The following is a 461,373-nucleotide window of genomic DNA, read 5'->3' on the forward strand; positions in this document are numbered from 1 at the left end:
CTCTGTCACCGTCGTAGCCATCGAAGTCAGCGAATGTCCCGGTTTTCTGTTGGATAACTTCTACTCGAATACTGTCGTCCGATTCAATATGCCACCGGAGCTGGTCACCGTCGTCGATGTCGAGTTCGCGGCGGATACGAGCGGGAATGTTTGCTTGATTGCCCGAGACCTTGCTTTCGGCGTCGACCCGTTTGCTACTCATATCTGGATGGTAGTCTTCCGACGATAAAAAGTTAGTGTTCCGCCACACTATATCATCTCGTCCGACCGATTTTGCGTGCTCAGAGTAGTCCGTTGAAAGATTGCTGTAGGCTATTAGCCTGCAGATGCACCAACCGTCTGCCAATACATATCCGATACTGAAAGCGGTGTCCTGTTTTCGTCGGCGTTAATCGCTATTCGCTAATTGCGAGGTACTGTCATTCGAATCACCTCCTACTCGTTCTAAAATAGTGAGTGTTCCCGCCGTGTATGCCACAAATCCGGTACCGATGACGAGCAATCCAAATCCAAGCCGTTGGCCATTCGAGAGTGAGAGCATTGGACTCAGACCGTTGATGGAAGCGAGAGCTATGAGTCCGATACCAAGCCCGGCCCATCGTTGATCAGCCCACGTCTCTCCCGTGGTGTATGCCGGATATAGATGCCCAATATGGAAGGTGAGTTTGAGTCCGCAGGCCCAACAAAGACCGGTTACAAATGCAAGGCTAATATCTCCGATAAGCCAGTACGATCCGACGCTGATTCCTCCCCCAACACAGAGAGCGATGAAGGAATCTCGCCTTGTTCGTTCCATGTTTATAAGACTATTTTCATGTAGGTTAAATTTTAGTGTAGTGTGTAGAGGACCAACGCACACAGTATGCCGAGTGTTCAGAATCTAAACACTGTACTGACCAATTCGAATGTTTAAGGAAATAGATGTTCTATCTACGAAGCACTGTACTCGATGGTCCCCGACCACGTGTCGTAGAGGTCATCTGAGTGACTATCCTGATCTAAGAACGAGACTCGAACGTTGAGTGTTCCAGAATCGAACTGTTTGAGCGCCGCTGTTGGAACTTCGATGGCGAACGATCCATTCTTTTCGAAGGTGACTGATGCACGTGCGACCAGTTTATCGTTGATCTCGATGATGAAGTAGGGCTCACCGTCCACGTCTCCTTCTGGATCGACGTTCTTGAGGCGGGTGTCTGCGAAAATCTGAACATCGAAATTGCTATACCCGCTACTGCTCGTGGCTTGTTCTTTGTTGATGAACTTCGTGTTCGTAATGCGCTCTTCAAGCTTTTCCTCTGTTGGTCGTGTTGGTGGTGTCGGCTCAGACCACCCAGATTCGGTTGCCGTGGCTTCTGTTGCCGTATTGGTGGCCGTCGTCGTTTTGACCTCAATCGTTTTGGTTGTTGTTGCGGTCGGTGTCGGTGTCGTTGTTGCCACTTCAGTTGCCGTTTCGGCTATCGTAGTGGTTGCGGCCGTCTCTGCTGGCGTCGAACCATCGGTCGTCGTCGCTGTCGAGTCACTGTCTGTCGTGGACGGTGTGTCGCCAACGTTTGACTCCGTTGAAGGTGTCCCCTCTGGCCCAGTCGGTATCTCGATGGCACTGCAACCAGCGAGTAAAACCGAAAAAACCAATGCTAGTGCTGTTATTCGACGAGCGTTCATATCGAGACGATATTGCACACCGGGATAACGTTTGGGTATTTACACGAAGGAGAGAGCAAGATGAGATCCTCAGGAGTGAGTTTAACGGTTCTGGACATAGCCATCATCGACTGCTGGCTGGGCTGCTCGTTTTAAGCGATATCCTGTGAATACACATCACACAGCCCTCTCTGTCGATCAGAGAGCTGATGAAGTATCGCTATGCAGTTTCCTGATCACCGAGGAGTGTTTGTACAGATATCGTTGAATCAGATTGCTCACTTGCGATCCGAAAGGAATCAATCCACGGCCCTTCGCCAGAGACGATCCGGAGTTGGGAGATCTGTCCGAACACCTCTTTAAGCTCCTCACGTGCGACAGTAGCGTCTAGGAGACAGAGGATCACATCGTCGATGTGGGCTAAAGCAGGGCTGTCGAGCGCTGTCACTACATCTGCCGTCGATGAATGAATTTCGACTCGGAAATCCCACGGCGTCATAACGAATGTGCGCCGATCATTTGATCGTACGGACCAGTCTCGTGTCGCTGCTCGGTCGCTGATGTCCTCGATGCTCTCTACTCGAAGGCCAATATGATCAAAATGTGGCCGCTTGCCGGGAGCGAGCGTAATGTTTACGGCCCCGTACTGATGCACCTGCAATTTCAACCGAAATCCGTCGGGCTCCGTGTCATCGGGACCAAGAGCAACACCGTCACCCCGGACGCTTCCAAACCGTCTCTGCAATTGAATTCCTTCGTTCTCGAGTCGGTTAGCTGCCCCAGCTAGATCTGGGGTGTTGAAGTGCAGATGAAAAAGTGTCGAATTATTCATAATCGATTGGAGACAGCACACGACAATAATTATATCGACCGTTGAACTGCTCGCTGTCCGGGTAATACAGATGCTCTCATAGAGAACGAGAGACGGCCTGTTGTGGGCCAATCGTCCATCATTAGTTTGACATACTGCCTGTGACCGCACTCAATTGATCGTATACAGCCAGTTCGGAAGCTATTACTTGAAAGGATGCTCGAACAACTGTGCATCGTCGTCGATTTCTGTGAACTGCCTTCGATTTCGAGTATGTTTTAGCTGGCACTTGTGGGTAACATGAGAACAGCAACGACCAGATCGATGTGACCAGGTAACGATCGAGAACCTTGTAGTCTTGATAACATCGATGAGGATCAGTAATCCGTCCACGATGCCGGCAGAAATAGTACCGTCTGCCTGCCGTCTGTGGCCCCTGATATGCGGTCACTATTCAGCGCTGATCACGTGTAAATAGGAGGGTTATATACTTTCGTGCCGTCGTCATTGGGCATGGCAAGCGCTAACGACTACGATGTACTGATCATTGGAGGTGGACCGGCTGGGTTGTCGGCGGGAATCTTTACGGGACGGGCCGATCTGGAGACAGCGATCGTCAACGACGGCGATCCAATCCTTCGACGTAATGCGCACTTAGAGAACTACCCGGGCTTTCCTGCTGGTATCAACAGCCGATTGTTGCTGGATATGATGGCAGACCAAGCCGAACGCGCTGGGTGTGAACATCACGATGCACGGATCGTCACGCTCGAACTTGTAGGCGATGAGTTCATTGCTGAGACGGGAGCAGGCGAGATCTTCACCGCGACGTCCGTTGTTGCTGCCACGAAGAACACGGTTGAGTTCCTCGAAGGAATTGATGGTGTTGAGATTATCGAGCGCGGGAAATCATTCGTCGAGACCGACGACCGCGGACGGACTGGCGTACCGGGGTTGTATGCCGCGGGACGTCTTGCTCTCCAACCGTATCAAACGATCATCATCGCTGGCCACGGCGCCTCCGTGGGTGTCGCGGTGGTCGAAGACTCGGACGTTCCGTTCTATCACGATTGGGTTGCCCCAGAGGGCTACTTCACTGGTCGCGGCCGGGAGATTCCCCCCGGCTGTGAGGAGCTCAGCCCAACGGAACGACAGCAACGTGAGGGTGAATCCCTCGACGCCATGCGTGAAGCTGTTGCCAAACCGCATCCCGATGAACCGATTCAACACCCGAGCGTTCAGGAAAAGTGAGAAGATCGTTGGAGGACACTGTGAGATGCGACCTTACTGCTTGTGGAGGTGCCACCGCTGGAACAGCATACTTACTCCGTCGTCTTCGAGACGGAACTCAACCGGGATCCGCTTTCCACCATCAGTGATGAAATGGTAGTGGTAGTCATCAGACTGTAATCGTTCGGGATAGACGTAGTAATCAGCAGACCATCCCGGATCATCGAACGAAATGTGAAGGCCACCGCTATTCTGGGTAACACTCGCAGTTCGAACGCCGCGGTAGGAAGCGTACTCTCCGAGCAGCGGCTTTGCCTTCTGCTCTAACATATACGTTGGGACCACAGCTGATGGCGATTCATCACGGAGAATGGCGAGGACTGCTTTACCGAGGTCTGACGGTCGTTTCTCGGGCGCAGTGTTGCACAAAATGATGGTGCCGATTTCAGCGGTCGTGAGGTACCCAAACCAAGCGGTTGTCGTTCCCATCATTCCTCCGTGATGGATGAGGGTATCATCGAGGAACGGCTCGACAGACACACCATAGCCGTAGCCTTGCTCGCGATCGTCGAGATATCTTTCGCGTGTCGAATACGGCTTGATCATCGTTTCGATCGATTCTGCAGAGAGGATTGTGTGATCGTTGACTGTTCCCGAACCGAGAAACATCTGGAGATAGTTTGCCAGCTCTTTCACCGAGCTTATCATGCCACCCGCTGCGAACAACCGCTCATCGAATGCCAAACTGCCCTCGACAGCAGCCCCGTCCTTCTGATTGTAGGGCGTCATTCGATTCTCTGCTGATTCAAACTCCGACTGTGAGAACAACGACCGCGTCATCCCTAACGGGTCGTGAATATGTGAACGAACGTAGTCCGTGTAGGGCTGCTCGGTTACCGCTTCGATACTCTCACCGAGGAGCGTATAGCCTGTGTTGTAGTAGAAGAAGTGATCACGATCGGTCAGCCGTTCGCCGATCGATCCCTCGACATGCCGGCGAAAATCCCCAGCACTACTCAATGGAAGAGCAGTATCCTCATCGCTACGATCCGTAAGACGTGTGATGAGTGCTGAAAGGCTACCGTCGCTTGGCATCCCCGAGGAATGCGTCAACAGTTCGTGAATCGTAATCGGATCGCCATCGACGTCTTTGAGATGAGGCAGATAATCGCTGATTGGATCAGTAAGCGAGAGCCGACCATTCTCAACTAGTTGTAGAATTGCGACGGCTGTAATCGATTTGGTGCAGGAGCCGATTCCGTACAGTGTCTCAGGGGTCGCTGATGTGTTTGTCTCACGATCTCGTGCGCCGAATCCGTCGGTGAAGAGGAGATCTGTTTCATCGACGATCGCAATGCTCACACCGGGAACACCTTCGTCGCAAACCCAATCGCTAACAAATGATTCGATGTCGTGGTGTAGCTCTGCTTCGAGGAGGCTAGTTGTCACACTATTATGTGATAGAAACGACCTTGTAAATCCTAAGCATGGAACAAACACAATGCTGAGGTTATCGTTTGATCTGATGGCTGGCGTTTGATGAGAGGAGAGCTTTCTGCTCGGATGCCTGTTCTGCGAGTGAACACGCAAACTTCATGTTAAAAAGAGCTCGTGGGATGATCTCGCCACTCCAATTTGGGAACTAAGAGAGACAGTGCATTGTCTCTGTCTTTCGATGGTTTCCTACTGAGTGCTTTAATCTGAATTTGGAGGTGTAATCCATGATCAGATACCGGTGGTTCAGTGTATTCGTTAGAAATCTAACTGGTGTGAATCCATCCTTGACTCTTTCCAACCCTTTCAGTCGATACGGAACAGCCCAATTCTCAGTTCAGTAAGCGTTCCGAGCTGTACTATCTCATCAGGCTACTGGATATACCAGAGTCACCCTGTGTAAGCGTAACAATAGATGCTTGAAAGACATTCTCATGTTGTGTCTGGCGATGATGAACGAATATGACGGAGTGTATATTTATCCAATACGATAGCTCTAGTTAAACTATATTGTCTAAATCAAAATCGTCGATCCGTCTTTCGTGTATTGATTCTACCATTAATTCAGAATACTCATCGGTCGTCGTCCCAAGTCATCATAATAATCAACTCATGTTGGAAGTATATCATAATGATTCGATCCATTCGAAAGCACAAGGGTGTGGATAGCATAATCATATTGAACAAAATCAAACTAAGAAGAACGCAGAGTATCAGAAGACGTATGAGCTGCTTCAATTACGTGGGCCCATCAATCGGATCGATTAATACCACATGAATCATCGTGTTCACGTCGATCACTTGAGAAGCAGTATCCAGGGGCCAGACGACATCGATTTCTGCTAAATCGTGAGACCGATCTGTTGACGTCCGAATAGAGGCGAAGGGTCAGTTCGTAAATGAGCCACTGAACGCAGCTATTGCAGCGCCACGCAATCGAAAGCAGACACCTTCAGTCACGAAACAGTAGAAGATTCTCAGTAACCGTCCGTTGATACGCATCCCCATCCACATCGAGTGCCACCTCACAGTTCGTCGGCTTTTCGTGGACATCATGCTCATCGTAAATCGTTGCGCCGTTCGAAGGACCACCCGATGTGTCGATTTCGACGTACGCTTCCTCAAATTCGAGCGCGTTGGTGACGATATCAGCTAGAACGACCGCATCACTTGCTAATCCACCATCGTGCCCGAACTTCGAGCGTACCTCCTCGATACTGAACTCTAGAATGGCGGCCATCGTCGGGAGAGGAGCTGGCTCCTCGGCGAGTGCCAAAATGTCCTCTGTATCCACGTAAACGTGCTCTGTTACATCGAGCCCGACGATCTTCGGCCGAGCGTCTTGGACGACGCGGGCGGCAGCGACAGCATCGACGTAGAAATTAAACGATGCCTGCGGCGTTACGTTTCCCGTCGTTTTCAGTGCTCCACCCATCTGATAGATATCTCCAACCATCTCTGGGAGGTTTGGTTCTTTCGCCAACGCTAGTGCTATGTTGGTCTGTGGTCCAAGTGCAGCGATAGTCAACTCCTCCCCGTATTCGCTTGCCTGTTCAAGAATGAAGTCAACAGCATGCTGGTCGACTGGCTCCTGAGTTGGAGCAGGAAGGGTCTCACGGACAGTCTCAGGAAGTCCGTTCGGTCCATGGATGTGTTCAGCCATCACGAGTTCATCCACAAGCGGTCGGTCTGCACCCTTCACAACGGGGACGTCGGCTCGGTCGACCAGCTCAAGTAAGGACAACGTGTTCTCCGTTGCATTATCGACTGTTGTATTGCCCGCAACTGTCGTAACGCCAATGAGGTCGATATCATCGGCAGCGAGAGCAATGAACAGCGCGATAGCGTCGTCATTTCCTGGGTCTACGTCGAGTAACAGTTTCGTATTCATGAGTTTGGCTTGTTGATCATGTAGTGAGACAGCGATCTACTACCGACGGATCGCTGATTCAGCTCCGATCGATCTCCGTCTATTCGAAGACAGTCGGTCACCGTAGCACCGTTAAGCAAGTCATCCACTCTCGCTGTGAGATTTTTCATTCTGGAAGACGGGATGAGACAGTACTCACACTCGTGACGATAGCGTGTATCGAGTCGTTTCATAGAATTACTGGCATATGAACGTCTCCAAGTTCGACACGATGGAGGCACGACAGCGCTCAACGTTCACATCGAGTGCAACAGTGCAGTTTGGAGACGTTGTACAGACACCGTGTTCGTCGTATATCGTCGCACCGTTCGACGGTCCATTCGTCGTGTCGACTTCCACGTAGGCGTCTTCGTACGTGAGGACATCGTCGAGAAGCCCAGCCATGACCACTGCGTCGCTTGTGATGGAACCACCCTCAGCGACTGTTCCGTCCGGGCCCTGCGCTTTGTACTTGAGAATATCTGCAACGACGTCGCCGTACGCTCCCCGGTCACGGAATCGGTTTCGTGCTGTTTGCGGGAGATAGGCAGGTTCCGTCACATCGAGCCCGACAACCATTGGCCAAGCGTCTTGGACGACGCGGGCGGCAGCGACAGCATCGACGTAGAAATTAAACGACGCCTGCGGCGTTACGTTTCCCGTCGTTTTCAGTGCCCCACCCATCTGGTATATGTCATCAATCATATCTGGAAGCGTGGGATCGAGAGCCAGCGCCAGTGCTATGTTTGTTTGCGGTCCGACAGCAGCGATAGTCAACTCCTCCCCGTACTCACGTGCCTGTTCGAGAATGAAATCGGCGGCGTGTTGATCGATCGGTTCTGTCGATGGCTCTGGAAGTGCTTCACGGAGAGATTCGGGCATACCGCCCGGACCGTGAACGTACTCTGCCATCACGAGGTCATCCGCAAACGGTCGGTCTGTGCCTTTCACAACGGGAATGTCAGTTCTGTCGACGAACTCCAACAAAGACAGAGCGTTCTTTGTTGTGTTCTCAAGGGTCGTATTACCCATGACAGTCGTGAGTCCGACAACGTCTACATCGTCACTTCCGAGCGCCATTAGGATAGCAAGCGCATCGTCAATGCCGGGATCGACATCCAGTAGTAGTTTTCGACTCATTCACTGACTCTCTGGTGGAGCGTCCCACTCCTCACCGTTGTCCTGTGGGTCATACCCGATAACGTTACGCCCGTGCTCAAAGCTGAACCAGCGACGGTCGTTGTTGCTAACACCGTAGAACACGTCAAACGAAACATCATCATCTTGCAGACAGCAATCGACCTGATGAGCGAGGTCACGACGAGACTGCCACATCGCCTTCATTCGCGCGACTTTCAACTCATACTCCGAACTGCCACGCTCCCATTTTTCCGCATCGACGCCGTGTTCTGCGTCACCGTATGGATGATCGTACTCCTCGTGGCGAACTGAGCAGATACGGAGCGCGTAGAACTGTTCTGGATACTGGTAGTTCTCGACGTAGTATCGACCGAGGTCTTCGCCGAACGATTTTGACGTTCCATAGTAAGAGTCAGGACGACGTGGTGACTGCTGATCGACTGTCAACTCGTAGTCCAGTTCGTACAGCTCGGGCGCGAATTCCACTTCGTACATGCCGACAACGTGGTTAGTCGACCCGAAGATGAATTTCGATACGCCAGCATCTTTTGCGGCTTCGAGCGTGTTGTACATCCCAATGATGTTGTTCTTCAAAATATCATCCCACGAGCCATCCGGCTCAGGATATCCAGCGAGATGAATAACAACATCTTGATCGTCGAAGGCCGGCCGGATACTATCGTAGTCGGACACATCTGCAACAACGGTGTCGTATTCTTGTCTGTCAGACCGGTTGAGATATGTGAATTCGTACTCCTCACGGTCTGCGAGATGATCAATGATGGCTGTTCCTACACGACCGAATGCTCCTGTCAGTAAGACATTCACAGTCATAACTTGCGGCTGTTGATTTATCGGCATCTTATAAAAGTGTTCAGGTGAGTGATGACTCGACTACGAAATTGGCCACTATACCCGGAACGCTTCGAGTGCGGGTCGATCGAGTTCAACGCCATGACCGGGACGTTGGGGGAGTTCGATCATCCCGTCTGTTGGTTCAACCGGGTACGTGAGCACATCGTCGAAGGCTTTCACATCTGAATCGCGGTAGAAATATTCGATCCAGAGGCCGTTCTCAATGGCTGCGAGCAGCTGAATATGCAGATCCCAATTGTAGTGCGGTGCAACTGGGATGTCGTGACACGCGGCCATGTCAGCGACACGCATCCACTCAGTGACACCACCAACGACGGTGACGTCTGGTTGGATGATTTCAACGGCGTTCTCGCGGAGAAGATCCGCGAATCCGTATCGGTTGAACTCCAACTCACCACCGGCAACCGCGTAGTCGAGTGACTCGTTGACCTCACGATAGAGATCGAGGCTATCGGGCATTACGGGCTCTTCGATGAAATACGGATCATACGGAGCAAACGCCTGACAAGCGCGGACAGCCTCTTGCTTGTTGGTCCATTTGCCGTTTGCGTCCATGAGGAGTGTCCGATTCGGACCGATTGCCTCGCGGGCAACGCGGACTCGCTCTACCTCTTCTTCGAGGGGTTTTCGACCGACTTTCATCTTCACGACGTCGTGCCCTCGGTCGACATACGTCTCCATCTCCTCGCGGAGTCCGTCGAGATCTTTTCCCTCGCGGTAGTACCCTCCACTAGCGTAGGCTGGAACCTCGTCGGCGTATCCGCCGAGTAGTTTATACAACGGCATCCCTGCGGCCTTTGCTTTGATGTCCCAGAGGGCAATGTCAATACACGAGATGGCCCGAACCATCACGCCTTTGCGGCCGATCTGGACAGTTCCATCGAACATCTCTCGCCAAAGACGTGACGTATCGCGGGGATCTTCGCCCTCGATCATTGGTGCGAGAACGCTTTCGACAGCCTTTGCAACGACACTTGCCCCACCATAGCCGAGTGTGTATCCAACGCCCTCTGTGCCATCCTCTGTTCGAACGTAGACAATGGCATGATCGCGCTCTTCAACGACACGGGTCGCAAATGCGACGGGCTCTTCTAACGGGATCGATACGGCAAAGCTCTCTATTTCTTCAATTTTCATGGGTATTTGTTGCTGATCTGCTATTCAATCACTTTGATTGCTGTTCTCATATCCGTTCGTCATCCAACCACGTCTGACTCGACAGCGCCAACGCGATCGATCTCGGCTCGAACACTATCTTCGGGGATAATGTGTTTTGCACCGGGCGTTCCCGTTGCTATCACGTCCCCTGGTTCGAGCGTCATGACTTTCGAGTGGAATGCGACCAGTTCGTACGGGGAGGTCATCATATTCCGGATCTGATTTTCCGCAGCGACCTCCCCATTAACGATCGTTCGAACCGAGAGATCGTCTAACGGCCCAACTTGATCGGTAGTCACAAGCGATGGACCGAAAACGAAGAATGAATCGAAGCTTTTCGCTCTCGTCAAAAAGCGGGGATTCCGTTCTAAGATGTCCTCTGCGGTCATATCGATAACCGGGATGAATCCAGCGACAACGTGTTCTGCAGCAGACACATCGATGTCAGAGCAGGTCTGTCCAATAACCACGGCGAGCTCGGCTTCCGCTGTCACCCGATCCGTTAGGTCGCGGGGTGGAAGCCGAATTGGTCCACCGGGACCGGTTGCTGTCGTGGCGGGTTTCATGAAGCTCGCCGGTTCAGTCGGCCGATCCTCGTTCAGATCAGACGCATGGTCAGCGTAGTTCAGCCCAATCCCCCAGAGCTTCCCCGGGCGTTCAAACGGTGCAGCGAACGAGAGTTGCGCTGAAGGTATTCGACTCGCCGCCGCCTCGTCTGGCGTCGGAAGACTACCTTCGGCAGCGAGTGAAAGCGTCTCTCGAATCGTCGAAAGCGACGGGTCGACAGAGGACAACGGAACAAATCCGTCGTCGTCGCCGAGCAACGGTCTGCCGTCAATTGTTCGTGCAAGTCGTGTCATAATCTCGGTTATAGATTGGACGCACCCTGTCCTCCATCAACTGGAATCGCAACGCCGTTGATGAAACTCGAACACTCCGACGAGAGAAACGCGACAGCCTCACCAAGTTCCATTGGGTCACCGATACGTCCGAGCGGGTTGATCGTGCCCTTAGCATCGAGACCAGCCTCGTAGGTTTCGTACTCCCCCCGATCGACAGCGTCTTGGATTAGTTCCTGCTGTCTGGCCGTCTCGTGAGGCGCTGGGAGAACAGCGTTCGATCGTACGTCCGGAGAGAGCTCCGTTGAAAGCGTCTTCTCGAGGCCGATAACGCTCATCCGAACGGCATTCGAAAGTACTAGCGAAGGAATTGCCTCTTTGACGCTCCGAGAAGTGATGGTAACGAGGGTCCCACCATTCTCACGGAGATGCGGGGCAGCCGCACGGACGAGACGGACGACGCTCATCACGAGGAGGTCGAATGCCTCGTACCAGTCCTCGTCGTCTGTCTCCATGAACGATCCGCTTGGTGGACCACCAGCGTTGGTCACGAGGTGATCGATCGTGCCGTACTCCTCGATCGTTCGGTCGATCAAATGTGCGATATCATCTGGATCTGTTAGATCTCCTCGAACAGCCAGAACATCACCCTCGGCGATAGATCGGATATCTGCTGTGGCTTCTTCGAGACGATCTTCAGTTCGACCGTTGATAACGACGTGTGCACCCTCGCTCGCCAGTGCTTTCGCTGACGCTTTCCCGAGACCGCTACTCGAAGCCGCGACGACGGCTACATTTCCATCTATTTCATAGTCCATTTTCGACACCGGCATATCTGAGGCCCCACGCTAAAAACTTTCGCCGAATACGCATTCGAATGTTGTTCGCTACCGCTATGTGGACACGTCGTGTTCCGTTTCGGTGCTCCGGTGACCACGCCAGAAAGCCCCGAGTGCTGATTTAGTTGCCCGTCGTGCTTTGAGCTATTGGGGCGCAGCCGACTACTCAAGGTAGGTTTTCCGATAGCTCTTCACGTACTTTCCGGGCAAGAGGTCGATAGCTTGAGCTTTATCGAGAGCACCGTCTTCTGCGTAAATGACTTCGATATCTGCCCCGAGATCGGAGATGAGCTCGCGACAAACTCCGCAGGGAGACACAACTCGAATCTCACCGTCGTCATCCGGCCCCGGATGGCGGACCGATGCAATTGCCTCGATAGTGGTCTCCCCGTTGGAGGCAGCTTTCCCAAGCGCAATGGGTTCGGCACAGACCGATGCACGGCCAACGTTCGCTTCGATGTGAACCGCAGCGTATACGTTCCCAGATGCCGTTCGAACCGCTGAACCAACGTAGTGGCGTCCGTGGACGTAATTTTCCGTAACGACTCGTTTAGCTTCGTCGATGAGTGCTTCGTCGTGATGCGTAAGTGTATCTCGTGTCATTTTTGTGTTTTTATGTCATTTCGAACGATTCAGACAGGTAGTTGCGAGCCCAGAGATACAATACTGTGGGTGGAATCCCGATGATAAGGGTCTCTGTCGTGATGAGGCCCCAGTCGCTGGTGTCGCCACCGGCCACTGTGATGAACAACTCGACGACGGCTGGTCGCGGCCCCGTCCCCGTTGTGAGCATACTCGACATCAGAAAGTCATTCCACGCAGTGAGGAACGACAGGAACGCGATCGCAACGATAGCTGGTGCAGCTATTGGCAGAATGACTCGAACAAACGCCGAAAACTGCGTACAGCCGTACATCTGAGCTGACTCCTCAATGTTCTTGGGGAGCTTCGCAAAGTAATCACGAAGAATCCAGATGGCGAACGGCGCAACGAACAGCTGGTATGAGATCCACATGCCCGGGATCGTGTCGTACAGTCCAATGGTATACCAGAAGTCCGCGATTGGGACGATGAGCAAAATGTAGGGGAACATCAGCGCGACGATGATGATGTAGAAGAAAGACGTCTTCCCCGGGAATTGCTTGCGCCCGAAGACGTACGCTCCGGGAACGATAATGAGTAGCGACAGAGCAGTCGTTCCCGATGCGATAATGAAGCTGTTGACGAGTGCGTCGCTCAGTTCCGAGAACGCAAAGATCCAGTTTTCGAACGTCGGCTGGTGTGGGAATAGCTGCACGCTGTTCGAGTAAAACTCGTTTGCGGGCCGAAACGTCATGAGGAGCGTGTACAGAATCGGAAAGACCGAAATGGAGACGAGCAAGAACGCTAGCACCCGCGTGGCGAATTTAAAGTAGCCATCGGTGCTGAATCCGACTCGGTTGGCGATACTCATGCGTGGGCCTCCTGCATTTCGAATTCACGGATGAAGAGGACGATGAACACCAACATGATGATGAGCAAGATTACACCAACGGTAAACGCCATCCCCATCTGTCCCTGATCGTAGGCGAATCGGTAGAGAAACACTGCTAAGAGAGAGGTATCGTATCCAGGACCGCCACCAGTCATCTGAATTGTCTGCGAGACTTTGGTCATATTCCACGCAAGCCGGATGCTGAATGCGACGAGAATCGCGCTTCGAAGTTGTGGCAGAGTGATGTGCCAGAAGGTGTCCCAGCGTCCTGCTCCGTACATTCGAGCGCTCTCGTAGTATTCAGTCGGGATCGATTCCAACGTAGCAAGTATGATTATGAACATGAACGGCCAAAATGTCCATGCGGTTACGAGCGTGACGACGGCCAACGCAAGGTTACCCTGTGAGGCCCAGTAAATCGGCTGTTCCAGAATTCCATACTGCGTCAGGAATTTGAAAACAGGGCCGAGGCTCGGATCGAGTAAGTACAGCCAGATGGTTCCGGTCGCTACCGGTGGCATTGTGTACGGAATAAGGAACGATGCACTCACGAGATTCTTGAACCGATCCAGATTGACAACCAATAGCCCTGCAAGCAGTGCTGTTCCCAATTGGACAACGGTCGTCAAGGCGAAGACGAACGTTGCCTTGAGTGATGTGTAGAACGGTCCCCAGGAGAACAGGTATTCGTAGTTCGAAAGTCCAACGAAGGTTGGATCGCCGCTCCCGAACGGCCACTGGTGGAGACTCATCCAAACACCCTTCAAGAACGGAACCCAGACGAGCACCATCAGAAACAGCAGCGTTGGCGCTAGCAACAAGTACGAGAACCAATGCTCACTGAGGGTCGATCGGGCTGCGTTGTAGCGGGATTTGAATCCTGGTCGTTCAATGACGCTCATCGTCCTCTCTATTGGTCTGTATCCTCGTTGTTCGCCACTTGATTCTCTCGTTCATTGTCTACTCGACCAGTACTCGTCTAGCTGTTTATTTCCTTCTACTGCTGCTTTCTTACAGACCTCAGTCGGTGACATTTCACCTTTCAGTGCTGACTGGAACTTCGGACCGATCGTAGAGCCACTAAACGAGTTATAGAGCGGATGCGTTGTGTTGAAATGTTCTGTGCGTTCGATCATCGATCTGATGGTTTGAGGTGCCTGATTCTTTTCGGCCCCATCGATCGTGTCTGCGACTTCATCCCACACGTCCTCACGAACCGGGTAGAAACCTGTATTCTTGAACACCTTCTTCTGGAACTCCTTTGACAGCCACCGGTTTAGGAGTCCAATCGCGGCCTCGTGTTGTTTCTTCCACTTTGCTTCGTCCGCTCCGTCCGGTTTTTTCGTCACACCCATTCCAAACGGGAGCAATGTCGAACCAAGTCCTCCGGACCCTTCCCAGAACGAACCCCACCGAAGGTCACCGTTTGTGAACTTTTCGGGGCCTTTCTCGGCGAACTGTGGCATATCCATTGGCTCACAAATACTCATGCTCGCCTGACCGCTCGTCATCAATGCTAGGGTCTGTTCTGTCGAGATATTTGGGGTCTGAGGTCCAGAGACCTTGTGCTCCCGATACAGAGAGACTGTTTTCTCCATCGCATCGATCCAGACATCCGAATCCAGCGGACACCTCGTGAAGTCATCCGCAAAGTATCCACCCTCACCACCGTTGGCGAACACCATCGGCGTTAAGAGTGTATACCAATCGAAGAGGTCACCATGTAGTTGGAATCCAATATCCGACGGGCCGTTCTCTTTGAGCGCGGTGGCGACTCGAAGCAAGTCATCGAAGTTTTTCGGCGGGAAGTCCTTCTTCGGATTTAGCCCCGCTTTCTCTAAGTGGTCCGTACGGACTTGAAACGGCTCTTGTGGGGCGACCATTATCGGAAGTGTGTGAATCACCTGCTCCATACCGAGCTTCCCTTTCCACGAGTTTGACTGTTTGAATGGTTCGATCAGCCACTGTATGTTTTCGATGACATCGTCGTCCAACAAACCCTTCCACTCCTCGAACGGCATCAGCCATCCCTCCTCGGCGAATCGGCCAGTGAAGATCGTATCCGCTGAGAAAAGGTGTGGCCCATTTCCACGCTCGAAGTTCGAGTACCAGTTCGACCCAGTTAGCTGCTGATAGCCGCTGTAGTTGACGCTGGCTGTGGCCCCTGATGCGTCTTTGTACTCGGTAACGGAGGTCTCTACTATCTCTTTTGCCGCCCGTGACTGTGCGTTGAGAACATCCCAAAATTGGAAGGAGCTCGAAGAACTGCCTCCCCCACCCAAGCTATCGGTGCAGCCGGCTAGTGAGAGAGTGATAACACCCCCTGTTCCCTGAAGGAATCTACGGCGGGTGCTCTTTGACGGTATGGAATTGCGACTTCTTGACATTGTTTGCCAACCTTTTACACACTGACCTCCACAGACATTTATAACTATGGGTATCCGGCAAATACTGCAGTAGTTAATCAAAGCTCACGTGAATCATCTGATCACCATAACAGTTAACACATATCGTCTAAAATCTCTTCGCCAACGAATCTGATGACTACGAACCAATCCCCACAACCACGCGACCAATCGGAGGAGCGATCATCCGACGCGGACGAATACATTCAGATAACGAATCTCCGAAAGACGTTTTCAAAAGGAACCATCGTCGCTTGTGATGATGTCGACCTCGATATTGGGCCGGAAGATTTTGTCGTTCTGCTCGGTCCGTCCGGGTGTGGAAAGACCACAACGCTCCGGATGATTGCGGGTCTCGAAACACCGGACTCTGGCACAATCACCATTGATGGAAGAGAGATAACTGATCTGAAACCGAAGGACAGAAACCTAGCGTACGTCTTTCAAAACATTACGCTGTACCCACACAAGACCGTTCGGAAGAATATTCAGTTCGGTCTCGATATGAAGACCGACCTCACGAACGAAGCGAAACAAGAGCGTGTAGAGCATGCGGCGGACCTACTCGGTCTTTCAGATCTGCTCGATAGAAAGCCGAAAGCACTATCCGGTGGCCAGCAACAACGCGTCAGCCTCGGACGTGCGATGGTCATGGAGCCCGATGCGTTTCTTCTCGATGAACCTTTTTCCGCACTTGATGCCAAGCTGCGTGACCAAATGCGCGTTGAAGTCAAAAAACTTCAGCGCAAACTCGAAACGGCGATGGTTTTCGTCACTCACGACCAAGAGGAAGCGATGACGCTCGGTGATAAGATCGTCATCATGCACGAAGGCCGAATTCAACAAGTCGGATCAGCATACGATATTTACAATGAACCGCAGAATCAGTTCGTCGCCGAGTTCATCGGATCTCCGTCTGCGAATATGGTTGAGGCCACAGTCGAACGTCGTGATAACGGAGTCGTCGTCGAGAACAGATGGTTCTCATTACCAGTCACTGAAGACGACCAATCACTCGAATCAGGACAGCAGGTGACAGTGGCGTTCCGTCCTGAATACCTCGAACTCGACGCCGAGAACGGTCAATTCGAGCTCGATGTGAACGTAGTGGAACCGCATGGAAAAGACGATGCCGTCTACCTCTCTGTAGACGACAAGGAGTTCACCGCAATAACGAGCCAAGGTACGATCACTGACGAATCGAAATCACTCCACGCTCGTGTTTCGCCGGACAACATCTGGATATTCGACGACACTGGTCAACGGCTCGTCTAACTACTCGTATCGTGGCAGGTTTCCGCTTCGTTCGGACATGCTAACGTTCATCTCGATCACGGTTGCCGTATTCATGACTTTCTCGGGTAACACCTCCCTGAACTGTTCGTTCTTCATTCTACTAATCGGACCGGAGACACTCACCGCACCGAGGACAGTTCCGTCCTTATCACAGATCGGGGCACCGACCGCACGCATTCGTTCGACCTCCTCCTCGTCGTTGAGCGCATAGCCCCGATCACGAATGGTCTCGATCGTCTCGAACAGTTCTCCACGATCAGTGATCGTGTGCTTCGTTCGCTCTGGAAGGCCATAGTGGTCGATGATCGTTTCGACGCGCTTTCTGGGCAACGATCCGAGGATAGCCTTCCCAGTCGCGGTATAATGGAGACAATCCGGATTCTGGAGCTTTGCTCGCTGGTACTCTTTTCCAATGGCGTTCTCACCCTGCACTTTGTGCAGTTTCTGGCTGAGTCCATTCTGTTCGGTCGAGAGGTGTGCATACTCTCCCGTTTCCTTGGCCAGCTGCTCAACCTCCGCTTTTGCATTCGTATAGAGAACACTGTTATTTCGAAGATATTCGCCGATAACGAGGAATTTGAGACTCAATGTATACGTGCCGTCTTGATTGACGACGTACTGATGCTCTCTGAGAGTTGCGAGGTGGTTGTGAACCGTTCCCTTTGTAACCCCAAGGTGCTCTGAGAGTTCGGTTACGGTCGCTCCGTCGAGATGTTCGAGCGCCTCGATGAGCTGAATGGTTGTTTCGACCGCCCCGATCGGGTTCTTTGCTTGCTTCATTGAATACCAGTGTACACTAAGAGGTAAAATAACTTGTTCATCATCGTTAAACAGATTCCTTGAGAGCGGTCGATCTCGGTTAGCGAGCACTACTGCGGGATCGTGACGAACGCGATCCCAAATATGGCGACGAGTGCAGCAAACAGCCGAATCGTAAAATGATCTTCACCGAGGAGGAGTCCACCCAAAATGACTGCGATGATAGCCTGTAAGCTAATGAGTGGTGCCGCAACACTCGCTGGAATCGTTGCGTATGCGAGTGCGACGAGATGCTCCCCCGTCGCGATGAATAATCCGGCAATCAGGAATGTACCGAGATTCCCACGGACATCGACCGACCACTTGGAAGCGGCGATTGGCACAAACAGTAACGCGACCCCGCCGTTCTTGATGAGAACCCACACTTGTGGTGTCAGCGCGATATCGTGCAACAGCACCCGCTGTGAGACGTTCACGAGCGCCATGAGGACGGCGCTCAACAAGCCAAACTGTGCTGGTCGAAATGTCGCAAGTTTTCGTATCGGGACGAAGAGCCCATCGCCCGAATAGTTCGCGAGATAGACCGCAAATGTGGCCAAAACAATCCCGAACAGCTGGAGCACCGATACGTGTGTTCCCAGAAAGAAGAGTTCAATTGGCACGATGAACACTGGATGAATCTTGCTGATCGGCGATACTACCGACACAGCCCCTGTACTGACAGCGTGGTAGAACGTAAGGAGAGCGAGTGAGAATATCAGAATTGTAATCAGTGTAAATATGATCTCCGTCAGACTGAATGCCGACGGAAATAATGGAGTCCCTGACCACACTGTATACGCCGTAACAGGAAGATAACACGCGATACCGAACGAGCTCGTGAGCACAAGCGCCACCGTTGATGGATACTCGTTGAAATAACGCTTGAAATAAAAGAGAAATGTGCCCCAGACGAGGGCCGATCCGAGCGCGTAGCTGCTTCCAGTGCTCAGTAGATCGAGACCCACCATCAGGAGTGCACAGACTGGATCAAGGAACTGTGATGGATGTCGTATAGTGGGGCGTGCATCGGTTCGTGATTATTCCTGCTCCGGGGCGAGTTCTGCTGCTTGTTCGTTGACAGCGTCTATGAGCTCAGTCGGTGTCGACACGATGTCATCAAGGACCCCGAATACCATGGCATTGTACGGTTCATCCATTGCGAACACACGACGGTCGGTTTTCAGACCGATAACGGGAATGTTGTGTTCGTAGGCGATTGCTGCTTCGATGACTGTCCCCTCGGAAGGCACACGCCCATCGAGTGTCGCGGTCACGATATCGGCATCGAGAACACCTTGACGATCGACTTCGAAGATCTCTTGGAGTACGTCTTCGGTCGAGACGTTTTCTTGTTCCATTACCTCCAGTTCACCGATATCGCCGACGTCCCGTTGTGGGAGAAACACCTCGTAGCCCTCTGCTTCCAGTGCCTTACAAACACGCTCGTTGAACGCTCGCTCTGCCTGGTTGAACAGTGGTCCTGCAAAGTAGACTTGCATCGCTCTCGACAATGAATATCATACATATAAATGTTCGTGTCTGATAACCACTCTGTGGTTCGTCTCCAGTAATCACTCCGTGTTCGTTGGACAAGTCCCGTCGAAACGCTGTCCCAGCTTACTCGTCGTACTGTTGGACTGCGGTGACGAGTTCTTCGGGGGAATCTACTTTCTCCTCGAATAGACCATACAACATCGCATTGTACTCCTCACGGAATCCGAACGTTCGACGGTCGGTTTTGAGAGCAATAACAGGGATATCGTGGTCATACGCGAATGCCATTTCGACACAAACGCCCTCCGAAGGGACCCGTCCATCGAGTGTTGCCGTTACCAAATCGGCGTCAAGGACGTTCTTGCGATCGAGCTCGAAGATTTCTTGCATTGCGTCCTCTGCACCTTTCTCTTCAGAGAGGGTATCGCTCTCAAGACCGTCGCGTTGGGGCAAAAAGACATCGTGTCCTTCCTCTTCCAACAGTCCACAGACGCGTTCGTTGAAATCTAACTCTGCCTGCGTGAACAGGGGTGCCGCGAAGTAGATGCTCAAAGACATCAACTGATAGATTTGAGAGAATCATAATAAGTATTCGGAAAACCAGAACTACACTGTGATAGTGTCTGTTAGGGTATTCAATCGACAGTACATCAGCTATCGGCCGATTGTACCGTCGGGATATCGTTATTCGTCTGCCTGTTCATTGATGCTTTTGAGCAGTCCCTTCAGATACCCCACGGTGAATGTTCGTCCACTTACGCTACCGAACTCCCAGTCGGTATCACCTTCCAACGTTGGCACGTGATCTGGCGTCATCACCCCCGAAAAGCCAATCTCACTGAGCGTCTGCATTACTTCGTGTTCATTAAAATTGCTCTCTTCATCGTCGATAAACGTCTCGTGGAACGACGGGACTGTTCCAATCACATCTCGGAAATGGACGTAAATAATATTCTTGCCGCCAAAATAGCGAAGCACCTCAACGAGATCTTCACCCATCTCTGACCAACATCCCAAACAGAACTTGAGACCGTGGTTGTCACTCGGAACGAGATCAAGCGCACGCTTGAAATTCTCGAAGTTTCGGAACAAGAGAGGAACGCCACCGAGACGCTCGATCGGTGGATCACTCGGGTGAACGCCAAGCGTGACACCAGCCTCTTCGGCAACCGGAACGACCGCTTGGAGATACGATTCATAAGCGGCCCAGATCTCTTTTTCCTCGTACTCACGGTCATAGAGGAGTGTCTCAGTATCGATATCATCCATTGCGAACGCAGACACTTCGGCACCACCGCGTACTTGCACTGTTCTTGATGTTCGCACAGCCCCGTCCGGTGGATGGCCGCTGTATCCAAGTACTGGCACACCAACTTCACCTAGGTTCCGGATGGTTGTCTTGATTGCCTCAGTCTTCGCTTCTTTGTCACCGTCGCCAAGTAGAATCTCGTATAGTGGAATCGGCATCTTTTCGAACGCAAAGAGGCGAAGTCCGTGCGATTCAATTTTCGATTTGATCTCCTGAATTTCATCAATCGTCCACGCCCGTCCCATTGGCATCGCAGATTCGAACCCCGGATGTCTATGGGGAGTGAGGAGTACATCGTCAACACCGAGTTGTTTCATTAATCGGAGTGTTTCATCGGTTAGTGGCTGGTACGAACCCATCGCAACCCGCATCGGGAGTTGATCAAAGCGTTCCATTGACTCAGCTACGCTTCCCGCAGTCTGGTTAGACATCGAACCACAATTGTGAGGTATGCTATATAACTGTATCTTATACTAGCCTGATAGTTATGGATTCGGTTATCCGTCGTATGTGAATCGATCAGTGGGCTCGAGTGCCGCAATTTCTGGACGTTCTTCTAATTTAATTTCCATTATTGATTCTGTGAATTCGTCAATTTCAGTGCTTCCTGGGACATAATGGACCGGCACGACAGTGTCGACACCCAACCATTCGGTGACGATCGCAGCTTCTCGCGGCGGAAGCGGTGCACGTGCACCGGGTGCGGCTCCAATCGGCACCAGAGCGATCTGTGGCGCGTACAACTCGCCAAACAGCTTCAGGTCACTGAAGATAGACGTGTCTCCGAGATAATAGATGTCTACAGTTTCAAACTCGAAATAGAATCCCAGCGGGGTTCCCGAGAGTTGCTGGTTGCCAGATTCGAAATACGACAGATGGCGCGTTTCGAGAGCCCGGCACCTGACATCCCCAACGTCAAACTGGTTCCCCCAGATTACCCGAGTAACTTGTTTGGCTGGCAATCCCTGATCGAGAAGATGATCGGCGACTGCGGGCTCGGTAATCACGTGTGCACCATACTCGTCCGCAATCGGGACTGTATCACCAAGATGATCGTAGGCACCGTGAGTGACGAGGATATAATCAACGTCGTCGAACGATGTTGGAGATGGCGTATCCCACGACGGTCCAGTAAACCACGGATCAACCAGTAAATGGAGATCGTTCCACTTGATACTGTAGGATGAGAGACCATAGTATTCGATGGTGGGTGCTGTCATTGGTGATTCAGTGAACCCCTTCGCTGTGAACATCGTACAGATCCTCGGCAGAGATGCTTCAGAGAGCGACTTTTGTTTGAGCGCGACTTCGAGCTGTCTCTCTCAACACCAGAATCAGCACAGCTGCTGAGTGATTCATATTCGAGATGCATCGTCGGATGGACTGTCTGCTGTCCCATTGCTTCAGCATTCAGTCGTTTGAGAAGGAGTATAAACGTTTGCCCAGATCATCGGTTCCGCGTCGAAAGCGCTATAACACCGCCATTGATCTCACTAACATGGATCTCGAACTCGTCGCCGTAGCACTGATAACTGGGATTGTAACTGGAGCTGTGTTCAAGACCGTCGGCGTCCCGATTCCAGCGCCGCCAGATTTCGCTGGCGTAATGGGTATTCTTGGGGTATTCCTCGGATACAAGCTAGCCGAGATGGCACCTTCAATTCTGTTGTAATTTCTCCGACGAGGCGCACAATTTTCACACACTATGTATGAATATTATGGTGCATCCATCAGTGGATGTTAGATACGATCGTCAGAACCGACTGTATATGCGGATATACGGGGCAATTAGCGATACTGAACGAGCAAACTTCTGATTTTAATGGATGTAATTGATCAATAATAACACAATCATTCGTGATGTCTGAGATTGGTTATTGGATCACTGACAGAGGAACGAAAGAGTGGTGACACGTCCAAATTATCAATTAGGTGTCTGTATTATCAACCGTTAGAAAGCGTTATCGATCATCTTTCGAGTACAGGGCGTTCTGTGGCTTATTGGATGTATTGAGGCCGGATTTGACAGAGAGTTTCTACTGAATTCATCAGAAAAGTCACGAACACAAAATTAGCCATGCTAAACAGCCGAGGGGTCTGATATCTTCAGCTCCGAACTGTTACGTGCTCTGTGCGGGATACGACAGCGTCATTTTTCAGCCTACGAACTTGTGGTGTGCTGCAGTCCGCTGTTCACCCCACAATCGTTGACTGGACGACGAGATCGTTTAGCATCGCTAATCCAACCTGTTATCACACTACTCCGACAGCCCGTGTCTTCGATCATCGCCTCGGGAGTCGCCCGGGATATTACAATATTACTATTGTAATGGCTTCCTTCGCCTATCGATCCCGCAGGCACAGAGTCGAAGGTTGACAGATCTGTAGACAAACTATTACAACAATAACGATGTAATGTGTATTGATGAAAACAGACTGTTCGCAGTTCACCGTCACCTATACATAAAATATTCTATATACAATTCTAAATGTTATATCATTTCAACCGTGTTTCGGTACTGTTTCTAAAATATTATTTGTAAAGTATGGTGTTCTTTGAAGTATGGAAACCAAACCATCATCTGATAGAGGCGCTGAATGAGAGAGGGATTCGAATCCGATACGTGGTATCCTTGTATCAACATCTAATTCTGAAACCATACATCTGTTTCGATTACATATAAATTATATGGTATCAATGGCGAATGAATTTTTTAATTACGTATTCCAGTATGATGTAGGTGTGAAAGTCGCGGTTGCCTCGTTACGTTGAGCAAGCACTCAGCCCAGTTAAAATCTCTAAACAGTCGACCGACAGTGGGGTCAAACGTTCACGACAATGCGGCGAAACGGACGAAGTACACGATGTGGGATCCAGACGAGGAACTGAACTACGGGTTCTAATCGTCCAAATCGAGGCGATTCGGCGTGGTATCTATTCTCTTCTTGCACAACACGACCGTTGCTTTCAAGATATTTGAGGGCACTTTCGACGCGTGATTCAGTGAGTTCACAGTCAGTAGCTATCTCTGCTACTGTTCGTGACTTTGTAGAGGCCCGAAGCGTCTGATACACCACGTTCAACGTCTGCATTCGAAGCATCGTCTCAGTCATCCCGCTGTCAAGGTCGGACACGTACTCGTGTGTCGTCTGAGACGGTCCGTATCGTATTTTCGTTATTCCATCGAAAACAAACCAGAGACCACAGAGAGCCAAGAGCCCCCCGAACGAGGTCAGGTTGCTGATCATCAAATAAGTGCCTGCAGCAAAAACAGATGCTCCATAGAAGAGCCAATTCGTGCCCTCTGGAAGATCGTAGCTCTCACCTATGACATCATATATCATCATCCCCGAAAACACAATCACTAGAGGAGCGACTGTTCGCAGCGTCATCTCAGTGAACGCTACGAATACGATGAGCACAGCGACTGTACCAATAATAGTTTGGAGATGCTCATTTTCGTAAAGCGACATTATACGGTGGACCATACGGACGTGAATGATGAAATGTACATAAATATCTTTTGCATAGACATGATACACAAGCGTACTCACACGATTTTATTCAATCGTGAGATCGGTCGATTCACTTGTTTTGCCAGTGGCAAGAGTATAGCGTTGCATTGGGAATAGCGGGAACCGGCCACGACATTGCTATCGAATCGGAATCGGGTCGGAATTCGTTCTGACGCTGTTTCCGCGTGAATACGATATTCTCATCCGCAGCCGAACAGAATCAGACATATGGAGACACTCGACGAAGTTGGGCTCGGGACGATGGGCATTGCGGATTCCGAGACGATTGTACTTGCGATAGAACGTGGGTATCGACATCTTGATACGGCACAGATCTACGACAATGAATCGGTCGTTGGAGAAGGAATAGCCCGTGCGGATTGTGATCGAAAATCACTCTTTGTTTCGACCAAGGTCTGGATTGACCAACTTGAGTACGAGGCTGTGATCCAATCCACGCATGAAAGTCTCGACCGTCTGGGTCTCGAATACATCGACATGCTCTATGTTCACCGTCCGCGGGACACGTATGATCCATCAGAGACATTTGCGGCGTTCGAAGAACTGGTCAATCGGGGGATAGTCAATCATATCGGCGTATCGAACTTTGAGGTGCCACAACTGCAAAGAGCACGGAAACAGCTCGATGCACCACTCTTCGCCAATCAGGTCGAGTATCACCCACTGTTCCAACCCGATGGAACCCTTGCCGACGCACAGGAAAATGACTACTACCTCGTGGCGTATTCACCACTTGCGAACGGAAGAGCCAGTGAAATTCCTGAAGTTGTCGATGTCGCACAAAATCATGCTGTGACGCCAGAGGCAGTGTGTATCGCGTGGCTCACGGACAAGGACAACGTTATTGTGATCCCAAAAGCGTCCAGTAAAGCTCACCTCAGGGCAAACCGTAATGCCACTACCCTGAAACTCAATTCTACAGAGAAATCCCAAATCGATGGCATCGAACGCGAAACCGAATTTTTCCCAGAGTAATCGACAAACGATTCCTGTGTTTCGATCGTAGCATTGTAACTAGATCATTCGATGAATCCGAACGTTCTGCTTTCTCTATTATAATGCCGAAAAGGCGATTGCGTGAAATCGGTGACCTACCCAAGCCATCGTAAGTGACGGAAACGCAGTACGTATTTCCATAATCGTTCCCAAAAGCGTATTATTTTAATTTCAAGTATTTATACAGTGGTCTCCCGACGGGCGTTTCTGAGCGGAGTAGGGAGTATGACCGGCGTACTCATCGCAGGATGTCTCAGTAACGATTCTACTATCACACCTGGAATAAATGCGAAGATAAACTGGCCACAACCACGAGCTGATAGCTCCAAGACTGCATACGTGCCAGATGCGAAAGCACCACGGAAAACCGTCCGTGAACGCTGGACCGTCGACGTGGGATCGGCCTCGGGGACGCCGGCAATCGTTGACGGGACGGTGTATCTGCCAACGATATCTGCATTCATGCACTCGATGCAGCCTCTGGGACCAAACAGTGGCGATTTTCCCCAACAGAATCACCATGGTTCACCTCACCCATCGTTCACGATGGCCTCGTGTACTGTACAATCGCGCACAAGGGAATGTACGCACTCGATGCAGCAACGGAGTCTGTATGGTGGTCACACACAGATAACCACCGCTATACAGCGTTCTCACTCGTTGCTGACGATTCTGTTTCTGATCCACATCTCATCGCAGGTACTAAGTCCGGAGTGCTGTGCCGATTCAATCTGAAGACAGGTAGGAAAATATGGCAGAGAGATCTTTTTGGGCCAATCTCTGCTTTCAGCTTCAAATCATCGTCACTCTACGTTGGCACGTCTGGTGGTGAGGTGTATACGTTTTATACGGCTGGACACAAGGGACTCACAGCCATCCGAGACTATGACACAAAGAAAAAATGGCGCGTTGATGGTCGGTATGATACCACAAAACCTGCTGGCGCTGGTGATACCATGTATGTCAGTAATGGGTCTGCCGTCCATGCGTTTGCTATGAAAGGAGGGTGCGGAATCGGCACGATACGGACGCGGGCCAAACGCTGGTCACATCCGACACCTGCCAAAGCATTAGAAGGACTTGCGGTTGCAGATGGAGCTCTCTTTGTCGCGTGTGCAGGTCACAACAACAATCCTACGCTCTATTGTCTGGAGTCTGCTGAATCTCCCTGATCCATCGGTTGGTATCGGATGGTCTATCACTCGCTGACAACCGATTGATCGACATGCATGTAGATGGTATTTCTGGAATAGCTCCTCCTCGATAACGGACGCCAACTATCCGAGACCACGGTGTTGATCGCCATCCAGAATTCCGTGAGTGGATACAGCCGACAATTTCACATCAGCCGTCAGGACTGTTGACGTTAGTCGGCGTGTTCGGGTTGGCCAACATCCATCGCCTCGCGTGCAGTCGAGACAGTGCGTCCGAGCAGTTCGACGAAGCTCTCGCGTCGTTTAACGAATAGGATTCCACCGAGAACCATATAGACGGCCGCATACGCATACAGAATGAAAATGCTGAGCTCCGTCTGAGCTGAGCCAGTGTAGGTTTGAATCACGTAGAACTCCGCGATGACTTGCGAGATGAACAGTCCGAATAGGGAGATCGCCTCCCGGGCACTGATTTCAAAGTTAGCGAGTAGAGCGAGTGCAAAGAAGCTCTGTCCGGCTGTGATCCAGATTTCGGCCGTCTGTTTCGAGTCGATTGGAAGTCCATCGACGTGGCCGGCTGCGATTGAGTAGACGACCGCAAGCGTGCCAATTAGGAGGGTCCACTGGTTGAGCTTCGATGAGATGAGTGCGTTGAACCCTGCCGTCGAGCGTGCCTTGTTCACGAGATACGCCACAACAACGAGTTCGGGACTCTCTGAGGCAAGGGGTGCGAGCCACTGAATCATGAAGAACTCGGGGATACCTAAGCCGATTCCAAGTTCTTCGAGTCCAGTAGCGAACGGATGTACTGCAATATAGATCGTAACGCCAGAGTAGATGAACAAAAAGAGGACGACTGCGATACGACCTAGCTTTTGATACTCCTGAAAGTACGCAGGGACACCAATTGCTTCTTCTACCTCCTCGACGTCACCTCGGATGATAATGGCGATGTAGAGTACGAAAAGTCCCACCAGAACAACGGTGTCAAAAATACCAATCGTGCCCCCTAATGGGACGAACAGAGCAAACACTGTCGCCGCAAGTAAGAATGCAATTTCGGTCGCAATATCACGATCAATGGTCACGACGTCTGTAAGGAATCCAGAACGATGATCGACTGCAGCGTCGTTCGTCGTTTTTGCTCGATAGATCGTGAAGAGGGCAATACCGGCCCACCCGATGCCAATGAGAATGCGGTTCGCTCCGGTCATGTTCGCAATTGCGAGACTTGCTGCATTGCTTGAACCGGACGCAATTCCCGCCTGCCACGCATAGTAAGCATCAACAGCGTACTCGGGAGCGACGGCTAGTACCGCAAGCACCGCGATGGCGAACGCCGTCGGAACGTCCTTTTCTGCGGTTTCAGCACCCCAAGCGAGCAAAAACGACGCACCGAGGATAGCAAGTCCACCGACGAATACTGCAACGGCAGGAGCGATATTTTTGGCTGGCTCTAGGTGGAGACCGTGCGTTATGAAAAGCACGAGAAACGGAAATGTCAAGAGTATCGCTGCTGCAACGGCGGCAATCGGGTGACGAAGACGCTCAAACATTGGTATGATATGGATGATGTGGTTTGTGTCTGATTCTCGAACGCACAGCTAACGTACCTGAACTGACCTTCCAATCAGCCGATCGTTCGTTGATTGCTCCCATTCTAACGTGATCCACGACGGCCCCGTTTATAACTCACAAGATAATGCTCTTCCTTTCGAATTCCATACCCTCAACCGGTGAGAAGTCACGATTACTTATTTAGCGGTTTATTCATGATTTGGCTATTATGGGCTCTGAAACAGCTGAATTCACCGAAAACAGCGATAGAGCGGTACTCTCACGATCGGTTTATAAACCATCGATAAAGTGACCTCCAATAGACCGGTATTCAATAAAGTATGGAAGTAATGATGCAATGATTATCTGATGAAAGGACCCAACGATAGGTATAACCGGATACTCAGACTGCGTAGCGATTATAGTATGTCGTTGATCTCAGGAACAACGCAAACTTCATGTCAGTTAGTGGCGTTCCTGCCACAACGTGACTCATTCTAACTCCACTGATAATTGACGTACACTCCCTCACATCACTCTGATCGGTTAGCCGTGGTCACTTATTTTCTAGCATCTCCACCTCTGCGCGAGGGGCGCTCTTCTTGACACTTTCGATCCCGCGCTTGACCCCTTGTTTTGATTGGTATCCTTCGCCACTATCGGCGATTATTTTGCCATTAGAGGCTACGAGACGCCAGCGCCACTCAGCTGCGTTGTCCTGGAACACTTCGAACGTTGGCTTTCGCGCATTCACAATACGCTATTTCTGATTCGAGCATTAATAACTGACTCAGTCCGATAAACAACTACATATATTTGATAAGAACTATTCTGAGATCATCTGTGTTGTTTGCTATGAGGTCACGACCCCGTGGAGAATTGGCTATATCGAATCATCCATCCATAATGGGCAACTCTGATGGGTGGGTGAACGGTATGACAGAGCTTGGGTATTACTCACTCTGGATTGCAAGACCGCGGCGACGCTCAGAGCGTTCTTCCAATGCGGTATCGCGAAGCGCTTTCTCTGCTGCTGTTGGACAGTGAATCGCTGGAACAGGCGCTGGACTTTCATCGCTATCTAAGGCGACGAAATTGAAAAATGAACTCGCTGTTTCATTTATTTCACCGTTTGACGGGCGTTCAGCGTGAACATCAACCTTGACGTCCATGCTCGTTCGACCAGTATCGAATACGTATCCCGTGATAACAACAACGTCACCGAGTTCAATTGGAGCAATGAAGTCAACGTGGTCCATCGCAGCCGTGACCACTTGCCGACGGGAATATCGCCGCGCAGCAATCGCCCCACAGATATCCATCCAGTGCAGAATGGCGCCGCCGAGGGCTCGTCCGAGATTGTTCGTGTGATTCGGCATCAATATCTCACTCATTTCGGTATAGGAATCCTGGAGTGTCGTCGACCCTTCCAAAGCGTGTTGATTTTGCATAGATAGTTCTTCGGAAACCAACTACTAAACACTATCACATTTGATCTAATGCAAATGAGGTTGTCTATCGTTGGTTATCTCTCTACAAAATTTTCGAGTCGACTAGTACGATGTGTATTTCGGAGTAAGGAGTGTACAGATACAACAATAATTCAACATTTGGAGAGGGATTGATGCTACTCAGCAGAGGTATCCTCTCGAACAGGTTCAGCCACAGTGATCCGACCAGCACTCGTCACTGTCACGCGGAATCCGCGATAGCAAAACTGCACTTGTCCGTCACAGTCGCGGGTGGATTCTCCGACCGAATGCCCGAAGAACAACTCCTCAAGCGCGAAGATGTCAACGACTTCGAACAATGGTGAGGTAGTGATGGTCGTGACTGAGGTGTCCTCGGCGTCGGCAACAGCTGCGGTAATCTCGGTCGAGAGATCACCCTCTTCATTGTGGTCGTACAAGCAGTGTGTAATGGACCGCCATTCTAACACCTCTGCGTCGTTGATTGAATGACAACTATTGACACACTCGTCAGTGGAAATGTTACTCATTATTGACCAATATGTATGTTGTCTGATATTGCTACGATGATGAGACGAAGACGCTATCAATATCGTGGCCAGTCTCATCTGCGTGATCGATCATCATCGCGTTTCGGTCTGTCACTATATCGTCCCGAACGGTCCAGTCACACTCTAAGCAGTAGCTTTTCACTGTACAATTCACGTTGGACGTACTGTCTTGACGCCTAAAAGTGTGACGTGATTATCTAGACGTATATCGAGGATTGAGTGACGAGAGGATCTCTGTTCCGTTCATCCTTCGACAGCAAGAGGAAATAAGCAGACTGGCTGCTTGTCTCCTTAACGGATCCGAAATTACTGTTATGAATACTGGTAGTTGCTCGAATACAGCGTTGATCAATCACTAAATCACCTCTCTGATAATACTATCACCATCGGTCGACGGCCTGTTTTTACGACCAAGAACAGACGACACAGGAGGTCTTTTGAAGATTCTTTCGATGCTTTCAACAGCGCAGTTTGTGTGTGGTGCGTATGCCCGGTGCTACTTTCCTCTGTGGTGACCGCGTCGCGCTCCGAACTATCGAAGATGAGGATATTGAACTGCTTCAACGAGCACGGAATGATCCAGCGCTTCGTCGTGGACTCCCGTTTCGATATCCACAGAATCGGGCGAGTGTCGAGACATTTATCGAGGAGACGATTGCAGACGACGATAACGACCGTCTATCGCTTCTCATCTGTGTCGATGGAGAACCAGTCGGATCAGTGAGCTTGTTCAATATCCTTCCACCGGCAAGCGGAACTCTTGCCTACTGGCTGCTCCCGGACTATCGGGGTGACGGTTACGCAACCGAGAGTGCAGGACTCATCGTGGACTATGCATTCAAAACGCTTGGACTGCATCGTATCCTTGCTTGGACAATTGATTATAACGAAGCATCACAGTCACTGCTCCGACGTCTTGATTTTTCTCACGAGGGGACCTACCGTGAGCACGTCTTTCGAAACGGAGACTTTCATGACACAGAGCATTATGGGCTCCTTGTCTCTGAATGGTCTGGATATGACAACATAGATTGATTGAATATTATATTAAGAATCTATCCTAATCCATCGTGCCCTGATTGATATGTCAATTCCCCATGGAGAATGGTTGAACGACGAGGGGGTCTTTCTATAGTTTACTCACCGATGGTCTGTGCTACATCTGACTAGAATCATCATCCAGCGAGAGATCCAAGGCACCAGTACATTCGGTCCTCACTAGCTTAGCGTTTGAATCCGAAAAGTCAGTATTTCGAGCTTCGATACTAGAAGAATAAATATCGGCACAGATACTCTACCGTGTTAGTGATAGCTATTAGCTATATTTTGAATTCTGCCTCTTTCATGATAAAATCGAATGGCCGCGTACATCGTTTCTGAGCGGAGAAGAATCACTGTTGTTTGGCATATATTTTTGGAGGACAACTAATTTGGAGATTCACAGATCTCGTATAAGCTTAGGAAAAAACGACCAAAACCGTCCTAACGGCTATTCCAACAGAAAATACGACGGTTACAGCTGTCGCTATCCACAGTATTCGCTTGCTTTCGATCCATCCGCCGTCAAAGGCCGTTCGCCCCTGAAATAGATTCACACCGATTCCTATGAGTAGCCAACCACCTCCACCAAGAACGTATATCGGCGAGGAAATTGTGAATTGGCGAAGAGGACGACATAAGACTCATTCCTAACAGCACGTGACTCGCTCCGATCAACATTGTAATGAGGCCATGGAGCTGCTGCAGTCCAATGAAATCACGAAAATTCCGGTCACTGATAGTGAAGATGTCGGAGACAGACAATCTATTTCGACTCATATATTTACCACATGTCTTCCTGTAAATATATTTTAGCCGTGGATAGATTGCCTTCCATGAGTAAGTAGCACGGAGTTTCGTACTGAACGTCAGTGTGATCAGCGTGTTCGTTCTCTCAATATCTCTCCCCAGCAGTCCGCCCAGATTTCTACATTTCGATAGCAATCCTCCGGCTCTCACAACATATTTAAAATTCCAACGACGCATTTCAATAACGTTGTCTATCCATCTACCTCTCGCTTCTGACAGAGTTCGGTATGGGTTGGTCCTGTTTGTCGCAACCAGTATCACCATCTCGTCCGTCATTAGTAGTCCTGAGACGACGATGGGCCACGCTGACTTCTGTACGCAGTCCGGTGTTATCTGTTTCGAATACGGACCATTCGGGATAATCAAGGCCGATAAGTGGGGACACGGTACTGCATACGCGATACTCACAGCGACGCTTGCCTACGCATTCGTCGATCCCGTTCGCGGCAACCGACACCGTCGGCTCACTCTCTCAGTCTGTTTTGCCATCGTATTCGGCATCTGTCTCGAATTCGCTCAATGGCCGATTCCGGATCGATCAATGAGTGAGCTCGATGCTATCGCAAACGCAATCGGCGCATTTTTGATGGCCATCCTCTGGTGGAAACTCCGGGCCGCTAAACCCGACAATGATGAAGCATTGAGTTGAATCTCACCGATAGCATGTTACTGATAGTCGGATGATCGGTTGATTCTTGTCTCGCAGCGTTACTGTTGTGAGGAACTATCTGACTGATCAACGAGTCGGCTACGGAGGGCTCCAATGATGCGACGACGAGCGAGAACGAGTTCATATCCACCCCAACCGAGACTGATGAGAATACCACAAGAGAGGAGGAAGAAAGCATCGGGACCCAACCAAATGGGCTGAATCCACGGAGCAACCTTGCTGTATCGATCAAGGGCCGCTGCGGGTATCTCTCCACCAGGGAGCTTCATGACGGTCGCTTCGAGCCTGTCAGTGAGCTGTGGATCGGCTATCTTCGATTCCACATCACTCCCATTCGTGAGTGCATAACTGCCCGAACTGTTGAGTTCTTGCATCGTCGGACTGGATGGTTCATGCCCGTGGACTGGTCGTTCTGCATCGTATGGAAGCCACGGAGCGCTGTACTCCCATACTACGTTTCCTTTCGGTGTGATTTCGAGAACTCGATGTTTGAGTGTATCTACAACGAGTGTGTTACCGTTTGGGAGCCGGTCAGCATCACGTGGCCACGAGAGCTGATCGACGCCAACCTCCCACGTCAGATTCCAATCACAGTTTGGTTTCATATCACCATCAAGTGGGTGGTCTGGATCTCCTCGATCACAGGCATATTCGACAACACGGTCATTCTCACTGTCAGCAACGAGTATCGTTGGGGTTCCGTTCGGTCCTTGCAGATACGCCGGATTATGTTGCTCATTAAGCACCGAATGATTGTCATCAGAACCTAACTGCATAACGACATCATTTGTCGATCTGTTCACAACTATGACTTGATCAAAGTTGCGCGGTGAGATCATATACAGCCCAGGAGAAACGATATCAACATCATTGACATGAGACCAATCGGATGCAGAATTGCCGTTATCGGTTGTATTCGGGTAGTGATCTCGAAAGAGCCATTCCCATTCAATTTCATCAGTCGTTCGATTGTAAACGAAGAGGCGGTCGTTGCTCGTGCTATTCTCAGTATTGCGCATGTTCGCTACGAGCAAATTACCGTCTTCAGTGAGGGTCACATCATGGGTGTCATGCAGCGGGAGTGTCTCGGACCACTTGACACGGCGCGTTTCCTGATCGACCCGAAGAACGCGCGTCTGACCGGGATGTGTGCCAACAATGAGTAAGTCACCGTCGGGAAGTGGATCCACGTCGTAGAACCACGATACGTCGAGTCGGTTTCCGTCAGCGGACCATTGGAGTGATCCGTTGGGTGCTATTGATAGTTGTCTCGCTGGTTTGTTTGGGTTCGACGATCCACCAATATTGTATCCCTGGATCGAAATAATAGTGGAATCTGCGGGTTCACGTTCGACCACTGTTGGCTGTACTGATGGTGGAGAGTAGTTCATGGCCATCGACACAGATGAGAGACAGAGAGTTAGGACCACTAAACCGAGACACAGACGAATGATACCACGACGGCCGACCGGAACCAAAGACCAGGATGACATCTAATACATCATTAGAGAATCACCACTAATCAGTTGTGATATCATCAGCAGAGCTTGTGAGGTAGTAAATCTGTGGCTGGGAAACTTGTACATACAAGTTTCTGAACGGCACACTGGTGGTAAAGAGGAGTTTGGCGCTGTTGCAGGTAATCAGCACAGTGCAGACGTTCATCTCACTTCTCGAAGGGAATCAGTCCATTGGCTTGGACGCCGAGAACGGGAACAGAAATGGGAGTGAATGATATCATCCCCACACATAATGCTGAGACGCTCTTTCTGGCACGGGCCATGAGAAAGACGCCTCCAAAATGGGGACTGACTAGTGAATATCAATTTGATGATATAACCCATATAGCAGTCCAACGGATCGTTTGGTGATTGAATTCTTCGAACGTACTGGGAGTGATCGACGGGTCGATACCGAAATGACACGGTGGCCGAAGATTTATGCTCGTTGCCAGTCCGAATTGGACAACGCCTTCCATGTCAGCAATCAAAATAAACAACCTGACCAAACGATACGGAGACGTAACTGCCGTAAGTAATCTATCACTGTCTGTTGGCTCTGGTGAGATATTCGGATTTCTCGGTCCCAACGGCGCTGGAAAATCAACAACGATCAATATGATGCTCGATTTTACGACGCCAACCAGTGGATCGGTGCACGTCTTCGGTCACGACGCTCACCGGAGATCCACCGATATTCGCCGTCGGGCCGGTCTTCTCCTCGAAGGGTACGGTGTATACCCACGGCTTACTGGCCGTGAACACGTTGAACACGCGATTGAAACGAAGAATGCAGACGACGATCCCGACGAGTTGCTCGCACGGATCGGAATGACCGACGTTGCTGACCGCCGCGCTGGCAGCTACTCGAAAGGGATGTGCCAGCGAATGGCCATCGCTGTTGCACTCGTCGGTTCACCAGAGCTGCTTGTCCTTGATGAACCATCGACTGGTCTCGATCCCAACGGTGCTCGACGACTCCGCGATCTCGTCATTGCTGAAGCTGAACGCGGTGCGACCGTCTTTTTCTCCAGTCACATCCTCGAACAAGTTGAAGCGGTTGCCGATCGTATAGCGATACTTTTAGACGGGAAGCTCACAGCGACTGGCAGCGTTGCAGATCTCAGAACGAATCTCGAACGGGGCACCACCATCGAACTCGATGTGATGGGCGTAACTGACGGACTACTTGATGGACTCCGGACGCTCGGCTGTGTGCATGATGTGGCAGTTCACAACGACACCGTCACGGTTGCGTGCGACAACACCGGAGAGGCAAAGCTCCGCGTATTGAACGTGGCGGCTAACACTGGGACCTTCCATGACTTCACAGTCCGAGAAACAGGGCTTGGTGACGTGTTCTCGCGCTACACGGAGGACCGACAGTGAGCCGTTGTGATGTGTTCCGACGAGATCTTCGGAGCGTCTATCGTTCACGGACTGGAACAGCAGTTGCGGCTATTCTCGCATTGAGCACAGTCATCGCAGTTGGGCTGTTCTCTCTTGCGAGTGATGCTCTTGCGGTTGCAGCCGTTGGCGGGCTTCTCACCGTTGCTGTCCTTCTCACCCTCGTGTTTATCGGAAGTCCTCGATCAATTGCGGGTGCTGTCATTGTGTTTACAGTGCTTGCTGTTGGCCTAACATTCGCCGTTGCAGATCCAGCCCCTTATACTCTCGATCGCCCGTCAATGCGATTTGCCGTCCTTAGCGTTGGGAGCGCGCTATCGTTTCTCATTCCGCTTGTCGGACTCATCGGGAGCTATGCCGCACTCGTCGGAGAACGCGAGACGGGTAGCGTCCGCTTTCTTCTTGGTCTCCCCAATTCCCGGTCGGATGCCTACATTGGGAAGTTTCTCAGTCGCGCGACAGTCGTGATTGTCCCACTCGTCACCGGACTTGTACTCACTGGCTTGATCGTCGAGCTAACATTCCAGAACGGCTCATTCCTCGGAACCCTTGGTCTTACAATCGTTTCTATCTTGTACGCGCTGTTGTTTGTCGGCATCGGACTCTCCGCGTCGGCGTATGCTGACAGCTCAAATCGTGCGGTTGCGATCGCTATTGCAGCCTTCGTTACGTTCCGTGTTGGATGGACTGCACTCCGATGGCTCGGCATCGAACACACGCCACACCGTGGTTCCTATCCAGAGTGGTTCTTTTGGTTTGGGCGAATCAATCCAATCAACGCCTACATCAAGCTCACGACATTGTTCGCGGAGTTCGAGTACGGTCACCCGCTCATCGTGACGTCTACGAATACGGCAAACACACTCGTGACGTCTCATGCGTTCGCGGCGCTTGTCCTCTGCGTATGGACTGCTCTCGCGCCGATTACTGGTCTGTTGTACTTCCGCGATCGTGATATTATCTGATCAAACGATCCACTCCATTCTCCAAAAGAAATCGCCACGCCGAGAGTGGTTCCATGATTATATGGTGTAGCATTATCCATTACGATAATAACGCTGTAATGACGAACTGGAGAGAGAGTCCCCATCTGACTACGACATAGTCATCAGATAATGTGACATATTTTTTAATTGTGGACAGAAAACTTATTATGTAGATATACAATCAAAGACTCAAGTTATGGGTATTAAGCGACAATTCACGCACTATCACATCTGTTATAGAAGGCACACATGTCGATAGAGAGTTATTACACTGTTGTTTTTCCAGAGGAATCACACGTAAAAACGTACGCGGAACGGGCAGCTACAGACAAAGCGGGGCTCGAATCTAACACGGCGATCGCAAGTCCACTAGCTGATCTGACGATGGTTGAAACAGGGGCGATGAAACCTAGAGCAGTAATCTCACGTGGGGGACGTTGATGAAAGTCACCAAGCGAACATCGATAGCGGAGGCACGACGAACGGCTCGACTCACGAAATACGAAATTCACGACGTATTGCGAAACAAACGACGGACGTGGGTACTCGAACAGCTCCAGCAGTCGCAAAAACCGATATCATTGCGGGAGTTGTCCGAACAGGTGGCGGCACTGGAAACTGGCGAGACGCCGCCCCCACGGAATATCAGAGAAAGCGTCTATAACTCCTTACACCAAACCCATTTGCCGAAGCTCGATGATTTAGGAATTGTTGAGTATCAGACCGACCGGAAGGTAGTTACGCAAGCCGATGGCTTCCGGCAGGTCACTCTCTATATGGAAGTCGTATCAGCCGATGATGTGACGTGGGCTACCTATTATCTAACGATTGGAGTTGTGGCGTTGGTGGTAACGACGCTCTCAAGCGTTGAGCTCCCGGTGTTCGCCGAGCTTTCTGTGACTCTCTGGGCAATGTTGTTTTTTGTTCTGTTCGTTCTCTCTGCATTGTATCAACGAGTCACACACAAGTCGGTCCATCTGGATCTGTTCCACTCCTTGAAGTAATAACCGCTATCTCAATCAAGTTCGTGTGTTCTGGACACTTTTCCAGAAACAATTTACAAAGCATCGAGATACAGTTCGTTAGTAGCAACCATGCTGTGTCCGATGGAGACAACATGCAAAAGAGCTTCGCCAGCCAATGCATAATGTACTTTACTCTACTCTCAAAATAGATAATACAACAGCGAACACAAAATCCCCAAAGCCAGCAGATAGAACAGCGCTACTAGTATATTTCGTTTTAGCGCCTTTGGCTTCATTCCAGGAAAAGTTAGAAAAGCGTGCTTCATTTTTCTCATTAAACTACCATACTGAGTCATGATACAATCCCATTCCCAAATTTTCTAACATTCATTTTATTTTGTCGTTGTAGACATAATTCCTGTATGCTCATAGTCGATTACTACTGGACATGGACTCTCCTATTATAGCTGTATACATAGGTATGCGCTCGTAGTGGAGACCTCAATCAGTGGTTAGTTCTATTTAACGAGGAGCGTAATCGTACGACGAGAGTGCCATTCGACTTCTTTGAGTCGATTGCAGTTCTGAATTTTCTCTCAGACTCACAGAAGCACTCAACTATCGATGGTGTATAAGTCAGTCGAATTGGTTGTTCTGGCTATGAAGATTGCGTACGTTCTCTCCCAGAACAAGGGAGGACTCCCGCACTACGCTGCGGAACTCGCGAATGCTGTTTCTCACCATGCTGACGTCACCGTGTTCAAACCGGCAGAAACGACTGCCGATGATATTTTCTCAGACGACATTGAGACGGTCGATGCATTTGGGACCATGAACATCTCTATCCCAGATATGTATACGCTCAATTTCGATATTGCAAACAACGTGCGAGGACTGTTTTCTTACCGCAACCTGAAACGCATCCAGGAGTTCGATCCAGACGTTATTCACGATCCGACTGACTTCTTTCCACAAGTCAAGTTTTTCACGAAAGTCCACAATTTAGATGATAATTATCCGTTCGTTGTGACGTATCACGAAGTTCCACCACCGGTGACCTCACTATCGAATCCCCTCGGAGCAGCTGAGGAACTCCTCAACGTCGCAATTCCAGACGCTCGTCTCGACCAAATCATCGTTCACAGCGATCAGCAGCAGACAGCATTCACTCGCCGACTCCGACGCCTTAGTGGTATTGACGTCATTCCACACGGCGTTTACGAATTCTTCACTAAGCACGACTATCAGCAGCATCCAGAAGAACCGCACACGCTCGTCTTTTTCGGGAACATATTCCCAGGAAAGGGTCTCGACGTGCTGGCCGAGGCAATCGAAATTGTGTCTCAAGAAATCCCCGGAGTGACGCTCCTCATTGCTGGTGACGGTCGACTCTCAGCAAAAACAAAACGAATTATCGAGGAGCAGAGTGAACACTTCGAAGTTCACAACTACTTCATCCCGAACGAGACCGTAGGCGAATTCTTCTCGCGGGCCGCACTCGTCGTATTACCGTACCAAGAAACAAACGGCGATGGAACAAAAGGGCACAGCGGTGCGCTTTCGACAGCTCACGCCTTCGGGAAGCCTGTCGTGGCCACTTCGATTGGTGACTTTCCGGCACAGGTCGGTGAAACTGGTTCTGGGCTCGTTGTCCCGCCGGACGACCCCGAATCGCTTGCAGACGCGATCATCGAACTTCTCGAAGATGACGAACGACGGGTCGAAATGGCTGCCAACAGCACACACCAAGCAGAGCGTCTGTCGTGGAAGAACATTGCCAAGCGCCATATTGAGGTTTATGAACGGGCTATCGACGAATTCCACACCACTCAAACGGTCGGCCAGTAGCACGTCAACAGTTCGTACAATCTCCAGAGAGCTGCTATCGTCCGTTGAATGCGTCAATAGTTGAGTAGTGGGGGATAGATCTTAGTGTATGCAATCGACGCTCTCGGAGGGAGCACAACCTCCACTGTCAGCTCTTTCGTCAACTGATGCTGTCAACAACGTTGTTATCTTCATTTCTGATGCGCTCCGATACGATTCGCTCCCGGAGAAGATAAGAGAGAAAGGTGTAACCGCAAAGGCGGTCGCTGCTAGCACCTTCACGGCGAACGCACTTCCCTCAATCACGAGCGGTCAGTATCCGGCAACGCACAAGGTCTGGCGCTTTCAAGAAGATCGTCTCGCATCCGAACCAGCCATCTTCAGCTCAGAAGAGTATGACATCGGATTCAATGCAGAGACGGTCTGGCTTATCGATGAATCTGCAAAGAAACCACCGTTGCGATGGAACCACCAGACTGAAGAACAGACGATTCGGGAGCTTGATCCTCCATTCGTTCATTTCATTCACGATGTTGGCCCGCACGCTCCCTATGGGTACGATAATACGGTGTGGGACTCGACAGAATCGTTCTTCAGCGCCTATCCAGAACCAGAGACCCTCCGAAAACTGTACGCCAAAGACTGTGAGAACTCGGCGGAACGGTTCCTCTCTGTACTCGAATACCTTCGGGAAGAGGGGCTGCTCGATGAGACGCTGGTAGTCTACACCTCCGATCACGGGCAGTGTCTCGGTGAGACGCATCACGGCGGACAGTTCGGCCACGTTGATCCGATGTGTCCCGAATTGGTGTACATTCCAATCACCTTCATCGGTGCTGGGCTTCCAGCGGGACAGGACTACGACGGTCTCCTCTCTAGCGTCGACATCGCTCCCACCGTACTCGCTGCGCAGGGCCGTCAAATCCCGCACGACATGGACGGGCAACAAGTCTGGACCGTTGGCCCATCTGCAGACAGGACTGCCAGATGTGATGTCTGGGCGCACAAGAACGTCGACATCGCTGGACGGACGATCACGTTGAACGCATACGCTGCAACGGGACTCTGGGATCAGTACGGCGGACAGGTACTCCAGCGTCGATCACGCCTCCAGCGGTCTGGATACGTCGCAGAGAAATTACTTCGGGGCACTCAGAGTCCAGTCTGGCGTCCCAACACGTCACTTGGTGCCATCCTCGGGCTGCTGTCCACGTACGGCCGAAACGAGATCACGTATGGTGCTCCTCGGATCTCGATGTCAGATGCACAATCCTCGTTCCCGAATCGATTCTCTGAAGCGATCGAACACGAAGCCACACCAGATAATGATGAATTAGCAGAAAAACTCGCTGATCTCGGATATCTCTCGTGATCCGAGTCACGACAGGATGTCGAGCACTACGACGATGACTGTGCAGCTGCAGATCAGGACAGAGAGTGCGATTGCTCCTTGCATCAGCACGACGTAACGAGCTAATATTTATACTCAACTCTTGTGCAGTACTACGACAATGAAGGATATCTCCGACTCTGTATCGTTTCGGAATCTTCCACGTGAGAGAGAACATAGGTACGTACGACACAGGCAACTCACAGAGCAGGATTTCGAGACGTCACGCTCAGAAAAGACACACCGTTCACCGAGACGTGAGCGTGTCTGAGTACCGAGAGCGTCGTGTGTTGAACTCACTAAAGAGATATCCGCTGTTCATCGAACAGAAAAGCGAGTGTTTGCTGACCACACAGATGCCATGAGCTATACGAAGATACTCCGGTCATCGATCGGAACGTTTGCCACGAGGATCGGGCTGTCAGTAGCGATCTTCCTCGGCGTGTTCTATCTCGCGGCAGCGACGGAGCCGTTGGTACTCGGAATCTATTCGTTGTTCGTCGCTGTCGTCCGAGTACTCGACCTCCTGACAAATCTCGGAATCGTCGAAGCGGCACAGAAACGAATCAGCGAAGGAACCGAACGAGCGGAGTTTTTCACTGCGGCACTGTTGGTTCGTCTCGGACTGTTCGCTCCCGTTGGTATCATCGTCATCATCTTCCATCAGCAGATCGCAGCGTACGTCGGTCGGGATTTGGTAGTGCCATTTTTGCTCGCGGGCGCATTTTGCTATCTCATTCGGAAGGCAATCGAAGCGGGATTGATCGGAAAAAAGAACGTTGCACAGGCTGGCTTGCTCCAGTTCGTATTCGCCGCTGGGCAGTTGATGTCGTGGATTGTCCTCGTATCGCTGGACTACGGACTGGTCGGTGTTCTCTCTGGATACGTCATCGGTCAACTGCTCGCCATTGGAGTGGGAGTAGTGTTGAATACGCTGCGATTGACACGTCCGACCAAACGTCACTTTCGGAGCCTCTTTCAGTTCGCAAAGTACGGCTGGGTTGGGGCTGTAACTACACAATCGTGGGTTTGGACCGATACACTCATCCTCGGATTGTTTGTTGTGCCCGCCTTCATTGGCGTCTACGAGCTTAGCTGGCAGATAACTGGCGTGCTCTTCTTGCTCGCCTCAGCGATCGGCTCAACCTTGTTCGCCAACGTCAGCGAACTCTCGGCTCAAGACGAAACCGAACAGATAACCGATCTGCTCGAACGCTCGCTCGTCTACACCGGTATTATGGCGATTCCAGGACTCGTTGGCGGTATCATCTTCGCCGAGTCACTGTTAGCCATCTTCGGAGAGGAGTATCGTATCGGAGCGACCGTCGTTGCTGTCCTTATTCTTGCGCGTGTGTTCCACAGCTACGAAATCGTCTTCGGTAAGGTAATCAACGCACTCGATCGGCCTGATCTGATGTTCAGATCGAACGTTGTCTTTATCCTTCTCAACATCGTCTTGAACGTTCTCGCTATTGCGACCGTGGGCTGGATTGGCGCTGCACTCGCCACGTCAGGGGCAATGATACTCAAGACGGGACTGACATACCGATACATCCGCTCGATACTCTCGTTTACCGTTCCAGTCACAGAAATCCTGTTAGAAGTGATTTCAGCGCTAATTATGGGGCTTTGTCTGTGGTTTCTCATTCCTGTCTCGCTCGCGTCCCTTCCTGTGCTCGAAATAGCGTTGCTCATCGGTTTGGGTGGAGCAATTTACGCCGTCTCACTACTCGTACTCGTCGAGAGGATTCGAATCGCAACAGCGCGTGTATTCCGGACCCTCCTCGTGAGTATCGATCGCTGAGAACAGGACTGTTCGTCGAATCATTCGCCAGCGACTTGGCCTGTTGAACGACCACCAATTGGTAGTTGATTGAGAACGCCACGGGCGAACGGACCGGGATCGTCGAGATGAATGTAATCGAAGTGTGGGTGGTCATAACACGAAGAGAGCACGTCCCATAGCGCCCGCCGGAATCGTGGCCGTTCGACGAGAGGATATTCGTCTCGAAGAACGCTCCAGAGATACTGCAGCTCACCGATCAGAAGGTGGTTTCCGGTTCCGACGTCGTAATCTGGATCGATGCGATCTGCGTTGTTGGTCGCCAGCAGCCAGTGGGCGTACGGAAAATCAGCCCCCGCGAGTACGTCCATCTCGAGCGACGCCCAGACGCGCGGATTGATCTCGGTGAACTTGTACTCGCCTGATTCGGGATCTCGGAGGAACTGGACCGAGGCGAGACCGTGCCAATCGAGATGTTCGAGCAACGTCCGCCCGAGTTCTTCGATGTGAGGATCACGCATTGTTTCACGAAAAACACTCGCACCGCCAGCGTACGTCGTTCCCCTTACTTGGCGCTTTTGGCACGTCAACACAGAATTGCCATCGTCACAGAGCCCTCTGAAGCCGTATTCAGTTCGCGTATCCCGAATGAATTCTTGCACGATTGGAATGTGGTCTGGGATATGACTGTCGCTTTTGTGCATCTCTGCTTGAATCGTTTCCAGATCCGGTTCGGTGTTCGGTGGGATGTACACCGGGTCCATTTTCCCCTCGCAGTCGCTCGGGGAGAGTGAGCTCACGTAGTCACTCGTAAGGATCGAGTACCGGGGCTTGACGATCAGTTCACGATCCCAGTCCTCGACATCCTCAAACGACCACGTTTCCGGAGTCGGTATGCCTGCTGCTCTGGCAGCGTCGGCCATTCGAAGACTATCGTGTACGATTCTAACGTTCTCGAACGAAGGCCAAAGAGGGACGACGTGTTCCTCGAATTCGGCTTGGTATTTCGAAAGTACGTAACTGTCCATCTCTCGATGTGGGATAATCGTGTGCACGTCCGTCCGCTCCGCAGCTGATAGTAGGCCGTCTTTGTACGCAATCAGATCGTCGTAGGGCGACGGAACAATGATCGTTTCATCGCAGTACCGAGACGCGAATGCTGGCCTGTCTCGGTGTTCTGAAATGGCGATGGTTCGAATATCGTGCTTGCCGAGCGACCGTACGCACGAAATACTGCTTCCAGAATCGTTGACCGGGAGGAGAATCGATTGATCGTCCGCTTTTTGTTCGGGCATGATGTGTGGTGATATTGTAACTATATAACTATGCAGTCGATACAGCTCACAACAATATTGGTTTCTGACGTTTCAACATGTGCAAGAGTGAATAAAGCATCGGACGAAACGGGCCTTCGTCCAAACGAATTGAGAGGCGTGGGAGCTCATTCGTGATCAACCTCGTGGAGAGACGGGATGGGATTATCGACTGGCATGGATGAAATAGACGCCGGATCGACGGGTCGTCGGCTCGCCAAGCTGTGTGAGCGAAAAACCTGACGTGGTGAGAAACGCCTCGATCTCCTCGGCTGTCGTATCGTATCGATCACATTTGTCCGGGTGGACTTCGAGGAAGATGGAGCGAACGCCATCGAGTACGCCACGCAACCCGCTCAAGACGGCTAATTCAGCCCCCTGTACATCGATTTTGACGATATCAGGCGGCGCGTACTCTGTTTTATCGACCAGCGTATCTCCTCGTCTCGTTTCAACTGTGGGGCCGGTTCCATCCGATGAGAGATAGTGATGACCAGCGCCCGCTTCCACGAACTCCGATGAAAGCGTACACGTCCCGTTCTCATTCGACAGAGCGAACGAAGCGATCTCCCAGCCCGTGAGCTCGTTCTGTTCGAGATTCATCCGGAGGCGGGAACGATTTGTCGACTCTGGTTCGAACCCGACGACACAGCCTGTGGTCAGCGCGCTTGCAATAAAACACGTGTATGTCCCCACAGACGCGCCGATGTCCCAGACCGTCTCGGCTCCACTCAGTTCAGAGAGGAGCGCCTCGATCACAGCTCGTTCGCCACCGAGATTCTTCGCCCGTCGGTATTCAGATCTCGTCGAGAGGTCGAACCGGACTGACTGTCCTGCGATCTCTGCATCCAACTCACCAATCGTCGCAACCCGAACCAGGCAGTATGCCGTATCGACCTTCCAATAGATCGCTCCGGCAATCGGGAGGACCCCATACCGGTCGGCGAGCCGAGAACCAACAGCAAGAAGTCGGTTTTTCATAGCAAGTGTTTTCGGCGGGTCGTTTCGAGCATGCACTCGTCGTTCACGGCTTGCCTCTGTTGTTGCTCACGGCTCATTCTCGGCCTCGACGCCGATCACACGAACCGTCTGTGATCGTGGTAACTCCGTTTTGACGCGCTGGCAGGCTTCATCGAGCGGTGCTGTTGCTCCCCCGCCGGCCGCTAACCGGTCGTTACCACCCGCACCACCACCAGCCTGTTCGACGATTTCGTTTGCGATCTCATCCGCACTGAACGTACCGACCAGTGGGTCGCCGACCGCGACAGCAAACGAGGCATCACCGCGGGCAACTACGAGGGTAATTGCGTCCTCATCCAGCGCACGTTTCGCGAACGCCCGAGCGTCGGGGAGTTCCCAGCGATCGAACGCAACACACAGGACGTTTGGCTCGCCGCCCGCTGTTAGCACATCGGTTTGGGAAGTCCACCATGCGTCGGCCCACCGTTCCCGAACGGCGTCACGTTCGCGGCGCAGGTCGCGGCGTTCCTCATCCAGTGCAGTGATCCGTTCGGGGAGTTTCGGTACCGTCGTATCAAGCTCTCTGGCTGCTTTCTTCGCGGCGTGTCGATCCTCCTGCTCGATAGTGTTCGTCGTGTTCGTCTCCCAATCACGGCTGACGGCGAGGCTTTCGCGGACCATTCGCTCGCGTCGCCGCCAGTAGACAGTCGTCCCAGCAAGCGCGACAATCGAGGCGAGGCCGATGAGTATTGTATTATTCATGGATTAGCTTTTTCAACGTCGGTCCCACAGAGGGATGAGTGATGAGCGGTGCGATGTACGGCGTGATAGTCGACAACCGGCCGTATCCGTCGAGTGACGCGCGGCCAGCCCGATGCGGCGGCGTAACGAAACTCGTGAGTGGATAGTCGAATCCACCGAACTGGGCTTTGAACCTGTGGACGCTCGAGCCACGACGAGATCGGCCGAAATCAACGACCGATCGACTGGCCACACAGGCCCGCTTGATCGCTTCGACGTAGAGCAGATGGTTCGGTCGGTGGTCCCAGTGAGTGCGTTTCGAGGCGGGCGTCCAGACGATCGTCGTATCATCCCACTCGAACAGGAACACACCGGCGATTGTGTCCTCATCGTGCTGAGCGAGTAAGATCGCAACAGACTCGCCGAACGCGTCCGCAAGCGAGGCAAAAAACTGCTTGGGAAACTGTGGACTCCCGAGCCGTTGCATCGTTTCGAGATAGAGTGGATAGAACGCGTCAACAGAGCCGTCGATCACGCTGACACCGTGATCGCGTGCAGTCCGCACACACCGGCGAACGTCCTTTTCGAAGACCGACTCCCAGAGCTCATCGAACGGTCGGTCGAGTGACAACCGAATTGACGAGCCGGTCGGGACACCACCATAGCCAGCCGCGTTGTACCCACACACTCCGCTCCAACCGGTGTCCTTGATAATACGCGTTTCATCTGCATCTTGCAGTGTTGAAAGCACCGCAACGTCCACAGCGTCGTCGATTAACGGAAAGCCGTACTCACAAAAGGGGTTGAGCACACTCTGTCCGAATCCTTCAGAGACGACGAATCCTGGCACAGCCGCGTGGACTGTTCCATCCTCATTATCAGTGTCGCCCTCGGTGAGGAGAACGTGTCGAGGTTCGTATTCGAATATCGTTTCGATGGTGTGTAGCCACTCTGCAGTGTGAAACACCGTTGCGTCCGGATGTGCCTCGACAAAGGTGTTCCACTCGGGGGTGTCTATGGGACACACCGCTTGTAGCGTGAGCGTGTTCGTCTCACTCATCGGCTGTCCTCGCTCTGGAAAACTGGTGACGGTGTGTCGTAAGATACGAGATCATTCTCGTTGGCGTACTCGCGGGCAACCGAGGCAGCCGTCGTGAACGTGAACGTATCGAGGAGTGTCTCTAGCTTCGATTTTAGCCGATTGATTCCGTGGAAGCTGACAAAGCGCTTGTGTGCCGTGACTGACGGGGTCTTCACAGCAGGGTTGAACTCCCACGGATGGAAGTAAATCGTTGCTGGAAGCCCGCGTGCGTTGAGCGTTCGTATTCCCCGTTGTAGCAGTTGCGTCGGAAGCAGCCGAGCATAAAATCCACCGGCGACCGGTAGTTTAAACCGGGGGTGGAACACAGCGAGCGGCAATTCGACGAGTGCGTGATCTGCTGGTCGATCCTCAAAGGGCGCAGTCGGGTCGATCGAATACGGTCGAACGGGTGCTCCAGTGACACCGTACATCGGTGTTCGAACGGGAAATACACTCGAATCGTACTGATACTCGCTCGCCTCGAGCACCGCAATGGCCCACTGTGTCCGCGGCGTCACCGAGAAGTTTGGGGCACGAAAGCCGACCGGCATCGTGCCGGTGGCGTCCTGGATCGCCGCGGTGCTGCGTTCTATCTCATGAGAAAACTGCTCACGGGTCAGTTCGAACAACGGCCGGTGTGTATGTCCGTGCGAGCCGATTTCGTGGCCATCGGCAGCGATTTGTGCAACCAGCTCAGGATGGTCACGAGCAACCTCACCAACAACAAAGAAGGTCGCCTTCACTCCTCGACGAGCGAGGAGATCGAGGACAATTTCCACTGATTCTTCGATACGCTCGGTGGGATCGGTCACCGCATCACGGAGAAGCGTCGCCGAGTACCAGTGTTCGAGGTCGAACGAGAGAACGTTTTCGACTGGTGATCTCATCGAATCTGTCCCCGCTGTATTTCGGTGTTCGAAAAGTAGGTGCTGAGTGCGTGGAGCACGATCGCGGTGAAACAGGCAAACGTCCCAACGAGCATGAGAAATGCAGCGGTAAGCGCGAGACCGACCGGGAAGGTTCCCGATTGGATGTAGTTAGTCGCTGTCCAATAGCCAAAGCCCAGTCCACCGAACGTGAGACCGAATCCCGGAACAGCAAGCGCTGTCAGCGGACGTTCGCGCTCGATTGTCTTTAGGATGTTCCGCACAAGGACAACACCGTGGGACAAGGGTGCTTGCGTGCTCGCGTTCGCTACGTCGTACTCGACCGCGACAGCGACTTCTTCGATAGCGTAGTTGCGGTGGTGGGCGTGATAGAGGATGTCTGTGCTTGCGTCCATCGAGTTTCCGATGCTCTTGTCTGTTGCGAGCGACTGGACCGCTTCTCGGTTGTACGCGCGAAACCCGCTCTGGGTGTCGCTCACTCGAGAGTCAGAACGGATGACCCCAAGACTCAGGTTAGTTAGAGCGTTAATCGTTTTGAGCCCCATCCGACGATATAAGGACGCGTTCGACGTGGCTCCATCGACAAACCGACTACCAATGACGAGATGTGCGCCGGTACGCTCTTGGGCAGCGACGAGCCGGGGAATATCGCTGGGGTCGTGCTGTCCATCGCCGTCGAGGACAACGAGGTGGCGAGTATCGAATCTGTATGCCGTCTCGAATGCTGTTTTGAGAGCCGCTCCGTATCCACGGTTCCGTCCGTGTTCGACGACAGTCACACCTGTTTCGTTCGCTAAGACGGCTGTGTTGTCCTCACTTCCGTCGTCGATAACGAGGACGTGATCAGCGTATTTACTGGCTCGCTGTGCGACATCGCCAATCGTGGCTGCTTCGTTGTACGCGGGAATTGCTACGAGTACGGTACAGACCGCCTCAGAGTGCTCTGGCTCAGTTGTCCCACCAGTGTTGTGGCCGTCCCCACGTTCGATTGTTGCGCCGTTTGTGAGGATTCCGTCTATGAGATTGGGACCCGAGCGTGCCGACGTGCTGCTATCGTCGATGCTGTCAGCAATCACTCTTATCTGTTCGTTTGTAGGAGCAACCTCTGTGTTTCCTTTATTCGGCCCTTCGGTCATCTTTGGTCATGGCTGTGAGCTAGATGTAATGAGTAGTAAATATCAACCAGTTCAGCGAATGGAATGACTTATTAAACCGTGAATTATTTCTCAGTCGAGAACTACTTCGCGAACAAACCAGATAATCCTGTCCTCGTCTCTCGAACTGACGAGGTATAGCTCGAAAATGACAATTTGCCGAATAACATGCTATCAGTGATGCTCACCATCCAAATGATAAAATAATAACTGTTGTATATCTTATATGTATACATATCATGCACATTAAGACACTCACACTCTCTGAATGGGACGATGCGCTTCCGACTACCGGCTATGGATGGGCTCACAGACCCGAGACGCTTCAGGTCCTCGATAACTACACAAGAGGCGAACTACGTCTCTATGGAGGATTCAAAGGAGAGCAGCTAATTGGCTTACTTCCCGCTGTTATTCGAAACGAGCTCTTCGCAAAGGCAGTCATCTCTCCACCGCCTGGATTCGGAATTCCACAGATGGGACCTATACTGATGCCGACGAGCCCCAAGCAACGCAAGCAAGAGATTGTAAACCGTAAATTCACCAGCGCGATACTCGATCATGTGGCTGCCCACGATCTGCTCACGCTCTTTGGGATGTCCTGTAGCACTAAGTACGCCGACCCGCGTCCTTATCTCTGGGCAGGATTCGATGTCGAGACGCGTTTTACCTACCAGCTCCCGCTCGATGCCATAACTCCCGAGCGTCTTTTGCAGTCGTTCAGTCGTGAAGCCAGACGGGGTATTCGGGATGCGGAGGATGCAGGAGTAACTGTTACAATCCAAGGAGTCGACGGTGCGCGAGACATCTACTCGGCTCACAAGGCCCGTCGAAACGAGCAGGGTGATAACTATCCGGTGTCGTGGGAGTATATTCGTGATCTTGTGGCGACGCTTGGAGATCGTATCCGGGTCTACGTCGCCGAAACGTCCGACGGAGAGTTTGCCAGTGGTATCACAGTGGTCTACTCGAACGACACAGGGTATTCCCTCCAGGGTGGGACACGCACTGACCGCCAGAGCGGGAGCGCTAACGAACTGTTGCACTGGCGTATCATCGAAGACATACTCACAGATCCAGCACTCGCTTCGATCGACCGGTACGATCTCGGAAACGCAAACATCGAGTCCCTTGCACACTACAAAAGCAAATACAGTGCTGAGCCGGTTCCACATTATCTCATAAAATCTGGAAGGTTGATGGACCTCGCACAGAAAGCATACGAACTAATTGCCTATTAGAATCACTAAAATAACATGTATTCGTTTGTTGGTTTACGTTCTGGCACTATGAGAGAGTCCGTTTTGCTGATCTTACTGGGTGCGCAATGAGGCGATAATCAGTAGTTCCACACACTCAATGACACAATAGCCAATTCTCTCGGGGAGAATTTCTTTCTGTGAATGAGCAACGAGCCGATGTCGATCAGAAGGCGAACGTTCTTAGCGATCGTGAGCGCGAGTAGCGCTGTGATCGCCGGCTCGTTTTTGCACCGACCAGACGACAAACGAGATCACACTGCGGAGCCGCTAATGACCATCGATCAAGTCTATCAAATCACAGAACAGTACTACATCGGACCGAAACAGGAACGCCCTCCAGCAAACGAAGCCGAAGGCACGATCTGGGAGGTGACTGACGCAAATCAGATAGGTGGAACCCAACGGACGCTCTCAGACGGCGAGCGTTGGGTCACGTTGAACATCGAACCTGACGCGCTCAATTCGTCGATACGACCGGGCGAGTACTATCTCACGCCCAACGACGGGATCGAGGGGATCCAGCGAGTGATCGACCGGACAGGGGGTAACGTTGTCATTCGTCTTGCACCAGGAACATACGCCGGTAGCGAACTCACGCTTGCCCACGGCGTTATGCTGCAGGGTTCAGGCTATAACGCGACCAAGATCAAGCTCAAAGACGGAGCAAATACCGACCTGATAACGACGCCAGATCCGCCAAAGCGCAACGTAATGGCATGCACTCTTCAGAACATCACGTTCGACGGGAATAAGAAGAACAACAGTGCTGGCAACGTCGTCTATGGTGCATTCTGGAACAGCCGATTCATCAATTGTGGGTTCCATTCCGCACCTGAGGCCGGATTTTGGCTAGCTGGTTCCGTGGCAAGCACTGACGACAACCACTTTACAGGCTGTCAGTTCACCACCAACGAAGGAGTGGGTCTTCGTGGCGGTGCGAATAAAGAATCACATCCCGCTGTCGGTGTTGTGCGTGTTGACACCAACTGGTTCGGACACAACGGCGGTCCGGCGATCGTCGCCCGTGGAAATTCGTGGAAGATCACCAACTCTAAACTCTATCATAACGCCAGCGAGCGGGGCGCATCGATTGAACTCGATCGATGCAGCTATGCGACCGTTAGCGGCTGTGATAGCTACCTGGGACGAACGGATCGAGATCACATCACGGTACGGGCGTCCAAAGGTGTGAACAGCGTCGGAAACCAGATCAAAAACAATGATTTTCGCGGAGAGTATCGATCAGCGGTACGATGTCTTGCCGACGCGGATGAGATCACAGCGCTCCAAGTTCATGGAAACACGATACAAAACAGTGCGAACGCAATCGGTGGGATCATCACGCGCACTGAGAACGGTGGATCGTTTGCTAACTGTTCGTTCAAAGACAACATTTTCACCAGCACGATGGCCGGTTCGAAGATTAATCTCTCTGCTGGATGGGTCAGTGTAGGAAATCTCAACGCCTAATAGTCTGGGACATCTTTATCTCTCGTCTCGCTGAACGAATCTTGACATTGCGAAGTGACATCAAGTTCGTTGCCAGCACGACAGCAACGAGATCACCGCGAGACGTAGTAGATCGTCACTTGTTCGTTGCTGTACACTACCTCAGCCGTCGAGAGAGTCTCCGTATAGAATGGTGTCTTTTGGACATCAATGTACTCGCTGTCGCTATTCAGCTTCCGCATCGGCTTCTTGCTCACGTAAACGTATGCACTATGGTTCAGTGACGTTCGTTTCAGCCAGATTGGCTCCAGCTCATCCGCAGGGACCACCTCGCTCACGAGCAACCCGTCTCTGCTTTTGATATGACTCCATTCGTTGTAAACCGCGGTAGGCTCGTCGTTTGCGTGGTTCGCTAACCATCTCGTGGCTTCGACCTCGCTTTGACTGTACACCGGCCAGCCGGCATCTTCGTCCATGTTGATGTTGTATGGAGGTACTTGCTGACCAGCGAGCGCGAAGATGGTGCCTGAGCTGAATAGAAACAGCACGGCGAGAAACACCGCAAAGAGACCGTCAATGGGGATTGCATCGATGCGCGATCGGAGATCACTCCGTGGAAGAAAGCCAGCGAGTTGTGAAACGATCGAGACCGCAGTTCGTGATCCAACGAGCGCAAAGGGCGAAACTACGAACAGAGCGATTTGGAGCGTCCGGTCGAACCCCATCCCGAACGTGAAGACGACCGACGCAACGAGGAATGCGAACACACCGGCTGAAAACAGGCTATACTCGACGGATCTGGCATCGTCAGAGCTAGTGACAGTCGAATACAACGCGCTGATCATTCCGACCCCGATGAGCCCCACCAGTGCGATATACAGGAACTTATAGAGAATCCAATATACCGACGTGAATCCTGTCGTTGCGTAGGCCGCGCCGCTTCGCTCGGTCGTCGGAAACGGCAATGACGCTACGATCTCGTAGCCGACTCCGACGACGCGATAAAAGTTCACTCCGGAGGCAGAGAATAGATACCAGACGATCCAGAATCCCCCGAGGAAAGCGATGAGACCCGGTCGAGAGATTCGACCGTCGATATCTGTCTGAGTCAGCACCTGCAGTCCGTGGCGAGCCACGACGGTACCGCCGAGAAACGCGGCGAATAACAAACTAACGCCGTAGTGTGAGAACGTGAGTCCGATGGCGAACGAGATACCGATGACCCATTGCTGTATGTCTGATAGTCCGTCATCGAGAAACACGACAAGCAGGAATACGGCGAACAGTCCCGCAACCAGTTGCTTGTCGGGCATATCTTTGAAAAAGCCGTAGTAGAACACGAGCGCAAACGGAGCTAGTGTAGCGATGGAGCGGTCCTCGAAGGTGCTCCGTACAATATACCAGACGCCGAGTGGTAGTAGCGATACGAGCAACGGATAGATGGCCTTGTAGACCCAGATGAGATCCAGTCCTGTAACCTTCGAATAGACGGCCGCCAACAGCGTGACCGTTGCAAGTGAGTTACTCGGGGATCGCCGCCCTGGATCCCAGTACTCATTGTTGAGGATGTCTGCTGCCGTGAAATACTCGAAATGAATATCGAAGCCCCACAGATGGCCCGAAACCAACGTCATCTGGAAGAGGACAGACGCCGACACCGCCCAGATTGCGTAGGGTGCCAAGGTAGACGACTCTTCCCACCACCAGAGTAGCAATGGTACGATCGAGAGCAAGCACAACAGCACGATGAGTAATCCATTAGATCCGCCGTCGGTGAGTATCGTGACGAGTACTGAATACACGGGCAACAGGCTCAGTCCTACGACGGCAACCCAATCGCGGCCCGATAGCGATAGCGACTGTAGCGGCGAGGTGGATCGACTGCTAGTGTAGCGAGCAGTGCTCAATCCAAGCACGAGCACCGACACAGCGGCTGTCAGGTGTCTCGACGTGAGCGGACGATCGAAGCCCAGCAGTGGCAGTGCAGCGTTGAGTATGAGCGAGAAGACAGTCACGATAGTCAAGCTGAGACCAACCGCGTAGATAGCGGTTCGACCGGAGGGCTGGTCATCAACCCTGAGCAGTGCAACGAGCAAATATCCCGGCACAGCCGTGAGAAGGATAACCCCAAAGACGGGACGCAAAACGAGACTTCCCGGTAGTTCGCCACCGAGAGCAATATTGGTCAAGAGATACGCGATCATCACGGCGAGTGACACCGATTTCGTCCAATTAAAAAGCCGATCCATATCGTATCGTCTGTTCATCTTTTGCCTCCTCTGTGATAATCAATGAGTGAATAAACCGATCAATGGACTCGTTGAACCGTGAAACTGAACGCTGCAGAGGCTACTGAGCGATGGTCGGGAACGCATCTGTTCTCTGAAACGGCCATCCGTCACAACACCGACAGTGATGATCGATTAATCGAGATACTCCCGGGACGTTAGATTGGTCTGCTGTGTCTGTCGCGTTCGGTGAGCGGGTTGCGTCGATTGGATGTGGTAGCTGATAGAGATTCGCGGTTGTATCGTCACGGACAGCGGTCAAGAGGACTGTATCATCTACTGAAACGAGAAGTTCTTTGTAGTCGTAGATGTGTCTCTTCGGGACGATTACGACACCGCAATGATCGCGGACGGGGACCGAATTACACCTGTCGGTGATGCCCATGGACAGTTCATCGTCGCAAAGCAAGGATGAGAGTGTTCCCCACTGGAGAGCAGCCAGCAGAAGTGTATCTAATAACTGCTAAAATCACTGGTGCATCCGGTGAGTACGCATTCCCAGCGTTTCATATCAGGTATTTATACAGTGACAGAGAAGAACTATATACACCCCAGAGTGTTTGTGGAGACTGTCTCATACAACAACAGATTAACCGTTCTCGTGTCTGCTCACGATTAATGACGATATTATTATGTTAAAATGATAATGGCGAGTTTATCGTCAATAGAAGAGAAGAGATGCCAACGTACTCCTCTTCTATTCAGCCAATCCACAGCGTCGAGATATTTCACTCCGGTAAAATCACAAGATTGACACCTGAATCCCATAGTATCCGATACCAAGCATCAACAAGTAGATCCCATTGATCGCATCTAGCTCATACACTAACCGATGATATTTGTCAGTTCTGTCGTATAGTAGATATACGACAACCAGCGCCAGAACCGCGAAGATCGGTAGCCAAGAGTAGAGTTGAAACACCATCCCGAAAATAAAGTAGGAGGCAGGAAGTCCCACAATGAGCAGCCGTCGGACGCGATCGCGTCCGAATTTGACGACGAAGTTCTCACTGTCTGATTTCTCGTCGTGTTCTGCGTCTTTGATATCTTTATACGAGACGTTAATTGTCATCACGAGTGTTATCAGTGTGAATATGAGTCCCGTGAACGGTGACGGCTGATCGACAACCGTCGCCGATCCAAGGAGGAAACAACAGCCTCCCAACAGACCAATCGAGAGCATTGCAGTGTACGCATTCGATTTCAATCGGATTGGTCGAATAGAATACGCTGCGAAGACGACGATGAATCCAAGCACACTGAAAAGAGCGTATGCATTGATCGCGAACGCAAACAATCCTCCGAAAACGGACAATGCGACTCCCGTAAGCAGTGTTATTCTATCTGGGATTTCGTTCTGTGTTGTTGCTCGGTTTTGGTTTGAATGTTTGTCCGTGTCCTTATCGTAGAGGTCGTTGATCAACCACTGACCCCAGTTAGCGAATGACACGGCGACGATTGCTGCACCCAGTAGGAAGGGGAGTTCTTGTGAAACACTTCCATCTTTCAACTCGAACAACATCCCGAACGCGATCATTCCCCAGTAGGCGAACGTACAGGGGACCATTCTCGAAATTCGCTTTGCGAGCAACGTGGTTGCTTGAGTTGAATTGATTACGAGAGCTAAAGCTCCGATCCCGACAGTACCTGCTAACAGTGTGAAGTTGGTGACTACAGCCATATTCAGATCTTTCACTCCCTATGTTGTATTTTACGGGTAACTTCTGCGCTGTGTGGTGACATCGTGAAACGTGGATGTACGGACGATACGAGTCTGCGTGCGTTTACAACCGTCATTTATGCGCATGTCACGTATTTATTTTTAATCCGATATGCTGAGTTAGTAGATGCGGTGGTACTTTTTAGCAATTATGTTTTTATTCTATCATTGCCTAATTGTTTTAATATCCAAATACATCCGTCTCAGAGGTGATCACACTATCATCAGTTATCAGCAATCACCGGAAATGCCGGTCGTACTGGATAAAACCGGGTTCAGTTCTACCGTGGGATCCAAATAGAGATAACCATCATCGCTTGTAATCGACTGGGATTCAGTGAGTCGAGCAGTGCTACTGACCTTGTGAATCAGTTCCCCGTTCTGTGACGAATTGACAGAGTGCAATAAGCCGATCTCGTTGGTGAGAGTCTGGTAGAGCAGCTAGTACATTCATAGCGTCGCTGGCGTTTGTTTTCATCCGCTGGCGAGCGAAGCCGATACTGCCATTCGATTCAAACCGCTCACAGACAGTGTCAATATCAGCACCAGAGGTTTCGGTCGGAGGCTTATCCAAAATGTCGTAGATTTTTTCCTCGTCAGCATGAACCACCATGAGCGTTCGTTTTCCTTCACGGATATCGTTGCCTATGCTATCTCTGCCGTTGCCCTGCTCAAGATCGAGCACATCGTCCCGGATTTGAAACGCCTGCCAGAGTCGACCGAGCCGCCGCTGATCGATTCCGATCGTCGTTCCACTGGCCAGCTGTGGTGCAGAAATGCAGAAATCGAGCAGCACACCGGTTTTCTTCCAGACCATCGTGAGATACTCCTCAACAGTACAGTTTCGCCGATTGGTAAAGTCGAAATCAAGCTGCTGGCCCTCTGTCATCGTCCGAACTGTCGCAACTGCTCGGGGAATGACTGCTTCGGGAAGCGATTCGAGCGCGTGGGCCAAGAGCATATCACCAATATTGATCGCATCACACTGGCCGAACTCCTCCCAGAACGCTGGTTCTCCACGACGTACTTGGTCGCCGTCTGCCAAGTCGTCGTGAACCAACGCGTAGGTGTGTATTAGCTCAATTCCCGCCGCGAGATCGAGTGCGAGATCTCGGTCGAGACCACAGAGTTCCGCAGCAGTGAGTGTGAGTCCGGGTCGGATACGCTTTCCTCCCGTTCGTATTTGATACATCAGTCGCTCACTGAACGAGGAGTCATCGACGATATCGTCGATACGGTCGTCGACCACCGGACGAATTTCGTTCTTGAGCCACTCGAACACGGCAGACGGCGTGACACTGCCGTTGGTAACGCTGGTGTCGGGGGTCGAATTTCTGAGGTCGATGTCATCAGATGGTCGTGACGGAACGTGATCGTGCATTGTATCTCCTCAATCGTTCGTCGTTGTCTTTTCTACGGGGTTGTTCTTCCCTGCAGGGAGATCTTCACCTACCGCTTGCGTCCAGAGTATCAGTAACGAAGGCAGAACGAGCACGCTGGCGATGAATGCGTACACAATCGACAGCGCAGTAATGACACCGAACTGTCGTAGTCCTGGAAGGAACGTGAACGCCAGCACACCGAAACCACTGGCGGTCGTGACTGCACTACTCAAAAGTGCCCCGCCAGTCCCTTCGACGGTTTTTGTGAGTGCCTCCCACGGGGTACTGTGCTGCGTCAGTTCGTGACTGTATCGTTCAGTGATGTGGATAGCGTAATCGATTCCGAGTCCGATCGAAATGCTCCCGATGACAGCAGTTGTGAAGCTGAATGGGATATCGAGTAGATACATCGTTCCAACGATCCAACTCACGCTGAGAAGGGTCGGAATTAATGTCAATCCACCGAGTGTCGCTCGTCTTCCCGATAATCGAAACGCAACCAGAAGCAAGAGGAAGACGAGACCAATGGTCAAGGCGAGACTCTCGGTCACCGTCGCCGTAACCCGCTCCATCAATTCTTTGTCTACGACTGGCCCGCCGGTCACGGTGACTGTGACACCATCGTGTTCTGCGGCCGTGGCAATTGTTTTCGTTTCCGAAGCAACATGGCTTGGTGCGTGTGTGCCACCGACTGAGATACTCATCCGGATAGCCTTGTATTCTCCATCGTCACGGTAAAGCAACTGGCTTGCTTGATCGGGTGCCGCTCCGAACAGCGAGTCGTAAACTGCAGTGATGTTCCGGTCGGGGACGCCATCGTTGTCGATGTCGGCTGCACGTAGAGTTTTGTTAACAGTTTTATTTCGGTGTGCAACTTGATGAGCCAGCGATAGTGGCGTGTGTACGGCAGGTTCTCCACCCGGTCCGACGTACGTTGTCTCCGATTGGGTGGCCTTCTCTCTAGTTTTGTTCAGTTGTTTGAGCGTCTTGGGTGTGGTCACTGCCCCCTCTATGAGGACGGTGGTCTGTTTCTCCGGTGACTGAAAGTTCGATTGGATGTAATGGAGGTTCTCTTTGACCGTGTAGTTCGAAGGTGCGAGCGAATCCGGAAGCGATTCAGTCCACTCTGGTGGATCATCAGCAATGAACTGCTCTTCGGAGAACGAACTGCCAACCTGTGTTCCCGCGTACGCACTTCCAGCACTCACCAGTACAATAGTAAGCAGCACAACGAGAGGTGCGCGGCGTGCAGCCCGGACACCGAGCATCAAGAGCCAATTCAGCCGACTCTTGTCCGTACCAATAGCGCGCTTTTCTCGGTCGAATCCGAACCGTTCGAGCAGACTATCCAGTTCGATCTTCAGTGCCGGAATGAATGCCCCGAAGATCACCAGCGCCGAGACGATCCCGACTGCGCTTACGATACCGAAATTTTGGACTGCTGGGAGGCTGCTTGTGACGTTTGTCAGGAATCCAATTGCAGTGGTCGCAGTCACCAGTGCCAATGCGACACCGACTTTGCTCACCGAATGACGCATGGCATCCCGAATACTCCGATTGTCCTCTGCTTGTTCCTCCCGGTACCGCATTACGACGTGAATACTGTAGTCGATCGAGAGTCCGATGAGAAGCACAGGGACTGCTATCATCATCTGATTGAACGTCATCCCTGCCCAGCCCATGAAACCGAATGTCCACAGCAGGACGAGGAAGATGCCGAAGAAGCCCAGCGTGATGTCCAAGAGATCGCGGTACGCAAAGAGGAGAGTGCCGAGAACAAACAACAATGTCAGTGGTCCAATAATAGCGAAGCTATCTGCCATCGAATTCGTCTCTTCGATCGTCATATATCCGTGGCCAAAGATAGCATGATCATGGGCGCTGTCCCGGGATTCAGCAAGATCACGCACAGCCACCTGCGCGTCGGTGGTGCGGTCCGTCAGCGTTGCACCACTCGTCGTATCCACCGCTGTACGTTGGTTGATCACCATCATTCGCGCGTCTGCGGTGTCCGTTCCCGGTTCGTAGTGTTTCGAGAGCAACTGGAGACCGACTTCTCCAAGCGGACTCGTCGTGTCTTCGCTGAAGAGATTGGTGACCAACCGATCGATTTCGGTGGCGTTCATCGATTCCAGCTGTTTGATCTGCTCGTCGATCGGAGGTGTCGAGGCTTCTTGGGATGATCTGGTTGCGTTTGCTGACTCAGGACGATCTGTGTCCGCTGTCTGTGTATGTCCGCGCGGAATTTTCCCCCTCTGACGGTCCGTCTGTTGGTCCTGAAGGACGGCAGCCTGCCCAACGATGCTTGCGACACTCGTGATCGGAGTTTCATCGACGAGGGTTCGGTTGACTGTCTGATTTTCTCGAAGCGACTGCTGGTAGCTGAGAGACCGAATAAGCGATGACTTCGAGAGAACATCTCCAGTCTCGTTCCGTGTGACGACGAGCACCTGCGTCGTCCGATTTCTATCACCGCCAAAGTGCTGTTGTACGTATCCATTCTTTTCGATCACTGTCGACTGTCCCTCGACAGACTCGAACGATGTTGACTCCTCGACGTGAACGCTCCCTGCACCGATGATGAGAGTCGCCACGAACAGCACAGTGATGACACTGCGGCTGTGATCAGTGATGAATCTGGCGAGTCGTTTACTCCAATCCATCTGTTCCTCCATTCGTACTCGTCTCTTTTTCGCTCCAGATCATATATTCCACATATTCCGAATATAGCTTATAATACATAAATGTGGTTTGGCGGATACTACCATGAGTCATTTTTATTTTGTTGAATATTTGTTAGTACGATCATTATCTCCAGTAGCGGCGGATGAAGAATCCGCCAAGAAGAGCGACCAGCGATACTATCGGAACGAGTACTTCCAGCACTACTACTCTGGACAACAATCCAGATTTAGTTTCATTTGGAGCAGTTGAGATATCCTTCGATTCGGCATACATCGTCAGTGCCAGCAATCCGCTCGTCTGTGTCAACACTGGATTCCGATACGTCGGCACGCCGCTTCCTAGTTTGAATGCGGCATGCGGTGTCCACGATCCGTCCGAACGCTGATGATCGAGGATGTAATCGACTCCTCGACGAACTGCCGGATGATCAGGTGACACTTCCGCTGCTAACAGCGCCTGCACCGCCCACGCCGTCTGTTCAACGGTCGAGGATCCCCAGCGATGATAGTCGGAGTCGTCCGGTGTCCAGTGTTCACCCCAACCGCCGTCGGAATTCTGTTTCTCGATGAGGGCCCGAGTGGCTTGCTGCACTTCAGGGCGACTCATATTCACACCAATTTCCTCGAATGCCAGAAGAACAGCCGATGTTCCGTACGCGTAGTCGCTGTACCACGCCGATCCCCACAGACCGTTTGGCTGGTTGTTCTCGATGAGATATTCGACAGCGTGGCGAACAGATTCGTTATTTTCGACCGTGTATCCGGCCTCACCGACTGCTGTGAGCGCGTGTGCCGAAACAGCGTGCGCTTCCGGATCGATGAACAATCCCTCGTACGCATCACGGCCAATCTCATCGATTGCCCGTTGGCGCTCACGGTCCGAGAGCGGCGCAAAGTCCGTCATGTACGCGCCCCAACTCCCATCGCTGTTTTGCACCGCGAAGAGAAACTGCACTGAGCGATTCGTGAGCCGGTCGTCGTAGACGTTGAGCGCATCGATTGCCAACGCTGTGTCGTCCCAATCACTGTACGTTGTTGGAACTAATCCCCAGCCGGCCCCGTGATGTGTTCTGAACAGTATTGCTGGTGCTGGATTCGATCCATTCGGAGCGGTGGTTCGAACATCAAGAAGCCATTGGGCGGCGCGACGGAGTGTCTCGTTGTCTTTCGACACCCCAGTTCGGTGGAGCGTCCGATGTGCGTCTGCCGTATCTGTGACCGACATGGCAAACGGCGGCAGTCGTCCGTTGTCGCGTTGCATTCGCTGGAGTGCGTCGAGTCCCTTCTCAACGGTTCGGTTTTCCGTGGTGTAGTTTTGTACCGCTAACGCGGTGAGTGCTCGGACGCCTCCTTGTGTCACTTCCCAGTTTCCGTCGTGCCCCTGCCGACCGAGAATGATCTGTTCTGCGAGTTTGCGCCGATCGTTAGCTGCCTCGGTCTCGTTGTTGTTGATCTCCGCCATGAAGATACTCGTCGTCATCGATCCGAGAACAGCGTAGGTGACGATGAAGCGCTTATCGGGGTCAAAGCCATCCTCGAACGCTGGAGTCATATTTGCGATGTTTTCTGCGCCGCCATTGACCGACTCGGTATCGAACAGCTCCGAGCGGTCGTACCGATCGCTCAGTTTGAGATAGTACAGTCGTGTGAGAAACGACGCATTCAGGAATGTCTCTCCTTCGAACGGGTGTAGCGTCATGTTCTCGTCCTCAATTTCGCGTTTGATGTCGGAGATAACCTCCTGATGCGCTCCAGAAAACGCTTGCCGGAGGAGGAGTAAGGCTGCGTAGTTTGCCGTCGTGTCGTTCCATCCACCGTTAGAAGAGCGTTGTGACAGCGCGTACGACAGTGCCTTTCGCTGGCTCTGCTCGGATCCGTTGATCAGTTCGAGCATGAGCGCGTAGTTGAGCGTGATTCGAACAGACCGCGGTGCCGTCTCATTTCGATACGAAAGATTAGCAAACCAATGGTCGTTGGATGCCTGACTCAGAAGGTGAGCTCGAGAGTCATTGACTGCTGTTTGAATCCGGTTCTCGCTCACGTTCATTCCTGCTGTCGTGCGGGTAGTGTCTTCAGAGCTATCCTCAGAAGACAGTACCGACGACTGCGTGACATCATCGGAACAGACGCCACAGCCGGCCGCACCCGCAATAACACTGGCTACCAACAGCGTAGCAACGAGGATGTGACCAACGCTGTTCACGTGTGGATCACCCCCGCACGATGGAAGGTTGTGCCCGCTAGCAGTCCAGCGAGTCCGAGAACAACTACTGCTAACTCCACATTCAGCAGTCGTGCACCACCGCCGAACGCGGCATCCAAGATGACCTGCATAGCGTGGTAGCTCGGGAGGACCGTCATCCACGTCGGCGGATCGCCCCGAATGAACGTGGGGTTCTGGAATACCGCGATGTCGAGCATGGGGACGAACAACATCACATAGAGTCCAGCGAGACGGTCGACCGTCTGGCCGACGGCCAGACCAACGAAACCGTACGTCACTGCAAGGACAATCACACCGAAGACGAACTGCCCGAGGTGATTCGGCCAGACGCTGAACAGCAGTACTCCCGTTCCAAACGCGGTAGCAACGACCGAAACCAAGAGCAACAAGCCAATACGGGACACAACGAGATTCGTCGAGCCAAATCCTGTGCGAACGAGCCGACGATCGGCATCTCGACTCCGAAACATTGTAAACAATCCGACGATACCGGTGATGAAAACACTCGCTGCTGCAGTCATCACGACCCCGTTTATCTGTCCCATGGGTCGCATCAGTTCCAGTGTCAACATCCCGACCGAGACGCGAACGGGAAGATCGACAGACGGTGTCATTTGACTTATCAGACCAACGTACATCACGGGTAGGTACACGAGGAGCACTAGGAAGAGGCGGTCACGGGCGTACTGACGGAATCGAAGGCCGAGTGCTGTTTGGATGCGGTCGATGTTCATGCTAGCCCCTCAACGCGCATTGTTTGTCTGAACACGAGTACTACGAGTGTTACAAGCACCCCGCCGTAGACGAGCCCCCCAACGACGTTTTCGACCGCAACAGCTCCGTCGAGGGCCGCAGATTCAAAGAGAGTCTGCGGGTAATGGAGCGGGAACAGTGTCTTGACAGCGATCGTATTTTTGAGCCCGACGCCGAGGAATCCGTCGATATCGGCGATAAACACGAGGACAAGTGATCCGGTCAACTCGTCTGGTACGACTGCGCCCACGAGCACACCGAGTAGTCCGTAGGTGATACCAGCAAGAGCCAACGAGACGAACGCAATGACGGGCGCATTCGGCGAAAGGGAGCGGTACAAGACCACAAAGCTCACTGTTGCAACAAGTAGTCCGAATCCAGCAACGGTCGCCAGACGCGTAGCAAGAAGCATACCGGGCGAAAATCCAGTCCGAACCAATCGCCGGTCGGCCTGCTGTGCACTAACGATTTGAAACAGTCCGAGGAGACCGGTGATGAACGCGGTGCTGAAGAGAGCGCCGAGCATCCGACCCTGATCCGCAGGCACAACCTCCATGAACGGTAGATCCGGCACAACTCCCATTGCACGCCCAAAACCTTCGATCATTACGATCGGGAGAGCGACGAGTAACGCGATGTTCACCCGTGCACGAAAGAACGCTCGACCGTGGGACCGGACGCCGGTAACGAACTTATTCGTCACGGTCATTCCTCCGGATGCCCCCGTCTTCGAGTTTGTACACACAGTCGAATCGATCTCGCTTTCGTAATAGATGTGAGACGATGGCGATTCCGGTCCCAGCTGTCTTTAGTTCGTCTGTCAGCTCCCAGAACGCGAGGTAGGTTTCCCAGTCGAATCCCGTGTACGGTTCATCGAGTAAGAGAATGTCCGGTTCGTGAACGAGTGAAATCCCGAGATTGGCTTTCTGACGGTTCCCTCCGCTCAGATCTTCGATGAGTGTATCCAAATCAGAGACGAAATCGAGTTTCTCGGCAAGCTCGTTCGTTTTGTTCTCGATCACACTGTCAGCAAGACCGTGTCCTGCGCCGAACAGTTCGAAGGTTTCGCGGATAGTGAGTCGTTCGTAGAGCCGGCTTGATTGTGGACACCAGCCAACGGTGCCATTTCTCTCGACAGTCCCGGAATCAGCAGCGGCAATACCAGCAAGTATCTTCAACAACGTCGATTTACCGCTTCCGTTTGCTCCTACAATTCCCGTGATCTCACGTCTACGAAGTTCGATGTCGATCCTTTCTAGTACGGTTGTTGCTGTCGTGAACGGGAATGCACCTCCGTACGACTTAGACAGACGACTGCCTCTGAGAACAATAGCAGTATCACCGTCTTCCGAACCTTCATCAAGAGCGTCTCCTGTCTCTTCGTCGTCGAAGGTAGTATCATTCGATTCGTCGGTGGTTCTGGGGCTCATCGTTCGCCTTTTTTAGCTCGTTCCCCTCGTTGTTCTGGATCGAACTGTTCGAGGAGTCGATCCAGCGCCGCGTCGAACGTCTCGTAACACTCATCAGCGTACTGTTGAATGAACATCGACGGGGATTCACTCACAACGAACGCAGGAATGTCGTTCTCGACGGCGTGGAGCAGCTCAACAGTCGTGCCACAGGAGGGAGACGGGAGATACGCCACCATCGCATCACACGATCTGAGGAGTTCGAGATCTCGTTCAACAATGTCCGAGATGACTGATTCCGGTGCGATCTCGGGGACTTTCTTTGGATCAGCGATGACTTCCTCGACAGAAGTCGCTGCGATGGCGTGACCAACGGCGTGGACGTACGGTTCGTCCGGTAACGCATCGATATTTCGAAGGATACTGGACACTCCATCAGTCTCGTCATCAAGTATCCCTTCTACTCGATCGAGTGCACCGGAGTACTGGTCAACCGGAGTGAATCCAGCATCGGAAAGCGACGCTCGATACGTTAATCGGTAGTCGACCACATCCGATATCTTGTGGAAATCGATCGGTCCGGCAACGAACACCCTACACATTGGATCTAATAGCCCTCGCAGATGTGTTTGCACTGTCAAACTGTATCGGCACGCCGAGCGTCTCGGACGCATCAGATGCTACGTCTCGGGCGACGAACGCGGCTCCAAGCGCGGTGGATTTCCCTTGACATACGTGAACCGGCGCGATTTCCGAGAGTTCGTCCCGCAGTCGACCCTGCATGTCGAACGGTTCTTCAATTCGGCTTAAGCGACCGCTGAGGACGATTCCATCAAGACCAGACCCCAGATGTTCGGAAAATGGCACCAGCGAGTAGACGTTGTGCAGTGTTGCACAGTAAACCAGTTCCAGCAGTTCCTCGGGTGGGATACCTTTCACGTCTTCGAACTCGTACCCTGATCGACAGAGGAGCCCCGATTTCATAAATGCATCATGCAGATCCTGTTCACCACGCTGGATCTGACGAAGACATTCGACATCACCCCATCCGTGAATGAGTCCGATCCAGTGAAACGCCCCACGGAGTGACCCTCTATCTACGTAGCTCGCCATTGCAGACGAGCTAACGTTTGCGGCGATGAATGTTCCCTCTTGAGCCTGTGGACTGATAATGTGGTTCTCAACGACCTCTTGGGCGTACCGGGCAGTTGCGAACTTGTCAGCCCCGGTGAGAGGTGAGTAATGACTGAAATATGGATGTATCGTATCCAAACCGTCGTGAATACCGGGAAAGACGGTCGTCGGTATACCCGACTGCTGAAGTTCGTCATATATGAGGGTTCCAGTGCCAAATTCGTGGCCGAGACCAAGCGTGTCGACGATTCCTCGATTCTCTGTCTGCGTGATATCAATAACGCTGTCGATATTGTCGCCGTAACTATATCCGTATGATACCATTTCGATATCGTTGAGATCGACGTGTTCCTGTAGTATTTCGAGATAAGACCAGTCGCAGTCTTCATCAGGCGAACGATCAACGGTGACAACCTCGCTTGACCCGTCTTCTGAGAGAAGACACGTCTTTACACCTGTCGTCGAATGGTCGATGCCTACGAACATCAATCCAATAATTACGGAACTCAGTAATATTACTTTCGCTACAAATCACTAAATAACTATTATCTAGAATTGTAATTAAATAGAATAAATAGATATTATGGTTTATCAGATAATAATTGATAACAATTCCGCGCACCGATAGCAGAGTAATGCAACGGTCTGATAAACTGCGATCGGAGCATTGATACGGCATCTTACGTTCGACACAACCACCGTTTACGTGCTGGGTGGAATATCATCCCAAACAAGACATAAAGCACTCTACAGTCCGGATAAGATCCCGAATAAGCATTCGCAGTTATGCTCGAACTGATTTTTCTTCGCTGATCACAGCGAGAAGTGGTCTTTGATGCTCTGGTAAGCCAGTCGGCTGACGATATGCGCTGGTCCACGTTTTGGTAGGTCCAGAACATTCGAAAGCGTTCCGGGGCGGTTACTCCCGGTCAAGGTTATCTCCCAACCAGTCTCCTCGGTGTAGCGCTCGACAGCCTCGTCTACTTCGTGGAAGATTTCTTCCTCATCTATTGTCCGAACTTCGTTATCGTGCATAAGAACAGTCCCGTCGACGATAACCGTCTCAACGTCTCGTCCTGTCGCCGTATTACTAATCAGCGAGTAGATGTTATTGAGTGGTCTGAAGTTCGGATTGTCGATATCGAGAATCACCATATCTGCTTTTTTATTAGGTTCGATTGATCCGGTCTGGTCTTCGATTGAAAGTGATTGAGCCCCTTCGAGAGTTAGCATCCGGACGAGCTCTCGAGAAGTGATCTGGTTCGCAGTCCACTCGTGGTTTGCCATCAATCTGGTCTGGCGTGCTTCGTTGAACAAGTCGTTGTTGTCGTGATAATAGTGATCATCGAGTCCGAGACCAACGGTCGCATCGTATTCACGCAACGTTGGTAACGGCATCCATTCGCACGTAGTATCGGGTGACCAGTACGCAAAGACCGATGGACAGTGGGCAATACTCGCATCCGCATCGACGATACGTCGGACATCGTCCTCGTCGGCGGTTCGAAAGTGGGCAGCCAACAGCTGGTCGTTTAAAAGGCCAACGTCGTCCAATAAACCGATGGAGTCTTCTCCCTTGTTGGCACGCGCATTCAGATTCGAGATACTGTCTTCAAGTAAGTGAGTGTGAACGACAACATCGTGGTTTTGAGCAGTTTCTGCCACTAGCTCCCACATCTCCCTCGTCAATGTCATATCGTCATGAGGGCATACTGTCGCTTGGATTCGTCCATTGTACGTTTCGTGGTACGTTTCGATAAATGCCTCAGCCCGGCTCAGCTGACGTGAAATCGATTCATCCCAAAATAAGTCGGAAATGAGAGGACCGGTTAATGCTCGGAGACCAAACTCACCCAGTATCGGAACGCCGAGTTCCGGTCGGATATCCATCGTGCAAACTGTGGTTATCCCATTGCGGATGAAGTTCAACGCAGCCAGTTTCACTCCCGCTTCCGCCAGATAATCAAGTTCATTCTTTGCCAATTTTTGGCAAAGTATGGTCATCTCGACCAGCAGTTCACTGTAGCTTAGATCACTGTAGATACCCCGAAGCGCACTTGATTCGAGATGGGCATGAGCGTTGATCAGCCCCGGCATTACTAACTTTCCCGTACCATCAATGACCCATTCCGCCTCAGTTGTCCGGTCGTCAGGTTCGGTGGATCGAATGGTATCTACTCGCCCATCGTTAATGACGATCGTCCCGGATTTATAGATCCTATATTTCTCGTCTATTGTAACAATAAGTGCGTCGTAGATGATGACGTCTATCATTTAGACCCTCCTACCGCCTTCCTGATCGTGATCTTCGTATACACTCGAATCAGATTCGTACGCAACCATCGTAGATTTCGACTTGTTTTTGTACACCAGCCCGCATTATACTTTTCATCTTTATCTGGATGCTATAATTTATTGATTAATTATATATTATAAATTATGACAATGCCGAGGTAGTTTTCTTGTGTTGAGGTGAATCTACGCTGCCTACTCTGGTTGCAATGAGGGAGAATCCTTCTATCAGTACCACACCTTGTATATTATACTCTTGATCCATTTAATGTTTCATCTCTCTATCGCACTCTATATAACTGTATATGGCAATACCAATACGAAAATGTTCAAACAGTTACTACTGTACAAGTGTAACAACCTGATCTCGGTATAAACGAATATGTATTTATACTTCATCATGAAACTCATGGCAGATTCCTATCACCAGAACGATCGTTCACTTACGTCTCTGTGTACCACTTTCAGCTCATTTATCACGACAATGCGATCGTAAACAGTGCTTCGACATTCGGGTCAGGGCTGCCATCCTCATGGTTTACGTCGTCTGCGATCTCCCGAACGGACACCTGCTGGTTTGAAACGTATGTGATTGCAGGGAGTAATTGAGTAAATTGGTGGTATCGGCCGGGTCTTTTTGCATAATTAGGAAAGGAACCGAAGTGGTTGTTCTGTCGTGAGGGAATTAAGTCTACGGATGGACTCCAACGGTACACCGGTCAGTCAGAGTAGACTCTCGAACAGTAATGAATGAACCAGAATACGAACCAGGTTATACAGCACTGCTCAACAGTCACGAGATGAAGTAGTCCTTTACCAACAATTGAGAAAGTACTTTTGCTAGGTTGGTAGTATTGATGAGCGAGCGTCTCTCTTCTACAACCACATGTTGAGATACACCGTCAACGCAATAATTATTAACATATTTTCGACGTCTTATATGCAGTTCACCGAATCGTCTGACGATTTTCTCGTTCGTCCATCTCGAAATCAATGTGTCTAGGTTATTGTAGATAATACCGGTGATGACCAACTCAACGAACGTTTTCGATAATAACACGCCGACATGGTTTAGTACGAGCGTTGTCGTAGAACAACAGCTGTGAAATATCAAGATATTTTGCTTAGCTCAGTCATCCACTGTGATATTTACGCTTGCCTCAGTCTGATGCCGACAAGATACCATCTCTGTCGACGAACACAAAGAATGACTGAGATGGTGGAGAGGATATTACAAGCAACTATTTCGATTTTCGATGATCCATCGGGGATATTGAGTACGCTGTTTGATTAGCACATTTGGATTATAACTGACTACCCACCTGATCAGTTCGACAATGAATGCGACGATCACAAAGTGTGGTGATCTGAGAGATCGATCAATGAGTGAGTTGTAGCAAATGACCTCATCCGTGTACTATCTATTTCCACTCTTATTCCATTATTACGATGTAATATAGTGGTTAATAATTATGTTCAAAATTCTCCATGGATTATACCGAAGAACCATGCCTTTCATCATTTATGGCACATTCAGCAACCACTATATGCGAAGACTTACTCATTCTCTAGATGGTCTCAGCATGGGTATATCTCATTGTTGCTGCGTTCTTTGAAACTGGCTGGGCAATAGGCCTCGAATACTCAGAGGGATTCACAAAGCTAATTCCTAGTGTTGCTACCATCGTGTCAATGGCGATCAGTGTGGTATTGCTAGCGAAAGCAGTACAATCGCTTCCGATTGGAACAGCGTACGCAGTTTGGACGGGGATTGGGGCAGCTGCTACCGCTGTCCTCGGTGTTGTTCTTTTCGACGAAACCTCTAGTATCGTTCGTTTCGGATTTATTGGACTTATTATTGCTGGTGTGGTTGGCTTAGAAGCCACAGGTCACTAGCCCAGAAAGTAACAGTATTCCACGGTAAGGCACTCATGCCCTGTAGTTCGATCCAAGCTCATCATTGAGCTGTATCCTGCTGTTTGAAATTGAGGGATCTTTCGATCTCCCCAAAGAGCTGTCGACAGCGAGATGGACGGACACAATGAGCGTCCGTACCTACATCCCGATCTCTTCGATTCCTTTGATCTTCGAAGCAGCACCCATACACTGCACAAAGGTATCTCAATGGCTCAGACGGATTTGAAGACAACACGACACGGTTCGTGCTGTGGACCTTTGAGAGAAGAGGATGTTTGACTACTGGACTGCGTTGACGAGGTCCTTGATCTCTTGAGCGCGACTATCGTCTGTGACAAAACGCGAAAACACCCATGACAACTGTTTTGCAATTGCGTCGTGACCGTTCTCGGTGAGTGCGTATTCGTTGGTTCGCTTATCGAGTTCGCTTTTCTCGACGAGGCCCATTTCGACGAGATCGTCGAGGTTGGGGTAGAGTCGACCGTGGTTGATCTCCGAGTCGTAGTACGCCTCGAGTTCGCGCTTGATCGCCAGTCCGTAGCGTGCCTCCTCTGCGAGAATGGCGAGAATACGCTGTTGGAATGCGGATAGTTCGGGTGCGATACCCAGTTCATCAGTGTCTGCCACTGTCGTCGACATACTATTCGTTGATGATAGTATCGCACTTAATACTCATTATCCATCACATGACCATTTGTCCCATCTTCTAAGTGGTAGAAAGGTGTGAATGCTACTATCATCAATGGCTGAGCTGGACGGTCAGGGAATATTGGATGATTCCCACCAGTTGTGCAGCTGAAATAGTCGCAGATTTAGCGCACCGACCATTCCTTTTTCAGCGAGCGTATCAGACTCTGGAGAGACCCAGAGACTCCTCGAAAACGACATTTTCCGGACAATATACGAGACACTTACCGTCACATCTGGTCAGACACTCACAGCTGTTGCTCAAGAGACAGAGTACTCACGAATGGCCATCGACCATCACGCACGTGTACTCGTGCAAGCGGAGGCTCTTACTTACGAAACTCAACAGGGAAGTCGCCAGTATGATCCAATAATCGACGACACACTAACTGCCGACGTACAGACAGTGATAGCCGTCGAAGAGCACGAAACAAAAGCTACCATTCTCAACGCCATATGTGAATCTACTAACATACAAACCACCACATCAGCGATCGCAGACAGACTCACATATGACACATCCACAATTAGACATCACCTCAATCGTCTTGAATCAGATGATCTCATCGAGCGTGCTCGTCATGGAGAAAAGACAACCATCTCACTCAGCGAAAACTACGCTGACATCATCAATCGGCTTATTGTTTACTGACCTACAGACAGTAACAACAGATTGGCTCCCGTACGGTTCGTACTAAGGACGAACCCTGTAGCTACCTCCAATCGTAACATCTTGAATAATGAGTGTAAACGACACGGGAAGGAGACGTGATAGTTAGAACGAAGAAGATTGCACTTATTTCTCCTCGATTTAACTCTATTTTATGGACACAGACGAACTCGTTGTCGTCTTAAAACGTGCAGGTTTTTCGCCGTATCAGGCCGATGCTTACGTAGCGTTGCTCGAACTTGGCGCAATCTCAGCCAGCGACCTCGCCGACGCGAGCGGTGTTCCTAAACCACGCATCTATGATGTCGTACGCGATCTCGAAGATCGAGGATATGTCGTGACCTACGAGCAGGACCGCTTGTACGCGAGGGCGAATGACCCAGCCGAAGCCCTCACTGGTCTACAAGCGCAAATCAACCAGTTCGAAAATGCCGTCGAAGAGATCCAAGCCCGATGGCACGAACCAAATCCCGCCGAGTACGACATAACACTTGTACAGCAATTTCAGAGCGTCTTCGATCGCGCCCGCTCAGACATCGAATCCGCCGAATGGCACATTCAACTTGCAGTTACACCCGATCAATTTTACGATCTACGGCCACTTCTTCAGCAAGCTCACGAACGCGGCGTCTACGTTCAGATTTCTCTCTACGCACATCGTGATGAGATCCTCCCAGTTGAGCCAACTAATCTCCAAGGAGTTTGTACAGAAGCACGCCATCGTGAGCTTCCGAGTGCATTCTTCCTCCTGACCGATCGAACGCGGGTATGTTATGCACCACACGTACATTCCCCACGCGAGTACGGAGTGCTCATTGATGACCGAGTCACAGCATACGTGTTTCATTGGTTTTTCCTGACCTGTCTCTGGGAAGTACACGATCCAATCTACACCGATCGGAGTGAAACACCTCCATTTACGTTCGTTGAAATACGTGAGTGCATCCGTTTTGTCGAGCCATTCTTATTAGACGAGGCAACAATCACAGCTCGAGTTGAAGGATACAACAGCCGTACTGGACGCGAACGCGATCTTTCGGGAGAAATTATCGGAGTTGATTATACTGGCTCTTCTTCCGACAACGGGCCTGCGACGATCGGTCAACTATCCGGAAAAGCATCAATTATTCTTGACACTGGTGAGGAGACCTACACCGTTGGTGGGAAGGGAGCTATCATCGAGAAGATCAGCGCCGACCGAATCACCGTTGAGACTATTGATGAATATTCAGATTCTACCAAACAGATCGACTTATCTAAGTGACGTTCGTGCTTGAGCCTGTTAAAAGACGTACAGATACTATGAACAGGAGATGTTAAATGTCACAAATATTCTTCGTTGCTTCGTGTCGATCTTCAGTCGTTCGTTGAAACGGCGTCCATGCCGGTGCCGTCGACGTTCGATTCAGTAAGATCGCCTTTGCGCCACGTCCCGCGCTGGAACCACAGCCAAGCGACTACTGCACCGACGATATTTGAAACAAAGAATGCAGCCCAGATTCCTTTCGGAGTAGACTGACCGAGAAACCAAACATCTGTTGGAAGGATATTCTGTGACGCAACCCACGCGATTGGGAGACGGATACCAGCGAGTGTGAAAATCGAGATCGTGGCAGCGACCATCGTTTCCCCCGCACCACGGAATCCACCGGTGAACGCGCGCATGATTCCGATGAATCCGAAAGAGAGGGAGACGAATCGTAGGAATGTCGTTCCTTCTCTAAGGACTGCTGGATCATTGGTAAACACGCTTACAATCGGCGATGGGAAGAGGTAGATGAAGACACCAGCGAGTGCAAGAATAACGAACAACCCCTTCGCAGCGATGTAATTCGCCTGTTCTGCCCGATCGTACTTTCCGGCACCGATATTCTGTCCAGTCATCGTTTCGACCCCACGCGCAACGGCAATCGCTGGCAAGAAGATAACCGAGAAAACGCGTGTTCCAATTCCAAAGGCTGCGACAACCGATGTCGAGAATAACCCAACAACGATCAAGAGAGCATTGATCGAGAGTGCGCGACCGGAGCCTTCGATGCTCGCTGGTACGCCAATCTGTAGAATTTTGCGCAGATACTGAAAGTCGGGTTTCATATCCGAAAGGTGAATCTGAATCCCACGGGCCCCAGATTCCATGATAACGAGCCCGACGACCATCGCGAGACTTCGAGAAAAGACGGTCGCAATGGCTGCCCCTTGGATACCGTACTCGGGGAACGCAATCGGACCGATCGTCCAGCCGTTGATGAGGAACGGATCAAGGATCACGTTGAGTACGACCGTCCCGAGCATGACGAGCATTGGTGTGATCGTATCACCGGCCCCACGCATCAACGAGATGAACACGAAGAATCCGAACATGAATGGTAATCCGAGCGCGACGACCTGCATGTAAGCTGTCGCTCCGGGGAGCACTGCTGGTGACGCTCCAAGAAAGGCGAGGAACGGTCTCACAAACGGGAAGCCGATAATCCCGAGGAGTGCCGATCCAAGGAACGCGAACGTAACCGTCTGTGAGGCGGCGTACTCTGCCTGATCAGTCTCACCAGCACCAGTGTGTTGAGCAACGAGAACACTACCAGCGACGGAGAGTCCCATTCCCAGCGAAATGAGGAGAAATACCATCGGAAAAGCAAATGAGATGGCCGCCAGCGCTTCTGTCGAGTACTGTCCGAGCCAGAACGTATCAGCAAGATTGTAGGCAGTTTGGAGTAAATTTGTAATAACGATGGGCAACGAGAGGAAGATTAGTGGCTTGACAATATCGCCGTCGGTGAGTTCGAGTTCCTCTTGACCTTTAAAAAAGCTCACGCAACCACCTCTGGTGTCCAGCCGAGTTGCAGTTCAAGATACGTTTCGATCATCTGCCGGGTTTCGTTTGGATCTTCGGCGAGGGCAACCTCACGAACGTGTCCACCATTGATTGAAGTGACAACAAAGCGTGCGACCATTTCTGGATCAGTATCGTCGAAATATCCTGCGTCGATACCATCACGAACTGCACTTGTAACGATAGCTTGCATCTTCTCGTCCATATCGTGGAGACGCTCTCGGTAGATCTCCTGATAGGGAGCTTGTGCCTTCAGTTCCATGAGAGCAATCGGAAAGTCGTCCTCACGGGTGCTGGCAGGAGTGAAAATCGTAGTTAAGAATGAAGCAAGGCGCTCGCGCGGATCGCTTGCATCGTGGGGCAACTGTTGTTCGAATTGATCGATTATGTGCTGAAGAAATGCGTTCAAGAGCTCCTTTTTCGTATCGAAATGATAATGAATAGCAGCTGTCGTCATTGATGACTCGTCCGCTATACACTGCATCGTCAAATCAGCATACCCGTGCTCGCAGAGTGCACGATAGGTGGCTGCTATTATTTCGTCTGCTGTCTCCGTGTTCATCGATTATCGGACTTACTAACTAATTAGTTAAAAGCATTGGGAAACAGTCGTCCACAGAGCAGATAATCATCTTCAGAAGTTCCAGAATCTCGAACGACGAACTATTAAAGATGTCCGATACAGCTATGGATTTTTGCTCACATAGAGGTACTAATTCGCCACTAGAAAATGATAACAGAACGTGACTCATTTGTAGACTATCGACCGCTCGATGGGGCAGTTGAAGTACGTACTTTATCGCTGTTGAATAAGTCTTCTCGAAATTGAGTTGAATCTTATGATCGGGTGTATATCATCGATGATTATGATGTAGTTCAGATTGGCAATCCTTCATTGTGCGTACCATAATCTACCGCATATCATTTGAGAACAGAGAGATGGTTAGATTTAGTGATTGATACGAAGTACTGGCTGTACGTCGTAGTTGACTCTAGCGTGAAAATGAGAAACCAGTAACGACGAGTGCAGCGTTCACTCGTTCTTCGATAATGCCTTGAGGACACTCGGTTCTTGATCTTTTAATTGCTGTAGATCGATCTCGAACTCATAAATCCTGATCCAGCGTGAGCCACGAGGATCATCTCGGTGGAGTCAACAGTGCGTGGTATCGACTAATAATATAATACTCATCTACAACAAATAAATTTATCATTTTTTGTTAATCTATTTTGCATATCAGCCATCTACTGTGATAGTTTCGGATTGCTACCTATCTCATTTGTAACCACACGACGGTTGTATTCTAATACACGATCAGATCATAAGTATTTCACAGAATGGAGCACTACAGGAACGTACATTTGCGCTACCGAATCTGTCATCGAGAGTCATGACATTTGTACAATTGTCACGGTTTAATCAACACGGCTCGGTCACATCGGTGGCTCGTATCATCCCGAGGCATACTTATCCAGCAACTTCGCGTATTCGGAAGTCTCTTGGCTCCATCAGCAACGATGATAAACGTTGGTCGTTAGTATCGATCTCCAACAACGATAAATCAAAATCGGAGTGTGAATACATTTATTTAATGTCATTGCGTCGTACGCTACGCGCGCAACTATTTGAGCCATTTCATGTGCACTATTTTTGTACATATCCATACATGAATTGCTGAATTTGAGGTGGAGTTTATATTTGCTAATGATGGATGGTTATCACATATGTCTAATACATCATCTAAATATACTCGAAGACATATGAGAAGCGGTTGATTAGAGCGTTATAGGGCGTATAAACGACTGGTCGCATCATTGGCCTTCGTCTGTTGGTTACTCCTTCCTGACTAATATCGTGGTATTTTTGAAATCTATATGTATATTGATCTATTCATGATTAATCTACGGTACTTTGTGATCCCCATGGTGATCTGTGATATTACAGGAGCAAGAATGATTCTGACACAAACAACAGAGATGAATCAGCGATGATTTTTGATGAACAGTACATGTTGGTATACGATGGCAGTTTGGTAGATAGTTGCTACAACAACTAAGGATCGCCGGTGGTGAGCGCTGGTCGGTTATTCGAAGGCCCGCTCTTCAATCCCCATACACGATCGACAGACCGTTCGATCACCGCGAGTCTGAACCTGCGATACAGGATATTTCTGTCTGCAGTCGTCACAGGTACATACTTTCTCCATACTAGTATGTTCAATCCGGCAGTCACTTATGTCTGTCCACAAACTGTCGTGTAGTTCCCGAGGAGTCCTCAATTCGGACCCGTTGACTGAGAGGAAGGCAGCGGGCTGTAGTTGTTTTACAAACTATTGGACTGCACGTGTCTCTACCAACTGAAATGGATCGGCATTCCCGACTATATTTAATTTGTCAATTCTACATTTTATCGCTAGAAATTCAATGTCACCGTTGGACATTCCAAAAGAAATCCATCTATATCATATTCACATTATGTTTACTCGTCTGACTGTATCGCATCAGTTTATATTGCTGTTTTATTATTGAAGCCTGAAGTTCTCATATTAATCTAGTATTGGTGCTTGAATCACATTCTATTGGTATATCGCTACAAAATCCACTATCTACACTATTTCTGCATTCGATAGGTATTATCATAGATATGATTTCTTCTGATGTATATAACCGATGTTTACTAACTGTCGCTCAACGTAATGAGCCAATCAACAGGAGAATGCTCACCGCCATAGTGTCTTTTATAATTCAGAACCAGAAAGCGATTGGATGGGGGTTACCCACGGACCAAGGATACTGCTCACTCGACGACGGACACAGAGGATAGAACACGAGACCACTGACACCCTGACCGCCGTCAGCGGAGAAAAAGTAGATTGAGATGATAGATGTTGTGACAAACCCATCCAATCGTACGATGGGTACTGCAATTTCGCGTAGTGGGTTTGCGATTACTTTCGGGCGCGTTTGATGAGACGTTTGAGATCTAGATGTCCTGCCCCATGATAGGTTTCACCACCGGGCGCACTGCTTGCTGTCTCTCTGATGAGCATTTCGATCTCCTCGACACTGGCAGTAGGTCGAAGCGAGCGGATAAGTGCAACTGCTCCAGTGACTTGCGGAGCAGCCATCGAGGTGCCCGCTTTCCAGCCATAGCCCGCAACTGTATTTCCACTCGCGTCAGTCTTGTAGATGGTCGAGTAGACAAGGTCTCGCTCTGCTCCTTCAACACCACCGTTGAGTGCTTCGAGGTCAGCGTTCCCGCCAGCAGCGCTGACATCAACCGCATTCCCGTAGTTCGTATAGAACGCAGGCTCAGTCGTTGGCTCCTCCAGTCGATTTCCTGTGAGCCACTTCTCTTCATTGTCGCTGTGCTTGCCGCCCCAACCACAGCCGATTGGACCTGTTGCGGAAACGCCGAAAATGCCCTTGACTTCAGTTGGGAGACTCAGCATATTTTCTTTGCTCATGTTGACTGAGTCGTTTCCTGCGGAGTTCACAAAGACCATACCTTTCGCGCGGACGTACTCAGTCAGCCGGCGATAAACCTCTTTGATTTCTAGTAGTTCGGGATGTTTCTCGATGTCGTAGTTTATGTACCCAACGCTGAAGTTCGCAACATCACACCCTTTATCTGCCGCTGCAGCGAGCGCTGCGACCGTGTCTCCAGTCGTAGCCCCCTCTTCTTCGACCCCGGAGAACACACGATGCGCGACAATCTCGGTTTCGGGTGCAGTGCCAAGAACTCCACCATCGGGACCATTGTTACTATTCGTTGCAGCGATCGTTCCAGCGACGTGCGTACCATGATCACCAGCCCCATTCGGCCGCCAATCGTACTGATCCGTGGTGAAATTCTCTGAAAGCTCATCATTGACAACATCAGCGAGGTCGGGATGAGCGTCATAAACGCCGGTATCAACAACCGCTACACGGGATCCTGCCCCTTTCGTCGTATCGTGAATAAAAGTGCCACCACCAGGCTTATCAGTTAGATCGCCAACATTTTGGATGCGTTTGTCCCACTGATACTCGCTATTTTTTGGTGGACCATCGTGGTTGTGATTTCGATCACCTTCATCGACTGACGGTCCGCTGCGTTCGACCACTGGGCCTGCATCGTCTTGATACACCGTCAGATCCGGTGTGGTCGCTGCTGCGTCGCCGACCGAACTTGCATCGCCACGAGCCGCTAGCAGATCGATTTGGGAGATATCGTGAATGATTTCGATATCACTCGGCACGTCGGTGCGTGATACCTCTCGCAGATCGATGAGGAACCGTGTATTCTCATTTGGAGTTCCTGTTGCGATGTTTGTACCCACGAGACCAGTTCCAAGAGCTACACCCGTCAATTGGAGGAATTTTCGTCTGTTATGGTTTGCCATTCCCACTGTCAAGATGGATAACATTGTAATAAATCTTGTCGTATTTAATGGCAGTATTATTAAACATAAATGAGAAGAACAGATATGTCGTTGTCACTTTCCCATCGAGAGACGGACGGTCTATATTTGACTGTCGTTGTCGAGTTACGATACGACGAGCACAATGAAGTACTCAAAATCTACTCTGTCCAGACAATGTATTGATAAATGTCTATGCGAACAGAGTGGTTCTGTTCTCGGTTCTCAACGTCGCTGTACACGGTTGCTACACTACTAACATTGATCCGTCCTGTACCGACGGACGTGGTTTATGCCGATGGTTTCAGTGCTGCTTTAGAGGTCGCGTGCCTGGACAGTTTTGCGGTTATTGTCAGAGGCACGTCGAGCCGCATCTTCGATGAGGTTGTGGACTTCCTCATCGAGAGCGTCATAAAAGTCAGCTGAGACGTTGGCGTCGGTTGAATCTCTAACTCCAGCTTTGACAATAAGATCTGCCATAGACGCATTTCTCCCGTCACTATGGCTTAAAGCTATTGATTTCGTTGCCTGGTGGTTCGATCACAATCGATAATCGAATGATCATTCGTGTACGTTATCAAGTACAGTACACAATATCAGTGAAGTATGACTATTTGATGTGCTGAATCGGTTCACAAAGCAACGGACGTGGGATTCGTGTCGCGCTCATGTATGATAGAGCTCATCCTTTCGCCGGTTGCTGTGTATCCGCCGAACTCAACTCAGCACGAGATAACCGCCGAACAGCAACAGTATCAAGAACAATCCAACAAGGACGATCAACACGAACATCGGAATCTTCTCGTAAAACCGTTGAGGGCGGTTTTCTTCGATAACGACGACGTTTGTGGCTTCAATCGAGCAGTAGTTCTTTGGCGCATGGAACCCGACGTCGCCAGTGATCGCGACCTTCATTCCTTCTTCGAGATCAGTCGTGACAGACGACCGTCGCTGTTCGAAGATTACACAGTGGAGGGGCGTATTCCGATGAACGATGTCGAAGTGAACGTGATTTTCCTTGATAAAGTAATTGGAGACCACTCCAACCACATAGTCGTACCGATGGAGGGAACTGGTCTCGTCAACCGCGGCTTCAATCTCATCAGCGAGCGTATCTGAGAACGTGACCTGTTCACTATCGAGCGTGTTTTGTAACGATGCAAGCTCTCCAGTTGCTTGGTTCTCTGTCTGAGATTCGACACCCATTGATTCCAAATATAATATCTATGTGTAAAAACCCATTGGGGACGTACCACCAGAAATCGAATTCATATCTTCACCGATTCGCTCACGGCTAGTACAAGCAGTACCCAAGGCGTACTCGGCGAGATGGAACAAATGCTCATATGATGGTTGAGTAGTATTACATAAGTCACTGTCATCAGTCGGTAGTATGTCGACGACAGTAGCAGACCTCGATGAACCGAGCGTTGTTCCCGAACTGACCGCATTCCAACTTCGAATCCTCACTATCCTCTCCGAAGAGGCGCGCTACGGACTGGCGATCAAGCGCGAACTCGAGGCGTACTACGACTCGGAGGTCAACCACGGTCGACTCTACCCCAACCTCGACGATCTCGTCGAAATGGGACTCGTCGAGAAAAGCGAACTCGATAAGCGAACCAACGAATACGCACTCACCGAGAACGGTCACGATGCCATCGTCACCCAACTCTCGTGGGTGTTCTCACAGTTCGTCACCGATGACAGCCGCGCTCAAGAGATCAAGGACCTCGTCAACGCAGTCCAGTAGTCAAACATCCTCTTCTCTCAAAGGTCCATCATAGGACACGACGCCAGTGTGTTCGTCGTGTTCGTGGGTTCTACGCGCGTGAGCTGTCAAGACGGTACTTCACAATAAATGAGATTGATGATAATGATATGACTATTTTGTATTAGCTAGTGATGATTGAGTAGTGCTTACAAATACAGTCGATTCGAATGGTAGTGTACGACAATACTGAGTACGAGCAGATCGAATAAGAGACATGGAATCAGAAACATTGATTCTAGCCAGTGGACTGATTCCCAGTTCAAGCACGATCTGTGAGCACGTAGCACGATCACATGAGCGATGGTACGATAACCACGACGGTCTCATCAATCGGTTCGACGCACTCGAAGAATTTGAGCGAGGAGACAGGCAGCCGAAATTCACACGAACACGTCACTGTGAAAACGCCAGCAAAGGCAGATGGAGCTCCGAAAAAACATCTAATCGAGAACAAACCGAAGTCAACACCTGACAGTTCACTACCACTATGACGCGCTACGGCTATGCGGTCGAGAACGTCACCCTCCGGAAAGAAGGTATTCGAACGAATCGAGGGATGCAGAAAGCTACGTTCGAAGAGCGTGGACTCGACTACGCCGGAAAGCTCACAGAACAAAACTGTCGTGATCTCAAGCGCATCATTGTGTGGAACCACAATCATGATATCTACTACTATCGGATTACCTCCGATCTCATCCCGTGGTTTGATCAGTACGAACTCGACGATTTGCCAAATACTGAGATAATCAAACATCACCTCGCAGAAGTCGGGAGGTTCGCGTGCAAGCACGATATCCGTCTCACATTCCATCCGAGCCACTTTGTGAAACTAGCAAGTCCCGATGAATCTGTCGTCGAGCGGTCGGTGACGGATTTAGAGAATCACGGTACGATATTCGATGTGATGGGACTCTCACAGACACCGTACAACGCGATCGACATCCACATCGGCGCGCACTACGGCGACAAAGAAGCAACCGGCAGGCGTTTTTGTAAACATTTCGAGCAACTCTCACCAGCAGTGCAGAAACGATTGACAGTCGAGAACGACGACACTGAATCACTCTGGAGTGTTCCAGAGCTGATCGACGCGGTGTATGATCGTATTGGAATCCCGATCACATACGATGATCTCCATCATCAGTTCACGAGCCGGCGACTGACGCGCTGCGAAGCGCTCAGACGCGCGACTAAAACGTGGGAGACGACACCAATCATCCACTACAGCGAATCTCGACGCCTGCACAGGGCTGATTCCTCGATCCGACCCCAAAGCCACAGCGACTACATCACAGGACCAATCCGTACCTACGGAACGGATGCCGACGTAATGATCGAAGCAAAACAAAAGGAGCTGGCGGTACTCCGCTATCGTGACGCCAATTCATCGACAGGATCGAATTAAATATTAACGAACCGATATTTGAGAGGTCTACTCAATCAGCGTCAATCTGTCTCAGTTGGCTATTCTGACAACCAGCTGTAGTAGTCGTGACTCTCTGCGAGTCGTCGCTGAACTGCGTCAACATCGCCGGGTGTGATCTGTTCGAAGAACTCTCGGTCACTCTGTCGAAGACGTGCAATTTTTTCAGCAGAATTCGCAGAATCGTCTGTCTCGATACAGTGAGACGTGTCGATTCTGTGCTCGTCGCCAAAACACTGTCTGAATATGTACTTTGCTCGGTTTGCGTGAACACACGAACTAACGAGATAGATATCTTCAACAGTACCATCAATAGAATCGACGATTCGGCGGGTGAAGTATCCGTTTCCTTTTGTGTCTTGCGCGTTGTCGTCCAAGCGTATCTTTTTCGGGGGGATCCCACGTTCAGTGGCATAGTCTCGCATCGCTTACACTCCGCTCTTTGAACATCGGGATTTGTCCGTCCTCCTGTGAATATTAGATATGGCGCATCTGTACTTCGGTACACTTCGATACTTGTATCCACACGCTGTTGAAGATGCAGATGAAGGGAATCAGATCGAAGACGTTGTCCAAGCGTAACGACAACCATGAACAGTACTGAACCTCATAACACAAGTAGACGTGGATAGGTTACCCACTGTGAGCGGATTTCGAACTGGTGTTCGCTGTCTATTCGACGATACGCCATCATCTCCCATCCGATAATTTTTAAATTTGGGCTGATATTGTAATTTGATGAATTGGGCGTTTGTCCGATACTTGCACGTGAAAATGGTCGTGTTGCTCTTTCTGATAAGTGTGTCTGGTCTCGCGGCAGCGATAGCTACTGGGTTCATCGTCTGTCTTGCGGGACTCTCGCTGCTTTTACTCGTCCCAAATCCGTCCCAGCTACTCAGGGCACCCGTTATTGTCATAAGCGTTGGTATCGCAACTAGCGGCGTCATTGGGGTGGTGCTCTGGAGTGAGCGAAACGCAACAGAGCACGCTATTGCGACTGTTAATGCTCGACCCATGAAAGATGAATATCCCCAGACACGTGCGCTCGTCCAGTCGCTCGCCCAGCAAGCCGACGTACCGATGCCTACTCTCTTTGTCGCTCAGACACAGACGCCATTATCAATGACAACTGGGGTTCGTCCGAGCAGTGCTCAAGTTATCGTGAGTGAAGCCCTTCTGAATTCACTTCCTGATGAGGAGCTTGAGGCTGTTTTTGCTCACGAACTCGCCCATATCAAAAACCGCGATGTTGCTGTGATGACCGTCGCAGCTCTTCCGTTCGGTGCTGCTCAGCGAGTCCTCGAACTGCTGTTCGGACCGACCACCGGTGTAAAACACGGTGAACCGAGTCGTGCGAGTTACGCCGATCACCTCGTGGCACTTGGTCTCTTCTTCGTTTTTCCGGTCTGGATATTCGCACACTTGCTGACGGCATCATTCTCACGAACACGTGAGTTCACCGCTGATCGAGGAGCCGTCGCCATCACTGGTAATCCAGCTGCGCTTGCAGTTGCCCTTGAGCGCATTGATATGGCGCTTGCTGACCGTCCGTCGTCCGATCTCAGACGTATAGAGATTGCTGCTTTCGCTATCATCGAACCACCTTTCTCGACTCCGCAGGGACTGCTTCCTATCCGATCTCTACTACGGCGTGCGTTCGCTACGCATCCACCGACAGCTGAGCGTATTGAGCGTATTCAAGCACTGCGAACCCAATGCGATTGATACTAGCTACGAACCCACTGGAAGAGTACCTCACAGATCTGCCTCTTCAAAAGTGTCATATATTCATTGATTAGTACGACCTTGATCAACCGACTCCGGTGCGCGAACGGGAGAGTAGCAGTTACCGCTAGAGGTTTAATACAGATTCGACCGTTTTTGCCAGTATTGTAAATGAGTACAACCGATCCACCAGTAAATACATCGTCAAGTGTAGACGATCGAGAACAATCCGTAACTCCACTCGAACTGTTTTTCGATCTCGTGTTCGTGTTTGCGTTCACGCAGGTGACGGGCTTTCTCATCCATCATCTCACGTGGACTGGACTCGCACAGAGCGCCGCATTGTTGGGCGTGTTGTGGTGGGCGTGGGTTTGTTACTCGTGGTTGACAGGTGTTGTCAACGCAGAGGAGGTAATGTCCGCTCGGCTCGTGGTGCTGGCTGCGATGGCAGCAATGCTCATCGTCGCACTTGCCGTTCCCGACGCCTTCGGTGATGATGCAGTACTGTTCGGCATCGCGTACTTCATCGTCAGATTCCTACACATCGTTCTCTACATCGTCGTCGCACCGGCAGAAACACAAACCGCGGTCCGTCGCATTGCACCGGGATTCCTCGGTGGACCTGCACTCCTCGTCCTTGCTGGGTTCTTCGATGGATCAGTTCAGGCTATCCTGTGGATCCTCGCTATTGTCATCGATTACGGCATCGTGTTTATCCGTGGGGTTGAGGGCTTTCACGTTCACGTCGAACACTTCGTTGAGCGCCACCGCCTCATCATGATCATCGCTCTCGGCGAGTCGCTCATCGCGATTGGTATCGGGGCAGGGGGAATTCCACTGACTCTGACAGTTATCGGAGCTGCGCTGCTCGGTATTATTCTCGTGATCGCGTTGTGGTGGCTCTATTTCGATTACATTGTTCTTGCTGCCGAGAACCGCCTCAGCAAGGAGATTGGCACTGCTCGGGCCGTCATGGCCAGAGACTCGTACAGCTACATTCATCTACTGATCGTTGGGAGCATCATCTTTGTCGCGGTGGGGATTGAACAAACCATTGCTCACGTTGGCGAGCCGCTTGCGCTGATTCCAGCCATTGCATTTTGTGGTGGATGTGGCCTGTACTTGCTTGGTCACACCGCGTTCCGATTCCGCGACCATCGAACAGTCAGTTATCTCCGACTCGGCGTTGGTATCGTGGCTGTTGTACTGATACCAGTAGCCCTCCAGATACCAGCGCTCGCGGCACTGGCACTGCTTACCGCCTTACTCGTAGGACTCACAGTGTACGAGACGCTCTGGTCCGAACACCGGAATCGACTACGGAGCACAAAGTAGAATCAGGTCAGTAATTGATCGAGTCGGACTTACTGACACTTCTCGTGATGTCACCGTTCTCCATCGTGTACAGTGTCTCCCGGCGCTGGCGCACTGTCTATTCACTGGCGTCAACAGTTAGTTGTTCAGTTGGTTCAGTCTCTATTGCTTCTTGACACACGATAATGTCGTGAGAGGGGAGCCGTGGGTCGTATCGACGGAGAGCAGTTCGATACTGTTTGGTCGTCCACGCTGCTGCGCGCGCAGTCGGTCGGCTTTCGAATCGAAGCCCTGTGGTCGGAACGGGCTGCGATCCAGTACGTCCACAGATGAGATAGAACGCTCCATCTTCGTTCGAAAGTGCCTCAATCTGTTCGCGGAGGTCAACAAGCGTCGTTTCAATCATTCGTGCCGCTCTGAACCCGCTGTTGGCAGGATATTTTCAGTTCGTTCCATTGTTAGATGTCTCCGTTGATAACCTCCGCAACCCGCTGTCGATCGAACATCCGCTCGGATTCGGGAATCTCGGGATACGGTCCCTTGACGTACGTTGGCCACTCACCGAACTGCTCCGGATAGAGTTGTTTTGTGCTCATCTCCAACTGGAAGAGGTTCAGGATCGGTCCCTGATATCGCGCCCTCAATGGATGGACACGGTCGTTCTGAACCGCGGTGATCTCGGATGCAACCGGAGCTGCTCCGAGCGTCTCACGAATATCCTGCATGTTCGAATTGGGGTGGATACCACCGAGGAACAGTATCACGTCCGGATCAGCTTCGAGCGGGGCTTCGAAGTCGACTACAGCCCCAGCTCTATCGTGCAATCGAACGCGTCCTGTGGACCAAGCGGACGCGTGTGTGCCGTCAGGACCCCCGGTATATTCAGCATGTACGCATCGACATCTCGTTCGAGATCAGCCGCAGTGATCATCACCACTGTCGGCCGTTCCCTGTCTGGCGGGAGGTAACTCTCGATCGAGTCGAGAATTCCTGCACGAATCTCTGCAAGTGCTTCGTATCGTGCTTCTTCTCGGAAGACTGCCGCGACCTTTTCGAACATTTCCCACAGTCCATAGTACTGATAGTCATCCACCCCTGCGGGTGGCTCTGCGTGCCGCTCGCTGTAGTTGTTCCCGAATCACAGGCCAACGTTTTCGCTGATCTCCTCGATATCGTCCATCCAGTTTTCGAGCGAGAACACGCTCGCTGGATCAGTGAGATGGACATCACTGTCTAACTCGTAGAGTTTCTCTTTGCTCGTCTCCCACGAGGGGTAGAGCCCTGTCCAGTCGAGCGAGACACCCTCAAGACGGGGCGTGAACTGATTCCAGAGCGCGTGATAGTAGTCGGGGGCGTGCATTGCGGTCACGTCGTTCCCACGACCCAGTGCGAAGGCCATCCCGGCCAAATGAGTCAGTCGGGTGAATATGCGCTCGGGAACAGCGTCAAACGTAACCGGACCCATCGGTGCCATCGTTACCGAATAGGAGTCGTCTGCTGCGGCTGTCTTCTCATTCGGGGCTGTATCGGTTGTTTGAGTGTCTGTAGTAGTCGATTCAGGTGCGGAGCTTGATTCATTACCACCAAGACAGCCCGCCAGAAGTCCACTTCCGACAACGACGCCACTGTACTTCAGGTAATCGCGCCGTGTTGATGTCTCGTATGCAACGCTGAGATGGAATAATTGGAACCGAGGTACCGACACAAGAGGGCTGTACCGAGTACAGCGGCGTCACCGACCGATTCAGGTACAGGATGGACAATACCTGCTGTGAGGTGATCTTTCCGTGATTTTACACATCCGTCTCCCAGACTCATCCCTCGTTCTTATGACAGACGAAGGCCCTCTGTGGGTGCTTTTTCTGCATCGATATCAAGCAGCGTCTCACTGGTCCAACGAACAACGATACAGCAGAAGACCAGTGAGTACTAACCGAGCACGGTCGGCGTTCACTCGCCAGCGTAGGTGGTAAAAATCTCCTCAACAGAAGCCTCTCGGAGTGAAAACGTCTCGATTGTTGTGCCAGCCTCCTCGATGGCCCGCAGAATCCTCCGTCGGTTATCCATTCGGAGGGTACTGACAACGAGTGTCTCGTTGTCTCTCTCGACATCAACGACACCATCGACGGACTCGACGGCTGTGGTCGCGTCGTCCGGAACGCCAGTCGTCTCGATGATGAGTTCGTCAGGAATGCCAGCCTCCGTCCGAAGGTCCGAGACCGCTCCTTCGGCAACTAACTGTCCTCCGTTGAGGATCCCAACTCGGTCACAGACAAGCGCGACCTGTCCGAGAACGTGACTGGAGAAGAAAACGGTCGTCCCCTGTTCATTCACGTTGTACACGATTTCTCTGACTTTCTTCGCGCCGTTCGGATCGAGACCAGTAAAGGGTTCGTCGAGAATCAATAGCTCGGGATCGCCGACCAGCGCCATCGCCAACGCAAGCCGCTGTTGCATCCCATGCGAGTACTTTTCCGTCCGCTGATCACCCGCTTCGGTGAGTCCAACTTGGGAGAGCAGTGTCTTCGGGTCGTCAGCAGCACCCTTCGCGTCGATCGCGTAGTCGAGGTGAGCCTCGCCAGTCAGTCGGTCGTACAGACTGAATCGGTCGGGAAGAATTCCGATTCGGTTGTGAAGCGCTCGCACGTCAGCCTGTGGATCGGAACCGAGCACCTTCACCTCACCGTGGGACGGTTTGATATAGTCCATCAACAGAGCGATTGTTGTGGATTTTCCCGCGCCATTCGGACCGAGGAAGCCGAAGATTTCCCCCGCTCGAACGGTGAGATCGAGACTATCAACGGCTGTTACGTCGCCATACACCTTCGTCAGAGCAGTCGTTTTGATAGCAGGCATTGTTATGAGAGATCAGCCGTTCGAAATACGTGAAAGCCAAGCGCACTCGGGATGATGATCCAGAGTCCGAGAATCACGAGCCCAAATTCCTCTGTCAGGTAGAACGGAGCTGGGTCGGTAAAAACGAGGTCGTAGACGAGTGCATTCGTCGTAATACTCGCCTGAAACTGACCGAGAACGTTGAAATATCCGCTCGCGCCGTTGCCGACTCCGAGCACCCGATTTGTTATTAAATAAAACGCTGTGATCGGGCTGAGTCGTTCAAACAGAAAGAGCCACTCCGATGCAGGCGGAGTGAAAATGTTCAGCGTCTCTCCCGTTACGAGCGAATACATCCAGTTACGGATCCTATACCACGACAGCAAGAAGACGAGGAAATAGCCGAACGTCCCCGCCGCTGCCCGGGTCGGTCGTGAGACGGCCGCTGAAATGCCAGTGGCAATGCTCACGTTCACGAGCGTGTACAGCAACGAGAGACCGAGAAAGCTGGCGAAACCGATCAGAGAGAAGAGACCAATACGGACGATCCCGGTGGCACCAGCAACGAGAAAGGCGGCGATCAATGGAACTCCAAGAGCTACGGACTGGCCGAGAATCTTGCCAATAAGTATATCAGATCGGGTCTGTGGAAACCCAACAGCAAATTTGATGCTGCCCGATACTCGTTCACCAGCGATCGACCTGTATGCAATCAGAATCGCTGTCAAGGGCACAATTACGCCGACCGGCCGCTGAAAAGCAGCGAGTACGACATTGGTTCCGAGTTGGTTCTGGACGAAAGGTGGTTCGTCTCCCATGAGATAGATCGCTCCAGCCGTTATCAGAAGTCCCATGAGCCAAGCTCCCTTCGAGCGAACGAGATCACGAAACTCTTTTCGAGCGACGGGTCGCCAATTCATGCGACGATTATCTAAAGAAAAGAACAAACCGATTTCGATCGATCCCGCTTTCAGATTCTTGAGTTATAGGTCGCTGTCTGTGCTCAGAACTGCCAACTTTTGCCACTGTGTTCACTCAGGAGAGGGAATGAATAGGATTCTCTAATGGTATTGAAGCTCCATACAACAGACGTGACTCAGAATGAGACAGCTGATCAGTGAGTACTGTTTATCGCGTAGCAACGTAATAGAGTGGGACGACGCCAGGAACGATGAATGGATAGACAAGAGGGCCAACAATAGCCGACTCTGTTCTGGCTATGCCTGCGATACCGCCCATCGTGACAAGAAGGTATCCGACACACGAGGCAAGCAAGCCGTTGGTCATTCCAAAATACCAGAACGCTACGGCAAGAGCAGTTGTGCCAATCTGTCCCCACGCCCCAAAACGACACAACGTGGCTGGCTTTACGTCCATACTCGTACTCGTTATCTATGGCGGTTGATCAGCATGCTGAATCATTCACCGTTTGGGTGTTCGGAGTGATCGGTCGATACTGTGATGAAGCATACGATGGTGCGTTCACCTGCTCCCACCGCTGTGATCGAACGAACGCACCGTACTTCGCTTGATTGTTGTTGCCCGTCTTTGATCGACTTCGTCGTCCATAGAGAGCAGCCTCTCAGCGTGCGTTCACTAACTCTCTGTAGGATAAAAGGAAGTAGCGCCATGATCGGTCTGCCACGCGTACGCGTACGTCCACGAGGTTGATACCCGTGACAGCGTCCGGCCGTCATCACTCTCACCGGTGGCTCCGTTCCACTGCGCATCATCCGCTTCGAACAACGCCGGATCGTTGGTAGGCTTGAATTCGAACCCCGGGTTTTCGAATGCGTTTAGTTCTTCATCAGTTGCGAAGACAACAATATCTGTACCACCAACACGTGTCATCACGATCCCATCGGCTGTCTCGATCCGTGGACGAGCAAAGCCAACCGCTTCGTCCTCAACTGTTACACCCAGCACGTTGGTTTTCGATGATATGTCCGATGGACCCCGCTTCTCCCAGTCACGAGGTCCTCCATGCAGCGCGAGGTAACCGAACGTATCTTCACGCTGGAACACAGCCATCGCATCACTCTTGTAGCCGATTCCGGTTTCGTTTTCTTCAGATATCCAACTCCGGAGTTCGACCATCCCTTGGAGAAGTCGTAAAAATGGCCGGATGTTGACCGTCTCGGTCCCAGTCTCTGGATTTCGAGCAAGATTGGCCGCTCGAATGAGGCTAAACGCAGCGTCCATCACCTCACGGCCCGCTGGATGTTCAAGCAGTCCCGTCGTTGTCCCAGCGAACTGTTGGAACAGAGTCGGCTCCGTGTTTGGACGCTGGAGCACGACTCCACTGGGATGTGCTGCGTGAAACGCTTCCCATGTCGTCATCCGGGCTGGATGCAACTCTAAATTGGTCCCTGCAAGCTCTCCACGGATGCACTCGCCGCTCGATTGTTTCCATTCTGAGCCAGTCTCCTGATCTCTCATCACGAGATTGTTCTCGACAATTTTACCTCCAAATTCGAATGTCAGCGTCTGCCCATCAATTCGGCGGTCATATGCGACTGCACTCCCACAAAGTGGACAGTAGGACACCAGAACAGGCGTTCTACTGATTATGTCGTTGACCATATGGTGAATATTGAGAATCCGTTCTGGGTACGCACGCGCTCCACTTTTCGCGTCGATAACCAATAGATCATCCGCATGCTCTCCGAAGTACGTCCTCTCAAATGCTGGCTCGGCGATGCTTGGTATGAACTCTGTATCGAATCCTTCGATAACTTGCATTGGTGTTACCCACTAACTCCTTAGTACCGGAACGACATAATACTAATATATAGTACAGTTCATCGCATTGACGAGGAGTAATTACCTCTACTTGAGGTAAGGTACTTTCACTGCTGATAGCCGTATTTAGATTTCTCGGCGTTATGTCGTTCACTCTCTATCAGCCCGTCACTGTCTGACCCGGTGACGTCTCTATGAGATCTGTCCGAATTCGTGTCTAACTAATAGTAAAAATAGTAGAAGATAGCTCGATATTCTGTCTTAGCTACTACGATTCCCAATCGTATTCTGATGGCAGTAAGACTGAGAAAATAAACAACCGTCTATCGCGTCCAGATTCTACAGCAAGACAACCAATACGGTCTGTAGGATGACCACTCCACTAGTAGCGATCAGTCCCATATGATGTATTGTGACAAGACCGCCGAGACCCTCTCGCACATCGTCTATATCACCGTCTGAAGATACCGATTTGACCGCAGCGATACGAGCTCGGAGCTGCGAAATCACGTAACCCATGCTCAGAAAGAGCCAAACGGCAACTGTTAGCGCTGACTCTCCGAAGTTTTGCTGCCACATTTGGTACAGAACTAGTACTGTACCGCTACTGACGACAGTAGCCATCGTCGGTGGGGCAATATTGATGATACGTTTTAATTCTGCGTGAATCAACCGCGCGTTTTCATCCGTGACACGTGGATTGTCGCTGTCAAACACGAGACCCCAGACAGGCTTTTCGACATACGATAACGTGGTGAAAAAGCCGGTTGCGAATGAGAAAGAGATGGCGATTACTATTGATGTGAGATTAGCCATGAGCACCCTGTTTGTCAGCTTTCATTCCAATGACACTATTTGTCGAGCTAACTTCGGTACGATGTGGCCGGTTATTCTGAATAGTGTGTGTCCAACCAACTATCACAGTCCCAACTGTCTTCCCGACAGTCCAAGAGTCACGTCTGATATTCGATCCGTCTTTGATCTGCATATCGGATTCCCGATTCCAACTTCAACGCCATAGCATATAATTATAATATATACTACATTTTATTAGGTTGGAAACGGTTGAGTAGATGAAGTCTGAGTAAGTGAATACCCTGCTGTGTAGTTGTCGCTGAATTTCTCTATTACTGCTCTTCTTTAGCGTCTCATTGTGACATCATTTGATGAGTAAAACAAGCTAACTATCCTACTACCCGTTCGTGATAACTCCCACATCAGCGAGTTGCTTATTTTCTTGGTGAATCTTTAGCTGGACATGAGTAACGGCAACCGTGAATATGTCTTCAAGCCAGCGCTCGGTGAAGGGGACTCTCGTGCCTCAGTTGCAATCGAGTTTCTAAGTCGGAAATGGACTCGAACCATCATCGAGATACTGCTCGATCAAGAGAGTCTTCGATACAACGAGCTCAAAGACGAACTTGATGGAATTTCGGATAAGGCACTCTCAAACGCGCTGGAGGGGCTGGAAGACATGTACTTAGTTCACCGCGAAGTGGTGAACGACCGACCGGTCAAGGTACAGTATTCGCTTACTGAAGTCGGCGACTCACTCGGAACAATAATCGACGATTTCTTGGAATGGAAATATGAATATATCCAGTACGTAGAACATATCGAGGAAGGAGCGAATAACAGCGAGCTTCAGTGAGTGGCTCGACATCGAAAAATATTCTGCGAACGACAGCGTCACGATTGGGTTTATCCGCGATAGAAGACTCAAGAAACGGTTTTAGACGAGGTCCCGAACACTACTGTACATCGGCAGATTTGATAGGAGTACACTGATCAAAGATCGAGTTACCCACATTCACCAAATCCCTGTGATTGGGGCGAGAACAATCACCAACACGTCATGTGCTTTTCCGTCCCAAGATGAATTGCAGACGCTTGCGCACAATTCTCGTCCACTCTTCGCCCGTATTTATCGCCTCCACAACAGTCGATGGGAGTTCTCTCCAACCCCTGCCCCAGGGTATAACGTCGATGTCCGTCCCATCGCCCGTGTTGGCCGTACGTAGCCAGTCAGAAATCGTGTCAGGCGATCGGTGACGGACAACTGTTTTCTCATCGTTGTCGTACTCAATTAGTCCAACGTCATCTAACCTCGGTAAGTCGACATGATGGAGTGTCGCAAGCAGTGTGGATCCGTCCCCATCCTCATCCGTTGTCTGTGATCGTGAAGACGATCTCAATGCCGTTTCGAGTTCACCAAGAGGAAGAGGCAAGGTACGCTCTGCAATAATCGACATGATGTGTTGACGACGCGAATGTGCAAGAAGGACCGCAAGCGCATCCCACGGAATGGCGGGATCATCTACTCCCGAGAGCCAGACATCCATCCCCTCGACAGGAACGTGTTCGGTTATACTGATGCCCACTGATTGTCGCTCGATCCACTCTGCTGCTTCCAACGCTGGTAAGCACCGGTGGGACAGATCAATGAGAATTCGCTGGTGGTCTACTTCAGTTACCGGTGCCAGCGATTCATCCGCCTCTCGTACAGCAAGTTGACTGGCAAGGGTACGCTGTGATATCGGACCGGATCGCTCCCGTAGTATGGCAATAATCTGGCGCTGTCGTGGGTCGGCGAATATCGCCGACTGGATCGGCATAGTCCCGGACGGTGATTGTCTCTCGCTCCTCATACAGCATAATCTACCGCGCGAAACGTCATAATCAGAATGGCGGATATATGAGGTAGTGACGATAACTACTGTAAGGCGTTACCAAATGCCACATTCAGCAGTTTTTTCTGAGCTTTTCGAAGATGCTGATGAAAGGTCGAGGAGCTGATGTCGAGTGATGCGGCAACATCTTCTCCAGAACTCTCTCGGGGAGAATCGAAGAATCCTGAGTAACACGCCGCCTCAAGCGCCGTCCGTTGGCGGTCTGTGAGTGAGTCTTCGATCACAGTTCGGAATTCACCCGGAGACACTTGCTGGCGGGTTATGTATCGTTGGCCAGCAAATTCCATGTCGGGGTGGATTTCTTCGACAGCCTCTGTAACCGCACGGACGTTTGCTGTCGCTGGCAGTTCGCCCACGACTCGCAACTCATCATTCGTAATCTCGGTGGATTTCGTCCGTCCGTCGAACCGCCAAAACAGCGCCGCTAACGTATCGTCGGTCATCCGCACCGCAATACGAACGTGGTCACCTTCCTCAATGAGAACGCGTGCGCTCGTCACCGATGGAAACTCATCGACGAGTTCCATACACTGTTCGGCAGTGAGTCCGTCAATGGTATAATAGTGGAGATAGTCATCGTCGTCCAGATGGATTGCCCGATCGCTCGAAAGCTCGAGAGCTCCATCAACCTTCGAAACGAGGGGTTCAGCCAGCACTGTGGAGTAGTATTCGACCTCAATCATTCGATCTGCCAGCAGCGATTTTCCACGTTCGAGTGCAGTGATTGCGTGACCTACTATTTCCGCGAGTTGCCGAATAATCGCTTGTTCGATATCGCCGATCGTCGCCGAACGTTCCGTATAGAGGTTTAAGACGCCATACCGTCGACCTTTGTAGACGATCGGCACAGCAATCACTGAGTGAGTCTGGCAGTCACGATCTTCACACCACTGTTCATAGGCAGGGTCCTCACAAATGTTCCGTGAGAGCTGCACAGACTGTGTATTCATTGCCTGAGCAATTGGACCCTGTCCAGTTGGATCGTTCTCATCGAGTGAGATCGTAATGTCTGTCAGATGTCCACTTGCTCCAGTTGCCGCGTGAGCGGTGAGCTCTCGGCCATCCCTGCTGGTGTGTCCGATCCAGGCGAAGTCGTAAACATTTGATGCAGCGAGACGCTCACAAACCCGTTGTTCCATCTCGGTTCGCGTGGACTGTCCTAGTACTATGTCACTGACATTCAGTGCGACACCTTGAAGATGGTTAAGCGCGGCCACCTCCTGACGTTGCTGTTCGAGTCGACGCTCTTGTTCCTTGCGCTCGGTGATATCCCGGACAACACCGACCCGCTCGTGAAGAGCCTCACCCGGCAGAAGCGAAAACGTCGCCTCAGCGGTAGTCGTCTCACCGTCGGATCGTTGGAGGTCAGCCTCGACCTTCGGTTCATCGCCCTCCCCTCTCCTCATCTCCGCTTCAACCTCCTCGGCGGTAGCGATGATCGTTTCGTCGACGATCAACGAGACATGCTCGCCACAGAGTTCCTCGCGGTCGTACCCCACCATGTTGGCGTACGCCTCGTTGACCATCGTAAAGTATCCCTCACCGTCGACAGCGTACACACCATCGTTAATTGTCTCGAAAATCGTCTCGTACAGTTCGAGCTGACGCTCACGTTCTTTGCGATCGGTGATATCGTTGACGACGATCTGTGCCGCTGGCTCACCCTCGTGCATGATCGGGGTACTGGTCAGAATTGCGTGCTTGAGTCTGCCGTTTGCATCAATAAGTTTCGTTTCTATTGGTGAATGAGCCACCCGTTCGTCAATAACGCGTTGGATCCGCTCGGTCGTCTCGAAACGGTCATCTGGATGGACGAACTCGATTGCCGACTCGCCGAGGAGGTCATCAGCCGCGTTGGCTGCGAGTCGATCGGTTGCTGCGTCGTTCACATACGCGATCGTCCCATCCGCAGTGTAGATGACGATCGACGCGGATGAGGTTTCGACGAGACGGTGGTAGCGATCGCGCTGCTCTCGTAGTTCCCGTTCGCGTTCGAGACGATCCGTAATATCTCGAACGACGCCAGTCGTCCCTTGGAATGCCTCATCGTCTGGACGGATCGTGAATCGATTTTCGACGGGAATTCGCTCACCATCGGGAGTGTAGTGGTAACTGTCTGTACTCGCAACGTCACGCTCTCCCTCACGTAGATCTTGGATCAGTTCCGCCGACTGCGATAGCCCTTCATTGTCGACCACTTGGGAGAAGGACGATCCGAGGAGTTCCTCGCGCGTATAGCCCGTCAACTCACAGTAGGCATCGTTGACCATCGTAAACCGGCGATCTGCGTCGGTCATATACACACCATCGCGAACGTTCTCGACAGCGATTCGATAGTCTTCGAGCTCGCGTTCGCGTTCTTTTCGCTCACTCATATCAACGAGTGTCCCGAGGATCGCTGGCTCGCCTTCGTACTCGATGAGATCACCGTGGATTTCAACGTCAACTGCTGTCCCATCTGCATGTTTTCCCCGTCCTTCGTACCGAATAACGTCGATTTCACCGTGTTCACGTTGGCGGACGTACTCAGCGACTCTGGCTCGTTCGTCCTCCGCCACGAAGTCCAATACTGATTCACCGAGTGCCTCGTCCGGAGTGTAGCCAAGAATATCGGTGAATGTCGGGTTGACGTACTTCACTATTCCGTCCTGAATGATGCAGACGCCTACGAGACTCTGCTCAACGAAGCGTTGATATCGAGACTTCGTTGCCTGCCCGGCTTCGAGTTCGCTCCGATCGCTTTTCGAAGCATCGAGGTCGTCTGTCGAGGTAGTTGATAGTCGCCACCAGACTCGTCCACTGGAACTGACTTTCTTCGTCCTGAGCGCGCCCAGATCGACGAGTTTCTGCAGTCGCTTGTAGGCAGTCCGACGGGGGCAATCAAGAGAATCGGCAATCTCTGGCGAGGTCAGGGGCTCGTTCGGGTGATCGGTGTGTTCGAAGACAGAGAGCGTCTCTGCATAGACGTCCTCCGAAGCGTGCCGTGAGGACATGCAGGCCGTGTGGATATCGGAGGTGAAAACAGTTCCGTCAGCGTCACTCACGATGTCATTAGGCTACAACGGAGTGGGTGGCATTTGTAGCCCAGATTAGCTTATCCGCCGGCAGAAGAGAGTAGTTCACGACGATTGCTCAACTATCGCTGTCTCGTGGATGAGAGTCGAACCGTTACTCCGGATAATTGGGTCTAAACGACCAAGCGGGCGCAGGATTATACAGCCGCTCATCGGTATCGTCAGCGTACGGCATCCGATCAGGTGCTTCGAGTAGTTCGAGATACAATCCCCACTCCACTCGACAGTATACGTACGTCAAGCCCTCAGTTGGTCCATCATTGTTCGTCTGTGGGCTATCGAGCACCGTGACGTCGTCTCGATCGTCCAATGAAGCCACAGCCGCGTCAATCTGTTCGACGTGGAGTGCGAGATGCATCGCTCCCGCATCCGAGTTTTTCGTTGGTTTCTCATCTTGATCGGGAGCATCCCACTCGAACAGTTCGAGATTCGTCGTCGGACCACACCGCAACATCGCAAGCGACGCTGTCGCGTCTGGATGAACGTCGAGGCGACGTTCCATCGAGTCACCATCAGAATCACCGAATGGGCCTTTTCGGTACAGTTCTTCACAGTCGAGGACGTCGACGAAGAAATGAACCGCTTCGTCGAGGTCCGGAACAGTCAGCCCAACGTGGTGAACGTCGTGTGCCGTCAACGGGTGCTGGGTGTCGGTCATGCCACACGGGTCTGTGAGGAGATAAAATAACGGTTGGCTTCTCTGTCTGAAGCGATAATCGACAATGAGAGTTCATAATCGAGGGTGACGGTGAACACTATCCCTCACGTGGCCGGAAGAACATCTCGCGGCTGGAGTCCGTCGAAGACATCATCGGTCATAGATTTGATAACGACCCGTGATTCTCACTGAGTGGGATACTGATCGATGACTCGCTGAATCTCATCCTCCCACCCGAGAAGGATGAGTGAATCGTTGCGCTCGAAAGTGAACGAACTGTTCCACGATTTGATTTCACCATCTCGGACAACAGCAGCGAGGATCGTATTCTGTGGTAGCGTTGCTTCGAACTCATCGGGCGTTACTCCAATGAGATCCGGCGTTTTCACCACTAACTCACGAATCGCACGACTTCGAAGGAACTGGACGATCCAACTGGTTTCATCGGTCAAGTCGCCGACAGCCCATGCTTCAGTCAATGACGTGGGAAGCGTCTCCGCACCGAGACGCTCAAACTGCTCTGTATTCTCGCGCATATTGACGCGCGCGATCACAGATGTGATGTTGAACGTCTCGATCGCAAGCTCTGCGATGCGGAGATTCGCTTCATCGTCATCGGTTGCGGCGACGAGTAATTTTGCATTCCGTATACCAGCAGCAGGAAGGACATCGGGATCAGTCCCGTCTCCTGCATGGACGATGAATCCTGCATCGCGTGCTGCTTCGAGCTGTTTTCGATCTGACTCGACGATCTCGACTCGTTGACCGTCCTCTAAATACCGTTCGGCCAACGTTCTCCCGACCGAACCGCCTCCGATGATGATGACTCGTTGTGGAATAACATCGAGGTACTCTGCGATGTGACGTGCAAATCCACCCTCAAAGACGACGGTAACAAGAATCACAAGGAACACTGTCCCAGCCAATCGAGTGGCCGAGATCGGTCTGACCTCCTGAATCCGGAGTGCAAAGAGCGTTGCAACGCTCGCTGGAATGATGCCGCGTGGCGCGACGAAACTCATAAAGAGTTTTTCATGAAGCGTAAATCGATCACCCCTCGCCGAGACAAACACGAGCAGCGGGCGGATGACGAATACGACAGCAAGAATAACGATAAGACCGCCAACTCCCAGCGCCTCAAGCGAATCGAAATCAATCAAGGAAGCGAGCATGATGAAGATAAATGACAGCACGAGTAGCGTCAGATCGTCTTTGAACTCCGCGATGTTCGCCTCATACGGGAGGTCAGTATTTCCGAGTAGGAGACCGACCGTCGCTGCCGCAACGATGCCCGCTTCTCCAGAGAACGTTTCTGCACTCGCGTGTGCGACGACTGCACTCGCTAAGACGAGCAGCCGCGAGTATTGGGGTGCGTTCCGGGGAGAGAGATCGATATGCTTGAGCACGTACCAAACACAGAGACCGACAACGCACCCAATAAGAACTCCAATTCCGAGACGGCTAAAGAACGCTCGAAGAAAAGCAGTGAAATCTGTTTCCTGAAGGGTAACAGCTTCGTAAATTGCAACAGCCAAGATGGCTGCGGTTACATCGTTCACAACCCCCTCAGTTTCGAGGGTAGCAGCAACGCGCTCACGAACGTGGACAACCGAAAGTATCGGCCGTATAACCGTTGGACCAGTTGCGACGAGAAGCGCACCGACGAGTAATGAGACGCCCCACAATGCTCCAACAGCGATGTGCACCACGACAGCCGTTCCCACGAAGGCGATGATCGCACCAATGGTTATCAGACCCAGTGTCTCCGAGGGTGCTTGTCGAAGTTTCGTGGTGTTGAGGTTGAACGCGCCTTCAAAGATGATGATCGAGACGCTCAACCCAACGATTGGAGTCAATGCACCACCGAACGTCTCGCGTGTGAGGAGTCCCAGACCTTCTGGCCCAATTGCAATCCCAGCAATGATGAGAAACGGGACACTTGGCACTTGAAACCGATCAGCAAGCACCTGTGCGGCAACTCCAAGACCTATGACGATCGCAAAGATTTGTAAAATTGATGAGCTCATGATCCTCCCCCTAGAAGATTGATGCTGTGCGGCCAAGAATCTGTCCAGTGTGTAACCGACCATCACTGAACTGACGACTGGTCGCGTCTGTTCGAACAATCAGAGAACGTGTCGCTTCGGCAAGTCACGATTCGAGACGAAAGCCTCGTCTACCGAACAGAGAGACCGTCGAGATGCACGAATGTATCGGCGGCTATCCGTGCTCTACCATTACAGAGACCATCTGTGTTCGTCTACGACCGGAACGACAGAGTGCCTCCATTCCTACAAGGATAGTACACGATTGAGACAATGAGCCAATATGAACTACATACACGAATGTATCTACAAGTAACTCTTTTTATTTTAGCATAATAAAATATTTATACTATTAGAATTAATATTTTTATGGATAGATGAGAGAAAATCAATCCACAAAACGTACTCGCAAGTATATCGACAGACGAACACTCCTCAAGACCGGAGCAGTTGGGGCGGCGGGCCTTGCCATGGGATCTGGATTCGCCAGCGCACGTCTCGAATCGAACGACGAACCACTACGCGGGAGCAACGTTCATACAGTAACATCGTCGGGAGGGGCTGAAATCTCCGAAAAACAGCGTCATGAGATTCGTACGCGCGCTGTTCGAGACTACGAGCGGAAAAACGGCCGCTCGGTAGACGCCATCGGGGTAAGCAAACCGCAAGCCAATGAGAGCAACGTAGTGGCATACGCCTACGGTCTCGACGCGAACGGGAGGGCCCATTCATACGTCGGTCTCGCTGGCGAAGACACCACACGTGCAGAGATGCAGTCCGGACGGGCAGAAGCACTCATTCACAATCGATTCGACCGGCGCGTTTCTGAACTCTCCTCGAACATCAAAGCCTCGGAGCAACAGGTCACCACGATGGCTGGCGGAACAGTTACCGACACGGAAAACATGGAACAGTTCGGTAAATTTGATCTAGAGTATGCTTCAGATCCCTATGGTGTAGTAGGGATGACCAACTACTGGTTCAAAGACACGACCAATAGTTCAGAAGCAGATGCCCATGCGTTCCATACCCCTGCTGGCTACGAACCTGGGACCCAAGCGTTCGGCTCCGAGTACAAGAACGATTGGGGACGAGTGTTCCACCGATGGAACAAGTGTGAGATGGGGAATACGAATCTCGACTACGGACAGTGGCAGCCATACGGAACGAAGAGTGGGTCGACGACACAGGGATATTCGGTGAGTGTGAGTGTCGGATACGAAACCGGATACGCGACGGCCGGACTGTCGTGGTCATACAGCCAACCGAACGTCGAAGTTGTGGATGAGTCTTCAGCATACAACACCTACAACCAGTGGCACCTGAAACTGAACAGCGATTGGGACGATGATACGCGGACGAACTTCATCGGCTTTCAACCATCAAGTACCGTCTCCACGGACGACTGGGAATCCTCGATGGGTGAAAAAGATATCTGCGAACTAGAGGTCAAGGCGCGGTTCGACAACGGGTATAGCCACTTCCGACGGCTGCGGACGTGGAATACATACAAGATCGTGCCTGCCTGATATTTCACGAACAGACACTAGTAATGGCGCTCATTCGATACGGGTGCATCTGACGACGCGACGGCATTTATTTTCAGTTCGTTCTACCGTGGTGGGCTCGTGCTAACACGCTTTGCCGACATCCGAGTGGTGTTCACGTAGTCTGTACATCAACGATCGTGTGAGATTCGGTGAAGCAGTCTGAAATCGCAGTCATCCGTGACCAGACACCGCATCCGATTCACCAATTCGCCAAATTAATATATAAATATAATATTATCTTACTATCAAAACAATCATATTATGATAGAATAATTTATAATAATAGAGTTGAATTTATTCATGTCGGTCGGTTACGGAGATTATCCCACTAGCGTCTTGAGGCAGTCAGTGACCGACGACAGAGAGTGAAGACAATGATCGACGACAGTTCACGCGGATCGAGAGACGAATCGACCAGCAAACGACTCCGGCGGAGACGTTTCCTGCAGACCGCGGCGGCGACACTCGGTGGCACAGCCATCGCTTCGACCGTGAGTGCTACATCCGGTAGTGACAACATAGGTTCGGATCAGGTGCACACGCAGGCGTTCGACAATAATGAGTGGACGCTCACTTGGCGCGATGAATTCAATCAGGGGTCAATCGATCAAGGCATCTGGAACTTCGAGAGTGGTAACAACAACGGGTGGGGGAATAACGAACTCCAGTACTACCAACGTGAGAACGCGTGGGTTGAGAACAATCATCTCGTCATCGAAGCCCGCGAAGAGCAAGCCAACGGCTTTGATTACACGTCCGCGCGTATGACCACTGCTGGAACGTTCGAAAAACAGTACGGTCGTGTGGACGTTCGTGCCCGTCTCCCACAGGGGCAGGGTATTTGGCCTGCAATCTGGATGCTCGGTGCCGATATCGGATCGGTCGGGTGGCCTAACTGTGGTGAAATCGACATTATGGAACTGATCGGGAACGATATCGACACCGTGCACGGCACCATCCATGGGCCTGGGTATTCCGGCGGGAACAGCATCGGTGGCTCCTACAACAACGGATCATTCGCCGACGCCTACCACGTCTTCCAACTCACGTGGTACCCCGATGCTATCAAATTCTTCGTGGACGGACAGCACTACTTCACAATCACGCTGTACGACGTGGAGAACTCGGGGTACGAATGGGTGTTCGATGACGGTCCATTCTTCTTCCTCATGAACGTTGCTGTCGGTGGCAACTGGCCCGGCAATCCCGATGCCAGCACACCGTTCCCCCAGCGCATGGAGGTTGACTACATCAGAGTCTACGACTGGGTCTAGCTCGACGAACTACATGTTTCACATAAACTTGTGAAACAACAACTGGCAACTTGTGTACTCAGAGTCGCTCAACGCGATATTTTATACAGGAGCTCTCCAGTACAGTCAGACATACTCACGATGCTACATCTGGTAGGATAATACTCAAAAAACGGACTACCCCACTATCCACACTGGGATATTAACCTCATAGAAAATAAAATAAGTGTGGTAACGACCACAGCTCGGAAACCGATCAACCATCGGAACACAGAATGATAGCAAAAATATCGATAAACCAATAAAAATATCTCAGATATCACCGTTCTCGGTTTGAGCACCAGCGGAGCGATGCATCACTCGTGATGAGTGATTCACAATGGTGTTCTTTCACCAGTGAAGTCCGCTACAAAACACGCTGCACTTAAAAAAGAGTGCATGTGAATCGAGGTAGTAATGAAAACAGCCATTAGGCTGTACGGGAAGCTAATAGACAAGCCAGATGACTATTCGTGCCACAATCGCTATCGATACCGCTGACTTCGACCTCGGAGAGGTCTTAACAGCACACGATACATTCGCTGAATTGACACAATTTATTCCGATTGACGACACGCTTGTGCCGTATTTTTGGGCTGAAAATCTCGATCTCGATGCGTACGAAGCTGAAGTCCGAGCCGATCCGCGCGTTGCGCAATTGGTGCACCTCAATGAGGGTGCTGGCCGCCGTCTCTACCAGATCGAATGGGCCGACAACATGGACGGGTTCTTGAAGCATATACATACCCCAGAGTTGTTGGTTGAAAGTGGTAGAGGGACGAATGATAGGTGGGTATTCCGGATACGAGCACAAAGTCGTGAGCCGCTGGCTGCTTTTCAAGCAGCCTGTGCTGACGAGGGGATTGTTCTGCAGGTCCAGAACGCACATCACAATCCAGATGACCCGGAGCGACCACTGTACGGACTCACCGACAAACAACAGGAAGCACTCCTGATTGCACAGGCAAACGGCTACTTCGAAATTCCTCAAGAGAAATCATTAACAGAACTTGCAGACGAAGTCGGAATTAGTCGGCAATCGTTTTCTCGGCGACTCAATCGAGGACTCAATACACTTCTTATTAACACGCTATGTACAGCATACAAGCTGTAGTACGCTGGCACGCAGAGACGGTCTGTCGTTTCGATTAACTCAGTTGGCGCGTTCTCGTATCATACGTCAACATGTCCGGGGACCATGTGGAGTGTGCGATCTTCATCACAAGACCGTCCAATGCTGTTGTACATCTATTTGATTGAAGGATACTTTGGCTTGAATAGTTTGCGAACGATTATGATGAGCACCCCCGACTAAGCAACTGTTCTGCGCTAAATGGTATCATCGAATACGAACGCATCACAGCCTACTATGTTCGCGTTACCAGATATGTAGCTGAAGTGAATATTTCCAGTGATTCAGATTCGGCCATCTCAAGTGTTCGATTCATGTGGTAGTTATTGGAATTCGATACTTAATAAGGGTGCATATGAACTTATAAGTAATAGGTGTGAGATAGTCATAGATGAAAATACAATGGGTAACCCCAGTGATCATCAACCTTCCGCTCTTCTTGATGAGATCTCTGATCAGTCATACTCTCGTCACGAAGATGTTTTGGTAGAACGCCAGCACCCACACCATCAAACCACGCTACAAGATTGGTATAGCCACATACAGGACCGGCTCGTAAACGACTGCTCGTATTACGCATTCAGATAGACGCTCTATGATCACCCTACAGACGAAACGACCCCGCTTGCAGTATTGTCCGTTGCCCTCCGTCAATATGAGCAGTTGTGGTGATACCAACGTCTACACGCGACAAAACGAAAGGCCATCGCCCATTGTGAGTAGACGGGAGTACATCCGATGACTGTCTTTGTAGAAGTGTCATTACCAAGTGACACATTCACACTTGGTGAGGTGTTGGGGACACCAGGCGTTCAGATTGAACTGGTCGAGTGTGTTCCAGTAGAGGATAGTCCGGTACCGTATTGCTGGCTGACTGGCGAATCGGATACGGCAGCGTTCGAACGCAGCGTGCGCAGTGATTCCCGGGTCACGACACTAACTGCTCTTGAAAGGACAATCACGAAAACCCTCTATCGGATCGAGTGGGCTGCTGACGCCGATGGTCTCCTCGGTGCCTTTTGCGATCATGGACTCATCGTCGAGCACGCCACCGGAACAGGAGAGGAGTGGGTGTTTCAACTCCGTGCACCCGATCAGGCTGCACTCGATGCATTCCACGAGGAACCACGGCTCACAGATCTCCCGCTGACGATCCAGCGTGTCGTCCACCGACCCGCAGGAAGCGATAAAACAACCAATACGATTACGCCCAAACAGCACGAAGCAGTCCTCCTCGCGTTTGAGCGTGGCTATTTTCAAGTCCCGCGAGAAACGTCACTAACCAAACTGGCAGACGAATTAGGAATCAGTCGGCAATCGTTCTCTCGGCGACTTCATCGAGGGTTGCACGGCATTCTTGCAGCACAACTCTAATATCGTGTGTCCCGTTTCTCAATCCGTGTTCTATCGCTTCTCTCGCCATAGCCGGGAGTTCATATTTTCTTGAATGGAGGGAGATAGCTCTCGGGGATGATCAAAGTGGCAGGCACGAACGTCGTTTGCTGGTATCTACAATCGAGACATGTACAAATACTACTGTCGGTTGCGATACTACAGGAGGATTCTCGTCATTGTGCCCCACTGTATTGTAATCAATGTTCTATAATATTGGAATGTTTATTAATCGTTGGCTCCTTGATTCGACTGAACACCATAATCAGAAGAGACTGCATATGAAATCCAACGGAGCGTCTGGTTAGACACCAATGAATTAGTCGATATATGGAAATTAATGATCTTGTCTAACAATTGTTCCAAATAACAATTTTTATCTAATAAATTTCGTAGATAGTGAATAAAAATAAGCCATACAATATTATATGGATGTATCGATTCAATGTCGCTACACACACTAACAACGTTTTACACGAACGTGAGACCAGTGTTGAGCCTAGTTAGATAACTTGTTCAGGAACCAGTGATAGCTCTTCTGACAGAGCTATATATCCCCCTTCGATAGAAACATAATTAGCAGCCAAGAATGGAAATTAGATTCCGTCTTAGTATTCGACGAAAGGTATGATGGAAAACAGCTGTTACTGTCACCACTCAGCAGGGCTCCCATCATCATGATGCCAAATTGGATTGTGCCAGTTGATGTCGTACTCGGCGAGTTCTCTGACTGTGCTCTCATCAAGATCAATTCCTAACCCGGGACGGTCTGACGGCCTGAGATAACCATCTTCGAACTCGAACACCGTCGGGTTTTCCAGTAAATCGAGGCCGCTGCTCTTTTCAATGTCGTGAACTTCCAGACTCTGTTCCTGAACAACGATATTCTGTGAACAGAATCCGACCTGTAAACTTGCAGCAAGAGCAACCGGACCAATCGGACAATGGGGAACGAGTGCCACATCGAATGCTTCAGTCATTGTAGCGATCTTTCGCATCTCAGAGATGCCACCAACGTGTGTGACATCCGGATGGAAGACGCCCGCAATTCCATCGATGAGGGCGTTTTTGAAGTCCCAGCGCGAATAGAGACGCTCTCCGGTCGACACCGGCACAGCGGTATGAGCAGCAATCTCTCGTAGTCGATCGTTCTGCTCTGGAAGCACTGGCTGTTCGAAATACATCGGCCCGTACGGCTCGAGTTCGCTGACCATACGCTTGGCCATCGGGAATGAGACACGGCCGTGGAAATCGACGCCGATGTCTACGCTGTCGCCGACTGCTTCACGCATCGCCTTCAATCGTTCTGTCGCGGCGTTCACCGCTGCTGGCGACTCCAGCATGCGAAACTCAGCGGTAGCGTTGATCTTTAGAGCTGAGTATCCAGCCTCGACCATCTCGCGGGCAGATGCGGCGACGTCTTCTGGCTTTTCTCCGCCAATCCAGTGGTGAACTCGTAGTCGAGATCGAACAGGTCCGCCGAGCAAATCGTAGATAGGGGCATCGTAATGATGCCCCATAATATCCCAGAGCGCCATATCGATACCAGCGATTGCACTCATTAGAACAGGACCGCCCCGAAAATAGCCCCCCCGATACATCGTCTCCCAGTGTTTTTCGATGGTCAGTGGATCCTCGCCGATGAGATACGAATCCATAAGTTCCTTGACAGCGCCACTCACTGCCCGAATACGACCTTGTACAATCGGTTCGCCCCATCCGACGGTCCCATCACTCGTCGTCACTTTCAGGAGCAGCCACCGGGGTGAAACAGAGAATAGTTCGAAGTCTGTTATGTGCATATGTCCGCTCTCGTTGCGAGTTAACTTGATTGTTATGTGTGCAAGCAAAGACCAGAGGCACAATACGTCCACTGTCTGCTCATCGGCCGCGCGTGACTAACTCTAGTTTCGGGGATAGTGAGACAAAAACAGTCACGTATCCATTCTGTAGCTCTGTAGTTTGTCTTGTATACGGTCTATTTCCTCATTGGAGAGCGTTCAGGATCGCCAATAGTCGACGCAGGGAATAGTCAACGGTTAGACGTTCTATCCCTCGGATGTTACACTGACGTTAGTCCGCCGTTCGGAGAGTTCGGTTTCGACCTCTGAAGCGAGGCTTCGATGATGAATCGCCTCACCTGTCTCGGTATCGAAGAGATACACTACGTCCGCGGAGACACGAGCATACAGCTCCTCACCCTCTTTGATTGGACGCTGGCCATCGATTTCAACGACAAACGTCTCGTCGCTCGATTGCTCAATCGGCTTCAGATACAGATAGTTGATACTCCCCATCGGTTCGACAACATCGACAGTACAGCAAATGTCGTTGCCACTCTCTGTGTCTTCGAGGACGTCTATATCCTCTGGGCGAACACCGAGTGTTACGCGTTCGTGTCCTTTAGCGGACGCATGGAGCCTCTCGGGGAGGTCGTAGTCGAATCCGTCAGCTTCGAGCGCTGTGTCCGCTCGGATAGCTTCGAAGAAGTTCATCGATGGCGAACCGAGAAAGCCAGCGACGAAGATGTTGGTTGGTTTGTAGAAGCATTCGAGCGGGGTTCCTGCCTGTTGGAGTTCGCCCTGATCAAGGATGACGAGTCGATCTCCCATCGTCATCGCTTCCGTCTGATCGTGCGTAACGTACAGCGTCGTCACGTCGAGTTCGTTTTGGAGACGATTGATCTCCGTACGCATTTCGGCACGCAGTTTTGCATCGAGGTTCGAGAGGGGTTCGTCCATCAAGAAGACGTTGGGATCACGAACGATCGCGCGCCCGAGTGCGACCCGCTGTTGCTGGCCACCGGACATCTCACCAGGCGTGTTGTCCAGCAGATTGTCGATACCCATCATTTCTGCGGTGCTCCTGACGCGCGTTTCGATCTCTTCAGAGGAGTAATCAGTCGACATCTTCAACCCGAAGGACATGTTCCCCTCGACGGTCATGTTTGGATACAGCGCGTAATTTTGAAACACCATTGCAATGTCTCGAGCACGAGGGCCGAGTTCGTTGACGATGGTGTCCCCGATGATTACATCGCCCTCGCTTTGCTGTTCGAGCCCAGCAACGGTTCGGAGCAACGTCGACTTGCCACTTCCCGACGGGCCAACGAAGACGACGAACTCTCCATCAAGAATGTCTATCGAAACATCGTCAACAGCAATGATCTGACCGTCGCCTGTTCCAAAGCGCTTCGTGACGTTGTTAATGCTGATCCGTGCCATTATTCTGATTTACAGTACGGCTGTGTAGCCCCGCCGTGCGGGCGTGATCGACGAGCGATTCGTGTGGGTGTGTGCTGCTCATTCTTTAATCACCACGCCGAAGCTGAGTCCGGCAGCGAGGTACTTGTTAACTGCAACGACAAACAACAACACTGGAATAATGATGACCGTCGTGGCGGCTGCGAGCAGGCTCCATTCGATCTGTCGAACTCCAATGAACTGATAGACCTGCATCGACACGGTCACTGCACGGTTGTTCGTCAGTACAAGTCCGAACAGTAACTCAATCCACGCGAAGATGAAGCTGATGATGGCGACCGAGATGATGCCAGGTTTGGCTGATGGGAGGGTAACTCGCAAGAACGCTTGGAAGTGAGTCGCCCCATCGACGCGTGCAGCCTCCTCCAGCGTCTCTGGAATGCCGTCGAAAAACGCCTTCATCACCCAAACGACGAGCGAGATGTTGATAGTGATGTACATCAACACCATTCCAATTCGCGTGTCATAGAGGTTCAGCGCCCGGAAAATGACAAAGAACGGAATCACAACAGCGATGGGTGGGAGCATCCGTGAGGAGAGGATCCATACGAGCACGTCTCGCTGTTTGGGCACATCATACCGCGAGAGAATGTACGCCGCAGGCACGCCGATGAGCAAGACGAGAATAACCGACGAGACCACCATGACGAGGCTGTTGACGAACGCCGAGACGTAGCTCGATTCCGCTGCGAGCTGAATGTAGTTGTACACTGTCGGCAAGAAAACCCAATCAGGTGGCAGCGAGATCGCCTCCCGTGGAGGCTTCAGTGACATCGAGACAATCCAGTACAACGGGAACAACACAATAAACGACCAGATCAGAAGAACAGTGTGACGACCGATGGCAGCGAGCTGTTTCCGTGTTTCTTTTGAGAAGCGTCGAGACGGGTGTTTCGGATCGGTGGTCGTCGCCATCAGTCCCACACCCCCTCAAAGCCGATCACCGCGATAAGCACGTTACAGAGCGCGACAATACAGATGAGGTAAACGATAGCGATAGCACTCGCAACACCGAGATCGACGAATTTGAAGCCAGTCTCGAAAATGTTGATGCTTACTAGCTTCGTCGCTGAGCCGGGACCGCCACGGGTGAGGCTGAACACGAGCCCGAACGTACGGAGTAGATCGATGAGTCGAATGAGAATTGCGACGAACAACACTGGCTTCATATACGGGATGATGACGTGTACGTATCGTCGCCAGAGCGGCGCACCATCAACCTGAGATGCCTCGACCAAGGTGTCGGGGATCGATGAGAGGCCAGCATAGAAGATGATGAACATGAACGGTGTCCAGTTCCATGTATCGATTGTGATGACCGTCAACAACGGAATATCGCTCAGAAAGTTCGGTGCTACGAACGGCGTATACGTCTGTATGAGGTACGGAATGACGCCGACCTCCGTATTGAGCATGATACGGAAGATGGTCGCCAGCGACACAGGGGCAACAGCCATCGGGAGAATGAATGTTACCCGGTAGAACGTCTGCATCCGTTCGGAGCGGACGCCGGTCACGAGCGCGGCCAAGATGAATCCGAGGCACGTCTCCAGCACCAGTGCACCGGCGACGAACGCGATCGTGATGGCGAACGAATGGACGGCATCGCCACTGACAAACGCTGTCTCGAAGTTACTGAGCCCGGCGAATGATCCCATTGTCGATGGACTCGACAAGTCGTAGTGAACGAGGCTGAGATAGAGGTCGTAGATGCCTGGGAAGATGGTAACGAGTAGCATCATGAGCACCATCGGCGTCATGAACCAGTACGGGAGATAGTCGTTCCACAGCGCTCGGAGACGCGCAACGCTTATTCCCTGCCGGACCTCCGACTGTGTTGGTGTATTCATTGACATTTATATCGCCGTATTGCAGTCGCTTGCGTCAGTGATTGGACTCATCCTGTCGTCGCAATCTGTTCAGCCTGTTTCGCTGCCGAGCGGAATGCTTTCTCGACGGACTGATTACCGGCAATAGCGGTCTGTAATTTCTCGGAGTATTTCTGACCCCACTCAGGATATTTCGGATCGAACGGGTCTCCGATGGCGTTTTTGAGTGAGTGCAACGATACCTCAGCGTACTTCGCTCTCACCTGTTTTTTGAAGTCTTTGTTTAGCCACGTTGATTCACGAACTGGGAAGGGAGCACCGTTTTTGACGTGCATCCAGTTCATTGTGGGAGTCGAGGTTGCCCACAGCATGAACAAGAATCCTGCCTCGGAGTTCTTTGCATTCTTCGAGGTAGAGATCTGCCACGTGAAGGCGTTCGGTGCGAACCGACCACCACTCGTGTCTGGGACGGGCATCTTCGTAATCCCGATCGAATCTGAGACAGAGGACGCTTCGGGATCAGTGAGTCCGTCCCAAAACAGATTAGCGTCTGCGAAGATGTGTCCTGCCTTTCCGGACTGCATCGTCGAGAGGGCATCGGACCACGTCTGGCTGGCTGCTCCCGCTGGACCGTAGTTCTGGAGGAGGTTGATGTAGGATTTCCCCGCTGCGATGGCTGGCTCGGAGTCGAGTGCAGAGTCAGAAGGATAGGTATTCCACAGCTTCTTGCCAAACGCACGAATCCACGCGTTCTGGATGTAAATATTCATACCATAGCCTTTCTGACCGCGAGCGACACCACCGACGACGCCGTTTTCGTTCTCGTGGATGATCTTGGCGTTTGCTCTGAGATCTGCGAATGTCTTCGGGATCGAGAGGTCGTGTTTCTTATAGAGGTCCTTGCGATAGAACGTCGTCAACACTTCGACAGTGATTGGCATTCCGGTCCACATGTCGGCGCGGCCAGCCCCGTGAGCTGCCTCTCGACAGACGCCGAGTAGATCATTCGGTTGATACCAGCTCTCATCGAAGAGCTCTCCGCTATCGAAGTATGGATCGAGTGGCTGGATCCATCCAGATTGCCGGAATTGGTTGACCACTTGATCCATAAAGATCACGTCGAACTTGCCAGCACCCGTCGACACATCAGTGAGTCGCTTCGTTCGAAACTCCTGTTCCGGAAGAATGTTCCACTTGACATTGATACCGGTTAATTCCTCGAACACCGGAACAGCTGGCTTGATCGCATCCACCCACGGATGTTTGACCGCTCCAATATTGATTGAATCACCATCGTACTTCGTCCACTTGATGTTAGCTTTTGCATATTCTTTGAGAGGAATTGAGACTGTTTTGCTTTCGCCCGAACTACTTGTTTCGGAATCCGCTGGTGTTTTCTGCTCCGCTCCGCGGGTGCACCCCGCAAGTCCACCCAGTAATCCGACACCTGCAGCTTTCAGGAATGTACGTCTCTTGCTACCGTTGCTCATCAATACTCACCATGTAAGGACAGATAGCTACTGAATATTAAATATTATGTATTAAAAAGTTCATATTGGTTTGAGCGTCCTGTCTTGGTGTTCACGCGGGTTTTTCCCACACCCTCAATCATTAAATATGATGCACATCACAGATGAACATATGCAATGTGATCTTACAGGTCAGACTGCGCTCATCAGCGGATCCGGTCGAGGAATGGGGAAAGCATCCGCAAAGAAACTCGCGCAAAACGGGGCACACGTCGTGGTTAACGACGTTGACGCTGCTGTTGCCAAGGAGACAGCCACGGAGATTCAGAACCAAGGGGGCGAATCCATCGGTATCGGAGCTGATGTTAGCGACGAAGTGGACGTCAAAACAATGATCGAAACAGTGACCGAAACGTTTGGCACGGTCGATATTCTTGTGAACAACGCAGGTGTTGGTGACGCTGGGCCGTTTCTCGATGAAGAGAACGATGACACGTTCGACTTGAATCTCGATATCCACCTTCGAGGAAGCGTGAACTGCACCAGAGCGGTTGTCGATGGAATGGTCGAGCAAGGGTACGGGAAAATCATCAATATCACCTCGATACACACGAAAAACGGTGTTGGGATGTCACCAGCGTACGACGTTGGAAAGTACAGTCTGCTCGGCCTGACGAAGAGTCTTGCACTCGAACTCGGACGAGACGGCGTCCGCGTAAACGCCGTCGCACCCGGGTGGGTGAACACTCGAATGACAGAGGGGTTCAGCGAGGCTGTCCGACAGCAAATCCTCGACAACAACCCGCTTGACCGGCTCGCCGAGCCGGAGGACATCGCAGAGGCCGTCACATTCCTTGCCGCACCGGCCAGTGACTACATCAACGGCCACGAACTCCGAGTCGACGGTGGGCAGGTACCAATCGACAGCTGGCGGCTAGATAACCGATAGCGTTCTGTGTCCAATCGCACCATCAGGGCGTGGACGCATAGAGCACCACGAATCTAAGACCGAAGAGAACACCTGTCGCAGACGAACTCATACTCGAACGGTTCGTTGTTGTAGTGGCTTTTCGGCGTTTAGGACGACCGAGAGGATTCTCGAGATTATCCAAATTCGGTAACGAGCAGGAGCAACGTCTCAGTCGCTATCGCTTGGATAGATGACTTTTTTCAGCCCGGCTTTGTCCTCCATCTGGTCGAACGCATCTTGTAGTCCCTCAAGCGCGTACTCATCAGTAATAAGCGCGGCAGGATCGATTCGTTCCCGCTGGAGTAGCGTCACTGCGCGAACGAATGAGTTCGGAGTCAGTGAGAACGTCCCAACAAGTTCGAGTTCATCGTAGTAGATGTCGAAGGGATTGATTTCGACAGTAGTGTCCTGCGGAGGAACACCGAAAATAAGCGTGGTACCACCTGCTGAAGGGAGTGACTGTGCTGTCTCGATTGTTTCCGGAAGGCCAACTGCCTCGACAGCGATGTCGACACGCTCAACGAGAACATCGATGGTTTCTGTGAGATCGGTCTCTCCGGGATCGACGACGAAGTCTGCACCCACATCGCGTGCGAGATAGCGTCGCTCGTCGACCGGTTCGGAAACAATGATCGTGCCTGCACCGTTGGTTCGGAACGACTGAACGAGGAGCAGTCCGATCGGTCCAGCACCGATGATGACGACAGTGTCGCCGGAGTTGAGCCCTACCTGATCAATTGCGTGAAGACAGCAGGCGAGCGGCTCAGCGAACGCGGCCTTTTCAAATGCGAGTTCTCCGATTGGTTCGATATATCCCGCTGGTACACTCACGTACTCAGCGAAGGCACCGTCGATGATCCGATCGGCAGCACCACCGATCGAGGTGAAGTTCTCACAGAGATTTTCCTTCCCGTTGATACACTGACCACACTGATTACACGGAATAGACGGATTGATGGCTACACGATCACCGACAGTGACGTCGGAAACAGCATCTCCGACGGCGACGATCTCGCCGGCACTCTCGTGGCCTGGTATCAGTGGATAACTGACGGGAAACGTCCCGTGATACATGTGATAGTCGGTCATGCAGACACCGCACGCCTTCACTTGTACAAGCACTTCGTCGTCGCTGGGGGTCGGCCGCTCGCGCTCCTCTACAGAAAGCGTACAGTGGTCTGTCAGTACAGCTGCTTTCATTTATTGACGCTAGGATAGTCTGCGCGAGAGCGTGTTAAATCTTATCTAAATCAGCCGTTCGACACAACGAACGGGACGAACCACGCACGATACGTTGATATGTTATCACTGTTTATTTTTATGTCAGTCGAAATATTTACTATTGACGACTATCGATGATGGTTAAGTTCCGATGAGCGTGCTAGATCAGTTTTCACTTGATGGAGAGACTGCCGTTGTCACGGGTGGGGCCCGTGGTCTCGGTGAGGAGATGGCAATCGCACTCACAGAGGCCGGAGCAAACGTAGCCATCGCAGACGTAACCATCGATGCCGCCGAATCAACAGCGACGGTCCTCGAAAAGACGGGTTCAACCACAACGGCAGTTGAGGTGGATGTGACCGACGAAACACAAGTGCAGGCGATGGTCGAGACGGTTGTCGACCGACTCGGACCGATCGAGATACTCATTAACAATGCAGGGATCGCCGCGAACGCGAGAGCCGAAGAGATGGAGTACGAAACGTGGCAGCGCATCATCGACGTGAATCTCTCCGGCGTGTTTCTCTGTGCAAAGCACGTCGGTCGACAGATGCTCAATCGAGGGACTGGACGGATCATCAACATCGCCTCCATGTCAGCCTACGACGTCAACGTCCCACAGCCACAGGTCGGCTACAACGCCTCGAAGGCCGGCGTGCTGATGGTGACGAAATCGATGGCCGTCGAGTGGGCAGACCGCGGCGTCCGGGTGAATGCGATTGCTCCAGGATACATGCGCACTGACCTCGTCGAAGACGTGCTCGAAGCGGATCCAGAGATGGAGCAAATGTGGCTCGAAAACACACCGATGGGACGGTTGGGGCGTCCAGAAGATCTCGCGGGGCTTGTCGTCTATCTCGCGTCTACTGCATCGTCGTATATGACCGGTGAGATCGTTCGCATCGATGGAGGATACACAGCGCGCTGAGACACGATCACTCCACGCTTTCATTCGGTCGGAAGCGCTCGCATCGATGTCTTCGCAGCCTTCCACTCGTCGATGTTCGTTGGTTCATGGGTGATGATCTCAATCACCGACTCAACGAGTCGGTGTCCGGTTGAGATCTCTGGTGGGGTTCCGGCAGCGACCGCCTGCGTCAGGAGATTACCAACAGCAGTTGCTTCCGTCGGGCCAGTGCGAACAAGCAAAGCAGTTGCATTGACGATCTTATCGACCAAGACGAATTAACTCGGAGGCCCCCTCGTGTTCACCAGAGTAAAACGCACATAACAGCCTTAGCATTCCAAAATATGCAGTATAATAGTTGGTGACGGATACGATCGCATGTTAATTTTCAGCATATCAGCAACACTAGCCATAAATATTTTTATGATTTATCACAGTTGAACAGATACATATGTAATAGTCTACAATACAGAGAGACACAATGGCCCCGGACGACCACTACCCGGTCAAAGCGACGAAGACATCATTCGAACTTTTAGAGGTGCTCACTGTCGACGGTCCACTCGGTGTGACTGCACTCGCATCGAAAACCGACGTTTCGAAGGGAACAGTGTACAACCATCTGTCAACGCTACGTATGCTTGGATATGTGAAAAAAACCGGCGACACGTACGATGTTACATTTCGGACGCTTGCGATGGGTGAGCGCATGCGAGAGAGGACAACGCTATACAAGACTGCCAGACCCTATCTCAATAACCTCACAAAGACAGCTGGAGAATACACCGGACTTTACATTGAAGAGGAAGGTCGTGGGATCCGTATCTCCCACGCTGTTGAGTCCGATCACTGGTCGCCGCCGATGGTTGATGGAGAGCGAATTGAACTACACGCTACTGCTGCTGGAAAGGCTATCCTCTCTTTGATGCCGGATGACCGTATTGATACTATTATTGAGCGACGGGGACTTGAGGCGTTTACTGAAGAGACGATCACAACCCGAGAAGCGCTATATCAACAGCTTCGGAAGATCCGGGATGATGGTGTTGCATTTAGCAGATCTGAACGTTTTAACACCATCAATGCAGTAGCTGCCCCGATTCGGGGTAACGAAACAGTACAGTATGGCGCTATCAGTGTCGCTGGATCGGCCGAGGTGTTGAAAGGACGGCACTTTGCGGAGGACGTGACTGGTCAGGTGCTGAGTACAGCCAAACGGATAGAGATTGAAGTCCAATCATCATAGCCTGTTTAGAACTGATGGTCGAATTGTGCACAATCTCCGTATCAACACATGCCCCGGTGCGATTACAATCGTACTCCTGTAACATCCACCAGTATAACAGCAGCATCGTTCGGTCTTTGTACTGACGAAGAGAAGGATTGACCGGCAGTCAGATTCCCGAGACGGGAACCGAAAATCGAGCCGATTTTGGACAGCACAGATCACACGGGGAGCCCAGACCGAGTCGTGACTCGAATATGTAGTCCGATACTGTCTGAGATTGCACTCACCAATAGATTAACAACCCGACCGCGAGAGGATCGACCATGCAAGTCAACGAGATGGAGATCATCCCGGTTGCTCACAGAGAACCACCGCTTCGGAACTCTTGGGGAGCCCACAGTGAGGTTGCCGCCCGCACTATCGTTCGACTAACCACTGCAGACGGCGAAGTAGGGATTGGTGAGACCTACGGGGACGAGCAGGTAATTGCCGGTCTCGAAAGCGCCAGAAGTCACGTCGAAGGAATGAATCCCTACGAGTATCGCCGTCTCCGGTACAACGTCGGAGATGACATGGTGTACGGAGCCATCGAAACAGCATTGCTCGACCTCATTGGACGAATCGTTGGTGAACCCGTCTATAATCTCCTTGGCGGAAAGATGCGCGAATCAGTCGATTTCTCGGCGTATCTCTTCTACAAATATGCCGATTCGGACTTTGAATCGGCCGCGATCGCTCCCCAAGAGGTTATGTCTCCCGAGGCGATGGTTGAGGAGGCGCGTGAATTCGTCGACAGCCATGGGTTTGAAACACTGAAACTAAAAGGCGGCGTCCTCGAACCAGACCAAGAAATAGCGACCCTGCAACAGCTCGCCGAAGAGTTCGGTCGAGACACGCCGATGCGAATCGATCCAAACGGTGCGTGGACAGTGGGGACGGCGACGCGAATCGCCCGCGAGCTGCGCGAACGCGACCTCCGAATCGAGTTCCTCGAAGATCCGGTTGTCTCGATGAACGCCCACGCTCGGCTCAAGCGGAATATCGATTACCCGATCGCTACAAACATGTACGTCACCGAGTTCGATCATATCGCTCCGGCCGTTACCACAGAAGCAGTCGATATCATCCTGAGTGACCACCACTATTGGGGTGGACTCACTGGTAATCTCCGACTCGATCACACGGCTCGGACGTTCGACCTCGGGGTTGGGATGCATTCAAACTCTCATCTCGGTGTGTCGATGGCGGCAATGGCCCACATCGGGGCAGCAATGCCCACCGTCCGCTACGCCTGTGACTCTCACTATCCGTGGATGGCTGAGGACGTCATCAAATCCCCCATCGAGTTCGAAGACGGGGCGATTGCTCCATCCGACGAGCCAGGACTCGGCGTTGAACTAGACGAAGACGCGCTCCAGCAGATGCACAAACGGTATCAAGAAGAAGACGTGCTCGCGTACTCCAGCGTCGACTCGATGGCTGCCGAGTACGCCGACGCGATGGCCGATCGCACCGACTGGCTGCCAAACAAACCGATCTGGTGATTATCTAACTGTTGGTCATCACTCCCTCTGAAGGCGTCACGGGCATCCATTCGTCGCAAAGAGCTCGACAACGAGTCAGACAAAACCGGGCGGTGGATGGGAACAGACCGTACACTGATCGAAATGTGGTTACAGAATTCGATACTTCTCGATTTTGTCTTTGTCGACGTCGATCCCCAGTCCGTGACCGTCTGGCACCGCAATAGCACCGTTCTCGACAGACAGGGGATCGGTCAAGATGTCCTCTTCCCACGCGTAGTAAACCGAATCAGGGGGCAGCGTGAATCCAGGAATGCCGGTGACAGCGTGGAGAATGGCTGCGGTTCGGATCCCGAGGTCAAACGCACAGTGGTGAACCAGCGGCACTCCCGCGTCCTCAGCGATGCCAGCGAGCTGACGAAGCGCCGTGATACCGCCCGCAGGCGTCATATCGACGACAGCGACGTCGAGTGCGCCTCGTTCGATAAGCTTTCGGAGATTCCGAGGGATGTAGGTGTCTTCGTTCGGGCCGATCGGTTGGCGCGTTCGTTCCCGAAGTCGAGCCAACGCGGTGTGAGAATCGACTCGGATGGGCTGTTCCATATACTGGAGATAGATACCTGCATCCTCAAGCGAAGCCGCGACACGGACTGCCTCGTCCAACGACCATCCCTGATTCGGGTCTAATCTGAAGTCGAGTCGGCCATCGACTTCGTCGTGCATCGCTTCGATGCGACGGACATCTTCGCGCCAGTCTCGACCGGCCTTCGTCTTTAACACAGAATATCCCTCATCATACGCACGAGCCGCGTGTTCGCGAGATGCTTCTGGTGAGAGGATGCCGAGACAGTACGCGATATCGACCGTCCGCTCACTCTTGCGGGTGGGCGTGTTCGTTCGCTCTGTTGGCACAGGAGCGGTCCATCCGCCTAGCAGCTCGTACACCGGCCGCTCGAGCACCTTGCCGACGATATCCCAGCAGGCAGTTTCGATGGCTGCAAAGAACATATCCACATTGGTGTATTCGATGAAGATCTGGCGACGAAACGTTTCGAGTTCGAACGGTGACCGACCGACGACCCACTGGGCAATTCCGTCTTCGAGGACCGCTTTGGTGGCCGCTGGCGAGAGAAAGACGCGCATCTCACCCCAGCCGGTAACCCCCTCGTCGGTATCGATTCGGATAATCATCCGTTCCATCTCTTCTACTCGACCGTGGTTCGTGACGTACGGCGCAATGCCCCCATCATCGATAACAACGAGGGGGACGCTGACGGCGTATGCTTCGACGTTCGTGATTTCCATGCACGATTACGTTCAGTGTGCTACATTAAAACTGCCGTTGACGCTCTGGTGGAGCCAGAACTCGATCAGTTGAAAGCGACACACCATGAGGAGCGAACACTGCTCAGGAAAGCCGGACCGGTTGCCCTGTTTTTGCCGATTTGTAAATCGCTTCGATGATTGCGACAGCCTTGCGCGCTTCGCTGGCATCAAGCGGGTACGGTTCGCCATCCGACAGTGCCGAGAGAAATGCCTCGATGTTTCGGCGGTGGGTCGAGTAGTCGATGTCCATCGGGTCAGCCGCGCCGCCACTCGCATCCCCCGTGTCACCGAACTCGACACGCACGTCATCATCCGCGGGGTATTCATCACGGAACTGCCAGGTGACGAGTTCGTTTTCGAGGACTTCGGCGGTCCCATCCCGCCCAGCCAGTTGGATCCGCCGAAGAGACCCCGGATACATCGACGTCGCGCCTAAAAGTTGGCCGAGCGCACCGTTTCGATACCGTAGGATGGCAACTGCTGTGTCTTCGACTTCCACGATCTCGTCGTCGTGACTCCGACGGGCTGTATACGCGATGACTTCGTCAACTGGGTTTTCATCTGGCGCGAGATCCATCGTGGCACCAACGAGCCACTGGATTGCATCAATACCGTGTATTGACTGGTTCATCAGCGCACCGCCGCCGTCAAGCTTCTGGGTCCCTTGCCACGCCCCGTCGTAGTACTCGTCGTCGCGCCACCAGGGAACGTACGCATTCGCTACCGAGAGCTGGCCAAAGCGGGAGTCAACGGCTGCCTCGTGGACTTTCCCGAGCAAATCAGTGAACCGTTGCTGGAACACGCCGCCGAGCGTGATGCCTGCTGCATCTGCTGTGGCGACCATCTCATCGATGCGGTCGGTCGTGATTTCGAGTGGTTTCTCACAGAGAACATCAACGCCGTGATCGGCCGCTGTGATCGTCGGTTCGAGATGTGCGCCGCTCGGCGTGCAAACTATGAGAACATCTGGCTCTGTCGCTTCGAGCATCGGCTCGGTTTCGGAGTACCACTCACAGTCGTACGTCTCAGCGAACGCTCGACCCTTTGCTTCGGTCCGGCACGAACCCCCAACGAGTGTTGCGTGCTCAATATCGGCGATGGATAACGCGTGCATCTCGGCGACGGCACCGATGCCGGCGATAGCGATGCGGAAGTCTTCGCTCATGTACGTCAGAGGATGCGAACGTGTGGGTGAAAAGAATATCGGCTCTGTACTCCAATAATCGGTATGAATGTGGGAGTCTCACTGGAGATTTCGAGTGTCGACAGCGCCAATCTTACGCCACCGAAATGGCAGTTCAACGTGAGTACAAGAAAGCATGACGCGAGGGCGTTCAATCACGGAGCGTTTTGATGAACTGTGAGCGTTCAGGAATCGAAACACCAATACGGAGCATGGGTCAACGTATCGTATGGCAAAGACAGCCATCAACCTATACAGCGTGCGCGAATTGGATGAACCGTTACTCGAAATCCTCGACCGAGTAGCTGATGCGGGCTACGATGGAGTGCAGTTTTCTGGCGGTCTGGAGGAGGTAGATCCCACAGAGATTGTTGCAGCGCTGGATGAAACGGGACTCGAACCAACCGGTGCGCACGTCGACATCGGGGAGCTTGAGGAGGATCTTGGCGAGGCGTACGAACTCTATGACGAGACGCTCGGCTGTGCGTCGGCAGTCGTCCCATATCTCGACGAGAGTCACTTTGACTCCGAGGCTGCCGTCGAGCGAACTGCCGAAAGAATCGCAGCACTCTCGGCTGATGCAAGCGAATTCAACTGGCCGATCCACTACCACAATCACGCACACGAATTCGTGGATTTCGGTGACGAAACTGCATTCGAACGGTTCGCCGAACTCGCGCCTCGGGTGGGTATCGAACTCGATGTCGGTTGGGCACTCGTCGGCGGATCAGATCCTGTTGAACTACTATCGCGGTACGGTGACCGAATCAACATGGTCCACATGAAGGACATGGATGCCGAGATGGAGGAATTTCGCGAAATCGGCGACGGAGACGTTGATATGCAGGCCTGTGCCGACGCAGCGGACGAAGCAGACGTTGAGTGGCTCATCTACGAACACGACGAACCGGAAGACCCGAGAGCCTCTATCGAGACTGGTGCTGCGTTTCTCGATTCGCTCTGAGTGTAGCGCCTGCTCGCCCGCCGTCCAAACTTTTGCGAAGTAATCGATGCACGCCGTGGTCTAGACTTGCTATTGTTCGGTGTACTGCTCGTTCCGCAACGGTATCTGAAGGCGGTTGTATCGTTATTTCCGTCTATAACGACTCGTCAGCTATACGCCAAGAGTAGATAATGCTGTGCTATAAATAATCACTCAATGGTATGTGCAGCAGAAATGAGTAACTTGACGATCTATCCTATTGATGAGTGGGGACTGAGCTACTGTTTCAGTTCGTTTTCCACACCAGATATGACGGATAACAATTATATTTGAATCTTGAACGTATCTTAGCTAGTGTAGCACACAAATCCCATTTCCGTGCCTCTCGTCAGGAATGAGTACCGTTTCAGTCACACCGCTATACAGTCCGTTCGATTGTGATTGAATAGGGAGTCACACCTGAGTATCATTGTTATAATGTCACCATTGATCAAACTATAATCGTACCCGTTCCAGTCGAATCTCAAAGGATGAGCGAGATCCTTGGAGACCATCTGTAATCTGATGTTCATAAATTGAACTAATTAAAATTTGATTGTTAGAACGTCATCATCACACTCCTTATTGAGCATAATACGGATTGTATAGAAGAACATTCCTCAACGATAGTTTGAGCAAGATACTTAGTGATCGTATATAATGAGTTGATAATTCTAATCAATATTCTAATCGTTGGTTACATTCTCAACACGTGGAGTATCAGAATTGAGGAAGAGACGAACCTTGGCATGAACGTCTAGATCCATCTACAAATTCTTTGAAGACAGAAGTGCATTCTGTTGAGTCATTTTTGCGTACGTCTGCTACAACATAGATATATTCATACATTTTAATATATCTACTATATTAGAAATCAATAAATATATAATACCTTGGAATAATTATTTTTTGGGTATGTGGGAAAATACCAGCTCAGTAACTAGACGTAGATTACTTCGGACAATCGGTGGAGCCGCGACTCTCAGCGGTATTAGTGGGCTTGCCTCAGCAAAGCCAGACGACGTGATAGAAGTCAACATTGGCTATGATCACGATGCTGGACGACAGGCAGCACTCACGGCAGCAGATCAGACCGTTCGAGAGTTTTCGTTCGATGCAGCCACGATGCGGGTACCAAAACGGGCGCTGAAGGGATTGCAGCAGCGTTCTGATGTTCGGTATATCGAAGCGAACGGTCAGATGCACGCGCTTGCCCAATCCAAGCCGTGGGGCATCGACCGCGTTGATGCCGATCTTGCACACAGTGCAGGTCACACTGGTTCCGGAGCCGATATCGCTATCATAGACACGGGGATCGACGCCAGCCATCCAGATCTTCAGGACAATCTCGGATCAGGACACGCAGTCACGAGCTGCCTGTTCGGGTGTGACTACGACTGGGGTGACGACAACGGACACGGTACTCACTGTGCGGGGATTGCCAACGCGGTGAACAACTCCGAGGGTGTCGTTGGCGTAAGTACGAACGCGACCCTCCACGCTGTCAAGGTGCTCAACTTTTTCGGAAGTGGATCGCACTCGGACATCGCTGCTGGTATCGAATACGTCGCCGATCAGGGATGGGATGTTGCTAGTCTCAGTCTCGGTGGCAGCCAGTCGTCCGCAGTAGCAGACGCCGTCGAATACGCCTACAATCGAGGCGTTCTCGTTGTCGCTGCTGCCGGTAACAGTGGTCCGTGTACCGACTGTGTGGGCTACCCAGCAGCCGAGCCGAACGCTATCGCAGTGAGCGCAACGAACGACAACGACGGACTTGCGGAATTCTCATCGACAGGTCCCGAAGTAGAGATCGCCGCACCCGGTGCAGACATCTATTCGACGTATAACGGCGACAGTTACGACACTCTCAGTGGAACTTCGATGGCGTGTCCACACGTGGCAGGAGCCGGTGGGCTGCTCATGAGTGAAGGCTACACGAACACCGAGGCTCGTCAACAACTACAAGACGCGGCCGAAGATATCGGACTGTCAAGCAACGAGCAGGGATCAGGTCTTCTTGATGCCGCGGCGGCACTCGGACTGAACTCCTGATAACCACCGGCAACCTCCTTCCCGTCTCATCTTTTGATGCTATTCGAAGTGGACATTTCACGTAGAACCATCGGTCATCAACCCAGTGACAGTCTCTGATCGGGAATCCGTTTTACTTACCATTCTGCCTGCGGCTACGGGGTCGGAATGTCAGAGAGAAGCGTCAGTCCTGTTTGAAGCACAGACCCAAGCGGTGTCGCCAACAACGCGACCAGCAAGATCGCACCTGCACCGAGTCCGAACAGGAGTCCGTTGGCAAGTCTGCTATCGGGGTGCAGCCCGACAAATGATACCCGTCGCTTCGAGAACGGCAACAGTGGCTGAACCCCGGGGCCTGTAATAATGTCTCCGAGTAGGTGTAGCACGATCCCACTGCTCCCGACACACCAACCAACAGCCGAGAGTGTCGGTGCATCGAGTGCCGAAAAACGGACAACGATCCACGTGAACGCGTTGATACCAGTCGTAGAGAGCCAGTCTGCGATTGGAGCGGTCACATACGTGCCAAGCACCCAGCCTCCTCCGGCACACAGCCAACCAACGAGTGCTGCCGTGAGGAATGTATGACTCGTTCCCCGATTCCGGAAGCCATCGAACCGTTGATCGCGGTTCGGCAGCGGTTCAATCACCAGCACACCCAACGAGAGCAGCGCCAAGAACGGTCGTCCGGCCCGGAGAAATGTGTACAGAAACGGAGACAGGAAGAGCAAGACAATCCCAACGTGGCCGTTGCGATACATGGCTATACGCATTCGGTGCCCATGTCGGGCGAGTGTCGTTCCCGCAAATCAGCGCGCTGACCAGCGCATGTCTGCGCGTGGTTGCAGCCTCCCCATCGGTTCCTAAACCTCCACCACACGTGATACGTGGTTTGTCTGGAATTGGTTTCGAGCCAGTTGCCTCGATCGTAGTGGGTCGGTCCAGAGCATTTCTCAGTAGAGATAGTTCTATTTGACACAGTATCGTTTCCATACGTAATCGTTGACTCTACCATCCATGTTGATGGGTTCTGATTCCAGGTGTGCACTCATTCTGGTGTTTGAGGCCTCGTCTCTGAAAAAGTATTGCACCCAGCAACCGCTGCAAACAGGATCTCGTACTTATCGATTACTGAATCATAAATGTTCACTCATCAAACTAATGGCGAAAATGAGGCGAGGCTGAGTGACGTCAATATCTGTCTTCGATATTTTTCAATGAAAAATGATTCTGCGATAGACGCGGAAATTGTTAATCATCAACAATCTATTTCTAACCGGACAGTTATTGATAGCAAAACACGTATTACATATTAACACAGATATCCTCTATTTACTATACAGAAGTCATATTGCGGACACACATTAAAATATCAGCGAATATCTGACAGACATATTGATGTTTATATCACACAAGACACTACATCGAATATTTGCAGCAAGTAGTCACGGATCAGGCGATGACTTTTGCCCTCACAGACGCACAGTCGCTGTCCTCACGACTGATTACTACTACAACCAGAATAATTCGTTCTACTGGTGTCCTTGTTAGTATGCCTGTTAACAATGAGAGTTACTTGTCAAGATCTGTTTGCTTAAGAGTACATTCCAAACGTGAGATTAGTTATAACGTGATATGGGTACCATATTTGAATCAGATACTGAGCCTTTTCTACTACTTCTCGAATCTCCGTTGTCACCAATTTACACTACTTCTCGAACCTTCAGCAAGAACCAATTCGTATACCAACGATCTGATACGGCGAATAGCGGGACGCTGCGGATACTCAGATGAACCTTACGGAGGTACTCATGTAATGGACACCCTGCTCTCGCTCAGGAGCCACTGTCGACGCGCTATTCGTATGAACAATCAACCTGGTCCATACAGGCTCGGAGAGCGTCGGTTGCGACATCGAACGCTTCCGGACCGCTGAATCCACCCTTTTCACCAGCGTGTGCGAGATGCGGTTCGAGCGCAGCGTATCCAATGTATCCGCGTCGTTTGAACGCACCGAGAATCTCTGGAATCCGACCATCTCCATCACCCGCGGGTCGAATCGCTCCGCGCTGACCGAACTCGGCGTCCTTGATATGAAGATATTCGACGTACTCGATCAGATCGAGAAGCGCATCTGGATACGGCTGGCATCCGGTTTCGAGGAAATTAGCAGGGTCGAAGATCGCGCGGAAGTTCGACGAATTGATCGTCGTCAGAAGATCACGACAGCGTGCGGGGGTATCGCCGTAGATATCCTTCTCGTTCTCGTGGAGGAGCGTAATACCCATTTCCTCTGCGAGATCGACTTTCGTCTCCATCCGATGGAGCACCTCCTCGCGGTGGTCAGCCGGCTCCTCTCGTTCGGGAATCCAGTAGGAGAACAGCCGAATGTACTCCGTTTCGAAGAAGTCAGCAATGTCAAGTGCGTGCTCGAATCGTTCGCGGTGGGGTTCGAACGCATCGGTAATGTCGATCTTCCCGATTGGGGAACCGATCGACGCGACTTTGATATCCCGCCGATTCAGCTCGTTCCGGACGTGAACGAGTTGTTTCTCAGTCAAGTCGAGAATGTTGGTTCCGTCGACGCTCCGGAGATCAATATGACCGAGACCGAGTTCTTCGAAGACATCAAGCTGCGTATCGAGGTCAGCGGCGATCTCGTCGGCAAATCCACTGAGGATGAACGTGGCGTCGGAATTGAGTGACATGAGATAGTAAAGCAACCCGTCGAGCGATATTATCTCTTGGGAAAGACGCAACACGGGGTGTGATATCCGGACCGTTGAATGTCGGCTTACTACGACCCACGACCCCATTCATTCGTAAAATTACTGTGCGTAGACCAACCCAATCACAACCGAGAAAACCGAAGTATTCGTCAGAAGGACGCTGACGATTGTGGATTCACACAGCATAGACGTGGACGATGAAATGTACTTCCTGTGTTGTCACCCTTGTCCATGAGGTCCAGAACGTCCGGCCGGTCGTTCATTTGAATCACGGTGACTGCGTCCTCATCCTCTGGATACGAGGACCCTCTACTCACTACACGAATCGGAGATACGATAATGATAATATGATCGTGCTAAGGCTCTCTGAGCGCACGCACGTCGTGCATAACTGTGTCTGGGTCGCCAATTGGGGAGAGCTCACAACCGGCGTAGCCGTCGTATTCCTTCTCCGCGATCGTAGCAAAGAGATTCCCGTACTTTACGTTCGCCCATCCCAAGCTCATGGCGACCGGGCGTATCTGCACTATGCGTATGGTCGATCAGATCGGGATGATTCTGGAAGCTTCGAATAACGTCACCACTCGTGATCTGTGCGTGGTAGAAGTCGTACAGCAGCTTCACGCTCGGGCTGTCGACCGTCTTAATTAGCTCTGCCCCCTCCACAGCGGAGATGATCAGGTAGCCCGAGTGGTCACGCACGTTGAGGGCTCCAATACGAGCGTAGTGTCGGTGATTCTGCCACTGGAGCCACTTCACGAAGGACAGAGGCGACGTTCTCTCGCTGTCTCTTCTCATCAAGATCGTCTTGAACACGATCAGCCTTGACGTTCAGATTCTGATAACTGACCCGCTCAGCGAGAGCAATTGTTTCCGTGACGTTCGCCACTGCATCGTCGAATCGGTCCGGACGGTTCAATGGCGGACAGACTCCCGACATGTAGACAAACGCTAACCCACGCTCATCGCATCGTTCGCCAAAAGCTTCGACGTTGGCGTCAACTCCGTACAGTTCGATGCCATCGAATCCAGCCTCGGAAACGTGATCGACGTACGCTGGGGACGGATTCCCATCGAACAGCATATTGAGATATCCGGACACCCCGGAACATACCCGTGTCTCACTTGGGAACGAAAGCTCCGTTACCGTACCAGAGATCAACGACCTATAGAGCAACTCGAATAGAGTGGGACTTCGCTACAGCTCAGTCGAACTGGGCTGGAGATCGCCGGATTCGACCATCGCGTCCAGTGGATTGTCCTCGATTTTGAGCGGGAATTCGACCCGGCCGCGAGAACGGACGGACTCATACGTTCCGAAAATGATCTCCATCGCTCTGAGCGCATTCTCTGCTCCGAGTTGGGACTTTTCGTTTGTATCCAGACACGCCACGATGTGTTCGATACCGAGTCCAATAGTGGTTCTTTCCGGCTCTTCGAGCAGGACTGCTTCCCAACCCTCTCCATCGAATCGGTTGATTCGGAGGGCGGCGTCATCGTCGTACGGGTGAACCTCTATGATTCCTTCACTTCCAACGAGTCGATTGTGGCAACCGATGATCGCTTGACCAACGTGACCAGTCGAGGCGAAGCCGCGAACGCCGTTGTCGTACTCCCACACCGCAACTGACTGGTTCTCATTGTGGCTTCCATAGCGGACGTCCGCTTCTCGGTAGTCGATTCCCCCAAGAACCCACTCAGCAGGACACTCATCGTTGTAGAAATTGCACAGATCGATCAGATGGGTCCCGAAGTCGAACAGGTTTTTCCCACCGATCATCACTCGTTCGAGCGTCCCTATCTCACCGCTGTCGAGCAAATCCTTGGCTGCTCGCCACTGTGGGTCGAACCGGCGCTGGTGATTGAACGTCAACTGGATCTCCTGTTCGTCACAAGCGATCGCCATTCGTTGGCAATCGCCCCACGTCTCTGCCATCGGCTTTTCACAATGAATCGCATCAGGTACGGCTGTTTCTGCTACGTCCACAACGATATCCGCGTGAGTCGGCACTGGCGTGGCAATACTCACGATATCCGGATCGGTCTCGTACAGCATCTCCTCGTAGTCCTCGTAGACGTTCTCGCCACTGATATCGAACTCATCCGCGAACGCTCGTGCGTTCTCGAGAACAAGGTCTGCACAGGAGACGAGGGCACACTGATCCTGCTGTTGATATCCCCATCCATGCCGATATGCCATCGCCGCACTCTCTCCCCACACTTGATTGTGCGGCTCTGGTCCGGTCCCGATAAAAGCCACGTCGTAGTTCATCCTTTTTGGATGCGTCTTGCCATCTAATAAATACTTCTATAGACGTAGATATACGATATAGTGTCCGAACTGCGGCGATACGAGCGCTGTTCGTGTCTTGACCCACTTCATTCGACATCTGAATTATTCAAATGTTCCGCACAGGGGAACGAAGATCGATCATCATAAAACCCCCACCAATAGTCCCCTGACCATCGATGGTTCCACGGCCCGTAATTTCGACGGTGTCCGCACCAGTAATCAACAAATACGGATGGAAGCCGGCTTGGTTCTATCCCTCCCACCGACTCGTAACCGTTGGAAATATCGAGGCATCAGCGGACGAATCGCAACGTCGCGCCAGCAGCAACGTGTAACGTCGTTTGGTCGCGTATGGTAAGCGCTGCTGACAGATAATCACCAGCCGAAACGTAAACGGTGCCACCTGATGCAGCGCAGTCATCGAGTGCGAACTGTATCGCATCGGTGTCATAGTGTTCGCCATCGTCGGTTACGCCATAGTCCCGGATATCAAACAGCGTATCTGCTGACTCGTGCATCAGTGGCGTATCCAATCGTATGAACATAATCATTGTGTCGAAAATTTGAATGAGGGTGATTGTACTCATCTCATATCACTATTTACTCCACCCACAATGGCGGGAGATGGACAAACAACGATCAGCTTCGACGATTGGACTCGTTGGGAGGTAAATGCATCATGTTCGACCAGTTCGTTCTGAGATTTTTCGGGTGACGACCATCGACTCGTCACGAATCGAATGCGTACCAAAGACAGAGCACTACTCAGGCATGACAAGTGTGACGTTGTCACATCAACCAACCTCCATTTTGACATCGGAGTATATGATACTATTAGCGAACGTCCATAGTTCGTTCGCGTGTCCACATCTTCGAATCAGATATCCGACTCAGGATCGATAGTACTCTCTGGCTGTTGTCGACAACAAATGTGGTAGAAGCTTACTCGGTAGTCAGAACAGCGTACTATCGATATATTATCCGTGAAATCTAACTATCCGTAACTCGCTCGAATTCAACGGACTGAATAACCGACGGAGCGACTCGCAGCCACCGATAGTGCGAGGACCTCTCCCTCAGATATACATTATCCATATGGATGACGAACAAATATCTTAGCAGTGAGGTGTGCGTTGTCATGCATTGTTGGCCAATTTTAGGACTCCAACAATCTACTGTTGGTAGATGTAAATATATCAAAAATTATATTTACTGATTACACAAACAGTCCAGAATATAGCATTTTGCTTTTTGTGATAACCACGCAATTGGGGATGCCTAGAGATGGAAACTAATACCATCGTCATAAATTCCATAATCACACAGTTTACGATCAACGTCAATCTCATTCGAGATGTGTTTATAATAACCGGGATATTCCCCGGGCAACAATTTACTCATTCGGTCACGAACGGGAGATGTACGATGGCTATTGACATTGTCAACGAACGCGAAGCGTGGATTAACGAGTGGATGAACAAAGTAAACACTGAAAGCGACTATCACGAAACCGGTCAGGGTTGGGGCGAGGGATTCAACGGAGATTTCGTTTTCGAGGTCGAAGTCGATGATGAATATCAGGAAGCCAAGCAGTACACCGACGATGACATCGAAAATGGCATTGCTTTCTTCGCAGAAGTTAGCGACGGAGAGGTCCATGACGCGACCCCCATTGACGTTGATGATATCGCGGAGTACGATTACGGGTTTAATTACCACGGTACATACTCCAACTGGAAGGAGCTGATCAAGCAGAATATTGGACCGATCGATGGTCTGATGAGCGGCCAGTTCGAGATTGAAGGAGATATGCAAAAAATTCTGCAGTGGAGCGATGGTGCATCGTCGCTCGCAAACGCATCGGGCATGGTTGAGACCTCATTTCCCGAAGAGGAAGCATAGTAGCTCTGGGCGGTAGTCGCTGTCTGTTTTGAAGCAAGCGACTCATGTTGATGACATCTTGGCCGACTTGTAAAACGGAGATCTCTCAGAGAACGAGCAACAGTCGAGCCACCACTGACACACGTCGGAATTACTATCCCAAAATGTACTCATTCACTCGGCTCGGTGGCGTAGCCGACTCGCTGCCGATATGTTCACGTCGAGTGTCGCTGCCAAATCAGCGAGCGTACAGTTTCGAGGAATATCGTAACATCCACCGAGTGCTTCGGTGCTGAGCTTCCATTGGTAGTCTGTGAGCAACTCGCCTGAATCGTGAGATTGGATTAACAACACAGCCCAGTATGGAATATCTGCTGCAGCCAACGTCTCCGTGTGCGCCGACAATTGAATATATTCTTTAGAAGATACAGTTGGAAATATCTCCTCGATGGTTATCTGTCTAATGAGCTAAATCATATTAGTCATACGAGTGTACGATATTGCGAATCAGATTTATCATCTCGATGTGAGTCTACGATCATCTCGACAGCGAATATGAGCAAGGTGCTGTGTAGTCCGAAGAACGTTCCTCGAAGAGAATCTCTCATCATTCGCAGCATCGACAGAATTTTTATATACTAACAGATATATCAAAAGATAGCAAGTGGTTCAACAGTGAGTACGAATGAACAACCAATCATCAGTTTCGCGATGTTGGGACACCGATTTGTACGTTGTTGCCGAGGATGAGCCCAGTACAGCCAGAGGGACTCGCTGCGCTGGCTACACCGACTGATTGCAGGAACCGACGGCGTGTTATTGACCCTGAACGACGTCGGGAAGTAGATCCCGACGATACGATAGGCGTCACGAGACACTGAAGGACGTCACGGTCTGGACAATGTTGGATATTGTCATGACGTCGCTGTGACCGTTTAAGATATCCAGAACAGCAGCCGCAGAAAGCGCACCGAAAACGAGTCCGGGCTGTTCGAGACCGCTATCCGAGGTGGCTTCCGGGATGCCATGCACCCCACTCGTCGAGTTGCCCATGATGTGGTCGTCTATTTGTACGTCGATCCGATCGTTCGGGACCGACCGTTCCACGATTACTGGACGAAAACTGACAAAAAGAAGAGAATGCACCAATCACTACGGATAAAATACCGCGACGATTGTTATCAATGCGCTTATCGCACATGAGAATTACGACTGTTATGAGCTTCCGACGTGACCGGAAGCTAGTTTAATGACCACACTGTCCCTTATTTTGTCCACGTTGAACCGGTGTCCATTACAGTCGTACGCTCGTAATTTCAGACGTTCAATTTCGGTCAGTTTAGCCAGAGTGGTGGAAGCCCGACGTGGATCAATTTTCTCGGGTCGCACTATTAACGAAAAGAGTTGGTAGAGGGAGAAAGAGGACAAAATCTGGATAGTTGATGGGCATCTCATTTCGGTATACGACGCTCGAATCACACAACTCAAACATGACTTCACACCTGGGACAACCTGGTCGTGGAACAATCCACTGGGGTAACAACAACCAGCCACTCATCTTGCGAATACGCTCATGTTTTCATTCGAACGTCGGTTTTCTCGATTGCCCCCATCGTAGTACGGAATTGCCGTAACCGTCGTGTCTTCGTGCTCGGTCGCCTCGACCGGTAGATAGAGTTCGTCTTCCCGGACAGATGTGTTGGGGACAGTGACTCGCCCTCGAATGGGGCCGCCGTAGCGAGGACGTACTGATGGAGTGGGCAGTTATTGTCGACAGCCTCAAGACAGTAGATGAGTGCTCCGTGAGTGAGTGCAAATGCCTCCGTATCAGCTTCGACATTGGGATGGGCAACCATCTGACTAACACTCTGTGCTAACGTGAGCGTGACTCGATCGTTTTTTCACGTCCGATTCAGTTCGAGATATTCGTTGTGTTCGATAGCAACGGATTCACCATCGACTTCGACAGTAATATCGTCACGTCACTCGGGGATACGCAAGCGAACAGAGAATTCAGCCGAATCAGACGTGCTGATCTGGATCTGTACATCGCCCTCCCACGGAACTGAACTCTGGTGAGCGATCTCGACATCGGTGAAAGAGACTGATTTAGTTTCTTTATTTTCCATATTTATAACCAATCCACACAGTTCCCCCGTCACGATCAACCCAATTACCTTTATTGAAAGCGAAAGCTTGCGATTCGATTCCAATGAACGGATCAGTACTATTAGGCCATCATTTCGTGATGTCCGAAGCGCTGATCCTCAGAGAGACAATAGTCATTCAGTCGTTGATAACTAATTACTCATGAAGGAGACGAAGCAGTGAGATACCCTCCAGTTTTATGAATTACTCATCAGAATGAGTAAAAGGATTTTGGAAGAAAGCTTATGATTCGGTGTAGACACGATATGCTTTCCAGTGTGATATTTGGAATCAGCGTTCGGTGGGTTCCATTCGACTAAGAATGATGTAGCAATACTCAGCGAGAGTTCGTCTCATAGCTACACAAGAATTTCGATTCACTCAATTGATTATTCACACCCTGCTTGATAAATTCCATCCTCTACCACTCGAACATGACTATTCTAAACCACATATTCAGATGTGCTGATTCGAGTTTATAATTCTTTTCTAAACTATTGTATGAAGTTATGGAATCCCTGATTCCGGAATGGTCTCAGCTCGGTAGAGTTCTCTCTGATCGTTTCAGCTCTTATAATCTTCGATTAGTCCCCCTTGGAGCACAATTTCGACCTGACGCGCGCTCAAACTGTGTTCTGCAGGGAATTGAGTGTCTTGCGTGGCGTTGTGCACGGTGACTTCGGAGCCGTCTTGCAGGTCCTCACGAACAGTGGGAAGCTCAAGGATGTCGCCCTGCTCAATTGCTGCATAATCGGCTCTGTTAACGAATTCGAGCGGCACGATTCCGAAATTTACGAGATTCTGCCAGTGGATACGGGCGTAGCTGACAGCTAGTGCAGCCCTCATTCCCAGATAGTACGGTGCGAGGGCCGCGTGCTCGCGTGAACTACCCTGCCCATAGTTCGAGCCACCAACCACCATCCACGGCGGTCCCTGGTCTTGCGCCCGCTCGTAGAAGCCCTGCTCAATCTGATCGAACACCCATTCGCTGATCCTCGGGATATTCGATCGATACGGCAGTACGTCCGATCCAGCAGGCATTATTTCGTCCGTTGAGACGTCGTCACCGACTTTCATTAGCACTGGACCTGTAATTGAGTTCGGCACGCGTTCGAAATCTGGCAGTGATTTTACGTTTGGTCCCTTCTCCAACTCGCCACCAGGATTTTCTGGTGGAGCACTCAACGCCGTCTCATCTATGATGATCGTTTCGGGGTCGGTCCAATCTGGATATTCAATATCGTGTGTCTCTTCAAGCGTCCGTGGGTCAGTGATTTCGCCGGTGAGCGCTCCTGCAGCAGCGGTCTCTGGACTACAAAGGAAGACGCTGTCTTCGCGGGTGCCAGTGCGTCCGGGGAAGTTCCGTGGAACCGTGCGCAGGCTGTTTCGGCCAGAAGCAGGTGCTTGACCCATACCGATACATCCGTTACATCCTGCCTGATGGATGCGGGCACCGCTTGCGATCAGCGCACCGAGAAAGCCCATCTCCGTCAAGTTTTCTAGCATCTGTCGGGAAGTGGGATTGACATCGAAGCTGACCCCAGTCGGGACTCGTCGTCCGTCCACGATCTGTGCTGGAACCGCGAAATCGCGCAGCCCGGGATTCGCACTCGACCCGATATAGGCCTGATAGATCTCCTCACCTTGCACGTCAGTCACCGGAACGACGTTCCCGGGACTGGATGGCTTTGCGATTAATGGCTCGATCTCATCGAGCTGAATCGTCTCCGTCACGTGGTATTCGGCGTCATCGTCTGCGTGCAGCGCGCTGAAATCCTCTTTGCGTTGTTGTCGAGCGAGAAATTGCTTTACGGTGTTGTCAGCGGGAAACACGGTGCTTGTAGCACCTAGCTCAGTGCCCATGTTTGCGATGACGTGACGATCCATCGCGGACAGTGTCTCCAATCCAGCTCCATGATATTCAATAACACGACCGACACCGCCATCGACGTCGTGACGCCGCAGCATTTCGAGAATCACATCTTTCGCACTGCACCAGTCGGGGAGTTCACCACGCAGCTCGACACCCCACACCTCGGGCATATTCACGTGGTACGGCTCTCCAGCCATTGCCATTGCGATATCGAGTCCGCCAGAGCCGATCGCTAGCATGCCCATCGCACCTGCGGCTGGTGTGTGCGAGTCCGATCCGAGCAGCGTTTTCCCCGGTACCCCGAACCGTTCCTGATGGACGGGATGTGAGACGCCATTTCCGGCGGGGGAGAACCAAACGCCCCACCTCTCACAGGCGCTTTTCAAAAACAGATGATCGTCGGGATTCTTGTTGTCCTCCTGAATCAGATTGTGATCCACGTATTGGGCAGACAACTCGCTTTCGAGCTGCTCGACCTCCATGGCTTCGAGTTCGAGCATGACCATTGTGCCGGTCGCATCTTGCGTCAGCGTCTGATCGATCTCCAGTGCGATTTCTTCGCCCGGTTCCATCTGTCCGTCGACGAGATGTGCGTCGATGAGCTTCTCGGTCACGGTCCCTGACATACGTAAAAATACAGCGAGAGGATCCTTTGTTCTTGTGCCGTCGTTCAATCGAACAGATGACACTGCATTCGTGATGCTCTGATGGTCGTTTCGTACCGTATCATGCCGTGAACTTTTCGACGTGGTTCTGGTCGTCGTCAAGTGGTTTGCTGATACAAATGATGTAATCTACTGCCAACCATTATAATCATCCCCTCATAACTGCTCCTATGCAAACGCGCGTTCTCGGCGAAACTGGACACGAGAGTACTATCATGACGTTTGGTGCGATCGCTCTCAACTGGCTCGAACAGGACGGTGCGAACCAAATGGTCGAGCATGTCCTCGACTACGGCGTCAATCACTTCGATGTCGCACCGACGTACGGCGATGCAGAACTCAAGCTTGGTCCAAAGCTTCGCCAGCACCGCGACGAGATATTTCTCGGGTGCAAGACACAAGAACGCGAATACGAAGGAGCAAGACACAAGATTGAGCAGTCGCTTACCCGTCTCGGTGTCGAGAAAATCGACCTCTATCAGATCCACGGTCTCGAGTATGAGGAGGAACTAGATACCATCACTGAGGAAGGCGGCGCGCTCGATGCCTTTCGGGAGGCAAGGGACGAAGGAAAGATCGATCATCTCGGTCTGACCAGTCACGGCGCTCCGAAGCTCATTCTCGATGCGATCGACCGTATCGACGACCTCGAAACGGTGATGTTTCCGCTGAACCCCGTCGTCTGCGCAACTAGCGCAGACCACAATTACGAGGCAGTGCTGGAGCGTGCGACGGAGAAAGGAATCGGCACGCTCGTAATCAAGGCCTTCGCGGACGGATCGTGGCCATCGACGGACGAACTTCCAGAAACCGATCGACCGTTCGCAAACTGGTACGAACCTGTCGCCACGCCAGATGAAATCAGAGAGCGATTCGATTTCGCGGCGTCACGCGGCCCAACGAGCGTCGTCAACGCCGGCGACCCGAAACTCGTCTCTATGACTCTCAATGCTGCCACTCGCTACGATGGGATGAACGAAGCCACACAGCGATCACTGATCGAACAGTTACGGCACAACACAAGCCCAGTCCCAGAGCAACTGCACCACTAACGGAGCAACTGAATGGATATTCCACGTACGGTCACCGCTGCACTTGATGACCGTCCAGTATCTGGAGCACGGTGTCTCGAAGCTGGTGCAGGGGTCGGCAACATGACTGGTGGACTCCTTGCGAATGATGCTGCTCGCGTCTACGCCGTTACGAATGAGCGCGATCACGCCCTAACAACACGTCGTCGTGTTGGATCCAATGTCACAGACCGTTTATCAGTGATAGAAGCAGATCTCCGTTCGATTCCGCTCTCGAACGACTCGGTCGACCTCATTACTGCCCATGGGTTATGCAACGTCCTCGCGCCACCAGCTCTCTCGACGATCGCAGACGAACTCACACGAGTTGCAGCCCCGAACTGTCATCTCGTCATCAACGATTACGATCCGCTCCCCTCGGATGCCCCTATTCGTGAACTTTTCGCTATCGAGAATGCCACAGCAGAACTGGCGACCGGTCGCCCCGCGCTGACCTTTCATCCAGCAGAATCTCTCAGGCGACTGTTCGAAGGTTGGGGATGGCAGTTCGACCGTGAGTGTACCCTTCTCGACCCAGTCCCGTGGACCGCGAATCACGTGACAGCACACGCCGACAGAGTGTCGTCACTGGGAGCAGCGCTTCCGGATGACATGAGCAAACCGCTGATGGCTGCGGCCAATCGATTTGTGACAGAGATCGGATCCACCTCAACCGGCCGAATGTATAGTCTCGCACTCTGTTTTTCAGATTGAGCTCCTCTAATTGCTATCGTCTCAGAAGCGTTCCCACGTGCATCAGTTATTTAGGAGACATGTGTTTCATCAGAGGAGTTAAGAGCGAATGCATCGAGCGCTAGCGGGATGGATGAATACGCGTACGTTGTAAACGTTGACGGCGTCGTCGTGCGTAACGACGAATATCTGCTCATCGAACGGGGCCACGAAGAAGACCATGCGAGCGGTCGCTTGGCGTTCCCGGGTGGCAAAGTCGAGCAACCGCCTGGCGAAAACGAAACGATCGAACAGACTGCTGTTCGTGAACTCTCCGAAGAGGTTGGTGTCGAGGTTGGTGATGTCGAGTACGTTCTCAGCTCGACGTTTGAGACCGATGACGGAACGCAGTGTCTCAACATCGTCACGCTATGTGAGTATGTAGGTGGTGAAGCACGGCCGCGTGCTCCAGATGAAGTTGCTGCGGTTCACTGGCTCTCCTACGACGAGATCGAAGAACATGAGGCCATTCCTCCATACATTGAACGGTACGCCGATCGCGTCGAAGCGATTCGGTCGAACTAATCAAAGCCGACGTGTGTGATCGTACTGTCTCAGACGATTTCTGTCCAATGATTCTAACGACCTCTGTGGTCTGTATCACAAGGCTAATACACTATAAACACTATATTCGGAATATATCTAATATAGAACGAGCTTCTTTTTCCGGGGTTGATTCAGAACGGGTGGATCGGCAGACAAAGACTGTATCACTCTCCGATGAACGGACGGTTTCGTATCTCGACTGTGGTGATCCTGATGGCGATCCCATTTTGTACTTCCACGGCAGCCCCGGCAGTCGATACGAGGGATGGTTCTTCGATCGACCGGCACGCGAGCGAGGCTATCGTGTAATTGCGCCAGATCGTCCTGAAATCGGGAGGAGTGATTACCATCAGAACTACTCGCTGCTCAGCTATACGCCGGACGTCGCTGAAATAGCGAGTGAGTTTGACTTCGATCAATTCGATGTCGTCGGCCTTTCGGGCGGTGGAACGACGGCCCTATCGTGCACGGTCGCGTTGCCGAACCGAGTTACGACAGTCGGACTCGTTTGTAGTTGGGCACCTGTTGGTTCCGAACCACAGCTGGCCAACCAACGTGCTCCACTCGACTGGGTGTACAAGCGACTTACCGCGCTCGGTCCAATTCCCTTCGTTCCAGCATTTTCGATACTCGGTCTTGCTGCCCAACAGCTCTCACCCGAGACATTCACCGTGAAACTACTCTCGGGATCGCTCTCGAACGCTGATCGACGAGTGCTCAGCGATCCCGACCGCCAGCGTTTCATGACCGAAAACACTCGTGAATCGGTTCGAGCCGGGGCCCGTGGACCAGCCCGCGATGCGTATCTCAGGTACCGTGATTGGAAATTTGACATCGCCGACGTGTTATGTCCCGTTAAGATTCATCACGGTACCGACGACAGTTTCGCGCCGTACGCGTTCGGCGAGTACCTCCACGACAACACTCCAACATCGACACTGTACACGTATTCAAACCGTGGACATCTCGATTTCTTCACAGACCTGAACACCGTACTGGAGTCGCTCGACGCAGATAGCACAGAGCGTCTCGACTGATGTCGATAGTTGGACCACGGACGGACAGCGTGTGCGTGCCGTTCACAATCCGCCGACAGCCATTTAGAGCGCACAAGTAATGTGAAATACGTGTCCCCTGTTCAGATCCGGTCTGCAACACCGGCTGATGCCCCTGCTATCGAATGGACTGCCCGAAGATCGTGGCATGCTACCTACGACGCACTCCTCGGTGAGCGAGCGGTCAATGAGGTGGTCGACGCGTGGTACGATCTCAGTGATCTTCGGAGCGCTACAAAACGCGACGAACACGTCTTCATCGTTGCATCCAAGGAAGACTCCACAGTAGGCTTCGCACACGCCGCCTTCGACGCTGCGCACAATGGCTGGGTGCTCTTTCGCATCTACGTTGCCCCCGATCACTGGGATAACGGGATTGGCACCGCGCTGCTCGGACGCATCGAGACTGAACTCAAAGATCGTGGGGTATCGACGTACGAACTTGTGGTCTTCGCAGAGAACGATGTTGGCGTCAATTTCTACGAATCCCACGATTTCGATCGGTTCGAGACCGTCGAAACCAAATTCGAAGGAGTCGAGACGGCCGAACACAAGTATCGAAAACAGCTTTGATAGCTGAAATGTGACCGCAACAACGACCACTGGTCACTTGGTGCTGGGAATGTGATCGAATTTATCAGGTGCTGAATCGGCTGTTCGACAATCAGCACGCTCACACAGCGGCCGTCAGGGAGAACCACAGATTCCCTTCATCCCAATAGAGATAATGTCTTTTTAAGCACTTATACAACATGATTTTGAGAAAAGTCATCGTTGGACGATGTTAACACAGATCGAGAAGAGTCGCTGACGCTCCTCCGACAACGACGCGATCGGGATGAGATCAAGCGGAGTTTGAACGTCGTCTCGACGGGCTCCTCGAAACGGAAACCATCGAGCGAGCCGGATCGTACCGCGAAAGTAATCCGACCACAAAGCAATCATCGTAGTCTACTGTGCTTTCAAAATAGCGCAGCGGTTCGGGTTACCACTTCGTCAGTGCAGTTCGGCCATGCGTGTAGCCGAGAATGCCAACAAACAACCCAACTCCAGTAAATGCGGTGAGTGCGCCGGCGTAGAACACCCACTCGATTCCGACCGTTGTCATCAGCAGTCCGCCGATGATTGGGGCAATGATGCTACCTGGACGCCACACGATCGATCGAATACCAAAGCTGCTGGCAACACCCCCGTTTGCCGTTCCTTCGTCTGCGAACAGCGCCATGCTGGCCGGTTCTCGGAAGCTGTCCGCGATCCCGAGAAATCCGTTCAATACGACGAGGGGGACGAACGCAGGCGATAGCGCTCCCAAGAGGGGGATGCTCGATGGGAGCGAAAGCGCAGTACCAAATGCTGGTGTGAACGGTACCGCAAGCGCCACCAAACCGTAGAGGCTGCCGCCGATGAACACAAACAGTGATCGCCCGAATCGATCCGAGAGACGCCCCATATACGGTTGACTGAGCATATTTGTGAATTTCTCCGCTACAATCACGACGCTGACAACAGCCGTGCTGTATGCTAATCCCCCTTTCATGGCCGAGACGCCGGCGTAAATTGGAATCCACGTCCGTACGAGAGTGACTGCAATCGCGTACTGTGCTCGAAAGCTCGTGATAGTGAGAATACGACGATTGACCGCGAGATCAGTAAACGCGAATCCTTGGACGCTGGTCGTATCAGGCTCGACGAACAGCCATACGGTTACGAACGCGAGCGAAACAACCACGACGAGGACACTGAATACGGCTGTGAATCCGAATAGCTGGTACAAGATACCAGCACTCAGCGTTCCGAGAATCGCAGCAGCAAAGCGCCACGAATTTGCCATTCCAATGATGTTTGCACGACGACCAGATGGAGCAAGTTCACCGACGAGAGCGAGACTCATCAGTCCCATCCCCGTGGCGGCAATCCCCTGCAGACCACGTGTGAGGATGAATCCAGTACTTGATGAGACGACAGCAAACGCTCCGTACGCGAGAACGCCAATCCCGAGACTACCAAGGAGGACGGATCGTTTATCGTACCGATCGCCTGCCCAAGCAAGTGGGATGACTGCGATCGCTTGTGCGAGTGTGAGTCCTGTTGTGAAGAGGCCAATCACGACACCAGATGGATCGAACAGATCAATGTACGTCGGAAGGAGCGTGAGCAAGGTGATGAGACCGAAACTGCTTGCAAATCGGGCAAGGTAAAGAGCGTAGAGTTGACGAGTCTCCTGTGTCACCTGTAACAGTCATTTCATCACCTAAAAAACGATTTCCATGTCCGGTCGTCAATAGGCGGCTGGTTTTGATTTTGAGCGCTAACCGACCCACCAATGAAGATATTTTGACATTGGTGGGAACAAAAATATGATTGATGACGTTTGAACGACGTTGTTTGGATAGCAAACTGTATCGTTTATATGAGTGGAAACTTTCACCGCTAGCATTCAGCTTCTGTTAACGGATTATGCCTACAGTGTTCTAAATCGACTAAATTGCTTTCGTATGTCGAATGATTTCAATGTATACACTTGGTCTTCTAGCCATTTCGACCGTGAGAGCGGTGATACTACCATATTTTTGGAAGTTTAACCGTAATAAATTTTTGCATGTCCCACCGGGACGGGTGTTGAAATAAAACGTTCTGCTGGCACTTCCGTGTTTTTCAGTTTTCGCTCACTAAAAACTGCTCGATAACTCCTAGATCAATTGTTTGATCATCAGAAATATCAATCTATGCAGAAATTTTCAGTAATCCACTCCTAGTCCCATTCCTCACCAATACTAGCGCCTTCAAGGGGACCAACAGGAAGATTACGTCCTTTACGCATCGCAACATTCACATCGTCTTCGGATGCAATCCCTTCGCGCACCACTTGTCTGGCTTCCTCGACCATCGCCCCCCAGATTCGGTTGACAATAAACCCGTATCGTTCGGGAGCGTCCTCGACCATGACGGGGGTTTTCCCGATATCTTCGACAACATCGGTCATCAGATCAATCACGCTCTGATCGGTCGCCTCTGCTTTGACAATCTCGACGAGATCCATGATTTGTGCTGGATTGAAAAAGTGAGCCCCAGCAACACGAGACGGATCCTCGACAGCGTTGGAGACGCTAGCGACCGAAAAGCCACTGGAGTTAGTATACAGTGGAATATCATCGTTCGTCACCTCAGATAGCTCGTTGAAAACCCGGCCTTTGAGAGCAAGATCCTCCGGAACAGCCTCAATAACCATGTCCGTTCCGTTGACAGCCGCTTCGATGTCCGTAGTGAGCTCAAGACGATCGAGAGCATCCGCTTTCTCATCTTCGGTGAGATATCCTCCCTCTACCGCTCGATTCAATCCGTAGTTACCGAACTCGATACGCTCTCGAGCATCATCGAGTACATCCTGTTCGATATCCCGAATCGTTACTTGATAGCCATTCTGAAGGAGATTCTGTCCGATTCCGGATCCCATGATACCGGCACCGATGATAGCTACGTGGTCTACGACTGTCATACGATGGTTGATCCGTAAGAGCAGGAATAAATGTTTGTTATCTCCGATTGGCTTTCCGGTACTGGTAAGATGGAGAAACGAACCGAAGTGCCATAGCACCAGAGCAGAATTCTCGCTGGCCGCACCAGATGGGGCAGAGAACAGCGATGACGACGGGAAAGACACCCGAATCCTCGATCGTTCGAGAGAGGTTGGGGAAGAAGTATTTGTACGTGGCACCTGATGCGGTAGTAGATGCACGAAGAATTCGAGACGGTCCGCGTAGCATTCGACGAAGAACAGGGTCTCGCCACGCTGACGCTCAACCGACCGGATTCGCTGAACGCGATGAACGGCCAAATGCGAAAGGACATTGAATCGGGACTTGATCTCCTTACAGAGCACGATGAAGCGGCGGACGGTGTCGCGGTACGAGCTGTTGTAATCGAGGGGACCGGTGATCGGGCATTCTGTGCTGGGGCGGATATCACCGGCTTTTCAGGGGTGTCACCCGCTGCGTTCGAGCCCCACTCGATGCGTGATTCAATCATCGAATTCCCTGCACCGGTGATCGCAAAGATCCACGGTTACTGTCTCGGCGGCGGACTCGAACTCGCGCTCGCGTGTGACTTCCGAATTGCGTCTGAGTCGAGTCGCCTCGGATTTCCTGAGGTCGATCTCGGGCTTCTCCCCGGTGCCGGCGGAGTCCAGTACGTCGCGCGTCTCGCCAGCCCATCGTTCGCAAAGGAACTCGCAATGACTGGCGAACACATCTCTGCCGAGCGTGCAGCAAGCGAAGGAGTCCTTAACCACGTCTACTCCGACGCAAATATCGACGCTGAAGTCGATGCGTTCGTCGAGACGTTAGCAGCGAAGCCGCCGCTTGCAATCCGTGCTGTGAAAGACTCCGGAAATGTCGCTGCAGAGACAGGCCTCCACGAGGGACGAAAATACGACCGTCGAATATTCTCGACACTACTGCAGACCGATGACCACGAAGAGGGTGCGCGGGCGTTCGCCGAAGACGACTACGAACCGGAATTCAATGGCCGATAGGACATCCCGATTTCTGTTGTTTCTTGCTGATTGGGAATGTATACAATTCTATACATAAAATTTAAGATTCTTGATTCTATGTTGAGAATATGAAATCGTTTTCCGATCCGGAGTGTCTCCGCAAGCGGCGTGGGATCGCCTTCGAGAAAGAGCGGATCGTCTGTGAACGAGACGAATTCGACTACTTTGCGTCCCTCAGCGGGTTGGCTGCAGTCGGTGTCACCAACAAGAGAGGTGCTGTGTTACTTATGGACAGCACTCACGGATGGCGGTTGCCGTATGGACCAGTCGATCCGGGCAAAGACTGGCTCACTGCTGGGTCGCAGATGAGTGAGACCCTAACTGGTGTCGAGGTCAGCGTCACCTCTGTCGAACGTGTAAGTAAGTTAATTCGCCGTTTGGAGGGTAGCGAGGAACTGAGTACGGTGAGTTACGACGTGGTTCTCCGCTTGACCCCCGTGACTGGCGAACCTATCGCGGATGATCCCAGTTTCGGTCCGTGGGACGAAGTAGAACTTGGCTGGTTCGATACGATACCCGAAGACGCATACTGGGACCACGAAAGCGCTGTCGATGATATTCACTCGATCAGTGGGTGATGAGAGTGCGAACAGCATATCGATGCTGCCGGGAGAGTTAAAGAGATGGGGAACCGCGGGTCGCGTTCCTCTTGAATAGTGGTGTACTCGACGCACCTGAGCGATTCGATGGAACAGCCATCTGTGTAAGATTGGTGGAACGTGTTCCAAAGCGTCTCACCGAGACCATTCACCGGCGATTTATTCGTCAGCTGAACTTTCTGCGCGTCGGTCGGGATCGAATCGGAGAACGTGATTGATCTCCTCTTCTCGAATATCTTCGAAGGCGTCACGAGCAATCGAGCGTCGATGAACCTCATCAGCGCCGTCGACAATGCGGAATGCGCGGACGTTCTCGTAGAACTGCGCCAACGGGAGATCTTTCCCGATCCCATTCGCGCCACAGCACTGCACCGCCAGATCGATGATTTCGTTCGTGACGTTCGCTGTGAACACTTTCGCCATCGCGACTTCGATGCGAGCTTCGCTCTGGTCGAGTTCACGGGCAGCGTGGCGAACACCTGTTCGGGCCATGTGCAGTTTCGTCTCTGCGTCAGCGATCCGGTGACGAAGTGCTTGTTTGTTGGCCAAGGGTTCACCAAAGCCCTCCCGTTCACTCAGGTACGCCTTCGCGATGTCGAGTGAGCGCTCAGCCATCCCGGAATACCGCATACAGTGGGTGAGCCGACCACCACCCAACCGCATTTGCGCGATCTGAAATCCTTGTCCCTCCTCACCGACTGTATTCTCGACCGGCACACGAACGTTTTCGTACTTGATCTCGGCGTGACCGAACTCTCGTTCGGTGATGTCGTGTCCGCCGAGATGTGAGATATTGCGAACGATATTCACTCCGTCTGTGTCAGTCGGGACGAGAATGATCGACGTGCCGGCATAGGGGTGAGCGTCTAAGTCTGTTCGGGCCATCACGAGCAAGAAATCAGACTCTTTGCCGCCGGTGGTCCACCACTTGTGTCCGTTGATGACCCACTCGTCACCGTCCTTCTCGGCGGTTGTTCCGAGCATCTTTGGATCCGACCCACCTCCTTGCATCGGTTCAGTCATCGAGAATCCTGACGAGAATTCACCTTGAACGAGGGGACGAAGCCACTCTTTTTTCTGTTCTTCAGAGCCGACTAGTTCGAGAGTGTGCATATTACCCTCATCAGGTGCGTTCGCACGAATCGAAATCGCGCCAATAAGCGAACGACCCACCTGCTCGAAGGAAGGCAACATGTCGCGGAACGCTAGTCCTTGACCACCGTACTCCTCGGGCATCTGTGGAGCGAACAGATTTCGCTCCTTTGCCATCTCCCACAGCTCGCTGATTTCGTCGTCCGTGATCTGTTCACCTGTTGCGAGTGCCTCCCGTTCCCGTGGGAGTACGACATCGTCCATGAACGCCTGTACGCGATTCGCTACTTCTCTCGCTGTCTCGGAATCGTGGTATTTCATGGCTCAAATTTGTATACAAATGATATAAAAGTGCGGTGAAGACGGACACTGTCTTGTCGCCGATACTATAATACGCCTTCACGGAACGTACGACATGTTGTCTATCACTCACACAACCGCATCACATGACATAAATTCACAATATTGGGAGTCTCCTGTCCGTCGTGGGTGAAATCGCCGCTGGTTCAAATCACTGTATCGATCATCGATTTGGCATCCGAACGAAGGGCATAGCCATCGGGCGTTGACACAACAATATTGTGGTGTTCCAGATGATCGAGGTGGGCGTACGCTTCACCTGGTCCGTGCATGACGTGGATCCCTTCGAGGTCGCCGAAGAGATGGGCACTCACCTCCCACGCGTTCGCTGGACCGTGTTCGGCGAGCACGCGACTGACTCGTTCGGCACGTTCTCGGTGGTGGTCAATAATGAACTGCGCTCGTTCGGCAGGATTATCGATAACGTCGCGGTGGCCGGGCCACACTCGCGAATATCCTCGTTCTGAAATCGTTTTGAGTGTGTCGAGATAGCGTTCGAGCGGCCGATCGACGCGCACATCCGCACCGCCGACGTTCGGCGTATAAACAGGAAGGAGTGCGTCACCGACGAACGCTTCCGAAGAGTCGTTCGCTCCATCGAATTCGAAACAACACAGACCGGCAGAGTGACCTGGCGCATGAAGTACGCGCAGTTGGATTTCACCGGCACCAACTTCGAGGACCTCTCCGTCTGTGATGGTCTCTACGCTCACAGGATCACCCGCGATTGCGTCACTACCATCAAGCCGCTTGCGGAGCTCACTCCGTTTTTCAGCGGGCATTCCCCATTCATCAAATCGTTCGCGTTGTAACGCTTGCAGTCGCGTTATCGCCGTTTCATCCTGTTGGACGATCGGCGCGTCGGCCTCATGAACGTAGACAGTCGCCCCGCTCTCGTGCTGTATCGTACCGGCGAGACCAGTGTGATCTGGATGCCAGTGTGTCAAAACGATAGTATCGATATCGCTAAAATCGTGACCATGTGTGGCAAGATGGTCCCGAAGTTGCTGGTCGGTCTCAGCCGTTGCAATCCCCGTATCAATCAGTGTTGTCTCATCCGTGTGTTGCAGGAGATACGCGTTGTTGCGGCCCTCAAATTCGGCGTTTCCCAGCTTTAGTGCGTGCACGACACGCCATAGCGTTCACTCCGTTATCATTGTTCTGCTGTCTAGCTGTGATGAGTGACTATCCAACCGAACATTCTCACACCTTGGCTTCACTCGAATAGCGATGAGAATGGGTGTGTCGAATCTTCAGTCGGAGGTGGTGCCTGCGTCCGTGATTTGTCCCTTATCTGACATGGAACATTCGACCCGTCTAAATGGTGTCAAAGCCCAATCAGTATTGCGGGTGCCGATTCCGGCACTGTCTGATCGTCACTCGCTAGTACTCGATTCAACAATAGCTTACATCGTGTACATCAACACGCGTGTGGGTACTCGTCTTCTGAGTCCTCCGAGTCCTCCTTTCTCTCCTTCTTCTCTTTCTTCTCCTTCTTCTCCTTCTTCTCCTTCTCTTCCTTCTTCTCCTTCTCTTCCTTCTTCTCCTTCTCTTCCTTCTTCTCCTTCTCTTCCTTCTTCTCCTTCTCTTCCTTCTTCTCCTTCTCTTCCTTCTCTTCCTTCTCTTCCTTCTTCTCTTTTCTCTCCTCCCTCTCCTCTTTCTTCTTCTCCCGCGCCTTCAACTCCTTCTTCGAGTCTTTCTCTTTCTTCTTCTCCCGTGCCTTCAACTCCTTCTTCTTATCTTCGTGAGTGCTGTCGTTGTTCAGATTGTTGTCAGCATTCTTGTGGTTGTTTCCGTTTTCGTCGGGGCAATGCACCCGGAACCAGCAGATTTTCGATTCCTTCTTTCGCGTGCCATCGTTCACGCAGGAGATCGTAGCGCAGAACTGGCCGTCGACGGGTTCGGCAGTAACTGGCTTATGTTCTTTACAGTCCTTAAAGCAATCACACGACGTGGGATCACCGTGGTGCTTGTTTTGCTTTCTGTCGCGGTGTTTCTTGTCGTGATGATCCTTTTCGTCGCCCCAACAGTGTCGGCCGTTGTGTCGCTTCTTTCGCGTCGCGTAGCTGACGGCAAACGGGAACGGGGCACAGATCGTTACTTCCTTTTTGCCTCCTTCGATCGAGAAGACGTCCGGATCAACCTCCTCGCCAATATCGTCGTAGGTATCAGGCCACCATTCACCATACTTGCGCGTATACGCGATATTGAGTCCCGGCGGACACACTGGTTTCGTGCACGGCCCATCAGCTGCCTCCACGAATTCGTCGAATATTGTGTCTCCGTTGAACATCACGATGAGACGCGACGGATTTCGGTCCCCCGGAAGATCAACCTCTGCCAAACCGTCTTCGTCGACTTCTGGGGTGTACGTCTCTTCGGAGTCGTCCTCAAAGATGACCGTTACGTTCAACACCGAACCGCTGGGTATGTTTTCGGTTTGAATAGTGATACAATCACACCGGACATCCACATCGACGACCGCAGGATTATCGCCGCACGGTGCGTCTGACGCCATTACACCCATGTCATACAACAACACGGGTGGTTCATTTGGATCTGGCTGGTACGTGATCTTTACGTGTATCGGATTGAGATCACCGGGCTCCAGAGTAACAGATGCCTGATTATCAGTTACGGTCACATCTTCTGTCTGTGTCGTCCCGTTACCGTACGTTACTTCTACCTGCAGCGTACTACCATCTGGGATATTCGTGGTTTCGATGCTGACCCCCTCGCAGGTGACCTCCACGACCTCGGCAGTTGGGGGGTCCTCACCCGCACACGTGTAGAATGTCGCGTTACTGATATCCTGTAGCATCGGTGGTTGACCATCGACTTGCTCAAGACAGAACGTAACGTCCCCGCTTAGGTTATCAGGAACTTCTGCGAGGAAGCAGTTCTGCCCCGCCTTGAGCGTCAGGTAGTCGGCACCCTCCGGAATGTCCTCTGCCGGGAGTGTAAAGCAGGTGCCAGAGAGTCCAGAAAACAATGGTTCTAGTGCAGTCGGCCCGTCGCAGACGTCCTCGACACAACCAATACACTGTCCCGCCTGTCCACCTGGAGGATTTTGTGGGGGTAGACTCGCTTCACCACAGAAGGGCGCTGGGATTTCACCATTCTGCGCTGACGACTTCACCGTAAATCCACTGACTCCAGCGAGACTAGCACCACCCACTGCGAGTCCTTTCAAACACGTTCTCCGATTGACTCTTTCGAGGCTTTTATTTATTTCTTTCATTACATCCACCACAATATTCGGGCTTTAGTTTGTTATAACACCCCTAACGGTGCGTATATACCTCCTGAACACCGAACTGCACTGTATTTTCCGACAATATACAAAGAAGTGCTAAATAGTACGCTCTTGAAGAAATTGATACAGATACTAACAACGTAACTCAAAGACAGTAAGAGGAGCAAGATCATTATTCTGAGTCGTGTTATGCTCGCTGACGAATCGTCGGTGTGATCCTTCGCCGTCAACCACAAGAGCACATGACTATTGTTTGATTATCAGGGACTCATGGGTACGACCCTAGATGAAGATGACAGTTGCCTTGTGTTTACAGACACATCTGTGCCGAGAACCGGCCACGTAGTACTAGTAGCTTTCACGCTCGTGTTTTCCATGCATAATTGTCCCCAAGCAGATATTATCCACTCACACACGACAGAGCGGTGCAGCACAACAGTACCCGTTTGAACTTTCGTCCATCCCTATCCCAACCGATATCAACCAACACTACTCTGGCAGAACGGCTGTCGCCTGCCCTGTGAGCACTCGTTCACCATCTGCGCGCACGACGTGCAGATCAGCCTCAACGTACTCATCACCATCATCCATATTGACACTCGTCACTTCGGCATTCGCGGTAATCGTGTCTCCTGACCATGTCTGTGACTGAAACCGGATCGAGAACATTTTCACAGCATCTAACCCGAACCAGTCGGCCACCATGTGAGCCGCGATCCCCGCGGTGAACATTCCTTGTCCGAATACGCTTGGATTCCCCGCGGCCTGCGCGTATGGTTCGTCGTAGTGAATCGGATTGAAATCTCCACTCGAACCAGCATACCGAACGAAATCATGCCGTCTGAGCGGACCGACAGTCACCGTCGGAGCTGTGTCTCCCACTTCGAGTGTGCCCATCCGAGCTGGATCGGGAGCTGTCGTCTCTGTGACCAAACTGTCTGGCAAAGTCGCTCGTTCGATCTGTTCGCTGCTTTGTGATTCTAGTGAATGGTCGGTGTCAGATAATCTGTGCCCATCATCGTGATCTCCATGAGGAGTACGGTCGGTACTCGATTCCGTGACAGCGCCGTCAGTTTCGATGACTGTCGCACGCTCAGCGAGCACTCGCTCATCGGAACGATCACGGTAGACAGTTTCGACTTCAGCGAACGTCATTGTCCCACCACGGCTGCCTTCACGCTCGTAGACATCAACGAGCGTCGTCTCGCCACTCACAACGTCTCCGACAAGGAGCGGACGTTCGTACTCGTAGCTGTGCTCGCCGTGGAGTACATACGCTGGTCGGAACCCCAGATCGAGTTCCGCACCAGTACGGTAGCGAGGAAACACTCCCGTTCGGGTGAACGTCAGTGGTGCAGGTACACTATCGAATCCACGTGATTTCGCAGCTTCTGGATCGTAGTGAATGGGATTATCGTCGGAAACGGCCCGAGCGAACTCCGCGACCTTTCCCGCTTCGACAACGAGACCCTGAACAGTCGTGTGTGTTTCACCGATCCGTTCCTGGAGATGCTCATGCTGTTCTGTCACAGGTACACCCTTGCCCAGTCATATGAAACAGTGGCGGAGAAACGAGTATAAACGTGTCGGCAGAGCGTCCATACTCACTACGGCAGATGCATAGTGTAGGAAGTATCGAATAATTCCGGTCACCATGCCACGAAACACGTGCATCACCGTGAATCGTTGAGTGTTGTCCAATTACTGTTTCATCCGTCCGCAGATGGTGTTGAAGATCGTGACAGTCACAATCTATATCATGGAAACGAACGAACGCGCTACAGTATGGATCCTGTCCCAGCGGAGACACTCATGCAACCGCCGCACGATGGAACTGTTGTGAACCTATTACAACGATCGGCAGAGCTGTTTCCCGATCGAGTAGCGCTCGAGCACGCTGGTGAAACTGTCACGTACCGCGAGTTCACCGATCGAGTCCAGCGCATCGCTGGCGGTCTCTCTGAGCACGGGCTTGATCCTAACGACCGACTCGGCGTCTACCTCCCAAACGGGATTGACTTTTGTGCCATTCTCTGGGCGTGTGTTCATGCAGGGATTGTCGTGAGTCCACTCAATCCGCAGTATCGACGTCGTGAGATCGAACATCAACTCAGTCATTCCGACGCACAGGCGGTCGTCGTGGGGCCCAGTGGCGCAGAACACGCTCGTCCAGTTGCAAACGATCTCGGTATCGACGTAATCGGCGCGGGACTCGATACCGACACAACACTTGCGGGACTCACAAAGCGTGGCGACCCAACGACTGTCGAACGGGGAGACAACGACATCCTCCTTCAACCCTACACATCGGGGACGACTGGTCAGCCAAAGGGAGTCTTGCTCACACACAAGAATTTCAGAGTACAGATCGTTAACAGTGTCGCAAGTTACACTGCCGGACCGGTCCGGGGAGACGCGCTGACGGTACTCCCGTTGTACCACGTCACTGGTCTGCTCGGGATGATGTCGGCGCTGTGTACTGGACGGACGATGCACTTGTTGCGACCGGATCAGTGGGACCCCGATCTCGTGCTCGAAACGATTGCTGAGTACGATGTACCGGCGTTTATCGGGGTCGCAACCATGTTTACAGATCTCCTCGAAGCGTACGATCCAGAGCGACACGATCTCACCACGCTGAGGCGAGTAGGACAAGGAGGAGATAAGCTCCCCGAGCCGGTTCACGAGCGATTTGAAGCCGCGTTCGACGTTGCCGTCTCAGAAGGATACGGATTGACAGAGACGACTGCCGCCACCCATGCAGTCCGCGCGTCGACGCTCGGTGATCGTGTAGGAAGTGTCGGCCAGCCGATCGGACACACTCGCTCGAAGATTATCGACGAGGACGGTGAGGAAGTTTCCGTCGGCGAAAAGGGCGAGCTCGTTCTCAAAGGGCCGCAGGTGATGGCGGGCTACTATCGGGACGAGGGGAGTACACGGGAAGCGTTCACGGAGGACGGATACTTCAGGACTGGTGATATCGCGTACTGCGATCCGGATAACTATCATTACATCGTTGGACGTGAGAAGGAGATGATCCTTACCGCGGGGTACAACGTCTATCCGTCAGAAGTCGAACGCGTTCTCTACGATCATCCAGCAATCAACGAGACAGCGGTGTTCGGACTGGCTGATGAACGACGCGGCGAGACCATTGCCGCTGCCGTCACGCTCACCGAGGGTGCAACGCTCACGGTTGATGAAATCAAATCGTATGTCCTCGATGAGCTCGCACCATACAAACATCCCCGCGTCGTCGAAATTCTTGATACCCTTCCAAAGACTGGATCGGGAAAGGTGAAAAAGACGATGCTTCAGAAGACGTTCGCCGAAAAGTACGGCCGGGAGCGATCGATCGATGCAGAGTCGGAGTCTCACACCGAGTAGCTGTTGCTACCAACAGCACACTCTCTGAAAACGAAGGCACAAAACACGGACAATGAACACGGATAATGAACGAGGACAGCCCCCGACGATGAAATCAGATGAGCTCTCGTGCAATGGTTCGTTTCTGAATCTCGTCGGTTCCTTCGAAGATCCTGAGAACTCGCGCTGATCGGTACTGGCGTTCAATTGGTGTGTCTTTCATGAAGCCAGCACCACCGTAGACCTGCATTGCAACGTCCGCAGCGTCGTTGTTGAGCTGTGCTCCGCGGAGTTTCGCCATTGACTCTTCCTTTCGAGCACGCTTTCCGCTGTCGATTTTCCACGCTGCATACCGATAGAGCTGGCGTACCTGCTCGATATCGGTTGCCAGATCTGCAAGCTGAAACGAAACCCCCTGCCGGTGACCAATCGGTTTCCCAAACGTCTCTCGGTCGCGCGCGTAGTCGGTTGCGAGATCGAGTAAGTACTGAGAACTACCGACAGCACTCGCAGCGATCTTGATACGTCCGGCACCGATCCAGTTCATCGCGGTCTGGAAGCCACGATCGATTTCTCCCAAGACCTTGTCTTCGCCGACGCGACAGTCATCAAAACGCAGTTCTGCCTGTGCACCAGGGGTAAGGCCCATCGTCCGGTGGACCTTCGCTACTTCGTATCCCGGATTGTCGCGGTCAACGAGAAAACAGCTGATTCCCTCGTACTCACCGTCTTCGCCGGACGTACGCGCAAACACCATCGCAAAATCGGCGTACGGTCCGTTCGAGATCCAGTACTTGTTGGCGTTGATCACCCACTCATCACCATCTTTCTCGGCTGTCGCATCCATGTATTGGGGATCGCTTCCGTGAGCTGGTTCAGTGAGTGCGAAACAGGTTGTGATATCGCCGTCCATCAGCGGATTGAGATACGCTTCTCGTTGGGCGTCGTCACACGCGAGCAGGATTGGTGTTGGCCCACCCGCACCACTGGTTATGGCTGTGTGAAATCCCGGTGGGCGGTTCGAGAGATATTCTGTGACGATTGATTGGGTAAGAACATCGATCCCTCCACCACCAACCGCTTCAGGCATTCCCATCGCGTAAAAGCCCGCCTCAGCACTCTTTTTTCGGATCTGTTCGATAACGTCGCGGTACGCTGGGACTTGATAGTTGTCCTCGTCAACAATGTGGCGTTCGTAGTCTTCGCCGAGAAATTCTGGATGTTTGTTTTCGAGCGGTGTTACTTCCTGTTCGATGAAATCATCGAGTGCGCGTTTAATCTGTGTGGCTTCTTCCGGTTCGCTGAAATCCATATGTCACTATTTTTGAATCCATTCCTCATAAATATCACGTGGGGAAGTATGATGCGTGATCTAACAATATTGTATCGAAGGAGCAATCGACCCGAGACGAATCGTCATTCATCACTGCAGCGTACCGTAGTGTCGATCACAGTTGTTCCTATCGACTGCTTCCAATAGAACAACCAAACCGACAACATTGGTGACCCCCGTCTGTATCCATTCTGTGAATATCGCACCCAGACAGCCACTCAGACTCATCTTACAATATGATGTCGCCGTCTCACGAACCGCTATGACCCAACGAACAGCATTCGGAGTAGGATCGATCGTTCCACACCAACAGCGCCCTCTGCTATCGTCTTAAACTTCGTATGTGGATAAATATTTAGTTCAAGGTTTGATAATACTATACACCAGCATTAGGTATAGAATTACACACGTACGTGTGTAATGTACTACGTACATTTTCAGAGATAATTGGTGAGTCAATCAACAGCTGATTAGGTGACCATTCCAATACGTATCATGCATACAGGATCGGTAAGATCATCAATCAGACATATTAGCAGAGACCGTCGGATATACTCCGAGTTACTAGTTGCTCCAATAATTCATATGTGACGACAGATCTACACGATTTCTGAGGTAGTAGCTAAATTAGAAGTATTTACTCATTTACACTCTGATAAGGAGGTGCACAATGAATGTATGTCATCGTACAGGGCCAGTATGGATTAGCGTCTTGTAGAACAAGTATGATCAAAGCATCCAACAGTCAATAGTGTGTCATACAGACGATATCTCTGATATTTGTATAGAATGGTGTGGACAGCCTGTATGGTCGTTGTTTCGTAGATCGCAATAGCCTCGCTTTCTTCAAATATCCTTTATGTATTATAATTAGGTATCCTTCATGTTAACAACGTATGTATCATAGTACCGGAATTCTATACAAAATCAGCTGAAACAGCCCGAACAGTTCGAATTCTCTGTTCGATAGAGCAATCCATGCACGAATATCCGATTCACTAGCGATAGAATAAGCTGCCACATCTAACATAGTATCCAGCCCAACAATGTACATTCAAAATATCCACGGTTGTTGGCTTCGTTTTTGATGTGTTATTATTTTTGATTTATCGATCGACATTGGAAGATCTTCCCGAAACGAGGTGTGTCTTCGGCACTACGGAGTAGTCCATCATCCGTGAATTGACATACAATTGAATAAATAATATATTCTAAGAAAGTCAGAGTTCAACACCAGTTGTCAGAATCTTGTACTTACACGAACTTATTTATCACACTTCAAACAATTCCCAGAGATTAGTACTGACTACATATACATATCGAGTTCGCGTTCAGTCCGTCCCGGCAATGGCATCCGAAACGCGTTTCCTGTCGAACAGTCGTTCCGAAGCTGGAATCTCTGGATACGGATTTCCATCGACGTATCCGGGCCACTCACCGAACTGCTCGGGATAGAGCTGCTTGGCAGTCATCTCTAATTGGAACAGATTCATAATTGGACCTTGATAGCGCATGCCCTGTGCGTACACTTGATCGTTCTCGACGGCCGAAAGCTGCTGGCCAACTGGATGGTTTTTCAGTTTTTCTCTGACATCGCTCATTTGGTAGTTCGGAGTCACCCCCCAAAGATGGAGAATCACGTCAGGATCCGCTTCAACCATCGTTTCGTACCCGATCTTTCCCCAGAGTTGTTCCCAATCACGGTCGGCAAACGCATCAATTGCACCGAGTGGACGAGTGTCGGCGAACCAGTAGCCTGGACGATTCAAATGGTACGTCCAGAATGTGTCCTTACTCAGCGTCACACGAACAGCTGTTGGCCGCTCCTCTTTCGGCGGAAGTCCCGATTCGATCGTCGAGAGCAGATCCGTATAGATCTGCTTGAGAGCTCGATATCGTTCTTGTTCTTGAAACACGCTGGCGACGTTCCCGAACAGCTCCCAGAGCGTGTAATACTGGTAGCGATCAGCGTACGCCTTCGGTGGATCAGCGTGCGTCCCACTGTAGAAGCTTCCAAACCACGGACCGAGTGTCTGCTGAATTTCTTGAACGTCGGATTGGTCCCACTTCTTCTGCGTTGAGGCCCACGCTGGGTCAGCAAGGTGGACATCGCTTTCGAGATTGTAAAGCAGCTCCTTCGATAGACCATCACTGAGCGGATCCGCAAGATCTTTCCAAGCGAACGAGACGCCGTCCAGCTGGTCGTAGTAGTGATTCATCGTTGTTCCAGACATTTCCGGAACGTACACCGCGTTCACGCTATCACCGTATCCGAGAGCGACCGCCATGTCGGCGTACTGGGGGAAGACTGTAAAAACTCGTTTTGGGGGTGACTCGAACGAAACCTCACCCATTGGTGCCATCGTCACCGAATACCCTGAATCGTCCGGTGCGGTCGAATCGTTCGCTGTCTGAGAGGCGTTCGTCGAAGATGTCGACGAAAAAGGATTGCCCGTACATCCAGCAAGCAATCCCCCAGCGAGAATACTACCACCGCTCCTCAGCACACCGCGACGAGTTGGTCGGCCACCAGACCGATCTCCCTGAATCATATTATTTAGGCTGACCTAATACATCATAAACACTCCGAATTTTAGGCAGTCCTAAAGTATAGTGGGTTGATATACAGTACCACGACAATCCTGTCAGACAAGTCAGTTAAGAGATCAACGAAGTTCCACACGAACGACGCCACCAACCACATATGGATCCGACAACGAGGAAATGTTCCTCTACCTCTCGCAGTCACCTCTACAGCTACGTCTTCACATTCTGACCCACAGTTCATACGAAACGAGTCGTAAATCAACCTTGCTTGTATTACCTCAATTAGATTGGGAAGCGTTTATGTGGGTGCAGCAAGACACCAAATATTGCGGCCAGAGGTATTCAAACCCGACATATTGGGCACACTTCTGGGACGAATGAGTGATAACTATGGACTGCCCGGACTGTGGGAACGATCGTACACGCGTTATCGATACCGGAACGAGCACCGACGGGATGTCGGTGCGACGGCGTCGTGAGTGTCAGCGTTGTTCGTTCCGATTTACAACGTACGAACGACCGGAATGGAACTCACTTCAGGTCAAAAAGCGCGATGGACGTATCGAATCGTTTAGCCGTGAGAAGCTTCGTGCAGGGGTCGAGCGAGCCGTCGAGAAGCGGCAGGTGACCGAAAAGGCAGTGACGGATGTAGTGGATACAATCGAATCCGAGCTTCAGGATCACGAGACGTGTATTGTCCCGTCTCGTTTAATTGGAGAACTAGCATCCGAAAAACTGCGCGACTTAGATCAGGTCGCGTATATTCGATTCGTCTCAGTCTACAAGGCCTTCTCCGAACCAGAGGAATTCCTGCGCGAACTCGATGCGGTTCTCGATGCCGAACTTGACGACTTCGGGCGTTCCACTCCCCAGAATCTCTCAGATAATCTATGAGTCAACAGACAACAACAACCGACGACATCCGGTCGATTCTCGACCGTGCACGCACAGGCTACGAAGCGAACTGCTCCGGAGACGAGTACGAGACACTCATCACCGAAATTGAACGCAATCTCTATGATGGGGCATCGACTGATGAGGTGTATCAGGCTATCCTACAGACGCTCACCGCACGCGTTGAGCGCGAACCCGCGTTCAAACGAATCGCGGCAGCTGTCTTCCTGCAACGGTACTACCGCGAAGTAATCGGTGAAGATCTGACAGGGTTCGAGTTGGATCGAGAGTATCGCGCGACCTTTGTCACCAATCTCGAACGGGCTGTCGAAATTTCGATTCTCGACGAACGGTTGATCGAGCAGTTCGACATCGAAGATCTCGCAGCGTATCTCGAATTGGATCGGGATACGCAGTTCGAGTACATGGCACTTGAGACGCTTTATCAACGGTATTTTCTCAAGACCGAACAGAATGGAACGCATCTCGAACTCCCACAGGCGTTTTGGATGCGCGTTGCGATGGGAATCGCACTCGAAGAGGACGAGCCACAACGACGGGCAAAGGAGTTCTACGACGTGCTCTCGAAGCGAGCGTTCACGCCTTCGACGCCGACGCTCTTTCATAGTGGATCGACCCACCCTCAGCTCTCCTCGTGTTATCTAACAACAGTACAGGACGACTTAGAACACATTTTCGACTCGTACAAGCACCACGCGCTCCTTTCAAAATGGAGTGGCGGCCTCGGGAACGATTGGACAAACCTGCGTGCTGCGGGTGCGCTCATCGAGTCGACGGGTGTCGAATCGACGGGCATTGTGCCGTTCCTCCGAATCAGCAACGACGTTACGGCTGCGATCAATCGATCGGGGAAACGCCGTGGGGCAGCCTGTGCTTACCTCGCGTGCTGGCATCTCGACTTTCCTGCGTTTGTGGATCTAAAGCGGAACACCGGCGATGAGCGCCGTCGGACACCGGATATGAATACGGCAGCGTGGATTCCGGATCTCTTCATGAAGCGCGTTGAAAGCGGTGAGGAGTGGACGCTGTTCAGCCCGGACGAAGTCCCAGATCTCCACGAACTGTCGGGAGAAGCGTTCGAAGAGCGGTACCGTGAGTACGAGCAACAAGCGGAGAGCGGAGCGCTCAGACAGTACGAGCGTGTCGACGCTGAGAGTCTCTGGCGGACGATGCTCACTCGGCTGTTCGAGACGGGTCATCCGTGGCTAACGTTCAAAGATCCGTGCAACGTCCGCTCGCCACAGGATCACGCCGGAACGATACACTCCTCGAATCTCTGCACAGAGATCACGCTCAACACGAGCGAGGACGAACACGCGGTCTGTAACCTCGGGAGCGTTAACTTTGCAACACACGTTTCGAATGGCGAACTCGACCGGGACCGTCTCGCTGAGACCATCGAGACAGCGATGCGGATGCTGGATAACGTCATTGACCGCTGTTTTTACCCGACCGACGAGGCCGATCACTCGAATACACAGCACAGACCGGTTGGTTTGGGGACAATGGGCTTTCACGATGCACTGATGGAACTGGAGATCCCGATGGATTCGGAGACAGCAATCGAAACGTCCAATCGCTGGCAGGAGTTCGTCTCGTATCACGCGATTCTCAACTCCTCGAAACTCGCGGCCGAGCGGGGGCCCTATCCATCATATGAGGGATCGAAGTGGGATCGCGGACTGCTCCCACAGGACACCGTCGATCGCCTCGAAGAAGCGCGTGGACGCGACATTCCGACCGATCGTGAGGAAACACTGGACTGGTTCATCGTCCGCGAACACGTCGAAGAACACGGAATGCGAAATTCCAACACGATGGCGATTGCACCGACAGCCACTGTCTCCACAATCAACGGAACGACCCCGTCGATCGAACCGGTGTATTCGAACCTCTACGTGAAGTCGAATATGTCGGGTGATTTCACGATTATCAACGACCACCTCGTTGCGGATCTGAAAGAGCGTGGGCTTTGGAACGACGAGATGGTCGATCGGATCAAATATCACGACGGGTCCGTTCAAGAGATCGATGCCGTTCCGGACGAACTGAAAGCGCTGTACCGCGGTGCATTCGAAATCGATCCTCGACAACAGCTACAACTGACCGCACATCGACAGACGTGGATCGATCAGTCGGTCTCACATAACGTCTTTTTCCCGTCCACGGATGGTTCACTGCTCGACGATGTCTACAAGACCGCGTGGCAACTGGGGCTGAAGACGACGTACTACCTCCGAACGCTTGGGGCGTCCCAGATCGAGAAATCCACACTGGACATGGCCGAGTACGGCAAGACCCAACATCGAAACGAGTCGTCGAAAGAGCGTAAATCCGACGGTGGACAGCCCACTGATGACGACAGTGAACTCTGCAGAGTGGAAGATTCGACGTGTGAGGCCTGTCAGTAGCGCATGATAGACAACAAACAATATTCACAATTTGCTTAGCAATGCCGATCATCAACAACAACGCCGAACACGACCCGAACAAGATACTGCCAGTCGATTACGATTGGGCACGCGAGTACTACGAAGCAGGGGTTAACAACAACTGGGTTCCACAAGAGATTCCGATGCAAGACGATGTTACCCAGTGGAACGGAGATGTTCTCACTGATGCTGAGCGACAGCTTGTCGAGTGGAATCTCGGTTTCTTTTCGACAGCCGAATCACTTACAGCGAACAACATCGTCCTCGCGCTGTACGAATATGTAACTGCACCAGAGTGTCGCCAGTATCTACTGCGGCAAGCCTACGAGGAAGCGATTCACACCGATACGTTCATCTACTGCTGTGATTCGCTCGGGTTTGATCCCGACTACCTCTACGGGATGTACGACAGGGTCCCCTCTATCGAGGAGAAAGACGAGTTCGTGGTCAATCTGACGCGTGCGATCGACCGACCGAATTTCTCAATCGAGACGGATGACGATATCCGCGAGTTCCTCCGAGACCTCGTCGGTTTCTACGTCATTATGGAGGGGATTTTCTTCTATGCAGGCTTTGCGATGATGCTCGGGCTGAAACGTCAGAACAAGATGGTCGGTATCGGCCAGCAGTTCGAGTACATCATGCGAGATGAGTCGCTCCACGTCGGATTCGGTGTGGACCTCATTAACGAGATTCGAACAGAGAGCCCCGGCGTGTGGACTGACGACTTCGAAAGCGAGGTGGTTGATCTGATCACCGAAGCTGTCTCGTTAGAGAAAATCTACGCGTACGAGGCGTGTCCGGACGAAATTCTCGGAATGAGCGCCGAACAGTTCGCCGAGTACGTCGAACACATCGCTGATCGCCGACTCGAACAGCTCGATCTCCCAGTGCAGTACGACACCTCCAACCCGTTCGCGTGGATGTCCGAGCAGGTTGATCTCAACAAAGAGAAGAACTTCTTCGAAACGCAGGTGACCGAGTACCAGAGCGGTGGAAGCCTCGACTGGTAACGAACGTATCGGGCCCGCGCTGAGCGTGTTCTCGAATTGAGACGAGAGCGTTCTGCACTGAACAGGAGAAAAAGCTGCACTGTGATGGAATTCAGTGTGATGAGATCGAGAAACGTTTGCGAATCGCAGTGCCCTCGCTGTTGTAGACGACAGCGCGTCCAGACGAAGGGGTAGCATCGCTACTGAACCGCATCAATCCCGTGTAGACGAGTGCTTCAGCATCGCTGTGTTCTGGTCCAATTTCACCCCACGGATGCGTAGACAGTGGAAGCGAGACGGTCCGCCAACCGATCCACTCGGGAGAAAACCGGCTATAGACTCCAAAACGATCCTCAGTTGCCATCCGGGCTTCGAAGAGTAGTAAGAACTCCGTGTCGAAATTGGTCACCTCGATGGGTTGCTGGAATGTTTCGGAGCCATCGTTGACTGCAGCGTCGGTGAATACGCGTCGCTCAGGAGGTTCGGTGATAAGCCGTCCTGAGAAGACCTGATCGGTCGTACCGAGATCATCGACAACGTACTGGGTTGAAGAGCGATGAATAGATCCGACGCCAGATTCGGGCTCAATCTGCGGCTGAACAGTGTTCCATCCACCAACGGCGTTTGCAACGCCAGTCCCGCAGACGATCGCAGCCCCGCCAGTGAGGAAATCACGTCGCTTCATTATATTCGAATATCCAAATTAGTCATATAAATATTTTCTCCATGAATTAATAGCATCGACAATGACTGTTGGGGAAGATGGGTAGAGGACGTCGGGCGGTGGATTGTGACGAAATCGGTGATCAATACGTTGAGGCCGGTCGGAATGTCACCAACTACATCGATAGCATCAGCGAGTCTCGATTTACACGCGCACCTGTATCACAATAGTTATGAATGCGCAAACTACTTTGGATCTAGTTAAAAATAATTGTATCTCTACAGGATACTGAATCAGATCGACCAATCTTCGAAACCCCCACTGTACTTCTTGCTGTTCGATGAGCGTCCCATCGACGATCGATTGCTTCCTCTTGGAAGGCTGCCTGACCTTCAGCCAAATGAGGGTCGACGGTCTGTGCGATGTGAGTAGATCTCCAGGCACTCCACACGACGTCGGTGAATGGTTGCACGACGGACAAACCATAGCCGATTCTCCATAGTTTCGATCGGAGTATCCGGATCTAGACACTCTGGAATGCTATCGCGCTAATCCGATCGTCCGAACTGGAACATGTGTTGTGGAGGATATCTAAACGGTACTCCTCGAACGTATCCTATTGAAATATAGCAATTTCTGCTCGATGTAACGATTTCCATGGAATACGTTCTGCATTTTCAAAAATAAATATTGTCATAACATAAATAATAATTTCTCTCATGGTGCTTTGTAATAATACTAGTGACATGGTAATCGATACGCTACTAATTGTCAAACGGCGTTTGAAAGGGGGGATCGCAGCAATCACGGACTTTCTCGAAACGTCAGGGGAAACGGCTGATGGGGTAGACCGGCGTCTGTTTCTCAAATGGATCGGTGCTGGTCTCTTAACTCTGGGAGCAGCGATCGAATCAATCGTTAGCGGTCTCTTCGATCCGCTGTACTCGTTTCACGAATTGTCTCCGTCGGCTCGGTCGTTTCAGGCCTATCAGAACGTCTCACTCACGTCGGTGGCGACACTGCCCGATACGGTCACGCGTCACTGGCTCGGGCCAGCGTTCTGGGGGAACCGCCTTCAGGACTGGCGGCTGAATAACGGTCGGATAGAATGCTTGCGCGGGGAGGCTGGTTACGAGGTCCGGACTGTCGGCGTGCTCACCCGCGAAGTCATTAGCGGCGACGCACCAGGGCATCTTCGCGTCCGAACGGGGCTCCTAGAGGACGCTGATCGGGGTGGTTTCTGCGGATTTCTGATCGGCGTCGGGGCTGGCGCACTCGACTATCGCGCGGCAGCCTTGGCCCAGCGTGGCTCTGGTACCGGTGGTGGGTTCTTCTGTGCGTTCGAAACGGACGGGCAGGTCCGCTTTCGGGAGCACACCGACGAGGAGGCACCGCTCGACTTCGCTGTGCTTCCTGCCGAGAGACAGGAAATTGATCCATCCCAGCCGACAACAGAGGAGGAGATACTGCTCGAAGTAGACATCCTTCCACGGGACGACGGACAGTTCGATGTACAGCTGACGGCACGCGATGCCGACGGTACGCTTCGCACTCGTGCGATGCGCCACGGCGTAGACGAGAACGAACTGTTAGGTGGCATTTCGCTGGTTTCCTCACCACCACCCGGCGAATCTGGCGCACGCTGGTGGTTCCGCGACCTGCGCACGGGTGGAGAAAAAATTTCCGACGATCCCGATCGCTCTCTCGGACCGATCCTCGGTACCCTCTTTTCGCTCGACGACGACACTCTCAAACTGTCGGCGCAGCTCGTACCGATCGGCGACACAGATCCACAGACGGTGCGGCTCAATTATCGGCCAGCGGGAAGTCAGCAGACGTGGCGTCGTACGACTGCAACGATCGAGACGGGATACACGGCACTATTCCGCATCGACGACTGGGACGCGGGCCGTGCGTGGGACTACCGCGTGATATATCCACGAGTAAGGGGCGAAATGGCACGATACAGTGGTCGTATTCCCGCAGATCCCGACACGGATAGCGACGACGCAGAGCAGGAACTGACGATCGGCTTGTTCAGCTGCACGAGAGCCACAGGTCGCCAGTTGGAGGCGGGCACGGGCGACTCTCCGCTGCCGATGGCTCAGTGGCCGGGACGATATACGCCAGCGAACTTCTACTTTCCGTACGAGCAGCTGATCGAGAACGCGGGTGCTCACGATCCAGATCTGCTCGTCTTCTGTGGGGATCAATATTATGAAGGCAACCCTACTCGGATGGAAACGCGGGTCGATCCCGGTCTCGACGCTCTCTACAAATGGTTTCTCTGGCTGTGGGCGTTTCGGGAGCTGACACGTGATCGGCCGACCATCCTCCTGACGGACGATCACGATGTGTACCAGCCCAGCTTGTGGGGCGATGGAGGTGAGAAAACGGCAGTCATACCGAAGGGAGGCTATACTGGTTCTCCCGAATTTGTCAACACGGTGCAGCGCGTCCAGTGCAACCACAATCCTGATCCGTACGACCCGACGCCCGTCGAGCGCGACATCGCTGTTTATTACACCGCCTTCCGATTCGGTGGCGTTGACTTTGCCGTCTTGGAAGATCGGAAGTTCAAGTCGCCTCCACCAGACCGCGACGAGACACCGGCACCGGACGAACGAGAACTGTTGGGTCCCCGCCAAGAACAGTTCCTCAAAAAATGGGGGCACGAGGACACTGGGGCTGATACTGAAGCCGATGTTGATGGTGGCACCGTACCAAAAATTTGTCTCACGCAGACCTGTTTTGCGTGTCTCCAGACCGATCCAGACGGGCAACCGCGTACGAGTTTCGAATCGAACGGCTATCCAAAGCGCGGACGTGATCGGGCCGTTGAGCTCCTGGGCGAGGCGGGTGCGCTCGTGTTAGCCGGTGATCTTCACTTTGCATCCCTCGTACGGCACGGGATACACAAGCACACCGATGGACCAGTGCAATTCACGGGTCCAGCAGGAGCGTCGTGCTATCAGCGGTGGTTTGAACCGACGGCGTCACTCTCCCATGGGATGGGTCTTCCGCACACGGGTAAGTTTACGGACGGGTTCGACAACAAGCTACGCGTTCTCGCCGTAGAGAACCCTGAGATCCCCCTTGCCACGTATTCCAAACACGTCGGGAATCAATCGAGAAACATCCTGGATCGCCAGCTAAGAAACGAGGGCTACGGTATCGTTCGGGTCAATCAGGACGAAGAAGCCTTCACGATCGAATGTTGGCCGTGGGATGAGTCGCCATCGGCGACAGAAGCGGAACAATTCTCGGGGTGGCCCTATCGACTCCCATTCGATCAGGTTCGTGGCATCACTGACGAGACATAAACGATAGACGTGGCAGAGATCTGTTCGCCAGGCACTCTAGGATCGAGTTCGCTATCTGGGATCGTTAGGCTCGCTAACGGCACTATATCGATCATCCTCTGACCGAGCGATGGCACATCGGCATGGCTATTTACCGAAATAGGTCAGAAAACTACTATACAAAAATCATATTTGTCAGATAAAAATATGTAGATACATATGCCAGTGACGTGAACAAGAGAGTAGTACAATCAATGAAAGTGGACATTCACACTGAGCTATTGGCTGTGATCCCATGTCGTTAGAGACGATTGATCCAGACGAAGCCCGACCGAGCGATCTCGTCGGCTCGTCGATCCAACGCCGGGAAGATCCCCGACTCATTACCGGAGAAGCAGAATACACCGACGATATTCACCATCCAGAGGCGGTTCATTTAGCGATCAAAGGCAGCCAGTACGGCCATGCCGAAATCGAGAGCATCGACACGAGTGACGCGGCTGAACTCGATGGCGTCACCGCTGCCTACACGGCGGCTGACCTCGATGAATCGGGCGTTTCCAGCGCCCTTCAATCGCCAGCATCGGACGCTAACGTTCCCGAATATCCGTTGTTGGCGACCGACGCGGTTAGATTCCAAGGACAACCGGTGGCAGCCGTCATCGCAAAAGATCGCTATACTGCCCGAGAGGCACTCAGTGAGATCGACATCAGCTACAATCGACAGGAAGCGGTTTCGGATCCTCGGACTGCTCTCGAAGAAGAGGAGTCACCGACTATTCACGAAGAAGCGCCGGACAACGTGGCCTTCCGCTGGGAGAACGGCGATGCAGAAGCGACCGACGAGGCGTTCGAGCGCGCTGACCACACGGTTTCGTTCGATCCAGTCATCAACCGCGTCATCCCGACGGCGATGGAGCCTCGTACAGCATTCGCGCAGTACGAGAAATCAACGGACGAGTTGACCGTCGAACTGTCCACACAGAACCCCCATTCGGTCCGGTCGGATCTCTCACAGACGCTCGATCTGGCCGAAGAGCAGATTCGAGTTCGATCACCAGATGTCGGTGGTGGATTTGGCGCGAAGCTTCCACCGTATACGGGACATCTTCTCGCGTCGTGGTGTGCGATACAGCTCGAACGGCCCGTGAAATGGGTCGCCACCCGTACAGAAGACTGCCAGTCGATGGTCCACTCACGGTATCAGGATATCGAGGCCGAAGCAGCACTCTCCGAAGATGGACATCTCCTTGGAGTGCGTATGGATAGCATCGCCGATGTCGGTGGCTATCTCGTGCCCGGTGGGTCAATCGTCCCGAAGAATATCGGCCTCATGCTCTCTGGGCAGTACGCGCTTCCGGCAGCACACGTCGAACTAACCGGCGTTTTCACAACCACGGCTCCGCTTGCGGCGTATCGCGGAGCAGGTCGTCCCGAAGCAACGTATTTCATCGAACGATTGGTTGAGGTGGCCTCACGTGAACTCGATATGGATCCGGTGACGTTCCGACGACAGAACTTCATACCAACCGACGAGTTCCCATACGAGACTGGATTCGGCCATACGTACGACAGTGGTGACTACGAACAGTCGCTCGAAAAGGCACTCTCCTTAATCGACTACGATCACCGACGAGAGCGGCAAGCAGAACTGTCTGAAGACGGACGATATCTGGGTATCGGAATCTCCTGTTACGTCGAGGCGTGCGGTGTCGGTCCAAATATGGGCGAGAGCGGCATCATCAACGTCAAGCCGTCTGGCGACGTCGTCGTGAAAACCGGTACCACGGAGATCGGAACTGGTCACCGGACGGGCTACACCCAGATCGTCGCAAGTGCGCTCGGTGTGCCACACGACGATATTGAGATCATCGAAGGCGATACCGACGCTGTCCACGAGGGTCATGGCACCGCCGGTAGTCGAGCGATGCCCGTCGGTGGGAGCGCAATCCGTGAGACCGCCGATGCGGTGATCGAAAAAGGTCGTCAGATCGCCGCGCGCTCACTCGAAGCTGCCCCCGACGACATCGCGTTCGCCGATGGAGCGTTCTCCGTCCGTGGTGCTCCCGACCGATCGCTCACTCTCGTGGACGTTGCAGCAATGATCGACGATGATCCTTCGGATGCGGACGAAGGCCTCGAAGCGACTTCGAACTACGAGCCGCCCAACTACACGTATCCGTTTGGAACGCACGCTGCAGTCGTCGAGGTAACGCCCGAAACTGGTGACGTTGAAATCGAACAGTACGTCGCGGTGGACGACGTGGGAACACAGATCAATCCGAAACTCGTCGAGGGACAGATCCACGGTGGCGTCGTCCAAGGCATTGGACAGGCACTCTATGAAGAAGCCATCTACGACTCGAACGGCAATCTGTTGACGGGATCGCTCCAAGATTATGCCGTTCCAAAGGCTGAGCACGTTCCGTCCATGGAGACAGCCACCACAGTGACTGAGTGCCCACACAACCCACTCGGTGTCAAAGGTGTTGGCGAGGCAGGAGCAATCGCTGCACCCCCGGCAATTGTGAACGCTGTTGTAGACGCACTTTCGCCGTTCGAGATCGATCATCTCGATATGCCACTAACGAATGAAACCGTCTGGGAAGCGGTGTGCCAATCCAACAACTGAGAAGATAGCACTGGTGGAAATATTCAACTCTATTGAGAATTTGTTCTATTTGATATTATTGGCCGAGCACACGACCTGTGGAAACACTCATCGAAACGGTGTCTTATACCATTACATAACAGTAAACGTATGGGTTGCAGACCATATCAATGCAAAAAACTTATTATAGAAACTTCTGACTCTAAACAGTCATGGCTTCGATAAAATTGCCACTGAACCTACAAACCGGATCACCCGTTCGGAATATGCTTGTTGGACTTGGCTACGTTATCGCTGTTGGAGTGGTCCTCATTCTCTCGGTTGTGTTGCTTCCCCTCATTACGGCGGTTGGTGTTGGCACAAACTACCGAGGGAGTGCTGACCGATTCGCTCATCTGCCCGGTATTCGAGCAGACGGAGGGGTGGTTACGACGATTACGGCTTTCGGTTATGGGTTAGCGGTCTCTAGTCTGCTCGTCGCCTTTGGTGGAGGTGTCAATGAAACAGGACCCGCGGATCAGACGATACAAGGCAGTATGGGTTCAAATATTGAATCAACTGCAAACACATCACCCACTGCAACAGATTCCCAACAACAAAAGATGACGGCGGACACACGTCTCACTTCTGTCACGTCGTCGACATCCCAACCCTCGGATTCAAAATCGACGCCAGCGCAGTCATCGAAACCATCAGCTACCCAAACACCGGCGTCGACACCGAAATCGAATCCAACACCAACGCCACAACCCCGAGCAGATCCGACCCCGGTGCCAACGCATAACCCACGTCCGAGTCCGACTTCGTCACCGACTGCAACAGCAACAGCAACAACGATGACGACGACAACCTCACCGAGTCCGACTTCGACATCGACAGCAACGGCAACGACAACGGCAACAACAACTTCGACACAAAGTCCAACGTCGTCGCCATCTCCAACGGAAACAGCAGCAACAGAAACGACAACGGCGACGATAACAACCTCGACAGCAACTGCAGTACCATCGACTACGTCACCGGAATCTACTGCGAAATCAGCTTCGACAGAACGCTCAAGTGGTGAGTGAGCCGTACGATTGATCAGAGTTTAGTATACAAATCCAAACCATCCACTGACAGTGATGATCCGACCCGACCGGTTTTGATGTAGCTGACGATGTCGCGCTAAGATGTATCCCGTTTACTGTTCGAATATCAATCCACTATAAGTTATTATTAACAAACAGTATGGCAATTCACTAGTATACAATTGGACATGCGATGTAGACCAGTGCTTGAACGTGCTACCTGAGATGATTGGGTCACAGCGAGAGTAGCAAAGCGGGATGGACTAAGATTAAATATTAGTGGCATAACCACTGGGTAGAGAGATGCCATCTACCCAGACGTCAGCGGACCTACTCGCCCGGATACAACAGATGGATGCCGACGGTTTTGAGCAGTTCATCGCAGATCTCTGGGAACGCCGGGGATGGACCACGACCGTCTCGCAGACGCGTATCGGTGGTGGGTCCGACGTAACAGCCACGAAGAAAGCGCCCGATCCGAAAACGCACGTCATTCGAGCGAAAAGCTACGAATCGGACATCACCGATGACGACACAGAGATTCAGCAGTCCGTGAATCTTGTGAGCCAAGAGAAGGGTGTTGACATGGTTGTGATTGTAACGCCCCATCAGTCTACAAGCCGTGTCACCAATAACGCACAGGCCCCGAACGTTAAATTAGTCAACGGAGACGGGCTGGTCGCTCTCATTGAGCGGCTTGATGCCCACGACCTTGTCGATGACTACGCTGCGATCACGACAAGCGCGGCGGCAGTAACGACCGGTCCCCCAGCGACTGTCGAGGCAGACAACAGCAAAATACCGTTGCCTGAGATCTCGCCTGATACCTACCTTGGATTCATTATCCTTGGAACAACCATCTGGAGTATTGGGTTCTTGGTCGGGCTTGCCGGTTACTCGAGCGGGATTGTCGGCAGTGTTGTCGCCATTGCAGCGATCAACTGCTGGATTATGTTGCCATTGTCACTCTACCACGAAGCGAGCCGTGTCGATGAAACGACAGATTGGTCACCCTCCCGAACACTCTATGCAATTGGTGGAGCAATCCCATTTCTCAACGCAGTCGTTGGTGGGGCCTACCTCTATCGTCGTCGACATGCATATCAACAGCGTCAGACTACAGACAATGTGAGTGAACGGATCGCGTAGTCGTATTTTGTACCCATACAAAGGACAAAAATACGGCCACTAGTCATCGATGATCGTGCCGACTGGGATCACTTCGAGGTGAACATCACAACCATTCTTATTGGAAAGTCAGCGGACTTTGTTCGACTCGGTTCAAAGAACAGTGTATCGACACTCAATTACACCTAACAAAACTGATCGTGGTTACGTTACTGAAGGAAGCGAAGAACGTATTTTCCGCCCTAACAGCGACCGTTCGGTGTAGGATCATCGCGGCCGGCAACTGTAGCGTTCACTATACGCCACAGACCGACCACTGCCGCAGCAAGTGGGATAAGATCACCCTCGGCCCTGCCTACAAATTTCTACGTTCCTTTGCCAACGCCGCTGTAGCCGTGTGCTCAACCACAGCGAGCGTGCGCTGGTCGAGAGGATCTTCGGTCAACGAGGGACCAAGGATCAAGACCGCTGCCATCGCAGACAGGTCTCGTCGAAAACTTTGACGGTTCGATTTGACTGTTCATAACAAATGGTGCGAGAGAGTAATAATCGTGAAACCAGTACTACTCAAGAGATATGAAAGATTCAGAAGTAGAGTCTGCTGAAGAGACCATCCTATCACGGGTGACAGCACAAGCAGGATACGTGGCGTGCGGGTGGTCCCTTGCGTTCGTCGTTCCGCACGTCTACTGGGCCGTCGGCGGCACTGCTTGGCTAGCAGGTCATCCGATGAAGGGTGTACTGTTGGCAGTGAATATTATCGCTATTCCGTTGCTATTCATTGCTGGGATTGTGGCACTCGCAACCACCCAGTCGTGGGGTCAGTCGATTCCTCACAGGATGCTAGCACTCGCTGTCTGGGGAGTAGGAGCGGTATTGACTGTACGTGGCACTGTGGGTATCATCCAACAGATGCTCTCGCGTGGGCGTACTGGACCTCAGTCCACTCTCACTCTGTTCGCTGATCCGTGGTTTTTGCTCGGCGGAGTCCTATTCAGTATTACGGCGTGGAACTATCGAAAGTCACGTGACCGTTTATAAGTCGTGAAATCAGGAACGACACAATCACTCAGAGATATTCGGCCTGTCCAGCACGCACGGTCGTTGCTATCGCTGTTCTGTGACTGCATGGAGATGCGACCGAGAAAAGTGCCCCTTCGGGCAATGGGATAGAACATCCCACGATAGTGATGTATCACCACGGGCTGGGTGTCTCGCCCTCAACAGTACCATGTCTGTGTTGAATAGACCAGCCACGCGGCGAGTGGACTGTCTGAGTGTGTTGATGGAGTTTATCGTCGCCGATACCGTATTTCTCGACAGACCACGCTGATACCAATGGATAGCTATCTGAAAGCGATATGGTAGCGTCAAACGCTGATGTGAGCGTATCACGCTAATCCCACTCTTCGGTGAAATGTTTCAATTACACAGAGCACAAATAATCATTGCTCGTATAAGATTCCCGAATCGATAGGATCCTCACCCGGTTGCGAGATCTTCGGAGTGCAGCGTGTCGCCGCCCACGTGCCGTTCTATGAGAGCAAAGCCAGAATCGAGCGTAATAGCGAGTACTGCGCCGGGGATTGCACCGGCGATTGCCATCTCCATCTGGTACAGCTTAATCCCTTGAAGCACCCACGTTCCGAGTCCACCTCCGCCGACGAAAAACGCGAGATAGGCGGTCCCCACGCCGATCACCGAACTCGTTCGAATGCCAGCGAAAATAACAGGAATGGCTAGCGGAAGTTGGATCTTCCGGAGGATATCACGATCCGTCATTCCCATACCTCTCGCTGCCTCAATGACGCCCTCTTCAACCCCTTCGATCCCCGCAATGGTGTTCGTGAGAATCGGGAGGAGTGCATATACGAACAGACCAGTAACGGCCGTGACAAAACCGATTCCAGTGATCGGCAGCATGAGAAAGATGATAGCGAGGGTTGGGATAGTCTGGGCAGTGTTTCCGAATCCTTGGATGGTTGATTTCCCGCGTGGGAACCGAGTCGCAGCGATTCCGAGGGGAACAGCGACGAGTATCGCCAACAGTTCGGCGACCGGTACGAGTTTGATGTGTGTCCACAGATGATGGAGAAACTGCGACCAGTGGTTGATAATGAACTCGTAGGCCGCCGGGATTCCACCGACGATTCCCAACGGGACAGCAACCATCTCAGGTCGACCTCCGTTCCTGAACGGTCGTTCCACGGAGATTCGCCTCCTCGACGACGCCGACGATCTCACCGTCCCGGGCGACCGGGAGACGGTCGTCATCGGTTTCGAGCAATCGTGAAAACGCGACGTAAGCGGTATCCAAAGGAGAAATCGGTACGACATCAGGCGAGAAATTATCGTTCGTTTCGGACATCACGTCTCTGACTGGTGTGACTTGAAGTTTCTTCAGTTCACGGTCCTGTCCGATGAAGTTGCGGACGAAGTCGTTTTTCGGCTCCGCTAAGATGTTCCGTGGCGTGTCGTACTGAACGAGTTCCCCAACATCGAAGATCGCGATACGATCGCCCATCTTGAGTGCTTCCTCGATGCTGTGAGTAACGAACAGGATCGTCACGTCGAGTTCGGCTTGAATGTCGAGGAACTCGTCCTGTAGCTCCGTGCGAGTAATGGGGTCGAGTGCCCCGAACGGTTCATCCATCAACAGCACGTCCGGGTCGGCTGCTTGGCGCACGAGCTATGAAGCGGACTGGCGACTCTTGCTCCGTGCTCGGGCACTGGATGGCCCCTACTACGTCGTCGGGTCGAATCACACGGGCGATCAGCTCGGACGCAATCATGCGGGTTCGAGTCTCATCGCCGATCCCTCGGGAATAGTGCTGTCGGAGGTTTCTGGTGAAGTTGGTCACGCGGTGGTACCGGTGGAACGAGAACGGATGAACACCGGCCACGATCGGAATCCAGTGCGTGCGTCTCGGGGCTGGTTGTCGTATTAACGAAAACAGGCGGATCGATGTTGTTGGCTCATAACACGCTAGTCCCGAGATCACAGCGGACGAACCACTTCCGTCACCAATGGCTGTGTGCTCGATGATCACACCACCACCCGATTAAATACAATTACGTGAGAAATATCGCAGAGATGAATCCGCTTACAGCCATCAGAATGGAGGCGCTTCTGTCGGGAAGGAGCGATCAACTCGGACCGGATGTTGCAGAACGCCTCTCGAATCACCCACTTGATTCGATCGATACCGAGTTTCCGCACTACGCACGCTCGGTCGATTCACCCGACGGGATCGAGCGTCCGACCGAACGCCATCCGGTGTTTTTCGGCTGCTACGACTGGCATTCATCGGTACACAGCCACTGGGCGCTCATTCGTCAGCTTCGACTGTTCGATGAGCATCCCGCAAGATCCGATATCGTAGACCGCATCGATGATCGATTCACAGCCGAGAATATTGCGCGCGAAGTCGAACATTTCGAGGACAACGAGACCTTCGAGAAACCGTACGGGTGGGCGTGGTTTTTACACCTCGTCTCAGAGCTGTGTCTGTGGGAAGATGACCGGGCAGCCGCGTGGAGATCGATTATCAAGCCGTTGGAGGAAACGATTGTAATGCTTGTCGAATCCGAATTTCTCTCTCAAAAGCGGCCATTTCGGGTCGGAACGCATCAGAACTCCGCGTTTGCCTTGCACTGCATCCTTGATTACGCGAGGACACTATCCAATGAGAGATTGGAGTCCGCGGTCACTGACACGGCAACAGCGTTCTACGCTGAGGATAGGAACTATCCAGTCGAATACGAGCCGCTGGGCTGGGATTTCTTGTCTCCGTCACTGACAGAGGCTGACCTCATGCGGCGTGTCTATTCCCGGAACGAGTTCACGATGTGGATCGAACAGTTCTTGCCTGACGTAACGACTGCACCCTACGACACGATCCTCGAACCCGTTCACACAAATCCGAATCGAGATGAAGGGGTTGCACTTCATCTAGTCGGACTCAACCTCTCGAAAGCGTGGTGCTTGGCAGGACTCGCGTCAACGCTGAAAGATCACCAGTACGTCGAGGCGTTCGAACGGAGCGCTAAACAGCACACAGAGCGTGGGTTAGATCGAGCGTTCACTGATGAATACGCCGGCTCACATTGGCTCTCTTCGTTCGTACTCTACCTTCTCACTAGAAACGAGGGCGGTATCGCGCCAGAGTGATGCGCTCGTTAGGATTAAAGTATAACGAATGCTTTGAGTGGCGGTAGCTATACGCCGTTCGCGGATGAGTATCTGGTATGAGTAAACGGATTCTGTGGACTGTCGGTGAGACGACGCAGAGTGCGCCGTGGTCGAAATTGACACCACTGATGGACTGGGTGGTGTCACAGCCAGTTTGGATCCAATCCGAGTATGATTGACGTAGATCTCGATACGAGCACGCTTCGAACAGTGGTGCTCACGGGCGTGCTTTTGCTCGTGCTGATAACAGCAGCGTACCTTGGGATCCGAGGCCTCGAACCAGAACAACAGAGGACACAGAATGCTGGACAGATCGACGATTGTACCACGATCGACCAACCGGGTCGATACGAACTCACAGCGGACATCACCAATACGAGTGCGGGGACGTGCATACGAATCGTTGCGAGTAATGTCGTATTCGACGGCAATAGCCACGCGATCGATGGGAGAGGAACGTTCGGCACTGCTGGCGTCCTCGTCGAATCGTCTGGCAAACCGACCACGAACGTTACCGTCCAAAACGCGAACGTGACGGACTGGGACGACGGCATCCGCTACCTCACGGTGAACAACGGAACGATTACAAACACGACAACGGCCCGCAATCGGGTCGGTCTCACGCTCGTTGGTTCGAGCAATAATACCGTTCTGAACAACACCGCCACAGCGAACACCGTCTACGGAATTTCACTGCAGAAGAAAAGCAACGACAACACGCTCACGAACAACACCGCTACGTCGAACTCCCTGTTTGGCATTCATCTCGTCGCCGGAGCGTCGAACAACACGATCCGGTCGAACGTTGTGACAGCCAACGAACACGGGATCGTCCTCATCGGTGCTGACAACAACACGGTACGCAACAGCAGAGCTGCCTCGAATCGTATTTCTGGTATCTGGTTGTCCGAAGCGGATAGCAACCGAGTCGTGAACAACACCGTCTCGAACCGATTCTACGGGGTCTATCTCGGAGATCTATCGAGTCAGAACACGATAGCAGACAATACCGCCAGCCAGAACGCCGTCGGTATTCGTCTTCTCCACAGCCGCGATAACGTCATCACCGCGAATACTGCGACCGAAAATAGCGTGCAAGGAATACTCTTGCTCTCCAGTAACGACATCGTGGTCACAGATAATTTCTTATCGAACAACCCTGCCGACATTGTGCTAGCGGGGTCAAGTAACGTGACTCGGGCGAACAACACGGTCAATGGCTAGCGCACTCGTTGCGTGATGTCTTCTTCTTACAGCAAAGACACTCAGAAGAGGCTATCGGCTGTTGCCGCGCCGATAACGCTGAAAACTGCCCCGATCCCGATTGCTTTGAACGTTGCCTGTGGTGTCGCGGCGAACGTAGCTGGTGCATCGAGGACGAACGCAAGTATTGCAACCGACGCATAGGAGATCACGAGGAGTGAGAGAAATCTGAATGGAACACCACTGATCCCTCGTTCACTGTCTGCATCACGATCCTCTGCTTGATAGAGCGTCCCGTATCCGATTGCACCAACCATGATGACGGTGATTGCTGACTGGAGGTTACTCATCGAAGCGGCGAGCAGCCACACTTCCTCGGTCACCACAAACGGCGCAGACAGGATGAATCCGCCGACGATTTGCTGGGCGATGTCGTCGATGCCGAACCGGTTCACTCCTGGAAGATGTGTGAGGAGCCACCGTGTCCGTCGAATTGCACGCCGTTGATTGCGCGAATCGACCGACTCTTCTGCCTCTTCGAGATGGTCTAGTAGCTCCTCAACCTCTTCATCAGGGGGCAGTGGAGCCTCGAGTGGCACCGAACGTTCTCGATCGGAGCTCATTAGTTGTACGAAACTCGCTGTTGGCATAGTAGACACGGTGATTGACACACGGGATGGACATTCTCCCGATGATGTTGGCACGGCTGGGAGGGCTGCCGGTGGCCGACTGCCGTCGCCACCGCATCGCCGGTTACTATTTCTTCCAGCGCGCATAGCGACGCGAGAGACGACAAGGAGTGCTCGGTCACGACTGAGTAGCTAATCCAGAACGTCAGTGGAGCGATCGACCAGCCCGCGTATAACAGACCCACAAAATAAAATTAATCTGATTGTTTCTCCCATCAAGCTTTACCGATGGCGAATGAACGCTTCGTATGAGCGTCTCACCGGATGTTGAGGAACTGATCAGCAACGCCAAGCTCATGGCCCACCTTGCAACCTCGGTCGACGATCGGCCACACGTTGCTCCCGTCTGGTACGCCTACGACGATGGGACGCTTTCTCTCCTCACTGGTGGGAAGAAGCTCGCAAATGTTCAGGAGAACCCGCAGGTCGCAGTTTCGATCGAGAAGAACACCAATGGAGACGCTGAGTGGATGGCAACATTGCTAGGTACGGGAACCGTACAGACAGACTCCACGCGCATCAACGAGGCAGCGCGCGATGTGTTCACGAAATATCTCGGTGCCAACGAGGAGGAGTGGCCCGAATACTACCGCCAAGCACTTTCTGACGAGCCACAGAGTACACTGATTGAGATCGATATCGCATCCGCGACCGCGACTCGATATTAGGAAGTCGTGTCGTCCCAGAGAACGACTGATGTGCTATCAGTTGTATCGTTGCTTTGGCGTTGTTGAGATCCTACTGTGTATATCTTAGATCAGCTGAAACAACTGGCAGGTAGGACACTTATTCATCCATCCATTCTTTCTGCGCCCGTATTGCGAATTTGTGATGATCCTTATGCCACTCGGTGACGTGTTCGATCGTCCACCATTGGAGGTCATCACTTTCGTGTGAGCCCCTGAGCGTCCCACCAGTGATCTCACAGAGATACGTTGCAGAAACGTGGCTATGTGGTCCGTATTCAGTGTCTGGTCGTCGTGTATTGAGCCCTACGAGAGTTGCCGGACGAACGCTGAGACCGGTTTCCTCTCGTGTCTCGCGCACGGCTGTTTCTTCGGGTGATTCACCCGGTTCAGTCGCTCCCCCTGGGAGACACCACTTTTTGTCATCACTTCGTTTTAGTAATAGAATTTCTTCCTCCTCATTGAAGAGTGCGGCTTGCGCTCCCACCTTCGGCGTTACGTACCCCAACTCTGCCTCGAATCGGGATTGAACCTCTGCTTTCGGTATATCCGATATCTCACCATAGTATTCACTCACAAGATCTAATATCCGGGTATACCGCTCTTCATCGTACGGACTATCTGCGTACGCTAACCCGTTTTGGGCAAGGATTCGAAGCTCATCAAGCAACGGAAGAACGGCTTTGGCCATCGTTCGTTACTAACTCATTGATGTTGAAGTTGAGACTGTTTCTATCAATGCATAACGATGACGGCAGTAGTCAAGAGCATCACCAACGAGCATCAGTACTGAATTTCAAGAATCTCTACCCTCGAATTCACTAGTACTGAAACGGATGTATCGGCTACCTCGATCGTGAGACTCGCGACAAGTGGATCTGTTTGTTGGATAGTGGGAGCAGCAAACGTACACCACTCAAACTCCCAGAAGGGAGTCTCTCGGAAAGCAACTTCCGAGTCAGCAAACAACGACTGGATTCGCGGTCGATTCGAGAGGAGTAAACCAACTGGCGCACGGATCCCGGCAGGACACTCCGAGCAGTTCCCAACAACCGGAATTTCATCAGCCTGAGTAGCGGCCGAGGGTTGGATTTCAGTCGATAGTGAGTGAGCACAGAACGGACAAATGCCGTCGTCTGCCTGCCTGAAGTACGCTCGAGTTCGCCGTGAAAATGCGTCTACAAATTCCTGAAGAGTGTACGTGTCCACAGCAGCCGGGGGGAAATCGAACCGTGTCAGGTGCCGTTCACAGTCAGGACAACGGACGATCCCCTCACCTGCTCTATATCCGATTTCAACTGCTTCACACCCACAGGTCCCACACTGCGAGTCAACCTGCTCGAACTGACAGTTCGCACCATTCTCCAGAGAGTTCGACGCGAGCACGTTGGCTGCTCGCACTCCCGATTGGGCCAGTCGATACCCGTCTTCAGACTTCTGAACATACCCATCAACGAGTAGCCGGAGGTGGTAATTGAACTGCCCCCTGTCGCCGATGGAGACCTGTTCGAATAACTCCGTGTAGCCGATCGTGGTATCTTCGGTGGCGAGAACCTGCACGATCTCCAAGCGCGTCGTATTTGCGAGTTGTCCGAACGAGTCGCCGTGATTCACGGCTCCAGACGGACCATTCTCGTCCGAATTACGGCCTGGTCGCCCCATACAGATGGGCACAGAACAGCCACTAATAGATACACCCGTTTGGAGGCGAGCAACGAGAATCGACTCGTTACACCAAGAATGGGAAGACAATTTCTCCAAATGAATTTACCGAGTCTCTACACACGTTCTAACGGAAATATACATGCCAGGACACATCTTCTTGGAAGGGACAGATGTCGCCCTTCGAGTGATAGAACAGACTGACCGAGACCATACGATTCTCGGTTGGGTCCGGAACAACCCTGCGTTTCGACATAGCCTCGGTTTTAATGCGCCATGGCCGCGTTCGAAAGTTCAAGAGTTCGTCGAATCCATCATCGCGGACGAATCAAGCATCAACTTCTTCATCTGTCTGTGCGATGAGGAGTGCTCTCAAGATCGGCAGGTGAATATAAGCGAAAGTAAAGGTACAGAGCTGAAGCATTTCGGAGTTGATGCATCCATTGCTGGCACGGTGAATCTGTTTGACGTTGACGACACGTCGGGGACACTCAGCTACTGGCTCTTTAAAACACACAGGGGAAATGGGTACGCGACGGAAGCAGTGTCGCTACTACTGGAATACGCGTTCAACGAACGTGGCCTCCACAGGGTAGATGCCGAAGTGTTCGAAGGAAATAACTCGTCTGAACGGCTCCTTGACCGATTCGGGTTTGTCCACGAAGGCACTGCCCGTGACGCTCACTTCACACGAGGGGAGTTTAGGGACACGTACCAGTTCGGCTTGCTGGCACCCGAATGGGCTGACCGGGAGGAACTATGAAGAAAAACGACACCGAACCGGACCCAACCGTCAACGGTGTCGCCGTCAACCGGTTCGAAACAGCTACTCCGATCGACCGGCTCATAGAATCGCGGTGTAAGCGACGACTGGAGAGTTGGTGTCCGACGCGTTACTGGGTGTTACTCTCGCGTGGTAGGCTCGACGGCGTCTACTGCTACCACCCTGACCGTGAGGAACAACGACTCGGAGAACTCTTCACCGCCGAAAATGGGCTGTTCCCCGCCAACAGAACGGACGTATACGTCGCGGCGACAACGGCGGAACTGAGAGAGAATTCACTCAGCTGTATCTCGGAGGTACGCGTATGAGAAGTCACGTCTCCCAACGTGGGTACGAGGCGGTTATTTTTGACCTCGACAGAACCCTCGTCGAGCATGATCAAGATCCCGCAACCCTGTTCGACGCTGCGTGTTCCGCAACCGGCATAGAACCGTTCTGTCAGCCCGAAACCCTTGAACTTGCGGCCGAAGTCGTTCGAGAAGGGTCAGAAGAGTTGGATGCCGTAAGCTACGAACGCCGCGTGTTTGCAACCGCGGCCGCGGCCACTGATACCGATGTCCCCGCCAGTGAACTCGTTCAAGCGTACAACGACGTCCTAGACAATCAGGCGGTGTCCCTTCGCCCCGGTGCCGACACTGCCATCGAATCGACAGCGGACCTCGCCACTGCTATCGTGACGAACGGTTCGGAAAACACGCACACGACTAAACTCCAGGCGGTTGGACTGACAAAGCACTTCGACACGGTCATCTTTGGAACCGACGTGCCGCAGGTAAAACCGGCGAGTGATCCGTTCGAACTGGCCTTAGACCGACTGCGAGTAGAGCCCAGCAGGGTTCTGAAAGTCGGTGACTCTCTCTTTAGGGACGTCAAAGGCGCGAACAAGCTCGGTCTCGATACCGCCTGGATCCCCTTCGACGACAGACGCCGAGGTGTGAACGATCCGGAGCCAACATACACGCTGTCGTCCCTAGCAGATCTTCCTAAGATACTCTCGTCGTGATTGCTTTGGCGGAGAGGTCTGGGGAAGCCGTGCTACTGGCGTGGAACGCTCCGAAGATGCCGTTACCGGGAGTGTAGCGTCCTCGGTCACATCTCTTCAGAAAGCCTGTAGTTGTGATTAGCGGTTTCAATGGATAGAGGAGTGTAAGATAGAGAGTGCGTATCTATGATTTTTCAGTTTCCAATGAAGATAAGGAGGATATAATAATAAATAAATTTTTACGCTTATCGAATAGATCTCAGATATGTACCGTCCGTCACGCCGTACCCTCCTTGGTGGTCTCATCGCCACGTCTGTCGGAGGAAGTGGCTGTGCTCTGAACGACTCGGAGTCTGCACCATTTACTCCCGAACAACTAGTGTTGCGGATCGCCAGTTAACAAACACGAGCGTTCGATATTCGAATCACGCGTTCCGAGAACGAATTGTTTTTGGAGACCTACAATTTAGCCCCACCAGCTTCCGATGATAGTACGTTAGGGAACAGCCGTACAGTCCCCTCACCGATAGGGAGATAGCGAGCCGATGCTATCTCGCTGACAATCAATGGCGGCGAAGCGGGCTCTCGTATATCGTGTCCAAGCGAATGCAGACTAGTGAACGATCACAGGCGAAGCGGCTGCTCAAGCGGGGGAGAGACCGCAACGAGACGGATCGGAAACTCCATCTCGCGATAATGAGTGGCACGAGACGACGCTGATCTACCACCGGAAAGAGAACTCTGAACACGATGACCACTGACAGAACTCGGTATTCATGTTCAACTGAGGCGTGGCATCCTCAGAGAGTATGGCTATCGCTGGGAGATCAAGAGTGGGTACAGGTCGATCAAACGATTCATGGCCGCGACGACGTCCAAGGATTTCGGACTCCGCTTCTTCTACTTCGCGTTCGCGTGGCTGCTCTACTCGATTTGGCGGGCGGTTGATCTGCTCGTTCAGGTCGAATTGACTGGGGAATACGAGCACGCACCGATTGTGACGGCCGATAATACGCTGACGCTGCTGAAGAAGGAAACTGAAATCGGGTAGTGAGGCACTCTGTTCGGGTTAGCCCGGCGTCCGAGTGGAAACGCTGCCAGCAGTCGCCGAAATTTGGCTATATGATTGATAGTGCAACAAGATCGCCCGCCTGAAGAGTAATCTGAACCAGTTCCTGCCTGCCGATTCGGCCAAATATAGGCATTACATACTCTCTATACCAGGTGTAGTTTCAACTCCCATATTGATGCGTTACGAAAAGTGTAGTTATCGTTATGACTGGCTTGCAGTAGCTCCCGTTTCTGTCTCTACCGATCAGAACATCGGATCAACAGTCAGAACGAGACAGAGATACGTGCGTTTCTGGAACAACAGTCATCAGCTACGTGGCCACACAAATAGTCCGTACGGTCGTCTGTGAACGGCGTTTTTTGGATCTATATTTATATTTGACCTCTCTCGTACTCTGCTCATGGTCGAATTCGTCGATCTGACACACACGTTTCGGGACGGAATGCCAGGGTTTCGATTACACGACGCAGACGGAAGCTACACGGAGTATACAGCAGCAATTGAGCCGTTTCTCACTCACGAGGACGCCCGACCGAAATTCGATGGCCGGTGTTCGTTCGAAATCACTGAGATGCAATTTCAGACATCAGTTGGGACGTATCTCGATTCCCCTGCACACCGGTATGCTGGCGAAAAAGATATCGCGGAACTTGACCTGTCCGAACTAATCAACGAGGGGATCGTTATCGATGTCAGAGGAAGGGATCCATACGAAGCTATCAGTGAATCGGTGCTTCCAGCCGGTGTTGATCTCTCTGGGATGGCAGTACTGTTTAATTTCGGCTGGGATTCCCACTGGGGGACAGCGGACTACCGGGAGTATCCGTACATCTCAGAATCACTCATCGACCGGCTCCTTGTAGAGAACGTCGCACTCGTCGGCGTCGACACGATCAATATTGACGATGATCGGAACCTCGATCGACCTGCACACACGAAACTCTTGGCTGAAGACGTTCTCATCGTAGAGAATTTGTGCCAGTTAGATGCACTTTCCGACAGAGCGTTCCGATTGTATACGATCCCAATCAAAGCCACCGACACGGTCGCGATGCCAATCCGGGCGTTCGCCGAGTGTTAGGCCGTCGTCAAATACGCGACTGATTTCTCAGATTTCGAGATGCCAGTGTTTCGCGTCACGTTTGCAGTGTCTGGATTTGTAGAAACGCGCTATCTGCGCATATCGAGTCCGGGCAGTGAGTAGTCAGCTGCGACGTACACTTTGTCGAGACCAGAATTGTGCAGATCGGTCCCGCACGCGCCAGCACGAATACCTCTCCGGACGCTATCAGCATCAGTTACCTGCGCACCAGCGAGCATCGTGACACCTGTCTCGAATGCCGGACCAGGGAGAAACGAAGCCGTTGCCCCGATCAAGACAACCGTTGGGACCGTTTCAGCGGCGTGCAAATATGTGTCAACCCCGCCGTAAATGAGCGACGATCCAGTTACAAACAGAATCTCGACGCTGTCGATTGCTTCCTCGTGCTCATCGGGTCCGAACATCGAGACCGAAACACCCGATGGTGAATCGACCTCTTCGATTGGCTCGCGCTCTACGACACGCACCTCGCGTGCGTCGAAGTTCTTGAGTGCAGGCTGGAACAGTCCGATGGTTCCGATAACGTCCGCACCGTCGATGGCTGCCATCGGATCGCCGACCCGCCAGTTCAGTTCCGGGACTGACAGGGCATTCAGCGCTGCGATTCCCGCAGCCTTCGCTACCGTGCCGGTCGGCGATGATATCGCCCATTCCGCGAGCGCCAATCCGTCCATTCCTTCAACATCGTTGCAGGAATCGCCTGGGGGACGGTGTGCAGCACCCGCAACGCGACCAGCTGTTACCGTATCGAGTTCTACGAGGAGCAGGCGCTCGCCGATAGTCAGACGGTAGACAGTTGCTTCGCGTGCCGTCGGAGTCGGGCGCAGGCGGTTCAACACGTGGTGGAGGAGTTCTGTTTGGTCGGTCATGGTTTGGAACGACGTTCGTCGGGTTCCGTGTACAGTTCCCGCGCATCCGATATGTGCTCGTTGGGATATTCTCTGGATATCTTGGCACTGTCTCAACAGTAGAAATAGTATGTCTCTCTTCCGTGTTCGACTGTGAATAGTGATTTTGTAGTGATGTCTCCGCTCAACAGACAGCGACTTTCGCGGCCTATTCCTCCTGCGTCCTGCTGTTGGACGCGCACATCCCATACAATGATCTCACAGCTGATGCGGTGAGTGTCTGACGGAGGTTTTTATAGTAGAGGGTGTTAGTAAATACTATGCCATGTGCCGAGCACACATCACAGCGGTGTGAGCTCCGTGTCGCTGCCGATCTGCTCGCCACCCTCGATGAGCGTTTGATCGAACACCTCGCTGTCGACGCGTCTCGCACGTTCGTGCTCTACCGCGAGGCGATTCTCGATCTCACAGTCCGTGACGGGGATCTGTCCGCAGCCCGCGTATTCACTGTCGATGTACAGGGGTTCGCGGCACGGGTAACAGATCCCAATCCCACAGCTGTTTTATCTGATTTCTGTCACGACATCGAAGCAGCGATCGATACCGTCCGGGGCTAATCACCTGTGTCCCGCGATTCGCCAACGAACCATTGATAGACGTCATGCACGATAGTATCCAGTAACACCGACGAGACCCGACGAATGACGGCTGCTCTCTGAGTCGGGCTGTTTGGCGTTGGTCACACCGAAACGCTCCATCTTCAGTCGATATCAGTAAGAGATGGTATTTCTGTCGTTGCCGCTGTGGAACGGTCGAAGTGATTCTCATTCAAGCAACGCAACACGGGTGCGACTGGCGCACGGAGTGTAGACGTGGCACAAACAGAGTAGGTAATCATAAGGACTCGTCTGGTCGTTGACCGTACTGAATCAGTCCTCCTTTGTCGACCGATGTAGTTGTATTGTTAACACTTACCAATACAGAGATCTAACTCTTCTGTATGGTGGGACACATCCCACTTCAAGCGATTCCGGAGATAAGTATCGCTACGGCAATTGGCGTCGTCATACTCGCAATAGCCACTGTTACGGTTTGGCAGATGGTTGAAATGGTCGATGCGTACAACCGGGAAGCACTGACCGTTTTCGGTGAGTATCGAGAGATTCTCGAACCGGGAATCAACTTCATCCCGCCGTTCGTCAGCAAGACGTACACGTTCGATATGCGGACACAGACGATCGACGTCCCGCGTCAGGAGGCGATCACACGAGACAACTCGCCGGTGACAGCCGATGCCGTCGTCTATATCCGCGTGATGAATGCGAAGAAGGCGTTTCTCGAAGTTCATGACTACATGAGAGCTGTGTCGAACCTCGCGCAGACGACGCTGCGGGCAGTGTTGGGTGACATGGAACTGGACGACACGCTGAACAAACGCCAAGAGATCAACGCGAAAATCCGAAAAGAATTGGACGAACCAACCGACGAATGGGGCATCCGTGTCGAGAGCGTCGAGGTGCGCGAAGTCAATCCTTCGATGGAGGTGCAGCAGGCGATGGAGCAACAGACGAGTGCCGAGCGTCGTCGCCGAGCGATGATTCTCGAAGCACAGGGTGAACGACGGAGTGCAATTGAGCGAGCCGAAGGGAACAAGCGATCGAATATCATTCGCGCGGAAGGCGAGAAACGCTCTCTGATCCTCGAAGCACAGGGGAATGCCATCTCCACAGTGCTGCGAGCGAAATCAGCCGAATCAATGGGCGAGCGCGCCGTCATCGACAAAGGAATGGAAACGCTCCGTGAGATCGGACAGAACGATTCCACGACGTTCGTGCTTCCACAAGAATTGTCGTCGACGCTTGGCCGATATGGTAAGCATCTCACTGGCAGTGATGTCCGTGAGGATGGCGAGTCCCTAGAGAGCTTGGTATTCGATCAAGAAACCCGCGACCTGCTCGGTCTCGATGACATCGAAACTATCGTTGCCGGTCCCAACGGTGGAGCAGCCAGCGAGGAAAGCACCAAGAGAGAGGACCGATCAATCGAACAGGCTGTCGAAGACGCGTCCATCAAAAACGCAGACGAGGTCATCGAGGAGATGGATTCAGTAGCGGGAGCAAACGAATAACGAACACGAGACGACCGAAGAACCAGTTCCTGAATTGGATGGGGACTGCAGACGATGTCTGTCATCTCGTCTCGGCAGCAGACGAGGAGCGACTGTGATGAACGCCATGCGCTGTTCGTTTCCGGTTCGTTCAAGTAAGGAGTACTATTCTCGATTCAGTTCTGTTGACCAGAGTTCAGTTCCGTCAGGTGCAATCGCACGCACTCTGTCTTGAGCTACGTTATAAAGTCGTCCAGCAATGTAGATGAGACGCTCTCTGTTATTTCGAGAACGGTGCCATCGTTTTCGACCATCGGTCGCGTTCAAGGCTGTAAGCCTTGCTTCGCTCCGAACGAATACGGTGTCATCGCTGACGACGAGCGACTGTAAATTCGAGCTGCTTACGGCATACGTCCATGCACGTACTGGGTTGTGTCGTGGTGGTGTTGCAAACGGATTATGGCGTGTTCGAGCGTAATTGTAATCTCTCATTGGCCACTGTCCGGGAGATAGATGCCAATCGGCGGCGATCGGTCGCTCGAATGTTCCGAGTCGGAACGCTTCGAGACGAGCTTGGAGCGTCGCACAACCAGCTATCGAGCTGCTTATCGAAAGCGTAGCAACGGTAAGTAGCTTCCGTCGATTCAGTGCTGTTGATCGTTTAGAAGGCATTTCTCTCACTCTCGCCTCTTATTTCATTCTATTTTTCTGTGAGTTTTGAACGTTTAACAATTCACACCATCCCGGTTGGTGCTTCGAAAGCTCGTGATCGTCCGATAATGGACACCCACCACAGACTGAACGCGGTCCAAAGAAACCCAAACGGGAATGGTATCAAGATCAAACTGGATGAGCCAGTACAATTCTCTTTGAAGCACCCAGAAGATGCCTCGGTATGAGTATCTCATAGTGGAATAACGTTTTTCGAAGGCAGTTTCCGACCGACAGATTCTGACTGCAGAGTTCGCCCAAAGTGTGTGCTTTCAGCGGCAACGCTAACGGCATGGATGCTGTATGGTATCACATAGGTGTGAGAGAATGGCTTCAAAACCTACACAGATCCACATTGAGCGACCGAATCTAAAATGGTGGGTGGCTGGCCTGATCGTGTTCGGCATAATCGCCTCCGTCGCGTACGCGTTCCTACCGTGGGTCGTGTTCGGCGTGTTTGTTTATTACGTTGCGAGGCCGATTAACCGTCGTTTCCGGAAGCAGACTGAGAGAAAGAACCTCTCAGCCGCGCTCTCGCTGCTTCTCATCGTTGTGCCGGTTGTGCTTTTCCTGGGCGTGTTTTTCTCGATCGCCGCTGGGCAACTGTCCACGTTCGTAACCTCTGATACAGCGACGCGACTTCTCGCACAGTCACCGATTAACATGGGTACTGTCCCGGATACTCCGAATCAGCTAATCGACAGGGCGACCACAACAATCAAAAATCCGTCGGTACAATCGGCACTCGGCGACGCCCAAGCCTTCATTGGTGCTATCGCATCTTCGATTTTCATGATGTTTCTCTCATTACTGCTGGGGTTTTTCCTCCTCGTCGAGGATCAGCGTCTCGCTCGGTGGGGCAAAAAGCAGATACTCGGAGACGATACGCTGTCGATTGATTATCTCGAGGCGGTCGACACGGGGTTGAACTCAATCTACTTCGGATATACGCTGACTATCTTCGTCATCATGATCCTGACCGCGGTCATCTACAACGTGTTCAATCTCTTTGCACCGGGAAATCTCGTTATTCCAGCGGCAATACTACTGGCGGTTGTTACCGGCGTTTTCACGCTCGTTCCGTTGGTTGGCCGCTCCGTCGTCTACCTCGCTATTACTGCGTTCCTCGCACTGGGGGCAATTCAGAGAAACCCAGCGTATCTCTGGTATCCACTCGTGTTCTTCCTATTCATGACGCTAGCATTCGACAATGTCGTCCGAACTTATATTCGACCGTATCTCTCTGGGAAAATGTTTCACTTCTCCCTCGTCATGTTCGCTTATTTGCTCGGTCCTCTCCTGTTTGGATGGTACGGAATCTTTCTTGGACCGCTGCTGATGGTGGTCGTTGTCCAGTTCCTTCAAATCGTCGTCCCCCAACTTCGTGGTGAGGAACCGCCATCCGATCTCGACATCGGGCCGACGGCTCAAGAGACAGACGATGATTTCAAAGACACCACGACAGGAGACGAAGCTACTGGGGGAGGGAGTAGATGACGAGGCTACACCCCTGATTTCATTGTGTCGTATAGAGCCAACGAATCCAAATCCATTCTGAACAAACGACACAAGCCATAGCACACAATATCGTTTTCTATACAAACACTCTCAGGTTGAGCTCTGTCCTCGCACAAATTCGACATCAACGACGATATCTTCGCCTGTCATTTTCGTCAGACGGTCATCAATCCGTTGTGCAACATCTGGTGGGAACTGTGCACTCGGTCCATGCGCCACGACGACGGTAACATCAGCTGGTTCACCGAAAAGTACGTCATCAAGTTTGTAGTCAACAGTGACTTCTTCGAATTCCAGCTCACCAAACTGACCGTCGTCGAACATTGCCTTTACCTTTGTGTTTGCACTGGTCTCAACAGTTCCAACTTCGAATGACGCCCAAGTGACGGCACCGAGGACGATCGACAACAGGACGAGGCCGATAATAATGGTCGTGATGCGGATTCGAACTGCTCTGAGTGCCTGTGAGGCGTGCTCGCCTTTCTCGGGTCGGTAGCCAGCGATCCACAACAGGACAAGTGCTGCGAGATTGATAGCGAACAGATTCACCAGTACGAGGACGCCTGCGGTGAGGAAGACACCGGGATGTCCCCACGTGAGGCCAAGTCCTGCGGTCGCGGCAGGAGGAATGAGTGCTACTGCGATGGCGACTCCAACGAGCGGCGACCCAGATCCCCGGATGACACTCACGGCACCGGCAACGCCCGATCCGAGCGCGAGGAAGAGAGAGAGGAAGTTCGGTGAGGTTCGTTCGAGGACCTGCGGAATTGTCCGAATATCGATCGGAGGTAACAGGAACGTCTCTTTCAACAGCAGGCCAAGAGTGGCAGCCGTCATCACTGTGGCGAGCAGGCCGGTTACCTGTAGTGTCACACCACGCGATGTCATATCAGAGTCCGCAAGAACTGCCCCAACGCTGGCAGAGATGGCCGGTCCCATCAGTGGCGCAATAACCATCGCTCCGATAATGGTTGCTGCCGAATTGAGAAGCAGTCCTGTCGTTGCGATGAGCGTGCTCACCACCAAAAAAATAAAAAATGTCGAGGATTCGGGCGCGAGATCCTCGGCATGCGCAACGAGTTCATCACGAGAGATACGGTAGCCCTGGTACCGGTTTTTCAATGCCCCGATCCGCTCGGAGATGACCGTCTCTGTCGACATGACGATGGTGTAGGATTCTTCTTTGATGCCTGCTGCGTACAAATTATCGAGAACGGGTTCGACGCCAGACTCGGGGACCGGAAAAGAGACGAGCGCTTCGAAGTCGCCACGACCAGTCTCCTCCCAGACAGCATAATCAATTCCCTCATCGTCGAGCACTGCAAGAATGTCTGTTCGACCACCCTCCGGAATGAGTACCTGGACGAGACGCATGTAGACAGTACGTCCCTCTCGAATATAGCCTGTTATTTATATGGCCTCTACCTTTACAGGAGAATTATAATTTTCACCGACAACGATACCAACACCTTCATGAAACTACAATAGGTCGATCATACGATTGCCGCATTGGATTTCAGCTAATATCCAGCTTACGCAAGGTCGCATCCGACGCTCTATGCTGTTTGTCCGTCACAACTCCTTGAACTATTAGCGTCGCCGTCACGTTCTGAATGACTGATTCGTCGTTTATTCGCTGTCCTCATCCTCGACGCGAACAATATGTACTGGGATAGAGGTACGGCGGATGACGGTTTCGGTAACACTTCCGAGAAGGAGCCGATCGAGCCCTGATCTGCCGTGAGTGCCCATGACGATGCAGTCGATGTCATTTGTATCGGCGTACTTGATGATCCAGTCAGCGGGTGGTCCCTCTTCGACAGCCGTAACAGCCTCTACGTTCGATCGAGTAGCCTGCTTGGCGACCGATTCGACGGCACGTTCACTCTCTGATTCGAGTGCTTCGTGGAGACCAACCCATTCTGCGTCCGGGATTGTTCCAAAGCGCCGGTCATCGACCACTGATAGCACGTGAATCGTTGCGTCGGTGACGTGGGCAAGGTCGATGCCTTCCTCAATTGCAGCTTCAACCCCTTCGCTTCCGTCGGTTGGGATCAAGATTGTATCGTACATGTACTTACCTCAGATCCGGTAGTAGAGACTCTGTCTGCGAACGTGCTAAGAGTTATGTTAACTCATAACACATTACTTATCTGATATATGTGAATAACTAGTAACAATGGGAGAAACACAAATGATAATACGTAAGCATATAGTTAGTGTATTGTATCAAAACACGTCTTATTCCGTTATCATCTCAAATTTTATTCGGAGGTAACGGGAGAAACGGCATTATATCCGGGAGCTGTAGCTTCCAATTGAAGATGAGTTGATTGAGCATGCAACCTCCATACTCCGGAAACGGCCAGAGTGACGCACGCATTTTCGATAAGATAATCAAGTCGTCTCCTATCAGTGCTATTTCAGAATCGAACCGATACCGTCTTCTCCTCCCTCTTTTGGAGAAGAATAATGATGAGACGAATGAGCGACTCCTTCGTGTCGGGGTGACGATCGCGAGTCAGTGGGCCGGTGAAGTGCTCATCACGTGTGTTGTTCGCGTGCCAGATCAGACGCCGTACGAAGCGTTTTCAGCAGACAAGTTGTTGATGCGAACGGCGCGTAGACGGACAGAACGCCTCGTAGAACAGGCACAAGAGTTCGCACCGACACGAGGGATGATCTGTCTCACACACAACGAACGACGAGCAATTACCAATATCATCGATCGGTACGATTGCCACGGAACGCTGCTGAAAGTACATAGCGACCACTCGCAACGACGACGATTGCTCAGCGGTGCGACCGTCGAGAAAATCATAGTACGAGCACCGTCAGACGTGTTCGTCTTGAAGCTCATCGAAGCAGACGAGCGACCAAAACGTCTCCTCGTCGCTGTGAGCGGTGGCCCCCACTCCGGATTGGCAGCCGAAACGGCACGCGCAATTGCTCGAGAGTCGGGTTCATCAATCGATATCGTCCATGTCCTTACCGAAGATGCCACCGAGAGTCAACGAAATGAAGGCAAGCACATTCTCGATGCCGCTGCACAAATCGTGGACGGTGTCGACGTCGAGAGAAAGATCGTCACCGGTCAGAGCGTCGCAACGGCGATTATCGATCAGTCGGATTCGTACGACATGACGATCCTCGGCTCACCGGCGAAAGGACTTCTCAAACAGTTCATCTTTGGTTCTATCCCTAATTCTGTGAACCGAGGCGTCAAGCAACCGGTGTTGATGACAAAACACGGTTCGAAGAACAATCGATCGGGTTTCTATCGCTGGCTCCGGGAGAAGAAATCGATCCACGAGAGTAAAGTAGAGTTTCAATAGCTGATAAGCACCCGTACATACAAACAAATCGCAACGATCGAGTACGGAGTGAGGATGGAGTGTCAGCGGCGCGTACGACCATCGAGGATATGCAAATCCATAAACAGACGATTAACCGATAGTTGATCATCAAACTGATTGGTGGGGCCACACCCACGGATCAAGTAAAATAATATACAACCGACGTCCCGAGTTCCGAGATCAGATGAGTCGGGCCCGCTCACTCGGTGATAGTGGGAGTCGGTGATTGCTGCCATCACTTGAGTCACTACGTTCGCCCGCGAAGACAGGCGCCGGGGGCGCTCCGTTGTGGAACGCAGGTGGCGATATGGTGTTCTCAAACACCGGTGCCGGTGGAATAGACGCCTGTTGACTGCTGTTTGCGATGGTAACTGTCACTGGCTGGGTTACGACTTCTTGCAGAGTAGAGACGGCGGATTCGTAATCCCCCGGCGCTGCATCCGCTGCGATCTGATACGTGAACTCGACTGTCGTGCTCTCGCCGCCAGCGAGTGTGACCTGCTGTGGTACGGCACTCGGTTGGAAGTTACCCAGCATCTCCTGTGTGCCGAACGTTTCGAGATCGTACTCACTGACCGTCGACGCTTCCATGAAGAAGTAGTAGATGGACTGGGTCCCCTGTTCATCACCGGTGTTGGTAATGGTTGCCTCAACAGTGATCTCCTCGCCAGGACTGGCCACAGAAGGACTAGTCAAGTTCGACACGGCAAAGTACGCCGGTTCTGGTTCGCCGCTCTGGACGGTGGTGTTCGTCAGTTGCTGGTCATCGTCGCTTACGATGCCGTGCTCGTAGGTGCGCTCGTCGTCCGGCACTATGTACGTGAACTCGACCGTTGCGTTCTCGTCAGGACCGAGGGTCATCTCGGTCGTGTTCTCAGTCGTATTGTTGAACACATACGCGATATCTTGCGTACCGGTTGCGTTTCCAGTGTTCGCAATCGTCGCGTTGACCGCTATCTCCTCTCCGGGAGCGGCTTCAGTCGGTGCAGAGAGGTTAGACACCGAGTAGTTTGCCTCATCAGGATCTTCCGCAGCCGCAATCGTGATGAACGTCGATTTGATCTCGTCGGCAGAGATACCGTGTTCGTACGCTCCTGGTTCTCTCTCTTCCGAAATTTGATAGGAGAACGTTACGGTCGTGCTCTCTCCGCCGTCGAGTGTTACCTCTTTGAACAGATCAGATGTGGCATCGATCATATTCCCACCGAAATCAGTGCCCGGTGGGAAGTAGAAGACTGTACGAGTGTCTTGCTGTTCGCCGATGTTCGTGATCGTCGCGCTCACGTTGACCGTATCGCCCTGTACTGCGGTGTCGGGCGCACTCAGGTTCGATACTTCGAAGAACGTTCCAAGAGTGAGGTTCTGCGTGCTCGTCTCGTTCGCATCGACTTCCACGAAGGTGATATCCGATGCGTCGTAGCCGTCCGCTTTCGCTCGAAGCGCGTACGTACCACGGTCGAGACCCTCTATCTCGTAGTGTCCGCTCTCGTTGGTTGTCACATTGAACGCGCCCTGATCGGCGTCGACAACGTTCGCACCCGCGAGAGGGACGCCCGCAGCGTTTGTCACAGTGCCCGTGATGGTACCGTCGCGCGGAGTGATTTCGAAGTCAACGCCCGTGATTTCCTCACCGGGGGCGACCGTGACAACCTGCTCGGGTTGGTAGTCCGATGGCGTGTCGAGGACGTTCACGACGTAATTACCGCTTGGCACCGAAAGCGTATACGTACCGTTCTCGTCGGTTTTCGTCTCGTAGACGGTTCCGTCGTTGTCCTCAGCGGCAACAGTAACGTTCGCAACCGGATCGCCGGTGTCGCTAGCAGTGACCGTACCGCTCATCGATCCGTTCATCGGCGTGAGTTCGAAGCCGACAGTTGCGGTGTCGTTCGTCGGTACGTCGACTGAGTCGGTTACAGTACTGTACCCATCGGCTGACACCGTGACGTTGTGTGTGACGGCAGGTACGTCCACGATTCGGTACGTTCCGTTTGCGCCAGTCACAGCGGTGAAGTTGCCGTCACCTTCGATATCAATCGTCGCGCCTTCGATGGGGGTGTCTGTGACTGCGTCGGTGACAGTGCCGTTGACGGTGCCACGGTCGACATCGATGGTCACCGGTGTAGTGGCAGTGTCGTCCTCGGAACTGACGGTATGGAGCCAGTCAGCCGAAATATCCAGATCATCACCGACTGTGTGCGTGAACTCGACGGATTCAGTGTCTCCCGGAGCAAGCGTGACGTTCTCCGAAGTGTTCTGCTGAGTCACATCGGTCGTACCAGCCGAGCCACTGACGTGCGTTACGCTGTTTGCAAGAATTTTGTTCGCCGCATCGGTCATATCTGGGTTTTCGACAAAGGGCTCTCGACCGAGCGAGGATGCAAGGACCGTCGAATTAGCAGCATCGACGCCGAGGGCCGGACCGCCTTGGCCCGTATTCTGAGCACCGACGGTGGCGATGGCCTGACCACCGTAGCTGCTGAACCAACTGCGATCGGCGTAGCTCGCGGTGTGAATGTCTACCGTCTCGCCCGATTCAGCAACTCCGTCGAAGATCGGGTGGTCCTGCGTGACGGTGTAGTAGACGGGGGAAGCACCGTCATCAGCGTCATTAGTGCTGGCCGGATTGCCGGTCGCATCAGCCAATTCAGGAATGGCGTCACTCCCAGATCCCCAGCCATCGAGCCAGACGACACCGGTCTGTTGACCGTTGGTCGCCTCGACGAACGCCTGAACGTCAAGTTCAGACGGATTGAGGTCCTGTATCACGAACGTGTCGTATTCGTTGACCGCCTCCATCGCGTTTTGGTCTTCGACCAGCGTGACGTTGTATCGGTCAGAGAGTTCCTCACGGAGTGTTGAAACGACTTGGTCACCAAATCCTTCCTCAGAGTCGACGACAGCAACCTCGGTATTGTCTTGCATCAGATCGTACGTCACTGTCTGTTCGCCGGTCGCATTACCAGTGTTCTCGACTGAAGCAGAGACGTTGATCGTCTCACCGACCGAAGCCTCAGAGGGAGCATCGGTGATCTCGACATCAAAGAACGCTTCGAGCACCGTGATGGTGGCCGACATCGAATCATCGTCGGTACCGACGCTGTGTTCGTAGGTGCCTGCGCTTACTCCGTCCGTCTCGATATCCTCAAACACGACAGTGGTGCTCTCACCGGGAGCAAGCGTTACGTTCGTTGTTTGCTCAACTCCTCCATCGAAGCGGTACTCGACGGTTTGGGTACCCACGCTGTTACCCGTGTTTGTAATTGTCGCGTTTGCGTCGAACGCCTCGCCCTGCTCGATCTCGGTGGCTGCATGCAGGTTAGAGACTTCGAAGTTCGCACCGAGAACGGTGAGTTCGTCAGTTGCAGAATCGTCTTCGCTGAACACCCCGAGATGGTACTCGCCTGCGCCGATCTCCGAGGTGTCGATTTCGAACGTGACTGTGGTTTCGTGTGGTCGGTCAACTGGATTGTCGATCCCTGCGGGTGCCATGTCAACCGTTTCGTTCGCGACCGGTACGCTGTCTCCGAGATCACTTTCGTTTTCGGCAGCGTGGAGCGATATCTCTTGGATCGCACCCGCATCGCCGGGATTTTCGAGATCGACAGTGACGTTGATCATCTCATCATTACTGACCTCGTCGGGCACAGAGAGGTTCGACACCACGATTTTGCCCTCAGAAAGCGTGTCCTGAACCTTCCGCTGGAGCAGGTTCAGATCCTCGGTGGTGACTGCACCGTCCCGGTTCATGTCCGCGAGATTCTCGTTGAACGACTCGGGGACTTCGCCGTAGAGGTACTGCTGCATCAGTTGGACATCTTCGACGTTGACCGCATCGTTCTCGTTGACGTCGCCGAGTTCGAACTGCGGTGCAACAGTAGCGACCTGCTCTGTCGCGTTGTACACGTCGATGATACCCATTCCGTAGCGGGTATCCTTTTGCTCTGTAGGTTCCTCCCAATCATCGGGCTTCCACGCTGTCTTGTTGAGTGCCTGCTGGATCTCAGAGACGGTGAGATCCGGGTTCGCCGAATGAACCAACGCGACTGCGCCTGCGACGTGTGGGGTGGCCATGGAGGTGCCCGAAAGTGTCTGATAGCTCCCACCAGGTTCAGCACTCAGGACGTCGACGCCAGGCGCAGAGACGTTCGGTTTAACGAACGTATCGGGCCACGCTGCTGGAGGATTATCCCAGTTGCTCGTATCGATGACTCCACCGCTGGAGAATTCTGCAATCTCACCGTTCGCATTCGAAGCCCCGATGCTGAAGGTTCTAAAGTCGTTACCGGGTGATCCCACACAGCCCTCGCCTGAGTTCCCGGCCGCAGCGACAAAGCTCGTCCCGGATGCCTTGGTGTTCTCGACCACAGGAATCCACGCCTGCGAGTAGACGGGTCCAAAGAGACCACAGCCCGCACCGAGGCTGAGACTCGCCACATCGGCCCCCTCGCCAACTGCCCACTGGACACCACCGATGACTTGTTCAGAGGTCCCGCTCCCCCCGGGGATAACCATTCCGTGCATCAACTGAACGTCAGGTGCGACGCCGATTGCGGTACCACTTGCATCGCCGCCAGCGATAGTGCCGCTGACGTGCGTGCCGTGATAGGCGCTATCGCGTGGCTCGGAGTCAGGGATTGGTTCCCCATTCTCATCAATTTCGGCCCACCCACCGGGATAGGTCGGATCAGACGCGTTTTCGGTGTAGAGATCGAGATCTGGATGATCGATGTCGACGCCGGTGTCGAGCACTGCGACTTTGGTGTCTTCGCCGCGCGTGTCGAACTCGCTCCAAACCTCGGTCGCGTTGATCTGGTCCAGACCGTAGGTAGTGTTAGTTTCGGCGGATTGTGCGTCCATCGACTGCACGCTGTCGTTTGTCTTGCTTGATGTTGGGGTCGACAGGGTGCGACTCTTGACGACTGCCTTGACACCGTCAATCGCAGCGAGCGACCGAACGTCGGTCTGATCGGTATCGATAACAACTGAGACGATGTTTGCGATCCAGAACCTGTTCGTGACCGTGACGCTCTGTAAATCGTCCGCAGCCGTCGTTACAGACGGCTGTGTTGACGAAGCGTGCGATTTGAGCGTTTTAATTATTTCGTCACGGCCTGCTTTCTGATCAATAGATGCCTGATCGAGAACGAGGAGTGCACGCGTTTTCCCTTTCGTTTCTTTCAGGGCTGGATCGATCGTTGCCTCCGATTGAACCTGAGTTGGGGACTGGCCGAGGCTGTCGCTTCGCTCGGACTGTAACTCATCTAATCCGAAATCGGAGTGCTGTTGTGCAACACCGATGCTCGTGTCGATACTACTGTCTCCCACCTGCTGTTGCGCTACCACTGACCCAGTGAAGGGCACAACTATGGAAAGCGTAACAACAAACGCGAAAACAACCGCCAGAAGTCGTCTTCTTTGTTTGTGTGTCATTATTTCAGTTCATATTCCACCCGTATATCATTGATACATTATCTAATACCAATAATTGTAGATGGCCAATGCATTACTCATTTACTGAATTATTAAACTTTATGATTTTTAGTTATATCAACATTAATATGGAGAATGAATATGGATACGCAAGTAGTAGTATTGAGGTCAATATGAAATGCCGATATAGCCGATCGATTGTACAGTAATCCAGCTTGACAATGTAACGCCAACCCGCAGACAGGAAATGACAGAAATCACGCCGGTGGCTGGACGAATGTAAATATTATATTTCTAATTGATTTTATTCTGGATTTTCATATGCGTGGCAAATAGATAACAGTTATATCGATACCAATTGTTGGTATCAGTATGGCTGCGACGGTAACAGAAACAATTCGAGGCGGCAACATGGGTGTATGGACAGCGATTGGCGTCGGAACAGGGGCCGCCGTTGGGGTAGCAACGGGTGATCTCGCTCTGTGGAGCGCAGTCGGTATTGCTAGTGGCGTTGCCTTGGGCTCGATCTCGGATCGAAGCTAGACAATCGTCTCTTCTATTCAGGAAGGCAATAAAGCGAATTGTATTCGTCTGATTCATCGCTGATGTTATTATTCATTGGAACGTATAGATATAGTAACAAGATCTATACAGTGTGCGTTAGCAGCTTCTAGTATTCTACCGTGAAGTGATGTACGCATGCCCGATCGGACAGACCTCACCGTCGTCTGTTATGCCCGCACGATGTACCTCGCAGAGCCGGTCGACAGCTGTCTCACGACGCTCCGACAGTGTGCCACAACAGGGACGATCGATGCGCTGTTGTTCCGTGAATGGCCACCCACTATCCAGCTTTCAGATGATGGCCCGACTAGCGAACCGCGCGAAGCGATTCAGCGATTTCGTGCGTGGGCCACACGAGAAGATGTTCGTCTTTACCTATCATTTGACGAGATGACCCTTCGATCGACGATTGTTGACGAGCAGCGGACTGTCTTGCGTCCACCGGTAGTGTGTCTGGCGTTTTACGTTGCGGGCGAGTTGGCCGCGGTCTATCCGCACACGAATGGTGATCGTACACACCACATCTTGACAGTGATCGAGACCTTACGGAACGGGGAACTTCCACCGCGAGTAGCAACCTTCGCTTCTCACGAGCCGGTTCTGCTCCGAACGTGTCCACAGTGTAATGATACCTGCCCGACGGGACACGGCATCTACGCTTGTCGCTCCTGCCGGTGGGTCGCTGGCACTACAGCGACTGGCAGCTATCGACGCTTCCCCACGATTGAGGCGCAGTGGGACTCTGATTCCGGCTCCCTCCCCTCAGACGTTGGCACGTCTCCACCACACAGAAAGCGGTGACATATCACTGAAGTCGGTCCTGGACGAGTCGGTCACGAACACCTCTCGCCCTATTCATCTGATCAACTGAAGAGCACAACTGAACGAAACGTTCGTACTCTTTCACAATCACAGATACATTTATCAACTTTCTAGTTTTGAATTGTCCAACAAACATAACAAAATATAGTCATAGATAAACCTGTGTTTATAGTGATGTATGGCATACATTTGTACTTGGGGTGGAAAATATGTCACAGACATCAGAGAACACAGAGATTGTTCGAAAATTCGTAGAGCAAGCGTTCAATAACGGAGATCTCGGTGCTGCCGACGAGTACATTGCCGCAGATTTTGTTCGGCACGACCCTGCCGCCGAAGACATTCGTGGACGAGATGAATATAAAGAATTCATCGAGATGAACAGAGATGCGTTCCCCGACTACCACGAAAACATCGAGAGCATCATTGCACAGGATGACACGGTGATGTATCGGTGGAAATTACACGGCACACAGAAGGGCGAGATTATGGGGGTCGAGCCAACTGGAAACGAAGTTGAGGTTACCGGAATGATTGAAATGCGCCTCGAAGACGGAGAGATCACCGAGCTGTGGGGTGATTTCGATGCATTGGGAATGCTCGAACAGCTCGACGCGATTCCCGAACAAGTCGCCGAGTAACCCTCTGTCTACGATAACGTCTCGCTATTATTCAATATCAGTCATATGAGAGAAACGTGGTAGAAAGTGCCTCTGAACCTCAATCGCTCCGTCTATCGTCTGCGGTTGTCCCTTTGTCATCAGATTAATTTCGCATCTGTTTCGTCATCAGATCCACTCGTGAGCGGGACGATCTTCCCCGGATTCAGGATTCCTTTCGGATCGATCGTTTGTTTGATGGCACGCATGAGTTCAACCGCCGTCTCGCCGTGTTCGAGTTCCATGAATTTCCGCTTGCCGACGCCGATTCCGTGTTCACCAGTGATGGTCCCATCGAGGTCGAGGGCACGTTTGATGAGTTCGGCGTAGGCTTCCAGAGCACGGGCTGCCTCCTCTGTATCGTCGTAGTCCGCCAGCACGAGGTAGTGGAGATTTCCGTCGCCTGCGTGGCCAAAGCAGGGGACGAAAAGATCGTACTCTTCGGCAACGGTCTTGACCGCAGCGATCATCTCAGGATATCGCCCGATGGGGACGGTCACGTCACCCGGGGGACCGAGGCCGAGATCAGGATCGAACGACTCGGCGGCGTAGGTAATATCCTTGCGCGCCTGCCAGAGGCGTTCCATCTCCGCACCAGAGGCTATCGTTAGATGTTCCATCTCGTGGGCGTTGAAGATACTCCGACAGAAATCAATCTCTTCGTCGATTCCGTGGTCTGCATGAAATTCGAGGAAGATCATCGGTTTCTCCGGTAGTTCAGTATCCGAGTAGTCGTTGGCCAACACAGCAGTCTGATCGTCAATGAGTTCGATCTTAGCGACATCGACGCCGGCGGTAATCGCATCGGAGATGGCTTCGGTAGCATCGGTCAGCGTCGGAAAAACTGCTCGTCCACCCTTGATCTGCTCGGGGCGTCCAGCGAGCTGTAGCGTCGCTCGTGTGATGATACCTAATGTCCCCTCACTACCAATGAGCAACTCCTTGATATTGTAGCCGCTCGATGTTTTGGCTGCTTTGCTTCCAACGTTTATCACCGATCCATCGGCTAACACGACCGTCAGTTCGAGCACCCAATCGGCGACTTCTCCATACTTGACGGTCTGTTGGCCGGATGCGTCGGTCGCGATCATTCCGCCAATTGTCGAAATCGAACCGGATGAGGGCAACGGTGGAAAAAATAGCCCGTAGCGTTCGAGAGCTTCGTTGACATCATCGCCAATAACGCCAGCTTCTACCTCTATCTGAAGATCGTTAGGCCCGATCTCGACGATTGAATCCATCTGTGTCGTGTCGAGACTGATGCCACCCTCAATCGGTGTCGCGTTGGCTTCTAATCCTGTTCCCGCGGCGTAGGGTGTGACTGGCACTCCACGATCGTTGGCGGCCGCAACGACCCGTGAGACGTCTGTGGTTGACTCTGCGAAGACGACAGCGTCTGGTTCGACTTCGTCCGTTTCGCTTGTCCCGAAATCACCGGCGTGATTCTCTCGATCGGATTGACTCCACGAAATATCTCCATCCAGATCGAGATTGTCGAGAAATGAACAATCATGTGTCATATGTTATACAGGGCCGTTCAACGTTATTAAACCCAATGTTGCATCACTGTCTGTTCAGTGAATGACTGCTTTCCCGGCTACTGAGTTGCGGGAGCAGCTCTTACCAACAGCAGATGACACGTCTGTTACATATTAACTACTGGTGATCGGTTTGTTACCGAACCATTCCGATCGTTACTGAGTCAGTTGTGATACGAACGGCCGACGCAAGAAAGGTCTGTTTGTACACTGTTCTCTGACCGCCCAACAGCGGAGGCGACGAAGATCAAGAGTGAGACAGGGCGAAAAAGCCGAGGATTTTCAGTTGACGTTTCAAATTCGGTACATCGCAAGAAATGCAAGAGCACCGATTGCACTCACACCAGCTACCAACGGAAACGCTGCACCCAAGCCAAACTGCTCAGCAGCAACACCGAACAACAAAGGTCCTATCGCGCCACCAAGCGACCCCGCTGTGAGCATCACACCAAACAAGCTCCCACTGAACGCTTGCTCGGAGTACTGTGACGTGATGGCATTCATAGCGGGCAGCGCTGCCCACAGCACGACACCGAGAATGAAAAACCACACGAAGAGGGCAATGAGGACTAACGGAACGAGAGTTGTCGTGCCCAGTACGACCGTTGAGATAGCCATTGCCACGAAACCGAGCGTTCGTCGATCCATGGTGTCTGCGAGAGAGCCGCCCCCAAGCGAGGAGACACCCGCACCGACGAGCATGACGAAGAATATCCCATTGGCGACCGCGGCAGTCGTTCCCACGTGCTCAACGAGGTAGGACGTCACAAAGGTGCGAACCGCACCAATCTCTGTAGCGATGGTAAGGTTAGCAAGAAATAATACCGCAACCCAGCGTTCGAGTGGTACCGACCCGAACATGCTGTGATCGGACCACGACGTTCCGCTTTCAGCACTGCTGTGTGCCTCATCTTTTCCGTCAGTGCCGCCGTCAGGTTTGGCTGTGGCTGCGTTGTCTGGCTCTACGTCATGGAAAACAATCAAAAAGATGACTGCATAGACCACACCCACCGCTGCGCTCACCGTGAGAGCGAACCGCCAGTCGAAGAGTGCTGCGAGACCGCCTACGAGCGCCGGCGCAAGGGCAGTTCCCACGACGCCACCGAGTCCATGAATTCCCATCGCTTTCCCCTCGGTGTCACCACGCTCTAAATCACTAATGAGCGACATCCCCGTTGGGTGATAGGTGCTTCCGCCGATGCCAGCGAGAGCCTCGGCGGCAACGAGTGTCCAATAGTTCTGTGCCCCGGCGGCAACGAGAATCCCCGCCGCTAGCACGATCATCCCTGCAGCGAGAAGCCACCGTTGACCAATCCGGTCTGCCAGAATTCCTGCTGGTAACTGAAATATCGAATATGTGGCAAAGAAGATGGTGAGAAGCGCTCCAGCCTCGCCGTACGAAATCGAAAAGTCGTTCACCAGTAACGGCAGGATTGGAGGGAGTGCAACACTGTAGAATTCGTTGACAGCGTGCGCGACCGTAATGAGCCAGACTTCGCGGGGATTCGAGACAGATACGATCCGTGAGATGAACGAACGCGACACAAGTACACTTCTATCGTATAGACAATGAGAGTTGTCGTTACGGATGGATTAGCACCGTTACTGGTCGACAATACAGAACACGTTCTTGACCACCCACTCCTTCTGGAAGGAAAATTCAGTTTCGATGGTCTCGTTCCATCGGAAACGTGTTTTCAAACAGTCGAACTTCGGTTCGCGGACGTTCAATTACGAGCAATAGCAACCCGAACTGCCCTCACTGATATTCAGGACGAGTAACAGATTGTCTCGACTGCACTCCCCGGTTGAGATCGAAATCAAATTGATCAGGATTCGACGTAGATACATCATCCAGTACCCTTAATCACCTATTATCCACTAATAATAGTATCGTAGGTAGTATAGTTTTCGTTACTCATTAGATACCATAACCTGAAATATCAATTATGAATTTAGTGACGGATGAAATCCCGCTCATGGAGGCCACTTATCGGGAGGAATCGAATATTGGCCGGCAACCAACACAATCATGCATCTATTATGAGAATAATATCTTCGATCAAATTTACATATGCCATATTGTAATAGTCGACTACACTCTATTTAATAATTAATTAGTGACGCAAACATTATAAGAGATCGACCTTGAAGGAGAAAACCCCAATGGCACACACACGATCACATATCCAAGTGCTCTGCGATCAGCTCGAACAAGAGATCACACCGTGGCCGCGTGCACAAACGTTTGAAGCAGGTGATCTCGTGGTCGATCGACACGAACTTCCGCTCTGGGGATCCGACGCGATTGAAGCCGCTGCTGTCGTCCTCTATCGTCGGGTCCCTGATGCAAAACAAGCTGGAGTCGTCACCGAAGAGGGACCGACAACCGTCGCATGTCTCAACCCCGAGTATCCTGCTGACGATGCCGTGTACCGGATTGCAAAAGTATCGAGGCTTGACTGTGACGTTCCGGGTTGGCGACGATGGAACGCAAAAAATGCTCGTGATCAGGGTGAAGGATTCAAACGCGAACTGCATACCTATCAAACCGAGCAATCGGTTGCTATTACGACCCACGATTATCCCGCTTCACGGCTGTATCCTGCCGGTCGACTCACACTCCCACAACCGCATGAAGACGACGAACGAGCGATTGCAGAAGCCATGGAAGAAAGACCGTATCTCCAACCACGGGGCGAACGCTATGGTGCTCGTGTGTCCCAGCATCCAGATGGCAGAAGATCACGTCGTCAGAGCGGATAGGATATGATAGAGGCAGTCTCGGAATGCCCCCCATCCGCCAGTCGGTGTGGTCCGCACGTTTGACACTGCAGTGACTGAGAAGAGAGTCAATCGAGATGAGAGAGCACGCGAAAACCGTTGCTTGAGGTGGTTCATCAAAAAGCATATGCCATACGTCGTTTCAAACGACGTATGGTTCTCCTCCAACACCTTCCCGGTGGGCCAGAGCTTTTTGTCGTCGCACAATTGATACTTATGCCGCTCGCCTTCATCTATATCGTGTATAAATTAGTTCAGGGGTTCAAAGCGTATCAGGAAGGCAAGAACCAAACCTGAGTCGCAGCGATCAGTGCGGTTAGACAGTTCCCGGAGATGAAGAACGTCCTACTGTGACGACGCAGTAGTACAGTATTGGTCAATCCAGCCGGAGCCATCCGAAATGAATGACCATGCGAACCGTTCGATAATGCTTTGCTCAGTTCGCAACCAAAGACGAGATCCATCATTGACGCGTCAGTAATGCAGGCATATGCGTGTCGCTGCAATGAACAGTACCACGCAGCCTTCTGAGAAACATCCACGACAACCTCATTACCAACAAGTGTTCAACACTGTGTCTTAGTTCTATTACTCCGAACACGAATCAGCTCTGATTTCCCAAAAACTCATAGACGCCGCATGTACGAGAATATTACCATATACTCAAATTTACGTATATTACAACTATTGTTTTGGCCCAATTACATATTCAAACGAGCCAGTAAGAATACATTACCTACAGTAGAATTAAGTTAATATTGATATATCTAAAGTAATCATCGTTAAGATAGCATTAATAGACTATGCTCCATCGAACCATTTGCAATGGAAGAAAGCACAACGCTAACACAGTACCTAGCAGAGCACCCACGCATGATCGGCGTCGCAGCCGTTATGTGCTTCCTACTGACGCAAGTCGGTAACGCTGCAGCCGCTGGCGGTGGAACGATCGGGTAATCTGTTGTTACCCGGACATTCTCTCGCGCAATAACGAAGAGAATCCAGAACTACCAGCAACTGTAGATCTACTGGTCGTTGGCCAGTCGTCGGCTGTGGGGAGAATGGATATCGCTCGATTCCGTTGGGAGGAGTCGTGACGCACTCAATGAGCATAGTCACTGGGACGATTGTGGAGAGTCCGATGGAGTGAGCAAGGTACCGTTGCGTTCTCAGTTCCAATGTGATTTTTCGGAGCATCCCTATCCACAGAATCAGCTCTGAAACACCGTATGGTGTGTGAATCAGCTCTCGGCAGCCTGCACTACTGAGCTAGAGAGGAGTACGAACACGGATCTTAGCCGTCAGTTTAGCGCGAGAGAGCTTGTTGGCGACTCAGAGCATTTTACCGGAGTGGACGTAGGCGGCCGTCTGAGAGACAAACAGGACGCTGTCTCAGTGAACTCCGTTAGCTTGAGTTCAACGCGCTCACAAACGAACACACCGGCGATTACAGCAGCCTGTCGGATTACCTCAGACAACGAATCGATAGCCGAGAGCTCGCTCTTGCCATCGTAAAACGGCCCAGCTCCATTCGCTCAAGTGAAAGGGCAACGACCAGCAGCGATTGATCACCACGCGTAGAATTGATGAGAACGGACGCAACATCAGTTGTAGAGATACACAGATGGACTGGAGGAGCAAATCTCACGACGCCCTGCGCTGTCTCAGTGAAACGACAGTCAAAGCACACCGAGTCGACGCGAGGTATCAGATCGCGGTAATAGCTCGCTGAAAATCGTTGTTCAGCAATTGGCCGTTCGGGATTATTGAAATGAGCCGTCACCGATCATCGTCAGAGTTTGAATGAGAGAGCGGCGGAACAGAGACATCTGTCGACCACACCAGTTCGCTTCCGAGCACGACTGGCACCCGCTCCAACCGGAGAAATCGATCCAACATATCCGCCGAGACTGTAAACGACGGGAGTTCCCCACCCGTTAGGAAATACTGATCGATGCCGTCGATAAACGGAGTGAACACCGAACCGATTCCCGGTTCTGTCGTTGGATACGTCGTGAGCTGGACAGAATACGTCTGGGCATCCGCCGACGGAGTGATTGAGCAGACGTACGGGGTGCCGCTTTCGCTCTGCGTGATTTGGATACTCCCATCACCGACGACAATGTACTGGCGGCCGGTTCGCCGGTGGGATTGCGTGATTGCAAGCGCAGATCGGAGAGAAAACCCGCAGTTCAGCAGCCGTGCCACCACCTGACCAATTCCGGTTGCGTCGTCATTTCCAATATCACTGTGGGTGACGATCCCGCCGACACTGCCTGCTTCGATCAGTTTCGTCCCAACCTCGTATGAGCGACAGCTGTTCAACAGAAACGTATCGATCCCGACCGTTGTCAACGAAGCCGTCTCAAGCGTACCATCGCGGCAGATAAATCCATCAGGTATCGTATGACCGATGTAGTGAAAGAAATCAGTCTCGGTTCGTAGCAAATCGTGAAGGTCAGCGACAGAGCAGTCTTGGTGAACTGTGATATCGAACGGAAGCTCGTCTCGATCGCCGTACAGGGCCGTCCCTGCTGTGTACTCATCTAGCATCGCCGAATCATTACAGACGACAGTAATATCGATCTCGTCGGTTGACTGGCGCCGGTGAAGCTTGTTCTGGAATGCAACGGGGATGAGTTTGTTCGCTTGGAGTGGTATCCGGGGTCCGAGCCAAGCGTGTTCCAAGGTGGGGGTCGAGGGAAGAGTGATATAGCGATCAGTAAGTGCAAAGCTCTCTGCCGACCGGAGCTGTGTCTCACCACGCATGAACGCATCCATCTCCTGCTGGAGTCCGACCTGATCGTTCGTGCTGGACGCTGGTACGGTCGGCCGAACGAACGACAGGTAGTTCACGAGATACGGAAGCTGTTCGAGAATCGAAGCATCGGGCGTGACGTGTGTCGTGAGGGGCCACTGGGGAACCACATCCACGATATCTTCGAACGGAACGGCGAGATACTGCTCGATCTGCTCTGATAACGGTGCATCATACAGGTCAGTAATCTCGAATGGGAGACGTGATTCGACAACGGTCCGTTCGTGGAGATCGATCTTGTAGCGTCCCTCCGTCCGTATGATACAGTCGAAGAACAGAACCTGCTTGAGGAGACGTTCGACATCGTTCTGGAACCCCCGAAGCGAATGATCGAACCGGTAAATAACCCCATTCTCAGTTACGATACGAGGCAACTCTCCAATGACGACCTCGGCTCCGAGATAGTAGGCAAGCGGGCTCACTGCGTAGATCAGTGCTTCGCGGTCCGGGATTTCGATTCGAACGCCTGTTTCCGGACGTGTGATATTGTCCGGCACGTAGAATCGATCCCCGAGTTCGATTGCGGGCGGATGACCTCGTAGGGAAGGGAGTGATCGTTCACAGCTCGTCGTTTTCAATGCCGAGCCGAATGTCGAAATCGCCGCCGCCATATCTTCGGGTGTTTCCGTCGTGGTGATCGTCCCTGCTGGAGCTTCGTGATACGATCGAGCACCGATACAGACTCGAGTCGCATCGGTGAACTCCAGTTTCATGTGCGCTTCCCACGAAGCGATTGTGATTGTGCTGTGTACCCGGAGGAAGATCTTGATGGGGGCTAACAGTTCAATGATGTATGTTTGCTCCGGGAGTTGCTCGTACGCGTGTTCTTCTGCATGGAGCAGACGGTTCCCATCCGTATCACGAACGTACACCGGAACCACGTAGGGAAGCGTGAGATATTCTGTAGTGATCTCAACTGCTCTGTCAGTTGGGGCGGAGAACTGGTCTGTTTCGGTTGGGATTGGATCGATAGGCTCGGCTGTCGTGAGTGGAAACTGCCGCCGCTGAATGGGATCAACGATGGTGAGTTCAGGTGAGGTAGAAGTCGCACTAAACCGCATGTGTGGCATGCTCACCGCCGAATAGCTCTCCAAACGATACGTGTGGTGAGTGGATCATGGTACCGAAGAAGATCCTCGTCGAAACGCTCTCAGAGCGGCATCCACCGTGTCGTAAAGTTACTCGTTTGGAGATGCCAGCGGTATTCTGGCCCGTGTTCACTGACGCGCATCTCAACGACGATCTCGAAGCTCTGGCGCACATTCTGTACTTGTGAGGAGTCAAATGCGTACGGAAGTTGGAACTGTCCCATTCCGTCTCGCTGTTTGATGGCATTGCAGATCTGAGTCAGCGAAGTCGTGATCTGGTCGGGATCGGCTCTGTCGACGAATGGCCGCAGTGAATCGAAACAGAATCGGAGATCTGCTGGCTCAAACGTCTCATTGTGGTGTTCGAGATCAGAAAGTGTCTGGAGAATTGCCGCTTGAACGTCTTCAAGCGAGCCAGACACTCTCGACAGTTCCAGATCGGTCTGCGTCGTATTAGTCTGTGCTGCAGCAGAGCGAGCTGAATCACCAGTCGAAATTACGTGTGCTCGCTGCTGTGGAATTTGTGCATCCGAGAGGCGGTGAACGGCTGTTTGCGTCGGACGATCCGAGAGTGCAAAGAGAGCTGTCCGATCACGGCCGGCATCGCCGAGCAGGCGTGTGCTCAACTCATCACGAATAGCGTCTGGGACTGTACCGCACACGAGAAGATTCACTCCCTGTTGTTTGAGGCGATCGAATTCAGAGAGTAGCGTGATCGTCCCATCCGCCTTGGCAGAGACATGATACCCATGGAAGGAAAAACAGACCGTGCCGTGTGGTCGTTTGGTGCCGTCTGCTTTCGGCTGAAACAGGGCATCTAATGCACTCGGGTTGATGACTTCGTGCAGTGCCTGATGGAGTTGCGTCGGATCGACCTCGCTAGCGCGCGCAACGCCCATGACGATCTCAGTACTCAGCGACTGATCGGACCCCAGTGTGAGCTGTAGTGTCCGCGAGATTGGATCTGGATCCACGTGTGGTTCCGTGTCGGTACTGTTCGGAGACATCGTTCTTCGCTAGGGACCTCGACAGTTGTCCGTAAAAAATGCTCGTTATTTATATAATATCACTATTACGTAATTTGGTCCCTAACAGAAGAGATCTGGTAAACGACGAACGAAAACTAGGCTGGTATAATACGCTAGTTCTGTGCGTGCGAATCGATTGTCGTATGGCCTTTTACAAAGCTAAAATATGTAATTAACAGAGGATATAACAATATATTGTAAAAATAGACGAGTCGAACAATCGTGAACTTCATCGAATCGACGACAGTGTGCGTCCGACGCTCCGACCGATTGCACCGATACACTCTTTCCGAACGTGTCTCATCCAATCACTGCGGATCGTCCGTATCCACACTTCTTAAGAGAACAGTTGAATTATCGAGACGGAGCGTATTAGGTCGATTCAGCGTTCCGATCCACCCGTTGAACCTCCTCATGATGGTTAAGGTGGTTACTCACCACATCTAATACCTCGCACATCGTGTCAGCGTGCGTTCCGGGAGAGAGCGTCTCACTCTCTTCATCGAAGTGGACCGCTCCTGTGTTCTCAAGTTTTGGGATGTGGGCGTGATAGAGCGAAACGTACATGCGCTCGTGCATGTGCTCATCGACAGCCTCTTCGTCGACAGCGTGTTCCCATGCAGCAAGCGTGGTTGCGAGTGCAGACAGTGTCCACTGATCATCCATCGTGAATGCATACAATACAGAGCGACGCCGGAAATGAGAAAGCACCTCGAATACGCCATCCAAATCAAAATCATCAGAATCAACAGTCGCGTGTGATTGTTGAAACAATGCGGCTTGTGTGTCGTCCCCATCGACCATTGTATAAATATCTAAGTGGTGCTAATAAATAATTCTAGTTCCCGATTATAAACGGTATCCACACCACAGTACGTGGACAGCGTGACCAATAGCGTTCGTGTGCCGTCGTATGAACCGGATCACTCAGGAGAGGTGACTAGTCGTCTCGCACAAGCATCACTTGAGATGATGGTTCTTTAAGTGACTCTGGCGATAAGGTAGATATATAGACGGTGTTTCTCGCTGTTTCTCTCGACTCGCTGTCGCTGTTTACGGTCACAGCATACTCACTGTACTCAGCTCTACCGGCGCCGTGACGGGAGTGTCCCGACTGTCTAACAAAACAGAGTGACACTCTGTAAGACACTGTTGTGAACAGTTCGGGCGGGTTTTATGCTGTTTCGGGCTGAAGTAAAGCGAGTGACTGTTCAATCGATCGGCGCTGCGGTCGGACGAGTAATACGTCATACGTATTGGTGCAGCACTGCAGGCTCATGGGTCGGATAATCAGTCGTTTCTTCGGTGTCGTTATCCGAATCGTGCTCTGTGTAGTAGTACTGTCGTTTCTGGTCTCAATCGGAGTGTCAATGGGAGTGATTGATGCCGGACCAGCAGCCGATAGCACGATTGAAACCCCGGAACCACTCCCAGATTGGTCGTTTGTATGGGAAATACCGATCGATGGAGATTCCGGAGCAGATCTGCAAGAGCAATCTGATTCCGCAGACAGAGCGTCTGTTGGTGATCCCGTTCAGGGGCCTCCAGGGACGACACGCATCGAAAACGGACAGGCATCGATTAGTTCCAACGAGATCGAAGTACGTGTCCACAAGCGGGTCAACGTGATTCGGACGGAGAACAACTTATCAAAGTTAGAGCACAGCGGCGAGATAGCTACGATCTCGCGAACGTACAGCTATGACATGGGAGAACGAGAGTATTTCAGTCACGTTAGTCCCGAAGGGGAGAGACCCGACGACCGGTTCGGTGATCTGTATCCGAGCAAGTGCCACGCTATTGGCGAAAATCTCGCACGCTTGAGTGGTGTCATAGCCCTGGATGCTGACGACATCGCAGAACGAGTCGTCGATGGGTGGATGAACTCCAAAGGCCACCGTAAGAATATTCTCACCGATAAATGGGACAGTCAAGGAATTGGTGTCTATATCGACGGCAGGAGCGTGTACGTCACCCAGGAATTCTGTGACGAATGGTAATAGATCCAACACCAACATTTGAACTAATTTCGACAAGCACCCCTGTCGGGTCTGCTATTCGCTGCGAGAGCAGCCTACTATCTGACCCTAAATCACAACACAGGTGTCGAACACGGTGTCTCGGCCGTGATGTACTCTTCTCAGAGCGTTATCCCAACACGCGATCTACGAGTCGCTGTCCGAGACTCCGCTGGCTGATGACCGTTGCGTCTGTTTTGAGCCGGTATGCGAGATAGTCAGTCGATACTGGTCGCCATCGACGGTCGGTATCGCCTGGATTAATCGTCTCAAGATCGTAGATGTCGATCAGATCATTTCGTTTCCCGATCGTGATGGACCTGATATTGGCGACGACGTATCGGTGGTCATCCATTTCTACTGTATCTCCCACAGAGAGGGTAAGCCCATGATCATCCATCGTCATTTGTCTGCTTACACCATACATAATTAACATTTTCTATTTGGTATTTCTTTTGTAATTACTACTTGAACTGTCTCAGCACGTTGTGAGCAAGCTAGTCAGAGTCCGGTACAGCGTTCTCAAAGTGATGATAATCCAGATGGAGTGACATTCAGAGTCAGCACACTTCAGATGGCTTATCAGATATGGCTCAACGACCAGTTTCGCAGTCAGAAATTCACCATCAGAATTGGTTCGACAGCTTACCACACACTTTGTTAGTAACTTATTCAGGCAGATCCATCGCGTGAAAGAGGCGGTACGTGACGAGTTGGGCGGCAAGATCGACGACAGTATCACGATCCCCAACATCGGAAAATAGTCCCAATGAAACTCGTCCGTCTGCTGCATCACGATGTCCGCTGACGTTTCCCAATCCCTCGAAGGTACCACGCAAGAGCTTGCCGACGTGAACGCTTGGACTGGTCGAACGAGCACTCAACTGTATTTCGTCTTCAATCACCCCAAAGATCACGGCAGTGTTGATGCCTTCGAGGTTGATGAGGAAATCAGCGGCTTGTGGAATGGCGTTGCGCTCGGTTGTTGTACCGACGTGTGAAACGAGTGATGAACTCCGCACTGTTCGATTATCGATCGCATCGCTCAGCGCGTCGATCGTCGCGGGTGTGTACGGTGGTGTCAGCAACTGTCCGAGAAGATCAAGGTCAACATACGGATGCAGATACTCAGCTGCGACGTATTCGTGGATCGTCGCGCCGCGAATGAACTCAAGCGTTTCACGCCGTATCGCAAACAACAACGCCGTTGCTAAGTCTGCTTCTGGTTCGATTTCGAGATCGTGAAGATACCCGACCAGAATTGTCGCTGTCGCTCCAGAATCCTCCCGATGAACGAAACGCGCGTCGATTTTGTCGGCTGGATGATGATCAATCACGATGTCGATCTGTGTATCGGGTGGTATCTCGTTGTTGATGCCAGGGATCGAATGATCGACGAATGCCGTGAGATCGTGATCCAACGCCATTGTTAAATCGAATAAATGTAAATTGATATCGAGAAGATTAACGAATGTACGAGTTTGACGGTGTGAGATCTGACCACTGTAGTAGATATCGATTGTTTTTACACTGTTTTCGTCAGCTATTCGCTCAAGCGCCAATGCACTAGCGAGACAATCCGGGTCGGGATTGTTGTGGCAGACGATACCAAGAGAGTCATTGTCAGCCAAGAGATTAGAGAGATCCTGTTCTTTACTCATGTAATGTGTTAACGGTTCGAAAACTATGAATCCAGTGCTGTATGATTTCAGACATTGATCTGAGCACAGTCAATCGTAATTTAGCTTTTTCTGCTGTGGAGTATTGAAAGGCAGCTCTGATGAGCAATTGATGGTTGAGTGAGTAGTGAGAACCTAACTCATTCAGACATGTCGACACCTTCAGTGGCCGCAACTGTCCGGGTGTTTTTCTCAGTCTCGATTCGCCAGCGATCAATCTCTTCCTCGTATGCGGCGAGCTGTTCGCTGATCTGTTCTTTGAGTTCGTCGTCGACAATGTTCACCTCAAAGACGTAGTTTTTCTCGTTGTCCTGTATCCGTGATACGTTCGCACTAATCAGTTCGTTGTCGAAATAACACGGGGAAACTTGCGTCATTACGTGCTTATAGACAGGTTCTTCAGCCGCACGAATTGCTTTTCGCCCTGCTGAATCGACAGCACGGGCCGCATACGTAACGGCGTCTTTTCCTTCGGAAATTGCCTCGTTGATCTCGCCCTCTATGATATTGTTGGTTGCGTCCGACAGTTCCTTGCCAGCAGTTCGAACGTCTTCATCAGGCAAGGCGCCTGCCCGCTCACCATCACCTCTTGAGACACTCGCTTGCTCGGCGGTCTTTTCGATAATATCGTCGTTGATTCGCTCGTGGGCTTTTGGCCGCCACTCGTTCCACTCTTCGAATGATTCGCCGTCAATACCGACAGAATTCAATGCCGCACTGATTCGTTCACCGTGTTCGACGATCGCAACCCACTCCCCTTCTTGGATGAATCCAAAGACGCTTTCCTTCATTTGATCAATAAAAGCTCCCATCCGACGAGTAGTCGTCGCAGGCACGTGCCAGTAGACAAACGGTGTTCTCTGATTGTAAAGTGTGAGTTGAGGTACGAATAGCACCGGCCGCGTAGCGAGGTGCATAGCACACTCACTGTCGCTCATCAGAATACGATTTCGACAGCCTCCATGATACCGTATCCAACGACAACTGCAAACGCGAATGAACCCACCCACGCAAGTACGGTGTAGAACATCTTTCGAGTGCTCATTCCAGAACCACTCGCTGCGAAGCCACTGCCGACGACCGCACTGACAATAATCTCGTTAAATGACACTGGAATCCCGAATAGCACAGCCGTCTGTGCGATCGCAAATGAGGGGATCAGTGCGGCAATCGATCGCCGTGGACCAAGCGAAGCGTAGTCCTGAGCGATTGCTTTAATCAGCCGTGGGGAACCCATCCACGAGCCTACTAAGAGGCCAATACCGCCAAACGCAAGCAGTGCCAGCAACGGCACTGTAATCGAGAGTGAGGCGTCATTGAACGCTGCAAGCAGTGGTCCGACTGCGAGTCCCACTTGGCTGCCACCCGCTGAAAACGCGACGAGGCCACCGAGTACCAACAGAAAGTGTCGCTGGGCGCTTTCGATATCAGAATCGAGATCCCATCGGAGAATGACTGCTAACAGGAGAGCGACAATCAGCGAGACGAACGATTGTCCAAAGAGTGGCGACATAGGAAGCTCAAGTCCCGCCGTAACGACCCCTGCAATCGATGCACTGTCTGAATTGGAACCGAGAAGGCTAAACGGGATATTCGCGAGGACAAGACCAACAACGGCGCCAAGGACAGGTATACTGTGGTGTTCGGAAATGCTATCACATCGGAGCAGCCGCCCTGTGAGATACGCGATGCCGCCGCCAACAAATGGGATGAGAACCCACAGTGTGCCGATCTCGATGTATGCAGCCCACGCAGGATGCCCTCCGAGAGCGAGGCCAACACCAATCACGGAGCCTGTAACAGTAAACGCCGTTGCGATTGGGTAACCGGTGAAGATACCGACCGCCACGAGACCGGCTGCAAGCAACAAGAGGACTGTCGCTGCTAACGCGGTGAGCGAGACGCCGCCAACGAGACCAGTACCGACCGCATCCGCGACGTTTTCACCTTGGAGGACGGCACCAGCGAGTCCGAGTATGCCGACGAAAAAACCAGCCCGCATCACAGAAATGGCGCGTGCGCCAACAGCTGGGGCGAAAGGAGCCGATCCAGACGAGCCAGCACCGATCGTCCAGGCCATAAAGAGACTCGCCACACCAGCAGTGATGAGGATCAGTAGTTGTTCGACGGGAACCATGGCTGAGCTACACGAATTGTGAGGAAAATCCCGAGGCTTGCCCCTGCAGACGCGAAAGAGTTGCTTTGCAAGTCCCTCCGACCGCAATGTATAGTTGTTACTACTGAGAATCATCACGGATGACTGTGGTAGATAGAGACGCGGAACTCGAAACGCTCGCACGCGATCTTGTCCGCATCGAATCAGAGAGCCCACCGGGGAACGAAGCCGCTGTTGTCGAATGTGTGACTGATTGGTTGGAGACGAATAATATCGACCATCACATTGTGGAGAAGCCGTACGAGGACAGACCACAACTCGCTGCCCGCGTCGGTTCGGGGGATCCAACTGTGGTGTACAACGGTCACGTAGATGTCGTTCCCGCTGGCGACCCCGATCGCTGGACGAATAATCCATACGACGGTCACATCGAAGACGGAATGCTCTATGGGCGGGGGGCAGCGGATATGAAAACAGGGCTGGCAGTGGGGCTGTGTGCGCTCCGGTCGATGCGAGAGACACTCAAAGACGGACACCGGAGCGGTTCCGTCGTTCTGCACGCCGCGATTGGTGAGGAGACGGCTGATCCCGGCACAAAAACACTCCTTGAAGAAGGATATGATGGTGACTACGGGATTGTTCTGGAACCGACCGACTTTCGGGTAGCCACGCGGTCGAAGGGACTTGCGTGCTATGAGCTTACGGTCTACGGTGAGCAATCACACGCGAGCCGCCCCGATCAGGGGAGCAACGCTATCGAGACGGCCGGCCAGCTCCTCGATATCATAGCGGAGTACGACGCTGACCTCCGGAAAAACAAAGACCCTCTCGTCGGCCATGCCTACGCGACGGTCACACAGATGGAAGCCGGTACCGATTCGAACATGGCGGTGCTGCCCGAGGAGGCGACTCTTCTACTCGATCGGCGCGTTCTTCCGGCGGAATCGCTCGATGATGTGGACAGAGAGATTGTGACGCTGCTCGATCGCCTCGAGACAGAACACGGCGCCGGCGCGTCGTGGCGACGAGTGCAAGAGTATGCCGCAGCGTCTGTTCCAACGGATACACATCTTGCACAGGTGCTTCGGTCACACGTCGATGCAGTGACTGGAACGCTGCCCGATCCGTGGGGTATTGAAGCCGCTACCGACGTCCGAAACTTCGTGAACGACGCTGGGATGGAAGCCGTTACGTGGGGGCCGGGGCACCTCGAACAGGCACACACAGTCGACGAATGCGTTGATCTGCGTGATGCTGCTGCGGGGCTCGAAATTCTCAAGCGGACAACTGAAGACCTGCTCGAATCAGCAGACAATGGGTGAATATTCCTGATGTCATCTGATAGACCATATCAAATAATATTGTGATACTATAATGTTCTAAATTCTGATTTTTCGAGAGTACACTGTGTAGACCAGATGCCTTCGGAAGCATATAATATTCTAAATGAAAATTGAATGTTTCTTATGAGATCCTCTTATCACCGGCTTTTTTACCAGTGCTCGCTTCCGTCGTCGCTGTGCAAGCAGATAGACAATCATCACTTCACCCAGTGTTCAACGATGGTCGCGTATGGCTTGTATCTGCGATGATCGTCTCTCTCATCATCTCTGCTGTGTACTACATCACACATCCGTATCCAGCGTACGGTGCAGGGCTATTTCTCGCAATGGCCGACCAGATACAAGCCACTGGGTATCATTTCCCAACGACTATACCTCACTACACACTCGGAGGCGTTCCGTTCGCGTATCCACCACTGCAGTTCTTCGTGGTTGCTGTACTGCTCGACCTTGGAGCCGACCCGCTACTTCTCACACGAGTCCTTCCAGGGAGTATCATCGCACTCTACCTCATTCCATTCTATGCATTGGCAAAAGAAATACTCGGTTCAGTGCAGATAGCGGGCCTTGCGACAGTCATTCTCGCGGCGACCCCTGATGTGCTGTCGTGGCACCTCTCAGCCGGAGGGATCGTTCGTGCACCGGCGTACTTACTGTTGCTTACCGGACTCTACAGTGGCGTCCGTCTGTTCAAGACCGGTCAGCGTCAATGGCTTGCATCGTCAGTCGTGCTGTTTGGACTGATGGTCCTCTCACACCCGACGTACACGTCGTTTTTCGCCACGAGCTATCTTCTCTTGTACGTGGCGTACGATCGGTCGCTGTTGGGATTGGTCAGGGGCGCGTCGGTCGCTGCTGGAGGATTCATCTTGGCGGCACCGTGGTGGACACACGTCCTCAACAACTACGGCATGGCAACGATTACTGGCGCTGCCGCCACGCACGAAGGACTCATCAACGAATTACCGCTTATCATCGCTCGGTTGTCCGGACCCTTCCACGCAGGAAATGCAATATTGGTGTGGAATGTCCTGATATTCGTCGGGATCGCGGTTTTACTCTGGCGAAGAGAGGGTGTCCTTCCGGCGTGGTTCGCGCTTGCCGTCTTGGTGATGAATGAGCCCCGATTTCCACTCGTCCCTGGTGTCATGCTCGCTGCCGTCGCGCTGCACTCGCTTCTCACTCATCAGCTCGGAGATGGAACCGACGCGGACTGGCAGCAATGGCGATCGGTCGCTCGATGGGGAATTCGAGGGTCGGTTGTTGTCGTCGTTGGTTTCATGATCTTCGTTGGCGGCGTCTACGCGTCGGGTTCGTTGGTCGGTGGCGGTCCGTCGATGGTTTCGTTCATTGATGACGACGACATGACAACAATGAATTGGGTACAAAATGAAACGCCACCCGACGCCAAGTTTGTCGTGCTCGGTGATGCTGGAGAGTGGTTCCCGTACTTCACCGACCGTACGATGCTCGTTGGCCGATGGGGTGTCGAGTGGACCACTCCTGCGGAGTACCGAGCGCAACTCACGAAGTACTGGGAACTTTCGACCTGCCACACCGAACAGTGTCTCACAGAGACATTGCATCGACACAACGTGAATCCCGAGTACGTGTATGTCCCGACTGAACAGTACGCTGCGCTGGGGATTGTACAACACCAACCACCGTCGATGCGCCAAACACTCGTTGATTCCGAGAGATATCAATTAGAACACGAGAGTGAAGGAGCAGCAGTGTTCCGAGTTGTCGGAGAACAGGACATCACTCGGGAAAACAGTAGTCATTCGCAGTCCACGTCTTCTCGTAGAACAACGACCGCCATCACTACCGAGAACGTGGGTGACGGCGTAGCGTAGCGTTCGATCAATTCAATCAGAGACCCAGCACGAAGCACTCCACCGGCCCCCGATAATCGAAACGAGTAGACTGACCAGCAGGGGTTGGGTCCGCTGTGCGTTTTCTGCTGTCCGCATTAGTGCGTTTTCTCGACGTGATACCACTCTCCAGTCCAACTGATCACGTACTCGGTCAATGCTTTCGTCGCTACGAGACCATAGAGCGGGAAAATGATCGGCGTCAACAGCCACCCCCAGCCCACCCGCTCAACCGTCCCATTGGAGTAGTCGACACATCGTATGAGACCGGTGATCCCAACCACCGTGACGACTGGGAGAAGGACTACTGTTTCGGCACTGACGATAAATAACACCATGAACTTCGATGTGAGTGAGAGAAGCAGGATATTTCCGGCAACGGTGCTCAAACAAATTCCCAGACTCAGCAGGTCACGACGATTCTGTGGAGGGAGACTCTCACGAAGCAGCGCATGAAACACTTGGGCGTAGCCACTCATCCATCGTTTGCGCTGCCCCCACCAATCGCCGACTGTATGAGCAGCTTCAATCGTGGACGGATACTGCGTCATTTCTCGTACATCGAGGCCTTGTTTGTAACATTGATACGCGAAAGCGTAATCTTCCGTGAGCATCGTCGGATCGTAACCTCCGGTCGCCTCGACGGAGCTTCGGTGCATGACAACGGCTCGACTGGCAGCCATTCGAAATTCGGTGAAATAATAGAGCAATCGTCGTCCGGTGTAACTCAACAGAATGGATTCATAATACGCGATCGTCTCTATGATACCAGTTGTGCGGGGAACCGTCCGTCCCTGTACGATATCACACTCCTCAAGTGTAGCCGCTGCACTCCGGAGAAACTGTGGATGAACGGATTCGTCGGCATCGAAGACAGCAATATAGTCCGACTCGGTTGTCTCGATAGCGAAATTGATAGCATCAGCCTTCGATCCAGAATAGCGCGTATTGATACGGCACTCGACATCAGCGTCGGTTGCAGCCGCAAGCGTTCTCGCCCGTTGAATACTCGCTTGATCGTCAGGTTCGCACACGATACAGACGCTAACAGGCACCGTCGATTCCACCAGACTAGAGACGCTCACATTGAGGATATCAGCATCTCTGTAGACGGGAACGATCGCCGTTATCGATCGGGGGTCCGAGACATCAGTGCGTTCGTCTCTGTCGTGATGGTTGAGGATCTGCGCGAGGAACAGTATCCCAGACAACAGTATAACACCGGTGAATGTAACAGCCGAGACGACTGCCTGCAGCGTGACGACAATAATACTCACCACGATCAAGTCGAGACGGACGGTTATGATTGCCAACCCTCGCAGTAGTTCGTGGGCGAATATCCAGCCAGATATACCAATAAAGCAAAGGCGATCCAACCATCGCCGGAAAGACAACCGCGATAGCCATCGACTATGACGCATACTGCCGATCATCCTCCCAAAAATAGCCACACACTCGGTGCAAGATGCGAGGAGAGTCGTCTCCACCGACGCCTGTCCAGCCCGCGCGTACGACCCAATCGACGAGGTCGAGCGTTCTGGTAGAGACCAAGAGAGGCCAAACGTACAGCATCACAGAGACCATCGAGCTGATGCGGGCATCGTTGAATTCGATCCATCGCTGTTCGACGAATGCAGCGTTCTGAGTCGCAGTATCCACGAGACGTCTCGACTGCGCTGTTTCGTTTGCGAACGTGACATCAGTTGCTGTAAAAATATCGCACCGACTGCGATCGATAAGCTGTGTTATCGTGGCGTCATCAGAACTGCACACTCTTGATAGGACTTCTGACATGACTTTCGACTTCTGTCTGACCAACAGTTGCGAAAGACTGCTCTTCCCTTCGATATGAAAGTACTGGCTGACGATGCGATCACCGTATCCAAACTCACTGTATTCTGTCCTAACACCCCGTAATATCGTGTGAGTACCCAGTCAGAGGGCTAATTCGATCCTGTTACTTCCTCAGTAAGAAAAACTGATACTGTTGGTCATCCATCAAGATGCGTTTCTCACGACCGACCCTCGGTAGGGATCGCCTCAAGCGCGTTCGGATCATCAGTGATCCCAGCAATCGATATCGGATGAACGATGGTCGTCGTGCTGTCCAGTATAGAAAGACCGATCGATACGGCGGCCACGGCCATTGACAGCCATCTCTGGATGGTTCGTTCAGACGTGCTCTTCGAGAAATTCGACGACTGTTCCGTACGCTGTGATTCGGTTTTCGAGCTTGCTGAATCCGTGTCCCTCGTCTTCGAAGATGACTTTCTCTGTCGGAACGTGTTCGCTCGCTTCGTCGGTAATCTGCTCAGCTTCACCGACAGGAACGCGCGGGTCGTTCGCGCCGTGGAGGACAAGAAGGGGTGCACGGATATTTTCGATCGAGTTAATCGGTGAAATATTTTGGAGAAAGTCCCGATCATCCAGTGAGCCGTACTCTGCTTCACGGTGCTCTCGTCGCCATTCTCCAGTGTTCTCTAAGAAGGTGACAAAGTTTGCGATGCCGACCATATCGACACCCGCAGCCCAGCGGTCGGGGTATTCAGTCAGTGCAGCGAGCACCATGAATCCACCGTAAGAGCCACCGAAAGCGACAGCGCGGTCACCATCTATCTCTGGACGATCAGTCAACCAGTCTACACCCGCCTCGATATCTGCGACGGAATCCATCCGCTTTTCGACGTTATCGAGATTCATGTACTCGCGGCCGTATCCTGCAGAACCGCGGACGTTCGGTTCGAAGACAGCGTAGCCGTTGTCGATGAAGTACTGGCGAAGAGAGCGAAAGGATGGTCGGCGCTGAGATTCCGGACCGCCGTGGATGTCGACGATAACCGGGAATGATCCATCGCCGTCGGGAACGGTGAGGAACGCCGGAATTTCGAGATCGTCAAACGACTCAAAGTGGACGAGATCGGGAGACCGGAACAGCTCTTTCGGGATGCCAGCCGTCGAAGCGTCAGTCCATCGCGCGTCCTCGCCGGTGTCACGGTCGAAAACGTGGACGTTTGCGTTTTCTGTCGGTGCAGAGACGGCAACCGCGATCTCATCGGCGTCAGGCCCGAACGAAAGGCCGACGATGACGCCGTCAGGGAGTGCGGGTGCTGGGAGTGGCTGCTGTTCGCGGTTGGCGTCGAGTTCGAACAGCGAGAGGTCACTGTACCCCTCGACGTTGCGAATGACAGCGAGTGTCCGCGAATCGTGATCAATCCCGATACCCGAAACGTTCCAATCACCGCCATCGTATGCGACAGTGAGTTCACCCGTTTTTGGGTCGAGTTCGGCGAGTTCGAGCGTGTCGGACAGTCGGTCGGTCGTGACGTAGAGAACGTCTCCGTCGGGACCCCACGCAACCGATCCGTATCGGACGCCATCATACTCGTCGGTGAGATGTGTCGTCTCCTCGGATTCGAGATCGAGACAGTAGAGGTCGTGATCGCGATTCGAGTGTGATTCGTGGATAATGAGGCGTGTGTCGTCCGGGCTCCACCCTCCGACAGACAGCCAGTCCTTTTCCTGACCGTCGAAGACGAGTTCGGCGTCTCCTCCCGTCTCCGACCGGTGCTGAACGTAGGCATCGAAGTTTGCCTCGTCCCGGCGGTTGGCAGTGAACGCGAATTGCTCGCCGTCGTGACTCCACCCACCCCACTGGTGGATGGCGTCAGGGTGTTGAGTGAGGTTCACCTCCTCACTCCCATCACCAGCGAGACGGAACAACTGCCTGCGCTCGTTTCCGCCTTCGTCCATGCCGAAAACAAGTTCGTCGCGCGTCGGTGAGTAGGAAGCGAATCCGATAGCCTCCTCGTGAAAGGAAAGCTGATCCGGCCACGCCTGCGAGTCGTCGAGTTGCCACACTTGCGGGACACCAGTCGTATCCATCATGAAAGCGAGCTGTCCGTCGGGACCGAACGATGGCCCGCTTGCACTCCGGATGTTGAGGTACCGCTCGATGTTATAGGCCATAGATCGGAATGTCTGCGATGCCTGATTAGCGTTTTGAATCCATCAGTTGACATTCCCCTATTGAGACGAATTGCGTCGTGTGAATGATATCATAATTTTATTAATTTCGCTAGGAGGAAGCTTCGTGTACGCTCTTTACGACCAGATAGGCACATAACATTTAATATAGTGTTAAAACATGGCATAGCATGGAACACCCAACGTCTCGTCCGAGGAAGATCACAACAACAATTTTTGTGGTGTTTACGCTTGGGATGAATCCCCCGATCATTTTCTGGATGGATCTACCAACGATCGTCTTCGGGACCGATCTGCTGTATCTGTGGACCGTTTGCTGGGGAGTTCTCATCTCTATCGTGTTAATATGGGCAGCGTGGAACGATGCGCTTGCACTGACAGAAGATCAAGTACCGCCTGAGTTGCGTGGAACTGAAGGCGTCGTGACGCAGTCCAGACGCGATGAGACAGCAACGGAGGGACAGCGCTGATGGTGTCGACACAAGCAATGATCGCGCTCGCAACGATCGGCGTCTATCTCATCATCATTCTCGCGATCGGGTATCGTGGCTGGCAGGTTGGCAAACTCAACGTCGACGACTGGATGGCTGCTGACCGCGGCCTCGGGATTGCGGTGTTGCTCTTTACATTCGCTGCCTCCTATCACTCTGCGTTTGCATTCCTCGGAATCGGTGGATTCATTTACGCCAATGGAATCGGCATTTTCAGTATCTCTACGTTTTATCTCTCAATCTCTGGAATCATTCTGTGGGTCGTTGGATCGCGTGTCTGGTTGCTCGGGAAAAAATACGGATACATCACGCCATCGGATCTGCTTGGGGACTTCTACGAATCACCACTCTTGGCAAAACTGGTGAGTCTCGCACTGATCGTCTTTACATTCCCGTATATTGCAACACAGATGATCGGCAGCGGCATCATCTTCGAGACTGCTACGCAGGGTGTCTTGAGCTTCGAGGTCGGTGCAGCACTCTTCTTGCTCGTCGGCGTGCTCTACGTCTGGCTCGGTGGGTTGCGTGCAGTCGCGTGGACGGACGCTGTTCAAGGCGTGTTCATGTTCGGTGCGATGTGGATCGCTGGCTGGTTCTTCGTTTTCACGGCCTATCGAGGACCACAGGCATTCTGGACGGAGATCGTGCGAGAGTTCAGTGCGTACGTCACCCTTCCCGGCCCGACTGGTGCGATCACTCCTGCGTTCTATGTATCGTTTGCTGTCATGACTGGAATTGGCGTGGCGATGACGCCACACATCTTCCTCCGATTCGTCTCGGCGCGTTCTCCGCGGGTGTTGAAATGGGTTGCAGCGTTCGGCACCGCGTATCTCATTCTGTTCTATCTCCCGACAGCGTTTCTGGGACTCGGTGCAGTGGCGGCGTTTCCCGATCTCGCACGGCCTGATGCGGCGATTCCATCCGTTCTCTATCAATTCACGCCGACGTGGTTCGCCTCGATCGTCGTTGCCGGGGCTGTTGCGGCTGCGATGAGCACGGCTGATTCACAGCTGCACGCGGTGTCGGCGCTCATTACCCGCGATTGGTACCAGCCATTCGCTGGTGCGGATGTGGACGAGCAGACGGTTACTCGGTTCGCTCAGATGATCGTCCCCGTACTTGGATTGATCTCGTACGTGATCGCGATTCAGCAGTTCGAGTTTATTATTCTTCTCACGGCGGTCACGTTCTATGGAGCAGCCCAGATCTTCCCGTTGCTCATCGGCGCGTTGTACTGGAACGAAGCATCACGCGAAGGGGCACTCAGTGGCTTTGTCGTTGGAGTGCTCGTCACCTCGGCCCTCGAATTCGGAATCCTCACGCTACCGAGCGGCTTCCCCGGATTCGTCAGCGGCTTCTACGGTCTCATCAGCAACAGCGTCGTTTTTATCGTGGTTAGTCTCGCTGTCGAAGGGGTTTCGGCTGAAGCCCGTAAGCGGACCCAAGGCTACATCAATTATGCAGTTACTCGTGGCTGGGAAACTGATGACGGAACAGCCGTGGGCAACGATGACTGATTATGACTGACAAGATTTCGAACGCTGTAGCAGTACGTCGAATCACTGGCTATGAGTGGAATTAGTAATGATACAGACACTGATACTAGTACAAGTACAGATCCAGATATGAATTCGAATGACACAGTTCGTGTGGGTGTAGACATCGGCGGCACGTTCACTGACATCGTGACGGTTCGAGACGGCCGAATAGAGGTAACGAAGACGCCATCGACACCGGATGCTCCCGAGAATGGAGTCATGGACGGGCTCGAAAAAGCATGTGAACGCGAGGGCTGGGAGTTCGATTCAGTCTCTTTTCTCGGACACGGCACGACAGTAGCAACGAACGCCGTGCTCGAACAGACGTGGGCCGAAACCGCTCTTGTGACGACAGCAGGCTTTCGAGACGTTCTCGAGATCGGTCGACAAGCCCGCCCCGATATCTACGATTTTCAGGCTGAGAAACCGACGCCGTTCGTTCCCCGTGATCGGCGATTCGAAGTGACCGAACGCCTCGACGAACGAGGACAGGTTCTCACCGCTCTCGACGAGGAGAGCGTGCAGGCCATCGCAGAGCGACTCACAGCGTCGGAAGTCGAGAGCATAGCGGTGGCCCTACTCTTCTCGTTTGAGAACGCTGCTCACGAGAAACGGGTGCGTGAGTTGTTACAGGAGACTGGACTCGATCTGACGTACTCGCTTTCGAGTGATGTGCTTCCCGAGATCAGAGAGTACGAACGGACTCTTGTCACGGCGATGAACGCCGCACTCAAACCGGTGATGGCTCGTTATATCGGCAATCTCGAAGCCGAGACAGCCACCGCAGGCATCGATACTGAACTCACGATCATGCAGTCAAACGGTGGGATTATCGCTGCTGATACCGCCCGCGAGCGAGCGGTGCGAACGCTCCTCTCCGGTCCTGCTGCTGGAGTGCAAGGCGCGACTGCGATTGCCGAGCGGTGTGGGTTCTCGGATGTGATCACGATGGACATGGGCGGCACCTCTTGTGATGTATCGCTCGTTGAAGGAGGCGATCCACTCGTTTCGACCGACGTCGAGATCGGTGAGTATCCGATCGGTGTGCCGATGATCGATGTCCATACGATCGGATCTGGCGGCGGATCGATCGCTTGGATCGATCCGGGTGGGGCACTCAGGGTCGGACCACGCTCTGCGGGTGCCGATCCAGGACCGATCTGCTATGGACGTGGTGGCACGGAACCGACGGTCACCGATGCGCAACTACTCTTAGGGCGGCTCAACCCGAGTGAGTTCCTCTCGGGTGAACTCGACGCCGAAACCGAAGACGTTCGTCGGATGACTGAACAGAAGCTCGCTGATTCGCTGGGACAGACTATCGAAGAGACAGCTCAGGGAATCGTCGATGTTGCAAACGCGAACATGCAACGAGCGCTCCGCGTCGTCTCGGTCGAGCGTGGTCACGATCCACGCGAGTTTGGTCTCGTCGCGTTCGGAGGAGCAGGACCGCTCCACGCCTGCGAGATCGCTTGTGAGCTCGAAATCCCACAGGTCATTATCCCTCGTACGGCTGGCGTCCTCTCTGCCCTCGGATTGCTCGTGAGCGACGTGCTGTACGACTACAGCACCTCGCGCGTTCGACCGCTCGCTGATGTCACCCCCACGGAACTCGAACAGATATTTGAAGACTTCGAGGAACGCGGTCACGACCGGCTGTCCGAGGAGGGGCGATTAGCCGACGAGAAGCGATTCGAGCGCACGCTTGATCTTCGATACGCCGGTCAGTCGTTCGAGCTTTCGGTGCCAGCGGGGAACGAGCTCGACGAGGCGAGCCTCGATGCTGTCCGTGAGACGTTCCACGCACACCACGAGCAGCGCTACGGTCACGCATATCCCGAAGAACCCATCGAACTCGTAACAGTCCGACTACGTGCGCGTGGTCTCGTTACCCAACCGGATCTTACAGCTGGAGGTTCGGATGACTCTCTTGTGGACGCATGCAAGGAGATCCGTAAGGTGATCTACGACGGCAACGCTCACGAGACGCGGATCTACGATCGGACCAAGTTGCCGATTGAAGCTGACGTTTCGGGCCCGGCGATTCTCGAAGGATCCGAAAGCACCGTCGTCATCCCTCCAAACCAACGCGCCCGCGTTGATGGGTACGGAAACGTACTCGTGGAGGTGTTCCCCGATGACTGATTCAGAGACCACAACCGATGGGACGCCCACAATTGATCCGGTAACGCTCGAAATTGTTCGCAACGCCTGTGAAGCGATCACAGAAGAGATGAACGCGAACCTAATCCGGACCGGGTATTCACCGAACATCAAAGAACGACGAGACTGCTCGTGTGCGCTCTTCGACGCTGATGGAGAGATGATCAGTCAAGCCGAGAATATGCCGGTTCATCTCGGTGCAATGCCTTTCTCGGTTGCGGCTGCCATCGAGCGATACCCACCAGAGACGCTTGAACCAGGGGACGCAATTCTACTCAATGATCCGTTTCGAGGCGGGGCGCATCTCCCAGATCTAACGCTCGTCACACCAGTATTCGTCAAAGAGCGAGTCGTCGCCTATGCGGCAAACCGCGCCCACCACGCGGACATCGGAGGTTCGCGGGCGGGAAGCGTCGCTGCCGACTCGACCGAAATCTATCAAGAAGGGCTTCGGATCCCGCCAATCAAACTGTATGAAGGGGGCGAGCCGAACGACACTGCCATGGAGATGATCCGTGCGAATGTTCGCACGCCTGATGAGCGCCGTGGAGACCTGCGGGCACAGGAGGCTGCGAACGAGACCGGCCGTCAGCGTTTCGAAGCGCTCACCGAAAAGTACGGAACAACGCTCCTAACAGCAGCACTTGAGGAGATCAAAGACTACTCGGAGCGACGAATGCGCGCCGAAATCGAGTCGCTACCCGATGGGATCTACTCGTTCGAAGATGTCCTCGACGACGACGGGCGCGGAGCGACGGATCTTCCTGTCGCCACGACAGTGACGATCGATGATGATTCGATCATGGTCGATTTCGATGGAACAGCCGAACAGACCGCAGGACCGGTGAACGCGGTCTTTGCTGTGACTGCCTCTGCGACGTATTATGCGGTTCGCTGCGTCACCGACCCTGATATTCCACCGAACCACGGCTGCTATCGACCGATCGATATCTCAGCACCTGCTGGAACGATCGTGAATCCCGAGCCGCCAGCGGCGGTTGTCGGTGGGAATTTAGAGACCTCCCAGCGGATCACCGACGTGGTGCTCGGCGCGCTTGCAGACGCCGCCACAGAGCGCGTTCTCGCGGGCTGTCAGGGAACGATGAACAACGTCACGTTCGGAGGAACTGATCCCCGTGATGATTCCCCATACGCATTCTACGAGACACAAGGTGGTGGTTTTGGTGGGCGGGCGGGGATTGACGGAATGGATGGTGTCCATGTTCACATGAGTAACACGATGAACACGCCGGTTGAGGTGCTCGAAACGGTCTATCCGCTGCGGGTGATGCGCTATGAACTGCGCAACAATTCCGGCGGAGCAGGCGAGTTTCGCGGTGGACTTGGTCTTCGACGAGATATTGGTGTGCGCAAGCACAGTGCGGCGTTCAGTTTGCTTGCCGATCGACATCGTCACGAACCGTACGGACTTGCGGGGGGGTCCGAAGGAGGATCTGGTGTCGCGTATCTGTTCGAAAACGGTCTCGACGAGGGCACGAGTACGAGCGATAGCGACCGAGAGCGCCTCCCTGGGAAGGTCGTCCGAGAACTCACGCCGGGATCTGTCGTGAGTATCCGTACGCCCGGAGCCGGTGGATACGGCGAGCCTGAGGAACGGGATCCGGAGGCGATCGCACGTGACATTAAACTCGGGAAGGTGTCCACCGAAGCGGCACGCGAGAGGTACGGATTCTCGGACGCCACCTTCGATGACATCGATTTGGACGCCCCGTAGTTCAGCCACTTGTAATCGGTGTGTTCGACTTCGTGTGTATCATCGATCACGACTGCTGCGAACTCGCCTCGAATAGATCTCTACACTATGTTATGGATCGTCGACAAATATTCGAAATTACCTATTCGAGGTGTTGGTGGAGGAACTGAACGTTCATTATTGTGGTCAATATTTTAATAGTATAATTCATTGTAGGTGCCTGATTGAGGTATTGGATTGTGACAATACTCCCGTCTCGAAGACGAATGAAATGATGACAACGTCTGTCTCTTTCGGTCAGCACGATGATCGAGTCAGTTGAATGTGAACAGCCGGTATCGTATCGTCAGACTAGCGCTTCGGCGAACCGATATACTTTCACTGGATCGTCCAAAATGCTTGTAACGATCAGGACGTGATCGCTGTGACCAACACGCATTGTCTTTCACTCATGATGTCGGAATTTTACTCAATCCACTCTCTCGTGAAAGATCCGAGACCCATTGAGAGCGGCACAGTTACAACAGAGACAAGCCGCGGAAAACACGAACGTAGTGGTCGTGCGGGAGAACACGACGACACCGCTCACTACGGCTAATATGCTCATATTTCAAGCACTGGGCGGTGGTCTCGATAGCACTATCGGGCTGCTCTGTGTCGGATTCGGGGTCCTTCTCGTCTGTTTCGGATTGGGATGGCAAATCGTCCGGGCATCAAAACGTAACACAGACAATAAACAAACATCGCCCAGCAGACAAACGGACAAAAGCAGCTGGGGCGCTGCGAAGAGACAAAATGACAGTTGGGGAACAGATAATCGAGCCAGCAACAATCGAAAGTCGCGTGCTGAAGACAGTACCAGCGCCGATGGCGGCCTTTCCAACGATACTGGTGATTTTGTGTTTACTGACGAGGAAGCTGACAAGAATGACTTTGTTTTCACTGACGAGAACGACGAGAGTGACGATGAGAGAGACCAGCGGCCGTGGGGAGACTAGTCGCTGAAAATCACTCCTAGGTCGTGGAAAGTCGAACACCCACTCACAGTACAGACGGATCATATCGATCTATCAATTACAGTTTCCACGACGTAATCCGTCTCTGTCGAATGCCTATTCACTTCCTACCCATACACATTCTATATTCTCACACCGATACATATCACCAGTGACAAAAGCAGAGTAGTTAAAATCCTCACACAATAGTACAATGATATATGTATAATCAAAGGAGATTTGTCCGTGTTATATAGGACACAACATGTGAGTAGCTCGGAACCCAAACGTTACTTCTGTCAGTACCGTCCCAAAGACGTTGATTTCGTAACATCTCGTATCTATCGTTGAATCTACCGTCTAAATCGTTATTCTCACCTGTGAAAACTGGATTGATATCGATATCGAATTGTTTATCACGGAATATTGATCGCATTTGAATAATCAATCAACCATGAATTCAAAAGTTTTGATATGGTAATTCCTCTCTTTTGTTCGAAATTAGTTGGACTCGATCGATACTCTACTAGTGACTAGAGCAGACAAGAATATTTTATGTCACTATTAGTGCGAGTGCCAACAGATTCAATCGAAACGCTGTGCTCTTTCACGGTCGAAAATCCATAGAACAGCCAGCATCCTAATCGACGGAATCGGCGGCAATCCCGTGAGCCACCACGGCGACATTGTTTAGATCAACAACGCGGTGTCTCGGAAACACTATTCTGAGCAGAGCCGACGAAGGTTCGCGGCCGTATCTTCGAGATCGGTATCCTCGTGCTCGTACAGTAGACACGCGCAACCGACATCTCGGAGGACACTAGTTATCGCAGCGAGATCGACATCACCGTCACCGATTCGTGTGAGTTCGCCGGTTTCTGTGTTCGCGTCGACGACGTGAGCTTGTGGGACGTCGCCGAGACGACGGAGGAGTGCCGACGGATCGCCTCCAGCACGGATCACGTGCCCAATGTCGACCTGCGGTCGCACCCGATCGCCAGTCATCGCAAAGAGGTGTTCAAGAGCATAGGTTCCGTCGATGTCTACAAACTCATGCGTGTGATTGTGATAGAGGAGATCCAGTCCGTGCGCATCCGCATTGTTCGCAATGTCGAGCAGTCGCGCTGCCGCCGATTCGATTCCTTCGCGCGATTGGAAATACTCGGCGTCGAGACTCGGTATCGTCAGCGTCTCAGCTCCAAACGATCGAAACAGATCGACTGTCGCTTCGAAATCATCCTCAAGACGGTCGATCCCGACGTGTGCGCCCGCAACTTCAAGATCTGTTCGTTCGATGGCTTGACGGACAGCGTCTGTCTCCTCGTACACTCTGTACGCGAACTCGACAGTATCGAAGCCCGCGTTGGCAACGCGATCGAGAATCGTTGGCAGCGGCTCATCAACGTTTCTGAGCGAGTACAACTGAATACCGGGCGTAAGCATCGGAATCAGTAGACGCGGAACTGTAATAGTCGTTTTCCTCATGTCATCGATACACGCAGACTCCGCCGAGTGGATGACCACCGCATACGACGATTCGTACCCTACGGTTCCATCGCTGTTGATTCGGAGCGTTCGGCGACTTCTTCGGCAGAAAGCTCTCGGCCCGCTTTCTCGGAGAGATAGATTCCTTCCATGATGAGCATAGAGCGAAGCGCAATTTCGCCGGTCGGTACCGGATCGACCGCACCGCAAAGGGTCTGAATCCAATGATCGAACTGGTTCAGACGCTCGCCGATGTCGTACCCTGTTTCGCTTTCGAGAAGACCATGTCTGGCTTCGTAGTTCTCGAGATCGAGATCGACGGTGGCCTCGTAATCATCAATCGTCGTCCGGAATTCGAAGGGGTCCAGTTGGACACTACCGGTGCTCCCGGCGACGTACTCCGGTTCATCCGGAGCGTACGTGTGCCAAGCTGTGTGAACATCGAGTCTCGTTCCGTCTCCGAGACGAACAGTCCCGACGCCGCAGTCCTCCAACGAGTAATCGGTTTCATCGAGGCGCGAGTGGTACGTGTCGGCGTTATCACCAACCATCTCTTCGGATAGCTGATCGTCGGTGAAGTTCCACGTCTGCCCTGTGATGCGCTCGACAGGGGGATTCCCGAGGAGCAAGAGCATCCGACCGATCACGTAGGTTCCAATATCAAAGACGGCACCGCCACCAGCGGTTCGTTCGTGGACGAAAGACGGTGTTCCGTAGCCGTCGATATACGGACGACCGCGTCGACGGTTGAACACCGATCGAGCGTACGCAATGTCTCCGAGCTTGCCACGACTGATGAGACGTTCCGCTGCCGTTGTTTCGGGCTCGAACAAGCGAACATTTTGGACACCCAGCTGTCGGTTGTTCGTTTTGGCGGCTTCACTCATTCGTCTCGCGTCGGCGTAACTGCCAGCCATCGGCTTCTCACAGAAGACGTGCTTTCCCGCTTCGAGCGCATCAATCGAAACCGGCGCATGGAGATTATTGTGGACGCAAACGCTAATCGCGTCGATAGCGGCGTCGTCCAGCATCTCTCTGTAGTCTGTGTACACACGCTCGGTGCCGTGTTCACGAGCGAGTGCCGTCGCTGCCTCCTCGTCAATATCGGCGACAGCCGCTATCTCCGCGCTGTCAACGCGCTCGTACTCGCTCGCATGCTGTTGTCCACGGTTCCCGGCACCAACAATACCGACCCGAACGGTGTCAAAGGACACGTCAGACGACCTCCAGACGGAGATCTATCGCATCATATGGATTGGATTCGTGTTTTCCCGGTCGGTCGTTATACCATTTCATTTAGCCTGAACTCTCGTTCATATGCCATAAACCTTCGCATGGTCGTTCTCGACTGCAGCGTATTGTGGAAAGAAGGATCGGTCTCAGTCGCGTTATTCGACTCATCATTAATTCCACCCCGTATATTTAATATCTAGGGATAAATATTGAGAGCTGATACATCAACGTATGACTGAGCGTAGATTTATTAGCGACAGGCGCAGAGACATCCTTCGAGCCATTGGCGCGACTGGAATCGCGTCGATCTCAAGCATCGGAACTGCCATTGCGACCAGCGACAAGGACGAGCAAACGGGTGATCAACCGACAGTTGGAGGAGATCACAGAGAGAACCGACTCCGCGGCATTGCCCGCCGTCACTATCGCTTCTTCGAGGAGTTCACCTCAGATATTGGGCTTCCAGATGATATCGTCGACGTGGGCGGGGATTCGATGAGTCGGTCGTACCGGACATCTCCCTCGAACATCGCGATGTACCTCATCAGCACAGTCGGTGCAGCAGCACTCGGATTTGTCCCTGATACTAAGGCACGGAGACGAATCAACACTGTCGTCAGTACACTCGAATCGCTCGAGAAGTGGAACGGGCTGTTCCTTCGATGGTACGACATTCGGACTGGACAACCCTGGATGGAGACCCACGATGGAACGAAGTTCGTCTCTACCGTCGATAACGGCCACTTGACGGCTGCATTGGTCGTCGTTGGAGAGGCATACGACGACGACCTTGCAGAGCGTGCACGAGCACTCGTTGCGTCACAGGACTATTCATCGTTCTATCACCCAGACAACGGACAGCTGCGGGGCGGGTACGACTACGAGTCTGGCGTGACCGATTGGACGTACGGTATGGTAAACAGCGAGCCTCGCGTTGCCAGCTACTGCGCCATTGGGATGGGCGACATCCCCGACACCCACTGGTGGCAGCCCAACCGAACATTCGGCCCGGACGCCGATTGGACCCAACAAGCAGCTGAAGGAGAGAACCGAACGTACGACGGTGTCACGGTGTTCGAGGGCCACTACGAGTACAATGGGACTGCCTACGTCCCGAGCTGGGGCGGTGCGCAGTTCGAGGCGCTGATGCCTTCGCTGTTCATCAAAGAGCAGGAACTCGGAACGGACGGATTTGGAAAGAATAACGCCCACTGGTCGCGCGTTCAGATTGATTTCGCACGGGAACAAGGCTGGCCCGTCTGGGGCCTTTCACCTTGTGGAACGCCCGACGGATACGGTACGTACGGCGTGCCAGAACAAGGAGCATGGGACGGACACTACGCTCCTGGACCCATCGTCACGCCACACGCGACGTTCCTCGCACTGGACTATGCACCCGAGGCTGCCATCGAGAACGTCAAACAGCTCCGAAAGATGGGCATCGATGGAGCATACGGATTCTACGATTCAGTGAACGCCGAAACCGGCGAACTCACAGAGAAGTTCTACGCCCTCGATCAGGGAATGTCGATCGCCGCCATCGCAAACCATCTCACTGATGGCGTCATTCGGGAATATTTCCATGAGAGCGATATCGGAGAACGCCCAGAACACCTCCTCGAACGGGAAACGTTCTCAATCTGAGCGATCGACGCCAGTGGAGTTTCCACGAACTGAGTGTGACGAATCCGATCATTCATATCCAGTCCTCGAATTACCATCGACTATGAAACGATCGGGACATTCGATAATGGTAGCTAGTATGAGAGCAGACGACGTTCGTAAAGAGAGTCATTGGAGCGATGGAGAAAGAAATGAGAGAGAGTGGGAGGAAGGAAAAAAAGAGGAGGGGGTACGAGGCGATGTCTAGCTCGGACCGTGCGAGTGGTGAAAAAGAAGCGACTGGGATCGAACCATTTCTGAATACGATCTGTCCCTACTCGTGGGTACTCGCAATCGCGTTCGGTCTGAGTCTCTTGTTCGCACTCTTTTCACTGCTGAGCGTTGTTTTCATCCCTGCATCTGCACCCAGCTACCCTATTGCCTTTCTGACGCTCGTCCTCGATGGGTTGATCGTCGCCATTCTTGCGCCGATGCTCTATCTCTGTCGCCGCCACAACGTCTTGTGATGGATCGAATGGCAAACATTCAGGAACAAATATAATACGTTTGGACGCAAACGAAGATGGTATGCCAACTACGAACACGAAGAGTGGACCGATCGATGTCGTAACTGGGGTGCTATCGGCTGTCCGTCGGTCGCTGCTGGTTGCAATGGCTGCGTTCGGTTTCCTACTCATTCTTCTCGGGATGAGTATCACAAACGGTGTTTACGCCGGGATGTTTGGGATCTGGGGTGCGATGCTGATCGTGATCGCTCTCATTGGAATCGGCGCCATCCAACTGCTCAAACGTATCTAATCGTTATTCGATCCGTTTCGCGCGTGATAGACGCACCGGTCATGGGTCAGCACCCTTGCGAGACGAGAGACGATACATGCACGCGACGCTGTCCTGTTGATGAAAATTAGATCGATTCGAAAAGAGTACTGACCGTCAGAAATCTAGCTCTTGCTGTATCCGATCGTCAGTACCATCCAATTCCGGACTATTCCAGTACTCGTGGGTCGAGTCCTGTCGGAAACACGCCGTTCGTTGTCCACTTCCCGCAACATCCAAGAGATCGGGGGCCTCTTTCGTGCAGGCCTCTCGGGCGACAGGACAGCGGGTGTGGAACCGACAGCCAGCAGGTGGATCGACTGGATCTGGAATGTCAATCTCACGGACTGGCGTATCGATCGATCGCCCATCGTCATCGGAATGAATACTCGGCGTTGCCCACTTCAACACCTTCGTGTACGGGTGTTTTGGCTGTTTGATTATTTGGTCTGCCGGACCAATCTCTACGAGTTCGCCAAGATACATGATGCCGATGCGTCCGTCGGCTTTCTCTGCAAGGTAGCGGGCGTTCGCCAGATCGTGGCTGATGAACAGAAACGACGTCTCGAAGCGCTCTCTGAGATCAAGCATGAGATCCATCATGTCGACCCGGAGCGAGACATCGAGTGCCGACACCGCTTCGTCACCGAGCACAAGATCTGGGTTCAACAGAAGCGACCGGATCAGCGCGATGCGTTGTTGCTCGCCGCCTGAAAGCTGATGTGGATACCGGAACGCGTAGTCCTCGACGGGCTGGACACCGACTGTGTCGAGCAGTTCGAAGACACGTTCGTGTCGCTCCTCCTTGGAGAGATCCGAGTGCCACTTTTCGAGAGGAGCGCTCAGCGTGGCAATGACTTTCTGATTCGGATTCAACGCGCTTCCAGGGTCCTGATGGACCATCTGAAGCGACCGTCGGATCTTCTCGAACTCGATGTCCACATCGCCGTTGTTCTCACGAGCATCCCAGATGTTCTGTCCACGGTAGGTGACCGACCCAGCTGTCGGTCGCTGGACGCCGATGGCGGTTCGGCCGAGAGTTGTCTTCCCACAGCCGCTTTCACCGACAAGCACGACGACATCGCCCGAGTAGATGTCGAGCGAGACGCCATCAACTGCGCGAACACGATCTGGCTCCGAGCGGAAGTCGAACAGTCCGGTCGACTCCTCGAAGTGGACCGAAACATCGTCGAGAGAAACGACGGGCGCTGTTTTACTCATCTGTCCACCCCAAATCTATTGCTATTTCATCACGAGCTGTTTCGGTGTGGAAGCAGGCAGCGACGTGATCAGCGTCTCCTTCGACACCGTGCAGCTCTGGATCCGTCCGCTGGCATCGTTCCGTTGCGATCGGACATCGGGGATGATACGAGCAGCCGTTCAACCGCTCGACGGGATCGGGACTCTGTCCATCGATCGCAGACATCTTATCCAACGGACCCTCCAGAACGGGAACCGCCTTCAGCAGCGCACGGGCATAGGGATGTGCCGGATCGCTCGTCATTGTGTTCGTTTCACCCACTTCGACGATGTCAAACGCATACATCACTCCAAGTCGATCCGAGATATCCGCGACGAGTGAGAAGTCGTGAGTGATGAAAACGACCGTTAGGTCATACTTCTCCTGAAGCTTCTCCATCAGGGAGATGATCGACCGCTGCATCAGCAAATCGAGCGCGGCCGTCGGTTCATCCATTACCAACACTGCTGGTTCGAGCAGGAGCGATAGCGCAATGAGTGCGCGTTGACTCATTCCACCCGACAGTTCGTGGGGGTACGAATCGAGTACGCGATCTGGATCGAGATACAGATCCGACAGCAGTTCCCGACTGTGAGCCATCCCCTCCCGGACGTTCTTATTGTGGGCCTGTAGGGTCTCTCTGAAGTGGCCACGGATCGTGAGTGTGGGATTGAACGAACTCATTGCCCCTTGGAACACCATCGCAATCTCCTCCCAGAGAACGTTCGAGAGCGTTTTCTTCGAGGCAGAAACGAGTTCGATCGATTCACCATCCTGTGGGTAATAGGTTATTTCGCCGGTCAGCTCGCCAGGTTTCTCAACTGCATCGAGCATCGCTGATGCCAGCATGGACTTGCCGCTTCCGCTCTCGCCAACGATACCGAGGATCTCGTGGCGATAGAGATCGAGCGAGACATCGTCTAAGACACGCGCGATGCCTCGATCCATCGAGAACGTAACAGATGCATTCTGCATTTCGAGAACCGTGTCCATCCGACCAGTATTGAGACGAGATCGTTGTTGTGACATTAGTAGTTCGACTCCATTACCGTCGGTGAGTCTTCAGTATTCGACTCCTCTGTTGTGGTACGTTTTTCGTGGCGTGCTCTGACGCGAGGGTTGAACAGCCTGTCGCATCCTTGAGCGAACATCACGAGACCGAATGCGAGAATCATCACGGTCAGCATCGGTGCAAGCAACCAGTGTGCCGCCTCCCACGTGTAGAGCGCACCAGACTGTTGGTATGCGTTGTTCAGCATGATTCCCCAGTTCAAGTTCGTGAAGGGGAGGACACCGAGGAAGTACAGCCCCATCGATGCGAAGATCATTCCCTTCATGGAGTTAACGAGGTTGATTAGCACGTACGGCATGATGTTTGGGAGAAGATCGTTCTTGAGGATGTAACCCGTATCAAGCCCCATGATTCGAGAGGCTTCCACGTAGTTTGCCTCGCGCAACGAGAGTATCTCCGATCTAATCGCTCGCGCGAGACCGGCCCATCCCGTGAGCGAAAGGATGAATCCGAGGACGATCGGACTCTTTGGCTGCAAAATAGTGACGACGAGGATGAGCAACGGCAACCCTGGGAGCATCATCACCGTATCACTAGTGAACATGATAGCGGTGTCGAGCTTCCCTCCTTTGTATCCCGCGATCATTCCGAGGGTCGTGCCGACGGTGATGACCCAGAGTCCACCCGATAGCATGATTTGCAGCATGGCCGGTGTCGAGTGAACTAGTTGTGCGAATATCCCGCGACCGAGGGCGTCGGCACCGAGAGGATACTGCAGCAGTTGGAGTGGAGCCAACATCCGTTCCGTCTCATTCGGCTGCGGGCTGTGGACCAACGCCACACCGACGGTTCCTAGAAGGAGGTAGCAGACGATGATGAGAAATCCGAGCCGAGCACGAACGTCGGACCAGATGATCGAAAACGGCGTGAGAACGAACTCATCGAGCGCCTGACGAGTGCGGTCGGACCGCGTCGTCGAGTAGCTCGACGTCGTCCCGAACGGACCGTCTTCCGGCTTGGATCCGTCGTCGTTAGTATGACTCACGGCCCTCACCTCCGGCCTCAATCCGCGGATCGACCATTCCGTATGTGACATCTGCAATGAAGATCCCGACAACAGTGGCAACCGTCACGAGGATGAACGAACCCATCATGAGGGGGTAGTCCCGTGACATAGTCGCCTTGAACATGATGTAACCGACGCCTTGATATCCGAAGATCTGCTCAAGAATGATTGATCCACCGAAAACGCTTGCAATACCCATCATGATCCCGGTGTACATCGGGAGAATCGCGTTGCGAGCGACGTACCTGAGGGCGATTCGGTGCTGGGGCAACGCTCTGATCCGGGCCGCCCGGATGTAGTCCGCTCCGAGCTCACTGATAGCGTTGCTCCGCAACCCGAGCGCCGTCCCGCCGAAGGCAACGAGCACCATCGACGTGATCGGAAGCGTTGCGTGATACGCGACGCTCATCATAAACGGGAGGTTGAAGCCCGGTTCGACCCCAGATGCGTAGGCTCCACTCGTTGGGAAGACTCCCCACATGAATCCGAAAACGTAGATGAGGAGAATCGCCAGCATGTAGTAGGGAATTGATCCGGATATCAGCGTGTACGTCGTCATCCCGATGTCGAATCGACCTCCCTCGTTGTAAGCCATAAGCCCACCGACAACAATCCCGATCACCAGACCGAGAAACAGCGTTGTCGTCGAGAGGAACAGCGTCCACGGCATTGCCCGCCAGATGACTTGTGATACCGGCTCACCGAACCAGACCGATGTCCCGAAATCGCCCTGCACTGCGGACGTCATGTAGCTAAGATACTGCATGTGCAGCGGCTGGTCTGGGTACACGTTCGTGTACGCAGCGGCGAGATTGTTGATTTCCTCCACGGACATGGATGTCTGACTCTTCATGAGCTTGTTCTTGATGTACGTTTTGGGACCACCGGGGAGTAGCCGAATGAGAAAAAATGTAAGGCTTACTGCCACGTAAATTGTTGCCAACGCATAGAGTGCCCGTTTGACGAGATATCTCGTATTCATGTATTGCACCCACACGCCCGAGCTGCTCGCCAGCCCGATGTCTCCTCCCACCGATCAGTTATCTGTCCACTCATGACTCGATAGTAGGAATCATCAGATGATTCATAATAAAAGTATGGTATTGAACACGCCATACTACTACGACACACGGTAACCACGTCGGGTCGGACGAGTCCAGCCAACTCGAATTCGACGACGATATCGAACCGTCAACCACTACACGCGTGAATCGACTCCGATGACCGAACTGATCATCGTTTTCTGTGGTGTACAGATAGTTACGGGGACGAACTGTACGACGTCAATACGCTACTGGGTCGCTTTCAGTTTCCCTTGACGTGGAAGCCACGAGAACAGACCGTCGTAGTACGTCATGGCTTTGTCGTCTTTCGATGGATACTCCCAGCCGTCAGTGTTGTACCAGATCTGATCGAGTTTCTCCTGAACGGGAAGGCACGGGAGAGTGTAGTTGTACAGCCATGCTAGTTTTTGCATGAGCTTCTTCTCGGTGGATTTATCGACTTTCTTTTCGAGATTGCCGAGCACATCGTTCGGATCGACGGTGTTCAGTGTTCCGTTGGGCTTCCCGACCGGTGGGATCTTCACAGTGTCCGGCGGACTAATTGCACCCTGCACTTCCTGATCGGCGTACGTGAGCCGATACGTGTAATACGGATAGGCAATACCCGCAGCCCATCCGTAGGTTGCCACCCGGAAGTTACCGTTCGGCCACAGGTCGCTGAGATAAGAACTGGAGTCGCTCGTTTTCACTTGCGATTGAATTCCGAAGTTCTTCAACTGAGAGACCATCGTCTGGACGGAGAGGGTGAAATCGCTCCAGCCGGCAGGGACGTTGATCGGGAGCGAGAACTTCTTGCCGTTCGGTTCGTGCCATGTGCCACCTTTCTTCGTGAATCCCTCCTTTTTCAGGAGACGCTCTGCCTTGGCCGTATCCTTCTCGTATTTTTTCATCTTTCCGGTAAGGTCACCGAGCCACTTGTCCGTCGCCGCGTTGGTGATACCGTCCGGAACCTTCACTGGCTTCTTCGTCGCATCGGAGTTCTTTGCGATCGTCTTCCGGTCGAAGAGGTGGGCGATCGCCCATCGGACGTTCCGTTTTTTCAACACCGGATCGTCGTGGTTGAACCACAGTCCCATTCCCCAGTTGGCCGGATAGTTTTTGTGTTTGATCGCGTCGGGGAATGTCTCTCCGACAGAGCTTTCCACGAACGATTTCGTCCCATCGAGATTCCCGGTCTTTATCGCTCCCCATCGCTTCTGATTTCCACCACCCATCTGATTGAACTCCACCGTCGGGAAGTTGATCTTATCGGCGTCCGGATGCTTATCGTATTTCTTTAATGTGATTTTTCCAGGTGTTACTTGATCGACCTGCCACGGACCATGCCCGTATGGCTCACCGATCTTGTCGTTGACCAGCTTTTCACGTACTTTTTGTTGAACGTCATCCGAGGACGCCTGATCGTACTGGGAAACGTACTTCTTAAACACGTCGTGTTTGATGTTCAACCTCTTTGTGAGGATAGTCTGTTCGAGAATGCTCGCGTTCGTCGGTTCTTTTAGCCCGATTTCGACCGTCGTTTTGTCTTTCTCCGAGATTGTGTCGATGGTCTCTGGCGCGCCGTTCACGAGGAATTCGAGCTTCAGTGTGGACGCGAGATCCTTCGAATCGACCTTCGATCCGTCCCACCACGTCAGCCCATCGCGGAGCTGTAGCTGCATCGCATCCTTCCCGACTGACCAGTCGGTGATCAGATACGGGTAGTACTCTCCAGTGAAATCGTTCTGCGCGGCGAACGGATCCCAGATATAATTATAGATAGCGGCCTGTTGCTCCTTGAAGTTGAGCGGGTTGTAGTGTTTCTTCGTGAGATTCCCGTCTCCTGCCTCTCCAATCCACGCAGCAGTGGTCGAGGAGCCGCCACCGGATCCATTCCCACCTGATTCGTTGTTTGATCCCATACAGCCGGCGACGCCCACGACGCCGATGAGTCCAGCTGTGTGAAGCAACTGCCGCCGAGTCTTCGTAGTAGGTTCTCTCGCCATGGTCCGTTGTGCCATCACAACCGATTTGCTATGATATATAATTTTTGGTATTTAGTACACAGTATGTGATACAGTATCCAAGTTGAGCTCTGGGGCTCCTTATTTGAGCTGCGACCGTCGTTTGCTACAGTACGATCCGTTGTCCTGACTCGTCGCTCCGTTGGACCGCATCGATGATCCGCTGGACTGCAGCACCGTCCTCGAAATCAGGACTGTGTTTGCCGTCCGACTCGATCGCGGTGAGGAACTCGTAGTGTTCGTGAACGAACGTGTGCTCCCAGCCAATGACGTGGCCCGGCGGCCACCAGACATCGCCGTACGGATCGTCGTCGTTGGTGACAAGCACCGTCTGGAAGCCGCGGTCGTCACCGTGGTGAACTTCGAGTTCGTTGAGCCGCGCGAGATCAAATTTCACAGCACCATCAGTTCCGTGGACTTCGAAGTTGTTGTTGTTCGTCTCCCCGTGTGCCTGCCGACTCGCCTGCAGAATCCCCATCGCGCCGTTCTCGAAGTCGACCTGTGCCGAGTAGGCGTCGTCGACATCGACCTTTCGGGTCTCGCCCTCTCCCCACGGCCGTTCGTTCGTAAATGTACGTGTGTGGCCGGTGACGGTCTCGATATCACCGACGAGATACCGTGCGAGATCGATGGTGTGAGAGCCGAGATCACCGAGAGCACCCGCGCCCGCGTGTTCCTTCGAGAGTCGCCACGACCAACCAGCCGTTTCGTCTGTCAGGTACCCGTTGACGTACCGGCCATGGAAATGACGGATGTCGCCCAGCTCGCCTGCCTCGATGAGCCGCTTTGCATGCTGGATTGCAGGAACGAAGCGGTAGTTAAAGCCGGTTGCCGAGACGGCAGACGAGGCGTCCGCCGCTGTTGCCATTCGTTCGGCCTCATCACGTGTCGACGCGAGGGGCTTCTCACAGAGCACGTGGATGTCCCGCTCTAAGGCGGCGATAGAGGGTTCGGCGTGGAGGTGATTCGGCCCAAGATTCAACAGGACGTCGATTTCGTCGAGCGCGGCCGTCCAGTCGTCGGTCGTGTGGGTAAAGTCGTACCGCTCGGCTGCCTCATCAACTGCGTGCCGACCAACGAGGATGTGGCGTTCGACGTCCGGAGCGTCGGGAAAAAACAACGAAAGACGGTCGAGCGCGTTCGTGTGTGCCTTCCCCATGAAGCCGTAGCCGAGCATACCGATGCGCAGTGTCATTGGACGAACTCCTCGATCTGCTCTACGTGTTCGTTCAGCTGTGTGGCTGCTTTGCGCATCGAGGTGTCGGCGTCGTCTGGCTGTTCGTGCTCGTAGATGAGCCACGTGACGTCCGTCTCGACAGCGGCTTCAACAACACCCGCAACGTCCAAATCACCCTCCCCGAGTCGGACCGATTCACCCGCTTCGAAAACCATATCCTTGAGGTGAATCAGTGGCGTTCGGTCACCATACGTGTGGAGGACCTCGATCGGATCGACGCCAGCAGTTCCGACCCAGCCGACATCGAACTCGAATTCCACTCGTTCGTCGAGATGGTCGACGAGCACCTCGAACGCCATTCGTCCCTCGGCATCGTCCAACCGAGTGAACTCGTGGTCGTGATTGTGATAGCAGAGGGTGAGACCGTGCTCTGCTAGCAGATCGACACAGTCGTTGAGCAACGCCGCGGTTTCTTTCGTCGCTTCGAGCGATTCGTAGTACGTCTCGTCGAGCCAACCGAGAACGACTCGGTCACAGTCTAGCTGTCGACACGTCGGGACAAGTTCTTCCTCAGGGGAGTGGATCTGATCGAGTCCGGTCATGACGCTCGTCACCTCAAGACCCGCGCTAGCGAGGGCATCAACACTGTCCTCGGAGAGAGGGTCGCTTCCGAGTTCGATTCCGTCGTAGTTAGCCTCACCGACGCGTGCGATGGTGCGGGCAGCGTTATCGTCAAGATGCCCAATCATACCCATGATTACGGCTGTGCGAACCATAGTACGCACCGTTCGGTCCTCGCCATTGAGTGTTTCTGTTTGCTGTGAGATTGCTATCGAATGCGAAGCGATAGCTACTGTGAGCGGGAGAGATGCGACACCGTACGGGCACAAACGGCGCGTTGTTCACACTGTAGGGTGTACTGATGCGGAAGGGAAAGATTATGTCGTGGGATCGTGAGGAACCATCCGTAGGTCAATCATGGAAGATTACAGCATCGCGTTCGTCGGCACCGGGAAGGACCCCGATCAGCCGGACGCGACTGGATTCGCGATGGCGTACAAACACGCCGAATCGTACAGCCGTCTCGACAACTGTACGCTGGAGGCTTGTGCAGACATCGTCCGCGAGAACGCCGAGGCGTTCGCCAACAACGTGGGAATCGATGCACAGAACGTCTACGAGAACTACGAAGAAATGCTGACAGCAGTCGAGCCAGACATCGTTAGTGTCACGGTGCCGCCAGCGGTCCACGCGGACATTACGCTCGGTTGTATCGAGAGTGGGGTAACCGAGGCAGTCCACACCGAAAAGCCGATGGCCGACAACTGGGCCGACTGTCGTCGGATGGTTGAGGCGGCAAACGAGCACGACGTTCAGCTCACGTTCAACCATCAGCGCCGCTTTGGAACACCGTTCACGAAAGCGAAGGAACTCCTCGACGCTGGAGAGATCGGTGCGCTCGAACGAGTCGAATTCTCCTCACCTAACCTCTTTGACTACGGGACGCACTCGTTCGATCTCAGCAACTTTTACGCCGGGGAAGCCACGCCGGAATGGGTGATCGGACAGATCGACTATCGTGATGTGAACCGGCTGTTCGGTTCGCACAACGAAAATCAGGGATTGGTCCAGTGGCGATACGAGAACGGTGTTCACGGCCTCGCCACGACTGGCGTTGGAAGCGGTGCTGACGGCGTCGCCTGTCACAACCGCCTTGTCGGAAGCGAAGGGATCATCGAAATCGGCGTCGGTTTTGCGACGGGCGAAGACGGTCCTGTGCTCAGAATCAAACGCGACGGCGAGACGTGGACGGAACTCGAAACGAACAACGAGGACGTACACGGACGCCGCGATGCCGAGAACTGGAAGGGACAGACCGTTCTCACTCGCGCCCTAGCGGATGTTGTCGACGCTATCGGTGGAGAGAACGCACCACTCCTCTGTGGAGAAAACGCCCTCCGATCGACCGAACTCATCTTCGGTGCGTGGGAATCGGCTCGCAGTCACGGTCGCGTCGACCTCCCGCTCGATATCGAAGACAACCCGCTCGATGCGATGGTGACATCCGGTACTCTCACACCAGAACCCGTCGATGACTGAAAACAGTAGCACAGATTGGATGACTAGGATACGGTCCTGGACACACTCCATCGAAATTGAACAAACAGTATATCTAAATACGTGACGGGCATGGAATAAGTATGAGTAGAACGGCGATTCAACTCTACACTCTCAACGGTTTCGATGTCACGGAATCGACAAAGGTTCGAATCGCGGCAGAGACGAGCGTCGATGGTGTCGAAATGGTGTACAACGGTCACCCGACCAAGCAAACCCTGAACGCGCTTGAGGAAACCAATCTCGAAGTCGCTGGTCTAACCGTCGGTGCCGCAGATATTCCAGAAGCAACTGCTTCGATTAATACTGCCTGTGAAGCCCTCAACTGCGATACGGTGATTCTTGGGTACCTCGACTCCTCACACTTCGAGTCTGCAAAGGCGACCCGCGAGACAACCGCGTTTCTCGATGCCACTGCCGAATCGTTCGCAGAGCGCGGTCTCCGCTTTCTCTATCACACCCATCGACACGAATTCGCTAGCCTCGGTAATAGAACCCATTTCGACCTCCTCGTCGATGAGACGGCCGGTGCCGTCGAACTCGAACTCGATCTTGGCTGGGCGATTCTTGCTGGAGTTGATCCGTATTCACTCATGGTGGATATCCAAGATCGTCTCGCTTCCGTCCATCTGAAGGATGTCTCCGTCGAAGACGAATCATTCGCCAATCTCGGAAACGGCGATCTCGACGTCGAGCGTGCTGGACGGGTTGCCATCGAAGCAGGGGTTGACTGGATTGTCTATGAACACGAGGACCCAACGGATCCCGTCGAGTCGGTCGTCAACGGTGCCTCGAAACTGCAACAGCTCAAACAGTTCGCGGGCTCTCCCTGAGACCGCAACCCGTTACCGTCTCGTGCTGAGTGATTCATTCGTCCTTCGATATGAGCCACGTGGACAGTCGGTGCCTCCGTTCTTCAGGCTCTGGTCTCGACTGCGGTTCGTGCTCGTAGCTGTCCTTGTGGACTGTGTCTCTCTTGCGTGAATGATAAGGACAGATTCTCATCAGCACCTATGCTGATCGAGGACTGTTTCACCACACCGATTCTCCGAAATTCGAGCCGTTCATGATGCCTCGATATCAGATTGAAACTAATTAGAAGTACAATAAAAGATGATGGAGTTCAGTATCGCTGAATACGAATCTCACGCCCGATACGTTTATCAGACGTTGATTGATGCGTTCCTCGACGTACCAGATCCGCACGCATGGTGTTCGATTGCATGATGGCACTGACCGCAGGATCATTTTCCGATTTCGGACGACGACTCGTGGATTTTCATCATGGTCGAAAGTATAACACAGCACATCTCGAGTACTCGATTTGCTTTTACCATGATCGGAAGCTTTTACATTTCATTAGAGAATGAATGGGTATGCCCACAGGTGATGGAATCAAGGCGGTTCGGACGACGTTCCGGGTGCTTCACGCACTCCGCGATGCAGAGGGGTATGCAGGCGTGTCCGAGCTTGCATCGACGTTGGATATCCCAGTCAGTACTGTCCATAGCCACCTAAGCACGCTCTACGACTGTGAGTACGTTGTAAAGCGAGGAGATAAGTACAATGTTGGCTATCGGTTTTTAGAGAACGGTGGCTGGCTTCGTGGTGGCACTCGACTCTACACATTTGCGAAACCGAAGATCGATCAGCTAGCAGATGAGTTTGGCGATGAGGTGAGCCTCGTCGTCGCTGATCACGGACTTGCTGCCCACGTCTACATAGCGAAGGGAGAGGAGGCAATCGATATCGACACGCACACCGGTATTCGACTTCACATTCACTCTTCGGCTGCAGGGAAGGCGCTTCTTGCCCACATGTCGGAAGAACGCGTACACGAGATCATCGACCGTCGTGGCCTCCCTAAACACGGCCCGAACTGTATTACATCTCGTGAGGAACTTCTGGACGAACTCACACACATCCGGGATGAAGGCATCGCCTTTGACCGACAGGATCGTATTGAAGGCATTCACAGCGTCGCAGCGCCGATCCTCCGTGATGATAGACCCAACGCAGCGATTACTGTTTCCGGTCCCATCAGCCGATTGAATGGAGAGCGATTCGAGGAAACGATGCCCGAACGAATCCGGAACATCGCCGAAACCGTTCGAATCAAACTCCGCTACGCTTGATAGCAAGGGAATGATGATCCGGTTACAGCGCTGTGTGCCGGCATGCACATTGGGTCACCTGACTCGAAGCGTGTGGCATTTTTCTGTGCTTCTTTACTACCCACAGTTACCTCAATAATCCGAACGATGGGAAAGACCGCAGCCACCACGCATCTGACGTAGACAATTACAGCATCAGAGATGGGCGTTACACTTGTACACCTGTAATCTATTTTTGGTCACGAACTAGCCAATATGATAATTAGAATTTAGAAGTGACTACTCAAAATGAGTGAGTGTGAAGCGGACGGAAGATCGTGCGTGAGTGAGTCTTTCGGCTGTAGAATCCACTCTTGGAATACTTTGGCATACAATTACAACAGATTTTGTCCAGATGTTTTTAGTTTGGCAAAATAACGTATGAAACAGAACATTGAGCGTATTAAGATTCTGCATCACACCTCATACGATGATTAATTGCTCTATTGTCAATCAAAGTCAGCCGTCTATTACGAGATCACGACGCTTGAGATGTGACCAACCTAAAGACGTATTCATCGTATATATGGCCCATACAGGACCTACAACGACGTTTAAGTCTGGTTTTGGTCGTCAATTGAGAGCTATATTAAGCGCGCTGATTTCACTCGATTATCGAGCAGGGGACGCTGGCACTGCAACTTATGTCCATCACCTTTATGATGTTTGATTCCAACCAATCTTTGAAAAGGAGTAAACAGTTCTATTGGGACAAACCAAAACCAACTATATCACGATGGAAAATACATGCTTGAACTATCGTCTGCAATCGAAATTATCACTACTGCTCCGTTGTTTCATACATATCCATTCAAATGCGAACGTGAGCTTGGCAATAGATTCAGCGCAGTACCGTCTGCTCTCTGCTGTAAATAGCATTCTTCGTATATGAATCAGTCAACCGTATCAGAGACGATCCTCGTCATTCCTGCTGCTCTCAATTTGGTTGTAATCACACGACCACAGCGATCAGTTGCGATCCGACCTAATCACTGATCAGGGAGCTTCGAACTACTCACACGTCGAAATACCGTTCCATCAGCTGGGACCCCCACGCCGATCGTTCTGTGACACCGCTGGGTACGAACTTACGAGCGTATGGCTTAACTCCCAAGACAGGGGTCCATAGCGTCTAATCTTCGAACATTGACGATCAGGTGATTCACTCAATGAATTTCACAACGCGATAATTGGATCACTTCTGGTTGTACCACTCTCGTCGGAGAAGCCCGTACTGAATCATATCCCGGTACTCACCTTCGATGAACATAAACATACGGCGGCATCCCTCCTTGGTGAAACCGAGCGACTTCAATAAGCCACGAGAAGCATCATTGTAATCGTAAGCTTCCGCACCGACAGCGGGGGTATCGTACGTCCGGAAGACGTACTCGATGACCGATGAGACTGCCTCTTTGCCGTAGCCGTGACCGTGTACCTCTGGGATGAGCCAGTAGGCGAGTTCGGGCCGTTTCCAATCAGCGTCACTTACAGAAATGAGACCGATTCGCGTCACGCTGTCGACAGCATTATCGTCTTCTCGACACGCGATTGACGTCATACTGTCTGCATCGGGTTGGCTAGGCCCGGCGTCATTTTCGAGACAGACGAGAAATCGATCGGAGTCGTTGTCTTCGTGGTGATCCGCAACCTGCGCTTGATTCATGACCGGGTTGCCCATCGGATAGCGAATTTCGGGATTCGCCAGTGAACGTTGGATGAATTGGATATCCTCCTGTTCGACTGTTCGGAGCGTGATTCGCTCACTATCGGTAACGCGGGCACCTGGCATGAACCGAGTGTCGTGGTTACTGGCAATATAGCTTTAGATGTCAAATTGATCGACGCGAGAGTGAATAATATCGAACTGTCTGACGCATATAGAAATGCCAATGTACACTGATTCCCATTCTTCTACCCCAAGAATAATGATGTAAGATACAACTTGAAATATTCTATGTCAGTAATTACATTATTACCGCTGTAAAGTTACAATCTCTTAGAGATATTAAATATAGAACAAATATATCTCCGAGAATGAGTACGCATAGTGCTGCTGGGTTGTATTCTACGTTGGTACACGTGCCACCCGATATCAATGATATTGCCAATTAGAAACACCTGAAGAGAATTAAAATCAGTCTCGTGAATTATGAGAGCTGTATAGTCCGATTGTTAAATCCATCTCAAAGAGCTGGACGTGTGGCTGACACGCTACAACTATTCAATTAGATCTATTCCTTAATCAATAACTGTATATCGTAATTAAAGTTTGTATGCTCAAGAATCACGCTTACGTATAGCCACTTACCATATGGCTGAAATAATATAATAATGATTATCAAACCGGCCACTGGATAGCTATCAGAGATAATTATCTCAGAGAGTCATAGTTGAAGACAAATGTTCGATTCCAACAATAGAGAAGACAGTGTCCGAATATGTAGACTTTGATATAATACCACATTTTCCAAATTCCCATCGACGAGAATTCCCGACTCTATTTGCTTTCTTAACCGTTCTTTCTGTCCTATTGTCACGAATTCTCACCATGACTGTTCTCCGATATCGATATTGTCAGTATCTATTTATTTTAATGTGGATTCATGTCAACCACACATTTCAGATGTTAATGTATATAAACCTTCATATATCGAGATTAGTAAATGACCTTGTATAACCGGGAGAGAGTACATATATTCACTACGATATTTCCAATTCGGTATGCAAAAGAACGATACATATGTGAGTCGTCGGGCCTTGCTCCAGACTGTCAGTCTCATTGGAGCAAGTGTTGCGACTAGTAGTGTTGTGACCGCCTCGGAAACAGATCGTCCCAACCGAAAGGAGATCGTCGTCGGGGTAACCGACGACAAATCTCCCGATGATATAGCTGTCGATCTTTTGGGAGTCGAGTTGACGGCGGATACACGCGTACTTCAGACGAATGAGTCACTCGGATTTATGACACTCACAGTGCCGACAAGTACTGAAAGTGACGCCTCTACGATGGCGGCTACCATTCGTGAGAACGAGGGGGTACGGTACGTTGAGGACGTCACTTATTACCAGCCACAGGGAATCATTTCGAGCACGTCTGTCCCCTCAGACCCAGGCTTCTCTGATCAGTACGCCCCTCAGTTAGTGAACGCGCCAGCTGCGTGGGACCACGTCGGATTCAATACCCAATCCGACGTAACCATCGCCGTCATCGATCAGGGGATCGATTACAATCATTTGGATCTTGTTTCTCAATTTGGCGGTGATAAGGGCCACGACTTCATGACATTTAAACTATCTTCTGCTGGTGGTGGTCTCTTATCCGGAATAAATCTACTGTCGAGTCTTAATCTATCATCCGGCTGTTCTCAGACCCAGCAAACCGGGAGAGATGACGATCCATTCCCCGAATGGACCACAGAGGGTGCTAAAGTCGAAGTCGCGACGAGTTCCGGTACCCAGTGTGTGACCACGTATGAGAGCCACGGGACTCACGTCGCTGGGATCGCTGCTGGGACAACTAATAATAACAGTGGTATCGCTGGCGTCAGCAACGCGTCGTTACTGTCGTATAGAGCACTCAATCCAGCGGGTGGACGATCGGATGATATCGCTGCTGCCGTGCAGAACGCAGTCGACAACGGGGCACGCCTGATCAATATGAGTCTCGGTGGCTCTCAACCGACACAAGTGATGAAAGACGCCGTGTCATACGCCCGCGAGAACGGTGTGCTCCCGATCTGTGCAGCTGGAAACAGCGGTGGTTCAGTTAGTTATCCCGCAGCGTACGACGAGTGCATTGCGGTCGCTGCCGTCGACGAGAATAAAGCCCCGGCCTCCTTCACCAGCCACGGTCCAGAAATCGATGTTGCTGGTCCCGGTGTCGACGTTCTCTCGTCGATACCCGATGGAATTCCAGACGAGAATGGTTACCTGAGATACCACGGGACCTCAATGGCATCCCCTGCCGTCTGCGGCGTCGCCGCACTCGGACTCGCTGCAAATCCCGAATGGGACGCCGATACGCTTGCAACGCTGCTCCGTGAAACTGCCACCCCTATCGACGGTGTCGATACGGACTATCAGGGCCACGGGATCCCAGACGCGGAGGCACTCGTCGATGCGAGTGAGTAATACGAAGACTGCAGAGAGATAGGCAAGGAGCACTGCGAAAGCAATCGAATAAGCTATTCATCAACTTATTAAAAGCTAATTGCTAACTGGTTCGGAGCTATCAGACACTAAGTGAGTGGATTGGTTATTCGCTTTTGAATGTGCTTGTTCTGTCGATCAGTTTCCTTCGATAGGACATGACACAGAGTGCTCCTATGAGAAAACTATGACAGAGACGTAATTCGATAACAAGATATCAAGTGCTCGCTTCGATTCGAAATGACTTCCCGTGTATTAGCTCTCTAATCTCTCTTTTTCATCACCCCACACCCAATCTGACTCGTCGACAACTGTGTCCAAGCGGTGAATCTCTTTCACGAGATCCATATACTGATAGCATCTCGGACAGGTATACGGTTCATCAAGGCTCTCTGACGTTCGATAGGACTTGAGTACGCTCTCACAGTCTCGACAGTAAAGAAGGGCCGAGTCCGCACGTCGAATAATTGCCCATCGAACATCTGTGAGAGTGCACGTGCTTGGCTCACCGGATTCCGGAGTAACGCGCACACGTACCTCTCGTGTGCCTCTATCTGACATTCTCACCGGCTCGTATATCCGCAACTATCCGCTTCACGAAACGACTCTATTAGGAAGCTGTATAAAAACATTATCCATAAATACATCAGACGTCATCTATGCCTTAGTTAATTGTGTGAACGAGTTAGAATATTCATGGATGAAATTCGGAGATGATACATCAGATCTGACTTGGCACACAAGAGTACATTGTCAATTACCGCAACACTATTTCGACAATCGTGGATCACACATCTATGCACCGAGATGACATAGTAAATTCTGTATAGAATAGTTGTAATAGAAGTATCGATTTCTGTTGACAATCACTTACATCACTGCAATTATATATGTTCAACATTTACACTGTCTTGTTTACAACACATCGAACATCTCCTGAGTTAACGTCTCCTTGCAGTCTTCGTATCCTCACTTCACCGTAACCGACACACTTGGAAAGCGTTGTAATCCATCATATGAATACTCATATGATAGTATTTATATCCATCCGACAGATAGTGGAAGGATATACGTGAAGACTATTCATCTCATGCTCAATGTTACTACTTCAATTCCGTTTTCACTCCTTATTGTGTTTGCATTTGCGAGATTCGTCTATTGGGACACGACCCGTCGTGGACTCTCACAGCAGACGTGTCGACGATGGACGAAATATGTTGGACTCGTTAGCTTTTGTGGGTTCTTCCTGAGCATGTTCGTGATCGACAACGTCATCATTCAGATGAACTTCCATCTGCGTGGATACGATCCTGCTCTGAATGCAGTAACTAACAGAGACCTCTTCTACTGGCAATTCGAAACCGGCGCAGTGATTAGCGCATTCGCCGTCCTCGTGTATAGTGTTGGGAGTCGACTGAGGCCACTCACATCAGAGCGAGAATCGTAGCTGCGAGTATCACTTTCAGTGAGATCCCCCGAAACAATCGTTAGTCCGTAACCGCCACCCAAAGCCCAGGACGTCTCTGGGGGTCGGTTCGCCAGTTCAAATTAGATCTTGGTTGCTCTCAGATCGAACAGAACAAGTGGCGTAACAGAGCCAGAGCAGGCTAGAGAACGACGCTCTTTGTCGTGGTAAATGCCTCGATGGAGTAACCAATTCCTTCTCGACCGATGCCCGAATCTTTTGTCCCACCGAACGGAATGTCGCCGATGCCGTGGGAGGGAGGTCGATTGATGGAAACTGCTCCCGCCTCGATACGATCAGCTAAAGACAGCGCTCGGTCGTAGTCGTCTGTGAACACGCAGGCGTCAAGACCGAGATCACTTCCATTAATCATATCCAGTGCATGCGCTTCCTCGGCGAACGGTGTCACGCTGATAACGGGACCGAACTGCTCTTCGTTGACGATGCGTGCCTCCGCAGGCACGTCGGCAAGCAGTGTCGGTTCGAACCAGCGTCCTTCATTGTCACTAATCGACTCCGCCGGAGCGTCGCTCATTTCTTGCAGTTCGTCTGCACTCGTGAACCGATGACCACCCCGAACGAGGGTTGCCCCGCTGTCGATGGCGTCAACAACGAGTTCTGTGACCCACTCTGCCTGTTGTTCACTGATGAGCGGCCCGAGATCGGTATCGCCATCGAACAAATCGCCCTGAACCCAGTTGTCCATTCGCTCGTCGATCGCCTCAACTAGCTCGTCGTGCACTGAGTCGTGTGCGAGAACACGGCTAATAGCTGAACAGCGCTGGCCAGCGTACTTGAGGGCCCCCCGAGCACAGGCAGCCGCGGCAACCGCGAGATCGGCGTCGGGGAAAACGACTGCTGGAGCGTTGCCACCGAGCTCTAAATGGAGACGGACCATCCCGCTCTGTTGGGCGACACGTTTCCCTGCGGCCGAGGAGCCAGTCATTGCGATGGCATCAACCCGATCGTCGCTGGCGAGGACATCACCGATATCCCTGCTCCGACCCGTGACCAAATTGAAAGCACCGTCTGGCAGATCGATGTTCGCAATGACATCAGTCAGAATGACAGCACTCACCGGTGTCTCACTGGCCGGTTTCACGACGACGCTATTGCCTGCTGCCAGCGCCGGTGCCACGTGCAGTGCAGTGGTCGACAGCGGGTAGTTGTACGGTGTTATACAGAGAACCGTCCCGACGGGCTGAGGTTTCACGATTGCCTGCCAGCCCTCGTGGCCCCGCGTACTCCCTTCGAGAAACTCACCCCGAAGCGATCTGGCCTCTTCTGCGCCCCGACGGAATCGCTCTGCAGCTGCCCTCACCTCACCGCGGGCACTCGTGACAGGCTTTCCCGCTTCGTGGACGATGGTTTCGGCGAGTTCGTCTTCGCGCTCAAGCAGTCCATCAGCAATCGCTTCGAGCCATCGGGCGCGCTGGACGATGGTTGTCTCACGCATCCGACGTGTGGCAGCGTGGGCGGCCGCGAGTGCTGCCTCTGCGTGGTCGGGTGCACCTGCGGCGACGCGCCCGGCAATGGTGCCGGTAGCGGGGTTCATCACCTCAAGAAACGCTTCGGTGGCCACCCACTCGCCGCCGATAAACAGCTGACGGGTAGCACGTTTTGTTTCTGCACCCATATCGAAGACTAGACTCTGCATTAACATAAAATTTGATTCAGATATTGGTACTATCTCGGTCCATCTTGTGGAGGACTCTCCGCGATCGTCGTAAAATGAGCCGTATACACCGGTTGTAGAACTGCACGTGTGTTCCGGCGTGAATCGTATGTTGGTGTTGCAGGACCCTCAGAGCTATCTCTCGTGCTACAATCTACGGCCGTGGAACGAGGCTACCATCCGCGATCTCTGATTCGGTGTTGAGCACTGGTGTATCCAAGCGCGAACAGGAGCATCCCGCCAAGCAGTAGAAGGCCTCCAATCGTCGGGAGAGAGCTCAATCCGACGCTGCTTCCGTTTGGACCAATGAGAACAACCAGTACGATACCGGTGATGGTGACACCAAGACCGACGAGGCTGAGCGGATTCAGGAAGGCGAATCGGAGATACTCCCTGGTCGTGATGGGATTACTCGTCTCGTTGTTCTCTACGATCTCATCATCACTCATACCATACCTCCACGCAGTCGATGAATGCTCGTAGCTGGACGCGGTTCGTCAAGATCGTCTGATGGGTCGTGACCTGTCCTTTCATAATCGGTGGCTCGTAGGTGTGACGTATGGACGATGCGGTGATCAACGCGTTGGGTGTGTTCGTCGTGGTCGGAGCTGGTATCATCGTTGCGGGCCTCGTCATGGGACAGCTCCGCGCTGCGCTACTCCTCTCTGTCTCCGTGGGAGCGACGTTCGGTGTTATGACCTACTTCCTCTTTCGACAGGGCAGATGAGCATCGCTGACGGTAGGAGAGACCAGCAGATCGAATCGAAGCCGGTCTCACGTTACTCAGTAGCCTCCTCAACCGCTTCTCGTGGTCCTTCGCCCGGCTCTCTGGGTTCTTCGTCGGACGTTTCATCGATGTACCGGTGCGTTAAGTACTCGTAGATTCCGCCACCGATGATACCACCAACGATGGTCGAAACTGTCGGCAGCCACCACCCACCACGCGGGCCAGGAAAAGCGATGTTTCCGTAGCCGACGAGATATCCGAAGATACGCGGACCGAGGTCACGCGCCGGATTTAATGCGGCCATACTGATCGGTGCCTCGTACTGAACGAGGGCGGCAACCAGCAGCCCGACGAGGAATGCGAACAGCCCTGGAGTCGCGCTGGGTGCCATCTCGTTTTCGGCGTCGGCGAGTGCAAAGATGACTCCGACGAGAATCGCCGTGATGACGACCTCACTGAAGAACGCTTGCTCGAACGAGACGAGGTTTGCGACCTCCGTGAGGCTGCTTGCGTCGCCAACGACCACGCCGGCGAACGCCGGGTTTGGGAAGAACGTCCAGAGAGTCATTCCCGTAATCGAACTCCCGGGATCCCCTGGTGAAATTCCGTTAGCCTGATGGAATGCTTGATACCACCCTTGCCACGTGAACCAGAGCGTTGCTGCCGCGAGAAATGCTCCGAGCAGTTGGCTCGCAATATAACCGGGGACGCGGCGCCACGGAAAGTCACCCCAGACAGCAAATCCCAACGTGACCGCGGGATTGATGTGTGCCTGCGAGACACCACCTGCCCAGTACACCCCGAACATCACGGCGAACCCCCACAGGATAGCGACACCGAACAGGCCGTACGCCTCCGTGAGAATGGACACGACAACTGATCCGTCGCCGAAAAAGATGAGGATGAACGTCCCCACGATTTCGTTTATATACTGTGGAGTCCAGTTTTCCTCATCGGCCATGACACGCTCCCTCCATGCTGATGCCTTGGCTGGCAGTTTGTGTCCAGTTGTGTGTTCGTTCGTACATGGTCTTGTGTTTCGTATGTGTTTGTTCGCGTTGATCTAGCTGCCACGTCACCGTTTGTACTCCTGTATTCTATGTGTTGTGTCACCAGTACATACACAGACAATCATTATAAAGTTTTTTGTCGTTTTAGATGCCGTCCATTTTTTGTCTCGTCTGTATTACAGCAGTCCTCGGGCTACTCTCGGAGTTCACGTCAGCGGCCGAACAGCAGAACCACGAACGTCGGCAATACTGACCGTCTGATGGCCAGTGTTGTTCATGAAACTTCATTCCAATTGGATGTAGAGGCAAGGCGAGGAACAAAGAGTTTAGTTCTCCTGTCGAAAAAGAACCGATGAATGCCGATGGAGCGAGTCGTCACGATCGTTCCGGAGGCGGGGCTCCACGCACGCCCTGCATCCCGGTTCGTTCAGACAGCGAATGAATTCGAATGTGAGCTTCGCATCGGACCAGCCGACGGAAGCGACGATCCCGTGAACGCCCGCAGTATGCTTGCGGTTACTGGACTCGGCGTAGAGCACGGTGAGAGGGTTAGCGTTATCGCCGACGGTAACGACGCAACTGCTGCGCTCGATGCCCTTGAAGACGTACTATCGACCGAAGAGGCAGTGGGATGACAACGCTTTCCGGTACCGGTGTAACGCCGCTGGCTGGGGTTGGTACCGTCCAGTGGTATGACCCGCAGGTTGAGCTCTCCGGTGTTGATGCGTCAGAATCGATCGACCCTGAAACAGAGCTAGCGACGTTTGAGCAAGCCCGGGACACTGCCCGCGATGAACTCGAAACCGAGCGCGAGCGAACAGCCGATCGAATCGGGGACGCCGAGGCAGAGGTGTTCGAAGCACACCTCGGATTCCTTGATGATCCACAGATCACTGAGGGTGTCGAGGAAACCGTCGAAGCAGGATCGACAGCTCAGGAAGCGGTTGCTGAGACGTTCGGATCTCACATTGAACAGTTCGAGAGCATGGAAGGCCGATTCGCCGAACGCGCCGCTGACCTCCGGGATCTGCGTGACCGCCTACTCCGAATACTAACAGACAGCGACCGAGTCGACCTATCGGAGTTGCCCGACGGAACAGTCCTGCTGGCCAAGGATCTCGCGCCCAGCGATACCGCTCGTCTCGATCCTGATGCTGTTGCTGGCATCGCCACGGTCGGGGGAGGCCGCACCTCACACTCTGCTATCTTTGCCCGTTCGCTTGCAATTCCTGCCGTCGTCGATGTCGGTGAAGAACTATCTGACATCGAGGACGGCACAGAGGTTCTTGTAGACGGCGACGCTGGTACGGTCGTCGTCGATCCAGAATCGACGCCCGCTACCGAAGCAGCTACTGTCGAGATCAGGACAGAGCAGGTGACGACTGCCGACGGTCGTGCTATTGAAGTTGCTGCGAACGTCGGTACAACTGATGAGTTGGCTCCGGCCGTCGAGCGCGGCGCAGACGGTGTCGGACTGTTTCGGACCGAATTTCTCTTTCTCGATCGTGAGACGCCACCGACCGAGACGGAACAGTACGAAACCTACCGTGCAGCGCTTGATGCGTTTCCCACTGGCCGCGTTGTTGTTCGGACGCTCGATGCTGGCGGTGATAAGCCAATCCCGTATCTTGACCTCCCTGACGAGGAAAATCCCTTTTTGGGCGCTCGCGGGATTCGGCTGTCACTTGATGAGAACGCCGATCTCTTCGAGACGCAACTGCGAGCACTGTTGCGAGCAGGTGCCGACGGTGCCGGCGATCTCGCGGTCATGTTCCCGATGGTAGCGACAGTGGCTGAGCTCGATCAGGTGCTCACCCGAGTCGAATCGGTCAGCGATGATCTCACGAGTGAGAACATTGCCCATACTGTTCCCGAGCTCGGAGTGATGATCGAAACACCGTCTGCGGTGTTCTGCGCGCGCGAATTCGCCGAACGTGTGCAGTTCTTGAGTATCGGCACAAACGACCTCACGCAGTACGTGATGGCGGCCAGCCGCGGATCCGAAGCCGTCACTGATCTCCACGATCCACTCCATCCAGCGGTGCTGCGGGCCATCGATCGGACAGTCCGTGAGGGTCATCAGGGTGGCGCGTGGGTTGGTGTCTGCGGTGAAATGGCTGGGGAGCCAGAACTGACGCCGCTCCTCGTGGGACTCGGAGTCGACGAACTCAGCATGAGTGCTGTAACAATTCCCGCGGTGAAAGCAGCAGTAACAGCGGCGGACTCGGACGCGACGCTTATCGAAAGCGTGCTTGCTAGCGAAACGCGTGAGGCAGTCCGCGACCGGCTACACCTTGGATAGCTCGCTGGCCTCTTCTGCGGAGCTGACGACCGATTCGAGAGTCGCTTTGGAACTCGTTGCTTCAATCGTGGCGTTGAGTGCACCCTCTAAAATTGGTGCATCCGCGATGGCCGCCTCGCCCTCGAACTGATCGAGAGCAGTCTCCGCGTTGAGAACCGCACTTCCGAGATCGACGAGGATAACGACGGTATCCGCGTCGCCGAGTTCATCAAGTGCAGCAGAGATGTCGTTGACCGACGTTCCGATACTGCCGTCGGGACCGCCTCCAACAGGAACGATAGGGACATCCGCGTTCCCCATCTGGGCTGCGATTTCGCAGATACCTTCTGCCGCCTTCAGGCTGTGTGAGACGACGAGAATACCAACCATCGATTACTCCTCCTTCCCCTCATCGGGGATTGTCGGTGACGTCGCGTCCTGTTCAAGATCACTCTCGTCGAGAGAGTCCTCAGCCGACTCTAAGATCGCTTCGAGTATCAACAGGGTGCTCGCCGCACCCGGATCTTTGTGACCGACTGATCGCCAGCCGAGGTAGGATGCACGTCCCTTGTTCGCTCGTAGAGGCACCGTGAACTCAACACCACGTCGAGCAGCGTCGACTGCCTTGGCTAGTGCTTCCTGAGCCGGAAGGTCGTCATTCTCGATGGATTTCTTGTACGTGTGAACAGCAGGCGTTACAGCGTCGACCATTGTTTTATCACCAACGCTTGCTCCACCACGGTCTGTGAGCTTTTCGAGATACGCTTCCCCGAACGCAACCGTCGACTCCGGAGTCAAGCCCTCAGACAGTTGATCGCTCGCGTGCATTATCGACCCACCGTACAGCGGGCCAGCAGCACCACCGACTTCCGAGATGAGCGCCACACCGACGGCTTTGATGATGTCGTCGATATCGCTGTCTCGTTCTTCCTCAATTTTCTCAACAACTGTCTCGAACCCACGGTCCATATTCGAACCGTGGTCTGCATCGCCAATCGCAGAGTCAAGTTCAGTCAGATACGGCTTCGCCTCGGCCAGCCGGGCCGCGACATTCTCTATCGCTGCAAATACTGCCTCACGTTGTCGGTCAGTTTTTTCCATAGTGTTCTCCAGCCTGGGGGTTCCACCCGATATAATTCGTTGTGGTTGCCACGGATTAGATTATTTCGTCTTGAACCCGGGCGCGTCAGTCGGTGCGCTGAGCAGATCCTTCAGTTCGTCGTCGAGATCAAGCACGGTGACCGAACAGCCTTCCATGTCGAGTGAGGTCATGTAGTCACCGACCCACGTGTTCCACATCTCAAGCCCCTCGTCTTCGAGGAGTTCTTGAACGCGGCGGTTGACAACGAACAACTCAGAGAGAGGCGTGCCACCCATGCCGTTGACCATAACGGCAACCTCACCAGACGGTTGAACATCGTCGAGCACCTCGGTGGTGAGACGTTCGGCGATGGTGTCGGCCTCCATGATCTCAGTACGTTCAACACCAGGTTCTCCGTGGATTCCGATACCGATTTCGATTTCGTCGTCGTCGATATCGAACGTTGGTTCGCCCTTATCGGGCGTCACACACGAAGTGAGCGCCATTCCCATCGAACCAACGTTGTCAACGACTTTCTCCGCTACGCGGGTCACTTCCTCGATAGCTGCGCCGCGCTCTGCTAACGCGCCAGCACACTTGTGGACGAAGATCGTCCCCTGCACACCCCGCCGCCCGGAGGTGTACGTCGAGTCCTCAACTGCAACATCGTCGTTGACGACGACTTGCTCAACCATATCGACACCCTCTATTTCGGCCATTTCGGCGGCGGTATCGAAGTTCATCACGTCGCCTTCGTAGTTTTTGACGACGCACAGCACTCCTGCACCACCGTCGCAGGCCTGAATCATCTCACTCAGTTCGTCACCGGTCGGTGAGGTGAATACCTCACCCGCAGCCGCACCGTCGAGCATTCCTTCGCCAACGAAGCCCGCGTGTGTTGGCTCGTGACCGCTTCCACCACCGCTCACGACGCCGACCTTTCCGTCGACCGGTGCATCGTCTCGTACGACTACCTTCGTGTCGTCCAATCTGCGTGTGCGATTCGGATACGCGGCGACAATTCCATCGACCATCTCGTCGACTACATCTGACGGATCGTTGAGTAATTTCTTCATGGAGCTTTTACCCCCAGTTAATGGGTAACTCACGTTGGCATATAATTTTCCCCTATACGGGCCGTCGATACTGTGTCTGTCTGTAATATGATACCGGTAGTTCAGTATTAATCCGCAAGCGGTAGGGATGCTATTGAGAGTCGACTGCCCGCTCGACGGCGTCAGGCTCGACGAGAAGCTGATGGCTCGTATAGTTCCCTTCCGCGCGCCCACCCCAGTTGTCGTCTCGCTTTGTGATGCCAAGCGTCGCGACGTGCGCCAAAAGGTCTCTGATTCGTCGTGCAGTCAGTGGTTCATCACCCTGTTCTCGGCACAGGGTAGTGTATGCCTCGTAGACGCGAGCGGTTCGAAACCAATCGGTGTCGGGTTCTTCACGTGTAAGTGTCGACAGCGCGTACAGGAGTCGATCGGTGTCTCCAGATATTTGATCGAATTTCTCACGGAGACGGTTGCTTTTCACCTGTTTGTGGGCTCGCGGAACGAACGCGGTCCGAACAGCGTCGGCATCCTCAGCACGTGCAATATCACCGGCGACGAGGAGCGTTTCAATCGCCGTCCGCGCATCTGGAATTCCTTCCGATGCTAGTTCGACGACATGCTGGATCACTCCGTCTTCGAGGCTGTCTGATCGAAACGCGTCTTGCCGCCTCTCGAGAATGGTTCGAAGCTCTGTGTCGTCGTAGGGTGGGAAAACGAACGTGCGCTCTGCAAGCGCGGTTTCGACCGCATTCGACATCCGATCGGTGATTGTTGGGTCCCCACTAATGCTGATCGACCCTACCTCACACGTATCAGTCTCCAGTTCCGCGATGCGAGCCACTACGTCAAATGATTCTGCGTAGTCAATGCGATCAAAGAGGAACAGTACCACATCATAACACTCTTCCAGCACTGTTCGCAGTCGATCGTCATACGCCGAAAGTGAGAGTCCTCGTGAGGGAATCGACAGCCCGGTAGTGTCGGGATCGTTCAGATCAGCAGCAACAGTGCGGACCACGCCTGTCTTTGTGGAAACTGAAAGACAATCGACGTGGGCGACGGCTGCGCTGACTCCTTGCTCTGCAGCGTACCGCGCGACCCGATTGGCGACGTAACGAGTGCACAGCGTCTTGCCAGTTCCTGTGTGTCCCGAGACAAGCACTCGTTCCGGTCGTCGGCCGAAGATGATTGGATTGACCGCGTCGTCGAGACGAGCGATCAGCTCGACCCGATCGACGATCCGATCTCGTCCCGGCAGATAATCGATCTCTAGTAACCGTCTGTCAGCGAATACGTCCGGGGGCGAGTGTCCTGTCATGTTTTGTTACGATGTTTTTGTCGTGCGTTGATGGCAGCTGAAGGAGGCAGCGTACTTAAATCATTCTTCCACATGATTAGAGAGGAAGCCCGGAATGTCCAGTGGTTTGCATCGGAAATGAAGTTCCAGTATTGATCTCCCAACGAACGTCGTCTCTTACTCGTGGATATCGACTGTATAAGCCACTAGTAATATCCGGTTACTGGTTACAATCGGATAGTAAATCAGCTAGTCAACGATTTATAGGTGTAGAAAATATAAAAAATAAGATAGTATGGGAGACTTAGTGAGTGACAAACAATGGACTGATACAGCTTAGAGCTCCGATTTGATCGATGATAGAAATCACTGAGTAATCAACCATTACCTACCCGACACTATGTGTGCAGGTTGATAAACAAGAAATGGTTTTAATCTATTGTATAGTTTTAAATACCAATGGTCTTTCTACCAATTGCAATATATAAATTTATTATTCTAACACTGTATCTTGTGCAATCATCCAAGTGAACCAGTCAATTCAGCAGCGTAACCAGACTGCTTCGTGTATTCACTACCTGACATGAGAACAGGGTAGAACAGTTTATCAGCGGTCAGAACTCTTCCGTCGATGGTTGCGTATGGTTTTCCATCGAGAACCGGCTCGAAATTCTCGACGTGGAACGCACACGACGTTGACTCCGACTCGCGTTTGAGTAGCTGTTCACGCAAGCGATACACAGGAACTGAACATCGATCGAGTACGTCGTTATCGAGGAGAACACCGGTTGCGGCGAGAAATTCCCGAATGATTCGTTTGGCGTTAATAGTGGCTTGCTCGGTGCCTTGTATCCCACACTCGACCTCGACGACAGGGGTGTAATCGACGAGTGAAGGCCCGAGGAGCCCGGCCGTCTCGACGACAGCCTCGACCGATAGATAGGGACAGATTGCTGTGGCGATCGGTCCAACGGTGTTGACAATGGCAAACGGGCGCTCTTCTGATCTCATAGAGTGCAGCGAGAGCGTCGTACAGCCAGCCAGTTCCATGAGCAATTCATACGCTAAACGGCGCTCATCCACCTCTGCATCACGATTGCCCGGAAATTCACGGTTCATGTCGGTCTCTGTGTAGCGTACGCCCCGTTCAAGCGCCCGTTCGTTCGCAATGATGAACTTCACGGGTCGCTTGACGTTTGGTTCCTCTTCGAGCAACGCTTCGATCGCATGCGCTCCACACGGTTCGTCCCCATGAATTGCCGCGACGACCGCGAGTTCCGGATCACCCATTCCCAACTTTTCTATACGCATTCTATTCACCCTATTTCTGTTCTGATGATGGAGTATCGGCAAGATGCGCTGCCTCCATCGTTTCGGTAACTGAATCTCGCCGGATTAGTGCTGAGACATTTCTGATACACTTGTGTCGATCGTGCAGCTCTGCCTTCGTGAGTTCTGGATCGAGCTGTGTTATTTCTGTCCACGTATCAGTATACACATTGTACTTCTCGAATCGCCATCCAAGAATCTCGATCTTATTGATTCGATCTTGTAGCATTTTTTTGGGGTGGTTGGTGGCTGCCATCAGCAAAGCCCCGGCGTGGAATCGAACCACGCTTCTCCAACGAGGTAACGGACAGGTCACAGAGTATGGCTACCTGGCACGCAGTTTAGGTGTGCTGAGAGTATCTCTGCACGAACCGTATGTACTGTCAGTGATGTGGATTGCTCCCAGACGAGGAATCGTTCGTCCGCGTTCCCCGACCGGTTCCCGAATACTCTGAAAACGAACCCGCTACGAATTCTCAACTGAGACGTGAGGCGGAAGCACGGGTGCGTTCGCACTCGCAGAAACCAAATGGGAGGAATCCTTCCATCTATTGTTCGATTTGTTGAATGGTGTGTATGTGATTGATATACATGTGTAGAACGGTGTCAATGTAAATGTTTCGATGCTGCAGATGACAAGACAAAATTTAGTGAGATAGCCACAAACGATGAGTAATGCGAAGCATTCTCGTCTGTTATTTATAATCACATTATATACATAATATTCATGTGCTTACTAGGGATGTCATATCTTCTCATTGTTTGACCTAACTCGAACTCTGAACGGGAAGTGTGAATAAATTAGACTGGAAATATGGATTGTATTGCGGTTTTCACTGGAAATGTGGTCCCACAATAGGATCTCGTCTGGTTCGAGAGTTAATACCACACAGATCCAGTGACCGTCTCAAAAATCACATTTTCGAGTAGACTGGAAACATAGTAAGATGATTGATACGTATGCGGTATTGTTGCTAAATATCCGTAGTATTTGCCTCAGAAGCCCTAGAAAGACCACATTTCACTGGAAATGTAGTAGGTAGGGGTGTATGATACACGACAGCTATAATGTGACTATTCAGATTTCCGTTGTGCCTTCGGACGGCTGTGAGAATCATCGCTCTTAGTTTCTGTGAGAACCATCAGTACGATGGGAGGAGAGCGAAACAGAGACAGCAGTAGATAAGTATTGGTTGGAAATCACTGCACAAGACTATCCGATCGACGGTTCTCCTCGCTCACCGCCACCACGACAGGTGGCAGCCCACATTTCGGATAGCTATCACAGCAGTACGGCTGTAATGACTACTCAAAGAGGAACACTATTTCGAACACTGTGATCGTAAATCGACTGACCATCTCCGTTATAGCCACATAGCGTGATTTAAAAGCGGTACCCCTTCGATCAGACAGGGAGGCTGACGTTGTCATTCTCACCGGACAAGGGGTGATGTTTGTGTATGACTTCTTACTCGAATGTACACAGCGTCAACCTTCAAGCACTACCAATCGCGAAGGTTCAGGAGGCACGATCCAGTTCCTCTCTTTGGCCTGCTGTCGACAGAGCTGCGCCGCACGGTACTGGTTGGCATTTAATATTCTGAAGTTGAATCATCGTATTCGGATACTATCTCTTGTCTCGATACTCTCTATGTTGATCACCGTTGTCCCACAGTTGACAACCGGGAATGAAACATTAATCGTGAGTCTGTAAACGGGATCGATCCGAAGTCAATCGTGAATGATGGTATGGAGACACAAGCCACGGAAAACCGTTCTGGGAATCCCCGGTGCTTACTCTTGTATATTTCGTCGGTCCTGTGGCCGACCGTCTCCAGTGACACCACCTCGATCATCTCAGCAGTCCATATCTAATTCCGCGCAAACTGTCCACCGATAGGCAGTATATATTCTCGACTGTACGATGTGACCGCTGATCGTTAGTTACTGCCACGAGAGCTTATTTCACACCTGTATTCCTGATGAATAAGTCCACCAGACGTATCTTTCGAAAAGTAACACACCGAACCAACCAACTCACAGATAATTTCCACAGTACCTACCGGACAGCCCGAATGATCGGTTCTAGCGCGACAAAACCGTGATTGAGTGGTGATGTCTTTTGGCGATATCGCTCCCCTGCTCGCTCTCGACTCACGCACTATTTTGACTCGTGCTCAGGGATCATGTGACCCGTCTCCTGATGGGGACCGCAGAGAGCGTCCGACGACTGGCGGCACGCGGTTTCTGCAAGCGAGCGCGATTCTGACGAAGGCGTTTTCTCTGCTTTCATCTCTTCTCTGTCGGCATCATCGATAGACGGTTCCGGCAGATACCGCCACGCAACGACGGCCAGCACGAAACAACCCGCTGCTGAGAGTCCCGCATTGGCGAGGTATCCGGGACCGAAAGCGGTGAAGACGAGCCCCGCGAGTGCTCCACCGATCGCAAAACCGATCTGTCCAGTGGCAGCTGTGAGACTCATGAGTGCCCCGCGACGTTCGTCGGAAACAAGTTCGGTTAGGAGAGCTTGGAACGAACTCCCGCGGGAGGCAAACAGCCCCATTGCAACGGAGAAAACGACGTAGATTGGCCAGAGAGCAACGTTCACAAAGGGCGTCACAAGAATCACTGCCGTCACGGCGAGTGACGCACCAATGATGACTGGCTTGCGGCCGACTCTGTCGGATAATCGACCTGCCTCAGGACCAGCGATGACGTTCCCGACACCGCCAAGAAAGAAAAGGAGTGCAATTGCTCCACCGGTCGCCCCGAACGTGGTTTCGAGCCACAGCGGAAGGTATGCGATGTACAACGGAAAGCTCAGAAAAACCAACGCAAACATGACTGAAGCGGCCGCGACGCCGGGCTGACGGAGTAGCGAAGCGTATTCTGCGACTGCGTTGTGAACGCCAAGTGGTCTTTCCGAACGGCGCGCGTCCGGTTGCGGGACGAAGCGCCAGACAAGTACCGAAGCGATACCCATCACGACGGCGAACACGACAAACGGAGCGCGGAAACCGAGCGCGGTTGCGAATATGATCCCTAGCGGAACACCTGCGATCTGACCGGCTGCAAGTCCGCTCAGTACCCATCCACTCGCCCAGCCTCGACGTTCGCGTGGGAAGTAATCACCAATATAAGCGATCGCTGCTCCGTTGAGAACTCCACCAGCACCCCCAGCAAACGCTCGAACGGCGAACAACGACGCGAAACTTTCGACGAACCCGTGCGCTGCGAGTGCAATCGTCATCAGAGTGGTTCCGATCAGCAAGATGCGCCTGCGTCCAATGCGATCGGAGACCGGTCCGGCAATGAGTGCGAACACACCGACGGCAAACGCATACGCCGTGATGAGAGTTCCGAGGAGCCCGACTGTTGTGCCTAGTTGATCTGCGATACGCGGTAGGATCGGCGCGATGATCATCACCTGACTAGCGAACGAAAACACCACCAACCAAAGGACAAAGAGAATCAAATACTCCGAGACAGTATCGTGATCAAGCACATTCATCCGACGATACTGATGTTGAGGTGGCGCTTGATCATGAGTCTACCGTCAAAACACCTACTTTGAATACTGTCCCAGCTGGATTACCTCGACTGTCGATACGACCGCGACAGCGATACTACCGATCGCTGTTGTCCCACTCGGAACAATGTGTTCTCTCATCTGGCAATCGGGGAGCGTGATTACAATCCCGTGAGAAGCAACACTGCTGTATAGCTCACTCCACCGACCGCAAACGCCCAGAATCGACTGTCGCTCTCTTCTGGGAGTTCTTCTTTGATTACATTGAGTACGATGCCCCCCGCTAAAAAGGCGAACAGAACTGCGAGTGCAGCCTCGTCGATTTCTATTAGGTACCCAACCATCGCTCCGAGTAAGAGTGCCACCGAAAGCAACCATCGAGCAATTCGGTTGTACTCTTTTTGATGTCTCTCTTGAAGTGCGAAATCGGTCACGACGAAGTGAAGGCCCATTGCAAACGTAAAAAAGAGTAAATTATCGATTTCTGGCTCCTGTTGGTGAATGAGAAGATAGCCAATAAGGAGGTTATAGAAGGCAAACGAACCCAGATGTATCCAAAATATTTTCGTGTTAACCTGAGGAGCAACTGTCCGATTGCGGTGTGATGATTGCTGCGCAAGCCGTTCAATCCCATAAAAGAACGTAAATCCAGCGAGCGCAACGAGATAGACGTGCCGTTCTGAGAATGCGAGGGGAATCGGCTCTGCTTGCTGGATGGTCCGTCCGCTTCTGCTGAGTTCCGGAAACACGTGAACAAAGACATACGCTACCGAAGCACCCCCAGCAAACGAGAGCCAGCGACTGCGAGGAACGCTACTCAAAGCAGTAAGCCGGTTTGCATACAAGTGCACGATAGATAATCCGATAGCACATATCGATGCGAGCACGACTGGTTCAGCCTGCAATACGAACATCAAATCACGCCAACCATTACTTCCAACTATACGTAGTGGATAAATAATCTTTATGCCGGCAGACTTATGTATAGATTCTATGCTTTGAAGATGGGAAAATGCCGGAAGACGTTAGGTTGTGGCGCTTAGTAGCTGTGACGTAGAACAGTTGACTACATGGCCTGCCGGAACGCTATTGAGAGCGCGTCCCGATAGAGAGATTACACCATGGCCGAACATGATTCAGACCATCCCGAAACTACGCTGAATCAGTGCTCAGCGCCATTCGGCTCGATATCTAATCATCCAAACCACTCTGCGTGTGAAGCGAACGATCATTTCGCCCTTTTATACGAGACGCACACACAGCAGTTCTCGACAGTTATTCCGTTCATTCAAGAAGGCCTCGAACAGAACGAGTACTGCCTGTATATTGTTGACGATAACACAGAAGCCGATGTGGTGACAGCGATGCGTGCGGCCAACATCAATGTCGACGCTGTGCGCGAATCAGGACAGCTGTCGATCCACACCAGTGAAGAACTCTGCCTCAAATCCAGTGCGTTCGACCAAGAAGCTGCGATCGATTTCTGGAAGCAGTCGTTTTCGACGGCACGCAAAAACGGATACGGAGGCATTCGGGGCACGGGTGAGATGACGTGGATCCTCGACAGTGAAATAACACCTGAGGAACTACGGGCCTACGAAAACAAACTCAACACAGTCTGTTCCAGTCAGGGCTATGTTGGACTCTGCCAGTACAATCGCTCGCGGTTTCCCCCGGACGTCTGCGCTGCGATTGTCAATCACCATCCAAAGTTCGTCTACAACGACACCAGCATTGAGAACTTTTACTATATCCCACCCGGCGGGGAATTTGATTCGGAACGCTCTAACGACCCCTGCGCTTGGCAGCTGTCGACACTCGTCGAACGAACGAAAGCCGAAAAGGCGCTCAGGCGCCGTGAGCAAGGTTTAAAGGAATTGGACGAAGCGACACGGAAGCTGATGTGCGCTGATGCCAATGAAATTACTGAATGGGCCGCCGATCTTGCGCGAGCCGTACTCAATGTCGAATTTACCTCGTTCTGGCCGTACAACAAGAGAACAGGAGAGTTGGAGCTAAAGAGAAGCAGCACGGAGCTCCAGACAGACGTGACCGCGCTCGCGGAGCTGTACGAAACGCGCGCATGGGGGACGTTCATCTCTGAGCAAACAGAGACGCTTGATCATCTCAAGCCACCCCAAGAACAACTCGAGTCAGAAGCTCCACTTCGAAGTGGAGTGATTGTTCCCGTTGGTCGACACGGCATTTTCTGTGCGGGATCGACTCACCAAAACAGATTCGACGACATGACGGTGAACTTGGCGAAGATGATCGGTGCGAACATTGAAACTGCGTTGGATCGCGCCGAGCGCGAACGAGCTTTGAATGAGCAAACTATTCAGTTAGAACGAGTGAATCGGATCAATTCCATCATCCGAAGGACAATTAACGCGATCGTAGATGCCGATCCAGGCGCTGAGATCGAACAGATCGTCTGTGAGCGACTTGCAGCCTCTCCCTCATACCAGTTCGTCTGGATTGGTAAACCAGATCTTGAGACGGGCAGGATCACACCAAGTGCATGGTCTGGTGGTCAAAGTGGCTACCTCGACCGAATTGTGCACACAACCGATGACACTGTTACGAGAGGAGATCCGATTGGCAGCGCAGCGCGAACGCAAACAGTGCAGGTAGTACAGGATGTCTTGACAGACCCGGGATTCAAACAGTGGCGAGAGCAAACGCTCACCGAGGGTTTTCGTGCTTGTATCAGCATTCCACTCGTCTACGAGGAGTCCTTCTACGGAGTATTGAATCTATACACCGACACACCGAACGCCTTCAGTGAGCGAGAGCAAACAGTACTTGGTGAACTTGGTGAGACAATTGCGCACTCGATTAACGCTGCAGAAACCAAGCGGACGCTACAGGCAAGCAGCGCCATCGAGCTGAAGCTGAATATCCCTAATTCGGACGACGTGCTTGCCCGAATCGCCCGAGATACTGACTGTCAGATCGAGCTCGAAGAAATCGTTCCGCTGACAAACGATCTCTCGTATTTCTTCTTCCGAACAGAGGATGCCAGCACGGACAATGTACTGGCCTCAGGCAAACAGCAGTCCAGTGTTGGAGAGATACACATCATCAAAGACAAGGAAACAAACCATCTGTTCGAGGCTGTGGTCACCAAACCAACGATTGCCTCGTGTATCGTGGATAACGAGGCCACGATCCGATCACTCACTATCACAGACCAGAACACAACAGTGATCGTCGAACTTCCATCGACCGTCACTGTCCGCGAATTTCTCGAAGCTCTACGGACGAACTATCCAGACACCGAGCTCGTAGCGCGACGTCCCCATGGAGCATCGGCTTCGGCTCCGGAGAAAAATGAAGTGCAAAAAGCTGTTGCTGAACAACTCACTAACCGCCAACGGGAAGTTATCGAAACAGCTTACATGAGTGGATTCTTCGAATCTCCGCGTGCACGGACTGGCAGTGATCTCTCTACTGAATTGGGAATCTCTCAATCAACGTTCTCTCATCACTTGCGTGAGGCCGAGCGCAAGCTCTGCGAAATCGTACTCGAGAATGCGTGAAATACCTGCTTTCCGGATTTGTTCGCAACCATTGTGGACGGAATCGTTCACACGTAACTGCCCATCGAACTGGGACTATCGACTCAGAGCAGTGTTGAATGTCGAATTGGTTCTCACTGGATACGTATCGACAGTACCTCATCAAGACTCTAGATAGTTCGTAGTGTCGTTTGTCGTGGCCGAACATTTTCGAGGTCATATTTTCCCCGCTCCCGCCCATCGGGGAACGCATGGGTACCGAGCACTCAAAAGACGATTCCAACGTGTTCTCACGTTTACCGGGTCCTATGCAGATCACCACTGTGGGATCACTCACACTACGCACGGTGACATTCGGGCTCCCCGATCGCCTATTTGCCCGATACACGTTGGAATATCTCGTCCGAAACGAGAGATCTGTCAGAATTGAGTGTATGAGCCACAGTAGAAGACCAGAACCACTGTCTGTGAGACGCCCGAAAACAGTGTCAAAATCATAATACTGTGACTATGATACAAAGAAGACCAATACCACGATCGTCGCTCGATTCCCTGTTCGATGTTTTGTCCAATAAGCACCGTCGCCGCTTGCTCATCGAGTTGGCCGAGCACGCCTCCCAAGATGAGGTAAATGTCCACGTTTCTACCGTCGTTACCACTGAGGTCGAGGATCGAAAATCGATGAAGATACACATGCTCCATACGCACCTCCCGAAGCTCGAAAAAGCGGGGTTCATCGAATGGGATCGGGATCAAAATGTCGTGCGGACTGGACCACAATTCGAGAGGATCCGACCGGTAGTGAAATTACTATCGGAGCACGCCGACGAATTTCCGAACAACGAACACTGACTGAATGTAGGTCGTTTCGACTCTGATGATAGCTTCTTGTCGTCTCGTGCGGAACCGATGCCTCTACAGGAACAGCGCTGCCTGATGTTTCTGAATCGTTGTACATCGTATCGAAACAGACGTGTGTGTTATTCTACCCCTCGAATAGACCGTACAATGAAAGATACCCCATCTATATGACCATTGCGATCGACAGAAGGTCGATTGACAAGCGTATCCAACATTAATTATTGTATACGTTACTATACTCTATCCATCATGTTCCAATTGTGTCTGTTTGAGTCTTGATTCTAACCGTTAGCAACTTACCCATATGTAGAATTTAAAATATATGTATTATATCTGTATCTCACTAACACATAGGTGGAAACTAGGAAATGAATAATACACTATACCGGTAGTAAATTGTTACAGGACTCTGCCCACCGTCCTTTTTCCGTTCGTACTGTTACATCTCGTTCGAAGTCGTTTGGTCGATAATTTGTGAAATATGCAGCAACGATAGTTATATAGCAATTTCTAGCATGTTTAATTATTTCTATACGATGTCGATGATGAGTACAGAGGTATTGTGATTATTATTTTTATATTCTGCTTAGAATTAACGCCAAATGTTCGAATTTTTTATGGCGGAGTCGTGCCCTCTCGACATTGCGTGTTGGCTGAAAGCGGACGTGAATGTCTCCAGTACCGCTCGTACAGTCGCTCTGCCCAGCCGAGTAATGCGGGGTTGGTGCTGCTCACGCACGCGCTGAGATGTCCCTGCTCGTCGTAGGACCCTACAATCCCTCGCTGATCGGTGAGTGTGAGTCCAACCCCGATTGTTCCCTCGTACACATAGAGATTACACGCAGCGGCGAACAGGTCCTCAAATTCAGCAGCATGCGATGGATCTGGTGGTTCGGCTGCTGTTTGCGGGAGAACAAGATCCATTGCAGTACCACGCCCAAGGAGCTCCGCATAAATCTCGGTATGCAACTGGCTTAAAATTGGCACCAACCCACGAAGTGTCTCTATCGAATCCTCGCGTAGCGTGTTTGTGTACTGTCTCAGTGGTGCGTGCGGTTGAGACGAATCCGCGACGATGATCTCGGCGTCGGCGAGCCATTTCGGATTTGGGGCATGCTCAGAGGTAGTAAGATTTGCGAAGAACGGCTTGCACGTCTCGATCGTTTCGAGCGCAGATAGAAAATCTGCGTACTGCAGAGCAATGAACTCACCGTTGGTCGTGAGGTGGTATCTCCCGTCGATTTTTTCGATCCATCCCCGATCAACCAGCGACGACAGGTTGCGCTGTACGCCACGGCGAGACAGTTCGAGTACCTCAGTGATATCGCACGGAGGACAGGGATCGTCTCTCAGCTGCTGAAGAATTTGAATCCGGTGCGGCGATGCGGACAGGAACTGGATGTCGTCGTGATAATCATTCATTGTATTCGGTGAATGTTTGAATTCGTTTTGCTCTCATGCCAACAGCCGTACCAACCGGAAACGGAATCGTCATCGTTCCAGTGTTTCTGAGGGAGGGACAGTTGAACCACGTAACGTCTGCTACCGGTTTTCATTCTCGTCTGTGTCATCTGAGGGATCCATCATCGCTTACTTCGATTGCCTCAGCACTAGTACAGAGACGAGAAATATTAGTTTTCATCTTTAAAATATTGTGCAATAAATATGATCGAAGAGGTAAACGTAGGAACGACATTCGGACGATCGAAGCACATCACGATCGGGACACGTCTGCTGACAGCAAGAGACGTGAAAATCACACCGATTGGAACGAAACCGAGGCGCCAAAGCGGAACGGTCGGAAATTTCGCAATGTGTGCGATGGCTTCACTGTCGATAATAAACTCAACTAACAATATCATTACCTCACAGAGAAGCCCATCGATCAAATGTGACAGTAGAACTTTAGGAGACTGACTGTGTAGCGGTTGTCTCGTGTCCATCAGCTTGAATCATCGGACAAGCCGCACTCCTGTTAGACGATCTCGCTTCAACACACCGTGGATGCTCACTCAGTCTACCATTCCAGTAAACCATCCAGGGACATCGTCTGAGTCGGGGCCGTCAGATTCGTCGGTCTCTGATGCTGTGTCGGAATCTGTGGTGTTGTTCGGCACGTCGGCATCACCATTCTGTTCTTTGTCACCTTCCTCACTAGACACGTTCGGATCAACCTCGGTCGGAGGAACAACAGCCGGCGTGAGCATTGCCGCAGGACCTTCCTGAGCAGTGACTGCCTCTGGCGGTACGTTTGGCCCGGCAATGAGTCGGACTGCCAATCGTCGGTATGCCGCGAGAAGATCACGAACTGTGCCGGTGAATGACGGAATTGTGGTCAGCTGCGCAACGCCCATTCGCTCGGGGATTTCTGCAGCTGAGAGACCCTTACAGGTACGGGAGACAACCATTCCACCGACAGTACCGTCAAGGTGGTCTATGAGACGTATCGTCTTTATCGCGTCTACAACTGCAACTTCGGCAGGTGTTGTGACAATGATGGTACTATCAGCGAGCTGTAATGGAACTGCCACCTCGTGTGTGAGGCCCGTTCCTGTATTGAGGATAAGTGAATCGTAGTCCTCAGCGAGAGTTTCAACAACGTCGGCTAGTCGATCCGGATCTGCCTGCCCGTAGGCATCCAAGGTTCCAGAGCCCGGATAAACATCGAGCTGTCCGACTTCGTCCGTTCCAATCACGCGCTCGACACAAGCCTCTGCAAGCGAGACAGTTCCACTGAGTACTTCGTGAATCGTCGGTTCGTGAGAGAGACCGATAATTCCCTGCAGATTCGGCATCACGAGATCAGCGTCAACGAGGGCTACACTCCGACCGGTCGCTCGGAGCGTAGCCCCAAGATTCACCGCCGCTGTTGATTTTCCGACTCCTCCCTTACCTCCAGCGATAGCGTACACAGTCGCAGTCATTGGTGATGACAATGACGACCACAGTGATGAAAATTAACACACCGTCAAATAAAGTTCCCCCCATCATGTTATCTATAAAAAGTTAAATATAAAGTAGGTGTTTTTGTTCGAATTCAGTCGGCGGAGTGACGGGTCAGACCGCTGTCTCCAGGACGCCGCCCGTCCGGACAAAGAAGTAGACGACAAATGCTGCGGTGAGCAGCCATTGACCCACGTTGACGTCCTTCCAATTTCCTTGTGCGACTTTCATGAACGGATACGAGATGATTCCTGCCGCGATCCCGTAGGCGATCGAGTACGTCAGTGGCATAATGAGGATGGTCATTCCGGCAGGGATAGAGTGAGAGATTTCTCCCCAGTTGATGCTGGTCACGTTGCGCAGTAACATCAGTCCGACAACCACGAGCGCAATGTGAGAAGCATACAGCGGGATGGCCGCTGCTAGTGGAACAAACGCCAATGAGATCAAAAACAAGATTCCGACCACCAGCGCAGTCATCCCCGTGCGGCCACCTTCTTGAACGCCCGTTGCGGACTCAATGAAGGTCGTTACCGTCGAAGTGCCGAGCATGCCACCAACCGTCGTCCCGACCGCATCAGCTGTTAGTGGTTTGTCCATATCCGGGAGATCCCCGTCCTCATCGAGGAAGCCCGCCACCTGCGAGACACCGGTAATCGTTCCCGCGGTGTCGAAAAAGTCTACAAAGAAGAATGTGAAAATGATCAACGAGAATGCGAACGCATCGACGTTCTGAAAGCCTTCGACGAACGCGCCGGCAATCGGCGTAATATTGTATGTCGTGGGGGGAACGTCTGGTGTTAGCGTACCAGCCTGAACGAGACCAAACTGTTCGACACCGTATCCGGCGGCGGAGGTCAAGAGAATGCCGATGACAATTGCGCCCGTGACCCCTCGCGCACGCAACATCAGTGTCAAAAAGAGCCCCACAATGGATAAGAGTGCAATAGGATTCGAGGCAACGCTCCCGAGCGTTATGAGCGTGGAGGGGTCGTCGACAACAACCTGCATCTCCTGTAATCCAATGATAGCCAAGAAGAGACCGATACCAGTTCCGACGGAGAACTTCACCGGTGTCGGGAAGAGCTTGATAATGTATTTACGGGCCCCAATTGCTGTCAGGATGAGGAAAAGTATACCCTCAGTCACAACCGCAGCTAACGCCGTCTTCCACGAAATTCCCATTGCGCCGACGACTGTGAATGCGAAGAATGCATTGAGACCCAATCCGGGGGCCTGTGCGAATGGACGGTTTGCGTAGAACGCCATTATCGAAATGGCCACCACAGCCACGAGAATTGTAACCACAGCCAACATCTGACGAACCTCGCCAGGAGTGTAGCCATCGATGATGATTCCCGGTTTCTTACCGGGAATGCCCGCCAAAATAGCCGGGTTCACAACGACAATGTAAGACATTGTCAGAAATGTTGTGATTCCAGCTATGATCTCTTGTCGGAGGGAGGTTCCGTGTTCGGCGAACCCAAAGAAGTTCGCTATGAATCCCGTCGATTGGTTTCCTGTTGGTTCATTCCCTGCTCGATCGTCAGCCGCTGGTTTTTTTGCCATTGCTGCTCTTTCCTCAGCTATCACTCTTCCTCATGTTATATTTTATGAAGTACATCCTTCGCAGTCGTTGCCGAATCTAATCGGTAGCTCGGTAATCCGAATATTAGTTTCCAATTACTACTGTACAATTGTAATTGTATTACTATTTATATTTATTTATACACAATACAATATATAATTCTAAGAATCAAATGTAGCAAGATCGATTATATGGAAATGAGAAGACGAACGCAAAGGAAATTCGGATGCGTTGCCTCGTATTCGTAACTCACTGGATCGGCCTCTCGATACGCCTCGGTCGGCGTTGGCTCCAGCAGTTCATCCAGTTGAAATCCGGCGTCAAGCGCCGGTTCAATCATCGCAGAGAGTGGTCGACGATACGCCGGCACATCCACCGCCATACCGAAGCTCTCCCACGTCGCCGTTACCTGTTCTGTTTCGTGATAGTTCACAGAATCATCATACTCTTCGAAATCAGCGTGCGGATGCTGGACTGAGAACACGACCCAGCCATCGGTGCTGAGGATACGGCGGAGATCACGAAGCAACGAATTCCAATCTCGTACGTAGTGAAACGCCAAGGAGCTGGCGATTCCATCGAAGCTGTTGTCAGGGAACGGGAGGGTGCTCCCCAAGTCAGCTTGAATAAACTCTCCTGTCGGGACTCGGGGCCGTGCGTAGGTGAGCATCGTGTGGCTCACATCTACTCCAACGACAGTAGCCCCACTGTCAGTCAGTTCTGTTGTGAGATGACCTGCGCCACAACCGGCATCGAGGATCCGATCTCCTTGGACGTTTGGAAGCAACGAAAGCGTTGCAGGCCGTTCGAGATATGCGTTCGCAGGCTTCGTCTCGCCTTTGCGATCGTATCCAGGGGCAAGTCTCTCGTAGGCGCGGTAGGCAACGGGTCGATCCGGCGTGTCGGGCATTGGAGAGTCGGATGCGAGACGGACAGAAAAAGTAACTGAACTCAGAGAGCCACAGCATTCGACGTTTTTCGTGTGATTCCGCTTGTGTTAGCCATTGTGCTCAATCAGCCACTTACGAGACGTCCACCGATAAGTTTGAGATAAAGAAACGGGACGAACCATTCCAATTTGGACTCTCGTTTCTTCACTCACGCGATGGCCGATTCCCAGACGACGATAACCGAGGGTGTCACGACGAGGGCAGTGATGTACGAGTAGACGACAGTGAGCGCGATTAGCACACCGAACTGACCCAAGACAGGAAAGAGCGCTAAGACCAAGACGCCGATGCCTGATGCGGTCGTAAGCATACTCCCCGTGAGCGCACCTCCGGTACCGAGTACTGTTCGCTCTAGTGCGGCGAAGACGTCGTCTGTCAGTTCGTACTCATCGGTGAACCGATGCACGACGTGGACAGAGTAGTCGATGCCGAGCCCGAGCGCGATGGCGAGAATCGTCGCCGTCAGCGCATTGAAAGGAATATCGAACAGGCGCATCGATCCGGCAAGCAACGCGACTGAGACCACGATCGGCACGAGATTGACCAGTCCGAGCGACGCTCGTCCTTCGAGCATGTGGTAGATGAGGAGGAGGAAAACTGTCGTTGCCAGTAGCGCAACAGCGAGGCTCTGGATGGCCGATGCCAGAATTGTGTCGGCGATCTCTTGGAACACCACCGTGTTGCCAGTTCCCGTCGCTGATAGCCGGTACCGATCGGCCATACTGTGAACGTCGGTGGTGATCGCGTCTTGTGAGGCGCTAGATTTCACCGAATAGACGATCTGCGTTGAAGTGTAGTCCTCGGTGATGTACTCAAGCGTCTGTGAACGATACGGCGAGGAGAGCAGCTCATCATAGATTTCCTCGAGGTTATCGTCGGGCACGCCGTCGTCGTCGACATCGTTTCGCTCGACGAGACGTCGAAATTCGGGAGACTGAGCCGCATAATCATCGATCACCATGAGGATGCTCTGTGCATCTGCTCGTCGATTTGATGCGATGAACGAATCTGGGGGATCACGGTTGGCGTGATGGATCGATTCGAGCGCGTAATCTGCGGTCAATGATCCCTGGGCGTATATTGTAACCGTATCGTCCTCCGCAGAGGCGAAGTTCTCCTCCAGAAAGTTCGTCGTTTTTGTGACGGTGTACTCGTTTGGAGCAAACGGCTCGGGCAGGCTTTCGAGATAATCGGGAACGTCCTCGGGCGGGAGGAAATCCTCCGTATTGAACGAGGTGTCAACCCCCGTCGCGTAGTACGATGATCCAGCGGTGAACAACAAGACTGCGATGAGAAAGACGTAGGGTGCTTTCCGGGCAATTACTAGTCCGACCGGCAGCACCCGAGACAGCGCAGAGCCTTCGGAACCCAGTGGCTGCTCGCCAAAGCGTGGGAGTCCTCTGCGAATGCTCAGTTCGTCAAGGAAGACCTTCGCTGCCGGTAAGAAGATTCCGAAGATGAGGAACGTGAAGACGATGCCAATCGCGGCGACGAATCCAAAGTCACGAATCGGCGGTAGATCGCTCACACCGTTCGATGAAAATCCCATGACCGTCGTCCCCGTCACGATGAAGAAGGCTACAAGGAGCTGGTCAGTTGCGATTCGCATCGATGATCCCACATCTTTTCCTTCAACACGCTCCTCACGGTATCGGTTGATTGCGTGGATCCCAAAGTCAATCCCTACCGCCAACAGGAGAGGCGGGACGGCAATCAGCAACTGCGAAAAGGGAATCCCCGCGATTCCCAAAAATCCGAACGTCCAGACAATCGCCATTCCAAGGGCAATGACACCCAAAAGCAAGTCAAGCGGATCTCGATAGGAGTATATTAAAAAGGCGAAGATCAACAGTACCGCTGCAGGCGTGATGATCAACATCGAGTCAGTGATGACGCTGCCGTTCTCTGCAGCGATGATCCCCGACCCGAACACCGTGATATCGGAGTCAACAGAGCCCACGACAGATTGGGCCGTCGTCTGGATAGGCGTGAGAGGGCTCGTTCCACCCTGTCCCGCCGTGGTCGAGACGCCGCCCGGAATTTCGTGCTCGACGACGCCGATGGTCGCCGATGCCGAGGCAGCTTCGCGGTTGAAGTCGTCGCTCACGATCCCCCGGAAGCCGTCGCTCTGGGCTGCTCGCTGAACAGCGTCCTCGACCTCAGATCTGCTTGCTCCTTCTATCGCGTCGATTTGTGCGCCGACAGTTGTCGCGTTCGGATCGATCGTCTGAGCGACGATCGCTGCTGCGCTAGAAGTAGACACGACTCGCAGATTCTCACGGTCCTGCAGGCGCTGTTGTACTTCGAGTATCGCAAGCAACTCCCCTTTCGAGAGCACATTTGTGCCCTGCTGAATGAGTTGTGTCGTTCCGTTGGTGGTCTCGAACGCCGGAGAAAACTCCTGATTGACTTCCTCGAGAGCTTCCTGAGACGGGCTTTCCTTGGTGAACTGCTCGGTACCAGCTTCTGTTGAGATGTTCCCGAGTCCGACCGAAAATACTGCCGTCAGCAGGAAAAATGTGAGAATTACAGCTCGTGGACGCTCGGTGATCCACTCATCAACGAGGTCGATCACTGCTTGATAATTTACTCTCCCCCGTTCACCGCCGTTGGTACTCGATTCCACGCTGCTGTGGCGATCAGTATCTGGATCCACGCCAGTGTCACCGTCGACGTCCGAGTCGGCAGTGGAATCCTCTCGATCGCGCACCATTTACCGTTCCCTGCCCCTGCCGTTGCCGTTACCGTTTCGCCGGCGGACGACTACCACTGTAAGGACTACGACGAGTACCGCGAGCAAAACGGGTAGTATCGGTAATCCACCGCTACCGATTGACAGAAAGCTGTTGTTCTCGGGCTCGCGTACCTCGATTGGAATATCGTATGTATCCGAGAGCTTTGATTCACCGTCGGCGGTGTCGTACTGGAAGTCGAGCGAGAGCGGATAGGTACTCGCCGTTGCACCTCCTGCCGCGCTCACTTCGAAGGTGACGTTCGCCGATTCTCCAGGACGAAGTTCGGAGACGAAGGCTTCGTCGTCGTCGAGACTCAACGGATCGTCAACGAACGCTTTTGCGTTGATGTTTTTAACCGTGCTGTTGCGGTTGTTCGTGATTTCGAGTTCGACGGGTTCGCTGTTACCGACACCGACGCTCGTGTTCCGTTGTGTGATTTCGAATTCATCGCGTTGGGACGCAACGTCGACCTGAACGGAGAGGCGATCGCTCGTTCGAGGATCACCCTGTGTATTGTCGTAGTTAACGCTGAAGGAAAGCTGGCGGAGTCCACCCTCTGCGCCGTCGGTTACCTCGATTGGGAACGAAAAGTTTCTTGACTCGCCAGCTGCGATCGTGCCGAGCGCGAATTCGTTCTCTTGTGGTTTAAGATTTGAATTGTCGACAGGGAGAGTAAGCACTGCATTGCGGACGTCGTTCGGGCCTTCATTGACGATAGTTCCGGTGATGGTTCCTTCATCACCAACAGTGAGATTTCCGCTCACGTTCGAGAGGCCGAACGTCTGTTCACGAAGGGGTGTTACACCAAAGGTTTGCTCATCCGAACGAGCTGATTCGCCGTCAGCGTCGGTGTACGATACCGAGGTCCGAAGCGGATAGCTTTGCCGTTCAGTATCGTTCGACATTCGCACCTGATACTCAACTGTTTGTTGTTCACCGTCATCCCATTCACCGACGAATCGGGTAGCGTTGCCCGTCGACCCTACCACTACATTCGGACTCAGTGATGAGAGCGAAACAGTCGCCTCGGTTACGTCCTCACCGGTGTTTTCGAGGGTGACACTGACTGTTCCTCGGTCACCGATCGGTGCGTCCGAGGAAGTCGAGACAACCTCAAAATCGTCTGATTCTTCCCCGATTTCGACGCCAAGAGTAACTGGACCGGCCTGTGCCGACTGGTCATCGTCGTCGGTGTACGAGAGCGAGGCCTGTAATGGATATTCGCCCGTCGCAATGGATTTTGCAGCGGTTGCTTCAACGACAATAGTGTTCGTTTCTCCACTTTCCCACTCTCCGACGAACTTGCTGACGTTCGGTGATCCTGTGAAGAGAATGGCTCCGGAGAGCGACTGGAGATTGACGACAGCATCTTCGGCGTCTTCGCCAGTGTTTTCGAGCTGCACCCTCACGGTGCCCTGCTCACCAGACGACAGATCCGAATCAACCTCAACAACTTCAAGAGCATCACGGTTCGTTCCTGACTCCGTATTCGGTGGAGGTGCCGTCTGAGTTGATGATCCTGTATTCGGTGGAGGTGCCGTCTGAGTTGGTGAACCCGTATTCGGTGGAGGTGCTGTCTGAGTTGGTGAACCCGTATTCGGTGGAGGTGCTGTCTGAGTTGGCGGAGCCGTATTCGGTGGAGTTGTCGTCTGAGTTGGTGAACCCGTATTCGGTGGAGGTGCCGTCTCAGTTGGTGGGGGCGACTGAGTGGTCGTTCCCGACTCCGGGGGAGTTCCATTCTCCGATTCGTTCGGAGCTGCCGTCTGGGTGAGTGAACCGTTGTCTCCTTGCTGTGCAACTGCAGTCCCGTCTATTTCGGCTCCAACAATCCCAAAAGCGCCAGCCTGAAGCAACAGAACACCCACAATCACCGCCACTACCCCGTTGGACTCAGCATCCATTGTCTATACTCCTGGTTTCGAGTGTCGACGTAAATAATGCATTCATACATCCATCAGTAACAACACATGAACTAGTTCGATCGAAGTTGCGGACAATCAACCGCAGTCTGTCTATTTGACTCCCGTTTTTGACCGCAAATAGTTCTGCTGTATCCTGTGGAGGGGATCGTCCAGCGGTCTGGTGTGCCATATTTCACCACCAGTTCTCGGTGATCGATAGTCGTGACTCCGATATCACTTCCGTATCGCTAGTAACCGAGTTGAATGACCATTCATTAACCATGGGTGTGAATGAACGGTCGTCCTATTATTAAGTTTGTGATTTTAGAGTACCGATGGACAACGACACCGTTGAGAATATAATTCAGAATATCAGCAAGTGATGTGCCCGTAGCACAACCTCCATCAGTTACCTCGACAACATTTCCAATTTCCATATTATACGAAGTTATTTTTGAGTGTGGAGGGGAATATACTAACTAGTGCGACGCAAGTAGCCGACAGCGGAGATACTCATTCAGTTCTTGCTCGACTGCCTTGACCGAGATAGGATCAGTTGTTGTGCAGCAGAATACGGCCCACTGAATCACGTGTTTTGCTCGCTTTTGACAAACTGCTCCCGGGATATTTCGTTGTGTAGTGCTGTGCTTTGATCTCAATGACAACGTTGAGAAGAGTAGTACTACTTGAGACACCACTATTTTCAGAGCTATGTCGCAACTCCTCCGGGAGGATGATGTGATGAAAAGACTAAACGTGTGCCATTGTACGAGCCGTTTCTTCAGTTTCGATACGAGATTGATATTCAGAGATGATGAATTCGAGAACGGATATCAGATGATCGTCTTTCCCGCGATGGTGATTGTAAACAGCAGATTTGCTCATCCTCAACTGACCTGCAATCTTAGAGGTCGAACGTTCTGAATATCCATATTACAAAAGTGCTTGGCACGTCACTAGCACGATTACTTCTTTAATCCTTGAGAAATCATTCTCTGATACTGAGTTGCTCTCTTACATGACTGATGAAGTCTATCAAGCGATGATAAACGCGACGGTCGGGACAACCACATTCACACGTTGTGAGCGGTCAGTTAGAGAGCACCTCGGTTACGCCCGCAGCATCATCTGAACGGAACGTACGCCAGTAGCCTTGGACGTACGCACCGAGGAACATACCACCGATCGCCCACAGAATAGGGTAGTTTCCAATTCCGACGCTCGCGTAGGCCGCCCCCGGACAAATTCCCGAGACACCCCACCCGACACCAAAAATTGTGCCCCCCACGATGACATTGCGGTCGAGGTCTTTCACCCGGCGTGTGTACTCGCTTGCAGTCAGTGGTGCACGATCGAGATATCGGGTCGCACCTGCGAACGTGATACCAGTTACAACCGCCGCACCGCCCATTACGAAGAGGAGACCGAGGTCTTCGAACTGGAGAAAGTCCAGTACGACTTCGGGCCGAGCCATCCCACTGATAGCGAGACCAAATCCGAAGATCAGACCACCAACGTAGATGACGGGAAGGAACCACGGACTACGATCGTTTTTACTCATGGCGCAACCCCCAGTGCCTGCACAAGTTGAGCAGTTCCGATGGCGACGACGAGGAACGTGCCGACGTTCACAATAGACGTGTTCGACAACGATCCGACTCCGCAAACACCATGGCCAGAGGTACAACCTTTTCCAAGGCGCGTGCCTGCACCGACAAGGATCCCCCCACCGAGCAGTCGCCACCACTGAACATTGGTCGTCCAACCACCAGGATGTAACACGAACCCGTACACAGCGGCACCACTGACAATGCCTGCAGTGAACACGAGACGCCAGTCACGCGACTGTACGTAATCTAGACGATTAAATCGGGAGACGTTAGATACGTATGACAATGTCGATTCGAGGAACGTACTCGCACCAGCAGTAATGTTCGTTGCGAGGTAGATGACTGCAGTCCCGAACCCGACCAAAAGTCCACCGAAGAGATACGGCATGATGCCACGGGGAAAGAAACCACTGACAGCGAAGGGTACCATCGACAGCGACATATTAATTCGAAAGCACTCCTTCGATTATGGTGCAGTTGACTGTGTCGAGTTCGAACGCTTCGAGTGACGCTCGGTCGAGATTGATTGCGGATATATCCGTGTGATTGGCGGGAAACGGTGGCATGTCCACGATGATGAACTCAACTAACTCACCTTTTTCCATCAAGAGCGCGCCAACTGGCTCCGTTACCCCACTCGGAGTTGTGTACATCCCATCCCGCATCGCAGAATCGCTGAAGTGTGCTGGTGCAATGATCGTCTCATCGTAAAGTGCCGGTGTTTGTTCCAAACTCACGCAGATCGACTCTGTAACGGTCTGTTCGTGTTCTTCATTCTCGAAATTTGACCGAAGAATACGCTTTTTCGGCTTATTCGGTGTGGCTGATCTTGTCATCCTTTCTGTGTGAGAGACAGTTCCTTCACGCATTGTCACACGTCACTACTATTCACATTCCAATAAGACTTTGCATAGATCTTCTATTGTTATGCAATACTATAGTTGCTCATTAGGCTTGGATGATCTAATACTACTGAATTAACGTGTGTTGGGATTGCAATTGTGTATGGTCTACGAACAGCTACCGATATCCTTTTGATGCTGGTTCTAGTATTGTGTGGTGAGGTCAATACTATGACCGAGTACGAAATCACCGAAACCCTCGATGTGATGGGACAGAACTGCCCAATGCCGGTCATCGAGACGAAACAGCGAATCGACCAGCTTAGCGGAGATGATGTTCTCGAAATTCTCGCAACTGATCCTGGAAGCAAGAGTGATATCGCTGGCTGGGCAGAGGCGACCGCTGGTGTCGAGCTCGTCGATCAACAAGAGCACGACGACGTATACAAACACTACGTCCGTAAGACGGAGTAAAAACAATGGATAAAATCGGAATCATCGTTTCTGGAGACGACCCGAAACGCCTCGCAATGGCAATGAATCTCGGCCACACAGCGCTTGCATCCGACATTGAGGCCCACCTTTACTTCACATTCGATGGCTTGACTCACCTGATGGAAGGTGAGAAAGATCTAACCGAAATCGAGCCTCTGCTCGAATCGGGAATGCCGAATCCGTACGATTTACTCGAGCAGTTCGTTGCCAACGGCGGCGATCAGGTCACGACAGTGGCCTGTACGACAACAATCGATATGCTCGGATGGCAGCAGGACTCAGTTGATGAGTCGGTCACGACCACGTTTGCGGGTGCGGCAACGTTCCTCGACGAAATGGACGATGCAGACCACGTGTTCAGCTTCTAACGGAGTCCTCGTGGATACATAGTAATGACTGATACCGCTAAGACCGAGGCTGCCAATACGGATACTGATCAGGTTGACGAAGAGCATCGAAAAATTGGAAAAGGATTATTAGACGAGAACATGGGGCCGAGTTCCGCGATGGCGCATCTCTATCGGGGGGAAATTCACCGAATGAAGCTCTGGCGAGAGCGTCTGGACCAGACGACGAACTGGTCGGTCATCGTCATGGCGGCAATCATCACATGGGCGTTTTCCAGTCCCTATAATCCGCATTATATTCTCCTAATCGGTATCGGTACACTCTCGGTGTTTCTCGTCATCGAAGCACGACGCTACCGTGGGTACGAGATCTGGCGAACTCGTGTCCGGAAACTTCAAGAGAACGTCTGGGCCATCGGTTTCGATCCGTCCTCTGGAGTGGATGATCCCGACTGGCGCGAGCGGTTGAGTCAGGATTATCGGGTACCGACACTCAAAATAAGCGCAGAAGAAGCCATTGCACACCGTCTTCGGCGAGTGTATCTGCTTCTGATCGGGATATTACTCGTCGCATGGTTCGCACGAATCACCGCATTCTCACTGAGTCCGTGGAATGAGAGCGCAGCGATCGGAATAGTTCCCGGTGAGATTGTCGTGACAGGGGTTGTGCTCTTTTATCTCAGTGCAATTTTTGTCGCGTGTCGTCCACGGACGTGGCACGCGAAAGGTGAGCTTCGAGCAGAGGACCTCCGGGAATAAAATCGCACTCCGTTTCATGCCGTATGATTTGACCCTTCACATCTCCCGATTGAAATCTGCTGCTCGGACGGTTCGACACCCAGCTTGAATCAGATCTTGGGGATGGTTTCTCATTCGACGCACCACATCGATTTCTCCTCAGGTGTACCGGCCGTGTTCTCGCGGGTAGTCAGCGTGGAGATCATCGTCGTAGCAGTTCACCATGTCATTCAGCGCATCATCGGCCATCGCCTGGCTGGCCGGTGGGGCAGTTTCGCCCGGCTCGTCACGACCCGCAGGTCCACGGATCCCAAACTGCGTGCGGGTTTCCGTCTCGACCCGATCGGTGAGATCCATGCCGAGTTGGAGGCTATCGAGCAGTCGCTGCTCGACGTTACCGGTGATCAGATTGCGGGCAGCCCGAACGTTGCACGCCTCGAAGTGCGCTTGAGCTTTCTGTTCGATCGTTTCTCGCTCGGCGATCATCTCCTGCTCAAACGCCTCAATTGCACCGACTACGTCGGTGTAGAACGCTTTTGGATGCTCAGCGGTGAAGTACAACAGTCGTTTGAACTCCCGGGTCGCATAGCGCGTGGCCTCCTGATGCTGCCAGTTTTGATCTAAAAAGCCGGCTGCGGCGTTTGACGTCATGTAACGATGGTGTCTGAATTCCGGTGGTACCTCCTCGGCAGCGATCGGAATCGGTACGAAGGGGGTGGTGACCGCGCTCGTCACCGCGGTCCACAGCGTCTGTAGTTCCTCGTGCGCGTCGGGGCGCAGGTGAGCGACCTGCCCGTAGCCGGCGAAGTCGGTCGACCAGCGAGGATCTCGAACCAGCGCGAGCATGTCTTCGAGCGTCACGGGAGCCAGCTCTTTGAGCTCCTGTTCGCGCTTTAGCGGATGACGTGCGTCCTGGAAGAATTCGGGATAGGAGTAGTCCTCACGCTGCTGTTCGGCAGGAAATTCGCCAACACCGTATACCTCAAGCAGATTGAGGCTATCGCCCTCGCCGTCCCACCAGCCCTGCTCCTTGGCAAAGCTCACCAGCTCGTCAGAAGCCATGAAGTCTGGGTCGTTTTCGTAATCGACCGGGAAGTCGAGGATGTAGCCGAAGTACGACACCCGTACCTCGTCTGAGCCGAGGCGTTCGGCGGCCCACAGGTCCCCGTCGGGATGGGCGAAATTAATGAACACCCATCCTTCGTTCTCGTCAGCGAACAGATGTGAATTGCCACCGTACGTCGAGTAGCCGTGCTCGTCCATCAGTCCGCCGACAACCTCGACGGCCTCTCGCGCAGTTGAGGCACGCTCCATCGCCGCACGCGATAGATCCGAGTACTGCGGGCCGTGCTGGGGCGTCGCCTCCTCGACCATCTCGACGAGTTCCGTGCGAGAAGGTGACCAAATGTCACGTGCGGCCAGACCGTGCTCGTTCAGTCCGCCGTTGGTCAGCGGCGGTGGAAAGCCAGCAAACTCCGAGTAGAATGAAGAGATGTACTTGTTGGTTTTCTTGGCCTGCGGGATCTCGGTTAGCTCGCCGGGAATGGTAGCGTCCTCGGTGGCGCCCACTGTAGTGGTGGCACCTTCGGGGTGTTGCTGTCGCGGGACGATCTCGATCCAGTGGCTGGACGGCTCGTGCCCAAACCCACCGAGAAGAGTCGACCCGTCGTCGGTCAGATCGCTGCCGACGTAGAAGCCGATGCTCTTCTCAGAGGGGAGATCCAATCCTTCAGTAGTCTTTGTGCTGCCGTCCGGTGCGGGATTACTCTCATCTATCTCATCCTCGTTTTCGGTGCCGTTTCCCCTCGCGTAACTCGGGAGCAGCGTGGTAGCAACTGCAAGTGCACCGAAACTACGTCGAGTAAGTCGTGCTAAATCCATGACATCACCTGTCTCAGGTGTTTTAATCCATTATATAGAAATGTTTTCTGAATTTAATTTATGTTTTTGTGTAGGATGGTCGATTGTGATCCAGTGATCGAGCGACTGATTCCGAACTCGTATGTGAACAATCCAGTCGCGGCGCTCCCGCAGTAACCCCCCGTTTGACCAGTTCGAAGAGCAGCAGTGAGTAGCGATCTCATCGCCACAGCACGTGAAAATGAGACTTCACAGGTGATCAAAACTGCGTCCGCTACTCGAATTCACGTACGATTAACCCGAAAACGAACGTACAAGGATAACGTGTCTTATGCAAAACCAAACATTCATTATAATAGTTGTTTCACTATTATAGACATTAAAGAATAAACATGGATCGTGATATATCGCGGCGTGCACTCATCAGTGCGATTCTCGCTGGAGGTGTCGCCGTCAGTGCGTTCTCACCGGTTCGGGGCTACCTCGAACGATTCGCCCCATTTTCGGGAGCTGCGTGGGATGCAACGACCCACGAGAACAATCAGACGATCGAAAACCCATACGGAGCCGCCGATGTCCGATACGACGAATACGGCGTTCCAAACATCACTGGTGAGAACGAAAGAGCGCTCTACTTTGCAGTCGGCTACGCACAGGCCCGCGACCGCGCCTTTCAGATGGATCTTCAGCGACGGTTAATGCGCGGACAGCTATCGGCTATTGTCGGAAATGCGACAGTTGATTCCGATGAATTTCACGTGAAGATGGATTTTGTGGGTGCAGCGAACGCTACTTGGAATTTACTCAGAGACACTACCGTCGGCACGCACATCGAGGCCTACTCAGCGGGTGTCAACGCAGTCATAGACGACGATCCATCTGTACTCGAATGTTCTCTACTGGAGTACGAACCCGAGCCGTGGACCCCGGTCGACTCGATGTTGCTACAAAAGCAGATTGCGTGGAATCTCACGGGAGACTTTCGGACGCTCCGAAAAGCACTCGTGAACAGTCGCCTTGGCAGGAAAGCGGCAAACGAACTCTATCCGGCGCGACTCGATCACGGAGCACCAATCATCCGTACCGACAGCCGTTCATCGTCTCTGTCTCACGATTCACCTTCCGGCTACGCTGTCGATCGAGCACTCACCGAGTGGTTGAGTCGATTCGAATCGCCTGCCGGAATCGGCTCGAACAGTTGGGTCGTTTCTGGTGAGCACACTGCAAGCGGTGCGCCGATCGTGGCGAACGACCCGCATCTGAACCTGATGGCTCCGCCCGTCTGGTACGAACAGAATCTCCGGTCGAATGATATGAGTGTCCGTGGAGTGACGTTCCCCGGCATTCCGTTCGTGATCATCGGCGAGAATCAGGCTGGTGCATGGGGTTTCACCAACACCGGTGCCGACGTTATCGACTTCTATCGCTACGACACCCGCGATGGGCGTTACAAGTACGAAGATGACTGGCGCGAGTTCGACACCAAACAACACGAAATTGTCGTTACTGATGGTGAGAATCGGACGGTGACAGTCAAAAAAACCGTCCATGGTCCAGTCATCGAACGCGAAGGGGCGCACGTCGGTGTTGCGTGGACTGGCCATACAGCAGAGGAGACTGCGCGTGCAATATACGAATACAGCCACAGCACGGGGATTGAGGACGTTTTGACGGCGACAAGGCGCTTTGATGTGCCGACTCAGAACCTCGTCTATGCTGACCGAGACGGCAACACGCTGTACTACGTTACCGGAAAGATCCCGATTCGGACAGTTGATGGCGAGGAAGTCCCCGGCGATCGGATTTTCGACGGTTCCGCCAGCGAGGCTGAATGGCAGGGATTCACGCCGTTCGGGATGTCGTCGTGGGAGGGTTTCATCCCATTTGATGAGAAACCGCACGTCATCAATCCAGACTACATCGGAACGGCAAACCAACGGGTGATTGATAGTCCAGATCATCACATCGCCGAAGCCTACGCTGACCCGTACTGAGGGACCCGGATTTACGACCTGCTCGACCGGCGAGCGAAGTCGGAGAAGCCGATAGACACCGCATTCGTAAAACGAATACAGTGTGACACGCGGGACTTGCGCGCGCAAGTACTTGCTCCGCAGATCGTGGACGCTGCGCGTCACTCCGACAACACAGCATCGGTAACACAGTACGTCGATGCGCTCGATTCGTGGGACTATCGGATGGAACGGGACTCAACCGCGGCACTCGTGTTTGCACGCTGGTTCGAGCACTACCGTGAGGCGGTGTTTGGTCCCACATTCGAGCAACACGGCCTCGACTCGTCGTACTATCCAACGGATTGGGTGCTCCAGCACCTCTCACCGGACAGTTTGTGGTTTGGTGATGACTCGCGTCCAGCGGTGATGGTGCGCGCGCTCCGTCAAGCCGTCTCCGAGATCGAAGCAGCTGAGTACAATACGTACGGCGGATACAACACGACCAGCGCGATGACTCATCCGCTTGGACTTTCATTCTTAAACTACCCCACGATAGCAACCGACGGCTCACGCGCGACAGTGAACAACTACGCGGTCGAACAGTCAACTGGAAGCAGCTGGCGGATGGTCGTGTCGATGGATGGTTCTGTGTCGGGAGTGCTTCCTGGTGGAAACTCCGGGGCGTACTTCTCAGAACAGTACGACGATCAGCTCCGGATGTGGACAGATGGGGAGTATAAGTCTATGAGTCGTGAGATACGCGGGACACCGACGCTTACATTCGAGACGAGTGGGGAGAATAGATGAATTCGAGGCGAGAGCGATGAGCCGCACAGCCCGCTGGCGAGCGGTCCGAACAGACGAACGGTGGCGGTGGGCAGCGATGGTTGCGTCTATCGCTGTCGGTCTCGTCGCTGCCTCAGTCCATTGGTCTGGACTGTTTCTCGGCGGATCGCTCGTTGGACTCGCATCCACGACCCGGAAGCGAGCACTCTTATCGGGTCTCGGTTTCGGTGTGTTTGTCTGGGTCGTTTTCGCACTGACGCTCTTCGTCAGCGGTGACATTGGGCGGTATCTAGCGATGGGACAAATACTCGCAGTGAGCGTTGCCATTCCAATCGGTACAGCGACGTTTGCTGCGAGCGCGCGGTGGCTGGTGTAGCTGACATCGAGGTTCAACAGTAGCTATCCACCGAACCTTCGATGGAACAGAGGAGCCCTTTCGTGATACATCGGGTGTGTCGCTCGATTTGGTTTCGAACATCTTGCGGATAACACCGATCATCGTTGACGAACATTTACAACGTGACGTTCAAGCGGTAGATGTCCTCTCACGACGCATTGTCATGTGCACGTCATGGATACACATCCACATATTCATACACCACATCACAGCAGTTGAGCATCATAAAAATACAAATAGATACGTAGAAGGTCCGACATTGAATAATATGAAATTTGGAGGTTTTGTGGTGACTTCCTCGCCTAAATGTATAATACCAACAGATAAGGGCTATTCTAGTGGCTATTCATAGACAGCTGCTAACAGATGTAGTACGTCATATAGCAGTTCCCTCGACAGTATAATATAATTATCTAGATTAACTGTAGGCCATATGACGTTCACTAGTGACATACTGTTCTTTATTTCAAAAGAATTGTGAGCTTGCTTCTCATCAGTGATCCCGAGATCTATGTACGGGTCTGGATTCTGTGAGTGGGAGGAGATTTGCTCTGTCGCTTATTTCTCGACGCCGCGGGTCGATTTCCAGTCGTCGATACTGGGACCAGAGAGGAATTTTCGGAAACCAACAGCGAATGCGAGGTTCATGCTGAGGAAGTACGCGGGGAGAGAGATTAATGCCGAGGCCGACCGAGCGCGTTCGTTAGCCATCCCGACACCAGCAAGTCCATAGCAGGCCAACTGTGCGCCGAGCAGTGCAGTGGTTGAGGCCGAAGGCGCAAGCAAGACAATGGTGACGTTGGCAACTAGTACCGCTAGTAAGACGGCGGGCATACACCATCGCAGTGCCTTGTGGGAAGCAAATTCCAAAGCGACGACGCCGTTTCGGGGATCAAGAAGTTCATGGAACCACGTGAGCACCTGGTAGTTACCTGCACCAATACGTACACGGCGGTCGTACTCGTTCCAGAGATCGCCCGTCGTCTGTTCGGTGCCGCGGGCATCCTCGGCGAAGACGATCCGTCGGCCGGCCGCGGCTTGCTGTAGCGCAACAATGAGATCATCGGCGAATGCCTGCTCGGGAATCTGCTGGTAGTCCTCACTGCGCAGCGCCAGCATTCCACCGTTGACACTGACGGTCGTTCCAAGTTGGGACTCTAGCTTTCGAATCGTTAGTTCATACCGCCAGTAGGCACTCTCAGTGGTCGAGCCATCCTCATCAACAAGTTGGAGCGAACCAGTGGTACAGCCGACCGACTCGTCGGCGAGCGGAGCAACGAGTTCTGAGACAGCATCGGATTCGTACATCGTGTTCGCATCTGAAAAGACGAATACGTCCCCAGTGGCCTCCTTGACAGCGCGGTTCAGTGCGTGGCTCTTGCCCCGGCGCTCGTCGATCGTGAGCAGCCGGGTGGACGGCCCGGCGTGACGCTCTACGAGTGCGTCTGTCCGGTCGGTTGAGTCAGAGACAACGATACACTCGAACTCGCCGTTGTACTCGATGGCCCGAGTGTTCTCAAGTTTTTCCTCGATTACGTCTTCTTCATTGTGCGCTGCAACCACCATTGTGACCGATTGTGTGGACTCGTCGGTGTCGTGCAGGGTAGGCGCCGTTGTTGACGTATCCGACGGAGTAGAATTAGAATTGGTCGAGTCGGCGCGGCAGGTAGCGAGCTCGTCTCTCCCAGTAGAGTCCTGGACCACAGCAAGCACCACGAGTAGGAGTGGGTATCCAACGTACGTGTATATTAGTGCCGCTAGTCCAGTCAGAAAAGCGAGTACACAAGAGAGCATTAGTTAGCAATGTATTCTGAAAAGGGATAATAGTTAGTCATCGTGAGATGATGATTCTGGAATGTCGAAAAGAGTATTCTGCTGACAAGCAAGCTGCGCGAACAGTAGGACACAGAATAAAACTTGTGGCTTTTTATTAGATAAGTGATAAAAATGCCTTGGCGATCTGTATTCAGATAGTTTTCCATATGCTGACACTGAAAGGCGGCTCAGTCGATTCGGTGTGCATCGACGAACGACCAGTCGATGTCGTATCCGAGGCCCGGCTCATCGGGCACGTGGATCATCCCATCGGCATCCGGACTGGGGTGGCTGTTCAGCCACGGGTGGGCCCACGATTCGTAGTCGTACTTTGGATGGAGGAGACCGTACTCGAAATACCGACCCGGTGTCGGCATCGAGCAGAGAAGGTGGAGGTTCGGGAGATCACAGCCGTGGACTTCGCACTCGACCCCGAATGCCTCATAGAGATTCGTCGTCTTTTTCGCTGGAGTGATCCCCCCGACATCGAACACACCGACGCGTCCGATGTCGGCAATGTTTCGCTTGAGCCACTCTGCCCGAGTCTGCATCTTTCCTTCAACTGTCTCCGGTCCAATAACAGGTATTTCAAGCTCTGCTGTGAGCCACTCGTACGAGGACATCGAATGTTCGTCCATCGGCTCCTCAAACCACTCGTAGTCGAGTTCTGCTAATCCCTCACCGAGTCGCTTGGCCTCCGTCCGGCTGTAGTAGTGAAATGCATCCAGCATCAGATCGATATCGGGACCAACCCGTTCGCGGACGGCACGGCAAGCAGCGAGGTCGCGGTCGGGAGCAGCGGAGTACGGTGGCATCCACCCGTGAAGCTTGATCGCTTCGAAACCACGGTCAACAAGATCTGCAGCAAAGTCTGCATACGCCTCGGGCGACCCCAATCCGTCGGGATCGCCGTCTCCTACCATTGTACTCGCATACGCCGGGACAGCATCACGAGCGCCGCCGAGCAGCCGGAACACAGGGACATCAGCGGCTTTTCCAGCGACGTCATAGAGCGCACTGTCGAGAACGCCGAGCGCGCGATCAGTCAACGTCCCGCGATTCAGGCGCTGGGTGCGATAAAGCTGGTGCCAAAGTGCCTCCCGATCGAGCGGATTTTCGCCAACGAGATGATCCGCTGCAACGGTGTTCGCTTCCCGACTGCCGCCAACACAGTACCCGTCCGGCCCCCCTTCGACAGCGATACGTGTGATAGCGCCCGTCGCCTCGTGTGGATCTCCGGGGTGAGCGTGGCCCTTCTCATCAAACGCGTGGCGTGACTCGTAAGTGAACTCGATCGTTTCGATGTTCCTAATCCGCATCTATCCCATTTGTACCGGCTGATTCTACAACAACCTATCGATTGTGAGAGACGCTATTGCGTGCGTCAGATTCTGACAGAACAAGGAGAGCCCGTAATGTTTGGAATCATCACACCGAGGTCGCATTGATCTCGATGATGTTTACCGTTCGGTGGATCATTTCAGCGAGTTCTTCGAGTCGTTCATCACTCATTCGACTCGAAGGCCCGACAACGCTGATCGCACCGTACACATCACTATCTTGATCGCGGATCGGTGCACCGATTCCAATGAGTCCATCGATCGTCTCCCCCCGGTTGTACGCGAATCCGTGTTCGCGGATTTCCTCAAGCTCGTCTGCTAGGCGTTGCTCGTCGGTGATCGTGTTCTCGGTCAGCGCCTCGTAGTCGGTTTCCTCGAAGAACGCATCAATAACTGCAGGGGGCTTGAACGCAAGAATCGCTTTCCCCACGGCTGTATGGTGGAGCTCGTTTCGGTACCCGACGTACAGCTCTGTTTGGACCGCATCCTCGCCGCTTGCTCTGTAGAGACAGACGCCGTTGAACTGTTCCTCGACCGTGAATAGTGCTAGTTCTTTACTCTCGGCAGCGAGACGGTCGACTTCGTCCGTAACGATGTCGTAAATGGCGTTTCGGCTGCGGACATCGTGAGCGATATCTACGAATCGAAGACTGAGACAGTATTTTTTGCCCTCCTTGACGATATACCCCTCTTGTCTGAGTGTCGAGAGGTGACAGTGAACTGTTCCCTTCGAGACGCCAAGTTCGCCAGCAAGTTCTGTAATACCTGCCCGCCCTCGATCCTGAAGGAGTTCAATGATCGAAAGGACCGTTTGAACCGACTTGACAGGATTTCGCGCGGTTTTCATCGTTGATTGGCTGTAGATAGTGAACGACCAATATAATTGTTTGGTAATCCCAAACAAGGCCATCGAACAACGCTGATAACCAGTCTATTCGCTGGCGACGTATCTGTACACTGTACAGGGTATTCACGCGTGCTGCTAGATGGCCGCTGGATCGTTGAACAAAATTTATGATACAGTAGCGTAAACAGCTCGTATGATTGCGCTGTCGATAGCATGGGCAGACATCAGTGACAACCCGAGGATGATGCCAGCATGAAGTTTGGTGTCTTCCTGAATCAGTACTACGACGAAGCCGGAGACTTCGTGGCGACTGATCTCTACGAACAAGCCGATCTGATTGAGCGCTTGGAGTTCGATTCGGTCACTGTCGGAGAACGGCACGTCCACGAAGAAGGATTCGTCGAACCACTCACAGCGCTTGCAGCCATCGCTGCTCGGACGGACAGCCTCACACTCGGAACCGCGGCGATGTTGCCTGCGCTATACAACCCGCTGAATCTCGCTGAGCAGGTAGCAACGATCGATCGGCTCTCCGACGGTCGGATGTCGTTCGGCGCTGCACTTGGCTATCGAGCGCGTGAACTAGCACCGTTTGGCGTCGAGATGGACGAGCGGGTGGGGCGCTTTCTCGAATCGATCGGTCTTCTCAAGCAGTTCTGGACCGAAGACCGCATCAACCACACGGGTGACTACTGGTCATTCGACGATGCGTTCGTGTCGCCCCGACCGGATGATATCCCGATCTGGATCGGCGGCCACGCTGACATCGCCATCAAACGCGCTGCTTACCGTGGTGATGCGTGGATTGCGAGTGCGTCTTCGACGACCGACGACCTCACATCACAGATCGCATTCTACGAGGACGCACTCGACGAATTCGGAATGGCTCGCGAGAACAACGACGTGATTCTCATGCGTGATTGCTTTGTCGCCGACTCAGTCAGCGAGGCTCGATCGAAGATCGAACCGTATCTGCTGAATCTCTACCGACTGTACGCACGATGGGGACAGACGTACCTCGACGAACACGAAATAGAAGTCGATTACGACGAGCTGAACGAGAAATTCGTCATCGGAACGCCCGAGGAGTGTATTGATCAGCTTCGAACGTATGCGGAACTCGGCGTCGATCACGTACTGATTCGGTGTCAGTTCCCAGGACAGCCTCAGTCGACGACGCTCGACTGCCTCAAACGATTTGGTGACGAGGTCATTCCCGCATTCAGATGACGATGAACATTGGTTACGTCGGTCTCAATCACCACCACCGCGATCCGTATCTCGACAGCATCGATCGACTCCCGCTCACCGTGACGGCGGTCGCAGACCGCGAGCACACTCCTTCGTCGCTCGGAATCGATCGTTTGGCGGCTCTTCCACACTATTCCGATCCCATCGAACTGTTCGATGATGCGGAGATCGACGTGGTTTGGCTCACCCTGTCTAACCGTTCGACGCCCACGATCATCGAGCAGGCGCTCGATCGTGGAATCCACGTTTTTACCGAGAAGCCAGCAGCGAGGACGGCAAACGATCTCCAACCAATCGTCGAAGCCGCTCGTGACACCGATTCGGTCGTTGGGGTCTCGTATGCTTGGCGCACGAACCCCGTCTCCGAGCAACTCCAACAGCTACGACGTGAGGGATTTTTCGGGACTGTTCGTGGATTCGACCTCCGGTTTGTTGCCTCTCAGTTGGCAGCCCGCGACACTGATCACTATTTGTTCAATCGAGACGCCAGCCGTGGCGGGATTCTCCAGTGGCTCGGGATCCACTGGCTCGATCTGTTGCCGTGGATCCTCGATGATCCGATTGCTCGGGTTTGTGCGAACGCCGCGGGCAGTGACACCCCGGGAGTCGATATCGAAGATCGGGCCACCCTTCAGTTAGAGACGTGCTCAGGGGCTGTTGGGACGTTGACCTGTGGCTACTTCCTCCGCGCTGGGCGCTACGACACTAACATCGGAATCTACGGCGATGACGGGCACAGCAGATGGGACCCAATGGGTGAAACGTTCGGATTCGATGGTGAGACGACACTCGAACTCGACTCCTCAGGGGCAGAGTGGCAGGGAGCGGCTCACCGGCGCATTACGCATGAGTACCAGCCCACACCTGGATATGGGGGCCGATGGGGACTCTCCTTCATGGAACAGTTCCTCGACGCCTGCCGGGGGGACGGTGCTCCGCCCGCTGATCTCGATGATGCACTGACCGTCCTCCGCATCCTCGATGCGGCGTACGAGTCAGTCGATACCGGTGAGTGGGTTGACGTCATCGATGCGTAGCGAGAGAGTCGAATAAGACCCGCCGGTAGTCCGAATACGCTGACAGTCCGTGCCAACACAGTATCTCCTGTAGCAGACACGAGTGAGTCAGGTGATTCTGCATCGTGACTATTAACGAACGAAGTTGGATACTGCATCTCCTGATCAAGACCATAGTTTGCGGCGAGTGCAGTGAATCCATTTCATCACATCTCACCGTACCGTACCGCATCGTATGTTAAAGCGATCTGTCGGAACGTTCCTATAGCACGTGTTCTTCGCTTTCGAAAGAGTACGTACTAGCAATCACACTGCTGGTGGATCCGTGGAGGCATCCAACCAGCCACGATTTTCTGGCGTTGATCTCGCGTGTCAAACAACACATTTTTGTGACGAACTCGTTCTATGTTTACTAATGCCAAACACGAAGGACACTGCTCACATCCCTCTTAGAAAGCTACTTCACTCATCTATGGCCCGCGAGGATTACGGATGTACAGTTGTAATATGCTCAATTAGATGGTGTTTGGAGTGGGTAAACAGACGATGCCTGTCGAGACAATCACCGTCGCTTGAGTACGGTCAATCGGCTGGCTCGTGGCCACTTTGATACATAGTAGGAGTGAAAAGAATCACCCGACGAGACCCGGTTTGATGAGGAAACTGCAGGAGTGATAGCTTCATAATGTCAATAAAAGTTAGAAATGTTTATTATCCACCATTCTATAAGGCTTGCTAGAGTTCGACATGGATGAGCGTGGGAAAGACAGTAGTCAGAAGTACAGCTATCGAGATCCACCTGTTTCTCGGCGGGAATTGCTTGCGCTAACGAGTGGAGGAATGGCCATAGCGCTCGCCGGGTGTACCGGCGCTGCCAACCGCGGAGAGAGTGGAGAGAGTGGCGCATCGACAGGAGAGGCATTTACTGGTGCGCTGACGGGTCATCAGTCGACGAGTACGGACATACAGTTCAACCCGTACAATATCACGCTCGAGACGAGCACTCGGTCACAGACAGCGCTCTTTCCGTATCTTGCGGTGCAGTCGCTATCGACGACCGAATGGATTCCTGTCGCCGCAAAAGACTGGTCGATCGATGGAACATCACTCACGGTTCAGCTTCTCGATGGCTTCACCTGGCACAACGGTGACCCGGTCACTATCGACGATCTTGAGCGGACACTGAAACTCAGTGCGCACATGAACTCGTATATGTCGGATTACGTAGAGTCGGCAGACGACATCACGGCGTCCAATGATACGACGGTAACGGTCAATCTTTCGAGTATGTTCAATTCCAGTGGACTGTATTCGAACGTATTCGGAAATATTCGGATCGATGTTCCAGAAGCTGTTTTCGGGTCGTATATGGAGGAATTTTCTGATGCAACCACGGAGAAAGAGCGCGACCGAATACGAAAAGAGGTCGGAGAGTTCAACTGGCGAGAGCCAGAACCCCACGCCTCCGGTCCGTTCGAGCTCGACTCCATCACGACACAAGCACTCCACTGTACCCAGTATGACGACTATCCGATTGCTGAGGTACAAAAAAACATCAATCGAAAGACAGGGTACGATCTCTCGACATATGGGACCGATCCAAACTACTCCGAGATGGAGTATCAACTCTCACAGACACGAAACAAAGTAACACAACTGGCGATTAGCGATACTCTTGATGGGGGCGATGGACTCGATATCGACAGCAAGGAGGAACTACAACAGAAGTTCCCACAGTATGCGGAGTATCGTCAAATTCCAACCGGGTATGGGACAAGTATCATGTTCAACATGATCGATGGTGCCCACGCAGACGCATGGCGTGACCAACGAGTCAGAAAGGCGTTCGCACACATCATCGATCTCGAAGGGGTCGCCCAGCAGTTCTACGGTGACTTCACAGATACCCGACGTCGATTCTCTGGACTCACGCCCGTCCTCGAACAGAAACTGTTTGATGAGGCGTTTCGCAACTCGCTCACCACGTACGATCACAATCCCGAGAAAGCCGCGGCTTTGCTCAGAGACGCTGGCTATACGAAGGACAAGTGGTGGATCAAGCCCAACGGTGAACCGTTGAAAGCAACCTTCCAGGGACCAACCTCCGTAGAGTACTATCTTCGGGGGTGGCAGGTGGCCGCCTCAAACCTCAGAAAGTTCGGTATCAAATCTCAGGTCGTTTCTATCGAGGGAACGACGTTCTTCTCGAAAACCCTTGGAAATCTCGAATGGGACCTCACGCGGTCTTACTACGGTTCGATCGACGAGCCATCAGCCTATGATCTGTCTTGGATCCGGTACGATGGACCTGAAGAGCACGAATACTCATGGTTCTTAGAGCAACCTCACGACGAGGCTGTCGTGACTGTTCCTCCGATCGGAAAGCCAGACAGCAACAAGACGATCACGATAAACATTACAGACACCTACAACGAGCTCACGAAAACGATCGATCCGGATATGCTCTCAACACTATCGAAGCGGCTTTCGTGGGCGTTCAACCAGACAGTCCCAAAAATCCCAATCGGTCAAGTCAACTACTCGTGGTATATGACCAGCGATAGCTGGAACTACCCAGCAAAGGATCACAGTCTCGGTAATCTATATCCATTCACGTGGAGTCTGCCACAGATCGGTGCACTACAGCGTAAATCGGCGTGAATATACTCGATTACCGCTGTACTGCTCGATGGGACGTAAGACAGTACACGCTGTGAGCTGCTACGCTGACCGCAATTCGAGAGCGTCGCTTTTCAACCCGCGGTAGACTGGTTCCTATCCAAAGTATTTTAAAGTCTGATAGTAAGAGTGCGACAGACCATGATTGACAGTCACTTCCATATTTGGACACAGGATAACTCGACCGAGGTGAAGCGAGCCGAGCGAGCAGCACAGCTACGGCGTGAAGCCGAGGCACTTGGAATCGAGAAGATCTGTTTGATCGGCGAGCACGGCGAAACGATCGAGGAATGTCGGGCGGCAAATAGAATCGTCGCAAAGTACGTCGAGGAGCATCCCGACCTATTCCACGGATGGGCAGTTGTCAACCCACGGCTCGGTGAAGCGGCAGTCACTGAGTTCCGTCGAGCGATCGAAGCGGACGGTCTCATCGGACTTAAACACCACTCACAGTGGTCGAAGATGCCGTGTTCTGACCCGAAAATGCATCCACTCGCGGAGGCAGCCGTAGAGATGAACGCTCCACTGCTTGCCCACGTGACACACCGTCGTGAGCCGGCCCTCAACGAGAGACCCCACGAATCTCAAACGGAAGACGCTCTAAAACTCGCCCAGCAGTTTCCGGACCTGACGTTCATTTCGGCGCATATCGGGGCTGGCGGTGACTGGGAGCGCCGCATCAAGAACATTCAACACCAAGACAACATCTACCTCGACACGAGCGGGACCAACTGCGAAGCCGGCCAACTGGAGATGGCACGAGAGTACCTCGGGACCGACCGATTGGTGTTCGGGACCGACACGTGGCTGCTTCCGGGCGTCGGAAAGCTCGAAGGAGCAGATCTACTTCCGCAAGAAAAAGCGGAGATAGCCTACCGGATTGAGACGCTCATTCCAGAGACAGTTCCGACGAAACTCGACGAGACAACGCTCGAAGCGCGTATCGAGAGCGCTCGTCGTCGTTTTCTGACCGCCAAGGAACCATGTGCAGAGACGGTTGTAGACGTGAACGCGTTCGTCGGAAATTACCCGTTCTCTCCACTCGATGCGTCCACAACGGACCTGATCGCACTGATGGATGAGAAAGGCGTCGACAAAGCAATCGTCACCTCGATCGACAGCGTTATGTATAGGAATTGTCACTCGGGAAATATTGAACTCGCCGAGAAGATCCGTGGCCACGAAGATCGACTCATCCCCTTTGCGACGATCAATCCGACCTATCCGGCGTGGGAACAGGATCTGAACCAGTGTCTCGACGAGTTGGGAATGAAGGGCGTCAAACTCCTTCCGGCGTACCACGACTACGATCTGAACGATCCGGGGATCGTGGCGTTGCTGAATCACTGTGCTGATCGAGACGTGCCCGTCACGTTCGTCGCTACGCTCGAAGATCAGCGCAAGCGACATCCCCTGATCAATCTGCGCGAACACGATGGGATCCGGAGAGATTTCTGGGCGGACAAACAGGTCGACGATCTGATCGACGTGCTCACAACCTGTCCTGAAACGGATGTCATCATCGCTGACGCGTGGGAGCACGCTTTCCGGATCAAAGAAGAGGTGTGTACTGTCCAGCAGTCAGGTGTTCGTCTGAACAATACGGTACGGAGCGGTGAGACGTTGTTCGTTCTCGGCGATCTATTCATGTTTTTCACATACCAAGGCAGCAGAATTGTTGAGCAGATCGGCGTCGATCACCTCGTCACCGGCCCCCAGTTGCCGTTCAAGACGTTCGAATCCTACGACAACTACGCGAACCACCTGCCAGTCACTGACGAAGAGCGCCAGCAAATCCGGAGCGGGAATATCCTCACACTTCTCCGGTGAGCATCGATTCGCTCACGGTGTCTGTCACTCACAGATTCTGTTCTCACACTGATTGATGTCGCTGTCGTAGACGAGAGGGACACCGTCTGGTAGTCAACACAAGGACGCAGCAAACCCAAGAGCAATATTTAATCGATCGTCTGGCCCCGAGAAACAAATCAGTGTCAGCATTAGAGATTAACAGAGATAACTCACAGGGTGGCTGTCTGTGACGTACCAGACACAGCACGACAGTTGCGTGATGGACTACACCACAATCACAGGAGCGACGAATACCGCTCGATAAGCGATAAGTACACCAAAGATCGTGATGTAAACGTACAATCTGCTCTTTCGTTTCGAACGAGCTGGAACCGATTGTGTTACACTCGTACGTTCGTAATCCCTAAGATACGTACCACTTGTGTAACATACGCATATTCGTCCTCTTCGAGTCGCGTCATCAATAGGTACAACGTTCAAGTAAAACGTGAAGGGATCACCCACGTTTTGTTATCACAGACCACCATTGTGTACAGATCGTTCGAACCACACGACGACAGGATCGCGGATTTTGCTAGTACTACGGAGCCGTGACGTGGTTGCGAAGCGTTCCGACACCTTCGAACTCGACTTCAACGACATCACCCGCAGAGAGTGTGTCCGGCCCGTACGGAGTTCCGGTCGCAATCACATCGCCTGGTTCGAGCGTGATGAGCTGTGAGATATCCGAGATGAGTTCCTCGACGGAGAAAATCATCATCTCCCGCGTTGTCTCCTGTTTCACTGTGCCGTTCTGTCGCAGTCGGAGCGTGGCGTCCTCGGGAACTTCATCCGGCGATGCGACGACAGGACCCATTGGCAGTGATCCGTCGAACGCTTTCCCACGCACCCAATTGCGCTCTTCGTGTTGGTCGTCACGGTTTGAGATGTCGTTCACGCATGTGAATCCTTCAACGTACTCGAGAGCCACTGACTCATCGATCGCACGGCACTGGCGACTGATCACGATTCCGAACTCCGCCTCGAACTCGACAATCTCCTTTCCCGGCGGGAGTTCGATTGCGTCTCCGTGGCCGACAACGCAGTTCGGACCTTTCATGAATAGTTCTGGTCGCTCTGGGCGATCCTCGAATCCTGACTCTTTCCGGTGGTCCATATAGCCTCCCGCTTGGCAGATCACCTTGGACGGTGTTGCTGGTGGGAGAATATCAATCTCCACTGGATCGTACGTCTGTCCCCCCACTACGATGTGTCCATCCTGCGTCTCCCACTGGCCGACTCGTTCGAGACCCATTGCGTCCCTGAATCGAATGGTTCGCATCGTCAGTATGCGTTTCGAGGAGCGCTATATCGTCCTTTCGGTCGGCCAGTCATTTCACACCACCATGCAATGAGTTACCATGCGACCAAAAAATATAAATTGAATAAACACTATCGATCCGTTCGTGATTGATCGAATACCACCACCAGAAATTTTTATATCATATTTAACACTAATGGAGCGGAATGTTTCACAGTGGTCTCTGAGACGGTTAGCATCGAGGAGTCGGGCAACAAGAACAGGCATCAGACAGAAACATGACATCAGCTGATTACTTCATAAAACGAACCATTCAGGGAGTGTTCACCTTTTTCGCCGTTATGAGCATCACCTTCGCTATGATACGCCTGATGCCGGGTGGGCCGATGGATTTCCTCCGGGCGCAGATGTCACAGCAGGTCGGTGGACAGATGACGCAGGCGGAAATGGACCGAAAGCTCGAACTCTTTACGAACATGCATCCGGACCGCCCGCTCCACGAACAGTATTTCGGATACATCGAACACGTCCTCAGCGGTGATCTCGGCCGGTCGATCTGGTACAACGAACCGGTCGCGGAAATCTTGGGTGCAGCGATGCCGTGGACGATATTCATCTCGATCGTCTCGTTGGTGGTGATCTATGCCGCCGGTGTTTCCCTTGGGGCCATCATGGCGTACATCGAAGGCTCCAAATTCGATATCTCGTCGTCGATGTTGTCGATCGTGATTACGTCTGTTCCCTTCTACATCGTGGCCATCGTCTTAGTCTGGTTTTTAGGGTACCAGTGGGGTCTCTTTCCGATTAGCGGACAGTTCGGAGAAAATGTTCGTCCGGGATATAACACGGCTTTCATCCAAAGCATTCTCTACTATGGGGCGCTACCGATTATCTCACTCGTGCTTGCCGGCTTTGGCCGAATCGCGCTGTCGATGCGTGGTAACAGTATCCAGACCCTCGGCGCGGATTACCTCCGCGTGGCTCGCCTCCGTGGACTCTCACAGCGACGAATCGCGCTTCGATACGTGGCGCGCAACGCGTTCTTGCCGATGTACACCGGGATGATGATCTCAATCGGGACGCTGTTTGGCAGTTCGATCATCTTAGAGCAGATCTTCAGTTATCCTGGCGTGGGATACTACATGTTCCGTGCGGTCAGTTCCCGCGATTACCCCCTAATGATGGGGACGTTTCTCTTTATCACGTTGGGCGTGATCGTGGGCGTCTACATCGCGGATCTAACGTACGGATACGTCGATCCGCGTGCTGGTGGAGGTGGTGAGCGTGAAGCGTTCTAATGAAAACATGACGGAAGAATCGATATCTACTGACGGAGGAAACGTGTCCACCGAACAACCCCAATCACCGTTCGAAACGATCTCAGAGACGGAACTCTCTCGAGAGGATCGATACAGACAGCTGTTTAATGGGTACGTCGGCACACCGTTCCGGATCATCTGGACTGATTGGCGCGCCCGATTAGGGCTGGCCATTATTTCGAGTTTCCTCCTCATGGGGACCGTTGGTGTATCTTTGTTCGATCCACCACGCGCCTCAGAAGGACCGTTATTGCTCGGTGCCTTTCAGAGCTGGGCGTTTCCGTTGGGGACAGACAGTTTGGGACGGGGCATTCTCGGACAGATCGTCTACGCGACGCCCGCTATGCTGAAGATGATCACGGCTGGTGCGCTGTTTGCGACCACCATGGCAACCGGATGGGGGCTGTTTGCTGGATACAAGGGTGGCACTATCGACCGGCTCATGATGTCGTTCGTTGACGTTCTGATGACGATCCCCGGGCTCCCGCTGGTCGTCGTCCTCGCGGCGATCTTAGAGCCCCGCAATCCATACTTGGTCGGGATTATTCTGACGATCAACGGCTGGGCAGGTTTCGCTCGACAACTCCGTGCAGAGGTTCTCAAACTCCGCCAGAACTCCTACGTCGAGGCATCTCGAACGATGGGAATCTCGACGTTCAGCATTATCACGAAAGATATCCTCCCGAACGTTATGCCGTTGATCGTCGTGAGCTTCGTAACACGCGCACGCAACGTCATTATTGCTTCAGTGGGGCTGTACTTCCTCGGTATCCTGCCGTCTTCGACACTCAACTGGGGACTCATGCTGAACAGCGCGTATACCAGTGGTGGAATCTACTCCCCAGAACAAGCACATTGGCTCTACGCGCCAATGATCACAATCGTTCTGCTCTCGCTCGGTCTGTTGCTGTTCGCGCAGGGGTGTGATCGCATCTTTAACCCGCGAATCAGGGCCCGGCACGCGAAGAAATCAGAAAATGAATCGTCCGACGACGCTTCGTTCCACGGAGAAACGATGTAACAATGACTGCTAGTGAATCATTCACAGAAACGAAACAGAGAGAACAGGACTCCATATTAGAAGTTCGCAACACCAGCGTTTCCTTCGATATGGAACGTGGGAAATCGAAGGTGTTGGACAATGCGACGATCGACATTCGACGCGATGAAATCATCGGCATCGTCGGTGAAAGTGGCTCTGGCAAGTCGATGTTCGCATCCGCACTGCTTGATGCGGTGGTCGCTCCCGGGGTGCTTACCGGGGATATCACGTACTACCCTCGACCCGGAACAGCCGTCGATATTCTCGATTTCGATCGAGCAGAGCTGCAACAACACCGGTGGGAAGAGATTTCGATGGTGTTCCAAGGCGCGATGAGTTCGTTCAATCCGACAATGCGGATCCGCGGACACTTCGAGGAAACCCTCACTGCCCACAGCGTCGATCTGAAGACGGGAATCGAACGAGCCCACCAGCTTCTCTCCGATCTGTACATGACTCCCGAACGTGTTCTCGACTCGTACCCTCACGAACTGTCTGGGGGTATGAAACAGCGGGCACTCATCGCGTTGAGTCTGGTGCTCGAACCGAAGGTGCTCGTGATGGACGAGCCGACTGCTGCGCTCGATCTACTTATGCAGCGATCGATCCTCCGGTTGCTCACAGATATTCAGGAGAAGTACGACATCACGCTCATCTTTATTACACATGATCTTCCGCTCGTCGCGGACCTCGCAGATCGTCTTGCTGTGATGTACGCGTTCCGGTTCGTCGAAGTCGGCTCAACGGAGGAGATTCTCCAGAGCGCGGCGCATCCGTACGCCCGATCGCTGCTCAACGCGACACCGAATTTGAACGCTCCCATCGAGAAGATGCAGTCGATCGACGGGTCGAGTCCCGACCCAGTGAAGGTCCCGCCGGGCTGTTCGTATCATCCACGGTGTCCACTTGCCGATGAAACGTGCCAAGAGAATGACCCCGCCTACCACACGATTACAGCCGATCATCAGGCAAAGTGTTTCCACTGGGAGCAATCAGCCGAAGTGATTCCGTTTACGCTCGACCAGCAGGAGGAGAGTGACCAATGAGCCCCGACAGCAAAACACCAGTCGTATCGCTCGAAAATGCTGAGGTGTATTTCGAGGACAGTTCGAGTATCTTCAATCTGTTCTCTGAACCAGACACTGTCCACGCAGTCGACGGTGTCAGTCTCGATATCCACGAGAACGAGGTCATTGCGCTCGTGGGCGAGAGTGGTTGCGGTAAGACGACGCTTGGGAAGACTGCAATCGGCATCCAACGACCAACCGGTGGGAGCGTCAGATACCGCGGACAAGATATCTGGGACGCAAAGGACGGCACAGGACAAGTCGACATCCCATACAAAACGATTCGACGGTCACTACAGATCATTCACCAAGATCCTGGAAGCTCGCTCAATCCGAATCGAAAGGTGATCAAGAGTCTGTCAGAGCCACTCAAAAAGTGGCAGACTGATCTGACGAGAGAGGACCGAAGGGCACGGCTTCTGGGGATGCTGGAGCGGGTGGAGATGACGCCGCCAGAGGACTACGCGGAACGGTACCCTCACCAGCTGTCTGGTGGAGAAAAACAGCGTGTCGCGCTGATCCGCGCGCTGGTGATGAATCCCGACCTCGTTCTGGCAGACGAGGCGATTAGCGCGTTGGACGTCTCACTTCGCATCGAGATGATGAATCTGATGCACGAACTCCAAGACATGGTCAATACGTCGTTTCTGTTTATCTCCCATGACCTCTCGAACGCCCGGTATGTCACCGAGAAGGTGGGCGGTCGGATCGGCATCATGTACTTGGGTGAACTGGTCGAGATCGGTCCCGCTGAACAGATCATTACTGATCCTCGTCACCCCTACACCAAGGCACTCCGGTGGGCGACACCTGATCTTCGTCCCGGTGATCCCGACCGGCGTCCTGACGTAGAGGAGTTGCCAATCAAGACAATCGACATTCCGGATCCAGTGAATCCGCCCACTGGCTGTCGGTTCCACACGCGCTGTCCGGAAGCGCGCGAGGCGTGTAAACAGGAACAATCCCCACCAGAACTGATACAAATCGATCATGCTTCTGAACACGAGGCAGCTTGCTTTCGAGAGTACGACAACCATCAGTACTGGAACAGCCCAGACGATGAATCCAACGAGAACAGCAGACAGAGACACACTGCAGATGACTGATGACGTTTCTGTACTTTGAGCCACCGAAATGGTTATGCCCGCAGAGATTGCTACATACCTGCTAATCAGTATGAATGTAGATATTCAAGCTGCAGTTGAGTCAGCACTGTCGTCGTACACCGTGAGCCTCCCGTTGCTGGTGGGTGTCCTTATGGCTGCTCTCGGATTCGGATTCAGCACGGTGGGAATGGACGTTTCTGCGGGTGTGTCGGGAGCGATTGCGGTGTTTTTCATCAGCCTCGCTCTCGTTGGATACGTCGTCTTTTGGCTGCTCGGCACCGTTGGACGGTAAACAAACTGATTAACAGCTGCATACATGAACGTGTGAATCAATGTCACGGAAATCATCACAGACGGGTAGTGTGCGTTCACTCGATCGCTCGAATCGACTCTTACAGCAGGCTCAGAATATGATCCCAGAATGTTCGCAAACGAACAGCAAGGGACCGACACAGTGGGTGCAAGGCGTCGCGCCGACGCATTTAGAGCGAGGGAAAGGAAGTCACGTTTGGGATGTCGACGGCAACGAGTATGTTGATTATCCGATGGCGCTGGGACCGATCATTCTCGGACACAACTATCCAGCAGTGACCAATGCTGTCGAACAGCAGCTACGGGACGGGACGATGTTCTCGATGCCCCACCCATTGCAGCTCACTGTTGCAGAGCAGCTCATCGACGTCGTCCCGTGTGCGGAGATGGTCCGATTCGGAAAGAATGGGAGCGACGTTACGACGCTGGCGGCAAAGCTCGCGCGGGCCTACACCGGCCGTGAGATCATCGCGACGCAGGGCTATCACGGTTGGCCGGACGTTTGGATGGGCCAGACGTCCCTCGATCGAGGAATTCCTGACGTAGTGGGTGATCTCACGGAGTCCTTCGAGTACAACGATATCGAGAGCTTGGAACAGATTTTCACAGCACACCCGGGCGACGTGGCAGCGATCGTCACGACGCCAGTAAATCTCGCAGAGCCAGAGGATGATTTCGTCCAGCGAATGCGCGAGATCGCAGACCGCGAGGGAGCAGTATTAATTTTTGATGAGATTCTGACGGGCTTTCGGTTTGCGGTCGGCGGAGCGCAGGAGTATTTCGGCGTAACTCCTGATGTCGCCTGCTTCGCAAAGGGAATGGCAAACGGGTTCCCTATCTCGGCGGTCGCGGGACGGCGTGACGTCATGCAGACGATCGAAGCAGACGACGTCTTTTACTCGATGACGTACGCTGGTGATGCGCTTTCGCTCGCGGCGGCGAATGCCTGTCTCTCAGTTATCCGCGAGGAGAACGTCACGGATCACATTTTTGAGCAGGGACAGACACTGCAGCGCGGATACAACGATCTGGCAGCGGCGTACGGACTCGATCATCGGACAGAATGTGTCGGATATCCGCCGCGATTCAGCGCGCAGTTCAGCGACGAGACGGGCAAACCCGATCGACTAGCAAAGAGTCTCTTCATGCAAGAATGTCTCGAGCGGGGCGTGCTCTTTTCTGGCAACCACCTCCTCTCCTACAGCCACACCGACAGCGACATCGATCACACGCTCGATGTATACGAGACAGCAATGGAAACTGTCGCTGACGCCATCGATGCCGACGATATCGATGACCGCCTCGATGGTGAACCGATTGGGGCCACACTCAGACAACGCACTGGAGAAGATGGGTGACACACCAATGAACGTGAAACGAGCACGAGCTGCGAGCGTAAACAGAATATTCACGGAGAGAGGAGATTGATGGTCCAAAGCACGCGTCGGCCATGCGAATAGAGAAGCTAACACTCGACAGCGTTCCTGCAGCGATGCAGCTTTCGAAGCAAGCCGGCTGGAATCAGTGCCGGGCAGATTGGGAGCTTCTACTAACGCTCGCTCCGGACCATTGCTTTGCGGGGTGGATAGGCGACGATCTCATCGCAACGACGACCGTCGTTACCTATGGTGGCGACGTGAGCTGGATTGGAATGGTTCTGGTCAGCGAAGAACACCGAGGGCAGGGATACGGAAGCCAGATATTCCAGACAGCACTGGAGGCGACGCTCGAACGCGGTCAGTCGGCGATCGGTCTCGACGCGACCCCCTTCGGTCGGGGCCTCTACAGCAAAAACGACTTCGTCGAAATCGCTCCAATCACGCGGTGGCGTGGGACTCTGCAGCCGAGGACCACAACTGACGACGTAACCGAACTGAAATCGATCGGCACAGATCCCGTCTGTTCGTTCGATAGACGCGCTGTCGGCGTAAACCGTAGAGATCTGCTGGGCCAACTGCTCGACCGATCAGACTGCACCTGTCTGGCTCTCGAAAACAATGACGAGAATGGCAGTAGAGGTGAAACCAATCTGTCTGGGTACGCCGTTCTCCGTCCAGGGCGACAGCACTGGCAGCTCGGCCCCATCGTCGCAGAGACGGAGACGGCGTACGCACAGTTGGTGAGCGGGGCTGCAAAGCGGTGCACCGAGAGCGTCGTCGTCGACGCGCCGACAGACGGCGGTGACGATCTCCTGACCCAAAGTGGACTCACACCCGAACGACGGCTCGTCCGAATGGCGCACGCGGAACCGCAACCGTTGTTGCTCAACGAGACCGTGAAAGCGGTTGCGGGACTCGAATGGGGATAACCGATGACAATCGATCTTTGACGGCCAACGATCAAATTCGACATCGTCAGAACACTAATGAGCGTCCGATGACTGAGAGAGATATGGTCGAATCGAGCGTCCAACCAAACATCGTACTGATTCACCCACACAATTTGGGCCAGTATCTCGGCTGTTACGGATGGAACGTAGACACCCCGAACGTCGATGCACTTGCCCGAGACGGGATCAGGTTTGAAAACTACTTTTGTACAGCCTCACACTGCTCTCCAGCCCGAGGAAGCATCTGGACCGGGAAGTATCCTCACAACAATGGTTTGGTTGGACTCGCCCATCTCGGATGGGAGTTACACGACGACGAAACAACCCTCATCACACGACTCAACGAAGCAGGCTATGCCACGCATCTCTTCGGTCTTCAGCACATCTCGACAGACCCACACAGAGCCGGGTTCCAGCACGTCGAAGGCTCTGTCCACGAGTTCAGTGTCGATGAACCCGCTCGTGAGGTCGCAGCGCGCGTCGAGTCGTTTCTGTCCGGTGTTGAGACCGATGATGCGCCATTGTTCGCTTCGGTCGGCTTCTCGGAAGTTCACCGCCAACCACTCGTCGATCGGTGTCTCGATTGTGGCTGGACGTTCGACCTCCCTGACTACGAGTCCGACGATCCCGACGATGTCGATCCGTTGCCGTACCTCCCCGATCGTTCTGGGATCCGCGAAGATCTCGCTCACTTTCACGGCATGGTCCGTGCGATCGATTCGGCCGTCGGTCGCATCACCAACGCGATCGAAGCGGCCGATCTCGCCGCCGACACGCTCGTTATTTTCACGACCGACCACGGAATTGGCTTCCCTCGGGCGATGGGAACCTGCTACGATCCTGGCGTCGAAACCGCGCTGATCATGCAGTGGGACGGACACCTGAACGCGGGAACCGTCCACGATGACTTGTTGAGCCACGTTGATTTTGCCCCGACGATTCTCGATCTCATCGGAGAAGAGTCACCCGGCGAGATCGATGGCAGAAGCTTTGCACCATTACTGGTCGATGATGAGTATGTGCCTCGGGATCGCATCTTCCTCGAATTCACGTGGCATAGCAAGTACAATCCGATGCGTGCAGTGCGGACGAACGAGTACAAGTACATACGGAATGTGGGCGATTTGCCGCTCGTATACATCCCCGCACCGCTGTTTTCGAGTAGCGCTGGGCGTGATGTACGGGACGAATTCTACGGGCGCCAACGACCCGAAGAAGAGCTGTACGATCTTCAGGAGGATCCCCTCGAAATGAACAACATTGTCGAAGAGCCCGAATACGCAGACGTTGTAGAGCACTACCGGACGATGGTCGATGACTGGATGACAGAATCCGGCGATCGACTCCTTGAGGGGGAATGGCCACCAACGACACGCCAAGAAGAGCGGGTTAAAAAATCACCGTGGGTCCCCCGGGATGTCGATCAGTTCTGCTAATAGAACGCATCACGACTACGTTCGACACTTTCTGATAACGTACATGCTCGTCATCATCGTGCCGATAATGATGATACTATTGACGATCGTGAGGTAGTAGGGCGTAGAGCCGACTTTGATGAATGGGACTGAGAACGCGAGGATCACCAAAAAGATGACACACAGTCCGAACAGAATGATCCAAAATCCAACTGTATCGCAGAGTAGACCCCAGAATTTCTGTTTCATTATCCCATGATTGGAATGGGCGAGTGTATACCTTTCTCCCACATTGCGATACATTGACAGTACTATCGACGGTGTACAGTCGTCTGAGCAGCGCTTTGCACCAATCTCACTCGGATTCCGTTCGCAGTTGGTGGGTCGATAATCGATCTATCCAGGGAATCCGCCGTGTTCGGTGTTGTTTCTCGTCAGCTCAGCAGCTGAAAGCGCTTCTGTGACCGGGGTTGTGCCGCAATGAGATGGCGACAATGAAATCAAAACGTTAATATACCTACACGACACGGTTCAACCTAGTATAGTAGAGAGCGTAATCGATTTATGACAGCATGGACACCTAATGGACTCAATATTACACGTAGAGGCTTCCTAAAGACAGCTGGCGTTGCTGGGGTGATTGGTGGCGGACTCACTGGCGTCGACATGGCCGCTGGTGGAGCCAAATCCAAACCACATCAAGCGCTATCACCAGCCCACGATCCGTCACAGATGTCAGAGACACACGTGGACATTGCTGATGGCGATGACGTTGCCGGAATCATCGAGAATGTTTCTGACGGTGAACTGTTGGTCTTTCCGGAAGGGGAGTTTCGCTGGAGTCGGACCGTACTCGTGACAGTCGATAACTGGGGTATTCGAGGCCAGCCCAACGATGGGACTGTCTTCATGGTGCCCGAAGGACACACAGGAAGAGAGCTCACAGACTATCATCTCAGGACGATAGCGAAATCCTCTCTCGAGAATCCTGCGGGTGATAATATCTTGTTGAAGAACCTGACGTTCGACTCGACAGGCCGGACCAACCCAGGCATTCGGATCGGCGTCCGAAACCGTGGTCACGTCGAGAATCTCCACTATCGGTGCAATGGGACGATCGGACCGGATCTGATGCCCAGTGGTATGAACGCGCTCGTTCAGAACAAAGATGGCCACCTCACAATCCGAAACTACGTCCAGCACAACAATGGACGTCTCAGTGATTACAACGGTGGCGACAGCCGGAGTGGGTTCCACACTGGAGCAGGAAACTTCGGGACAGTCACGCTCATCGACCCCGTTCTGACCGGATTCCCGAACAACGGATGCTACGTGAGCCGGACACCGGGACGCACTGAGATTGTCGGTGGGTACCTTGCGAACAACAATGTCAGCAACGTACGCCTCTCCGGGGCTGTCACCGTTTGTGGGACAACCATGGAACTCGACACCGAGACATACGCAACGGGAGACGGCGAAACCACTGGCGGCAACGACTACAACACACGGATGGTTTGGGGAGATGCTCGTCAAACCGCCCGCGGACCCGGCGGACTCGTCGAGAACTGTTCGTTTATTCTGCACAGCTACGATCGTTCACAGGGGCTGGTCGATATTCTTGACAATCCCTCTATTACGGTCCGAAACTCTCAGTTCCTGCTTGAGGACGAAATCACCGCAGTAAGCGCGGATGCAGGCGAAATCGTGCTCAATAATTGCACCTTCACTGGCGAATCCTCGGCTACTGCAGGCAGTGGTGACATCACCGGAGATGGTAACTGTGTCTCTGGAGATATCGAACCGGGCGACGTTCCAACCTCCGAGCAGAACTGTCGTTCATTCGAATGGAATCGTGTCCATCCACTCGGACAGTCGAGCTGAGAGAGATCATTACGCCCGAAACACAAACACACACGAGGCGTAAATAACTGATACTGATACCGAGAAAATTTTCACTGACAGTACTATTTGACGTCATTACCGGTATAAGAACTCCTAATTCGCTGAGTATAGCATTGCCCAGCCTTCTGTTGAGGCGCCCATCGAAATTAAATGTCTATGGACAACTATTAATACCGATAGAGTGATAACATTAGACATGGTAAATAATGGCAAACGTGATGGTGAAATCGAACGGCTCGAAGTATGGTGTGCTGGTGAGGAGTGGTGTCCGATCACGGCGACGGCAACACTCATTGGCAAGAAGTGGCATCCAGTCATCATTCATCGGCTTCTCGAACACGGGCCAAGCGGATTCAACGAACTCAAGGACAATGTTGATGGCATCTCCAGTAAGGTGCTCTCAGAGAGTCTGGATGATCTTGGTGAGAAGCGGCTCGTAGATCGGGAAATCGTCAGCGAGAAACCCATCCGCGTAGAGTACTCGCTCACAGCTCCCGGTCGGTCACTCGAACCAGTAATCGATACGATGCGCGACTGGGGATTGGAGCATATAACAGAACCCAGTGACAGACGCTCGTCGCTCGTCTGAGCAGTTCGGTCTTCCAATCGCCGATGCATTCTCCACGCGACCGAAGAGAATAGGGATGAATTCGTCGAGAATGTTCACCGATCAGAACTCAGAGAGCGTCCCGTTCAGAACCTTGGCCGCGACGAGAATCGGATCCCAGACAGGACTGAACGGCGGTGCGTACGCGAGGTCGAGACGTTCTAACTCGGGAAGAGTCATCGCACAATCGAGGGCCGTCGCAAGCGTGTCAATGCGGATCGCAGCCCGGTCTGCCCCAACGATACTCCCACCGAGAAGTCGGTTGGTCTCTCGGTCTGCGGTCAACGTCACTGTCGTTTCCGAACCACCGGGATAATACCCGGACCGTGACGACGCAGTTATCGTGTCGGAAACGGGATCGAAACCAGCATCCGTGGCTCGTTCGTGGTCGATAAGGCCGGTCCGGCCACACTCCAACTCGAACGCCTTCACGACCGCTGTGCCAGCAACACTGCCAACGGGGGTCGGCTTCCCGGCAACAGTCTGACCGACTGCTCGACCCGCTCGGTTTGCTGTCAGACCGAGGGGCACCCACTCCGGCGCACCAGTCACTGTGTGTCGCATCTCGGCACAGTCACCAGCGGCATAGACGTGTTCCCGGTTCGTTCTGCCGTACTCGTCGGTAGCGATCGCTCCAGACTCGCCGCGTGCGATGTCTGTCTCGGCGATCAGTTCCGTATTCGGTCGGATGCCGATACCAATCAAAACGAGATCGACCGCAATCTGCCCATCATCACTAGCGACTGCCTCGACGTGACCATCTCCGATGAGTTCATCGACTTCAGTCCCCAGATGAAGCGTGACATCGTTCTCACGAAGCGTCGCTGCAACCTGCTCTCCAACCGCTTCGCCGAACGGTCGTAGGAGCCGATCTGATCGCTGGAAGAGGTGAATATCGAGGTCGTGTGCACCGAACGCTTCAGCCATTTCAATACCGACGTATCCCCCTCCGACGATCGCGACAGATTCTGGTGGATTCATACTAGCGTACTGTTCGAGTCGATCTGTGTCGACGGAATCATTGTCTGGAGGCCGAACACCGTCTGCTGAAGTGAGGTACGTTCGAAGCGCCGCCGCGGCGTCCATACTGTGCATTGTGAACACACCACTATAGCCAGTATCAATAGAGGCAGACACCGCATGCGCTCCCGTTGCAATGAGAAGATCGTCGTACGACTGCTCAAACCGGTCAGTTTCGTTCTGGACAAGTACCGTCTTGTCTGCTGGCTCTACCGCAATGACTTCGTGCTGTCGCCGTAGATCGATGCCCCGATCGTCGATATCGTCTGGTGACAGCGAGAGCAGATCGGTTAGTGACCCGACGTCACCTTTCACGTAGTAGGGCATCCCGCAGTGGGCGTAGGATACCCAGTTTCCTTGCTCGAAAACGATCACTTCTCGGTCCGAGTCCTCACGTTTTAGCTTACTTGCTGCACTCAACCCCGCAGCGTCACCGCCGACGACAACGAATGGATCTGCCATACTGTCTTCTTCTCAGCGAAGCCCTGTAACTGTACGAGTGAGGCCGCCGTAACTCGGTTGAAGCATGCGAAAGACGGTACTAACCCGGTATTAGATGAGCGGACACAGAGCGCAAATCAATCGACTGACCGCCACGCTCGTTCTTGAAGCCGACAGAGTAGTGCTACGAAAAATAGATCGACTGTATTACACACACCGTCCCGAAGAACGTTCTCTTGATTACAGTGTTTCATCCAGTTACTGCCGAGCAAGCGAATATCTATGCGTATCAGGGCCGAAGTTCCATGTGTTGACGACCGAATGATCCAACGGCGAGCCAAAAGAGGCATAGTGGGGACAACGACGCTCGTACTGTGATTTGCTATGGACGAGACCCATCAATTACTCACGCGACTTCGACAGTGTAGTTCGCTTGCGATTATCAGTCACTCGAATCCCGATCCTGACTCCATCGCAAGTTCACTCGCCTTAGAAGAGATAGCAGCCACCGAAGATATCGAAGACACGAGGTTATTCTACTGCGGTGATATTACCCACCAACAGAACCGAGCATTTATCAATTTGCTTGATATCTCAATCCACAATCCATCGACAGATCCATCGATTGCTGAGTACTCTTCGCTTGCGCTTGTCGATCACTCACATCTTGATCCATCGTTCCCCCATTCCGCCGAGTTCCATATTGAGATCATTATTGACCATCATGCTGTGAGCGACGCTTCCGATGCCGCATTCATCGATCGACGCCCAGACTACGGTGCGACAGCGACGATCATGATCGAGTATTACAGGGAATTGGACCTCAAACCATCCCCTGATGTCGCCTCAGCGTTACTTTTTGCGCTTCACCGTGAGCGGCTCGATCATGCTAGAATGCCGACGAGACGGGAATACGAGGCTGCTTCATTTATATATCCGTACGTCGATAGCGAGCTCATCAGCCAGCTCTACGGTGCGGCGTATACGCCTGCAACACTCGACGCGATCAGCGAAGCAATCCGACACCGTGAGGTCCGAGGATCGAGTCTAGTGACCTATGCCGGACAGACGACAGAGGGTGATGCACTTCCGCAAGCAGCCGATTATCTGTTGAATCTCGAAGGGGTGGATACGGTGCTCGTTGGAGGAATCGTCAACGACACAGTGCGACTCAGCGCCCGATCCATCGATCCGCGGCTCCACCTCGGTGAGGTACTCGAAAAAGCGTTCAGTGACGTTGGAAGCGCAGGGGGACATCGGGATATGGCCGGTGCACAGCTCCCACTCGGTATCTTTGCGGATACACTCTCTGACGATGGGCAGCTGTCCGATTGGCTGTTTGACAGCATCTCAGACCGATTTTTCTCTGCGCTGCATCTCGCCAGCGACTGAATCAGTTCTGTTCGCTGAGAGGTCCGCGTTGTCCCCATCATCTCACAAGCCTCCAGTGATGCTACCGTGGCACCGAACGACAAAAGATGGAGACAGTTACTCACGCGCGATCGCCGCATACGCGAGTGCAACTGGAATAGCATAGATGATGTGACCGACGAGCGTTAGGATGGTGTCGGGGAGCGCGAAGTTGGGAAGTGGCGGTGCGGCTGGGAAGCCGACAGCTGCCAACCAGATTGGCATCACAAATCCAGAGAGGACGATCGTTGTTAGTACGCCGTAGCCGATTCCGAGACCGACAGCACCACCGATGTGTCGTGCCGGTTCACGCAGCGGTTTGAGCTGAACGAGTGCTACGTACACCAGACCGAGGACCACGCCATGGAATAGATGAAACACCCATCCCGCTAGCAACGCTGGCCCTGCGACACCGTACATCGCGGGAATCGCCATTTCGAGTAACGGTACAGGGATCACGAACTGCATGATCAGGCCGAATAGGATACTCCCGATGAACCCACCGACGGCACCAGCGGCCCAGTCGCTGGCTGTAAGCCCCTCGGTTTTTCTCCGTGTTTGTGTTTCTGTGGCCATCTCTCGATAGGACCTCCAGTATTATGCTACGCAGTGACTGGTGAAAAGTGTACATTGTGATAGAGGTAAGTAGGTTACCTCCTGGTACCATACCGTGAGCACGCGTGAGACAACCCCCGAAGAAGGGAGAACAATTATCGATTGTTCTATTTTCATCGGACGTCGTGGACCACAGCACGTACGTTGATTCGATACTCGTATTGGGTGGATGTGCATGTGTCTTCACGTCTCAAATGTAGCAAATACTGATTCGGGATTCACGAAGATGTATGATTTATTAAATTAATAAATCATACTCATTCACCAGACATGAAATTTTGAGATAGTGTCGTTCGGTGGTCAATTACTACAGAAGACCACCAAAGTGTCTTGATACGCTCATTTGGTACTTGGATCGTATTGGTGAAAAACAACTGTACTAATATCTATCTTTGAGTCTTGCGATAATTCCGAGAAGATAGAGTGATCCACAGCACGAATATGATTGTATTCTTAATGATCAATGTATAGGTTCTAAAATCGTACGATTCGCTACAGAGAGTTCGGGATGGGATAACGTAGCACGTATAGGCGATTCGTATGATGTTGGAGGCACGTCTGCTGGATATACAGCGTCATACTCAGTATCATCTTAATCGCCTCGAATGAGAGAACATGATCTTCGTCACAGAGTAGAGATACAGAGACATGTGACATTCAGATACTTTCGTTCGTCGATTCGTTTTCAGGAGCGATATTCCGATCGTGATAGAGAATTCGCCCTCCTAAACTAATGAGAATCACACAAATCATGCATCAGTGTAGAAATTTTATATCATTCATTGTAATCGACCGATTGTCATAAATAAAATCCTATTGACAACTCTGTATCGTTCCTCGTCCCCGCACAATGATTCGTCTTTCGTAGAGTCGAGAATGAGTGAACGAAGAACAGTGCCCGATCCTATCCGGTTACTGATCGTCAATCGAACGCATCGATTCTTTGAGTAGCATACGTTATGTTGTATCGAGTGCGCGCTCGGCAAACCGCTCTCGGATTTCTGGACTGGGGACAGGACACTCGTCTTTCCGACCGAACAAGCGATACCGATGCGTTGCTACCACTCGGTACACAGGATTTCGTAGCATTTCGGGAACGTACACGAGTGGATAAAGAAGTGGCCACGGACCATCGAGAGTCCGACAGACTCGCAGTGCAGCAGTCGATCGGGTGTAGCACTCATTATCTTCGATAAGTACGAACGTATCGAAATCCTCGGTCGGGAGATCATATTCGTCGAGTAGCGCCTGTCCAATCGTCGATTGGAGTGGCGCAAACCGGAACGTCCCCGATGCATCGAACCGAACAATAAATCGGACGAGCGCGTTACAGAGGTTGCAAACACCATCGAAGAGGATAACCGGCCGTTCGACCGAATCGGCGACTGTCGTGGAATCGAGGGTGTCAGACATGGCACTACAACGATGTTCGGTTCCACACCGGATACACTACTCGGTGAACGACCAAGGAGACCGAGATTGTGACCCAGAATCAAACGGTTGAGGGCTGTAATACTACTGAATCTCTAATCATGCAAAGAACTGACCGGGCAGGTAGTGAGGCTGGCGCTGTCTGATTTCGTTACTGTATCGCCTTCTGGTTCGTCAGTCCGTCTGAATGCGCACATGGCCCGGTTCGACTGTTATAAGATACGCTTCATAGCGAAACTGAAGCAGATCAGGTGCCGGTGAGGACGCAAACAGTTGATCCAACGAATCGGGATCGATCGAATTAGCAAGCGGTGGCAGATCTAGTATCGGTTGGTTCGATGCCGTTGTGACGGCCCGCAAAACAGCCTCGCTAGCGCTTTCTTTCCCCTCAATGTGCGTTTTGTAGACTTCTTTGTGTTTTTCGTCCATTCTGCACACTTCCATCTTATTATTTATCCTAAACAGATTTAGTTCTTCCCCAGACGCGACGGGTGACGACGAACTAAGAATCGGTCGTCGCGGTATCGTTCGAACCGTTAGCAACATCCGCCTGGTCTAAAACCATCTCAAGATGCTGTTGTTGAGTGATTATTTTCTCATCACTATTGTACTCAATTAATCCAACATTTTCTAGTATTGGCAAATCAATGTGGTGTAGTATCGTGGGGAGCATGGATTCATCGTCAACTCCGCCTGCTGTCCACCAAGATTGCTCAGAGGCCGTCAATGCAGTGCTGAGTTCTTCGAGTGAAAGTGGTTGGGTGTGATCGGCTATCGTCGATGCGACGCGCTGTCGTCGCGGGCGTACGAGAAGGGCTGCAAGAGCCTCCCACGAACCATCCCCCTCTGTGAACGATTCTTCGACACACTCAACGGGGAGTTGCTCAGTTGAGACAATCCCAGTTGGCTGTCGCTCGATCCACCCGACCGACTCCAATTCCGGCAAACAACGGTGATACAGATCAATCCGAATCTGCCGATGAAGTTCTTGGACTACCGACGATGGGAGGTCCTCTGCTTTTGCCTTTTGCACTGCAAGCTGACTAGCAAGGGCGTCCTCTGGTATCGGATCAGACTGCGCCAGTAGCAGAGCGAGTATCCGTCGCTGGCGTGAGTCGGCGAGGATCACCGATCGATTAGGGGGAGATGGCCCCCCAGACAGCAGTCGTTTCCTACAGCTCATAGCATTTAGAGGATATTCCTGAAGTGCCATAATCTGAATGGCGGATATATGAGGTTGACATAATGCTAGGTGTTGGCAAATACCACATCCATAAGCTTTTTCTCAGCTTTTCGAAGATGTTGATGAAAAGTCGAAGAACTGATATCGAGAGAATCGGCGACATCTCCACCAGAGCTTTCGCGGGGCCAATCAAAGAATCCAGAGTAGCATGCTGCTTCGAGTACGGTTCGCTGACGATCTGTGAGCGAATCTTCGACCACGGTCCGGAACTCTCCCGGTGGGAGCTGCTGGCGATTCACATACTGTTGGCCGGCAAACTCCATATCAGGGTACATTTTCTTTACCGCCTCAGTCACTGCACGCACGTTAGCTGTCTCCGGAAGTTCGCCGACGACTCGCAACTCGTCGTCTATGATCTCGATGACTTTTGTTCGACCGTCGAACATTGCGAAAATTGATGCCACTGTCTCGCCAGTCGTCTGTATCTCAACACGGACGTAATCATCATCCTCAAAGAGGACACGAATGTTTGTCACTGCTGGAAGCTCTTTATTGAGCTCGATACACTGGTCGGCGGTGAGTCCTTCGATCGTGTAATAGTAAAGGAATCCGTCGTCACCGACGGGGATAGCCCGATCAATCGAGAGGTCGATGTCACCATCAGCCTTCGAAATGAACGGCTCAGCCAACGCTGCAGACCGATATTCGACTTCGATACCACGATCTGCCAGTAACGATTTCCCCCGTTCAATCGCAGTGATTGCGTGGCCAACGATCTCCGCGAGTTGCCGAATAATTACTTTCTCAATCTCACCGACGATCGACGAGCGCTTCGTATAGAGGGTTAAGACGCCGTAACATCTGCCTTCGTAGGCGACTGGAACTGCAATGACCGAATAATCTTGTGATCCACTCACCTCACACCATCGTTCGCAAACTGGGTCCCCTGAAACCGTGTGAGAGAGTTGTAACGAGTTCGTGTTCAGGGATCGCGTGATCGGGCTCTGCGTTGGATCGTCCATATCGAGTGAGACAGGAGTCTCAGCCAGCTCCTCGGATAATCCTGATGCTGAATGGACTGTAATTTCCTGACCACTTCGAGTAGTGTGACCGATCCAGGCGAAATCGTACACATTTGACGCTGCAAGGCGCTCACAGACACCTTGCTCCATCTGATTCCGTGTAGACTGTTCCAGCACGAGATCGCTAACGTTCAATGCGACTGCCTGAAGGTGATTGAGTGCTGCAAGCTCCTGTCGTTGTTGTTCAAGCTGCTGTTCTTGTTTCTTGCGCTCGGAAATATCCCGAACGACGCCAACGCGCTCGTTGGTATCGTCCCCAGGCAGGAGTGAAAACGTTGCCTCCGCCGTGATTGATTCACCGTCGGCTCGCAGGAGATCGGCTTCAATCTTCGGTCTGTTGTGCGTACCATCCTTCATCGCACGTTCAATCTCCCCAGCAGTGGCGACGGTTGATTCGGAAACCACCATCGAAACGTGTTCGCCGAGCAGTTCCTCGCGGTCGTAACCGACCATCTCAGCGTATCCCTCGTTGACCATCGTAAACCGACGATCGTCGTCGATAATGTATACACCGTCGTCGATCGTTTCGAAGATCGTTTCGTACTGCTCAAGTTCGAGTTCGCGCTCTTTGCGTTTGGTGATATCGCGGACGACACCGACTCGTTCGTGGCTATCGTCGCCCGGTAAGAGCGAGAACGTCGCCTCCGCCGTGATCGATTCACCGTCGGCACGCTGGAGATTGGCTTCGACCTTCGGCCCGTCCTTCCCCATCTTCATCTCCTGTGCGGCTCCTTCAGCAGTGGTAATGACCGTCTCGTCGGCCACCAACGAGACGTGTTCACCGAGCAACTCCTCGCGGTCATAGCCCATCATCTTGGCGTATGCCTCATTGACCATCGTAAAGCACTTCTCGTCGTCGACAACGTAGACGCCGTCGTTGACCGTCTCGACGATCCGCTCGTACTGCTCAAGCTGGCGCTCTCGCTGTTTTCGTTCGGTGATATCGTTGATAACAACCTGTGCAGCCGGCTGTCCCTCGTGAATGATCGGTATCCCGGTGAGGACAGTGTGCTTTATCCGGCCGTTTGTGTCGATGACCTCCGTTTCTTTCGGCGGAGTAGCTTTTCGCTCCGCAATGATCTGTCGCATCCGTTCGGCCGCTTCGGGACGGTCGTCTGGATGGACGAAATCGATGGCAGACTTGCCGATGACCTCATCGGCTGTATCGACTGCAAACCGGTCGGTGGCCGCGTCGTTCATATACGCGATCGATCCGTCTGCAGTGTAGATGACAATCGGTGCAGGCGAGGATTCGATGAGACGACGATACTGATTGCGCTGTTCCCGTAGTTCCCGTTCTTGTTCGATGCGGTCGGTCATATCCCGGACAACGCCGGTCGTTCCGTGATATGTATCGTCATCGGAGCGGATCGTGAATCGGTTCTCCACAGGGATCTGCTCTCCGTCGGGGGTGTAGTGATACGTTGCGGTGGTCGCAACCTTGCGCTCTCCCGTACGTAACTCTTGAATCAGTTCCGCAGAATATGATGTCTCTTCGTCATCGATTACCAGAGAAACAGGCGCATCGAGTAGTTCATCACGCGAGTAACCGGTCAACTCACAGTAGGCCTCGTTGACCATCGTAAACCGACGATCGGCGTCGGTCATATACACTCCATCGCGGACGTTCTCGACAACAGTCCGATAATCTTCGAGCTCGCGCTCGCGCTCTTTGCGTTTGGTGATGTCCTGTGCCATCATCATCCCAGCAAACACCGAGCCAGTCTCGTCTTCCACCGGAAGTGCCCACGCTTTGAAGATACGATCCTCCAATTCGATCTCGAACGTCCGTTTTTCGCCCGCCAACGCAGCGCGACAGTGTTTTTCGAGACGCTCTTTGGCGTTCGATGCCGTTTCGCCGACGTGTCGCCCTTCGAGAGACGTATCAGTGTCTTCGTAGACTGACCCCGCAACGAGCGTATACCGGAGGTCGTGGTCGAACAAGGAAACAACACCGTTCGGAAAATGCTCTGCAAGTGTCCGATAGCGTCGTTCGGACTTCTCGAGTTTTCGTTCGCGCTCTTTGCGCTCACTCATATCGACCAATGTCCCGAGGATCGCTGACTCGCCCTCGTACTCAATGAGATCTCCGTGGATTTCGACATCGACGACAGTACCGTCTGCGTGCTTTCCCCGACCTTCGTACCGGATAACGTCGATTTCGCCGTGCTCACGCTGTCGAACGTACTCGGCGACGAGGTCTCGTTCCTCCTCTGCCACAAAGTCAAGCACCGGTTGTCCGATCGCTTCGTCCTGAGTGTAGCCAAGAATGTCAGTAAATGTTGGGTTGACGTACTTCACCACTCCATCTTGAATGATACAGATCCCCACGAGATTTTGCTCGACGAGGCGTTCATACCGTAGATTAGTCGTTTGTGAATCGTCTTCGAGCCACTGTTGTTCGCTCCGATTGAACGTTGACGGTTCGGGAGGTCCTATCAAAGTAGACCGTGGTTGCCACCAGACTCGTGCGCTGGAACCAACTTTCTTCGTCCTGAGCGCACCTCGATCGGCGAGTGTTTCGAGTCGTTTGTATACGGTCCGACGGGGACAATCGAGAGCGTCGGCAATCTCTGGTGAGGTGAGAGGCTCATTCGGATGAGTAGTCTGCTCAAAGACAGCGAGTGTTTCAGCATAGATACCTGTATGAGTGTGTGATGATGACATGCATACTCCGTGGGCATCGAGAGAGAAAACTGTTCCGTCGGCGGCACCTATGACGTGCCCGACACGAATTGATTAGTCAAGCAATTTGATAGCAAATCAATCGCTCACTGGTCGGATACTTGCATCTGAACTTACGAAGAGAGAGTTGCAACTGAGTGATATCGGCTGTATCGAAGGTCTTCGCGCGGATACGACTGCCACGGAGTAGTCCGTGATGGGAGCAAATACTGACACACAGTCTGATCGATCACGATTTTTCCGCTCACCTCACGATATCCATCATCATTTGTGTATATTCAACACAATATTAGTAGTAATTGCTATATATTCCTATGGTCTTGTGATCGCATGGTGACGATTGCCCTCTCCTATCCGTCACAGGGAGCAAATCCCTTGAAAACCGACGTGTTTGCCGATCTCACCACGTGGGCGGATGTGCGGTGGTTGGACCCACAGATCGATCATCCCGACTTGGTGAATGAGCGGATCGATCTGTATCATATGGCCCGCCAGCAACCCGCGTCGCTTCGTGACTTAGGTCGCGCCTGTCGGGCAGGGATTCCGACAATTAATCCGTACGAAGGGGTTGTTCTGCTCGCCGATCGATTCGCCTGCACGCGCCAGTTGGCCGAGATAGGAATCCGCGTTCCCGAGTCACAGTACGGACGAGCGACCGAAATCGAGCTCGAACCACCAGTGATCGTCAAATCCCGCTACGAGATAGGATCAGGAGATCACGAGATACTGCGTTTTGACGACGATCCCGACTTCACTGGCCAGCAGTTCGTTCAGAAGTATGTGCCTCACACGAGAGAGATCAAGCTCCACTGTGCAGGTGAAGCCGTTCGGGCAGTCGCTATCGATCCCACTCACGACAGGTGCCGAGAGTGTGCAGTGACGCCACAGCTCAGATCGGTTGCCGAACGGATCCGCCAGCTGATGGGCATGGAGCTGTTCGAAGTTGATCTCGTCGGCGATGATGCGCTCTTCGTCGTTGATGTCAACCCAGCGATTAGTCTTCGTGGTGTAGTCGATGGAAAAGCGGTGTACGAAACGCTTCTTTCTCAACCGCTTCGTGATCGGTCTGTCGAAGGATCGCTCACTCATGCAAGCAGCTGATATTAGTGATACGTTAGTCATAGCACGCTGCTTTGGTTTTTGGCCTACGCGGCAATTCCACGAATCGATCGCCAGAACAACACGAGTTCCTCGACACTCACAGTAGTATGACCAGACCGAACGTGTTTGTCAGAGCAAAAGTGTTATAACCCCCGCTACTAACGACGCAGTTGTATGGCAGATAGGCACACACAATCACGGCGTGGCTATTTAAAAGCGGTTGGAGTTGCGAGTGCGATCGGCCTCACTGGGCTTTCAGGCTGTGTTGACCGACTCACAGGAAGCGGTGGTAGTGGTCCCATCAACTTCGGATCAATCCTTCCCATTACTGGTGACCTCTCTGATTTCGGTTCAGGGATGCAGAAAGGAGTCAATCTCGCAGTCGAGGATATGAACGACGCAGGTGGGCCGCTTGGGCGTACCGTCGAACATTCGGGGAAGGACTCCGAGACAGACGCCCAGAAGGCGAAGAACAAGTACGAAACACTCGTGAGTGAGAACGAGATTGTCGGCTTCGTTGGGGCAGCGTCCTCCGGTGTCTCTGTTCCGCTGGCAAAGACCATTGCGAGTGATCAAGTAATGCAGGTCAGTCCAGCATCCACGAGTCCTGTACTAAAGAATCTTGGATTCGGTGACCCAGACGACACGAAGTATTTCGCTCGCACCGCGCCGAATGACTCCCAGCAGGGTATCATCATGGGGATGGCGATGAACGAGTTCGTCAATGCCAAGTCGGCCGCATTCCTCCACGTCAACAACGCCTACGGGGAAGGACTGGCGAAGAAAGCACAGGAGAACTTCAACGGAGAGACGCTCCAGCTGGTCCCCTACAGTTCGAAAACCTCCGACTATACGTCGACGCTCGATAAGCTGTTCAAGGGCAACCCGGACGCGGTCGGGTTCGTCGGCTACCCAGAGTCCGGCCGCTCCATCCTCCAAACGTGGAAAGGTGGGGGCTACGGGGGGAACTGGGTCCTCAGCGAGGGACTCAACTCGACGGAGTTCTTCGGCAAGATTCCGGACATCGTGAATGGAATGTACGTCTCCTCACCCGACCCCGAGTCAACCAAAGGTGCAGACAAGTTCAAGAAGGCGTTCGGAGGCGAACCCAAAGTCTTCTCGCCACACTCCTACGACGCTGCGTTCCTCATGGGACTCGCTATTCACAAGGCGGGCGAGGCGTCGGGAACTGCGATCGCACAGAACATTCAGTCGATCTCTCGACCCGACGGCGAAACAGTCACTGTCGGTGAGTTCGACAAAGCGAAGAAAGCGCTGGATGAGGACAAAGCCATCAACTACGCAGGCGCATCCAGTCCAGTTGATCTGAACAAGAATCTCGAACCACTCAACCGATTTGCAATCCTCCAGGTCGAGAATAATGCGACTGTGAAGTCGGTCAAGACGGTTCCGCGATCGTTCTTCGAAGGAAAAGTCTAACCCAATCCACAGCTGACGACATCTTCGGTGCTTGGTTCTGATTACCGATACACAGTTTTCGACTGCACGTGAGATGACCGGTACTCTTCACAAACCAACAGAGATCATACCACGAAGAAAGCGCGACGGGAACGAGACACGAATTCGGAAGCGATGCAGTGCAGTGCAGTGCAGTGCAGTGCGGTGCAGTATGATGTTCTTGGTGGGTAACGGAGTGGGTGTTACGACTTGGAGCCGGTTGCTTGGCTTTCCTCGGGTCCATCGTCATCGACACTGGCATTGTCTTCGTCTTCGTCATTGCCACTGTCACCGCCGCCTCCACCAAGATACAGTTCGGCCACCTCCTCGTTTCCGAGGAGCGCTTCACCGGTGTCCTCGAAGCGATTTTCTCCCATTTCAAGCACATAGCCGCGGTCGGCACGGCTGAGTGCCTTGCGAGCGTTCTGCTCGACCATGAGGACGGCAGTGCCGGACTCGTTGATAGCATCGATCTTATCGAACACCTCATCAACGAGGTCGGGAGCCAGTCCCGCAGAGGGTTCATCGACGAATAATAGGCCGGGGTCGACCATCAGCGCCCGACCCATCGCAAGCATCTGTCGCTGTCCCCCCGAAAGGCTTCCAGCACGCTGATTCTTACGCTCATCGAGGACAGGAAACTGGTCGTACACCTCGTTGAGAGTTTCCTGTGGAACGGAGTCGAGGATGTACGCGCCCATTTCGAGATTCTCCTCGACAGTGAGGTTCGGGAAGACGTTCTCGGTCTGTGGAACGTACACCATTCCCTTGCGCGTGATTTCGTCCGGACGGTTCGCGGTGATGTCTTCTCCGTCGTACGTGACAGAGCCTTCCCAGCACGGAATGAGACCGAAGATGGCCTTCATCGCTGTGGATTTGCCAGCGCCATTCGGACCGATGATGCAGACGATCTCATTCTCGTTGACGTCGATCGAGACACCATGCAGAATCTCGGCATCGCCGTACCCGCTGACGATATCACGGGCTTCGAGTAGTACCATCTGTCATCCCCCCAAGTACGCGTCGATAACGCGCTCATCTGACTGCACTTCGTCCGGCGATCCTTGCATCAACTTCTTGCCTTCGCTCATGACAATAACTGTATCAGAGAGGTTCATGATGACTTCCATGTCGTGTTCGACGATGAGAAACGTGTATCCATCGGCTCTGAGGTCGCGGATACGTTTGATGAGTTTTTGTGTCAGGGTTGGGTTGACGCCAGCAACGGGTTCGTCGAGGAGAATGAGATCAGGCTCCATCATGAGCACACGGCCCAACTCGACGAGTTTGCGCTGCCCGCCACTCAAGTTCCCCGCCTCTTCGTTGGCAAGGTGATCGATTTCGAGGAACTCAAGCATCTGGTAGGTCTCCTGCTGGAGATCCGACTCCTCTTTCGCAACGGCTCCTTGTCTGAACCAAGCGTTCAGGAGGTTCTCGCCCGACTGTTCTTTCTTTGCGAGCATCAAATTTTCGAGGACAGTCATCCCCTTTAGCTCACGAGTGATCTGAAACGTCCGGACCAATCCCTCGTTCGCCAGGCGGAACGGACGAGTGTAGGTGTGCTCTGAGGCTTCCTTGTAGCGCTCCTGTCCGGCGTAGACAGCAGCACCGATGCCAGCACCAACAGCAGTTGCACCGGCGAGCATCGGAGTCGCCAGTCCGTAGTAGGCAGCGCCCGATAAGGCAATCCCACCGAACGTCATTCCAGACGCACCGTACCAGATATTCTTCTCTTCGCTGCTTGGCTGCATTATCTCCTGCGTGTCGGTGCCTCGATAGCTGATGACGCCACCATCGGGTTCGTAGAACCCACTGATGAGGTTGAACGTCGTCGTTTTGCCGGCACCGTTTGGGCCGATGAGACCAGTAACGGTCCCTTCTTCGACATCGAACGACGCCCCATCAACAGCGGTGACGCCGCCGAACGACTTGCGCAGTTCGTCGACATTCAGTAGTGCGGTCATTCTGAATCCACCTCGATTGTTCGGTGTTCCTCACCCCAGATACCCTCCGGTCGGTAGTAGAGGATGACGATGAGAAGCGCACCGATAATAACGAGCCGAAGCGCCCGAATCGATGACCCAGCAGCTGCTGGGAAGAACTCCGCGAGATCAGACGTCGCCCGGGAGAAACTCCAGAAGATGACCGACCCGAGAATCGCCCCCCGGTTGTTCGCCGTGCCACCGATGATGACCATCAGCAGGACGAAGAACGTCACGTCCATGCGGAAGATAGACCACGTCAGCGACTGGAACTGAATCGCGGTGAGGCCTCCTGCAAATCCTGCAATAGCGCTCCCGACTGCCATACTTTGTACCTTGTAGGTGAACGTGTTCTTACCAAGCGCCGTAGCGACGTCCTCGTCCTCACGAATCGCTTTCAGAACACGACCGAACGGCGACTGTACCGCCGTTTCCGAGAGATAGTACATCAGTCCGAGCGTTGAGAACACCATCACGAGTAGGAAGCGGTCGTACTCGATGACAATGCCGAGACTCTGATGGAACTGCAGCATCCAGATCAGGTTCTGGAACGTGCTGAGGATTGCACTCCCCACACCGCCATTCTGTAACGGTGAGATGAGCGACACCCCGAAGTACCGGACGATGAACAGCCAAACAGCGCCGATTCCGACGATCGTGACCACGTTGACATTATCCGATCCGTATCGGTCCCAGTTCCGGCTAAGGTACACTAATCCGTAGACGTACGCCGCGAGGAGTACAACGGTCAGCAGCATCCCGATGGCGCTGGTCATCTCATTCTGGTCGTTCCCGAGAACAATGAGTGGGGCGAGTGAGACGAAGAACAGCACCGTCAGTGCAAGTCCGTAGAGTGCGTCAGATGCGGTCGCTTCGGAAAAGTAGCGTCGAACGCTGACGTACGCGTACACCCACGTGAACAGCGAGAATGTGCCGACGAACACCAGGGCAATGAGTTCGTTGATTGCAGCCGGCGTCACAACCGTCGCAACCGTTGCGATGACGCCAGCGAGGAACCCAGCAATGAGCACATTGACCATCTGATTGTCCGCCTTGTGGGCGCGTCGACCGAAGAAGTAGCCCACACCGAGTGTGGTTAGTGCGAACGTGCCGTTCGCGATCATCCTTCGAGCACTGTCGAATTTCGTGATGCTCGGTAGACGAGCGAGCGCGTACGTTGCTGCCATCCAGAACAGCGCCACCAAGACGCCAAACACGATTGCAGAACCCAACGTCTCCCCGGGTACCGGGAAGAGGTTGTTCAATGGACGCTCGAATCCGGCCAGCGCGCGTGGGCCATTGGCCAACCAGCGCTCCGACCGAAACAGCTGCTGGACGATATATGCCATCCCGAGCAGCGTGATAGCGAGGTAGTCCTCACGGAGCCTGATAGCCGGAAGGGAGACGAGTGCTCCAATGACTCCAGCGAACAGCGATGCGAGTACGATTGCGACGATCCACGGCAGTCCAAGGCCGAGGATGTACTGTTGTCCGGGCGACGTTGGCGGCAACACCAGCAGGGCGGTCATATACCCACCGAGCAAGTAGAACGCCACGTGGCCGATTTCGAGGAGGCCAGTGTACCCGAACTTGATGTTCATTCCCAGCGCCAAGATAGCGAAGATACCAACCGAGATTCCGAACGCAACGAGACTTCCGGAAATCGCCATGTCAGTTCCCCCCCACGATGCCTTCCGGCTTGACGAGCAGTACGATGAACAGTACGACGAAAGCGATCGGGACGCGGTAGTTGTTCCCCACTGGGAGGACGGTGAATCCGACATCCATCGCCAGTCCCACGACGTAACTACCGATGATAACGCCGTAGATAGAGCGAATGCCCCCGAGAATGACAGCGGCGAACATCGGCAACAGCAGGAAAAAGCCGATATTGACTTGCACGCGTGCGAGCGTCAGACCGAGGAGAACGCCCGCAATGCCCGCGAACACGCCTGCGATGATCCACGTCGCCATCATCACGCGATCAGTGTTGATGCCGGTTACCTTTGCAAGACTCAGGTTGTCCGATGAGGCCCGCATTGCTGTCCCGAGCTTTGTTTCCTGTAACAGGACGTGAAGCGACGCCATCATCAACAGCGCGATGAGAACAATGAACATCTTCAACGGGAAGACGCGAAATCGGGTCGCGTAAACGAAGTCAGCAGCAGTCTGTGGAACAGTCCGACTCCCAGCAAGGAGCCATCCAAGAACGATCAGTGAGACGACGAACGTGATAACGCCTGCGAGTTTCGGACCAATCGTTTGTGCCTCCGTGTAACCACCAGCCATACGCTTGCGGTAGACGAATGCGCCAACGGTGAGTCCAATGACCAACAGCGAAAGCACCACGATGACCGGCCACGAGTAGCCGACGGTGAACACGGGGACGCTGTTGAGACCCTCCTCTGCGGTCGGACCAGAGTCACGAAGCTGTAAGATGAGCCCAGAGGCCGTAACGTAGAAGTCGAAAAACTTCGCAGCGGTCACGTACACAGCAGACCCAAAGATCTCCGAGACCGGGGGCAGCGCGAAGTTGCGAGATCCCCCACCGTAAATTGCCTGCGTCCCGAACCTGAGTATGAATGAAACACCAAGCGAAACGATGAGCATCGTCGCGAGTTCCGCATCTTTATCGCGGAATTTTCGGTAGATGATCTTCTCGGTCAACGGTGCGATAACACCGACGAGAACGGCTGCCAGCAAGAGTCCTGCCCAAATGGACGGGACACCGACAGCGACGGTGGCCCCAACAACCGTGGCCAGCAGTAGATGCACCACGAATGCGACGCCCGCTGGCGGCTGCTTTGGCCACCACGAACCACGCAATGCACTCCGTCCACCGAGGAGATACAGTATCGCGAGCACACCGAGCCCGCCCAGCAGAAACAGCACGACGAATCCCCCGATACCGACGGAGCGTTGTCCAGTCGCCAGCGCCCCGAAGAGCGGCACTGAGCCGGGCTTGTTCACGAACAGCGCGATGAACGCTCCAACCATCAGTAGCTCACCGTGTGCGAAGTTGGGAACTTCTGCGATACTATACACCAGCGCTAATCCGATTGCACCCATCGCGATGATGCTTCCAGTCACGATACCAGTCAGTACTGCGTTAGGTATGCCAGTGGGTGGCGAAACTATCATACCACCCCTCCGGCTACCGATCGTTTGTCAATACCCACCATGTTATATAGTACCTTTCCCAGATCCTATTTGTGTGTTACGATTAATCACAGTGTATTTGAGAAGACACGCATCGGAGTGTTCGTTTGTCAGTCCGAATCGTGATTGGGACGCCGAATCGATACCTGATCGGGCACACGCCTCGTTCTGGGATGTCTACAGCATCAGCGACACAGAGTGCATCTCTGGACACGCATAGTACGAGTGCCGGCATCCTCTCTTCGAAACCTCGTAGCCCCACCGTATAGCTACGAAAGCCGAACAACACAATCAGCAACCCAGTCACATCACATCACATCACATCACATCACATCACATCGTTCTACGAGACGGCTCAACAGTACTGCCAATGCTCCGCTCTATTTGACGATAAGATCTCTGTAGTTCCGTTGTGTGATTCCACCGTCTGAAGCTAGCTTTCGCTGTGGAGTAGAGTCGGCAGAATCAATCAATGATCTCGAAACGCGAGACCAGAGTAGTGCTAAGGTAGTTCGTCCGATCGCTCGGCCAATCGGACGAGGTCGGCCATCGTTCGGTTGATCGGAACCTCGATGTCGTGCTGGTCTGCCAATCGGACGATTTCACCGTTCAGTCGCTCGATCTCGGTCTGTCGTCCCGCCTCGATATCTTGGCGCATCGAGGACGTATTCGCGCCAGTTGCTTCAGCGACCGCCTTGACGTGTGAAACGATGTCCTCACGGACGGTTCGTCCCTCGCTGCGTGCGACTGCAATCGCCTCGGTGACGGCGGCTTGCAGCAGTCGTGTGCCTGGTTTGGTGTCTGCGAGACGCCCGTTCTGTACGCGCGAAAGCGCTGTGCTGGCGTTAATTCCGACGTTGACAAGCACTTTTTCCCAGACGGCGTCTCGGATGTCGTCTGTGACTTCGGTGTCGATACCAGCACGGCTGAACGCCTCTGCAATGTACTCGACGGTCGGATCGTTCTCATCGAAATACCGACCGATAGACGTCGAACCAACGCCAGCGTGGCTGATGTGACCGGGAGCTTCTAACGTTGAACCGTGAGCTGTGACACCGGCGATGATCTGCGTTTCGGAGACGAACTCAGCGATGGTTTCAGGATTACCGAGTCCGTTCTGGAGTGTTAGAACGTCGGCAGTGTCCAGTATCGGTTCGGCATCCGCAAGGGCTGTCTTCGTGTCGGTGCTCTTTACGAAGACGACCACAAGATCAACCGGAGCGGCTGCGTCGGGGTCGGAAACAGCGGGAACATCGACTGTCCGTTCAGTTCCGTTGAGTTCGGTGATCGTCAATCCGCTCTCGTTGATTGTGTGGACGTGTTTTTCCCACACGTCGATCAGTGTCACGTCGTGACCGTCTGCCGAGAGAAGACCACCAAACAACGACCCCATCGCCCCGCTTCCAAGAATTGCGATATCCATCTTGGTCGAAACTAGCGGATTCGAACGGTTGTAAGTATCTATTGTACACGTTTTATGTTCAAACGATCTAATTGAGTACCAACATGGTACTCATTGGCAGTCGGGGGTTCCTCGGTGCTGTCGGGATGGTCTCAGCCGGTGTGCTAGCTGGATGTACAACTGATAGTAATGATAGCGCGGAATCGATCACAGGGAACCACAACACACAGTCACAGCCCGGTGGAACCGGAGGAGGGGGTCGGGCATTCCCATTGGTGTGTTGCTTCCATTTGCCGATGAGTACTCGTAGGGCGGCGCAAACGTCTTTCCGGTTGCGAAAATGACCGTTCATCAGATCAATCAAGGAAATTGAATAGACGGACAATCAATAACGTTGGTCAAAGGCGACACCGAGGCCACGGTTGCCGCCAGCGTCACAGCGGCACGCAAACGCATCAACGACGAAAATGTTCGGGCGTTCATCGGTCCGACCAACCTCACATTCACTGGCGTCAAAGATCTCATCGTAGAAAATAACGTCCCTGTTGTCACCCCGACAGCTGGAACGACCGAGTTAGACAGCGTCGGTGGGAACCACATCTTCCGCACCGTCTCGAACGATTCGTGAACGCTCCATTCGGACGGGTGCTCAAGGGCGTCCGTGAGGACGAGCAGGCGGCACAGATGCTCGGAAAGCAAACGACGCTCGTAAAATTGCAGTTGTTCGTCATCGGCGGTGCTATTGCAGGGTTGGCCGGTGCAGTGTACGCTCACTACGTCGGAAGCGTCGTAACAGGACAGTTCGTCCCGCTCGTGACCTTCCTCGTGTGGATGGCACTGCTCCTTGGAGGGGCCGCGTCGAACAAAGGCGCGATCGTCGGCGCGTTCTTGCTCATCGCGTTCCGAAAATCGACGCGATTCCTTCCCGAAATTGAGGGCCATCCGTCGTTGATCCCGAGCCTTCGCTTCGTGGTTATTGGTCTGTTGCTCGTGTTGGTCGTTCGCTATCGGCCAGCGGGTTTACTTGGCAATCCGAACGAGATCGTTACGACCAGAGAGAGTGATGACCGTGACCGATCCGTTGCTCACCGTTGATTGGGTCATCAAGACGTTCGGTGGACTGACTGCGATTGATGGCGCAGCGTTCGACGTCTCGGCTGCGTCGATAACCGGACTCATCGGACCAAACGGTGCGAGAAAGACGACGCTGTTCGATGTGGTGACCGGAGTCTACACCCTAGATAGCGGACGGATGCTGTTTCAGGGCGGGGAGATCAGTGGCCAGTCCTCGACGGAGATCGCACGACAGGGCATCGGGCGAACGTTCCAGATGCCACGGCTTTTCGAAGGGATGACCGTGCTGGAGAATATCAGATTTGCAGCCATGAATCAGATGAGTGAGTCGGTGTTGGGCGTGTTCACCAAACCTGAAACCGTCCGGAACGAAGAACGAGCGATCCGAACAGCGCGCAGAGACGCTAAGCGGCGGCGAGTGTCAAATGCTTGCAATGGTGCGGGCGCTAATGCCCAATCCTGCCGTCCTCCTGATCGACGAACCGAGCGCAGGGCTAGCACCACGGCTCATCGACCGAACGTTCGACCACATCGAACGAATTAGACAGACCGGCACCGCCGTGTTAATCGTCGAACAAAACGTCAAAGCCGGGCTACGAATCGCCGACCATGGGTACGTACTCGACATGGGAACGAACCGCTTTGAGGGGACCGCAAGCGAACTTCGAGAGAGTGAAAAGATTCGAGACGCCCACCTCGGTGTGTAACGGCACAGAAACGAATGTTCGTATGAACAGGATGAGCGTCTACTCGCACTCACAAGCTGGATCTGTTTCTTATCTAATATCATTCGATCTCTGTCCGATCGTCATCACGTGTTAGACTGTCCCGATCCAATCGTGTGATGCGCTGTCAGGACGATTCGAAGTTTGGTTGAGAACCATCCATCAGGCAGTTCAGCTGCTTTGGGGATTGCTCCATACATCCAGAACAAAGGACTGGTTCCTTCTTGAAGTAGTGTGAGCCGTTCGAGTTCGATAGCGATGTCTGAATACGCATCGAGAAGCAGACACGGGTATATTTCTCGTGGGATGATGCGCTAGATTCGTGCAGCCGGCGAGAGGTTCATTCATCGCCGATTGGTGGCTCATTACCTCGTTCGAAGAGGGCAGCCCTGAGGAGTGATGCATTACCGCGTCTGAGACGTTGTGAAACTGCTGTGTCCGAGACGCCAATCTCATCAGCGAGGTCAACGAGGTTGATTCGTCTGGGAACATCGAAATATCCCTTTTCGAGCGCCATGACTAGCGTTTCGTGCTGTGCGTCAGTGAGCCCGAACCCGGAGTTGATATCGTTCGGAAGGTGGGGATTGTGGACGCTCTGGACGGTAATCGAAATTCCACGCTTAGAACACAGTCGATAGAAAGCAGCGAGCTCTTTGTGATCGTCGAACCGCAGTTGAATCGTCCAGCTATCGGATTTGCCGACAGCTTTGAGAAAAGCACCGCCGGTTTCGGCTACAACACTGGGGAGTCCCCGCATCTCCGCTGCCCACTCGGCGCGAACGAGAGATTCGCCGTTAGTGGTGTCCACAACTTCAAACGATTTGATATCGGTATCCGCTCGCAACGCGGGTTCGAGATCGTTGACCGTACCGTCTGCGACCCAAAAATAAGGGATAAACGTCTCACCGAGTGGAATAACTCGATCGAGTCGAAGATGAATACTGGACCCACCCGAAAGCGTTTCTCCGAGCGGGAAATCCTCGGCGGAGACGACGATGGTGGTGAGAGAGCTCATCGACGATACTCACACAGGTCTACACACTCCATATACTAAGATTCCAGTGTCACCCTGAGACAAGTTGATCCGACCGCACTCGATACTAATCTACCCGAACGGTCTTCGACGATCGGATAAGAAGTGGTTCCATGTCCAAGGCAAACGATAATGTATCTGTAGAGAGACAACATACGTGAAACGACAATGGCTGGAGGAACCAACACCGGGAGTGAGTATGCCGACGTTGTCTATGCAATATTAGCGGACAGAGAACGGCGAGTCATACTTCAGGGCTTATCCGCACACGGCATGTCGGAGACCGTCTCTGAGCTCGTTCAACGCACTCAAAGTGATGGAACCAGCGGCCGCGATGATCAAGCGTTTCGCATTCGTCTTCACCACCAACATCTGCCAAAGATGACTGATGAGGGCATCGTGGAATACGATCACGACGACGGGAGCATTACCCTTACATCGAAAGGCCAGCAAGTGGAAGCAGTCAGGAGACGGACCGCCAAGCTGCTTGAGAGCGAGTGAATCGGCCTCAGTGATTGGATCCTACTCACTACCGGTTAACAACGATCAGGCAGAAAAACTCACAAATTAATAGACGAATCTAATATCGGTCTTCTCTCTTTGAGCCATTCGACTTCGTACATCAAGTAGACACCGGGCCAGAATCGAGGGTTGCAACGCAACCCTGCAACTCAAATGGTGTACGAAGGACTGAATCATGGTCGCCACAATCACCGATATCCGCGTGCCTGCGGACGCATTTCCGCTCGGGCGTATCTTACAATCTCATCCACAAGTCGAGATTGAACTCGAACGCCTTGTTCCGACACGAGAGGAAATCATCCCGTTATTCTGGGTGGAAAGCGAGAACGAGGCAGCGGTCGAGGAGACGCTTGCCGATGATCCTCTCGTAGAGGAGATCGTCGAACTCACTCGAACACCTGCTCGCCTCCTCTATTCGGTCACGTGGAGTCCCGATGTCGATGCACTCGTTCGAGTGTTCGTCGATCTCGACATCGACGTACTGAACGCCAGAGGAACAGCCAACATTTGGAGATTTCGCCTTCAGTTTTGGGAACGGGAGCAACTGAGCCAATTTCAGCGACGGTGCCACGAAAAAGATCTCCCATTCGAACTCTTGCGGGTGTACAACCCGAAGACGCCACCCGAAGCGGGACCACTCACAGTCGAACAGAAGGACGCCCTCGTCACGGCGTACGAAGGTGGCTATTGGGACATTCCTCGTAAAATCAATCAGCGCGAACTAGCGGAGCGTGTCGGCGTCAGCGACAACTCGATGTCACAACGACTGCGACGCGGTGCAAAGATCGCTGTTGCAGAACTACTGTACGGGAACGATAGACAGTAACCCCACTACGAACGCTGGTCGGTCTTAGATGGTTTCCAGCCGAAAACAAAATGAGACTGAATCAGAATCAGCTACCGGCAGATCGAGTGTTTGCACTTGCGACTCTTATAAACACCCTCAACAGTGAGAGCAGGAGACAGACAACTAACGGGCTAAATGCTATCTATGGACATGGATAGATACCACACGATTCTCCGTTGTACTGGTGATACGTCCCTCTCTAGTACCATCATTGAGGCGATTGCGGCGATCGATCGAGTTGAACCAAACGAGATGGAACCGATCTACTCTGCCATCGATCCCGACGCGTTAGAGCAACTCGTCGAGTCACTTCGGCGTTCGTCCCACCAGAAAGGAGACGAACGTGCCGAATTCACGTTTGACGGGTACCGGGTCACAGTGTTGTCGAGTGGTGAGATCGAGATTCGACAGCACACGACTGAGACCCGTGGTGAACCGACTGACGAGATGGCGTTCCATCTCGCACTCACGCACCTTCTCCAAACGGCGACGGCGAATGGCGTCGATATCGAAGGGGGATGGGGGTGTCGAAACAAGTCCGATTCCAAATGGGGTGTCGAAATCTACGGTGTCAAAGAGCGGTGACGATCACATGCGACCGGAACAAGAGCACTGCTGCTCTCCAGGAGGATACACCATCGAACCTGCTTGGTAGCGATCGTGCTGGGCTACGCGAGATCACGTGAGACGCCAGATTAGATTCGATCGGATCAACTCAGTTCAAAGTACGGTGCTACAATACGAGCTGCAAGCCCCACAGCGCAAGCATTCCGATGCCGATCGTCGGGAGAACTCGCTTCGTTCGCCATGCGACGAGCGTCGCAATTGCCCCGGCGAGTACTTTCTCGTGCTCGAACACTAGCCCGAGGGACGGTCCCAGTGAGAGCGAGATAATTGCCGGGACGATGAGAGCTGCCAGTGCCGCCGGCGGAACGAACCGGAGCACGCCCTCGATCCAGACCGGTACGTCGTCCAGCCGTCCAAACAGAATAATGAACGAGAGTCGGAGGGCATACGTGCCGATCCCGACGATGAAGAACACCAGCCAAATCGTCATCGGATCGTATCCAGTCATTGAGTCGATCCCATCTCGTCATCAGCATCTGATTCGCTGTCACGGGTGAATTCATCGCTCCGTGTGCTTGTCGGGAATGAGCCGTGTCGGCGTCCGACTGCGACACCGGCGGTGATGCCACCGAGTGTTGCGACCACGAGTCCAAGATCGAACGGAAGTACCCCAGCAATAACGCTGAGTGCTCCTGCAACGATCGCCGCGAGGATGGTGGGTCGATCTTCGAGTGCAGGAAACAACAACGCGATGAACGTGAGCGGCACAGCGAATTCGAGTGAGAGCCCGCTCGGAATCTGTGCGCCAGCGACAACTCCGACGATTGTCCCAAGCTGCCATGTACCCCAGAGAGTGATTGCTGCACCGAGGTAGAACCATTTTCGAGTGCTCGGTGTGTAGTCTTTCGCTCGAAATTCAGTGAGTGAAACCGCATACGTCTGGTCGGTGAGACCGTAGGCACAAAGCCACTTCCACGGCCCACTGAGCCGTTGGAAGTAAGGCGCGATTGACGCGCTGTACATCACGTGACGGAGGTTGATGATGATTGCTGTCACAACGACCACAGCAACTGGGGCGGTGTTCCCGATGAGATCAATAGCCGCGAGTTGGGATGCTCCAGCAAAGACGATGGCAGACATAGCAATCGCTTGAAGGGGCGGAATACCGGCATTCACTGCTGTCACGCCCGTGATGAGGCCAAACGGGATGATTCCCAGAAGGATGGGTATCACGGTGCGTGCGCCAGTCAGAAACGCATTCCGGACGGACGTATCGTTGGTCTGAGACTCCATCTGAGACATTGATTAGAGACTAGCGCGTGACGTTTATATCGTCGGCTTTGTGTCTCGATAAGTGTCATACTAGAAATGAGAAACCCGATAACGCGTGCATTGGGTTTGCATCACATCAAGTACATCCCGATCACCGTTTCTGATGTCAACGACGACCGTGCAGAGAGATGCGAATTCGATAGCTGGTTTCGGCCTTATGTGTTGAGTCAGTGCTTCCAATCGGGTTGTCTGGGGCGGTTGTCCGATGGCCTGCGTGCATTGTGAGGGTGAAATCTCTTTGATCGAAGAGTCCGGAGACGAACGGTACCGAACGAAAGCAGACCCCTCGTGCGATGTGTCTCGCCACGGAGGGATGCACGTCCGGGGGCAGCTGTTTCAACGTTGGCCAGCCAACGCTAGATGAGGCTCATGTAGTAGTTCCAGTCCCAGTTCGAGCCCGGATCAGTATGGTCATTCCAGCCACAGTCGGACTCGGGTACCTGATGATGGCCCATAATACCGCTCTCTCCACCACACGATGCGACACCAGAGACGCGGCTCTTCGGGATGTTGTATTCGTTACACAGCCAGCGGACGAGTTCAGCAGAGCTCTGATACTGTGCATCGGGGAAACCGCTGCTCACGTAGCCACCGTGCTCAATGCCGATCGTGGCGTCGTTGTACCACGAAACACCACCAGCGTGCCACCCGATATTGATGTCACTGAGTGACTGGTATTTGTAGCCGTCATCCCGGATCGTGTAGTGGGCACTGACGTTGGCATCCGGATTCTGGAACCAGTTGACGGTCCCTTCGGCAGATCCCTGTGCGACGTGGATGACGATAGCGTCGATCTCTGCTGCGCCACGGTTCGCAGCAGTGTAGTTGCTCGAATGAGCCGGCTCCCAATCAACCGATGGCTTCGCTTCCGCGCTGGTGCTCGATAGCGTAACTCCGCTGAGACCGATCGCGCTTACCGTTCCCATCTGTTTCAGTACGTCTCGCCGGGTTGGACCTGCATGCTTATCTTCTTGCATGACAACTGTGATTAGAATGCACCTCTACTTTATGATACCTCCTGACATCTACGACACGGCACATCACACTGACGTGATTCTTGGCATTCAATGAGAGTGTTGTGTTCGGACTACGATTCGCCCTAATCAATGTTAGAATAGGTACCGTGTTTTGATAAACCAGATATCAGAACAGAAATGAGACTAAGCAACCATCGATTCGAGCGCTGATTACGTTCCTTTGATCAGATGTGTGACTCCAATCGACTCAGCGACGACCCACACGACGAAAATGAGATACGCGACCAACAGTGCATAGGATTCGACATTAGTGAGTGAGAGATCGGTTCGCAGGATGGTAAAGAGAAGAATAGTCGCAACCGTCAGGACACCCATCATCGGGACCGCGACCGAGAAGTTCACGGGAGCACTTCCGACGATGAGGACACCGATTGGAATTGCGACGAGCAGATCGAACGTGTTCGATCCGAGTACGTTCCCGAGACTCGTGACACCCTTGCCAGCGCGGGCCGATCGGACACTCACGAGTGTATCTGGTAGACTTGTTGCTGCCGCGATGATGATCACGCCAGCGAGAAACTCTGGAATGCCGAACGTGTGTCCGAGTGACTCGACACCACCGACGAGCTGCTCAACAGCAATCAGGATGACGAGCAATCCGACAGCGAGCTTTGCCCACGCTCTGTGGACGGATCCTTCACTACTCGTTCTGTCACCTTGGTATTCATTGATATCTTGCCACTGGATGAAGAGATAGAGCACGTACAATAAAAGTGGAATAGCAGCCAACGGGCGCGTGATCCGTCCAGTGAGCGAGGGTGCATTCGGAACCGGGGCGTAGATGACCGCCAGTGCGAACGTCACAACCAGTGCCGAAACAGCGAGCATATAGAACTGAGCTTCCTTGTAGACGATGGTACGATTGGCTTCAATGTCTTCATCGGTCAGGATTCCGGCGAGAGCAGGTATCACGAGAATGTTGAACACTGCAGAGCCGACGATCGCACCGACTCCCATATCGAACACGCCAGCGAGGGCAGTAAACACAACACTTGCTAGTTCGGGAAAACTCGAACCAACCGCGACGACGACTGATCCTTGAACCACCGCGGGGAGTCCATAGTGAGCCGATAAGCGCTCTGCGGACGCTTCAAGCCAACCGCTCCCAAACCAGATGAATCCCGTCGCAACGATGATGACGACTACGTTCACAATCGGCGTGTTCGGAAGCAGACCACCAAGAACCATTACGTGGATCCAATTCGGTCACATTTCAAATATGTTTTGGTGTTATTGACTATAGTGAAACAGTCGTATATGTATCATATGTATCCGCAGAGAATACAAACGATGCTGGGCGTATTGATACATGCTCCAGTCACCCGCAGTACAGATATTTACTCGATGTTGTTGGAAGTAATCGGTCAAAAAACACTCCTCACGGCGTGATTACCCAACTAAAATTACTATTTCGTTATCATTACTTGTTCAATGTTTTTCAAGCGATAGTGTTGTCCACCAAATAGTTCTAGAATGGACACAAATAATCGGGGGACAGCGTGTTGCTACACGAATCGAGATATTCCAACCAGTGATAACATTAGTCAACAGGTCACCCGGATGTAACACGTGAAAGCAATCTGATCGAACGTTCAGGCGACAGTATTTCGATGTGAATTCGAAGGTTAGGAGAATCACGTCTCCTCGAACGTGAATCGAAGCACCGCGAGATCCTGCTTTGCCCGATCGAGTTGATCACCACCTGTTGCTGGATTACCGCCGAACCCGAGGATCCATCCCACTATTCCGTGACGTTCGAAGTACTCGACGATCATAGCATCGCGTGCTTCAGTAGTAATTATCTCTCCGATTGCGGAACGCTTTGTCCCGCGAAACCAAATGGTGCAGTCGCTTGGATCTCGAAAATTCTCCCACCAGTTGCTGTCTTGAATCGGTGTAACAGCAACTATCGCAGCATCGAATTGTTCGTACGCCACCGGAAATGTGTACTGCCGTCCGGACTGGCGACCAGCGTACGAGAGGAGCACGAGCCAATTGCTCACTGGCCAATGGAAGCGAGTGCACAAGAGCGAACGAAACAACGAATTGGCGAGTCGCTCCTCAATGATGCGCTGAACAGACGATACCCGTTTCGATGATCGGGAGACGTCAGTATCTTCGGCCATGCTACTATCATCGACGGTGATTGTCGTGAAAATACCGTCCGACGATACATGTTGTGGATCCCAAATGAATCTCACTGCGCTCGGTCGATTCGCCTCTTCTTCCCACCTGTCTCAGGAGTCGTGCAGACGCACCGACAGGCGAACCTGCGAGCTGTCTCGGTTGTGGTACGGAATGGGTGTACAGATCACGTCGTATCGACCAGCACCCGTCTGATCGAGGCTATCAACACCTTCAGCGATGAGATATCTACGGGAAGATGTGTACCTATGGACGTGGTGGTCGTCGAGTTCAGCGGCTGATTTGTCTGCTGTGAGCGGATCGATCTGCCGAGGCTGTCGCTCAAGACGTTCAGTGCCGGTCGCTCTCGCCGAAGTCAACACGTTTAATCGCTTTCCGACCCTAGATCTGGTAGTGTCGCTTGCCATTTCTACGACGAATCTCGAAAAGAACTATGGGGATGTTCGAGCGCTCGATGGACTTTCACTCTCGGTCGAGCAGGGTGAGTTCTTCGGGCTTCTTGGACCGAATGGTGCGGGCAAGACGACGTTCATCAATATTCTCGTCGGGCTCGTCCGCAAGTCTGGCGGCGAAGCCAGCGTATTCGGCCACGATGTCGAGGACGACTACCGCGCTGCTCGGGATCGGATCGGACTCGCACCACAGGAGTTCAACGTTGACCGTTTCTTTCCGATTCGAGAAGTGTTGATCCACAAGGCGGGCTATCACGGGATCTCGACGAAAGAGGCCGGAGAGCGTGCGGACAGGGCACTCCGTACCGTTGGAATCTACGAAAAGCGCGAGACACGCTTTGATTGGCTCTCTGGCGGAATGAAACGCCGATTCATGCTCGCTCGTGCGCTCGTCTCGGACCCTGATCTCCTCATTCTCGACGAACCGACGGCAGGAGTCGATGTCGAACTTCGACACGATCTCTGGGACATCATTACAGACCTCAACGACGACGGCACCACTGTGTTACTGACGACACACTACATCGAAGAAGCTGAGCAACTCTGTGATTCGGTTGCGATCATGGATTCGGGGAGCAAACTTACGGTCGCCAGCCCAGAGACGCTGATGGCACGCGGCAACGACACCGTTCGCCTCCGACTTCGTGAGCAGCCGACGCGAATTCCGACGCTCGATGATGAACGCATCGACAACGTAGCGCTCGATGATGATACACTCGTTGTGACAACGGCTCATGGAGGAGAGGTTGCACCCACCCTCGTTCGCAGTCTCGACCACCAGGATCACACAGTGGTCGACATAGACATTTCGCGCACATCGCTCGAAGAGGTTTTCGTCTCATTGACCAGCCACGAACAACAGACAGAAGACGAGAGCGACGGTCGTGAGACTGAGGCACCAGCATCAACCGGAGGGTCGTTGTGAACGTCGTTTCCGTCGGTTTGTGGACGCTCATCCATCGGGAAGTGCTCCGGTTCGTTCGTCGACCACGGAACACGTTTCTCCCGCCTGCAATCACGAATACGCTCTACTTTGTCGTTTTCGGGGTGATTCTCGGTGGACGAATCAATGCAAGTGAAGGCGTTCCGTACATCCTCTTTATCCTTCCTGGTCTCGTTGTGCTCGGTGCGACCAGTGATGCGTTTCAGAACGCTTCGTTCTCTATCTTCCACGGACGCTGGAACGAGTACATCCACGAGGTCCAGACATCGCCGCTTTCATACACCGAGATGGTTCTCGCGTACGTCTCGACCAGCGCGCTGCGTGGCATCATCATCGCGGTGTTGATCACTATCGTCGGTGCTATCTGTACGAATCTCATCCCATCGATGACGCCGGTCTGGTTCGCGCATCCTGCGTACGTCGTTGCGTTCATTCTTGTAATCACGTTCCTCTTCGCTGGCTTCGGCGTCGTAGGAGGTCTGTGGGCGCGAGATTTCGACTATCTGACCGTGATGAATCAGTTCATTATTCGACCGCTCGTTTTCTTCGGTGCAGTCTTCTATCCCCTAAGCGCCCTCTCCAAATTCTGGCAGACCGTGTCACTGCTCAACCCGATGGTCTACATGGTCGATGGGGTTAGGTATGCATTCATTGGTACGAGTGACATTGACCCGAACGTCTCGCTCGCAGTGCTCACGGGTGCAACAGTGATGATCGTGCTTTTCGACGTGTGGTTGTTCAAGCGTGGTTACGGACTAACCGAATGAGTGTTTCCACCGATCGAAGCGATCCATCCACTCATCACGAATAGATCGCCAACTGCCACATCCGACACACACTCTGGTTGAGTTATAGATAGAATGGTTACATCCCTACGTTTGTAATGCGCTGTGTCATCACTGATGAAAAGAACTGCACCGGACCGACAATTGAGTAGTTGTTCTTTTCAACTCGCGAACCAAGCCACGGTATTTCCAACACTGAGCCGTGAGGTAGTAAAACCGACTCACACTGCTCAGTGACCGTCATTCATCAATGTTGGAGTCGTGTAGGTAAAGCGCTACTAGTTTAAACCTATTCATATAGATAATCAGACTCGTTGAGTTTCAGTATTGCTCTTTGGGATGTGATGATACGGAGTTCACATAGTATTTTAGATATTTCATTTAGATGCGGAAAGATAACGACTGCTCTAGATGAAGAGACCGCTCCGACGCTATCGGGGCACATAGACATCGCTGTCGACGTTTGCCACCCCGACCGATAGCGCCTGACACCGCTGTCAGCACCGTCATCAGTAGTTATAAGAGACCTCGTGGGTTGGATTGACTCGATTGGGACCCGCTGACAGACACCCCGAATCAGGGCGGAAAGCGGTGAACGCACGACAGTCAGACGATGCCCGCAACAGGAGATATGCCAGTAACAGTAGAAGACATCAAACGCGCACGAGATCGTTTCGACGACGAATCGGTCGTTCGAAGAACACCAATCGAAACCAGTCGAACGCTGGATGCGAAAACACAGGCCAACGTCATTCTCAAGATGGAACATCTCCAGCGAACTGGCTCGTTCAAGACACGGGGGGCTTATAACAAACTTAGTCAACTCGCAGACAGTAACGACGGTCAAATCGACAGAGCAGTCGCGGCGAGTGCCGGTAACCACGCACAAGGCGTCGCGCTCGCTGCCACAAAAACGGGGCTCGATGCGACAATCGTTATGCCCAAGAACGCCCCGCAGTCGAAGATCGACGCAACGAAGGGATACGGTGCGAGAATAGAACTCCACGGTTCCGGTTTTCAATCAGCGATGAATCACGCGCATTCGCTCGTCGACGAGAACGCTGTTTTCGTCCACGCGTACGACGATCCGGATATCGTCGCTGGCCAAGGAACCGTCGGTCTCGAGATTCTTGAGCAAGTTCCTGCTGTCGATGTGGTGATTGTTCCGATCGGAGGCGGTGGGCTAATTGGCGGTGTTGCGACCGCGATTAAAGAACTTGACCCGCACGTGCGAGTCATCGGAGTGCAAGCCGAGGGTGCGGCGACAGTCCCACAGAGTCTCGAAAAAGGGCAGCCACATACTGCAGACGCTGTTCAAACGATCGCCGACGGAATTGCGACAGGGGGTATCTCTGATCTCACCTTCGAACTCATCGAACAGCACGTCGATGAGATCATTACCGTCTCTGATACTGAAATCGCCGACAGTATTCTGTATCTTCTCGAACGAACGAAGCAGATGGTCGAAGGAGCTGGTGCGTCGGCGATCGCTGCACTCCTGAGCGACGAACTCGACACCGAGAGAAAAACTGTTGTTCCTGTGATCAGCGGCGGGAACCTCAGCATGACAATGCTCCAACGCGTTTTGACACACGGATTGACGTTCCGAAAACAACTGATCCGGTTGCGCGTTCGTATCATCGATGAACCCGGTAAGATGAGTCATCTCTCGGGAATCATCGCGGCAAACGACGCAAACATCCAAAACGTCAGCCACGAACGCGCAATCGGTGATCTTTCAGTCGGCGAGGCGTACTTGGATTTCCAAATTGAGACGAGCGGTGATCAACACACGAATCACATCATCGAAGCCATCGAACAGGACGGGTACGAGGTCATTCGTCAGGATTGATCCGATGTGCTCATCACGCCGGTCACTCACCTTGGATAACAGACAGCACGAGATGCTTTGGATCATGGCGCAAGCGCTGCTTTGCCGTCACGGAAGACGAGCTGACGCTGTCCCTTGTGATCGACGTGGTCGTACGATTCGTTTGCCAACGCTTCCGAGACAGCAAACGAGGAGAGATGGCCCGTATCACGGAGCCACACCGCTCGTACCGACTCGGGGTCGGACGTGCCGACCGTAGAAAAGGCCGTTGAGAGAGCCAGCTGCTCGTTCGGCATCGCAACCGGTAGCTTCGACCGTTTGAGAGAATTACTCGTCAGGGCGTTGGTGTACATCTGTTCGAGATCGAGTTCATCGATTACGTCTGTTGTCGTTATATCAGCGAGACCGATCCCGTGTCCATTACCGTGTGTCTCTTCGGTCAGGCCCCGGACCACGATGCGCTTGATGTCTGGGGTTTCCGGTTCGTCGGTATTGAGCACCTGATAGCGACCGACGACGTTTGTGTCCATCCCAGTGCCCGAGATATCCTTGCCGATGCGATCGACGATGAGCACATCGACCGTATCGTACGGAAGTGTCGGCAGATGCTGCTGTGCACGCACCAACAGCTCCGACTCACGGTGGGGTAGGTTCCCAGCAGTGATTCCCTCGATCGCAGCGGTGCGATCGTAGAAATTTTCGACGATTGCGATTCCACCGAGAAACCGTACCGTCTCGCAGATTTCACCGAACGCATCTTCGATCACAGGAACGTATCCGTGAACCAGCGCTTGCTCGTGGATTGACTGGGCACCGTTTCGCTTTCCGAGCCCGATGGTGAGCATCTTACAAAGCCCGCTTTCGATCTCACCTGCAAAGTTCGTGTGCGGCTTCACACGATTGATAACGGTGACTGCGTCGGCTTCGAGTGCGGCCGTCGAGAAGTACACGGGTTCTCCGAACGACGTTTGACCGACCGTCTCCGTCTCCATTCGTGCGTCAATCGGACAGCCAAGTGTTTCCTCTGTGAGCGAGAGAGCAGCGAGCGTTCGCCGCTGTCCCTCGGCGGTTGCTCCGCCGTGACTCCCCATCGCAGGCACGACAACCGGATCGAATCCCTGTTCGTCGAATGCGTCGATGACGGCTGGGGCGATCGACTCGATATCGTGGATTCCACGACTCCCAAGACCAACCGCGATAGTCGCACCAGACGGAAGCTCGTCCACTAACTCACTCGTCTCTCGTCGTGTCGTCGCCTCGACCGCATCCTCTCGTGGTGCTGGGGGCTCATAGCGCACAGCAGTAAACGGTGGAAACTCGGATTGTTCGAGTGGATCGGGGAGCGCCTCAACGCTCGGTCTATTCATTGGTCGTCTGTATCACTGTTTCGTGCGACATTAGTTCTTTGTCCGCGCTATCAGCGGGAGAGCCGAGGTCGTCGTGTTAGTCCTCGGAGGCCGCGTCCGGAAGCGCATGTCCGGGAGGGTAGATGACGTAGGTGATCCCACCAGTCGATGAGGTCCGCTGCCAGACGTTCTCAAATGCTCCCCGTGGATAGACGCGGCGTACGGCATCGTTGGTCGGTGAAGCCGGGTCATTAGCAACTACATCCCCATCTTCAGTGAAGCCGACCACAGCCATGAGGTGTCCGTTCGTTCCGTACCCGGCACCGGGGAGCTCATCTTCCTCAAACGACTGCGAAGTAATGATCGGAATACCGGCTTTGATGTATTGTTCTAGCTCGTTCAGAGAGTGTAACCGGGTCACAAATCCATCAAGCCCGAACTGGCTGGCGTAGGCGACGTTGAACGGCCAGTTTCCGGCACCATCGTAGCTGTAGTCGTACGTTCCACGGGCAGCGAAGTCGACCTGTGGATCCTTGTACTCAGGATCAACCCAGCTCATCTGCTCCTCAGTTGGACCGCGACCCCAGTAGGAACAGATCATCGCGGTTGAGGTGGGACTGCACCACGCCTCACCACCACCGTCCCACTGTGGGTACTCGCCCTTGTGTATCTCCTGGGAGTACTGTGGCACGTCTAATACGGTTCCCGCTGCTCCACCGAGTGGGCTGGGATCGACGTGATCTTGCTGTGGTAGGTGAGACGTCATCGCACTGATCGAACGCAAGACCGGCGTGTGGTCGTTGTTGGGCAGTTGATAGAGCGTCACGCGCATCTGATACGAGCCCAGCATGATCCCATCCGCGGCTTTGAACGTATCGATAGCGACCCAACCGTGTTCGTCACCCTGATCAGGAACAGAGGTGCGGTGGATATCCACATCAGTCGTTGCCCAACGACCCATGACGTACCAGCCGGTACGTTCGCCGCTGGTGGTCGTCCCACGCATCTCTATCTGTACCCACGTGTCCTTCGGGGCGTCTACAGCCCACGAGGCAATCAGTTGCTTTGCGCCAAAGCCCACCCGATGTCTCGGAGAGATCCAACGGCCGTACTGCCACGTCTTCGTGCCGTAGCCGTGTGGGTCGGTGTACTCGCGCTGACCAACAGGGTGCGCGATGGTGAGCGACTCCCCACGTCCAGGTCGTGTGCCCTGAAACCGCCCTGCGGCGAAGTCCCGTGGAGAGGACCACCGCTGTACGCTGATTCGTTCGTTCTGCCTCGCAGTTCCGCCGGCGGAACGACGACTCGACAAACTGGCTATCCCACCGACTGCACCCAGTGCCATCAGGACGCTCCGTCGGGAAACCAAACGTCTCCTCTGACCACCGTGATGATCAGTATGCTGTACCATACGTAGAGAGCAACTGATGTAGATTCTTATAGCCACCATCTATTTATCTAGCCCATCGACAGAAGGAAATGAACGAAGATGGACAGACGTAGAAGTCAGCGCTTCATCGGATAGTGACACTCTGTTGTGGTATCGCTGTTCCGTTTACTGGTTGACATCGAGTGGTTCACAGAGCGCCCACGTGTCGGTCGCTGGATCGAGTCGGGTGGGTTCAGCACCGCGTTCGGTCACGATCCCGGCGTGGTATAGCATGGCTTTCAGTTGGAAGACTGTCGGAGAATGATAGATAGTGCCATCGGTCAGTTCGTCGGTCCGCAGATTTCCCGTTTCATCGAGTACTCGACTGCGGACGTCGTCGGTCCCCCGGAGAAACAGCTCGACGGTGAATGTGGCGTGTTGTTCGTGCAGCCATATAACGAGATCGACGAGAGATGGCTCAGTCAGCCCGTCTGTGTGCATTGTTTGGAGCTCTTTGACCAAAAGTTTCGTTGCAGGATACGTCCAGACAACACGTCGAGTGAGGAGTCCCCATTCGGGTGCAAGTTCACAGAATCGCGTTCGTGAGCGCTGCCAATCTTGAAAGGTAGTCAGTGCCTCCTCGACGGAGCCATACCGATGGAGAGCAAACCGAACTACCTCATTACCGAGCGGAGTAAGATCGACCCGGGTGGGTTGCTCTTTCACGAGACCGAGAAATACTGCACCCTGCCGGGCGCCTTCGACGGCTCGAACAACATGACTTGCCAGCACTGTGTCAGTGTCTTCGGGATGGGAGAGTGCGAGGGGGTACGCGAGATAGTTCTTTGGATGGTTGAGTGCGAACGATTTGTCCGCGACCCCTTGTGCGGTGGCCTGAAAGCTGATCGCTCTCGCGTCATCAGCCGTGCGATTACCGACGATGCGGGGAACTTCGAGCGGTTCGACGGTTCCACTGCTATCGACACCGAGGACGCCGACATTGAGCTCTCGGGCCAGTGTTCGCGCGGACTGTGAGATAGCAGCTTCTGGTGCCGCAACGTACGCAGCGTTCGCTTCGTGGAGGCGGTCATACGCTTGTACGATCCCGCGTTCGACATCGACTGCTTCGGTTCCTGTATACCCCTTTGCCTCGACAGCGATCAGTGGCGGCTGTTCGCCAAAGCGCTCGACGGCGAGGAGGTCAGATTCGAGATGCCGAACACCGACAAGGTCGGGGTAGCCTGTTCCGAGTTGGACGTGGTTGAATGGGGCGAGTTGCGAGCTGAGATCCGGCGGAATAGGCTGATCCGAGAGCCACTCATCGACGGCAAACTGTGTGTCTACAACCGAATAAGTGCGCGGTTCAGTGCTGTCGGGAAAGAGACGACGCTTCGTGTGCGCGAGGACCCGTGGTTCCGAAAGGGACGCCGTGCTAGCCATGATCAGTAATCCAACGGAGGGTTCATGAACGTTCGCTCATGCCTCTCTGTACGTGATGTTCGACGAATACTCTGTGTAGTGAACAACACGGAGAGGTCACGGCTCCGTTCTGTGACGATGGATCAGATCATTCGAGAGCTATCGATCGATGCAGTGTTCATCGATTGAGCCAATATGATTATATATCCTTCCTAAGGTCAGATGTATTTCAGTTGTGTTTTTCAGACGCGGAATGATGCAGTACAACAGAAGAGATGCGAGCCACTCGGTTAGCCATCGGAACATATGCTCAACCTGTTGTTGGTAGCGAAGTCTACATAGACAGTTTCATTGGGTTCTATTGAACGACAAAGACGTCGGAGAGAACAACAATCCCGCCACCCGTGCGTTGAGTGGATTCGTGGTTAGACAGCAGCTATCTGAATCACCATCTGTGAGTGTTTTCGGAGTTGAGTCTGGCAATAGAAATACTCGTACGGGTAGACAACTATTGACAGATAATTAGTATACAATAATTTTTGACTATTCTGGGAAAGTGCTCGGTTGTGTTCGGTCGGCTGTGAGAACCATTCGAGCCAGCCGTTGGTCGCGACCACAGAGGAAAACATCGATCAACAGATTTTCTCGAATGAGTTGCGTGATGCAACAACATTACGACGGACCGTCCACGTGACACAGACACACGTACTACTGTAATGCTGTCGTTGTCGATAGTTCTCCACTCACGCCGCACCAGGGACGATCGCTTGGCATTCGGTTGGTTCTCACAATCACATGCGAGACATACGTCGCGGATTGGCGTTTCGTCTACAGTTTTGAAACACCGACAGCAGTCCGCGATCGACAGTGTTAGACAGTGGGATTTATGTCCGATCTGCTGGACTATCATACTCAAGCATGTACGATCGGAATTTCATGGAGGGAACACGAGGAACACAGGCAGTGGACTGGGAGGAGCGAATCGACGTCAAGCGACTCCGTGAGGAACGATTCAACAAGGCGTTACAGCGGCTTGAGGATACTGACCTTGGCTCACTATTGTTGGTCTCGGACCCGAACATCCGCTATGTGACCGGTCTTGCGATGACTGGCGGTTCGGGTGCGGATCACTACACGCTTTTGACTGAGAATGGCGACGTAGTTCACTGGGACACCGCAGACCACGCCTCGAACCAGCGATTCAACTGCCCGTGGCTCGACGACATCCGCTATGCCTGTCCTGGTCTCGGGAACGTCCCTCGGGCCTCGGGTCGTGACTCGGCGCGGGCGTTTCTCACCCAGAAAATGGCCGATCTCGTCTATGAAGCGATGGAGGAGTACGGCGTCCACACGGAGCCGATGGGACTCGACGTCGACACGGGGCTTGTCGGGGCCTTCGAGAACAACGGTGTGGACGTTCGGACGAAGGAGTGTATCGATCTGATGCACGACGCGCGGAAAGTGAAGACCCGCGACGAGATCGAGTGTCTTCGTCAGGTCGCGGCGATCTGTGAAGCTGGTTTCCAGCAGGTCGTCGAGAACACGGCGCCAGGAAAGCGCGAATCAGAGATTTGGGGCGACGTGACGAAGGAACTCTGGCGACAGGGCGCGTTCGTCGGTGGTGGCTACCTCACGAGCGGTCCGAACACGTGGCCGAAACACCAAGCGAACACGACTGATCGTTCCATCCGACCTGGCGACATCGTCTACGCCGACATGTACAACATCGGCTATCTCGGGTACCGCTCGTGTTACTACCGCACGTTCTCGGTCGGCAAACCGACCCAAGCCCAGCAGGACGCCTACGAGATCGCACGCGACAATCTCTACGACGTGCTCGAACGCATCGAACCGGGCGCAACGACCGACGAGATCTGTAAGGGATTTCCAGACATGGACGGCGAGCACGCCGAATGGTACGGCGCTGACGAACATTGGCAGATGACGACGAACCACTGGGCACACGGACTAGGACTCCAACTCTACGAGATGCCGCTCATCTGGCGCGGGCTGTCGCCAGACCACCCGATCGAGATTGAGGAGGGAATGACGATGGCCGTCGAAACGATGGAGCCCGCAGACCGTCAGGGTGTTCGGGTTGAGGAGATGGTCGTAGTACGCGAGAATGGCGTCGAAGTCCTCAGCCAATGGCCGATCGAGAAAATCACGCAGATTGATTACTAACAGCATCGTAATGCATTTAAAACAGTGATTTTTCGTGTGTTTTGACATCGTATTCCCGTTTTGTCCAAAATACGTCCTACACTCCAGGATGCAGGAGGATCGACAGAACTCCCAGACTGAAGGCTGTATTGCATATAGTATATTCGATGGGAAGAAATATAAATCAGAATATTCCACCCATCTCTAACGTACAATATTTTTTATATTATGACATATCCGTATTCGGCCAGTGCCAACTATACTATCATTAACGCCGACACGGACACTGCATCGACATCATCATTCACCAGACAAGCAACGGGTGTATCGACGAAATGCCCTGAAAGACAAGGTGAATGACCTCATCAAAATCCATTGTTACTGCAGCTAAGATATTCACGACTGAATGCATATCTCTCTCAGGAAATCATACACGCAGTATACAGAATCGTTGTACGAAGGGTTGATATCGACAATTATTCGATCGACATCTCAAAAAGCAACCTAGTCTGTGGGTCGTTCACTCAATCCACCGAAGAGCATTGTTTGAGAATGTCATTTAACACATGGCTGTATCAAGATTTGGGTGAATACTTTCAATTGGTTATGATTCAATGACCGTTCAATACTGTCAATAACCATTCTGTGTGCAATCAAAATCGAGGAACAGCGAATGGTAGCCCAACGGAAGGTCAACGAGGGACCGGTTAGTCGAACGATCAGACGAGTGCCCAAACGACGAGTCCAGCGGCCAGTAAGAGCGCTGGTGCGTCCCAAAGCGAGAAATGAAGCGCCGGTAGCGTCGGGTTCCACGAGAAACATCGTGCACGGAGTGCCATCCCCAGTCGGTCGGCCCGCTCGAACACCCGCTGGATTCCTGCGATCGTGATGATTCTCATCCGATCAGTGAGACGGCGCTCGGTCCCGAGTCGCGCTTGCATCGCAGTGCGCGCCCGAAAGAGATCGGACATCAGCACCGGTAAGAACCGAAAGACAAGCGCCACACCGATAGAGAGAAGGCGGCCGATCCGCCCAGGAACGACCCGCTGGACAGCCGCCCGCGAATCACGAACTGGCGTTGTCCGGACGTATGCGACGCTGACAAGCAGTACGAGAAGGACGCGATAGCTCGCAAGTGTTGGCATGAATGTCTCAGTGAGTTCAATCCACGGTGGCCCCAGAACGAGGGCCGAAAGTAGTGGTCCCGCAATCAGAAACGGCAGCGCATAGCGAACCTCTTGGACGGCAACGAGCGGAGAGAGCGCTGCTGCCGCGAGAATAAACGCAGTGAGCACAGTCAAGACCAGTAATCCGTGCGGAGTCGTATGAGAGAACGCTGCGAGAGCGAATCCAATTTGGACGGCGAATTTCGCCCGTGGATCGAGCCGATGCGCGATTGACCGGCCGGGTTCGTAGGTCAGCATGGGGGGCGGACACCAAGCCCCGACAGCTGTTCAACCGCCGTTTCCGGAGGGCTATCGAGTGCCACCTGTCCTTCGTGCATAACGAGAAGACGATCAGCGAGGTTTACCATATCTCGAAGGTCGTGGGTGACGACGACGATACCCGTGCCGTCAGCGTAGAGCGCTGTGAGCCTGTCGAGCACTGATTGTCGGGCCGGTTCATCGAGACCTGCAAACGGTTCATCGAGCACGAGATGATCCGGATCCATCGCTAGCGCGCCTGCAATAGCAACGCGCGCCTGTTCCCCACCAGACAATCGATCGATACGGTCCGCTTTGTGGCCGTCCAGTTGGACTGCAGTAAGCGCTTCCTCTACCCGTCGGTCGATTTCGGTCCTACTGAGGCCAAGGTTCTCCGGGCCAAACGCGACATCAGCACCAACGGTGGCAGCGACGAACCCATCTCGTGGATCCTGAAACGTCATCGCTACCGCAGTTCGGGCAGCCACGGTGTTGTCGCTGACTGGCTGGCCATTTACCGACACTGTTCCCGAATCTGGATCGAGAAGGCCGTTGAACTGCCGGACGAGTGTCGTCTTCCCCGATCCGTTCGGTCCGGCGAGCACGACAAAGGAACCGTCTTCGATGGTGAGTGAAACGCCGTCAATAACTGGGGCCGTTCCATCGGTCTCCGATCTACCGTCCGATGTCCCATATCGGTAGGTGAGGTCGTGGATCTCGATCATCGTTTCATTCTGCGGCTATCGCGCTGCTACGGACAATTCCGACCGCAGCCGCGATCTTCAGTGCCTCAGCCGGGATAAACGCAACTGCGCCCGCAATAACCGCCTCTTCAAGACCAAGACGGAGGACGATCATCATCCCCGTAATACCCAGCGCGTAGATGAGCACCGTACCGACGACCATCGCGCCGACGAGTCGGGCGAGACCCACCGCTTCCGGATCAGACAGTGAGAGACCGCCATGGACGATGGTACCAACAGCAAACGCTGCTAACGGGGTTGACCAGAGATATCCGGCCGTCTGACCGATCAGAACGCCAAAGCCCGCTGCACCGCCTGCGAACACCGGCGCACCGAGCATACCCGCAAACAAGTACAACCCGCAGGCTGCACTACCCCAGATCGGCCCGAGAAGAATCCCGGCGAGAAACACGCCCAGCACTTGCAGCGTGACCGGATTTGGTGAGACCGGATTCGGGAAACTCACGTATGAAAACGCGCCGATCAGAGCAGCGAACAGCGCCGCGCGGGCGACGTTGGTTACCACTTCATCGCCAACGAGTTCGGTATCGACCGATGCAGCACCCGTTTCGCCATCCCCATCACCGCCGTGTCTCTGTTCGGTCATCGATGTACTCATCCAACCGTCAACCAACTTAGCCATGTCGGTTGACAGTGTACATATCGTTCGTCATTCGAAATAACTACATAGAGATGAGTTCTTGCTCTGGCAGCATCAAACAGGGAATAACGTTGCTGTGAATACGACTCAGACACGACACAGCTACTAGATTAGCACCCAGTCAGTCACCAAGACACGCTTGCTCGAACGGGCGAGGAGGCAACCGAAGTTCATCGAGGTACGGAAGGTGTTTGACGTTGTAGACGACCTTCAGCTCTTCTGTAATCGGCATAGCGTTGCAGGAGAGTCGAATCCCACGGTCGAGTATTTCCGTCGGAAGCACGTGATTAACAGGCATCGCTATCTCCCCTGCTATGACAGCAACCGCACAGTTGGCACACGCTCCACCTCGACAGGCGAATGGCCACGTAAAGCCACGGTTTTCAGCGGCTTCAAGGAGCGATTCGTGTGGCCGAACGAGAAACTGACCAAAATCTGTTGGGCTGAGATCCGCGCTTGCCGCGTTGCTGAACAAATCCTCATCATCGAGTGACCACCCGTAGTCATCGAGAACTTCGTAGTTGAGGTACTCAACTCGAGTCTGGGGCTCCTCCTCTTCTGGTCCATCCGTGTCGGACTCGACAGCTTTGGTGTCGACACTATCGCCCACTTGAAGCTCCTCGTAGGCCATTCGAACGAGCTGAAATTCACTGGTTGAGCCACCGTGATCTGGGTGTGCTTCCTTCACTCGCTGTCGATACGCGCGATCGATCTCTGCTTCGTCCGCATCGGGGCTGATCCCGAGAACATCAAACGGAGAGTCCACACATGACAATCGTCACTCAGGGGTATAAGTCCTCTCTTGAGTACGAATACAGCACACCTAACGGTCACAATCACGTGGCGGTGTGTATCCCCCAATACTTAATCTCACTGGAACTTAGATAATTATATATTCTATCCTACTATTTATTTCTGATCTAACTAATAAACTCAACGTATTTTCAGAGGGATTTATTGCTGGAGCGTCTCTGTTGAGATGTATGTTGACACATCTTGCCACGTGGCTGCTCGCGTATCGCGGATATCGAGCAGAGGGGTGAACAAGAGATGGGGAATTTATGGACCGGGACAGTCACGCTCGCTGTACTTCTTGCGGCGATCGTGGCCGTTCCGGCAACGGTAGCAGCACAAGATGAACAGACATTTGTCGTCGTGCAGGGTTCAGAATGTGTCCAAATCACGCCACTCGGCGATGGTACACAGTCGGTCGAGAATTTCTACGATTACCGGTCGACGACAACGACCGCACGGGGGCAGTACACCTCGTATGGAACGAGAGACATTCAACTGAGCCAGACGAGTCAAGTGTTCGTCTATGCTGGCTCAGAGGGACTGAGTCTCGTGTTCCTCCACGATAGATTCGGAGACGACGACGGTGGGTTCGCTGCGACAGCCGACATCTCTGGGCTACCGACAGACGGCGAATGGGCAATCGAAGACGATTCGTACACCAACCGCGACGACGTCTTCAGACACTCCGCCACATCGAGCCACATCGAATGGGTCTCGAACGGCAACCGAACCGACGGAGGGGCATTCCGCGGACTCGGTAGCTCGAACTATCGGACCATCTCTATCGACATCGCGTTCAATGACGAGTCCAACCGCTATCCGTTCGACGAGTGGCAAGGATCACCCAGCCAGAACCAGCTCGAAGAGTGGGTCGTCCGTTCTGGGTCGGGTGAAACGACCGAGCTCGACATGGATGAGCCGATCGAAATCAGTCCCGGTACCTGTAGTGGTGGCATAAGCACGTTTACCCCAACAGAGACGGCCACCAGTACGAGCACACCGACGATGTCGGCGTCGGCAGAGACCGATTCCGACCAATCCAGTACAGCAGCACCGATCCAAGCGGACGAGTCAACAGAGTCCGGAGGAGCGGGCGTAATGAGCAATAACACAGTCAACGATCTCGGTGTCGGTGTCGCTACCGTGCTCGCCGCAATCGTTGTTCTCCTCGCGCTGCTCGCGCTCGTGCGCCAAAACTAAGGCGCCAACGATTTCGACGACTACAGCCAGCGAATGGTGACGGCGTAGCACACAACAGCAGTTAATCAGGGCTGTCTGCCTCTTTTGATGGTTCAGCGAGGACACTTATACAGTTTGGTAGTGCATAACAAACCGTGATGTCTGGGACTTCAGCAAACGATCGACGCGCCACAGAACTTGACTCGGACGCACAAGACCTACTAGACACGTTGGTAGACGTGGGTGCACCCGATATTAGTCAACTATCCCCTGAGCAGACGCGAGCGGTCCTCGGTGATCTGTACACACCGGATGTTGATCCAATACTGGTCGCAGACGTCAAGGAACGCAAGATTCGGGCGTATGGCCGTGATATTAGGATACGGATCTACGATCCCGATCCGAGTCAGAACCTTCCTGCAGCCGTCTACTTCCACGGAGGAGGCTGGGTCGCTGGCAACCTGGATACTCACGACGGTGTTGCCCGATCGCTGGCAACCGAGAGCAACTGCATCGTCGTCTCTGTAGATTATCGGAAAGCACCGGAACACCCATTCCCTGCTGCTGTGGAAGACACATACCTTGCAACGAAGTGGGTCTCAGACAACGCCGAATCGCTTGGTGCCGACGGAAGCCTTGCAGTCATCGGCGAGAGCGCTGGCGGCAATCTCGCGGCCGTTGTCGCGCAGATGGCTGTCGAGAAGGACGTTAGTACTCCGACAATCGATCAGCAGGTGCTGCTCTATCCGGTAACCGACCACTCATTCGACACTCTCTCCTACGAGGAGAATGCCGACGGATATTTCCTGACCGCGCGAGCAATGGTGTGGTTCTGGAATCACTACCTCCGTGACGATATCGATGGAGCAAATCCACGAGCGTCTCCACTTCGCGCTCCCGAGCGCGTCCTCGCTGAACTCCCCCCAGCGACGCTGATCACTTGCGGGTACGGCCCGCTACGCGACGAAGGATTCGCGTACGGAACGGCGCTCGCCGAGGCTGGCGTCTCTGTCGAGCACATCAACTACGACGGGATGATCCACGACTTCGCCAACATGCGTCGGCTTGCAGAGCCGTTTCCGAGCATCGAAGCAGCAAACGACGTGCGTATGCGTGCTAGTGATGCGCTCAAAGCGGCCTTCAGATAAGGGAATTCGAGCAACCTCCGTCAGTGCTGCACCGAATGACGATGAGCACTGAAACGCGCGGCTCAAGCTGAAACCTCCCTACGATACGCTCACCCGACTCACGACAGCCCGAAAACAGCTATCGAAATTGACACCACAGCTGCGAGCACACCAATCGGATGACGGAGAGGACGCTGTATAATGTGTTTCGTCGCTACCGAGGTAGTGACGTCATGGCACGAGCGAAACACACCTAGTCCGTGTGTTCGGGGAGGATTTCGTCGTAATCGGCGGGAAAAACAGGACCGTCAAGCAGCGGGTCGTCCGTCTGTTCCATCCAGTGACCGAGCCGTTCGCGAAGTTGGATGCGGACGTGTTGATACTCGGGATGGTCGATCAGGTTTGTCTGCTCGTGCGGGTCGGCATTGAGATCGTACAGCTCCTCGTAGGGTCGCTGGCCAGATTGGAGATCGTGCAGCTCTCGACCGACTGCGCTCGTGTAGACATCGTTCGGGATATACACTCGTGGGAGGTGCCAGAACGATCTCAGATACTTGTACTCGCTGGTTCTGATCGCCCGTACCGGAACGTAGTGATCATGCCACGTGATTTCGGCAAACAGCTGTTCTCGAGGATGATAGGTTTTGCCGGTCAACAAGGACAGGAAGCTCTGACCCTCGATCCGTTCCGGAATTGGTTCCTCAAGGAGATCGAGCAACGTGGGCACCAGATCGATGTTGCTGATGAGTTCCTCACACCGAACGCCGCCATCGATTACGCTCGGATACTGCATGATCAGGGCCGCCTCGATGCCGGGATCGTAACACGATCCCTTCGCTCGTGGGAAGGCAATACCGTGCTCGGTTGTGAACACGACGAGCGTCTCTTCGTCGATTCCAGCTGCTTCGAGTGCGCGAGTGATTGTTCCGACCGCATCGTCGACAGCGTGGATCATTCCGTGCATCGCTGCAAGTTCTTTTCTGACAACAGGTTCGTCCGGGAGAAACGCCGGTGGATCGATCGTGTCGGGATCGTCGGAGACGTAGCTTGGATCGTCAAACCCCGACCCGTCAGCAGGTTTCAGACGGTGTGCCTCGAAAACACCAGCCGAAATGAAAAACGGAGCGTCGAACGCACCGCTTTCGAAGAAGCTTTCGAGAGACGCCGCGACGTTGCGTGCCCGGTTCACCTTCTGAATCGTGGGTAACACCGCTGGTGAGAGGCTCCTTCCAGAGTGAATTCTATCGAATCCGAGCCGATCAGGATCATCAGCTACGTGCTGAAGACCGAATAAGTGCGTCTCGTAGCCACACCTGTTCAGATACGCTGGCAAAGTGACCTCGTCCGCATTGAGCATCCAACCGTCGTGTGCGAGACCGATCAGTCCATTCACATGAGGATATCGGCCAGTCATGCGGCTACCTCGACTTGGTGAACACTGTGGAGCCGTTGCGTAGTGATTTTCGAACAACACCCCGCTTTCAGCGATGGCGTCAATATTCGGTGTCTCGATATCTCGCCCGTAACACCCGAGATATCGTCCGAGGTCATGACAATGAAACATTAAAATATTCGGCGTGCTGTTGCTCATCGATTCGGAGATGTTGACTGGTGCGATTAACGCTTTTGCAGGCAAACACCACGCACAGCGGCACTATCGATTGTGAGAGATGATTCTCACTTTGCATGCGCCTGCATGCGGTCTTTGATCATAGCGGTCATAGTTGCCGGTATGACATCACCACCGTCACGATCATCTTCTGAGATCCGAGGCCGCTATGCGGTAAAAAAAGGAACCACCTGTGCAAGTCAGGAGTACGCAACGAATAGCTGTCGGATGATCGAACGTCCGAACATCGCTATCGTCGTGTTAGATACCGCGCGAGCAAAAGATACTGTTCCCGCGGATCCAACGGTTACGCCAACACTTGCAGCTCTTGCCGAAAGCGGGACCGAGTATCAAAACGCCTTCTCCAGCGCGCCGTGGACACTCCCTTCGCACGCATCACTATTCACGGGAACGTATCCGACAGAACACGGGGCACACGGCGATCATACGTATCTCGACGGTTCGCTGCGGACGATTGCAGATATTTTCAGAGAAGCGGGCTACGAGACAGTTGGTGTCTCGAATAATACGTGGATCACTGACGAATTCGGATTTAGCCGTGGATTCGAGACGTTCAGAACTGGACGAGAGTGTACACGATCAAGCGACAGTAGCACGAACTCCGGACTAGAGCGATCGATCACGAAGCTCAAGCGCTCGGTCCACACGCTTGCGATGAGAACCGCTCGTCAACGCGGCTTCCTCGATAGTCAACAATCAACCGACGACGGTGGAACCCAGACGACTGACTGGATCGAACACTGGATCAGCGACCGCACTACACAGGATCCGTTTTTCCTCTTCGTGAACTACATCGAACCGCACGCCGAATATCGCCCATCACGAAAGTACGCCGAACGATTCCTCCCAGCGGATGCGACGTACGAAGAGGCAATGGCGGTCAGACAAGATCCCCGCGGATACGACGTTGGGCAGTACGATCTTTCAGACCGTGAACTGGCGCTGTTGCGTGCGCTCTATCGCGCCGAGATCGCTTCGGTCGATGCCTATCTTGGCCGACTGGCGGACTCGCTGTTAACAAACGAGAGAGAGACAATTCTCGTCGTGATGGGTGACCACGGCGAAAATATCGGCGACCACGGACTGTTCGGACACCAGTACAGCACTCACGATACGGTGTTGCACGTACCACTGATCGTTCATGGAGGTGCGTTCGCCGGCGGGAAATCCAACACCCAACTGGTGCAACCGCTGGATCTCCCCCCAACGTTGCTCGACGCAGCCGGAATCAACGCACCAGAAGCACGCAAGCAGTTCAGTGGACGATCAATACATCCGACTATCGATACCGAAGCCCGAGAGCAGGTGTTTGCGGAGTATATCTCTCCACAACCCTCGATTGCAACACTCAAAGCGCGATTTGGAGAGCTTCCAGACCAGTTCGAAAGAGTAGCACAGACGCGACGAACAGTCCGGACCACCGAAGAGAAACTCGTCCGCCGGTCGGATGGGTCACTGACATACTATCGCATCGACGACGATCCGATGGAGCAGACCAATCTCGTCGGAAAACGACCAATGCGGGTGGCAGCACTCGAAAACCAGTTGGATGAGTGGCAGGCGTCAATCGATCGAACAACCGTACCGACTGAAGTATCGATATCTGATGCGACCGAACAACGGCTCGCTGATCTTGGCTACCGTTGATGTGGCTGAGAGACTGGTAGTACACCCAGTCTCGTCGATGCTCACAATGGAGAACGATTCTTGTGGTGCGCTGTCGAGCATGTTGGGATCGATTGTCCGTTCGTCACTCGGTACCGCTTTCGGGAGATTGCGCACGTGCGTCGGTCCATTGTGCATCAGCGAGCGTTCCTTGAACGACCTCTTGGCCAACCGCCCGCGCAAGTGTCTCGAAACCGTACCGCTCGCTCGCGTCGTTCGCTTGGGCAACGAGTCGTGAGACGATGAACTCCGGCGTTGATTGGCCGAGTGTGGTGAAGCGGGGCTGATAATCGACTTCGAGGTCCAAATCCGCCGTGAGACCCTCGGCGAAGATCCCATCGACACGCGCTGAATCGGGGAGCGGTTCGAGGTCCTCAGCGAGATGCGTGACGAACACTCCGAGCGCCTCACGTTCGACAGTGAGCGTAACGAGACCGTGCAGGAGATCTGCTGCACGACCTGGCTCGGTGATCGCCTCGAACTCATCGACCAGCATAAGGGTCTGACCAGCATCCGTTAGCGGGGGGATGACCGACCGGAGCGTCGTTTCTAGAACACCTGCGTTGAACGAGGCGTGTCGCCGGTGGAACACGAGTGCGTCCGTGAGGCTGACAACGGCTGCATCAGCCGGGACGGGCAGTCCCATGTGTGCCAACAGCGCCACCTGACAGAGCGTTTCGAGGAGGGTCGTTTTACCGCCACTGTTCGCTCCCGTGAGCACCGCCACTCGGTCATCGGTCGGTGCATCGATGTCTCCGTCGTGTGATCCGACTGCGTACGTAATCGACTGGACCGTCTCATCGGCTGCGAGCAAATCGAGGTTGCGGGCACCCCGAACGACGAGCGCGGGTTGCTCCTCGACGAACGTCGGCCGTTGCATGTCGAACGCGAGCGCGAATCTGGCAAGTGACACCTGAAGAGCGATGTCATCGACAGCAGTGATGGCTGCGGTCACGTCGTCGTCGACCCGCTCGATGGTCGCTTCGAGATCTGTGCGGACGATGGCTTCTCGCTCAGCGATCTGCTCGCGGAGGTCCTCTGTGAGTGCTCGCAGCGTCTCGGTCACGAACATCGACGCGTCGGTCGCCTCGTTCGGCATTGCATCACGAACCAATGTGGGATCGAGGGTTGTCTCACTCGTGATCTGCCTGAGGAGTGTCTCTCGGAATGTACTCGCATCGCGTGCCTCTGTCTCGATCGCGTCGAGGAGACCATCAGCGTCGGCAGCCAGGTCTTCGATTGTTCCGAGATCAGCGTTGAGGTGAGTCAAAGCCTCATCAGCGCCGTCTGCAATCGATCCATCTGTTTCCAGTGCTCGCAGCGCGTGTGCGGCGTCTTCGAGCGCGTCGCTGTCGAGGTCGACAAGCGGGGCAAACACACCGTCAGTGAGATCAAGATCTCGGAGTGCAATTGCCGTCTCGACAGCCGCCGCTTTTCCAGATTGACGATCGTATGCTGTGAACGCATCGAGCACCGCTTTGCGGGTCTCTTCGGTGAGCGCATCCCACGTATCGACAGCAGCCATCGTCTCATCAAGCCGTTCGTCGATGGCCGGGCGGGAGGTCAGCGGTGTCAGGACACGGATACGGTCTGCGGCGTGCTCGGTGACCGCATACGCTTCGGCGAGTTCGACGACATCGCGATACACCTGACGGGCATCACGTGTCGAAAGAATATCCATTCCGTCGTCGTCCTGAGCGCGTCGGAGAATGCGTGTTGCTCGTCCTCGACTCACGCCAGCCTGCACGAGCGGTCGGCTGTCAGCCGATTCGATCGCTTCGATCGCCGCGGACTCGTCTAACGCTTCACGAAGCAGGGCTGCGGTCTTTGGCCCGACACCCCAGTAATCCTCCAGTTGCATATCACTGTGCATCGGTTGGGGGCGCTTAATGCTACGGACTGAAGCCACACGTTGTTGTTTCTATACAAGTAATCATCACAAACCATTGATAGATAACACAGCAACGACTCACACAAGACACATTACTGGCGTGCTGGTTCTGGTGCTAGCCACGCTAGCACAACGCCACAGACTGCGAGACTTCCTGCAACCAAGAATGCAGTATCGAATCCCGCTATATCAACGACGGCCCCACCGGCGATAGGCGCGAGGAATGCGCCCGAAAGCGCGACACTCGTCTGGAACGCTACTGCTGTGGCGGCAACGCGTGGTTTGACCACCTCACGTACGTAGGTGAACGACAGTCCGAGCGTGAGTTGAATTGCGAATCCAGCAACAAGCAAGAGTGCGATGAGTACGGGTACCGATTGGAGGTATGTGAAGCAGAGGACGAGCGGCGCTGCCACACAGAACGAACCGAGAAGAACTGGTTGACGCTGTCCATTGAATAATCGGTCCGAAAGGAGACCACTGCTCATCCGTGAAAGAATGCCGACGGCAGGAAACACCGCAACGAGTAATCCACTAAGCCCTAGCGAGAGACCGATCTCTTCGGTCAGGTACGAAGCACCCCAGCTGTTCACGAACAGGTACAACGCGTAGCCGAGGAATCCAAGCACACCCACGATCCAGACATTCCGGTTGCGAAGGACGCTCTCGAACTCTTCGAACGATGGCGCATCGCCAACGCTGTGCCCGAGTCCGCGACTCGTCGGCCAGAAGAGGAGTAGCCCAACGAATGCAAAGCTGTTGAACGCAAGAAAGATGGCTGGCCAGCCGAACAGTTCCGCAACAATCGGTCCCAGTCCTTGTCCGAGGGCGAATCCAATGGGACCACTCGCTGTGAAAATTCCAACAGCGGTTGCGCGGTTGTCAGCGCTCACTGCCCGACTGACGATATCAATTCCGGCGTTCCAGACGACGACGTACGCGACACCACCGACAGCACGTGATGCAATGACTGACTGGTAGTTACCACGCTTGCCTGCTATCCAGCCCCAGATACCAACGACGAAGAGCATCAACACAGCAACAGCAATCGCGTTTCTCGAGTTTGTTCGATCGAGAACTGCACCCGCAGGAATACTCGTGATGACCGCGGTACCAAACATGATACCGACGAGGAGACCGGCTGCTGTCGAACCGATTGTCAAGGACTCACGAAGCAACGGTGTCACACTGGCCGGAACGATCTCGTACGCGGCAAGTCCAGCAGAGATGAGACTTACCCCACTGACGAGTCCCCACGTTTTCCACCCACTCTGTGCAGTCGTATCGCTCTTGCTGGCTGCTGATTGGCTATTGTCGGATCGTCTGGTCATTTGGGCAAGGTACAGCAGTTCGTACTCGGCGGTTGGGGATGTTTCTTTGGTACGCAAAAGGGAGAGCGTAACACGGGAAGGATTAGGACAGTAATTGGGAAAACATCAACGACCGATTCTGACAGGCAGCATACAAAAATAACGTTCAGGGAACGATTAACTCCCTCATCCGACAATCTCACGTATGATCCTCGTTGGGAGCGACGACGGCGTGTATCACATCTCGGATGTTGAGATGTCGACTGGAGGCAAAGCAACGAAAACTCTCGATTCTGAACGGGTGATGCGTCTCCGACAGTTCGAGGGCGTTGATGGAGTATTTGCGGCCACGAACACCGGTCTCTATCGATCACTGGATGGAAAGCAGTGGACAGAAATCGATACACCTCACGAAACGGTGTACGCAGTCGCTGCGGTTGGTGATCAACTCTACATCGGAACGCGGCCTGCACACATCTACGTCACAGCCACAGCATCAATCTCCCCCCTCGCTTCTGAGCGTGTTGAATGGCGCGAACTCGATGGATTTCAGGAACTTCCATCGCGTGATGAGTGGCGACTCCCGCGTCACGACAGTCTTGCTCACGTTCGTGATCTCTGTGTTGATCCGGCGAAATCAGATCGACTCATCGCCGGTGTCGAAGTCGGTGGTGTCCACATCAGTGACGACGGCGGAGAAACGTGGACCGAGCGATCCGGTGGTGTCGATGACGACATTCACGAACTCCACGTTGTCGGTCCCGGAAAGTACATCGCGGCTACCGGTCACGGGCTCTATCACACGAATGATGCCGGTCAAACGTGGACACAACTCGATCACGCTGGCGCTCAGTCGTACTTTCGGTGCGCATTCTCGATCGATGGCGTTCACTACGCGTCCGGAGCGCTCTCGAACTCATCGACGTGGGATGACGATGGAGCTAATCCTGCACTATTCGCGTGGTCCAGCGATGATTCACTCGACCAGATCGAGATCCCCCGTGAGAACGAAACCGTCACGGGGATGACGAACATCGGTGACGACCTAATTGTTGCAACACACCGAGGAAACCTCTTCGTGCGGACGGCTACCGGGTGGAGAGAAGGAGGCACGTTCCCTGTTCTTGGGCCTCTCACAGGTCGGTACACTCCAGTCACGTCGTCCGTCGAATGAACGGTGATTCTCCACTCATTGCTGCGCTCGAAGCCGAACGGACAGACGTACCGGCATTCGTGTTCCTTTCTGTGATGGACACACCACCGTTCACGAGTGAGACGTTCTGCATCGCAAGGCGGCGGGCCGAGCGATCGATCGCCGATCTCGATATCCGAACGAGCGTCCTTCGTTTGGGTCCAGTCTACGGCGAAGGAACAAACCAAGGACACTTTCCTCGGACGATTGACACTGTTCTTCGTGCGATCGACAGGCGAGAGTGGCTCGCCCGCCGATTCGGTGACGGACGACCGCTAGGTGTGACGACGGTCGCTCAGGCCGCTCTCCACGCGGCATTCGATTTGACGGCATCAGAAACGATGGAGATCGATGAAATCAGTGCGTATTCAGTTCCGCGGTCAAGCACAGAGATATGAACGTGAGCAAACGACTCGACGTCTGCTGTCCGCGTCGAACATCGCTAATCAAACGTTCGATGCTGCCGCTCAAGACGCGGTGAAGCCGATCGACGGGGATCTGAGAGGAGAACCATCTTCATGGTGCTCTAGTGGCCGATATTTTTCGATTGAGGATACGTCCTATCTATCAGCATTATAAATATATACTCGAATAATAACACAATCGAATCGATACCCATTCAGCGGAGATCTCGGTATTCACCACGATCGCCTTCGCTACACTCGATCGAGTTGTGTGTGTGCGCCGTACATCATCTGCAGTTTGTGGGCACCGTCTCCCATTCGTCTGTTCGGTAGAACTAGTGTAGTACTCGTCCAGCGTGGATCACGTTGCTCAGACGTCCTATCACTCGAATAAAGAGCAGTCAGTGGAGAGTACCAGATATCCCGTGACGGCAGTTGATATGAACGGACAGTATAGCGCTGTTCATGATGCAACTACGAAACCGGCTTCTGACAGGATGATGTCGACTCGATCATCTGTTATCCACTCCCAGAGAGTATTCGAAAGAAGATACGAGGATGAGGAGTGTCCGAAATAAGAATGAGTATATACTTTCGACATCTTAGATAATGCATATATCTATCAATGTACTGGCCCGTCGGTTCAGGATACAGTTGCACATGATAGTAGTGAAGTCACGTTTCGTGCATAGCTGATGATGGATTTGTCCGAGCGTGTGGGCTATTTCTGACGTTGTTGAAGTACGTATCCGCACTCCGAGGCGGTGATTGAGATACTGTCGGGCGTCCAGTACGCTCTCGTTATATCTGTCGGTGAGATGCTAGTCGAATACTAGAGAGAGTTACCAAAATCACCTTTTGTCTGCTCATCGCTAGAATACGTGTGAATCAATCGAAGGGAATCGTGGCAATCGGTGCTCACGGCCACTATTCGTGCCCTGCACGCTGGAAAGGCGTTCGAGTGAGGGAATCACAAGTGACAGCAGAACTATGACTACGAAATCGAGACGCAGTGTTGCGATGAAAGTACGAGAAGAGCGTTCGACGTTTCTCATCGCATTCTTTGTAGGGATCGCCAGCGTCGCCGGTTCGTACGCGAGCGCCGGATACACGCAGGCGTTCATCGCCTCACCGATCACATCGTTTCTCGCGTGGGGAATGCCCGATGTGGTACTTCGATTCGCAATCGTCGTGCTCACCGGTGTTGGTGAGCACATCGGGATCGAACATTTGGGCCAGCAAGCGAACCTGTTGCTCGCGCTTGTCTTTTCGACGGTGTTGCTCGCATCGCTGGTGGTACCGATGCTGCTCATCGGTCGGGAACTAGACAGCACAGCTGCCTCGGTCGTTCTCGCAGGCAGTGTGACGTGGCTCGCCATCACGATTCTAACCGGCGCACCGGGAGCAGCCGTCGGAGCTGGTCTCGCAAGCGCATTTGTCGTCGCTGTCGGAGCACTCATAGCCGGCTTCGAAACGGCACCTGACAGCACAAGCACCGCACGAAGACAGGTGCTTGGAAGCGTCGCAGCCGCGCTTGGGGTCGGTATCCTCGGATACATGCTGGGGGACGGCAAATCACCGCAATCAACGCCGGAACCGGCCTCACTCCGTGGCTCTGACGAGAAGATTCAGGAGCTTCTCGCCGTTGCGGATAAACGCTCACTCGACGTTGCGGGGCTCAAAGGACTCGTGAGTGGTGATGGCTTCTACGAAGTCGACATCAACAACGTCAACCCGGCTGTCGATGTGAGTGAGTGGACACTCACAGTCACTGGCAACGTTGAACAGGAGGTGACGTACAGCTACGACGACATTCTGTCGATGGATCGTGAATACCGATTTTCGACACTTCGATGTGTCAGTGACACACTCAACGGTGGAGAGATGGACAATGATCTGTGGACGGGAGTCCCGATCATGGATCTGATCGACGAAGCGAATCCACAGGGTGAGTTTGTGATGCTCAGGGCTGTGGATGACTACTACGAAGAGTTTGCGGTAGAAGCACTCCGCGACGGATTTCTCGCGTACGGTAAAAACGACGGTGTGTTGCCACGCGGCCACGGTTATCCAGCACGGGCACTGATACCGGGCCATTGGGGTGAAATCAGTGTCAAGTGGATCAACGAGATTCAGATCCTCGATGGGCCCGAAAAGGGGTTCTGGGAGAAACGTGGCTGGCACGGCACCGGACCGGTGAACACGATCGCAAAGCTCCACGCCGTTAACCATCTTGACAACGGGAAGATTCAGGTCGGTGGGCACGCCTATGCAGGAACGCGAGGGATCGAACGCGTCGAAGTTTCGGTTTCTGGTGACGATGCGTGGAACACAGCAACTCTCTCAGAGAAGCTTCCCGCTGGAACCAGCACCGCCGGGAGCAAACCGCCCGTTCGGAATGCTTGGCGACAGTGGGAGTTCACCTACAACCCACCAAGTGGAGAGCACACGGTTACTGTCCGTGCAGTTGATGGCTCTGGAGCACTCCAACCACAGAAACAGAGTGACAGTCCATACCCAAAAGGATCGACTGGCTGGGTTACACGAACGATCACTCCATAGCTGCGCTCTTTCAGGAGTGTTGATGACTGCGGTCCCCGTCTCGATGGATTTCTCTAATCACCTACAACAATCATTTAATCCCAACATCTCTTCGATTCGATCGAATAGAATGTCTTCGTGGCCGGCTCGTCTTTTTCGATAATGTTGTTGCTGACGAACTGCTCTCCATCAATCGAATTATCCCATAAAAGTCAGTGAATCCGAGCGAAACGTCTGATCAGTGCGCTCTGGTGTATCACACAGTCTACGACATGATACGAGGAACTCCCCGTTCTTTACTTCGTGTCGTGAGACGCCAGAGAACTGCGCTCAGCAGGTCGGTCGCCGTTCAACTAGTTAGCAGGAGCGTACTCGATTGTGCCAGACCATGTATCGTACAAGTCATCCGAGTGGCTATCCTCGTCGAAAAGCAAGACGCGGACCTCAAGGGTACCAGCATCGAAGCGATCGAGTGCTGCCCGTTTGATCGGAATAGGGAATGAACCTTCTTTTCTGAAAGGGACGACATCGGTTCGAGCAACCAACGTATCGTTGATCGTAACAGCGAAATACGGCTCACCAGCCTCATCTTCTGGTGGATCGACATCCTCCATCCACGTGTTTGCGCCTACTTGCAGATCGAAGTCGACGTAGCCGCCCGACGATTTCTTTTTGTTGACGAAATCGACGTCGTTGATCCGATCCTCTTCTTTTTCCTCAGTCGGCTGATTTGGTGTCGCCGGTTCTGTCCACGTCTCAGTCGGTGTCGATGGCGTGTTTCCTGAGGATTTCGATGTCGGTTCCGATGGTGCAGAGACACTCTCGTCAACCGGCACTTCGATACAGCCAGCAAGCCCACCGAGGAGGGTGAACGTCGTGCTAGTGAGAAGGTGTCGTCGAGTCAACCGTCGTTTACTCATAGCTCTATGGCTCTATTGATACGTTATTATTCCTCTGATACGCAGTCGTGCTCAGTTTGTAGCGGGGATGTGATGGCTGATCGACATTTCGTGAGATGTTTTAGCATGCAAAGTCGTAACAAATATTGAAATCAAGTTTTCGAACCGGTTTTGCCATATTGTTTCGATAGGAGCTGTCTTGGTCGCAGTTGTGCGCTAGGCAACTGTGCTCATCCGGACAGTGGAACATCCACATGAGATGCTTCATACCACGCTGAGCATAATAACAGCGACAACCGAAAACCTGACAGTGAAAATGATCTCGTTAGCTCAATCCTCAGCGAGAATTTTTGCGGGGAATCTAACGTAACTAGCCGAGCCGATCCATGATGTTCTCAAGAATCCACTATCTAGTAGATTCGATAGTTGCTATAGAATATCAATGATAAATAGTCAACCCCACACAAATATACCTTTCTGCGAACTGATTCATGGTGTGATTATTGTTCGTGTAGATATCCATTCTAATCAAAAATCTGTAGTAGAATCGTGGTACTCCGGTGATAGATATCTTTGCGATACTCGAAAATGCTTGTAGCACATGAAGGATGCGAACGGCATAAATGAAAATTCAGAATTCAGTTCAATAGAATTATGTTTATAGTCGTGAAATACATTGAAACCGTTGTAAGTATCATCAAAGCTCTTCACTATCTCTGATGAGTAATCATTTCGTTATGTCAATTCCACCATCGTAAGTGGTTATTTATTGATATAAGAGTGATCATACTTACATAAACAGCGTGTTTCATCGATCAGTTATTATTAGGATGAATATGATGGAGAAGATAAGTCGTCAAAACGGGCCGTATAGGCGTATAATTAACAGCATCGTCAGGAAGTTTGCGATGATTGTCGTGGTTGTAGTGGCATTTTCTATCGTCCTGAGTGCCAGTAGTGCGGCCAGCGCGACTGTACAGCAAGAAAATCAGACCGGGAACGCCACACCGTATGGAGCAAGCTCGGAGCAGTTCGCTGTCAAGCAAGGCAGTAACTGTTATACGGTTACTCCACTCGGAGATGGATCGGACAACGTTGCTTCCTTTTATGACTATCGCGGGGCAGAGCACGGATACAGTTCTCATGGAACAAATGATCTTCAGATCAAAGATTCGAGCCAGTTCTTCTTTTACCGGGGGAACGGCGGACTCAACTTAGTGATGCTCCACGGTCGATGGGCCGGTAACGTCTCTCCGGGCGGTGGCGCTGTTACATTGGAATTACGTGGCCTACCGAGCACCGGCGGGTGGACGATCAAAGACGATGGGTACCCAACAACGACTGATTCATTAACGGCCAACAAATCGATGGCCACAGCATCATGGACATGGAGTGGTGGCCGTAGCGATGGAGGTGTCTATCAAGCGGCTCCTTCGGCGTGGAACTCGCGTATTCAGATCGTCCCTCATTTCAACCGGGAAGCAGCAAAATATCCAGATCCGGATTGGGAAGGACGAGAGTCTGAAAATCAGGTGCAGCGTTGGATCGTCCGTTCGGGTGATGGGACAGCACACGCACTTGATCTCTCTCAGCAAGTCGTAATCGAACCGGGAGCGTGCGATTCACAGAATGGCACGACCGACACGAGCGATCACGAACCGGAACCGACCACCCAGACGCACACGTCGACCAGTGAAGAAACGACGACGGAGACAGCAGCTGCAGAATCGACGACGAGAGACACACCGGAAGAAACAGCAGCAGCTGGCCCGGGTTTCGGAACCGGTCTCACGTTGCTTGCGCTGGCTATTGCACTGATTGGCATTCTCCGACGGCGATACTAAGCACACGGGACGGGATACGGCCTGCTTTTCCGAGATTCTATGACATTCAATCGTCCCACGGTTCGACGACTGGGTGCTACGAGAAAAGAACAGATCTGCGAGAGTTCGAAGTTAACAACCACTTAGTCGTTGTCACGATGGTGAGATCTGGATATTAAGTGTCTTCTGGATGACTTGCCGCGCAGCCATCGAACAGAGGAAGTACCAGACAATCCACGTCGGCATTAGCCCAAGCAAGGTTTGCTGCCACGAAACAGATCCAGCAAGGGGTACAATCAATCCGGTCTCACCAACCCCAAGGTGACCACCACGTACTTTCCACCGGAGCCACAGAAAGACAGGAATCGTGAGCACCATGATCCACACCATGGGTCGGAACTGGAGTTTGAACATCCCAAGCTGATCGCCTGCAGCTTTCATCTGCTCCTTCTGTATCTGTGCAAGTGCCTCTTCATCCTCCCGTTCCTCGGCAACTTCTTTGCGCCTGTTCAACCGTTCCATCCGATCTTTGTATTGCTGGATTTTCTCGGTGTCCGTGAGTCGCGATTGGAGAACCGTCGAATAGAGTCCGGTTACGAGGGCGAGTAGCAAGACAACAGCATAAAACGGGAGTGCGTGTGTGACGGGGCCGAGAATGATGTTATCGACCGACGCAATGACGTTTCGAATCTGTGGGCTCCAGTATCCGATGAAAAAGATGAGGGCACACACACCAGCAACCTTGTCATACCACGCCCACGGTTCTGTTTCGATCTTATCCACCTGTGCCGCCGTCTCAGAGGAAGCGTCATATTTGTCGAATTTCTGACGGATGTGTTCGGGATTCGAGAGAACGAAGCCACTACTCCCACTCACGAGGATTCCCTCCTCAATGAGCCGGCCCCACTGTCCGCTTGACAGCGCGTCCTTTACATCACCCCACTGTAGCTCCTCGTTTTCACCGTTGGTCCGTTCAAGTACAATAGCCACAGCTTCTCGTATTGCGGGAGTATCTATGAGGGACTCCAACTGCTCGCCTGGCATAGCGCGATCGACGATTACCTCTCGACAATTATCAACGCTTCCGTTCGGTAAGATATCGAAGCGACCGCCATTGTGAACGAAAGAAGTGTGCTTTACGTCACACGAGACGGATACGTGAGAGGAGATTGGGCATCATCAGCTGACAACCCCTCTGTTCTTGTTATAAGGTTCGTTTATTGATATTTCTAGACATTCGAGCGATCACCGATGAACAGAGTGGACAACCAACGCTTTGCCGTAGAGGACAGATCGACTGGACGTGGTTTTTGTGACTGGCACTGCTCTCCAACGATCCAAAATGGGATGCTGGCACAATCTATCATCGTGCACACCACCTCATGAGTCAGAACAAATATCACCGACTGCACTAAATCGCAGTCTATGGGCCACAACATGAGGCTCGACTATGAAACGTATGCGAAGCGTGGATTTGTGCTTGGAGTAGCACTTCTCGCTATCGGGAGTATTGGGAGTGTGATGGGACCGAGTATTGCAGGTCCGCTCCCTAGCTGGGAACGAACCGCCTTTTTTGATTTAATGTGGATTGGAATTGCAACAGGATTTTTCTCTGTCTTTGGATTCGGTATTGCCCTTCCACTCACTGATTAAACGCTCCCGCAAACACCAATCCAGCACGAAAATCAAGCTACGGAGTGTCGAGTACGATTCACTAGGTGGCTGTGTCGACACCAGAGTCGTGTGAAACAACCTGCCACTCTGCTGGAGATATTTCGTGACCGTCGAAGCGATCGTATTCGGGATACACAGTGAGAACAAGGTAGTCGACACTATCATTCAGATAATTGACTACTGTTTGGAGGTTGTCGCTCGCGAGTCCACCAAGTTGATCGAGGAGCATCACCGGAACGCGATCACTGACATCGAACGCTTTGTGACCAGCAAGTGCTGCGACGATCCCAAGAAGCTCCCGCTCACCCTCACTGAGACTGTTCAGTTGTGCTTCTCGACCGTCCCGTGCGATAATAAGTTCGAACGTGCTCGTGAGGCGTGCCGTCTCAAAACCCGTCTCGAATCGCGCTAGCAAATCATCGAGCGATGCAGAGAAGGCCTCACGCACCCGGCGTTTGATCTGCTCTTTGCGATTTCTGAGCTCGGTGATTTCCTCGTTCAGCGAGTGGACTTCAGCTTCGAGTATGTCCCGTCGTTCTGCCTGTGTCTCTGTCTCTTCAAGTTCTTCACGAACGTCGGTCAACGCTGCTTCAGTGTACTTAATCTCGCTTTCGAGATCCGAAATGCGATCATCGGCCGTGTCGACCTCCGTAGTGAGTTCGTCGATCTGTCGGTTCAGATCTGCTCGTCTCTCACGAGCGTTCGTTAGACTCTCTTCGGTTTCTGCAAGTCGGGTTTCGAGGTCTGCAATGCGATCAGTAAGCTCCCGTTCTCGACGACGTACCTTCTGGACTGCATCACGTTTTCCTTCGAGCTCCTCAACCCGATCACGGGTCGTTGCTGTTTGGGTTTGAAGATCACTGATTTGACGAGCGAGCGCGTCCAACTGTGCTTCAATACTGTCACGCGTTGTGTCTTCGCCACAAAGCCAGCACGGCACAGTATCCGAGAGCATACCGTGTGAGATGTCGCTCAACAGTTCGGTGCGACCCTCATCGAGCACACGTTTGTTTGCCTCGTAGACAGATTGTAACAGCTCTTGATCTCGCTCGACAGTACGGAGGTCAGCGTGGAGTGTTTCGAGTTCGCGTTCGATGCTATCACCCGATGGAACAGAGAGCGCCTCAAGCTCTGTTTGTTTCTTCGAGAGCGTCTCACGAACGCGCTCGATGGTTGTTTCGAGACGTTCGATGTTGGTATTTACCCGCTCACGCTCGGCACGGCAATCGCTCAGTTGCTCCCGAGCAGCGTTTTCACCACCTGTCTCATCGTTGATATCAGCTCGTTCAACACGCAACGCTTCGAGGTCGGATTCGAGGTCAGTGATGCGTTGGTGCAGCTTCGGAAGTCGATCAGCAGCCGACTCTGCTCGTTCAAGTTCCGTCGTTGTCTGTTCGCGTTCGGTTCGAAGATCGGCGATCTGCTCATCGATGTTCTCGAAATCGAGTGGTCGAGTGAGAAGCGTCTCGACGTTCGTTCCGTCCCGAACGGCTTGGCGTATCTTGTTGTCTTCGTCAAGAAATGCGAAGAGCTCTGCACACACCCGATCGTATTCATCATCTAGATACGGATTTCCAGTTCGGGATATGGTTCCATTCATCCGTTCGAGGATGACAGTACATTCCTCGTCGTTTGTTTGCAAAACGACCTGACCAGATGCATGACCATCGGTGAGCGGAGCCGCCGTTCCACATGCGGCTTTAATACTGGTAAGGAAACTCGATTTGCCTTGCCAGTTGCTCGCACGAACGGCGTTCACTCCCGGCTCGATGTGTGCTTCTCCCCGGCGAATTCCCGCAATATTCTCGATAGAGAGATGCCACGTCATAAAAGGATCGGGGCTACAACAGTTTCAATGACGAAGGGGTTCTCAAGGGCAGCAGCCTGAAGCGATTCAAGGATGCCGTAGGGGAGCGCAATACTCGAAGCTCGATCGCTCACCTCGTTGCTTACCGGCTCGCCAGATTCGCTTTCAGAATGTGTCTCGCAGACGTAGCCACGTTCGAGTGCGTCTTCGAACGGAACGCGGACCGCACATTCCGGACAGCCCAGTTTGACCTGCACGTCGACACGCATGCTCTCTGCCTCTGGTAACCGTCCTTTTGAAGTGAGTGATGAAAGAACTGAGTGCGTCTTCTCCTTAGTTCGCTCTTGAGACATCCGAACAGTGTTTGCTTCCCAGTCGGTCGACGCAGAGCTCTGCTCCTTTTTCGCATCGAGACAACCTTTGAGATGGTGTCGCATCGTGCTCCACGAGATCATCTCACTCTCGATGCGATCGAGAGTGAGATCGTTCGATTCGAGGTCAGCTGCAAGCTCAGCGCGATGAATACTTTCCTCACTTGAAACGATTTCGTATTCTCGATCCAGATGGATACGGACAGTATCACGACCGTGTGTTTCGTAGATTTGCTTCAGAAGACGCTTATTAAACCACTCTGTGAGTGATTTGTATCCGTCGGCGGAACGACCGTCCGAGCCGGTCCATCGCGCCACGAGATACTCGTCGATCGAATCATACCCTGGATCGGGGACCGTGAGGGCGTGACGCTCGATGAGAGTATCAACCTTACATCCCATTGCTTTGTTCTATTCACATTCTCGTTCTACCTGCTCATAAACGTGGTTGCTATTCCATGCTACGTGTGGGAGAGAATTCGTTCTATAGCCGATATCGGTTATCTTCTTGTGAAGGTGCTACTCGGATGACCACTAACGCTGATCGGTGAAAAGAGTACCCATGAGGGTGATTCGAGGCGACTCCGTCAATTACTACTCATACTTTTTCACCCTCGTCTGAACCTCTCTTTTCATATGTGTCAAATTGAATACCATGAGGTATAATCACTCAGTGTAGTAGGTATAGTACGAGCAGTTGCTCTCACCCTTAACACTCTATCATAGTAAAGAGGTCCTCGAATGAGAATAGTGCTGTACCAATGTTGGCTATTAATATCTATCCGCTATACACCGGCTATCCAAATCCTCCTAAGAGCTAAACTTATAGTAAATTAGCTCCAGAGCCGCTCTATGAATATAATATATATTATGGTTCTTAGATGTTTTATCCAGTTAATTATATCTGATTATGGGCAGACAACCTCATCGGGAGATCATTTCTGCAAAGAGGGGACACTCAATATCAGTGCGCTCATGTGATGAATTCAGCCGGTACCCTTATATGGTGAAGATAGCATATGTTGAAATAGCCATATGGATCAATCAAAACAGGAACTATCGACTGGAACTGACTCAGGGAACAAGGATGAGTCGCAAGCGTGTTGTACTCCCGTTTCGAGTCCCGAAGCTGACGTTCTCAAATCAGATGTGACGATCCTCTCTGCGCTCGCAAATGAAACGCGATACGGAGCACTTCGAGTCCTCGCTGATGCGGAAAACGATATCTGTGCGTGTGATCTTGCACCACCACTCGACGTAACCCAGAGTACGATCAGCCACGCGCTCTCTCAGTTGCACGACGTTGGCTTGGTCGAACGACGGAAGGAGGGCCGGTGGCGATACTATTGGCCGACACCGTTCGCCGAGGCTATCCTTGCTGTCCTCGAAGAACGCGAGGTGTACCAATGAGCGAACGACGCCAGTCCGCATCCGAGAATGAAAAATCGATGCTTTCTGCGAGCGAACAGCGCGAAGCGGTGAGAGACAGATACTCCTCGATCGCTGAGACCGAAGACAGTGGTTGTTGTGAACCAACAAGTGAAGATGACACGGACTCGTGTTCATCAGGAGGATGCTGTGATGACACGACGCTTGCGACAAAATCGGAGCGACTCGGGTACACAGAGGATGATATCGACGCCGTTGCTAGTGGTGCAGATCTCGGACTCGGCTGTGGTAATCCTACTGCACTGGCAAACTTAGCACAAGGCCAACAGGTCCTTGATCTCGGTTCCGGCGGTGGCTTCGACTGTTTCCTCGCTGCACGTAAAGTCGGTCCGACGGGCTTCGTCATCGGCGTCGATATGACGCCCGAAATGATTGAACGAGCACGGAAGAATATCGATAAAAACGAGACCGAAAATGTCGAATTCCGTCTCGGTGAGATCGAACACCTTCCTGTCGCGGACGGTTCAATCGATGTGATCATATCGAACTGTGTAATTAACCTATCCCCGAATAAATCACAGGTGTTCTCCGAAGCATTTCGTGTGCTCCGTCCGGGCGGCCAGTTCGCAATTTCTGATGTCGTCATGACCGCAGAGGTGCCTCAAGAGTTCCGTGCTGATCCGGAGAGTGTCTCGGGCTGTGTCGCTGGCGCAGCGACGATCTCTGATCTTGAAGCGATGCTCGAACGCGCTGGCTTCGAAGGAATTACCATCGAACCGAAAGAAGACAGCCACCAATTCATCCGAGAGTGGTCCTCAGAACATCGTCTCGAAGACTACATCGTCTCTGCAACCATTGAAGGACAGAAACCAAATACAGAATAATTCTCCTTGTACTCAAACCTCTCGATCATCGCGGCTCTTGGAGTTGGTGCATACGAATTGTGTTCCCAAAAGAGAAACGTACAACGTACTCCTACGACCAGACCTAGTACTATTTGAGCATCATCCTTTGTAACTCATAAATTGAGAGTAGCTAGTATCACAACAGAAATATTATTATTTCACTCATCGAATATTTAGAGTAATATCGTCTTGTGGTCATCGATCGAATCCGTCGAGACCTGTGCCTTACAAACTGAATTTCATCATAATATAACTATTTGATGTCAATTACGTAGGTACGATCGTAATTTCAGTCTCACCGAGCCAGAGGCTGGATCTGATTCGACAGCCATGACCACTCGGGCAGTGCGAGACGGCGACGAATACAGCATCTCTGGCGAGAAATTGTGGACCTCTCGAATCAAGTGAGTGATTACCTCGTGCTCGCCGCACGGACGACACCACGCAAGGAAGTAGCTGAGAAAACGCGAGGCATCTCACTGTTCCTCGTCGATATCGAACGCGGGATCGAGGAAGACGCAATTATCTGTGAAGAGATCGAAAAAACAGTGAGCGGTGTCGTACAATCTTATAGCGTTGAGTACGATGATCTTCGAATACCTGTAAGTCACCGCATCGGTGAAACGGGTGGGAGATTCTATTACGCCCTTGATGGATTGAACGAAGAACGACTCGTCATCGCGGCTGAAGCGATCGGTCTTGGTGAGCTCGCTCTCGAGAAAGGTGTGGCGTATGCGAATGAGCGTGAGGTGTTCGGCCGATTGGACAGAATCAAGCGATCCAGCACCCGTTTGCAAAAGCGTTTGCTCGTGTTCAGGCCGCGAAGTCGTTTACATTCGATGCGGCAGGTCGAACAGACGATGCACAATCAGTCGTCGGTACACGAGCAAACACCGCGAAATATCTCACAGCGGAGGCTGCGTTCGATGCGGCCGATGCGGCTGTCCAAGCACACGGCGGCCGGGGGGTCGCCCGTGCGTACGACGTAGAGCGGTATTTCCGCGAGGCACGGCTGACCCGCCTCGTACCCATCACACAAGAGCTTGCGCTGAACTATCTCGGTGAAAGCGTCCTCGGACTTCCTCGTTCGTACTGAGACCAACTGTGTATCCCGTACGATTAATAATCAATCTTAACAAGGCATGAGTGAACAATCATGACTGATGATCGCTCAGCGACCGAACCATCGGATCAGAGACTTGTTTCTGGGTGGCAGGGGCGCTATTATGAGGATTTCAACGTCGGAGACATCTACAAACACCCGTACGGGCGAACGGTAACGGAGACAGATAACGTCTGGTTCACTAACCTAACAATGAACGTGAATCCGATGCATTTCAACGCTCCGTACGCAGCAAACACGGAGTTTGGTGAACGACTCGTCGATGGCACGTTTGTGATCGCTCTTGCGGTTGGAATGAGTGTGATTGATATCTCGATGAACGCAACCGCTAATCTCGGCTACGACGACATCAGACACCACAGTCCCGTTTTCCACGGGGACACGATTTTTGCCGAGAGCGAGGTGCTCTCAAAGCGCGAACTGGAGTCACGCGAGCACGCTGGCATCGTTACGACAGAGCTGCGTGCGTACAATCAAGAATCGGATCTCGTGCTCTCGCTGGAGCGGACGCCAATGGTGCTCAAGCGCGAGTACACAGCCCCATCACCAGCATGTCCACCTGGATGGCCAGAAGGCATCGGGACCCAACTGACTGAAGAGTGAACTGGGCTTGCATCGGAGATCGACTATCGGGTTCTCGCATCGAAGCCCCGACAACAGCAGATAATATGATTTACTCCACATTCGTATTTTATCAGGGTGCTGTTTCCATAAATGTACAACGGTGGAGCGGCGGTTGACGCACACGAGGACGATGTTACTCTCGGTACCAGACTTAGGCATCTACGTGAGCGCCCATCCAGAACCGTTATGAGCGTTCTTTTCTCATCATTGCCAGTTGTGATGCCGCCAATCCGACATTGACACCGGTCAATACAACCATTACCAGTTGTGTTGCTGTTTCTACACCCATGACTGATCAGGTCGAAAAGACCATGACTGCCGCACTGAGTGTGCGAACATCCACGCCCACAAGCGAGGATACTCAGAACGACAGATGAGGAATCAGGACGATAGGCTAAAAGCGTAGTGGCATCGTACAACTTGGTTTATAGAACTTAGATTATAGAATCCTTCGAAATGGGCGACAGCAAGTTTCAGAAGCAACTTATTCAGAGATTACCATCCAATACACTATAAAATATTCTTGCGAGTAATCCGATCGGAAAAGTTCCGAACCGTGATGTGGAATCACCACGTTCGGTTGCTGGTAAGTCGACAGCCTTCTCAAAGAAAGCCGTTTAGCGTGGTGTCGAAGCGGCCCGCCGGGTCATCCGACGGTCTTCAAGCCATCCGCCGAGGGCTCCCCCGATCGCGCCGGGAATCGCATAGAATACGACCGTCAGGACACCTACACCGAGGATTCCGAAGCTCGTGAGTAGCCCTGCGAAGAGCAGACCGAGCAGCGTTAGCACTGCAAATACGACAATGCTCCCGACCGCGGTCGATACTCCGCCGTTGATCGCTCCTTCGCGTATCCCCTCCTTTGTGTAGTATCCTGCGACAAGCCCAGCAATCACGCCGATGAGTCCATAGGAGAGGAATGGAGTTGTTACATCAGCAGCAGGGAAAATTGCACCCCACAAGATGCCAAGGACAATCGCGGTAACGAATCCGTATGCGACAGCACGCCAGTTCAACCTCATGATCAATAACAATATACGCTATCGGCGAATATACACTTGTCGGAAATATCAAAAGAAATGGATATATCCAATAATTGCTAATTAATTCGAGAGGTTCTAATCCACTACTCGCATAGTTGATCGCCGTCAAGCTGACAACAGATGGGGTCGCCCACTGACTGATTGACCATCCATGTGTCTGATCGATCGTTTTGGAGATGTTCGTGTTGAGACGGGGTTGTAGAGCACGGCTTTCGCTTACTGAAACAGTAGAGGAGTATACAGAGTAGGAACGTACTCGCTGCATGTAGCGATGTGAGCGTGGAACCATCGCCCGCGCGCGATCACAAGCACTGTCCTGGTATTTCACCACTCATCAGCAAGCACAACTCGCTCACCACCAAAGAATTGAGTCGCTACGGTGACGACAGTGGGAGGTTCTTCACTGATGGACTATTCGTCCGGTCAGTGTATCTCTTATGAGCTCATGGATTGGTCCTACACAATGTGTTAACTGACAAAAATTTCAAGTGGTACGCAAAAAACAGTACAGTATGGCTGTTTCCGTCGTTAAATTACGCATCGCAACATTCATTCCGGATGCCTGGATTTCATCGACCAGTACACCCGATGGTCGAGAAGTCGAATTTCGTGGCGATAACCGTGAATTCACCCCACACACCAGTCACACCGGCCACTCTCGTGTTGCACAAGAGATCGTCGTTGATTTCGAGCGCGAGTCCGTGATCACCCATCCCGAAACAGGACAATCAATGGAACGCATCACCGAACCAGACGGAGCCACTACGATTCGAACGGCAGCTGCACAGACTGATGGGATTTCCTGTACGGACACTGTGTGGACTGGCGATGGAGTACGTTTCACAGCGACTGCCAGCGTTAGTAACCCATTGAGTGAGGATTCTCCGCCGGTAGATTTTCGTTTCGAGATTCACGTCTCTGCTGATGGCACTATCGGCCTCACTGGCCGTCACGACGGATTCCCGTGTTTCGAAGTGTACAAGCAGGTCGAGTTCGGTGCGTTTGAGACCGTCTACACGTACGACTACCGAAAAGCGGAAGCATCCCCGAAATCTCTCGCGGATCCAATGGATCAGACGGTTGAGCGAACGGTGTGAATACAGTCCTAAAATTTCTCGCTGTCAAAGTATAACACCGATCGAACGTGGCTTGCTTTTCCGAAGCGTTTGGTGTCATTACTGTCGATCGAAAACACGCAACTGACGCCGAAAGCTGCAGTGCATCGAACCACAACACCGCTAGCTCAGCCACGGATTACGCAAGCCAGTAGCTTATAGTAAGTCAGATCTTAACCCGTCCCGAGGCGCACTGAGAGACAGTTTATAGACGGTTTCACAGTCTACGTTCTCTCTTGCGTTCCGGCCGGTTTCTGTCCACACTCCATTCCGATTCAATCATGCACATCATCGCCGCCGGTGGGTTCCGCGTTGAACAGACACCCAATCGGATCGACCGACGGGTGCTTGCGCTGTCACCGACAAGTATCGATTGTTGGGAGAATACTAGTACAGCTGATGATAGTATTGGATTTCGAACTCTAAATAATCAGATGACATTTGGACCGACTGTGACAGACGAAAGCCAATGGATTCGAAAATCCGTTTGTGGATCGCTTCTGGATATCGAACATCTTGGAGACCGTCCCGGAAGTGGTTTCGCTTCGCAGTCCGTAGAGGGAAACCACTGGAGTTGGTGGTGAAAACGTGCCCTCAGAAGTACTTCCACCGCTGAGTGAGCATCAGTTGCTCTTGCTGTTCGCCGAGTTGTTTCTCTTGCTCTTTACGGCTCGGGGATTAGGTGAAGTAGCAAAGCGCATGGGGTTGCCGTCGGTTTTGGGTGAACTTCTCGCGGGAATCGTCATCGGACCGTCACTGCTCGGCGCGCTTGCACCTGGTCTGTTTTTGGCAATCTTCCCCCCGGAACCAAGTCAGTATCACTTGATCGAGGCCGTTTCGTGGATCGGTCTCATCATGCTTCTAATTGTCACTGGGTTGGAGACCGACCTCGAACTCATTATCAGCAGGGCAAAATCAGCCACGTACACAGCACTCGGCGGAATCATCATCCCGTTCGCGATGGGTGTTGCGCTCGGATACGTATTGCCGGGACAGTTCCTCGCGAATGATGGACAACGGCTCGTGTTCAGCCTTTTTATTGGGACTGCACTCAGCATCTCCGCCATTCCAGTGATTGCAAAAGTCCTCATTGACATGGGGATGATGCATCGTGACGTCGGTCAGATCACGATCGCATCGGGGATGCTCAACGACACGATTGGGTGGGTTATGTTGGCGCTCGTTGCGAGCCTCGCCCGTACTGGCAGCGAACAAGCACTTGGTGCAGCTGGTGTTACACTCGTCTGGCTCGTGATCATCCTCGGTGTTTCGTTCACGCTCGGTCCCCGGCTCACCGAGTGGCTCTTTCGCTGGGTTGACGCGACGCTTGGGAGCGATGACCTCACGAAGACAACAGTAGTGATGATTCTTGCACTGGGTGTTGGAACAATCACCCACTATCTCGGACTAGAAGCAGTTCTCGGGGCGTTCATCGTCGGGGTACTCGTTGGACAGGTGCGTCGATTCGACTCCTCAGCTCGTCACACGTTCGAGGTCATCTCGCTCGGTATCTTCGCACCGATCTTCTTCGCCACAGCGGGCCTGCGTGTGGATCTGACAACGTGGGCCGACCCAGTCGTCATGCTGGCTGGAATCACCGTTCTCGCGGTCGCCATTGCCGGAAAATTCATCGGGTCGTTCATCGGTGCAAGGGCCGCCGGGCTCTCTACGTGGGAGGGAATTGCGATGGGATCCGGGCTCAACGCTCGGGGTGCGCTCGAACTCATCGTTGCAACGGTCGGTCTCAGCATCGGTGTGCTCACTACCACGATGTATACGATTATCGTGACTGTTGCGATCGTCACCTCGCTGATCGCACCGCCACTACTTCGACTCTCACTCTCACGAATCGAGCTCTCGGCCGACGAAGTCGATCGTCTCGAGCGTGAAGAATTGGAACGACAGAGCTTCCTCGGTGGTGTTATTCGTGTACTGTTGCCCACCCAGTGTAGCGTCGATTCTCAACTTGCAGCCCAGTTGCTCGGTCATATCGCCAGAAATAGAGAGATAGAGATCACGAGCATGTACGTCGATACCGATGGAACAGAACCGAGCGGCACTCCCCTCGTTCGTCGCATAAAGCGGGTGGTAGACGGATTTGGAGTATCCGACACAGTGCAAAGCGACGGCGGGGCGAACACACAGCAGGTATACGAACAGTCAGAGGACTGTCTCGATCTCATCGATGCACAGATCGATATTCCAAACAAACAACTCCGAAACATCGTTCGAACCGCTGAAACAACCGTGAGTGAGTCAGTTCTTGACGAGGTAAGCGACAGCTACGATCTGGTGGCGCTCGGAGCGGACGGCCAGTTAGAGTACAGTCCCGATGAACCGCTGTTCGGTATGGCGATAGACAATCTAGTTCAAGCGACACCGTGTCCAATCCTAATTGCTGTCTCAAATATGAGTCAGACTACGAAAACACTCCCCGAGCTTTCGATTCAACGGATCCTCCTCCCAACTATTGGAACAGAGTACAGTCGGCGAGCTGCGGAGATTTCGTTCGAAGTTGCGACAGCGTATGACGCCACGGTCGAAATCACCCACATCGTCAATCGGTCTCAGTTAGGCGACCTTTATATGAGCGGGACCGACCGATCGATTTCGGAGGCGATCGACCTCGCAGAATCGATCGTCGATCGAGAAGCCGAAATCGGACAGACGATGGGCGTCAATGTTCGCACAAACGTCTCAGTCGGCACCAAACCCGAACGAACGCTCATCGAACGTGCGACGATCAACGAAACAGATCTGATCGTCCTCGGCAGCGAAGTCCGGCCGGGATCTCGTCGGGCCTTCTTTGGCCACCGGGTTGAGTATATCGTGAAAAACGCCCCCTGCCCAGTCTTGGTCATCTGCTCGAAACAGTCGTACCAATGAACCGTTGAAATGCGTCCAACTGCGTTCGTGTCTCTACTCTCTCACGGCGTGCTGTGTTCGTAGCGATGGTTTGCAGTACTCTTTTTCGACGAGACAACGCTGCTCCTCGGCCACAGGATAGATCGCTTCGTTTCGGTTTATCCGCTCAGTTGGTCTGGAGTGATATCGAGTTGTTCGAGCATTCCCAATGTGTCCCAGTTAGCCCACGTTTCAGTAAGCTTTCCATCCTCAATACGGTTCATTGTCAATCCAGTTACTTCATATGATTTTCCAGTGGGTTCGACGCCCATGAACCGTCCCTTGTGAGTTCCAGTGTCAATGGCACGAAACACGACGAGATCATCTTCGGCGACCATATCTTCAATCGTCACCCGAGCGTCTGGAAATGCTTTCCGGAACGTCTGGACCATTTCGACGAATTCGTCGGGATCACGCTGTCGATCGGGGATGCCCGGATCATGTCTGACGTACTCCTCGGCGATTACTTCATCAGCTATCTCGTAGTTGCCATCGTTTATGATTTCCCCGATGAATCGACGAACGACTGTTTTTTTGTTGTGTACCCGTGTCGTTGCCATGATTGCTCCTCATTTCTTACCATGACAGTATACTGTTTATTCGTTGTTTCGTGTTCACCAAGTAAGTGATTCAGGTACTGTTCTGGTGCGTACTACTGAACGTCACTAATGTGAGTATAGCTATACGAAGACACACAACAGAAATGATTCAATACACGCATCCGATATATTCAAACCCAGCATTTGAGTTATGAACCGGACGAACCATCACTAGTTATTCTACCTTACTATACTCATACAACTTATATAATAATAAATTAAAATTTATAGACTAAAACACTTATTACTATCTGTTCCGTGGTATTCAGACGTGAAACGGCATTCGAATTCGAATATAATCAGAAAAGAACTGGACAATCATCGAGACAATGGTAGTGACAAAACAGGGGAGGTCGGAAGATGTGTTCGAAGCACACTATCAACCAGAAAGTAAAAGAGAGCGTTGCTTGGGGGGTAATGACCCGATGTTCGTCTATGGACTGTTTGCCAGTGCGGGTGGCAGGCATCCATGCAACTTCTCGTCCGAAGCCGACCAACCGAGTACGTCTGGAAAATCCCCATTCGAAGAAGCTCTCGACCACCACAGATACTCGAATCCATTCAGATTCAGCAAGCAGCAAAACGCAGTACAACAATAGCAACCATGACAACTAAAATCCGAATCACTGAGTCGACGAACCGTGGGAAGCTGACGGCGATTGAAGATCCCGAATCGATCCTCCACGAACGAATAACGTTCATACAAAACACCGTGGAAACAGCGGACGCCACTGGTGTCGTTGTGAACTTGAGCGGCAATGTTGATTCGACGGTGACAGCGAAGCTCGCCGTCGAGGCACTCGGGAACGAGTCCGTTGATGGACTCATCTTCTCGGCCAATACGAGCTGCAAAGAGGATATTGCCGATGCACAGGCTGTTGCATCGGAGCTCAATATCGATGTACAGACGATTGATATCCAGCCAGTGCTCACGTCGTTCGTACAGACCACCGCGACTGATGAAATGCGATTTACTCCCTCAGATCCGTTGTTGAGCCCTCGTTCACGAACGGTGGTCGTGAATCCAATCGAAACAAAGTCGAACCATCACAAGGCCATGGAAAACGTCGCAGCTCGGATCCAAATGATGTTCGCGTATTTCGAGGCGAACACCTCATCACGACTCGTTCTCGGCAATAGTACGCGTACAGAATTGCTGACTGGCCACTTCACGAAATTCGGCAACGGTGGTGTAGATCTCTTCCCACTTGGTGATCTCTACAAAACGGAAGTACTTGATCTCGCTCGTTCGCTCGACGTCCCACAGAAGATTGTCGAAAAAGAGCCGACTGTCGAAATTTGGAAGGATCAAACCGACGCATCCGAACACGGTGCCTCATACGAGACCATCGATGCGATATTACAACAGCTCGTTGACGACCAGCAGAGTGTTGAGCAAGCAGCCGATACGCTCAGTGTCGATTCGGAACTGGTCGCTGCATGCGCCGAACTGTACACCACAACCGCCCACAAACGGACGTTTCCGCCAACGCCCGCCGAGCACTCGTCTGAGAAAAAGAGCTAACGGGTGCAGCGATCCTCCGACACAGACCGCAAAGAGGAGTTCAACAGCACCGCTCCGAACACGAGCCGTGGACGAATCGTCTACTCCAAGACGCCGTCAGTGCGGTGTGCACGAAAGCAAATCCCAGTGGCAGTGTCGACGTTACAGTCGCACAGACGGGCGAACAACGCGGTCAGTCCTGTTCAATCTGCTGTCTCTCGAACAGACACTGGAGGGACCGTATCCCACGCCGTGAGCTCAGTGAGTGCCGCCTCAATGACGATGTCAACCTGCTCGGCAGGCGGTGTCTCCCGATTCACCGTACTCTTGAGCAGCACGCGGAGTTCAAGCACGTCTTCGAGCGTGATTTGAGAGTAGTGACGATGCAGTGCCTGAAGCGTCGTGGTCGTCACTACGGCCGGCGTAAGCGCCTCTGAGTGCTCAGCAAGTGTTTGGAAAACGTCCGCGCGAACGGTCCGGAGCTGATTGTGATTGATTGACGGCAGCTTCATGTGTGTGTTCTCCCATCCCGAAGTGAATCATCGGATCGAGGACGAACTGACATCTGTGATAACATGGGTGCTGTGTTTGTTCTCACTCTCGGGTATGATACAAGGAAAGAATGACTAGGTATTAAATTTTTCTCTCAGGAATTAGTTGGGAGAATCACTCACTGGATTCGATGGACGTGTTAAAGCCGACAGCCGTTACAATCGTACAGAGAAGAGCAGACAGAAAGCCGTTTGGAGTCTGTGCCAAAATCGGCTACAGAAGCCATGATATCGGGAGTTTCCCGAACAACTACCGGTTTCTCAAATAAGAGAGGCCGCCCAGACACAAACGATTACTCGGCGATGTCGGCGACGGCGGCGGCTGCGAGTTCGCGCAAGCGTTCGGGGGAAACGGGAAACACCGCTGAAGGCGTACCAGCAGCCGCCCAAACTGTATCGTGCTCAAGGAGCGTCTCGTCCAGTAACACGGTCAGGGACTTCTTGTGACATATCGGGGGGACACCACCGATACTCCAGCCGGTTGCTTTCTTTACAGTGTCTGCATCAGCCATCACAACGCGCGTTCCGCCAACAATCTCTGCCACTGTGTCGGTATCGACGCGGTTTGCGCCACTGGTGATGACGACGACAGGGTCGCTATCTGCAGTGACGACGATGCTGGAGGCGATCTGTGAAGTGTTACATCCGATTGCGTTGGCTGCATCCGCGGCTGTCTTTGTTCCGTCAGGAAACTCGGTGGGCTCTGGAACGAAGTCGTAACGTTTCTCGGCTTGTTCGACGAACGTCTTCGTACGGTGATGCATTTGTAGGCTGATCACACGAGGAAAGTGAAAACGTTTGCTGGTTGGACCGAGCCGATCTCGGTCTCTCAGCATCGTGGTTGTCTTCTGTACTTGCGAAGAGTCATTCGAACATCAAGTCAGAGCGTGCTTGTTCTGAGGACAGAACCAAAAACTGGAGCGGAATAAGTGTGATGCTCACATCTCAACGGGCTTCTGTCGCCGATGACGTGACACTCTGCTGTGCTTCGGCGCGTCCACCCATTGCGGTCGTAGCCAGTGAGATTCCACTGGTGAGAAGACCGATTCCGAAGAGGAGACCGAGCGCCCAGAGAGCGCTGCTTGGGAACGCTAACCAGACGAGGGCAGCGATTACCAGCGATAGAACCCCGCTAACAACAATCGAAAGCCATCCACGCTGTGGACGGAGACGGAACCCCATCACAGTTTCGACGATGCCATCTACGAAGAAGAATGCAATCAACAGAACTGTTAGGGTGACGAGCCCAACGAATGGATTCAGGAGGAGGGAGAGACCTGCCACAACAAAAACGACCGCCAAGACTAGTTGTATGAGAAACCCTGTCCACTCCCGCCCGGAAAACGCGTGTACGAAGTGTACAATCCCGCCGATTACGAGATACGCTCCGAGGAAGAACGAGAGAGTAAGTCCCGCGAATAGTGGCGTGAAGACAGCCAGCAGTCCGAGGATAGCTATTACGATACCAACTGCCAACAGAAGCCGCCACGTACCTTGAATTGTGTCTTCTGAACGCTCCCTGTCTGTGACATTGTCGGTGGCACTCATTGTGATTCCCGATAGGAATATACATTCAATGAACATAACCTGGTTCCGTTCTTATGCAAGGAAGCTAATACCTGATCGAAGAGACGTCGATCGATTACGGTCTATATGTTTGTCTTTCTACTTGTATATTCCCCCTCAATCAGCCGAGTACGTCAGTACCGAGCGTCGCTCGTGCTTCGGGCGGCGATTGGTTCGATGAACGACATCCACGAGGGTTCTCTGTAGTCCCAGAGACATCTCAGATATTCGTCCGTGCCGAGCAGCGTTACTCACACTCTACTGTTCGAATCTCTGTACTCAGATTAAAAATTCTATCAACACAGAGTGCTGGATTCGACGTGTTAACCACACTTCATTGACAGAATAAAATATTTACAACAGAAGTGTTGGTGCTAAACTATCGAATCATTTCACTATCAGAACACGCCCACACGCATCGATTCGATAACTGCTTGCTTGGGGAATAGAATCTAACTTGATCGTGACTGGCCCATATCAATACCGTACCATAGCAAGAAGATCGAAGGTCGACCGTCACAAAGGGAATGTCCAACGGATCAATAGACCGTTTGTCGTCTGATTCGGCCTCAAATAATTACTCACCTGTCGAGTTGGTAACCGTGAACGAAAGTTCCGAATGTCTTCGGGACGTCATCAGAATTACTCAGTTAGAAGAATCCCACTGATCCGCAATACTGCCTAACAATTGTTCTAAATTCGAATATCGGCGTCGTTATCCCTGTCGTGTTTTCCCAACATATATACGTAATTACTTAGTTCTACTAAAATGATGACACAAAATCAAGGTAGTACTATTTTTATTAAGTGGTAATATGTAGACATAAATATTAGAATGCGTCATTCAAGTGAATTGTAGAGACTACTCAATCGGGAGAAAGACCATGCAGCCCGATCACAACTGTTTGCCGTGCAGATATTTTGACATTCAGTGCACACCTTAATTACATCAGTACGAGTGTAATGGCTGCGAATTCACTTTCACGTATCACAATCCCGCGGGTTAGCTGCACCAGAGAAGACTGACTTCACCATCATTTACACTCACATACAAAAACTAATTTTTACAATACTACCATATACGTACTATGAACCAATTGAAAGTGAGTACTCGAATGAGGAGGTCAGATATAGTTCATTTCACCAATGGTGCTCGAAAAGTGGCCCCATCGACGAAACGACGCTTGGAGTTACCCACAATCCAGAAGCGTGTGCGTCTATCATTCAGCGGGAAATGCCCTATCAAGGTCAAATCGACAGATACCGAATCAGACCTCGACGGACTGAGAGCACCAGCGTGGTCATGGTATCACCGACACAGAACAAATAGTTGTGTTACGGTTGGTCGTAGCAGCATAGACCGTGTGAGAAAGCTGGAACTTGCCAAATCCGACCGAACGACCATCGCCAATTATTCGTCGCACAGGAAGCGTACTGCGAACGTGTCTCGGTCGACAGTCGTGTCCATAGCTATCGAATATGAATGAGTAGTTACTTTCAATTCATATTTCAAGAATAACAATTCATTCACCATATATGTAATTCGAACAGTACGTGAATATCGTCACTTCAATTAGGTTGTTTCGTTGGTCGAATAGTTCAGACTCATCTGATGGGGACATCTCTATTCGATATTCATCACCATTCATCGCAACTATCTGTATTTCGGAGCGTTTATGATGAATTAGGGCAGCCTAAAAACATGGAGAGAGCGATAGGACTGGCGACATCTCGATCCAGTAGGATACGCTCAGGAATGGGCGCAAGCACACCTCAGAGAGTACGCTCACAATCCGTGGAAATCGAGAGCTCGTCAGATGATCGGTCTATTCGAGAACGAGGTCATCCGACGACACAACGAGAAATTCTCGAACGGTACGACTGGAAGGCCACTGCTACTACTGCCGATCGCCCTAGTCGACATAAAAGCGACATCAGAGCAGTACTGAGAAAACACAGAAACACATCACATCTCAGTGCTATCTCTACCGTGTCGTCCAGACCAATTCACCCAACACACACCCCGACCTGCTCGGAGAGCACACATATCCACAATTTCCATTTCGAGAATGATGAATCACACCGTTCTACCCGGGAGAGAAAAGAGACAGATAGACTGTCGCTATTCACACGACAAAAGAAACAAAGAGGGACGATGAGATGACTGAGAGCGATCCATCGACAACAGGAGCACCACCACGAACACAGACCGAGCAAGATCGGTTTTCGTGGCTTCTCGATCCGGCGCTGCTCACACTCTGTTTCGTCAGCGTCGCAATCGTCGTCCTTGGAGGGCTCCTTCAAGTGAGTTTTGGGGCGTATACAATGCCGATCGGCAAGGCATGGCAATCAGTCATTGACGCTGATGTGCTCTTTGACATACGATGGCTCTTCAAATTCTTCTTCGGGGAAGGATTGATGCGCTCGGTAACTGGTTATCAAGGAGAGCTACCAAATCTCACGACGGGAACGCTCGTCGTCTGGAATATTCGAATGCCCCGAGTATTCGTTGCAATCTTCGTTGGCATGAACCTCGCAGTCTCGGGCGCAATTTTTCAAGCAGTCACTCGAAATGAGCTTGCGAGTCCGTTCATCCTCGGTGTCTCTTCGGGAGCTGGACTGACGATTTTGCTGTCGCTCGTTGTTTTCACCAGTCTATCCGGACTACTCCCACTCGTCGCAGCACTGGGCGGCGCAACAGCATTCTTCATTGTCTACGTAATCGCATGGAAAAATGGAACGAGTCCAGTCCGGTTGGTTCTCGCTGGTGTGATCGTCAGCACGGTATTCCAGTCGCTTCAAACAGCGATGTTCTTCTTCGCAACCGATCTTGGTGTTGTCCAGACTGCGATCGCGTGGACAACTGGCTCTCTAACCGGCGTGGGGTGGGAGCAAGTCCGCATGATACTACCGTGGACGATAATCTCGATGATTCTTGCTACTCTCAGCTCCCGACAGCTGAACGTCCTCCTTCTCGGAGAGCAGACGGCAAAGTCGCTGGGAATGGCCGTCGAGAAGATTCGATTCGCCCTCTCAGGAGTAGCTGTACTCGCAGCCGCAACGAGCATCGCAGTTGCGGGCATTGTTAGCTTCGTTGGCCTGATCGTTCCACACCTCGTCCGGAACCTCGTCGGGAGTGACTACAAAAAGCTGATCGTTGGCTGCTTATTTGCGGGACCTGCCCTCATGGTCGGTGCCGACGTCGGTGCCCGTCTCGGACTGATGGCGGTGACTGGCGCGAACAACGGCCAGTTGCCGGTCGGAATCGTTACCGGACTCGTTGGAGGACCCTACTTCCTCTATCTTATGCGTAAACAGCAACAACTCGGCGAAATCTGAGACGAAGTATTCGATTCACGGTCCCCTGCCTCTCTTATCACGTCCGATGTAATGAGTTACTGCCAACGCGTTCCGAACATGGCCGTTGCTGGAACCCGTTCCTCTAATTGACACTCTAGATACATTAATTTCTCTAAAATGTCTATCGAAAATAATTGGAAAGGCCATAAGATACTTATCATGATATCGAGACAGTGTGGTATGACTCGATCAACAAGCGTTGATCGTCCAACTCCAGATGAGAAAGACGACTACTCGAAGCTTCTTCGACGACTCCATACGTTGGGCTATCTCTAAACGACACGGACGACCAGTGGTTCGAACAGGGGTTCAAAGCGATCCCCCGGAACAAGTGTGGCGCACTCTGCACCTGCTGGTTCAAAGTGAGATGGAGTTACGATCGGACGCATCACACGGCGGAACAATACACTCGTTTTACGGACAGACCAACCTCTCTTCTTGTTTCTCAGTACTCGCCTAGAGGACTGTCCGCCTTAGATAACAGCAGCGTTCGGATGCCGCAATGAGACGATACCAAAGAGCCGACTGGCAGGAAATACTGATTATAAATATACCCAACATACGTTGGGAGAATGTTTAGGCAACGATGGTCATCAAATAGTGGTACGAATTTACATGACATGCAATCTCGGAGTGGACGTTGGTGGGACCTTCACCGATGTAATCGTGTTCAACGAGAATACCCACGAGCTCACGGTCGATAAGGTGTTATCGACGCCAGCGAATCCGTCAGACGGCGTGCTTGCTGGCGTCGAGGAGGCAACGAGAAAGGCAGGCATGTCGGTTGCTGACTTGGACTTGTTCTTTCATGGGACGACGGTCGTGACGAATATGCTACTCGAAGAGACTGGTGCACGCGTCGGACTCATCACCACAGCAGGACACGAGAATGTGCTTCATCTCGCACGAGCGTGGACTCCCGGTCCCCTCTATGGTTGGATCGGGATGGAAAAGCCAGATCCACTGGCCGACCTCGTTGACACACGTGGGATTTCCGGAACCATCAGTGCACCCGACGGAGAAGTCACAGAACCGCTCAATGAAGACGAAATCCGTGAGGCGGTGCACGAATTGCAGGCTGCTGGCATCGAGTCACTGACCGTCGCGCTACTCAATTCGTATCTCAATTCGTCACACGAAGAGCGGGTGCGTGAAATCATCGAAGAAGAAGCACCGGAGCTACCGGTATCAATCTCTGCAGAAATCGTCCCTGAGTACGGCGAATACGAACGTACACTGACAACAGCCATTAACGACTACGCTCGACCGCAGGTCATCAACTACCTCGACGAGCTTGAGACTTCCCTAGAGACCGCAGACTCGACAGCGACAATGAATGTCGTCCGATCGGACGGCGGGCTGATGAGCTCCGGAGCGGCGAAAAACCGTCCTGTCGAACTCGCACTCTCCGGCCCGAGCGGTGGCGTCGTCGGTGCTGCAACCATCGCCGAAAAGAAGGGCGTTCCTGATGTGCTGACCGTAGACATGGGTGGAACTTCGACAGACGTATCACTCGTCGAAGATGGGAAACCCGAGACGAGCCGGAAGACAAAAGTTGGCTATCGTGAATTTAAATCACGCTCGGTCGATGTGAACACGGTTGGCGCGGGAGGCGGGTCCGTTGCTCGCGTCCAACTCAACGGCTCGCTTCAGGTTGGCCCAGAGAGCTCCGGCGCTGATCCGGGTCCGGCCTGCTACGGACACGGAGGTGAAGCACCGACAGTGACTGACGCCAACGTCGTTCTCGGACGTATTCCCCCAATAGTCCAGCTTGGTGGGAAAATGAACCTTGACCGCGAGGCAGCTCGCACAGCTATCGGAACCATTGCTGACGAGCGTGGAAGCTCCATCGAAGCTGCCGCACAGGCGATCATTGACATCGTAAACGAGAACATGCACGGTGCCCTCCGTGTTGTTTCTGTCGAGCGGGGCTACGATCCGCGTGATTTCGGTCTTGTTGCCTTTGGTGGAGCCGGTCCGATGCACGCCAACGCTCTCTCTAACGTAATGGATGCATACCCACTCGTCATACCACCGGGTCCGGGCGTCATGTCTGCATTCGGCTTTCTGACCTCCGACGTACAGAACGAATTCTCGGAGACCTACCTCGAAACCGACCTTGACGTGGACGGTTCCGACGTTCACGCCGAGATGATGGCCCTGCGCAATGAGGCAACAGACTGGCTCCACTCGGAAGGGATCGACCAATCGAATCACTCCTTTGAGTACTACGCCGACTGCCGATACTTCCGCCAAGACATCCAAATGTCCATCCCCGTCAATATCGACAACCTTCGGGGGATGGGGATGGACGAAATCAAAGAGGACTTTGAAGCACGCCACGACAAACGGTTCGGCTTCTCGCTGGATGCGCCTCTCGAAATGGCCACTCTCCGCGTCATCGGAAAAGGGACCCTGAAAGGTGTTACCATCGAAGAACATGATGTTGCTGATGCTGATCCGAGACCGGCCAAGGTCGGTACCAACGCGGTGTACTTCGACGGTGACGATCACGAGACGCCGATCTACGACCGCACGGATTTACAGGCCGGCAACGAGATCGTAGGTCCAGCTATCGTCATCGATGACGACGCAACCGTCGTTATTCAACCAGACCACACCGCTGTCATTGACCGCTATGCCAACATCGAGATCAATCGAGGTGATGTTGCATGAGTGCCGACCCGCCAGATTTTGTCGGCGAACACAGTGTCGACACGACGACACTAGATCTTATCGAGAACACATTAGAGAATACGCGCTACGAGATGGACCGCGTGTTAGAGACGACAGCCATCAGCCCTGTCATCCGCGAACAGTCTGATCAGTTCCCTCTTATCGCAGATGCACAGGGTCGAATGGTTATGGGTCAGTTCGGCTCTGCCATCGAAACAATCATCGAGAACGCCACCTTCGACTGGGAAGATCTCAATGACGGCGACGTCATCGCTACCAACGACCCCTACATGTGTGCAGGGGCGTTGTCACACACTCCCGATATGCTGCTCTTGCGGCCGATTTTCTACGAGGGCGAGCGTGTCGGCTTCTCCAGCCAGTGGGGGAATCTCATGGATGTTGGTGGAAAAACGCCTGGCAGCATGCCCGTCGAAGCGACGACCATCTTCGAGGAAGGGATTCGACTTCCACCGGTCAAACTGTATAAAGAAGGTGAGCTGGACGAGGATATCCTCGAAATCTTCGCCCACAACACACGGCTTCCGAAACACGCGGAAGCCGACATCAAGGCACTCGCGGCGGGGACTGCAGTAGCTCAAGAGCGCGTACAGGAACTCTGTGAGCGCTTTGGAAAGGAAACCTACAAAAAGAGCTGTGATGCAATCCTCGATCGCACCCGGAACGGGATGATCGACCTCATCCGTGAATTCATTCCTGAAGGCGAGCGGTATGCCTTCGAGGATTACGTCGATGACGACGGGATGGGTACTGGTCCTATCAGACTTCATCTCGAAATTCATCGTACGGGTGATACCGTCTACCTCGATTGGGAAGGAACCGACGCTCAGGTCCCAGGAACCGTCAATTTCCTATTGAACGAGAAGATGTTCAAAATGTTCACCGGCGTGTTTCTCATCATGGCCTTCGATCCCCTTTTGACGTTCAACGATGGGTACTACGATCTCTTCGAGGTCAACCTTCCCAAGGGGACTGTCGTCCAGCCGGAGTTCCCGGCTGCGCTCGGTAACCGCTTGCCGCTGATGGCACGGCAGTTCGATGTCTTGCAGGCCACCTTCTCGAAGCTCATCGATGGTTTCTCTGTCGCCGGTAGCTACGGGACCTCGCCAAACCTCGTTTACGCTGGTGTCGACTCCGATGGCAACCAGTTCCAAATGCTCGAAATACTCTACGGTGGTATCCCTGCCCGACCCGGTGGCGATGGATTGGACGGCCACTCGTGGTGGCCGCTCTTTCGGACGGTACCCGCCGAGTATCAGGAGGCGTACTACCCACTGACGATCGATGAGTACAGCACCCGTGAAGACACTGGCGGAGCAGGCGAGTTTCGGGGTGGCCACGGGATCACGAAGGTCTATACGTTTGAGGAGGACGGAACGATTACCTTCCAAGACGACCGTTCCCACACCTATCCGTGGGGCGTCGATGGCGGTAGCCACGGTGAGACGAGCACAAAGAAGCTCATTCGAACCGATGGCACAGAAGAAGAACTCCCCTCGAAAGCCGAGAGCATCTCGGTTCGGGCGGGTGATACACTCGTCTTCAGCACCGCAGGCGGTGGTGGTCTCGGTGATCCTCTAAAACGTGACCCGGAACTCGTCGCACGAGAAATTCGTCGTGGGCTCGTCTCTGAAGAGGTTGCTCGTACGGAGTACGGTGTGGTTCTCGACACAAACGGTGCCGTCGACGAGACGGCTACGACAGGACACCGCGAGCGCATCAGCCAACACCGAGACGATTTGCAGGAGTTCGACTACGGGCCGCTTCCGGACTACGAGGATCTCGAAGCGCAGATTTTTGAAGAACGCCGCGAGTTCGACCAGCGCAGCAGCTGAACTGCCAGCACACGTTGCATACCTATTAGAATGCCTAACGGATGATAAACATGGATTGGATCGAAGCGACCGAAAAAATGTACGCCGATCACGACTTCGCTGTTGAAGTCGGAATAGGTGACCAACCAGCACTGCTCGTAATCGACCTCATTACTGCCTTTACTGACCCTGAAACAGACCTTGGATCGGATGTCGATAGCGTCCTCTCACAGACCAACCGCTTACTGGATGCGTTCCGCGAACACGAGTTGCCGCGCTATTTCACCACCGTCGCCTACGAGGAATCGTACGGTGACGCCGGATACTTCATCGAGAAAGTGCCCGCGCTCCGCGAACTCAAACTCGGAACCGAGGCAGTCGAGATTGACGACAGAATTGCACCCGTCGCAGACGAACGGGTCATCCTCAAAAAATACGCGAGCGCGTTCTTTGGAACCGATCTCGAAACAGAGTTGACCACCAACCGCGTGGACACCCTCGTTCTCGTTGGTGTAACGACCAGCGGATGTATCCGCGCAACGGCAATCGACAGTCTCCAACACGGCTACCGCACCATCGTTCCCGCCGACGCTGTCGGGGATCGTGCCGAGGGACCACACAAAGCCAACCTCTTTGATATCAATGCCAAGTACGGTGACGTAGTCGAGACCGACGATGTCTTGGCCGTGCTCGATGACGAGGTCCAAGCGTAATCAGCATCCAATCAGTCCACAGAAACTTGCCCTGGTGTCCCTGCCGAAACCCGCATCGAAATGATAGCGAACGGTATGAGAGGTAAGTGACACCACGAGCCACGCTGTCGATTCGGTTATCAGTGCATCACACAGCGGAGCTGCTACTCTACGTCAAACGTGCCGATCGCCTATTGGAAGAGACTCGAATGCGTTCAATGCCGTTCCGGTCCATAATCGGGCTACTCGCTCTCGCCATCGTATAAACAGCCTACATAGGTTGGAAAAACTGCTTTTCGTCGATACACAGAGTTATAGAAGGGAGCATATGACTGCACGGAAACGGCAGGGACCGTTGGACGGCATGCGAGTGATTGATATGTCTGGCATGATCAGCGGTGCCTTTGCGACGACGATGATGGGCGATTTCGGTGCCGACGTGATAATGGTTGAGCATCCGAACGGTGGAGATCCTATTCGAGAGTGGCCACAGAAGACCGAGGACGGAATTTCGTTGGCGTGGAAGTCTCTCGGCCGAAACAAGCGGTGTATCACGCTTAACTTGGGATCGGATCGTGGCCGTTCCATCGCGCTCAAGCTGATTGAAGACGCCGACATTGTCTACGAAAACTTCCGTCCAGGAACAATGGAACGATGGGGGCTGGGTCCCGAAGATATTCACACAGTCAACAAGGAAGCCATTATGGTTCGGCTCTCTGGCTACGGTCAGACGGGTCCGAAATCACAAAAGCCCGGATTTGGGACCGTTGCAGAGGGTATCTCTGGCTGGGCACACGCAAACGGGTTCTCCGACCGCGAGCCGTTGTTGCCACCAGTTAGTCTTGCAGACTTTCAGGCGGCGCAGTTTTCGCTACAGGCGACGCTGATGGCCGTCTACGAGCGTGACCTCGGTCGCGGTGGCAGCGAAGAGGGACAAGTTATCGATGTCTCACTCACCGAACCACTGTGGCGCATCTTCTTCGGTGAAGTTGAGGCCTACGACTACATGGGCCACGTCCGTGAACGCACCGGGAACCAACACCCGAGTACGGCACCACGAAACATCTATGAAACGAAGGACGGCTACATGACAATGTCAGCCTCGAATCAGAAAATCTTCGAACGGGTCGCCGAGATCATCGATAAGCCAGAGCTCATCGACGACCCACGGTTCGAGGACAACACCACCCGCGTCGAGAACAGCGAACCACTCAACGAGGAAATCGAGTCGTGGACGAAGCAGCACACCACCGAGGAAGCCATCGACATCCTCGAATCAAACGACGCCATCGTCGGACCAGTCTACGATATGAGTGATATTTTTGAAGACGAACAGTTCCAAGCACGGGACGATATCATCGAAGTCGACGACCCGGACGTTGGCTCAATCAAGACGTTCGGTCTGGTCCCGAAGTTCTCACGGACCCCCGGTGCGGTCGAGTTTCTCGGACCTCGTCATGGGGAGCACAACGAAGAGGTCTACTGCGACGAAATTGGCCTCTCGGCAGCTGAGTTATCCGATCTCGAAAGCAAAGGGATTATTTGAATGAATCTTACTGACGTAACGCTCCGGGAAGGTGATCAGATGCCCGGGCGATCGTTCACCGCAGATGAAAAAATAGAGTCCGCCCACGCACTCGATGATCTCGGGATCCCATATATTCAACCAGGATTCCCTGTGACCGGTGAGAAAGACCAGCGAGTGGTCTCCGAACTCGCTGGAACGACCGACGCCGATATTGTCGCGCTGGCACGAGCACTCGAAAGCGATATCGACGTCGCGCTGGACACAGACGCTGACGTGGTCGAAATATTCGTTTCGGCGTCGGACAAACACCTCGAACACCTGCTTGGAATGTCCCGTGCGGAAATGTTGTCGATGCTCGGCGAGGCCGTCGACTATATCCGTGCCCACGATCGGCCGGCCCACGTCACGCTCGCAGACGCGTTCCGGACGAACCACGACCAGCTCTGTGAAATCATTGCGACCGTCCCAGACGCGGAGTTCATCTCACTCGCAGACTCCGTTGGCGTGCGGACGCCCGCGACGGTGCGACAGTATCTTGAGAGACTCGATGGATACATCAACTTCGATCGGTTGGGCGTCCATTTTCACGACGACATGGGCTGTGCCACGGCGAACGCGTTGACAGCGTACTACGCAGGGGTTGGAAAGGTAGATGTCAGTATCGCTGGTCTCGGCGAGCGTGCGGGCAACAGCGCGCTTGAGGAGGTTATCGTTGCCTGCTCCATCGAGCACGGTGACAATCTGGGAATTGATTCGAGCAAGCTCGTTCCCATCTGTCGCAGTGTACTCGACACGCTCGGTGAGGAGTACGGACAGAGCAAGGCAGTTCTTGGAGCAGCGATCGCAGAGCACGAATCGGGCATCCACACCGCAGCGATGCTGTCTGACCCTGCCACGCTCGAATCGTTCGATCCCGAACTGTTCGGTGGGCAACGACGCCTCGTCTTTGGAAAACCGACCGGCGAAAGTAGCGCCCGCCATCTCCTCCAAAGAGCGGGCATTGATCCCGATGCAGAGACAGTGACCGCGTACCTCAATGCGTTGGCTGCCAAGGGACCGCTTGACCTCGAAGAAGCGCTTTTGCTGGCCGAGCGTGAACACGGTGGATAGTATCCTCAATGTGTCGACTGCCCCGGTAAACCCTTATTGGACCCCTACTGAAATGACTCAGCAGATATTGTTATGTATCAGGCCGAAATCCACCTTCAACAGCACAAAGATTGTGTCATCTCGCAACTCGCGACTGAATACGACACGAACATTGACATCGACATCGAGGAACTCCACGACGAACTCGTGACGTTCATTCTTGGAATTGATGCAGATGTCGATGAAATTCCCGACACGCTCGTGCATTCCGATCAAGTAAAGCACACAGAGAACCTCGGCAACGGGAACTTCCTCGTTACCAAGACCTCCTGTGGTGCCTACTCCGCTATCGACCAGAATCACGGTATTATCCGGCGGCGCACCTTCATCAGTCCGAACCGGCGGGTGTACTCTGTTCTTTTCTTCCGGCGTCAGGATCTCCGTGCCATGATCAAAGATTTTCGTGAGATCGGGACCGTGACGCTCGGCAAGCTCTCACAGATGGGTGATTCGAGCGTCCATCTCACTGATCGACAGTACGAAGTCATTGAATACGCACTCAAAATGGGGTATTTTGAGTGGCCTCGTGACATTACGAGCGAAGAGCTCGCCGATTATTTCGGCATTAGCCGCGCTACGCTTCTCGAACACCTCCGAAAAGCCGAATCAAAACTCCTGACTGACGCTCTCGAATCTGTGGCTGCGGGACAGAACCGTTCCAGCCACACTGAACCCACAATACCACCGAAGTGATCATTGACAATACATAAGAAATCAGAACGGAGTGTCACCCAAAAACTAGCTTGAACCATCTACTCGACAACAAATACGTTCGTATATATTCGAATACGATCTATTGTCCTGTCTGTATTGTTCGATAGTCTCACACAAAATATCTAGAGACGGGATTCATTAGCTAAATCGACGCTTCATTGTATGGATGACAAAGCGACAAGCCCAATCGAAGGAGAGTCAATCGAGCCAAACTCTGTCTCGAAGAAACTATATTAAAGGACTCAGCATCACGGGATTGCTAGGGATTTCCGGTATTGAGCTCGCAAGCGCACGATCTTCGCTCGGATACGATTCCACCGCGCGTTTTGAATCACAGGCCAAGGAGCTCGTGACTGTTTCGAGAAACGACTCGATCGTCGTCAATGAGGAAACTGTCCCCGTGAGTTCGGATGTCGAACTCACCTCGTTTACACATCTATTCGCAGATGGATGGGTACGGGGCTATCGCCTGACAGCGGCCCTCGATCAGGAAACCTCGGCTGGACTCGTATCACCCGGCCTCACTGCTGCCGCTCCGGTGTCGGAGATGACCAATAGTGCGGGAGCAGTTGCTGGTGTAAATGGTGATTTTTTCGACATTAACGACACCAATGCACCGATTGGAGCCGAAATCGGTGCCAGAGAGTTACACAAGGGACCTGCCCCAGGTCGGACTGGGACCGTTGGCGTTGACGAGGATGGTCTTGGACGGATAGCGAACGTTACGCTGAGCGGGTCGGTTACGTTTCATGATGGCGAACAGTCATTGACCGCACTGAACGAATCCACACTCGCTCGGAATGGGGTAGGGCTGTTCACACCCCTTTGGGGATCGACTTCGCGTACTAACGTCGTTCAAGACGCCACGCGTGTTCGGGAAGTCATCGTTCAGGAAGGGACAGTAGCGGCAGCTTCGTCTACGATCACAGATACGCCAATCCCCGAGAACGGATACGTGCTCATCGGCCGCGAAGCAGGAGCGAAGACACTTAATGGGCTTTCGACGGGTGATTCGATCGACATTGCGTACTCAGCGGAGACAGACTCTCCCTCGCCACTTTCGTTCGCTGTCGGTGGCAATCCGCAGTTGTTGTACGACGGACAGCTGCCGGAAACACTCGATGATGAACGGGCAGAACCACGAACCGCTGCTGGTGTTTCCGATGACGGATCGACGCTGTACCTCGTTGCGATCGATGGCCGACAGCGTTTCAGCCGCGGAGTGACGCTTTTTGAACTCGGCACACTGATGAGACACTTTGGAGCGACTGACGCAATTAATCTCGACGGAGGTGGATCAACGACGCTGGCCGCCCGTGACGCTGGAACGGAGCACCTATCCGTTGCTAACAGCCCATCGGATGGAAGCGAGCGAGCAGTCCCCAATGGCGTTGGGTTGTTCACACCAACCGGAACGACTCTCGATGGGTTCCGCATTGAACCGTACTACGATGAGACTGGTGGCGATCGAGTGTTCCCTGGCCTGACTCGCACGTTTGTCGCCTACGGCCACGACGACACCTACGCACCTGTGGATGCAAGCCGGGTTCGGTGGCGACCGAGACCCAGATCACGCGGGAGAGTCACCGAGACAGAGGAAAAAGACGATTCAGATGCGGACAGCGTCTGTGTCTTCACAGCTCGACATCCCGGCCAAGGACGTCTTACGGCACGCCAACGACGCGCGCGAGGGAGCACGGAATTAACTGTTCTTGGCCCTCTTGATCGGATCGCGGCATCGGTCGATAGCGTCGGGCTGGCCGGCGTCGACGACAGCGAAACGTTCAGCGTCGTTGGCTACGACGAGGAGGGATATCGAGCACCGATCGAACCACGAGACATTACTGTCAGCGTCGACGGATCCGATGTTGAGCTTACCTCAAGCGATCAAGGAGCGTTCACTGTTACGGCCACGACCGACAGTGGATCAGCACTGATCGAAATAGAAGTACAGGGAGAAACAGCGTTCCTACCAGTCACGATCGGTCTCGCTACGAAGAGCGCTTCTGAATTCGAAGATCCATCTGCGTGGTCGTTTTCGAAGTATCCTTCGGCCGTCGAAGGCGCGATGCAGTTCGTCTCTGGCCGTACCGGTCAGGGACTAAAACTGTCATACGATTTCACGACGACAACCGCGACCCGTGCCGCGTACGCTCGGGCCGATCCGCTGCTCGAACTTCCTGGTGAGCCTCGCCGACTCGGGCTGTGGGTCGATGGAGACGGGAATGGAGCGTGGCTCCGGGCGACCGTCCGTGACGCGACTGACGTGGAGTATAACCTGAATCTCGCTCGCCACATCGACTGGACCGGCTGGCGGTACGTCGAGGCGACCGTCCCGAACGGAGTGCACTATCCGCTGAAACTCAGACACATCTATCCGGTCGAAATCGATTCGAGTACCCAGTACACTGGCTCGCTCGTCTACGATGACCTTCAGGTGAAGGTTTCACCAGCAGTCGAAACGCCCGAACAGACTCCTGTACGAGATCCAATGATCGTCACCAACGGGAAAACCGAAGACGGTTGGCGCTTTGCGATGATGGCAGACAGCCAGTTCACCGCCGATAATCCGACGAGTGAAATCGTCAAACGGACACGTCGCACACTCCGAGAGATCGTCGCCGCCGACCCCGAATTCCTGCTCATCGGCGGGGATTTCGTCGATCGAGGTTACGAGGAGGATTTCCAGCTCGCGCGTCGCATCCTCGATGAAGAGGTTGGAGAGCAATTGCCCGTTTACTACGTTCCTGGCAATCACGAGCGAACGGGAACGGATTCACTCGAAAACTTCAGATCTACTTTCGGCGAAACGCATCAGACGTTCGACCACAATGGGACGCGATTCATTCTGCTGAACTCATCGACCGGAAGCTTCCGCACCGCGGAGTTCGATCAGCTATTCGATCTTCAAGACGAACTCGAAACGGTTCGCACCGATTCGGACATCGATGGGTGTGTGGTAGTCGCTCATCATCCACCACACGATCCGTTGCCAGCAAATAACAGTCAGCTCGGAGATCGTCAAGAAGCCGAACTCATCGAGGAATGGCTAGCTGAGTTCGAGATCGAGTCTGATGGAAAGAGCGCCGCGTACATCGCTGGCCACGCTGGCACTGCCCACGCGAGACACGTCGATGGCGTCCCGTACGTGATCGTTCCTCCGTCCGGGAAAGATCCCTATGGACCTGCGGACAACGGTGGTTTCATCGGGTGGACGATGGTCAGTGTCGATAGCCATCCAGCGAGCAAAGCACACAGGCACACGAACAGAAGAGACCAGTGGATACAGACCGCGATGCATCCACTGTTCGATTCAGTGGCGCTCACCGCACCAGACACCCTCGCTGTTGGCGACGAAGCAAATATCAAAGCGATTGGCACACAGCCAGGTGGGAGAACAATCCCACTGGCGTATCCAGCGACAGTGCGCTGGAGCGGGAGCGAGAACGTGTACGTTCTCACAGAAAATCGAAAACAGAGCAACAGCCGAAAGCACGATTCTGACCGGTACGATGCCGTGTTCGACCCCGCTCTGCGAACACTCAGGGCAGTGCGTCCCGGAACCGTTACCCTCCGAGTTACTGCCAATGGAGAGACAGCCTCTACAACCCTTTCGCTGAGACAACCATCAGATAAGTAATGTGAGAATGGCGGCTGTGAACAACGCTTGGACCGAGATTTATGCGACATCACACACCCAAGCCAGATTGATGAAACAAGAGACCACATTATTTGAGTAGTCCAAGCCGACAGCCACTATATGGAAGAACAAGCGCAAGTGGCCGAGTTCATCGCAGAACACGATATGCAGGGACAGCCGGCATACCGCATCCTTGATCTCGCCTCAGAGGTCGGGGAAATCGCGAAAGACGCGGTCGAATCGGGGGAATACGGTGCAACACCGGAGCAACTTGAAGTGAACACTGACGAGGTTGGCGATGTACTATTTTCGTTGCTCGCTCTCGCAGAATCACTCGACATCGACGCCGGTGTCGCGTTGGATGAAGCACTCGATAAGTACCAGCGCCGACTCGAAGAAACCGGAACTGCATCAAGTCAGTAATCGAGAAGGTGGACGCTGACCGGGATTCGACTGATCAACTCGTGTTTGACTGGTTCTGGTTGTTGTGTTGGTTCGATCCTGCGTCCTGTTTTTTCGCCTCGGCGCGTTCGACTGCCCGCTTCAATAGCGACGGCGTCAGCAGTACTGAGACGACGAACACAACCAGATACGCAACGAATATCTGGTTGCCGACGATCCCCTGAGCGACACCGAGAGAGACGATTGCGATTCCTGATTCAGAGCGTGGAAGGAGGGCAAATCCGATAACGAGTGAGTCTTCTCGATGGCCGCCAGCGATGAGATTTCCGACGTAGCCCGCGATGAAGTTTGCGAGGAGACCGAAGACAGCAAACACGAGGATAAACGTATTGACGGTTAGTGCTCCGAGATTCATCCGTGCGCCGATTGCAACGAAGTAGAGCGGGATAAACACGCCGTAGGCGATGCCGTATACGTTCGATTGGATGTTGCTCGCCTCGAATCGCTTGTTCGTTGCAATCACCAGACCGATGGTGAGTGCGCCAATGAAGTAAGAGAGATTCACCGCGTCCGACGCGTAGCCGAACACGAACAGCAGACCAAGGATTGCGATGAAACTCGCTTGATCCACCGTCGATTTTGCGATGAGGTCGGACACTGGATCGAGGAGAAACCGATAGAATATCACTGCAACGACGAAAAAGAGCGCGGCCAGTCCGAGCGCAGAGGCGGTTCCCTCCAAGCCGCCACCGATGAAAAACAGCGGAAGGGTCGAGATCCCAAGCAGACCGATAACGTCGTCGACAACTGATGCACCAAGTATCCACCGTCCGTACTGGGTATCTAACTTGTCGAGCGAAAGGAGCGTCCGAACGACGATAGAGACAGACGTTACCGAGAGAATGAGACCGAGATAGAGACTCGATTCCAACGCCCGCCCGAACAACGTTCCAATTCCGTATCCAACGAGAAAGGGGAGCAACACACCCGAAAGACCGATCACCAAAACCGGTCTGAAGGCCACGAGCAGATCATTGAGATCGATTTGCTGATATCCAACATCGAAAAACAAGAGCAGTCCACCGATAGTCGCGATGAGAATGAACGGGCTGGTCTGACTGGTGCTGCTGATTAACAGTAACACAGATGGACCGAGCACGATTCCTGCGAGGATTTCGCCAAGGAATCCCGGCTCACCAAGCCGTTCTATACCTTCGCTCAGGACAAGCGCAAGCAAGAGGCTCACCCCAATAACCAAGAAGATTTCGAGCGAAGCCATCTATAGCACCCTCCTCACGAGAATCGCCCTCTCGTGTTTCATGCCGCACTAATCATCAGCGACTGCCAACGTAAGTATATGGAGCATACACCACGGTTGCCGCCCAAAGTAATGGTATATCGTCAACAGGTCTGCGTGTCGGGGTTATATCCAGCCACAAGATTGTGTGTTCATGCAAGTCCCGGTGTGGTTCGATCTCGAACGAGCGAGACGACCGAACGCCTCTGAACGCAAACGAATCCAGCAACGATAGTAACGAATCCAAGCCCCGTCAACGGATCGATGATTTGACCGAGGACGAGACACGAGATAACCGTCGCAGAGACGGGTTCGAGGTAGCCGATGAGATTGATCTGTGTTGGGCCAAGGCGGTCGAGTAGTTCGAAGTAGATGAGAAACGCTCCTGCGCCAGTGATTGTTCCGAGATACAGCAGCGATAGCCCTGCAACCGGTGTCCACTGTATCGTTGCGAGTGACTCACCACGAATGATTCCAGCAGCGAACAACAGTGCCGAGCCGATGAGCATGGCCCATGCCTGTATCGTCCGAGTCGGGAGGTCAGTCTCGATGGGTCGCATCAGCACCGCACCCAGCGCGAAACAGGCTGATCCAATGAGAACGGTCATGACTCCAATCGCATCACCTGTCAGCAACGCACCGGGATCCAGCGCCGCGAGTCGGGCAGTGAATGGCAGGCTACTCTGCTCGGCAACGCCGGGTTGGGCGACCAGAAACACACCAAAGAAACCGAGAGCGAACCCAGCGACGTCGAGCGGTGTTAGCCGGTCTCCAAGGACAACAACTGCAAATAATGCTGTTAGTACGGGTCCAAGGCTGACTACAACCGCTGCGACTGCGCCGCTGACGTGCTCCTGACCGAGATACAGGAAGCCATGGTGACCGCCAATGAGAAAGCCACCAGCGACTCCAGAGATTAACCATTCATTGCGCGTGCGGGGCAGCCAGCGTGGGGTCGAATACCACGCGTATCCGAGGATCACGATTCCTGCGATGAGGTATCGCAAGGCGGCGAACTGGAGCGGTGGGAAATACGACAGCCCAATGTCGATGGCAACGAATGAACTCCCCCACAGTGTCCCGAGAAGGAGAAAGGCACCGACAATGAGTCGTTGGTTCATCGACACCTCACGCGGTGACTCCAAGCGGTGCTGTTGTGAAACTCTAATCCAATAATTCCCTTAGTTATTGTACCACTCATGAACATCATGCCCTGTGATTGAGTAGTAGTGTATAAAAATCTTTTTTCTTGGCTTTACTGTCGAATAGAAGCGTAAATAGTTAATGGCTAATTCAATATTAATCAACCAAACGCTCGAGCATCGTCTCCCGTGATATTTGTTGTAGCGGCTCGTGCCCGTCACGGAGCGTGCTGATCGTGTAGGTCGAGATGGTCCGTTGAACGCCGTCAACGGCTTCGAGCTCACTGATCAGGTCTTCGACCATATCCGGATCGGTCAGCTGTGCAATAACGAAGAAGTCGGTATCTCCTGCAGTGAAATAGACATGCGTTATGCCGTCGATGTCAGCAAGGCGCTCACCGAGTGACTGATGATAGTCTTCGTCGTACTCGGCAATAATTTGGATGATAAACGTAATTTCGAAACCCAGTGCCTCGAGATCAATGTCGTAATGGTCGTTGCGAATGATCCCTGCCTCTCGAAGCAGCTTTAGCCGGTAGTTTACGGTCGAGAGCGGAATCTCCGTTACCTCAGAGATGTGGTCTGGACTCCGCGTTTCGTTGTCCGCGATAGTCTTCAAAATGTCGACGTCTTTCTCATCAATGTCCATACCCTTGCTTCGTTGGCTCGTGTCTCAAAAACCTTTGCTAGACATTGTACGGTAGTTCAATCAGCTCGTCGATCATACGCTATTCGAATGCACACTATTGTGTCAGAGAGAGATGCAAACTGTAAATCAGAAGGTCCGGAAGTACAATCCACATTTTGACAGTAAAACAGATTATTCGTTAATAGTAATTTCTCAGTGATAGACGTAGATTGATCCGATACAGCACAGTTGACTGTCCTGCAATTGTTGGTGGATAGTGCGAGAGGCGAAGTAGAGCGAAACTATTACGCCTATTTCTGTGCGATCGACCTGCTTGATAGTCGATGGCAGAGAATTAACTGAACGATTATGGAACCTCATTACCAGACGCTCGGTGTGGCTGTACGAAAATGCTGGATTGAGCATCAAATATCGGTAGTGGACGTGTTTTAGCCTTCTACAAGTACTGGTCGTGCTCGCATATTCGATCGAACACACCGTGAGCATGCTGACGATTTTACGGTGACACCTCCAAAGAGAGCCAATTTAGCACAAATGATGATAGAGTGAGTGGCCAATTATGACTAATAGATGAATGCCATCATGGCATAATTACGTCATTATCGGTTACTGCTCACTCGTGGTAAATACACTTGTGCCTCGCCGATCGTAAAATCAGATTCCTGTTATTTTCTTCACGATCCGTTTTCTGCATTGCTCTCATAACATAACCAATAGATGATAATAGCTGCGAGTGATCACAGGAGTACGTCTGTAATTTGTTGAGGAGACAGCATCTCTATACTAAAACGTCATTTTCCATTCACTATAACTACTCATAGAGGACTGATACATAGTGTCATAAACAGGAGGCAAAGCATTTCCCGAAGGAAAACCAACTCGTTCCAATATCGGTTCACGCACACACTAATCAGACGATCCATCGTCAGTGGCACCCATTTCTATCGATTCGATCGTCAAACGACGTAGTTCGAAATCCTCAACTTTCGCGTACCAGCCACCCAAACTATGCGTTCTGTCACCGTCATCTATGAATATCGACACCTGCCCGGAGATATCCGATAAGGCAGGATAAATATTAGCGCTTCTTGAGCGAGTGTACACAAGATCAACCACTCGGCCTGAAATTGCGTGCACATCACCGCTTTCAGTGTCAGACACCTCTGCACGTACCTCGATGATTACCCCCTCGTGATAGAGCGGCGCGATGTCGACGACGCATTGACGAATATTCACGTATGTAATCGGTGGGGAACTTCCTCGTGTAGAGTACACGACATCCCAGTTATCCCACAGAGAGGTCTGATAGTACCAATGGAAGACGTACGTGAGTGGACGATTGGTCGCAAGAATACCAAATTCATACCCCGATCCGCGCTGTGGTGCAAAGCACGTTTGGGATCGGTCAATTAACGCAACGAACGGAGTTGGAAGGTCCCGTGAACAAACTTCGCTTGCCGTATTCTCGAATTCGAACTCCGTGTCGATAGTTGATCGGCTCCCTTCGGGACGGTACAAAGAGAGTTTGATGAACACACCACGACCATACGCCTCGTGGAGGACAGGCCGTAGCTCGTCGTATTGCGCTGTTGTCCCCGCCAGTTGGATCTCGTTTTCGGCTGTTCGGATGAGCGATTTCGTGCGTTCGACGACCGTCTCAAATCGCTTGACGATGGTCAAATCATGGTCATCAAGATCAGACGCCTCCCACATGTCTCGAAGTTCGTCCGCTGCTTCGGAGAAGGAGTTCGCTTGCTCTCGAAGCGCTGCAATAATCGAATCCGGGGAGAGCGCACGCGCATGAAGGCTATCCTGTTTGTATGTCTCGATGAGATCTTCGGCTTCGAGATCACGGAGAACATCGTAGACACGAGATTTCGGCACACCACTTTCTTCAGCAACCGTTACTGCAGAGGCAGCTCCGCGTCGTACCAAAGCGACGTACACTAACGCTTCATACTGTGAGAAGCCAGCGTTTTGAAGTGATTTCCTGACGACATCTACGTCCATCGTGTACGCAGATAGTAGAAATAGATGTATATGGATTACTATTACAGTGGCTACGATACTCATTCACTATTGCAATGTATACATGACCAAAAAGTATAAGTATTAATCAATAAAAGAGAACTGTGATCAAACATCATGGTACGTAATTTCGGAAGAAATGAAACTACACGACGGACAGTACTCAAAGTATCTGCTATGGGTGCCAGCGCCCTCCTTGGAGGACTCGCTGGCTGTCTCGGGGGAAACACCAACTCGACAGGGACAGAGTCGGGAAAATTAGTGACAACGAATCGTGTTGGGTCGAAGAACGTAAAAGCCACATCTGTTCATTGGTTGCTTCCGGACGCATCTCACAAACAGGATGAAAATCCCGAGGTTGCGAAGGTGTACGAGCAACTGTTTGAAACGTGGGCAAAGGACCACCCGCGAGTTGCGATGGACCTACAGTATAAAACGAATTTAGAACAGATGAAGACGAAACTGCTCCAAGCCGTGGCGAAAGGAAACGCCCCTACATCGGCGCAAGTTGATTCATTCTGGGTTCCCGATTTCACGGACTCGCTCCAACCAATGGACAGAGTGATCGAGAAACCGGACGACTGGTACCCGTTCGTCAAAGATATTGTTCATCAAAACGGAAGTTGGAGAGCTGTTTGGAAGAACACTGATTGTCGAGCCCTCTACTACCGCCAAGACCTTATTGATAAGTACAACGGTGGAAACCCGCCAAAAACGTGGGATGAGCTCATTCAAGTCGGGAAAGATATCAAGGGAAACGAGAACATGGCCGGCTACATGTACAACGGCGGGAAGTGGGAAGCCACCACGTTCGACAATTTGGCGATGTACTGGGCACAGGGAGGTAATCTCGTCAATGATGAGGGAAAACCCGTACTCGATACACCGGCGAATAAGCGTGCACTGCTCAGCGTGTTCAAGTTTTTCAAACGGACGGTCGATTCCGGTGTCACGCCCCAACGAGTCGTGAACATCACCGATTACGGTCGACTCCGGGAAGCCGCTCTCAATGGACAGACGGCAATGTTCCTTGGTGGAAACTGGCAAATATCGACCATCAAACAACAGGTCGATAGCAAAGAGGAGTGGAAGAAATGGAAGGTTGCGAAAATCCCACAGCGCAAACCGGATATCGCATCGACCGGCACAGGTGGATGGACGGTCGGTGTGTTTTCTCAGGACGAAACGAAACGCAGTGCAGCGGTCGACTACGCGGGACTGTTCGCGAAAAAGACGAATATGGCGAATCTGTGTAAGGCAGGTGGATTCCTTCCAACTCGGAAGTCGGTGTTCGAGGAGACGAAGTTCTTCTCAGATGACCCGTACATGCAGAAGTACAAGAAACTGCTGACGGACGGTCGTGCTCGGCCCGGCGTTCCGATTTATCTCACGATTTCCTCGGAGTGGCAGACTGCTGTTGGAAAAGTTCTCACCGGACAGGCCTCGCCAAAGGCGGCAGTCAATACGATGATCAAGAACGTGAACGCTGAATACGAGGGTTGAATCCGAAGCCATGCTCATAATCCATCGCTCTACAAACGCATGGAAGCTGACGGCGGGTGATACACTGTGTCTGTGAGTACCGAACGGCTACCGGATAGCGTTCACAATGCTGTGGCCTCCGTTACTGGCTCATTCGAGCGATTCCAAGAGACGCCGCTCACGTGGATCGCACCGGCGATCCTATTTCTCCTTCTCTTTCGGTTGTATCCACTCTTCGAAGCGGTTCGGATGAGTTTCACGAACATGAAACTCACAGAACTGGGAGCAGAGTACGTCGGCGTCGAATCATACATGCAGATCCTTTCGTCGCCATCGTTCTGGACAATGGCGAGGATCACGGTCATTTTCGTCGTGGCAAGCGTTGTCCTCCAGATCGTCCTCGGGATGATTCTCGCACTTGCCATCGATTACGGCGTCAGAGAGAAGCTATACGGAAGCGTTTCGACTCGTGTTGCTGTCCTCTCTGCGTGGGTGATTCCGGGGATCGTTATCGGGATCCTCTGGAAGATCATGCTCATCGAGGCGAACTACGGCGTTGTCAATTTCATGTTGCTCCAGTTGGGATTCGACGTCGTATCATTTCTCTCTGATCCACAGATGGCCCTCGTGTCAACGATTACGGCAAATACGTGGCGTGGAACAGCGTTCTCGATGATCATGCTGTACGCTGGACTGCAGCAGGTACCCACACATCTCTACGACGCAGCACGGGTCGACGGTGCACGGGCGTTACAACGGTTTCGGTACGTGACGCTCCCGCAGATAAAATCAGTCGTATTCATCAATCTCGTGTTGATCACGATCTACACGCTGAACACCTTCGACATGATAATGAGCCTGACAGGCGGTGGACCGGGGCACGCGACGGAAGTTCTGGCGCTGTTCATGTACTTCGAAGGATTCGAACGGTTCGATATCGGTCAAGCCGCTGCAGTCGCAGTGATGATGCTCGTTGTGAACATCGTGATGACTGCGATCTACATGCGCCTATTCATCGACGAGGAGGAGTTCTAAAATGAGCGTACAGCACCGAATCGATTCGATTTCCCGCACACTCTCTGTGTACACTGTGGTAACGTACGCGATCTATGTGCTCGCAGGCGTATTTTTCCTGTTCCCGGTGCTCTGGGTGCTCTCGATGAGTCTTCGGATTGATGGATCAGTGATTTCGTATCCCGTGCAGTTCATTCCGCAAGAGATCACCCTCGACCCATACGCTGAGGTGTTACAGGATTCATCGATGGTGACGTGGATACTCAATTCGGTGAAAATCGCTGTGCTCGAAGTCATTGGAATCATTATCGTAACGCTGCCAGCAGCGTACGCATTCTCTCGGTTCGATTTTCGAGGAAAAAAGCCGCTGCTCTTCTCAGTACTGTTGTTTCAGATGATCTCGCCGGTCGTCATCGTCATTCCGCTCTACAATCTGATGAACCAGCTGCAACTACTGGATACCCATCTCGGACTCATTCTCCTCTATATCGGGCTGCAAGTTCCGTTCTCGATCTGGCTCCTCAAGAGCTACTTCGATACGATTCCAGACGGATTGGACGAAGCAGCTCGCGTTGATGGCTGTAATCGGTTGCAAACCCTTCTTTACGTCTTGCTCCCATCGATGGCACCGGGAATTGCTGTCGTTGCGATTTTCAACTTCGTATTCGCGTGGGCTGAATTCGTGATGGCATTCACGGTTCTCGATAGCAATCGGCTCTACACTGTCTCAATTGGCCTCTTCTCGTTTCAGGGACAGTATAGCACAGACTGGCGCGTCATCTCCGCAGCGAGTATCATCGCCATGCTCCCGCTGTTGGTGATGTTCATCGCGCTACAGCGATACTTCGTTAAAGGACTCGTCGAGGGGGCAGTCAAAGGATGAACACACTCGTCCACCCGTTCGAACACTCGCCTTCCTCTCCGAAGCCAATCGCAGAAACGCACATGAACGACGGTAATAACGTCCAGTATTCGAATGCTGGAACCCACAGATGTCGACAGTAGAAATCACGGAGTTGACCAAGCGGTATCGTACAGGATCGAACAGCGAGCTGATCGCTGTCGAGAATCTCAGCATCGAACTCGAAGACGGGGAATTTCTCGTCCTCGTTGGACCCTCTGGCTGTGGGAAATCCACAACGCTTCGCTGTATTGCAGGTCTCGAAACGATCAGTGAGGGTGAAATCAGATTCGGAGACACCGACGTGACAGGGACGACACCCGAGGAGCGAAACATTGCGATGGTGTTCCAGAACTACGCGCTGTATCCACACATGACCGCCCGACAGAACATGGCATTTGGGCTGAAAATGACAACAGATATTTCAAAAGAAGAGCGACACAGCAGGGTTATCGATGCAGCACAAACACTCAGCATCGAGGAGTTACTTACGGACAAGCCAAAGGAACTCTCTGGCGGGCAACAACAGCGCGTCGCACTCGGACGAGCGATCATCCGAGAGCCCGAAGTATTCTTAATGGATGAACCGCTGTCGAATCTCGACGCGAAGCTCCGAACGCAGATGCGGACCGAGATCCAACAACTACAGTCAGAACTCGGGGTTACGACGGTTTATGTGACACACGATCAGACAGAAGCAATGACGATGGGTGATCGGATCGCCGTTCTCAATGATGGCACACTGCAACAGGTCGGAACACCACTCGAATGTTACTACGAGCCGGAGAATCTCTTCGTCGCGAATTTCATTGGCGAACCGTCAATGAATTTCTTCGAATTCGAACTGATGGGGACATCGCTCGTTGGCGAAACCATCGACTACACGCTTTCAACTCAGTACGACGAATCCATCGACGACGGGACTGTCGTGACGCTCGGCATTCGACCGGAAGACATCGAAATCGTCGAAGAAGGCGGTCAGAACACATTCAGAGGAACAGTTGAAGTCGTCGAACCAATGGGCGATCAGAACTTCCTCCATCTCGATCTGCATGGAACGGAGGTCACCGCGGCGATAGCGGGTGAGTACGATGTCGAAACCGAGACCGAAATATGGCTTCACGTTCCTCAAGCCAAGATTCATCTTTTCGATACTCAGACCGGAAAGGCGCTGTACAACTGCGAGCGACACAGCACCACGATTCCGACAGTAGCCGACGTTTCCGGAGGTGAAGTAGCGTGACGATCCGTCTGGCAGCGATCGGTCTCGGAACGCTCGGAGAGCACGAACTCGAAATTTACGAAGAGATCCCAGACGTCGATATCACCGCGGGAGCTGACATCGAGAAAGGCAAGAGAGAACGGTTCGAGAGTCGGTTCGACGCACCTGCTTACGAAACTCACGAGCAACTGCTCGAAGCACACGGCGATGAACTCGACGCAGCCTCAATCGTCACCCCACACACGCTTCATTACGAACAGGCAATGGCGTGTCTCGAACGGGAATTGCATCTCTTCATCGAAAAGCCGCTCGTCACGGATGTCACCCACGCGCAAACGCTCGTTAAAACAGCCGATCGACAGGGATGCGTTCTCGTTGTTGGATACCAGCGTCACTATCATCCAGTGTATAAGGAGATCAAACGACGAATTGAATCAGGACAGATCGGTCGAGTGCACAGCCTCAACTGTTATATGGGTCAGCATTGGATCCGGAAATTCGAAAACGCGTGGCGAACGAATCCCAGCCTCTCGGGCGGTGGCCAGCTGTACGACTCCGGATCGCATCTCCTCGACACGCTGCTGTGGACGACTGGAACGACTCCGGTCGCTGTCGGGGCGATGATGGACACTCGTGAGCACGATGTGGACGTGACCAGTGCGCTCACACTGTCATTGGAGCGTGATGGAAACCCAGTCACTGGAAGTGTTCTCGTGACCGCTGACGGAACGGAGGACCCCTCGACGTACGAGGGGCTGGTTATCTGGGGAACGGAGGGACGACTGACGTACACGCGTGATACACTGACCATCACGCGGCGTGACACAGCTCCTGAGGAGATCACAGTCGATGGAGCCACGGATTTCAAAACGTTGCTTCGCTACAAGCTCACCGACTTCATCGAAGCCGTCCGCGGAGAACACGAGCCGACTGTTCCAGGCTCGTACGGACAGATCGTGGTTGCTCTCACAGAAGCGGCGTATGATGCGTACCGAACGGGAACAACGGTCGGTGTTGCGCAGTATCTCGAAACAGCCACCCCTGCAACAGACTAGCACTGATTCTGCGTTTGTTCTTGAGAGGTGTTGGACGTTCTGAGCTCAGGATTATCGCGGTGCCTGGTTCATCACGTCGGGGTGGCCTCACTAATCAAACCGCTAGAATGAATGTGTAGTCGGTTCTGATCTGCCGTCTAATCACGTTTTTGAAACGATCGAACGTATCCACTGTCGATGACAGAGCAACGATATTCAGACATCAATCACCGATAGAAGTAGTTGTACCGACACGTACCGATCTCTTTGGGAGACGACGTCTCAACCAGCTCAATTACGAACCAACTGAAATGACCGCACAAGCATCCTCGACTCGCTCTGAAATCTCCCATCTGTTTTATCCAAGATCTGCCGCTACTGTCGCCGGGTAGGACTGATACCGCAGTTTTGGTGAAATGACAGAATAGGCTGGACGAGTCCGTTCGATTGTCTTTCGCACACATCCTCATCCAATTTATTACGTACGAATATTTTAATCAATCGATGAGTATTTTTCTAAAAACGTGGATGAGGTGTTGTGTTGTCGGTGGTGATGGTTCGTTCGATCGGTTCTTCGAGCTCAAAGGAGACAACGAATCGACCTCCATCAGTCGTTCACTGGACGAATCCGTCGATAAACCACGGTAGAAGCGCTGTAATTGAGAATTGTACGATATCGAAACCGAGTAGTGAATTTTGAATCAATATATTGGTGTGGTATAGCAATTCGCCTGAGATCTGTTCACTTCATCCATATCTATCACTCACAAATAGGGTGTTCCTACCGGAGAGCGAAGGTATATACACAATCGCGGAGTACATTGAATCGTTACTTGTGTCACGTGTTCCGAATCCCATACGACTTGTAGTGCTGTACATAGGACTTGCTCTCGTCCGCATCGACCTCCTCAGCCGTGAGCGTGCCCGTCGGACCACGAAATTAGCGTGGCCACGTATTGTCACGGGTATTGCTCGGATGTCTAAAAACGCGGTCGACGTAGCGATGGTTGGCATTGCCCTCGGTTCGACTGCCATCGCAGGAGTCGGATTTGCTGGTCCGTATTGGGGATTCGCGTTTGCGGTTGGTGGGGGAATTGCCGCAGGGACAATTGCTCTTGTCTCACAACGGTTTGGCGCTAAAGAATTCAGGGATCTCGGGCAAGCGGTCCGCTCTAGTGCTATCATCGTCGTCGTCATCACGATCCCGATCACAGCCTTCTTCAGTCTGTTCTCAGTCGAATTGATCTCGATTCTGAGCAGCGATCCCGAAGTGGTCCGATTCGGATCGACGTATCTCCAAATTGTCTCGCTCGGCATTCCATTTGCAGCGTTGAATCTCATCGGAAGTCGCGTCTTTATTGGGATCGACGACGCGTGGACACCGATGGTCCTCCGATCGGGTGGCGCTATCGCTAATATCGCGTTCAACGCGGTTTTGATCTTTGGCTTCGATCTCGGTGTCACTGGCGCAGCGATGGGTACCGTCCTCTCGAATGTGCTCGTGACAGGAATATTCGTGGTCGCGCTCGTTGCGGGCCGACTCCCTGGTATCGGTGCGTTCCCGGTGCAGATCGATCCGTTTGGTACGTACATCAATCTCGAAATCATCAAGCAGCTGGTCGAGATCGGAACGCCCGTCGTAGGACGAAGCCTCGTGTGGACGGTCGCTGAGTTTCCGATGCTCGCAATCGTCGCCATATTCGGGAGCGATGTCGTTGCCGCGTTCGTCATCGCTCGTCGCATCTGGGGACTGATGAACACACCAGGGTGGGGATTCGGGCTTGCTGCTAGCAGTCTCGTCGGGCAAAAGCTTGGAGCCGGTGACGAAGGCACTGCGGAAGCGTACGGGCACGAAATCATCCGATTTGCGGTCGCAGTGTATCTTGTTTCAGCAGCGGTCGTCTTCCTATTTGCCGAGCCAATCGTCGTTTCGTTCGTCAGCAGTCCAACCGATCCGTCCGTTGGAGTCGCTGTTTCGCTCGTTTCGGTCGCCTGCGTTGCCGTCGTGTTACAAGGTGTCTCTGGTGGAGCTGCAGGGCCACTCGACGCCAGCGGCGACACGCGCTGGCCGTTCTACAGCCAAGCGTTCGGGATGTTCTGCTGTTCGATCCCGCTCACGTATCTTGGTGCGACGACGTCGCTCGGGCTCGACGGGCTGTATCTCGCGTTCATTGCTGAAACGGCGGTCCCAGCAGCGCTCAACTACTACCGCTTTTCGACGAACAAGTGGAAAGAAGTCAGCCGCAGTTATCGGGTGAACAGCAGCGTTTCCGACGACTGATTCTGTCCTCGCGGCTGATTGTTGTTCAGTAGGCGTTTTCGAACAGTTCAACCGCGTCCTGTCGACTCATCGAACGAGGGTTACGATCAATATTGTGTTGTGAGTATTCGAACGCCACGTCAGCGAACGCCTCGAACTCGCTCTCGTCGATATCACCAAGTTCCCGGAGCTGATTCGGGATACCCATATCATCATTGAGTGCGGCGACGGCGTCTGCCGCACCGCGAGCCTGTTCGAGCGTTGTCTGATCGGTGCTGCCGAGTAAGTGTGCGATGTCTGCGAGACGGTCCGGCTCTGCGAGCACGTTATACCGCATCACGTGAGGGAGCAGGACGGCATTGGCCCGCCCGTGGCCGATTCCGTACTCGACACCGAGTGGATACGTGAGCGCGTGAACTGCCCCGAGCCCTGAATTGACGAACGCCTGTCCCGCCATCGTCGCTGCAAGGCTCATCCGGTAGCGGGCCTCGTCGTTGTGCGCTCCTTGGTGGACTGCCTGCCGTAAGTTCTCGCCAATCAGTTCGATCGCCCGACGTGCCAACACGTCAGTCATTGGCGTCCGGAGCGTCGAAACGTAGCTTTCGATGGCGTGGCTCAGCGCGTCCATCCCGGTCGCTGCGGCGATTGCGGGCGGCAGCGATCGAGTCAGCGTTGGATCGACGAGTGCGAGATCACAAAAGAGGTGTTCGGAGTAGACCACCTTCTTGTTGTTACCGTCATCTTCATCGGCAAAAACGCCGATATGAGTGACTTCGCTCCCGGTCCCCGCTGTCGTCGGAACGAGCACGGTTGGGCGTCCCGGCCCCGGAACGTTGTCCATTCCCAGCATCTCACGAATCGGAGTATCGTGCTCGATGAGTACCGACGCGAGTTTCGCGGTGTCCAGACAGCTTCCCCCACCGATACCCACAACGAGATCAGCGTCGACCTTCGATAGTGCTTCTGTGGCTTGCTCGGCCAAACGAAGCTTCGGCTCCGGTGTTACTCCATCGAAGACATGGATATCGACGCTTGCCGCCGATAGCGCATCACAAACAGGAGCTGTGGCTCCTGCATCGGCGATATCGGCGTCTGTGACAATGAGTGCCGACTCGATCCCGTGGCGTGCGGCGAATCTTTTGAGTTCATCTGTCGCACCCATCCCGTATCGGATGTCGTTCGGACTTTTGATAGAGAAAGTATCATCGATAGAACCCAGTCCATTGAACATGGCTCAAAGGGATCGGGAGCACACAAAAAACTGCCGTTCGTACTACTTCCGGAAGTGGCGAATTAATGGGCACACAGACAGCGACCGAGGTCTCGATTTTGAAACACAGATCGGTCGCTCAGATGGAGAGAACAAAGCTAGCTTTTGAATCTCGAAACAGACGACAGATCAGCAAACGCGAGCCAAGATTCATCGAAACCGAGGCACGAGACCAAGCCGAATTTTCTGGTGGAACCGTAAGATCCGTATACCTATACAACGACACTCCTCGTGTGGCTGAACATTATCAAAACTACGTTGATGGTACGTGGACGGAAACGCTCACGGGGGAGACGGTTGAGACGGTCAATCCTGCCTCGCCGAGCGAAACCGTTGGGCAGTACCAGCAATCGAGCGCGGAGGACGCAAACGAAGCTGTCGAAGCGGCTTCGGCTGCCAGCGATGAGTGGGCATCGACGCCCGCGCCCGAGCGAGGGGCAATCTTACGACAGACGGCAGCCAACCTCGATGATCGCAAACAGGAGCTGACCGAACTCCTTACACGAGAGGAAGGAAAGACGCACGCCGAGGCTGGTGGAGAGGTACAGCGCGCGATCGACATCTTCTATTACTACGCCGAGAAGACGCGCGATATGGGAGGCACCGTCAAATCTGCCAGCGCAGAACGGACGAACTTATACACCAAGAACGTCCCGGTCGGTGTCGCCGCCCTCATCACGCCGTGGAACTATCCGATCGCTATTCCGGCGTGGAAGATCGCACCTGCACTCGCTGCTGGTAATACACTCGTTCTCAATCCAGCATCGATCGCGCCCGGAGTCGCTGTTGCCATTTTCGAGGCACTCGATGACGCCGGTCTCCCTGATGGGGTCGCAAACATCGTCACTGGACCGGGGAGCGAAGTCGGCGATGCCATCATTAGCCACGATGATGTCGACGCTGTCTCCTTCACCGGAAGCGGTCAGGTTGGTCATATGGTGTACGACGCGGCGACAGCGGATGGCAAGCGCGTCCAAACTGAACTTGGTGGGAAAAACCCGACAGTCGTCTCCGCATCCGCCGACGTCGAAAAAGCAGCAGCCATCGTGGCGGCGGGTGCCTTCGGCGTCACCGGACAGGCGTGTACCGCCTGTTCTCGCGCCATCGTCCACGAATCGGTCTACGACGAGTTCGTCGAAGCAGTCACCGAACGGGCAGCAAGCATTGAGATCGGCCCCGGTGATCAGTACGAGATGGGCCCGCAGGTCAGTGAATCCGAGCTCGACGGAACGCTCGAATACATCGATGTCGGCAAAAACGAGGGCGCGACCCTCACGACAGGGGGCGGGCAACCTGACGGAGACCGCTTTGACGACGGCTACTTTGTCGAACCGACGGTGTTCACCGACGTCGGCCGTGATTTCCGTATTGCTCAGGAAGAGATCTTCGGGCCAGTACTGGCAGTCACCGAAGTGAACGACTTCGACGAAGCAGTTGCAGTCGCCAACGACGTTGAGTATGGTCTCTCGGCGAGCATCGTGACGCAGGATCACACAGAAGCCGAGCGATTCCTCACCGAATCAGAGGCAGGTGTCGTGAAAGTCAACGCGAAGACGACGGGACTAGAGCTGCACGTCCCGTTCGGCGGGTTCAAGCAGTCCTCCTCGGAGACCTGGCGCGAACAGGGCGATGCAGGACTCGACTTTTACACCATCGAGAAGACAATTTACGACAACTTCTGAGTCTGATTCGGTTCCGAATTCCGAACACAGATCTTTTTTTACCGTTTCAATTCTCTATTGGACGACAGCAGTTCAGACAACACTGCTGTCGATCACGATCTGAAAGGAGTGATAGCTCAACCAACTTTGTTATAATCTAGACCGTCTTTATTCGTTTACAGAACTACACCCAAGGTATTCTAAACACTGTTCTGTTTTAAAGAACAATACGTCGCCAAAGGAGAAATGCAGACGATGACAATCATTGAAATGTAGTAATCTATCCGTTAGTGGTTTATATCATACAGAAATAACGAAACAGTCTATGGATTGGATCAACTATTAGTTGTCAGAATCCGTTATGTCGACATCCCATCATTACAGTCGTACTATTGTAACAATCAGCTGCGGTGAGAACCGGATTCCGCTTTGAAGCGACGCTTCGACGCGAAAAACTATCCACTACGATTTCCGTTCAGTAACTGCAGTGCTCGACCATATTCGACACACTGCGACGATTTTGTCTGCGATATGCATCGACCGGGCGAACGATCACTGCCGGATCTGAGTTGTAGCCGTGCCACCCGTGGTCCACGGGACTCACTATACGGCACGACGCTGTACGCGGAGAGATACACACCGCTGACGAGACTGGTCAGCTGTGGAGAGTCCCTTCGACAAGCCACATCAGACTCTTGTTTCCAGATTCGCAAATCAAGAGTTTGACAAGTTTATGATACGTAGTGAACACCAGTCTACTATTCTAATCCGGTTATTAATTGTAATTGAAATCCGGGATTGGTTATTAGATTAACACACTGTTGAAAACAGATAACAGTTAGTTATCAGGAAAGAGCAATTGTTATCTGCTTATAGACGTTAATCTATCTCAGCACTAGTTTATGCAGATGATAGTAATTATGGCAATCATCGTATGTATGCGCTTTGCCCTAATCGATGAATAATAAAATTAGCGCCAATAGAATGTACACTGAGGCTCAGTGTCCTCGATGTAGAGTAGAGGGGTCGAGACTGATCGATTGATGAAGGAGATGACACGGGATTGTATCTATAAAAAGACTCCCAAAGAATCATGTAATGCAATAATATAAAAATTTATTTTTGATAGGAATGTAATCGGAGTGAATGAGAGAGCGACTACGTGAGCTATTAATCTGTCTCTCACTAATCGGAGTCATATTAGTAGTTCCAATCAATGTGGGAGCTCACGTCTCTACCGGTGACGTAGTGGGTCTGAAATTCCCTGTTGTCGTTTTCGGCTCGGCCACTATCGGGGCGTGTGGGGGATTCGCTGTGATCTTCTATCATTCCTATGTAAATCGAATTAAGACACACGTGGCCGGTTCGGTTGGCATTCTTCTCATTGGAATCTCACTACTAGTTCTCCTCCCAATGATGACCTCACAGCCCATCCTCTCCGGACTGAGTGTTGTCGTGGGAGGATCGATCGCCATGTTACTCCCAGTTCACGACGACACACACGTTACGCCGACGGAGGCCACATCGACCGCTGTAGCACTCACACTTCATCAGCTCATGGAAGGAGTAGTTCTCGCAGCTGCCTACGTCGCTGGAGGGGTTGTCGGATTAATCGCGGCACTTTTTCTCACGGCACACACGGTTGTTGAGACAGCTGCAGTCGGCACAGCGTACGTCGTCGCCGGTCAGTACAAGCGAGGGGGGATTGCTGTTGTGTTCATGCAGACAGTCTACGTGATCGCAGCAGTCGTCGCGTTTCGGTCAGCACTTGCTGTCCCGCCAGCAGCCGAACATATCACAACCGCTATCGTTGGATCCGTACTACTGGTCGTTGGAATACACAGCTGTCGGTGTGTCATCGATGACAGTATTTCATATTCATAGACAGCACCGTATCATCAGTATAGTCCGTAATTTCGATGGATGAAACCCATCTACATTCTATATCTGATACTTTGCTATCTTCATCACTGCAGTCGATTTTATAGATGTTCACAAACGATATATCTGATGTCCATACATATACGATCATGGAACACAATCACGATGGTATGCTTCGACGGGGAAAAGCTGTCGAGCACATGTTGACCGTGCGTCAAACGCTGCTTACCGATCGGTCAACGGAAACAGTCGCGCTTGGCGAGGGTATCAATGGGCGTGTACTCGCGCAAAGAATCGATGCCGAGCGAGATGTTCCAGCGTTCGATTACGCGACGATGGACGGATACGCTCTCAACACGAGCGACGATTATCCGCTCGATATCGTTGATACAGGCGTGTTCCCGGAAAGCGAGCCGTTGGCGCTCGAAGAGGGACAGGCCATCCGTACTGCAACTGGTGCGCCGATTCCAGAGCGTGCCAATGCTGTCCTCAAAAAAGAGGCGGCAACCATCGAAGATGGTCGGCTCGATGGAGTTACTCTCGAACCGGGGACCTTCATTTACGAGCGTGCGAGTAACGTCACCGCTGGTGAGACACTCTTCGAAGCGCACGAGCGCCTCTCAGCGAAGGATGCAACACTCCTCCGCGATCTCGGAATTGAAACAGTTGCGGTCCACAAGCCACTCTCGGTAGCGCTGCTTGCAACTGGTACCGAGATTCACGAAGACCGCATCACTGACCTCGACTCACCGATGGTTGCCGAACTCGTCCAGTCGTGGGGGCACAAAACAACGTATGTGGGAACAGTTCCAGATGAGTATGACCGCATCGAAGCGCGGATCGCAGAGCTTTCCAAAGCGTTTGATGTCGTGATGACGACCGGCGGGACCAGCGTTGGTGAGAAAGACTACGTCGTCCGTGCGCTCGAATCGCTGGGAAGGGTCATTTTCCACCGCACACGCGTTCGTCCAGGAAAACCAATCGCACTCGCTGAACTCCCCAACGCAACGGCTATTGCCGTCCCAGGAAAGCCAATTGGTGCGCACACGATCATGACACTCATCGTGCGCCCATTCTTCACGGGGGAAACGACCCTCCCGACAGTACACGCAGAGATGACTGACAGTGTCAATATCGGTTCAGAGGATTTCGAGTACGCGATTCCAGTGCTGCTCTCGGGTGAGACTGCAACACCGCTCGGACACGTCGACTCACCGCTTTCGATCTACGAGATGACGTTCGACCCGAGCGTGCTCTCGGCATCGACGCGGGCAACACGGGCTGATGGCTTTCTCATCACTAACAATTCTGTGAAGAAAGGTGAGATAGTTCCGGTCGTTCCCTACGAAGTTGTCGAGTAGATCCCACAACAACTGCAGTGCTGATGACAACAGAAGCTACGGTTCCCCCGGTCTATATCCCGATCGTTGTCGTATAATTCGAACACTGACCAAACATGGATATAAATCGCTTCCGTTCATCCCGGTGGCTGTACGTTGGTGCTGCCGTCGTTATCGTCGGGGCAGCAGGTACGTATCAATTCGCGTGGTCAGTCATTCGCGCTCCTATAGGCGTGCAAGCTGGTGCGTCCGAAACCGTACTTGGGACAGTCTTTTCGGTGATGATCGTCTCTCAGACGCTGGCCGCATTTCCGGCGGGCTGGATTCGTGATCGTCACGGACCGCACGTCCCGCTCCTCGCTGGTTCCGTTTTGCTTACAGCCGGATTCGCTGGGGCTGCTCTCATGCCGACGGTACCCGTGTTGTACCTGTGGTTCGCATTGGGTGGCGCAGGCGTTGGAATTGCGTACGATATCGCTGTGAACACCCCCTCACAGTGGTTCGTCAATCGGCGTGGAATGGCGACGGGTGCAGTGAGTATGGCGTTTAGTGGGACGAGTTTTGTCCTGATTCCGGTCATTCAGCGGGGCGCTGAAACTGCGTTCACCTCGACGCTACTGGTGTTAGCGCTGGCAGCGGGAATTGCCTCACTCATCGGCGCTGCCATCATTAGAGATCCAGACGGCGATAGCCCTGTCCAAGAGGAGACACCAACACGTTCGGCTGTCGATGAGTCCGCAGTGACGTGGCGCAGCATGCTCCGGACGCGACAGTTCTGGGTGCTGTATCTCATCTTTGTCGTCGTAAACGGTGTCGGACTCATGCTCCTTGAGAAGGTAGTGGCGTACGCGGGTCAGCTCGGGCTTCCCACGGCGGCAGCGACGGCTGCGGCATCACTCGTCGCATTGGGACAGGCAACCGGCGTCGTCGTCCTCGGGAGCGTATCAGATCGTATCGGCCACAAACGAACGCTCGCTGGCTCGCTCGTCATCTGTGGGCTTTCTCTCGCCGCGACTGTTGTCGTTGGCCAGCTGGCGTTCGAATGGTTATTCGTCGCCCTTGCGGGGGTCACGATGTTTTTCCGAAGCCCATCATTCGCCATTATGCCAGGACTCACAAGCCAGTACTACGGCCAGCGATACGCATCAGAGAACTACGCGGTGCTGCTGACGGCGAAGCTGTGGGGCGGCATCTTCGGTGGAACGGCAACGAGTGTTCTTGTTCTTTCTCTCGGTTGGTCACAGACGTTTTACATTGCTGCAGCACTCGCGGTCGTCGCAGGCATCCTCGCGTCAGTTGCGCTCGACTCGTCGTGAACGAACACGAAATTCGGTAGTCACGACCCATTCAGTACCTGTTGGTCGACGCTCCGTGAAAGCAGCACACTCACAGAGATGGATTTGCTCGACCGTGAGTTCCATCGCTTCGCCTATGAAGCACAATCGGATGATCGTCAGGATCGGCAATCATCGCCATATCACAGGTCGGAAACTCCTGCAGTTCCAGTACGACATCCATTCCTTCATCTCGAAGCTCTTCGACAGCGGCTTCGACATCATCAACGGCCATTGCAACGCCAGTACCGCCTGCTCCTGGAGTAACCGGGAAGTGGGGATTGGCTTCTCCGAGTGCAAGGGTCGTCGGTGGCAGCGCAAACTCTGCCCAGCTAGACTCCTCATTTAGCATCTCCAGCTCTAATCCGAGCGTATCACGGTAGAATGGAACTGACACGCTAAGATCGGCGACGGTCTGAAAAATGAAGTCTGTCGCTTTAACGTTCGTATTCATACTATATCTAATTCCACTCATATCAACGGCTGTAGTTGATAAAGAGATGCGCCTAGCGGGGCGAAAGTGATTGCTTCCAATTTTCCGTTGACCAAGAATTCATCCGGAAAACGACTGCTGAAGGTCGCTTGCAATCTCAGCAATAGCCTCTCGTGCCTGTCTCAGTTCGGGGTCGTCAAGCATACCGAGGAATCCATGGACGAGATCATCGTGATGTCGGTGGGTGACGTCAACTGTGGCTTCATCGAGGCGCTTTGCGTACTCGACTCCTTCATCACGCAGCACGTCGAAGCCACAGGTCACGATCGTCGCGGGAGGGAGCCCACGCAGATCGCGCGCCCGCAGGGGCGAGGCGTACGGATTGTTGCCATCGAGGTCACTCTCAAGATAGTGGTCCCACACCCACTCTTCATCTGCTTTTGTGATCACGAGCTGCTCAGGATCCTCTTCGTACGATGGCGTATCGAACGAGTAATCGAGAATCGGGGTGACGAGCACCTGATACGCCACGTCGGGTTCGGCACAATCACGAGCAACTTGCGCGACTGCAGCTGCCAGATTCCCGCCCGCACTCTCGCCACCGATCGCCACACGATCGGGATCCCCGTGAACGACGCCAGAATGTTCGACAACCCATTTCGTCGCACAGTAACAGTCTTCGACGGGTGCTGGAAACGGATGTTCGGGTGCGTGGCGATACCCGACCGAGACGACCACACACCGAGCTGCGTTTGTTAATGCTCGACAGATCCCGTCGTCAACATCGATACCACCCATTACCCAGCCACCACCGTGAGCGTACACGAGAACTGGGAACGGTGCTGATCCATCCGGTGTATAGATCCTGATTGGGATACCACCAGCAGGACCGTCGATCGTAATGTCCCGTACCGATCCAACAGGTTCGGGATTCTTCGGTGGTGCCCACAGCTCTGCTAAAAGTTTCCGAGCCCCGTCGACAGAAAGCGTACTGAACCGTGGAATCCCCGCATCTTTCCGTTCTTCGAGTACTGCGTTCACATTGGGGTGTGGTACCGTTGCCCTCATTTCACATCATCCGACCAAACGCTGCAAGCGGTTATAGCTCTACGCCCCGCGAAAGCAAATGACCCAACAACCCGCGTGATGACTGAACTGGTTAGTGTCCAAAATAGATGCGCGAATAACTAGCACACGAACTGGACGGTGCGCTCGCAGCCCCTGTCCTAACTTCGCTCACACGAACTGCGGAGTGAGGTATTAATTCGAGAGGACCGGTGGCGATTCGTCGTTTTCGCTGGTCGGTTGTGACTCGTTCGTGTGCTCAACGGGTAGTGTATCGAGCAGTTCCGCGGCTGCATCGAGTCGCTCGTCGATCTCGGTAACAAACTCACTCGTTTGGTCCGTTGTGATCGCACCAGTGGCCGTCGGCTCGATGAGTCCTTCTTCTTCGAGGATGCGGAGCGAGTAGCGAACCTTGTGCTTGGGATAGCCCGATGCATCCGATAGTCGCATGATTCCGATTGGCTCGTGAGCGACTACTAGCTGTAATACTTGCATGTGTCGATCTAGCATATCGACGCGGTCTTCGAGATGACCTATCATGGTACATAGTACCTCACACCCCAGTGATTTGAATGTTGTTAATCGCGATTCACATAGTAACCAATTTACTCCGAATTTTGTACGCTACTGCGTTCTGTATGGACAATTCAATAGTTAAAATAAGCAATATTACCTGTGTTTTTCAGACATCTCATTCAGAATTGCTCAACTATATGGTAATACGCAGAACCAGCACTGCTCAGACGCAGTTGGTTTATTGTAATCGGTCGTATTCTGGTTGACTCTCGTGGGAGACAACTGCGAGTCGGTGACACCGCACCTCGGTTAGTACGATCGCGGAAGACCGAGATGGTGCTCAGCAATGAAGTTTTTGACCATCTCGTTCGAAACGGGCGCCGTCTGTGTGAGACGCATATTCTGCCAGATATCGTATACTTCGTACTCGCGCGTGAATCCGTTTCCACCGTGGGTCTGAATTGCTTGCGAGGCAGCTTCGGTCGCAAACTCGCTCGTGAGTAGTTTCGCTGCGTTCGCTTCCATGCCACAATCCTCGCCGTCGTCCCACTTTGAGGCCGCTTCGTACGTTATCTGCCGGGCAGCCATGAGCTTCGCGTAGTGCTCTGCCAGTGGGTGCTGAATAGCCTGATGGGAGCCGATTGGCTGCCCGAAGACCTCGCGGTCGTTCGCGTACTCGACCGCGAGATCGATCGCCCGGAGTCCACCCCCAAGCGCACTCGCTGCTCCCCCGATACGCTCTGTGTTGAGCGTATCGAACAGCAGGTAGAGTCCACCATCCTCGGCCCCTAGAATGTGATCTTCGTGGACTCGGAGCCCGTCGATGTCAACTTGGTATTGGCGTTCGAACCACTGAACAGTCGTATCAAGCTCTGTGAGCGAGATGCCGTCCCGAGAAGCAGGATCGTCGACAAGAAACATCGTAACCCCGTGAGTAGGATTCGAGCGGTCGAACGCTGTTGTACGCGCTATCAGCAACATTGAATCGGCGTTCTCGACGCCACTGATGAACGTCTTCTGACCGTTGATGACGAACTCACTCCCATCGCGCTCGGCGTGCGTGTCGATGTTGAGCGTGTTCGTTCCCGCTCGCGGCTCGGTTAATCCCATACAGAACCGCATCTCGCCGTTGGCAATCTTCGGTAGATACGCTTGCTTCTGGGATTCGGTGCCATGGCGCTGAATACCGATGCCACCAAAGACTGGCGTGAGCACGAAAATAATCCCACCCTGCCCGCCTCCGCGAGAAAGTTCCTCAATGACAATAGTCATTTCATGCATTCCCATTCCTTCACCGCCGTACGCTTCGGGAATTGCCACTCCGAGCCATCCGTTGTCCGCTAGATCCTGCCAGTACTCTTCCGGGAACTGCTTGGCATCGACGTGTTCGCGCCAGTAAGTGGAATCGTACTCGTCGGCGATATCGCCAACGGCCTCCCGGATCATGTCACGCATTTCCTTATCAACTGAGGGCATATTCCAGATGCACTACGATCTATAATAACGGTTGTGCCGGGCATGCATGGCCACCGAAAACGAAGCTACCAACATAGATATAGATAAACAGTAGAGTAACTGTTACAAATTGAGACTGAGCGATCGCCTCAGAGTTCTTCGTCTGTCGGTTTCAGTGGTTCACCGAGTCGTTCGGATGCGGTTGCTTCGAGCTTGAATCGCTGGACCTTTTGGGTCGCACTCCGGGGAAGTTCTGTAACGAAGAACACGCGACGTGGATGGGCATAGGTGGCGACATGATCGAGTGTGAATTGACGGAGTTCTTCTTCATCGACCGTCGCTCCGTCCTCGGTAACGACGAACGCGACTGGTGCTTTGCCTTTCATCTCGTGATCAGCTGCGACGACGGCGGCTTCAGCAACGGCCGGATGATCGTACAGTGCATCCTCGACTTCGGCCGGATAGACGTTCTCACCGCCGACGATCATCATATCATCAGCACGATCGACGATCCAAAAGTACCCATCGCTGTCGACACGCGCGATGTCTCCCGTGTAGAACCACCCATCGTCGTCAAACACTGCTTCAGTCTTCGCAGGACGCTCGTAGTATCCTGTGAACACCTGTGGGCCGCGAACGGCGATCTCTCCGGTGACCTGTGTCTCGTCGTCGAAATCAATGTTTGCGTTCACAAACGGCGTGAGCTCTTCTGGTTCAATGAGTGTCTCACGGCTGTCAGGATTTGTGAGCTTGAGTTCGATGTTCGGCACCGGAGGACCGATACACCCCGCAGCCTTGCGAACTCCTCGCGACGGTTCGGTGGTACCAGCAGGCGACGTTTCCGTCATACCCCATCCTTCGGTCATTGGAACGTCCCACGCGGCTTCGATTTCGCGTCGGGTCGAATCCGCAAGCGGCGCAGCCGCACAGATGGCGTTCTCTAGCGAGGAAAGGTCGTAGTCTAATGGGGAATCTCGGTATTCGCGGAACATCATCGTGTACATCGCTGGTACACCCGCGAAATGGGTTATTGAATGCTCCTGAATGGCGTTGAGCATCGGTTCTGCTTCGGGCTGGGGCTGAAGTATCATCGTTGCACCCGTATAGAGGAACGTTCCCATGAGCGCGTTCATCGCGTAGACGTGAAAGAGCGGAAGGACGAGCAGTCCTGTGTCATCAGGATCGAGCGCCAGTCCCCCCGAATCGTAGGATTCGATCGTCGTGAGAAGGTTTTCGTGGGTGAGTAACACCCCTTTGGGCTTTCCAGTGGTTCCACTAGTGTAGGGCTGACAGGCTACGTCGTCGAACGCGCGTTCGGGTCGATCGAGATCCGCGCTCGCCGCAGCGATGGTGTGCGAATAGTTAATGCAGCCCTGATCACTCACTCCCGGAATGAACGTCGTTTCCACGTCAGCCGCGCGAGACAGCTGTTTGGCTTCATCTGCGAGCAGTGGCGAGGCGATCAAATAGTCGACACCCCCGTCTTCGAGTACGAAGACGAGTGTTTCGGGATCCATCCGGAGATTTAGTGGGATCGGGACCGTTCCTGCCTTGATCGCCCCAAAATACGCGCTTGGAAACTGAAGCGTGTTCGGTATGAGCAACCCAACACGTTCTCCGGCCGCAACACCGGCATCGAGGAGAACATTCGCCACCCGCCTCGATTCGGTATCGAGTTCTGCGAACGACTGTTCGCCGCCGAGACCGACGAATGCGGTCTTGTCACCGTACCGGTGGGCAGCCATCGCTGGGAGGTCACCCATGTGTCGAAGTGGTTTACCGTTGTAGTATTCCATGTTTCTGATGATCATATTTCCTCATGCATATTAAATATTGACGTGATCTGTCCATTTTAACAATCACTTTGTGTTGCGAGAGCCAGAAGTGAACATCATAACGTTGTGTGTTGGATATCATCGACTGAATTAATGGCTAGTTTGACATTGTGGGAGAAACGGAGGTATGTATGGAAATCGATATCGGTGATGACACTGACGAGGAAACAGCTCGGGCGATCGCGACCGCGATATCGGAACATCTCGGTCGATCAGTCGAGATCGTCGACGAGGAGGCTCCAAATACGAGGGAAGCAGACTGGCGTGGGGCTGGATCAGTTGTGACCGAGCGTGAGGAACAACTTCGCGCAGAGATCGAAGCAATCGTATCAGGTGGTCCCGAGCGCGGGCACGAGAAGATCGCAGATCTGGGGAAGGTCTTTGTCCGTGATCGTCTCGATATGATCTTCGATACCATCGAGTACGAGGATGGGACCTTCGCACGGCAGACGGACGAGGAACTCCCTGCAGACGGGTTGCTAACAGGAGTTGGAACCATCGATGGCCGAACCATCGCATTCACGGCGAACGATTACACAGTGAAAGCTGGTTCCTTGGGACAGATGGGTGTCGAGAAAGTGATCCGGATCGAAGAGCGCGCGATGGAGATGGGCATTCCGATGCTCCGACTGATCGATTCAACAGGCGCACGCCTCGACACCGCAGAACGCGAGCCGGGCGAGACGCATATGGGACGCTATCACGGCGGGAAGATGTTCTACAATCAGTGTCGTCTCTCTGGGCAGGTTCCACAGATCGGCGTGCTCTATGGTCCGGATATTGCAGGCTCTGCGTACACTCCCGTCTTCTGTGATTTCCTCATCATGGTTGCGGACATTTCGGGGATGGCAATCGCCTCACCGCGCATCGTCGAAGCAATGACTGGCGAATCCGTCGACATGGACGCACTCGGTGGCCCGGAGGTCCACGCGACCCAGAGCGGAAGCGCAGATCTCGTTGTCCCCGACGAAGCGGCGGCCGCAACAACGGTCCGTTCGCTCCTCTCGTATCTTCCCCAGAGCTACGCCGAGCAACCACCCACGGATGAATCGATTCCACCGAGAAAGAATCCGAACAGCCTCGACGCTGTCATCCCCGAGCAGCCGAACAAGGCGTACGATGTCCACGAAACCATCGACCGACTCGTCGATCGAGCATCGTTTTTCGAACTCATGCCCCGCTTCGCTCCGGAGATAGTCACCGGTTTCGCACGAATTGACGGCCGCTCCGTGGGCGTCGTCGCCAACCAGCCTGAGCACGTCAGCGGAGCCATCTTTCCAGACTCGGCCGATAAGGCCGCAGGGTTCGTCTGGACCTGTGACGCCTACAACATCCCGCTGGTCTACCTCTGTGATACGCCAGGATTCATGATCGGTTCAGCGGTCGAACGCGAGGGCGTCCTCCGGAAAGGAAGAAAACTCATCTATGCAACCTCGAACGCGCAAGTTCCCAAATTCTGTGTGATCATCAGAAAAGCCTACGGGGCGGGAATTTATGCGATGTGTGGACCGTCGTTCGGGGCTGATGCGACACTGGCGCTTCCGTCTGCCGAAATCGCGGTCATGGGACCCGACGCCGCTGTCCACGCACTGTTCGGGGGACAACTAGAAGCGATGGAGGACGAAGCGCGCGAGCAGTTCATCGAAAGCGCAAAAGCGGAGTACCGAAACTACATCGACATCAACGCACAAGCATCGAAGATGCAGGTTGATGAACTCCTTCCTGCGGGCGATCTCCGCGAACAGCTGAAAGCGCGTCTTGCCGCGTTCAGTACGAAACAACGGTCCGAACGCCCACAACACCACGGAACAGTACTGTTCTGAGTCCAACTCCGCCCTCAGATTAGAACGGTGAAGACGCGAGCAGTTGGCCACCGTCGACGGCAAAGTAGCCGCCGGTGACGTAGGCGGCCGCAGGACTCGTAAGAAAGAGCACTGTCGGGACGCAGTCGGCGGGTGTACCGAATCGCTCTGCCGGGATATCTTGAAGAATCTCCTCTGGAAGCTCGCCACCAGCTGCCTCGGTTACGCCTTCGGTTTCGATGATGCCCGGTGCGATCGTATTCGCCCTGATGTCGTGGACTGCCCATTCGCTCGCTACAGTCTGCATCAGGTTGTGGACACCCGCTTTTCCCGCGCCAGAGTGAGCGTGATACGGTGCACCTTGTACGCTGTTGGTCGCGCCCATCGAAACGATCGCGCCACCATCATTCTCGATCATGTGTTCGCCAACGCTCAGTGTGCAGTAGGCCGTTCCGTCGAGGATAGTTCCGACCACGGCGCGCCAGCCGTTCGGCGTCAGCAGCTCGGTCGGGGTGAGAAAGTTCGCACCGGCGTTGTTCACAAGCACATCGATACCGCCGAACTCCTCAACCACCGTCTCAGTCATGGTATCGACGCTCTCGTACTCACGAACGTCGACAGTCGTCGCATACGCTCGTCCACCACGGCTTTCGATTTCCTCGACAACCGGTGTGAGGTGATCCATATTGCGGCTGACAACGGCGACATCCGCGCCGTGATCTGCAAACGCGAGTGCAACCGCCTTGCCGATACCAGTACCGCCCCCTGTAACGAGGACAACCCGATCGGCGAACAGATCTTCGGCGAACAGATCGGTGCTCGGAGGCGTTTCACCGAGACCAACCATCAGCGAATCACCTTCTCGACGCACACTGTTACTCCCCATTCGAATCGTAGCTCGTTGTATCTCATTGTTTCATCCCCAGAATTTCCCGCGCTTCGTCGGGTGTCGCGGGTGTTCGACCGACAGCTCGGGTCAGTTTCGCTGCCTGTTCGACGAGTTCGGGATTGGTCGACATCTCACCGTTTGGTAAATAGAAGTTGTCTTCGAGACCAACACGGATATTACCGCCCATCGAGAGCGCACCAGCGGCGAGTGCCCACTGTTCACGACCGATGCCGATCACTTGCCAGTTGGCGTCATCAGGGAGCTGTTTGACCTGATGAACGAGGTTTTCGACTGTCGCTGGGATTCCACCGAGTACACCCATGATGAGACTAAACTGCAGTGGATGAGAGAGATCATCCATCTTTAATAACGGCTTGATATTTCCAATGTGACCAGTGTCGAAGCACTCCAATTCGGGTTTCACCCCGGCGTCGGCCATCGCATTCACGAACTGTCCGATCTCCTCGAAGGAGTTTTCGAACACCATATCGAACACGAACTCCTCGCGGGATTCAGAGTATTTTGCGTAGTTCATCGATCCCATGTTCAGCGCCGCGAGATCGGGTTGTGCCTCCTGAATATACTCAATACGCTCTTTGACCGACGCGTGGAGCGCTCCCGTCGAAAAGTTAAGTAGAATGTCGGTTCGATCTCTCACCTCATCATAAATATCTTGATAAATTTCTGTGCTGTACGTCGGGCTCCCATCTTCGGTCCGAGCATGAATGTGGGCGATGGCAGCACCCGCCTCCCGAGCAGCGGCAGCGTCTTCGGCGATCTCTTCGGGCGTATACGGAATCGCTTCGCACTGATCGCGCGTGGTGAGTGCACCGGTGAGTGCTGCGGAAATAATCGCCCGTTCCGGATCATTTCCTTTGATGGATTGCTGATCGTTAATCGTCATTGTTGTCGAGAGAGCGTTCGGTCCACTCAGGCTGTTCGTCGAGCAAGAATGCGTTGATTCCCTCCTCGGTCGCATCACTCATGGCAAGGAGTGCTATACTCTCGCGCATGTACGAAAGCGCCTCGTGAAATCCCATATCGCGTTGGTTGTAGAACGATTCTTTCCCCATTTCGATCATCACTGGTGAGGAAGCCGCGAGATCATCAATGAGATCGTCGAGCTCTGCCTCGAACTCATCGCTCGGAACAACATCGGTGGTGAGTCCAATTTCGTGGGCCTTCGCAGCATCAATGTGCTCACCCGTAAAGAGCAGTTTGAAACCTTGCTTTTCGTGGACAGTGCGCATGATTGGTACGAGTGCCTGTGAAGGAAACATGCCAATATTCGCCTCGGGGGTTCCAAAGGTCGCATCGTCGGAGGCAAGGACGAGATCACAGGCCGCTGCAAGACCCATCCCTCCAGCGAGGCAGTAGCCTTCGACAGCGGCAACGACCAGCGCGCCGGTATCGATCAGTTGTTCCATCAGCTCTGCTAGCCCCGAAAAGCTGTTTCGGTACGCCTGTGGTCCTTTTCCGACGTTCGATGCTATACTCTTGAGGTCGCCACCCGAGGAGAACGTTCCAGCAGCGCCACGGATGACGACAACGCGTGCTGGACCTGCATCAGCAGCCGCAAGCACAGCACTCAGCCCCTCAAGAACATTCTCGTTCATCGCATTGTGCTGTTCGGGTCGGTCGATTACTGCTCTGATCACCAGCTCGTCGTCGCTGACGGTTACTGTGAGATCCTCGTTTCCATCTATGTTCGTTTCGGTCATCGGTGCGCTCCTCGAAACACGTTTACGTCCAATTCGTCTGTGCAGGGTACTGCTACGGTTGATACCATTAGATCGGGCTCGGATTGTTCGCACGGTCGTTCAGTTTCCCAGAATGTGTCGTCCGTCATCGTTCGAATATCTGTGTTTTCGTCTTTGTTCGCTTCATTCTAGCTTTCGTGTATGGCTAATAATTCTATTCCGCGAAATGCAGGGGTGTTTTTATAATACGAAGAATACGGTAGACGTAGACGTTATATCGTCTATGAGTGGGTGGAGAGAAGAACAAACCACTAGATTCAAAGATACGACTATCCAGAACAATTAAATGTAGATGTATGATTGTAATGCCTCGGATAGAAGGGGTTTGAATAGAGGGGAAAGGTCAACAAGCCTCTCACGATACGGACCACTATTCGAATAAAAATTATGGATTCTAGATCACATCGAAACGTATGGGATGCTATGTACGATTGACATAGCATTTAAGTGTTCATAGCGTCTACAGTAGAACGGAGGCAAAGAAGTCGAGATTCATCTCGACCTGTTCAATTCTAAGCACACTCTGCACCCACACCATTATGACAGACCAACGCATCAACATCAATTCCGATCGGCACCGAACAGTTTCATCAGAAGAAAAAACGGATCGAGAGACAGAGACAGAACGTACAACAGTATGTTCTGAGTGTGGTGGCAAGCTCATCACCGATGATGAACACGGTGAGACGGTCTGTGCCGAGTGCGGTCTCGTAGCTGAGGAGGACGAAATCGATCCGGGACCCGAATGGCGAGCATTCAACTCATCGGAGAGAGATGAAAAAAGCCGCGTTGGTGCTCCGACGACCCACATGATGCACGATCGAGGATTATCAACAACCATCGGTTGGCAGGACAGGGATGCCTACGGTAACTCCTTGACAGGACGCCAACGTCAGAAAATGCAACGGCTGCGCACGTGGAACGAGCGCTTTCGCACTCGTGACTCCAAAGAGCGCAACCTGAAACAGGCACTCGGCGAGATCGAGCGGATGGCCAGTGCCCTCGGGTTACCAAAGACCGTCCGCGAGACTGCGAGTGTCATCTACCGGCGAGCACTCGCTGAGGATCTCTTGCCTGGACGGAGCATCGAAGGCGTTGCGACAGCCGCGCTCTACGGCGCTGCACGCCAGACTGGCACGCCGCGCAGCATCGACGAAGTCGCTGCTGTCTCGCGGATCGAGGCGATGGAATTCAAACGAACGTATCGATATATTGTCCGTGAGCTGAATCTCGAAATCGAACCAGCCGACCCAGTCAGTTACGTCGGCCGATTCGCTTCTGAACTCGACATCTCGGAGGAAGCCGAACGGCGCGCCCGTGAGCTGCTCGAATCGGCCAAGAAAGACGATGTCACGAGTGGGAAAAGCCCCGTGGGCCTTGCTGCCGCCGCGGTCTATGCCGCTCCGCGCCTCACGAACGAGAAGATCACGCAAAGCGAAGTCAGTGAGGTTACTGACATCAGCGAAGTCACCATCCGCAACCGCTACAAAGAGCTGCTCGAAGCCGGAGAACAAACACGAGCAGCCACATAACGTATCAACGAATGCTGCTACACGGACGCTGGAGTGAGTGTCGGATTGAACTGGTCAAGTTACTTGCTATTACAAGCATACGATTGTAATGATTCTCCACCCACGTTTGCGGGAGGGTCGAGAGCAGCTGACTGTCAAAATTGAACAACGCACGAGCACGGGCGATCGATACAACGCCCCGTCTAGTAGTGGTCTGCAGGGAGTAGCTGGCTGGACGAAGACACAAATAGAATGGACAACAAAAATGGTACGGTTGACTGATAGTATCCTCTGCTTACATGAGATGAGAGAATACTGTCCGATTACGAGACTATGAATTAGTATTTAAATAATAAGAATGAGTTGTTTGCGTTTGCAAGCAACCCAGCATCACTACCAGAGTCGAACGCCGAATGACAGGAAGAAAACCCCTGTGTGTCACACAGGAGGAGAGAAGAAATCAATCACTTAGTCAATCAGTCTACGGACCGTGATTGTGAGCAGTACACATAGTCTCTTCGGGCTCGGAGCAATTACAAAGGTAATTTTGTAACGTCTACACGCCGGGGAACCCTGATCCACGTGTATTCGGATCGTGCGTTCGCTTGTCGCTTCCAGAATCAGGTATCTTCTACGATGACGAAGTCGTATTCAGTATCGTAGTTATAGACTACTGATTAGTAAGGAGAACAATTATTGAGTGGAGTGAACAAGATCAATTTCGATCGCATTCGCCGTGTCACGAACCATCTGTGGGACCTCTTGATCGAACACCTGACCCTGCATTCGGCTTTTCGGTCCCGAAACGCTGACTGCTCCCAAGGGAACTCCATTTTCGAGAATGGGAGCTGCACAACACTGTAATCCGTTGAGCCGTTCTTCTCGATCGAAGGCGATGCCGCGCTCGTGGACTGTCTCCAGTTCGGTGTGAAGACGCTCGGGCGTAGTGATTGTGTTTTCGGTCATCTGTGGTAATCCGTGCTGTTCGACTATCTGCAGTAGGCGGTCGTCGTTGAGATACGCAAGGATTGCTTTTCCAACCGCAGTACAATGAAGATGTTCACGTTCTTGTACGTATGACTCCAACCGGAGCGCTCGTTCGCTCCGGGAAACTGCGACATAAATACCGAGTCCGTTCTCTTCAACTAGTAGATTCGCCATTTCGCCGGTCTGTTCAGCCAGCTCGTCGATGTTGCGCTTTGCGATCCGATAGAGTTTCAGACGGTGTTTTGCGTAATCGCCAAAGTAGATAAATCGTAGTCCGAGCGTGTACTCTTCGTCCTCTTTGACGAGATATCCCTCCTGTTGAAGCGTGCTGAGGTAGTTATGGAGTGTACTTGGTGGCATGTCGAGAACTGAAGCGATATCCGCCCCTCGTGCCCCGTCCATGTTCCGCACCTCTTCGAGGATTCGAAACGCCGTTTCGACGGATTTGATCGGGTTTTGTGCTTCTGTCGTCATGTCTACCTCGAATATTCCACATTACTTAATCGTTATTCATTATCGAGGAAAGAAGCTGTTCAAGGCGTGTGATCAGTCGGTCCAAATCCAAGCGCTGGACAGAGTGGGTTCCAGACACGAGAGAGGAACGTACCGACGAATTTTAGTGTCTTCTAGAAACATGACTCTGTGACCGGGAGTCATTCACCGATAGCCCGGAACGCTGTGATCATCATGGTAGAAACACAGAGTATATCGACGCCAGAAGCACCACAGAATGACAATCCGTATTCGCAGGGAGTCATCGTCGACGGTCTACTATTCGTATCTGGATTTGGACCGGTTTCGCCAGAGACGATGGAGACAGTAAACGGAGATATCGGCACACAGACCAGCCGTGTGATCGAAAATCTGCAGGCAGTAGTCGAAGAAGCTGGCGGAAGCCTGGCTGACGTCGTAAAGACGACGGTCTACGTGACGGACATGGCGGATTATGATCAGGTAAACGAGACCTATGGTGAGTATTTTGACGAGGATCCACCTGCACGGGTCTGTATCGAAGCCGCGCGTCTCCCTGACAACGTCAGCGTCGAAATTGACGCAATCGTCGCCATCGAATAGACTGCCGTTCGAGAAGAGCCGAGCTGAAGACGACTTAGTCGCTTCGCTCAGCAATTGCTTCCGTGACGATATCGAGCGCTATTTCGGCCTGTGATCGTGTGAGCACGAGCGGTGGGAGCAGTCGGAGAACGTTCCCATATCGACCCGCGGTCCAGACGAGGACACCGCGTTCGTAACAGTACTGCTGAATTTCATCGACGAGATCCGTCGCGGGGTCGCCGTTCTCATCAACGAACTCTGCACCGATAAAGAGACCTTTTCCACGTACCTCCCCGAGTTGCTTGCTCTGGTCGGCGGCTTCGCGGAGCCGCGAGCGGATGTACGTTCCGAGATCACGAGCGTGCGAGAGCAGATTCTGATCCTGAATGTACTCGATTGCCCGACAGCCCGCACGCATAGCGACAACGTGTCCCCGATAGGTGCCAGCGTGTGCACCCTCGCCCCACGTGTCGAGATCCTCGTGATACATGGTCGCCGAGAGAGGAAGTCCGATACCGCCCAACGCTTTCGCCATCGTCATCACATCGGGTGTCGTCTCGTACCACTCGCTCGCCCACCACTCCCCAGTTCGACCAAATCCGCTCTGGATCTCATCGACGATCAGTGTGAGTCCGTTGTCTTCTGTGATCTCCTTGAGACCAGGGAGGAATCCTTCTGGAGGCGTTATGACACCGCCCTCCCCTTGGATCGGTTCGACAACGATTCCGGCGGGATTGGCGACGCCGCTGTATGGATCCTCGACGATTGCCCGAACCTCATCCAACGCATCGACCACGGCGTCGGCTTCTGTTTTGTCCTGTCCGAATGGATACGGATACGGAGCGTGAACGATATCCGGCAACAGCGGGGTGTACTCCTTTTTGAACGATTTGTTCGAGGTGAGGCTCATCGCACCCGAGGTCGGACCGTGATATGCACCACGGAAGGCCACAAATCCGTGGCCATTCCCGTTGTATTTGGCGAGCTTCATCGACGCCTCGATTGCGTCACTTCCCGTCGGACCGCCGAACACGACCCGATTGTTTCCCGACAGAGAGCCGGGGGCGATTTTATCGAGCTTTTCGAGGAGTTCGATCCGGGGCTCTGTCGGGAAATCAATCGTATGGGTGATCTTGTCCACCTGCTCGTGAACAGCCTCGGTGACGTACGGATTCGAGTGTCCGACGTTGAGAACGCCGATTCCCCCGAACATGTCGATGAAGGTGTTTCCATCGACATCGCGGACTGTCGCACCGAGTCCCTCCTCGAACGCGATTGGGATGTCGTTTGGATACGCTACGGCGCTGCTATCCAGACGATTTTGTTGTTTGAGCAGCCGTTTCGTCTTCGGTCCCGGAACAGTCTCAACCGATGGTGCATCGTCATAATGTATCTGGTCGTATTCGTGCGCTGGCTCTATAGCCATGGCTGCCCTACGAACATCTCTCACAAAAAAGTGCGCATTGGACTGACAGACCAATGTTCGTCGAAGCAGCTCGTGCGAGGATACCTTGATGGTGGAGGAGAATGATCATTCCAGTATGGAGGTCATCAATCCAGCGACTGGCGAAGAGACCGAATCGTACGAAGAAGATGACTGGGCTGAGATCGACACAGCGCTCGACCGTGCGGTGGATACCTTCGAGGACTGGCGACAGCGATCTGTGAGAGAGCGCGAGCAGTTCCTTGTCGACCTCGCTGACGTCATTCGTGATGAGAAACACCACTACGCCGAACTCATGACGAGAGAGATGGGCAAACCCATCTCACAGGCAATCGCGGAGATTGAAAAGTGCGCGTGGCTTTGTGACCACTACGCTTCGCACGCGGGCACGTATTTGCAAGAAGAACAACACCCGAGTCCACCGGGAACGAGCGTCAAGACGGTTCACGATCCCCTCGGTCCCGTACTCGCGGTGATGCCCTGGAACTTCCCCTTCTGGCAAGCGCTTCGGTTCTCAGTCCCCTACATAACGGCGGGGAACGTAGGGCTGCTCAAGCACGCTTCGAACGTTCCGGGCTGTGCCCTCGCGATCGAGGAACTCTACGAAAAGGCCGGCTATCCAGAGGGCGTCTTCCAGACGTTGGTCGTTGGCTCGGACCCTATCGACGACATTCTCGCAGACGAACGCATTCGGGCAGCAACACTGACCGGAAGCGGCCCAGCGGGTCGAGCTGTTGCCTCGAAAGCGGGCGAGCAGCTCAAGAAAACCGTTCTCGAACTCGGTGGAAGCGATCCGTTCGTCGTGTTAGAGGATGCCGACCTCGATGCAGCGGTCGAAACTGGCACGCGGGCACGCAACCAAAACGGTGGGCAGTCGTGTATCGCTGCAAAGCGTTTCATCGTCGTCGACGACGTCTACGACGAGTATATCGACCGATTCACCGAGGAATTCGAGGCGCTTACCATCGGCGATCCAATGGATGAGGAGACGGACGTTGGGCCACAGGCCCGCCGCGATCTGATGGAAGGCCTGCACGAACAGGTCATAGCAAGCGTTGATGCCGGTGCCACCGCTATCACCGGTGGTGAACCGCTCGACCGCGAGGGGGCCTACTACCCGCCGACGATTCTCGCAGACGTACCGGAAAACTGTCCTGCCAGCGACGAAGAGCTGTTCGGTCCCGTTGCAGCTGTTTTCCGAGTTGCTGATGAATCAGCGGCCATCGAGATGGCCAACGACACGCAGTTCGGTCTCGGTGCCAGTGTCTGGACAGAAGACCGAGATCGCGGTGAGCGCGTCGCGCGCGAAATCGATGCTGGCTGCGTGTACGTCAACCAGCTTGTGAAGTCGGATCCTCGTGTCCCATTCGGCGGCGTCAAAGAATCGGGATACGGTCGCGAGCTATCGGGGATCGGTATCAAAGAGTTCGTCAATCGGAAGACGGTGTGGGTCGAATAACGGCACCACCTTTCTGACTGAAGCAGATCTTCGGTCTGACGATCTCGAACGATGCTGCTGATGGCGCAGTATCGCTGTACGGCGACTGAGACCTGATCAGCGCCCAAGGTGTCTGTGCTCGCATCACCGTGTGATCACTATCATAAAAAGAGTCTCGAGATTCGAATAGACCGTCTTTGACGATAGTGAATTTGTCTACGTGATGATGGAATGTGCTCTCCACGAAACAGAGAGAACCGACGCTCAACCGAACACGGCAATCAATCAAAATTGTGCTGTACCGTTTCAACAGGTGCGTGTCTCGCTATTCGACGTCCTCCGGAGTGAATTCGACAGAAGGAGAAAGCACCTGGTTCGTAAGATCACGCGCCACCCCCGTTTCGGCTAACTTTCTAATGTTCTCGATAGCGATGTCAGACATTCTGGACCAGTGCTTCGGTGTGTGGCCCCCAGTATGTGGCGTGATGAGAACGTTCTGCATGCGCCACAGTGGATGTTCCGACGGGAGTGGTTCGGGATCAGTCACATCGAGCGCCGCACCACGGATATCGTTGAACTGCAACGCAGAGACAAGAGCATCGGTCTCGATGATGGGTCCCCGTGCGGCGTTGACGATGACAGCGTGTGGTGGGAGTGTGGCTAGGGCTGCTTCGTCGATAAGCCCGCGAGTTGTCTCCGATAGCGGACACGTAAGAACGAGATAGTCGGTACGGGAGAGGGCAGCGTGGACGGCGTCCGGATCGTATCCGTAGACTTCATCGGTCGGACCTCCTTTCGACGGCGTGTATCGAATGCCAATCGTCTCGACGCCGAATCCAGATAGCCGCTCGACGACTGCGTTTCCAATTGCTCCGAGTCCCACGACAGTGACGGTTTTTCCCGATAGTTCACCCGCTTTGTAATGACGCCATTCGCGTCGCTCTTTTCTCCGCCATCCTTCATGCAAATTTCGTGAAAACACGAGCATCGATCCAATTGTCTGCTCAGCAATTCCCGGAGCGTGGACACCGCTTGCATTGGTCACAGCGATATTCCGTTCTCTGAGGGCATCCAACGGGAGATGACCGACACCAGCAAAAACACAAACAAAGAGATCGAGATTCTCGGCTCGTTCGAGCAGTGCTTCGTCAATACCGACACCGGTTGCGACGGACACATCAGCGAGAAGGGCCTGCTCCTCTTGTGGCGTCCTCGCAAGCCGAACATTGTGGTCTGGAAGTCGATCACGAAGGAGCCGGGCGTATGGTTCCATCGAGAGACCTTCGGTTCCTTCCCGGAGCACAACGATATCTGGACTGGACTTAGTCATGACGTACTCTCCTCATTGGTAGCCGTACGCGGATACTGATAGACCGAACATCTTAAACTTTGACGTGCGAGCAAATCGATTGTCAGAGATCTCGACGTTCGATTTTCGTCGGTACTCTACTAATGCAGCGGAAGAACCATTTATGAACACCGAGACGTATTGTTGGGTGTATTATCGTATGTCGAGCTCAATACGGAATCGGCTTCGATCGCTTCGTCGCCAGTTCCACCGGTATCCAGAACCAGCATGGTGTGAGTTTCGCACGACGAGCCTCCTCGTCGAACTGCTGGAGGAGATTGGTGTCGACGAACTGGCCATCGGAACAGACGCACTCGTCTCTGAGGAACGAATGGCCGTCCCATCTGAGGAGGAAATCGAGTTGTGGTATCAGCGAGCGCACGATACTGGAGCACGGGCAGACGTTCTCGAACAGACGGCAGGCGGTCACACGGGGGTCGTTGCGAAACTCACTGGAAACGAGGATGAACCGACGGGGCCTCACGTTGGCCTCCGTGTCGACATCGACGGCCTGTTCATCGAGGAATCGACGAGTGATAACCACGTCCCCGCAACGGAAGGGTTCCGATCAGAACACGAGGAAACGATGCACGCCTGTGGTCACGACGCACACATGACGATCGGGTTAGGGGTCATCGAGGCGATCCAACAGAGCGACTTTGACGGGACGTTGACCGTTTTCTTTCAGCCCGCAGAGGAAGTGTCCGGCGGCGGTAAGCCGATGGCTGAAAGCGACCACATGGACGCCATCGAGCATCTCTTTGCGGTTCACGTCGGTCTCGATCATCCGACAGGCACGGTCGTCGGGGGAATCGTAAAGCCGCTGGCGATGAGCCACATCACCGCCCAGTTTACGGGAACGCCTGCCCACGCTGGGAAGTCACCGAACGAGGGGAACAATGCGATGCAAGCAATGGCGAGCGCGATTCAAAACGTCTACGCGATCTCTCGCCACGAAGACGGAATGACGCGGGTCAATATCGGTCGTGCAGAGTGTGGCACAGCGAGCAACATCATCGCAGAGGAGGCCACGATTCACGGGGAAGTCAGAGGGGAAACGACCGAGCTCATGGAGTACATGCGCGGGGAATGCTTTCAGACGCTTGACGCAGCCGCAACGATGCACGGCTGTTCGGTCGATCCGACTGTCATCAGTGAATCTCCCAGAGCTGACAGCGATGAGACGCTTGCAACGCTCGTTCGTGACGTTGCATCACTCCACGAGCACGTCGATACACCAGTGGTGTCCGCGGAATTCGGAGCGAGTGAAGACGCGACCTTTCTCATGAATGCTGTACAGCGGGCTGGTGGGTACGCGACCTACGCAATCATCGGGACAGACCATCCGACGAGCCATCATACGCCGACGTTCGACGTGGACGAGCAGAGCATCGAAATTGGTGTTGACGTACTTTCGGAATCGATTCAGCGAATTGAAGAGGTACGCTCTGACGCATGAGATCAGAAACGATCGTCACACCAGTGGAGATTGAAGCGGCGAACAAACGCATCAGCTCAATTGCTCATCGAACGCCACTCGATCGTTCGACGACGTTTGCACAGATGAGCGACGCTGCTTCGGTTGGACTGAAACTGGAGAATATGCAGCGGACCGGTTCGTTCAAGATTCGAGGTGCGTACAACATGATGAGCCAGCTTCCAGCCACAAAACGGGAAAACGGAGTTGTCGCATCAAGTGCGGGAAATCACGCCCAAGGAGTCGCGCTCGCTGGACAGGAACTGGATATCGAAACGACGATCGTCGTGCCTGAAGTGACGCCCGCGGCCAAGATCGCGGCGACCCGTGGCTATGGTGCGACAGTCCTCGTCGAGGGAGACATCTACGAGGATTCCTATCAGTACGCGATGGATCTCGCCGACCGAGAGAACCGAACATTTGTCCACCCGTTCAACGACGAGCAGATCATCGCCGGTCAGGGGACGGTCGGTCTCGAACTCACAGAGCAGTTCCCGGCAGTCGATACGGTACTCGTCGCAATCGGTGGGGGTGGACTCATTAGCGGTGTCTCTGTAGCGCTCCGGAACCACAACCCGGACGTTCGCGTGATCGGTGTTCAGCCGGAAGGAGCGGCCCACGCAGCGCCATCGCTTGAGGCGGATGAAATTCAGGAACTGGAGACCGTCGATACCATCGCGGAAGGAATTGCGGATACGCGGCTCCTCGAAAAGACGTTCACGGTCATCCGCGAGACTGTCGACGACGTGGTCAGCGTGACGGATCAAGAGATTGCGACCGCGGTTTCGCTTCTCGCAGAGCGGACGAAAACCATTGCCGAGGCAGCCGGTGGAGCACCGCTCGCAGCACTACTTTGCGATACAGTTGACGTGCGCGGTGAGAACGTCGCTGTCGTCGTGTCTGGAGGTAACATCAATCTCACTGATCACGCCAACCTCGTAGAAACCGGACTGGTACAGCAGAATCGACTTCATCGCGTGCGTCTTGTACTCGATGACTGGGCTGCTTCACTCAGCACTGTCGTGGACCTCATCGAACAGGAGAACGCAGAGCTCATCGACATCGAGCGCAGACCACAAGCGCCGACGGAACAGCTGAATCGCTGCCCGGTGTTGCTCACGCTCGAAGGCAACGGAGCGGACCACTTCGAACGAGTCCTCGACACACTGAACGAGCACGAAGAGATTACGGTAAAGTAATCCAACGCTACCACGCCGTCTCAGGTCGTAGGGTGCTACTCACTTCCGTAGTATCAAGAGAACATCAATGTCCATCATATCAGGAGAAATCTCACAGCTTCACGCCACAAATTGTGCTATCTGCTGATTAGGGATACGGGATGCGTCCATGTACGTTCGGTACACAGCCGATAACAAGTTTTAATTTATTCTGTCGACGTTGGTATTGCATGGATAGGGACACCGCAATCCCAGACACAGCAGCGCTGCCCGGACCTAATGCTCAAGCGTGGATCGATTTTCACTCAGAGTATGCAGCCGCAAGCGAATACTCTCACGAGTTCGTTTGGGACGTGACGGCTAAGGCGGACGGTCCGTTCGTTACCGATGTTGATGGGAACGTTCTCCTCGATTTTACCTGTCATATTGGCGCTGCGCCACTCGGGTACAACAACGAGAAAATCATGTCGAAGGTGCGTGAGTTCGATCTCGTCGAACCGACGAAGATTGCGGGACAAGATATGTACTTTGGTATTGGTGGTGATCCGGAGACAGCCGATATCCCCGGAGCTAGCCATCTCATGGAGAAGCTCGTCGCCATTTCGAGTGACTACGAGATGGACACCGTGTTCCTCTCGAACTCTGGTGCAGAGGCCGTCGAGAATGCGATGAAAATCACACACGACTACAATCCCACCGCAAAATACGCCTACGCATTCGAGGGAAGCTTCCACGGGCGTACGCTTGGAACGCTCTCGCTCACCCATTCAAAGGGTGTGTACACCCGCCATTATCCTGAAATCGCGGGCGTCAAAACGCTCCCGTTCTGTGACTGTGATGACAACTGTGAATGCGGTTTCGAGCGATCAGACGGTTCTCAGTTCCGGACTGCGCTCGAACCGGAGGGAGGACATGTCGAACCCGATGAAGTTGCCTTTGTCGTACTGGAGCCGATTCAGGGTGTGGGTGGCTACCGATTTCCGAACGAAGCGTTCGTCAGCGAAGTCGATGACGTGTGTAAATCGTACGACATCCCACTAATCGTCGATGAGATCCAGTCTGGGGTCGGCCGTACAGGGAAGATGTGGGCCTCTGATCACTATCAAATCGAACCCGACGTCATTGCTAGTGCGAAGGGCCTACGGGTTGGGGCGACAATTTCTCGTGAGGAGATCTTTCCCTCTGAGAAAAACCGTCTCGGTTCGACGTTCGGCGGCGGGGACCTCCTTGCCTCGATGCAAGGTGTGTTCACGATCGAGGCTATCGAACAGCACGACTTGCTCGATAATGCGACCGAGCGCGGTCGACAGGCGAAAGAGCTACTCCGTGACAACGCGTCTTCACACGTCGAGGACGTGCGCGGTAAGGGGTTGATGCTTGCTGTCGAGGTTGACAGCCAAGACAACCGCGATGCCGTCGTTGCAGCAGCCTTAGAACGCGGCCTTCTCATTCTTGGCTGCGGTAAGCGCACAATTCGACTACTGCCACCACTGGACGCAACCGAGCGAGAGATCGAGATGGGTATTTCCATTCTCTGTGATGCACTAGACACCATCACACCGAGGACTCACTAGCATGGCAGTTGAAAATGCAAAACCAGCATTCGTCGAACGCTGAACGCTGCTTTCCGAACCAAACCGCGTGAGACTGCTGTGACCAACGCCCGTTCGACGATTCGCGTGCGATAGGTGTCTCTGTCGGTCGTGAGTCGTCTGTTGCGGTCAAGCGACAAACAGACGGCGCGGGAATTCAGAGAGCGGTTCGGCTCCCGTCCCAGTAACACAGAACGTCTCGCTGAGTTCGACACCGAAGTCATCGAACCACAGCCCCGGAATCATATGGAACGTCATATCCGTTTCGAGTACGGTTTCGTCACCGGGACGGATGCTCGCGGTGTGTTCGCCCCAATCGGGCGGATACCCGAGACCCATAGAGTAGCCAATACGGTCCTCTTTTTCGACATCGTATTTTGCGATGGTATCTCGCCACACTTTCTCGACAGCTTCGCAGGTGACGCCGGGCTCGACCGCATCCAGTGCAGCCTCAATTCCCTCGACGACGATGTCTGCGGTTTCCTCAACTGCTGCTGGCGGATCACCGACGAATGTCGTTCGGGCGAGTGGCGAGTGATACCGGTGTCGACAGCCCGATAGTTCGATGATCACTGGGTCGCCACGCTCGAACTGACGATCGGTCCACGTAAGATGCGGTGTGCCGGTGTTGTCACCCGAAGGCATCAACGGGACAATAGACGGATAGTCTCCGCCGTACTCGTCCGTTCCGTCGATGAGAGCTGTGTAGATCGATCGAGCCGCCTCGTACTCTGGAACTCCCTCGGAGATAGCGTTGAGCCCCGCCTGCATTGCATTCTCGGAGATCCGGGCGGCTTGGCGCATGTATTCGAGTTCCTGTTCAGACTTCTTTACGCGCACCCAGTTGACGAGGAGCGTCGCATCTTCGAACTCGGCCACAGGAAGGTTCTTTTGTAGACGTATGTAGGACTTCGCTGTGAAATAGTAGGCATCCATCTCAAGACCGACGCGACCGTCGTCGACGCCAAGATCCTCCAATACCGCGGCGAAGAAGTCCATCGGATGGAGATCAACCGGAGAGTGTACGTGGTCGTCGCTGTAGGCTCGAATGCTCTCCTCGGAAAGACGGGTCGTCGCCCGTGCTCCATTGGCGTCCATCTCGCGGCCCACCCAGATCGGTTCGTCTCGGTTCCGGGTCACCACAATCCCTTGATGGACGTAGAATGACCAGCCATCGTAGCCGGTGAGGTAGTTCATGTTAGCCGGATCGCTGACGATGATTGCGTCCAGTCCTTCTTCTGCCATCCGTTCTTTCGTTCGGGCAATGCGCCGGTCGTACTCGCTGCTGTCGAACACCGCCTGAGACATGCTGAATTCTCACCTGAAAATGTGCGAAGACAGTATAAATGTTTTTTGTACATGAAACAACAATACATCGCTATAAAATAACAAATAGTACAATTTCATATTCGCTGTCCGGGCCCATCTCTCCAGTTCAGTGCTGCTCAGCAATTACTCTGAAGAAAAATCCGTCTCATCATGTGTCAACATGCGATTCTGAAAAGCACAACATTTAATACCACCTAACCCAAGCGAAAGGACGAGTGGTACCGTATAGCATAATTAACGGAACTGAAACACACATGACTCAGACACAAAACGGAGAGTACGGATCCGGAGAGGCGTTGCAAGAACAACGACGAATTCAAGGCACCGATACAGACAGATCACTCGTTTCGCCGGGAGCAGCGTATCGGGTGAGAACGACACGTTCCACAGCACAGTATCAATGAGTCAATCGAACGATCAAGGCCCGCTTGAAGAATTCGTCGAAGAAATCGAACCGGTGATCTTTGCGTTCGGTGCGGGGATCACGCTGTTGTTCGTCGCCATCTTTGCGTACAAACCTGAGACAGCAGGAGACATCGTCACGAGAGCAAATGACCTCGTACTTGCGCACTTCAATTGGGCGTTCCTTGTCATCATGCTCTTTTTCGTCCTCTTTCTCGGATTCCTCATCTTTGGTCCGTGGGGAAATCTCCGGTTTGGTGACGAGCCACCGGAATTCAGCTATTTTTCGTACTTTACGATGATGTACTCTGCGGGTCTTGCGGCCGGAATCGTCTTCTGGGGACCGGCTGAATCACTCATTCATTACGCATCCGTTCCGCCGCTGTACGACGTACCAGCGAAGTCAACAGCCGCAATGCCGATCGCGCTGCAGTACTCGCTGTTCCACTGGGGACTCACCCAGTGGTCCTGCTTCACCGTGATGGGAATCGGTATCGGATACTACGTCTACAACCACGATGCACCCCTCCGCGTCTCCTCGGTACTCACTCCATTCATCGGTGCCGACAGCATCAAAGATAGTTACTGGGCAACGATCATCGACATCCTCGCGGTGTTCGCTACGCTCGGTGGCGTTGCAACTTCGCTCGGATTCATTGGGAGCCAGTTTCTCACCGGCCTTAACTACAGATGGGGGATTGAACTGAACGACCTCTTGACCATCGGAGTCATCACAGGCATGACGGTCATTTTCACCGCTTCGTTGGTTTTAGGGATTGACCGCGGAATCCGGCGGCTCTCGAACTTCAATATGACATTGTTCGGCGTGTTGATGATCGGCACACTCATCGTTGGGCCGACGTGGGCCATTCTTCAAGTCGGCACGCAGGCGATGGCTGGATTCATCGGCGACTTTTTCAAAATGAGCTTGTTCACCCACGTTGCCGGAGGCGGCGAATGGGCGAACACGTGGACCGTCTTTTACTGGGCGTGGCCACTCGCGTGGTCGCCGTTCGCAGGCCTATTTATCGCGCGGATCTCTCGTGGTCGGAGTGTCCGCGAGGTTGCCTTTACTGGTATTGGTGCAACCGCAATGGCGACGATTCCGTGGTTTATTGTTCTCGGAGGGGCCGGTCTCCAGTTGCAAAACAGCGGTGCTGCAAATCTATTGGGGCCGATCCAAAACCCAAGTCTCGGTGAATCTGTCTCCGGGTACGTGCTCTTCGGTGCTCTGCCCTTCGGATCGATTTTCCTCTTTTTCTTTTTACTCCTCGTGATGACCTTCTTTGTCACGTCCGCCGATTCATCGACGCTTGCCGTCTCGATGATGGTTACGGGCGGGAAAGAAGAGCCCTCTGCAGGCAACCGCATCTTCTGGGGAGTGCTGCAGGGTTTGGTCGCCTCTATCCTCATGGTTATCGGCGGTGTGGATGCACTCCAGATGGCTGCGATCATCACCGGAGGACCGTTTGCAATCGTCGGGCTCGTCGCCTGTGTCGGCCTAATACGGTCGTTTCGGAAGAAGCATGGAAATCTTCTCCTTCAAGAGGAGACAGTCATCTTCGGGTGGTCGGAAAAGGAAACGACGGAGCACCAACAGAAAGTTGAACCAAACGATGATTGACGTTCGGTAGTGGAGCGTGCTGTGATTGTTCGGCACACCCGCTATCGTTTCTCGACACTGCTTGGTTTGAGGGGTGTGTTATTACTCTGGTAGCGACTCTATGCTGAATACACCCAAACGAATGACTCGCGCTAAAAGCCAGAGCATCGACTCGAACAACGCAGACAGTTTTCACGTATCACACGGCTAGAAGACAGATCCAGCTGACAGCGAATACGTGTATATAAATTTTCCATCATAATGCATGACAATCACCGAGATATGAAAATTTCCTATTACAGTTTACGAATTAAGTGGATTTAGATTGTTTGTAGTACTGAATACGAAGCGTTCAAGAGATCGACTCACCGCGATCATGCGTTAAGATTGTTATATTCTGATTGGATATTCGAGGTACTAGTTGCAGTCAAAACAGTTAGAGAGATAGTGCATATCCAGTTCTGTATGGCTTAATGGATCTAATCCGAGCCGTCAGTTCGTTCGTCGTGTATTCCTGATCAAATATCGATATATCAATGGTGAAAATTAGAAACTACTTGAGACAGCATTCCGATTCAAGGACAGACATACTACTAGATTCAATAATATCTTTTTTATTGCTACTTATGGCAGATGAACCAGAGATTGTGGATTTATTTACTATATAGTGTCATATAGGACACTCTCATCTCGCATCGTCCGGCCACGATAACAAAGGTAATAGATCAGCGATCGAGGAGCATTACGATCTGCGTTCGATTCGCTCACATCGTGCCTTCGTAAACTGGTGAGAATCGAGCAGTCTGTTGAATCATCGCAGGATCAGCTGTACTGATCGATAACGTCGATGAGTGCTGCTTTGTTCTGCATCCCGACGAGTTGTTCTACTGGCTCTCCATCGGCAAACAAGATCAGTGTGGGGACCCCTCGAACACTGAATTCGGTAGCAAGGCGCTGATTAGCGTCGATGTCGACTTTGGCGACTGCTGCATCGGTTTCGGCGGCGATTTCTTCAACAGTTGGCTCGATCATCTTACATGGACCGCACCAATCTGCGTAGAAATCAACGAGGACAACCCTGTGCGTTTCTGTGGCGTCCGTCAGCTGCGATTGCCCCTCGATGTGGATCGGATCGGAGGGGCTGTCAGTAGTGCCGACACCGTCGTTCTCGTGTGTTTCCTGTAGCTCCGCGAGTTTCTGCTCGCGGATCTCATCGATTGATCGATTCTCAGTCATCACGTTCTGGTATGTGGTGGACGATCTTAATTCTTCAGCACAGGAGCAATCCTCTACAGCCCGACGACCGATCCATCGCGGCGACCGTCGGCCACCCCGAGATACGCACCGTCCTGTGCGAAAATCGCTTGAGCGTTCCCGAGCGGCATCGGCTCGTCGGCAAACTCGTGGCCGAGTGCTTGAAGCTGCTGGCGGGCCTCTGATGGCAATCCAGGTTCCCAGATCACTTCCGGGTCAACGTCGTCGTAGAGACGTGGCTCTGCAATGGCCTCTGCGGGACTCATGCCGAACTCCGCGACGTTGAGGATGATTTGTGCAACTGTCGTGATGATGGTCTTTCCACCGGGGGAGCCGACCGTCATGAACGGCGCTCCGTCCTTGAAGACGATCGTCGGACTTGTGCTGCTGAGCGGTCGTTTTGTGGGCTCGACTTCGTTCGGTCCACCCGGTTTTGCATCGAAATCCGTCAGTTCGTTGTTCAGCATGAATCCGTGGTCGGGAACCATGATCCCCGTTCCGAAGAACTGTTCGATAGTGCTTGTCCACGAGACGAGATTCCCCTCGCTGTCTGCGGTAGTGAAGTGCGTTGTCTGACCGAGATCGCTCTGTAGCGAACTCGCTGCACGCTTTTGATTCGTGCGTTCACTTGGTGCCGTGTTGCTCTCATTCTGGGCAACGATTCGGTACGGTTGACCGGGTTGGTGGTCCCACGGATTCCCTGGTTCGACGCCAGCAAGATCAGCGCTCTCGAAGTCGATCAGGCTGCGTCGTTGATCGACGTACTCCTCGTCTAGCAATCCTTGCCACGGTACGTCGACGAGCGCTTTATCGCCCATGTACTCGCCGCGGTCGGCGTACGCCAGATGGAACGCTTCGATCAGTGCGTGATAGGTCTCTGGCGATCGTCGGCCGTACTGACGGAGATCGAGCTTCTCAAGCAGTTGAAGGATCTGCGCAATCGTCAATCCACCCGAGCTCGGCAGTGACTGTGTCCGAACGGTCAGATCTCCATACTCCCCAACGTCCGGGTGATCGATCGTGACGTTGTATCTAGCGAGATCCTTCTCAGTCATGCTGCCGCCGTGTTTCTGTACGACGCCAGCGGTTGCGGAGGCGATTTCACCGCCGTAAAACGCACCGATCCCCTTATTTTTGATCTGCCGGAACGTCTCGGCTAAGTCTTCTTGGACCAGCGTCTCACCCGCTTTGAGCGGAGTCCCACCGGGAGTGAACACCGACCGAGCAGCGTCGTTGAATTTGCTCTGTTCCTCTTGAATCACGCTTGCGAGGTGTTCATCAACTGTGACGGGGCAAGCACCACTTGCCAGTTCGATTCCCGGTGTAATCAGCTTTGAGAGTTCCTGCGTTCCGAACCGCTTGAGAGCTACATCGCACGCTCTGAGAGTTCCTGGCACTCCGACCGCTTCACCGAGCGTGATCCGCTTTTCAAACGGGATCGGTTCACCTTGATCGTCCAGAAACATATCCGCTGTTGCCCCGAGAGGTGCCCGCTCACGGTTGTCAATAGCGTAGAGTTCGTCCTCTTCGGCGACGTAGACGAGCATAAATCCGCCACCACCGATTCCCGAGCCGTGGGGTTGTGTTACGTTCAGTGCGAACTGAACCGCGACCGCAGCGTCGATCGCATTTCCACCATTCTGGAGCACGTCGACTCCGACCGCAGTTGCTTGGGGATGGACAGTCGAGACCATTCCTTCCGAACTCCGAGCCGTGTCCGGTGTTCGCCGCCGTTCATCATTGTTGCCATCCTCCGTAGACGCTCGGACGGCAGAGACGGGTATCGCACTCGCGCCAAGCGCAGCGGCCGATCCTTTTAGAAACGTCCGTCGATACGTGGTCGCCGTTCGTTCGTCCACCGTCAATTGATCCTCGTGTCTGTCCTCGCCACCGTCCTCGTTTGCTGTCATGACATGTTCCTGTCTCACTTCCACACATTAAATCTATCGGAGTTCTAAATACGAAGTTTATGGGGCTATTCTCCCGGTATACCAGACGGTATAGTTATAATACTATTAAATTGATATTTTCTAATTTTCTATGTTATTTGCTCAGAATAGAGTACTCTCGGAGTGGAGGAAGCATGCGTGAAGTCATTTCCGGTGGGTACACCAGAGACCATCTTATTGCGGGTTAAACAAGATATAATACCTCGCCCGAGTATTGGCGAACAATGCCACAGACTGCCGAATTCGACGTCGATGGGACACTCTGCCCGCTCGTTACGCCCTTTACAGACGGTGGTGTCGACCACGCTGGTCTCACCGCAATCATCGAACAAACGCTTACAGCAGGCATCGATGGCCTCGTTCCGTGCGGGACGACGGGCGAGTTTGCGAGTCTCAGTTCCAAGGAGTACCAGGCTGTTCTCGAAACAACGGTCGCCGCTGCCGATGGTGTTCCGGTTGTGGCCGGAACGGCTGACACGAGTATCCGAGGGACACGGTCCCGTATCGAGATAGCTGCGGACATCGGAGCCGACGCAGCATTGATTACACTCCCGTACTTCCACACCGCGAACGATCCAGCTGGATACCGGACGTTCATCGAACGAATCGCCGACAACTCGCCGCTTCCGGTGTATCTTTACAACATACCGGCCTGCACCGGTGCCAGCATCGATCTTGATGTTCTCGAAGCGGTCGCGGACCACCAGCGTATCGTCGGACTCAAGGATTCGAGTGGTGATTTGAACTACTTCACCGAAGCAGTCCGTCGAACGCCGTCGAATTTCCAGTTGTTCCAAGGCTATGATAGCAATCTACTTCCCGCCCTGTTCTTCGGCGCAACAGGGGGAATCAACGCGCTTTCGAACGTGATTCCCGAAGCGTTCGTCGACGCGATCGACGCCGCAAACGCCAACGACATCGAGACGGCCCACGAGATTCACGCGAATCAGATCGCTCCACTCTTCCAGAAGTGTATCGAGCACGGCTTCGCGCCGGCGAGTAAAGCGGGACTCGTTGCTCGTGGTGTCATCGACTCGACAGCGGTTCGACCACCACTCGTTACTCTTGATGCGGCGGCACAAGCCGATATTGCAGCCATTGTCGAGGCTGTCACAAACGATTCTTCCTAACTCGACGAAAATTTTGATTACGTCGAGAGTTCTGTGTGCGTTACACACATACGACTGTAACGAATCATTCGAGTGAATCGACAATCCACAACGTCTCGGTTTCGGGACGAGGAGTCTCTGAGTGCCTGATTCATCGAATACTGCAACAGAAATCTGACGTTCCTACTCGGATCCAGTATGGCTTATTCATTATGGCGGTCAACACTGGACAATGACTCGATACTCGTCTCTCGTTGTCGCCGACGATTTGACGGGAGCAAACGACACCGGTCAGCAGTTCGCCACAGCTGGTCTCGACACGGTCGTCATTCCATCGCATTCGACGCGACGACCCGACGCGGATGTACTCGTTGTGGACACAGACACTCGCACGAGTGATCCTCAGTCTGCCACAGCGGCAGTTCGGGACACGGTTTCTACGGTGTTGGCCACTCAAACGTACAAGAAGGTCGATTCGACGCTCCGAGGAAATATATCCGCAGAGATCGATGCAGCGCTCTCGGCAGTACCGTCATCTCTTGCTCTTGTCGCGCCCGCGTTTCCGGCTATGGGACGAATCACGGTTGGAGGGTACCACCTTGTTGACGGCATCCCGGTGTCCGAAGCTCCAGCGGTACAGGAGCGCGAAAACCCACCGACAGAGTCCACACTGACCGCCCTGTTCGCCGAATCTGAGTATCCCACTGCTCACGTGTCAATCGAGACTGTCGCCAGTGGTTCGACGGCCGTCGCGACACGCTTGCGTGAGATCCAGCAGGTACAGAATGCTGTTGTTAGCTTCGACGCAGCGACCGATATTCACCTTCACACCATCGTGGACGCCGGGCGTCGGCTCGAAGAGACACCGCTCTACGTTGGTAGTGCTGGTCTCGGGGCAGCATTTGGACAGCGTGTTTCAGCGCCCACGTCCACGACAACCTCCTCTGACGTGACCGAAACAGTCAACGCCGATCGCGTTCTCGGAGTCGTTGGAAGTACAAATCAGCGAACATTCGATCAACTACGCCGTGTCCCCGACGAATTCATCGTGACATTGGACATCGAACGAGCGATCGACGATCCGACGGGTGCAGGCACTGTTCTCGCAAGCGCTGCCCGCGACCGACTACACAGCGATGGAATCGCTGTCATCACGTCGGCAGTGTCGAACGCAGACGTGACCGCTGCCCTCGACCACGGGAAAACGCACGAAATCGGGAGTGAAAGCGTACGAAACACCATCTTGACGGCGCTGATAACTGCGGTATCGTCACTGTGGACCGAACACCCACCGGACGCCGTCTTCGCATCTGGCGGAACCGTGGCAGGAGCGGTCTTCGAAACGCTCGAGATCGATGCCATCGAACTGGGCACAGAGTCTGTCGAGCAGACGGTACCACTCACAACAGCAACAGCACGGGACGGTCGTCGGATAGCTCTCGCTACGAAGGCAGGTGGTTTCGGAAGCGATGACGCCATCGTGAACTGTCTGACCGCTCTTGGCGCAAAAATGACGGCTCTCAAGGAAAGCGGTACCGATACCAATGACAGTAATGATGATGACAACGGGTGATACGCTGTTTCAAATCGCTGCTCGCGTGTTTTGAGCGTTGGAAGCCAGTCTTAATGTGATTGGGCACACTCGTGCGGACGATGGCTTCCGAGCAACCACTCATTGGAATCACGATGGGTGATCCCGCCGGGATCGGTAGTGAGGTGATCGTCAGGGCGTATCCACAGATACACTCGTTTGCAAACGTGATCGTCATCGGCGATGAGACCGTTCTGAGAGACGCACTTTGTGTTTGTGAAAGTAATCTCACAATCGACTCCGTCGATAGCGTTGATTCGGCCTCGTTCGAAGCCGATACGATTTCGGTCCTTGATCTTGGTCGTATTGACACGTTCGAGTACGGACGCGTCGAAGCGGAGTACGGTCGGGCGAGTCTCGCGTACATTCGCCGTGCCATTGCCCTTGCGACAGCAGGCGACATCGACGCCATCACGACGGCCCCGATCAACAAGCAGGCGACGAATCGGGCTGGCAGCGAACACGCAGGTCACACTGGGCTTCTCGCCGAGGCCACAAGCACCGAACGCTATTCGATGATGCTCATTGAGGACACTCTCCGCGTCAGTCACGTCAGCACCCACGTCCCGCTCTCTGAAGCCGTCGAACGAGTGACGACCGAGAACGTCTATAAGACAATCGAGATCACCAATGAGGCACTCCTCGGACTCGGCATCGAAACACCCAAAATCGCTGTTGCGGGACTCAACCCGCATGCGAGTGATGGCGGCCTGATTGGACATCGTGACCTCGAAGAGATCGAACCAGCCGTCGAACAGGCTCGCGAGAATGGGATTCGAGCCTTCGGACCAGAATCACCGGACACGGTGTACGTGAGCGCGAGTCAGGGCGCGTACGACTGTGTCGTTTCGATGTATCACGATCAAGGGCACATCCCCATCAAAATGCTCGGATTCCAGAGCGAAGGTGGGATCAGCGGCGTCAATCTCACCATCGGCCTCCCCATTGTTCGGACGAGTGTAGACCATGGCACAGCGTTCGATATTGCAGGTGAGGGTATTGCATCCGAACAGAGCATGATCGACGCTGTTCGAACTGCTGTGAAGCTAGCACAAAATTGAGACAAATTATCAAATAGCAATGGTGTTCCGTGATCTGATCAGAATGTTTTGACAGTGTTACGGAGTAGATGATCTGATGCGATCGGAGCAAATTTCATACTGGTGTGGAAGATTCTTCACTGCAGACAGACAGTCATATTCCGAGAATATATCGTGAAGCCTGAGAACTGCTCCGTTCGAGTGCGTCTTCTTCTGTGAGCAACTACTTTTAATATGTATACGACTGACAAGAGAGTCCTGAGATGAGTTGTTGTCAGTGGTCATCTTCGCGCCCATCACAACGCTTTTCGGATCAATTGACTACTCCACGCGTATGACGTTCACGGACGAAATTCGAGCGGAAGCAGACGAGATCTGGGAAGCAATCCTCGACCATCCGATGGTCCGCGAACTCGGTGAGGGGACACTCGAGGAAGCGCCGTTTCGGTACTGGGTTCGGCAGGATTACGTGTACTTGATCGAATACAGTCGGCTGTTCGCCATTGGGGCTTCGAAAGCACCCACCATCAACCAGATGCAGACGTTCGCCGATCTTCTTGACTCGACAATCACCGTCGAAATGGATCTGCATCGCTCCTACGCCGAAGAGTTCGGGATCAGCGAGGCCGAACTGGAAGCGACGGATCCGTCGCCGACGACGCGTGCGTACACGGATTTTCTCGTGCGCACAGCAGCACTCGGCACGTTCGGTGATATCGTAGCCGCGCTTCTCCCCTGTATGTGGGGGTTCAACGAAACGGGAAAACGCCTCGCTGTGCGGGGGACACCGACTGACGATCGATACGCCGAATGGGTCGATATGTACTCGGGTGAGGAGTTCACAGAACTCACCGATTGGTGTAAGGGATTGATGGACGACGTGGCCGCCGGCGCGTCCGAACGCGATCGTGAGCGCTATCAGGAGCTGTTCGTCACGTCAGCGCGCTATGAGTATCGATTCTGGGACGCCGCGTGGCGAGAAGAAGAATGGGGAGTGTAACCAGCAATACATTCAATATATTCCACTCAACCTCGGCTGTCCCAACGTCTGAAAGGCACTCGATCGTAGCCGTTCACACCGAACTCACCACCGCGACAGGACATGAGGCGTTCTCGATGATATGTTCTACTCGATGCCCGAGAAATGCCCGACGGGATGTCGGTCGTATTTCGCTGCCCATGACTATTAGATCGATCTCTTTGTTGGTGGCTCTGGTGAGAATATCGTGTTCGGGTCGATCACCGACAGAGACGTGTGTCAGCACTTCGGCCCCCATCTGCCGTCCGAGTTCGGCTTCTCGATCGACGATCGCCTCACCGAGTTCAATCGCTTCAGAGACGTCCGGCACAATCAAGGTTTCCTCTGCGTGAGGACGGCTGACCACGTGCATGACCTCAACGATTGCGTTCTGAGCGGTTGCGATCGTAAACGCCACCTCAGCAGCGTGTCGGCTGTACTGTGTGCCGACAGTCGGAAGCAGGATGCGACGAATCGACAGCGCTTCGACCGATCCCTCGTTCGACGCACCGTTTGAACTGACGGTCAGGACAGGGCATGGCGTCACCTGAAGGATGCGATCGATCTCTGTCCCCAACAGTGGCCGACTGATCGCTCGCGGTGAATCGCTCATACCGAGAACCAACAGATTGTACCGGTTCTTTGCCTCTGTAAGCACTGTGTCGCTCACGCTCGTGTCGGCTCTCCGAGTAGTTGTCCGAACCCTCCCATTCGGTCGATCAGAGAGCGCGAGAGACGCCTCAACCTGTTCTAAGCACTGGTTTGCGGAAAGACCGGGAGACTGGGTCCGATCTTCGTGATTGTCCTTTCGCTGGAGATTGCTGTTGACCACGTCTTGGACCAGATTCTTCACTCGCTGTACGACCGAAGACCCACTCCGCTCTGTGTGTTCACTTCGGCTCTGATCGACGTACATGCACGTGATATCGATGTCCCGATGCCGGGTAATGTGTCCAAGAATCTGTGCGGCGACCAGTGAATCGGCACTGCACTGCGTCGGGAGTAGCACACGGTTGATCGTGCCGAGGAAGCTCTGTTCATCAGATGTTCGCTGGTCGAGCCGTTCGGCTTCCGCATCCGAAAGCTCTGTTTTGCCGAGCGTTACCCGTAGTAACGGAGGGGCTGTTAGTGAGGTGACGATCGCGACCATAACAATAATCGAGTACATCTGAATGGTGAGCACACCAATACTCAAACCGATCGTCGCAACGATGATCTCGATTGCTCCGCGGGCGTTCATCCCTGCACCCATCGCGATTCCCTCCCACCGGGAAAGTCCAGCAGCTCTTGCGCCAATGAATGCACCAGTGAATTTTCCAAACGTCGCAACTCCGAGAACGATCATTCCTGCGCCAAAGAGAGCGGGATCAGCCAGCGTGGTGAGATCAACGCGTAGACCAGCCGTGGCAAAGAAGATCGGCGCGAAAACGCTGAGCGTCATCGTTTCGAACACGTGTCGCGTTGCCTGATCGAAGCGGTTGACCTGCCCGATGAGCAAGCCGACAACGAACGCACCCAACACCGCTTCGACGCCGATGTACTGTGTGATCGTTCCGACGCCGAGCGCCAGCACCATTAGTATCGTGATCTTTCCACCCTCACCACCGATAGCCGTATCCGCCCATCGAATAATTGGGTCCGCTAGACGGCGACCGAGCGTGAATGCAAGTCCCAAAAACACGATCAGTAGGAGAATCGTTTCTCCTGCCGTCCCCAACACCGCACTACCACTTGCATCACCGCCCACCTTGGCGAGTGCTGCGACGATCGAGAGAAGAATCCATCCGATGGTGTCGTCGATCATTCCCGCTGCGATCGTTATCTGTCCGATATCACGGTGGATCGCGTCCATGTCGATCAACACTTTCGCAATAACCGGGATCGCAGAGATACTCATTGCCGTTGCGATGAATAAGCTGAATACGAAACGCTGGCCTTCGTCGACAAGAAATTCGGACGGGAGCACGTATCCCAATCCAAAGCCCGTAATAAATGGAACCACAATCCCAGCAGCAGAAACGAGTGCAGCTGGTCGTGCTCGGCTTGCGATGAGTTCGAGATCAGTCTCGAACCCAGTGACGATCAACAACATGAGGAGGCCAAACCAGGAGACGACTTCGATTAGGTGATAGGACCCAGCGAGTTGCGGAAAGATCGTCGTAAACAGGTCAGGATTGAGTGCTCCAAAGACCGACGGACCGAGGACGATTCCAGCGAGCAGTTCACCGACGACGGCCGGAAGTTCCACTCGCCGCGCGAGTTCGCCGAGACCGCGGGCAGTCATCAAGAGCAAGAACAGCTGAGCGAACAGAATGAGTAATGCACGCTCGTCCAGCGGTTCGATAACGACTGGCTGGATCATACCATCAATGCGCCACTCATCCAGATATAGCTGCGGTCGGGTGGAAAGCCAGCCGTAGATACAATTCACTGTAGTAATCATGTAGCGTTGAAACCATCAGAAACAGAGTAGTTTCATCGCCTATCGCAGATAGTAGGCATGTGAGCGTGCGCACGCCCCCAGAGAGACGATGAGTCGGATCGTAGTGTGACTCAGCTCACGCCCGAACACGCCACGTTCGTCCCCAAGAGAAATAATCGACGCTCGATATGCGACGACGATTTCCCCATGACGTATATGATGATGATCATGTTCGACAAAGGTTTTATGGCCGATCTGAGCACTTGAGTAGAAATCCGAGTCGGAGAGGGAAGCGACAGATCGAAGACGGTACCTCGGTAGCCCTGATAGAGACACCCATGTGGCCTTGGGGACACCTCGCTGTTGGCTATCTGTTGTATACGCTCTTTTCGCGTGTGAGCATCGGACGATCACCGACAGCGTCTACGACGCTCGCTGTCGCGGTTGGCACACAGTTTCCAGATCTCATCGATAAACCACTGGCGTGGACGTTCGGTATCCTCGCTTCTGGACGCTCATTCGCACATTCGCTGTTGATCGCGTCGTCCGTTATCGTGCTCATATTCCTCGTTTCGAGGCGACAAAAGCGCATCTCCCTTGCTATCGCCTTTGGCATCGGCTACCTCTCACATCTCGTTGCCGACGCAGTCTTGCCACTCGCGCGGGGCGAGTACCAGTTTATCGCGTTTCTTGGCTGGCCGATTACCCGACCACCACTCGATAGTGAGGAGATGAGCTTCATCAGCCAGTTTATGTCGATGGAGTTCACACCGTTTTTCATCCTCCAACTTGTGCTCGGCGGCGTTGCAGCTGTCGTCTGGTGGTGTGACGACGCACCCGGTCTGCAACGGCTCCGTCGATGGACCATTCACAGGGGCCAGCGGACAGAATAGTTGATGAACTGTGACGGACCGCACGACGTCTTCTCACAGACGATTGCCGTGTCTCGTCCTCAGTTTCCGAAGGTTAGGTCGAAGAAGATCGCATCATTCACGTGGATAAAATCGACCGTCTCCGTGTAGTTGTATCCGTCCTCGCTGTCTCCGTTTGCCGCGGAGACGTGCCCGGAGACGGATGATCCATACTCGGTCTCGGTCTCCTCTGAGACAGATGTAGGAGAGATGGTATCACGCGCAGAGATGTAGTACGTCCATTCGCCATCCACTGCGGTCACGTATAGATCACCAGAGCGGCCGTCGAGATCGTGTTCGATCCGAAGGCGATTGCGCTGATCGTCGGTGATCGTGAGACGCGAAACGGGACCTGTGCTGGTGAAAGTATCGTAATATCCCCCATGAATTGTTCCAGCGGCCACATCACCAGAGATCGACATCTCGATCGTATCGTTGTCCTCGGCAGCTGCTCCTTTCTGAATCTCGCCGGCGTGTTCGATCGTGTACTCCCACGGGCCATCATCGAATGCGTGGACCGTAATTGGATACGATGACTGATCACTCGCCGATGCTGTCGCGCTCGCACTGCCAGTCATTCCGACGATACCAGCCGCAGAAGCAAGTTTCAAGAAAGCACGCCGCCCAACTAAGGATCGTCCACTCATAGTTGCAGGTAGTCTCACTGTCTGATCTTATGATGAGTCTTGTGGCCGAGACGATACTACAAACGGTGATGCTGGTTTGGATTACTCACTGACCTGAATGTCAACAAACAAACAAAGATAGTGGCAAGCTCTGACACACCATGCTACAAGTATGCTACGCACGTAATGCACCCTATGGCACAGTGTGCCCATTGCGAAGCCGACATCACCGAGTGGGCTGAGCGCATCGAAGCAGCAACCAAGCCACCGAGTACGCCAAAAGTTTGGACATGTCCAGAATGTGATAAAGTTCTCGGTGTCTCTGATTGGGGCACTTCACACCGCGAGTAGCGCCTTACCACCGGCTCTGTGATCAGTAAGAGGATCGAATATCCCACACAACGTAAGAGTCTGAGAATCCCCGGTTGCTGCTTGATGAGCAATCTCACTACTAACAGAAGGATCTCGTAGACGGAGATCGATTAACAATCCCATGATGTTGTGTTCAGAGCTACGTTACCAGCTTGGTACCGGCTATTTTTCACAGACGTGCCCTGCTGTTCACTTGGTGGGACGACAAAAGTAGTCGGTTCACCCGACGCAGCTCGCTTCGGTGCGTTCAAGAATCACTGTGTACTGATCGACGCCGAAGTCTTGTGGATCACCGTACTGGTTAGTACGTGGGTAGATCCCAGCTCGGAGGAGTTCCCAATACACCGGTCGTGCCTCGGCTGTCCGCAGAAACCGCGGTTCTCGCCCGAACCGTGCTACCACCTCGTACGGATACGTGTTCTCCGCGAGGAGATTGTGATAGTACGCACGCACTTGTGGGTTCGAGTGATCGCTTGCCCGTTCGCTATGATTGTCCGGCGCAAGATACATGAACGACGTTTGGTAATTGAGCTGGATGTACGTCGGGCACCGCTCGGGCATGTCGAGTACCCACTCCGCAAGCATGTGTTCGTATTCATCATTAGTTGGGAGATTCGGCCGATGTGTCGTCATCGCGTATGGGACTGCGGCGTCTTGAGGATCGGTCGCGTACGTCTCGACAGTCGCGTTTTCCGTTGCGTGATCAGTGAGCCACTTGGCCGCTTGATCGCGCGGTTGCGTCGCGTAGCCGACAGTACCGAGTCCGGTGTAGAACGCGCTCGTCACGAGGAGAACGGCGGTGGCCACTCGCGCCAGTCTTGGTCGCTGAACCGCTGTGTGTTGTAACGCGACCGCGAGCAACACGAGGAGGAAGGGGACCGTCAACAGCAAGTGATGCGTACGGATATACGCCCACTGAGAAAATACTAACAGGGTGGCTCCAACCACGAGCAGCGAAAGGACAATTCCATCACTTTCGATCGAGCGCTGTCGATGTCGGAGGCGATCAAAAGCGGCTACAACAGCAGCGAGACTCCCGACAAACAATGGAAACCCGAGACCGTTGAGATAGCCACGAAGCAGCCACCACCACGACGGCCGGCGGAGCCATCCGTGTGAGGAGCCTTTTGCTGTCGTGCCGCGAGCCACTCGGTCGAAGAGCACGTCGACGCCGCCACTCACTGCGCTTGGAAACCCGATGTAAACAGTGACGATCCCGATAGCTGCACCGCTCACGAGCATTGTCGGTCGGAAGAGTGCTTCCATCGGTGTAGTCCCGTGACGGCGCGCCCGTAACAAGTACGCCCCGGCCAACAGGACAACCCCAACACCCGCTGTGAGCTTAAAGGCAATAGCGATTCCACCAAACAGACAGCCTCCAAGAAACCGCCGCGATGACCCGGTCTCCACGTACGCGAGCGCGTAGATGAACGTGAGCAATAAGAAAAACAGCGCGGGGACATCTTCACCAGCTTCGTGGGCGAGAACCACTAACCCCCACGTAAGCGCAAGTGTGGTTGCAGCGAGCCGTCCGGTCGCCCGATCGCGGAGCATCGTCCCAATCCGGTAGACGAGATAAACACACCCGACCGCGAGCGTGACGTTAACCAACCGGGCAGAGACAATTGCTACGGACCACACCCACGATGGTAGTATCTGCCAGTACGTCCAATGGCCGATCGTCCACGCCTCCGAGAGATCCGTGAGCTGTTCCAATCCTCCAGTAAGCGCGAGATAACACAGTAGCGGGAGCAGGACGATCCCATACAGGTAGAACGTCGCGCCGTACGAGCGCCAGAAAATGATGCCGTCACGGAGCGAGTCGACACTCGGATCTTGGATGGAGAAGCCGATCGCTTCCATGATATCAACGATCCGCCAACGCTCATCGCGCGTTGCGAAGTTCGGTACGCGGTGCCAGATCCAGAAGCTACAGAGTGCTGTTGCAAGGAGGAGAATATAAGCCAAGTACGGATCGCTACGGAGATCGTTGACAACCTGTCGCTTGGCGCGGACAATAGGGGCGGTGAGTCGTCGAAGCATGATTGTGATCAGTGGCTAAGTCAATTGATGGAGGGAATACTGGTGGTCATCGATCGATCGAGCATTTGCATCGAGTGCCAGCAGTTCGCCGCCGAATACGTCCGAAGTTTTCGTTGCATGGACTATCTTGCAGTGAGAGGGATAAGACGGCGTGTTAGTATCGTCGGTGCACAACATACGTAGATATATCTACTGAGAATCTGTTCTATCAGATATGACCGTCGATACACTGGCGGTACAGCGAATCGTTGGTATGGGTGAGTGCAAGCTGGCACGGTGACGCTGAACATCCCGTCGCTCTTAAATTGGGATCAGTTCTGCTTGATACGCCCGTAGAAACGAGCGCAGACGACCGATCCCTGTAGCGAGCAACAATCACTTCAGCCGCGTCAATCTACTCTTCGTATGGCGACTGATCGGTCGAGCCAATGGGAGTACAAAACAGTTCGCCCGCCAACAGAAGCAACACAGAAAGAGGCCGCAGATCCGACAAAGCAGCTGAACGAACTCGGGAAAGCTGGCTGGGAACTCGCCGGCACCATCGACTACACCGGCGGTGGGACGAAGTATCTCGTTTTCAAACGTCCACAATCGATGGAGTGAAGAATCGTTACCGGTCGTATCATCGGATTTTTGTGAATAGCTCGTATTTGCTACGGGTACAGATGAGTTTTGAACCAACTGCGGATACCATGAGAGAGCGGGCCAATGAGAGCCGTCTCAAACTCTGGTTGTTACTCGGTGCCAATCGGCTGATCGTCACCGGGTTGTTGGTCCTATTCATTTTTCTCAACTACCTCGCATTGAGTGTGCTGTACGGGACGCCGCTGTCGGCGGCGATCGGGACAGGGGATACGATCGAAACGATGTTTTCGACGATGATTAGCGGCATCATCACTGGTACCACGCTCGTCGTCACCATCAGCCAGCTCGTCATCGCTCAAGAAACAGGTCCACTCGGTGATCAACACAGACGGATGAGTGATGCGTTGGATTTTCGTGATTACACCGAAGAGTTTACTGGAACGACGACGCCAGCTGACCCATCGGCGTTCCTCAAGACGATCCTCGATACGACGACCGAGCGGGCATACGCGTTCCGGGATGCCGTCGACGATACACCGAACTCAGAACTCACTGCGGACGTAGAGACGTTCACAGACAGCCTGATTGAGAACGCAAAGACAGTCAGCGAGCAGCTCGATGGGGCTCAGTTCGGAACGTTTGACGTGCTGTTTGCGTCGTTGAACTATAACTACTCGAAGAAGCTCTTCGAGGTAGACCGGCTCGAAAATGAGTATGCAGACAGTCTGAGCGACAACGCAGCCGAAACACTTACCGAACTCGATACAGCCCTTGCGATGTTCGGACCAGTACGCGAACATGTCAAAACGTTGTATTTTCAATGGGAGCTGATGAACCTCTCGCGGTTGATTCTGTACGCGGCGGTTCCGACACTGGTGCTTTCCGGATTCATGCTGTCGTTCGCCGGACCAAGCTCATTTCCGGGATACTTCCTCGGGATCGAACGGTTGCTTTGGGTCGTCGGAATCGCATTTACGATCACACTCACGCCGTTCTTACTACTCGTGGCCTACCTGCTCCGCATCGCTACCGTTGCCCAGCGTACCCTCGCTATTGGACCACTCATTCTTCGCTCCTCAGAACGATAACCACACTGTGCCGATATATAAGTTTGTGAAACAATCGATTCAAGCGGAACCAATCTGGATCCGAAGCTCGGATTTCTGGCCGAATTTAGCTGATGACATATAAAAAACACTACGTTACAGACGTATGCTTGTAACAGCAAGCAATAGGTACAGGTCATTCGATTCGCCCGTACAAGGAACTCTCCCGGGAAGGCGTACGGAAGAGATTACGACCGGATGTGCTGTGTCTCCTACAGAGTGTAGAAATGTGAATGATGTTTGACGTTATTCTAGGTGATTTCTACAGTCGATTTATCGTCACGAGACAGGATCAGTCGTATCACACTCAACAGACAGATGACTGCCCACGCAGTTCCTGAAAAGAGGATCGAAATCAGCTGCTGACTCGAACCATCTGGTGAGCAGCGGTACAGAGAGAGCGCCATCTTCTAATGGGATGGCTGGATTACGTTTCAACGTGCACACAGACGTAGGCGTGAACGATAGACAGAGTGTTGACTGTCGATACTCAATTGCAATGTATATTAAAGGGACAGAGCAGCATGAGCGATGAACCGAGCGACACAATGCGCGAGCGGATCAACGAGAGCCAAACGAAGTTATGGATCCTGCTTCGGGCAGATCGTGAGCGGCTCGCCAGTATCGTACTCGGCGGTATCTTCGTCTCGTTCATCGCTGTTGGGATACTCGATCCGACACCGCTTCGGGCGGCGATCACGAGTAAGGATCCAATCGAAACACTCTTTGAGGAGTACGTCGCGGCGATCATCACCGGCGTAACGCTCGTGCTCACGCTCAATCAACTCATACTTTCACAAGAACTTGGTGCAGTTGGTGACCAACGCGAGCGCATGGTAGGCGCGATGGACTTCCGCGAGGATGTCGAGGATACGATTGATGCGCCAATCACCCCACCGGAGCCGTCAGCGTTCCTTCGGGCAATCATCGACGCGACGCAAGCACGGGCGAACGATCTTTCAGAAGCCGTCTCCGAGAGCCGAGATGAGCAGCTGCGAGATCACACTGACGCCTACATCGAAAGCCTCACTCAGAACGCAACGGAAGTCAGCAACCAACTCGAAGACGCACAGTTCGGGACGTTCACGGTGCTGTTCGCCGCACTCGATTACAACTACTCGTGGAAGATTTACGAAGCCCGCCGCCTGAAAAACGAACACGCCGACGGACTCACCGATGAAGCCGACGAGGCATTCGATCGGCTCATCGAGGTGCTGAAATTCTTTGGTCCTGCTCGTGAGCACTTCAAAACGCTATATTTCCAGTGGGAGCTCGCAGACCTTTCTCGTACGCTGCTGTACGTCGCAGTTCCCGCTGTCGTTGTCACCTCGATAATGGTGCTTTTTGTGGGAAATCCAGGCACAATCACTGGCACGACAGCTGGTGTCGACAACCTACTCTGGGTTACAAGCGCAGCGGCGACGATTGCACTCTCACCGTTCATTCTACTACTTTCGTACATTCTTCGAATCGTGACCGT

At 53.0% G+C, this 461,373-nt stretch carries 386 protein-coding genes and 6 pseudogenes (2 of these 392 running past the window's edge); 181 read left to right on the top strand and 211 right to left on the bottom strand.

Annotation, left to right across the window (positions count from 1 at the left end; all coding sequences use genetic code 11):
• From MW898_RS06605 to MW898_RS06620, 4 genes are all read right to left on the bottom strand, one after another.
• On the bottom strand, positions 1 to 202 hold the 5' portion of the coding sequence (locus tag MW898_RS06605; RefSeq protein ID WP_248905617.1) for an AbrB/MazE/SpoVT family DNA-binding domain-containing protein. It extends 44 nt beyond the left edge of the window; 202 of the gene's 246 nt are visible here — the first part of the coding sequence; it begins with the start codon at positions 200 to 202; its stop codon lies beyond the left edge, outside the window.
• A gap of 186 nt (positions 203 to 388) precedes the next feature.
• A complete protein-coding gene (locus MW898_RS06610; RefSeq protein WP_248905618.1) occupies positions 389 to 796 on the bottom strand; it encodes a sterol desaturase in 408 nt (135 codons plus the stop codon).
• Between the two features lie 134 nt (positions 797 to 930).
• A complete protein-coding gene (locus MW898_RS06615; protein WP_248905619.1) occupies positions 931 to 1,662 on the bottom strand; it encodes a hypothetical protein in 732 nt (243 codons plus the stop codon).
• 199 nt (positions 1,663 to 1,861) lie between these two features.
• Positions 1,862 to 2,473, bottom strand: coding sequence for a hypothetical protein (locus MW898_RS06620; RefSeq protein ID WP_248905621.1), 612 nt, complete (start codon positions 2,471 to 2,473; stop codon positions 1,862 to 1,864).
• 492 nt (positions 2,474 to 2,965) lie between these two features.
• Between MW898_RS06620 and MW898_RS06625 the strand changes: the two genes are divergently transcribed.
• Positions 2,966 to 3,703 carry an NAD(P)/FAD-dependent oxidoreductase gene (locus tag MW898_RS06625; RefSeq protein WP_248905623.1) on the top strand — a complete coding sequence of 246 codons (738 nt, stop codon included), beginning with the start codon at positions 2,966 to 2,968 and terminating at the stop codon, positions 3,701 to 3,703.
• A gap of 33 nt (positions 3,704 to 3,736) precedes the next feature.
• Here MW898_RS06625 and MW898_RS06630 read toward each other — a convergent pair whose 3' ends face one another.
• The 11 genes from MW898_RS06630 to MW898_RS06680 all read right to left on the bottom strand — a co-directional run bounded on the left by MW898_RS06630 (position 3,737) and on the right by MW898_RS06680 (position 15,798).
• A complete protein-coding gene (locus tag MW898_RS06630; protein WP_248905625.1) occupies positions 3,737 to 5,131 on the bottom strand; it encodes a serine hydrolase domain-containing protein in 1,395 nt (464 codons plus the stop codon).
• Positions 5,132 to 6,128: 997 nt separating this feature from the next.
• The gene (locus MW898_RS06635; protein ID WP_248905627.1) at positions 6,129 to 7,067 is read right to left on the bottom strand and encodes a nucleoside hydrolase; all 939 of its coding nucleotides are present in this window, start codon (positions 7,065 to 7,067) and stop codon (positions 6,129 to 6,131) included.
• 216 nt (positions 7,068 to 7,283) lie between these two features.
• Positions 7,284 to 8,225: a nucleoside hydrolase gene (locus MW898_RS06640; protein ID WP_248905629.1), complete on the bottom strand. Its 942-nt coding sequence runs from the start codon at positions 8,223 to 8,225 to the stop codon at positions 7,284 to 7,286.
• The gene (locus MW898_RS06645) at positions 8,226 to 9,053 is read right to left on the bottom strand and encodes an NAD-dependent epimerase/dehydratase family protein (protein WP_368409191.1); all 828 of its coding nucleotides are present in this window, start codon (positions 9,051 to 9,053) and stop codon (positions 8,226 to 8,228) included.
• Positions 9,054 to 9,134: 81 nt separating this feature from the next.
• Positions 9,135 to 10,238, bottom strand: coding sequence for a mandelate racemase/muconate lactonizing enzyme family protein (locus tag MW898_RS06650; protein WP_248905632.1), 1,104 nt, complete (start codon positions 10,236 to 10,238; stop codon positions 9,135 to 9,137).
• A 59-nt stretch (positions 10,239 to 10,297) separates the two neighbouring features.
• Positions 10,298 to 11,119 carry a fumarylacetoacetate hydrolase family protein gene (locus MW898_RS06655; RefSeq protein WP_248905633.1) on the bottom strand — a complete coding sequence of 274 codons (822 nt, stop codon included), beginning with the start codon at positions 11,117 to 11,119 and terminating at the stop codon, positions 10,298 to 10,300.
• Positions 11,120 to 11,127: 8 nt separating this feature from the next.
• Complete coding sequence (locus tag MW898_RS06660) at positions 11,128 to 11,916, bottom strand: SDR family oxidoreductase (RefSeq protein ID WP_248909721.1); 789 nt, start codon at positions 11,914 to 11,916, stop codon at positions 11,128 to 11,130.
• A gap of 183 nt (positions 11,917 to 12,099) precedes the next feature.
• Positions 12,100 to 12,540 carry a cytidine deaminase gene (locus tag MW898_RS06665; protein WP_248905634.1) on the bottom strand — a complete coding sequence of 147 codons (441 nt, stop codon included), beginning with the start codon at positions 12,538 to 12,540 and terminating at the stop codon, positions 12,100 to 12,102.
• Between the two features lie 10 nt (positions 12,541 to 12,550).
• Positions 12,551 to 13,390: a carbohydrate ABC transporter permease gene (locus MW898_RS06670; protein WP_248905635.1), complete on the bottom strand. Its 840-nt coding sequence runs from the start codon at positions 13,388 to 13,390 to the stop codon at positions 12,551 to 12,553.
• On the bottom strand, positions 13,387 to 14,313 hold the full coding sequence (locus MW898_RS06675) for a carbohydrate ABC transporter permease (RefSeq protein WP_248905636.1): 927 nt from the start codon (positions 14,311 to 14,313) through the stop codon (positions 13,387 to 13,389). Before MW898_RS06675 ends, MW898_RS06670 begins: the two co-directional genes overlap by 4 nt.
• Before the next feature lie 51 nt (positions 14,314 to 14,364).
• Entirely contained in the window at positions 14,365 to 15,798 is a 1,434-nt protein-coding gene (locus MW898_RS06680) for an ABC transporter substrate-binding protein (RefSeq protein WP_248905637.1), read from the bottom strand.
• 153 nt (positions 15,799 to 15,951) lie between these two features.
• Between MW898_RS06680 and MW898_RS06685 the strand changes: the two genes are divergently transcribed.
• Positions 15,952 to 17,091 carry an ABC transporter ATP-binding protein gene (locus MW898_RS06685; RefSeq protein WP_248905638.1) on the top strand — a complete coding sequence of 380 codons (1,140 nt, stop codon included), beginning with the start codon at positions 15,952 to 15,954 and terminating at the stop codon, positions 17,089 to 17,091.
• Here the strand turns inward: MW898_RS06685 and MW898_RS06690 are convergent, their stop codons facing one another.
• From MW898_RS06690 to MW898_RS06715, 6 genes are all read right to left on the bottom strand, one after another.
• On the bottom strand, positions 17,092 to 17,892 hold the full coding sequence (locus MW898_RS06690; RefSeq protein WP_248905639.1) for an IclR family transcriptional regulator: 801 nt from the start codon (positions 17,890 to 17,892) through the stop codon (positions 17,092 to 17,094).
• A gap of 89 nt (positions 17,893 to 17,981) precedes the next feature.
• Positions 17,982 to 18,881 carry a DMT family transporter gene (locus tag MW898_RS06695; RefSeq protein WP_248905641.1) on the bottom strand — a complete coding sequence of 300 codons (900 nt, stop codon included), beginning with the start codon at positions 18,879 to 18,881 and terminating at the stop codon, positions 17,982 to 17,984.
• Positions 18,882 to 18,950: 69 nt separating this feature from the next.
• Entirely contained in the window at positions 18,951 to 19,412 is a 462-nt protein-coding gene (locus tag MW898_RS06700; protein ID WP_248905643.1) for a nucleoside 2-deoxyribosyltransferase, read from the bottom strand.
• A gap of 118 nt (positions 19,413 to 19,530) precedes the next feature.
• Positions 19,531 to 19,965: a nucleoside 2-deoxyribosyltransferase gene (locus MW898_RS06705; RefSeq protein ID WP_248905644.1), complete on the bottom strand. Its 435-nt coding sequence runs from the start codon at positions 19,963 to 19,965 to the stop codon at positions 19,531 to 19,533.
• Between the two features lie 126 nt (positions 19,966 to 20,091).
• Positions 20,092 to 21,147, bottom strand: coding sequence for a mannonate dehydratase (locus MW898_RS06710; RefSeq protein WP_248905646.1), 1,056 nt, complete (start codon positions 21,145 to 21,147; stop codon positions 20,092 to 20,094).
• Between the two features lie 66 nt (positions 21,148 to 21,213).
• A complete protein-coding gene (locus tag MW898_RS06715; RefSeq protein WP_248905648.1) occupies positions 21,214 to 21,969 on the bottom strand; it encodes an MBL fold metallo-hydrolase in 756 nt (251 codons plus the stop codon).
• A gap of 185 nt (positions 21,970 to 22,154) precedes the next feature.
• Here MW898_RS06715 and MW898_RS06720 point away from each other — a divergent pair, with 185 nt between their 5' ends.
• Positions 22,155 to 22,388: a XapX domain-containing protein gene (locus MW898_RS06720; protein WP_248905650.1), complete on the top strand. Its 234-nt coding sequence runs from the start codon at positions 22,155 to 22,157 to the stop codon at positions 22,386 to 22,388.
• 1,151 nt (positions 22,389 to 23,539) lie between these two features.
• Here MW898_RS06720 and MW898_RS06725 read toward each other — a convergent pair.
• Positions 23,540 to 24,205, bottom strand: a complete 666-nt coding sequence (locus tag MW898_RS06725; protein WP_248905652.1) for a hypothetical protein — start codon at positions 24,203 to 24,205, stop codon at positions 23,540 to 23,542.
• 255 nt (positions 24,206 to 24,460) lie between these two features.
• On the opposite strand from MW898_RS06725, the gene MW898_RS06730 reads away from it, so the two are divergent.
• Positions 24,461 to 25,228, top strand: a complete 768-nt coding sequence (locus tag MW898_RS06730; protein ID WP_248905654.1) for an aldo/keto reductase — start codon at positions 24,461 to 24,463, stop codon at positions 25,226 to 25,228.
• 479 nt (positions 25,229 to 25,707) lie between these two features.
• Positions 25,708 to 26,421 (top strand): outer membrane protein assembly factor BamB family protein, encoded by a 714-nt coding sequence (locus MW898_RS06735; protein ID WP_248909722.1) that lies wholly within the window; start codon positions 25,708 to 25,710, stop codon positions 26,419 to 26,421.
• Between the two features lie 194 nt (positions 26,422 to 26,615).
• Here the strand turns inward: MW898_RS06735 and MW898_RS06740 are convergent, their stop codons facing one another.
• The 4 genes from MW898_RS06740 to MW898_RS06755 form a co-directional block, all read right to left on the bottom strand.
• On the bottom strand, positions 26,616 to 27,959 hold the full coding sequence (locus tag MW898_RS06740) for a calcium:cation antiporter family protein (protein WP_248905656.1): 1,344 nt from the start codon (positions 27,957 to 27,959) through the stop codon (positions 26,616 to 26,618).
• Between the two features lie 557 nt (positions 27,960 to 28,516).
• Complete coding sequence (locus MW898_RS06745) at positions 28,517 to 28,714, bottom strand: HVO_2922 family protein (protein ID WP_248905658.1); 198 nt, start codon at positions 28,712 to 28,714, stop codon at positions 28,517 to 28,519.
• A gap of 199 nt (positions 28,715 to 28,913) precedes the next feature.
• Positions 28,914 to 29,411, bottom strand: coding sequence for an acyl-CoA thioesterase (locus MW898_RS06750; RefSeq protein ID WP_248905660.1), 498 nt, complete (start codon positions 29,409 to 29,411; stop codon positions 28,914 to 28,916).
• Positions 29,412 to 29,587: 176 nt separating this feature from the next.
• Positions 29,588 to 29,959, bottom strand: a complete 372-nt coding sequence (locus tag MW898_RS06755) for a HalOD1 output domain-containing protein (RefSeq protein WP_248905662.1) — start codon at positions 29,957 to 29,959, stop codon at positions 29,588 to 29,590.
• Between the two features lie 507 nt (positions 29,960 to 30,466).
• On the opposite strand from MW898_RS06755, the gene MW898_RS06760 reads away from it, so the two are divergent.
• The gene (locus MW898_RS06760; RefSeq protein WP_248905665.1) at positions 30,467 to 31,015 is read left to right on the top strand and encodes a GNAT family N-acetyltransferase; all 549 of its coding nucleotides are present in this window, start codon (positions 30,467 to 30,469) and stop codon (positions 31,013 to 31,015) included.
• Positions 31,016 to 32,015: 1,000 nt separating this feature from the next.
• Positions 32,016 to 32,477 (top strand): VanZ family protein, encoded by a 462-nt coding sequence (locus tag MW898_RS06765; protein ID WP_248905667.1) that lies wholly within the window; start codon positions 32,016 to 32,018, stop codon positions 32,475 to 32,477.
• Between the two features lie 59 nt (positions 32,478 to 32,536).
• Here MW898_RS06765 and MW898_RS06770 read toward each other — a convergent pair whose 3' ends face one another.
• Positions 32,537 to 33,889: an aryl-sulfate sulfotransferase gene (locus tag MW898_RS06770; RefSeq protein ID WP_248905669.1), complete on the bottom strand. Its 1,353-nt coding sequence runs from the start codon at positions 33,887 to 33,889 to the stop codon at positions 32,537 to 32,539.
• Positions 33,890 to 34,107: 218 nt separating this feature from the next.
• On the opposite strand from MW898_RS06770, the gene MW898_RS25550 reads away from it, so the two are divergent.
• From MW898_RS25550 to MW898_RS06800, 7 genes are all read left to right on the top strand, one after another.
• Complete coding sequence (locus MW898_RS25550) at positions 34,108 to 34,233, top strand: hypothetical protein (protein WP_264383125.1); 126 nt, start codon at positions 34,108 to 34,110, stop codon at positions 34,231 to 34,233.
• Between the two features lie 241 nt (positions 34,234 to 34,474).
• Entirely contained in the window at positions 34,475 to 35,386 is a 912-nt protein-coding gene (locus MW898_RS06775; RefSeq protein WP_248905670.1) for an ABC transporter ATP-binding protein, read from the top strand.
• Entirely contained in the window at positions 35,383 to 36,369 is a 987-nt protein-coding gene (locus tag MW898_RS06780; protein WP_248905671.1) for an ABC transporter permease subunit, read from the top strand. The genes MW898_RS06775 and MW898_RS06780 overlap by 4 nt, the downstream gene beginning before the upstream one ends.
• 461 nt (positions 36,370 to 36,830) lie before the next feature.
• On the top strand, positions 36,831 to 37,394 hold the full coding sequence (locus MW898_RS06785; protein WP_248905672.1) for a DUF7344 domain-containing protein: 564 nt from the start codon (positions 36,831 to 36,833) through the stop codon (positions 37,392 to 37,394).
• Between the two features lie 621 nt (positions 37,395 to 38,015).
• Positions 38,016 to 39,203: a glycosyltransferase family 4 protein gene (locus MW898_RS06790; protein ID WP_248905673.1), complete on the top strand. Its 1,188-nt coding sequence runs from the start codon at positions 38,016 to 38,018 to the stop codon at positions 39,201 to 39,203.
• Between the two features lie 88 nt (positions 39,204 to 39,291).
• Positions 39,292 to 40,554: a sulfatase-like hydrolase/transferase gene (locus MW898_RS06795; protein ID WP_248905674.1), complete on the top strand. Its 1,263-nt coding sequence runs from the start codon at positions 39,292 to 39,294 to the stop codon at positions 40,552 to 40,554.
• Positions 40,555 to 40,933: 379 nt separating this feature from the next.
• Positions 40,934 to 42,376, top strand: coding sequence for an MATE family efflux transporter (locus MW898_RS06800; RefSeq protein WP_248905675.1), 1,443 nt, complete (start codon positions 40,934 to 40,936; stop codon positions 42,374 to 42,376).
• 20 nt (positions 42,377 to 42,396) lie between these two features.
• On the opposite strand, the gene MW898_RS06805 is transcribed toward MW898_RS06800, so the two are convergent.
• From MW898_RS06805 to MW898_RS06830, 6 genes are all read right to left on the bottom strand, one after another.
• Positions 42,397 to 43,650, bottom strand: coding sequence for a carboxylate--amine ligase (locus MW898_RS06805; RefSeq protein WP_248905676.1), 1,254 nt, complete (start codon positions 43,648 to 43,650; stop codon positions 42,397 to 42,399).
• A gap of 183 nt (positions 43,651 to 43,833) precedes the next feature.
• Positions 43,834 to 44,649, bottom strand: coding sequence for an FkbM family methyltransferase (locus MW898_RS06810; protein WP_248905677.1), 816 nt, complete (start codon positions 44,647 to 44,649; stop codon positions 43,834 to 43,836).
• Positions 44,650 to 44,715: 66 nt separating this feature from the next.
• Complete coding sequence (locus MW898_RS06815) at positions 44,716 to 45,390, bottom strand: DHHA1 domain-containing protein (RefSeq protein WP_248905678.1); 675 nt, start codon at positions 45,388 to 45,390, stop codon at positions 44,716 to 44,718.
• Positions 45,383 to 46,429, bottom strand: coding sequence for a lipid II:glycine glycyltransferase FemX (locus tag MW898_RS06820; RefSeq protein WP_248905680.1), 1,047 nt, complete (start codon positions 46,427 to 46,429; stop codon positions 45,383 to 45,385). The genes MW898_RS06815 and MW898_RS06820 overlap by 8 nt, the downstream gene beginning before the upstream one ends.
• A complete protein-coding gene (locus MW898_RS06825; protein ID WP_248905682.1) occupies positions 46,426 to 47,337 on the bottom strand; it encodes a polysaccharide deacetylase family protein in 912 nt (303 codons plus the stop codon). The genes MW898_RS06820 and MW898_RS06825 overlap by 4 nt, the downstream gene beginning before the upstream one ends.
• Positions 47,334 to 48,473 carry a glycosyltransferase family 2 protein gene (locus MW898_RS06830; protein WP_248905684.1) on the bottom strand — a complete coding sequence of 380 codons (1,140 nt, stop codon included), beginning with the start codon at positions 48,471 to 48,473 and terminating at the stop codon, positions 47,334 to 47,336. The genes MW898_RS06825 and MW898_RS06830 overlap by 4 nt, the downstream gene beginning before the upstream one ends.
• A 257-nt stretch (positions 48,474 to 48,730) precedes the next feature.
• On the opposite strand from MW898_RS06830, the gene MW898_RS06835 reads away from it, so the two are divergent.
• Together MW898_RS06835 and MW898_RS06840 are read left to right on the top strand one after the other, a co-directional pair.
• Entirely contained in the window at positions 48,731 to 49,732 is a 1,002-nt protein-coding gene (locus MW898_RS06835) for a GNAT family N-acetyltransferase (protein ID WP_248905685.1), read from the top strand.
• 162 nt (positions 49,733 to 49,894) lie between these two features.
• Positions 49,895 to 51,223, top strand: coding sequence for a right-handed parallel beta-helix repeat-containing protein (locus MW898_RS06840; RefSeq protein WP_248905686.1), 1,329 nt, complete (start codon positions 49,895 to 49,897; stop codon positions 51,221 to 51,223).
• 92 nt (positions 51,224 to 51,315) lie between these two features.
• Here the strand turns inward: MW898_RS06840 and MW898_RS06845 are convergent, their stop codons facing one another.
• From MW898_RS06845 to MW898_RS06900, 12 genes are all read right to left on the bottom strand, one after another.
• The gene (locus tag MW898_RS06845; RefSeq protein WP_248905687.1) at positions 51,316 to 53,469 is read right to left on the bottom strand and encodes a DUF2206 domain-containing protein; all 2,154 of its coding nucleotides are present in this window, start codon (positions 53,467 to 53,469) and stop codon (positions 51,316 to 51,318) included.
• A gap of 82 nt (positions 53,470 to 53,551) precedes the next feature.
• Positions 53,552 to 53,875 (bottom strand): hypothetical protein, encoded by a 324-nt coding sequence (locus MW898_RS06850; RefSeq protein ID WP_248905688.1) that lies wholly within the window; start codon positions 53,873 to 53,875, stop codon positions 53,552 to 53,554.
• Between the two features lie 357 nt (positions 53,876 to 54,232).
• Positions 54,233 to 55,171 (bottom strand): UbiA family prenyltransferase, encoded by a 939-nt coding sequence (locus MW898_RS06855; protein WP_248905689.1) that lies wholly within the window; start codon positions 55,169 to 55,171, stop codon positions 54,233 to 54,235.
• A 391-nt stretch (positions 55,172 to 55,562) separates the two neighbouring features.
• Positions 55,563 to 56,591: a polyprenyl synthetase family protein gene (locus MW898_RS06860; RefSeq protein ID WP_248905690.1), complete on the bottom strand. Its 1,029-nt coding sequence runs from the start codon at positions 56,589 to 56,591 to the stop codon at positions 55,563 to 55,565.
• 9 nt (positions 56,592 to 56,600) lie between these two features.
• Positions 56,601 to 59,255 carry an efflux RND transporter permease subunit gene (locus MW898_RS06865; protein WP_248905692.1) on the bottom strand — a complete coding sequence of 885 codons (2,655 nt, stop codon included), beginning with the start codon at positions 59,253 to 59,255 and terminating at the stop codon, positions 56,601 to 56,603.
• A gap of 145 nt (positions 59,256 to 59,400) precedes the next feature.
• Positions 59,401 to 61,479: a prenyltransferase/squalene oxidase repeat-containing protein gene (locus tag MW898_RS25985; RefSeq protein WP_248905695.1), complete on the bottom strand. Its 2,079-nt coding sequence runs from the start codon at positions 61,477 to 61,479 to the stop codon at positions 59,401 to 59,403.
• Entirely contained in the window at positions 61,476 to 62,234 is a 759-nt protein-coding gene (locus MW898_RS06875) for an ABC transporter permease (protein WP_248905697.1), read from the bottom strand. The genes MW898_RS25985 and MW898_RS06875 overlap by 4 nt, the downstream gene beginning before the upstream one ends.
• Positions 62,231 to 62,956, bottom strand: a complete 726-nt coding sequence (locus MW898_RS06880; protein WP_248905699.1) for a hypothetical protein — start codon at positions 62,954 to 62,956, stop codon at positions 62,231 to 62,233. Before MW898_RS06880 ends, MW898_RS06875 begins: the two co-directional genes overlap by 4 nt.
• Complete coding sequence (locus MW898_RS06885; protein ID WP_248905700.1) at positions 62,946 to 63,683, bottom strand: ATP-binding cassette domain-containing protein; 738 nt, start codon at positions 63,681 to 63,683, stop codon at positions 62,946 to 62,948. Before MW898_RS06885 ends, MW898_RS06880 begins: the two co-directional genes overlap by 11 nt.
• Positions 63,680 to 64,264, bottom strand: a complete 585-nt coding sequence (locus MW898_RS06890; protein ID WP_248905702.1) for a hypothetical protein — start codon at positions 64,262 to 64,264, stop codon at positions 63,680 to 63,682. Before MW898_RS06890 ends, MW898_RS06885 begins: the two co-directional genes overlap by 4 nt.
• Complete coding sequence (locus MW898_RS06895; RefSeq protein WP_248905704.1) at positions 64,257 to 65,282, bottom strand: hypothetical protein; 1,026 nt, start codon at positions 65,280 to 65,282, stop codon at positions 64,257 to 64,259. Before MW898_RS06895 ends, MW898_RS06890 begins: the two co-directional genes overlap by 8 nt.
• Positions 65,283 to 65,609: 327 nt before the next feature.
• Positions 65,610 to 67,070 carry an amidohydrolase family protein gene (locus MW898_RS06900; RefSeq protein WP_248905706.1) on the bottom strand — a complete coding sequence of 487 codons (1,461 nt, stop codon included), beginning with the start codon at positions 67,068 to 67,070 and terminating at the stop codon, positions 65,610 to 65,612.
• Positions 67,071 to 68,660: 1,590 nt separating this feature from the next.
• Between MW898_RS06900 and MW898_RS06905 the strand changes: the two genes are divergently transcribed.
• Complete coding sequence (locus tag MW898_RS06905; RefSeq protein ID WP_248905708.1) at positions 68,661 to 68,984, top strand: DMT family transporter; 324 nt, start codon at positions 68,661 to 68,663, stop codon at positions 68,982 to 68,984.
• Positions 68,985 to 69,284: 300 nt separating this feature from the next.
• Here MW898_RS06905 and MW898_RS06910 read toward each other — a convergent pair whose 3' ends face one another.
• Positions 69,285 to 69,644, bottom strand: coding sequence for a PadR family transcriptional regulator (locus MW898_RS06910; RefSeq protein ID WP_248905710.1), 360 nt, complete (start codon positions 69,642 to 69,644; stop codon positions 69,285 to 69,287).
• A gap of 331 nt (positions 69,645 to 69,975) precedes the next feature.
• On the opposite strand from MW898_RS06910, the gene MW898_RS06915 reads away from it, so the two are divergent.
• Both MW898_RS06915 and MW898_RS06920 read left to right on the top strand, forming a co-directional pair.
• Positions 69,976 to 70,344 (top strand): winged helix-turn-helix domain-containing protein, encoded by a 369-nt coding sequence (locus tag MW898_RS06915; protein WP_248905712.1) that lies wholly within the window; start codon positions 69,976 to 69,978, stop codon positions 70,342 to 70,344.
• A gap of 172 nt (positions 70,345 to 70,516) precedes the next feature.
• Complete coding sequence (locus tag MW898_RS06920; protein WP_248905714.1) at positions 70,517 to 71,626, top strand: TrmB family transcriptional regulator; 1,110 nt, start codon at positions 70,517 to 70,519, stop codon at positions 71,624 to 71,626.
• A 92-nt stretch (positions 71,627 to 71,718) separates the two neighbouring features.
• Here MW898_RS06920 and MW898_RS06925 read toward each other — a convergent pair whose 3' ends face one another.
• The 5 genes from MW898_RS06925 to MW898_RS06945 all read right to left on the bottom strand — a co-directional run bounded on the left by MW898_RS06925 (position 71,719) and on the right by MW898_RS06945 (position 78,801).
• Positions 71,719 to 73,173, bottom strand: coding sequence for an MATE family efflux transporter (locus MW898_RS06925; protein WP_248905716.1), 1,455 nt, complete (start codon positions 73,171 to 73,173; stop codon positions 71,719 to 71,721).
• The gene (locus MW898_RS06930) at positions 73,170 to 73,754 is read right to left on the bottom strand and encodes a TetR/AcrR family transcriptional regulator (protein ID WP_248905718.1); all 585 of its coding nucleotides are present in this window, start codon (positions 73,752 to 73,754) and stop codon (positions 73,170 to 73,172) included. Before MW898_RS06930 ends, MW898_RS06925 begins: the two co-directional genes overlap by 4 nt.
• A 2,386-nt stretch (positions 73,755 to 76,140) precedes the next feature.
• Positions 76,141 to 77,577: a S8 family peptidase gene (locus tag MW898_RS06935; protein ID WP_248905720.1), complete on the bottom strand. Its 1,437-nt coding sequence runs from the start codon at positions 77,575 to 77,577 to the stop codon at positions 76,141 to 76,143.
• A 333-nt stretch (positions 77,578 to 77,910) separates the two neighbouring features.
• Positions 77,911 to 78,075, bottom strand: a complete 165-nt coding sequence (locus MW898_RS06940; protein ID WP_248905723.1) for a DUF1931 domain-containing protein — start codon at positions 78,073 to 78,075, stop codon at positions 77,911 to 77,913.
• Between the two features lie 237 nt (positions 78,076 to 78,312).
• On the bottom strand, positions 78,313 to 78,801 hold the full coding sequence (locus MW898_RS06945) for an exodeoxyribonuclease VII large subunit (protein ID WP_248905726.1): 489 nt from the start codon (positions 78,799 to 78,801) through the stop codon (positions 78,313 to 78,315).
• Between the two features lie 187 nt (positions 78,802 to 78,988).
• Between MW898_RS06945 and MW898_RS06950 the strand changes: the two genes are divergently transcribed.
• Both MW898_RS06950 and uvsE read left to right on the top strand, forming a co-directional pair.
• Positions 78,989 to 79,348: a PadR family transcriptional regulator gene (locus MW898_RS06950; protein ID WP_248905728.1), complete on the top strand. Its 360-nt coding sequence runs from the start codon at positions 78,989 to 78,991 to the stop codon at positions 79,346 to 79,348.
• A 508-nt stretch (positions 79,349 to 79,856) separates the two neighbouring features.
• Positions 79,857 to 80,774, top strand: coding sequence for a UV DNA damage repair endonuclease UvsE (gene uvsE / locus MW898_RS06955; RefSeq protein ID WP_248905730.1), 918 nt, complete (start codon positions 79,857 to 79,859; stop codon positions 80,772 to 80,774).
• Positions 80,775 to 80,833: 59 nt separating this feature from the next.
• Here the strand turns inward: uvsE and MW898_RS06960 are convergent, their stop codons facing one another.
• Complete coding sequence (locus tag MW898_RS06960; RefSeq protein ID WP_248905731.1) at positions 80,834 to 81,217, bottom strand: YdcF family protein; 384 nt, start codon at positions 81,215 to 81,217, stop codon at positions 80,834 to 80,836.
• Between the two features lie 313 nt (positions 81,218 to 81,530).
• Here MW898_RS06960 and MW898_RS06965 point away from each other — a divergent pair, with 313 nt between their 5' ends.
• Together MW898_RS06965 and MW898_RS06970 are read left to right on the top strand one after the other, a co-directional pair.
• Positions 81,531 to 82,517: a M48 family metallopeptidase gene (locus MW898_RS06965; protein ID WP_248905732.1), complete on the top strand. Its 987-nt coding sequence runs from the start codon at positions 81,531 to 81,533 to the stop codon at positions 82,515 to 82,517.
• 171 nt (positions 82,518 to 82,688) lie between these two features.
• A complete protein-coding gene (locus MW898_RS06970) occupies positions 82,689 to 83,852 on the top strand; it encodes a low temperature requirement protein A (protein WP_248905733.1) in 1,164 nt (387 codons plus the stop codon).
• Positions 83,853 to 83,949: 97 nt separating this feature from the next.
• Here the strand turns inward: MW898_RS06970 and MW898_RS06975 are convergent, their stop codons facing one another.
• The 5 genes and pseudogenes from MW898_RS06975 to MW898_RS06995 all read right to left on the bottom strand — a co-directional run bounded on the left by MW898_RS06975 (position 83,950) and on the right by MW898_RS06995 (position 88,043).
• Positions 83,950 to 84,237 carry a DUF7552 domain-containing protein gene (locus MW898_RS06975; RefSeq protein WP_248905734.1) on the bottom strand — a complete coding sequence of 96 codons (288 nt, stop codon included), beginning with the start codon at positions 84,235 to 84,237 and terminating at the stop codon, positions 83,950 to 83,952.
• A gap of 52 nt (positions 84,238 to 84,289) precedes the next feature.
• Positions 84,290 to 85,296: pseudogene (locus tag MW898_RS06980) on the bottom strand (ABC transporter substrate-binding protein).
• 485 nt (positions 85,297 to 85,781) lie between these two features.
• Positions 85,782 to 86,687, bottom strand: coding sequence for an ABC transporter ATP-binding protein (locus MW898_RS06985; protein ID WP_248905735.1), 906 nt, complete (start codon positions 86,685 to 86,687; stop codon positions 85,782 to 85,784).
• Between the two features lie 2 nt (positions 86,688 to 86,689).
• Entirely contained in the window at positions 86,690 to 87,586 is an 897-nt protein-coding gene (locus tag MW898_RS06990; RefSeq protein WP_248905736.1) for an ABC transporter permease, read from the bottom strand.
• Between the two features lie 208 nt (positions 87,587 to 87,794).
• Positions 87,795 to 88,043, bottom strand: a complete 249-nt coding sequence (locus MW898_RS06995; protein ID WP_248905737.1) for a hypothetical protein — start codon at positions 88,041 to 88,043, stop codon at positions 87,795 to 87,797.
• A 17-nt stretch (positions 88,044 to 88,060) separates the two neighbouring features.
• Between MW898_RS06995 and MW898_RS26185 the strand changes: the two genes are divergently transcribed.
• Positions 88,061 to 88,198, top strand: a complete 138-nt coding sequence (locus tag MW898_RS26185) for a hypothetical protein (RefSeq protein ID WP_264554858.1) — start codon at positions 88,061 to 88,063, stop codon at positions 88,196 to 88,198.
• Positions 88,199 to 88,262: 64 nt separating this feature from the next.
• Here MW898_RS26185 and MW898_RS07005 read toward each other — a convergent pair whose 3' ends face one another.
• Positions 88,263 to 89,408 carry a DUF3179 domain-containing (seleno)protein gene (locus MW898_RS07005; protein WP_248905739.1) on the bottom strand — a complete coding sequence of 382 codons (1,146 nt, stop codon included), beginning with the start codon at positions 89,406 to 89,408 and terminating at the stop codon, positions 88,263 to 88,265.
• Positions 89,409 to 89,747: 339 nt separating this feature from the next.
• Complete coding sequence (locus MW898_RS07010; RefSeq protein WP_248905741.1) at positions 89,748 to 90,224, bottom strand: hypothetical protein; 477 nt, start codon at positions 90,222 to 90,224, stop codon at positions 89,748 to 89,750.
• A gap of 442 nt (positions 90,225 to 90,666) precedes the next feature.
• On the opposite strand from MW898_RS07010, the gene MW898_RS07015 reads away from it, so the two are divergent.
• On the top strand, positions 90,667 to 91,059 hold the full coding sequence (locus MW898_RS07015; protein WP_248905744.1) for a winged helix-turn-helix transcriptional regulator: 393 nt from the start codon (positions 90,667 to 90,669) through the stop codon (positions 91,057 to 91,059).
• Positions 91,060 to 91,261: 202 nt separating this feature from the next.
• Here the strand turns inward: MW898_RS07015 and MW898_RS07020 are convergent, their stop codons facing one another.
• From MW898_RS07020 to MW898_RS07035, 4 genes are all read right to left on the bottom strand, one after another.
• Positions 91,262 to 92,056 (bottom strand): DUF7344 domain-containing protein, encoded by a 795-nt coding sequence (locus MW898_RS07020; RefSeq protein ID WP_248905746.1) that lies wholly within the window; start codon positions 92,054 to 92,056, stop codon positions 91,262 to 91,264.
• Between the two features lie 65 nt (positions 92,057 to 92,121).
• Complete coding sequence (locus MW898_RS07025; RefSeq protein ID WP_248905749.1) at positions 92,122 to 95,091, bottom strand: PAS domain S-box protein; 2,970 nt, start codon at positions 95,089 to 95,091, stop codon at positions 92,122 to 92,124.
• A gap of 175 nt (positions 95,092 to 95,266) precedes the next feature.
• Positions 95,267 to 95,830 (bottom strand): VOC family protein, encoded by a 564-nt coding sequence (locus tag MW898_RS07030; protein ID WP_248905751.1) that lies wholly within the window; start codon positions 95,828 to 95,830, stop codon positions 95,267 to 95,269.
• A 185-nt stretch (positions 95,831 to 96,015) separates the two neighbouring features.
• Positions 96,016 to 97,857, bottom strand: coding sequence for a cation:proton antiporter domain-containing protein (locus tag MW898_RS07035; RefSeq protein WP_248905752.1), 1,842 nt, complete (start codon positions 97,855 to 97,857; stop codon positions 96,016 to 96,018).
• 395 nt (positions 97,858 to 98,252) lie between these two features.
• Between MW898_RS07035 and MW898_RS07040 the strand changes: the two genes are divergently transcribed.
• The 4 genes from MW898_RS07040 (at position 98,253) to MW898_RS07055 (ending at position 103,223) form a co-directional block, all read left to right on the top strand.
• Complete coding sequence (locus tag MW898_RS07040; protein WP_248905754.1) at positions 98,253 to 99,404, top strand: twin-arginine translocation signal domain-containing protein; 1,152 nt, start codon at positions 98,253 to 98,255, stop codon at positions 99,402 to 99,404.
• 395 nt (positions 99,405 to 99,799) lie between these two features.
• On the top strand, positions 99,800 to 100,699 hold the full coding sequence (locus MW898_RS07045; RefSeq protein WP_248905756.1) for a glycoside hydrolase family 16 protein: 900 nt from the start codon (positions 99,800 to 99,802) through the stop codon (positions 100,697 to 100,699).
• A 481-nt stretch (positions 100,700 to 101,180) separates the two neighbouring features.
• Complete coding sequence (locus tag MW898_RS07050; RefSeq protein ID WP_248905758.1) at positions 101,181 to 101,831, top strand: helix-turn-helix domain-containing protein; 651 nt, start codon at positions 101,181 to 101,183, stop codon at positions 101,829 to 101,831.
• 756 nt (positions 101,832 to 102,587) lie between these two features.
• Positions 102,588 to 103,223 (top strand): helix-turn-helix domain-containing protein, encoded by a 636-nt coding sequence (locus MW898_RS07055; protein ID WP_248905759.1) that lies wholly within the window; start codon positions 102,588 to 102,590, stop codon positions 103,221 to 103,223.
• Between the two features lie 668 nt (positions 103,224 to 103,891).
• On the opposite strand, the gene dgoD is transcribed toward MW898_RS07055, so the two are convergent.
• The 5 genes from dgoD to MW898_RS07080 all read right to left on the bottom strand — a co-directional run bounded on the left by dgoD (position 103,892) and on the right by MW898_RS07080 (position 109,823).
• Positions 103,892 to 105,043, bottom strand: coding sequence for a galactonate dehydratase (gene dgoD / locus MW898_RS07060; RefSeq protein WP_248905761.1), 1,152 nt, complete (start codon positions 105,041 to 105,043; stop codon positions 103,892 to 103,894).
• Positions 105,044 to 105,289: 246 nt separating this feature from the next.
• Positions 105,290 to 106,465, bottom strand: a complete 1,176-nt coding sequence (locus MW898_RS07065; protein ID WP_248905762.1) for an ABC transporter ATP-binding protein — start codon at positions 106,463 to 106,465, stop codon at positions 105,290 to 105,292.
• Between the two features lie 78 nt (positions 106,466 to 106,543).
• Positions 106,544 to 107,419, bottom strand: coding sequence for a carbohydrate ABC transporter permease (locus tag MW898_RS07070; protein ID WP_248905765.1), 876 nt, complete (start codon positions 107,417 to 107,419; stop codon positions 106,544 to 106,546).
• A complete protein-coding gene (locus MW898_RS07075) occupies positions 107,419 to 108,354 on the bottom strand; it encodes a carbohydrate ABC transporter permease (protein ID WP_248905767.1) in 936 nt (311 codons plus the stop codon). Before MW898_RS07075 ends, MW898_RS07070 begins: the two co-directional genes overlap by 1 nt.
• A gap of 47 nt (positions 108,355 to 108,401) precedes the next feature.
• Positions 108,402 to 109,823 carry an extracellular solute-binding protein gene (locus MW898_RS07080; protein WP_248905769.1) on the bottom strand — a complete coding sequence of 474 codons (1,422 nt, stop codon included), beginning with the start codon at positions 109,821 to 109,823 and terminating at the stop codon, positions 108,402 to 108,404.
• Positions 109,824 to 109,974: 151 nt separating this feature from the next.
• Here MW898_RS07080 and MW898_RS07085 point away from each other — a divergent pair, with 151 nt between their 5' ends.
• The gene (locus MW898_RS07085; RefSeq protein ID WP_248905770.1) at positions 109,975 to 110,751 is read left to right on the top strand and encodes an SDR family NAD(P)-dependent oxidoreductase; all 777 of its coding nucleotides are present in this window, start codon (positions 109,975 to 109,977) and stop codon (positions 110,749 to 110,751) included.
• A gap of 189 nt (positions 110,752 to 110,940) precedes the next feature.
• Here MW898_RS07085 and MW898_RS07090 read toward each other — a convergent pair whose 3' ends face one another.
• Complete coding sequence (locus MW898_RS07090; RefSeq protein ID WP_248905772.1) at positions 110,941 to 111,972, bottom strand: zinc-dependent alcohol dehydrogenase family protein; 1,032 nt, start codon at positions 111,970 to 111,972, stop codon at positions 110,941 to 110,943.
• A gap of 172 nt (positions 111,973 to 112,144) precedes the next feature.
• Between MW898_RS07090 and MW898_RS07095 the strand changes: the two genes are divergently transcribed.
• Entirely contained in the window at positions 112,145 to 112,921 is a 777-nt protein-coding gene (locus MW898_RS07095; protein WP_248905774.1) for an SDR family NAD(P)-dependent oxidoreductase, read from the top strand.
• A gap of 20 nt (positions 112,922 to 112,941) precedes the next feature.
• Here MW898_RS07095 and MW898_RS07100 read toward each other — a convergent pair whose 3' ends face one another.
• Positions 112,942 to 113,172, bottom strand: a complete 231-nt coding sequence (locus tag MW898_RS07100; protein ID WP_248905776.1) for a hypothetical protein — start codon at positions 113,170 to 113,172, stop codon at positions 112,942 to 112,944.
• A 209-nt stretch (positions 113,173 to 113,381) separates the two neighbouring features.
• On the opposite strand from MW898_RS07100, the gene MW898_RS07105 reads away from it, so the two are divergent.
• Entirely contained in the window at positions 113,382 to 114,146 is a 765-nt protein-coding gene (locus tag MW898_RS07105) for an IclR family transcriptional regulator (protein WP_248905778.1), read from the top strand.
• 305 nt (positions 114,147 to 114,451) lie between these two features.
• Positions 114,452 to 115,672, top strand: coding sequence for an enolase C-terminal domain-like protein (locus MW898_RS07110; protein ID WP_248905781.1), 1,221 nt, complete (start codon positions 114,452 to 114,454; stop codon positions 115,670 to 115,672).
• Positions 115,673 to 115,801: 129 nt separating this feature from the next.
• Here MW898_RS07110 and MW898_RS07115 read toward each other — a convergent pair whose 3' ends face one another.
• Both MW898_RS07115 and MW898_RS07120 read right to left on the bottom strand, forming a co-directional pair.
• Positions 115,802 to 116,956: a mandelate racemase/muconate lactonizing enzyme family protein gene (locus MW898_RS07115; RefSeq protein WP_248905783.1), complete on the bottom strand. Its 1,155-nt coding sequence runs from the start codon at positions 116,954 to 116,956 to the stop codon at positions 115,802 to 115,804.
• A 103-nt stretch (positions 116,957 to 117,059) separates the two neighbouring features.
• Positions 117,060 to 118,142 (bottom strand): Gfo/Idh/MocA family protein, encoded by a 1,083-nt coding sequence (locus tag MW898_RS07120; RefSeq protein ID WP_248905785.1) that lies wholly within the window; start codon positions 118,140 to 118,142, stop codon positions 117,060 to 117,062.
• A 247-nt stretch (positions 118,143 to 118,389) separates the two neighbouring features.
• On the opposite strand from MW898_RS07120, the gene MW898_RS07125 reads away from it, so the two are divergent.
• Both MW898_RS07125 and MW898_RS07130 read left to right on the top strand, forming a co-directional pair.
• Positions 118,390 to 119,124 (top strand): sugar phosphate isomerase/epimerase family protein, encoded by a 735-nt coding sequence (locus MW898_RS07125; protein WP_248905788.1) that lies wholly within the window; start codon positions 118,390 to 118,392, stop codon positions 119,122 to 119,124.
• Between the two features lie 933 nt (positions 119,125 to 120,057).
• Positions 120,058 to 121,194, top strand: a complete 1,137-nt coding sequence (locus tag MW898_RS07130; protein ID WP_248905790.1) for a S8 family peptidase — start codon at positions 120,058 to 120,060, stop codon at positions 121,192 to 121,194.
• A 134-nt stretch (positions 121,195 to 121,328) separates the two neighbouring features.
• Here the strand turns inward: MW898_RS07130 and MW898_RS07135 are convergent, their stop codons facing one another.
• The 6 genes from MW898_RS07135 to MW898_RS07155 all read right to left on the bottom strand — a co-directional run bounded on the left by MW898_RS07135 (position 121,329) and on the right by MW898_RS07155 (position 126,713).
• Entirely contained in the window at positions 121,329 to 121,946 is a 618-nt protein-coding gene (locus tag MW898_RS07135) for a metal-dependent hydrolase (protein ID WP_248905792.1), read from the bottom strand.
• A 1,083-nt stretch (positions 121,947 to 123,029) separates the two neighbouring features.
• The gene (locus MW898_RS07140) at positions 123,030 to 123,881 is read right to left on the bottom strand and encodes a sugar phosphate isomerase/epimerase family protein (RefSeq protein WP_248905794.1); all 852 of its coding nucleotides are present in this window, start codon (positions 123,879 to 123,881) and stop codon (positions 123,030 to 123,032) included.
• A 441-nt stretch (positions 123,882 to 124,322) separates the two neighbouring features.
• The gene (locus MW898_RS25560; RefSeq protein ID WP_264383127.1) at positions 124,323 to 124,604 is read right to left on the bottom strand and encodes a TIM barrel protein; all 282 of its coding nucleotides are present in this window, start codon (positions 124,602 to 124,604) and stop codon (positions 124,323 to 124,325) included.
• Complete coding sequence (locus tag MW898_RS25565) at positions 124,597 to 124,986, bottom strand: sugar phosphate isomerase/epimerase family protein (RefSeq protein ID WP_264383128.1); 390 nt, start codon at positions 124,984 to 124,986, stop codon at positions 124,597 to 124,599. The genes MW898_RS25560 and MW898_RS25565 overlap by 8 nt, the downstream gene beginning before the upstream one ends.
• 114 nt (positions 124,987 to 125,100) lie before the next feature.
• Positions 125,101 to 126,174, bottom strand: coding sequence for a Gfo/Idh/MocA family protein (locus MW898_RS07150; protein ID WP_248905796.1), 1,074 nt, complete (start codon positions 126,172 to 126,174; stop codon positions 125,101 to 125,103).
• Between the two features lie 314 nt (positions 126,175 to 126,488).
• The gene (locus MW898_RS07155; RefSeq protein WP_248905797.1) at positions 126,489 to 126,713 is read right to left on the bottom strand and encodes a glycosyl hydrolase family 28-related protein; all 225 of its coding nucleotides are present in this window, start codon (positions 126,711 to 126,713) and stop codon (positions 126,489 to 126,491) included.
• Between the two features lie 907 nt (positions 126,714 to 127,620).
• Here MW898_RS07155 and MW898_RS07160 point away from each other — a divergent pair.
• Entirely contained in the window at positions 127,621 to 128,097 is a 477-nt protein-coding gene (locus MW898_RS07160) for an SCP2 sterol-binding domain-containing protein (RefSeq protein ID WP_248905798.1), read from the top strand.
• Between the two features lie 153 nt (positions 128,098 to 128,250).
• On the opposite strand, the gene MW898_RS07165 is transcribed toward MW898_RS07160, so the two are convergent.
• The 5 genes and pseudogenes from MW898_RS07165 to MW898_RS07185 form a co-directional block, all read right to left on the bottom strand.
• On the bottom strand, positions 128,251 to 128,481 hold the full coding sequence (locus MW898_RS07165) for a helix-turn-helix domain-containing protein (RefSeq protein ID WP_248905799.1): 231 nt from the start codon (positions 128,479 to 128,481) through the stop codon (positions 128,251 to 128,253).
• 463 nt (positions 128,482 to 128,944) lie between these two features.
• Positions 128,945 to 129,121, bottom strand: a pseudogene (locus MW898_RS07170) (alpha-L-arabinofuranosidase C-terminal domain-containing protein); the annotation flags it as partial.
• 526 nt (positions 129,122 to 129,647) lie between these two features.
• The gene (locus MW898_RS07175; RefSeq protein WP_248905801.1) at positions 129,648 to 129,932 is read right to left on the bottom strand and encodes a hypothetical protein; all 285 of its coding nucleotides are present in this window, start codon (positions 129,930 to 129,932) and stop codon (positions 129,648 to 129,650) included.
• A gap of 126 nt (positions 129,933 to 130,058) precedes the next feature.
• Positions 130,059 to 130,205 carry a hypothetical protein gene (locus MW898_RS26190; RefSeq protein WP_368409139.1) on the bottom strand — a complete coding sequence of 49 codons (147 nt, stop codon included), beginning with the start codon at positions 130,203 to 130,205 and terminating at the stop codon, positions 130,059 to 130,061.
• A gap of 583 nt (positions 130,206 to 130,788) precedes the next feature.
• Positions 130,789 to 132,723 carry an aconitate hydratase gene (locus MW898_RS07185; protein WP_248905803.1) on the bottom strand — a complete coding sequence of 645 codons (1,935 nt, stop codon included), beginning with the start codon at positions 132,721 to 132,723 and terminating at the stop codon, positions 130,789 to 130,791.
• Between the two features lie 209 nt (positions 132,724 to 132,932).
• Here MW898_RS07185 and MW898_RS07190 point away from each other — a divergent pair, with 209 nt between their 5' ends.
• The 5 genes from MW898_RS07190 to MW898_RS07210 all read left to right on the top strand — a co-directional run bounded on the left by MW898_RS07190 (position 132,933) and on the right by MW898_RS07210 (position 136,738).
• A complete protein-coding gene (locus MW898_RS07190; RefSeq protein ID WP_248905804.1) occupies positions 132,933 to 133,814 on the top strand; it encodes an aldo/keto reductase in 882 nt (293 codons plus the stop codon).
• A gap of 12 nt (positions 133,815 to 133,826) precedes the next feature.
• Positions 133,827 to 134,546: a class I SAM-dependent methyltransferase gene (locus tag MW898_RS07195; protein ID WP_248905806.1), complete on the top strand. Its 720-nt coding sequence runs from the start codon at positions 133,827 to 133,829 to the stop codon at positions 134,544 to 134,546.
• Positions 134,547 to 134,654: 108 nt separating this feature from the next.
• Positions 134,655 to 135,089 (top strand): NUDIX domain-containing protein, encoded by a 435-nt coding sequence (locus tag MW898_RS07200; protein ID WP_248905808.1) that lies wholly within the window; start codon positions 134,655 to 134,657, stop codon positions 135,087 to 135,089.
• A gap of 161 nt (positions 135,090 to 135,250) precedes the next feature.
• On the top strand, positions 135,251 to 136,147 hold the full coding sequence (locus MW898_RS07205; RefSeq protein ID WP_248905809.1) for an alpha/beta fold hydrolase: 897 nt from the start codon (positions 135,251 to 135,253) through the stop codon (positions 136,145 to 136,147).
• 90 nt (positions 136,148 to 136,237) lie between these two features.
• Entirely contained in the window at positions 136,238 to 136,738 is a 501-nt protein-coding gene (locus tag MW898_RS07210) for a GNAT family N-acetyltransferase (protein ID WP_248905810.1), read from the top strand.
• Between the two features lie 412 nt (positions 136,739 to 137,150).
• On the opposite strand, the gene MW898_RS07215 is transcribed toward MW898_RS07210, so the two are convergent.
• Positions 137,151 to 138,395, bottom strand: a complete 1,245-nt coding sequence (locus MW898_RS07215; protein ID WP_248905811.1) for an MFS transporter — start codon at positions 138,393 to 138,395, stop codon at positions 137,151 to 137,153.
• A 522-nt stretch (positions 138,396 to 138,917) separates the two neighbouring features.
• Complete coding sequence (locus tag MW898_RS07220) at positions 138,918 to 139,661, bottom strand: 3-hydroxyacyl-CoA dehydrogenase family protein (RefSeq protein WP_248905812.1); 744 nt, start codon at positions 139,659 to 139,661, stop codon at positions 138,918 to 138,920.
• A 234-nt stretch (positions 139,662 to 139,895) separates the two neighbouring features.
• Between MW898_RS07220 and MW898_RS07225 the strand changes: the two genes are divergently transcribed.
• Entirely contained in the window at positions 139,896 to 140,696 is an 801-nt protein-coding gene (locus tag MW898_RS07225) for an enoyl-CoA hydratase/isomerase family protein (protein ID WP_248905813.1), read from the top strand.
• A gap of 89 nt (positions 140,697 to 140,785) precedes the next feature.
• Entirely contained in the window at positions 140,786 to 141,295 is a 510-nt protein-coding gene (locus tag MW898_RS07230) for a hypothetical protein (RefSeq protein ID WP_248905814.1), read from the top strand.
• A 180-nt stretch (positions 141,296 to 141,475) separates the two neighbouring features.
• On the opposite strand, the gene MW898_RS07235 is transcribed toward MW898_RS07230, so the two are convergent.
• The 4 genes from MW898_RS07235 to MW898_RS07250 all read right to left on the bottom strand — a co-directional run bounded on the left by MW898_RS07235 (position 141,476) and on the right by MW898_RS07250 (position 147,554).
• Positions 141,476 to 142,729 (bottom strand): acyl-CoA dehydrogenase family protein, encoded by a 1,254-nt coding sequence (locus MW898_RS07235; protein ID WP_248905817.1) that lies wholly within the window; start codon positions 142,727 to 142,729, stop codon positions 141,476 to 141,478.
• A 185-nt stretch (positions 142,730 to 142,914) separates the two neighbouring features.
• Positions 142,915 to 143,895: an MBL fold metallo-hydrolase gene (locus MW898_RS07240; protein ID WP_248905818.1), complete on the bottom strand. Its 981-nt coding sequence runs from the start codon at positions 143,893 to 143,895 to the stop codon at positions 142,915 to 142,917.
• A 293-nt stretch (positions 143,896 to 144,188) separates the two neighbouring features.
• Positions 144,189 to 145,961: a hypothetical protein gene (locus MW898_RS07245; protein WP_248905820.1), complete on the bottom strand. Its 1,773-nt coding sequence runs from the start codon at positions 145,959 to 145,961 to the stop codon at positions 144,189 to 144,191.
• A 552-nt stretch (positions 145,962 to 146,513) separates the two neighbouring features.
• Complete coding sequence (locus tag MW898_RS07250; RefSeq protein WP_248905822.1) at positions 146,514 to 147,554, bottom strand: FAS1-like dehydratase domain-containing protein; 1,041 nt, start codon at positions 147,552 to 147,554, stop codon at positions 146,514 to 146,516.
• 255 nt (positions 147,555 to 147,809) lie between these two features.
• On the opposite strand from MW898_RS07250, the gene MW898_RS07255 reads away from it, so the two are divergent.
• Positions 147,810 to 149,411, top strand: coding sequence for a class I adenylate-forming enzyme family protein (locus MW898_RS07255; RefSeq protein ID WP_248905824.1), 1,602 nt, complete (start codon positions 147,810 to 147,812; stop codon positions 149,409 to 149,411).
• 94 nt (positions 149,412 to 149,505) lie between these two features.
• On the opposite strand, the gene MW898_RS07260 is transcribed toward MW898_RS07255, so the two are convergent.
• Positions 149,506 to 150,702, bottom strand: a complete 1,197-nt coding sequence (locus MW898_RS07260) for an acyl-CoA dehydrogenase family protein (protein WP_248905826.1) — start codon at positions 150,700 to 150,702, stop codon at positions 149,506 to 149,508.
• Between the two features lie 1,352 nt (positions 150,703 to 152,054).
• On the bottom strand, positions 152,055 to 153,275 hold the full coding sequence (locus MW898_RS07265) for an ABC transporter substrate-binding protein (protein WP_248905829.1): 1,221 nt from the start codon (positions 153,273 to 153,275) through the stop codon (positions 152,055 to 152,057).
• Positions 153,276 to 153,660: 385 nt separating this feature from the next.
• Here MW898_RS07265 and nrdR point away from each other — a divergent pair, with 385 nt between their 5' ends.
• The 3 genes from nrdR to MW898_RS07280 are packed head-to-tail and all read left to right on the top strand — an operon-like array spanning position 153,661 to position 157,630.
• Positions 153,661 to 154,164 (top strand): transcriptional regulator NrdR, encoded by a 504-nt coding sequence (gene nrdR / locus MW898_RS07270; protein WP_248905831.1) that lies wholly within the window; start codon positions 153,661 to 153,663, stop codon positions 154,162 to 154,164.
• Positions 154,161 to 156,596, top strand: a complete 2,436-nt coding sequence (locus MW898_RS07275) for a ribonucleoside-diphosphate reductase subunit alpha (protein WP_248905834.1) — start codon at positions 154,161 to 154,163, stop codon at positions 156,594 to 156,596. The genes nrdR and MW898_RS07275 overlap by 4 nt, the downstream gene beginning before the upstream one ends.
• A 41-nt stretch (positions 156,597 to 156,637) precedes the next feature.
• Positions 156,638 to 157,630: a ribonucleotide-diphosphate reductase subunit beta gene (locus MW898_RS07280; protein ID WP_248905836.1), complete on the top strand. Its 993-nt coding sequence runs from the start codon at positions 156,638 to 156,640 to the stop codon at positions 157,628 to 157,630.
• Between the two features lie 91 nt (positions 157,631 to 157,721).
• On the opposite strand, the gene MW898_RS07285 is transcribed toward MW898_RS07280, so the two are convergent.
• Complete coding sequence (locus tag MW898_RS07285) at positions 157,722 to 158,294, bottom strand: hypothetical protein (RefSeq protein WP_248905837.1); 573 nt, start codon at positions 158,292 to 158,294, stop codon at positions 157,722 to 157,724.
• Positions 158,295 to 159,019: 725 nt separating this feature from the next.
• Between MW898_RS07285 and MW898_RS07290 the strand changes: the two genes are divergently transcribed.
• From MW898_RS07290 to MW898_RS07310, 5 genes are all read left to right on the top strand, one after another.
• The gene (locus MW898_RS07290; RefSeq protein ID WP_248905838.1) at positions 159,020 to 161,596 is read left to right on the top strand and encodes an alkaline phosphatase D family protein; all 2,577 of its coding nucleotides are present in this window, start codon (positions 159,020 to 159,022) and stop codon (positions 161,594 to 161,596) included.
• 274 nt (positions 161,597 to 161,870) lie between these two features.
• Entirely contained in the window at positions 161,871 to 164,207 is a 2,337-nt protein-coding gene (locus tag MW898_RS07295; RefSeq protein WP_248905839.1) for a xanthine dehydrogenase family protein molybdopterin-binding subunit, read from the top strand.
• Between the two features lie 191 nt (positions 164,208 to 164,398).
• The gene (locus MW898_RS07300) at positions 164,399 to 165,256 is read left to right on the top strand and encodes a hypothetical protein (RefSeq protein WP_248905840.1); all 858 of its coding nucleotides are present in this window, start codon (positions 164,399 to 164,401) and stop codon (positions 165,254 to 165,256) included.
• A 303-nt stretch (positions 165,257 to 165,559) separates the two neighbouring features.
• Positions 165,560 to 166,405, top strand: a complete 846-nt coding sequence (locus MW898_RS07305) for a restriction endonuclease (RefSeq protein ID WP_248905841.1) — start codon at positions 165,560 to 165,562, stop codon at positions 166,403 to 166,405.
• A 555-nt stretch (positions 166,406 to 166,960) separates the two neighbouring features.
• On the top strand, positions 166,961 to 167,425 hold the full coding sequence (locus tag MW898_RS07310; protein WP_248905842.1) for a DUF3995 domain-containing protein: 465 nt from the start codon (positions 166,961 to 166,963) through the stop codon (positions 167,423 to 167,425).
• 441 nt (positions 167,426 to 167,866) lie between these two features.
• Here MW898_RS07310 and MW898_RS07315 read toward each other — a convergent pair whose 3' ends face one another.
• Positions 167,867 to 168,556, bottom strand: coding sequence for an ABC transporter permease (locus MW898_RS07315; protein ID WP_248905843.1), 690 nt, complete (start codon positions 168,554 to 168,556; stop codon positions 167,867 to 167,869).
• A gap of 1 nt (position 168,557) precedes the next feature.
• Entirely contained in the window at positions 168,558 to 169,037 is a 480-nt protein-coding gene (locus MW898_RS07320) for an ATP-binding cassette domain-containing protein (RefSeq protein WP_248905845.1), read from the bottom strand.
• Here MW898_RS07320 and MW898_RS07325 point away from each other — a divergent pair.
• The 4 genes from MW898_RS07325 (at position 169,006) to MW898_RS07335 (ending at position 171,800) form a co-directional block, all read left to right on the top strand.
• Complete coding sequence (locus tag MW898_RS07325; protein ID WP_248905847.1) at positions 169,006 to 169,332, top strand: nitrilase-related carbon-nitrogen hydrolase; 327 nt, start codon at positions 169,006 to 169,008, stop codon at positions 169,330 to 169,332. The two genes, MW898_RS07320 and MW898_RS07325, sit on opposite strands and share 32 nt — an antisense overlap.
• Before the next feature lie 146 nt (positions 169,333 to 169,478).
• Positions 169,479 to 170,555, top strand: coding sequence for a DUF2891 domain-containing protein (locus tag MW898_RS07330; protein ID WP_248905849.1), 1,077 nt, complete (start codon positions 169,479 to 169,481; stop codon positions 170,553 to 170,555).
• A 77-nt stretch (positions 170,556 to 170,632) separates the two neighbouring features.
• Positions 170,633 to 170,755 (top strand): hypothetical protein, encoded by a 123-nt coding sequence (locus MW898_RS25570; protein ID WP_264383131.1) that lies wholly within the window; start codon positions 170,633 to 170,635, stop codon positions 170,753 to 170,755.
• Positions 170,748 to 171,800, top strand: coding sequence for a right-handed parallel beta-helix repeat-containing protein (locus tag MW898_RS07335; protein WP_248905851.1), 1,053 nt, complete (start codon positions 170,748 to 170,750; stop codon positions 171,798 to 171,800). The genes MW898_RS25570 and MW898_RS07335 overlap by 8 nt, the downstream gene beginning before the upstream one ends.
• Positions 171,801 to 171,841: 41 nt before the next feature.
• On the opposite strand, the gene MW898_RS26195 is transcribed toward MW898_RS07335, so the two are convergent.
• Positions 171,842 to 172,234, bottom strand: coding sequence for a DUF2391 family protein (locus MW898_RS26195; RefSeq protein ID WP_373689879.1), 393 nt, complete (start codon positions 172,232 to 172,234; stop codon positions 171,842 to 171,844).
• Positions 172,235 to 172,716: 482 nt separating this feature from the next.
• On the opposite strand from MW898_RS26195, the gene MW898_RS07345 reads away from it, so the two are divergent.
• The gene (locus MW898_RS07345; protein WP_248905854.1) at positions 172,717 to 173,136 is read left to right on the top strand and encodes a pyridoxamine 5'-phosphate oxidase family protein; all 420 of its coding nucleotides are present in this window, start codon (positions 172,717 to 172,719) and stop codon (positions 173,134 to 173,136) included.
• Between the two features lie 118 nt (positions 173,137 to 173,254).
• Here MW898_RS07345 and MW898_RS07350 read toward each other — a convergent pair whose 3' ends face one another.
• Both MW898_RS07350 and MW898_RS07355 read right to left on the bottom strand, forming a co-directional pair.
• Positions 173,255 to 173,845, bottom strand: coding sequence for an NUDIX hydrolase N-terminal domain-containing protein (locus MW898_RS07350; protein WP_248905856.1), 591 nt, complete (start codon positions 173,843 to 173,845; stop codon positions 173,255 to 173,257).
• A 92-nt stretch (positions 173,846 to 173,937) separates the two neighbouring features.
• Positions 173,938 to 174,816 (bottom strand): DUF7351 domain-containing protein, encoded by an 879-nt coding sequence (locus MW898_RS07355; RefSeq protein WP_248905858.1) that lies wholly within the window; start codon positions 174,814 to 174,816, stop codon positions 173,938 to 173,940.
• A 142-nt stretch (positions 174,817 to 174,958) separates the two neighbouring features.
• Between MW898_RS07355 and MW898_RS07360 the strand changes: the two genes are divergently transcribed.
• The 6 genes and pseudogenes from MW898_RS07360 to MW898_RS07380 all read left to right on the top strand — a co-directional run bounded on the left by MW898_RS07360 (position 174,959) and on the right by MW898_RS07380 (position 178,735).
• On the top strand, positions 174,959 to 175,579 hold the full coding sequence (locus MW898_RS07360) for a GNAT family N-acetyltransferase (RefSeq protein WP_248905859.1): 621 nt from the start codon (positions 174,959 to 174,961) through the stop codon (positions 175,577 to 175,579).
• A complete protein-coding gene (locus MW898_RS07365; protein WP_248905860.1) occupies positions 175,576 to 175,908 on the top strand; it encodes a hypothetical protein in 333 nt (110 codons plus the stop codon). Before MW898_RS07360 ends, MW898_RS07365 begins: the two co-directional genes overlap by 4 nt.
• Positions 175,905 to 176,603, top strand: coding sequence for an HAD family hydrolase (locus MW898_RS07370; protein ID WP_248905861.1), 699 nt, complete (start codon positions 175,905 to 175,907; stop codon positions 176,601 to 176,603). The genes MW898_RS07365 and MW898_RS07370 overlap by 4 nt, the downstream gene beginning before the upstream one ends.
• 244 nt (positions 176,604 to 176,847) lie before the next feature.
• The gene (locus MW898_RS25575) at positions 176,848 to 176,982 is read left to right on the top strand and encodes a hypothetical protein (protein ID WP_264383132.1); all 135 of its coding nucleotides are present in this window, start codon (positions 176,848 to 176,850) and stop codon (positions 176,980 to 176,982) included.
• 119 nt (positions 176,983 to 177,101) lie between these two features.
• A pseudogene (locus MW898_RS07375) lies at positions 177,102 to 177,633 on the top strand (transposase); the annotation flags it as partial.
• A 421-nt stretch (positions 177,634 to 178,054) separates the two neighbouring features.
• Positions 178,055 to 178,735, top strand: a complete 681-nt coding sequence (locus tag MW898_RS07380) for a cyclase family protein (RefSeq protein WP_248905862.1) — start codon at positions 178,055 to 178,057, stop codon at positions 178,733 to 178,735.
• Between the two features lie 89 nt (positions 178,736 to 178,824).
• Here MW898_RS07380 and MW898_RS07385 read toward each other — a convergent pair whose 3' ends face one another.
• A complete protein-coding gene (locus tag MW898_RS07385; RefSeq protein WP_248905863.1) occupies positions 178,825 to 179,625 on the bottom strand; it encodes a Rossmann-like domain-containing protein in 801 nt (266 codons plus the stop codon).
• Positions 179,626 to 179,924: 299 nt separating this feature from the next.
• Between MW898_RS07385 and MW898_RS07390 the strand changes: the two genes are divergently transcribed.
• Positions 179,925 to 180,221: a hypothetical protein gene (locus tag MW898_RS07390; protein ID WP_248905864.1), complete on the top strand. Its 297-nt coding sequence runs from the start codon at positions 179,925 to 179,927 to the stop codon at positions 180,219 to 180,221.
• Between the two features lie 482 nt (positions 180,222 to 180,703).
• On the top strand, positions 180,704 to 181,732 hold the full coding sequence (locus MW898_RS07395) for an SPFH domain-containing protein (protein ID WP_373689880.1): 1,029 nt from the start codon (positions 180,704 to 180,706) through the stop codon (positions 181,730 to 181,732).
• 144 nt (positions 181,733 to 181,876) lie between these two features.
• Here MW898_RS07395 and MW898_RS07400 read toward each other — a convergent pair whose 3' ends face one another.
• On the bottom strand, positions 181,877 to 182,383 hold the full coding sequence (locus tag MW898_RS07400; protein ID WP_248905867.1) for an outer membrane protein assembly factor BamB family protein: 507 nt from the start codon (positions 182,381 to 182,383) through the stop codon (positions 181,877 to 181,879).
• A gap of 366 nt (positions 182,384 to 182,749) precedes the next feature.
• On the opposite strand from MW898_RS07400, the gene MW898_RS07405 reads away from it, so the two are divergent.
• Positions 182,750 to 183,919: an AI-2E family transporter gene (locus MW898_RS07405; protein ID WP_248905869.1), complete on the top strand. Its 1,170-nt coding sequence runs from the start codon at positions 182,750 to 182,752 to the stop codon at positions 183,917 to 183,919.
• A gap of 111 nt (positions 183,920 to 184,030) precedes the next feature.
• Here the strand turns inward: MW898_RS07405 and MW898_RS07410 are convergent, their stop codons facing one another.
• Together MW898_RS07410 and MW898_RS07415 are read right to left on the bottom strand one after the other, a co-directional pair.
• Positions 184,031 to 185,314, bottom strand: a complete 1,284-nt coding sequence (locus MW898_RS07410; RefSeq protein ID WP_248905871.1) for a TIGR00341 family protein — start codon at positions 185,312 to 185,314, stop codon at positions 184,031 to 184,033.
• 255 nt (positions 185,315 to 185,569) lie between these two features.
• Positions 185,570 to 186,013, bottom strand: coding sequence for a universal stress protein (locus MW898_RS07415; RefSeq protein WP_248905872.1), 444 nt, complete (start codon positions 186,011 to 186,013; stop codon positions 185,570 to 185,572).
• A gap of 266 nt (positions 186,014 to 186,279) precedes the next feature.
• On the opposite strand from MW898_RS07415, the gene MW898_RS07420 reads away from it, so the two are divergent.
• On the top strand, positions 186,280 to 187,275 hold the full coding sequence (locus tag MW898_RS07420) for a universal stress protein (RefSeq protein WP_248905873.1): 996 nt from the start codon (positions 186,280 to 186,282) through the stop codon (positions 187,273 to 187,275).
• 201 nt (positions 187,276 to 187,476) lie between these two features.
• Here MW898_RS07420 and MW898_RS07425 read toward each other — a convergent pair whose 3' ends face one another.
• Positions 187,477 to 192,639 carry a S8 family serine peptidase gene (locus MW898_RS07425; protein ID WP_248905874.1) on the bottom strand — a complete coding sequence of 1,721 codons (5,163 nt, stop codon included), beginning with the start codon at positions 192,637 to 192,639 and terminating at the stop codon, positions 187,477 to 187,479.
• Between the two features lie 459 nt (positions 192,640 to 193,098).
• On the opposite strand from MW898_RS07425, the gene MW898_RS07430 reads away from it, so the two are divergent.
• The 3 genes from MW898_RS07430 to MW898_RS07440 all read left to right on the top strand — a co-directional run bounded on the left by MW898_RS07430 (position 193,099) and on the right by MW898_RS07440 (position 194,753).
• On the top strand, positions 193,099 to 193,269 hold the full coding sequence (locus MW898_RS07430) for a glycine zipper domain-containing protein (protein ID WP_248905875.1): 171 nt from the start codon (positions 193,099 to 193,101) through the stop codon (positions 193,267 to 193,269).
• A gap of 156 nt (positions 193,270 to 193,425) precedes the next feature.
• A complete protein-coding gene (locus MW898_RS07435; protein WP_248905876.1) occupies positions 193,426 to 194,091 on the top strand; it encodes an HTH domain-containing protein in 666 nt (221 codons plus the stop codon).
• 230 nt (positions 194,092 to 194,321) lie between these two features.
• On the top strand, positions 194,322 to 194,753 hold the full coding sequence (locus tag MW898_RS07440) for an ester cyclase (RefSeq protein WP_248905877.1): 432 nt from the start codon (positions 194,322 to 194,324) through the stop codon (positions 194,751 to 194,753).
• 119 nt (positions 194,754 to 194,872) lie between these two features.
• Here the strand turns inward: MW898_RS07440 and MW898_RS07445 are convergent, their stop codons facing one another.
• Positions 194,873 to 196,291 (bottom strand): FAD-binding oxidoreductase, encoded by a 1,419-nt coding sequence (locus MW898_RS07445; protein ID WP_248905878.1) that lies wholly within the window; start codon positions 196,289 to 196,291, stop codon positions 194,873 to 194,875.
• A 312-nt stretch (positions 196,292 to 196,603) separates the two neighbouring features.
• Positions 196,604 to 197,854, bottom strand: a complete 1,251-nt coding sequence (locus MW898_RS07450) for an MFS transporter (protein WP_248905880.1) — start codon at positions 197,852 to 197,854, stop codon at positions 196,604 to 196,606.
• Between the two features lie 24 nt (positions 197,855 to 197,878).
• Here MW898_RS07450 and MW898_RS07455 point away from each other — a divergent pair, with 24 nt between their 5' ends.
• The 4 genes from MW898_RS07455 to MW898_RS25580 all read left to right on the top strand — a co-directional run bounded on the left by MW898_RS07455 (position 197,879) and on the right by MW898_RS25580 (position 200,050).
• Positions 197,879 to 198,091 (top strand): hypothetical protein, encoded by a 213-nt coding sequence (locus tag MW898_RS07455; protein ID WP_248905881.1) that lies wholly within the window; start codon positions 197,879 to 197,881, stop codon positions 198,089 to 198,091.
• A 384-nt stretch (positions 198,092 to 198,475) separates the two neighbouring features.
• Complete coding sequence (locus MW898_RS07460) at positions 198,476 to 199,075, top strand: hypothetical protein (protein WP_248905883.1); 600 nt, start codon at positions 198,476 to 198,478, stop codon at positions 199,073 to 199,075.
• A gap of 171 nt (positions 199,076 to 199,246) precedes the next feature.
• Positions 199,247 to 199,390: a hypothetical protein gene (locus MW898_RS07465; RefSeq protein ID WP_248905886.1), complete on the top strand. Its 144-nt coding sequence runs from the start codon at positions 199,247 to 199,249 to the stop codon at positions 199,388 to 199,390.
• A gap of 528 nt (positions 199,391 to 199,918) precedes the next feature.
• Positions 199,919 to 200,050, top strand: coding sequence for a DUF7503 family protein (locus MW898_RS25580; protein WP_264383133.1), 132 nt, complete (start codon positions 199,919 to 199,921; stop codon positions 200,048 to 200,050).
• Between the two features lie 822 nt (positions 200,051 to 200,872).
• Here MW898_RS25580 and MW898_RS07470 read toward each other — a convergent pair.
• The 3 genes from MW898_RS07470 to MW898_RS07480 form a co-directional block, all read right to left on the bottom strand.
• Positions 200,873 to 202,981: a hypothetical protein gene (locus MW898_RS07470; protein WP_248909724.1), complete on the bottom strand. Its 2,109-nt coding sequence runs from the start codon at positions 202,979 to 202,981 to the stop codon at positions 200,873 to 200,875.
• An 80-nt stretch (positions 202,982 to 203,061) separates the two neighbouring features.
• Positions 203,062 to 204,006: a DUF7504 family protein gene (locus tag MW898_RS07475; protein WP_248905887.1), complete on the bottom strand. Its 945-nt coding sequence runs from the start codon at positions 204,004 to 204,006 to the stop codon at positions 203,062 to 203,064.
• Between the two features lie 393 nt (positions 204,007 to 204,399).
• On the bottom strand, positions 204,400 to 204,831 hold the full coding sequence (locus tag MW898_RS07480; RefSeq protein ID WP_248905889.1) for a DUF7344 domain-containing protein: 432 nt from the start codon (positions 204,829 to 204,831) through the stop codon (positions 204,400 to 204,402).
• 566 nt (positions 204,832 to 205,397) lie between these two features.
• Here MW898_RS07480 and MW898_RS07485 point away from each other — a divergent pair.
• Positions 205,398 to 206,027 carry a CAP domain-containing protein gene (locus tag MW898_RS07485; protein WP_248905891.1) on the top strand — a complete coding sequence of 210 codons (630 nt, stop codon included), beginning with the start codon at positions 205,398 to 205,400 and terminating at the stop codon, positions 206,025 to 206,027.
• 148 nt (positions 206,028 to 206,175) lie between these two features.
• Here the strand turns inward: MW898_RS07485 and MW898_RS07490 are convergent, their stop codons facing one another.
• The 4 genes from MW898_RS07490 to MW898_RS07505 all read right to left on the bottom strand — a co-directional run bounded on the left by MW898_RS07490 (position 206,176) and on the right by MW898_RS07505 (position 209,861).
• Positions 206,176 to 206,451: a hypothetical protein gene (locus MW898_RS07490; protein WP_248905892.1), complete on the bottom strand. Its 276-nt coding sequence runs from the start codon at positions 206,449 to 206,451 to the stop codon at positions 206,176 to 206,178.
• 262 nt (positions 206,452 to 206,713) lie between these two features.
• Positions 206,714 to 207,706 carry a DHH family phosphoesterase gene (locus tag MW898_RS07495; protein WP_248905894.1) on the bottom strand — a complete coding sequence of 331 codons (993 nt, stop codon included), beginning with the start codon at positions 207,704 to 207,706 and terminating at the stop codon, positions 206,714 to 206,716.
• A gap of 158 nt (positions 207,707 to 207,864) precedes the next feature.
• Complete coding sequence (locus tag MW898_RS07500) at positions 207,865 to 208,515, bottom strand: DUF5828 family protein (RefSeq protein WP_248909725.1); 651 nt, start codon at positions 208,513 to 208,515, stop codon at positions 207,865 to 207,867.
• Between the two features lie 146 nt (positions 208,516 to 208,661).
• The gene (locus MW898_RS07505) at positions 208,662 to 209,861 is read right to left on the bottom strand and encodes an inorganic phosphate transporter (RefSeq protein WP_248905896.1); all 1,200 of its coding nucleotides are present in this window, start codon (positions 209,859 to 209,861) and stop codon (positions 208,662 to 208,664) included.
• A gap of 119 nt (positions 209,862 to 209,980) precedes the next feature.
• Here MW898_RS07505 and MW898_RS07510 point away from each other — a divergent pair, with 119 nt between their 5' ends.
• Both MW898_RS07510 and MW898_RS07515 read left to right on the top strand, forming a co-directional pair.
• A complete protein-coding gene (locus MW898_RS07510) occupies positions 209,981 to 211,162 on the top strand; it encodes a M20 family metallopeptidase (RefSeq protein WP_248905898.1) in 1,182 nt (393 codons plus the stop codon).
• 197 nt (positions 211,163 to 211,359) lie between these two features.
• Positions 211,360 to 213,039 (top strand): putative glycosyltransferase family protein, encoded by a 1,680-nt coding sequence (locus MW898_RS07515; protein ID WP_248905900.1) that lies wholly within the window; start codon positions 211,360 to 211,362, stop codon positions 213,037 to 213,039.
• Between the two features lie 116 nt (positions 213,040 to 213,155).
• Here MW898_RS07515 and MW898_RS07520 read toward each other — a convergent pair whose 3' ends face one another.
• The 4 genes from MW898_RS07520 to MW898_RS07530 all read right to left on the bottom strand — a co-directional run bounded on the left by MW898_RS07520 (position 213,156) and on the right by MW898_RS07530 (position 217,023).
• On the bottom strand, positions 213,156 to 214,334 hold the full coding sequence (locus tag MW898_RS07520; protein ID WP_248905902.1) for a glycosyltransferase family 2 protein: 1,179 nt from the start codon (positions 214,332 to 214,334) through the stop codon (positions 213,156 to 213,158).
• Between the two features lie 133 nt (positions 214,335 to 214,467).
• Positions 214,468 to 214,716: a hypothetical protein gene (locus MW898_RS07525; RefSeq protein ID WP_248905906.1), complete on the bottom strand. Its 249-nt coding sequence runs from the start codon at positions 214,714 to 214,716 to the stop codon at positions 214,468 to 214,470.
• 353 nt (positions 214,717 to 215,069) lie between these two features.
• Positions 215,070 to 215,204 (bottom strand): hypothetical protein, encoded by a 135-nt coding sequence (locus MW898_RS25585; protein ID WP_264383136.1) that lies wholly within the window; start codon positions 215,202 to 215,204, stop codon positions 215,070 to 215,072.
• Positions 215,205 to 215,229: 25 nt separating this feature from the next.
• Positions 215,230 to 217,023 (bottom strand): S9 family peptidase, encoded by a 1,794-nt coding sequence (locus MW898_RS07530; protein ID WP_248905908.1) that lies wholly within the window; start codon positions 217,021 to 217,023, stop codon positions 215,230 to 215,232.
• A 188-nt stretch (positions 217,024 to 217,211) separates the two neighbouring features.
• On the opposite strand from MW898_RS07530, the gene MW898_RS07535 reads away from it, so the two are divergent.
• The 5 genes from MW898_RS07535 to MW898_RS07555 all read left to right on the top strand — a co-directional run bounded on the left by MW898_RS07535 (position 217,212) and on the right by MW898_RS07555 (position 223,945).
• Positions 217,212 to 217,511 carry a hypothetical protein gene (locus MW898_RS07535; protein WP_248905910.1) on the top strand — a complete coding sequence of 100 codons (300 nt, stop codon included), beginning with the start codon at positions 217,212 to 217,214 and terminating at the stop codon, positions 217,509 to 217,511.
• Entirely contained in the window at positions 217,511 to 219,049 is a 1,539-nt protein-coding gene (locus MW898_RS07540) for a sodium:solute symporter family protein (RefSeq protein WP_248905912.1), read from the top strand. Before MW898_RS07535 ends, MW898_RS07540 begins: the two co-directional genes overlap by 1 nt.
• Before the next feature lie 108 nt (positions 219,050 to 219,157).
• Positions 219,158 to 221,215 (top strand): hydantoinase/oxoprolinase family protein, encoded by a 2,058-nt coding sequence (locus MW898_RS07545; RefSeq protein WP_248905914.1) that lies wholly within the window; start codon positions 219,158 to 219,160, stop codon positions 221,213 to 221,215.
• Positions 221,208 to 222,968: a hydantoinase B/oxoprolinase family protein gene (locus MW898_RS07550; protein ID WP_248905915.1), complete on the top strand. Its 1,761-nt coding sequence runs from the start codon at positions 221,208 to 221,210 to the stop codon at positions 222,966 to 222,968. Before MW898_RS07545 ends, MW898_RS07550 begins: the two co-directional genes overlap by 8 nt.
• 539 nt (positions 222,969 to 223,507) lie before the next feature.
• Positions 223,508 to 223,945, top strand: coding sequence for a hypothetical protein (locus MW898_RS07555; protein ID WP_248905916.1), 438 nt, complete (start codon positions 223,508 to 223,510; stop codon positions 223,943 to 223,945).
• A gap of 717 nt (positions 223,946 to 224,662) precedes the next feature.
• Here the strand turns inward: MW898_RS07555 and MW898_RS07560 are convergent.
• Positions 224,663 to 225,385, bottom strand: coding sequence for a sugar phosphate isomerase/epimerase family protein (locus tag MW898_RS07560; protein WP_248905917.1), 723 nt, complete (start codon positions 225,383 to 225,385; stop codon positions 224,663 to 224,665).
• A gap of 101 nt (positions 225,386 to 225,486) precedes the next feature.
• Entirely contained in the window at positions 225,487 to 226,641 is a 1,155-nt protein-coding gene (locus tag MW898_RS07565) for a Gfo/Idh/MocA family protein (RefSeq protein ID WP_248905918.1), read from the bottom strand.
• A 250-nt stretch (positions 226,642 to 226,891) separates the two neighbouring features.
• On the opposite strand from MW898_RS07565, the gene MW898_RS07570 reads away from it, so the two are divergent.
• From MW898_RS07570 to MW898_RS07580, 3 genes are all read left to right on the top strand, one after another.
• Entirely contained in the window at positions 226,892 to 228,304 is a 1,413-nt protein-coding gene (locus MW898_RS07570) for a glucoamylase family protein (RefSeq protein WP_248905919.1), read from the top strand.
• A gap of 218 nt (positions 228,305 to 228,522) precedes the next feature.
• The gene (locus MW898_RS07575; RefSeq protein WP_248905920.1) at positions 228,523 to 228,789 is read left to right on the top strand and encodes a hypothetical protein; all 267 of its coding nucleotides are present in this window, start codon (positions 228,523 to 228,525) and stop codon (positions 228,787 to 228,789) included.
• Between the two features lie 61 nt (positions 228,790 to 228,850).
• On the top strand, positions 228,851 to 229,081 hold the full coding sequence (locus MW898_RS07580; RefSeq protein ID WP_248905921.1) for a hypothetical protein: 231 nt from the start codon (positions 228,851 to 228,853) through the stop codon (positions 229,079 to 229,081).
• 135 nt (positions 229,082 to 229,216) lie between these two features.
• Here the strand turns inward: MW898_RS07580 and MW898_RS07585 are convergent, their stop codons facing one another.
• The 7 genes from MW898_RS07585 to MW898_RS07615 all read right to left on the bottom strand — a co-directional run bounded on the left by MW898_RS07585 (position 229,217) and on the right by MW898_RS07615 (position 237,437).
• Positions 229,217 to 230,320, bottom strand: coding sequence for an oligopeptide/dipeptide ABC transporter ATP-binding protein (locus MW898_RS07585; RefSeq protein ID WP_248905923.1), 1,104 nt, complete (start codon positions 230,318 to 230,320; stop codon positions 229,217 to 229,219).
• Complete coding sequence (locus MW898_RS07590) at positions 230,313 to 231,368, bottom strand: ABC transporter ATP-binding protein (RefSeq protein ID WP_248905925.1); 1,056 nt, start codon at positions 231,366 to 231,368, stop codon at positions 230,313 to 230,315. The genes MW898_RS07585 and MW898_RS07590 overlap by 8 nt, the downstream gene beginning before the upstream one ends.
• Positions 231,368 to 232,396 carry an ABC transporter permease gene (locus MW898_RS07595; RefSeq protein ID WP_248905928.1) on the bottom strand — a complete coding sequence of 343 codons (1,029 nt, stop codon included), beginning with the start codon at positions 232,394 to 232,396 and terminating at the stop codon, positions 231,368 to 231,370. Before MW898_RS07595 ends, MW898_RS07590 begins: the two co-directional genes overlap by 1 nt.
• Positions 232,383 to 233,399 (bottom strand): ABC transporter permease, encoded by a 1,017-nt coding sequence (locus MW898_RS07600; RefSeq protein WP_248905930.1) that lies wholly within the window; start codon positions 233,397 to 233,399, stop codon positions 232,383 to 232,385. Before MW898_RS07600 ends, MW898_RS07595 begins: the two co-directional genes overlap by 14 nt.
• Positions 233,400 to 233,708: 309 nt before the next feature.
• Complete coding sequence (locus MW898_RS07605) at positions 233,709 to 235,466, bottom strand: ABC transporter substrate-binding protein (RefSeq protein ID WP_248905932.1); 1,758 nt, start codon at positions 235,464 to 235,466, stop codon at positions 233,709 to 233,711.
• Positions 235,467 to 235,590: 124 nt separating this feature from the next.
• Entirely contained in the window at positions 235,591 to 236,679 is a 1,089-nt protein-coding gene (locus tag MW898_RS07610) for a Gfo/Idh/MocA family protein (RefSeq protein ID WP_248905934.1), read from the bottom strand.
• On the bottom strand, positions 236,676 to 237,437 hold the full coding sequence (locus tag MW898_RS07615) for a sugar phosphate isomerase/epimerase family protein (RefSeq protein ID WP_248905936.1): 762 nt from the start codon (positions 237,435 to 237,437) through the stop codon (positions 236,676 to 236,678). The genes MW898_RS07610 and MW898_RS07615 overlap by 4 nt, the downstream gene beginning before the upstream one ends.
• A 202-nt stretch (positions 237,438 to 237,639) precedes the next feature.
• On the opposite strand from MW898_RS07615, the gene MW898_RS07620 reads away from it, so the two are divergent.
• From MW898_RS07620 to MW898_RS07630, 3 genes are all read left to right on the top strand, one after another.
• Positions 237,640 to 238,761 (top strand): Gfo/Idh/MocA family protein, encoded by a 1,122-nt coding sequence (locus tag MW898_RS07620; RefSeq protein ID WP_248905938.1) that lies wholly within the window; start codon positions 237,640 to 237,642, stop codon positions 238,759 to 238,761.
• 101 nt (positions 238,762 to 238,862) lie between these two features.
• Positions 238,863 to 239,612: a sugar phosphate isomerase/epimerase family protein gene (locus MW898_RS07625; RefSeq protein WP_248905940.1), complete on the top strand. Its 750-nt coding sequence runs from the start codon at positions 238,863 to 238,865 to the stop codon at positions 239,610 to 239,612.
• Positions 239,613 to 240,155: 543 nt separating this feature from the next.
• Positions 240,156 to 240,914, top strand: a complete 759-nt coding sequence (locus MW898_RS07630; protein ID WP_248905942.1) for an IclR family transcriptional regulator — start codon at positions 240,156 to 240,158, stop codon at positions 240,912 to 240,914.
• A gap of 1,213 nt (positions 240,915 to 242,127) precedes the next feature.
• On the opposite strand, the gene MW898_RS07635 is transcribed toward MW898_RS07630, so the two are convergent.
• Positions 242,128 to 242,724, bottom strand: coding sequence for a GNAT family N-acetyltransferase (locus MW898_RS07635; RefSeq protein WP_248905944.1), 597 nt, complete (start codon positions 242,722 to 242,724; stop codon positions 242,128 to 242,130).
• Between the two features lie 932 nt (positions 242,725 to 243,656).
• Between MW898_RS07635 and MW898_RS07640 the strand changes: the two genes are divergently transcribed.
• The gene (locus tag MW898_RS07640; RefSeq protein ID WP_248905946.1) at positions 243,657 to 245,066 is read left to right on the top strand and encodes a S8 family serine peptidase; all 1,410 of its coding nucleotides are present in this window, start codon (positions 243,657 to 243,659) and stop codon (positions 245,064 to 245,066) included.
• A gap of 273 nt (positions 245,067 to 245,339) precedes the next feature.
• On the opposite strand, the gene MW898_RS07645 is transcribed toward MW898_RS07640, so the two are convergent.
• Complete coding sequence (locus MW898_RS07645) at positions 245,340 to 245,615, bottom strand: hypothetical protein (protein WP_248905949.1); 276 nt, start codon at positions 245,613 to 245,615, stop codon at positions 245,340 to 245,342.
• Between the two features lie 541 nt (positions 245,616 to 246,156).
• On the opposite strand from MW898_RS07645, the gene MW898_RS07650 reads away from it, so the two are divergent.
• Positions 246,157 to 246,531, top strand: coding sequence for a hypothetical protein (locus MW898_RS07650; protein WP_248905951.1), 375 nt, complete (start codon positions 246,157 to 246,159; stop codon positions 246,529 to 246,531).
• 160 nt (positions 246,532 to 246,691) lie between these two features.
• On the opposite strand, the gene MW898_RS07655 is transcribed toward MW898_RS07650, so the two are convergent.
• Positions 246,692 to 248,185, bottom strand: a complete 1,494-nt coding sequence (locus tag MW898_RS07655; RefSeq protein WP_248905954.1) for an aldehyde dehydrogenase family protein — start codon at positions 248,183 to 248,185, stop codon at positions 246,692 to 246,694.
• Between the two features lie 212 nt (positions 248,186 to 248,397).
• On the bottom strand, positions 248,398 to 248,673 hold the full coding sequence (locus MW898_RS07660) for a hypothetical protein (protein ID WP_248905956.1): 276 nt from the start codon (positions 248,671 to 248,673) through the stop codon (positions 248,398 to 248,400).
• A gap of 110 nt (positions 248,674 to 248,783) precedes the next feature.
• Here MW898_RS07660 and MW898_RS07665 point away from each other — a divergent pair, with 110 nt between their 5' ends.
• Positions 248,784 to 248,951 (top strand): hypothetical protein, encoded by a 168-nt coding sequence (locus tag MW898_RS07665; RefSeq protein ID WP_248905958.1) that lies wholly within the window; start codon positions 248,784 to 248,786, stop codon positions 248,949 to 248,951.
• Positions 248,952 to 249,003: 52 nt separating this feature from the next.
• On the opposite strand, the gene MW898_RS07670 is transcribed toward MW898_RS07665, so the two are convergent.
• Positions 249,004 to 249,912, bottom strand: coding sequence for an MIP/aquaporin family protein (locus MW898_RS07670; protein WP_248905960.1), 909 nt, complete (start codon positions 249,910 to 249,912; stop codon positions 249,004 to 249,006).
• Between the two features lie 411 nt (positions 249,913 to 250,323).
• On the opposite strand from MW898_RS07670, the gene ptsH1 reads away from it, so the two are divergent.
• The gene (gene ptsH1, locus MW898_RS07675; RefSeq protein WP_248909726.1) at positions 250,324 to 250,596 is read left to right on the top strand and encodes a phosphocarrier protein HPr; all 273 of its coding nucleotides are present in this window, start codon (positions 250,324 to 250,326) and stop codon (positions 250,594 to 250,596) included.
• Entirely contained in the window at positions 250,593 to 252,263 is a 1,671-nt protein-coding gene (gene ptsP / locus MW898_RS07680; RefSeq protein WP_248905961.1) for a phosphoenolpyruvate--protein phosphotransferase, read from the top strand. Before ptsH1 ends, ptsP begins: the two co-directional genes overlap by 4 nt.
• Here ptsP and dhaM read toward each other — a convergent pair.
• The 8 genes from dhaM to MW898_RS07720 form a co-directional block, all read right to left on the bottom strand.
• Positions 252,249 to 252,632, bottom strand: a complete 384-nt coding sequence (gene dhaM / locus MW898_RS07685) for a dihydroxyacetone kinase phosphoryl donor subunit DhaM (RefSeq protein ID WP_248905962.1) — start codon at positions 252,630 to 252,632, stop codon at positions 252,249 to 252,251. The genes ptsP and dhaM overlap by 15 nt on opposite strands.
• 3 nt (positions 252,633 to 252,635) lie before the next feature.
• Complete coding sequence (gene dhaL / locus MW898_RS07690) at positions 252,636 to 253,343, bottom strand: dihydroxyacetone kinase subunit DhaL (protein ID WP_248905964.1); 708 nt, start codon at positions 253,341 to 253,343, stop codon at positions 252,636 to 252,638.
• 60 nt (positions 253,344 to 253,403) lie between these two features.
• A complete protein-coding gene (gene dhaK / locus MW898_RS07695; protein WP_248905965.1) occupies positions 253,404 to 254,399 on the bottom strand; it encodes a dihydroxyacetone kinase subunit DhaK in 996 nt (331 codons plus the stop codon).
• Between the two features lie 130 nt (positions 254,400 to 254,529).
• Positions 254,530 to 255,696, bottom strand: coding sequence for a Cdc6/Cdc18 family protein (locus MW898_RS07700; protein ID WP_248905967.1), 1,167 nt, complete (start codon positions 255,694 to 255,696; stop codon positions 254,530 to 254,532).
• A gap of 498 nt (positions 255,697 to 256,194) precedes the next feature.
• The gene (locus MW898_RS07705; RefSeq protein WP_248905969.1) at positions 256,195 to 256,986 is read right to left on the bottom strand and encodes a M14 family metallopeptidase; all 792 of its coding nucleotides are present in this window, start codon (positions 256,984 to 256,986) and stop codon (positions 256,195 to 256,197) included.
• A gap of 10 nt (positions 256,987 to 256,996) precedes the next feature.
• Positions 256,997 to 257,260: a hypothetical protein gene (locus tag MW898_RS07710; RefSeq protein ID WP_248905970.1), complete on the bottom strand. Its 264-nt coding sequence runs from the start codon at positions 257,258 to 257,260 to the stop codon at positions 256,997 to 256,999.
• 1,905 nt (positions 257,261 to 259,165) lie between these two features.
• On the bottom strand, positions 259,166 to 260,518 hold the full coding sequence (locus MW898_RS07715) for an MFS transporter (RefSeq protein ID WP_373689832.1): 1,353 nt from the start codon (positions 260,516 to 260,518) through the stop codon (positions 259,166 to 259,168).
• Positions 260,519 to 260,697: 179 nt separating this feature from the next.
• Positions 260,698 to 261,387, bottom strand: a complete 690-nt coding sequence (locus MW898_RS07720; RefSeq protein WP_248905972.1) for a hypothetical protein — start codon at positions 261,385 to 261,387, stop codon at positions 260,698 to 260,700.
• Positions 261,388 to 261,657: 270 nt separating this feature from the next.
• On the opposite strand from MW898_RS07720, the gene MW898_RS07725 reads away from it, so the two are divergent.
• The gene (locus MW898_RS07725; protein ID WP_248905973.1) at positions 261,658 to 264,078 is read left to right on the top strand and encodes an MEDS domain-containing protein; all 2,421 of its coding nucleotides are present in this window, start codon (positions 261,658 to 261,660) and stop codon (positions 264,076 to 264,078) included.
• A gap of 543 nt (positions 264,079 to 264,621) precedes the next feature.
• Entirely contained in the window at positions 264,622 to 264,909 is a 288-nt protein-coding gene (locus MW898_RS07730; RefSeq protein WP_248905974.1) for a DUF7344 domain-containing protein, read from the top strand.
• A 624-nt stretch (positions 264,910 to 265,533) separates the two neighbouring features.
• On the opposite strand, the gene MW898_RS07735 is transcribed toward MW898_RS07730, so the two are convergent.
• The 9 genes from MW898_RS07735 to MW898_RS07775 all read right to left on the bottom strand — a co-directional run bounded on the left by MW898_RS07735 (position 265,534) and on the right by MW898_RS07775 (position 277,481).
• Positions 265,534 to 266,340: a helix-turn-helix transcriptional regulator gene (locus tag MW898_RS07735; protein ID WP_248905975.1), complete on the bottom strand. Its 807-nt coding sequence runs from the start codon at positions 266,338 to 266,340 to the stop codon at positions 265,534 to 265,536.
• Between the two features lie 590 nt (positions 266,341 to 266,930).
• Positions 266,931 to 267,842 (bottom strand): MinD/ParA family ATP-binding protein, encoded by a 912-nt coding sequence (locus MW898_RS07740; RefSeq protein WP_248905976.1) that lies wholly within the window; start codon positions 267,840 to 267,842, stop codon positions 266,931 to 266,933.
• A gap of 133 nt (positions 267,843 to 267,975) precedes the next feature.
• Positions 267,976 to 269,430: an NCS2 family permease gene (locus MW898_RS07745; protein WP_248905978.1), complete on the bottom strand. Its 1,455-nt coding sequence runs from the start codon at positions 269,428 to 269,430 to the stop codon at positions 267,976 to 267,978.
• Positions 269,431 to 269,636: 206 nt separating this feature from the next.
• Positions 269,637 to 270,359 (bottom strand): class I SAM-dependent methyltransferase, encoded by a 723-nt coding sequence (locus tag MW898_RS07750; RefSeq protein ID WP_248905980.1) that lies wholly within the window; start codon positions 270,357 to 270,359, stop codon positions 269,637 to 269,639.
• 188 nt (positions 270,360 to 270,547) lie between these two features.
• Positions 270,548 to 273,112, bottom strand: coding sequence for an efflux RND transporter permease subunit (locus tag MW898_RS07755; protein WP_248905981.1), 2,565 nt, complete (start codon positions 273,110 to 273,112; stop codon positions 270,548 to 270,550).
• Complete coding sequence (locus MW898_RS07760; RefSeq protein ID WP_248905983.1) at positions 273,113 to 275,035, bottom strand: COG1361 S-layer family protein; 1,923 nt, start codon at positions 275,033 to 275,035, stop codon at positions 273,113 to 273,115.
• 1,090 nt (positions 275,036 to 276,125) lie between these two features.
• Positions 276,126 to 276,596 carry a YeeE/YedE family protein gene (locus tag MW898_RS07765; protein ID WP_248905984.1) on the bottom strand — a complete coding sequence of 157 codons (471 nt, stop codon included), beginning with the start codon at positions 276,594 to 276,596 and terminating at the stop codon, positions 276,126 to 276,128.
• Positions 276,593 to 277,087 carry a YeeE/YedE family protein gene (locus MW898_RS07770; protein ID WP_248905985.1) on the bottom strand — a complete coding sequence of 165 codons (495 nt, stop codon included), beginning with the start codon at positions 277,085 to 277,087 and terminating at the stop codon, positions 276,593 to 276,595. The genes MW898_RS07765 and MW898_RS07770 overlap by 4 nt, the downstream gene beginning before the upstream one ends.
• 1 nt (position 277,088) lies before the next feature.
• Positions 277,089 to 277,481, bottom strand: a complete 393-nt coding sequence (locus tag MW898_RS07775; RefSeq protein ID WP_248905986.1) for a hypothetical protein — start codon at positions 277,479 to 277,481, stop codon at positions 277,089 to 277,091.
• Between the two features lie 237 nt (positions 277,482 to 277,718).
• Here MW898_RS07775 and MW898_RS07780 point away from each other — a divergent pair, with 237 nt between their 5' ends.
• Genes MW898_RS07780 through MW898_RS07790 form a run of 3 tightly spaced genes read left to right on the top strand, consistent with a single transcriptional unit; the run spans position 277,719 to position 279,088 of the window.
• Complete coding sequence (locus tag MW898_RS07780; protein ID WP_248905987.1) at positions 277,719 to 277,961, top strand: sulfurtransferase TusA family protein; 243 nt, start codon at positions 277,719 to 277,721, stop codon at positions 277,959 to 277,961.
• Between the two features lie 5 nt (positions 277,962 to 277,966).
• A complete protein-coding gene (locus MW898_RS07785) occupies positions 277,967 to 278,350 on the top strand; it encodes a DsrE family protein (protein WP_248905988.1) in 384 nt (127 codons plus the stop codon).
• 24 nt (positions 278,351 to 278,374) lie between these two features.
• Complete coding sequence (locus tag MW898_RS07790) at positions 278,375 to 279,088, top strand: DUF2270 domain-containing protein (protein WP_248905989.1); 714 nt, start codon at positions 278,375 to 278,377, stop codon at positions 279,086 to 279,088.
• A gap of 138 nt (positions 279,089 to 279,226) precedes the next feature.
• Here the strand turns inward: MW898_RS07790 and MW898_RS07795 are convergent, their stop codons facing one another.
• A complete protein-coding gene (locus MW898_RS07795) occupies positions 279,227 to 280,948 on the bottom strand; it encodes a C69 family dipeptidase (RefSeq protein ID WP_248905990.1) in 1,722 nt (573 codons plus the stop codon).
• A 371-nt stretch (positions 280,949 to 281,319) separates the two neighbouring features.
• On the opposite strand from MW898_RS07795, the pseudogene MW898_RS07800 reads away from it, so the two are divergent.
• Both MW898_RS07800 and MW898_RS07805 read left to right on the top strand, forming a co-directional pair.
• Positions 281,320 to 283,689, top strand: a pseudogene (locus MW898_RS07800) (penicillin acylase family protein).
• 16 nt (positions 283,690 to 283,705) lie between these two features.
• Entirely contained in the window at positions 283,706 to 284,044 is a 339-nt protein-coding gene (locus MW898_RS07805) for a hypothetical protein (RefSeq protein WP_248905992.1), read from the top strand.
• Between the two features lie 579 nt (positions 284,045 to 284,623).
• Here the strand turns inward: MW898_RS07805 and MW898_RS07810 are convergent.
• From MW898_RS07810 to MW898_RS07820, 3 genes are all read right to left on the bottom strand, one after another.
• A complete protein-coding gene (locus MW898_RS07810) occupies positions 284,624 to 285,859 on the bottom strand; it encodes a glycosyltransferase family 2 protein (protein ID WP_248905994.1) in 1,236 nt (411 codons plus the stop codon).
• A gap of 209 nt (positions 285,860 to 286,068) precedes the next feature.
• Positions 286,069 to 287,199, bottom strand: a complete 1,131-nt coding sequence (locus tag MW898_RS07815) for an enolase C-terminal domain-like protein (protein WP_248905995.1) — start codon at positions 287,197 to 287,199, stop codon at positions 286,069 to 286,071.
• A 109-nt stretch (positions 287,200 to 287,308) separates the two neighbouring features.
• The gene (locus tag MW898_RS07820) at positions 287,309 to 288,067 is read right to left on the bottom strand and encodes an IclR family transcriptional regulator (protein ID WP_248905997.1); all 759 of its coding nucleotides are present in this window, start codon (positions 288,065 to 288,067) and stop codon (positions 287,309 to 287,311) included.
• A gap of 252 nt (positions 288,068 to 288,319) precedes the next feature.
• Here MW898_RS07820 and MW898_RS07825 point away from each other — a divergent pair, with 252 nt between their 5' ends.
• The 4 genes from MW898_RS07825 (at position 288,320) to MW898_RS07840 (ending at position 294,843) form a co-directional block, all read left to right on the top strand.
• A complete protein-coding gene (locus tag MW898_RS07825) occupies positions 288,320 to 289,297 on the top strand; it encodes an LLM class flavin-dependent oxidoreductase (protein WP_248905999.1) in 978 nt (325 codons plus the stop codon).
• Positions 289,294 to 290,355: a Gfo/Idh/MocA family protein gene (locus MW898_RS07830; protein WP_248906001.1), complete on the top strand. Its 1,062-nt coding sequence runs from the start codon at positions 289,294 to 289,296 to the stop codon at positions 290,353 to 290,355. The genes MW898_RS07825 and MW898_RS07830 overlap by 4 nt, the downstream gene beginning before the upstream one ends.
• Positions 290,356 to 291,081: 726 nt before the next feature.
• Positions 291,082 to 292,995, top strand: coding sequence for an ABC transporter substrate-binding protein (locus MW898_RS07835; protein ID WP_248906003.1), 1,914 nt, complete (start codon positions 291,082 to 291,084; stop codon positions 292,993 to 292,995).
• Positions 292,996 to 293,154: 159 nt separating this feature from the next.
• Positions 293,155 to 294,843, top strand: coding sequence for an amidohydrolase family protein (locus tag MW898_RS07840; RefSeq protein WP_248906005.1), 1,689 nt, complete (start codon positions 293,155 to 293,157; stop codon positions 294,841 to 294,843).
• A 562-nt stretch (positions 294,844 to 295,405) separates the two neighbouring features.
• Here MW898_RS07840 and MW898_RS07845 read toward each other — a convergent pair.
• Positions 295,406 to 296,146 (bottom strand): fumarylacetoacetate hydrolase family protein, encoded by a 741-nt coding sequence (locus MW898_RS07845; protein WP_248906007.1) that lies wholly within the window; start codon positions 296,144 to 296,146, stop codon positions 295,406 to 295,408.
• Between the two features lie 257 nt (positions 296,147 to 296,403).
• Here MW898_RS07845 and MW898_RS07850 point away from each other — a divergent pair, with 257 nt between their 5' ends.
• The 8 genes from MW898_RS07850 (at position 296,404) to MW898_RS07885 (ending at position 304,736) form a co-directional block, all read left to right on the top strand.
• Entirely contained in the window at positions 296,404 to 297,423 is a 1,020-nt protein-coding gene (locus MW898_RS07850) for an ABC transporter permease (RefSeq protein WP_248906010.1), read from the top strand.
• Positions 297,424 to 297,466: 43 nt separating this feature from the next.
• Positions 297,467 to 298,465 carry an ABC transporter permease gene (locus MW898_RS25990; protein WP_248906012.1) on the top strand — a complete coding sequence of 333 codons (999 nt, stop codon included), beginning with the start codon at positions 297,467 to 297,469 and terminating at the stop codon, positions 298,463 to 298,465.
• A gap of 2 nt (positions 298,466 to 298,467) precedes the next feature.
• Positions 298,468 to 299,532 (top strand): ABC transporter ATP-binding protein, encoded by a 1,065-nt coding sequence (locus MW898_RS07860; protein WP_248906014.1) that lies wholly within the window; start codon positions 298,468 to 298,470, stop codon positions 299,530 to 299,532.
• A complete protein-coding gene (locus MW898_RS07865; RefSeq protein WP_248906016.1) occupies positions 299,529 to 300,659 on the top strand; it encodes an ABC transporter ATP-binding protein in 1,131 nt (376 codons plus the stop codon). Before MW898_RS07860 ends, MW898_RS07865 begins: the two co-directional genes overlap by 4 nt.
• Positions 300,660 to 300,693: 34 nt before the next feature.
• Entirely contained in the window at positions 300,694 to 300,951 is a 258-nt protein-coding gene (locus tag MW898_RS07870; RefSeq protein ID WP_248906018.1) for a hypothetical protein, read from the top strand.
• A 40-nt stretch (positions 300,952 to 300,991) separates the two neighbouring features.
• Positions 300,992 to 302,329, top strand: coding sequence for an aminotransferase class III-fold pyridoxal phosphate-dependent enzyme (locus MW898_RS07875; RefSeq protein WP_248906020.1), 1,338 nt, complete (start codon positions 300,992 to 300,994; stop codon positions 302,327 to 302,329).
• A 92-nt stretch (positions 302,330 to 302,421) separates the two neighbouring features.
• The gene (locus tag MW898_RS07880; RefSeq protein WP_248906022.1) at positions 302,422 to 303,279 is read left to right on the top strand and encodes a GNAT family N-acetyltransferase; all 858 of its coding nucleotides are present in this window, start codon (positions 302,422 to 302,424) and stop codon (positions 303,277 to 303,279) included.
• 83 nt (positions 303,280 to 303,362) lie between these two features.
• The gene (locus MW898_RS07885) at positions 303,363 to 304,736 is read left to right on the top strand and encodes a sulfatase family protein (protein WP_248906024.1); all 1,374 of its coding nucleotides are present in this window, start codon (positions 303,363 to 303,365) and stop codon (positions 304,734 to 304,736) included.
• 15 nt (positions 304,737 to 304,751) lie between these two features.
• On the opposite strand, the gene MW898_RS07890 is transcribed toward MW898_RS07885, so the two are convergent.
• Positions 304,752 to 304,964, bottom strand: coding sequence for a hypothetical protein (locus tag MW898_RS07890; protein WP_248906026.1), 213 nt, complete (start codon positions 304,962 to 304,964; stop codon positions 304,752 to 304,754).
• A 315-nt stretch (positions 304,965 to 305,279) separates the two neighbouring features.
• Between MW898_RS07890 and MW898_RS07895 the strand changes: the two genes are divergently transcribed.
• Positions 305,280 to 306,596, top strand: a complete 1,317-nt coding sequence (locus MW898_RS07895; RefSeq protein WP_248906028.1) for a twin-arginine translocation signal domain-containing protein — start codon at positions 305,280 to 305,282, stop codon at positions 306,594 to 306,596.
• 217 nt (positions 306,597 to 306,813) lie between these two features.
• Positions 306,814 to 307,206, top strand: a complete 393-nt coding sequence (locus tag MW898_RS07900) for a winged helix-turn-helix transcriptional regulator (protein WP_248906031.1) — start codon at positions 306,814 to 306,816, stop codon at positions 307,204 to 307,206.
• An 81-nt stretch (positions 307,207 to 307,287) separates the two neighbouring features.
• Here the strand turns inward: MW898_RS07900 and MW898_RS07905 are convergent, their stop codons facing one another.
• Complete coding sequence (locus MW898_RS07905) at positions 307,288 to 308,706, bottom strand: FAD-dependent oxidoreductase (protein ID WP_248906033.1); 1,419 nt, start codon at positions 308,704 to 308,706, stop codon at positions 307,288 to 307,290.
• Positions 308,707 to 309,069: 363 nt separating this feature from the next.
• On the opposite strand from MW898_RS07905, the gene MW898_RS07910 reads away from it, so the two are divergent.
• Complete coding sequence (locus tag MW898_RS07910) at positions 309,070 to 310,077, top strand: DHH family phosphoesterase (protein WP_248906036.1); 1,008 nt, start codon at positions 309,070 to 309,072, stop codon at positions 310,075 to 310,077.
• A gap of 96 nt (positions 310,078 to 310,173) precedes the next feature.
• Here MW898_RS07910 and MW898_RS07915 read toward each other — a convergent pair whose 3' ends face one another.
• The 5 genes from MW898_RS07915 to MW898_RS07935 form a co-directional block, all read right to left on the bottom strand.
• Positions 310,174 to 310,671 carry a histidine kinase gene (locus MW898_RS07915; protein WP_248906038.1) on the bottom strand — a complete coding sequence of 166 codons (498 nt, stop codon included), beginning with the start codon at positions 310,669 to 310,671 and terminating at the stop codon, positions 310,174 to 310,176.
• A 996-nt stretch (positions 310,672 to 311,667) separates the two neighbouring features.
• Positions 311,668 to 312,123, bottom strand: a complete 456-nt coding sequence (locus MW898_RS07920; protein ID WP_248906040.1) for a thiol-disulfide oxidoreductase DCC family protein — start codon at positions 312,121 to 312,123, stop codon at positions 311,668 to 311,670.
• A gap of 192 nt (positions 312,124 to 312,315) precedes the next feature.
• Positions 312,316 to 312,570: a HalOD1 output domain-containing protein gene (locus MW898_RS07925; RefSeq protein ID WP_248906042.1), complete on the bottom strand. Its 255-nt coding sequence runs from the start codon at positions 312,568 to 312,570 to the stop codon at positions 312,316 to 312,318.
• A 73-nt stretch (positions 312,571 to 312,643) separates the two neighbouring features.
• Complete coding sequence (locus MW898_RS07930) at positions 312,644 to 313,324, bottom strand: DUF7344 domain-containing protein (RefSeq protein ID WP_248906043.1); 681 nt, start codon at positions 313,322 to 313,324, stop codon at positions 312,644 to 312,646.
• Between the two features lie 65 nt (positions 313,325 to 313,389).
• Complete coding sequence (locus tag MW898_RS07935) at positions 313,390 to 317,073, bottom strand: PAS domain S-box protein (protein ID WP_248906044.1); 3,684 nt, start codon at positions 317,071 to 317,073, stop codon at positions 313,390 to 313,392.
• Positions 317,074 to 317,421: 348 nt separating this feature from the next.
• On the opposite strand from MW898_RS07935, the gene MW898_RS07940 reads away from it, so the two are divergent.
• Complete coding sequence (locus tag MW898_RS07940; RefSeq protein WP_248906045.1) at positions 317,422 to 318,192, top strand: ATP-grasp domain-containing protein; 771 nt, start codon at positions 317,422 to 317,424, stop codon at positions 318,190 to 318,192.
• Between the two features lie 174 nt (positions 318,193 to 318,366).
• Positions 318,367 to 319,632 carry an ABC transporter substrate-binding protein gene (locus tag MW898_RS07945; protein ID WP_248906046.1) on the top strand — a complete coding sequence of 422 codons (1,266 nt, stop codon included), beginning with the start codon at positions 318,367 to 318,369 and terminating at the stop codon, positions 319,630 to 319,632.
• Positions 319,633 to 319,853: 221 nt separating this feature from the next.
• On the opposite strand, the gene MW898_RS07950 is transcribed toward MW898_RS07945, so the two are convergent.
• From MW898_RS07950 to MW898_RS07970, 5 genes are all read right to left on the bottom strand, one after another.
• Positions 319,854 to 320,651: an ABC transporter ATP-binding protein gene (locus tag MW898_RS07950; RefSeq protein WP_248906047.1), complete on the bottom strand. Its 798-nt coding sequence runs from the start codon at positions 320,649 to 320,651 to the stop codon at positions 319,854 to 319,856.
• Between the two features lie 3 nt (positions 320,652 to 320,654).
• The gene (locus MW898_RS07955) at positions 320,655 to 321,614 is read right to left on the bottom strand and encodes an ABC transporter ATP-binding protein (protein WP_248906048.1); all 960 of its coding nucleotides are present in this window, start codon (positions 321,612 to 321,614) and stop codon (positions 320,655 to 320,657) included.
• Positions 321,611 to 323,302: a branched-chain amino acid ABC transporter permease gene (locus MW898_RS07960; protein ID WP_248906049.1), complete on the bottom strand. Its 1,692-nt coding sequence runs from the start codon at positions 323,300 to 323,302 to the stop codon at positions 321,611 to 321,613. Before MW898_RS07960 ends, MW898_RS07955 begins: the two co-directional genes overlap by 4 nt.
• A gap of 1 nt (position 323,303) precedes the next feature.
• On the bottom strand, positions 323,304 to 324,773 hold the full coding sequence (locus MW898_RS07965) for a branched-chain amino acid ABC transporter permease (RefSeq protein WP_248906050.1): 1,470 nt from the start codon (positions 324,771 to 324,773) through the stop codon (positions 323,304 to 323,306).
• Positions 324,774 to 325,293: 520 nt separating this feature from the next.
• On the bottom strand, positions 325,294 to 326,214 hold the full coding sequence (locus MW898_RS07970; RefSeq protein ID WP_248906051.1) for a ketopantoate reductase family protein: 921 nt from the start codon (positions 326,212 to 326,214) through the stop codon (positions 325,294 to 325,296).
• A 352-nt stretch (positions 326,215 to 326,566) separates the two neighbouring features.
• On the opposite strand from MW898_RS07970, the gene MW898_RS07975 reads away from it, so the two are divergent.
• The 4 genes and pseudogenes from MW898_RS07975 to MW898_RS07990 all read left to right on the top strand — a co-directional run bounded on the left by MW898_RS07975 (position 326,567) and on the right by MW898_RS07990 (position 327,974).
• On the top strand, positions 326,567 to 326,821 hold the full coding sequence (locus tag MW898_RS07975) for an ABC transporter substrate-binding protein (protein WP_309242239.1): 255 nt from the start codon (positions 326,567 to 326,569) through the stop codon (positions 326,819 to 326,821).
• A complete protein-coding gene (locus tag MW898_RS07980) occupies positions 326,818 to 327,288 on the top strand; it encodes an ABC transporter permease subunit (protein ID WP_248906053.1) in 471 nt (156 codons plus the stop codon). The genes MW898_RS07975 and MW898_RS07980 overlap by 4 nt, the downstream gene beginning before the upstream one ends.
• Positions 327,257 to 327,695 (top strand): annotated as a pseudogene (locus tag MW898_RS07985) (ATP-binding cassette domain-containing protein); the annotation flags it as partial. The gene MW898_RS07980 and the pseudogene MW898_RS07985, both read left to right, overlap by 32 nt.
• A 132-nt stretch (positions 327,696 to 327,827) precedes the next feature.
• Positions 327,828 to 327,974 (top strand): ATP-binding cassette domain-containing protein, encoded by a 147-nt coding sequence (locus MW898_RS07990; protein ID WP_248906055.1) that lies wholly within the window; start codon positions 327,828 to 327,830, stop codon positions 327,972 to 327,974.
• A gap of 358 nt (positions 327,975 to 328,332) precedes the next feature.
• Here the strand turns inward: MW898_RS07990 and MW898_RS07995 are convergent, their stop codons facing one another.
• On the bottom strand, positions 328,333 to 329,007 hold the full coding sequence (locus MW898_RS07995; protein ID WP_248906056.1) for a helix-turn-helix domain-containing protein: 675 nt from the start codon (positions 329,005 to 329,007) through the stop codon (positions 328,333 to 328,335).
• Between the two features lie 186 nt (positions 329,008 to 329,193).
• Between MW898_RS07995 and MW898_RS08000 the strand changes: the two genes are divergently transcribed.
• From MW898_RS08000 to MW898_RS08010, 3 genes are all read left to right on the top strand, one after another.
• Complete coding sequence (locus MW898_RS08000) at positions 329,194 to 329,526, top strand: DUF7344 domain-containing protein (RefSeq protein ID WP_248906057.1); 333 nt, start codon at positions 329,194 to 329,196, stop codon at positions 329,524 to 329,526.
• 196 nt (positions 329,527 to 329,722) lie between these two features.
• Entirely contained in the window at positions 329,723 to 330,373 is a 651-nt protein-coding gene (locus tag MW898_RS08005; RefSeq protein ID WP_248906058.1) for a helix-turn-helix domain-containing protein, read from the top strand.
• Positions 330,374 to 330,538: 165 nt separating this feature from the next.
• Positions 330,539 to 330,979, top strand: coding sequence for a HalOD1 output domain-containing protein (locus tag MW898_RS08010; protein WP_248906060.1), 441 nt, complete (start codon positions 330,539 to 330,541; stop codon positions 330,977 to 330,979).
• A gap of 148 nt (positions 330,980 to 331,127) precedes the next feature.
• Here the strand turns inward: MW898_RS08010 and MW898_RS08015 are convergent, their stop codons facing one another.
• From MW898_RS08015 to MW898_RS08040, 6 genes are all read right to left on the bottom strand, one after another.
• Positions 331,128 to 331,469 carry an AzlD domain-containing protein gene (locus MW898_RS08015; RefSeq protein WP_248906062.1) on the bottom strand — a complete coding sequence of 114 codons (342 nt, stop codon included), beginning with the start codon at positions 331,467 to 331,469 and terminating at the stop codon, positions 331,128 to 331,130.
• Positions 331,466 to 332,263, bottom strand: a complete 798-nt coding sequence (locus tag MW898_RS08020) for an AzlC family ABC transporter permease (protein ID WP_248906064.1) — start codon at positions 332,261 to 332,263, stop codon at positions 331,466 to 331,468. Before MW898_RS08020 ends, MW898_RS08015 begins: the two co-directional genes overlap by 4 nt.
• 386 nt (positions 332,264 to 332,649) lie before the next feature.
• The gene (locus tag MW898_RS08025) at positions 332,650 to 333,270 is read right to left on the bottom strand and encodes an N-acetylmuramoyl-L-alanine amidase (protein ID WP_248906066.1); all 621 of its coding nucleotides are present in this window, start codon (positions 333,268 to 333,270) and stop codon (positions 332,650 to 332,652) included.
• Between the two features lie 210 nt (positions 333,271 to 333,480).
• Positions 333,481 to 334,518: a sodium:calcium antiporter gene (locus MW898_RS08030; protein WP_248906068.1), complete on the bottom strand. Its 1,038-nt coding sequence runs from the start codon at positions 334,516 to 334,518 to the stop codon at positions 333,481 to 333,483.
• 446 nt (positions 334,519 to 334,964) lie between these two features.
• Entirely contained in the window at positions 334,965 to 335,456 is a 492-nt protein-coding gene (locus MW898_RS08035; RefSeq protein WP_248906070.1) for a hypothetical protein, read from the bottom strand.
• 111 nt (positions 335,457 to 335,567) lie between these two features.
• The gene (locus tag MW898_RS08040; RefSeq protein WP_248906071.1) at positions 335,568 to 335,834 is read right to left on the bottom strand and encodes a cyclase family protein; all 267 of its coding nucleotides are present in this window, start codon (positions 335,832 to 335,834) and stop codon (positions 335,568 to 335,570) included.
• Between the two features lie 34 nt (positions 335,835 to 335,868).
• Here MW898_RS08040 and MW898_RS08045 point away from each other — a divergent pair, with 34 nt between their 5' ends.
• From MW898_RS08045 to ilvA (MW898_RS08055), 3 genes are all read left to right on the top strand, one after another.
• Entirely contained in the window at positions 335,869 to 336,852 is a 984-nt protein-coding gene (locus MW898_RS08045; RefSeq protein ID WP_248906073.1) for an ABC transporter ATP-binding protein, read from the top strand.
• Positions 336,849 to 337,637: an ABC transporter permease gene (locus tag MW898_RS08050; protein ID WP_248906075.1), complete on the top strand. Its 789-nt coding sequence runs from the start codon at positions 336,849 to 336,851 to the stop codon at positions 337,635 to 337,637. Before MW898_RS08045 ends, MW898_RS08050 begins: the two co-directional genes overlap by 4 nt.
• A gap of 631 nt (positions 337,638 to 338,268) precedes the next feature.
• The gene (gene ilvA, locus MW898_RS08055) at positions 338,269 to 339,507 is read left to right on the top strand and encodes a threonine ammonia-lyase (protein WP_248906077.1); all 1,239 of its coding nucleotides are present in this window, start codon (positions 338,269 to 338,271) and stop codon (positions 339,505 to 339,507) included.
• A gap of 62 nt (positions 339,508 to 339,569) precedes the next feature.
• Here the strand turns inward: ilvA (MW898_RS08055) and MW898_RS08060 are convergent, their stop codons facing one another.
• The 3 genes from MW898_RS08060 to MW898_RS08070 all read right to left on the bottom strand — a co-directional run bounded on the left by MW898_RS08060 (position 339,570) and on the right by MW898_RS08070 (position 343,641).
• Entirely contained in the window at positions 339,570 to 340,853 is a 1,284-nt protein-coding gene (locus MW898_RS08060; RefSeq protein WP_248906078.1) for a nickel pincer cofactor-dependent isomerase, group 22, read from the bottom strand.
• A 76-nt stretch (positions 340,854 to 340,929) separates the two neighbouring features.
• A complete protein-coding gene (locus MW898_RS08065) occupies positions 340,930 to 342,177 on the bottom strand; it encodes a C39 family peptidase (RefSeq protein ID WP_248906080.1) in 1,248 nt (415 codons plus the stop codon).
• 210 nt (positions 342,178 to 342,387) lie between these two features.
• Entirely contained in the window at positions 342,388 to 343,641 is a 1,254-nt protein-coding gene (locus MW898_RS08070; protein ID WP_248906082.1) for a hypothetical protein, read from the bottom strand.
• 897 nt (positions 343,642 to 344,538) lie between these two features.
• Between MW898_RS08070 and MW898_RS08075 the strand changes: the two genes are divergently transcribed.
• Positions 344,539 to 345,804, top strand: a complete 1,266-nt coding sequence (locus tag MW898_RS08075) for a M24 family metallopeptidase (protein WP_264383142.1) — start codon at positions 344,539 to 344,541, stop codon at positions 345,802 to 345,804.
• A gap of 698 nt (positions 345,805 to 346,502) precedes the next feature.
• Here the strand turns inward: MW898_RS08075 and MW898_RS08080 are convergent.
• The 4 genes from MW898_RS08080 to fer all read right to left on the bottom strand — a co-directional run bounded on the left by MW898_RS08080 (position 346,503) and on the right by fer (position 349,377).
• Positions 346,503 to 347,207: an energy-coupling factor transporter transmembrane component T family protein gene (locus MW898_RS08080; protein WP_248906086.1), complete on the bottom strand. Its 705-nt coding sequence runs from the start codon at positions 347,205 to 347,207 to the stop codon at positions 346,503 to 346,505.
• Positions 347,201 to 347,932: an energy-coupling factor ABC transporter ATP-binding protein gene (locus MW898_RS08085; RefSeq protein WP_248906088.1), complete on the bottom strand. Its 732-nt coding sequence runs from the start codon at positions 347,930 to 347,932 to the stop codon at positions 347,201 to 347,203. The genes MW898_RS08080 and MW898_RS08085 overlap by 7 nt, the downstream gene beginning before the upstream one ends.
• A 4-nt stretch (positions 347,933 to 347,936) precedes the next feature.
• Positions 347,937 to 348,557 (bottom strand): biotin transporter BioY, encoded by a 621-nt coding sequence (locus MW898_RS08090; protein WP_248906090.1) that lies wholly within the window; start codon positions 348,555 to 348,557, stop codon positions 347,937 to 347,939.
• Positions 348,558 to 348,732: 175 nt separating this feature from the next.
• Positions 348,733 to 349,377 (bottom strand): ferredoxin Fer, encoded by a 645-nt coding sequence (gene fer, locus MW898_RS08095; RefSeq protein WP_248906092.1) that lies wholly within the window; start codon positions 349,375 to 349,377, stop codon positions 348,733 to 348,735.
• A gap of 284 nt (positions 349,378 to 349,661) precedes the next feature.
• Between fer and MW898_RS08100 the strand changes: the two genes are divergently transcribed.
• Together MW898_RS08100 and lipP1 (MW898_RS08105) are read left to right on the top strand one after the other, a co-directional pair.
• A complete protein-coding gene (locus MW898_RS08100) occupies positions 349,662 to 350,606 on the top strand; it encodes a cell surface glycoprotein related protein (protein ID WP_248906094.1) in 945 nt (314 codons plus the stop codon).
• 137 nt (positions 350,607 to 350,743) lie between these two features.
• Positions 350,744 to 351,733, top strand: a complete 990-nt coding sequence (gene lipP1 / locus MW898_RS08105; RefSeq protein WP_248906096.1) for a LipP1 family hormone-sensitive lipase — start codon at positions 350,744 to 350,746, stop codon at positions 351,731 to 351,733.
• 232 nt (positions 351,734 to 351,965) lie between these two features.
• Here the strand turns inward: lipP1 (MW898_RS08105) and MW898_RS08110 are convergent, their stop codons facing one another.
• Positions 351,966 to 353,303, bottom strand: coding sequence for a sulfatase family protein (locus MW898_RS08110; protein ID WP_248906098.1), 1,338 nt, complete (start codon positions 353,301 to 353,303; stop codon positions 351,966 to 351,968).
• 141 nt (positions 353,304 to 353,444) lie between these two features.
• Between MW898_RS08110 and MW898_RS08115 the strand changes: the two genes are divergently transcribed.
• The gene (locus MW898_RS08115; RefSeq protein WP_248906100.1) at positions 353,445 to 354,989 is read left to right on the top strand and encodes a sulfatase; all 1,545 of its coding nucleotides are present in this window, start codon (positions 353,445 to 353,447) and stop codon (positions 354,987 to 354,989) included.
• Positions 354,990 to 355,092: 103 nt separating this feature from the next.
• On the opposite strand, the gene MW898_RS08120 is transcribed toward MW898_RS08115, so the two are convergent.
• The gene (locus tag MW898_RS08120; RefSeq protein ID WP_248906102.1) at positions 355,093 to 356,868 is read right to left on the bottom strand and encodes a DNA mismatch repair protein; all 1,776 of its coding nucleotides are present in this window, start codon (positions 356,866 to 356,868) and stop codon (positions 355,093 to 355,095) included.
• A gap of 122 nt (positions 356,869 to 356,990) precedes the next feature.
• Positions 356,991 to 358,229 (bottom strand): MFS transporter, encoded by a 1,239-nt coding sequence (locus MW898_RS08125; RefSeq protein ID WP_248906104.1) that lies wholly within the window; start codon positions 358,227 to 358,229, stop codon positions 356,991 to 356,993.
• 184 nt (positions 358,230 to 358,413) lie between these two features.
• Here MW898_RS08125 and MW898_RS08130 point away from each other — a divergent pair, with 184 nt between their 5' ends.
• The 3 genes from MW898_RS08130 (at position 358,414) to MW898_RS08140 (ending at position 362,366) form a co-directional block, all read left to right on the top strand.
• On the top strand, positions 358,414 to 359,382 hold the full coding sequence (locus MW898_RS08130; RefSeq protein ID WP_248906105.1) for a WD40/YVTN/BNR-like repeat-containing protein: 969 nt from the start codon (positions 358,414 to 358,416) through the stop codon (positions 359,380 to 359,382).
• On the top strand, positions 359,379 to 359,798 hold the full coding sequence (locus MW898_RS08135; protein ID WP_248906107.1) for a Rossmann-fold NAD(P)-binding domain-containing protein: 420 nt from the start codon (positions 359,379 to 359,381) through the stop codon (positions 359,796 to 359,798). The genes MW898_RS08130 and MW898_RS08135 overlap by 4 nt, the downstream gene beginning before the upstream one ends.
• Before the next feature lie 996 nt (positions 359,799 to 360,794).
• On the top strand, positions 360,795 to 362,366 hold the full coding sequence (locus tag MW898_RS08140) for a molybdopterin-dependent oxidoreductase (protein ID WP_248906109.1): 1,572 nt from the start codon (positions 360,795 to 360,797) through the stop codon (positions 362,364 to 362,366).
• Between the two features lie 332 nt (positions 362,367 to 362,698).
• On the opposite strand, the gene MW898_RS08145 is transcribed toward MW898_RS08140, so the two are convergent.
• On the bottom strand, positions 362,699 to 363,265 hold the full coding sequence (locus MW898_RS08145) for a hypothetical protein (protein ID WP_248906111.1): 567 nt from the start codon (positions 363,263 to 363,265) through the stop codon (positions 362,699 to 362,701).
• 905 nt (positions 363,266 to 364,170) lie between these two features.
• On the opposite strand from MW898_RS08145, the gene MW898_RS08150 reads away from it, so the two are divergent.
• The gene (locus tag MW898_RS08150; protein WP_248906113.1) at positions 364,171 to 365,088 is read left to right on the top strand and encodes a hypothetical protein; all 918 of its coding nucleotides are present in this window, start codon (positions 364,171 to 364,173) and stop codon (positions 365,086 to 365,088) included.
• A 132-nt stretch (positions 365,089 to 365,220) separates the two neighbouring features.
• Here the strand turns inward: MW898_RS08150 and MW898_RS08155 are convergent, their stop codons facing one another.
• A complete protein-coding gene (locus MW898_RS08155; RefSeq protein ID WP_248906114.1) occupies positions 365,221 to 366,111 on the bottom strand; it encodes a DUF106 domain-containing protein in 891 nt (296 codons plus the stop codon).
• Between the two features lie 381 nt (positions 366,112 to 366,492).
• On the opposite strand from MW898_RS08155, the gene MW898_RS08160 reads away from it, so the two are divergent.
• Entirely contained in the window at positions 366,493 to 366,720 is a 228-nt protein-coding gene (locus MW898_RS08160; protein ID WP_248906116.1) for a DUF7860 family protein, read from the top strand.
• A 61-nt stretch (positions 366,721 to 366,781) separates the two neighbouring features.
• On the opposite strand, the gene MW898_RS08165 is transcribed toward MW898_RS08160, so the two are convergent.
• Positions 366,782 to 368,569 carry an archaea-specific SMC-related protein gene (locus MW898_RS08165; protein WP_248906117.1) on the bottom strand — a complete coding sequence of 596 codons (1,788 nt, stop codon included), beginning with the start codon at positions 368,567 to 368,569 and terminating at the stop codon, positions 366,782 to 366,784.
• Complete coding sequence (rdfA, locus tag MW898_RS08170) at positions 368,566 to 369,321, bottom strand: rod-determining factor RdfA (protein WP_248906119.1); 756 nt, start codon at positions 369,319 to 369,321, stop codon at positions 368,566 to 368,568. Before rdfA ends, MW898_RS08165 begins: the two co-directional genes overlap by 4 nt.
• 633 nt (positions 369,322 to 369,954) lie before the next feature.
• Here rdfA and MW898_RS08175 point away from each other — a divergent pair.
• The 4 genes and pseudogenes from MW898_RS08175 to MW898_RS08195 all read left to right on the top strand — a co-directional run bounded on the left by MW898_RS08175 (position 369,955) and on the right by MW898_RS08195 (position 372,939).
• Positions 369,955 to 370,329 carry an ArsR/SmtB family transcription factor gene (locus MW898_RS08175; RefSeq protein ID WP_248906121.1) on the top strand — a complete coding sequence of 125 codons (375 nt, stop codon included), beginning with the start codon at positions 369,955 to 369,957 and terminating at the stop codon, positions 370,327 to 370,329.
• On the top strand, positions 370,326 to 371,192 hold the full coding sequence (locus tag MW898_RS08180) for an arsenite methyltransferase (RefSeq protein WP_248906123.1): 867 nt from the start codon (positions 370,326 to 370,328) through the stop codon (positions 371,190 to 371,192). Before MW898_RS08175 ends, MW898_RS08180 begins: the two co-directional genes overlap by 4 nt.
• A 309-nt stretch (positions 371,193 to 371,501) precedes the next feature.
• A pseudogene (locus MW898_RS08190) lies at positions 371,502 to 372,309 on the top strand (acyl-CoA dehydrogenase family protein); the annotation flags it as partial.
• A 60-nt stretch (positions 372,310 to 372,369) separates the two neighbouring features.
• Positions 372,370 to 372,939 (top strand): MaoC family dehydratase, encoded by a 570-nt coding sequence (locus tag MW898_RS08195; protein WP_248906125.1) that lies wholly within the window; start codon positions 372,370 to 372,372, stop codon positions 372,937 to 372,939.
• A 638-nt stretch (positions 372,940 to 373,577) separates the two neighbouring features.
• Here the strand turns inward: MW898_RS08195 and MW898_RS08200 are convergent.
• Positions 373,578 to 373,982, bottom strand: a complete 405-nt coding sequence (locus tag MW898_RS08200) for a DUF5518 domain-containing protein (RefSeq protein WP_248906127.1) — start codon at positions 373,980 to 373,982, stop codon at positions 373,578 to 373,580.
• Between the two features lie 294 nt (positions 373,983 to 374,276).
• Between MW898_RS08200 and MW898_RS08205 the strand changes: the two genes are divergently transcribed.
• The 4 genes from MW898_RS08205 (at position 374,277) to MW898_RS08220 (ending at position 378,004) form a co-directional block, all read left to right on the top strand.
• Complete coding sequence (locus tag MW898_RS08205; protein ID WP_248906129.1) at positions 374,277 to 374,444, top strand: hypothetical protein; 168 nt, start codon at positions 374,277 to 374,279, stop codon at positions 374,442 to 374,444.
• A 71-nt stretch (positions 374,445 to 374,515) separates the two neighbouring features.
• Complete coding sequence (locus MW898_RS08210) at positions 374,516 to 375,100, top strand: DUF3238 domain-containing protein (protein ID WP_248906131.1); 585 nt, start codon at positions 374,516 to 374,518, stop codon at positions 375,098 to 375,100.
• Positions 375,101 to 375,399: 299 nt separating this feature from the next.
• Positions 375,400 to 375,702, top strand: a complete 303-nt coding sequence (locus MW898_RS08215; RefSeq protein WP_248906133.1) for a hypothetical protein — start codon at positions 375,400 to 375,402, stop codon at positions 375,700 to 375,702.
• A gap of 4 nt (positions 375,703 to 375,706) precedes the next feature.
• Entirely contained in the window at positions 375,707 to 378,004 is a 2,298-nt protein-coding gene (locus MW898_RS08220) for a cation:proton antiporter domain-containing protein (RefSeq protein ID WP_248906135.1), read from the top strand.
• Between the two features lie 137 nt (positions 378,005 to 378,141).
• Here the strand turns inward: MW898_RS08220 and MW898_RS08225 are convergent, their stop codons facing one another.
• On the bottom strand, positions 378,142 to 378,582 hold the full coding sequence (locus MW898_RS08225; RefSeq protein ID WP_248906137.1) for an ester cyclase: 441 nt from the start codon (positions 378,580 to 378,582) through the stop codon (positions 378,142 to 378,144).
• A 508-nt stretch (positions 378,583 to 379,090) separates the two neighbouring features.
• On the opposite strand from MW898_RS08225, the gene nadE reads away from it, so the two are divergent.
• Positions 379,091 to 380,146: an NAD(+) synthase gene (gene nadE, locus MW898_RS08230; protein ID WP_248906139.1), complete on the top strand. Its 1,056-nt coding sequence runs from the start codon at positions 379,091 to 379,093 to the stop codon at positions 380,144 to 380,146.
• A gap of 182 nt (positions 380,147 to 380,328) precedes the next feature.
• Here nadE and MW898_RS08235 read toward each other — a convergent pair whose 3' ends face one another.
• From MW898_RS08235 to MW898_RS08245, 3 genes are all read right to left on the bottom strand, one after another.
• On the bottom strand, positions 380,329 to 380,637 hold the full coding sequence (locus MW898_RS08235; RefSeq protein WP_248906141.1) for a hypothetical protein: 309 nt from the start codon (positions 380,635 to 380,637) through the stop codon (positions 380,329 to 380,331).
• Positions 380,638 to 380,969: 332 nt separating this feature from the next.
• Positions 380,970 to 381,440, bottom strand: a complete 471-nt coding sequence (locus MW898_RS08240) for a YbaK/EbsC family protein (protein ID WP_248906143.1) — start codon at positions 381,438 to 381,440, stop codon at positions 380,970 to 380,972.
• Between the two features lie 181 nt (positions 381,441 to 381,621).
• Positions 381,622 to 382,224, bottom strand: a complete 603-nt coding sequence (locus MW898_RS08245) for an HdeD family acid-resistance protein (RefSeq protein WP_248906145.1) — start codon at positions 382,222 to 382,224, stop codon at positions 381,622 to 381,624.
• Positions 382,225 to 384,402: 2,178 nt separating this feature from the next.
• Here MW898_RS08245 and MW898_RS08250 point away from each other — a divergent pair.
• From MW898_RS08250 to MW898_RS08290, 9 genes are all read left to right on the top strand, one after another.
• Positions 384,403 to 385,581 (top strand): FecCD family ABC transporter permease, encoded by a 1,179-nt coding sequence (locus MW898_RS08250; protein ID WP_248906147.1) that lies wholly within the window; start codon positions 384,403 to 384,405, stop codon positions 385,579 to 385,581.
• 636 nt (positions 385,582 to 386,217) lie between these two features.
• A complete protein-coding gene (locus tag MW898_RS08255; protein WP_248906149.1) occupies positions 386,218 to 388,278 on the top strand; it encodes a hydantoinase/oxoprolinase family protein in 2,061 nt (686 codons plus the stop codon).
• Positions 388,275 to 390,131, top strand: a complete 1,857-nt coding sequence (locus tag MW898_RS08260; protein WP_248906151.1) for a hydantoinase B/oxoprolinase family protein — start codon at positions 388,275 to 388,277, stop codon at positions 390,129 to 390,131. Before MW898_RS08255 ends, MW898_RS08260 begins: the two co-directional genes overlap by 4 nt.
• A 41-nt stretch (positions 390,132 to 390,172) precedes the next feature.
• Positions 390,173 to 390,823 (top strand): isochorismatase family protein, encoded by a 651-nt coding sequence (locus MW898_RS08265; protein WP_373689834.1) that lies wholly within the window; start codon positions 390,173 to 390,175, stop codon positions 390,821 to 390,823.
• A gap of 307 nt (positions 390,824 to 391,130) precedes the next feature.
• On the top strand, positions 391,131 to 392,348 hold the full coding sequence (locus MW898_RS08270) for a CaiB/BaiF CoA transferase family protein (RefSeq protein WP_248906154.1): 1,218 nt from the start codon (positions 391,131 to 391,133) through the stop codon (positions 392,346 to 392,348).
• Positions 392,349 to 393,440 (top strand): LeuA family protein, encoded by a 1,092-nt coding sequence (locus MW898_RS08275; protein WP_248906156.1) that lies wholly within the window; start codon positions 392,349 to 392,351, stop codon positions 393,438 to 393,440.
• A 72-nt stretch (positions 393,441 to 393,512) separates the two neighbouring features.
• Positions 393,513 to 394,172, top strand: a complete 660-nt coding sequence (locus tag MW898_RS08280) for a helix-turn-helix domain-containing protein (protein WP_248906157.1) — start codon at positions 393,513 to 393,515, stop codon at positions 394,170 to 394,172.
• Positions 394,173 to 394,359: 187 nt separating this feature from the next.
• A complete protein-coding gene (locus MW898_RS08285; protein WP_248906160.1) occupies positions 394,360 to 397,833 on the top strand; it encodes a phosphodiester glycosidase family protein in 3,474 nt (1,157 codons plus the stop codon).
• A 120-nt stretch (positions 397,834 to 397,953) separates the two neighbouring features.
• Positions 397,954 to 398,256: a MazG nucleotide pyrophosphohydrolase domain-containing protein gene (locus MW898_RS08290; RefSeq protein WP_248906162.1), complete on the top strand. Its 303-nt coding sequence runs from the start codon at positions 397,954 to 397,956 to the stop codon at positions 398,254 to 398,256.
• A gap of 34 nt (positions 398,257 to 398,290) precedes the next feature.
• On the opposite strand, the gene MW898_RS08295 is transcribed toward MW898_RS08290, so the two are convergent.
• From MW898_RS08295 to MW898_RS08310, 4 genes are all read right to left on the bottom strand, one after another.
• On the bottom strand, positions 398,291 to 399,514 hold the full coding sequence (locus tag MW898_RS08295; RefSeq protein ID WP_248906164.1) for a cation:proton antiporter: 1,224 nt from the start codon (positions 399,512 to 399,514) through the stop codon (positions 398,291 to 398,293).
• Between the two features lie 170 nt (positions 399,515 to 399,684).
• On the bottom strand, positions 399,685 to 400,653 hold the full coding sequence (locus MW898_RS08300; RefSeq protein ID WP_248906166.1) for a DMT family transporter: 969 nt from the start codon (positions 400,651 to 400,653) through the stop codon (positions 399,685 to 399,687).
• A 178-nt stretch (positions 400,654 to 400,831) separates the two neighbouring features.
• Positions 400,832 to 401,323, bottom strand: a complete 492-nt coding sequence (locus MW898_RS08305; RefSeq protein WP_248906168.1) for an Lrp/AsnC family transcriptional regulator — start codon at positions 401,321 to 401,323, stop codon at positions 400,832 to 400,834.
• A gap of 906 nt (positions 401,324 to 402,229) precedes the next feature.
• Positions 402,230 to 403,333: a TrmB family transcriptional regulator gene (locus MW898_RS08310; RefSeq protein ID WP_248906170.1), complete on the bottom strand. Its 1,104-nt coding sequence runs from the start codon at positions 403,331 to 403,333 to the stop codon at positions 402,230 to 402,232.
• A gap of 195 nt (positions 403,334 to 403,528) precedes the next feature.
• On the opposite strand from MW898_RS08310, the gene MW898_RS08315 reads away from it, so the two are divergent.
• The 6 genes from MW898_RS08315 to MW898_RS08340 all read left to right on the top strand — a co-directional run bounded on the left by MW898_RS08315 (position 403,529) and on the right by MW898_RS08340 (position 411,285).
• The gene (locus tag MW898_RS08315) at positions 403,529 to 404,854 is read left to right on the top strand and encodes an extracellular solute-binding protein (RefSeq protein ID WP_248906172.1); all 1,326 of its coding nucleotides are present in this window, start codon (positions 403,529 to 403,531) and stop codon (positions 404,852 to 404,854) included.
• 66 nt (positions 404,855 to 404,920) lie between these two features.
• The gene (locus tag MW898_RS08320) at positions 404,921 to 405,868 is read left to right on the top strand and encodes a carbohydrate ABC transporter permease (protein WP_248906174.1); all 948 of its coding nucleotides are present in this window, start codon (positions 404,921 to 404,923) and stop codon (positions 405,866 to 405,868) included.
• A gap of 1 nt (position 405,869) precedes the next feature.
• A complete protein-coding gene (locus tag MW898_RS08325; protein WP_248906176.1) occupies positions 405,870 to 406,730 on the top strand; it encodes a carbohydrate ABC transporter permease in 861 nt (286 codons plus the stop codon).
• A gap of 109 nt (positions 406,731 to 406,839) precedes the next feature.
• Positions 406,840 to 407,991, top strand: coding sequence for an ABC transporter ATP-binding protein (locus MW898_RS08330; RefSeq protein ID WP_248906178.1), 1,152 nt, complete (start codon positions 406,840 to 406,842; stop codon positions 407,989 to 407,991).
• Positions 407,988 to 409,025 (top strand): Gfo/Idh/MocA family protein, encoded by a 1,038-nt coding sequence (locus MW898_RS08335; protein WP_248906180.1) that lies wholly within the window; start codon positions 407,988 to 407,990, stop codon positions 409,023 to 409,025. The genes MW898_RS08330 and MW898_RS08335 overlap by 4 nt, the downstream gene beginning before the upstream one ends.
• Positions 409,026 to 409,839: 814 nt before the next feature.
• Entirely contained in the window at positions 409,840 to 411,285 is a 1,446-nt protein-coding gene (locus MW898_RS08340) for an MATE family efflux transporter (RefSeq protein WP_248906182.1), read from the top strand.
• Positions 411,286 to 411,310: 25 nt separating this feature from the next.
• Here the strand turns inward: MW898_RS08340 and MW898_RS08345 are convergent, their stop codons facing one another.
• Positions 411,311 to 412,495 (bottom strand): iron-containing alcohol dehydrogenase family protein, encoded by a 1,185-nt coding sequence (locus tag MW898_RS08345; protein WP_248906184.1) that lies wholly within the window; start codon positions 412,493 to 412,495, stop codon positions 411,311 to 411,313.
• Between the two features lie 272 nt (positions 412,496 to 412,767).
• On the opposite strand from MW898_RS08345, the gene xacF reads away from it, so the two are divergent.
• From xacF to MW898_RS08365, 4 genes are all read left to right on the top strand, one after another.
• Entirely contained in the window at positions 412,768 to 414,216 is a 1,449-nt protein-coding gene (xacF, locus tag MW898_RS08350) for a 2,5-dioxovalerate dehydrogenase (RefSeq protein ID WP_248906186.1), read from the top strand.
• A 1,227-nt stretch (positions 414,217 to 415,443) separates the two neighbouring features.
• Positions 415,444 to 416,079: a hypothetical protein gene (locus tag MW898_RS08355; protein ID WP_248906189.1), complete on the top strand. Its 636-nt coding sequence runs from the start codon at positions 415,444 to 415,446 to the stop codon at positions 416,077 to 416,079.
• Positions 416,080 to 416,225: 146 nt separating this feature from the next.
• The gene (locus tag MW898_RS08360; protein ID WP_248906191.1) at positions 416,226 to 417,437 is read left to right on the top strand and encodes a molybdopterin molybdotransferase MoeA; all 1,212 of its coding nucleotides are present in this window, start codon (positions 416,226 to 416,228) and stop codon (positions 417,435 to 417,437) included.
• A gap of 95 nt (positions 417,438 to 417,532) precedes the next feature.
• On the top strand, positions 417,533 to 418,732 hold the full coding sequence (locus tag MW898_RS08365) for an MFS transporter (RefSeq protein WP_248906193.1): 1,200 nt from the start codon (positions 417,533 to 417,535) through the stop codon (positions 418,730 to 418,732).
• Positions 418,733 to 418,802: 70 nt separating this feature from the next.
• Here MW898_RS08365 and MW898_RS08370 read toward each other — a convergent pair whose 3' ends face one another.
• The 5 genes from MW898_RS08370 to MW898_RS08390 all read right to left on the bottom strand — a co-directional run bounded on the left by MW898_RS08370 (position 418,803) and on the right by MW898_RS08390 (position 424,015).
• Entirely contained in the window at positions 418,803 to 419,204 is a 402-nt protein-coding gene (locus tag MW898_RS08370; RefSeq protein WP_248906195.1) for a VOC family protein, read from the bottom strand.
• Positions 419,205 to 419,303: 99 nt separating this feature from the next.
• Positions 419,304 to 420,251, bottom strand: coding sequence for a LipP1 family hormone-sensitive lipase (lipP1, locus tag MW898_RS08375; protein ID WP_248906196.1), 948 nt, complete (start codon positions 420,249 to 420,251; stop codon positions 419,304 to 419,306).
• Between the two features lie 192 nt (positions 420,252 to 420,443).
• On the bottom strand, positions 420,444 to 420,788 hold the full coding sequence (locus MW898_RS08380; RefSeq protein WP_248906198.1) for a hypothetical protein: 345 nt from the start codon (positions 420,786 to 420,788) through the stop codon (positions 420,444 to 420,446).
• A 285-nt stretch (positions 420,789 to 421,073) separates the two neighbouring features.
• Entirely contained in the window at positions 421,074 to 422,240 is a 1,167-nt protein-coding gene (locus tag MW898_RS08385; protein ID WP_248906200.1) for an acyl-CoA dehydrogenase family protein, read from the bottom strand.
• A 128-nt stretch (positions 422,241 to 422,368) separates the two neighbouring features.
• Positions 422,369 to 424,015: a class I adenylate-forming enzyme family protein gene (locus MW898_RS08390; RefSeq protein WP_248906202.1), complete on the bottom strand. Its 1,647-nt coding sequence runs from the start codon at positions 424,013 to 424,015 to the stop codon at positions 422,369 to 422,371.
• Positions 424,016 to 424,185: 170 nt separating this feature from the next.
• Here MW898_RS08390 and MW898_RS08395 point away from each other — a divergent pair, with 170 nt between their 5' ends.
• On the top strand, positions 424,186 to 425,877 hold the full coding sequence (locus MW898_RS08395; RefSeq protein WP_248906203.1) for an acyl-CoA carboxylase subunit beta: 1,692 nt from the start codon (positions 424,186 to 424,188) through the stop codon (positions 425,875 to 425,877).
• Positions 425,878 to 425,896: 19 nt separating this feature from the next.
• Here MW898_RS08395 and MW898_RS08400 read toward each other — a convergent pair whose 3' ends face one another.
• From MW898_RS08400 to MW898_RS08410, 3 genes are read right to left on the bottom strand one after another with little or no spacing between them, the layout of a single operon-like run.
• On the bottom strand, positions 425,897 to 426,742 hold the full coding sequence (locus tag MW898_RS08400) for an SDR family oxidoreductase (protein ID WP_248906205.1): 846 nt from the start codon (positions 426,740 to 426,742) through the stop codon (positions 425,897 to 425,899).
• Positions 426,743 to 426,764: 22 nt separating this feature from the next.
• Entirely contained in the window at positions 426,765 to 427,649 is an 885-nt protein-coding gene (locus MW898_RS08405; protein WP_248906207.1) for a beta-keto acid cleavage family enzyme, read from the bottom strand.
• On the bottom strand, positions 427,639 to 428,466 hold the full coding sequence (locus tag MW898_RS08410; RefSeq protein WP_248906209.1) for an enoyl-CoA hydratase/isomerase family protein: 828 nt from the start codon (positions 428,464 to 428,466) through the stop codon (positions 427,639 to 427,641). Before MW898_RS08410 ends, MW898_RS08405 begins: the two co-directional genes overlap by 11 nt.
• 578 nt (positions 428,467 to 429,044) lie before the next feature.
• Here MW898_RS08410 and MW898_RS08415 point away from each other — a divergent pair.
• Positions 429,045 to 430,037 (top strand): transcription initiation factor IIB, encoded by a 993-nt coding sequence (locus MW898_RS08415; RefSeq protein WP_248906211.1) that lies wholly within the window; start codon positions 429,045 to 429,047, stop codon positions 430,035 to 430,037.
• A gap of 672 nt (positions 430,038 to 430,709) precedes the next feature.
• On the opposite strand, the gene MW898_RS08420 is transcribed toward MW898_RS08415, so the two are convergent.
• The gene (locus MW898_RS08420) at positions 430,710 to 431,477 is read right to left on the bottom strand and encodes an IclR family transcriptional regulator (RefSeq protein WP_248906213.1); all 768 of its coding nucleotides are present in this window, start codon (positions 431,475 to 431,477) and stop codon (positions 430,710 to 430,712) included.
• 213 nt (positions 431,478 to 431,690) lie between these two features.
• On the opposite strand from MW898_RS08420, the gene MW898_RS08425 reads away from it, so the two are divergent.
• Positions 431,691 to 432,077, top strand: a complete 387-nt coding sequence (locus tag MW898_RS08425) for a Rid family detoxifying hydrolase (RefSeq protein ID WP_248906216.1) — start codon at positions 431,691 to 431,693, stop codon at positions 432,075 to 432,077.
• A gap of 34 nt (positions 432,078 to 432,111) precedes the next feature.
• On the opposite strand, the gene MW898_RS08430 is transcribed toward MW898_RS08425, so the two are convergent.
• A complete protein-coding gene (locus MW898_RS08430) occupies positions 432,112 to 433,482 on the bottom strand; it encodes an aspartate aminotransferase family protein (protein WP_248906218.1) in 1,371 nt (456 codons plus the stop codon).
• Between the two features lie 88 nt (positions 433,483 to 433,570).
• Here MW898_RS08430 and MW898_RS08435 point away from each other — a divergent pair, with 88 nt between their 5' ends.
• A complete protein-coding gene (locus MW898_RS08435) occupies positions 433,571 to 434,959 on the top strand; it encodes an NAD-dependent succinate-semialdehyde dehydrogenase (RefSeq protein ID WP_277999773.1) in 1,389 nt (462 codons plus the stop codon).
• 304 nt (positions 434,960 to 435,263) lie between these two features.
• Here MW898_RS08435 and MW898_RS08440 read toward each other — a convergent pair whose 3' ends face one another.
• Positions 435,264 to 436,268, bottom strand: a complete 1,005-nt coding sequence (locus MW898_RS08440; protein WP_248906220.1) for an NAD(P)-dependent oxidoreductase — start codon at positions 436,266 to 436,268, stop codon at positions 435,264 to 435,266.
• Positions 436,269 to 436,446: 178 nt separating this feature from the next.
• Here MW898_RS08440 and MW898_RS08445 point away from each other — a divergent pair, with 178 nt between their 5' ends.
• From MW898_RS08445 to MW898_RS08455, 3 genes are all read left to right on the top strand, one after another.
• The gene (locus tag MW898_RS08445) at positions 436,447 to 437,745 is read left to right on the top strand and encodes an amidohydrolase (protein ID WP_248906222.1); all 1,299 of its coding nucleotides are present in this window, start codon (positions 436,447 to 436,449) and stop codon (positions 437,743 to 437,745) included.
• On the top strand, positions 437,742 to 438,962 hold the full coding sequence (ilvA, locus tag MW898_RS08450) for a threonine ammonia-lyase (protein ID WP_248906224.1): 1,221 nt from the start codon (positions 437,742 to 437,744) through the stop codon (positions 438,960 to 438,962). The genes MW898_RS08445 and ilvA (MW898_RS08450) overlap by 4 nt, the downstream gene beginning before the upstream one ends.
• Positions 438,963 to 439,171: 209 nt before the next feature.
• Positions 439,172 to 440,515 (top strand): aminotransferase class III-fold pyridoxal phosphate-dependent enzyme, encoded by a 1,344-nt coding sequence (locus MW898_RS08455; RefSeq protein WP_248906226.1) that lies wholly within the window; start codon positions 439,172 to 439,174, stop codon positions 440,513 to 440,515.
• A gap of 147 nt (positions 440,516 to 440,662) precedes the next feature.
• On the opposite strand, the gene MW898_RS08460 is transcribed toward MW898_RS08455, so the two are convergent.
• Positions 440,663 to 441,841, bottom strand: coding sequence for a M24 family metallopeptidase (locus tag MW898_RS08460; RefSeq protein ID WP_248906228.1), 1,179 nt, complete (start codon positions 441,839 to 441,841; stop codon positions 440,663 to 440,665).
• Between the two features lie 421 nt (positions 441,842 to 442,262).
• Here MW898_RS08460 and MW898_RS08465 point away from each other — a divergent pair, with 421 nt between their 5' ends.
• On the top strand, positions 442,263 to 443,888 hold the full coding sequence (locus MW898_RS08465; protein ID WP_248906231.1) for a BCCT family transporter: 1,626 nt from the start codon (positions 442,263 to 442,265) through the stop codon (positions 443,886 to 443,888).
• Positions 443,889 to 444,689: 801 nt separating this feature from the next.
• Here MW898_RS08465 and trxA read toward each other — a convergent pair.
• Both trxA and ggt read right to left on the bottom strand, forming a co-directional pair.
• Positions 444,690 to 445,103 carry a thioredoxin gene (trxA, locus tag MW898_RS08470; RefSeq protein ID WP_248906232.1) on the bottom strand — a complete coding sequence of 138 codons (414 nt, stop codon included), beginning with the start codon at positions 445,101 to 445,103 and terminating at the stop codon, positions 444,690 to 444,692.
• Positions 445,104 to 445,156: 53 nt separating this feature from the next.
• On the bottom strand, positions 445,157 to 447,031 hold the full coding sequence (ggt, locus tag MW898_RS08475) for a gamma-glutamyltransferase (RefSeq protein WP_248906234.1): 1,875 nt from the start codon (positions 447,029 to 447,031) through the stop codon (positions 445,157 to 445,159).
• Positions 447,032 to 447,294: 263 nt separating this feature from the next.
• On the opposite strand from ggt, the gene MW898_RS08480 reads away from it, so the two are divergent.
• The 4 genes from MW898_RS08480 (at position 447,295) to tenA (ending at position 451,810) form a co-directional block, all read left to right on the top strand.
• Positions 447,295 to 448,200: a dihydrodipicolinate synthase family protein gene (locus MW898_RS08480; RefSeq protein ID WP_248906236.1), complete on the top strand. Its 906-nt coding sequence runs from the start codon at positions 447,295 to 447,297 to the stop codon at positions 448,198 to 448,200.
• A gap of 211 nt (positions 448,201 to 448,411) precedes the next feature.
• The gene (locus tag MW898_RS08485; RefSeq protein ID WP_248906239.1) at positions 448,412 to 449,752 is read left to right on the top strand and encodes a four-carbon acid sugar kinase family protein; all 1,341 of its coding nucleotides are present in this window, start codon (positions 448,412 to 448,414) and stop codon (positions 449,750 to 449,752) included.
• Positions 449,753 to 449,832: 80 nt separating this feature from the next.
• Positions 449,833 to 450,831 carry a 4-hydroxythreonine-4-phosphate dehydrogenase PdxA gene (gene pdxA / locus MW898_RS08490; RefSeq protein WP_248906241.1) on the top strand — a complete coding sequence of 333 codons (999 nt, stop codon included), beginning with the start codon at positions 449,833 to 449,835 and terminating at the stop codon, positions 450,829 to 450,831.
• 313 nt (positions 450,832 to 451,144) lie between these two features.
• Positions 451,145 to 451,810, top strand: coding sequence for a thiaminase II (gene tenA / locus MW898_RS08495; protein ID WP_248906243.1), 666 nt, complete (start codon positions 451,145 to 451,147; stop codon positions 451,808 to 451,810).
• A gap of 73 nt (positions 451,811 to 451,883) precedes the next feature.
• Here the strand turns inward: tenA and MW898_RS08500 are convergent, their stop codons facing one another.
• Complete coding sequence (locus MW898_RS08500) at positions 451,884 to 454,190, bottom strand: cation:proton antiporter domain-containing protein (protein WP_248906245.1); 2,307 nt, start codon at positions 454,188 to 454,190, stop codon at positions 451,884 to 451,886.
• 323 nt (positions 454,191 to 454,513) lie between these two features.
• Here MW898_RS08500 and MW898_RS08505 point away from each other — a divergent pair, with 323 nt between their 5' ends.
• Entirely contained in the window at positions 454,514 to 455,143 is a 630-nt protein-coding gene (locus tag MW898_RS08505; RefSeq protein ID WP_248906247.1) for a metal-dependent hydrolase, read from the top strand.
• Positions 455,144 to 455,202: 59 nt separating this feature from the next.
• Here the strand turns inward: MW898_RS08505 and MW898_RS08510 are convergent, their stop codons facing one another.
• Positions 455,203 to 455,808 (bottom strand): hypothetical protein, encoded by a 606-nt coding sequence (locus MW898_RS08510; protein WP_248906249.1) that lies wholly within the window; start codon positions 455,806 to 455,808, stop codon positions 455,203 to 455,205.
• 174 nt (positions 455,809 to 455,982) lie between these two features.
• Between MW898_RS08510 and MW898_RS08515 the strand changes: the two genes are divergently transcribed.
• Positions 455,983 to 456,138 carry a hypothetical protein gene (locus MW898_RS08515; protein WP_248906251.1) on the top strand — a complete coding sequence of 52 codons (156 nt, stop codon included), beginning with the start codon at positions 455,983 to 455,985 and terminating at the stop codon, positions 456,136 to 456,138.
• Between the two features lie 240 nt (positions 456,139 to 456,378).
• Here MW898_RS08515 and agl22 read toward each other — a convergent pair whose 3' ends face one another.
• On the bottom strand, positions 456,379 to 458,202 hold the full coding sequence (gene agl22, locus MW898_RS08520; protein ID WP_248906253.1) for a glycosyltransferase family 39 protein: 1,824 nt from the start codon (positions 458,200 to 458,202) through the stop codon (positions 456,379 to 456,381).
• A 405-nt stretch (positions 458,203 to 458,607) separates the two neighbouring features.
• Between agl22 and sp36 the strand changes: the two genes are divergently transcribed.
• From sp36 to MW898_RS08535, 3 genes are all read left to right on the top strand, one after another.
• The gene (sp36, locus tag MW898_RS08525; RefSeq protein WP_248906256.1) at positions 458,608 to 458,805 is read left to right on the top strand and encodes a Sp36 family protein; all 198 of its coding nucleotides are present in this window, start codon (positions 458,608 to 458,610) and stop codon (positions 458,803 to 458,805) included.
• Between the two features lie 62 nt (positions 458,806 to 458,867).
• Entirely contained in the window at positions 458,868 to 459,875 is a 1,008-nt protein-coding gene (locus MW898_RS08530; protein WP_248906258.1) for a DUF7972 family membrane protein, read from the top strand.
• 542 nt (positions 459,876 to 460,417) lie between these two features.
• Positions 460,418 to 461,373: the 5' portion of a DUF7972 family membrane protein gene (locus tag MW898_RS08535; protein ID WP_248906260.1), read on the top strand. It continues 82 nt past the right edge of the window; 956 of the gene's 1,038 nt are visible here — the first part of the coding sequence; its start codon is at positions 460,418 to 460,420; its stop codon lies beyond the right edge, outside the window.

The organism is Halocatena marina (genome assembly GCF_023276375.1).
GTDB classification, from domain to species: Archaea; Halobacteriota; Halobacteria; order Halobacteriales; family Haloarculaceae; genus Halocatena; species Halocatena marina.

Coding starts and splice junctions, on each gene's coding strand:
- MW898_RS08400 (WP_248906205.1), bottom strand. CDS start 426,742: ATGGGGAGTAACAGTGTGCGTCGAGAAGGTGATTCGCTGATGGTTGGT.
- MW898_RS08115 (WP_248906100.1), top strand. CDS start 353,445: ATGACATCACCACCGTCACGATCATCTTCTGAGATCCGAGGCCGCTAT.
- MW898_RS07065 (WP_248905762.1), bottom strand. CDS start 106,465: ATGGCACGGATCAGCATTAACAACGTCACGAAGCGCTTTGGAACAGGC.
- MW898_RS07335 (WP_248905851.1), top strand. CDS start 170,748: ATGATTGACGTAGATCTCGATACGAGCACGCTTCGAACAGTGGTGCTC.
- MW898_RS07540 (WP_248905912.1), top strand. CDS start 217,511: ATGGTGTCGACACAAGCAATGATCGCGCTCGCAACGATCGGCGTCTAT.
- MW898_RS07535 (WP_248905910.1), top strand. CDS start 217,212: ATGGAACACCCAACGTCTCGTCCGAGGAAGATCACAACAACAATTTTT.
- MW898_RS07630 (WP_248905942.1), top strand. CDS start 240,156: ATGCCCACAGGTGATGGAATCAAGGCGGTTCGGACGACGTTCCGGGTG.
- MW898_RS07825 (WP_248905999.1), top strand. CDS start 288,320: ATGAAGTTTGGTGTCTTCCTGAATCAGTACTACGACGAAGCCGGAGAC.
- MW898_RS07385 (WP_248905863.1), bottom strand. CDS start 179,625: ATGACCGACCAAACAGAACTCCTCCACCACGTGTTGAACCGCCTGCGC.
- MW898_RS07895 (WP_248906028.1), top strand. CDS start 305,280: ATGACAGCATGGACACCTAATGGACTCAATATTACACGTAGAGGCTTC.
- MW898_RS07140 (WP_248905794.1), bottom strand. CDS start 123,881: ATGTCACTCAATTCCGACGCCACGTTCATCCTCAGTGGATTTGCCGAC.
- MW898_RS07410 (WP_248905871.1), bottom strand. CDS start 185,314: ATGCGTCTCGTCCAGGTACTCATTCCGGAGGGTGGTCGAACAGACATT.
- MW898_RS06750 (WP_248905660.1), bottom strand. CDS start 29,411: ATGCAAAATCAACACGCTTTGGAAGGGTCGACGACACTCCAGGATTCC.
- MW898_RS07570 (WP_248905919.1), top strand. CDS start 226,892: ATGACTGAGCGTAGATTTATTAGCGACAGGCGCAGAGACATCCTTCGA.
- MW898_RS07050 (WP_248905758.1), top strand. CDS start 101,181: ATGACTATTCGTGCCACAATCGCTATCGATACCGCTGACTTCGACCTC.
- MW898_RS07840 (WP_248906005.1), top strand. CDS start 293,155: ATGATTGACAGTCACTTCCATATTTGGACACAGGATAACTCGACCGAG.
- MW898_RS07745 (WP_248905978.1), bottom strand. CDS start 269,430: ATGGCAAAAAAACCAGCGGCTGACGATCGAGCAGGGAATGAACCAACA.
- MW898_RS07190 (WP_248905804.1), top strand. CDS start 132,933: ATGCAAACGCGCGTTCTCGGCGAAACTGGACACGAGAGTACTATCATG.
- MW898_RS07545 (WP_248905914.1), top strand. CDS start 219,158: ATGAATTCGAATGACACAGTTCGTGTGGGTGTAGACATCGGCGGCACG.
- MW898_RS07350 (WP_248905856.1), bottom strand. CDS start 173,845: ATGGCCAAAGCCGTTCTTCCGTTGCTTGATGAGCTTCGAATCCTTGCC.
- MW898_RS07585 (WP_248905923.1), bottom strand. CDS start 230,320: ATGAGTAAAACAGCGCCCGTCGTTTCTCTCGACGATGTTTCGGTCCAC.
- MW898_RS07085 (WP_248905770.1), top strand. CDS start 109,975: ATGCAATGTGATCTTACAGGTCAGACTGCGCTCATCAGCGGATCCGGT.
- MW898_RS08155 (WP_248906114.1), bottom strand. CDS start 366,111: ATGCCAGGCGAGCAGTTGGAGTCCCTCATAGATACTCCCGCAATACGA.
- MW898_RS07405 (WP_248905869.1), top strand. CDS start 182,750: ATGGCTTCAAAACCTACACAGATCCACATTGAGCGACCGAATCTAAAA.
- MW898_RS26185 (WP_264554858.1), top strand. CDS start 88,061: ATGGCGGTTGATCAGCATGCTGAATCATTCACCGTTTGGGTGTTCGGA.
- MW898_RS06670 (WP_248905635.1), bottom strand. CDS start 13,390: ATGAGTATCGCCAACCGAGTCGGATTCAGCACCGATGGCTACTTTAAA.
- MW898_RS07255 (WP_248905824.1), top strand. CDS start 147,810: ATGGATCCTGTCCCAGCGGAGACACTCATGCAACCGCCGCACGATGGA.
- MW898_RS08330 (WP_248906178.1), top strand. CDS start 406,840: ATGTCGACAGTAGAAATCACGGAGTTGACCAAGCGGTATCGTACAGGA.
- MW898_RS06785 (WP_248905672.1), top strand. CDS start 36,831: ATGAAAGTCACCAAGCGAACATCGATAGCGGAGGCACGACGAACGGCT.
- MW898_RS07475 (WP_248905887.1), bottom strand. CDS start 204,006: ATGTCTCCGAACAGTACCGACACGGAACCACACGTGGATCCAGATCCA.
- MW898_RS08440 (WP_248906220.1), bottom strand. CDS start 436,268: ATGACTAAGTCCAGTCCAGATATCGTTGTGCTCCGGGAAGGAACCGAA.
- MW898_RS08275 (WP_248906156.1), top strand. CDS start 392,349: ATGAATCTTACTGACGTAACGCTCCGGGAAGGTGATCAGATGCCCGGG.
- dhaL (WP_248905964.1), bottom strand. CDS start 253,343: ATGGAAAAAACTGACCGACAACGTGAGGCAGTATTTGCAGCGATAGAG.
- MW898_RS07125 (WP_248905788.1), top strand. CDS start 118,390: ATGGCAAAGACAGCCATCAACCTATACAGCGTGCGCGAATTGGATGAA.
- MW898_RS06775 (WP_248905670.1), top strand. CDS start 34,475: ATGTCAGCAATCAAAATAAACAACCTGACCAAACGATACGGAGACGTA.
- MW898_RS08465 (WP_248906231.1), top strand. CDS start 442,263: ATGAGTCAATCGAACGATCAAGGCCCGCTTGAAGAATTCGTCGAAGAA.
- MW898_RS06755 (WP_248905662.1), bottom strand. CDS start 29,959: ATGAGTAACATTTCCACTGACGAGTGTGTCAATAGTTGTCATTCAATC.
- MW898_RS08425 (WP_248906216.1), top strand. CDS start 431,691: ATGGTAGAAACACAGAGTATATCGACGCCAGAAGCACCACAGAATGAC.
- MW898_RS07080 (WP_248905769.1), bottom strand. CDS start 109,823: ATGAGCAACGGTAGCAAGAGACGTACATTCCTGAAAGCTGCAGGTGTC.
- MW898_RS07315 (WP_248905843.1), bottom strand. CDS start 168,556: ATGGTTGCTGTCCCGTTGGGAATCGTCGGTGGAATCCCGGCGGCCTAC.
- MW898_RS07760 (WP_248905983.1), bottom strand. CDS start 275,035: ATGGATGCTGAGTCCAACGGGGTAGTGGCGGTGATTGTGGGTGTTCTG.
- MW898_RS06990 (WP_248905736.1), bottom strand. CDS start 87,586: ATGAATTGGCGACCCGTCGCTCGAAAAGAGTTTCGTGATCTCGTTCGC.
- MW898_RS08080 (WP_248906086.1), bottom strand. CDS start 347,207: ATGCTGACCTACGAACCCGGCCGGTCAATCGCGCATCGGCTCGATCCA.
- MW898_RS07070 (WP_248905765.1), bottom strand. CDS start 107,419: ATGGCGACGACCACCGATCCGAAACACCCGTCTCGACGCTTCTCAAAA.
- MW898_RS08065 (WP_248906080.1), bottom strand. CDS start 342,177: ATGGCACTGGGTGCAGTCGGTGGGATAGCCAGTTTGTCGAGTCGTCGT.
- MW898_RS06740 (WP_248905656.1), bottom strand. CDS start 27,959: ATGTTTGAGCGTCTTCGTCACCCGATTGCCGCCGTTGCAGCAGCGATA.
- uvsE (WP_248905730.1), top strand. CDS start 79,857: ATGACGCGCTACGGCTATGCGGTCGAGAACGTCACCCTCCGGAAAGAA.
- MW898_RS07025 (WP_248905749.1), bottom strand. CDS start 95,091: ATGTCCTCACGGCACGCTTCGGAGGACGTCTATGCAGAGACGCTCTCT.
- MW898_RS07480 (WP_248905889.1), bottom strand. CDS start 204,831: ATGGTCGATGGGGACGACACACAAGCCGCATTGTTTCAACAATCACAC.
- MW898_RS08075 (WP_264383142.1), top strand. CDS start 344,539: ATGTACGATCGGAATTTCATGGAGGGAACACGAGGAACACAGGCAGTG.
- MW898_RS07885 (WP_248906024.1), top strand. CDS start 303,363: ATGGTCGAATCGAGCGTCCAACCAAACATCGTACTGATTCACCCACAC.
- MW898_RS06830 (WP_248905684.1), bottom strand. CDS start 48,473: ATGACCGAAGGGCCGAATAAAGGAAACACAGAGGTTGCTCCTACAAAC.
- MW898_RS08310 (WP_248906170.1), bottom strand. CDS start 403,333: ATGGACGTAGATGTCGTCAGGAAATCACTTCAAAACGCTGGCTTCTCA.
- MW898_RS07015 (WP_248905744.1), top strand. CDS start 90,667: ATGAGTAACGGCAACCGTGAATATGTCTTCAAGCCAGCGCTCGGTGAA.
- MW898_RS06625 (WP_248905623.1), top strand. CDS start 2,966: ATGGCAAGCGCTAACGACTACGATGTACTGATCATTGGAGGTGGACCG.
- MW898_RS06910 (WP_248905710.1), bottom strand. CDS start 69,644: ATGTCGACGACAGTGGCAGACACTGATGAACTGGGTATCGCACCCGAA.
- MW898_RS07640 (WP_248905946.1), top strand. CDS start 243,657: ATGCAAAAGAACGATACATATGTGAGTCGTCGGGCCTTGCTCCAGACT.
- MW898_RS07880 (WP_248906022.1), top strand. CDS start 302,422: ATGCGAATAGAGAAGCTAACACTCGACAGCGTTCCTGCAGCGATGCAG.
- MW898_RS07995 (WP_248906056.1), bottom strand. CDS start 329,007: ATGAGCTCTCTCACCACCATCGTCGTCTCCGCCGAGGATTTCCCGCTC.
- MW898_RS06835 (WP_248905685.1), top strand. CDS start 48,731: ATGCACATTAAGACACTCACACTCTCTGAATGGGACGATGCGCTTCCG.
- MW898_RS07655 (WP_248905954.1), bottom strand. CDS start 248,185: ATGGGTGCAGAAACAAAACGTGCTACCCGTCAGCTGTTTATCGGCGGC.
- MW898_RS07345 (WP_248905854.1), top strand. CDS start 172,717: ATGAGCGTCTCACCGGATGTTGAGGAACTGATCAGCAACGCCAAGCTC.
- MW898_RS08110 (WP_248906098.1), bottom strand. CDS start 353,303: ATGAGCAACAGCACGCCGAATATTTTAATGTTTCATTGTCATGACCTC.
- ptsP (WP_248905961.1), top strand. CDS start 250,593: ATGACAACGCTTTCCGGTACCGGTGTAACGCCGCTGGCTGGGGTTGGT.
- MW898_RS07380 (WP_248905862.1), top strand. CDS start 178,055: ATGGTCGAATTCGTCGATCTGACACACACGTTTCGGGACGGAATGCCA.
- MW898_RS08200 (WP_248906127.1), bottom strand. CDS start 373,982: ATGAGGTTGAACTGGCGTGCTGTCGCATACGGATTCGTTACCGCGATT.
- MW898_RS07465 (WP_248905886.1), top strand. CDS start 199,247: ATGGTTCTCCTCCAACACCTTCCCGGTGGGCCAGAGCTTTTTGTCGTC.
- MW898_RS08245 (WP_248906145.1), bottom strand. CDS start 382,224: ATGAGTGCCACCGACAATGTCACAGACAGGGAGCGTTCAGAAGACACA.
- MW898_RS07485 (WP_248905891.1), top strand. CDS start 205,398: ATGGGAGTGATTGATGCCGGACCAGCAGCCGATAGCACGATTGAAACC.
- MW898_RS07395 (WP_373689880.1), top strand. CDS start 180,704: ATGGTTGAAATGGTCGATGCGTACAACCGGGAAGCACTGACCGTTTTC.
- MW898_RS08175 (WP_248906121.1), top strand. CDS start 369,955: ATGGATCAATCAAAACAGGAACTATCGACTGGAACTGACTCAGGGAAC.
- MW898_RS07225 (WP_248905813.1), top strand. CDS start 139,896: ATGCACGAAGAATTCGAGACGGTCCGCGTAGCATTCGACGAAGAACAG.
- MW898_RS08210 (WP_248906131.1), top strand. CDS start 374,516: ATGGCTGTTTCCGTCGTTAAATTACGCATCGCAACATTCATTCCGGAT.
- MW898_RS08385 (WP_248906200.1), bottom strand. CDS start 422,240: ATGCCCTCAGTTGATAAGGAAATGCGTGACATGATCCGGGAGGCCGTT.
- MW898_RS07960 (WP_248906049.1), bottom strand. CDS start 323,302: ATGGCGATTTCCGGAAGTCTCGTTGCGTTCGGAATCTCGGTTGGTATC.
- MW898_RS07175 (WP_248905801.1), bottom strand. CDS start 129,932: ATGGTTGCCCATCCCAATGTCGAAGCTGATACGGAGGCATTTGCACTC.
- MW898_RS07560 (WP_248905917.1), bottom strand. CDS start 225,385: ATGCTTACGCCCGGTATTCAGTTGTACTCGCTCAGAAACGTTGATGAG.
- MW898_RS08035 (WP_248906070.1), bottom strand. CDS start 335,456: ATGGCCGAAGATACTGACGTCTCCCGATCATCGAAACGGGTATCGTCT.
- MW898_RS08500 (WP_248906245.1), bottom strand. CDS start 454,190: ATGATCCAGCCAGTCGTTATCGAACCGCTGGACGAGCGTGCATTACTC.
- MW898_RS07135 (WP_248905792.1), bottom strand. CDS start 121,946: ATGCGTATAGCCATGTATCGCAACGGCCACGTTGGGATTGTCTTGCTC.
- MW898_RS06960 (WP_248905731.1), bottom strand. CDS start 81,217: ATGCGAGACTATGCCACTGAACGTGGGATCCCCCCGAAAAAGATACGC.
- MW898_RS07815 (WP_248905995.1), bottom strand. CDS start 287,199: ATGCGGATTAGGAACATCGAAACGATCGAGTTCACTTACGAGTCACGC.
- MW898_RS07010 (WP_248905741.1), bottom strand. CDS start 90,224: ATGGCTAATCTCACATCAATAGTAATCGCCATCTCTTTCTCATTCGCA.
- MW898_RS07925 (WP_248906042.1), bottom strand. CDS start 312,570: ATGGACGAAAAACACAAAGAAGTCTACAAAACGCACATTGAGGGGAAA.
- MW898_RS07615 (WP_248905936.1), bottom strand. CDS start 237,437: ATGGTTCGCACAGCCGTAATCATGGGTATGATTGGGCATCTTGACGAT.
- MW898_RS07750 (WP_248905980.1), bottom strand. CDS start 270,359: ATGCCCGACACGCCGGATCGACCCGTTGCCTACCGCGCCTACGAGAGA.
- MW898_RS06915 (WP_248905712.1), top strand. CDS start 69,976: ATGGCCATCGACCATCACGCACGTGTACTCGTGCAAGCGGAGGCTCTT.
- agl22 (WP_248906253.1), bottom strand. CDS start 458,202: ATGCTTCGACGACTCACCGCCCCTATTGTCCGCGCCAAGCGACAGGTT.
- MW898_RS08130 (WP_248906105.1), top strand. CDS start 358,414: ATGATCCTCGTTGGGAGCGACGACGGCGTGTATCACATCTCGGATGTT.
- MW898_RS07260 (WP_248905826.1), bottom strand. CDS start 150,702: ATGGATTTCAGCGAACCGGAAGAAGCCACACAGATTAAACGCGCACTC.
- MW898_RS06700 (WP_248905643.1), bottom strand. CDS start 19,412: ATGCAAGTCTACTTTGCAGGACCACTGTTCAACCAGGCAGAGCGAGCG.
- MW898_RS08300 (WP_248906166.1), bottom strand. CDS start 400,653: ATGAACCAACGACTCATTGTCGGTGCCTTTCTCCTTCTCGGGACACTG.
- MW898_RS06640 (WP_248905629.1), bottom strand. CDS start 8,225: ATGAGTCGAAAACTACTACTGGATGTCGATCCCGGCATTGACGATGCG.
- MW898_RS06905 (WP_248905708.1), top strand. CDS start 68,661: ATGGTCTCAGCATGGGTATATCTCATTGTTGCTGCGTTCTTTGAAACT.
- MW898_RS08165 (WP_248906117.1), bottom strand. CDS start 368,569: ATGACGTGGCATCTCTCTATCGAGAATATTGCGGGAATTCGCCGGGGA.
- MW898_RS07455 (WP_248905881.1), top strand. CDS start 197,879: ATGAGAGTTGTCGTTACGGATGGATTAGCACCGTTACTGGTCGACAAT.
- MW898_RS07095 (WP_248905774.1), top strand. CDS start 112,145: ATGAGCGTGCTAGATCAGTTTTCACTTGATGGAGAGACTGCCGTTGTC.
- MW898_RS07710 (WP_248905970.1), bottom strand. CDS start 257,260: ATGGCAGCCACCAACCACCCCAAAAAAATGCTACAAGATCGAATCAAT.
- MW898_RS08000 (WP_248906057.1), top strand. CDS start 329,194: ATGGCTGGAGGAACCAACACCGGGAGTGAGTATGCCGACGTTGTCTAT.
- MW898_RS07120 (WP_248905785.1), bottom strand. CDS start 118,142: ATGAGCGAAGACTTCCGCATCGCTATCGCCGGCATCGGTGCCGTCGCC.
- MW898_RS07445 (WP_248905878.1), bottom strand. CDS start 196,291: ATGACACATGATTGTTCATTTCTCGACAATCTCGATCTGGATGGAGAT.
- MW898_RS07580 (WP_248905921.1), top strand. CDS start 228,851: ATGCCAACTACGAACACGAAGAGTGGACCGATCGATGTCGTAACTGGG.
- MW898_RS06935 (WP_248905720.1), bottom strand. CDS start 77,577: ATGGCAAACCATAACAGACGAAAATTCCTCCAATTGACGGGTGTAGCT.
- MW898_RS07850 (WP_248906010.1), top strand. CDS start 296,404: ATGACATCAGCTGATTACTTCATAAAACGAACCATTCAGGGAGTGTTC.
- MW898_RS07930 (WP_248906043.1), bottom strand. CDS start 313,324: ATGAGCTGTAGGAAACGACTGCTGTCTGGGGGGCCATCTCCCCCTAAT.
- rdfA (WP_248906119.1), bottom strand. CDS start 369,321: ATGGGATGTAAGGTTGATACTCTCATCGAGCGTCACGCCCTCACGGTC.
- MW898_RS25580 (WP_264383133.1), top strand. CDS start 199,919: ATGGAAGAAAGCACAACGCTAACACAGTACCTAGCAGAGCACCCACGC.
- MW898_RS08070 (WP_248906082.1), bottom strand. CDS start 343,641: ATGGCTAGCACGGCGTCCCTTTCGGAACCACGGGTCCTCGCGCACACG.
- MW898_RS06865 (WP_248905692.1), bottom strand. CDS start 59,255: ATGGATTGGAGTAAACGACTCGCCAGATTCATCACTGATCACAGCCGC.
- MW898_RS06665 (WP_248905634.1), bottom strand. CDS start 12,540: ATGACACGAGATACACTTACGCATCACGACGAAGCACTCATCGACGAA.
- MW898_RS08060 (WP_248906078.1), bottom strand. CDS start 340,853: ATGAATAGACCGAGCGTTGAGGCGCTCCCCGATCCACTCGAACAATCC.
- MW898_RS08100 (WP_248906094.1), top strand. CDS start 349,662: ATGGGGAATTTATGGACCGGGACAGTCACGCTCGCTGTACTTCTTGCG.
- MW898_RS06875 (WP_248905697.1), bottom strand. CDS start 62,234: ATGAACATCGACCGCATCCAAACAGCACTCGGCCTTCGATTCCGTCAG.
- MW898_RS08280 (WP_248906157.1), top strand. CDS start 393,513: ATGTATCAGGCCGAAATCCACCTTCAACAGCACAAAGATTGTGTCATC.
- MW898_RS08530 (WP_248906258.1), top strand. CDS start 458,868: ATGAGTTTTGAACCAACTGCGGATACCATGAGAGAGCGGGCCAATGAG.
- MW898_RS07530 (WP_248905908.1), bottom strand. CDS start 217,023: ATGGCCTATAACATCGAGCGGTACCTCAACATCCGGAGTGCAAGCGGG.
- MW898_RS07755 (WP_248905981.1), bottom strand. CDS start 273,112: ATGGTGCGCGATCGAGAGGATTCCACTGCCGACTCGGACGTCGACGGT.
- MW898_RS08015 (WP_248906062.1), bottom strand. CDS start 331,469: ATGACTGGATACGATCCGATGACGATTTGGCTGGTGTTCTTCATCGTC.
- MW898_RS06725 (WP_248905652.1), bottom strand. CDS start 24,205: ATGGTCCACCGTATAATGTCGCTTTACGAAAATGAGCATCTCCAAACT.
- MW898_RS08135 (WP_248906107.1), top strand. CDS start 359,379: ATGAACGGTGATTCTCCACTCATTGCTGCGCTCGAAGCCGAACGGACA.
- MW898_RS07160 (WP_248905798.1), top strand. CDS start 127,621: ATGGCTATTGACATTGTCAACGAACGCGAAGCGTGGATTAACGAGTGG.
- MW898_RS08235 (WP_248906141.1), bottom strand. CDS start 380,637: ATGAAGCTGCCGTCAATCAATCACAATCAGCTCCGGACCGTTCGCGCG.
- MW898_RS06945 (WP_248905726.1), bottom strand. CDS start 78,801: ATGGGTGTCGAATCTCAGACAGAGAACCAAGCAACTGGAGAGCTTGCA.
- MW898_RS07435 (WP_248905876.1), top strand. CDS start 193,426: ATGCCCGATCGGACAGACCTCACCGTCGTCTGTTATGCCCGCACGATG.
- MW898_RS07040 (WP_248905754.1), top strand. CDS start 98,253: ATGAGAGAAAATCAATCCACAAAACGTACTCGCAAGTATATCGACAGA.
- MW898_RS07265 (WP_248905829.1), bottom strand. CDS start 153,275: ATGATTCAGGGAGATCGGTCTGGTGGCCGACCAACTCGTCGCGGTGTG.
- nadE (WP_248906139.1), top strand. CDS start 379,091: ATGCAACTTCTCGTCCGAAGCCGACCAACCGAGTACGTCTGGAAAATC.
- MW898_RS06660 (WP_248909721.1), bottom strand. CDS start 11,916: ATGGACTATGAAATAGATGGAAATGTAGCCGTCGTCGCGGCTTCGAGT.
- MW898_RS08365 (WP_248906193.1), top strand. CDS start 417,533: ATGGATATAAATCGCTTCCGTTCATCCCGGTGGCTGTACGTTGGTGCT.
- MW898_RS07665 (WP_248905958.1), top strand. CDS start 248,784: ATGGACGATGCGGTGATCAACGCGTTGGGTGTGTTCGTCGTGGTCGGA.
- MW898_RS07715 (WP_373689832.1), bottom strand. CDS start 260,518: ATGAATGTGCTTGATCACGATACTGTCTCGGAGTATTTGATTCTCTTT.
- MW898_RS07700 (WP_248905967.1), bottom strand. CDS start 255,696: ATGACAGGACACTCGCCCCCGGACGTATTCGCTGACAGACGGTTACTA.
- MW898_RS07950 (WP_248906047.1), bottom strand. CDS start 320,651: ATGGTACTACTCGAAGCCCGTGATATCGTCAGCGGGTACGGCGATGCC.
- MW898_RS08430 (WP_248906218.1), bottom strand. CDS start 433,482: ATGGCTATAGAGCCAGCGCACGAATACGACCAGATACATTATGACGAT.
- MW898_RS08255 (WP_248906149.1), top strand. CDS start 386,218: ATGACATGCAATCTCGGAGTGGACGTTGGTGGGACCTTCACCGATGTA.
- MW898_RS08510 (WP_248906249.1), bottom strand. CDS start 455,808: ATGAGTGGACGATCCTTAGTTGGGCGGCGTGCTTTCTTGAAACTTGCT.
- MW898_RS25565 (WP_264383128.1), bottom strand. CDS start 124,986: ATGCTGTTCGATGGGAATCCGTCCCCAGCGTACGTCGATCACGTTTCC.
- tenA (WP_248906243.1), top strand. CDS start 451,145: ATGACGTTCACGGACGAAATTCGAGCGGAAGCAGACGAGATCTGGGAA.
- MW898_RS08410 (WP_248906209.1), bottom strand. CDS start 428,466: ATGACCGAAACGAACATAGATGGAAACGAGGATCTCACAGTAACCGTC.
- MW898_RS07610 (WP_248905934.1), bottom strand. CDS start 236,679: ATGACACTGCGCATCGGTATGCTCGGCTACGGCTTCATGGGGAAGGCA.
- MW898_RS07235 (WP_248905817.1), bottom strand. CDS start 142,729: ATGAAATACCACGATTCCGAGACAGCGAGAGAAGTAGCGAATCGCGTA.
- MW898_RS07440 (WP_248905877.1), top strand. CDS start 194,322: ATGTCACAGACATCAGAGAACACAGAGATTGTTCGAAAATTCGTAGAG.
- MW898_RS06845 (WP_248905687.1), bottom strand. CDS start 53,469: ATGAACAGACGATACGATATGGATCGGCTTTTTAATTGGACGAAATCG.
- MW898_RS08290 (WP_248906162.1), top strand. CDS start 397,954: ATGGAAGAACAAGCGCAAGTGGCCGAGTTCATCGCAGAACACGATATG.
- MW898_RS07810 (WP_248905994.1), bottom strand. CDS start 285,859: ATGCTCTCTTGTGTACTCGCTTTTCTGACTGGACTAGCGGCACTAATA.
- MW898_RS08455 (WP_248906226.1), top strand. CDS start 439,172: ATGGATAGGGACACCGCAATCCCAGACACAGCAGCGCTGCCCGGACCT.
- MW898_RS06890 (WP_248905702.1), bottom strand. CDS start 64,264: ATGTGTAGGGTGTTCGTTGCCGGACCGATCGATTTCCACAAGATATCG.
- MW898_RS25585 (WP_264383136.1), bottom strand. CDS start 215,204: ATGGCCGTGGCCGCCGTATCGATCGGTCTTTCTATACTGGACAGCACG.
- MW898_RS07770 (WP_248905985.1), bottom strand. CDS start 277,087: ATGTCGCTGTCGATGGTACCCTTCGCTGTCAGTGGTTTCTTTCCCCGT.
- MW898_RS07935 (WP_248906044.1), bottom strand. CDS start 317,073: ATGTCATCATCACACACTCATACAGGTATCTATGCTGAAACACTCGCT.
- MW898_RS07740 (WP_248905976.1), bottom strand. CDS start 267,842: ATGACTGCGACTGTGTACGCTATCGCTGGAGGTAAGGGAGGAGTCGGA.
- MW898_RS08260 (WP_248906151.1), top strand. CDS start 388,275: ATGAGTGCCGACCCGCCAGATTTTGTCGGCGAACACAGTGTCGACACG.
- MW898_RS06690 (WP_248905639.1), bottom strand. CDS start 17,892: ATGAAGCAAGCAAAGAACCCGATCGGGGCGGTCGAAACAACCATTCAG.
- MW898_RS08225 (WP_248906137.1), bottom strand. CDS start 378,582: ATGGCAACGACACGGGTACACAACAAAAAAACAGTCGTTCGTCGATTC.
- MW898_RS06815 (WP_248905678.1), bottom strand. CDS start 45,390: ATGAATAATACAATACTCATCGGCCTCGCCTCGATTGTCGCGCTTGCT.
- MW898_RS07075 (WP_248905767.1), bottom strand. CDS start 108,354: ATGAATACACCAACACAGTCGGAGGTCCGGCAGGGAATAAGCGTTGCG.
- MW898_RS07470 (WP_248909724.1), bottom strand. CDS start 202,981: ATGCCACACATGCGGTTTAGTGCGACTTCTACCTCACCTGAACTCACC.
- MW898_RS07360 (WP_248905859.1), top strand. CDS start 174,959: ATGCCAGGACACATCTTCTTGGAAGGGACAGATGTCGCCCTTCGAGTG.
- MW898_RS08140 (WP_248906109.1), top strand. CDS start 360,795: ATGACTACGAAATCGAGACGCAGTGTTGCGATGAAAGTACGAGAAGAG.
- sp36 (WP_248906256.1), top strand. CDS start 458,608: ATGGCGACTGATCGGTCGAGCCAATGGGAGTACAAAACAGTTCGCCCG.
- MW898_RS08325 (WP_248906176.1), top strand. CDS start 405,870: ATGAGCGTACAGCACCGAATCGATTCGATTTCCCGCACACTCTCTGTG.
- MW898_RS07155 (WP_248905797.1), bottom strand. CDS start 126,713: ATGCACGAGTCAGCAGATACGCTGTTTGATATCCGGGACTATGGCGTA.
- lipP1 (WP_248906196.1), bottom strand. CDS start 420,251: ATGAGGGCAACGGTACCACACCCCAATGTGAACGCAGTACTCGAAGAA.
- MW898_RS08295 (WP_248906164.1), bottom strand. CDS start 399,514: ATGGCTTCGCTCGAAATCTTCTTGGTTATTGGGGTGAGCCTCTTGCTT.
- MW898_RS08435 (WP_277999773.1), top strand. CDS start 433,571: ATGGTGGAGGAGAATGATCATTCCAGTATGGAGGTCATCAATCCAGCG.
- MW898_RS26190 (WP_368409139.1), bottom strand. CDS start 130,205: ATGGAAAATAAAGAAACTAAATCAGTCTCTTTCACCGATGTCGAGATC.
- MW898_RS06705 (WP_248905644.1), bottom strand. CDS start 19,965: ATGTCTTTGAGCATCTACTTCGCGGCACCCCTGTTCACGCAGGCAGAG.
- MW898_RS07510 (WP_248905898.1), top strand. CDS start 209,981: ATGACTGTGGTAGATAGAGACGCGGAACTCGAAACGCTCGCACGCGAT.
- MW898_RS08250 (WP_248906147.1), top strand. CDS start 384,403: ATGACTGAGAGCGATCCATCGACAACAGGAGCACCACCACGAACACAG.
- MW898_RS08125 (WP_248906104.1), bottom strand. CDS start 358,229: ATGACCAGACGATCCGACAATAGCCAATCAGCAGCCAGCAAGAGCGAT.
- MW898_RS06760 (WP_248905665.1), top strand. CDS start 30,467: ATGCCCGGTGCTACTTTCCTCTGTGGTGACCGCGTCGCGCTCCGAACT.
- MW898_RS08265 (WP_373689834.1), top strand. CDS start 390,173: ATGATAAACATGGATTGGATCGAAGCGACCGAAAAAATGTACGCCGAT.
- MW898_RS06795 (WP_248905674.1), top strand. CDS start 39,292: ATGCAATCGACGCTCTCGGAGGGAGCACAACCTCCACTGTCAGCTCTT.
- MW898_RS07045 (WP_248905756.1), top strand. CDS start 99,800: ATGATCGACGACAGTTCACGCGGATCGAGAGACGAATCGACCAGCAAA.
- MW898_RS06715 (WP_248905648.1), bottom strand. CDS start 21,969: ATGTTCACAGCGAAGGGGTTCACTGAATCACCAATGACAGCACCCACC.
- ilvA (WP_248906224.1), top strand. CDS start 437,742: ATGAGATCAGAAACGATCGTCACACCAGTGGAGATTGAAGCGGCGAAC.
- MW898_RS08090 (WP_248906090.1), bottom strand. CDS start 348,557: ATGACCGAACAGAGACACGGCGGTGATGGGGATGGCGAAACGGGTGCT.
- MW898_RS07390 (WP_248905864.1), top strand. CDS start 179,925: ATGCCATGTGCCGAGCACACATCACAGCGGTGTGAGCTCCGTGTCGCT.
- MW898_RS06820 (WP_248905680.1), bottom strand. CDS start 46,429: ATGAGTGAGACGAACACGCTCACGCTACAAGCGGTGTGTCCCATAGAC.
- ggt (WP_248906234.1), bottom strand. CDS start 447,031: ATGACAGCAAACGAGGACGGTGGCGAGGACAGACACGAGGATCAATTG.
- MW898_RS07735 (WP_248905975.1), bottom strand. CDS start 266,340: ATGAATGATTATCACGACGACATCCAGTTCCTGTCCGCATCGCCGCAC.
- MW898_RS07915 (WP_248906038.1), bottom strand. CDS start 310,671: ATGGCCACAGAAACACAAACACGGAGAAAAACCGAGGGGCTTACAGCC.
- MW898_RS06850 (WP_248905688.1), bottom strand. CDS start 53,875: ATGGGCATCACCGACAGGTGTAATTCGGTCCCCGTCCGCGATCATTGC.
- nrdR (WP_248905831.1), top strand. CDS start 153,661: ATGGACTGCCCGGACTGTGGGAACGATCGTACACGCGTTATCGATACC.
- MW898_RS07660 (WP_248905956.1), bottom strand. CDS start 248,673: ATGAGTGATGATGAGATCGTAGAGAACAACGAGACGAGTAATCCCATC.
- MW898_RS08270 (WP_248906154.1), top strand. CDS start 391,131: ATGACTGCACGGAAACGGCAGGGACCGTTGGACGGCATGCGAGTGATT.
- lipP1 (WP_248906096.1), top strand. CDS start 350,744: ATGTCTGGGACTTCAGCAAACGATCGACGCGCCACAGAACTTGACTCG.
- MW898_RS06655 (WP_248905633.1), bottom strand. CDS start 11,119: ATGACACGACTTGCACGAACAATTGACGGCAGACCGTTGCTCGGCGAC.
- MW898_RS07600 (WP_248905930.1), bottom strand. CDS start 233,399: ATGAATACGAGATATCTCGTCAAACGGGCACTCTATGCGTTGGCAACA.
- MW898_RS06790 (WP_248905673.1), top strand. CDS start 38,016: ATGAAGATTGCGTACGTTCTCTCCCAGAACAAGGGAGGACTCCCGCAC.
- MW898_RS07635 (WP_248905944.1), bottom strand. CDS start 242,724: ATGCCAGGTGCCCGCGTTACCGATAGTGAGCGAATCACGCTCCGAACA.
- MW898_RS08315 (WP_248906172.1), top strand. CDS start 403,529: ATGGGTGCCAGCGCCCTCCTTGGAGGACTCGCTGGCTGTCTCGGGGGA.
- MW898_RS06770 (WP_248905669.1), bottom strand. CDS start 33,889: ATGAACTACTCTCCACCATCAGTACAGCCAACAGTGGTCGAACGTGAA.
- MW898_RS08345 (WP_248906184.1), bottom strand. CDS start 412,495: ATGTTCAATGGACTGGGTTCTATCGATGATACTTTCTCTATCAAAAGT.
- MW898_RS07370 (WP_248905861.1), top strand. CDS start 175,905: ATGAGAAGTCACGTCTCCCAACGTGGGTACGAGGCGGTTATTTTTGAC.
- MW898_RS07035 (WP_248905752.1), bottom strand. CDS start 97,857: ATGAGCTCATCAATTTTACAAATCTTTGCGATCGTCATAGGTCTTGGA.
- MW898_RS07795 (WP_248905990.1), bottom strand. CDS start 280,948: ATGGATTTAGCACGACTTACTCGACGTAGTTTCGGTGCACTTGCAGTT.
- MW898_RS08085 (WP_248906088.1), bottom strand. CDS start 347,932: ATGATCGAGATCCACGACCTCACCTACCGATATGGGACATCGGACGGT.
- ptsH1 (WP_248909726.1), top strand. CDS start 250,324: ATGGAGCGAGTCGTCACGATCGTTCCGGAGGCGGGGCTCCACGCACGC.
- ilvA (WP_248906077.1), top strand. CDS start 338,269: ATGCCCGCAACAGGAGATATGCCAGTAACAGTAGAAGACATCAAACGC.
- MW898_RS25570 (WP_264383131.1), top strand. CDS start 170,633: ATGAGTAAACGGATTCTGTGGACTGTCGGTGAGACGACGCAGAGTGCG.
- MW898_RS07725 (WP_248905973.1), top strand. CDS start 261,658: ATGGCCGAACATGATTCAGACCATCCCGAAACTACGCTGAATCAGTGC.
- MW898_RS07090 (WP_248905772.1), bottom strand. CDS start 111,972: ATGAAAGCAGCTGTACTGACAGACCACTGTACGCTTTCTGTAGAGGAG.
- MW898_RS07130 (WP_248905790.1), top strand. CDS start 120,058: ATGTGGGAAAATACCAGCTCAGTAACTAGACGTAGATTACTTCGGACA.
- MW898_RS07430 (WP_248905875.1), top strand. CDS start 193,099: ATGGCTGCGACGGTAACAGAAACAATTCGAGGCGGCAACATGGGTGTA.
- MW898_RS07790 (WP_248905989.1), top strand. CDS start 278,375: ATGACTGATACCGCTAAGACCGAGGCTGCCAATACGGATACTGATCAG.
- MW898_RS08010 (WP_248906060.1), top strand. CDS start 330,539: ATGGACATGGATAGATACCACACGATTCTCCGTTGTACTGGTGATACG.
- MW898_RS06810 (WP_248905677.1), bottom strand. CDS start 44,649: ATGAAAAACCGACTTCTTGCTGTTGGTTCTCGGCTCGCCGACCGGTAT.
- MW898_RS06680 (WP_248905637.1), bottom strand. CDS start 15,798: ATGTCAAGAAGTCGCAATTCCATACCGTCAAAGAGCACCCGCCGTAGA.
- MW898_RS07940 (WP_248906045.1), top strand. CDS start 317,422: ATGGTGACGATTGCCCTCTCCTATCCGTCACAGGGAGCAAATCCCTTG.
- MW898_RS07860 (WP_248906014.1), top strand. CDS start 298,468: ATGACTGCTAGTGAATCATTCACAGAAACGAAACAGAGAGAACAGGAC.
- MW898_RS08215 (WP_248906133.1), top strand. CDS start 375,400: ATGCACATCATCGCCGCCGGTGGGTTCCGCGTTGAACAGACACCCAAT.
- MW898_RS07970 (WP_248906051.1), bottom strand. CDS start 326,214: ATGGATATCGCAATTCTTGGAAGCGGGGCGATGGGGTCGTTGTTTGGT.
- MW898_RS07965 (WP_248906050.1), bottom strand. CDS start 324,773: ATGATAGTTTCGCCACCCACTGGCATACCTAACGCAGTACTGACTGGT.
- MW898_RS08485 (WP_248906239.1), top strand. CDS start 448,412: ATGACTCGATACTCGTCTCTCGTTGTCGCCGACGATTTGACGGGAGCA.
- MW898_RS07775 (WP_248905986.1), bottom strand. CDS start 277,481: ATGACAAGATCAGCCACACCGAATAAGCCGAAAAAGCGTATTCTTCGG.
- MW898_RS08445 (WP_248906222.1), top strand. CDS start 436,447: ATGTCGAGCTCAATACGGAATCGGCTTCGATCGCTTCGTCGCCAGTTC.
- MW898_RS07105 (WP_248905778.1), top strand. CDS start 113,382: ATGGCCCCGGACGACCACTACCCGGTCAAAGCGACGAAGACATCATTC.
- MW898_RS07805 (WP_248905992.1), top strand. CDS start 283,706: ATGAGCCGCACAGCCCGCTGGCGAGCGGTCCGAACAGACGAACGGTGG.
- MW898_RS07230 (WP_248905814.1), top strand. CDS start 140,786: ATGAAATCGTTTTCCGATCCGGAGTGTCTCCGCAAGCGGCGTGGGATC.
- MW898_RS07670 (WP_248905960.1), bottom strand. CDS start 249,912: ATGGCCGATGAGGAAAACTGGACTCCACAGTATATAAACGAAATCGTG.
- MW898_RS07495 (WP_248905894.1), bottom strand. CDS start 207,706: ATGAGTAAAGAACAGGATCTCTCTAATCTCTTGGCTGACAATGACTCT.
- MW898_RS07195 (WP_248905806.1), top strand. CDS start 133,827: ATGGATATTCCACGTACGGTCACCGCTGCACTTGATGACCGTCCAGTA.
- MW898_RS06965 (WP_248905732.1), top strand. CDS start 81,531: ATGAATTGGGCGTTTGTCCGATACTTGCACGTGAAAATGGTCGTGTTG.
- MW898_RS08020 (WP_248906064.1), bottom strand. CDS start 332,263: ATGTCTCAGATGGAGTCTCAGACCAACGATACGTCCGTCCGGAATGCG.
- MW898_RS08195 (WP_248906125.1), top strand. CDS start 372,370: ATGACTGATGATCGCTCAGCGACCGAACCATCGGATCAGAGACTTGTT.
- MW898_RS07605 (WP_248905932.1), bottom strand. CDS start 235,466: ATGGCGAGAGAACCTACTACGAAGACTCGGCGGCAGTTGCTTCACACA.
- MW898_RS07280 (WP_248905836.1), top strand. CDS start 156,638: ATGCCGATCATCAACAACAACGCCGAACACGACCCGAACAAGATACTG.
- MW898_RS07780 (WP_248905987.1), top strand. CDS start 277,719: ATGACCGAGTACGAAATCACCGAAACCCTCGATGTGATGGGACAGAAC.
- MW898_RS06950 (WP_248905728.1), top strand. CDS start 78,989: ATGTCGACGACAGTAGCAGACCTCGATGAACCGAGCGTTGTTCCCGAA.
- MW898_RS07620 (WP_248905938.1), top strand. CDS start 237,640: ATGGAAGATTACAGCATCGCGTTCGTCGGCACCGGGAAGGACCCCGAT.
- MW898_RS07865 (WP_248906016.1), top strand. CDS start 299,529: ATGAGCCCCGACAGCAAAACACCAGTCGTATCGCTCGAAAATGCTGAG.
- MW898_RS06840 (WP_248905686.1), top strand. CDS start 49,895: ATGAGCAACGAGCCGATGTCGATCAGAAGGCGAACGTTCTTAGCGATC.
- dhaM (WP_248905962.1), bottom strand. CDS start 252,632: ATGGTTGGTATTCTCGTCGTCTCACACAGCCTGAAGGCGGCAGAAGGT.
- MW898_RS07020 (WP_248905746.1), bottom strand. CDS start 92,056: ATGAGGAGCGAGAGACAATCACCGTCCGGGACTATGCCGATCCAGTCG.
- MW898_RS06610 (WP_248905618.1), bottom strand. CDS start 796: ATGGAACGAACAAGGCGAGATTCCTTCATCGCTCTCTGTGTTGGGGGA.
- MW898_RS07055 (WP_248905759.1), top strand. CDS start 102,588: ATGACTGTCTTTGTAGAAGTGTCATTACCAAGTGACACATTCACACTT.
- MW898_RS08405 (WP_248906207.1), bottom strand. CDS start 427,649: ATGACGATTAACGATCAGCAATCCATCAAAGGAAATGATCCGGAACGG.
- MW898_RS07765 (WP_248905984.1), bottom strand. CDS start 276,596: ATGAGTAAAAACGATCGTAGTCCGTGGTTCCTTCCCGTCATCTACGTT.
- MW898_RS06615 (WP_248905619.1), bottom strand. CDS start 1,662: ATGAACGCTCGTCGAATAACAGCACTAGCATTGGTTTTTTCGGTTTTA.
- MW898_RS07830 (WP_248906001.1), top strand. CDS start 289,294: ATGACGATGAACATTGGTTACGTCGGTCTCAATCACCACCACCGCGAT.
- MW898_RS07305 (WP_248905841.1), top strand. CDS start 165,560: ATGCCATCTACCCAGACGTCAGCGGACCTACTCGCCCGGATACAACAG.
- MW898_RS06895 (WP_248905704.1), bottom strand. CDS start 65,282: ATGTTCGTAGGCATCGACCATTCGACGACAGGTGTAAAGACGTGTCTT.
- MW898_RS07920 (WP_248906040.1), bottom strand. CDS start 312,123: ATGTCTGACACCCTCGATTCCACGACAGTCGCCGATTCGGTCGAACGG.
- MW898_RS07575 (WP_248905920.1), top strand. CDS start 228,523: ATGTCTAGCTCGGACCGTGCGAGTGGTGAAAAAGAAGCGACTGGGATC.
- MW898_RS07945 (WP_248906046.1), top strand. CDS start 318,367: ATGGCAGATAGGCACACACAATCACGGCGTGGCTATTTAAAAGCGGTT.
- MW898_RS07290 (WP_248905838.1), top strand. CDS start 159,020: ATGGTAATCGATACGCTACTAATTGTCAAACGGCGTTTGAAAGGGGGG.
- MW898_RS07910 (WP_248906036.1), top strand. CDS start 309,070: ATGGACGAGACCCATCAATTACTCACGCGACTTCGACAGTGTAGTTCG.
- MW898_RS08030 (WP_248906068.1), bottom strand. CDS start 334,518: ATGGTTCTTGGTGGTCTGCTTCCGAACACGCCGATTGTGAACGTAGTC.
- MW898_RS06805 (WP_248905676.1), bottom strand. CDS start 43,650: ATGCCCGAACAAAAAGCGGACGATCAATCGATTCTCCTCCCGGTCAAC.
- MW898_RS07285 (WP_248905837.1), bottom strand. CDS start 158,294: ATGAAGCGACGTGATTTCCTCACTGGCGGGGCTGCGATCGTCTGCGGG.
- MW898_RS07490 (WP_248905892.1), bottom strand. CDS start 206,451: ATGACGATGGATGATCATGGGCTTACCCTCTCTGTGGGAGATACAGTA.
- MW898_RS08285 (WP_248906160.1), top strand. CDS start 394,360: ATGACAAAGCGACAAGCCCAATCGAAGGAGAGTCAATCGAGCCAAACT.
- MW898_RS06695 (WP_248905641.1), bottom strand. CDS start 18,881: ATGGTGGGTCTCGATCTACTGAGCACTGGAAGCAGCTACGCGCTCGGA.
- MW898_RS06730 (WP_248905654.1), top strand. CDS start 24,461: ATGGAGACACTCGACGAAGTTGGGCTCGGGACGATGGGCATTGCGGAT.
- MW898_RS06650 (WP_248905632.1), bottom strand. CDS start 10,238: ATGAAAATTGAAGAAATAGAGAGCTTTGCCGTATCGATCCCGTTAGAA.
- MW898_RS08005 (WP_248906058.1), top strand. CDS start 329,723: ATGGTCGCCACAATCACCGATATCCGCGTGCCTGCGGACGCATTTCCG.
- MW898_RS06635 (WP_248905627.1), bottom strand. CDS start 7,067: ATGAATACGAAACTGTTACTCGACGTAGACCCAGGAAATGACGACGCT.
- MW898_RS06685 (WP_248905638.1), top strand. CDS start 15,952: ATGACTACGAACCAATCCCCACAACCACGCGACCAATCGGAGGAGCGA.
- MW898_RS07890 (WP_248906026.1), bottom strand. CDS start 304,964: ATGAAACAGAAATTCTGGGGTCTACTCTGCGATACAGTTGGATTTTGG.
- MW898_RS08025 (WP_248906066.1), bottom strand. CDS start 333,270: ATGCAAGAAGATAAGCATGCAGGTCCAACCCGGCGAGACGTACTGAAA.
- MW898_RS07955 (WP_248906048.1), bottom strand. CDS start 321,614: ATGACCGCACTACTGAATGTCGACGAACTGCGCAAGTCGTTCGGCGGC.
- MW898_RS07325 (WP_248905847.1), top strand. CDS start 169,006: ATGGGGTCGAGTGCCCCGAACGGTTCATCCATCAACAGCACGTCCGGG.
- MW898_RS07185 (WP_248905803.1), bottom strand. CDS start 132,723: ATGTCAGGGACCGTGACCGAGAAGCTCATCGACGCACATCTCGTCGAC.
- MW898_RS06885 (WP_248905700.1), bottom strand. CDS start 63,683: ATGAGCCCCAGAACCACCGACGAATCGAATGATACTACCTTCGACGAC.
- MW898_RS06985 (WP_248905735.1), bottom strand. CDS start 86,687: ATGCCTGCTATCAAAACGACTGCTCTGACGAAGGTGTATGGCGACGTA.
- trxA (WP_248906232.1), bottom strand. CDS start 445,103: ATGACTGAGAATCGATCAATCGATGAGATCCGCGAGCAGAAACTCGCG.
- MW898_RS06710 (WP_248905646.1), bottom strand. CDS start 21,147: ATGTCTAACCAGACTGCGGGAAGCGTAGCTGAGTCAATGGAACGCTTT.
- MW898_RS07820 (WP_248905997.1), bottom strand. CDS start 288,067: ATGAAAACCGCGCGAAATCCTGTCAAGTCGGTTCAAACGGTCCTTTCG.
- MW898_RS07875 (WP_248906020.1), top strand. CDS start 300,992: ATGTCACGGAAATCATCACAGACGGGTAGTGTGCGTTCACTCGATCGC.
- MW898_RS08305 (WP_248906168.1), bottom strand. CDS start 401,323: ATGGACATTGATGAGAAAGACGTCGACATTTTGAAGACTATCGCGGAC.
- MW898_RS07200 (WP_248905808.1), top strand. CDS start 134,655: ATGGATGAATACGCGTACGTTGTAAACGTTGACGGCGTCGTCGTGCGT.
- MW898_RS07320 (WP_248905845.1), bottom strand. CDS start 169,037: ATGGATGAACCGTTCGGGGCACTCGACCCCATTACTCGCACGGAGCTA.
- MW898_RS07365 (WP_248905860.1), top strand. CDS start 175,576: ATGAAGAAAAACGACACCGAACCGGACCCAACCGTCAACGGTGTCGCC.
- MW898_RS07295 (WP_248905839.1), top strand. CDS start 161,871: ATGTCGTTAGAGACGATTGATCCAGACGAAGCCCGACCGAGCGATCTC.
- MW898_RS06800 (WP_248905675.1), top strand. CDS start 40,934: ATGAGCTATACGAAGATACTCCGGTCATCGATCGGAACGTTTGCCACG.
- MW898_RS07005 (WP_248905739.1), bottom strand. CDS start 89,408: ATGCAAGTTATCGAAGGATTCGATACAGAGTTCATACCAAGCATCGCC.
- MW898_RS07310 (WP_248905842.1), top strand. CDS start 166,961: ATGAAAGATTCAGAAGTAGAGTCTGCTGAAGAGACCATCCTATCACGG.
- MW898_RS07400 (WP_248905867.1), bottom strand. CDS start 182,383: ATGCCTTCTAAACGATCAACAGCACTGAATCGACGGAAGCTACTTACC.
- MW898_RS07550 (WP_248905915.1), top strand. CDS start 221,208: ATGACTGATTCAGAGACCACAACCGATGGGACGCCCACAATTGATCCG.
- MW898_RS08415 (WP_248906211.1), top strand. CDS start 429,045: ATGACAGACCAACGCATCAACATCAATTCCGATCGGCACCGAACAGTT.
- MW898_RS06940 (WP_248905723.1), bottom strand. CDS start 78,075: ATGGCAGATCTTATTGTCAAAGCTGGAGTTAGAGATTCAACCGACGCC.
- MW898_RS07505 (WP_248905896.1), bottom strand. CDS start 209,861: ATGGTTCCCGTCGAACAACTACTGATCCTCATCACTGCTGGTGTGGCG.
- MW898_RS25575 (WP_264383132.1), top strand. CDS start 176,848: ATGTACCGTCCGTCACGCCGTACCCTCCTTGGTGGTCTCATCGCCACG.
- MW898_RS07785 (WP_248905988.1), top strand. CDS start 277,967: ATGGATAAAATCGGAATCATCGTTTCTGGAGACGACCCGAAACGCCTC.
- MW898_RS08360 (WP_248906191.1), top strand. CDS start 416,226: ATGGAACACAATCACGATGGTATGCTTCGACGGGGAAAAGCTGTCGAG.
- MW898_RS07460 (WP_248905883.1), top strand. CDS start 198,476: ATGGCACACACACGATCACATATCCAAGTGCTCTGCGATCAGCTCGAA.
- MW898_RS07870 (WP_248906018.1), top strand. CDS start 300,694: ATGCCCGCAGAGATTGCTACATACCTGCTAATCAGTATGAATGTAGAT.
- MW898_RS06900 (WP_248905706.1), bottom strand. CDS start 67,070: ATGATAGACGTCATCATCTACGACGCACTTATTGTTACAATAGACGAG.
- MW898_RS07115 (WP_248905783.1), bottom strand. CDS start 116,956: ATGGAAATCACGAACGTCGAAGCATACGCCGTCAGCGTCCCCCTCGTT.
- MW898_RS08240 (WP_248906143.1), bottom strand. CDS start 381,440: ATGCATCACCGTACGAAGACGTTCGTCGAACAAGCCGAGAAACGTTAC.
- MW898_RS07330 (WP_248905849.1), top strand. CDS start 169,479: ATGAATCCGCTTACAGCCATCAGAATGGAGGCGCTTCTGTCGGGAAGG.
- MW898_RS06995 (WP_248905737.1), bottom strand. CDS start 88,043: ATGGACGTAAAGCCAGCCACGTTGTGTCGTTTTGGGGCGTGGGGACAG.
- MW898_RS07625 (WP_248905940.1), top strand. CDS start 238,863: ATGAGTAGAACGGCGATTCAACTCTACACTCTCAACGGTTTCGATGTC.
- MW898_RS07420 (WP_248905873.1), top strand. CDS start 186,280: ATGCAACCTCCATACTCCGGAAACGGCCAGAGTGACGCACGCATTTTC.
- MW898_RS06675 (WP_248905636.1), bottom strand. CDS start 14,313: ATGAGCGTCATTGAACGACCAGGATTCAAATCCCGCTACAACGCAGCC.
- MW898_RS07220 (WP_248905812.1), bottom strand. CDS start 139,661: ATGACAGTCGTAGACCACGTAGCTATCATCGGTGCCGGTATCATGGGA.
- MW898_RS07300 (WP_248905840.1), top strand. CDS start 164,399: ATGGCTTCGATAAAATTGCCACTGAACCTACAAACCGGATCACCCGTT.
- MW898_RS07110 (WP_248905781.1), top strand. CDS start 114,452: ATGCAAGTCAACGAGATGGAGATCATCCCGGTTGCTCACAGAGAACCA.
- MW898_RS07590 (WP_248905925.1), bottom strand. CDS start 231,368: ATGTCACAACAACGATCTCGTCTCAATACTGGTCGGATGGACACGGTT.
- MW898_RS06920 (WP_248905714.1), top strand. CDS start 70,517: ATGGACACAGACGAACTCGTTGTCGTCTTAAAACGTGCAGGTTTTTCG.
- pdxA (WP_248906241.1), top strand. CDS start 449,833: ATGGCTTCCGAGCAACCACTCATTGGAATCACGATGGGTGATCCCGCC.
- MW898_RS08160 (WP_248906116.1), top strand. CDS start 366,493: ATGGGCCACAACATGAGGCTCGACTATGAAACGTATGCGAAGCGTGGA.
- MW898_RS08395 (WP_248906203.1), top strand. CDS start 424,186: ATGGAAATCGATATCGGTGATGACACTGACGAGGAAACAGCTCGGGCG.
- MW898_RS07030 (WP_248905751.1), bottom strand. CDS start 95,830: ATGACCGACACCCAGCACCCGTTGACGGCACACGACGTTCACCACGTT.
- dgoD (WP_248905761.1), bottom strand. CDS start 105,043: ATGCACATAACAGACTTCGAACTATTCTCTGTTTCACCCCGGTGGCTG.
- MW898_RS08370 (WP_248906195.1), bottom strand. CDS start 419,204: ATGAATACGAACGTTAAAGCGACAGACTTCATTTTTCAGACCGTCGCC.
- MW898_RS06860 (WP_248905690.1), bottom strand. CDS start 56,591: ATGCACGATCACGTTCCGTCACGACCATCTGATGACATCGACCTCAGA.
- MW898_RS07355 (WP_248905858.1), bottom strand. CDS start 174,816: ATGGGGCGACCAGGCCGTAATTCGGACGAGAATGGTCCGTCTGGAGCC.
- dhaK (WP_248905965.1), bottom strand. CDS start 254,399: ATGAAGAAATTACTCAACGATCCGTCAGATGTAGTCGACGAGATGGTC.
- MW898_RS07845 (WP_248906007.1), bottom strand. CDS start 296,146: ATGCGAACCATTCGATTCAGGGACGCAATGGGTCTCGAACGAGTCGGC.
- MW898_RS07900 (WP_248906031.1), top strand. CDS start 306,814: ATGGTAAATAATGGCAAACGTGATGGTGAAATCGAACGGCTCGAAGTA.
- MW898_RS07835 (WP_248906003.1), top strand. CDS start 291,082: ATGGATGAGCGTGGGAAAGACAGTAGTCAGAAGTACAGCTATCGAGAT.
- MW898_RS08515 (WP_248906251.1), top strand. CDS start 455,983: ATGGCACAGTGTGCCCATTGCGAAGCCGACATCACCGAGTGGGCTGAG.
- MW898_RS07705 (WP_248905969.1), bottom strand. CDS start 256,986: ATGCGTATAGAAAAGTTGGGAATGGGTGATCCGGAACTCGCGGTCGTC.
- MW898_RS07905 (WP_248906033.1), bottom strand. CDS start 308,706: ATGGCAGATCCATTCGTTGTCGTCGGCGGTGACGCTGCGGGGTTGAGT.
- MW898_RS08420 (WP_248906213.1), bottom strand. CDS start 431,477: ATGACGACAGAAGCACAAAACCCGATCAAATCCGTCGAAACGGCGTTT.
- MW898_RS08145 (WP_248906111.1), bottom strand. CDS start 363,265: ATGAGTAAACGACGGTTGACTCGACGACACCTTCTCACTAGCACGACG.
- MW898_RS06855 (WP_248905689.1), bottom strand. CDS start 55,171: ATGGCTGTAGTCACCAACTTCACACTGTTAGCAGGTACTGTCGGGATC.
- MW898_RS07500 (WP_248909725.1), bottom strand. CDS start 208,515: ATGAAGGAAAGCGTCTTTGGATTCATCCAAGAAGGGGAGTGGGTTGCG.
- MW898_RS07415 (WP_248905872.1), bottom strand. CDS start 186,013: ATGTACGATACAATCTTGATCCCAACCGACGGAAGCGAAGGGGTTGAA.
- MW898_RS08120 (WP_248906102.1), bottom strand. CDS start 356,868: ATGCAACTGGAGGATTACTGGGGTGTCGGGCCAAAGACCGCAGCCCTG.
- MW898_RS08180 (WP_248906123.1), top strand. CDS start 370,326: ATGAGCGAACGACGCCAGTCCGCATCCGAGAATGAAAAATCGATGCTT.
- MW898_RS06970 (WP_248905733.1), top strand. CDS start 82,689: ATGAGTACAACCGATCCACCAGTAAATACATCGTCAAGTGTAGACGAT.
- MW898_RS06620 (WP_248905621.1), bottom strand. CDS start 2,473: ATGAATAATTCGACACTTTTTCATCTGCACTTCAACACCCCAGATCTA.
- MW898_RS06975 (WP_248905734.1), bottom strand. CDS start 84,237: ATGATTGAAACGACGCTTGTTGACCTCCGCGAACAGATTGAGGCACTT.
- MW898_RS06930 (WP_248905718.1), bottom strand. CDS start 73,754: ATGAACACGGAGACAGCAGACGAAATAATAGCAGCCACCTATCGTGCA.
- MW898_RS08480 (WP_248906236.1), top strand. CDS start 447,295: ATGCCACAGACTGCCGAATTCGACGTCGATGGGACACTCTGCCCGCTC.
- MW898_RS08380 (WP_248906198.1), bottom strand. CDS start 420,788: ATGATAGGTCATCTCGAAGACCGCGTCGATATGCTAGATCGACACATG.
- MW898_RS06825 (WP_248905682.1), bottom strand. CDS start 47,337: ATGAGATCACCAGTCGAAAACGTTCTCTCGTTCGACCTCGAACACTGG.
- MW898_RS08460 (WP_248906228.1), bottom strand. CDS start 441,841: ATGTCTCAGGCGGTGTTCGACAGCAGCGAGTACGACCGGCGCATTGCC.
- MW898_RS07150 (WP_248905796.1), bottom strand. CDS start 126,174: ATGAACTACGACGTGGCTTTTATCGGGACCGGACCAGAGCCGCACAAT.
- MW898_RS07275 (WP_248905834.1), top strand. CDS start 154,161: ATGAGTCAACAGACAACAACAACCGACGACATCCGGTCGATTCTCGAC.
- MW898_RS08390 (WP_248906202.1), bottom strand. CDS start 424,015: ATGGAATACTACAACGGTAAACCACTTCGACACATGGGTGACCTCCCA.